Source organism: Methylocella sp. (assembly GCA_037200525.1).
GTDB lineage: Bacteria > Pseudomonadota > Alphaproteobacteria > Rhizobiales > Beijerinckiaceae > Methylocapsa.
This window is the reverse complement of record JBBCGG010000001.1, coordinates 4,690,921-5,152,293: the sequence shown is the minus strand read 5'-3', so window position 1 is coordinate 5,152,293 and position 461,373 is coordinate 4,690,921. Positions and strand designations below refer to the sequence as shown.

The following is a 461,373-nucleotide window of genomic DNA, read 5'->3' as shown; positions in this document are numbered from 1 at the left end:
TGCGATAGGCATGCGTTGGCGCGATAGACATGTGTCGGCGGCGCGGCGCTTCCCATATCGATGATTGGATGGCGGTTTTTGGCGCAGAGATATTTGGCGCGGAAGGATTCCGAGAAGGAGCCAACAATACTGGAGGCAAATCAGATCAATGGCTCCAGCTTCGCCTATCAAGTCGGACCCGAGCGGGGCGGCGAAAGGCTGGACCGATATCTCGCCAGCGAGGCTTTGGCCGCGGGCGCAAACCTTTCGCGCACAAGGCTGAAAGGCCTGATTGAGGCCGGTCGCGTGCTCATCGATGGCGCGATCGTCACGGACGCGAGCGTTGCCGTGCGCAGCGGCCAGATCATTGGCCTCGAGGTTCCCCCGCCCGAGGACGCTGCGCCTGCGGGCGAGGCTATTCCGCTCGTCGTGGTTTATGAGGACGAGCATCTGCTCGTCGTTGACAAACCGGCGGGGCTCGTCGTCCATCCGGCGGCCGGGCATGAAGCGGGAACGCTCGTCAATGCGCTGATCGCTCATTGCGGCGAGAGCCTGTCCGGCATAGGCGGGGTCCGGCGTCCCGGCATCGTGCACCGGCTCGACAAGGACACCTCCGGCCTCCTCGTAGTGGCGAAGACCGACGCCGCGCACCAAAATCTCGCCAAAGCCTTCGCCGATCACGGCAAAACGCTCCCGCTCATGCGGGAATATCTGGCGTTCGTCTGGGGCGTGCCGGCTCGGTCCGCGGGCGTCGTCGACGCGCCGCTGGGGCGGCACGCGTTCGATCGCGAAAAAATCGCGGTTCTTCCGGGGCGCGGGCGTCACGCCGTGACCCATTGGCGGATCGTTGAAAGTTTTGGCGCCGAGGCGTGCCTGATCGCTTGCCGGCTGGAGACCGGGCGCACTCATCAGATCAGAGTGCATATGGCCCATATTGGGCATCCGGTTCTCGGCGATCCCGTTTACGCGCGGGGATTTAAGAGCAAAGCGATGCGGCTTTCGGCCGCAGGACAGGCGGCCTTGAAAGCATTGTCTCGCCAAGCTTTGCATGCCGCCGTTCTGGGGTTTCCACATCCTGTGACGGGGGCAGCGATGCATTTCGAAAGCGCCCCGCCGCCGGATATGCGCGACCTGCACGCAGCTTTGGCGGAGCATTGAGCCCGGGCAGCCTAACGCAGGGAAATTGGCGTCATTTGTCGCATCAGCCAACTTATTGAATTGCCGGTAACGCTTAAGTTCCGTCCTTTTTATTTTGAGTTCGATGAAACTCGGGAGCGCCTCCGCGCGTAATCGTCGTTGAAGAGTGCGTGCGGGCGCCGGGATCGCACGCGTTTGTGAGGTACGCGCCTCCAATCAAGCTAAGGTTGCTAACTTGTAATGCGGCGCAACATGGCCACCCCCTTTCGGCCATGGTAGAGGGATCTTATATTCAGACATCGCATGGTTGACTCATCGGAGTGATCATGCATGGGCCCGCTGGCGAGGGGGCCCGACGGGAGGTGGAAATTATGAGTGCTGCGCTGCCGATGATCTCGGGCGAGAGTGGGCTTGCTCGCTACCTGAATGAAATCAGACGGTTCCCCATGCTGGAGCCGCAAGAGGAATACATGCTGGCCAAATGCTGGCGCGAGCATGCCGATCCTGACTCCGCCCATAAGCTCGTCACGTCGCATCTCCGGCTCGTCGCTAAAATCGCGATGGGATATCGGGGCTATGGGCTGCCGATCAGCGAAGTCGTGTCGGAAGGCAATGTCGGCTTGATGCAGGCCGTCAAGCGGTTCGAGCCCGATAAAGGGTTTCGTCTCGCGACCTATGCGATGTGGTGGATTCGCGCCTCGATCCAAGAGTACATCTTGCGATCCTGGTCGCTTGTCAAAATGGGAACGACGGCGAGCCAGAAAAAGCTGTTTTTCAACCTGCGCAAGGTAAAGAGCCAAATCTCGGCGCTGGAAGAGGGCGATCTCAAGCCTGACCATGTCACGACTATCGCTCACCGCCTCGGCGTGTCCGAGCAGGATGTCGTCGATATGAATCGCCGCATGTCGGGCGACGCTTCGCTCAACGCGCCGTTGCGCGAAGAGGGCGAAGGCGAATGGCAGGATTGGCTCGTCGACGATAGCGCCACGCAGGAGAACTTGCTGGCCGATCGCGAAGAGGCTGATAACCGCCTTGGCGCCTTGCATAATGCGCTTGGCGTTCTGAACGACCGCGAGCGTCGCATTTTTGAGGCGCGCCGCTTGGCCGATGACCCAATGACGCTGGAGGCTCTCTCCGACGAATTCGATATTTCGCGCGAACGCGTGCGTCAGATCGAGGTTCGCGCCTTCGAAAAAGTGCAATCCGCGGTCAAGGCCGGCGTGGCCCGCTTGGAAATGCAGACGCGGCAGGCGCAAATCGCCAGCTCAGCCGCGTCAGTTTAATCACGCGACACAGAGTCTGACTACATAGATGGAGAGCATGATCGCCTGAAGCGGTCATGCTCTCTGTTTTTGATTCACCGCATCGGCAGGCAATTTGGGAATTTCCATATCTGAAATTGTGGCTCGAGACGATCGCCGCGCGGTCGGCGATCTGCCGCGCCTGCGCGAAAAGACATCGATCAACACGGCTCCAAGCGGCGGCAGCGAGGAATAGGTGAAAATACTGTTCGAGCAGTCAGTTGCTAGCATCTAGCTGAGCATTTCCGAAAAGCCGCAGAGCTTTTTCGCGCGATAATTACTGAACCGTCAGGCGGTCTACCTTGATGGGGCGGCTCGCCCCGGTCTAGGGAGCTTTGCCCGCCGCTTGGCGGCGCTGACTTTATTTCCCCCGCATCCCGGATTATATCCATTCCCTCGCAGGGCGCGGAGCGCGCGCTGCGGTGACGGAACAGGCGGGATAGGAATGGCCGGACATAGTCAGTTTAAAAATATAATGCACAAGAAGGGCAAGCAGGACGCGATTCGCTCCAAGGTCTTTTCCAAGCTCGCCAGAGAAATAACCGTCGCCGCCAAACTCGGTTTGCCCGATCCCGCGATGAACGCCCGGCTGCGCGCCGCAGTCACGGCCGCGCGCGCGGAGAACATGCCAAAAGACAATATCGAACGCGCCATCAAGAAAGCTTCCGGCGCCGATGGCGAGAATTATGATGAAGTGCGTTACGAGGGCTATGCGCCGGGCGGCGTTGCCGTCATCATTGAAGCGCTAACCGACAATCGCAACCGCACGGCGGGCGACGTGCGCTCCTATTTCACCAAAGCGGGCGGCGCGCTGGCTGAGACCGGCGCGGTGTCGTTCATGTTTGATCATGTGGGGCTCATTGAGTTTCCCGCCAAAGTCGCGTCGGAGGACGCAATTATGGAGGCCGCGATCGAGGCTGGGGCGGAAGACATCCAGTCGGACGAGGACGTCCATGAGATCATCACCGCGCTCGAAAGTCTCCGCGACGTGGCGCAGGTGCTGGAGTCGAAGTTCGGCGAGCCGCGCAAAGCGAGTTTGATCTGGAGGCCGCAAAACACGATCGCCGTCGACGACGAAGCGGGCGAGAAAGTATTGCGCCTCGTCGGCCTCCTTGAAGACAATGACGACGTTCAGAATGTTTATGCCAATTTCGAAGTATCTGATGCGCTCGTCGCCAAGCTCGGCGGCTAAAAGGATCGGGCGAGGCCTGCGCCTTTAACTACTCTTGATCGCCGGAACTCTACGACATCCAAGAATCATGCGCGCGTCGGGCGCGCTGGCGGCGTGCGTTTCTCCCCGGCGCGCGCAGCGGGCTTGGCATCGGTTGGTTTGTCGCGGCCGTCTTGATGGGCGGCGGCGGGCTCCAACGCGAGGCCTGCGCTGCCTTTCGCCATGCGAATGATCGCGGCCCCGATCTCATTGATGTTCTGACGTAAAATCGCGTTTTCTTCACGTTCGGCCGAGAGCGGCGTTGCGTCTCGCATGGCGTTGAGGCGCCGCAATCCGGTCATTTCCCGCGCGAGGCTCTCAGCATCCGTTCGCGCCGCGTCGAGTTCCTTTTGGGCCGCGGCTTTTTCCGCACGGAGGCGGTCGGTTTTTTCAACCATCCGGCGTTCGATGGCGCGCGAGGTCTCGATGAGTCGCTTGCGCCGCCGGAGTAATTCGACCTCTCGCATTTCGGCGCCTTTGAGGGCTTCTTCTCGATCGGCAAGCCTCATCGCCGTGGCTTTAAGGGTTGCAACATCAGCGTCGCGTTCGAGGCCAAGCGATGAAAGCTCAAGCCGCAACCGCGCGATTTCGTCCGCCTCGCGCGCAAGCTTTCCTTTTTGCTGCGCGACCTGCTCCTCAAAAGCAGTCAGGCTTATGCTTTGCATATTGGCGTGGGTCTGCAGGGCTGCGAGACTGTCTCGCAACCGCTGAAGGTCGGCGTCTTTCCGTTCGACGAGACCGATCTGCCCATAAAGCGCGCTCGAGGTTGCGGCGAGCTGCCCGGCCGCATCCGCCAGAGCGCGCTCGGACGCGGACAAAGCCGCGCCTTGTTCGGCGTGGCGGCGGCTGAGCTCGATTAATTCGTCGTCTTTTCCAACAACCGCAGCCGTCCGGCGGCCAAGTTCAGCCATGTCGGCGGCGCGGAGCCGATTGAGGGAGGCTTCTTTTTGTTCAAAGCGCCGCCGATCGATGGCGAATTCCGCGCGGAGGAGGTCACGCTCCGCCAGAATTTCGCGCGTCGACAAGGGGACCAGCATTTCGAGCCGGCGCGTCGACAGCCGGAGGGCGCGATGCCAAAACGCCGGGGCGATCACGAGAGCGATCAGCCCTGCGATCATAAATCCGAGCGCGAATATCATCGCCTGTTCGATCAAACCAGCACGTTCAGCCCAGCGTCAGAGACGAAAACGATAAGATATTGCTCTAAATAATAACAAAACAAAGTCGATGCGGAAAAGAAACATTTCGCCGCAAATGCGAGCTTTAATGTGGCTGCGAACGATCTGCGCGCAGCACGGGCCCCGCCAAGCGACTGCGTCCTGGAAGCGCGCTTTTTTTGAAACGCCTGGCGATTTGACTAAGCGGGGCAAAAAATGGCCGCGAGATTTTTCGGTCTTTATGGAGCTGCGCTTCAAAATCCAGCGAAGTGCTCAAGTCGTAAGCAGCGGACGAAGCAGCATCCAGCGGTCGCCGGCAACGGAATTTTGTGCGTTTCCATTGAAAATTTGCGGTTGCGCGAGGCTTAAGCCCAGCATTATCGCCGAAAAGCGCCCTAGCTTCAGGTCGATTGGGGCGGCGGGTTTTTGAATTCCTTCCATGACGGAAAAGGATTAGGAATGATTGGAGATATGTGGTCATCAGCGCTGCGAACCGCGGTGCAGCGAAATTGCGGATTTTCGATAAAAATTGGACATTGAAACAAAGAGATAGGGAGTGCGATCGCTTCGGTTGAAGCAATCATGCTCCAACGACGGCCTTTGGTACGCAAAATGCTTTGCTGTCTTTGGCGCGGTCCGCGAGCCGGATGATTCTCAACAAGGAGCGAAAGCGATTGGGAGACGGGCGCTGTTTCGACGAAATGACTTTGGCGGACGGAGAGATCCGCCGCGTCTACGGCAAAATCGCCCGGTGGCTTGCGACGACGCCGAGCGACCATCTCGCCTCGCGCAGCGCCCAGGCGGAACTGCTGTTTCGCCGCATGGGCATCACCTTCGCGGTCTATGGCGAAAAAGACGCTGGCGAGCGTTTGATCCCTTTCGACATTATTCCGCGCGTTATGCTGCGGTCGGAATGGGCTCGCCTCGAGGCCGGCCTCGTGCAGCGGGTCAACGCCATCAATCTGTTTCTGGCTGACGTTTACGGCGGTCAGGAGATCATCAAAGCCGGCCGGATTCCAGCCGAACTTGTTTTGGGCAACGCGGAGTTCCGGCCCGAAATGGTGGGGCATCCGGTCCCGCATAATATTTACGTGCAGATTGCCGGAATTGACGTCGTACGCACTGGCGAGGACGATTTCTACGTCCTTGAGGACAATGTGCGCACGCCATCAGGCGTCTCCTACATGCTGGAGAATCGCGAAGTGATGATGCGGCTCATGCCGGATCTTTTCGCCGAGCATCGGGTCGCCCCGGTTGAGAATTACCCCGATGCGCTTCTCGCCGCGCTGCGCTCCGTCGCGCCGGACGCCGCAAAAGGGGAGCGGACCATCGCGCTTTTGACGCCTGGCCGCTTCAATTCCGCCTATTACGAACATTCGTTCCTCGCCGATAAGCTCGGCGTCGAACTTGTCGAAGGCCGCGATCTCTTCGTCGCGGACGATAAAGTTTATATGCGCACGACCGAAGGGGCGAAGCAGATCGACGTGCTCTATCGCCGCATCGACGATCAGTTTCTTGATCCCGAGGCGTTCAGAGCCGATTCCGTCCTTGGCGTCGCCGGACTGATGCGGGCCTATCGGGCCGGCAATGTGACCCTCGCCAATGCGGTGGGCACGGGCGTTGGGGACGATAAAGCGATCTACACCTACATGCCGGAAATCATCGATTTCTACCTCGGCGAGAAGGCGCTTTTGAAAAACGTCCCGACATGGCGTTGCCGCGAGCCGGAGGCTCTACGCTATGTCCTCGCCAATCTCGCCGATCTGGTGGTCAAGGAAGTCAACGGGTCGGGCGGCTATGGCATGCTCGTTGGGCCCCATGCGACGAAGGCGGCGCGCGAGCTTTTCGCCGCCAAGCTCGCCAAAGATCCGAGCAATTTCATTGCTCAGCCAACGCTCGCCCTTTCGACCACTCCGACCTTTTTCGAGGCCGGCGTCGCGCCGCGGCATGTTGATTTGCGGCCCTTTGTCTTGACGGGAGCGAATGGCGTTCGCGTCATGCCGGGTGGTCTCACGCGGGTCGCCTTGATCGAAAACTCGCTTGTCGTCAATTCTAGCCAGGGTGGCGGCACCAAGGATACCTGGATTGTCGACGATTCGATTTTTGAGGAATCAGCGCTTTTTCAGCGGCAAAACCAAAGCCAGCACAATTATCGAAGCGCCGTCAAAACCTATTGATTTTACGGGAGAGTTTTGCCCCGTCATTGCGAACAACGGCTCGCGCCCCCCTCTTGGCGAAGCTGTTGATAATTGGCCCGAGGGCGCATCAGAAGAAGCAGAGAATGCTTTCTCGCACCGCTGACAATCTGTACTGGCTCGCCCGCTATGTCGAACGCGCCGATTTCCTCGCCCGAATCGTCGAGGCGACGCAACGTCTTGCGGCATTGCCGACGAATTATTCCGGGACCGGCACCGAATGGGAGAGCGCGCTCGAATCATCGGGGGCTGCTGCGGGATTCCACGAGACCCGTGGCGCCGCCGAAGAGGCGAGCGTCGTCGAATATCTCACCTTCGCCGCCGACAATCCGTCGTCAATCCGCAATTGCATCGAATTGGCCCGCGCTAATGCGCGGGCGGTGCGAACGGCGCTGACAGTTGAAATGTGGGATGCGATCAACAGCGCCTGGATCGAACTCAAGCGCTTCGAAGCGGACAACAGATCCCGCGGCTACGATCGTCGCGAGCTATCGAAATTCCTCGAATTTGTGAAGAAAACCTCGCTTGATTACGATGGCTGCTCCCACCGCACCATGTTGCGGAATGACGCCTTCTGGTTTTCGCGCCTTGGACTTTACATCGAGCGGGCGGATAACACCGCGCGCATCCTCGACGTGAAATATCATGTGCTGTTACCGGAGAACGAAGCGGTCGGCGGCTCGCTCGACTATTTTCAATGGACCGCGATTCTACGCGCCGTCTCTGCGCTCACCGCCTATCACTGGGTCTATCGGGAAAACGTCAAGCCCTGGCTGATTGCCGATCTCCTCATTTTGAAACTCGAAATGCCGAGTTCGCTGATCGCCTGTTACGACAATATCGTCCGCTTTCTCGACGCCATCGGGCGGGCCTATGGCCGCACGGGTCCCGCGCAACGCCAGGCGCATAATGTGATGCACCGGCTGGAAGAGGCCACGACCAATGAGATTTTCAAGATGGGGCTGCACGAATTCATCACGGCCTTCGTGCGCGACAATGATCGTTTGGGCCAGACGATCACGGAGCAATACCTTGTGTATGACAGCGCCTCGGCCCCGATGGCCGCCCCCAAATCCTTGATTGGAAGCGCTTGACTTGATCCATCGATGAAGACGCGCAAATGCTCGTCGAACCTTCGTCAGCTTCAGCCCTGAACCGACGGCCCTATTATCGATTTGTTTCGACGCATGAGCTGATCCGAAAGCTGCGACTTTTCGCGATCATGCTGTAGCCATCCTTTCGGACATGCCGCTTGCGCAGGCGGCGCGAATTGACTATATTGCGAATATTCATCTTTCTCATAGCGATTGTCTTATTCGCATAATCGCCTTATTGAGAGTGGGCCCATCCGGACCCGCTCTTTTTTATTGCCGTCGATCTGCGGTTCAGGGTCGCTCTTAACGCTGGGAAACCGGCTATATCGACAGGATTGGAATCAGTCTCGGTTGGATCACGACAGCACGATCTCAGCAGAAGAGTCGCGGATATTGCTCGACGAAGCGCGTTTCGTCGCGGAAAGCGGGGTTGGCGCACGGGTCGCCCATGTCGTCCAGCCGGTTCTGGCCGATCTTGGCTATCGTCTGGTCAGGGTCAAGATTTCAGCGCAGGACGGCATGACCGTGCAGATCATGACGGAGCGACCCGACGGCTCGATGAGCGTCAATGACTGCGAAATCGTCAGCGCGGCCTTATCGCCTGTCCTTGATGTCGAGGATCCGGTGCAGCAAGCCTATCGCCTCGAGATTTCTTCGCCGGGGATCGACCGGCCGTTAGTCCGAGCGTCCGATTTTGCCCGCGCTCTTGGGCGGGAGGCGCGGATCGAAATGCGTGCGGCCGTCGATGGCCGCAAGCGGTTTCGCGGCCTCATTGGCTCCGTCGAGGGAGAGGGCGCCGAGTCTTGCGTAAAATTCGAGCGCCTCGACGCCGGACCGGATGAGGCTGTCGAGATCGCGCTGATTCTACGCGATATCGCCGAGGCGAGGCTCATTTTGACCGATGCGCTGATCCGTGGGTCTTTGCGCGCGGCCAAGGCGACGCTGGACGAAGAGAAGGATGAGGAAGGCGAAGGCGACGAGGAGGGACCGGACGCAGGCGTCGCTCCGGATGCGGATGAGGCGCAACCTCAGCGTGGTCCCGGCCGTTTCGCCCTGCGCAACGCGGCCAAGGCCAAACCGCTGTTGCCAGCCGGGATAAGATCGGAATTCAAGCAGACCAAATCGGGCAAGCCGCAAGACACAGCGCGCCAGGGTCGGACGCGCCCTTTGCCGGCGCGTCCGTCATCGAAATAGGAGAGATAAAATGGCCGTCAGCGCCAATAGGCTCGAACTTCTGCAGATTGCCGACGCCGTCGCGCGGGAAAAGTCGATCGACCGGCAGATCGTCCTGACCTCCATGGAGGACGCGATCCAGAAGGCGGCGCGCTCCCGCTATGGCCAGGAGACGGAAGTTCGCGCCGAGATCAATCCCAAAACCGGGGAAATCCGGTTTTCGCGTCTGCTTCTCGTCGTCGACCAGATCGAAAACGACGCCATCCACATCACGGTGAGCGAGGCGCGCAAGAAAAATCCTGCGGCGCAGGTCGGCGATTGGATCGCTGAAACCTTGCCGCCGTTCGATTTCGGGCGGATCGCCGCGCAGTCGGCCAAACAGGTGATCGTGCAGAAGGTCCGCGAAGCGGAGCGCGACCGGCAATATCAGGAATACAAGGATCGGATCGGCGATATCGTCAACGGCGTCGTCAAACGGGTCGAATATGGCAATGTGATCATTGACCTTGGCCGCGGCGAAGCGACAATCCGGCGCGATGAGATGATCCCGCGCGAAATGTTTCGCCCCGGTGATCGCGCGCGGGCCTATGTTTATGATGTGCGCCGCGAACAGCGCGGACCGCAGATTTTCCTGTCGCGCACGCATCCGCAGTTTATGGCCAAGCTGTTCCAGCAGGAAGTGCCGGAAATTTACGACAATGTCATCGAGGTGAAGTCGGTCGCGCGCGACCCTGGCTCCCGCGCGAAAATCGCGGTGATTTCGCGCGACGCCTCGATCGATCCGGTCGGCGCCTGCGTCGGCATGCGAGGCTCTCGCGTGCAGGCGGTCGTCAATGAATTGCAGGGCGAGAAGATTGACATCATCCCCTGGTCGCCGGACGCCGCCACATTCATCGTCAATGCGCTGCAGCCGGCGGAAGTCGTCAAGGTTGTGCTGGACGAGGATTCCGCGCGTATTGAAGTTGTGGTGCCCGATGACCAATTATCTTTAGCGATTGGACGGCGCGGCCAGAATGTGCGGCTCGCCTCGCAGCTTACCGGATGGGACATCGATATTCTCACCGAGGCTGAAGAATCCGAGCGCCGTCAAAAAGAATTCGTCGAACGCACCAATATATTCATGAATGCGCTCGACGTTGACGAGGTTGTTGGTCAATTGCTCGCCTCGGAAGGGTTCCGCTCGGTCGAGGAGCTGGCTTTTGTCGAGCCTGCGGAATTGGCGACGATCGAGGGGTTTGACGAAGACACCGCCGCGGAGATTCAGGCGCGCGCGCATGATTATCTCGCCAAGCTCGAGGCCGAGCAGGACGCTCGGCGGCTGGAGCTTGGGGTGTCGGATGAGCTGAAGCAGGTCGCCGGCGTCACGACCGCGATGCTCGTCAAATTCGGCGAGAACGACGTCAAAACGGTCGAGGATCTCGCCGGCTGCGCGACGGACGATCTTGTCGGCTGGAGCGAGCGCAAGGATGGCGAGACCATCAAAAATGCTGGTTTCCTCGACGGATTCGAGATTACGCGCGAGGAGGCCGAGACCATGATCATGACCGCGCGCGTGCATGCGGGCTGGATCGACGCCGTTCCCGAGCCGGTGGCTGAAGATTCTCTCGAGCACGAGCTCGGAAGTTAGACGATCGTTTCAAGGTGAAGCGGTTATGCGTTTCATCTCTTTGTTTTGACGCATGATTTTATTGGGAAGGCCGGGCTTTCCGAAAATCGCGCTCAAGGAGCATCTATGCTGGCGATGGCCGAGCCGACTGACGCGGAGAACGGACCGGAGCGAACCTGCATCGTCACGCGGACGAAAGGCTCGCCGCAGGACATGATTCGTTTTGTCGTTGGACCGGGCGCCGTCGTCGTCCCGGACATCCGGGCGAAATTGCCCGGGCGTGGCGTTTGGGTGACGGCGAGCGGTCGCCGAGTCGCCGAGGCGGTCAAACGTCAGGCTTTTGCGCGGGGATTTAAGGCGAAAGTGGTCGCGTCGGAGGGGTTGGCGGCGGAGATCGAAGCGCTTTTGATGCAGGATTGTCTCCAGGCCTTGTCGATCGTCAATAAGGCGGGGCAGGTAGTGACGGGGTTCGGCAAGGTTGAGGAAACAATCGCGGGAGCCGCTGTCGCCGGCCTCGTCCATGCTTCCGATGGCGGCGCTGACGGCGTTCGCAAGCTCGGGCAAAGCTTGCGGCGACGCTTTGGCGACGCCGCGGCGCGGCCGCGCATAGAACTGTTTCGATCGGATCAATTGGATTTGGCGTTAGGGCGGGCTAATGTGATACATGCAGCTCTGCTCTCAGGTTCGGCGAGCGAAGCTTTCATCGGACGTTGCCGCAAATTGGCGATGTACCGCGCGGAACAACCCGAAGCCGGGACGCCGAATCTGCCGTTTGAGTCGGAAGCGGATTGAATTTGGAGTGTAGAGCTGGTTCATGTCTCAAAGAGCCATGAAAGAGCGCTAGGTTTTGGCTATGCATTTTCTGGCGCAAGGCGGGAGCCGCTCGGCTTGAAAATGCTCCAGGCCGGTCGCGAGGCTGGCGCATTGAATTTAGAAGGGGCGCGAGCCCGGGAACGCGAGACTTATGAGTGAAACCAAGAACCCCGGTGATCATACGCTGACTGTCGCTCCGACCAAGACGCTGTCGTTGAAGCGTCCGGTCGAGGCTGGCATCGTGCGCCAGAGCTTTTCGCATGGCCGCACGAAAGCGGTCGTCGTTGAGAAGGTGAAGCGGCGCGTCGTCGCCGGCGAGCCGGGTCAGGCGCGCGAGGCCGGCGCGCCGGAAGCGCCGCCGGCGCCCGTCGTTGCGCCGCAGCCGCCGCGTCCGCAACAGAAGCCCGTGCGCCCGCAAGGGGGGCCTCCGCCGCGTTCGTCGTCCGGCGTCATCTTGCGCTCCTTGACCGAAGAAGAGCGCGAGGCGCGCTCCCGCGCATTGTCGGGGGCGCATGAGCGCGAGGTCGAAGACCGCAAGCGCGCCGAGATCGAAGCAAAAGCCCGCGAGGAGCGCGAAAACCGCGAACGCGAGGAGCGGGCTGCGGCCGAAGCTCGCAAACGCGAGGAGGACGCTCGCCGCGCTCTCGAAGCAGAATCAAAACGCCGGTCGGAAACGGAAGCCAAGCGGCGTCTGGCCGGCGGCGAACCTGCGCCTGCGCCAGCCGCCTCCGCCGCCCGCAAGACCCCCATGCCGTCGTCTCCCACGGCGCCCTCCCCGGCCCCAGCGGCGGCAGCTCCGGCTCCGGTCGGCCTCTCCGCCGTCGCGCGTCCCGCGACCGTCGAGGAAGAGGAAGCCAAGCGCATCATTCGCCGTCCGGGCTTGCCCACGAAGGTTATCATCGCCCGCCCGGTCAAGGGCGCCGAACAAAAGACCCGCGGCCGTCTGACCGTCGCCAGCGCTACCGGCGAGGAAGATGAGCGCACCCGCTCGATCGCCGCCTTCCGGCGCCGCACCCAGCGCCTCAAAGGCCACGTCAGCGAAGCTAAGGAAAAGCTGGCGCGTGAAGTGATCCTGCCGGAGACGATCACGATTCAGGAGCTCGCCAACCGTATGTCGGAACGCGGCGTCGACGTGATCAAACTCATGATGAAACAGGGCCAGATGGCCAAGATCACCGATGTGATCGACGCCGATACGGCGCAGCTCATCGCCGAAGAACTCGGCCACACCGTGAAGCGCGTCGCAGAGTCCGACGTCGAGGAAGGCCTGTTCGACACGCCTGACGCCGACGGACGCCCAGTCACCCGCCCCGCGGTGGTGACCATTATGGGGCACGTCGATCACGGCAAGACCTCGCTGCTGGACGCCATCCGCCACGCCAATGTCGTCTCCGGCGAGGCCGGCGGCATCACGCAACACATCGGCGCATACCAGGTCGTCGCCGCGAATGGCGTTCCGGTTACTTTCATCGACACGCCAGGCCACGCAGCCTTCACGGCGATGCGCGCGCGCGGCGCCAAGGTCACGGATATCGTCGTGCTGGTCGTCGCGGCCGATGACGGCGTCATGCCGCAGACGGCGGAGGCGATCAGCCACGCCCGCGCCGCTCATGTGCCGATCATCGTCGCGATCAACAAGATCGACAAGCCGGACTCCAAGCCCGAGCGCGTGCGCAACGAATTGCTGCAATATGAGGTTCAAGTCGAATCGCTCGGCGGCGAAACGCTCGAGGTCGAGGTTTCGGCGACGAAGAACATCAATCTCGACAAGCTGCTCGATCTGATCGCCTTGCAGGCCGAATTGCTCGACCTCAAAGCCAATCCGGATCGCCCGGCCGAAGGCACCGTCATCGAGGCGCGGCTGGACAAGGGCCGCGGCCCGGTCGCCACCGTGCTCGTGCAGCGCGGCACGCTTCGGGTCGGCGACCTCATCGTCGGCGGTTCGCAGTGGGGCCGCGTGCGCGCCTTGCTCAACGACCAGGGCGAGACGAGGCAGGAGGCTGGCCCTTCGACGCCGGTCGAGGTTCTGGGCTTTTCGGGCTCGCCCGAAGCTGGCGATCGCGTCGCCGTCGTGGAAAACGAAGCCAGAGCGCGTGAAATCGCCGAATATCGCGACAGACAGAAACGCGAACAGGCCGCCGCTCGCGGCAATCTGGCGCGCGGTTCTCTCGCCGATATGATGAGCCAGCTCAAGACAGCGGGCCGCAAAGAGTTTCCGCTGGTCATCAAAGGCGATGTCCAGGGCTCGGTCGAGGCTATCATCGCAACGCTCGAGAAGCTCAACACCGATGAGGTGGCTGCGCGCATCATTCACGCCGGCGTGGGCGGAATTACCGAGTCGGACGTCACCTTGGCGGAAGCTTCGGGAGCGGCTTTGATTGGCTTCAATGTCCGCGCCCATAAAGAAGCGCGCCAGTTGGCGGATCAGTCCGGCCTTGAGATTCGCTATTATAACGTCATCTACAATATCGTCGATGACGTGAAAGCGGCGATGTCGGGACTTCTTTCGCCGACCCTGCGCGAAGATATGCTTGGCAATGCGGAGATCCTCGAGGTCTTCAATATTACCAAGGTCGGCAAGGTCGCCGGTTGCCGCGTCACCGATGGAACCGTGCAGCGCGGCGCCAATGTTCGCCTCATCCGCGACAATGTCGTGGTGCACGAAGGCAAGCTGTCAACGCTCAAGCGCTTCAAGGATGAGGTCAAGGAAGTCGTCGCCGGTCAGGAATGCGGCATGGCTTTCGAGAGCTATCAGGATATGCGCGTCGGCGACGTCATCGAATGCTATCGCGTCGAGGAGATCCAGCGCTCGCTATAAAGCTCTGGCCTCAACGAATGTCATGCTGGCGGCGATGGATCATCGGGCAACCGATCTTTCCATTGCCGTCGGATTGGTTCGGGGCCTTGCGCGGCCCATGAGACATTTGCAATCCGCAGTTCGCATGCCTTTCGAAAAGCCAATGGCTTTTGAGGGCGGGAAAAAGTCCGAAAATCAACGCTGAGAAGCGTCGGAGTTCCAACATTGTCCAGAGTTCATCATCAGCAGGGCGCCCAGCCTTCGCAAAGAATGTTGCGCGTTGGGGAGCTTGTCCGCCACGCGATGTCCGAGCTTTTAGCCCGCTCGGAAATCAATGATCCAGCTCTGCAAGGGCAAGTCGTCACCGTTCCGGATGTCCGCATGAGTCCCGATCTGAAGCTCGCGACGGTTTATGTCATGCCGCTTGGCGGCAAGAACGTCGCTGATGTTCTGGCGGCGCTGGACCGGCACAAGAAAATGCTCCGCAGCGAGATAGCTCGCCGCATTAATCTGAGATTTGCGCCCGACGTTCGCTTCAAATCCGACCCCAGCTTTGACTATGGCAGCAAGATCGACGCCTTGCTCAATTCGCCCGAGGTGAAGCGCGATCTTGAGGCCAAAGCGGAGACGCCGGAGCAGGGCGCTTCGACGGAAAAACCCGAATGACGGCGTCCACCCGCAAGGACATCGATGGCTGGGTTGTGCTCGATAAGCCCGTCGGCATGACCTCAACCCACGCCGTGTCGCGATTGAAGCGCATCTTCAACGCCAAAAAAGCCGGCCACGCCGGCACGCTCGACCCTTTGGCTTCGGGCATTTTGCCGATCGCTTTCGGCGAAGCGACAAAAACCGTGCCCTTCGTGCAGGATGGCGAAAAAGCCTATCGCTTTGCGGTGCGTTGGGGCGTCGAGACCGACACCGACGATTCCGATGGCAAGAGCGTAGCGCATTCCGATCTGCGGTCCTCGAAAGCGGACATCCTCGCGGAATTGCCGAAGTTCGTCGGGACGATCCAGCAAAAGCCGCCGGCCTTTTCAGCGATCAAGATCAATGGCGAGCGCGCCTATGATCTTGCCCGCGATGGAGAAATGCCGGATCTGGCCTTCCGACCGGTGACGATTCACGCGCTCGACCTTCTTTCCGCCGATCCCGACGAGGCCGTTTTTGAGGCGCGCTGCGGCAAAGGAACCTATGTTCGCGCCATCGCCCGCGACCTTGGCCGGCTGCTCGGCTGTCTTGGCCACGTCACTGCCTTGCGCCGGACCCGCGTCGGGCCTTTCAGCGAGGCCGACGCCGTAAGTTTGAGCGATCTCGAGGAGGGCGTCATCGACGCCAAGGTCATGCGCCGCGTCGAGGCGGGCCTCATGGAATTGCCCCGCGTCATGGTCGACCGCGACGCCGCCGCAAAACTCCGGCGCGGCCAATCCATTTTGCTGCGCGGCGCCGATGCGCCGATGGACGGCTCGGCCTATGCCGCCTGCGGCGGCGTGGTGATCGCCGTTGGCGCGGTGGAGAAGGGCGAACTCGTGCCGGGCCGGGTTTTTAATCTGCCGTTTTAAGCGAGCGGGTTTTGGCGAGAGCGCGGTGAGCGTTCCAAGGCATGACGGAGTGCTCAGCACCCCACCTACTAATTGAGGGAGGGCCTTCGAGATACATCGCAAACCAAGACAAATTCAAGGAGCAGCGGCTTAGGCAAGTCTTCGGCGAACTCGGCTGAGCAAAGATAGGATAGAATTTTTCACATAAATAGAAAATTAATTGGCTTTAACCTGAATTTGAGTGTTGATTCGGCCCTACGATCTGGCGAGGAAATGCACGATATCGATGTACGATTAGCTATTCGACGTCATTTGGAATCTGCCCACGATGGCGATCAGGATACCCGAATTATCGAAGAAATGGGCATTTGGGCTGGTTCAGTTCGAGTCGATGTAGCCGTCATAAACGGCGAATTCCATGGCATTGAGCTAAAGAGTGCAAGAGACACGCTTGATCGATTACCACGTCAAGCCACTCTCTATGATGAGGTGTTTGATCGTGTAACTCTAGGCAGTAGTGACGAATTACCTGAGCATGATAGCAATAGCGGCGAGCAATACGAAGCCTCGGTAGTTTGCGAGGAGCTTGTCGTATCGGGTTGCGACGCGCCGGAACTGCTTCAGTTTATTGAAGAAACGCTCGACGAGATTGCGCTCCTTGTAGAGCGCCTTGTCGTAGGGGAGCGGCGCGCGGCGATTGGATTTTGATGGGATCACCGGCTCAGCCTCACGCATAAGAACAGCCTTGCGCAAGTGATTGGCGTCATAACCTTTATCGGCGATGATCGCATCGGCCGCAAAGCCTTCGATCAGGGCGTGCGCTTTTGTGATGTCGTTGCGCTGCCCAGGTCCGAGAAGGAGCCGAACGGGGTTGCCGAGCGCGTCTGTCGCGGCGTGGATTTTGGTGCTCAAACCACCGCGAGAGCGGCCCAGGCCTTGGGCATCCGCCCCCCTTTGGCGATCCTTGCGCCGGCCGCGTGCTGATGGGCGCGCACGATTGTTGAGTCGATCATCAGCCATTCGAGATCGGCCTCGGCGGTGAATGCCTCAAGAAATCCGTCCAAGGCGCCGCGCTCGATCCAGCGATAGTAGCGGCGTTTCACCGCCTGATGGTCGCCGAAGCGTTCGGGCAGATCGCGCCAGCGGCCGCCCGAGCGGGCCATCCATAACAGCGCGTCGACGAAGCGTCGATTGTCGCAGCGCGGCACGCGCTGGCCGGCTCTTCCGCCTGGCACAAGATCACAAAGCCGCTCCCATTGATCGTCTCGCAGCGCATCGACATCCCGAATCATCAAGGCTGATCTCCAAAAATCAGCCTTGAATCATGGAAAGATCCTCGCGAGAATCCCCCAAACGCCGAATTCGTCACCACGGCCTAGGGGTTGCGGAAAAGCACCTAATTAAAGCGGACAGCTTAGTGCCGAAATGGTGGGGTCTGCTAGCAGCGGTTTGGAGTGAAAATTCCAGTGTCCGTATTGGACAGGCTCGCGTTGCCCAAATGAATCCTGCCATTAACCCGATTCAGGTTGCGCGGCTTTTTTGGCGCACAGAGGCGATCGCGGTTCTGAAAAAGTACGGGAGAGTTGATGGGTTCAAGAGCAAGCCAGCCGACGTAATCGTTCGTAGACTGGCTGCTGAAATCCCTATTGACGATCTCCGCTTTGAGGCACGCACCGCTTTAAAGGCCCGAGAAAATTGGCTAGGGCAGCGTCTCGCAAATAAAAGAAACATGACGGTTTAATAAAACGGCAGCCCATTGGGGACGACCGCCAGCGCCGGCGGTCGTCGTTGCATAGTGACGGATGCGATCATCTCCCCAACAGTTGGGCACGGAATTAAACTGCCGCTCCAATGCTCTCGCATGATTGCGATACTGAGCCGCCATAGACTGCCCGTTCGAACCGGTCGTCGCAACTCCTTTGATGATCCAATTATCGTCAATAGTATATCGCACACTAACTGTTGCGTTCGCCATCGCGTATCCGGGAACTTCGTCTAACGAAGGATGGACGTGCCCAACATCGGAGTAATCCAACTGAAATGACAAGTTCATAGTAGCTAATCGCTGCCACAGTTGCCAATCTCTGCGGGGTACCAAATTTCTTCCATGTGCAAGGCCACCATGATCCTTTGGCGCGCTCCAAGAGTTCAGTGTCGTTGATCGCCATGCCTGCTTGGCCTTAAAAATAGGCCTTAGAGTATGTTCGATATATCCGGCCAGCAAACTCGGGTTGTGCTCAGCAACGCCTCCGATCTCTATAATCAGATCTACTTCGGAGAGATTCCACTTTAATCCAGCGGCCCAAGCTTATACGTTCGGCAATTCTGCGAGTGAAGTTTGAATAACTAGACCTCGCCCAAATTTGTTAATTAGGCTAGTTACGGTTCGCAGATAGACGCCGTCTGGGTTAACGGACATCGCGGGTATAACCGGAAGTCCACCCATGCCTAACCCGTTGAAAAGCGAAATAAAGGCTGTCGGGGATCCGGTCTCGGATAAGTTATATGCCCCGTCGAGAGCAATCGAAAATCCAGGCAGTTTGGCAATCATATTCGGTTGAAATGTAACAGGAATGCTGGCGGTTGCTTTTATCACAGGGAAAATTCGGGATTTTGCCGACTCGGACAAATTACCTAGTGCCTCCGCCTCGCCAGCCTTAGGTCCTGAGAACCGGAACATAACGGAACGACATTTTCATCTCCAAATCGAATCGGATGACGCAACAGCTCAGATTGCTCTATTACCTGCGCGATTTGCAAACGGCATGGCTTCCGAATCCGCGCCAAGAACAAAAACGGAACTTGCGCCGAAGCCAAGCCTCGTTTACGCCTTGCCGCATGGCAAAAACCGTTTCTCCTCCGTCGCCGCCATCGGGCGGCGGCGCCGTACCTGTCAATCTTCGCGATGCGCTAGAAGAGCGCTATCTCGCCTATGCGCTCTCGACCATCATGGGCCGCGCTTTGCCGGACGCGCGCGACGGCCTGAAGCCGGTGCATCGGCGCATTCTCTATGGCATGCAGATCCTGCGGCTTGATCCGGGAACAGCCTTCAAGAAATGCGCGAAAATCGTCGGCGACGTCATGGGCTCGTTCCATCCGCACGGCGATCAGGCGATTTACGACGCCTTGGTCCGGCTCGCGCAGGATTTTTCCTCGCGCTATCCGCTGGTCGACGGGCAGGGCAATTTCGGCAATATCGATGGCGACAGCGCCGCCGCCTATCGCTACACCGAAGCGCGGATGACCGATATCGCCCGGCTGCTGCTCGAGGGCATTGACGAGGACTCGGTCGATTTTCGCGAGAATTATTCGGGCGACCAGCAGGAGCCGGTCGTGCTGCCTTCGGCGCTGCCGAACCTGCTCGCCAATGGCGCGCAGGGCATCGCCGTCGGCATGGCGACCTCGATCCCGCCGCACAATCTCGCCGAGCTTTGCGACGCCGCGCTCTATTTGATCGCCCATTCTGATGCGACGACCGATCAATTGCTGAATTTTGCGCCGGGGCCGGATTTCCCGACCGGCGGCGTTCTGGTTGAGAGCAAGGAGTCGATCGCCGAGACCTACCGCACCGGGCGCGGCTCGTTCAGGCTGCGGGCGCGCTGGGCGAAAGAGGAAGGCGCGCGCGGCGTCTGGGCGATCGTCGTCACCGAAATTCCGTACATGGTGCAGAAATCGCGGCTTATCGAAAAGATCGCCGAGCTTCTCAATGACAAGAAACTGCCGCTCGTGGCCGATATCCGCGACGAATCCGCCGAAGATGTTCGCGTCGTCATCGAGCCGCGCTCGCGCACCGTCGATCCCGAAGTTCTGATGGAGCATTTGTTCAGGCTGACCGAGCTCGAGACCCGGTTTCCGATGAACATGAACGTGCTCGTCGATGGCGTCGTCCCGCGCGTCGTCTCGTTCAAGGATGCGTTGCAGCAATGGCTCGACCATCGCCGCGACGTGCTTCTGCGCCGCTCGCGGCATAGGCTCGGCCAGATTGTGCACCGGCTCGAAGTTCTCGCCGGCATGCTGGTGGTCTTCCTCAATCTCGACGCGGTGATTCGCATCATCCGCGAGGAGGATGAACCCAAGGAAGCCTTGCAAGCCGCCTTCGCGCTCTCGGAGACGCAAGCCAACTACATCCTCGACACGCGCCTGCGCAGTTTGCGCCGGCTGGAGGAAATGCAGCTGCGGCGCGAACATGACGAGCTGATCAAGGAGAAGGAAGACATCGAGACATTGCTCGGCAGCGAGGTCAGGCAATGGAAGACGATCACCTCTCAGATTCGCGATCTTAAGAAAAAATATGGCCCCGAGACCAAATTGGGCCGCCGCCGCACCCAGTTCGCGGAAGCGCCCGATCTCGCGGACATCGATTTTTCGGGCGCTCTGGTCGAACGCGAGCCGGTGACGATCGTAGTCTCGGAAAAAGGGTGGATTCGCGCCCTCAAGGGCCAGGTCGCAGATTTGGCGAGTTTGCAATTCAAGGGCGATGATGCGCTGAGCACGGCTTTTTTTGCCGAGACCACGTCGAAAATTCTCGTGTTCGCCAGCGATGGCAAGGTTTTTACCCTCGATGCGGGAAAACTGCCGGGCGGACGCAGCCAAGGCGAACCCCTGCGGCTAATGGCCGATATCGGCGAAGGGGAGACAATCAGCGCGGTTCTGCCCTATGCGCCAGAGACGAAAATGCTGGTCGCCTCAAGCGACGGACGCGGCTTCATCGCCGCGCAGGACGAGATGATCGGCGGCACGCGCAAGGGCAAGGTTTTGCTCAATATCGACAAGCCTGCTACGGCCGCCATCATCAGGCCGGCCGTGGGCGACCATGTCGCGGTCATCGGCGAAAACCGCAAGATTCTGGTCTTTCCGCTCGACCAAATGCCTGAGATGGCGCGCGGAAAGGGCGTGCGCCTGCAAAAATACCGCGATGGCGGCATAGCCGACGCCAAGGTGTTTTTCCTCGCCGAGGGTCTTACCTGGAAAGATTCGGCCGGGCGGAGTTTTTCTGTCGCAGGGGGCGATTTGGCCGAGTGGATCGGCAACCGCGCTGAAGCCGGACGTTTGCCGCCGCGCGGTTTTCCGAAAAACAATCGATTTGGGTGAAGCTCTAGGCCGTTGTGACGAATTCGGCGTTTGGGGGATTCTCGCGAGGATCTTTCCATGATTCAAGGCTGATTTTTGGAGATCAGCCTTGATGATTCGGGATGTCGATGCGCTGCGAGACGATCAATGGGAGCGGCTTTGTGATCTTGTGCCAGGCGGAAGAGCCGGCCAGCGCGGGCCGCGCTGCGACAATCGACGCTTCGTCGACGCGCTGTTATGGATGGCCCGCTCGGGCGGCCGCTGGCGCGATCTGCCCGAACGCTTCGGCGACCATCAGGCGGTGAAACGCCGCTACTATCGCTGGATCGAGCGCGGCGCCTTGGACGGATTTCTTGAGGCATTCACCGCCGAGGCCGATCTCGAATGGCTGATGATCGACTCAACAATCGTGCGCGCCCATCAGCACGCGGCCGGCGCAAGGATCGCCAAAGGGGGGCGGATGCCCAAGGCCTGGGCCGCTCTCGCGGTGGTTTGAGCACCAAAATCCACGCCGCGACAGACGCACTCGGCAACCCCGTTCGGCTCCTTCTCGGACCTGGGCAGCGCAACGACATCACAAAAGCGCACGCCCTGATCGAAGGCTTTGCGGCCGATGCGATCATCGCCGATAAAGGTTATGACGCCAATCACTTGCGCAAGGCTGTTCTTATGCGTGAGGCTGAGCCGGTGATCCCATCAAAATCCAATCGCCGCGCGCCGCTCCCCTACGACAAGGCGCTCTACAAGGAGCGCAATCTCGTCGAGCGTTTCTTCAATAAACTGAAGCAGTTCCGGCGCGTCGCAACCCGATACGACAAGCTCCTCGCAAACTACCGAGGCTTCGTATTGCTCGCCGCTATTGCTATCATGCTCAGGTAATTCGTCACTACTGCCTAGGCGACTATCTCGTAAACGGCGCGGAAAACCTACCCCACGCGTTCCCAGCCGTTCATGCCGAGGCGCTCCTGCGGCAGAAAACGCGCTTTATAGGCCATTTTCTGCGACCCCTCGACCCAATAGCCAAGGTAGACATGCGGCAGGCCGAGCCTGCGCGCCCGCTCGATATGATCGAGGATCATATAAGTGCCAAGAGAGCGCTGCTGCTCCTCTGGAGCATAGAAAGAATAGACCATCGACAGTCCATCGGCGAGCAGATCCGTCAGGCAAGCGGCGACAAGCTGCGTTTCGCTAGCTCTTTTGGCCTCGGGGTCCGGAGCCCGATATTCGACGAGCCGGGTTTCGACGTGGCTGTCCTCGATCATCATCGAATAGTCGAGCACGGTCATGTCGGCCATGCCGCCTTCGCCGTGCCGCGCGTCGAGATAGCCGCGAAATAGCGAGTACTGCTCCGAGGTCGGTTCGGCGTGTCCGACTATTCCCACGAGATCGCTGTTTTGATCCATAACCCTACGGAAGTTGCGCGAGGGCCGAAACTCATTGACCTTCACCCGCACCGACACGCAGGCGCGGCAGTGTTCGCATGCCGGCCGATAGGCGATGGTTTGCGAGCGACGGAAGCCGGAGAGCGTGAGTTGATCGTTCAAGGCGACAGCGCGGCCGCCTATCAAATGGGTGAAGACCTTGCGCTCCTGCCGATCCGGGAGATAGGGACACGGAGATGGTGCCGTCAGATAGAACTGCGGTGCGTCGCGCGGTTCTCGCGTCAAGCTCGTTGGCCCCCTCGATCCCGTTCTCATCTCTTAGACACAGAGGCTAACTCTTTCTGGAGCGGGGGCAAATGGAAAACTCAATTTTTAATAGGGCCGCCGCGTAATGATCACGCCGGCGATGATGTCATGCAGGCATCTTTTGCCTTCCGTGACGAGAGAAATAAGAAAGACCGGCAGAAACATCGTGCTGAGATAAAACAGGACTGCGTGCGCTGCAGCGATCAGGAACGGAACCTTTTGCCCGTCGACGAGACGCATCTCGAGATCCATCGCCTGCATGCCGGGGGTCGCCATCTTGTGGCCCGAGACGGTCAGCCCATTGTAGAAAAACGCGACGAAGGGAAATATCGGAGGCAGAATCAGAAGCGAAAGCCCGAACGTCAGGATGGTCAGCGCGAACCATATGGCGGCGGAAAAAATCGAGACGATGATGAAGTCCAAAATGAACGCAAAAATGCGCCGCGTGCGCACTCCCGCGAACGCCGCCGCGGGCAGATTGGACGGCAGGTAACTCGGAGCCGAAACGGTCATTCTGTCAAAACCACTCCTGTCGGTCATCGACGCGCTCCTCTGCGTGACTCACACCGCTCCGCCAGCCGATTCGCGAATCGCCTCGGCGCTCCAGCTACCTCTGATGTGGCCCCGGCGGGACGGGGGAACAAGAGGCGGCGTCGCTCGCAGAAGGCCCGCAGGCGGGTCTCCGCAATGAGCGCCTCAGCTTCGCTCAGGAACATTGAGAAGATATTCAGGCGCCGACGGATCGATGGCCTTTTTTCGACAGGTTTGTGGCCTAAACGCCAATTAGCCGAAAGACGCCGAAATTCCTGCGGCGGCCGGATAAGGATCAAGGAATGAACGAAGAGATTTTGGCCAAGGCGACAGTGCTGTCGCCAAGCTTGCGCTATAGCGCCGAGGGCGCCGCCTGCGGGCAGACTCCGCCGCAAAACTTCGTGCGCCTCAAGGACGTTGCGCCGCGCATCAAGCAGGACATGCGATACGCGGGCAGTGAAAATTTCATGGGTCGCCCGGTTCCGGGTTATTGCGCCGGACAATGCTGGCTGCGGCGGGAAGTGGCGGAGGCGGTTGCCGCCGCGCAAAAGGACGCTGAAAGCCAAGGTCTCGGTCTTGTCGTCTATGATTGCTACCGGCCGCAACAGGCGACGCGGGCGTTCATGGCCTGGGCGGAAGATCCGGCCGATCAGGCGATGAAAGCGGCCTATTATCCCCACCTCGACAAGCAGGCGCTGTTCGAGCTTGGCTATATCGCCAAGGCTTCCGCGCATTCCACCGGCGTCGCCGTCGATCTTGCGCTTATCGGCCTTGATTTCGGCACGCCCTTCGATCTGTTCGACGCCGCCTCCGGCACGAATAACCCCGCGATCGCGGAAACGGCGAAACAGAACCGCGCCAAGCTCGACGGCCTGATGCGGCGGCACGGCTTCGTCAACTTTGACAAGGAATGGTGGCATTTCACGCTCGAGGGCTTGGAAGACGTCGCCCCGCACGATTTCGAGGTTCGGTAGATGCGTCAGGGGCTGCATCAGCTTCGCGTTGCGACCGAAGGCAAAGGGCTCGTCGAGCTCACGCGGGAAGTCGCCGATTGGGTGCGTGCGCAGCGGATCGAGACGGGCCTGCTGACGCTGTTCTGCCGGCACACATCGGCGTTCTCCTTATTCAGGAGAACGCCGATCGCGATGTCCGAACCGACCTCGAAGCGTTTTTTAGCCGGATCGCGCCGGAAGATGGCGCCCGCTACGTTCATGCGACCGAAGGGCTGGACGACATGCCAGCCCACATCCGGTCGGCGTTGACGCAGGTTCAGCTCTCGATACCAATCGCCTCGGGCAGGATGGCGCTGGGGACTTGGCAGGGGATCTATCTGTTCGAGCATCGCAGCGCGCCGCACAATCGCGAGATCGCGCTGCATATCTTGGGCGAGTAGGAGCCGGCCCAGATCAATTTCATCTGTGACGCCATCGCGGACAACGGCAACGGCCGTCGCGGCCTTTTGCGTCCGAAACCGTCGAACCCGGCGCAATTTCATGTTAGCAAGCGAGCAAGAGCTTGTTTGGAAACCGCGCTGCGAAGCTGAACCCTCATGGGAGCGTCATCCTGCAAGGGCGAGTTTCCAACCTCCGAGGAGAGCGAGCATGACGCAACCAGTTTCCGTGACGGCGGCGGTCCTCGTCATCGGCGACGAGATTCTGTCTGGGCGCACGCAGGACAAGAACACCGGCTATATCGCTGATTATCTCACCAAAATCGGCATTGAGCTTCGCGAGATTCGCGTGGTTGGCGATGTCGAGGCTGAGATCGTCGCAGCGGTAAACGCATTGCGCGCGCGCTACAATTACCTGTTCACGACCGGCGGCATTGGCCCGACGCACGACGACATCACCGCCGATGCGATCGCCGCCTCATTCGGCGTTCCAATTTCCGAGGATCCGCGCGCGATCAAGCTGCTGCTGGAGCGAATCAAGCTCGAGGATCTCAATGCGGCGCGCCGGCGCATGGCGCGAATCCCGCATGGGGCCGCACTGATCGAAAACGACATATCGAAAGCTCCCGGCTTTTGGATTGGCAATGTCATCGTCATGGCCGGCGTTCCGGCGATCATGCAATCCATGCTTGACCGCGTCGCGCCGCAACTCGCGCGGGGCGCCAAGGTGCTGGCGAGGACAATCGAGGCGGGCAATCTTCCCGAAGGCGCTTACGCCGCCGGCTTGAGCGAGGTGGCTGCGGCCAATCCCGAACTTTCGATCGGCTCCTATCCGTCCTTTCTGGCGGGGGCGTTTCACAATCAAATCGTGGTTCGCGGCAAAGATTCGGCAAAGGTCGGCGCGGCCGTCGCTTTGGTCGAGGCGTTGGTCGCGCGGCTCGCGGCGGAGCGGTCTCAATCACGATGACCAATCCACCGGCTTCCACCAACCTTCCTATGGAAAAAGCCTTCCACGTCTCCTGGGATCAGTTTCACCGCGATGCGAGGGCGCTCGCCTGGCGGCTCAGCGCGACATCGCAGTTTTCCGGCATGGTGGCGATCACGCGGGGCGGCCTCGTGCCCGCGGCGATCGTCGCGCGCGAACTCGATATGCGGATCATCGACACGATTTGCGTTGCAAGTTATGTCAACGACAAAACCCAGGGCAAGATCAAAGTCCTGAAAAACGCGTCGCCGGAGATCCTCCGCGACGAGGGGCGCGGGCTCCTCGTCATCGATGATCTCGCCGATACCGGCGCGACGGTGAAAATCGTTCGCGCGTTTCTGCCGAAAGCGCATATCGCGACGGTCTACGCCAAGCCGCTGGGGCGTCCCCTGGTCGACACATTTGTCACCGAGGTCTCGCAGGACACCTGGATCTATTTTCCGTGGGACCTCGGCCTCAGTTTTCAGGCGCCGATTTCGGAGAGGGGGCCTGGCTGAGTTGGGGCGCCCGCTTGTGCGGAGCCCTTACTTGTCACCCAAAAAATGCAAGAGCGCGGCGTTGAACAAGGCCGGGTCCTGCAGGAACGCGAAATGACTCACATTCGGCAGGATGAGCAGGCCCGCGCCGGGTATCGTAGCAGCGATATATTCCGTATGTGCTCGCTTGATCGCTTCGTCATGGTCGCCGTCCGCGACCAACACAAGCGATTTGATGGATCGCAGCTGCGCGTCCGTCCAATTGGGCTCCGTTTCCCACATCTTGCTGATCTGGGTATGGAAAGCATTGTATTGATCCGGGGTCGACGATAGACGCGCGTAATCCTCGCCGGCGCGCGCCACAAAGGCGGCGAAGACGGGATTCTTCTCGGCGTCATCGTTGAAGCCCGAAGTCTGCGTGTTCGCGGCGAATGCGAAGACTCGGGCTACTCGGTCAGGATAGCGTATCGCCATGTCGAGGCCTATGATTGCGCCGTCGCTCCACCCTACGATGTCGGCCTTAGGGATTTTAAGAACGTCGAGCAGGGCGACAATGTCGTCGGTCATCAGGTCGTAGCTGAAGGGCCGCTCGTCGCGCGTACTGCGCCCGTGACCGCGGCTGTCCACCAGGATGACGCGATGATGCTCGGCGAGCGCTCGCACCTGGTTGCCGAAATAGTCGGAATTGGCTGGGCCGCCGTGGAGCATCACGACGGGTGAGCCGGTTCCGATCTCGGCGTAGAAAAGGCTGATGCCATTGACCGCCCGCGTGGCCTAAGCGTTCGCCTTGAACCGGCGGCGGCGTGGGCGGCAAACTTTGCCACGGTTCGGCGGCAAACCCCACATTCATGGGCGCCGCGAACAGCAGCAGGAAGGCAAATAAATGATAACGCATGCAAACCTCATTCATATTGGCGCGTAAGTTTTCAGGATCGATGTTACGGCGCAATCTCGGCGGCTGCCGGATCGGTTGCTGCTGTAACACAGGGAATGGAACAGAGGGAATGGCGCGTGAAGGTGGTCAGAGGTTCAACTAGGCCGTGGTGACGAATTCGGCGTTTGGGGGATTCTCGCGAGGATCTTTCCATGATTCAAGGCTGATTTTTGGAGATCAGCCTTGATGATTCGGGATGTCGATGCGCTGCGAGACGATCAATGGGAGCGGCTTTGTGATCTTGTGCCAGGCGGAAGAGCCGGCCAGCGCGGGCCGCGCTGCGACAATCGACGCTTCGTCGACGCGCTGTTATGGATGGCCCGCTCGGGCGGCCGCTGGCGCGATCTGCCCGAACGCTTCGGCGACCATCAGGCGGTGAAACGCCGCTACTATCGCTGGATCGAGCGCGGCGCCTTGGACGGATTTCTTGAGGCATTCACCGCCGAGGCCGATCTCGAATGGCTGATGATCGACTCAACAATCGTGCGCGCCCATCAGCACGCGGCCGGCGCAAGGATCGCCAAAGGGGGGCGGATGCCCAAGGCCTGGGCCGCTCTCGCGGTGGTTTGAGCACCAAAATCCACGCCGCGACAGACGCGCTCGGCAACCCCGTTCGGCTCCTTCTCGGACCTGGGCAGCGCAACGACATCACAAAAGCGCACGCCCTGATCGAAGGCTTTGCGGCCGATGCGATCATCGCCGATAAAGGTTATGACGCCAATCACTTGCGCAAGGCTGTTCTTATGCGTGAGGCTGAGCCGGTGATCCCATCAAAATCCAATCGCCGCGCGCCGCTCCCCTACGACAAGGCGCTCTACAAGGAGCGCAATCTCGTCGAGCGTTTCTTCAATAAACTGAAGCAGTTCCGGCGCGTCGCAACCCGATACGACAAGCTCCTCGCAAACTACCGAGGCTTCGTATTGCTCGCCGCTATTGCTATCATGCTCAGGTAATTCGTCACTACTGCCTAGAAACCTAGGCTCAGGACTCATTGATTGAGATAGAAGAGGACGGCGGCTGCGATGCAGATGGCGGAGAAGAAGGTGTGGGCGCATCGATCATAGCGGGTTGCGATGCGCCGCCAGTCCTTGAGCTTGGCGAACATGTTCTCGATTTTGTGACGCTGGCGGTAGAGCGTCTTGTCATAGGCAATGGGAAGCTTGCGGCTTCTGGTTGGCGGGATGCAGGGCTCGACGCCCCTGGCCTTCAGCGCGGCGCGGAACCAGTTGCTGTCGTAGCCCCTGTCGGCGATCAACATTGAAGCGGGCGGTAAAGCCTTGAGCATCAGCCGCGCGCCCTTGTGGTCGCTCATCTGGCCCTCCGAGAGCAACATGACGAGGGGCTTGCCGGCGCCGTCGCAAACGACGTGGAGCTTCGAGTTCAGTCCGCCTTTCGTGCGCCCGATACGGCGGGGAAGAGCCCCTTTTTGAGCAGGCTCGCCGCTGTGCGATGCGCCTTCAGATGCGTGGCGTCGATCATGATGCGCTCGGGCTTTGGACCTTCGCCAGCGAGCGCGGCGAATATGCGGTCGAAGACGCCGAGCCGGCTCCAGCGGATGAAGCGATTGTAAAGCGTCTTGTGCGGCCCGTAATCCTTGGGCGCATCTTTCCATTGCAGGCCGTTGCGGATCACATAGACGATTCCGCTGACCACCCGACGGTCGTCAACCCGCGGAACGCCATGCGACAGAGGAAAATGCGGCGCAAGCCGCGCCATCTGCCGCTCGCCCAACAAAAACAAATCACTCATCCCAGCCTCCCCATGCGGAGACCAGGAATCACATCTCAGGCAAATTTAATAGGTCCTGAGCCTAGATGAAGCGTATGCGGCCGGCGCCTTTGACCAGTATTTTTACAGTCCGCCACAAATCTATACACGTATTTGATATTACTTCATTTTCTATCGTTTCGCCGGTTGCATGTCGCGCCTGTGCCGTGTGTTCATGCCAGCAGGCTGCGCTCGGCTGCCGCAAGTTCCGCGCTGTCGTTGCCGCGCGGGAACAAGCGCGAATAGGTATCCATCGTCATGGCGATGTTTGAGTGGCCGAGGCGCTCCTGCACCATCTTCGCGGTCAAACCTAAACCGCCATCCTCGCGCCGGTTAATGCACCCCGCTGCGAAGAAGTGCCTCAGGCTATGCAAGCCCGTGTACTTCGCGGCGACTATTACCTCTCCATGTCTTCTCTACACGTCGTGTCGTTACTCCCGCTGCGATCTGGGAAGGCAAAAGTCCATATTTGATAATGTTAGAGTGATACTCCACCGCGCCGGCCGCAGTCGGAAAAACGAGGTCGAGATCGCCCTTAGGACAGGCAAGCCTCCACTGCCGGAGTGTATTTTCGACAATTGGGGCCAACGGCACTGAGCGTTCACCCGCCTCCGACTTTGGCTTTCCGATCTCATTATAGCGATCGGCGCGTTGCCTGACGTGCAATTCTGCTTTTTTGAGGTCCACATCAGACCCGCGCAAGCCGCGAAGCTCAGAGGCTCGAAGGCCCGTAAAGATTGCGGTGATCAGGATGGGACGCCATCGGCCCTCGAGCTATCGCCCGGCCAAAAACCGTGGGGCTCCAACCCGCGCGGGAGCGGGGCCGTTTCGCCACCCCCTTGGAAGCTTCTGCTCTCGTCCCCAAGGCCCAACGATCGTGATCCGATAGCTTCTGTCTGGCTGCCCCCGCCGCGTCTCAAACAGCTGGCGGAGGCTCCGTCCAACGAGGGCTGAGTAGCCTGCAGCACCTGCTCCGCCGCATCACCGCTCCGCGGGACTAAACATCTAGGAGGCCATTTTTGCTTTGCTCATGGCGGCATCGCTCTTTGGCATCCGAGGACAGGGAAAGATCAGAGTCGAGAAAGCTTTCCAAGGCCTTTCCCACAGCAGCCGGATTTTCGATCTGGATCGAATGTCCCGCTAGGGGAATCACAGAGAGCGTTCCTCGCGATAGTACTTCGTGGGCCATCCTGTTTGCAATTTTTGCAGAAAGAACCGAGGAAGCAGTGCCTCTTAGTACGAGGACCGGGCAACGGATCGCCGACAAAAGCCTCCAAGTTTCCGAATGATTTGTTGAAGAGCCGACCCACGTAGCGGCCGGCTCCCGACTGGCCACAACTGCCGGATCATACTTCAATCGTATTGTGCCTGAACCGGAACAATGAGTCGTTTCCTTTGCGATCCATTGCAAGAGATCGTGCGCCGCGAGCGGCATCCGTTCCGCCAACACGCCGGCATAGTCTTCGACTGACGAATAACGGCGATGAGCATCCCGGAGCCTCTGTCTAAGGTGGGCTGTAATTTTAGGATCCGCATCTGGCCCGAAATCTGCCAGAATAACTCGCTCGATCGGCGATGGACACATGGAGGCAAGGCGCAACGCCACAGCCCCGCCCAGAGAATGGCCAACAACTGCCATCCGGCCGATAGCAAGTAAGCGCATAAGATGGGAGATGTCGGTTGCCATTGCGTCCGCCTTGTAGATGCCGTCACCGACCCAGTCAGAGTCGCCGTGACCTCGCAGATCCACCGCAAGGACTCTGAATCGGCCAGCAAGCCGGGGAGCTACATCGCGCCAGACGCACGCCGCGTCGCCCAAGCCGTGAATCAGCAAGACAGTATAACTAGAACGCGTCCCTATTGCACCAAGCCACTCAACGACATTGAGAGCGAGGCCGTTTGGCAGCACAACTTTTTCTTGGCGGGTTTCAATAGGCCCAACGAACATCGTGCTCTCGATTCTGTTGAAAGTAGCGCGCGGCTTTCGCGAGGCGCAGTCAATTGCGATCTTCCCTCGCGCTGCGCAGCGGGCACCAGGCAGCTTTCGTTTGATAATGGATCACTACGAGGCTGCCGAATACGCATCGTAGGCGCCGCTTGGCGCCACAGGGAGCCCGACTTTATTTGCTAATAAATGATCTCTGTCATTCGAGTGAAACAAAACCGTGGCAGAAAACGATCGAAGATTGACGAATAAACTTACTCGTCGGTTCTTTCGCTCCAATCGCATCCTGAGGTGCGCAGCATTTCGACATTTTTGTCATTGAAAGCAAGGCCCGAAAAATGAACGCCGACGGCAATAATGAGCTTTTCCGCGTACTGGTAAATCACGAGGAGCAATATTCCATTTGGCCGCACGAGCAAGCCGTGCCGGCAGGTTGGAGCGACGTCGGCAAGGCCGGCGATAAAGACGAATGCCTTAATTATATTACAAGCGTTTGGACGGACATGCGCCCACTGAGTCTGCGACAGCGCATGGCGGACCAGAAAGCTTCCCCCTAGAACGCCTGCACCGACAAATGAGCCGTTTGCGGGATCACGCGGGGGTCCGGCATATCGCAACAGTTCGGTTCAACAGACCGTCTGGCCAGACGCAGGCTCCGTCTCAGAAAAAGGGGACTGTCTGAATCACTTGGACGCTGGCGGCTGACAGATGTCGCTTGAGATGATGGCGCGAGGCTGAATGATGAAGCAGATGCAATTCTCGACGGCAAGACGGTGTCGCCGACGACGTTTCTGACGAAGATGGAGCGGGTCCTTCCGCAGTTAATCTGTGTAAGCCTATCGGGCCGGTCTATCCGAAGCAAGATAATGGCTGGGCCTGCGTGGGAATTGAGACGAATGCTATGCATTTATTTTCCGCAGCAACGGCCCCGAGGGTCGAAGAGGCGCGCTGCACCCCTGACGATGCGCAGTTAAGCGGGCGTCGATCTCGGCCGCGGCCGGCGACCGACCAGACGACCGAGAAGGTGCTCCGGCATCTGGAGGCGAATGGGCTTTGAGTGTCCCCCGGCACGATATGTTGAGAATAACTTGCCACGCACTTGGTCTCAAAGATGTGCCCGCACATCGCCCCTACGGCCGGATCAATATCCATCCTAACCTTTAAAGGACGAAGATGCTCGACGCGGCTGATGGGCACGGGGGGCATGATGCCCTTACCGACGCGCAATCCAAGATCTGGTTTGCCCAGGCGCTTGATCCGGACTTCCCCGGCTACAACATCGGCGGATATCTCGACATCCATGACGCGGTGGATCCAGCACTTTTCGAGACGGCGCTTCGGCATGTCGTTGCTGAGGCCGACGCGCTGCGTCTGCGCTTTATCGACACCGAGGACGGACCCCGGCAGCGCCTTGACGCCGGCGCCGTCTGGTCAATGGTCACTCTGGATTACAGTGACCAAGTGGATCCTCAGGCGGCGGCCAAGGCGTGGATGCGAGCCGAGATGGCGCAGCCGGTCAATCTGCTCGAGGACACGCCGTTCGGCTTTGCCCTGATCAAGACCGCGCCGGACCGGTTCTTCTGGTATCATCGATATCATCACATCGTTATGGATGGGCTCAGCGTCACGGCAATCTCATCGCGCTTAGCCGCGGTTTATGCGGCGCTTGTTGCTGGAGAAGTCCCGGGACCGAACCTGTTCGGCAGCTTGCACACGGTGCTTGAGGAAGATCGGTGTTATACAGGATCGCCGCAGCAAGCCGCAGATCAACGTTACTGGCGGGAGCGTCTCGCCGGCTGGTCGGAACCGCTTTGTCTCGCCGGCCGGGCGGCGGCGCCCTCCAATACCTTCGTGCAGCGCGCCTTCGAAGTTTCAGCGCTGCAATATGCGGTTTTCACGGCCTTCGCCAAGCAATCCGGCCAATCCTTGCCGTCGATCATGATCTCGATTGTAGCGGCGTGGCTGCACCGGCTGAGCGGGATTTCCGATCTGGTCCTGAGCGTGCCGATCGCGGGACGCACCAAGGCGACGCGTGGGATCCCGGCGACAATGGCCAACGCTCTACCCGTTCGCTTGACTGTGACGGCGGAATCGACCCTGCCGCATCTTACGCGGGACATTTCACGTGAGATGCGCGGGGTTCTGCGACATCAGCGTCTGCGAGGCGAAGATCTCGTGCGGAACGTTCTGGGGAGCCGAACCAGATCGTTCGGTCCGCATATCATCTTCATGGCCTTCGATAGCGCGCTCCGTTTCGACAAAGTTCCAGTGTCGGGCGAGATGTTCTCCAACGGCCCTGTGGATGACCTTTCGATCGTAATTTATAGTGATGAGAGCAGCTTGCGGGTCAATCTTAATGCCAATCCCGCTCTTTACGATCCTGCCCATCTTAACCGGTTAGCCGCCAGCTTGACTCGCGTTTTGGAGGCGATCGCCGCCGATCCGGCGCAGCGCATCGGCGCCATCGATCTGCTCACCGCCGATGAGCGCCGCCAGATCCTCGTCGATTGGAACGACACCGCCCATCCGCTGCCCGAAGCCACGCTGCCGCAGCTGTTCGAGGCGCAGGCCGAGCGCACGCCCGACGCCATCGCCCTCGTCTTCGAAGACGCCGAGCTCTCCTACGCCGCACTTAACGCCAAAGCCAATCAGCTCGCCCATCATCTGATCGGGCTCGGCATCGGGCCCGAGGCGATCGTCGCGCTTTGCATGCCGCGCTCGCTCGAGATGGTCATTGCGCTGCTTGGCATCCTCAAGGCCGGCGCCGCCTATCTGCCGCTCGATCCCGACTACCCAGCCGAGCGCTTGCGCTTCATGCTCGAAGACGCACAGCCGCTCTGCCTCGTCAGCATGGGGGACGTCGCCGCCCACCTGAGCGACGCCGCCATCCCCCGCATCCTGCTCGATGACCCCGACATCGCCGCGGCCCTGCAGCAGGCGCCGCAAACCAACCCAACCGACGCCGAGCGAACCAAACCCCTCGCGCCCGAGAATCCCGCCTATGTCATCTACACCTCAGGATCAACCGGGACGCCCAAGGGCGTCGTCGTCGCGCATGCCAATCTAACGAGCTTCCTGCATGCCCTGCGGCCGAACGTCCCGCTGGGAGCCGGCCACTCGCTACTCGCCACCACCACAATCGGTTTCGATATCGCAGGGCTCGAACTCTATCTGCCTCTCATCCAGGGCGCCCAGGTCGTCGTCGCGGGCGGCAGGGCGTTGCGCGATCCCGCGCTCGTCGCCCAATTAATCAGCGAACATGGAGTCGACACCCTCCAGGCCACGCCAAGCGGATGGCAAGGACTGATCGAGAGCCAGCCCGATATTTTGCGCGGCCTGCATCCGCTCGTCGGCGGCGAGGCGCTTTCCGCTGAGCAGGCGGAACGCCTCCTTGCCCTGACAGGCCGCGATATTATCAACCTCTACGGGCCGACCGAGACAACGATCTGGTCCACCACGACCGTTCTCGATGGCGGACTAGACGGCGCCCCTCCGCTTGGCCGTCCGATCTGGAACACGCGGGTGTATGTTCTGGACGGGTTGCTGCGTCCGGTTCCGGTGGGCGTGGCGGGCGAGCTGTACATCGCCGGCGCGGGTCTCGCCCGCGGCTATCTGAACCGGCCGGGGCTCACCGCCGAGCGCTTCGTCGCGTGCCCGTTCGGGCCGCCCGGAACGCGCATGTATCGCACCGGCGATCTCGCCAAGTGGCGTCCCGACGGCATGCTCGACTTCCTCGGCCGCGCCGACCAGCAGGTCAAGATCCGCGGCTTCCGCATCGAGCCCGGCGAGATCGAGGCGGCGCTCGCCCGCCTGCCCGAAGTCGCCCAGGCCGCCGTCATCGCCCGCGAGGATCAACCCGGACACAAGCAGCTCGTCGGCTATGTAGTGCCTCGCGAGGCCAGCGGCGCCGGGAGCGCGCAGGCGTCCGCACAAACGAGCTTTAGCCTGTTCTATTTCGGCGCAGATACTCACGCGCAGCACAACAAGTACGCATTCTATCTGGATTCGGCACGCTTTGGCGATGCGCACGGTTTCGAGGCGATCTGGACACCGGAACGGCATTTCCATGAAGTCGGAAGCCTTTATCCAAACCCATCGGTGCTGAATGCGGCGCTCTCGGGCATTACGGAAAATATACAGTTGCGCGCCGGCAGCGTCGTGCTCCCGCTTCATGATCCGTTGCGTGTAGCCGAAGAATTGGCTGTGGTCGACAATTTGTCAGGCGGACGGGCTGGCGCAGCGATCGCTTCCGGCTGGCATCCACGCGACTTCGTCTTCTATCCAGAGCGCTTCCCCGATCGCAGGCAACTCACCCATCAAGCCATCGACGTCCTACAGCGGCTCTGGAGGGGCGAGTCGATTACGCGGATCGACGGTGCCGGCGAGCCTGTCTCGGTGCATGTTTATCCGCGGCCGTTACAAGAAAAGTTGCCCATATGGCTCACTGCGGCAGGCAGCCTTGAGACTTTCGAACATGCCGGCCGACTTGGCCTGAACGTCCTGACTCACCTGTTGGGCCAGACGCTTGGCAAGCTGGAAGAGCAGATCGCGCGGTACCGCCGAGCGCGCGCCGAGGCGGGACACGACCCGGATAATGGCCGCGTTACCCTGATGATACATACCTTCCTCGGAGATGGGTTGGAGGACACGCTTGCACGCGCTCGCAAGCCATTCATGAATTACATGCGGGCGCATATCGGCCTTATGCGCCCGCTTCTGAAGAGCCTGGAACTCGACGAGCCCAGCGCGGAACAACTTGAGCAGGTGGTGGAAATCGCCTTTGAACGCTATTCACGCACAGCCGCGCTGATCGGCACGCCGCAAAGCTGCCTGCCGATAGTCCAGCAGCTGCATGAAATAGGTGTGAACGAAATCGCGTGCCTCGTCGACTGGATGGACGCCGCACAAGCGTTCGCAGCGTTGCCCGCTCTGGAGCAGTTGCACAGTCTCGCGCGCAGCCATGCGCGGCCGCGGGCGCAAGCGCTGCGCCAATCGCTGGCCGCAACGTTGCCGGACTATATGGTTCCCGCCGCCATCGTTTTCCTCGAGGCGCTGCCGCTGACCCCCAACGGCAAGCTCGATCGCCGCGCCCTGCCGGCGCCGGCGTTCGCCTCGTCCGCCAGCCGCGCGCCGCGCACACCGCAGGAGGAGATCCTCGCCGCTCTGTTCGCCGAAGTGCTTGGCCTCCAGAGCGTCTCCATCGACGACAGCTTCTTCGACCGCGGCGGCCATTCCCTGCTCGCCACCCGCCTCATCAGCCGCATCCGCTCCGAGCTCAACGTCGAGCTGCCCGTCCGCGCCCTGTTCGAGGCCCCAACCGTCGCTCAGCTCGCCCTGCGGCTGACGGATGGCGCCAGCGCGCGGACGCCGCTGCGGCGGCTGCCGCGGCCGGAGCAGCTGCCGCTGTCGCCGGCGCAGCAGCGGCTGTGGTTCCTCTACCGGCTGGAGGGGCCGAGCGCCACCTACAACATCCCGATGCCGCTGCGCCTCGAGGGCGCGCTCGACGGCGCGGCGCTCGAGGCGGCGCTCAGGGATCTCGTCGTCCGCCACGAGAGCCTGCGCACGCTCTTCCCCGAGATCGACGATGCGCCCCAGCAGCTCGTGCTGGCAACGGACGATCCGCGCGCATGCCTGACGCTCGATAGACAGGACGTCGACGAGGCGACGCTGCCGGATCTGCTGCGGCAGGCCGCCGCCTACGCCTTCCGCCTCGATCGCGAGACGCCGATCCGCGCCACGCTGTTCCGCCTCGCCCACGACAGCCATGTCCTGCTCGTCTTGGTGCATCACATCGCCGCCGATGGCGCCTCGCTGGCCCCGCTCGCCCGCGATCTGGCGCGGGCCTATGCGGCGCGCCTGAAGGGTCACGCGCCGGGCTTTGCGGCCTTGCCCGTGCAATACGCCGACTATGCGCTGTGGCAGCGCGAGCTGCTCGGCGACGAGAGCCGGCCGGGCAGCCTGATCGCCCAGCAGGGCGCCTATTGGCGCCAGGCCCTCGCCGGCCTGCCCGAATGCATCGCCCTGCCCACCGACCGGCCGCGCCCCGCCGTCGCCTCCTATCGCGGCGACCAGCTGCCGATCCAGATCGCCCCGGCGTTGCACCATAAGCTCCGCGCGCTCGCCCGCAGCTCCGGGACCAGCCTGTTCATGCTGCTGCAGGCCGGCTTCGCCATCCTGCTCGGCAAGCTCGGAGCCGGCGACGACATCGCCATCGGCTCGCCCATCGCCGGCCGCACCGACAGCGCCCTCGACGACCTCGTCGGCTTCTTCGTCAACACCCTGGTCCTGCGCACAAACCTTTCCGGCGATCCCAGCGTCCAGGACCTGCTCGCCCGCGTGCGCGAGCAGAGCCTCGCCGCCTACGCTAACCAGGACCTGCCGTTCGAGCGCCTCGTCGAGATCCTCAACCCGGCCCGCGCCCAGAACCATGCCCCGCTGTTCCAGGTCATGCTCGTCCTGCAGAACACCGAGGCCGCAAGCCTCGACCTGCCGGGCCTCGAGCTGCGCCAAGAGCCTGTCGGCGCCGGCGCCACCAAGTTCGACCTCACGCTGAGCCTGACCGAGACCGCCGACGCAAAGGGTCGGCCGGCCGGGCTCGCCGGCGCGCTCGAATACGCAACCGACCTCTATGACCGCGCCAGCATCGAGATCCTGGCGTCGCGCCTCACCCGCGTTTTGGAGGCGATCGCCGCCGATCCGGCGCAGCGCATCGGCGCCATCGATCTGCTCACCGCCGATGAGCGCCGCCAGATCCTCGTCGATTGGAACGACACCGCCCATCCGCTGCCCGAAGCCACGCTGCCGCAGCTGTTCGAGGCGCAGGCCGAGCGCACGCCCGACGCCATCGCCCTCGTCTTCGAAGACGCCGAGCTCTCCTACGCCGCACTTAACGCCAAAGCCAATCAGCTCGCCCATCATCTGATCGGGCTCGGCATCGGGCCCGAGGCGATCGTCGCGCTTTGCATGCCGCGCTCGCTCGAGATGGTCATTGCGCTGCTTGGCATCCTCAAGGCCGGCGCCGCCTATCTGCCGCTCGATCCCGACTACCCAGCCGAGCGCTTGCGCTTCATGCTCGAAGACGCACAGCCGCTCTGCCTCGTCAGCATGGGGGACGTCGCCGCCCACCTGAGCGACGCCGCCATCCCCCGCATCCTGCTCGATGACCCCGACATCGCCGCGGCCCTGCAGCAGGCGCCGCAAACCAACCCAACCGACGCCGAGCGAACCAAACCCCTCGCGCCCGAGAATCCCGCCTATGTCATCTACACCTCAGGATCAACCGGGACGCCCAAGGGCGTCGTCGTCGCGCATGCCAATCTAACGAGCTTCCTGCATGCCCTGCGGCCGAACGTCCCGCTGGGAGCCGGCCACTCGCTACTCGCCACCACCACAATCGGTTTCGATATCGCAGGGCTCGAACTCTATCTGCCTCTCATCCAGGGCGCCCAGGTCGTCGTCGCGGGCGGCAGGGCGTTGCGCGATCCCGCGCTCGTCGCCCAATTAATCAGCGAACATGGAGTCGACACCCTCCAGGCCACGCCAAGCGGATGGCAAGGACTGATCGAGAGCCAGCCCGATATTTTGCGCGGCCTGCATCCGCTCGTCGGCGGCGAGGCGCTTTCCGCTGAGCAGGCGGAACGCCTCCTTGCCCTGACAGGCCGCGATATTATCAACCTCTACGGGCCGACCGAGACAACGATCTGGTCCACCACGACCGTTCTCGATGGCGGACTAGACGGCGCCCCTCCGCTTGGCCGTCCGATCTGGAACACGCGGGTGTATGTTCTGGACGGGTTGCTGCGTCCGGTTCCGGTGGGCGTGGCGGGCGAGCTGTACATCGCCGGCGCGGGTCTCGCCCGCGGCTATCTGAACCGGCCGGGGCTCACCGCCGAGCGCTTCGTCGCGTGCCCGTTCGGGCCGCCCGGAACGCGCATGTATCGCACCGGCGATCTCGCCAAGTGGCGTCCCGACGGCATGCTCGACTTCCTCGGCCGCGCCGACCAGCAGGTCAAGATCCGCGGCTTCCGCATCGAGCCCGGCGAGATCGAGGCGGCGCTCGCCCGCCTGCCCGAAGTCGCCCAGGCCGCCGTCATCGCCCGCGAGGATCAACCCGGACACAAGCAGCTCGTCGGCTATGTCGTCGCCAAGGCCGGCCGAGAGATCGATATGGCGATCGATCCGGCGGTGCTGCGCCAGGCGCTGGCCGCAACCTTGCCGGACTATATGGTTCCCGCCGCCATCGTTTTCCTCGAGGCGCTGCCGCTGACCCCCAACGGCAAGCTCGATCGCCGCGCCCTGCCGGCGCCCGAGTTCCTCTCATCTGCCGGCCGCGCGCCGCGCACGCCGCAAGAGGAGATCCTCGCCAACCTCTTCGCCGAGATCCTCGGCCTCGAGAGCGTCTCCATCGACGACAGCTTCTTCGACCGCGGCGGCCATTCCCTGCTCGCCACCCGCCTCATCAGCCGCATCCGCTCCGAGCTCAATGTCGAGCTGCCCGTCCGCGCCCTGTTCGAGGCCCCAACCGTCGCTCAGCTCGCCCTGCGGCTGACGGATGGCGCCAGCGCGCGGACGCCGCTGCGGCGGCTGCCGCGGCCGGAGCAGCTGCCGCTGTCGCCGGCGCAGCAGCGGCTGTGGTTCCTCTACCGGCTGGAGGGGCCGAGCGCCACCTACAACATCCCGATGCCGCTGCGCCTCGAGGGCGCGCTCGACGGCGCGGCGCTCGAGGCGGCGCTCAGGGATCTCGTCGTCCGCCACGAGAGCCTGCGCACGCTCTTCCCCGAGATCGACGATGCGCCCCAGCAGCTCGTGCTGGCAACGGACGATCCGCGCGCATGCCTGACGCTCGATAGACAGGACGTCGACGAGGCGACGCTGCCGGATCTGCTGCGGCAGGCCGCCGCCTACGCCTTCCGCCTCGATCGCGAGACGCCGATCCGCGCCACGCTGTTCCGCCTCGCCCACGACAGCCATGTCCTGCTCGTCTTGGTGCATCACATCGCCGCCGATGGCGCCTCGCTGGCCCCGCTCGCCCGCGATCTGGCGCGGGCCTATGCGGCGCGCCTGAAGGGTCACGCGCCGGGCTTTGCGGCCTTGCCCGTGCAATACGCCGACTATGCGCTGTGGCAGCGCGAGCTGCTCGGCGACGAGAGCCGGCCGGGCAGCCTGATCGCCCAGCAGGGCGCCTATTGGCGCCAGGCCCTCGCCGGCCTGCCCGAATGCATCGCCCTGCCCACCGACCGGCCGCGCCCCGCCGTCGCCTCCTATCGCGGCGACCAGCTGCCGATCCAGATCGCCCCGGCGTTGCACCATAAGCTCCGCGCGCTCGCCCGCAGCTCCGGGACCAGCCTGTTCATGCTGCTGCAGGCCGGCTTCGCCATCCTGCTCGGCAAGCTCGGAGCCGGCGACGACATCGCCATCGGCTCGCCCATCGCCGGCCGCACCGACAGCGCCCTCGACGACCTCGTCGGCTTCTTCGTCAACACCCTGGTCCTGCGCACAAACCTTTCCGGCGATCCCAGCGTCCAGGACCTGCTCGCCCGCGTGCGCGAGCAGAGCCTCGCCGCCTACGCTAACCAGGACCTGCCGTTCGAGCGCCTCGTCGAGATCCTCAACCCGGCCCGCGCCCAGAACCATGCCCCGCTGTTCCAGGTCATGCTCGTCCTGCAGAACACCGAGGCCGCAAGCCTCGACCTGCCGGGCCTCGAGCTGCGCCAAGAGCCTGTCGGCGCCGGCGCCACCAAGTTCGACCTCACGCTGAGCCTGACCGAGACCGCCGACGCAAAGGGTCGGCCGGCCGGGCTCGCCGGCGCGCTCGAATACGCAACCGACCTCTATGACCGCGCCAGCATCGAGATCCTGGCGTCGCGCCTCACCCGCGTTTTGGAGGCGATCGCCGCCGATCCGGCGCAGCGCATCGGCGCCATCGATCTGCTCACCGCCGATGAGCGCCGCCAGATCCTCGTCGATTGGAACGACACCGCCCATCCGCTGCCCGAAGCCACGCTGCCGCAGCTGTTCGAGGCGCAGGCCGAGCGCACGCCCGACGCCATCGCCCTCGTCTTCGAAGACGCCGAGCTCTCCTACGCCGCACTTAACGCCAAAGCCAATCAGCTCGCCCATCATCTGATCGGGCTCGGCATCGGGCCCGAGGCGATCGTCGCGCTTTGCATGCCGCGCTCGCTCGAGATGGTCATTGCGCTGCTTGGCATCCTCAAGGCCGGCGCCGCCTATCTGCCGCTCGATCCCGACTACCCAGCCGAGCGCTTGCGCTTCATGCTCGAAGACGCACAGCCGCTCTGCCTCGTCAGCATGGGGGACGTCGCCGCCCACCTGAGCGACGCCGCCATCCCCCGCATCCTGCTCGATGACCCCGACATCGCCGCGGCCCTGCAGCAGGCGCCGCAAACCAACCCAACCGACGCCGAGCGAACCAAACCCCTCGCGCCCGAGAATCCCGCCTATGTCATCTACACCTCAGGATCAACCGGGACGCCCAAGGGCGTCGTCGTCGCGCATGCCAATCTAACGAGCTTCCTGCATGCCCTGCGGCCGAACGTCCCGCTGGGAGCCGGCCACTCGCTACTCGCCACCACCACAATCGGTTTCGATATCGCAGGGCTCGAACTCTATCTGCCTCTCATCCAGGGCGCCCAGGTCGTCGTCGCGGGCGGCAGGGCGTTGCGCGATCCCGCGCTCGTCGCCCAATTAATCAGCGAACATGGAGTCGACACCCTCCAGGCCACGCCAAGCGGATGGCAAGGACTGATCGAGAGCCAGCCCGATATTTTGCGCGGCCTGCATCCGCTCGTCGGCGGCGAGGCGCTTTCCGCTGAGCAGGCGGAACGCCTCCTTGCCCTGACAGGCCGCGATATTATCAACCTCTACGGGCCGACCGAGACAACGATCTGGTCCACCACGACCGTTCTCGATGGCGGACTAGACGGCGCCCCTCCGCTTGGCCGTCCGATCTGGAACACGCGGGTGTATGTTCTGGACGGGTTGCTGCGTCCGGTTCCGGTGGGCGTGGCGGGCGAGCTGTACATCGCCGGCGCGGGTCTCGCCCGCGGCTATCTGAACCGGCCGGGGCTCACCGCCGAGCGCTTCGTCGCGTGCCCGTTCGGGCCGCCCGGAACGCGCATGTATCGCACCGGCGATCTCGCCAAGTGGCGTCCCGACGGCATGCTCGACTTCCTCGGCCGCGCCGACCAGCAGGTCAAGATCCGCGGCTTCCGCATCGAGCCCGGCGAGATCGAGGCGGCGCTCGCCCGCCTGCCCGAAGTCGCCCAGGCCGCCGTCATCGCCCGCGAGGATCAACCCGGACACAAGCAGCTCGTCGGCTATGTCGTCGCCAAGGCCGGCCGAGAGATCGATATGGCGATCGATCCGGCGGTGCTGCGCCAGGCGCTGGCCGCAACCTTGCCGGACTATATGGTTCCCGCCGCCATCGTTTTCCTCGAGGCGCTGCCGCTGACCCCCAACGGCAAGCTCGATCGCCGCGCCCTGCCGGCGCCCGAGTTCCTCTCATCTGCCGGCCGCGCGCCGCGCACGCCGCAAGAGGAGATCCTCGCCAACCTCTTCGCCGAGATCCTCGGCCTCGAGAGCGTCTCCATCGACGACAGCTTCTTCGACCGCGGCGGCCATTCCCTGCTCGCCACCCGCCTCATCAGCCGCATCCGCTCCGAGCTCAATGTCGAGCTGCCCGTCCGCGCCCTGTTCGAGGCCCCAACCGTCGCTCAGCTCGCCCTGCGGCTGACGGATGGCGCCAGCGCGCGGACGCCGCTGCGGCGGCTGCCGCGGCCGGAGCAGCTGCCGCTGTCGCCGGCGCAGCAGCGGCTGTGGTTCCTCTACCGGCTGGAGGGGCCGAGCGCCACCTACAACATCCCGATGCCGCTGCGCCTCGAGGGCGCGCTCGACGGCGCGGCGCTCGAGGCGGCGCTCAGGGATCTCGTCGTCCGCCACGAGAGCCTGCGCACGCTCTTCCCCGAGATCGACGATGCGCCCCAGCAGCTCGTGCTGGCAACGGACGATCCGCGCGCATGCCTGACGCTCGATAGACAGGACGTCGACGAGGCGACGCTGCCGGATCTGCTGCGGCAGGCCGCCGCCTACGCCTTCCGCCTCGATCGCGAGACGCCGATCCGCGCCACGCTGTTCCGCCTCGCCCACGACAGCCATGTCCTGCTCGTCTTGGTGCATCACATCGCCGCCGATGGCGCCTCGCTGGCCCCGCTCGCCCGCGATCTGGCGCGGGCCTATGCGGCGCGCCTGAAGGGTCACGCGCCGGGCTTTGCGGCCTTGCCCGTGCAATACGCCGACTATGCGCTGTGGCAGCGCGAGCTGCTCGGCGACGAGAGCCGGCCGGGCAGCCTGATCGCCCAGCAGGGCGCCTATTGGCGCCAGGCCCTCGCCGGCCTGCCCGAATGCATCGCCCTGCCCACCGACCGGCCGCGCCCCGCCGTCGCCTCCTATCGCGGCGACCAGCTGCCGATCCAGATCGCCCCGGCGTTGCACCATAAGCTCCGCGCGCTCGCCCGCAGCTCCGGGACCAGCCTGTTCATGCTGCTGCAGGCCGGCTTCGCCATCCTGCTCGGCAAGCTCGGAGCCGGCGACGACATCGCCATCGGCTCGCCCATCGCCGGCCGCACCGACAGCGCCCTCGACGACCTCGTCGGCTTCTTCGTCAACACCCTGGTCCTGCGCACAAACCTTTCCGGCGATCCCAGCGTCCAGGACCTGCTCGCCCGCGTGCGCGAGCAGAGCCTCGCCGCCTACGCTAACCAGGACCTGCCGTTCGAGCGCCTCGTCGAGATCCTCAACCCGGCCCGCGCCCAGAACCATGCCCCGCTGTTCCAGGTCATGCTCGTCCTGCAGAACACCGAGGCCGCAAGCCTCGACCTGCCGGGCCTCGAGCTGCGCCAAGAGCCTGTCGGCGCCGGCGCCACCAAGTTCGACCTCACGCTGAGCCTGACCGAGACCGCCGACGCAAAGGGTCGGCCGGCCGGGCTCGCCGGCGCGCTCGAATACGCAACCGACCTCTATGACCGCGCCAGCATCGAGATCCTGGCGTCGCGCCTCACCCGCGTTTTGGAGGCGATCGCCGCCGATCCGGCGCAGCGCATCGGCGCCATCGATCTGCTCACCGCCGATGAGCGCCGCCAGATCCTCGTCGATTGGAACGACACCGCCCATCCGCTGCCCGAAGCCACGCTGCCGCAGCTGTTCGAGGCGCAGGCCGAGCGCACGCCCGACGCCATCGCCCTCGTCTTCGAAGACGCCGAGCTCTCCTACGCCGCACTTAACGCCAAAGCCAATCAGCTCGCCCATCATCTGATCGGGCTCGGCATCGGGCCCGAGGCGATCGTCGCGCTTTGCATGCCGCGCTCGCTCGAGATGGTCATTGCGCTGCTTGGCATCCTCAAGGCCGGCGCCGCCTATCTGCCGCTCGATCCCGACTACCCAGCCGAGCGCTTGCGCTTCATGCTCGAAGACGCACAGCCGCTCTGCCTCGTCAGCATGGGGGACGTCGCCGCCCACCTGAGCGACGCCGCCATCCCCCGCATCCTGCTCGATGACCCCGACATCGCCGCGGCCCTGCAGCAGGCGCCGCAAACCAACCCAACCGACGCCGAGCGAACCAAACCCCTCGCGCCCGAGAATCCCGCCTATGTCATCTACACCTCAGGATCAACCGGGACGCCCAAGGGCGTCGTCGTCGCGCATGCCAATCTAACGAGCTTCCTGCATGCCCTGCGGCCGAACGTCCCGCTGGGAGCCGGCCACTCGCTACTCGCCACCACCACAATCGGTTTCGATATCGCAGGGCTCGAACTCTATCTGCCTCTCATCCAGGGCGCCCAGGTCGTCGTCGCGGGCGGCAGGGCGTTGCGCGATCCCGCGCTCGTCGCCCAATTAATCAGCGAACATGGAGTCGACACCCTCCAGGCCACGCCAAGCGGATGGCAAGGACTGATCGAGAGCCAGCCCGATATTTTGCGCGGCCTGCATCCGCTCGTCGGCGGCGAGGCGCTTTCCGCTGAGCAGGCGGAACGCCTCCTTGCCCTGACAGGCCGCGATATTATCAACCTCTACGGGCCGACCGAGACAACGATCTGGTCCACCACGACCGTTCTCGATGGCGGACTAGACGGCGCCCCTCCGCTTGGCCGTCCGATCTGGAACACGCGGGTGTATGTTCTGGACGGGTTGCTGCGTCCGGTTCCGGTGGGCGTGGCGGGCGAGCTGTACATCGCCGGCGCGGGTCTCGCCCGCGGCTATCTGAACCGGCCGGGGCTCACCGCCGAGCGCTTCGTCGCGTGCCCGTTCGGGCCGCCCGGAACGCGCATGTATCGCACCGGCGATCTCGCCAAGTGGCGTCCCGACGGCATGCTCGACTTCCTCGGCCGCGCCGACCAGCAGGTCAAGATCCGCGGCTTCCGCATCGAGCCCGGCGAGATCGAGGCGGCGCTCGCCCGCCTGCCCGAAGTCGCCCAGGCCGCCGTCATCGCCCGCGAGGATCAACCCGGACACAAGCAGCTCGTCGGCTATGTAGTGCCTCGCGAGGCCAGCGGCGCCGGGAGCGCGCAGGCGTCCGCACAAACGAGCTTTAGCCTGTTCTATTTCGGCGCAGATACTCACGCGCAGCACAACAAGTACGCATTCTATCTGGATTCGGCACGCTTTGGCGATGCGCACGGTTTCGAGGCGATCTGGACACCGGAACGGCATTTCCATGAAGTCGGAAGCCTTTATCCAAACCCATCGGTGCTGAATGCGGCGCTCTCGGGCATTACGGAAAATATACAGTTGCGCGCCGGCAGCGTCGTGCTCCCGCTTCATGATCCGTTGCGTGTAGCCGAAGAATTGGCTGTGGTCGACAATTTGTCAGGCGGACGGGCTGGCGCAGCGATCGCTTCCGGCTGGCATCCACGCGACTTCGTCTTCTATCCAGAGCGCTTCCCCGATCGCAGGCAACTCACCCATCAAGCCATCGACGTCCTACAGCGGCTCTGGAGGGGCGAGTCGATTACGCGGATCGACGGTGCCGGCGAGCCTGTCTCGGTGCATGTTTATCCGCGGCCGTTACAAGAAAAGTTGCCCATATGGCTCACTGCGGCAGGCAGCCTTGAGACTTTCGAACATGCCGGCCGACTTGGCCTGAACGTCCTGACTCACCTGTTGGGCCAGACGCTTGGCAAGCTGGAAGAGCAGATCGCGCGGTACCGCCGAGCGCGCGCCGAGGCGGGACACGACCCGGATAATGGCCGCGTTACCCTGATGATACATACCTTCCTCGGAGATGGGTTGGAGGACACGCTTGCACGCGCTCGCAAGCCATTCATGAATTACATGCGGGCGCATATCGGCCTTATGCGCCCGCTTCTGAAGAGCCTGGAACTCGACGAGCCCAGCGCGGAACAACTTGAGCAGGTGGTGGAAATCGCCTTTGAACGCTATTCACGCACAGCCGCGCTGATCGGCACGCCGCAAAGCTGCCTGCCGATAGTCCAGCAGCTGCATGAAATAGGTGTGAACGAAATCGCGTGCCTCGTCGACTGGATGGACGCCGCACAAGCGTTCGCAGCGTTGCCCGCTCTGGAGCAGTTGCACAGTCTCGCGCGCAGCCATGCGCGGCCGCGGGCGCAAGCGCTGCGCCAATCGCTGGCCGCAACGTTGCCGGACTATATGGTTCCCGCCGCCATCGTTTTCCTCGAGGCGCTGCCGCTGACCCCCAACGGCAAGCTCGATCGCCGCGCCCTGCCGGCGCCGGCGTTCGCCTCGTCCGCCAGCCGCGCGCCGCGCACACCGCAGGAGGAGATCCTCGCCGCTCTGTTCGCCGAAGTGCTTGGCCTCCAGAGCGTCTCCATCGACGACAGCTTCTTCGACCGCGGCGGCCATTCCCTGCTCGCCACCCGCCTCATCAGCCGCATCCGCTCCGAGCTCAACGTCGAGTTGCCCGTCCGCGTGCTGTTCGAGGCCCCAACCGTCGCTCAATTGGCAAAACATATAGATACGGCAGTCGAAAATCGAGAGAAGATTGAGATATGAACGCAGCCGAGTTGGTTAGTCTATTTGGGCGCAATGGCATCGAATTAAAAGTTGTCGATGGAAAAATCACGTACGAGGCGGTTCGAGGGTTTACGACGCCAGAACTCATTGCTTATCTTAAAAATAATAAGCAAGAAATTATTGATATTTTAACGTTACAAAGCGATGCCGACAAAACGTTGAAGCGACGATCCTCCAACGTTGTTTTGGCATCGTTTGCGCAGCAGCGTTTGTGGTTTTTGAACCAGCTTGAGGCGGGCAGCGCGTTTTACAACATGCCGGCCGCGGTGCGGTTGACCGGGAAGCTGGACGTCGAGGCGCTGAGGCGCACGCTCAACGAGATCGTGCGGCGGCATGAGGCGCTGCGCACGCGCTTTGCGTCGGTCGACGGCGCGCCGACGCAAATCATCGCCGCGGCGCTGGAGTTGGCGCTGCCGCTGACGGATCTGAGCGAACTCCCCGCGGCGGAGGCCGAGGGCCGCGCGCAGCAGAGCGCGCAAGACGAAGCCCGTACGCCGTTCGATCTGGAGCATGGGCCGCTGATCCGCGCGCAGCTGATCCGGTTGGGCGACCGCGAGCACATCGCTCTGCTGACGATGCATCATATTGTGTCGGATGATTGGTCGATTGGGGTGCTGATCAAAGAGATCGCGGCGCTTTACGCCGCCTATAGCCAGGGGCGGCCGTCGCCGCTGCCGGAGCTTTTGATCCAGTATGCGGACTACGCGCATTGGCAGCGCCAGTGGCTGCAGGGGGCGGCGCTCGAAGGCCAGCTCGGCTACTGGAAGGAGCAACTCGCGGACGCCCCGACGCTGCTCGCCCTGCCCACTGACCGGCCGCGCCCGGCGGTGCAGCGCTATGACGGCGGCACGCTGCGTTTTGCGGTGTCGCGGCAGACCACGACTGGGCTCAACGCGCTGGCGCGGCAAGCGCAGGCGACGTTGTTCATGACGCTGGCTGCGGCGTTCAACGTGCTGCTCTCGCGCTACGCGGGTCAGGACGACATTTGCGTCGGCACGTCGATCGCCAACCGCCCGCGCCCCGAGGTCGAGGGGCTGATCGGCTTCTTTGTGAACACGCTGGTGCTGCGCACGCGGCTTGCGGGCAACCCGAGCTTCAAGGATCTGCTGATGCAGGTGCGGAGCACGGCGCTGGCGGCCTATGCGCATCAGGATGTGCCGTTTGAGCAGCTTGTCGAGGAGCTGAAGCCGCAACGGCATCTCAGTCATGCGCCGCTGTTCCAGGTGATGCTGGTGTTGCAGAACGCGCCGATGGAGGCGTTGCGGCTGCCGGGACTGCGGTTGGAGGGTGTTGAGGCGGGCAGCGAGACCGCCAAATTCGACCTGACGCTGATGGCGGCCGAGCGCGAGGATGAGCTTCGGGCGACGTTGACGTACAACACGTCTCTGTTCGATGCGCCGACGATTGAGCGGATGGCGGAGCACTTCACGCGGTTGTTGGACGGCATTGTCGAAGCGCCGGAGACGAGGATCGCGCAGCTGCCGATGTTGAGCGCGGCGGAACGCCATCAAGTCGTGGCGGAGTGGAACGCGACGGCCGTGGACTACGAGGGGGCGCAGACGCTGCACGAGCTGTTCGAAGCGCAGGTGGCGGAGGCTCCGGACGCGGTGGCGGTGGCGTTCGAAGGACGCGAGCTGACCTATGGCGAGCTGAATGCGCGCTCGAACCAGCTTGCGCATTACCTGCGGCAATGTGGGGTGGGGCCTGAGGTTCTGGTCGGCCTGTGCGTTGAACGCTCGCTGGAGATGGTGGTTGGGCTGCTCGGCGTTCTGAAGGCCGGCGGAGCCTATGTGCCGCTGGACCCAAGCTATCCGCCGGAGCGCCTGGCGTACATGCTCGACGATGCAAAGCTCGGTGTCCTGGTGACGCAGGCGCATCTGGTCGAGGCCTTGCCTGCGTATGTCGGAGCGTGCGTGTGCGTGGACGCGGATGGGCGGGCGATCGCGACGATGCCGACGCATGCGCCGCGCAGCGAAGCGTCGGGCCAGCACCTCGCCTATGTGACCTACACCTCCGGCTCGACCGGGCGCCCCAAGGGGGTGATGACGCGGCATGCGAGCGCGGTGAACTATCTTCGGTTCATCGTGAATCAATACGGCGTCACAGCCGGCGAACGGGTGTTGCAGATACCGACGTTGTCCTTTGATGCGTCGGTGCGCGATATCTTCGGCTGCCTGAGCGCGGGCGGGCGGCTTCGGGTGATGACCGGGGCCGACGCCAAGCATGCGCAGGCGGTGCTGGAGCATCTGCGTCGCGATGCGATCACGGCGATCCTCAGCATCACGCCATCGTTCCTGGAAGCGATCACGAGCATAGCGCGCGCCGGCGGCGAGGGCGCAATGGCGGCAAGTTCGCTGAGGCTGGTGCTGGCGTCGGGGGAGGCGCTCTCGGAACGGGTCATCGAATCGGTGCGGGAGGTTCTTGGCGCCCAGGCGGAGGTGGTGAACCAGTACGGGCCGACCGAATGCACGATGACCTCGACCTATTACCGGAGCCGGGGTGGGGAGGCGGTGCGTGTGGGACGTGCGATCGACAACGTGCGGGCGTACGTGCTTGATGCGGCGATGGCGGCGACTCCGGTGGGGGTGTCCGGGGAGCTGTATATCGGGGGAGCGGGCCTGAGCCGAGGATATCTGAATCGGCCGGATTTGACGGCGGAGCGTTTCGTGCCGAACCCGTTCGCGGCCGGTGAGCGGCTGTATCGAAGCGGAGATCGCGCCCGATGGACGGCGCAGGGGCAGCTGGACTATCTGGGTCGGCTGGACGATCAGGTGAAGATCCGGGGTTTCCGGATCGAGCTGGGCGAGGTCGAGGCCGTCCTGGCGGCTCTGCCGGGGGTGGGCGAAGCGATCGTGGCGGCGCGCGAGGACGAGCCCGGCGAGCGTCGGCTTGTGGCTTACGTGACGCCGCGGGCGCATGAGGCCGCCGAGGCGCGAGAGGGAACGGAACGCGGCGAGGATGGCGGCGAAGGGGATGGGCTGGAGGAGGCTGGCGCGCTGCGCGCCGCGCTGCTGCGCGTGCTGCCCGACTATATGGTTCCGTCGCATTTTGTGGCGCTTGATCGGCTGCCGCTGACGCCGAACGGCAAGATCGACCGCAAGGCGTTGCCGGCTCCGGGCGCGCAGCGCGGCGAGGGCGGCTATGCGGCTCCGCGCACGCCGGCTGAGACGGCGATGGCGCAGATCTGGGCGAAGGTGCTCAAGCTGGATCGCGTCGGCATCCACGACAACTTCTTCGAACATGGCGGCGATTCGCTGCGCGCGCTCGTTGTGTTGTCTCGCATGCGCAAAGCCTTCGATGTGGAGCTGCCTTTGCGTGCGCTGTTCGAAGCGCCGACCGTGGCGCAATTGGCGCAGCGGGTCGAGCAGGAGCAGCGCGAACGGACAGGTTTGCAGTTGCCGGCGCTGGCTCCTGTGGGGCGCGGCGAAGACATGCCGCTGTCGTTTGCGCAGCAGCGTTTGTGGTTTTTGAACCAGCTTGAGGCGGGCAGCGCGTTTTACAACATGCCGGCCGCGGTGCGGTTGACCGGGAAGCTGGACGTCGAGGCGCTGAGGCGCACGCTCAACGAGATCGTGCGGCGGCATGAGGCGCTGCGCACGCGCTTTGCGTCGGTCGACGGCGCGCCGACGCAAATCATCGCCGCGGCGCTGGAGTTGGCGCTGCCGCTGACGGATCTGAGCGAACTCCCCGCGGCGGAGGCCGAGGGCCGCGCGCAGCAGAGCGCGCAAGACGAAGCCCGTACGCCGTTCGATCTGGAGCATGGGCCGCTGATCCGCGCGCAGCTGATCCGGTTGGGCGACCGCGAGCACATCGCTCTGCTGACGATGCATCATATTGTGTCGGATGATTGGTCGATTGGGGTGCTGATCAAAGAGATCGCGGCGCTTTACGCCGCCTATAGCCAGGGGCGGCCGTCGCCGCTGCCGGAGCTTTTGATCCAGTATGCGGACTACGCGCATTGGCAGCGCCAGTGGCTGCAGGGGGCGGCGCTCGAAGGCCAGCTCGGCTACTGGAAGGAGCAACTCGCGGACGCCCCGACGCTGCTCGCCCTGCCCACTGACCGGCCGCGCCCGGCGGTGCAGCGCTATGACGGCGGCACGCTGCGTTTTGCGGTGTCGCGGCAGACCACGACTGGGCTCAACGCGCTGGCGCGGCAAGCGCAGGCGACGTTGTTCATGACGCTGGCTGCGGCGTTCAACGTGCTGCTCTCGCGCTACGCGGGTCAGGACGACATTTGCGTCGGCACGTCGATCGCCAACCGCCCGCGCCCCGAGGTCGAGGGGCTGATCGGCTTCTTTGTGAACACGCTGGTGCTGCGCACGCGGCTTGCGGGCAACCCGAGCTTCAAGGATCTGCTGATGCAGGTGCGGAGCACGGCGCTGGCGGCCTATGCGCATCAGGATGTGCCGTTTGAGCAGCTTGTCGAGGAGCTGAAGCCGCAACGGCATCTCAGTCATGCGCCGCTGTTCCAGGTGATGCTGGTGTTGCAGAACGCGCCGATGGAGGCGTTGCGGCTGCCGGGACTGCGGTTGGAGGGTGTTGAGGCGGGCAGCGAGACCGCCAAATTCGACCTGACGCTGATGGCGGCCGAGCGCGAGGATGAGCTTCGGGCGACGTTGACGTACAACACGTCTCTGTTCGATGCGCCGACGATTGAGCGGATGGCGGAGCACTTCACGCGGTTGTTGGACGGCATTGTCGAAGCGCCGGAGACGAGGATCGCGCAGCTGCCGATGTTGAGCGCGGCGGAACGCCATCAAGTCGTGGCGGAGTGGAACGCGACGGCCGTGGACTACGAGGGGGCGCAGACGCTGCACGAGCTGTTCGAAGCGCAGGTGGCGGAGGCTCCGGACGCGGTGGCGGTGGCGTTCGAAGGACGCGAGCTGACCTATGGCGAGCTGAATGCGCGCTCGAACCAGCTTGCGCATTACCTGCGGCAATGTGGGGTGGGGCCTGAGGTTCTGGTCGGCCTGTGCGTTGAACGCTCGCTGGAGATGGTGGTTGGGCTGCTCGGCGTTCTGAAGGCCGGCGGAGCCTATGTGCCGCTGGACCCAAGCTATCCGCCGGAGCGCCTGGCGTACATGCTCGACGATGCGCGTCCGGCGGTGCTGCTTACGCAAGCGGCGGTGCTGCCCAGGCTGCCGGGCGTCGAGATCGCGGTGCTGTGCCTGGACGTCCAATGGCCCGCGCTCGCCGAGTGCTCGGCCGCCAATCCGGCGCGCCTCAGTGAAGCAGATCACCTCGCCTATGTGATCTACACCTCCGGCTCAACTGGCCGCCCCAAAGGGGTCGGCGTGCCGCATGCCGGCATCGTCAATCGCCTGAATTGGATGCAAGAGGCATACGCTCTACACGATTCGGATCGGATTTTGCAGAAGACGCCGTTCAGCTTCGACGTCTCGGTGTGGGAGCTCTTCTGGCCGTTGTTGAACGGGTCCACGCTCGTCATGGCTCGCCCCGGTGGGCATCAGGATGCCGACTATCTGTCGCGCGTGATCGCGCAGCAGGCGATCACGACGCTGCACTTCGTGCCGCCGATGCTGGAAGCGTTCCTGAACGGGAGGGAGCTGCCGCGCTGCGCCACGCTCAAGCGGGTGATATGCAGCGGCCAGGCGCTGCCGCTCGAATTGCAGCAGCGTTTTTTCAAGGCGCTGCCGCATGCCGAGCTGCATAACTTGTACGGCCCGACTGAAGCGTCCGTGGACGTGACGTTCTGGGCATGCGATGCGGCCACGGCGTTGAACGCTGTGCCGATCGGTCGGCCGATCGCCAACACGCAGCTGTACATCCTGGACGAGTTGCTGAACCCGGCGCCGGTGGGGGTGGCGGGGGAGCTGCACATTGCGGGCGCGGGCCTGGCGCGCGGATATCTGCAGCGCCCGGATCTGACCGCCGAGAAGTTCATCGCCAATCCGTTCGGGCCGCCCGGCGCGCGCATGTACAAGTCTGGAGACCTGGCGCGCTACTTGCCTGATGGCGCGATCGAGTATCTGGGTCGGCTGGACGATCAGGTGAAGATCCGGGGTTTCCGGATCGAGCTGGGCGAGGTCGAGGCCGTCCTGGCGGCTCTGCCGGGGGTGGGCGAAGCGATCGTGGCGGCGCGCGAGGACGAGCCTGGCGAGCGTCGGCTTGTGGCTTACGTGACGCCGCGGGCGCATGAGGCCGCCGAGGCGCGAGAGGGAACGGAACGCGGCGAGGATGGCGGCGAAGGGGATGGGCTGGAGGCCGGCGCGCTGCGCGCCGCGCTGCTGCGCGTGCTGCCCGACTATATGGTTCCGTCGCATTTTGTGGCGCTTGATCGGCTGCCGCTGACGCCGAACGGCAAGATCGACCGCAAGGCGTTGCCGGCTCCGGGCGCGCAGCGCGGCGAGGGCGGCTATGCGGCTCCGCGCACGCCAGCTGAGGCGGCGATGGCGCAGATCTGGGCGGAGGTGCTCAAGCTGGATCGCGTCGGCATCCACGACAACTTCTTCGAACTTGGCGGCCACTCGATGCTGGCGGTCAAACTGATCGAACAGATGCGCAAAGAAGGCTTCCACACCGACGTTCGAGCGTTATTTATCGCGCCAACGCTCGCGGAGTTGACGCTGAAGGTGAGCGGCGCCTCTGGCGAGATCGATGTTCCACTGAATGGAATTCCTCCCGGATGCGAAGCTATTGCACCGGAAATGCTCACGCTCTTGGCCCTGACATCGGAAGAAATTGAACAGGTCGTCGGCGACGTATCCGGAGGAGCAGCCAATGTGCAAGAGATCTATCCATTGGCGCCTTTACAGGAAGGGATCTTATTCCACCACCTGATGAATCAGGAAGGCGACGCCTATTTGCTGTCCCGAACCCTTCGCTTCGACGCGCGTGAGCAACTCGACCGATTCCTTCAGGCACTGCAACGGGTGATCGACCGCCACGATATTTTGCGTACGGCAGTGCACTGGGAGAACCTTCCCGAACCGGTGCAAGTGGTGTGGAGAAATGCGCGGCTCGTCATTGAAGAAGTTGCCGTGGACGCCCGAGGAGAGGATGCATTCGAGCAATTGATCGCACGGCATCACCCGCGCCGCTACCGGTTCGATATACGCAAGGCGCCTCTGATACGGTGCTTCGTCGCCCAGGACCGCGCCCGTGCCCAATGGCTGCTGCAGATATTCAGTCACCACCTTATCTCCGATCACGCCACGCTCGATCTGTTGATCGACGAAATCGGCACCATCCTGCGTGGTCTGACGCATCGGCTACCAGCGCCACATCCGTTCCGAAACTTTGTCGCACAGGCGAGATCGGGCGTCAGTCGGGCTGCAAACGAAGCGTTCTTCAAGGAGATGCTCGCCGATGTGTCCGAGCCGACAGCACCGTTCGGGCTCCTGGAGGTGCGCGGAGACGGCTTAGGCATCGAAGAGGCCGTGCGCCCGGTAAATGCGCTGCTCTCGGCGCGCATTCGCCAAATCTCTGGAACGTTGAGAATAAGTGCCGCCAGTGTCGTGCATGCAGCGTGGGCGCAGGTTTTGTCGCGCATTTCCGGACGACACGATGTCGTATTCGGCACCGTGCTGTTCGGCCGCATGCACGCAGGCGAAGGTTTAGATCGCACGCTGGGCATGTTCATCAACACGTTGCCGGTTCGTATCCGTACCAGCATGAGATCGGTGCAGCAAAGTGTGCAGGACACGCACCGGTTGCTGGGTCGCTTGTTGCAGCACGAGCATGCATCGTTGGCGTTAGCCCAACGTTGTAGTGGAGTTGTCGCCCCCGCGCCCCTCTTTTCGACGCTACTGAATTATAGGCACGGCCCTGATGCGGATACGCGCAAAGCATCCAATCTGGAGTGGGCGTTGGAAGGCGTCGAAGTCCTGAGCACCGAGGAGCGAACCAACTATCCATGCGTGTTATCTGTGGATGATCTCGGTACTGGATTTATATTGACGGCGCAGATCGGCGCTCGCGTCGGAGCCGAACGGCTATGCGATTACATGCATACCGTTCTGGAAAATCTGGTGCAGGCCCTGGAGGATGCTCCCCAGACGGACATCGCGCGCATAGAAGTGCTTGCTGAGCATGAGCGAACCCAACTGGTCGCGGAGTGGAACGCGACGGCCGTGGACTACGAGGGGGCGCAGACGCTGCACGAGCTGTTCGAAGCGCAGGTGGCGGAGGCTCCGGACGCGGTGGCGGTGGCGTTCGAAGGACGCGAGCTGACCTATGGCGAGCTGAATGCGCGCTCGAACCAGCTTGCGCATTACCTGCGGCAATGTGGGGTGGGGCCTGAGGTTCTGGTCGGCCTGTGCGTTGAACGCTCGCTGGAGATGGTGGTTGGGCTGCTCGGCGTTCTGAAGGCCGGCGGAGCCTATGTGCCGCTGGACCCAAGCTATCCGCCGGAGCGCCTGGCGTACATGCTCGACGATGCGCGTCCGGCGGTGCTGCTTACGCAAGCGGCGGTGCTGCCCAGGCTGCCGGGCGTCGAGATCGCGGTGCTGTGCCTGGACGTCCAATGGCCCGCGCTCGCCGAGTGCTCGGCCGCCAATCCGGCGCGCCTCAGTGAAGCAGATCACCTCGCCTATGTGATCTACACCTCCGGCTCAACTGGCCGCCCCAAAGGGGTCGGCGTGCCGCATGCCGGCATCGTCAATCGCCTGAATTGGATGCAAGAGGCATACGCTCTACACGATTCGGATCGGATTTTGCAGAAGACGCCGTTCAGCTTCGACGTCTCGGTGTGGGAGCTCTTCTGGCCGTTGTTGAACGGGTCCACGCTCGTCATGGCTCGCCCCGGTGGGCATCAGGATGCCGACTATCTGTCGCGCGTGATCGCGCAGCAGGCGATCACGACGCTGCACTTCGTGCCGCCGATGCTGGAAGCGTTCCTGAACGGGAGGGAGCTGCCGCGCTGCGCCACGCTCAAGCGGGTGATATGCAGCGGCCAGGCGCTGCCGCTCGAATTGCAGCAGCGTTTTTTCAAGGCGCTGCCGCATGCCGAGCTGCATAACTTGTACGGCCCGACTGAAGCGTCCGTGGACGTGACGTTCTGGGCATGCGATGCGGCCACGGCGTTGAACGCTGTGCCGATCGGTCGGCCGATCGCCAACACGCAGCTGTACATCCTGGACGAGTTGCTGAACCCGGCGCCGGTGGGGGTGGCGGGGGAGCTGCACATTGCGGGCGCGGGCCTGGCGCGCGGATATCTGCAGCGCCCGGATCTGACCGCCGAGAAGTTCATCGCCAATCCGTTCGGGCCGCCCGGCGCGCGCATGTACAAGTCTGGAGACCTGGCGCGCTACTTGCCTGATGGCGCGATCGAGTATCTGGGTCGGCTGGACGATCAGGTGAAGATCCGGGGTTTCCGGATCGAGCTGGGCGAGGTCGAGGCCGTCCTGGCGGCTCTGCCGGGGGTGGGCGAAGCGATCGTGGCGGCGCGCGAGGACGAGCCTGGCGAGCGTCGGCTTGTGGCTTACGTGACGCCGCGGGCGCATGAGGCCGCCGAGGCGCGAGAGGGAACGGAACGCGGCGAGGATGGCGGCGAAGGGGATGGGCTGGAGGCCGGCGCGCTGCGCGCCGCGCTGCTGCGCGTGCTGCCCGACTATATGGTTCCGTCGCATTTTGTGGCGCTTGATCGGCTGCCGCTGACGCCGAACGGCAAGATCGACCGCAAGGCGTTGCCGGCTCCGGGCGCGCAGCGCGGCGAGGGCGGCTATGCGGCTCCGCGCACGCCAGCTGAGGCGGCGATGGCGCAGATCTGGGCGGAGGTGCTCAAGCTGGATCGCGTCGGCATCCACGACAACTTCTTCGAACTTGGCGGCCACTCGATACTGGCGATGCAAGCGATTGCCCGAGTGCAGAGCATCTTCGATGTGGAGCTGCCTTTGCGTGCGCTGTTCGAAGCGCCGACCGTGGCGCAATTGGCGCAGCGGGTGGACACGGAAATCCGATACCCGGAAGAGGTCGAAATATGAACGCTGTTGAACTGATCGATCTCTTCGAGCGCGATGGCATCAAATTAAAAATTGTCGACGGCAAGATCAAATACCGTGCACCCCAGGGATTTACGACAGATCAACTGGTTGAGCAGCTTAAGGAAAACAAGCAGGCGATCGTCGAGATCTTAATGTCTCGACTCGCCACCGAGAGAAAATTAACGCGCAGGCCTGCCGATGCTGTTGCAATTGCATCGTTTGCGCAGCAGCGTTTGTGGTTTTTGAGCCAGCTTGAGGCGGGCAGCGCGTTTTACAACGTGCCGGCCGCGGTGCGGTTGACCGGGAAGCTGGACGTCGAGGCGCTGAGGCGCACGCTCAACGAGATCGTGCGGCGGCATGAGGCGCTGCGCACGCGCTTTGCGTCGGTCGACGGCGCGCCGACGCAAATCATCGCCGCGGCGCTGGAGTTGGCGCTGCCGCTGACGGATCTGAGCGAACTCCCCGCGGTGGAAGCCGAGGGCCGCGCGCGGCAGAGCGCGCAGGACGAAGCCCGTACGCCGTTCGATCTGGAGCATGGGCCGCTGATCCGCGCGCAGCTGATCCGGTTGGGCGACCGCGAGCACATCGCTCTGCTGACGATGCATCATATTGTGTCGGATGGTTGGTCGATTGGGGTGCTGATCAAAGAGATCGTGGCGCTTTACGCCGCCTATAGCCAGGGGCGGCCGTCGCCGCTGCCGGAGCTTTTGATCCAGTATGCGGACTACGCGCATTGGCAGCGCCAGTGGCTGCAGGGGGCGGCGCTCGAAGGCCAGCTCGGCTACTGGAAGGAGCAACTCGCGGACGCCCCGACGCTGCTCGCCCTGCCCACCGACCGGCCGCGCCCCGCCGTCGCCTCCTATCGCGGCGACCAGCTGCCGATCGCCATCGCGCCGGCGATGCACCATAAGCTCCGCGCGCTCGCCCGCAGCTCCGGGACCAGCCTGTTCATGCTGCTGCAGGCCGGCTTCGCCATCCTGCTCGGCAAGCTCGGAGCCGGCGACGACATCGCCATCGGCTCGCCCATCGCCGGCCGCACCGACAGCGCCCTCAACGACCTCATCGGCTTCTTCGTCAACACCCTGGTCCTGCGCACAAACCTTTCCGGCGACCCCAGCGTCCACGACCTGCTCGCCCGCGTGCGCGAGACCTGCCTTTCCGCCTACGCCAACCAGGACCTGCCGTTCGAGCGCCTCGTCGAGATCCTCAACCCGGCCCGCGCCCAGAACCATGCCCCGCTGTTCCAGGTCATGCTCGTCCTGCAGAACACCGAGGCCGCAAGCCTCGACCTGCCGGGCCTCGAGCTGCGCCAGCAGCCCGTCGGTACTGGCACGGCCAAGTTCGACCTCCTACTGAGCCTGACCGAGACCGCCGACGCAAAGGGTCGGCCGGCCGGGCTCGCCGGCGCGCTCGAATACGCAACCGACCTCTATGACCGCGCCAGCATCGAGATCCTGGCGTCGCGCCTCACCCGCGTTTTGGAGGCGATCGCCGCCGATCCGGCGCAGCGCATCGGCGCCATCGATCTGCTCACCGCCGATGAGCGCCGCCAGATCCTCGTCGATTGGAACGACACCGCCCATCCGCTGCCCGAAGCCACGCTGCCGCAGCTGTTCGAGGCGCAGGCCGAGCGCACGCCCGACGCCATCGCCCTCGTCTTCGAAGACGCCGAGCTCTCCTACGCCTCACTCAACGCCAAAGCCAATCAGCTCGCCCATCATCTGATCGGGCTCGGCATCGGGCCCGAGGCGATCGTCGCGCTTTGCCTGCCGCGCTCGCTCGAGATGGTCATCGCGCTGCTTGGCATCCTCAAGGCCGGCGCCGCCTATCTGCCGCTCGATCCCGACTACCCCGCCGAGCGCTTGCGCTTCATGCTCGAAGACGCACAGCCGCTCTGCCTCGTCAGCATGGGGGACGTCGCCGCCCACCTGAGCGACGCCGCCATCCCCCGCATCCTGCTCGATGACCCCGACATCGCCGCGGCCCTGCAGCAGGCGCCGCAAACCAACCCAACCGACGCCGAGCGAACCAAACCCCTCGCGCCCGAGAATCCCGCCTATGTCATCTACACCTCAGGATCAACCGGGACGCCCAAGGGCGTCGTCGTCGCGCAGGAGGCTATCGTTAACCGCCTGCGCTGGATGCAGGACGAATATGCACTGGATAACGCCGATCGCGTGCTGCAGAAAACGCCAGCCGGCTTCGATGTCTCCGTCTGGGAGGTCTTCTGGCCGCTGATCGAAGGCGCAACCTTGGTTGTCGCCAAGCCCGACGGACACAGGGATCCCGGCTATCTTGCAGACATCATCGCGCGCGAGCGGATCACGACGTTGCACTTCGTGCCGTCCATGCTGCAGAGCTTTCTCCAGAACTCCGCCATTTCAGCCTGCGGCGATCTCAAACGCGTCTTCTGCAGCGGCGAGGCTCTGCCGGAGGAGCTGCGCGCGCAGTTCCTCTCCGCTCTCGATACGCCCCTGCATAATCTCTACGGTCCCACCGAAGCCGCCGTTGACGTCACCTTCTGGGACTGCCGATCTAATAGCGACGCCGATGCCGCTTCTGTTCCGATAGGCCGTCCGATCTGGAATGCGCGGGTTTATGTTCTGGATGGTAGCTTGCGTCCCGTTCCGGCGGGGGTTGCGGGCGAGCTCTACATCGCCGGCGCGGGTCTGGCGCGCGGCTATCTGAACCGGCCGGGCCTCACCGCCGAGCGCTTCGTCGCGTGCCCGTTCGGGCCGCCCGGAACGCGCATGTATCGCAGCGGCGATCTCGCCAAGTGGCGTCCCGACGGCGCGCTCGACTTCCTCGGCCGCGCCGACCAGCAGGTCAAGATCCGCGGCTTCCGCATCGAGCCCGGCGAGATCGAGGCGGCGCTCGCCCGCCTGCCCGGCGTCGCCCAGGCCGCCGTCATCGCCCGCGAAGACCAGCCCGGACACAAGCAGCTCGTTGGATACGTTGTGCCGGGAAATAATCGCGCACGCGATGGGGAGCGCGAGGCGCGTCATATTGGCGATTGGCAACAGCTCTATGAGAAGCTTTACAGTACATCCAGCAAGACGAGTTTCGGCGAGGATTTTAGCGGCTGGAACAGCAGCTATGACGGGCAGCCATTACCGTTGTGGGAGATGCGTGAATGGCGCGCAGCCACTGTAGAACGTATTCGGGAGCTATCCCCACGACGCGTGCTTGAAATCGGCGTAGGAAGTGGCTTGCTGCTATCGCAGCTCGCTCCACACTGTGAGGCATATTGGGCCACCGATTTTTCCGCCGAAACCATTCAGAAGTTGCGCGACCGGCTCTTGCAGCAGCCAGACTGGGCAAAACGTGTGGAGCTGCGAGCGCAGGCCGCTGATATTCGCGATGGGCTTCCAAGCGGATTCTTCGATACTGTCGTCCTTAATTCGGTCGTTCAATATTTTCCGAGCGCCTCGTATCTGCTCGAGGTGATTCAGCAGACCATAGACCTGCTCGCGCCAGCCGGTTCAGTCTTCATCGGCGACGTGCGAAATCTGCAGCTCTTGCGCTGCTTCGCCAGCGCTACCGAGCTGCGAAAGGCCAGCCATCTGACCGATGCGTCCAAGCTGCGTCGACACATTGAACGGTCGATTGTCGCTGAGAAAGAGCTTCTGCTGGCTCCAGAATTCTTTGCTCTTCTTCCAGAAAACATCGGAGCAATCTCCGCAGTCGACATCCAGATCAAGCGGGCAACCTACCTCAATGAGCTGAGCCGTTATCGATATGACGTGGTTCTACATAAGGCGCCAAAGCAGACCATGTCCTTCCACGCGGCGCCGCAATTGCGATGGAATCAGGATGTCGTCGATCTTGATGCGTTGCGCGATCGCCTAAATCGACCGGATTTCGTCGCTGTTCGCCTCACCGGCGTCCCCAATGCGCGTCTCGCCCCGGAGTTGGCGGCCATATCCTTATTGGGCGGTGAACAAAATTTATTAACCTTACAACAAATGCTCGACGCCGTCGCACGGCCGTCGTCCCACCCAACAGCAGAAATGTTCTATGCTCTGGCTGCGGAGCTAGGTTTCCAAATTGGTGTTACATGGGATGACGCCAACGCCGCACCTATTGGCAGCTTGGATGTCATATTTTGGAAAGCAATTGGCTCGGACGCTGTGCCAACTGATCTCTTCCGATCAAGAAACCCGCAATGCGATTTTGTGAAGTTCGCTAATAACCCTATGCGGCACATTGATTTGGGCGCGCTGCGGCAGGCCCTGGGCGCAACCTTGCCGGACTACATGGTGCCGGCGGCGATCGTCTTGCTCGAGGCGCTGCCGCTGACCCCGAATGGCAAGCTCGACCGCCGCGCCCTGCCGGCGCCCGAGTTCCTCTCATCTGCCGGACGCAGCCCACGCACGCCGCAGGAGGAGATCCTCGCCAACCTCTTCGCCGAGACCCTCGGCCTCGAGGGCGTCTCCATCGACGACGGTTTCTTCGACCGCGGCGGCCATTCCCTGCTCGCCACCCGCCTCATCAGCCGCATCCGCTCTGAGCTCAAGATCGAGCTGCCCATCCGCGCTTTGTTCGAGGCCCCAACCGTCGCTCAGCTCGCCCTGCGGCTGACGGATGGCGCCAGCGCGCGGACGCCGCTGCGGCGGCTGCCGCGGCCGGAGCAGCTGCCGCTGTCGCCGGCGCAGCAGCGGCTGTGGTTCCTCTACCGGCTGGAGGGGCCGAGCGCCACCTACAACATCCCGGCGCCGCTGCGCCTCGAGGGCGCCCTCGACGGCGCGGCGCTCGAGGCGGCGCTCAGGGATCTCGTCGTCCGCCACGAGAGCCTGCGCACGGTCTTCCCCGAGATCGACGACGCGCCGCAACAGTTGGTGCTGGCCAGGGGGGATCCGCGCGCATGCCTCAGCTTGGAGCGGCGCGAGACAGACGAGGGCCATCTGCCGGATCTGCTGCGGCAGGCCGCCGACTACGCCTTCCGGCTCGACCGCGAGATGCCGATCCGCGCCACGCTGTTCCGCCTCGCCGAGGACAGCCATGTCCTGCTCGTTCTCGTGCATCACATCGCCGCCGACGGCGCCTCGCTGGCCCCGCTCGCCCGCGATCTGGCGCAGGCCTATGCGGCGCGCCTGAAGGGTCACGCGCCGGGCTTTGCGGCCTTGCCCGTGCAATACGCCGACTATGCGCTGTGGCAGCGCGAGCTGCTCGGCGCGGAGCGCCAATCCGATAGCCTGATCGCCCGCCAGGGCGCCTATTGGCGCCAGGCCCTCGCCGGCCTGCCCGAGCGCATCGCCCTGCCCACCGACCGGCCGCGCCCCGCCGTCGCCTCCTATCGCGGCGACCAGCTGCCGATCGCCATCGCGCCGGCGCTGCACCATAAGCTCCGCGCGCTCGCCCGCAGCTCCGGGACCAGCCTGTTCATGCTGCTGCAGGCCGGCTTCGCCATCCTGCTCGGCAAGCTCGGAGCCGGCGACGACATCGCCATCGGCTCGCCCATCGCCGGCCGCACCGACAGCGCCCTCGACGACCTCGTCGGCTTCTTCGTCAACACCCTGGTCCTGCGCACAAACCTTTCCGGCGACCCCAGCGTCCAGGACCTGCTCGCCCGCGTGCGCGAGCAGAGCCTCGCCGCCTACGCTAACCAGGACCTGCCGTTCGAGCGCCTCGTCGAGATCCTCAACCCGGCCCGCGCCCAGAACCATGCCCCGCTGTTCCAGGTCATGCTCGTCCTGCAGAACACCGAGGCCGCAAGCCTCGACCTGCCGGGCCTCGCCGTCAGCCGCCAGTCCCTCGCCGCCGCAGCCGCCAAGTTCGACCTGACGCTGAGCCTCGCCGAGACCGCCGACGCAAAGGGTCGGCCGGCCGGGCTCGCCGGCGCGCTCGAATACGCAACCGACCTCTATGACCGCGCCAGCATCGAGATCCTGGCGTCGCGCCTCACCCGCGTTTTGGAGGCGATCGCCGCCGATCCGGCGCAGCGCATCGGCGCCATCGATCTGCTCACCGCCGATGAGCGCCGCCAGATCCTCGTCGATTGGAACGACACCGCCCATCCGCTGCCCGAAGCCACGCTGCCGCAGCTGTTCGAGGCGCAGGCCGAGCGCACGCCCGACGCCATCGCCCTCGTCTTCGAAGACGCCGAGCTCTCCTACGCCGCACTTAACGCCAAAGCCAATCAGCTCGCCCATCATCTGATCGGGCTCGGCATCGGGCCCGAGGCGATCGTCGCGCTTTGCATGCCGCGCTCGCTCGAGATGGTCATTGCGCTGCTTGGCATCCTCAAGGCCGGCGCCGCCTATCTGCCGCTCGATCCCGACTACCCAGCCGAGCGCTTGCGCTTCATGCTCGAAGACGCACAGCCGCTCTGCCTCGTCAGCATGGGGGACGTCGCCGCCCACCTGAGCGACGCCGCCATCCCCCGCATCCTGCTCGATGACCCCGACATCGCCGCGGCCCTGCAGCAGGCGCCGCAAACCAACCCAACCGACGCCGAGCGAACCAAACCCCTCGCGCCCGAGAATCCCGCCTATGTCATCTACACCTCAGGATCAACCGGGACGCCCAAGGGCGTCGTCGTCGCGCAGGAGGCTATCGTTAACCGCCTGCGCTGGATGCAGGACGAATATGCACTGGATAACGCCGATCGCGTGCTGCAGAAAACGCCAGCCGGCTTCGATGTCTCCGTCTGGGAGGTCTTCTGGCCGCTGATCGAAGGCGCAACCTTGGTTGTCGCCAAGCCCGACGGACACAGGGATCCCGGCTATCTTGCAGACATCATCGCGCGCGAGCGGATCACGACGTTGCACTTCGTGCCGTCCATGCTGCAGAGCTTTCTCCAGAACTCCGCCATTTCAGCCTGCGGCGATCTCAAACGCGTCTTCTGCAGCGGCGAGGCTCTGCCGGAGGAGCTGCGCGCGCAGTTCCTCTCCGCTCTCGATACGCCCCTGCATAATCTCTACGGTCCCACCGAAGCCGCCGTTGACGTCACCTTCTGGGACTGCCGATCTAATAGCGACGCCGATGCCGCTTCTGTTCCGATAGGCCGTCCGATCTGGAATGCGCGGGTTTATGTTCTGGATGGTAGCTTGCGTCCCGTTCCGGCGGGGGTTGCGGGCGAGCTCTACATCGCCGGCGCGGGTCTGGCGCGCGGCTATCTGAACCGGCCGGGCCTCACCGCCGAGCGCTTCGTCGCGTGCCCGTTCGGGCCGCCCGGAACGCGCATGTATCGCAGCGGCGATCTCGCCAAGTGGCGTCCCGACGGCGCGCTCGACTTCCTCGGCCGCGCCGACCAGCAGGTCAAGATCCGCGGCTTCCGCATCGAGCCCGGCGAGATCGAGGCGGCGCTCGCCCGCCTGCCCGGGATCGCCCAGGCCGCCGTCATCGCCCGCGAAGACCAACCCGGACACAAGCAGCTCGTCGGCTATGTCGTCGCCAAGGCCGGCGTCGAGATCGATGGAGAGATCGCTCCGGCGGCGCTGCGCCAATCGCTGGCCGCAACCTTGCCGGACTATATGGTTCCCGCGGCTATCGTTTTCCTCGAGGCGCTGCCGCTGACGCCGAACGGCAAGCTCGATCGCCGCGCCCTGCCGGCGCCCGAGTTCCTCTCATCTGCCGGCCGCGCGCCGCGCACGCCGCAAGAGGAGATCCTCGCCAACCTCTTCGCCGAGATCCTCGGCCTCGAGAGCGTCTCCATCGACGACAGCTTCTTCGACCGCGGCGGCCATTCCCTGCTCGCCACCCACCTCATCAACCGCATCCGCTCTGAGCTCAAGATCGAGCTGCCCGTCCGCGTGCTGTTCGAGGCCCCAACCGTCGCTCAGTTGGCAGGGAAGCTGAATAACACCGAGAGCGCCCGCCCGCCGCTGCGGCCAATGCGGAAAAATTTGCACGGAGCATCCAAATGAACGACGCAGCCAATCAAGAAAGCGCGGAAATAGTACCTCTTTCTTTCGCCCAGCAGCGGCTGTGGTTCCTCTACCGGCTGGAGGGGCCGAGCTCCACCTACAACATCCCGGTGCGGCTGCACCTCGAGGGCGCGCTCGACGGCGCAGCGCTCGAGGCGGCGCTCAGGGATCTCGTCGTCCGCCACGAGATCCTGCGCACGCTCTTTCCCGAGATCGACGATGCGCCCCAGCAGCTCGTGCTGGCAACGGACGATCCGCGCGCATGCCTGACGCTCGATCGACAGGACGTCAACGAGGCGACGCTGCCGGATCTGCTGCGGCAGGCCGCAACCTACGCCTTCCGGCTCGACCGCGAGATGCCGATCCGCGCCACGCTGTTCCGCCTCGCCGAGGACAGCCATGTCCTGCTCGTTCTCGTGCATCACATCGCCGCCGACGGCGCCTCGCTGGCCCCCCTCGCCCGTGATCTGGCGCAGGCCTACGCCGCTCGCCTGAAGGGTCAAGCGCCGGCCTTTGCGCCCTTGCCCGTACAATACGCCGACTATGCGCTGTGGCAGCGCGAGCTGCTCGGCGAGGAGAGCCAGCCGGGCAGCCTGATCGCCCAGCAGGGTGCCTATTGGCGCCAGGCCCTCGCCGGCCTGCCCGAGTGCATCGCCCTGCCCACCGACCGGCCGCGCCCGGCCATCTCCTCCTATCGCGGCGACCAGCTGCCGATCCAGATCGCGCCGGCGCTGCACGCCAAGCTCCGCGCGCTCGTCCGCAGCTCCGGGACCAGCCTGTTCATGCTGCTGCAGGCCGGCCTCGCCATCCTGCTCGGCAAGCTCGGAGCCGGCGACGACATCGCCATCGGCTCGCCCATCGCCAGCCGCACCGACAGCGCCCTCAACGACCTCGTCGGCTTCTTCGTCAACACCCTGGTCCTGCGCACAAACCTCTCTGGCGATCCCAGCGTCCAGGACCTGCTCGCCCGCGTGCGCGAGCAGAGCCTTTCCGCCTACGCCAACCAGGACCTGCCGTTCGAGCGCCTCGTTGAGATCCTCAACCCCGCCCGCGCCCAGAACCATGCCCCGCTGGTCCAGGTCATGCTCGTCCTGCAGAACACCGAGGCCGCCACCCTCGACCTGCCGGGCCTCGAGCTGCGCCAAGAGCCTGTCGGTACTGGCACGGCCAAGTTCGACCTCCTGCTGAGCCTGACTGAGACAGCCGACGCAAAGGGTCAGCCGGCCGGCCTCGCCGGCGCCATCGAATACGCAACGGACCTCTATGACCGCGCCAGCATCGAGATCCTGGCGTCGCGCCTCACCCGCGTTTTGGAGGCGATCGCCGCCGATCCGGCGCAGCGCATCGGCGACATCGACCTGCTCACCCCCGATGAGCGCCGCCAGATCCTCGTCGATTGGAATGACACCGCCCATCCGCTGCCCGAAGCCACGCTGCCGCAGCTGTTCGAGGCGCAGGCCGAGCGCACGCCCGACGCCATCGCCCTCGTCTTCGAAGACGCCGAGCTCTCCTACGCCGCACTCAACGCCAAAGCCAATCAGCTCGCCCATCACCTGATCGGGCTCGGCATCGGGCCCGAGGCCATCGTCGCGCTTTGCCTGCCGCGCTCGCTCGAGATGGTCATCGCGCTGCTTGGCATCCTCAAGGCCGGCGCCGCCTATCTGCCGCTCGATCCCGACTACCCCGCCGAGCGGTTGCGCTTCATGCTCGCCGACGCACGGCCAAGCGCCGTCATCGCCATCAGCGATATCCCCGCCCAGCTGCTCGGCGATGATAATCCCCACATCCTGCTCGATGACCCCGAGATCGTCGCGGCCTTGGAAAACGCCCCGCAAACCAACCCAACCGACGCCGGCCGCACCAAACCCCTTGCGCCGCAAAATCCCGCCTATGTCATCTACACCTCAGGATCAACCGGAACACCCAAGGGCGTCGTCGTCGGACAGGGGGGCCTCTTCAATTACGCGCGTTGGGCGATAGAGACATATCCCTTGGATCTCGGAGTGGGCGCAGCGGTCGCAACCCCTCTAGCATTCGATGCCACGATAACCAGCCTTCTACTCCCGCTCGCGTCCGGCAAGAGTTCTTTCCTGCTTCGTCCGGGACAGGAACTCGCACATCTGTCCGAAATCTTACTTCAATGCGGAAATTACAGTCTGCTTAAGCTGACGCCTGCACATATCGAAGCCCTGAACCGTATGGTTCCAGAGCCGTCGCTGGACGCAACGGTCCATTCCATTGTGATCGGCGGAGAGGCGCTTCAACACGCTACGGTCGCCGATTGGCGACGGCGTGGGCCGTTGATCCGACTCTTCAATGAGTATGGTCCGACAGAGACAGTTGTCGGTTGCACACTCTACGAGATCCGGGCGGACGATCCCGAAGATGGCGACGTTCCGATAGGCCGTCCGATCTGGAATGCGCGGGTTTATGTTCTGGACGGCTTGCTGCGTCCGGTTCCGGTGGGCGTGGCGGGCGAGCTGTACATCGCCGGCGCGGGTCTCGCCCGCGGCTATCTGAACCGGCCGGGGCTCACCGCCGAGCGCTTCGTCGCGTGCCCGTTCGGGCCGCCCGGCGCGCGCATGTATCGAACCGGTGATCTCGCGAAGTGGCGCGCCGACGGCGTCCTCGACTTCCTGGGGCGAGCCGACCAGCAGGTCAAGATCCGCGGCTTCCGCATCGAGCCCGGCGAGATCGAGGCGGCGCTCGCCCGCCTGCCCGAAGTCGCCCAGGCCGCCGTCATCGCCCGCGAGGATCAACCCGGACACAAGCAGCTCGTCGGATACGTCGTCGCCAAGGCCGGCGTCGAGATCGATGGAGAGATCGCTCCGGCGGCGCTGCGCCAATCGCTGGCCGCAACCTTGCCGGACTATATGGTTCCCGCGGCTATCGTTTTCCTCGAGGCGCTGCCGCTGACGCCGAACGGCAAGCTCGATCGCCGCGCCCTGCCGGCGCCCGAGTTCCTCTCATCTGCCGGCCGCGCGCCGCGCACGCCGCAGGAAGAGATCCTCGCCAACCTCTTCGCCGAAGTCCTCGACATCGAGAGCGTCTCCATCGACGACGGCTTCTTCGACCGCGGCGGCCATTCCCTGCTCGCCACCCGCCTCATCAGCCGCATCCGCTCCGAGCTCAACGTCGAGCTGCCCATTCGCGTGCTGTTCGAAGCGCCGACCGTGGCGCAATTGGCGCAGCGGGTCGAGCAGGAGCAGCGCGAACGGACAGGTTTGCAGTTGCCGGCGCTGGCTCCTGTGGGGCGCGGCGAAGACATGCCGCTGTCGTTTGCGCAGCAGCGTTTGTGGTTTTTGAACCAGCTTGAGGCGGGCAGCGCGTTTTACAACATGCCGGCCGCGGTGCGGTTGACCGGGAAGCTGGACGTCGAGGCGCTGAGGCGCACGCTCAACGAGATCGTGCGGCGGCATGAGGCGCTGCGCACGCGCTTTGCGTCGGTCGACGGCGCGCCGACGCAAATCATCGCCGCGGCGCTGGAGTTGGCGCTGCCGCTGACGGATCTGAGCGAACTCCCCGCGGCGGAGGCCGAGGGCCGCGCGCAGCAGAGCGCGCAAGACGAAGCCCGTACGCCGTTCGATCTGGAGCATGGGCCGCTGATCCGCGCGCAGCTGATCCGGTTGGGCGACCGCGAGCACATCGCACTGCTGACGATGCATCATATTGTGTCGGATGGTTGGTCGATTGGGGTGCTGATCAAAGAGATCGCGGCGCTTTACGCCGCCTATAGCCAGGGGCGGCCGTCGCCGCTGCCGGAGCTTTTGATCCAGTACGCGGACTACGCGCATTGGCAGCGCCAGTGGCTGCAGGGGGCGGCGCTCGAAGGCCAGCTCGGCTACTGGAAGGAGCAACTCGCGGACGCCCCGACGCTGCTCGCCCTGCCGACCGACCGGCCGCGCCCGGCGGCGCAAGGCGCGCAAGGTGATGCAATCTCGATCACGATCTCATCGCAAGATGCAGCACGGCTTCAAATTTGGGCAGAAGAACATCATGCGACATTATTCATGACGTTGCTGACGATCCTCGAGATCGTCCTTTTCCGCTGGACGAGGACAGCGGATGTCATTGTCGGCACGGTTGTCGCCGGACGAATGCAGACCGCGGTCGAACCGCTGATTGGCTGCTTTATGAATTTCCTCCCCCTGAGAATGCGATGCGAACCCGTGGAGTCGGCCACGGGCATGCTTAAGCGCTTGAGAGAGATTGTGCTCGGCGCGTACTCCCACCAGGACTGTCCGTTTGAGGCGATTATCGAGGCGGTCAATCCCGCACGGGATACCAGCCACAATCCGATCTTCAACGTCGCCTTGTTGTTGCAGAATTACCCGAGAAGCGCATTGATGCTAGACCAGCTCAAGTTGGAAGCGCTGCCAACCAATCGCCATGCGAGCGCGCTGGATTTGCGCTTCGTCGCGGAGCATAAGCATGAAGGCCTTCGCCTGACATGCGAGTACAATACGGATTTGTTCGATCAAGCCACGATTGCGGCTGTGTTGGATGCGTATACACAAGTTCTCGCACAGGCGCTCGATAGGCCGGATACGCCCATACAGAGCTTGCCGTTGCCTGACGCGCTGGCGAAACAGGCCGAAGCATCGATCAAACGCGATAGGAAGCAGCGTTTGGTGGTGGCCTCCACTTTCACAGCGGAGCCGATCGAATCCGCGCTCTTGTTCTGGATAATGAAACTCGGTCTAACCGCCGAGATCGAATTTGCTCCTTATAACCAAGTATTCCAGACGCTGCTCGATTCACAAGGCCTGTTCGCGACCAATCGTGATGGGGTCAACATAATCTTATTGCGGCTCGAGGATTGGATCCGCGATGCTGGGAGAGACATAAGCACAACAGAGCAGTTCCGCCTTATGGAGAACAACGCAGAGGAATTGGTCGCCGCAACGAACGTCCTCGCAAAGCAAGCCGGTGTACCGTTAGTGATCTGCTTTTGCCCGCTCTCGCTCGCTCTCGACCAACAAGATCTATACCGCACCTTCATCACGGACTTGGAACATCGCCTGGTCGCCCAGCTGCGTTCGATCGTGGGGGTCTACCCGAATTCCTCGGCGCGGCTTAAACAACTTTATCCAGTTCTCGCTTACGAAGACAATTACGCGGATAGGCTTGGCCACATCCCGTACACCCAAGAGCAATACGCGGGACTAGCAACACTGATGGCTCGCCATGTAATGGCTTTGCGCTCCAGGCCCTACAAAGTCATCGTATTGGACTGCGACGATACTTTGTGGGAGGGAGTGTGCGGCGAGGTTGGACCGTCTGGCATCCGCCTCACCGAGGCACACCGGGCGTTGCAATGCTTCATTGTAGCGCAGCAAGAAGCCGGCATGCTGCTATGTCTGTGTAGCAAGAATAATGCGGATGATGTAGAGGCTGTTTTCTATGCATGGCCCCAGATGCCCTTGCAAAAGGAACACGTCATTGCGTCGCGTATCAACTGGCGGCCCAAGTCGGAGAATATCAAGGCGCTCGCTCAGGAACTGCAGCTCGGTCTCGATAGCTTCATTTTCGTCGACAACAGTGCATTGGAGTGTTCCGAAGTCGAGTCGCATTGTCCGGGCGTTTTGGTTCTGCACTTGCCGAGCGCGCCCGAGTTGATCCCGCACTTTCTGGATCACGTGTGGGCATTCGATCACTTGGCGGTCAAGAGCAATTCGCTGCAACGCACGCAACAATACCGGCATAACCAAGCGCGTGAAGTGGTCCGCGACAGCGCCTCGAGTTTCGAGGAGTTTTTGGACAGGCTGGAATTGAAGGTGGAGATGGAGGTTGTTCAGGACCACCAGCTGGAACGTGTCGCTGAATTAACGCAACGCACCAACCAATTCAATTTGAATCCTTTGGCGCGCAATCCGGCCGACATTCGCATGGCCGCCGATAGAACACCCTTCTGGACGATACGCGTACATGACCGCTTCGGGGCATATGGATTGGTCGGCGCCCTCGCGTATGAGATAAACGACGAAGTCTTGGAGGTTGGGACATTTCTGTTGAGCTGCCGTGTGCTTGGCCGGGGCGTAGAACACGAAATCGTGCGCAGGCTCGGTGAGCTTGCTGTGCAAGCAGGATGCCGAACTGTCGCGTTTCCCTATCGGGCCACCGGACGCAATCGCCCTTTGCTTGGTTTCCTGGAAACAATTGCGGCGCCTGGCACAATGGCTTCAGGAGCGCCCTGTTTTACGGTTGCGGCTGTGCAAGCTCGACATCTTGTCCCGGCGGCGGCGCCATCCGTCGAAGACGAGTCTTTCGCATCGAGTGAGCGTCCTGTGGACTTGAGCGTCCTGACCGACATCGGGATCTTCAAGGAAATTGCGCGGGACTTGAGCGATATCCCGCGCATTGTGCGCGTGATCCGCGCATCGACGATACGTACCGTTGAGCATCCGCAAGGCTATGCGGCTCCGCGCACGCCGGCTGAGACGGCGATGGCGCAGATCTGGGCGGAGGTGCTCAAGCTGGATCGCGTCGGCATCCACGACGACTTCTTCGAACATGGCGGCCACTCGATGCTGGCGATGCAAGCGATTGCCCGAGTGCAGAGCATCTTCGATGTGGAGCTGCCTTTGCGTGCGCTGTTCGAAGCGCCGACCGTGGCGCAATTGGCGCAGCAGGTCGAGCAGGAGCAGCGCGAACGGACAGGTTTGCAGTTGCCGGCGCTGGCTCCTGTGGGGCGCGGCGAAGACATGCCGCTGTCGTTTGCGCAGCAGCGTTTGTGGTTTTTGAACCAGCTTGAGGCGGGCAGCGCGTTTTACAACATGCCGGCCGCGGTGCGGTTGACCGGGAAGCTGGACGTCGAGGCGCTGAGGCGCACGCTCAACGAGATCGTGCGGCGGCATGAGGCGCTGCGCACGCGCTTTGCGTCGGTCGACGGCGCGCCGACGCAAATCATCGCCGCGGCGCTGGAGTTGGCGCTGCCGCTGACGGATCTGAGCGAACTCCCCGCGGCGGAGGCCGAGGGCCGCGCGCAGCAGAGCGCGCAAGACGAAGCCCGTACGCCGTTCGATCTGGAGCATGGGCCGCTGATCCGCGCGCAGCTGATCCGGTTGGGCGACCGCGAGCACATCGCACTGCTGACGATGCATCATATTGTGTCGGATGGTTGGTCGATTGGGGTGCTGATCAAAGAGATCGTGGCGCTTTACGCCGCCTATAGCCAGGGGCGGCCGTCGCCGCTGCCGGAGCTTTTGATCCAGTATGCGGACTACGCGCATTGGCAGCGCCAGTGGCTGCAGGGGGCGGCGCTCGAAGGCCAGCTCGGCTACTGGAAGGAGCAACTCGCGGACGCCCCGACGCTGCTCGCCCTGCCCACTGACCGGCCGCGCCCGGCGGTGCAGCGCTATGACGGCGGCACGCTGCGTTTTGCGGTGTCGCGGCAGACCACGACTGGGCTCAACGCGCTGGCGCGGCAAGCGCAGGCGACGTTGTTCATGACGCTGGCTGCGGCGTTCAACGTGCTGCTCTCGCGCTACGCGGGTCAGGACGACATTTGCGTCGGCACGTCGATCGCCAACCGCCCGCGCCCCGAGGTCGAGGGGCTGATCGGCTTCTTTGTGAACACGCTGGTGCTGCGCACGCGGCTTGCGGGCAACCCGAGCTTCAAGGATCTGCTGATGCAGGTGCGGAGCACGGCGCTGGCGGCCTATGCGCATCAGGATGTGCCGTTTGAGCAGCTTGTCGAGGAGCTGAAGCCGCAACGGCATCTCAGTCATGCGCCGCTGTTCCAGGTGATGCTGGTGTTGCAGAACGCGCCGATGGAGGCGTTGCGGCTGCCGGGACTGCGGTTGGAGGGTGTTGAGGCGGGCAGCGAGACCGCCAAATTCGACCTGACGCTGATGGCGGCCGAGCGCGAGGATGAGCTTCGGGCGACGTTGACGTACAACACGTCTCTGTTCGATGCGCCGACGATTGAGCGGATGGCGGAGCACTTCACGCGGTTGTTGGACGGCATTGTCGAAGCGCCGGAGACGAGGATCGCGCAGCTGCCGATGTTGAGCGCGGCGGAACGCCATCAAGTCGTGGCGGAGTGGAACGCGACGGCCGTGGACTACGAGGGGGCGCAGACGCTGCACGAGCTGTTCGAAGCGCAGGTGGCGGAGGCTCCGGACGCGGTGGCGGTGGCGTTCGAAGGACGCGAGCTGACCTATGGCGAGCTGAATGCGCGCTCGAACCAGCTTGCGCATTACCTGCGGCAATGTGGGGTGGGGCCTGAGGTTCTGGTCGGCCTGTGCGTTGAACGCTCGCTGGAGATGGTGGTTGGGCTGCTCGGCGTTCTGAAGGCCGGCGGAGCCTATGTGCCGCTGGACCCAAGCTATCCGCCGGAGCGCCTGGCGTACATGCTCGACGATGCAAAGCTCGGTGTCCTGGTGACGCAGGCGCATCTGGTCGAGGCCTTGCCTGCGTATGTCGGAGCGTGCGTGTGCGTGGACGCGGATGGGCGGGCGATCGCGACGATGCCGACGCATGCGCCGCGCAGCGAAGCGTCGGGCCAGCACCTCGCCTATGTGACCTACACCTCCGGCTCGACCGGGCGCCCCAAGGGGGTGATGACGCGGCATGCGAGCGCGGTGAACTATCTTCGGTTCATCGTGAATCAATACGGCGTCACAGCCGGCGAACGGGTGTTGCAGATACCGACGTTGTCCTTTGATGCGTCGGTGCGCGATATCTTCGGCTGCCTGAGCGCGGGCGGGCGGCTTCGGGTGATGACCGGGGCCGACGCCAAGCATGCGCAGGCGGTGCTGGAGCATCTGCGTCGCGATGCGATCACGGCGATCCTCAGCATCACGCCATCGTTCCTGGAAGCGATCACGAGCATAGCGCGCGCCGGCGGCGAGGGCGCAATGGCGGCAAGTTCGCTGAGGCTGGTGCTGGCGTCGGGGGAGGCGCTCTCGGAACGGGTCATCGAATCGGTGCGGGAGGTTCTTGGCGCCCAGGCGGAGGTGGTGAACCAGTACGGGCCGACCGAATGCACGATGACCTCGACCTATTACCGGAGCCGGGGTGGGGAGGCGGTGCGTGTGGGACGTGCGATCGACAACGTGCGGGCGTACGTGCTTGATGCGGCGATGGCGGCGACTCCGGTGGGGGTGTCCGGGGAGCTGTATATCGGGGGAGCGGGCCTGAGCCGAGGATATCTGAATCGGCCGGATTTGACGGCGGAGCGTTTCGTGCCGAACCCGTTCGCGGCCGGTGAGCGGCTGTATCGAAGCGGAGATCGCGCCCGATGGACGGCGCAGGGGCAGCTGGACTATCTGGGTCGGCTGGACGATCAGGTGAAGATCCGGGGTTTCCGGATCGAGCTGGGCGAGGTCGAGGCCGTCCTGGCGGCTCTGCCGGGGGTGGGCGAAGCGATCGTGGCGGCGCGCGAGGACGAGCCCGGCGAGCGTCGGCTTGTGGCTTACGTGACGCCGCGGGCGCATGAGGCCGCCGAGGCGCGAGAGGGAACGGAACGCGGCGAGGATGGCGGCGAAGGGGATGGGCTGGAGGAGGCTGGCGCGCTGCGCGCCGCGCTGCTGCGCGTGCTGCCCGACTATATGGTTCCGTCGCATTTTGTGGCGCTTGATCGGCTGCCGCTGACGCCGAACGGCAAGATCGACCGCAAGGCGTTGCCGGCTCCGGGCGCGCAGCGCGGCGAGGGCGGCTATGCGGCTCCGCGCACGCCGGCTGAGACGGCGATGGCGCAGATCTGGGCGAAGGTGCTCAAGCTGGATCGCGTCGGCATCCACGACGACTTCTTCGAACATGGCGGCCACTCGATGCTGGCGATGCAAGCGATTGCCCGAGTGCAGAGCATCTTCGATGTGGAGCTACCTTTGCGTGCGCTGTTCGAAGCGCCGACCGTGGCGCAATTGGCGCAGCAGGTCGAGCAGGAGCAGCGCGAACGGACAGGTTTGCAGTTGCCGGCGCTGGCTCCTGTGGGGCGCGGCGAAGACATGCCGCTGTCGTTTGCGCAGCAGCGTTTGTGGTTTTTGAACCAGCTTGAGGCGGGCAGCGCGTTTTACAACATGCCGGCCGCGGTGCGGTTGACCGGGAAGCTGGACGTCGAGGCGCTGAGGCGCACGCTCAACGAGATCGTGCGGCGGCATGAGGCGCTGCGCACGCGCTTTGCGTCGGTCGACGGCGCGCCGACGCAAATCATCGCCGCGGCGCTGGAGTTGGCGCTGCCGCTGACGGATCTGAGCGAACTCCCCGCGGCGGAGGCCGAGGGCCGCGCGCAGCAGAGCGCGCAAGACGAAGCCCGTACGCCGTTCGATCTGGAGCATGGGCCGCTGATCCGCGCGCAGCTGATCCGGTTGGGCGACCGCGAGCACATCGCACTGCTGACGATGCATCATATTGTGTCGGATGGTTGGTCGATTGGGGTGCTGATCAAAGAGATCGCGGCGCTTTACGCCGCCTATAGCCAGGGGCGGCCGTCGCCGCTGCCGGAGCTTTTGATCCAGTATGCGGACTACGCGCATTGGCAGCGCCAGTGGCTGCAGGGGGCGGCGCTCGAAGGCCAGCTCGGCTACTGGAAGGAGCAACTCGCGGACGCCCCGACGCTGCTCGCCCTGCCCACTGACCGGCCGCGCCCGGCGGTGCAGCGCTATGACGGCGGCACGCTGCGTTTTGCGGTGTCGCGGCAGACCACGACTGGGCTCAACGCGCTGGCGCGGCAAGCGCAGGCGACGTTGTTCATGACGCTGGCTGCGGCGTTCAACGTGCTGCTCTCGCGCTACGCGGGTCAGGACGACATTTGCGTCGGCACGTCGATCGCCAACCGCCCGCGCCCCGAGGTCGAGGGGCTGATCGGCTTCTTTGTGAACACGCTGGTGCTGCGCACGCGGCTTGCGGGCAACCCGAGCTTCAAGGATCTGCTGATGCAGGTGCGGAGCACGGCGCTGGCGGCCTATGCGCATCAGGATGTGCCGTTTGAGCAGCTTGTCGAGGAGCTGAAGCCGCAACGGCATCTCAGTCATGCGCCGCTGTTCCAGGTGATGCTGGTGTTGCAGAACGCGCCGATGGAGGCGTTGCGGCTGCCGGGACTGCGGTTGGAGGGTGTTGAGGCGGGCAGCGAGACCGCCAAATTCGACCTGACGCTGATGGCGGCCGAGCGCGAGGATGAGCTTCGGGCGACGTTGACGTACAACACGTCTCTGTTCGATGCGCCGACGATTGAGCGGATGGCGGAGCACTTCACGCGGTTGTTGGACGGCATTGTCGAAGCGCCGGAGACGAGGATCGCGCAGCTGCCGATGTTGAGCGCGGCGGAACGCCATCAAGTCGTGGCGGAGTGGAACGCGACGGCCGTGGACTACGAGGGGGCGCAGACGCTGCACGAGCTGTTCGAAGCGCAGGTGGCGGAGGCTCCGGACGCGGTGGCGGTGGCGTTCGAAGGACGCGAGCTGACCTATGGCGAGCTGAATGCGCGCTCGAACCAGCTTGCGCATTACCTGCGGCAATGTGGGGTGGGGCCTGAGGTTCTGGTCGGCCTGTGCGTTGAACGCTCGCTGGAGATGGTGGTTGGGCTGCTCGGCGTTCTGAAGGCCGGCGGAGCCTATGTGCCGCTGGACCCAAGCTATCCGCCGGAGCGCCTGGCGTACATGCTCGACGATGCGCGTCCGGCGGTGCTGCTTACGCAAGCGGCGGTGCTGCCCAGGCTGCCGGGCGTCGAGATCGCGGTGCTGTGCCTGGACGTCCAATGGCCCGCGCTCGCCGAGTGCTCGGCCGCCAATCCGGCGCGCCTCAGTGAAGCAGATCACCTCGCCTATGTGATCTACACCTCCGGCTCAACCGGCCGCCCCAAAGGGGTCGGCGTGCCGCAGAGTGGACTGGTCAATTTTGTGCACGCGACGCAACAAGCGCTCGAACTGGACCGGCATGACGTGTTGTTAAGCGTGACGTCGCTATCGTTCGATATTGCGGCGCTCGAGCTTTTTCTGCCGCTGCTGGTCGGGGCTAGCACGCTTCTGCCGAGCCGCGACGTGGTCGGCGATCCGATGCAACTTGTTGCGCTGATGGAGCGCTGTCAAGTCTCAGTCATGCAGGCGACGCCTGCGACTTGGCGCGCGCTAGCAACTTATCGATGGCCGAGCCGGCAAAAGCCGCTAAAGGCCTTGTGCGGCGGCGAGGCTTTGCCGCTCGAACTAGCCCGACGACTGCTGCAACATACGTCGCAGGTGTGGAACCTATATGGGCCCACGGAGGCCACGATCTGGTGCGCGCTTCAGCGCCTCACGCCGGAGAATCTGAACCTGAGCGTGCCGATCGGTCGGCCGATCGCCAACACGCAGCTGTACATCCTGGACGAGTTGCTGAACCCGGCGCCAGTGGGGGTGGCGGGGGAGCTGCACATTGCGGGTGCGGGCCTGGCGCGCGGATATCTGCAGCGCCCGGATCTGACCGCCGAGAAGTTCATCGCCAATCCGTTCGGGCCGCCCGGCGCGCGCATGTACAAGTCTGGAGACCTGGCGCGCTACTTGCCTGATGGCGCGATCGAGTATCTGGGTCGGCTGGACGATCAGGTGAAGATCCGGGGTTTCCGGATCGAGCTGGGCGAGGTCGAGGCCGTCCTGGCGGCTCTGCCGGGGGTGGGCGAAGCGATCGTGGCGGCGCGCGAGGACGAGCCTGGCGAGCGTCGGCTTGTGGCTTACGTGACGCCGCGGGCGCATGAGGCCGCCGAGGCGCGAGAGGGAACGGAACGCGGCGAGGATGGCGGCGAAGGGGATGGGCTGGAGGCCGGCGCGCTGCGCGCCGCGCTGCTGCGCGTGCTGCCCGACTATATGGTTCCGTCGCATTTTGTGGCGCTTGATCGGCTGCCGCTGACGCCGAACGGCAAGATCGACCGCAAGGCGTTGCCGGCTCCGGGCGCGCAGCGCGGCGAGGGCGGCTATGCGGCTCCGCGCACGCCAGCTGAGGCGGCGATGGCGCAGATCTGGGCGGAGGTGCTCAAGCTGGATCGCGTCGGCATCCACGACAACTTCTTCGAACTTGGCGGCCACTCGATGCTGGCGGTCAAACTGACAGCCGCCGTCAAGCATCGCTTCGATTTCGAGTTGCCCTTGTCACAACTATTTGTATCCCCGACTGTCGCAGCGCTGAGTCAAGAAATCGCTGCCAATCGGCCGCTTCAACGTCTGCTGGTGCCGATAAAGGGAGGAAGCTGCGAGCCACCGCTTTTCTTGTTTCACCCGAGCGGCGGCGGAATATTCTGTTACTCGCAGTTGGCGAATGCGCTTGATGAAACGCGTCCCGTGTACGGCATACGATCAGCGCACCGTACAGGCATTTCGATCGAGCCCTATGACCTCGAAACAGTCTGCAACGCATACGTTGCAGAACTTCTCGCTTTGCAACCGAGTGGTCCGTTCTACTTAGGCGGATATTCGTTGGGTGGCGGACTCGCATTCCAAGTCGCACGGAGTCTCGAACGAGACCACCATGAGGTGGCCGCCGTAGTATTGTTGGATACCGTGATCCGAAAAAACGATGCAGATGCTCACGCCGAGACATCCCTCTCAGACTTCATTCAATCGATGGTGAATCGATCGCCGCAAAACATCGAGGGTCTGTTCGGGGCGGATCTCGTACTGGTCCATGCCAAGATAAATGCGCTGATAAACAAGATCGGGCTCCAAGCGTTCGTTGACAGGTTATGCGTGGAGCAAAATGACTTAGACGACGTGTTAGGTTTCAGTAAACCCCATCAGAATCTTTTATTAGAAATACACCGGGCCATGGACATTCACAACAGGCTGATGATGTCATTCGAGCCGGGATTAATAAAGGCCCCGATCCACAGCTTTTGGGCAGAACGGACACTTGCGCAAGGCTATGACGAGAACGCATGGCTCTCGTATTCGGAAAACGGGCCATGTTGTACCATCCATATATTGCCCGGGGGACACGAGACTTTTATCAACGGCGACAACGCTGACACGATTGCGCGAATATTGAGCGACGTGCTGTGTGCCGACGGCGGTGGCACAATAGCAGTCAAAGGCAACGGTGACTACAAATGACGCCTCTCGCTTTCCAGCCCACCAAAAGCGAAATGGCCAACGAAACTCTCTCTGTCAAATTTTCAGACATAGCGGCGGCCGCGCGGACGCTCGCCGACGTCGCACATCGGACGCCGGTATTCACATCTCGCGACGCAGACAAGGATACTGGGGCGCAACTTTTCTTTAAATGTGAAAACTTCCAGCATGGAGGAGCATTTAAATTCCGCGGCGCGTACAACGCGATCAGCCGCTTGAGTGAGAAGCGCAAGCGCTGCGGAGTAGTCGCTTATTCGTCAGGCAATCACGCGCAAGGGGTGGCATTGGCATCTCGACTGCTTGGAGTGCGGGCAACCGTGGTGATGCCCAACAACACACCGGACACCAAGTTGGCGGCCGCGCGGGCTTTCGGTGCCGAGGTGGTCCTATACGCCCCTGAATGCGACGATCGCGAAGCCATTGCAGCTCGGCTAGCGGAGAAGATTGGCGCCGTACTGATTCCTCCTTCGGACCATCCGCACGTCATAGCAGGACAAGGGACAGTCATCAAAGAGTTGATAGAGGCAGTGGGGCGTCTCGATTATGTAATAGCGCCCGTTGGTGGTGGTGGGCTGCTCGCGGGCAGCGCGATTGCCGCCATGCATTTGTCTCCGGGCTGCTCTGTAATCGGCGTAGAACCTGAAGCGGCCAATGACGCGCAACAGTCGCTTTCCGCCGGGACGATCGTTCACATCGCAACGCCTAAAACGATCGCGGATGGCGCACGGAATCGGCATATAGGGTCTCTCGTACTGCCGCTGTTGCAGGCATATGTGAACAAAATAATCACCGTGTCGGACGACCAGTTGATGGTGCAGATGCGATTCTTTGCTGAGCGCATGAAGATGGTAGTCGAGCCGACCGGCTGCCTTGCGGCTGCAGCGGCGCTGAATCATGTTGTCGACTTATCCGGCGCCCGGGTTGGTGTGATAGTAAGCGGCGGCAATGTAGACGCCGAAATGCTCGGCTGCTCGTTGATCGACTCAAAACCTAGACAAATTTGGAGCGTGAGATGAAACTGGATGCGTTTCCCTATGTGTTGGATGCGAACGATAACCGCGAACCTGAAATTAAGCCGTTCTGGCAGTCTAATCGTGCCGCTATCGACAGGGCCTTGCTTGAGCATGGCGCTATTTTATTGAAGAATTTCAGCGTCGATTCGATCTTGAAATTTGATGACTTCATGGGCAACGCATCGGTAAAGCTGGCGAATTATATAGACGGAAATTCCCCACGACTGAAATTGACGGGCGGCGTCTACACTTCCACGGAATATCCAGCCGATGCCCCAATCTCTCTCCACAACGAATTATCGTACAGCGAAATTTGGCCGGCTCGATTGTACTTTTGCTGCGTGACGCCTGCTCATACCGGCGGCAGTACAACCATTGCCAACAGCCGCTCGATTCTCAAAAATCTGCCGCCCGAAATTGTAAAAATATACGAGGAGAAGGGTGTCATCTATGTGCGCAATCTACGCAGCGATGCGGGCGTAGGAGTTGGCAAATCGTGGCAGCAAACGTTCGAGACGACGCGACAGGGTGATGTCGAAACTTACTGCGGGGACCGCAACATTCGCTATAAGTGGACGTCCGGTGGAGGACTGCGCCTTGTCCAAGTGCGGCCGGCCATCGCGATCCATCCTGAAACTGGCGAAAAAGTCTGGTTCAACCAGGCGGACCAATTTCACCCTTCCACCAATCCACCGGAAGTTTACGAAGCGCTGCAAGAATTATACGGCGACGATCCGTTCGGAATGCCTCAATATAGTTGTTTCGGCGACGGCTCTCCGATCTCCGCCAACATTTTGGACGAAGTAAGGGCGACGCTGGAACAGCATGAAGTCGCGTTTTCCTGGATGCGTGGCGATTTGATGGTGATCGATAACATGCTGACTGCACATGGTAGGTCCCCATATTCGGGCGAGCGAAAAATTCTCGTTTCGATGAGCATGTAGCAGTTCTACGTCGCCCAGGAACACCGGTTCCATACCACTCAATGTCAATGGCGAAATCTGAATGAAGATGTTGTTTTACCTATATCGGCAATCCTGGCTGGGATTTTCTGTTGCAACCTGTACAGGTCTGTTGGGCGGTTTTTCTGGCGCCGGCCTGGTGGCGGTTGTTAGCAAGGGGGTAGCCGATAAAGCGCATCTGCTCTCGTATGCCTCGTTGTTTTTTGGGCTTTGCATATTTCAATTATTAAACAAGGCGTGCTCCGAAATTACTCTGGTGCGGTTGACACAGGAAATGGTTTGCCAGTTGCGAATCGATCTAAGCCGCAAGCTGTTGGCGACGCCTTATAATGTACTAGAGGGGATGGGGAAGCCGCGACTCTTAGCTATTTTGACCGGCGATGTGAATATGTTCACTCAGGCAGCTCAGTTGCTGCCAGCGGTGTTCGGCAATTGCATTGTGACGATAGTCTGCCTGGGTTACATGGCGTTCCTGTCATGGCCGATCTTTTTGTCGTCGACGCTGTTTTTGGCGTTCGGCGTGACGGCCTACCATTTTTCCGAACAACGCCCCTTAAGACAGATGCGAAAGGTTCGTGGTCAAATGGACATCATTTATCGAAATTTCCGCTCGTTGCTGGAAGGTACAAGAGAGCTCAAACTTAATAGTGCTAGGAGCGTCTATTTTATAGATAACGTCATCGCCCCTTCGGCACAGAATTTTCGCAAACTTTTCGTGCGAACTATGACCGGGTATACCATTGTTAACAACATGGGTAGCTCGTATTTTTTTATTGCCCTAGGCGTTGCTCTGTTCGTCATACCTGTATGGGCGCCGCAGCCCGCTGCGACGATGACAGCCATCACCTTTTTGTTGTTCTATCTGATCCAGCCAGTGAGCAGCGTAATGGGGGCCTTACCCAATTTGCGCCAGTCTTCCATCGCTTTGTCCAGGATTCGGCAACTGAATGCTGATTTGACGCAAATTGCACCTGAAGCGCCCCATCAACACCGGCACGACCCTTTTGCGGTCGCCTATCCTGACACCCCACTTCTTCAACTGATACAAGTCCGACACCAGTTTCCGGGCCTCACAGACGATAAACCGTTCAACTTAGGCCCTATCGACTTATCTATTCAGCGCGGCGAGACCCTATTTATCGTCGGCGGAAACGGCAGCGGAAAAACCACTCTTGCTATGTTGCTGCTTGGTTTATACAAACCGGAGGGCGGAGCGATCAAGCTCAACGGAGTGCAGGTCGATGATGTAAGCAGAAGCCGCTACCGTCAGTATTTCTCTGCAGTCTTCGCCGATTTCTTTCTTTTCGACGAGATCCTGGGTGCTGACGAGCAGCGGCTTGCAGCACAGGCTAACGAGTACCTGAGCAAGCTTCGCATTGGACACAAGGTCAAGGCCGAGGCGGGACGCTATTCGACCACTAGTTTGTCGCAGGGACAGCGCAAGCGTATGGCACTCGTTTCTTCATATCTCGAAGACCGACCGATCCATCTTTTCGACGAATGGGCCGCAGACCAAGACCCCGTTTTCAAACGCATTTTTTATCTGGAACTGCTTCCCGAATTGAAAAAGTGCGGCAAGACAGTCATCGTCATCTCACATGACGATGCTTATTTCAGTTGCGCGGATTGCGTGATCAAGCTCGAGGATGGAATGGTGGTGTCCGACCTCTAGAGCGGTTTCGCGGAACTCCGATTCAAGATTTGGGGATTCCCCGATCTGAATAAGCATGATTCTCTGCTGGCTCATGATAGGAGGCAGGGAATGACGCAGGCCTACAGCGCGGACCTTCGCAGTCGAGTGATCCAAGCCGCAGCGAAGGGCCTATCGGCTCGATCCGCCGCTGAACGATTTGGCGTGGGGATTTCGACGGCGATCGTCTGGGTCCGGCGCTTTCGGGAGAGCGGTGAATGTTGCGCCCGCCGACAAGGCAAGCCCCGCGGTTCTCGGCTCGATCCGCACGAGGCTTTCATTCTGAAGCTGGTTGAAGAGACGAAGGACATCTCCCTTGCCGAGATCGCCGAGCGTCTCGCCGCCGACCACGGCGTCTGCGTCGGTCCCACAACCGTGTGGAAGTTCCTCGATCAACGCGACCTGACATACAAAAAAAGACGGCGCATGCGGCCGAGCAGCAGCGCGCGGATGTGAAGGCGGCCCGGCAGGCCTGGTTCGACGGACATCTGTAAGCGCCAAGCTGGACCCATATGGCGGAGCGTCTGACGAGCAGGTATTTATGCGGGAGCTGCAATAAATGCTGGTTTGAACTTCTATGTCTGCGCATAGGTCTAGGGATAGAAGCTTCCATATGATCGAGGTGCTTCCTGATCGTCTTGAGGGAGCACCGTCGCAGCTGCGGCGGCGATGGTCGGACGAGATCAAAGAACAGGCCGTAGCTGCATCTCTGGTGCCTGGAGCGAATGTCTCGGCGATCGCCCGAGGCATCGGCATCAGTCCCGCGCAGCTTTTTGATTGGCGGCGCATGGCCTTACGTAAGGGATCGGCCAGCCTGCCAGCGCCACCGGCGGATGCATCTCTTGAAGTCACGCAGCCCACGCCTTGCGTTATCGAAATTGTTGTCGGCGGCGTTGTCATCCGCGCGGATGCGACGGCCGACGAAACACATTTGCGGCGCGTGATCCGCGCGGTTCGTTCGGCATGATCCCATCGGGCGTCAAAGTGTTTCTGGCAAGTCACCCGATCGATTTTCGCAAGGGCGTAGACGGTTTGCTGTCCCTGGTCCGTGACAGCGGCAGCGATCCATTCGATGGCGCGCTTTACGTCTTCCGTGCAAAAAGGGCCGACAGAATCAAAATTGTATTTTGGGATGGATCCGGCGTTTGTCTTTATGCGAAACGTCTTGAGAAAGCGCAGTTTTGCTGGCCGAAGATCGGGCATAGCCGGATTCAACTCAACCAGGCTCAGTTAATGGCGCTGGTCGATGGGATGGACTGGAAACGCGTTCACGCGGTGGCAGTGAAACGGCCGGAGTTTGCTGGATAAAACGCCTGCGACAGAGTGAATCGGGCGTTTCAATAGGGCGGCAATCGCGGGCAAAATGTGCTCTTATGAGCCCCATGGTAGTGCCTGGCTCCAAGCTCCCCGACGACGTTGATGCGCTCAAGGCCATGGTGTTGGCCATGACTGAAAAAGCGGCTCGCGCGGAAGCTCTTGAAGCCGAAGTTGCCGATCTCAAAGCCTTGAATGCGAGCGCCGACGAACGCATCGCGCGACTGACCTCCATCCTCAAGGCATTGGAACGGGCAAGGTTCGGGCGCCGCTCCGAGAAGCTTGGCTCGAAAGCTCTTGATGACGAACAGAGTGCCTTCGTCTTCGACGAGATTGAAACGGGGATCGGAGCCATCCAGGCCGAACTCGACAAGCGGCCCAGTCCCGATAAGGCCAAACGAGCCGCACGTCCCCGCAAAGGTTTTGCCGCCCATCTCGAGCGGCTCGAAATCGTCATCGAACCGGACACTCTTCCCGAGAATGAAGGCAAACAGAAGATCCTGATCGGCGAAGATGTCTCCGAGCGGCTCGATGTCACGCCGGCCAAGTTCCGCGTCATCGTCACGCGCCGGCCTAAATACGCATTCAAGAATGAGGATGGTGTCATCCAGGCTCCAGCGCCGGCCCATATCATCGAGGGCGGCGTTCCGACGGAAGCTCTCCTGGCGCTTATTGCCGTTTCCAAATATGCCGATGGCCTGCCGCTTTACCGGCAAGAGGCCATCTACACGCGCGACAAGGTGGAACTCAATCGCGCCCTGATGGCCCAATGGATGGGCCGGCTCGGGTTTGAACTTGAGATCCTCTCTGAACACGTCCTCACCCGGATCAAACAGGCGGAAAGAATCTTCGCCGACGAAACGACCTTGCCGACCTTGGCGCCCGGTTCCGGCAGCACAAAGACAGCCTATCTCTGGGCCTATGCGAGAGACGATCGCCCCTTTGGCGGCAGCGGCCCGCCGATGGTTGCCTATCGCTTCGAAGATAGCCGGTCTGGCGATTGTGTCGCCCGTCATCTCGGTGGTTATAGGGGCATTCTGCAGGTCGACGGATATACGGCCTACAATCGCCTCGCGAGGCCAGACCGCGGCAATGACGCCGTCACGCTCGCGGGATGTTGGAGCCATGTCCGGAGACGATTTTACGAACTGCACGTCAATGGCAGCTCCGAGCTTGCCACGGCTACGATTGAACGCATGACCCATCTATGGGAGGTCGAGGAAAACGTCCGGGGCAAAGAGCCAGAAGTGCGCGCTGCGGCCCGGCAAGAAACTGCGGTGGCGATCGTCGCTGATCTGTTCAGGCTTTGGCAAGATGCGCTCCCACGTATCTCCGGCAAGTCTAAGCTCGCCGAGGCGATACGTTACGCCATCTCACGCCGGGCGACGCTCGAACGCTTCCTGAATGATGGCCGCATCGAGATCGACTCCAACATCGTAGAGCGTGCAATCCGGCCGCAAACAATCACACGAAAAAACTCACTCTTCGCCGGCAGCGATGGTGGAGGCCGTACTTGGGCATCCATAGCCACATTGCTGCAAACTGCAAAAATGAACGACATCGATCCTCAGGCCTGGCTCACCCAGACACTCGAGCGCGTCGCAAACGGCTGGCCCAATGCCGAAATCGATGCCCTCATGCCCTGGAAATACGCCGCCTGAACGGCCTCGGCTAAGCGCTTACCTCCCAACGAGCAGGATCGCCCCTACACATGGCCGAGTAAACCCGCGCCTGGTATGACCGAACCGACTGCGCGATCGAGCGTCGAGCCGAAGGCGGCTTTAATTCAGGGCATTGCCAAGGAATCACCCGTCCTCAAGGCAGTGAGCGTCGGGAACGCGATTGCTTCAAACGATCGCGAACGGATTGGAGGCCGGCGCGGTTGTGTCGGCCGTGCGTGCTGAGCCGAACGGATTAAAGCCGTTCGCAATGCCGCCCGGCGAGAATGGAGGCGTTATGCCGGGGTTAGCGAGCTTCCAGGCCGCGGCGCCCTTTACGCCGAGACTGCCGAGGCCTTCCGCCAGCGAACCGGCCAGATCCCAACCGTCGCCGGCGTGGCTATCTTGATTGAGCTCGAGGCCCAAGACGCTCGTATCGCCTTGCTTGAAATTGTTGATTTGGCCGATCTTCGCGGCGTCCTGTTGCTGGGCCAACGTATCGTTCTGCAGCACATCGCCGAACGATCGCAGCTTAGCGCCGGAAAGAGCCTGCTGATTGGAGTAACCCTGCGTCACAGCGCGCGCCGCCGCCTCATTGGCTTGCGTATTGGCCGAGCCTCCCGGCGCTTCGTTCTCTGGATTGGCCTGCGTTGGCGCGACGTCCTGCACGAACATGTCGCCGAGCGACTTAGCTTTGGCGTCCTGTTGGCCCTGTAGATTGCTATAGAGGCCGAGCGAATGAGAGTTGACGCCCGCCGCCTCTTGATTAAGAGCATTTTGCGCGGCGAGGTTTTGGGAGAGCGAAGCTGCCGTGGCGTCGGCCACCTGTCCAGCGCCGATCGTTTTCGCTGCAGCGCCGGCGCCACTGAGGGCTATTCCTGCAATGGTGACTGGATCGCACATCTAAACCTCTCCCGTGTCGCGGACCGTTGGATTTGCCGAGTCAGTTAATCGTGTTCGGCGCGTCGGCATTCGAAACCCATGCGTATATGTCGAAATCCTGCCCGGCCTTGCCCCATTTTTTGACCGTTGCTTCGCGAGAGAGGCCAAGCGCTTCAATCCAACTATGGATGCCGTGATAGGACGTCATCGATCCGCATTCGATCCGATGCACGCCAGCGGCAACAGCCGGCGCGAAAACCTCGCGTTGGACGTATTCAGTCAGCGGCGCAACGATCGCGGGAAACTCTTCGGTCGCAAAGAAGAGCAGCGAAACGACGTTCGGCCGAAATCCGATGAGGCCACAGATGGCGATCGGCTTGCCGTCGAGCCCAACGGCGAACACGTCGGCGCGCGAGCCGTAGCGCTCTGACAGCAGACGCGCCAGGTCTTCTCGCGTGTTCATGTGCGATACGGCTTCGAGCTCTTCGAAGTCCCGCGCACGCATTTTTAGCGCGACGTCGTAGACGGCTTGAGGCAGATCAATTTCAAGTTTCATTTTATGGCCGCCTTACAATCGTTAAGGCCAAGCGCGTCCATGAGACTTTGCATGAACGGCGATAGCTTCGGAGGGGTTTGTCGCTGCGCCCAAAGGAGCTTCATATCCGGGTATCGGTCGTTCCACTGCCGGCGGTCGAGCTCAGCCTGCGCGGCAGCGAGTTTGAGTTTCGAATTTAGGCGGACCGCCAGCCGCGCATTAATGATGACTTCCAGTTGGGCGCGGAGCACTTTCACGAGCGCCAAACTATGCGGATACGTCGCCTCCGCCATCCGACAAATGCGCTCGTTGGCCGCCAGGTCGTACGCGCTATATTCGTGATAAGCGGGAGCGGCGGGACCTCCGATGAAGTGCGTCCAGCAAAGAACAAGCGCTTTGAGATTGGCGAAGCCGGACTCGAGCGCTGGCTCGTAGCTCTCGTCAAGTTCCGCCGCGACAACTGGCCGTATCCTGCCGAGCAGTTCGATGATTTCTTCGTAATCGGTGTGCTCGCCCACTTTTCGGTCGGAGGCGTCCTGAGGGATGCGCGGCCCCGCTGAATGCTCGATGATCGCGTCGACCGCTTCAGCGAATGCCTCAATCGGCGTCGCGCAGCCTTGGACTGCTTCGAGCTTCGCCTTCGTGAGCCGCTGCCCCTCGTTGAGATTAAGCGCCCGCGTCAGAGCGCGCATGAAGGGGGTGTGCATTGAACTGTCCATTTGCGCCTCTTTCCTGTGGTCGCTCGCGTACTGAGCGTACGTTTAGATAGGCGAAAAGTCAAGCGCTAAAGGCCCCTCCGCGGAGCCATGATCAATTTCAGCCGTAACCCTAAGTCTGTGGAAAGCGAGCTGCCAGCTTCGTGCAAACGTGGACAGTTCCCTACTGCTAATGCACAAGGCGACGACATAGACGCATCGGAGCCGATGGCGTCGCTCTGGGGTCCGCGTCGGCTATAAAATCGACGAGGTAATGATATATGCGGTCACGTGTTTTTCCCTTCGGGGTCTTCTTTCTGGCTGGGTTGGCTAGCTTCGGCGTTATCCGCGACGCAGCTGCGGATGACAGTCGAAATTATGCGGAACTGGAAAAGGCTGTGTTGGATGAAGGCACCGGCCAACCACCTTAATGTTTCCCTCGTAAACCACTCAGAATGCAGTTTTATTTCTAACCAGCGAAATCTTAAGACGTCGGTAACGTTATAGCGTACATACTATACGGGGGTAGCTTGTGTCTGGTTGCCCGCCGCGTCTCTTAGCGCTGGCGGGGGTGCCGTCCGTATCCGCCGAAATCAGCGCCAGCTGCCCGTCCTTTCGAGGTCATCGGTCGATTACATGCGCAACCCGAGAAAGACTGACCGAGAAATGATGTTGAAACACGTTTGGCTGGCTGTTTTGCTGCTAGCCGCGAATGCGGAGTTGCAGAGCGCCATCGCGGGCAACGATGCTAAATTCGATTTAACGATCGGTGGAGAAACGCGATCCTTCACTGAGGGAGAGCTGCTAGCCCGCGATGATGCTGTCGAGATCACCGTACCTCATGATGTCAGTTATGGCGCGACGATGACCTATCGCGCTGTGCCCCTCCCGGACCTGCTAAGCGGCCTCAGCGTTCCGGCAGACAGCGTGCTCGAAGCGGTGGCAAGCGATGGTTTCGTCGCACAATTGCCGATGGATCTTGTCAGCAATCGCGATCCTGCCAAGGCCGTCGCATATGTCGCGTTGGAAGAGCCTTCGCGACCTTGGCCGAAACTACCCGACAAGCAGGTGACTGCGGGACCGTTCTATCTTGTCTGGATAGGCAAGGACGTGGGCTCTATCCGCAGCGAACAATGGCCCTTTCAGATGGCGCATCTGGCGACGCAAACGACGCCGGCAAAACGCTGGCCGTCGTTGGCGGTTGACACCGTGCTGCCGGCTACTGATCCAGTTCGGGCGGGGCAGAGCCTCTTCGTCACTCAGTGCCTAGTCTGCCACAAGCTCAATCATGCGGGAAGCTCTGAGATTGGGCCGGATCTGAACCTACCTATGAATCCAGTCGAGTATTTCCAACCGGCAGCCCTGCATCGCTATATCCGCGATCCGACTTCCGTCCGCCATTGGCCAGCGCAGCAGATGCCGGCTTTTAAATCAGAGCAACTGAGCGATCGCGAGATCGATTTGATCCTCGATTATCTCGCCCATATGGCTCACCGCAAAACCCAATAGATCTGATGATCTTGCGGCAAAGCGCGGGTCTCAGATCCGAATGCGCGCCCATAGCGTGCGGTGAAGCGGCTGGGTCATTGCTATGCCCTTCCCCAAATCGCACCCGGCAGTTCAAAGTCCTCCAGGTCGGGCTTTCGTTTTCGGTGCCTACGAACCTGAGGTCTCACGCAGCCGGGCGGGGCTTGATGGGTGCCGGCGAGCATAGCCCTGCCCTTGCCGCGCTTAGCATAGTATTCAAGGAGGAGTTTTCTATCGGGATGCCAAGCTGGAAGGGTTTCGATCTGACTTATGCCCAATTCGACGAGCTCGTCGGCGAGTGTGAGCATCAGCCATTCAACCCGCTTGTTTATATCGAAGATTGGATCGGTCGCCGCGATGGCGCGGGCTGCTGGGGCTTTCTTCGCCATGTCAGGCCTCCACGTCGCGGGTGGCCTCGAAAAGCACACTGACGTGATCCACGGTCCGCGTCTCTGGATCGTGCGACGCTAGATATTGAAGCCTGCTGAGCGCCTCGTGGGGCGTCGTGCACCGGTAAGCGCATAGCGCCATCAAGGCGTCCTGTTCGGCGTCATCGGCGCGATCATTGTCGAGCTCTAGAGACTTGAGGCCGCTGCGTTCCCTCGCCGCGTCATCGTCGGCGAAGATTTTCTCAAGGATCTCCTTATTTTCCTCCTCGACGGCTTTAGCGAAATTTTTTCCTCGCTTCTGGAGCTTCGGAGATGCCCGACTCATAAGAATTTCGAACATCATACCGGAAAACTCAAGGCCGGCCGCCAACTCCTTCCTGCATTTCTCGATACCCATATCCAATGTTAATGGCACTGATTTGGCATGCCCCTTTACAGGTAAGGGCCCCTTCCAACGGATTGTTTGATAGACCGCCTCTGCTTCACCCTCCTTCGCAATAATGGCTTGGAGAGCAGCATGAGCCACACGATGGTCGTTCGATCAGCCGAGTAAGTTCGTGCGAGACCGGTGTCTCTGCGCTGGCGCCTGTGGCGAGTGTGGCGCCGCCAGCGATCCCCATTGCAAGCGCGGCAAGCGCTGATCTGCGGTTGAGATTTGGCAAGCGGGTATCGGCCGTTTCAATGTTCTTCGCCATGGTTATAGCCCCTCCCGTTTGGCTTCCGGCACGAAGGCGTGGAACCAGGTGTGCACGGTCGTGATTTGGTCCAGCGCCATGGTGAAGAGTTCTTCCAGCGCCTCCCGCTCGCCGCCGAAAGCGGTTTCAAGGCTTCGTGCAGCGAGCCCACCGATGAGCATTAGCGATTGAGTGCGGTCGATGGCGAGCTCGGCGTCAATGTGATCGGGCCATTGACGCGCGGGCGGTGCGGGTTCGGACATAGACGGCTTTTGGTCTTTCGTTCCGTGATTGAGATTTGGCAAGCCGGTATCGGGTGCCGGAACTGTGCTGTTCGGCATTGTGGTTGCTCCCATTGATCTGAAGCTATCAATGCGATATTTATTGATCACGCCACGCTTGCTGTCAATAGGTTTTGATTAAAATGAGCGAAAGCAATCAAATATCGGGGCGGCAGATCGCAGCTGCCCGAGCGCTTGCGGGGATAAATCAAGCTGATTTGGCGGCGGCGGCAAATATCTCTATCCCGACGCTCCGGCGGATGGAAGCCAGCGACGGAGCAGCGTCTGGGCTACTCAACAACGTCGCAGCTGTGCGCTCCGCGCTTGAGGCAGTGGGCGTGGAATTTACGAATGGCGACCACCCGGGCGTAAGAGTGACTCCGCTATGGATGCTCCACCGCGTCGCCGAGCGTTCAAACCTCGATGCGGTCCTCAGACTGAAGGGACGCGGGGACTTCTGGAACATCCGCGCGACCCCTTTCGGACTTGAATGCAAGAACCAGCACGGCGAAGTCATCGGAAGAGTGTTGGCCGGCCGACGCGAGGATCCGGTATCGACATTTGACCCCGATGTCCATCGTCCCATCCCTGACAAAGCAACGCCATCGGATTTGCATTTGTGGGTATCGGAGATGATGGTCCGGGATGCTCAGCGCGGGAAAGCGGCTCGCGCGTTCGGTCCGCCCACTGGAACAAGGGAAGAGAACTGACCAGCAGCGAATTCATCGCGGAGAACGGCGGAGGGGCTGGGGTCAGGCTGAGGAAATGAAAGCTATTGTAGTTGCGAAAGATTCTAAAGTTCAGGGATCTGCTGGACGAGAAGTAATCCACGCCGTTAAAACCGCTAATCTTTCCGCTGGCGGTCACGACGATGAAAAAGAGCGCCGAGCTCACTGACAGAATTGTCGTGGTGATGAGGGACGTTTGGAATCTAACGGCCCCACAGCATCAAGCGGTCCTGGATGAATGGGCATATGAACTGTTTCGACGAATTGAAGTCGGCGATACCTATTTGGCGCTCTATGACATAATCGCACGAGTCCAACTTACTCTGGACTTGCCAGCGGACGGCTCCCATAGGGAAATCGCCCGAAGATCGCAAGAGATAGTCAAGGATTGGTCAGGGCGTCCCAAAGGCCGCCGCCCTATCCGAAGAAGCCAAGGAGGCGTCCCTGGAGGCTGGACACGACGATGATCGAATCCCCCTATTGAAAGTCGTCAGGAGATAACAGATGCAGTGGGTCAGATTTGATGCCGATCTGACTGGTCGGGTGGACGAAGCGTATCAGGCGTGGAAAGCGCAGATGCCGCCTGATGATCCAATTAGAGAAGATCATCAGATGTTTATCCCCGATCCCAACACCAATCGGAAGATCAGAAAACTCTTCGATAAACGGTTCACTGAGTACCTCGAAGCGACCGGCATACCGTTCGAACGGCCCTAAGGGCCTCGCGGCGCCGCGAGGTTTCCGTCAAGACGACGGGTGGAGGGGATGACCGCCGTACGCTCGGCCACCGCCCCCCACTACTGCAAATTTGGCCGTTATATAATGTGGCAATTTCTAGGCGGAATGTTACAACTGTCAAATCACTAATTGCGACGCAGCACCGGCGATAGACAGACGAAGCGCACAGACACTTAGGAGGACGCAATGCTGCGCCGAGCTGCCGCTATGTTCCTCTTACTGTCGATCCCCGCTGCAGCACAAATCATCGACTCTCCGACGAATGGCGAGTGTCCGCCGGACTATTATCAAAATTCTGACCACAAGTGCGTAGAGCATCCGACTCCGTACAACGATCACGGCGCGGCGACCGCCATTTGCAACGACGGGGACTATTCATATTCGCAACATCACTCAGGCACGTGCTCGCGCCATGGCGGAGTGAAAGTATTTCTGCGGTGACGAGGGCTTTGACCGTCGGCGTCGAGTTCATCGCGAAGAACGGTGGAGGGGCCAGAGTCAGACTGCGGCAATAAGCCCTTGGGTTCCGCCGGCCTCGAATTCGGTCCATAACCAAAACGATTATGTGCGGTCTTCAACTTCGCCAATGGTCTTGGTCAGATGGTGCGCCTCACTATCCATAGCCAGTCGGGTGAGATCCGTCATGCGGCTCAAAAACAGAATGCCGTCCAGATGATCAACCTCATGCTGCAGGACGCGCGCGAACAACCCTTGCGCCACGCCACTAATGGGTTGCCCATCAAGGTCCTGGGCGCGCCATGCAACCTTCGACCAGCGCGGCACAATCCCTCGAACGCCCGGGAATGACAGGCAGCCTTCGATGGCGTCTTCGCGCTCGTCGCCAATCGGTTCCAACGCGGGATTTACCAGCACGACGGGTGGTAAATCGCGCCATTCTTCGCGCAAGGCTATCGGCATAGCCACAATTAGCCGGAGGCTTGCGTTGACTTGTGGGGCGGCGATTCCGATGCCTCCAGCGGTTTGCATCGTTTCAATCATGTCTGCGGCGAGTACGCGGATCTCGGAGGTGGTGGGGTCGGCGACCGCGGCGGCTTTGGTCGATAGAATCGGGTTTCCGATCAATGTGATATCGCGCGCGGTCATCGCGGGCTCCTTTCTAAGGAAATTCACGACCGTTGGGCTCGGAAATGAAGGGCCGCCTAGCCAACTGATCAACGGCCGGCAAAATAAGCCAGCGATGTTACTTAGTGATTTCACCGCGGCGAGCGAATTGGTTGCAATTGAATTTTCGCGGGCGTCCGCTTCTGCAGACGCGACAATTGCCGCATTCATGTGCGGCGGCCCATACATGGCGTAGCCGCCATGATGAGGCGCCCGCGTCGGCAGCAGAGCATCAGCCCCATAGACCGTCGTCAGCACAAGTCCTGTAACCGCGACCCTCAGATCAGTTGAGCATAACGCCCAAGCTCAGGCTTTAACTTATAACATTCGTTTGTAATCATTTCGCTCGGTTTTCGTAGTCGATATGTAGCAACACCTGCCTATTATGCGGCGCTTCCACTCAACTTATCGTGTCGTTCGCGATCGCCAAGATCGCTGGCGACTATTTTCAGTAAAGACTGTGAGCATGCGTTACATACGGCTTTTAGGTACTATCGTCTTGTCCGCTGGAGCTGGCCTTCTCCTGGGCATCAATCTGGGCGCAACCGATACATCGGTCGAGGCTGCATTGCTTGGTCTGACACTGGGCTTCGGCGGCGGTCTCGCCATAGTAGTGTTCTAAGGTAATGATGCGGGTATGATTGAGCGCGCAAGGACCCCGAAGTAAAGATCCTTCACTGGTTGGCCGCCGCCATCGCCGCAAACTGCGCGGACCCTTGCGGATTATTCGCATAGGCCTCGAAGATGCTGACTCATCCGCTTGTCGGGTCTCTTCATTTGCAACCCAAATTAAGTGAGTCCCATGCTTCGTCGAAACTTCCGCCGTCCGCGTCGATAGGCATGAGCTTTTCGCCGTTCGCGAAGTATTGCACTCGCCAATGATTCTTGGCATTGCGCGTAATGATGAAATGCTCGGGGCGGTCCACCGCATCGGACCTCAGAAACTCAATAAGAGCGGTTTCGCTTTCGGACAGTTTCATTGTTAATTCCTTTGTGTGAGGGTTGAGCGATTGCTTAGGGGCTGGGCGTCGTTGGCGGGGCGTTGCTGGGGTCGCCAGTTAGCTTTTGCGTCAAAGCATCAGGAGGGGCCGAGCCCGGCAAAGCGCCGATGCAGGTCATATCTTGATACCACTCGTCCCCTCGTGTATCGCAGTACGGGTCAAATAAAGGACCTTATAAATCCCATCATTGGTGCCCAGACGGAGAACCTGATCGTTTGCTTGGGCGCAGTTATGCAGTTGGCTTAGCTGGGCGCGCTGGATATCCTGGTCATTAATCTGAAGCAGCGTGTTCACTTTGACGCGTGAGTTAATCAGCGTCCGAACAATGATTCCGCCGGGGGTTTCAATCGACATCCCGATCATGCGAGTCTTTGAATTGACGATAAACGCGGAACCCGGAAGAGGCGTATTCTCCGGAACCATTTGAAGCTGACCGTTTTGCATACTCCAGGTGCAGCTGGCCTGCCCCCATGGGGTGATCCAGTTTGAATGTTAGTGCATTGTCGGCCCTGGCGCTATTGCTGGCGTGGCGGGCGAAGCTGGTCCGGATTGCGAAGCCGGCCATTGCAGGGTCTTCGGGGCTGGCGGCTTGTAGCCCAGCGATGAGTGCGGGCGCACGGTGTTGTAGTGGCGTCGCCATCGCTCAATGACGACCTTCGCCTCCTTGAGAGTGTAGAAGATTTCACCATTCAAAAGCTCGTCGCGCAGCTTCGAGTTGAAGCTCTCGCAATAGCCGTTCTCCCAGGGACTGCCCGGCATGATGTAGGCGGTCTTCGCGCCGACGGCGGCAATCCAGTCACGCAACGCCTTGGCGATGAACTCCGGGCCGTTGTCGGAACGAATGTGGATCGGAACCCCTCGCAAGATGAAGAGGTCCGAGAGAACGTCGATGACGTCCGCTGCCTTCAGCTTCCGGTTAATCCTGATCGCGATGCATTCGCGGGTAAATTCGTCGATGATATTCAGCATGCGATATTTCCTGCCATCATGAGTGCGGTCCTCGACGAAGTCATAGGACCAGACGTGGTTGGGGCATTGCGGGCGCAGCCGGACGCACGAGCCGTCATTGAGCCAGAGACGCCCGCGCTTGGGTTGTCTGGCCGGAACTTTCAGCCCCTCGCGTCGCCAGATCCGCTCGACCCGTTTGACGTTGACCTTCCAGCCTCGCTCCCACAACATCGCCGTGATGCGGCGGTAGCCATAGCGGCCGTACTGGATGGCGAGCGCCGTGATGTCGGCGGTCAATGCCGCTTCGTCATCGGGCTTGGTCGGAACCTTGCGCTGCGTGGAGCGATGCTGACCGAGAACCCGGCAAGCGAACCGCTCGGGAACGCCATGTTCGGCGATCACATGCTCCACGCAGGCGCGACGACGCGCGGAGCTCAGAAGTTTCCCGAGGCAGCCTCTTTCAGGATCAGCTTCTCAAGCGTCAAATCGGACACCGCTCGACGGAGCCGCGTATTCTCCGCCTCCAGCTCCTTCAGCCGCTTCACCTGATCGCCCTTCAGGCCGCCGTATTCCGACCGCCATCGATAGTATGTAACTTCCGTCACCCCTATCGAGCGGATCGCCTCCGCGACCGGTCGCCCTTGCGCGCTAAGCACTTCGACTTGCCGTAGCTTCGCGACGATCTCTTCCGCCTTGTGTCTTTTCCTCGGCATTGCGCAGTCCTCCATCAGGCTCATAAGCCCATACTTCACGGAGGATCACTTTTCAGGGGGCAGACCAGAAGAGGCCTTCGCCGCCTTGCGCTCCGTCTGCAATGATCCAAAAGCCCCGGCGCCGGCGCGCGCGACTGCCGCGACATCAATTTTCAGGGCGGCGGGACTGTTCGACAAGACCGACGCCGCGGCCGATGACAAGCCTTTGTCGGAATTAACTGCGGAGGAACTAAACCGGATTGTCCGTCGCCATCAAAGGGCGCCGACAACCTCCAGCGCTCCGCGGGCCGAGCGCGGCGCGCCGGACGAGGATGAGGTCGACGCGTTTGAGTGAGGGAGCTACCGATGGGCGCGCGCGCTAATTGGGAGCGAGGCGGCGCGAACAGCATTGGGGATCGCCTCCCTCGCCGCCGCGGATATGAGGTTTGAGGCGCGAAGACTTATACCGCCGCGCTAGTGGTGAAAACCTGGCGCTTGGTATCCTGGCGCAGCCGAGCTGGAAGCGTAATCAGTGTGGGAAATCGAACGGACTCTACCAGGCGATCGGCTCTGCTGATATAACTTGGGAATGTTGAAGCTCTCCTGCCTTTGCGGCCAGGTCCGCATCGAAATCCCAAAGCGACCGGACTTCATCAACGAGTGCAACTGCACTCTTTGTAGAAAGTCGGGCGCCCGCTGGGCCTATTTCCATCCCTCGGAAGTCAGCGTCGTGGGAACGACGAAGGGATATAGCCGGGAAGACAAGGAAGACCCGGCTGCAGAAATCCATTTCTGTGCAGATTGTGGTTCAACGACACATTTCACTTTAACCGCAAGCGCCATATCGAAGTTCGGGAACAGCCAGATGGGCGTCAATGTGCGCCTTGCGGATGAGAAGGCCCTCGCCGGAACAGAATTGCGCTATCCTGACGGACGGGCTTGGTCGGGCAAGGGCGCCTTCGGCTATGTGCAGGAGGCTCGGATCCTTGGCTGATGTGCGGGTTCGGAATGACCGCTTTGTACCGAGTGCCGGTCGGTCTTGAACGGCCGCGAATTGAGCGCGAGCGAACATCTCGCCCTTGGATACAATGTCAGATTTTGGCCACTAGACCGATCCGCGATGGTAGCCAAGCATTTGGCGGATTATCGCTTACTTCATGGCGCCGGTGAACCCAAGCCCCGATCGGCCCTGGCGCGTCCAACCCCAATCCGCTCGCAATCTTCGATGTCAACCGCGCCGGCGTCACGCTGCCGGTAAGTGTCATATTAGGGCATGCCCTCTCGCGACGTGACAAAAACACGGAAAAACGTCGCATTAGGATTGACTATGGACATATGTGACGATATGTAATGGTTACACCATCCTAATGCGACGAGAGACGCCATGAGCCAGACCATCCTTTACGCTCGAGTGAGCACAAGCGATCAGACCGTCGGCCTGCAACGCCAGCAAGCCGAGCAAGCCGGCTTCAAGATAGACCGAACGATCGAAGACGAGGGCGTCTCGGGCGTGAACACGCTCTTTGCAGACCGTCCCGGAGGGGGCCGCGTCCTCGATGTACTGCGGCCCGGAGACGTGCTGATTGTGCGTTGGATTGACCGGCTCGGAAGGAATTATGCGGATGTGACTAAAACGATCCGCGAGCTCTTGGCGCGGGGTGTTATCGTCAAAACCGTGATCAACAACATGACTTTCGACGGGGCGATTACTGACCCAATGCAGAAAGCCGTGCGCGATGCGCTGATCGGTTTCATGGCCGCGATGGGCGAAGCCCAGGCAGAAGCGACGAGGGAAGCCCAGCGCGCGGGAATTGCGCACGCAAAGGCCAATGATCCTTCGAAGTATCGGGGACGGCCAGCGACGACGGACGTCGATCGGGCAAAGCAGATGAAGGCCGAGGGCATGGGGGCCAGCGCTATCGCAAAAGCTCTCGGGATTTCGAGGCAACACGTCTACCGGCTGATGTGAGCGCCGAGCAAATCGAGTTCGGAGGCAGCCCGCCGATGACCGCACCGCCGTCTCTCCGCCGATGATCGGAGAGACGCGGCAAGGCGAAAGTGGATTCCGGCGCAAGTCAGCCGGTCGCCGACGAGACTTTAAGCCAAGGTGTTCAGAGGACAAACATCCGGCGGTAGGGGCACCCCTGCGCTGTCGAACCCACGCATGATACGGGCGCGATTGGGCGCGCCGGCGATCGATGTGCGTTATCATCCCCACCCGCAGGGCGGCGCGGATAAGGGCCTTACGTTTGGCGCCTAAGCCTTGGTCAGTCGAGCTGATCGCCTCGTGCGCCGGCAGAGCGCCAGAGGCCACGTGTGCCGAGGATATTGTAGGTCAACATACCGCCAACAATCAATGTAAATCAATGCGATGCTCAACTTACGTCTAAGTATTGTAGGTCAACATACAGCAGACCTACAGACGACATACTTGAGTGAATAATAGAACATTAGTTTGAAGGCTTGACGAATAGCATAACTAATGCGCATTATATCGCCGTTGCACACCAGATAAATCGCTTCATCGTAAGGAGAGTTTCGCAATGACTGATATTCAAAGCAATGCGGATCGAATTAGCTTCGAGGCCATGATCCGGGAAATCTCCGCCCAATGCCTCGATCTCGATATCGGAGAACTACCTGATGGAACCAGACGAGTGCTTTTGACTGATGCCTCACAGGGTGCCTCGTGGGAGTACTATGGCGGCTCAATCATAGAGGCATTGCAAGCGGTGTTCGCCGAAAAGCGCGACTCTTCCGCTTTCTCCGCTGGCTTTCACGCCGCTGAGGCGGGGATCGCCCTATCGGCGTTCTCCGGCGCGGGCCTGTCGGCAAGCCAAAGATCGAACTTCGAAAAAGGTTTCCTTGCGTCGAAAGAGAGCGATGCCGCCGCGTTAGCGGGCGCCGCCTAATTGCGGGGGTCTAGGCGGCGACCTCCCGCCACGCCGCGCGGCCGCGAGGGCTAGGCCACCCTCCGCCCACGGTCCGACAAGGCCGGCGAATTCCGCTGGGAGTGCGCGCAGAAAATTTCGCCAAGTTGGAAACTGCCCCTTCATCCAAGCCGGAGAACATCCAAGCCTGAGCGCACGCTCGGGCTTTTTATTTGCCTCGGGCCTAGCGCTTGACTTTTCGCCTATCTAAACGTACGCTCAGTACGCGAGCGACCACAGGAAAGAGGCGCAAATGGACAGTTCAATGCACACCCCCTTCATGCGCGCTCTGACGCGGGCGCTTAATCTCAACGAGGGGCAGCGGCTCACGAAGGCGAAGCTCGAAGCAGTCCAAGGCTGCGCGACGCCGATTGAGGCATTCGCTGAAGCGGTCGACGCGATCATCGAGCATTCAGCGGGGCCGCGCATCCCTCAGGACGCCTCCGACCGAAAAGTGGGCGAGCACACCGATTACGAAGAAATCATCGAACTGCTCGGCAGGATACGGCCAGTTGTCGCGGCGGAACTTGACGAGAGCTACGAGCCAGCGCTCGAGTCCGGCTTCGCCAATCTCAAAGCGCTTGTTCTTTGCTGGACGCACTTCATCGGAGGTCCCGCCGCTCCCGCTTATCACGAATATAGCGCGTACGACCTGGCGGCCAACGAGCGCATTTGTCGGATGGCGGAGGCGACGTATCCGCATAGTTTGGCGCTCGTGAAAGTGCTCCGCGCCCAACTGGAAGTCATCATTAATGCGCGGCTGGCGGTCCGCCTAAATTCGAAACTCAAACTCGCTGCCGCGCAGGCTGAGCTCGACCGCCGGCAGTGGAACGACCGATACCCGGATATGAAGCTCCTTTGGGCGCAGCGACAAACCCCTCCGAAGCTATCGCCGTTCATGCAAAGTCTCATGGACGCGCTTGGCCTTAACGATTGTAAGGCGGCCATAAAATGAAACTTGAAATTGATCTGCCTCAAGCCGTCTACGACGTCGCGCTAAAAATGCGTGCGCGGGACTTCGAAGAGCTCGAAGCCGTATCGCACATGAACACGCGAGAAGACCTGGCGCGTCTGCTGTCAGAGCGCTACGGCTCGCGCGCCGACGTGTTCGCCGTTGGGCTCGACGGCAAGCCGATCGCCATCTGTGGCCTCATCGGATTTCGGCCGAACGTCGTTTCGCTGCTCTTCTTTGCGACCGAAGAGTTTCCCGCGATCGTTGCGCCGCTGACTGAATACGTCCAACGCGAGGTTTTCGCGCCGGCTGTTGCCGCTGGCGTGCATCGGATCGAATGCGGATCGATGACGTCCTATCACGGCATCCATAGTTGGATTGAAGCGCTTGGCCTCTCTCGCGAAGCAACGGTCAAAAAATGGGGCAAGGCCGGGCAGGATTTCGACATATACGCATGGGTTTCGAATGCCGACGCGCCGAACACGATTAACTGACTCGGCAAATCCAACGGTCCGCGACACGGGAGAGGTTTAGATGTGCGATCCAGTCACCATTGCAGGAATAGCCCTCAGTGGCGCCGGCGCTGCAGCGAAAACGATCGGCGCTGGACAGGTGGCCGACGCCACGGCAGCTTCGCTCTCCCAAAACCTCGCCGCGCAAAATGCTCTTAATCAAGAGGCGGCGGGCGTCAACTCTCATTCGCTCGGCCTCTATAGCAATCTACAGGGCCAACAGGACGCCAAAGCTAAGTCGCTCGGCGACATGTTCGTGCAGGACGTCGCGCCAACGCAGGCCAATCCAGAGAACGAAGCGCCGGGAGGCTCGGCCAATACGCAAGCCAATGAGGCGGCGGCGCGCGCTGTGACGCAGGGTTACTCCAATCAGCAGGCTCTTTCCGGCGCTAAGCTGCGATCGTTCGGCGATGTGCTGCAGAACGATACGTTGGCCCAGCAACAGGACGCCGCGAAGATCGGCCAAATCAACAATTTCAAGCAAGGCGATACGAGCGTCTTGGGCCTCGAGCTCAATCAAGATAGCCACGCCGGCGACGGTTGGGATCTGGCCGGTTCGCTGGCGGAAGGCCTCGGCAGTCTCGGCGTAAAGGGCGCCGCGGCCTGGAAGCTCGCTAACCCCGGCATAACGCCTCCATTCTCGCCGGGCGGCGTCGCAAACGGTTTCAATCCATTCGGGTCAGCGCGCACGGCCGATACGGCTGCGCCCGCCTCCAATCCATTCGCGATCGTATAAAGGCGAATCTCACGACCGGCGCGGTTACGCATTCGCCGCGCTTGGAAGCTCCACCATTGTTGCTTTGGAGAATTTCCGACGCGGTTGCTCGTCTAAACGGCGATCTGCAGCGCGCTTGCCTGCCGTGTCGATTTTCTCGCGATCCAGAGAGGCCACCTTACCTGTTTCAAAAACGTTCGCTCGACGAACTGGGCGCCTTTTTAACCGCAGACCTGACCGAACGCACTTGATCGCTTGCAATCCAGGACTACCAATGAAATCTTGCCAACGGAGACGGGGGCCTGGGCGTGGAAATCGTAGGGGCAATCATCGCAGTTGTCGTCGGTATAGTAGTTTGGAATAAATATCGCACCAGCAAACGCCGTCGATATCTCTTCGACAAATATCAAGATGAGTCGATCGTCGATAAAATAATGGGTAAAATGATCTGGCAAGGAATGTCCGAGGACCAGCTGATCGATTCGTGGGGAATTCCTGTTGCGAAAGACAACAGAGTTTACAAGACAAAGACTGCGGAAACATTCAAGTATGATCAGATAGGAAAGAACCGCTTTGGAAGCCGCGTTCGGGTAGAAAATGGCATCGTGGTTGGGTGGGACAAAAACAACAATTAGTTCCCGTCACCAGCCGACGAGAAGTCCGAAGGAACTCTCAGCGACAACGAAAATACTTAGCTACGCCCCGTTCGCTCGACCAAGTGAGCGTCGGGCCGTTCAGGGCGAGCTGGATGTTGGCCTGCCAACTCTTGCCCTGGGCGCTGCAACGGCCGCGTGCTCGCCAGCCGGCGCCGTCTCGTCGCACCTCGTCGAACTCACAGACGCCGCCGAATGCCTCTGCTCGGCGAGATGAGATCCTCACTGGCGCCGCGCTCCCGTCGCTCCCACAATCTCCAAGGTTGGAGGCCCATCCGCCGAGGAATGTTTGGTCGGCCCGTATCTGCTCAGAATCGGAAAGAATCTGCTCCGTCGGCGCGTCCCACGTGTCGTCAGCATTCAGACCGTTCACCGCCTTAAAATCTCTTAGTGCGTCGCGGGATGTGACCCCCCAGACGCCGTCGCCGTCGGCAGAGTAGAAGCCGAGCTCGCGAAGGCGGCTCTGCGCCCAAAGGGCATCGGGCCGGTTCAGAGGGTTGCGCGTCGCCCCTGATGGTGGAGGGAGGGAGGCTGCGGTTACACCCGAGCCTAGTGGGGCGCTTCCGGCCCGGACGGCTCGATCTGATATCAAGGCGGCTTGGGTCTCTAGGTCCCACAGATCGTCGTTGCCCAAGCCTTGCGTCCGCCGGAACTCGCCCAAAGCGGCGCGTGATCTGGGGCCCCACACGCCATCGGTGACGCCGTTAAAATAGCCAAGAGCCCTAAGCCGCTCCTGGACCCGCCCGGCATCACCTCGCGCGAGCAGGTTTAGCGAGGCCGCGGCTGGCGGCGATTCTATCGCTGGGACGCCCCCTGCGGGTATAACGCTGACCTCGACTGGAGCGGGCAGCGCTGGAGCAACGGACGGAGCCTCCACTGTGCGGGTGGATGGTTGGGGGACTGCCGTACTTGGGTTTATCGAAAGCGAGTTCAGAGGAACGGACGTGACCCGCGCCGCTTGACTAGGCGAGGCGGACTTCGCTTGCTCCGGCGTCATGTTGAGAGTCTGCACCTCGGGCACGGCGAGCGCAAACTTCCGCGCCGGTTGGCTAGGGACCGCGGCGGTTGGCACCGCCGCCGATTGCCCCGGCGTCCGGCCGACTTGTGACGCAACTGTCAGAAAGACCAAGCCTCCGATAGTGAACACCACCAGTGGCTTGATTTCCGCGGACGACGAGGAGAGCTCCTTTTCGTCAGTCTCCGCCTGCTTCCAGGCCGTCCAAGTTGTGATCGAGGCGTTGGGGGGATTGGCCCGCAGCGCGAACGCATCCGAGCTTGCTTTTTGAAGCGCGGCGGTCGTCTGACGCAAGCGCGCTTCCATGTCTGCGTGCCGCCGAGCGATGTCGGATTTCACAGCTGCTATATCAAGGGGGCTCACGCCTTGATTGGCGTCGAAGCGGAATGCGGTCTCGACCTGTCTGCGCCAGGCCAGAAGGGTGCAGGCGCTTGACGGTCCGAAGCCGCGAATGGCGACGATTCGGTGATAATCGACGTCTGCGGCCGTCTCGATTCCATATGATTTGAGTATCAGCTTTCGCGCGTTACCGACGCCCGTTATCTTTACGCGGTCGATGGGGTGCCGTTCGAGGTGGCGGCGCATCTGGGCGGTATGTCGCTTGGAGTCGAGCTCAGCGAGAAGGCGAGTTTCTTCGCCTGGAATCTTTTGAAGCTGTTGGATTAGGCTCTCGGCGTCTTGACGGACTTTGTGGAACAGCTCGTTGCCCGCGGTATGGTCAAACGAGCGCTCGGCGTCGCGCCAGCGAGCCCGAGCTTGCTCCGCGGATTTTCGAATCGGCGCTTGCGCTGCCGGCGCTTGGAAGCCGACCACGGCGCTCGCCACTAAGCCAAAAAGACCAATCACAGGCCCTACGCCTGGGGACGCGAGCAAGGCGAGCGCGATGGACGCTCCGATGATCGCGCCCGCCCGGCGCATCAACCGAGCCTTGCGCAAGTCGATTATAGATTGGCTCGGTCGTAAGCCCACCACCGGGGGCATCAGCAACATAAGATCGGGTGCGGGACCCGGGTCTACCACCCCTCGCACGGCCGCTATAAGTTGCCCAAGATTAAGCGGAATTCCGTCCGGTCGCACCGGTAAGGTCGGCGCGAACGCCTGGAAACCAGGATATGCACCCTCCATCCGGCACCAAGGGCACGCGGGACCAGCACGGAAATAGTGGTGTGCCTGGCTATGGGAACACTGAACGATCTCCGCTTCGGCCTTGTCGAGCAGTGCGATCCACTCCGCGGCAGACGGTCTAGCGCTGCTCAACCCGGCCGGTCCGAACGCCAGCTCGAAAGCGTCGCCGATAGCCTGCGGCAGGTCGGCAAGTGTCGGTACGTTTGGCGGAGGCTCCATTTTGGTCGTTGCCCGCCGCGTAGAGTACGCGAAGCGAAACTCCGCAATCGCTCGGTCCATGGGCATAACTTCGGGTCCGCGATCAAGCCCCGCGAACGGATGTCGGCCCATGATCAGCGCGTAGAAAATGAGGACAGCAAGTCCGAACGCATCGTGGTTAGTCGTTCGGATGATCTTGCCAAGAGATTTTCCCTGTAGCTCTGGCGGAGTGAATTCTGGAACCCCGACCGCGCAAGGATAGAGGCGACCGGCGCGGGAGAACTGGAATGAATCACTATCTATGAGGACCGCGGTCGCATCATCAGAGATGAGGACGCCGGAGTGGTTGATATCGCCAACTACGCAGCCCGCCGCGTGCACGCTTGCCATGGCCCGCGCGACGTTCGAAGCGGCGCGGATCAGCAGGGGATAAGTTGCGCTCGGAAAGGCAGTCTTACGACTGGTCGGGGAGTAGAGCTCATGAACCGGTTTGCGGCCGCCGACCTTTCGCATGGCGAAACCCGCGAACGACCCCGACCTGTCGAACAAGGTGTCGACAGGAAAGGCCACAAAGTCGGTGGACGCGTGCAGCTTGGCGTCAACCATCGCGACAACCTTGCCATGGCGCTCTGGGGCGAAGCCCTGCAAATAGATTTTGGCTGCACGCTTTGGATCGCCTTCGACAGCGTAAACGGTTCCCTCGCCGCCTTTGCCGAGAGTTGCGCCGAGCCGGATCGTGCCGCCGATGCCGGTAGTGTAGACGCTCACGTGCGCCGCGCCATAACTAGAGTCTTGTCGTCGTCGGTTCGCGCGATAACCGTCGGCCCATCAAGGAAGGCCCGTAAGTCAGCCGACAGCAGTCGATTCCGCCCGGGCGGAGCCTTGCGCAAGGCAGGGAACATAGATTCAAAGAAAGGCGCGAACGCAGTCACTGTGGCGAAATCGAGGGCAAGACGCTCGAGGCCATCAGAAAATAAAGCGATTTCTGCAACTTTTCCCGCGACATGGGCAATCGTCGTCCGCGGCTGGGGGTCATCTGTCACGAAGTACGTGGTGGAAGCGTACTCACCTTGCGCTGGCCAGCTCGGGACGCGCCATTCGCGTTCTCCGGTCAAACGGAGAGCGCAAGCCCCATCCCCAATGTGGACGATGGCGGCGCGGTCCTCGTGAACTAGGCACCCAATCAGGGTTGCCGCAAAGGACCGAGGATGCTCCGCTCGTCGCCGAGCGGCTTGGTCGACCCTGTCGCGCAGGTCGTCAAGCCATTCCGCCACGACCTCGGCGCCGACTTCGTGCGGCCGTCCTCCTCGACCGACGAACGCGAGGGCCGATCGGCAGAAACTGCGCGAGACGATGCGGGCTCCGAAGCTAGATAGGTGTGCGCTGCCGGCACCATCGGACACCACCGCAACCAAGATCGGGCCGTTCGGAGTAACGACTTCAAGGCACGCCCCTGCATCGTCGCAACCAGTTCCGGCTTTCAGGTGCGACGTGCCGGTCGAGCAGGCTCCAACCCAGCTCCACCGGCGCGACGTCATTCCACGGTCGCCCAGCCGTTCGGTGCGGTGGGGTTCGCAAGAGGCACGGCATCGCCTGGATTTGAGCGGGAGACGGAAGACAACGATGCCGACAACCATTGGAAAAGGTCACGGAACCGAAGGCCCTGGAGCTTGAGAGGCTCACGAACGCTGATCTGTTTCAAGATTTCGAAGTTTGCGCCCTCGACGCCGACGGTATAAAAAACGAACGATTTCTCGTTTTCGCCCTGGCGAACAAGCTGCGACGCACGGGAAACGGAGTCTGTCGGCCCTCCGTCGGTTATTAAGAACACCCAAGGACGGTAGTAGGAAATGCCGTTCGCTTTGTAGGCATCCTTGCGTCCATGTAACAGTGCCAGACCTTGCTCGATCGCAGCGCCCATAGGTGTGTCCCCGGCGACTGCGAGCGTTGGGGCATAGAAATGTTGGATGCCGGTGAAGTCGGTTTCGACCTTGACAGGCCCGAATGTCACGATTGCAACCTCGACGCGCTTGGCGGCAAGCGAGTCTGCAAACAATTCGTCGCGGAAGAGTTGAAGGCCGCCGTTCAACTCGCTGATTGGCTGGCCCCGCATGGACATCGAGTTGTCGAGCAGGAGAAGCACTGGACATCGGTTCTCCGGGTTTTCCGCGAAAACGGCGTCGCCGAATGGACGTTGGTCGAATGTGGTCTCGCTCATTCGTGACTTTCCCCCGCGCCAAGAACCTCCTCCAGAATACAATTATCCGCAATACAATTGCAAATTCTTGGCTGGGGGCGAACAATATTTGTTCTAGACTCCGAGCAGGGGGTTTGTGCGCGCGCGGCGTTCTCTTACCGCTGGCGATCTTTCACGTCGGGCGCTCCACGCGCGAGCGTCGATGCGTTTGTTGAGAGCGTTTCCAGCGCTGAGGTCCGCGTCTTTGTCTCCTGCAGGAGACAGTCGTTAACTGGCATAGCGGCGGACGACTGACACCGAACTTCTCTGGCAACAATCCAGCGGCGTTGCTCGTCACGCAGTCGTCGCCGCGCGTTTTTGTCAAGCTGAGCGTATACGCGATTCAAGGCCTCGCCCAAGCGCCAATCCCATCGAGCTAGCTCCGGATCGGCACAAATCGCCCTGTCGATGCGCTTCGAGGCTTTCTCACAATTGAAAGAAGGGCGCGATGTGGAGGGCATGATGCTGGTGGGAAGTGCCGCCAAAGCAGACGCGGGAGGTGAAATATCCCGATTAGGTGCTTCAGCGTTGGCGGCAGGTGTGTCCGGGATATCCGTTGATTTTTCAACGAATTGACTGTTAGGGGTTGCCTCGGTCGCTGAGGTCTGCTCACCGCTGCTGAATTTGGGCGCGACGGCGATGCCGACCGCGAAGGCCGCAATAATCGCCGGACCAAGCGCTCGACCAGCCTTGCGCTCTCGGCCCGATCTCGTCAGCGGAATGCCGATTTTTCGTGATAGGCGCCCCTTAGCGGCCGATATTCCCACCGCGCGCCTCCAGGAAAACGAGAACCCGTAAGTCCTTCTTCTTCCTGCCATAAACCCCTCCCGGCGCGCGTGTGATCGGTGCTTTTAACGCTTCGTCAGCTTCTCTTACGGCTAGGTTTCGTCAAGCGCGAAGTAGTTCGGCACCTTTGTCCCGTTGTCAATCCATTCGCAAAATGACGTCGCCGGCAAAAGTGCTCCTTGAGCCAACCATGCTGGGGGAGCAAGGGCATGTTCCGAACGTCGGTTACGGGGACTTGCCGTGACAGAGAGGCGCCGGGGCCTCAGTGCTTCAGCGAGAGCTCTCGCGCTTGCTGTCAGGTGCGACGCGGATCACGGGCACCATCGCGTCAGGAAGGATCACAGGCAAGTGTCGTGTGAGGCGTGGACTTCCTTGATCCTTTGTAGCTACAATGGAACTACGAGGAAGGAGCCGGCTTTGCCGACAGACAGCGTAGTGCGCGCTCGGATTGACGCGCAAGTCAAGGATGCAGCGGCGAGTGTGCTGGCCGACATGGGCCTGACGGTTTCGGACGCCATTCGAATTCTGTTAATACAAGTGGCGGCGGAGAAGGCGCTGCCGTTTCCTGTGAAAGTGCCGAAAGCTAAGGTCCGCGTCGCTAACCCTGCGGACGGGAAGGGCAGAACTATTAAGAGGGGCCTGGACGGGACGGCGGCTTCGCCCACAGTTGGGATGCTTAAATCCAAGTTTGGTAAGGTTATGCCTTGATGGCGAGAGCTGAAAACATCAATCCGGGCATTCTCGCATGGGCGAGAAAATCCGCAGGCCTTTCTCTCGATGATGCGGCCGTTCGGCTTGGTATAGCATCGAGCGAGACGGTTTCCGCTGCCGAAAAGCTTGAAGAACTGGAATCCGGCGCGAAGTTTCCAACGCGGAACCAGCTTGCTAAGTTCGCGACTGTTTACCGGCGACCTCTCATCACCTTCTACATGAAGCAGCCGCCTCAGAAGGGAGCCAGAGGCGAGGATTTCCGCACACTGACTGACACCGTCTCGGACCGCGAAAATGCGATGCTCGACGCCTTGTTGCGCGATATCCGTGCCCGGCAAGAGATGGTCAAAAGCCTTCTGCAGGACGAAGAGGAAGCCGAGCCCCTGTCTTTCGTCGCCTCTATGACTATCAGGGACGGCGTCGGGGCCGTCGTCAGCAGTATTGCGGAGGTCCTCGGCGTCGAGGAAGAACGCCGGCGGCGAGGAAGAAATAGCTCGCCAGACGATCTTTTCCGCGAGCTGCGCAACCGGACCGAGCAAATCGGTGTGTTTGTTCTGCTGGTCGGCGATCTTGGATCGCATCACTCAGCTATTAGCGAGACCGTATTCAGGGGCTTCGCGATAGCGGACAAGATTGCCCCCTTTGTCGTTATCAACGACCAGGACGCCAAATCGGCACGCGCCTTTACGCTACTCCACGAATTGACCCATATCTGGCTTGGCGAGACTGGCGTGAGTGGCAACCCGGATGCGGTTGAACCGCGAACTCCGGTCGGGCAAGTTGAGCAATTCTGTAACGACGTGGCCGGCGCCTTCTTGCTACCGGACAGCGCCGTTCCACTGGCCAAGCCGGACGATTTCGATAGTGCTGACAAAGACGCTGCTATGCGTACGATCGCCAGGATTGCCGCGACGTGGAGCGTCAGCGAACCGATGGTGGCGCACCGGCTCAACCGGCGTGGGTGGATCACGCCGGCAGTCTACCGCGAGCTGCAGGCGACCTATGCCGCGCGCTGGCGCTCTCTAAAGCTGCGAGATAAGGACAGTGCCAGAGAGACAGAAGGGGGGCCGTCCTATTACGTCGTCAAACAATTTAAGCTCGGCAACGCGCTGATCGATTTTGTACGCCGGACCGTGAGGAACAATGAACTGAGCCACACTAAGGCCGCGAAGGTCCTCGGCGTTAACCCCGGTTCAGTGGAGCCTCTTCTCCGACGGTTCGAAAGCAGCCGCGGGGCCGTCGTACCCGGCTTCAGGAGAAAATATTAGTGCATCTCCTTGACGCAAACGTGCTGATCCGTGCCCAGGAAGACTATTACGGCATCGACCAGGTTCCGCAATTCTGGGACTGGTTGCTGGTACAGGCGACTGCCGATCTGGTAAAGCTGCCATTCGAAATTCATCAGGAAATCGCGGTCTCGAAAGGGCCGTTGCGTGACTGGATTTGCAGTGCTGCCGTGAAACAGTACTTCGTACTTGATGAGGAGGTAGATCAGGATTTGGTCGAGCACATCCTCACGACAGGCTACGGCCCGAACCTTACAGATAGTGAGTTGGAGAAGGTTGGGCAGGACCCGTTTCTGGTTGCATACGGCTTGGCCCGGCAAGGCCGTATTGTAGTCACCAAGGAGGTTTCCGCGCCGAGCAAGCAGCGCGCCAATCGAAAAGTTCCCGATGTTTGCAACAGTGTCAGCGTCTCCTGGATGAAAGATTTTGATTTATATAAATTGCTCGGCTTCAACACGAAATAGAGCTGCCTCATCCGATTTTTCCGAATGAGTAAACAATAATTCTAAAGGGTTAGACACCCAATGAATTTGAAAGGCGGCACTCTTCAGAATATTGCTCACTTGAGCTCCGCTTGAGGCTTTGGCAGGCTATATATTTCAGCATGCCCTTCCAGCACGTACCAGCAGTCGGCCAGCAGTCCCGTTTTCTTTTCGACGCCGAGGAGGCGGATGACGTCTGCGCCTTGCCCATAGGCGGCGATCTGCAAATCCGGTATCAGGCTCGAGGCGGAGGGCTCCGCCTCTGTGAAATATCGATGGCAACGCCGGGCGGACACGCCGCCGAGGTCGCGCGCTCCTGCAGGCGCGCTATCGACAACATCTACAGCCTTCAGAGCCGCGCGACGCTCCGAGAGCGAACCAGTGGAAGGATCAATGAAGTTCGCTTCAGTTCCGCCGCCGCCTGGCGAAACGCAGGCGGCCGTCGCGAGCATGGCGGCGAGGAGCGCGGGGTATTTGATCCACTTCAATTCACGCGTCCCGTTAATCAGCGCTGCGCTCGCCGCGTTGGATTTCGTTACCCTGTTTGGATTTTTCATTGGCGTTCTCTGTCAGGTCTGGAGCGGTACGCCGGATCGTATCGGCGACATAGGACGGCGCGAGGTGCGCGTAGTGCATCTCAACCATCCGGGTGCCGGAATGGCCGAGTGCCTCCGCCACGACAATCAGCGGCGCGCCGGCCCTGACCATTGTGCTGGCGTATGAGTGGCGCAGTTCGTGAAGCGTTATGTCATTGAGTTCGGCTCGCGCGACGGCCGCCTTAAACTCTCGATGGTAGGCTGCGGGCTTCCATCTGCCGTCAACGTGACGAAGCAAAGGGTCTGTCCTGTCTCTGTCGGCCGAAAGCCGAGTGAAAAGCGCGACGCACCCGGCCGTCAGCGGGATATGACGCGCCTTGCCGCTCTTGCTCTCGGCGATAAAGACCGATGCGTTGACGGGGTCGAAGTCGCGGACAGATAGCCGCGCAAGCTCCCCAAAACGCGCTCCAGTCATGAGGGCCGCGGCGATCAGATCGCGCAATTCGCCCTCCGCGTTGTCGACAAGGACTTGCTGTTCAGCCGAGGTCAGAAACCGAATACGGGACGAGGTCGTGCTTCGGTATGGTTTGACGAGGCGCCACGCGCTGTCGTCATCGACTAGCCTGTGATCGAACGCCCAATTGAGAGCTGCCTTCAGAGTTGTAAGCGTCCGGTTCGCAGTGTCGCGCCGTCGGCGTGCGGTCTCAGGGTCCGAAAGATCAACCGTGCGAGTGTTGGTTTTCGTCGCGAATTTGCCGGTACGAAGCGTCTTTGGCGCCGCAACCATGCTGTCGCGCCACTTTCGCACCTGATCGACGGTAAGCTCGGCGACAAGCGACTTCCCAAGCTTTGGCAGGATGTGCACGCCGGCGCGCGACTTGGCGTCATAGATCGACTTCATGCCGGAGGCGGCTCGAGCGTCGAAATATTGATCGAGGACGCCGGCGACGGTCAGTCCGGCGGCAGTCGGACCGCCAGCGCGCAATTTCTTAAGCCAGAGGCGCGCCGCGTCTTTTGCCTGTTCGCAGGAAAGCACGCGCTTTCCATCTGCTGGCAGAAGGTCATCCGCTCGCCCAAGCTTAACTTGCTTTCTATCGCCGTCAGCGCCGCGGCCGGCGGCAAGCCATGTTCCGCCGCGCCCTTGCGTCCCGCGCCCGCGACGATACCCAAGGCGAAGACCTGGGCTGATCACCTCCCATTGTGGGGCGTCGGAAGCAGGCAGGGCGCACCGGCTGGCACGACTGCTGAAAGAGCTCTGGCGAGCCAACAGGACTACCTCTCAAAAATCGTTGACGAGTTCGTTGCTATGTTTTGCACGACAGCCGCCGATACCGATCTAGACAGAGTAACACAAGTACGTTATTTTGCAATATGTTAATACGGATAAGGACGGTATCAGGCAGGAGCAGCCAATGGCAGTAATCGCCCTTTCACGGCGAAAACAGGGGTTCGATTCCCCTTGGGCGCGCCAATGAAATCAATAAGCTAGCCTGATTTTTGGTTTCGTCTCACATAGTCGTCTCACACAAGCGTCGGCATCTTTAATGTGAGGCTCCATGATTTGCCGTCGGCGCCGAGCATCGATGCCTCGTTCAGATTGATCATCCATTGTATGTCGCGCTTCGTGAAGCGCTCCGTTCCCAGCATATTTTTCACCCGGGGTGCGCAAGGCTATAGTTGCCCACCCGGTTGCGTTCACGGCAAACGGGAATATGGCGTCTTTTTGGGCGCCCTCGTTTTGGAACTATGCGCATTCGCCCTCATTCGCCCATCAGTCAGAGATCGGAGGGCGCATGGAATTTACTGTGAAACTCTTCGAAAACGAGCAGACCGCTGTAGTCGAGGTGAAATGGTTTGAGCAGTCGACGAGGGGGTGGATAGTCGCATTTGCGACTGTCAGCGCCTCCTCTGATGAGATAGCCGCGGGGCTAGACAACAAGTACAATCCCATCCGCTTGCGCGTGATTGAAAAGGCCCAAGACTTCTTTTGTAGATTTCCCGAGACACTATCGACGGTGGATCGAAGCACGAAAATCAGCGGATCAGATTATCGCCGGCGCTCTCATTTCGAGCTCGCGTCGGCCGAGACTGATTTTTGACGCGCAGCAAAAAGCGCGCGTTTTGTCGGGTGCCTGCCGCTTGCACCAGCGATCTCCCCTGACACGATGACACCGTGATGCGCGTCGCGCCGGTTAGGATTTGAGAGCTTTCGCTGACGCACGGGGTTTCCCTCCGCCGCTTATGGCCAAGGCGCAGATGTCATTCGCGTCTTCCACGTCGAGAAGACGAAGACCGGGCTGTTGGCCGACTGCTGGTATGTCCTGGAAGGACACGCGGAGACGTATTCCGTTCAGAAGCCCTGACGCGCCATTAGTAATGGTGAGGTCTGCAGTTCGGTTCTTTCTAGCAAACACAGTAATTTGGCGCTTTGGCATCAGCTATTGGGGCGGACAGCGAGGGCTCTGCCGCAAAATGTCGTCACCTTGGCCGCTGTGGCCGGGAAGGCCGGTACTCACTCCAGCCTCCCCTAACCGGTCACCCTCTGATTGGCGTTGCCCCGCGCGATTAATTTTCGGTTTGCGAAAATCCCAGGGAAAGCATCGCCCTGAGCGGGCCGCGCTCGGCGGCCATGGCCTTCGTTCGCTCGCGCAGTCTGGCGTCATCCATGCGGGTCATCGAGTAGCGAACCACCATCCGGCAGCAGTCGATCGGCTCGAGCCTTCGTTCCATCGCGTCGCGCGCGGAACATTTGACTGCCACTCGCCCTTCGCTCATTTCTAAGACTGATCGAAGCTGCCAACTGCTTCTCGCTCAGCCGCAGGCATCACCATTTTTTAAGCAATCTTTCAGCGCAGCATTGTCAACGCATGGCGTCCACCAGAAGCCTCTTTAGCCGCGCGTTCTCGTTCTCAAGGGTTTTCAGTCGCATAGCTTTTCAATACATCCATGCTGCTGTGCTTCCGTTATAAATGCTGCATCGCTCAGAAACCAAAGAGCACTCCCGGCCTGAGAGGGTCTACTCCCACGGATCTTCTGATTTTTGTTGTTGTATTACGCATGTAACGAGTATTTTTGTAATTGACATTTATTCGTAACTTGTTTGCTTTAACCAGCCCCCCCCCGCTCGCTAGACTGTTTTTCAACAATGAAACGCGATTCGTGAAAACTGTAATTCAGTGATTTCCACTCACCGAGTGAACAGATCGACTCTTATACGGAGAAATTATGACGACACATGAGGAATTATGACGACACATAAAGTAATGGTCCGTCAGATGACGCGATGTTTGGTCGTATCGGGCGTCGCCGCGGCGTTTTCTTTCCCGGTGTTCATTGCGCGGGCGCAGGAAAGCCATGTGGATCAAAGTCAGACCATTGCGACTCATAGTCTGATTATTAGGAAAGCCGATGCTACCGAGCAGGGCGATGGCGCCGTGAGCTCGCCGGACTATACGAATTTGCCGCAAGTGCTACCCGACGCCAGCCGCGGCGCGGGCATGGGCGAGATTTTCGGCGGCGCGCAAGGCTACGTCTCGCCGACACAGATCAAGAGCGTCGTGGCGAAAGGCCACAGCCGGCTAGATTACGCTCAAGGCATCGGCGGTTTTGCTGATTTGGCGCGCTCGGGCGAAGCTGCGCTCAAGCCGCTGCCCGATTCGAGCACGGCTGGTCGCGCTTATGCAATGCATCTTCTTTCCGGCGGTTTGGGTGCCGGCGGGCTGGCGGTGGCCGGTCCCGTCAGCGTTGCGGCTGCCTTAGCCGCACCCGCGGCGATCGGACGACTTATCATGTCCCGTCCGATTCAGGCCTATCTCGGCAACCAATGGCTGCAGCACGGGTTCAACCCTCCGACGGTCGGGAGCGCCATTGCGGCGCTGCTCGGCACGAAGCGAGAGACGCCGGGCAGCTCGGTAGGGGCTTTATTGGCGGGGAGGTAACCGATGCTCGATGATCAACCGAACAGACAGCAATGGAGCCTGCCGTCAACGCGTCTTTTCAACCCGGACGCGGTCGGGCCGCTCAAGGTGCTGACGGCGCTCGGCGAGGGGCGATGCAAATGGCCAGTCGATGAAGGCGATCGGCGAAGGCATCTGTTTTGCGCGGAGCCCGCGACGCGGCAGAGCGCGAGGCATGGCTGCGCCGCAGAAAGCTATTGCGCATTCCACGCCGCTCTTTCCCGGCCGTCACAGACGCGGCCGCGCGCCTCCCCGCAAAAGGCCCAGCGCTCGGGGTCGCCAATCTTCGCGCCATAGCGCTTGAGCGGCTTCGCGAACTGGCGTTTTAGCGCGGAGCGCCGTCGCGCTTATTTGGACTTAACACTTTTTCGACGGCCTCGGCGAACTCCGCCGCTCAGCGTTCTGGATTTCAAATTTCTGAAATTACGACCGTAACCAATCATTCGCCTTGCGACATCAAGTCGTAACCTAAGACTCCGACCCTTCGTTGCTTTAAAAAAAGCGGGCGGTCTCGCCATCAGGCGATGCCAGGAGGGTCGCTTGTGATTGGACGTTGGATCCGTGCGTATTAATCCTAACTCCTTTGCGTTCACTTTGTTGCTGGGACTTCTCGCTACTCTTCCAACCTTTGGCATCGACATGATTTTGCCAACCCTGTCCGCCACTGGCGCCGCACTCGGCGCGTCCCCATCAGAGGTTGGTTTGACTATGAGTGTCTATCTGCTGAGCCTGGGCGCGGCCCTTTCCATCTACGGACCCGTCTCCGATCGATTTGGCCGCAAGCCCGTCGTGGTGTTCGGTTGCCTGCTTGTTATTACTGCCAGCATCGGCTGTGCGCTTGCCCAGTCGCTGCCGGCTCTCTTAGCTTGGCGCGTCGTCCAAGGCGCCGGTGCCGCGGGCATGATGCCCATGGCCATTGTTCGGGACCTGTTCGATGGAAAGGCCGCGCGTGCTAAGATGTCCTATGTCGTCATCGCCGTAAATGTTGTTCCAATGATCTCGCCAACGGTTGGCGCCGCGTTGCTTGCGCTTGGCGGTTGGCGCATCGTATATTTGGTCTTCCTTGGCGCGGCATGCGTTCTACTGTTGGCAATGTCGCTGGGATTCGCCGAGAGCGCCAAAATCGATCCAGCCAACCGCCTGATGCCCTCGGTGATCGCCCGCAACTATCTTCGCGTCCTGACGCATCGTGCCTGTCTCGGGTATATCCTCGTCAACGCCGCCGGCGCGGGGGCTGTCTTCGCCTACATTACCGGCTCCTCCCTGTTCTTCATGAACGTCATGGGGCTAAGGCCCGATCAGTATGGCCTGATCTTCGGAGCGAGCTCAATTGCGGTTATGGGTGGCGCGTTCCTAGATGGCCGATTCAGCGCTTGGGGAGCATCGCCTGGTCACGTGCTCACGATCGGATTGACGCTCTCATCCGTCGCTGCAACGCTTCTGCTGACCGTGTCGCTAGCGGGCTGGACGCCGATCCCTCTTGTCATGTCAGTTATGATTGTGGTCGCCCTCTCCTTTGGACTGATTTCGCCGAACGCGATGAACGGGGCTATGCAGCCATTGCCACAGATTGCAGGCTTTGTCAGCGCCGCGGCCATATGCCTCCAGATGACGGCGGCTGCGGGCTCTAGCGCACTTGTTACAGTTCTTTTTGATGGACATTCGGCGCTCTCAATGGCCGCGTTCATGATGCTCTTCTCGCTTCTTTCCGTGATTTCTTACCTTTTTGTTGCCCGCCCGAGCGAACCTTTCACCGTTTCAGCTCAAACAGACCGGCGCTGATATATTTCATGGCAAAAACCCAAGCTCATCGCACTGACAGATCTGTGCAGCCGCTCGCTAAGCCAAATTGTGATTTCCAGGCGGATCAATCACGAAAGAAAACTCGATGGGCAGTTGTAGGCAACGCGAAGTGCATCCCGCCTCTTATTGTCGCGGTTTTTCCTGATCAACCACGGACATTCGCATCTGAAGTTTAATTTGAGGAGTTTGCATATGGCTGCTGACTGCGAACTAAAGGCGGTTCTTTTGAATCGCGATGGTGTCCGTCTCGCACATTTCGAGGCCGGCCCGGAGACTCCAGAAAGCCCGCCGATTGTCCTGGTCAACGGTTGGACCGGCGATCACACAATCTTCACACCTCAGATCGCTCACTTTGCCAAATCCCGTCGCGTCGTCGCCATTAACTTGCGCGGGCATGGCGCCAGCGACGCTCCCAAGCAGGAATATACCATGGCTGGGTTCGCCGACGACATCGCCTGGCAATGCCGCCAGCTCAAGCTGGAAAAGCCCGTGGTGATCGGTCATAGCCTGGGTGGTGCGATCGCTCTCGAACTAACTGGGCGTCACCCCGCTCTCTTCTCGGGGATCGTGATGATAGACTCTATCGTCATGTCGCCGCCAGCGTTGAAGGAGGCCGACGGCATACGAAGTTTGTTGGAGGGAATCAAAGGACCCGACTACAAAGCGGTCGAGAGGGCGTCGGCTTGGGATCTATGCGGCGCCTTCGACGATCCGGCGCGGACGGAGGAAATGTTTACAAAAAACATTCTGCCTCCGATGGAGAAAACGCCGCAGCATGTGGCCTTCTCCGCCTTAGCCAATGCTGTGTTAAACTACGACCCGACCCCCGCAGCGGAGGCCTGCAAGATTCCGATGGCATATATATCTGCTGATGTTCCGATAATAGAAATGGCGCGGGATCTGAATCGCTTACGGGAGCTCTGTCCGCAAGTTGTCATTGCGAAGACTCTTGCCGCCGGACATTTCTCAACACTTGAGGTTCCCGATCAGATCAACGCTATGCTTGAACGCTTTTTGGCTGTCGGCCTCAAGCGAAAGCCATCTTAATCCGACTCGGGACTGGCGCAGAGAGTTTGGACTCGAAGGCGATTAAAAGATCGCACGCTCGCCTGCGCGACTGCGGACACAGCGCAAATATGCTGTTAGACCGCGGTTTGGCGTGCCCTAGCCGCCATGATCGCATCGCTTCGGGCCTTGGCCTCCTTGGACGCAAAATCCGCAGTGAGGTCTATGTTGGGGTCAGCGGCAATCGCTTGCAAACGAGGGACAGATTCGGCAGATGACGCCGCAATCACCTTAGGGATGTCGGCTTTAAGACTGGCGATAACTGGCTCTTCGTCTTCCGAGAGCCGCGCGTTTTCCTCTGCCGTAACCAGCCTGCGGCGCTTCCCATGATCATTTTGAAATTCATAGCCCGCGCCAGTCGTGCCGGTAATCCCAAAGCAGCCACAGGATCAAGAGCGGCACGCACACCAACAACGCGCAGGCCCATCGGTGCGCTGTTTTGGCGAACTTGACATCATCCGCTCGGCGCGCCGCCATGAGCCGATTAGAGGCCCGCTCCTTGACTATCGCGTCGGCCAGCCAATACGCGGGCGCCGTCCCTTTTCCCTTCCTCGGCGTCTACGGCGCGAGCAAACATGCGCTCGAGGCGATCTCCGAAGCGCTCGAATATGAACTGATCGGCACAGGAATCGCGGTGACGCTCATGGAGCCCGACGGAATGCGAACGGAGATCGGCTTTCAGCATCCGCAAAATGCTCCTCGGTGAGCTTGAGGCCGGTACCCGCGAGCATGGCAACGATCCGAGCACTTTGCACAGGGGGTGGCATTGGCGATCGAAAGTGACGCCCCGCCGCTTCGAATCGTCGTCGGGGATATGGCAAAGAAATTTACCGAGGCTCGAAAGACTATGCCAGCGGACTGCTTTCGCGAGATGGTCGCCAACCGCGTACAGCTAAATGCGACGACTGCGAGCTAACGGCCGGTTTCGGTCCCACGCGGGTTGATTCCAGCCGGGCGGATAGCGAAATGTCCGGAGCACTTACGCAACAATGCCGACCTCTGCGTCGATTTCAACCGGAATGCCGAACGGCGGGCTGGCCATTCCAATCGCGGAGCTGACATCCTGTCCGGTCAAACCGGTCGCCGGGCAGGGAGCGTCGGGAACGCGACCGTTTTAAACGATCGCGAATGGGTTAGATGACTGTGGCGGCGTTCCGCCCTGAAGCCCGAATAGACTAAAACCGGGGCTGCCGACGCCGCCCGGCGTGAACGGCATCGTCACGCCGGGGTTAGCGAGCTTCCAGGCCGCGGCGCCCTTTACGCCGAGACTGCCGAGGCCTTCCGCCAGCGAACCGGCCAGATCCCAACCGTCGCCGGCGTGGCTATCTTGATTGAGCTCGAGGCCCAAGACGCTCGTATCGCCTTGCTTGAAATTGTTGATTTGGCCGATCTTCGCGGCGTCCTGTTGCTGGGCCAACGTATCGTTCTGCAGCACATCGCCGAACGATCGCAGCTTAGCGCCGGAAAGAGCCTGCTGATTGGAGTAACCCTGCGTCACAGCGCGCGCCGCCGCCTCATTGGCTTGCGTATTGGCCGAGCCTCCCGGCGCTTCGTTCTCTGGATTGGCCTGCGTTGGCGCGACGTCCTGCACGAACATGTCGCCGAGCGACTTAGCTTTGGCGTCCTGTTGGCCCTGTAGATTGCTATAGAGGCCGAGCGAATGAGAGTTGACGCCCGCCGCCTCTTGATTAAGAGCATTTTGCGCGGCGAGGTTTTGGGAGAGCGAAGCTGCCGTGGCGTCGGCCACCTGTCCAGCGCCGATCGTTTTCGCTGCAGCGCCGGCGCCACTGAGGGCTATTCCTGCAATGGTGACTGGATCGCACATCTAAACCTCTCCCGTGTCGCGGACCGTTGGATTTGCCGAGTCAGTTAATCGTGTTCGGCGCGTCGGCATTCGAAACCCATGCGTATATGTCGAAATCCTGCCCGGCCTTGCCCCATTTTTTGACCGTTGCTTCGCGAGAGAGGCCAAGCGCTTCAATCCAACTATGGATGCCGTGATAGGACGTCATCGATCCGCATTCGATCCGATGCACGCCAGCGGCAACAGCCGGCGCGAAAACCTCGCGTTGGACGTATTCAGTCAGCGGCGCAACGATCGCGGGAAACTCTTCGGTCGCAAAGAAGAGCAGCGAAACGACGTTCGGCCGAAATCCGATGAGGCCACAGATGGCGATCGGCTTGCCGTCGAGCCCAACGGCGAACACGTCGGCGCGCGAGCCGTAGCGCTCTGACAGCAGACGCGCCAGGTCTTCTCGCGTGTTCATGTGCGATACGGCTTCGAGCTCTTCGAAGTCCCGCGCACGCATTTTTAGCGCGACGTCGTAGACGGCTTGAGGCAGATCAATTTCAAGTTTCATTTTATGGCCGCCTTACAATCGTTAAGGCCAAGCGCGTCCATGAGACTTTGCATGAACGGCGATAGCTTCGGAGGGGTTTGTCGCTGCGCCCAAAGGAGCTTCATATCCGGGTATCGGTCGTTCCACTGCCGGCGGTCGAGCTCAGCCTGCGCGGCAGCGAGTTTGAGTTTCGAATTTAGGCGGACCGCCAGCCGCGCATTAATGATGACTTCCAGTTGGGCGCGGAGCACTTTCACGAGCGCCAAACTATGCGGATACGTCGCCTCCGCCATCCGACAAATGCGCTCGTTGGCCGCCAGGTCGTACGCGCTATATTCGTGATAAGCGGGAGCGGCGGGACCTCCGATGAAGTGCGTCCAGCAAAGAACAAGCGCTTTGAGATTGGCGAAGCCGGACTCGAGCGCTGGCTCGTAGCTCTCGTCAAGTTCCGCCGCGACAACTGGCCGTATCCTGCCGAGCAGTTCGATGATTTCTTCGTAATCGGTGTGCTCGCCCACTTTTCGGTCGGAGGCGTCCTGAGGGATGCGCGGCCCCGCTGAATGCTCGATGATCGCGTCGACCGCTTCAGCGAATGCCTCAATCGGCGTCGCGCAGCCTTGGACTGCTTCGAGCTTCGCCTTCGTGAGCCGCTGCCCCTCGTTGAGATTAAGCGCCCGCGTCAGAGCGCGCATGAAGGGGGTGTGCATTGAACTGTCCATTTGCGCCTCTTTCCTGTGGTCGCTCGCGTACTGAGCGTACGTTTAGATAGGCGAAAAGTCAAGCGCTAAAGGCCCCTCCGCGGAGCCATGATCAATTTCAGCCGTAACCCTAAGTCTGTGGAAAGCGAGCTGCCAGCTTCGTGCAAACGTGGACAGTTCCCTACTGCTAATGCACAAGGCGACGACATAGACGCATCGGAGCCGATGGCGTCGCTCTGGGGTCCGCGTCGGCTATAAAATCGACGAGGTAATGATATATGCGGTCACGTGTTTTTCCCTTCGGGGTCTTCTTTCTGGCTGGGTTGGCTAGCTTCGGCGTTATCCGCGACGCAGCTGCGGATGACAGTCGAAATTATGCAGAATTAGAAAAGGCGGCGCTGGAGGGCAGAGACATCGGCGCGACGTTCGATCTTTCCAGATGCCTCGTTCATGGCGCCAACACTCCAGGTCCCTCGATTCGCGGAGGCCTGCACTTAGATGGTTTCATGATTCAAAGTGATCAAACCATCGCGTTCTCGGCGACGCGGTTAACTGTCAGGAGCGACAATACGCCGGTGAACGGGCTTCTTTCGTTTAAGGTTGCGCCGACGGGAAAAATCGATGTGCTTTCACTCTCACTCAACCCACTCACCTACGCCATTTTCCATGAGGCGGAATTTGATTGCAGCATGGGTGAGGGAGTGACTTTCCACTGGTAATTGATGCGCGCCCCAAGGGATTGCATGGCCGAGGCGTCGGGTTGCAAAGCCCGATTTCCAACTTGGCGAAATTTTCTGCGCGCGCTTCCGGCGGAATTCGCCGGCCTTGTCGGACCGTGGGCGGAGGGTGGCCTAGGCTCAGGACTCATTGATTGAGATAGAAGAGGACGGCGGCTGCGATGCAGATGGCGGAGAAGAAGGTGTGGGCGCATCGATCATAGCGGGTTGCGATGCGCCGCCAGTCCTTGAGCTTGGCGAACATGTTCTCGATTTTGTGACGCTGGCGGTAGAGCGTCTTGTCATAGGCAATGGGAAGCTTGCGGCTTCTGGTTGGCGGGATGCAGGGCTCGACGCCCCTGGCCTTCAGCGCGGCGCGGAACCAGTTGCTGTCGTAGCCCCTGTCGGCGATCAACATTGAAGCAGGCGGTAAAGCCTTGAGCATCAGCCGCGCGCCCTTGTGGTCGCTCATCTGGCCCTCCGAGAGCAACATGACGAGGGGCTTGCCGGCGCCGTCGCAAACGACGTGGAGCTTCGAGTTCAGTCCGCCTTTCGTGCGCCCGATACGGCGGGGAAGAGCCCCTTTTTGAGCAGGCTCACCGCTGTGCGATGCGCCTTCAGATGCGTGGCGTCGATCATGATGCGCTCGGGCTTTGGACCTTCGCCAGCGAGCGCGGCGAATATGCGGTCGAAGACGCCGAGCCGGCTCCAGCGGATGAAGCGATTGTAAAGCGTCTTGTGCGGCCCGTAATCCTTGGGCGCATCTTTCCATTGCAGGCCGTTGCGGATCACATAGACGATTCCGCTGACCACCCGACGGTCGTCAACCCGCGGAACGCCATGCGACAGAGGAAAATGCGGCGCAAGCCGCGCCATCTGCCGCTCGCCCAACAAAAACAAATCACTCATCCCAGCCTCCCCATGCGGAGACCAGGAATCACATCTCAGGCAAATTTAATAGGTCCTGAGCCTAGTCGTCGCCCCAAAGGCCTGGCGCTCATATTTCGCCCTCGCAGCCATGGCAGGCCTCATCGCTGCGTAGTCGGTTTCGCCGCCAATCTGGACAGATTTCTGAAGCTGTCCACTGCTCTCATCCTTGAAATCTTGGCCATCTTGGCCGTGTTTGAAGGGGTCCAACCTTTTGCCGTTTTGGCGACCTTCGAAGGCGTCCAAGATGGCCAAGGTTTTCAGGGTAGGATGGGCTTTGGCCACGTTGGCCATTGTCGCCGGAGGGCAAGCGAGACACCCCGTTTTCCACTGGGTCCGTTTTTCACCGAGCGTACCCTCAATGCATCCTTCGCCCGGTGCCAGGTTCGAACGGTGTGACCCGCGTCGCGGCCGCAGACTGCGCCTCCGTGAAGTATCGATGGCAACGCCGTGCGGATAGACCGTCGAGGCCGCGCTCCCACGGGTGCGCTATCGACGACCTCTTCCCTTGTCGTTAAGCACAAGCCTTGTAGTAGCCCTTTGGAAGGCCCCTTTCGACCTTGCGGCCACTGAATTGCTGACCCTTTGGAAGGATTGGCGAAGGTCTGGGCACTGAACTCGAATCAATACGCATTTAGAATGCTCGCAAATCAATACTCCACTTCCAGCCGTCGAGGGCCGGAATTAATCATCGATCGCTGCATAGATCATGTTGCGCATTAACGTGCGATAATGAAGCCGCTGCTCCGCCAACGAAGACTGAAGCATAAAGAGAGCAAAGAATTGGCGTGCTGGATCTACCCAGAAATAGGTGCCGCCGACACCGCTCCAGAAGTAGTCGCCACGCGACCCAGGAAACGGAGCCACCCCCGTTGAGAGACGGACCGCAACGCCCAATCCGAATCCGTAGCCAGGTCCAGGCGGATAGTAGTTTCCCCGTCGAACGTTACCAAGATGGTCGGCGGTCATATACGATACCGTAGCGGCGCTCAGAATTCTGTTGCGATTGTAGGTTCCGTTGCCCAGAAGCATGCGCAAGAAACGGGCATAATCATCGACGGTGGAGAGAAGACCTCCTCCGGCGCTCTGATGACGACGGCGTAAGCAAGGATCAAAAAAATGCGGTCTTGAGCATCCAGGCTGAGGTAAAGGCTCTGCGACACGCGCGTGTTTGTCCGGGGGCAACTCGAAGCACGTTTCCAGCATGCCAAGCGGTTGGAACAATGTCTGATGCAAGACGTCCCCGAGGCTGCGACCAGAAATTATCTCGAGAACCCGACCAAGGACATCCGTTGCGTGGCTGTAGTGCCAAGTGGCGCCAGGATGATGCTCAAGAGGAAGCGCTGCGAGTCGCTCCACGAACGCTTCGTTCGATAGATCTTCGTTAAGAAATCCATCGGCGACATACGCTCGCTGCGCTGTGCTGTCGCCAAGATATCCATAAGATAGACCAGCAGTGTGTCGCATCAGATCCTGAATCGTTGGCGGTTGGCTCGCAAGCACGTCTGGGCCACCGCTTTGTGCCACGTGGAGCTTCGCAAACGAGGGGATAAATTCGGCGACAGCCTGATCAAGGCGCAACAATCCGTTTTCGACGAAGACCATCGCAGCCGTGGTCACAATTGGCTTGGTCATCGAATAAATACGCCAGATCGCATCTGATCGTAGGGGATCAGACGTCATCAGCTCACGGAATCCAACATGTTGTTCGAATATGGTCCGCTCGCTGCTCCCGATCATGATCGCGGCGCCGGGGATAACGCCGGACGCCACATCTCGCTCAAGCCGAATACCGATCGATGCCAGACGTTGAGAGTCGAACTGGGCCTTCTTCGCGATCCTTGGGGAAGCGTCCATCTTAACCTCGCAGCGGCCGCCGACAAAACGTCCATGATAACATCAGCGGTGACCTTATCCTCACCGGGAACAGCGGTCGGAAGTGACTCCGATTGTCAAAGCAACTTTTCACTCGAACATCTCATCTCTTTTCTCGCTGATCGCTTCGGCCGCGCGCCGGATCTAAAACTCGTCTTGCATCTGAACTATGCGCTATGGTGCCACGTTGATGCGAGATTGTTCCGGGATGATGTCAGCAGAACTACTTCGCTTGTTACACTCACATCATCGAAGAGAATCGGCTGATTGGGGGTGAGGTCGCATATGATGATCCAGCAAGCCTTTCCCCAGCGCGCCGCGTAGCCCGGGCGAGCGCATTGGCGGAGATCACGATCGTCATCCGCACCACGCAGTGTTGTAAACAGGCTGAACCGAGCGTCCCCGATTAGCGTCGCCACACGACCGAACGGTTCGACATTCATCGAAGTGCTCGCCCCACAAATCCTCGACGATCCGCCGCGTGCGCGCGATGATCGGCGCGCCTGTTTTCGTTTTATTCTAAAAGTGTTTACTAACTCTCCAAAATTTGCGCGCGGATATGAGCAGCTCCTAGGCCTATCTTACTGATATCTTTATAAATTGGGTGCCGTTCCTATTCCGGCAAAAGGTGTTTGGAAACAGCCCGTATGGCGCTTCCCTTTGCGTCTGACATGGGGACATTTTTTCCCCTTCTGGGTTGCGTTCCGCTGCCTCAGATGAGCCAATCCGACCCGTTCTTACTCTCATGGGTTGTCGATGATGCGCAACGAACCAATATCACCCGCTTCCAGCCTTTTAAACATTCTCTAAGCGCAGAAATCACAGGCGGAACATGAAGTTAGAAATCATGCCAAGCGGTGAGGCAGCCAATGAGGATCTTGCCAAGACTGTCATGGCGTAAAGCAACACTGGGCGACATGACGCAGAGCCAGATCGTCCCTTTTCTCTGTTTTCCTGATGAACGATCAGCTCGTGAGTAAGCATTCTGCGTCACCGGTCTCCGCCCTCGGAACGTAAATAGACCCATTCGGCTCGCGTCGTCTTATCGAAGATTCGGCCTGAGATCGTCACGCCGTGCTCTGGTCCAAGCGCCCGCACATCCTCACCATTCAGGAACCAGATCAATCCGCAAGTTTTGTCTCCACGCGGCAGATCGAATAGATCATCCGGCGCCCATTGGAACCTCAAAGCGAGGCTTGTCCATTCCGCCAGGAACCTGCCGGCGGCGTCGAACGCCCGTCGCGATTCGGGGTCCGAAAAAGGTCCTGATCTTTGGCGCCGGAGTTGATTCCAGGCATCGCGATAGATAGCCGGAACAGTCGTCGCCGGGATGGCTCTGCCGAAATGTAGAGCCGGCTCGTGTTGAAGCAGCGCTATAATCTCGGGTTTGTGTTTCCTGAGCTTGGCAAGCAGGTCCCTCGACGGTTTGGCGGCTGCCTTGAGCGCTAGGTTGTCGCCGTTCAGGCGGACAAGTACCCCGCAATCGGCCGCGTCATTCAATGCCGCGCGGGCGCTCATATCTCGCACTCCCAAACGTCGGCAGCGGTTGGAGAGGCTAAGTTCGGTTCGGCATCGAAGCCATCGATCGCTCTGCGGACCTCTAAAAGTTGTTCAGGATCGCGAATAGGTGCGGAGTTGTCGTCGAAATCGAGCGGCGGTCCGTCAAATTCCATTGGGGCGGCAGACACAAATCTTTCGCCATCCTCGTATTCGTATCCTCGCGGAATATCTTCTAAATCGAGCGGCTTGAATGGAGCCGTGGGCGGCGCGCCCGGCTCGGGCCGTGACGGCAATGGCTGTGAGGGGACGACTCCAAAGCTGGAAGCTGGCATAATGGGTGATGGCACGGCGTGGCCGGAGGTTTGCACCGTCTTTTCGCTCGCGATGCAGCTGGATCTTCGCAGAGCGGCGGTGACGTCTTTTGGCTCCTCGGTTTCCAGCCATGATAGAATCGCTGGGATTTCGAAGGGGTGGGCCTTCGTCAGGATCCATACGGCTAGGTGCGATGTGCCGCCGGGGACGGCAACGCCGCGGGAGACGAGCTTGGCTTCGCGCCTGTCCGCAAACTCCCTCAACGAGGACTCCTGGCGCTCTCGCGGTTCTCGCGCGGCGACGAGAAGCATGCTCTGGTTGTTGGCGAGCCCGACTTCGCGGGCAGTCGCCTTTGCCTCTGGTGAAAGGCTGGCGATCCTTATGGAGCGCTGAGCCTCGGAGCGCTTGACGCCGAGTTCGCGGACGACGGCGTTGACGCCGCTTTTATGGCGGTGGCCTCGACCGTCTTCTCTTTTGCTTTTAATCGGCCCAAGTTGGGCCGATTGAACTTCACCCGTCAGCCTCATCCATTCGGCGATATGTTCGGAGCGTTCGATCACCGTGAGTTCGGCACGGTGCAAATTCTCCGCGATCTCCCACAGGCGTGCTTGCTCCTCCGGTTCGTCGCCGAGAACGAAGCACGGGATCCTTTCCAAGCCGAGCTGCTTTGCCGCCTCGAGCCGGTGGGCGCCAGAAATCAAGACGACGGTGTTCTCCAAAATATTTTGCCGCACCGTGATCGGTGTTCTCAAACCGAGCTTCGCTATGGACGCTGCAAGATGGACGACCGCTTCGGGTTGAACCGGGCGCCGGCCATCTTGAATTTCGATCTGATCAATTTCAATGAAATCAATGCAATTGAGATTCATGCTCTTTGGCGCTTCGGACCTGATGGCAGGTGGAAAGGTTTCTTTGGTGGGGTTGGATGCAAGCTGCGTCATATCTTGATCTCGCGCGGTATGGCGGTGCGGGTGCGGACAATTTTGGCGATCGATGAGGGAGGCCTGCGCAGGGTCCAAGGAGAACTTGGGAATGGAAGCACTTGGGCTCTGCAGGGTACAAAGTTCGCTTCAAAATCTTTTTCTTCTGCACCCCCCACGGAATGCAGTGACTGCACCCCCCCCCCCCGTCGAATGCTTGCGGGCATCTTTTTCTGCACCCCCCGTACCGCTTTTTCCTGCACCCCCCGTTGCACAGCACCTTCTATATCTTGCCTGGGGGCGCTGATTATGCTCGCTCTCTTTCGTTGATCCATGGTGCGGCCAGAGGCGATCTTAGCGACCCGCTTGGCCTCGGTGAGGGCTTCGCCAAAGCACTTCCATTCATTGGTCGCTGGCGTGACATTGTCAGGCTCGAAGACGGGAAGCCACGTCAGGCGGAATTGTGCCGGCGCGCCTCGATCTTCGCCGCACGCGCGGCGTCCGCGTTGAGTTCGTATCGCTAGTCCTAAAGCCTCGACTTCTGCGATCGCTCCCACTATGCGCCGAGGCTGGACGCCGGCCCTCTCAAAATCACGCCACGTCACTTTGAGCCTGCCGTTTTCCCTACCGCCTTGGGACCCGTGCTCTATGTAGATCCGATCGAGCACCGTCCGGGCGGGTTTGGAAAGCGCTCTGAAAGCGGCGCTGCCCATCAGGGTAAAAGTGAACCAGCCGAAGCTTTCGCCGGCAGGCGGTCCGTTAGCTTTCCTGTCGCGGCGAGAGTAATGTTGGGCGGTCTTCGAGGTGGATTTCTTCATCGGCCATCCTCCGGCCTTAGCGCGCATCGCTCATCGTGCAGGGCAAAACCTGGGGAATGGTATTTTTCAGTAATTCCATGACGTTGCGGACCGCGAACGTCTTGAAAATGATTGATTCGCGGGATAAGAACGAGGGTGTCGATGCGGTCAAAACACGACACCGCACGGGACCCTGCCGTTGCCCCCGGCGGGGTTTCGCTTTGATGGGACATGGCTATGCAACTCCCACGTTTAGGAGTGAGCCACAGAACGACGCAGCTCCCAGTTCCATTATGCGGCTGTTAAAGCCGGCAATGATAGCGTCCAAAGCCACTTCAAAAAGCGCTATGCCCAGGCCATTCTCGGCATACATCTTCATAGTCGCCTCAGCGCAGGCGTTTAGATATATCTCGCGGTAATCTTGCGCTGCTTGGTACGAAATGTCTGGCGATGTTGTGATGCTGAGGGATAGCTTTTCTGCTGCGTCACGTCCCGCAGCTGCATGAAAATCGACTAGCACCCGCCGGACTTCCTCTTCCGACAATCTTACTAACCCGCCAGCGACTTTCCGCTCCAGCGCTCGAATGATCTTGATCTTGTTGCTCATGGCTTAAGCCTCCCCATTCGATGGCGTGGAGGTTCGCTGCTCGCCCGAAATATAAGCTTTGGCGACGGGACCGGAGACAACGCTTCTTCGTCCGACCTTGCGGATTGAGACGCGACCCGCTTTCAGATCTGCGTAAAATCCGGTTTTGCTACGGTCGGCGAGGGCGCAGACTTCTTCGATACTAAGGTTTCCATTTTCAAGACGATCACGAATGGTGATGGTCGGCGGCGATGTATTGAAATTCGTGTTAAGCATTTTGTCTCTCCGATGCTCACTGGTAGACCAGCGATCGTCCGGATAATGCTCCCCATCCACGGGCTATGTCGGCCGGAATGGTCGGAAATGGTCAGGAACTCAGTTTTTGACCGCGAGTCTTTTGGTTGCGCCACTCGCTAAGCCACCCGCTGATTCTTTTCCTCAGTGAAGAGGCGGATGGCTCTCTGTGGAACGTCTTGCTGCAGAACTCTTGCAGTGCTGTTTCTAACCGCGCCTGCGCGTTCCATTTTGGGTCGTCGGGCGAAAACTCGTCATTGTACTCCATTAAGCGAAACGTCTCGCTACGGATCATATTCCAGTCGAACCCAGGTGGACGGCCGCCTTTACTTCGTGGGGCGCTTCGAAGCCGATCTTGATCGCTTTCCCTGGTGGTCAGCTCAATCGGTCGGAATACCTTCAAAATCCCTTCGCGTTGAACCTGCACGTTTTCGAGATCGCCACCCCCGGGGTGCTGCGCAGTGAGCCAAGGTCGCCGCCCGTTACCCGATCGAGACTGCACGCCAAGGCGCCACACGCCAAAACGATTTGTGTCATGACTGCGTGCGATTTCGAGCCCTGCCCAATCGGCCGGCAAAACCTTTCGGGCGAGTGGTTCATCCGGCAGCCAGCCTGTCGCTGTGAGATCGCCAGAACGAAGGAGGCGCAAAATGTATTGGTTTATCGGGAAGAGAGAAACAGTCTTTTGCTGAAACGGCCCGTGCACTTCTGCTGACGACAGAACGGCGTCGACCAGTCGCCGCAAGTCAGAGGCGACGATCTGATTGAGCGCCGATCGGCCATTCTCACTTCCGTGTTCCTTCAGAGCGTATCGCGCTCGCGCACGATCTAGATTGAGGAACGGCAGCGTCCCCATTTTGAAATCTAAAGCGACCCGATCAGGCGACCGCGGAAACTCCGTAGTCAATTGGACATATCGTTTCGGATCGAGACCCGAGGCAGTCCACAATTCTTCGGTCTTTTGATTGAGCGAGCTCTTTCGCGCGCGATCGCGTATTGCTTCCCAGGATCGGCCTGCCGCTGCAAAATTCACCAGTTCTTGGTCACGCCATAACGCCCAGGCCCGCAATTGTGCGATGCTCCATTGGGGCTCTTTGAAACCATTCATTGCGCATCCGCGAGCATCAGAGGGACGCGGGGAAACCAATCGATGGTCGTGGCTTATCGCCCGCCTATCCCCGCGCGGCCATTATGCCTTTACGCCAGCTTCTTGAGGGGCAAAACATTCGTGTTGTCCACAACCCCAAGCGACGGCAGCGCGGCCCGCACCGTCTCGGCAATATACGAAGGAGCCAAGTGCGCATAGTGCCGTTCAGTCATCCGAGTGTCGGAATGCCCCAACTGGGCGGCTATGACTCCCATCGGCACTCCCTTCATGGCAAGCGCGCTGGCATAGGTGTGACGCAGGATATGAAATGTCGCGGGCGGATCAAGCTTCGCAGCTTTCGACGCCTCCTCGAGCGGGCGCTGTTGGTGCGACGCGCCCCAAGCGGAGCCGTCGGGGCGGTGGAATATCAAATCTTGCGGCGCCCGGCCGATAGTAAGCGAAGCAAAAAGCGCGCGACCTTCGTCGGCAAGGGCGACATGACGAGGCTTGCCGGCCTTGGATAGCCTGACCGAAATCATGCCGGCCTCGGCGTTGAAATCCGCGCCGCGCATTCGCGTCAGTTCGCCATATCGACAGCCGGTGACGAGGGCGCCGCGCACCAGATCGCGGAAGGCCGGTTCACAGGCATTTACGAGCCGGAGGCATTCGTCGACCTTGAGAAAATGCACGACGGCCGCGTCCGCCTCGCGGAACGGCTTCACTTTGCGCCATGGCTCATCCGCCGAGGCTCGCCCTTCGTGGAAAGCGTAGTTTAGGGCTGCCTTAAGGACCGTCAGCAGACGATTTGCTGTCGAGCGCCGCGCGCCGGACCTCTTCCGGGTCTTTAGCGTTCAAAGGCTTCGTCGCGCGCTTGACAGCAGCTTTCTTCGTCCGAACGAGCTTCGGTGCCGAGGCGACAGTCTCGTGCCAGTCTCGAATTGCCTTGGTGGTCAGCTTCGAGATGTCGATCGCGCCGAGCCTCGGAACGATCCGCGCCTCGGCGGCGTAGCGATCCGCGCGCACGCCCTTGGAGCCCCGCCGTTCGCGAGCCGCCAGATAATCATCAAGAACGGCTTTCACTGTGTACGGACCTGCGTGGGTCTCGTTATGGCCTGCGAGCACGCGGGCCATCTTCTCGAAGAATGTTCGAGCCTTCTCTTGGGCGTGCGCGAAAGCGAAACAGGTGAGGCCATCGGCATCGCGCGCGTCATCAGCTGCGCCAAGCGCCTCATAGTGCTGCTTGCCTTCATCGTCACGAAGGCGGGCGATCCAAGTCCCGCCTTTCGCTCCGCGCCGATAGCCGAGGGCGCAACCTGCGGAAATAGAGGTCCAGTACGGTTCGCGCCGGTCGGCCAGCTTGAGGCGCGCCGAGCGGCTGTCGATTTTAGGATTGCGAACGGTTCTGGCCATTGGCGGCTCCGTACGGAAATTGTACGGAATTTGTGTATGCGAACTTCGGCGAACGCGCAAGAACGGAAAGTTAGCTCTTTACAGGAAGATCAACGTTCACCGCAGTTCGCAGAAATATGAAAAATCGCTCGTTATACCCCTTTCACAGCGAAAACAGGGGTTCGATTCCCCTTGGGCGCGCCAACGAAATCAACTGGTTAGCCCAAATTACCGCTAACCTCTGCCAAATCGTTGTCGTAATCGTTGCAGGGGTTGAGCGTGAAAAAACCACCGATCGAAGCAAACGCTGGCGACCCACTACCGGGCGAAGCGTTAAAGCGCGCAAGCCGCGGCGGCATCTTCTGCCCCTCCGACCTTGAGGCCGCAATCAAGCGCCTCGCCATTGAATTTGGCCTTCAGCCCGAGCGGGTTTGGTTAGCCGTCAAACGCAAGACCGAGGCGGGGAAATTACTCATAGCGCTGCTGGGCGCGACGGAACTGCTCGCAGCAAAAAGGCCACGCAATCCAGGGCGAGAAGACGCGATCATCAACGCAGTCGAAAGCCTGCGGGTCTGGTATGGCGAAGACGATTTTCCGGGCAAGCTCCCGCCGGGGGCATGGGAGATCGCTGCAAAAGAACTCAGCGAGCAAAACCCACCGATTTTGGGTAACGGCAGGACCCCTAAACCTATGACCCCGGAGTCGATTAGGAGAGCGTACAAAAGTGCGCGAGCTGCGGCAGGTCCGCGACACGCCTCGCGTTTTTTCGACGTCATAGAAGATCAGTGGGAACGGCTGAGGCCTCAGCGTCTTGGGCGAGCAAAAAGTACGCCCTATTTTCCGGCTCTTTTTGCTCGTTCAACCCGACTAGGTTCTCCCTCGACAACAATCAAACAGTCGAGCGAGAAAGCAACATGTCTCATGCCTTTGCAAATTACAAAGCGGCGTCAGCTCCGCAGCCCGGCGTCTTGGCAGTTGAAGAAACAGCCTTCTACCTCCGTATATCGAAAGCGGGCGTTTGGCGGTTGCTGCGAGGCGGGAAGCTCCCGCGCACGCGCATCGGCGGCAGCACTTTAATCCGAAAAGTTGATGCGGATGCGTTTTTCGCAAAATGCGCGAGCGCATCATCGTGACCGCCTTTGCCGGCTCGGGAGCTGTGGCGCTCGCTGACCGGCGCCTGCAATGAGCCGCCGTCCGCATACGCCGGCCACGTCGGCGCTTGACCTCGCCTGGGGCCTCGAAACGCCTCTCCCGACCGGACCATTGAGCGCTGTTCGCGAGGCGTGCAATTCACGCGGCTGCGTTCTCGCCCGCGATGCCGCCGAGCTCTTCGGTTGGTCAGAGCGCTACGTCATCGCCCACGCCGTCAGCGGCGAGTTATGCGGCGTCTGGCTGTACGGCGGATGGTTGGCGATCTCGGCAGAGAGCCTTGCGCGGTTCGCGAGCCGGTCCGGCAGTAAATGGATCGAGGAGGATGAGCGTTTTGAGATGTCGACCGACCCCCAAGCAGGTGAAAGTCTCATCGCGGAAGCTGGGCACGCTCTCGCAACTCAAAGCAAAGAGCAGCCGCCCGAAGACGACTATTTCGTCTGATCGACGCTGTACTCGGCCGAGCGAGCCGCCGATCAAATCGGAGATTTCACGTGCCTATCGAACCAACCCCGTTCCCACAAAAGAAAACACCGCCGGCGGACACAGACGCCACGATCCGCATGTTGACTGAAAATCTAAGGAGCTCGAGCAAGCCCACGACGGAGATTGTAAGGCCGGTCGTGCAACCTGAGCCGACCAAGCCGCCGCCAGCGCCCATGCCTTATGGACCTGGCAAACCCGCCACACCGGTCGAACGTCGGGCCGATGCCCCCGGAAAACGGCCGCCCCGGCGTGGACTCTCGTCCCCGCGTCCAAGACCCCAGAAGTCGCGCCCGTTCCTGTCGAGTCGATCCCGGCGCCGGTCGTCGCGCCTCCCAAAGCAACTGGGCCAGTTATTTCGCGGGGCGATTTGTCGGCGAACTGCCCCCAACACGCTTTCATCGCTTTTCCGAACTTGGCTATGTCAATCGGCTCCTTCCCATTCCTGACCAGAGACGACGCGCTCGATGTGGTCGCGGAGTTTGCGGACAAGACCATCGCACGCCATGTTCTTGATAACCATCAACTCTCGCCCGGCACGTTCGAGCTGCTGGAGGTGTGCGCAGATCGTGCTGTTAGTGATCCCGCCTTCCGGTCTGGCAGTCCCCGCGCCGGAGAAGTGTCAGGGCGTGATCTGCCCCGACTTATCGACGCGCTGCTGGTAGTCGCGGTCGAACGCGCGAACGGTGCGGCGCGCTATGTGTGGCGACTGGAGCGAGATTGGGCTCATCATGCCGATGGTGATCCACCTCGTGACCATGACGGACTGGTCGACCTACGTCATGTCGAAGTTTCTGCTTCTTTGTGAGCGTGCGGGCAACGCCTACCCAATTGACGACTTCATTGTGCAGGCAGCAGCAGTCCTCTCCAACACCGACAATTCGAAAGGGAACTGGGTCGGGACCAGCCTCGCCGCCCGGACGGCGGCGACAGTGTAGCGTTCAAGTGTTGGCTTATGGTGGAATCGCAGGGCCCGATGGTTGAGCCCTTCGCGCGCTTGTAGGACGTCAACCTGGGCCATCACTTAGAGGCTGTTGGCTCGCGAGAACCGGTATGGCCTTCCGAAGGGCCGCTTAGGTCGAAAGGCTGCCGCCACCCGACCCAAACCACAATGTACCCTGCAACACGATCCCATTTCCTATTGTGGACGCATGGCCGACATTCGCGACTTGAGGCGTGGAAGTCGCCTGTGAGTCAGATCAGGACAATGCTCGCGCCGAACTGAATGTCCGCTCACTTAAATCTGAAACCAGAAACTGCCAGTCCGCTTTCGGCCCCAACGCGCCCTTCCCGGACATTTAGCAGGACAACGACCAACGTCGCATTCTGGACCCAAAGCGGACGTTGATCGTGTCCAATATATGCAGGCTTTTCACATTGAGAGCCATCGTCGGCGTGGCGCTTCCGCCGTTATGCTAAAAGCCAAACCTCTCAAGCGTTTTAGAGATGCGTTTATGCGTGCGCGAGTCGCGGAACGGAAACGCGCGGAAAAACTCCGCGTCGGTGAGATCGGGGACCCGAGCACGGGCGGACTCAGCCCATGCTTTCGCGCGCGCATCATTCCCGTTTAGCCCGTGCGCGACGACGGCGATCATCTCGATCAGGGCGTGCGCCCCAGGAGACCTTGCCGCACGCTCGGCCCAATCTGCGGCTTGGGCGGACTCTTCGAGCACGATATGCGAGAACGCACGCACGCCGAACATGCCGTAGAGAAGCGGGTCGAGAGGGCTCAATGCAAGCGCTGCATCGACGTTTGATTGGCACACCGCAGCGCTGCCGAGCAGCGCTTCAGCCCAAGCCCGAGAATACTTGGCCTGCGCATAGTTCGGGTTGAGCGTGTTGGCGCGCTCCAGCCACGGAAGGCTACCGTCCAGATCGCCGCGAAGCCAGAAAGCGCGGCCCATGGTAAAATTTCCGAACGGATCGACGGGGTCATGTTCCAAACACTGTTCGGCGTGGCGCTGCGCCAGCTTTGCTGCGTCGGAAACATCGTCGGCGTAGCGGAGAAAGGCGCTTTGAAAATGGGTGAATGAAAGACCGGCGTATGCGCGCGCAAAACCGGGCTCCATTACAGCGGCGCGCTCAAAAAGCGAGGTCGCGACCAAATTGTCCGCTTTGTTGAACCGATACATATGATGCAGCCCGAGGTGATAAGCTGACCAAGCGTCGAGATGCTCCGGGGATTTTAGCCGCGCGCGACGCGCCTCGTTGAGTGGGATCTGCAGTTCCAGCGAATTGATGACGGCGCGGACGATCTCTTCGCGGATCTCGTGCACTGCGCCGACTTGGGCTCGAAACCTTTCGCTCCAAACGACGCCTCTATCCTGCGTGTCGCAGAGTTCGACCGAAACCGCCATTGCGCTGTCGAGGATTTCCACCACGCCGGAAAGGCAATAGCGGACGTTCAGCGCCGTCCGAACACGATCGATTTCCGCCTCCGCGCCGCGAAAGCGGAAGGAAGTCCCCCGCGCGATGACGAACAGCCAGCGCAACCTCGACAGTTCGGTGATGAGATCGTGCGGCAGCGCGTCGGCGATCGCGAATTGATGGCCCGCCGCTCCGACGAGGCGAAAAGGAAGCACCGCAATGCTCGGCCGCGATGTCGCAGCAGCTTGCGCGTGCCCCACGTCCGTTGCATCGGCCGTCCGCGCAAGGATTTCGTGGCCTGACGCCGTCGCCATTGTGGTGACGTCCGCGACGAAACGGAAGCCAACGCCATGGATTGTGCGTATGAGACGCTGTGAACGACCATCATCGCGAAGAGCTTGGCGCGCTGACTTGATGCGACTAGCGACCGCGGAATCCGAGATGATCCGCCCGTTCCAAATCCGCCCGATGATCTCGTCCTTCGTGACCAAGCGGTCGCGGTTTTCGACAAGAAAGCTCAGCAGCGCGAAGACTTGCGGCTCGATCAGGATCGCGCCGCCGTTGATCCGAAGTTCGACCCTGGCCGTATCCAGTTCAACGTCTTCAAAATGGTAAATCATCGCGGTGGATTATAGCACTTCTCCCGCATTTCTCCGGAAAATCTCCAGACCATCTCCAAACGCAGGCTGGGGGCATTCGCTAATTTCAACGCGTCAACGCCGGACGTGGTGTCCGCGGCGAAAGTCTAGGAGAGAAAGTCCATGCCACTCGTAACAATCGACGTCATCAAGGACGTGTTCACTCCCCGCCAAAAGCAAGACCTGATCGAAAAGGTCACCGAAGCCATGATTTCCGTTGAAGGCGAGGCGATGCGCAGCGTGACCTGGGTCCGGGTTCAGGAAATCCAACGGGGCGACTGGGCCATCGGCGGAAAGACGCTCACCGCCGCAGACGTTCATGCGCTCGCATCAAGCAAAGCCGCATAAGACGGACGCGCCACCGTCTAGCGTCCGGTCGGCAAGTGGCCGGACGCCTTCGGGAGGCGCGAGCATGATCGAATGACTGCTCCCGGCCGCTTTGCGCCCATATTGGTCATTCAGCCGAGCCGGTCGATGTCTCCGAAGCGGACATGCGGACAAGAGAGGCTGATGACGGGCTTGGGCGGGAAGCGGCTGGTCCGCTTATGAGCGACATCTCGCGAAAAGCAGACACTTACTCAACAGCCACTGCTCGTTTGATCCGGATGGAAAACCACGGTGAAAATCCTGGACGCCAATTGCATCAACTTGCCTATGACAGTTTTGGTGACGAGACCGCCGAGGTCATCCTTCTGATCGCAGGGCTTGGAACACAGATGGTCCGCTGGACGGTTCCGTTTTGCCAAGACTTGTCAGCATTGGGTTATCGCGTCATCCGTTTCGACAATCGCGACGCGGGATGCTCGACGCATTTCACCCAACACGCTACGCCGGAATTCGGATTTCTGGTGCCTATGCTTATGGCCGGACAGCGACCGGACGTGCCCTATACCCTCGACGACATGGCCAACGACGCCATCGGTTTGCTCGATGCCCTATCCATCGGCCGGGCGCACGTCGTTGGTCGCTCAATGGGCGGCATGATCGCGCAAATACTGGCGAGCGAGCATCCCACACGGGTTTTATCGCTCACGTCGCTCATGTCGAGCACAGGCAATCCGACACTGCCACCGGCAGCGCCGGACGTAATGGCGATGATGACGCGCCCTGCGCCTAATCCCGCCTCAGAAGAGGCGGAGTTTCTGACGCACAATATCGCCTTCACGCGGCGTATAACAGGCACCGGCCATCCGTTTGACGAAGGGGCATATCGCGCCCTTATTCTGGAAGAAGTCCGGCGCGCCTACGATCCCGACGGTCTCGGACGGCAGATTGCTGCGATGGCCGTCGCCGGCGACCGCCGCTCACGGTTGGCGACCATCCGGGTGCCGACACTTGTCGTCCATGGTGCGGATGATCCTCTCATCCATCCCGCGTGTGGTGAGGACACGGTATCCTCGATTCCACACGCCGAATTCATGCTGATCGATGGCATGGGGCACGATCTACCTCCCGCGCTGCATGGAACTGTCGCCGAAGCAATCGACCAGATCGCGCGCTCGAGAGGAGAAAGGCTATGGGACACTTAGAGTTTGATACGGGCGCCAAAAATCGACCCGCTTGCAACGCCGGCTGCAAGATTGGCGCCAAGCAGGCGCTGAAGCCGAAGCAAGTATGGGCCATCAGATTCCGGCTCGACCGCGAGCGCCGCCTGTGCGATTGCGCGATGTTTGACCTCGCAATCGACAGCAAGCTGCATGGTGTGATGTCGTCAAGGTCAAGATCAGGGAGCTTGCCAGTGGCGGCCGGGTTCGCTCGCGAGCGATCGTCGTTCAGCAGAAGACAGGACGGCCCGTACAGTTCGAGCTCCTTGAGCCCCCTCGCGGCAGCATTCTGGCCTGGCTTGAACGTCGAGGCGGGACGCTCGACGACTTCATCTTTCCGAGCCGGATCGACCACGCTGACCATATCAGCACGCGGCAGTATGCCGGTTGGTCGAGGAGTGGGTGATCGGCATTGGACTGCGTCGCGAGGACTACGGGACGCATTCGCTACGCCGAACCAAGGCGTCGATCATTTACAAACAGACGGGCAACCTGCGCGCTGTGCAGATCCTGCTTGGCCACATGAAGATCGAAAGCACCGTTCGCTATCTCGGGGTCGACATCGAGGATGCGCTCGCTCTCTCCGAGGGTACAGGTTTAGCGATTAATTGAACTCCTCGACCTCAAAGCCGACGAGTTCTTTGCCAACGATCCCGTCAGCCGCCCCGCGCCCATCGCGGCCGTTGCCCCGCCAATGCCTTGTCGGCCGGTCCCGAAACAAAGGTGACGTTCGTACTCGACGCGACGCTGTATGTTGCCTTGCAGCATTGGACGTCGTTCTAAGTCAATTACGGCTCCGGCGACGATTAAGTGCTAAGATCTCGGGCAGTCGCGCCACCAGCCGGCAGCTAGGGCTATGAAAAGATCAATTGTTTCAGCACTTGTACTGACCTGCGCCGTAGCATCAGCGCACGCGCAAAATCTCTCTCCGAATGAACTTGAGCGCCGCACGGTGGAGCGCCGCGCGATCGAGGCCGTGAACTGGGGCATGTCAGCTGTCAATTACGACCTGATGCTCCAGGAGATGCTCAACAAGACCGACGGCGAGGTGAACCAAGTCATCTATTGGTCGCGTCCGCTCGATTGGCACAATCAGACTCTGACTCCCAATCCGGATGCAATCTATTTCATGGCTTTCTTCAACACAAAGGACGTTGGCCCGATCGTAGTGGAGGTGCCGCGCGCGGACGGAGGCGGCTCACTCAACGCCAACTTCGTCGACGTCTGGCAAGCGCCGCTCGAGGACGCTGGACTGTACGGGATTGACAAGGGGGCTGGCGTCAAATTCCTGATCTGGTCTGCCCCCTGAAAAGTGATCCTCCGTGAAGTATAGCTTATGAGCCTGATGGAGGACTGCGCAATGCCGAGGAAAAGACACAAGGCGGAAGAGATCGTCGCGAAGCTACGGCAAGTCGAAGTGCTTAGCGCGCAAGGGCGACCGGTCGCGGAGGCGATCCGCTCGATAGGGGTGACGGAAGTTACATACTATCGATGGCGGTCGGAATACGGCGGCCTGAAGGGCGATCAGGTGAAGCGGCTGAAGGAGCTGGAGGCGGAGAATACGCGGCTCCGTCGAGCGGTGTCCGATTTGACGCTTGAGAAGCTGATCCTGAAAGAGGCTGCCTCGGGAAACTTCTGAGCTCCGCGCGTCGTCGCGCCTGCGTGGAGCATGTGATCGCCGAACATGGCGTTTCCGAGCGGTTCGCTTGCCGGGTTCTCGGTCAGCATCGCTCCACGCAGCGCAAGGTTCCGACCAAGCCCGATGACGAAGCGGCATTGATCGCCGACATCACGGCGCTCGCCATCCAGTACGGCCGCTATGGCTACCGCCGCATCACGGCGATGTTGTGGGAGCGAGGCTGGAAGGTCAACGTCAAACGGGTCGAGCGGATCTGGCGACGCGAGGGGCTGAAAGTTCCGGCCAGACAACCCAAGCGCGGGCGTCTCTGGCTCAATGACGGCTCGTGCGTCCGGCTGCGCCCGCAATGCCCCAACCACGTCTGGTCCTATGACTTCGTCGAGGACCGCACTCATGATGGCAGGAAATATCGCATGCTGAATATCATCGACGAATTTACCCGCGAATGCATCGCGATCAGGATTAACCGGCAGCTGAAGGCAGCGGACGTCATCGACGTTCTCTCGGACCTCTTCATCTTGCGAGGGGTTCCGATCCACATTCGTTCCGACAACGGCCCGGAGTTCATCGCCAAGGCGTTGCGTGACTGGATTGCCGCCGTCGGCGCGAAGACCGCCTACATCATGCCGGGCAGTCCCTGGGAGAACGGCTATTGCGAGAGCTTCAACTCGAAGCTGCGCGACGAGCTTTTGAATGGTGAAATCTTCTACACTCTCAAGGAGGCGAAGGTCGTCATTGAGCGATGGCGACGCCACTACAACACCGTGCGCCCGCACTCATCGCTGGGCTACAAGCCGCCAGCCCCGGAGACCCTGCAATGGCCGGCTTCGCAATCCGGACCAGCTTCGCCGGCCACGCCAGCAATAGCGCCAGGGCCGACAATGCACTAACATTCAAACTGGATCACCCCATGGGGGCAGGCCACGAGTTCTGACGGTCATTTCAAATCATGAATACCTGATAGTGTCCCAAGGGAACATCCTGCTCGAAGCTTTCTCTATGACAGCTCAATGTATATCGGACAATTCTGAGCAAATGTTGCACGAAAGACACGTTGCATAGACCGCTACTTTCATGATTCGATGCGAGCCTGCGACTCAAGATCGTGAACGAAATTCTCACAGCTAATGAATTGAATGTTCTGCTCCTGACCCGAAAGCGGACGTTGCCGAGTTCAACCAGAGCGTCGCTAGATCAGAACCAATTTGTCATCCTCCGGCCCTGACCCAGCTGTACCTGAAAATATTATTCGCGTTACGCTGATGCGGCTTCGTTGCGCTCCGTCCTTCAGGGCGACGTCGCGCGCGATAAAGCAACCAAGGTGAACTCAGCCATATTATCTTCTCTCCGACGACAGTGGAGGAACCGATGTTCAGTAGAGCCCTTATGAGCGCCCTCGGGCCGTTTTTTGCTGCAGCATGTCTTTGCGGCGCAGTCGATAGGGCGGGAGCGCAACCGAAGCCGAACATCCTTGTCATCTTCCCTTAGCGTCCCTGCAACGCATTGACGCGATTGCCGGCGGCTTCGAGACCGCCGGCGACAACTTCCGCTATTGGCGCGAGGCAGACCTTTCGGCTGGATTTTTGGAAGTTCCGCTTACGGCCATAACGCGCCCATCGCGGTCGTTGAGTGCCGAGAACGGACCTCCTTTCCGCTCTATGGCTCTTATTCTTACCACTATCCCCCCGCGGCTTGTTGGTGAGGCGGAAACGCGGAGAATGCCGCCGCGCTGAGCGATCTCAGTCGGACCAAGCGCTCTATTATGGCGGAGGCGGCGCACGTCGGTCGGATCGATTGATGGCTTAGGTTGTTTGCGGCGAAAGGGCGGGCTCGCGCAATTCGGCTCAGCCGAATCAAGGTCCGGAAAGGCGATTGTCGGCTCGCAATAGGCTAGCTCGCAGCGTTGGCCGCACCGTGCTTCTAGTCGAAGATGAGGAGCTTGTGGCATGGAGGACGCCTGCCCGTTCACCACGCTTTATTGGGATTTCTTGGCCCGGCGCCGAACGCGCATTTCAAAAAACCCACGCATAAGGTATCCTCAACCTCGCCCGGAAAGATCCCGCAGAACTTTCCATGCTCCGCAAGCGTGCGTCCGCGCTTAAGACGCAGATGACGGCGGAGACTTTCCTGTGATCGAGAGTGAACGCCTCAAAGACCTGAACGATGCACCGGAGCGCGAGGGCGACTACGTGCTCTGCTGGATGCAACAATCGCAACGTGAAGCCTTCAATCCCGCTCTCGAAACTGCCATTGCCTGCGCGACCCGTCTCAGCGTTCCAACTGTCGTTGGGTTCGGCCTGACCGACGGCTATCCTGAGGCGAATGCGCGTCACTATGCCTTCATGCTGGAGGGCTTGCGCGAGGTCGAAGGGGCGCTTCGGGAGCGCGGCGTCGGCTTTGTCATACAGCGCGGCTCGCCCGACGAGGTTGCGCTCAAGCTCGCACGCCGCGCCGCGCTCGTCGTCTGCGATCGCGGCTATCTGCGACATCAGAAGCAATGGAGTCGCAATGTGGCCAACGCGGCGGGCTGCAGAGTCCTCCAGGTCGAGGGCGACGTCGTCGTTCCGGTCGAAACAGCCACCAAAAAGCAGGAAATCGCCGCGAGAACGATCCGCCCAAAAATCGAAAAGGCCCGCGCCGACTTTCTCAAGCCGTTGCGGCGGACTCACGTTGAGATCAGCGCTACGAGCCTTTCGCTTCCACACTCGCTCGATCTTTCGGAGACGAATGCCCTGCTCGCCACGCTCGATGTCGATCGGAAGATCGCTCCGGTCAGGCGGTTCAAAGGTGGCACAAGCGAAGCCCGGCGTCGCTTGCGGGCGTTCGTCGACGGGCCGCTCGACAACTATGCCGAGGTTCGCAGCGAGCCGGCCCGGGAACAGGTTTCCTTCCTGTCCGCCTATCTGCATTTCGGCCAGATCTCGCCGATCGAGATCGCATTATCGGTGTCCCATGCGGGCGCCGAACGGAAAAATCGCGCGGCATATCTGGAAGAACTGATCGTGCGTCGTGAATTGGCGATGAATTTCGTCGAGCATGCTCCGGATTATGATCGCTATTCCTGTCTTCCGGAATGGGCGCGGCGCACCCTGGAGGCGCACCGACGCGATCCGCGGCCGCATATCTATGGCGAAGCCGAGCTCGCTGCGGGCAAGACACACGACCCACATTGGAACGCTGCGATGCGAGAGATGCGCGCCACCGGTTACATGCATAACCACATGCGCATGTATTGGGGCAAGAAGATATTGGAGTGGTCGTCAAGCCCGCAAAAGGCGTTCGAGACGGCGCTCGCCCTGAACAACCGTTACTTTCTCTGCGGACGCGACCCGAACTCCTACGCCAACGTCGCGTGGTGTTTCGGGCTGCACGATCGACCTTGGCCGGAGCGGGCGATCTTCGGGAAGGTGCGCTCGATGACAGCCGGCGGGCTCGAACGGAAGATCGACATCGAGGCCTATGTGCAACGCGTCGCGCAGATCGCGGAAGACGAGGAAGGAGAATGAGCCGCATTCAATTCAAGGTCGCGAAGCTGGAAAAAGGAAATGGAAATTGAAGGAAATGAACGAAATTCAAGGCTGCATGCCATCATTGGGCGGGGCTGCCGCAGCGGACACGGGCGACTATGTCGAGCTTTCCGAGCAAGCGGACGAGCATCGCAGCAACGTGGCGGCGTCACTGCGAACCAAAGTCCAGGCCCCGCCCACAATCAGGCGAGAAACCTATTCCCCATTGAGACACCCCGCCCAATGTGTTCGCGCGTGACCACAGCCAGGAAACCTGCCGCGACCCTATGAAACGTCCTCGGGCGGGATGTCCCGGCGGATTGCTTTGGGAGACTCCATCGATCACCGATAAGGCTGCGTGGGCGCTGAAGCACACACAGCATCTCGACGATGCCTATTTTCAACGGGAACGCCCGAAGCCGATCAGGCATTCCTCCGAGACCTCGTCGCCTTCTATGCGATCTTTGAGGGGATGTGGTTCTATACAGGCTTCGCGCAAATTCTTTCGCTCGGTCGGCGCAACAAGATGGCCGGCGTCGCAGAGCAGTATCAGTACATTCTGCGCGATGAGAGCATTTACCTCAACTTTGGCATCGACCTCATCAATCAGGATCAAGATCGAGAATCCACATCTTTGGACGCGCATTGCAGGAGGAGCTTCGTCAAATGGTTGAGGACGCGGCCGAATTGGAGGCCGCCTATGGTCAAGATGCCGTGCCGCGCGGCTTGCTCGACCTTAATGCGCAGCTCTGCGAGCAATTTCTTTGAGACCCGCGTTATCGAATATCAAAGCGGCGGCGCGCTATCGTGGGAATGAGTCGATGACTTGGCGCCCTCGCACGCTTACGTCCCTCGCATCATTTGCCATCCAGAGAAGTCTGCAGTCCACTTAGCCTGAACCGCACAGACTGCGCGGGCAGCAACTCATCTTTTGTCGGATTTGCGGAGCAAATACGTGTCCATGATCCAGCCCTTCTCTCGCCTGGCCCGCTCACGTAGAGTCTCAATGTCATTCATCACCTCGGAAAGTTTCCCGCTAACGAGAATTTCATCTTCCGTGCCGAGGTAAGCGCCCCAGTAGATCTCGAGATCGTCCTGATCTAAGCGCTTAAAAGCCTGATCGCCGTCGAGGAGAACGACGACGCCGTCGAGATTGTTGGGAAATTCCTCGACGAGCCTGCGGCCAGTTGTAATATGCACGGGCTCACCAATCCGGTTCAAGGCGATGCGGTGCCTTGCCGCCAGCGCCTGGACGCTGCTGATGCCGGGCACTACGTCATATTCTAAGGCAAAGCCTCCCTTGGAGCTGATTTTCGCAATAATCCGCAAAGTGCTGTCATAGAGCGTCGGATCTCCCCATACGAGAAAGCCGCCGCACTCGCCTTCAGCAAGTTCCTCCATTAACAGCCCTTCGTATGTTTCCTCGATCCGCGCGTGCCATTCCGCGACGTTGGATTTATAGTTGGAAAACTCCTTAGCTCGCTCGGGCGTTTCGAAGTCGACGAACCGGTATGTTCTCTTTTCGATGAAGCGCTCGCAAATCTCGGTACGGAGCTTCGCGAGAGCAGCCTTCTCGGCGCCCTTATTTGGGATGAAGAAGACATCGGCCTGATTGAGCGCGTTGATGGCCTGAACGGTCATATAATCCGGATTACCGGCCCCGATGCCGATGATATAGACTTTACGCATCGCGCCTCTCGCAATCTGGCCCGGACGATGTCCGCCGCAGCCTTCCGCCTTCCTCAATATGATCGGTCCGAAGCTGCCCTTGCGTGAAGGAACGCCGCCCGACGCCCAGCATATAGCCAGCCAGCTGGCGTCACCATGCAGCAGAGCTGGTAACGCAAGGAGCAGCCTGCCGCGCGACGCCGTCCGTTTTATTCGGCGTCGCGCCCCACGGCCGATCGCAGCTCCCGCGCCGCCGCAACCATGTTGACAAGCGCCGGGCGCACCTCGTCCCATTTGCGGGTTTTGAGGCCGCAATCGGGGTTCACCCAGATCTGGTCAGCCGCCAAGTGCTTCGTCGCCTTGATCAGCAGTTCGGTCATTTCGCTGACCGCCGGCACGCGCGGCGAATGGATGTCGTAGACGCCCGGCCCGATCTCGTTGGGGTAGCGGTAACTTACGAAAGCGTCAAGCAATTCCATCTTTGAGCGCGACGTCTCGATGGAGATCACATCGGCGTCGAGCGCGCCGATCGAATCGATGATGTCATTGAACTCCGAGTAGCACATATGGGTGTGGATCTGCGTCTTGTCCCCGACGCCAGACGCGGATAGTCGAAAACATTCCACCGCCCAAGCGAGATAGGCCGGCCAATCGGCGCGGCGCAACGGCAATCCTTCGCGCAGCGCCGGTTCGTCGATCTGAATGATGACGATGTCGGCGGCCTCAAGATCCATAACTTCGTCGCGGATCGCGAGCGCTATCTGACGGCAGACTTCATCGCGCGGCAAGTCATCCCGCACGAAGGACCATTGCAGCATGGTCACCGGGCCGGTGAGCATGCCTTTCATGGGACGCTTAGTCAGCGATTGAGCGTAGGTTGACCATTTCACAGTCATTGCCTGCGGGCGCGACACATCGCCAAAGATGATCGGCGGCCGGACATAACGCGAGCCATAGCTCTGCACCCAGGCGTTATCGGTGAAAGCGTAGCCCGCAAGCTGCTCGCCAAAATATTGCACCATATCGTTTCGCTCGAACTCGCCATGAACAAGCACGTCAATGCCGATCTCCTCCTGCCACCGCACGGCTCCCTCGGTCTCCTTGCGGAGGAAGGCGTCATAGTCGGCGTCGTTGAGGGCGCCCTTGGCGTGCGCGGCTCGCGCCTTGCGGACTTCGGCGGTCTGTGGAAATGAGCCGATCGTCGTGGTCGGGAACTCGGGTAGACCTAGCGTCTGCCGTTGCAACTCGCGTCGCGCCGCGAACGGGCTCGTTCTTATGGCGATCTGCGGCGTGATCGCTGCGATCCGAGCGGCCACGGCCGGATCGTGTACTTTCTCGGATGCTGCTCTGCTGGCTGCGGCCGCGGCCGAATCCGCCATTTTTTGGCTGACGACGCTGCGACCACCCATCAGCGCTTGACCAATCGTCGCAAGTTCCTCCATCTTCTGGACCGAGAAGGCGAGCCAGTTTTTCAGATCAGGATCGAGGCCGGTCTCGAGCTCGAGATCTATCGGGACATGCAGCATCGAACAGGATGGGGCGATCTCGACATGATCCGAACCGCGTTTCGCCACGACCGGCTCAAGGAGATTGAGGATCGACGGCAGATTGGCGCGCCAGATATTGCGTCCATCGATAACGCCTAGTGAAAGGACAAGTCCGCGCGGGACCTTGGCGAGGATGTCATCGAGTTGTCCCGCCCCGCGGACGAGATCGAGGTGAAGACCGGCGACGGGGAGACTGAGCGCCACATCGAGATTGTCGCCGAGGCCGCCGAAATAGGCAGTCAGCATGATCTTCAGTTCAGGCAGTGCGAAAGCGAATGTGGCGTAGGCTTGGCGCAACGCCTGGCGCGGCGCCTCGTCGAGATCGAGAACAAGACACGGCTCGTCGATCTGAACCCACTCGGCGCCGTTGGCAGCGAGGCGACGCAGCACCTCCACATAGACTGGCAGCAATACAGTCAAAAGGGAGAGAGGATCGAGCGCTGGATCCTTACTCTTGCCGAGCTTGAGGAAAGTCACTGGCCCGAGCAGAACGGGACGCGTTTGATAACCGAGCGCTTTCGCCTCGCGATACTCATCGACGGGCTTGGTCGAGGCCAAAGTGAAACGCTGCTGCTTCGTAAACTCCGGCGCCAAATAGTGGTAGTTGGTGTCGAACCATTTGGTCATTTCGAGCGCGGGAACGGCGTGACCATGCCCGTCGCCCTGGCTGCCGCGCGCCATCGCGAAATAGACGTCCAATGGCGCCGGGCCATCGGTCCGGCCATAAATATCGGGAATGGCGCCGACCATGATGCTGGTATCGAGAACATGGTCGTAGAGCGAGAAGTCGTTCGACGGGATGTTGGTGACGCCGAGCGCGCGCTGGCGCGCCCAGTTGGCGGCGCGAAGCCCCGTTGCGGTTTCGAGCAGCGCCGCTGCGTCGGCTTTGCCGGCCCAATAGCTTTCGAGCGCGGTTTTAAGCTCGCGGCGCGAACCGATCCGCGGGACGCCGAGCGTGCTGATAGGAAGAGAAGGAAGAGACATCGGCTTGAACCCCAAATGTTGGGGGCAAAAGGCCGAGCGGACGCATGCAAAAAATCCCGGACGGCAAAGGCCGCCGGTTGCAAGCGAACCACCGGGACACCCCGCCCAGGGACGTTATGCTGTCGCGGCAGGTCTCCTGGCTCGCGGGTTATAGCCTTCGTCCGGCCTTCCCAAGATCGCGCGATCTCAGTGACCTATGGTGGACGTAGACTCGCCGCTTACAGTTGCGGGGGCAGCTCCGGCGTCGCCTTGCGGCTCACCGTATTCCCTCTTAGCTCCGGCGCCTCGCATGAGGCCCAGAGAACCGTGACATCGCGATTATGGCCAGCCCCGGACCCAAGTCAACCAAAATATATAAAGACATCTTTATATTGCTATATGCCGCCTCCTCCAGCCGGCGCTGCGACCGGTGCGACGCCCCCATGAGTGGCCATGAGGGCGCACAGCGCGCCGGCCGAACGCAACTCATCCAGGAAACACTATATTGTCTATTGACTAACTTAACTAATGGCGCTTAGCCTGACCCCTGTGGTCAAGGCTGCGTTCGCCACCATCGCGCGGTAGACGGTGGCGCATGCCAAGGAATCGACAGATGAATGCCGCTATCAGCCCAGCATGGGAGCCTATTGTCGCCCCGCGCCGCCCTCTTATGAGGGCTGCGGCGCCGGGAAGGCGTCTCTCTGACTACGAGGCGCAATCGCGGGGTGCGCCCGGGATCGCTGTCGCTGCGCCCCATTTCCTTTCCGTCGAGTCCAAAAACATGATCGCGAAGACCGATCCCCTGCTCGTCAACCGCGCCGTCCATTCGTCGGTGCTTTCGCTTGTGCGTAAATCTCCTGGCAAACCACAATTCGCGATCGTCAAGCGCTTGACCCCCTCCAGCCGCCTGCACGACAGCCGCGCGAGGTAACGACGCCGCCATTCAACCGTTGATTCCGTCCCCATCGAAATAAGAGACTTCGCCAATGACCCGACAGATCCGCTTCAATGCGTTCGACATGAACTGCGTTGGCCACCAGTCGCCCGGGCTATGGGCGCACCCGCGTGACCGCTCGTGGCAATATAAAGATCTCGAGTACTGGACCGACGCCGTCCGCATCCTCGAGCGAGGCATCTTCGACGGCATCTTCATCGCCGACGTCATCGGCTACTATGACGTTTACAAGGGCAGCGCCTGGCATGCGATCCATCAGGCGGCGCAGATCCCGGTGAACGACCCGATCCAGCTTGTCTCCGCTATGTCGCTGGTCACCAAAAATCTCGGCTTCGGCATTACGGCTTCCACAGGCTTCGAGCATCCCTATACCTTCGCCCGTCGCCTCTCCACCGCCGACCACCTCTCCAAGGGCCGCGTCGGTTGGAACATCGTCACCTCCTATCTCGAGAGCGGCGCGCGCAACACTGGCGCCGCCGGCCTGCCGCGCCACGACGACCGCTATGAGGTGGCCGAAGAATACCTCGAGGTAATCTACAAGCTTCTGGAAGGAAGCTGGGAAGAGGGGGCGGTGGTGCGTAACCGCGAGCGGCGTATTTTTACCGATCCGAGCAAGGTCCACGAGATACAGCACCACGGCAAATACTTCGACGTGCCGGGATATCACCTATGCGAGCCGTCGCCGCAACGTACGCCGGTGCTCTATCAGGCTGGCGCCTCCGGCCGTGGGCGCAGCTTCGCGGCGGCGCACGCTGAATGCGTGTTCGTCGCAGCCCCCACGAAGACGGTGCTGAAGAACTACGTCACCGATGTGCGCCGTCGCGTCGCCGCCGCCGGCCGCGACCCACGCAAGGTATATACCTACAACCTACAGACGGTGATTCTCGGCGAGACCGACGCCTTGGCGCAGGCCAAGTTCGAGGAATATCAGCATTACGCTAGCTACGATGGCGCGCTGGTGTTCATGTCCGGCTGGACTGGCATCGACTTTGGCCAGTACGCGCCGACCAAACTCGTGCGCAAGGTGGAGACCAACGCCATCATCTCCGCCGTCGATGCGCTCGCTGAAGGCGACCCCGACAAGAAATGGACGATCGAAGAACTCGCGGCATGGGGCGGCATAGGCGGCCTGGGGCCAGTGATTGTCGGCTCCCCTTCCACCGTTGCCGACATTCTGCAGGAATGGGTCGAGGACACCGACGTCGACGGCTTCAACCTCGCTTACGCGGTGACGCCGGAGTCCTTCGAGGACGTCGTGAATCTTCTCGTTCCAGAACTGCAACGCCGCGGCGCTTATCCAAAAGCTTACAAGGTTGGCACGATGCGCGAAAAACTATTCGGCGGCGGCTCGTATCTGCCGGCCGATCATCCCGGCGCGCGCTGGCGCGACCTCGCGGCATCGCGCAACGAAGCCGACTCCCGTCTCGTCACCGCAAACTAGATCCTCGTCATGTCTGACGTCCTCCTCGCGCTGCACAACGTCTCCCTCGCGTTCAAGGGAATCAAGGCGCTCACCGGCCTGTCCTTCTCCGTGCAGCGCGGCGAGGTCTGCGCGCTGATCGGGCCAAACGGCGCCGGCAAGAGTTCGCTATTGAACATCATCAACGGCGTTTACCGCGCCGATTCCGGCGATATCTTTTTCGACGGCGCCCGTTTCGAGCAGATCCATCCCTTGAAAGCGGCGCGTCTCGGCATCGGCCGGACCTTCCAGCACAATGCCCTATTCAAGCACATGACGGTGCTGGACAACGTGATGGCGGGCCTGACTCGACTGGCGCGCGTCACCGTGTTCGAACAGGCCCTGCGCCTACCGCGGGCGCGGCGCGAGCAGGCGGCGTTGCGCGCCCGCGCTGGACGCATCCTCGATTTTCTTCATATCGGCCACCACGCGCACGCCATCGTTTCCACTCTCGCCTATGGCGTGCAGAAGCGCGTAGATCTGGCACGCGCGCTAGTGGCCGAACCGAAGCTCGTGCTGCTCGATGAGCCGCTGGCCGGCATGAATCACGACGAAAAGCATGAGATGAGCGGGTTCATCCGGCAAATCAACCGCGGGCTGGGAACCACCGTCATCCTCATCGAACACGACATGAGCGTCGTGATGAACCTCTCCGACCACGTCGTCGTGCTCGACTATGGGCGCAAGCTGGGCGATGGCGCGCCAGAGCAGATACGCAACAACCCCGATGTGATCGCCGCCTATCTTGGCGCGGCGCACTGAGCGGAGCCGACCATGAGCTTCTTTCTCGAAACACTCGTTGGCGGCCTGCTTGCCGGCGTGATGTATTCCCTCGTCGCACTTGGATTCGTGCTGATCTACAAGGCTTCGCGCGTCTTCAACTTTGCTCAAGGCTCGCTGATGCTGTTCGCCGCGTTAGCCTTCGTCACTCTCACCGAACATGGAGCGAACTTCTGGCTCGCCGGCCTCGTCACGATGGCGCTGCTCGTTGTCGCCGCCACGCTGATCGAATGGACAGTGTTGCGGCCGCTGGCGGGACGCTCCGACATGACGTTATTCATGGCGACCCTCGGCCTTAGCTACGTTATCGAGGGCGTCGCGCAGGCGACGATGGGCGCCGATGTACATGCGCTCGATCTCGGCATCCCCGATGTGCCGATAGAAATCGGCCCCATCCAGGTGAGCGAGTTCGATCTCACCGCGGCCGTGGTGGCAGGGGCGTTGGTGGCGGCGTTGTCGTTGTTGTTCAGCCGCACGCGCATCGGCGTCTCGCTGCGCGCGGTGGCTGACGATCCGCTGGCCGCGCAGTCGGTCGGCATCAATCTGGACTCGGTTTGGCGAGTGGTTTGGGCGGTAGCGGGCTTCGTCGGCCTAGTCGCCGGTCTGCTGTGGGGCGCCCGCCAGGGCGTGCAGTTCTCGTTGAGCCTGGTGGTGCTGAAGGCGCTCCCGGTGCTCATCATCGGCGGATTCACCTCGATCGCCGGCGCGATCATCGCCGGGCTGATCGTTGGCGCGAGCGAGAGCCTCGCGGAACTTTATCTGGGCCCCCTCATTGGCGGCGGTCTGTCGGCGTGGTTCGCCTACGTGCTCGCCCTATTCTTTCTTCTGGTTCGCCCAGCCGGCCTGTTCGGCGAGCGCGCGATCGAAAGGGTCTGAGACATGTCGTCATTTGATCAATCGGACGCCATCTCTGTCGTCGCGGCGCCCGCGGGCGCTACGCCGGCCGCTTGGCGCCCAAACTGGAAAGCTATCGGCGTTCTCCTCGCGGCCTTCGGCGTGCTGCCATTCGTCGCCAACGACTACTGGCTGAACGCCATGCTGATTCCCTTCCTCGTGCTGGCTCTCGCCGGGCTCGGGCTCAACCTATTGACCGGCTTCGCCGGCCAGGCGTCGCTGGGCGCCGGCGCGCTAATGTCGGTGGGCGCCTTCGCCAGCTATAACTTTCTGCTGCGCCTGCCGGCCCTGCCGTTGCCGTTGAGCCTCGCGCTTGGCGGAGTCGCCGCGGCGGCGGTCGGTCTAGTGTTCGGCCTGCCCAGCCTGCGCATAAAAGGCTTCTATCTCTTAGCTTCCACGCTTGGCGCCCAGTTCTTCGTCGAATGGGCCTTCACCAAATATGAGTGGTTCTCTAACTATGCTTCCTCCGGCTCAATCTCTGCGCCGCATCTTGCCCTATTTGGGCGCGATCTCTCCTCTCCCGTCGGTCGTTATCTGATTACCGTCAGCACAGTCGTCGCGCTGACCTGGATCTCGCTCAATCTGGTGCGCAGCCAAGCGGGCCTTGCTTGGACGGCGATCCGCGACATGGACACGGCCGCTGCGGTGATCGGCATCCCCGTGGTGCGCACAAAACTCACCGCCTTCGTCGTTAGCTCCTTCATCCTAGGCATCGCCGGCGCACTCTGGGCATTCGCCTATCTCGGGACCGCCGATGCGCATTCTTTCGGCATCGACCGCTCATTCCAGATCCTATTCATCATCATCATCGGCGGCCTAGGCAGCATCGCTGGCAGCTACATCGGCGCCGCGTTCATCCTCGTCCTTCCGATCTTACTCGACCGCGCCATGCTCGGCGTATTCGGCAGCGTCATCGATACCGGCCTTCTAGAGAATCTGCAGAAGATCATCTTCGGCAGCCTGATCATCTTTCTCCTCATCCGCGAGCCGCGCGGCCTCACTGCTTATGTCACGCGACTGCTGCGTCCGCGGCCGGCCCGCTGAGATGAGCACGCGCCGGGAAGGTCGCCATGCTGTCGAGTACGTCCAGTTACCCCATTACCCGCAATCTCGCAGAAGATTAGGAAGCTTAGTCATGCCCTTCGCACGCCTTTACACCCGCCGCTACACGCGCCGCGCCGTTGTCGCCGCCGTTGCCTTCGCCGCCGCGCTCGCCGCTCCGCCAGTCTTTGCACAGTCGGCGCCGGAGCAGTATTTGCCGCTCCTAACCTACCGAGTCGGGCCGTACGCGCCGAGCGGCATTTCTATCTGGGCTGGCTTCCTCGATACGGTACGCTACTTCAATGAGGTCGAAGGCGGCGTCGACGGGGTCAAGATCGTTACCGAGGAATGCGAGACTGGCTGGCTCGCCGAGAAGGGGGTGGAATGCTACGAGCGCCTCAAGGGAGGCAAGAACGGCTCGCCGGCGCCATTGATGCTGCCGTCATCGGCGCCGATCTCCTACGCGCTCACCGACAAGGTGGTTGCCGACAAGATCCCCATGATCACCGTCAATTATGGTCGGACCGAAGCCACGGACGGGGCGACGTTCCCTTGGAACTTCCCGATTATGCTGACCTTCTACAGTCAGGCTTCCGGCATCATCAATTTCATCGCCCAGAAGGAAGGAGGGTTCGACAAGCTCAAAGGCAAAAAGATCGTGACGCTCTATCACGACTCCGCCTACGGCCGCGAGACGATCGCTCCGCTCGCGCTGCTGGCAAAAGAATATGGCTTTGAGGATATCGAGATCCCCAATCCGCATCCCGGCAATGAGCAATCGGCGCAGTGGCAGCAAATCCGCGAAGCGAAGCCGGATTGGGTGTATCTGCGCGGCTGGGGCATTCAGACGCCGGTGGCGATTAAGACCGCAGCTCGCGTGGGCTTTCCTGCGAACCACATTATCGGCGACATTTGGTCGAGCTCCGAGGACGATGTGATCCCCGCAGGGGACGCGGCCAAGGGTTATCTCGCAGTAACCACTTACCCTGCGGGAACCGACTTCCCGATACACAAGAAGCTCAAGGAATATGTCCTCGACAAAGGCAAGAGCGACCTGAAGGATCTCTCTCGTTTCGGTACGGTTTACTACAACGCCGGCGTCGTCGAGGCGATCATCACGATTGAGGCGCTGCGCACGGCCTATGCGAAGTTTGGCGCCAAGCCGATTAACGGCGAGCAAGCCCGGTACGGCATCGAGCACCTCAACATCGATGAGAAACGGCTGGAGGAACTCGGCGTGAAGGGGCTGCTGCAGCCGCTCAAATTGTCTTGCAGCGATCACGAAGGCGGCGGAGCGCTTCGCGTGCAACAATGGGACGGCAAGAAGTGGACCCCCGTGAGCGACTGGATCCAGGCTGACCGTGCGACGCTGCGGCCGCTGATCGACGAGAAGGCGGCGGCCTATGCGAAGGAGAAGGGCGTCACGCCCCGCGATTGCTCGCATGAAAGCTGAGGCGCATGGTGGTGCGAGGCAGCGCTACATGAGCGACTACGGTTCGCCTCTGCTGCGGCTAGACGGCGTTGAGGCCGTCTATGACGCAGCCATCGTCGCCCTGCGCGGCGTTTCATTTGGCGTGCCGGAGGGCTCCATTGTCGCACTGCTCGGCGCCAACGGAGCCGGCAAAACAACGACCTTGAAGGCGATCTCGAATCTTCTTGGCGGCGAACGCGGCGCGGTCCGGCGCGGCGCAATCACTTGGCGTGGCGAGTCTATCGTTGGGGTTGGACCGTCGAAACTTGTGGCGCAGGGTCTCGTGCAGGTGTTGGAGGGCCGCCATTGCTTCGGCCAGCTTACGGTGGAGGAGAATCTGCTCACGGGCGGCTATGTCCGCAGGCTCTCCAGCCGGCGCCTGCGAATGGAACTTGAACGCGTCTATGCATGGTTCCCTCGCCTCCGGGAGCGCCGTCGCAGCCGCGCCGGGCTCACCTCGGGCGGCGAGCAGCAAATGATCGCGATCGGCCGGGCCCTGATGACTGGACCGCAGATGGTGTTGCTCGACGAGCCGTCGATGGGTTTGGCGCCGCTGATCGTGCAGGAGATCTTCGGGATTGTGTGCGCACTCAACCGCGACAGCGGCGTGACCTTTTTGGTTTCTGAGCAGAACGCTGCAGTGGCGCTGCAGTGCGCAGATTACGCCCACGTGCTGGAAAACGGACGCGTGGTTGCGTCCGGTCCGGCTGCGGAGCTGAATGCGCGCAACGATATCAAGGATATTTATCTCGGGGTAGGCGCGGCGCAGCGGCCTGCATCTGAAATCACCGCCGACCGTCATTGACCCGATTATTCGCGCGGGCGTCGTCCCATCGCCAAGGAAGTCACCCGTCCCAGCCATCATCGAAACCCGCCTGTCAGCGCGCTTACGTCCGAATGCGCCGACAGGCGAGGCTTTGTCGCCTAATCCGTTTAACGGGCAGGCCTACTTTCCGAGATGCCGGTGATGGTGGCGATGGACCCTCTTCATGTTCTTATGGCTGTGATAAGCGACGGTGGAGACGAGGCTAGCATCGTCTCCCGATACGATGGCGCCGCTCACGCTCGGGATCGGCGCAGCCATGACCGCCGGGGCGCAAAGAAAACAAACTGCCGTCGCTAGGAGTAAAGACTTGTGCATGGGGTTTCCTCTTCAAATGCCGAGACTAAAGTCTTGGCCGCGCCATTTGTCTTCGGATTCGCCGCAAAGGTAAAATAACATTCTTGGCTATCCGTGTGGATTATAGTGCGGCCCACGCGGGAAGCGGGAATGGTTGCGCCCTCAATGACCATCGGTTGGTCCTACGCAATCCTAAAGATTTCTCTGAGGCGCCGCTGAATAGCTTCCTGCTTCGCTTCCTGACCCCTTAGATATTCCAACCGCTCGGCGTCGCTCCCCCAGCGATTGTTCCGAAGCATTTCAGCAATTTGCTTAGCCAAAACCACGCGCTGCTCGTAGAGGCCCCTGACCTCGACGTTTTCTGCGGAAGTAATAAAGGATTTGGCCATGGCGGCATTCTATCCTGACCTCACCCTTTAGCCTAATTCTTCCGCCCCGGATGGCTTTGGATTTTTCGCGTGACAGCCTGGTCATGTCCGGCGGCGGCGAGGGTCAGCCCAATCCAAAAGCTAATAGGAATGTTGGTCATCTTTAGTAGCGAGCCGCCCCTGGCTGCAACTCCCGCAGGCTTGCGTTTGTGACGAACCAGCCGGACCTTGACGCAAGTAATGAAACCAACATGTCGTTCTTTCACAGAACATATTGCGAACGTATTGTTGGGATCGATGTTGAGGAAGACAACCAGCGAGAACGACGAAGACCGCAAGCCCGAGGCATCTTCGCGCTCGCAAAACGCTTGCCGCGCGTGTATCGCTCAAGGTGAAATCGTCCAGAAGGAGAGATCATGCGCATTTTGGTTTTTCAACATTTGGCCGTCGAAACCCCTGGCGTTTTTCTCGATCTCTGGAAAGACGAAGGCCATGAATGGCGCACAATCGAATTGGACGAAGGCGAACCAATTCCCGACCTAGAGGCCTACGACCTCCTGGCTGTAATGGGCGGGCCGATGGATGTGTGGCAGGAGGAGATTCATCCGTGGCTGGCGCCGGAAAAGGCGGCCATCCGCCGGTGGGTGAAAGACCTGGACCGCCCTTATCTAGGCATTTGCCTCGGCCACCAGCTTCTAGCCGAAGCGCTTGGCGGAAAGGTTTCGCTCATGAACAAACCCGAGGTCGGGCTCGCGCATGTCAAACTCACCGCAGGCGGTCAAAGGGATCGATTGCTCGCTGGTCTTCCGTCCCCAATCGAAACCCTGCAGTGGCACGGCGCCGAGGTCTCCCAGCTTCCGGTGGGCGCAGAAGTCCTCGCCGGCAACGCCGCCTGTCCGGTTCAGGCTATTCGGTATGGTCGGCATGCCTACGGGTTTCAGTATCACATGGAGATTAACGCCGGCACGGTCGCCGATTGGGAACGCATCCCGGAATATAAAGCGAGCCTCGAAAAGGCGCTGGGTGCTGAGGCGAGGCATCTGGCTGGCAGAGTTGTGCCTAAGTTGCCTGCCTTTCGGAATGTGGCGTTCATAATCGGCGCAAATCTTTCGGCAATCGCTTCCGATCTCTCTCCGCAGCAATCGCTTTATCGTTAGCGCGGCCGCGCTAACCAATAACTTCATTTGGAAAGATCCGTGGCTCCGCAAACCATTATAGTCCTCGATATCGGCACGTCGGGCGTTAAGGCGGCGACGCTGGACGCCAACGGCGCTGTTCTTTGCGAGGCGAGAGCGGATTACGAAGCTGTGTCTCCGCATCCCGGATGGTTCGAGCAAGCGCCGGATGACTGGGCCGCGGCGGCCAAAGAAGCGATAGGTCAACTCGGAGATTTGCGCGCGGCGGCGCTGCTGGCGCTGACCGGCGCAATGCAGAACATCATTGTTCTTGCAGCTGATGGTCAGCCGCTGCGCCCGGCGATACTTTACAGCGACGGCCGCGCCGCAGAGAGATTTTGTGAGTTCAGCTTACGAATGCAATCGCTCGGCGCTGCCGCGAGAGTCGGCAACCAAATTGACCACCTCATGTGTTCGGCGAAGTGGGAGTGGCTCGCGGCCGAGGCTCCGAGCATCGTACGAGACACCGCCATTTTACACACCGGCGCCAAAGATTATATCGGTTACCTTCTGACTGGCCGTCACGCCACCGACGCTACTTCCGCGAGCGCTACGGGCCTAATGAACTTGGCGTCCCGCGATTGGGATCCGGAGATTCTAGGCGAGCTGAAGATCTCGCGCGAACAATTGCCGAGGATAATCGCAGCCGATGCCATCTTGGGCAAGGTGTCCGCTGCAGCTGCCCACCGCTTCGGTTTGCCGTCCGGCCTGCCTGTGCTCAACGGAACGGGGGATGCGGGGGCCGCAACCGTAGGCGCCGGGATAGAGCTTCCGAACGAGGCCTATGTCTATCTTGGCACAAGCGGATGGGTAGCGCGCGTGGCGGCGGAGCACGACAAGCGCACCCCGCTGACGATTTACACCCTCTCGCATCCGAACCCCGGCCTGCTCATCGAAATCGCGCCAATCTTGAGCGCCGGGGACGCAATAACGTGGGTGCAAGAGATTTGCGATGAAGCTCCGTTAGCGGAAGAAGCAGGGGACTCCATCCCCCCGATGTTCCTCCCTTATCTCAAGGGCGAGCGAAGCCCTTTTCACGATCCCTTCGTCCGGGGCGCCTTCCTCGGGCTTGACCGGTCGCACGGCCGTTTCGCGCTGCAAAAAGCAGTGTTTGAAGGCGTCGCTTTAGCCATTCGGCATAATTTGGTCGAACTCGGTAAAAGCGAAGGAGCTCTGACGGCGCTGGGCGGGGGCGCGATGAACAGGCCGTGGATGCGGATCCTCGCCGACATCACCGCCATTCCTATCAGGGTGCACTCCGCTCCAATGGTGGCGACCGCCTTTGGGGCCGGGCTGCTCGGGGCTAGAACTCTTGGCCAGAGGCTTCCTCCGGTGGGATTCTCCGAACATTTCCAACCTCGTGAGGGCTCCAGCGAGAGGGCGGCGGAAACCTTCCGGCGATATAAGGCCGCGAGCGACTTTCTTCGGAGCTGGAGATAGCTCGACCACTAGCGGCCGCCGGATTATTGCAACCCCTGGCAGGCTGGTGCGGGGCGGCGCTTCGATTTTCGTCCTGTCAGCTGCGTTACGCCACGAGGACGCAAGCCAATTTCATGCAGCATAGTGATTGCCTCTGGCCCGAAATCGGCCCGAGCGTTACAATCTTAACGGGTTTTTCTATTCCTGACATTGTATTGAAATATGACGTTGTAGTCGAAAGACCGGAGCGGCTGCTCTGTTCCAGAGGCTATTTGAAAAGAGCTTCTCCTCCCTTTCTTCATTGTTTGTGGGCGGCAATCGGCTGTCCTTCGCCGAATCGTCACCCGCCCGTGATAGGGAAAGGGAGATGATATTGCGCCTGACAAGCTGGGCGGAGTAGGACAAAGGCGTCGTCAAAGATAGAAGGCGCGCAGGCAAGTAAGGACAAAGCATGACGATGAGTGGACGAGTAGCGCTGGTGACGGGGGCGAGTTCTGGTTTAGGGAGGGCGATCGCTACTGAGCTCCACGGCGCGGGCTATCGCGTCTATGGCACCTCGCGGAAGGTCGCGGGCAAGGACAATCCCTATGGCGCATTCAACCTGATCACGATGGATGTCGATCAGGACGACTCGGTCGAAGCGGCGATCGCCTCCATAGTCGAGCGCGAAGGTGGTTTGGACGTGGTGGTCAGCAACGCCGGCATGCACCTTGCCGGCGCCTTGGAAGACACCAGTTCCAGGGAGGCCCTGGCGCAGTTCCAGACCAACTTCTTCGGCGCCCACAGGGTCTGCCGCGCCTCTTTGCCCCATCTTCGCGCCCGGCAGCGCGCTCATATTGTCGTCATTGGTTCTCTCGCGGGCGTGCTCGCCATTCCCTTCCAGGGCATGTACAGCGCCGCCAAATTCGCGCTTGAAGGCTATTGTGAATCGCTGCGCATGGAATTGCGCGGCACCGGCGTCCGCGTCGCCATCGCCGAGCCGGGCGATTTCGCCACCGGCGTCACGGCCGCGCGGCAACAGACGATTGCGAGCGGCGAGGGCTCCGTCTATCGGGCGGCTTTCAAGGCGGCTATGGCGGTAATCGAAAAGGATGAAACAGGCGGCGGCGATTCAGCCCTTGTCGGCCGGCTGGTCAAGCGGATCGTCGATACTGACAAGCCTGCACTTCGCTATAAGGTCGGCGCCTTCTTACAGACCGCCGTCGCCCGCGCCAAGCCGTTGATTCCGCCGGCGACGCTCGAAGCGATCATTGCGGACCATTACAAGTGCTAGGCTGGCGGGCGCTTGCCTCGAATTTGCTCAGAATAAAATAGCGACCCCTTCGCGATGATTTGAGCGGCGGGCGTTTGCAAGCTGTCCAAATTTAGAGAAGACCCGCCTCAGACTGAATCCATCAGACAACCAATCCATTTCATGAAATGTCGGGGTTAAACACGGGGCGCGGTGGCCGCCCTCCACCGGCGGCAGCGCAAGGAGAGATTTTAGTGGATGATGCTCCTCGAGCCCTAGGGCGCCAATCTGAGAGCGGCGCCGAACGGCCGTTGCTGACGACGCCGTGGCTGGTGTTCGTGTTGGTCGCGGCGGCCGCCCCGCTGGCGGCGGTGATCGGCAACCTGCCCATCGCTCTTGCTCGCGGAAACGGCGCCGGAACGCCGGCGGCTTTCCTGTTTGCGGCCGTCACCTTGCTCTGTTTCTCAGTCGGCTATGCAGCCATGAGCCGACGGGTGGTCAATACCGGCGCTTTCTACACCTATGTAGCCAAAGGACTCGGCCGGCCCGCGGGCGTCGGCGCCGCCTTCACGGCCTTGATCGCCTATATCTCCTTCACCATCGGATTGGCCGCCTTCGTCGGCTATTTTCTCGACCTCGTGTTGTCGACGCTTGGCGTGCATGTCTCGTGGCTTGTCTACGCCGCCGGAGGCATAGCGATCGTCGGAGTCCTCGGCTATCTTTCGGTCGACTTGTCGGCGAAGCTCATTGGCGCCTTGATAGCGGCGGAGATCATTATTCTATTGATCTTCGATATCAGCGTCCTCGTGGCCAAGGGGGCGGCTGCTCTGCCCCTCGAGTCATTCTCTCCACATGAGGTGCTGAGCCCGGGCCTTGGAATCTCGCTGATGGTCGCCTTCACGTCATTCATCGGATTCGAGTCCGCGGCCCTCTATGGCGAGGAGACCAAGGATCCGACGCGCAGCGTTCCGATCGCGATCTACGTCTCGGTGATCCTGATCGGCGCCTTCTACCTGTTCACCGCCTGGGTTACGATCGGCGCGCTCGGACCGGAACAGACGGGGCCGGAGGCCATCGCTCAAGGCGGCATGCTGATGTTCAGCGTGTTCACCCGCTATAGCGGAGAGATTATGTCCGACATCGCCGGGGTGTTGGTCTGCACATCTCTGCTGGCCTCGTATCTGGCGATCCATAACGCTGCAGCGCGCTATATCTTTGCCCTCAGCCGCGAAAATCTGCTTCCGCGATCCCTCGGCTATTTGCATCCCACTCGCTATTCGCCGTCCAACGCCAGCGTCGTCGTTACGGCAATCACCATTGTCTGCATCGCGGCCTTCGGGCTAACGGGGCTGGATCCTTATGCGGCGGGCGTGCCCGTGGTCGTTGGCTTCGGCACTTTGGGCATCGTGTTCTTGCAGGGCTTCGCCGCAATCGCGATCCTCGCCTATTTCTGGCGTCTCCCAGGGGCGGTGGAGCCGTGGGTGCTGGTCGTTTCCACGTTGGGCGCGCTTGGCCTGATCGCGGCCACAGCGCTCGCGGCGGCCAACTTCAAACTGCTCGCTACGAGCGATCTTCCGGCTGTCGGCTGGTTGCCACTGATCTATCCTGTGACGGTCGCGATCGGCGTCGGATTCGCCCTTTGGCTGCGCAGCGCCAAACCCAAGGTCTACAGCGCCCTCAGTTAACGCGAACTCTAAGCCGATAGCGTTTTCGAGCGCCGCCGTCGGCTTTTGCTCGCTGCCTTTCGCCGGGTTGCGATCCCGCGTCAATTGGCGCCGGCCAGTTGAGCCCGGGCCGCGGCCTCGAAGGCATCGAGCTCGGTCGGCGAAATATCAGATACCGCCCAATAGCGCATTGAGCCGCTAACCCAGTCCCGCACTAAAAATCCTTTGTCCTGCGCTCCGCCATGGCTCGGCGGCGCGCCGGATTCTGTTGGCTGAGCGATCAGACTGATGAGATGCTTGCCGTGGCGGAAGACCAGCGTGGCGGCGGGTTGGCCTCCGAGCACGTCGACGCGTCCGCCGATCAAAGTGAAGCCCGCTTGCGCAAGATCGAAGACTTGCGGCGCAAAAGGCAGGCGGCCGGCGAACCAGGGCTTGACCGTGTGCTGGTCTGACGATGCCACATCGAAAGGTTGCGGCGCCATGATGGCGCGCAGATGGTCGGCCACTACTTCGGCCATCGCCGGCGCCTGCGAGCGCGGCGTCATCGCGAACATAGTGAGCGCAGCGCCCGACACCGCGCCAACCACACAGGCGGCGAGCGCCATCCGCCAATTGGACCCGAACGGACGCAATGCGCGCTCCAATTGCGACGCATTGGGCGTAATCACGGTCATGCGCTCAGCTCCCGCATCAGCCTGAGCAGCCATAGCGAGACGCAGCCTGGCCGAGGCTGCTTCACGCGGAATTTTGTCCCGCAGCAGGCCGCGCAGAGCCATGAGGCGGTCCCGTGCGGCCGCCAACTCCGGTTCGGCGGCGAGGCGCTTGTCCAACGCCAGAGCGGAAGCTGCGTCGAGCTCGCCGTCGATATAGGCATTGAGCAAAAGTTCGGCATCGGTCTGCTCAAGCGGCATGCTCATCGTCTCTCCTCCGCCAGAGCCTCGACAAGGATCGCCCTGGCGCGAGCCAGCCGCGACATTACCGTACCCAGGGAACCTCGAGGATTTCAGCAATCTCGCGATAGCTGAGGTTTTCCATTTCCCGCAGCACAAGAGCCTCGCGAAACTGCAAAGGAAGGGCATTTACCGCAGTCGCGACGCGATTGGTCTGCTGGCGTCCCAACAAAGCTTCTTCGGGCGTCGGCAAAGGCCTCGCGCCGAACGCAGGCTCGGCATCCGAATCCCCGCGCTCGAGATCATCCGGCAGCGCCAGTTCCTTTGGTCGGTTCTTGGCGATCCACGTGAAAGCCGTTCGCCGAACGATGGTCAGGAACCAGGCGCGCGCGCTTACGCCGTTGAAGTCGCCGATCGCGCGAAAGGCGCGCAGCGAGGCATCCTGCACGATGTCTTCTGCATCATGCACGCTATGCGTCAGCCAGCGCGCTAATCGGAAGGCGTGATCCGCCTGCGGCATCACCACCTCGGCAAACCGTCTTTGCGCCTCCTCTGGCGTCACAATGGGCAATCCTCACGGTACGACAATGATCTTGCCATGCATATGCGGATGCAGACCGCAGAAATATTCAACTTCTCCGGCATTTGTGAAGGTGAATGACGCTTTGTCTTGCGTGTCGAGCGGCTTCGACCGGAATGATTTGTCGGACAGTACCACCGAATGGGGAATGTCGTCAGCCTTCTCCCATGTGACGGTCGCGCCTACGGGAACAGTCAGATTATCGGGCACAAAGCTGAAGTTCTCAATTCTTATGGTCGGTGCATCCGCCGCCTCGACCGGCCGCGCCCCGGGTACAGCAAACGCTATGAGGGCGAGCGCGCCTCCGAGCGCCATAATGCGGCCTCCAATTCGGCCGTTCAGACGAACAAGGTTCATGTCGGTTCCTGGGTTGGGATGTCGGAAAGGATCAAGGAAGATCGCTCAAGCTCCGGCAAGCGGCCGGTCAACGATGGCTAAGGGTTTCGACCCCCGGTTGATCGTCACTTCGGTAATTCCGAGCATCGAACGCAGCTTGTCGGCCGCCACCAGCATGGGTCCGGGGGAGGGCGCGGCGCCGGGGGCCGGCTGCGGAAAAGCGGTCGAGCGGGCTGTGTGGAAGGTGACGTTCCCCTCAACCTTCTGCATCAATTGATGGATGTGCCCGTTCAGCACCGTGACGGAACCGAAGCGCCGCAGCAGCTCGAGCGCTTGCGCCGCATCCTCCGTACCCCATCCCCATGCCGGATATAGCGCCCAGAGCGGGATGTGGGCGAAGACGACGATGGGAGTCGAAGCCGAACGGCCTTTCAAATCATCGGCGAGCCACGCCAATTGATCGGCGCCGAGATTGCCCATGCCTCCAGCCTTCAGATCGACGACATTGACCAGGCCGATGAAGTGAATGCCTTCAGCGTCGAAACTATACCAGCCGGCGCCCTTGGCGTCCTTGCCATACCGATCGAGGAACAGCTTGCCGTTGTTCTCATCGATCATGTCATGTTCGCCGGGAACGTAATGGACCTTCAGCTTCGCGCCGCCGATGATTTGGTCGGCGTCGTCGAATTGGCTGGCCTTGGACAGATGGCTGATGTCGCCGGTATGGATCATGAATGCAGGCTTATTTGGCATTGCATTGATGAGGACAATCGCCTCCTTGAGCGTGCTGAGCGCATTGGGATTGGCGGGTTTGTCGAAGCCGACATGGCTGTCGCTGATCTGCAAAAAACTCAAAGACCCTGATGTGGGCTGAGCCGCGGAAGCCTCGCCGATGATGGTCGACGTCAGCACGCCGCCGCTGACGGTCCAAATCACCCCTGTCCCGGCCCACATCATACATTCGAGCGCATGTCGCCGCGTCGCCCCCCCGGCGATCGGATCGCGATTGTCCTGATGAGTCATGTCAAGTCTCCGTTTGCGATCGCGAGGCCATTTGGCGCCGCTGCAAGAGAAGACCGGCGCTCGTCGCGGTTTATTCCCGTCGGCGACAATAATTTTTTGAGTGGATGCAACTGAAGGGGCGCAGTTCGTCGCCAGCAGGATGTTGACGGGAAGTAGGCGCCGGTCGGATATTTGGACTGATGACTCGACATGCCTTGGCATTCCAGAGGCCAATGGCATGACGATCGTCGATAGGCCGTTCGTGCGAAACCTGCTCTACCTGGATGTCTAGGAGGCGCCCACCGGCCAGCCAGCGCTCGGGTCGGAAAGCTCGACCGGGACCGGCGGCGGCGGCGCTCGCCAGGGTTTCAGCGCTTATGCGAAGAAGCGGAGCAGGCTGCGGAGCCGACGTTGCAGGAGCATCCAACTATGGTTGCGGAGAGCGCGGGCATTCTGATGTTCAAACGCCGCGAAGGGGGCTTGCTTGTTCTGCTCGCGCATCCCGGAGGTCTGTTCTGGCGCAAAAAGGATATCGGCGCCTGGTCGATCCCCAAGGGAGAGCGAAACGCCGACGAGGAGCTCGAGGCTGTCGCTCGACGCGAGTTCTCCGAAGAGTTGGGCGTCGCGCCATTGGGTCCGCTGCGGCTGCTCGGCAGGATACGTCAGCGCGGCGGAAAAGAGGTCGAGGCTTTCGCTCTGGAAGGCGACTTTGATGTTGACCAGCTTCGGAGCAACCTGTTTCAGATCGAGTGGCCGCCTCGCAGCGGGCGCATTCAGTCCTTTCCGGAGATCGATCGCGCCGAATGGTTCGCATTGCCGCTAGCGCGCCACAAGATCCTCGCCGGACAGCTACCCCTGCTTGATCGTCTCGAAACGCTCTGCGCTACCGGTCGCTAATGCTGGCGCTCGTCAGCGCGCTCGAGCTCAAGGCCGCCGATCGCCTACTCTTCAGGACGCGTCCAGCGCCAGGCCAAGATCGATGGAAGACCCGCGCTCATCGCGAAGGAAATGCGATATCGGAAGGCTGTTGTTGGTTGACCCGATGGCCCCTTGAGCATAATTTCTCTTTAAGAGGAGTTGAAGACAATGGCTGCCAAGGACGTCCGCTTCTCCACCGACGCTCGCGATCGCATCTTGCGCGGAGTAGAGATTCTCAACAATGCGGTGAAAATCACCCTCGGTCCCAAAGGCCGCAACGTCGTCATCGAAAAGTCCTACGGAGCGCCGCGCATCACCAAGGACGGGGTGACGGTCGCCAAGGAAATAGAGCTGTCCGACAAGTTCGAGAACCTCGGCGCTCAGCTTGTGCGTGAGGTAGCCTCGAAGCAGCACGACAATGCCGGCGACGGCACGACCACCGCAACGGTGCTCGCGGCCTCGATCGCCCGCGAAGGCGCGAAGGCTGTCGCCGCAGGTCTCAATCCCATGGATTTGAAGCGCGGCATCGATCTCGCGGTGGACGCGATCGTCGCCGATCTTAAAAAGAATTCGAAGAAAGTCTCTTCGAACGAAGAGATCGCGCAGGTTGGAAAAATCTCGGCCAATGGCGATCGGTTCATTGGCGAAGAAATAGCCAAAGCGATGCAAAAAGTCGGCAATGAAGGCGTCATCACGGTTGAAGAGGCAAAAAGCCTCGAGACCGAGACCGAGATCGTCGAAGGCATGCAGTTCGATCGCGGCTATCTCTCGCCCTACTTCATCACCAATGCCGAGAAGATGGTGGCCGAACTCGAGGACCCCTATATTCTCGTGCACGAGAAGAAGCTCTCCTCGCTGCAGGCGCTGCTTCCCGTTCTCGAAGCTGTGGTGCAGACCGGCAAACCGTTCCTCATCATCGCCGAAGATGTGGAAGGCGAAGCGCTCGCCACCCTCGTCGTCAACAAGCTGCGCGGAGGCCTCAAGGTCGCGGCCGTAAAGGCTCCGGGCTTCGGCGATCGCCGCAAGGCCATGCTGGAAGACATCGCGATCCTGACCAACGGCCAGCTGATTTCGGAAGAAATCGGCATCAAGCTCGAAAACGTGACGCTTCAGATGCTCGGCCGCGCCAAGCGGATCCGCATCGACAAAGAATCGACCACGATCATCGACGGCGCGGGCGCCAAGTCCGAGATCGAGGGTCGCATCGCCCAGATCAAGGCGCAGGTTGCCGAGACCACCTCTGACTATGACCGCGAGAAGCTCCAGGAGCGTCTGGCGAAGCTCGCAGGCGGCGTCGCGGTGATCCGCGTTGGCGGCGCGACGGAGGTCGAGGTCAAGGAGAGAAAGGATCGCGTCGACGACGCGCTCAACGCGACCCGCGCGGCTGTCGAGGAAGGCATTTCTCCCGGCGGCGGCGTCGCTCTGCTGCGCGCGATTCCGGCCCTCGACAACGTCAAGGTCGACAATGCCGATCAGAAGACCGGCGTCGATATCGTTCGCAAGGCGATCCAGGCGCCGGCGCGGCAGATCGTCGACAACGCCGGGGCCGACGGCGCAGTCGTTGTCGGCAAGCTGCTCGAAGCCAAGGAATATAATTACGGCTACGACGCGCAGACCGGCGAATATGGCGATCTCGTTGCACTCGGCATTATCGATCCGACCAAAGTCATCCGCACGGCCCTCCAGGACGCCGCGTCGATTGCGGGCTTGATCGTCACGACCGAGGCGACGATCAGCGAACATCCCAAGACCGAAACTCCGTCGCTTCCGCCGGGGGGCATGGGCGGGATGGATTATTGAGGAAATGGATTTGATCGGCGACGGTCAATAACGCATAAATGCGCGGCGACGCGCGCCTCCGTAATCGTTTGGACGTTTCTTTTGTGGCGCTTCGTTCGCGACATAGAGTCCGATGCGCTCTGCGCCTAGGCGGGCCGGCGCACGACGAGGTCGATTTCGATCAGCGCATCATAAGCCAAGCCGGTGACTCCCACGCAAGTGCGCGCCGGCAGGCGATCTTCGGCGAAATAGCCCCGGTATGTCTCATTCATCAAGGCGTAGTCTTCTTTGAATCGGGTCAGATAAACGCGAGCCATGACCACATGCTCGAAGCCGAGGCCAAGACCCCGCAGCACCGTTGCAAGGTTGGCCATGACATTGCGGGTTTGCGCGACGATCCCATCGGGCAGCACGCCGGGACGCGCGGGAGTGTCCGGCATCTGCCCTGTAACGAACAGCAAACCATCGCTCTCGACCGCGTGACTGAAGGGGGCGACTGGTTTGGGCCCATCGGCGATCATGTGGAACTTCAAAGACACGCTCACTCCGTGATGATGCTCTGGCTTCGCTCTGGGTCGGAGGCGAACGCCTTCTTTTCGGCAACCGCGCGGACGTCCCAATTGCCGTTGAAAACCTGGGCGACTCCAAAAGCGACTGCGATCGAGGTCGACGCGACGGCTTCGCCGCCGCTCAATTCATGGGGCGCAATGAGGAACCTGCGCATCCAAGGGTGGGCTTCACCCGCGAACTGCCGGATATACCCAGGCTTTTCTTGCTCCGGCATAAGCAAGATCCACGCTATGTTCGGCTGGGTTCAGAGAGCGTTGCGGCTTGAAAACAGCGACCGCGGAATCCGTCCATGCACGCCGACGACGCCGTCGACCACCTGCGTGATTCCGAAATCGACCGCGACGCTCATCAGCGCATAGGCATCGTTGCGAGAAAGGTTCTGTCGCTCGGTCAGAAAATGCATTCCCTGAAGCGCGGCGTCCCGCATGGCGGCGTCGATCGTCGCGCCAAACCCATGCACCACCCAGTCCTGCGGGGTTTCGAGAAGCGGCGAAGGAAGGCGCATATCCTTCCTGACCACCACTTGATACAGGACGTTCAAGGAGGCTTCGATGGCGGTTCCGTTGAGTTCTCCATCGCCCTGGGCCATGTGCGAATCGCCGATCGAAAACAGCGCTCCTTCGACCGCCACGGGATAGAACATCGTGCTGCCCGCAGCAATGCGCCAGTTGTCGACATTGCCGCCATGACGGCCGGGAGGAACTGTGCTGACTTTCTCGCTCCCAGCCGGCGCGACGCCCGCCGTGCCAAGATGCGGTCGGATCGGGATGCGAACGCCCGGCAAGGCGGGTTCGCGCTTCACGCTTTCAGGTGGCGTGATGCGGCCGGGAGTCTGATATTTCTCAGCGACGTCATAAGCGAAGACGGCTTCGGCGGTTTGGCTGTTTGCGTCGAACTTGAAGATTGTGGCGCGCTCGGTTTTGCCCATTTCGTTATAAAGGTAGCCCCAATTTCCCGCGAGATTTGAGCCATAGCCGAGCCGCGGCTCCATCGAGAGATAGCGGACTTCGAGCATATCTCCAGGCTCCGCGCCTTTGACGAATACCGGGCCGGTCAGAACATGGACGCCGGGACCGCGCATGGATTGAGGGATGCCGGCGTAGAGCGCCCTGATTCCTTCGTCCATCAATAGGTCCGGCGCATCGCCCGCGTGCTGGGTCACAGATTCCGCCCAGATGAGATCGCCGCTGTTGACCCTCAAGGCTGGCGGTTGGGCCGCGCTGAAATAACCCCAATGACAGGTTTCCGGCGTGGCGCGCAGATGGTGCAGCGCGAAGTTTGCGTCAGAAGGGGAACGCGGACGATCAACGGCCATCACGTTCATAGCGGTAACTCCAAATTCAGAACCGAAGGAAGGCGTACATTGCGCTCAGACGCTATGGAAGATGGCGAAGCGACCGCTGGTCACCGCCAACGCGATCAGGCCGATCGATGCGGCGATGATAGCGGTCCGGATCAGGCCGACATGCGCGGGGCGGGGCAGGTCGTAGCGGAAGGTCCGGGTTGGCGCCGCGCCGAAGCCGCGGGCCTCCATGGACAGCGCCGAGGAAAAGCCCCGCCGCAGCGACCGGAACACGACTGGAATCGTATGGACCTTCAGGCCGTTGATGCTGAACTTCCTGTGTTCAACGCCGCGTATTGTCAATGCGTAGGATCGCACGCGAGACTCATACTCGACGATTGGGACATAAATCAACGCCAGAAACACCGACCAGGCGAATTTATAAGGCGCCTTGAAATCTTCTACGATGGACTGAACGAGGTCCCGAGGGTGGGTGGTCCAAAGCAGCAGCAGCGAGGCGATGCCGATCACAGTGCCTCGAGCGGCGATCTTCAGCCCATAGTCGAGGCCGAACTGCGAATAATGGATGGTCCAGCCAAACAGCGTAAGAGCGCGCGAGTCGTTGGTCAAACCCATAAGGCTCGATTGCAAATTAAACAACAACGGGGGCAGGATAATGAACGGCACCCAAAGCGGTATCAGAACTTTCCAAGGTCGAAGAAACGTTCTGAGCCCAACGCCGCTGAACGGCGCGATCGCCAGCAAGGCCAGCAACATATATGCGTTGTAGTCAATCGGCGCGCCGATCGCAAAGATCATTATGCCCACGAGGGCGATCATCTTCGTCAGCGGATCGAGCCGATGGAGGATCGACCTGCCGGGGACGTAGCCGAGCGTCAGATCAGCCGACATGCGCGGTCGCCTCTCCGTGCTTGCGGATCAAAGCGTCTTCGAGAATCTTGCTGCCCGGGGCCACCAGTCCGACAGAGGCGAGATCGACCGTCCCGTCAAAGAGCGCCTGCGGGGCGCCATCGAACGCCAGCTCGCCGTAGCGAAGAACAAGAACGCGCGTCGCGACGTGACGTACGAAATCCATGTCGTGCGTGATGACGATCACCGTCGTCCCATCGTCGTTCAATGTCTGAATGTCGCTTTCGATAAGCTTGCGGTTTCTTGCGTCTTGCCCGTAGGTCGGCTCATCGAGAATGAGCAACTTGGGCGGGCGGGCGATTGCGGATTTGACGCCGAGGCGCCGCTTCTCTCCGCCGCTAAGTTCATAGGGATGGACCCCCTCGTTCGCGATGCCGATGGAGCTCAGAAGGGAGCGGCCGCGATCCGACTGGCTTGCGTCGAGATCATGCATAACCTCTTCGAAGGCCGTGCCGTAAAGGAACTGATGTTCCGGATATTGGAACACGTAACCGATGCCGGGCGCGCGGGGGCCGACCCGCTTGCCGCGCTTGTATCGATAGGCCTCGCCCATCACCTCGATGGCTCCGCCCGCGATGGGCAGAACCCCGGCGATGGTCAGGGCCAAGGTTGATTTGCCGGAGCCGTTATAGCCGAGCAGCGCCACGATCTCGCCGCGACGGATTTCGCAGGATAGATTTCGCAGCACAGTCTTTTTGTAGAAAGCAACGCTGAGGTCGTTCAGGCGCACTACCACGGACTCGCTCGCAGGCGTCTTGGCGACGGGCTTCCGCTCTGGCCGCGGCGACGGAACGCCTTTGATCAGCGCGACTTGCTCGACCGCCTGATCGGCGTTCAACGGAGCGGACCGCATCGAGGCCCCCAACTCATCATAGACCCATCGCACATAGGGCGGGACCTCAAGCCCCAACTCGTCGAGTAACGGAACATCGGCCAGCACTTCCCGGATTTGCCCGTCGCGCCGGATCTTGCCATCCGCCACGATGACGACGCGAGTGAAGCGGTCGGCAAAGCCAGCATAATCATGGGCCGTCATCACGATCGCAGATGCGCCGTCCCGGGCCACCTCATCAATCAGCGGCATGACCTCGGCGCTGCCGATCGGATCGAGGTTGCTGACCGGCTCGTCGAGAATAATGAGTTGGGGCGCGCGCGCCAGGGCGCAGGCGATGGCGAGGCGCTGTTTCTGGCCGCCCGAGAGCGTGTAGACCAAATCATCCCTGATCGCATCGAGCCGCGTCCGCTTGAGGGTCGCCTCCACCCGGTCCCTGATCTCGGTTTTGGTCAGATTGAAATTTTCCAGCGCGAATGCGACTTCATCTTCAACGGTGAGGCAGGTGATCTGGCTTTCGGGGTCCTGCATCACGATTGCGGCGGAGGCGGAGAAGGCGGCGAGACTGGTCGGCGTCTGCTGCGTATCGATGCCCTTCAGCCGGACGGCTCCGGTCAGTTCGCCATTGATGATGCGCGGGATCAGACCCGCGAGGATCATCAGAAGCGTGCTCTTGCCGCCGCCGCTTGGGCCGAGGACCAGCACGCGTTCGCCTCGCCGCACCGAAAAGGTGATGTCGCTGAGGATCGCAGGAAGTTCCTCCTCATAACGGAAGCCGATCCGGTCCAAACCGATAATTTCACCGGCCAATTCGGCGTCGTGAAGCGCACGGGATGTTTCGGTCGCCACGGCGGTCGCATGCTTGGGGTTGAGATGATGCATCAAAGCTCTTGGCCTGATTGACGAAGATCGGACGGCCGACGCCGCCCGAGTCTGCAGGACCCTGGGGTCAGACGGCTTGCGAGGCGGTAGTAGAGGGCATGGCTCCGCGCAAACGGTCGGCGCGGGATTTCACCCAAATCTGCTTGATGGCTTTGGTGCCGGACAGCATCGGGTAGATCGCGAGCTGAATGAGGGCGATGAGGACGCCGGTGAGCAGGCTAGCGCCGCCAAAAGCCCAGATATAGCCAAGCGTCATGGAGCCGGCGACGGGCGCGACGCCCAAGTAGAAGTAAAAGATGCCGTCAACGAGGAGGTGGCAAAGCGCGCCGATCCAAACCCAACGCCAAAAGCTGCTCTTATATTCTGACCATCCAAGGGTCGCGAACCAGATCAGCGGGCCGCCGATTATATAGGCTTGAAGCGCGATGAAGCCGAATGGGTCGCCAGTGATCAGGCGCATTCCCGCTTGAACCAGCATGGCCACCAGAAAGACAAGACCGCTTTTGCGTATGGGATAGCCAAGCGTCAGAAGGACGTAGAGAACGGCCAGAAGGAACGAGGCGAAGAACAGGCCGAGCGGTCCCATGCCTTGCGCCACGCTATTGATGAGCGGTGAGCCGACGAGCATGTACGCCCAGGCGACGACGCCGGTAATCACACCGACGATAAGGTCGACGGCGCGAAACGTTCGCACGTCATCCATGAGATTTTTTAGCATCGAGGGTCTCCTTTGCGATAGATCGCCAATAGTGGTTACCATGTTGCATCGCATTGGGCTAGAGCTTAGGTGAAAGGGGTCTGTAGAGACTTGTTCTCCTATGTACAGTTTCTTGCGTAAAAGAATAAAGTACATAAAATAGACGCATGGGCTAAAATATATACATGCTTAGACCAAATTATGAGCATTCTGCAGGCGGATCAAACCAAGACTTGCTCCTTGAGGTGAGCGCAGTCCGGCCGTGAATAGGCGCGGATCGCGATCTGCCAGGAGGCTCTCGCGGCACTTGGCGGCCAAGGAAAAGTCCGGCGTGGCACGCTTCGTGCTTTATGTGGCTGACGTCGTGGGTGCAGGAATCGGATTTCCCAGAAACGGGCGCTCCGACATCTGGCCCCATGGCCCCGATTGGGGCGCAAAATAGCCAGTTGTTTTAGTCGAGCCCAACTCGACGCGTGCGTGGCAATGCCGCCGAACTCGCACGAGAGAAGTCCGCGACCTAGCTCCCATGGCAATGACGCCCTCGCAATCAGTTGATGGGCGCGATCATGTCTGGAGCACGCACGCTCATGAGCGCCGCGCACATCCCCATCGGGTTGTTGTTCTCGTCTGACGGACCCTATAGCGCCGTCTCGCGCAGCATGATCAATGGCGCCCTTCTCGCAATCTCCGAAGTCAATGCCGAAGGCGACGTCATCCTTGAGCCGACGCACGCCAACCCGGCCGGCGAACTCGCGCGCTACGCGTCATTCGCCGGCGACATGCTCGCGCGCGGCATCCGGCACGTCGTCGGTTGCTACACATCATCGAGCCGCAAGGAGGTCATTCCTCTGTTCGAGAAAGCCGACGCTTTGCTTTGGTACCCTTCTCACTACGAGGGCTTCGAATCCTCCGCAAATGTCATCTACACCGGCGCGGTCGCCAATCAGCATTTGGCGCCGCTGGTGGACTTTCTGCTCGAGCGCTGCGGGCGCACGGCCTTCTGCGTCGGCTCCAATTATATCTGGGCCTGGGAAAACAACAGAATCCTCCGTGAACAGATGGGTCGATCCGGCGCGGCTGTGGTCGCCGAGCGTTATTTCCCGATGGGCGCGGCCGACTTCGACCAAGTGATTGGCGCGATCTTGGATGCTCGGCCCTCCTTCATCTTCAACACGCTCATTGGCGTTTCGGCCTGCAGTTTTTTGCGCAGTCTGCGCGCTGCGTGCATAGCGCGAGGCATAGACCAAGCCCTCGATCTGCCGGTCGCGAGCTGCACCTTGTCGGAGCCGGAGCTGGAGGCAATTGGTCCAGCCGCCGTCGATGGGCATATCAGCTCCAGCGTCTATTTTTCCTCAGTGACTTCGGCGGAGAACGCCAGCTTCGTCGCGGCCTACGGCGCCCGCTTTCCAGAAGGACCCGCCGTCTGCGCCGACGCCGAGGCCGCCTACATCGCGGTTCGCCTGCTCGCCTTGGCGGTGCGGGCGGCGGGCTCAACTGACGTCGAGGCGGTCAAGGACGCGGTAGGACGGCAGGTAATCCAGGCACCCCAGGGAGAGGTTTGGATAGATCCGAGCACGCTGCATGCCGCTCTCACGCCGCGCATCGCCCGCTCGACCCGCGACGCGCGTTTCGAAATCTTGCTGCAGTCGCCATCGCCGGTCCGCCCGGACCCTTATCTCACTTGGAATTCCTCTCGGCTCGCGATGTTCGGCCGACGACCCGCGTTGCGGGTGGTGTCGTCATGACGACTCCGCGTTTGATCCAGAATTTCCGCAACAGTTGCGCCGTGTTGCTTGGCGGCGAGGGCATCGCGACCGATACGCTGCGCGCGACCCTATTGAAGCTCGGCGTGACGCTGAAGCATATCGAACAGACTGATTTGACGCTTCTCGATAGCGCTCGCGATATTCTCCTTGTGGACGGCGACAGCCTGCTGGATCCGGTTTCGATCCGCGCGACGGGCGCCGCCCTTCCGCCAGCGCCGGCGATTGGTCTCGTCGGCGTCGAGGCCCCCAGCCGGCTGAAGGCTTTGGCGGACGTCGGGGTCACTGCTTTCCTGCGCAAGCCGGTGCATGCCGCCGCCGTCTATTCGTCATTGTTCCTTGCGGTGAACGGATATCGCCGTCTGCAGGCGATGGAGCAACGCCTCGCCGACTATGATCGACGGCGGCGCGGCCGCCGCTTCGTGATCAAGGCGGTCGTGCATCTCGTCCAGACGCATGGCCTCAATGACGACGAGGCCTATGAATTGCTGCGCCGGGCCAGCATGCGGGAGCGACAAGGTCTGGAAGAGTACTGTGAGGCCATCATCGCGGCGATGGCGACGGAGCCGCCGGCGGCCGATGAAACGCTTCCGCCGCGCGGCGCTCGCAGCTCTTCGGCAAATTCAAACATTCAACGGGAGATTAAGCGATGAGATATAAGTTGATGCAGAGCGCGGCGCGTTCCGCGCTCTTTGCGGCGATGACGTTCGCCGCTGGCGCGGCTCACGCGGCGGAGCCGATCAAGCTCGGAGTGCTTGAAGATCAATCCGGCGATTTCGCCCTTGCGACCATCGGTAAGGTGCATGGCATTCAGCTCGCGACCGATGAAATCAATGCGGCGGGCGGCATCGCCGGCCGCAAGCTCGAATTGGTGATCTATGACACGCAGTCAGACAATACGCGCTTTCAGGAGTTCATGCGACGCGTGCTCCAGCGCGATAAGGTCGACGTGGTGTTCGCCGGCTTCTCTAGCGCGTCTCGCGAAGCGTATCGCCCGATTGTCGATCAATTGAATGGCTTTGCTTTCTACAACAACCAATACGAAGGGGGCGTCTGCGACGCTCACATGATGGTGACAGGGGCGGTCCCCGAGCAGCAGTTCTCGACCTTGATTCCGTGGATGATGGAGAAATTCGGGAAAAGGGTCTACACGATCGCCGCCGACTATAATTTTGGCCAGATCTCCGCCGAATGGGTCCGCAACATCGTGAAGGAGCAGGGCGGCACCATGGTAGGTGAGGAGTTCATCCCGCTTGGCGTCTCGCAATTCTCGTCGACGATCCAGAATATCCAAAAGGCGAAGCCCGACATCCTGATCACATTGCTTGTCGGCGCGGCGCAGTCATCATATTACGAGCAGGCGGCGGCGGCCAATCTGCATGTTCCCATGGGCAGTTCGGTCAATGTCGGACAGGCTTATGAGCACAAGCGCTTCAAGCCGCCGAGCCTCGCCAACATGTACGTCACGACCAATTGGATCGAAGAGGTTGACGATCCAAAGAGCAAGGAGTTCGTCGCCAAGTGGCACGCGAAATTTCCCAATGAGCCCTACATCAACCAGGAAGCCGAAAACTCCTACCTCGCGGTCTATATGTACAAGGAAATGGTTGAGCGGGCGAACGGATCAACCAAGCGGGACGATCTGCGCGCCATCGTCGCCAAAGGCGACGTGTGCGTAGATGCGCCGGAGGGCAAAGTCTGTATGGACCCGAAGAGCCAACACATGTCCCACACGATCTATCTGGCGAAGGTCGGCGATGATCATTCAATCACTTTTCCGAAGGTCTGGACGGACATTAAACCCTATTGGCTCGGCAGCGTTGGATGCGATCTGACGCAGAAAAATCCCAACGCCCAGTATACTCCGAGCAGCCCACCGCCGAAATAGCGGCGCTGACAGCCTCGCAAACCCGAGAGCGAATTTGACTGATTTCTTGATTATCCGGGATGCTGGCTGATGCCGAATTTCGACGCCGTGTTCGGCTTTCTCTACCAGTTCGGCGATGCCTGCGCCTTCCTCGTGCTTTGCGCGAGCGGGCTCGCCGTCATCTTCGGCATGATGGGCGTCATCAATCTTGCTCACGGCGAGTTCATCATGTGCGGGGCCTATGTCACTGTAACTTTGGCCAAGCTGGGCGCGCCGCTGGCGCTGGCGATCCTGTGCGGAGCGCTGGCGACCGGGGCCGCCGGCATCGTGCTAGAGCGTCTCGTCATCCGCCATTTATATCAGCGTCCGCTCGATACTGTGGTCGCGACATGGGGGATCAGCCTGATCATTTCGCAAGGAGCGCTGATCCTTTTGGGTCCGAGCCTTTCGGACATCAGCACTCCGCTCGGCAGCGTCGATATCGGCAATCTGTCCTACTCGGTGTATCGGTTCGCGCTGATGGCCGCCGCCGCGGGTTTATTGCTGGCGCTGTATTTATTGTTCAATCTCACGCGCTTTGGCGTTTTAGCGCGGGCCACAATCCAAGTCCCCCATATGGCTGAAGCGCTTGGCGTCAACACAAGCCTCATTTACAGCCTCACATTCGGCATAGGCGCGGCGTTGGCCGGAGCGACTGGCGGCCTTTATGCGCCGACCATGACCTTGGTGCCTACGATGGGCAGCCAGTTCATCATGGAGGCCTTCGTCACTGTCGTCGTCGGAGGATCGGACGTCTTCCTTGGCACGGCCCCGGCCGGGGTGACGCTCGGGCTGGTGAAGGCGGCTATGACCACCTGGCAAGGGCAATTGGCCGGCCAGATTGGGCTGCTGGTCGCGGTGATCATCGTCATCCGGATCCTACCGCGCGGCATCTCTGGCCTCATCCTGCGTGAACGCGCATGAAGAAGAGCCGAATGCCTCTCGCGCTGCGTTGGCTGGCGCGCCTCGAAGGTCCGCAGACTATGGGGCGGGGGCCATGGTTCTGGGCTGGCTTCGTCGTGACCATCGCCCTTGCTTGCGCCTATCCGCTGCTCGAGGATGGCTACACCGTCGGCAACACGATCTATTTCTTCAATTGGGTCTTCATGGCGCTCGGCTTGTGCCTGATCTGGGGATACGGCGGCGCGCTTAGTTTTGGACAGACTGCTTTCTTTGGCGTGTCGGGATACGCCTATGGCGTCATCACGCTCAATTTTGGCGCCGATTATGGGCTGACCTGGGTCGCCCTTGTGTTGGCCTTGGCGGCTTCCGCCCTTTTCGCGGCAGTGCTTGGTTACTTTCTGTTCTTTGGCCGGATCAGCGGCGTTTTCCTTGGCATCGTCACCCTGTCCGTGACCCTCGTGCTGGAGCGCTTCATGGCGCAAACGGCAGGCCCGGAGTGGCATATTGGCTCCGCCAGGCTGAACGGCTTCAACGGCATGAGCGGCATGCCTCCGCTCACGATCCCTTGGTTTGGCGGCAACATCGAGCTGATAGCCGACGTTCCGCTGTATTACGTGGTGCTAGGGCTGCTGATTGTGACGTATCTGGCGATGCGCGCGGTGTTGAATTCATCGTTCGGCAATGTGCTGGTCGCCATTCGCGAGAATCCCCAGCGCGCCACTATGCTCGGCTACGATGTGCGGCGTTATCAATTGGCGGCCTTTGTCATCGGCAGCACTCTCGCCGGATTGAGCGGAGCGCTCTACACGGCTTGGGGTCAGTATATCACGCCATCCTGCATGGGAATTACGGCGGCGGCTCTGCCGATCGTCTGGGTGGCGGTGGGCGGCCGTCGCGACATAACAACGACGCTGATTGGCGCGCTAGTGGTGATTGGCGGGTTTCAGGCTCTCACGGTCTATGGCAGCCAATATGCTTTGGTGGCGATGGGCCTGCTGTTGGTGCTCACCGTGCTGTTCGCGCCCGAGGGATTGATCACCTCGCTCATACAGCTGCCGGCGACGGCGGCGCGGCGGCTTCGCGGCAAGGGAGCGCGCTGATGCCATTGCTGGAAACCCGCAAACTCAACAAGCGCTTCGGAGGCCTGCGCGTCACCGATGACGTCAATCTCACGCTGCAGGCGGGCGAGTTGCACTGCCTCATCGGTCCCAATGGCGCGGGAAAAAGCACTCTTTTCAGGCTGATCCTTGGCGAGTATCCGCCCTCGAGCGGACAGATTTTTTACGCTGGCGAGGACATTACCCGCCTCCAGCCGCATGATCGCATCCGCCGCGGCGTCAGCGTCAAGTTCCAAGTGCCAGGCATATTCAAGGCGCTCAGCGTGCGACAGAATCTCGAGATCGCCTTGCAGCATCATCTCGAAAGTCACAGCCTGCATGGCGAGATTCGGCGGCAGCTCGCGTTCCTCAACTTGTCTTCTGATGCGGACCAACTCGCCGGCAACCTCTCTCACGGGCAGAAGCAGTGGCTGGAGATCGGAATGGCGGTTAGTCTGCGGCCGCGCCTGCTCTTGCTGGACGAGCCGACCGCCGGCATGTCGGCCGAGGAAACATATGCGACGGGCGAATTGGTGAAGACCCTCAATAAAGAGGGCATGACGGTGCTGGCTGTCGAGCATGACATGGAGTTCGTCCGGCAAGTGGCCACAAAGGTGACCGTGCTCCATTTCGGCCGCATATTTGCGCAAGGCAGCATCGATAGCGTCATCGCCGATGAACGGGTGGCGGAGATCTATCTCGGACAGGGGCATGGCCGGGGCGCCCATCATGCTTGACGATTCCTCCCTCCTATCGGTCGAAGGTTTGCGAGCCGGCTACGGCGGCAAGCCGGTGTTGCAGGGGATCGACCTGCAGGTTCGCAAAGGCGAGATCGTCGCGGTCATCGGGCGCAATGGCGTCGGCAAATCCACGCTCATCAAGACTCTGATCGGCTTGCTGCCCACGGACGCTGGATCTATTCGCTTCCGCGGCGCCGAGATCAGCCGCATGACGCCGCATCTGCGCGCTCGCAACGGGATCGGCTATGTGCCGCAGGGACGCGACGTGTTTCCGCGCATGACCGTCGAAGAAAATCTCCGCGTGGGAGAAACCAGCCTGCGCGGCGCGGCGACGCCGGACTATGAGCTAATCTATCAGAGCTTCCCGATTCTGCGCGAGAGGCGGCGCCAGACCGCAGGCACGCTATCCGGCGGTCAACAGCAACAGCTCGCGATCGCCCGCGTCCTGATCGCGCAGCCGACGCTGGTGCTGCTCGACGAGCCATCGGAGGGGATCCAGCCCTCGATCGTGCAGGACATCGCCCGGATTAGCGTCGATCTCAACCACCGGACAGGCGTCACCATCATGCTGGTCGAGCAGAATATCGACATGATCCGCGCCATGGCTCAGCGCTGCTATGTCATGGACAAGGGACACGTAATCGCGGAACTGACGTCGAGCATGCTGGACGATCGCGACACAGTTCGGCGCTACTTGGCGATCTGAGAACAATGCAACATATGAAGTTTGAGGAGGAGCGTTATAAATGTCGTGGGTTTCGTCATCGATCATGGCCCGTCGGGGGTTGGCTGCCGGGGCCGCCGGGCGCGAATATGCGATCACCGAGGCGACGCAAGGCCGCTACCACTATGTTTATGGCCCCTACGCGAAGCCGGTGCTGACTGTTGACCCAGGCGCCGTCATCAGCTGCGAAACTCACGATGCGTTCGAGGGCAAGATCCGGCATGAGGACGACAAGCCGAGCGAGATCCTCAACTTTCCGTTCCTCAACCCACAGAATGGGCCAATCTATGTGAACGGCGCAGAGAAGGGCGATTGCCTTGCCGTCTATATCCGCTCGATCAGGCCGCGCGGCCCGCAACCGGTCGGGACCACGTGCCTGATACCGGAATTTGGCGGTCTCGTCGGCACGTCCGCCACCGCTATTTTGAACGCTCCGCTGCCTGAGCGCGTCAAAAAGATCGAAGTCACGGTCGAGGGTGGGGTGAAATGGAGCGATAAGATCACGCTGCCTTATCAACCCTTCATCGGCACTATTGGCACCTCGCCGGAAATCGAGGCGATTTCGTCGCTGACGCCCGATTATTATGGCGGCAACATGGACCTCCCGGATGTTGCGCCCGACGCGGTGATCTATCTGCCGGTGAACGCAGAGGGCGCCCTGTTGTATCTAGGCGATTGCCATGCCATTCAAGGCGATGGCGAGTTATGCGGCGTCGCGCTCGAGCATCCGACTGTCACGACGGTCCAGGTTGATCTGATCAAGGGTTGGACGATCGCGTGGCCGCGGCTCGAAACCGCGGAATTTTATATGACCATAGGCTGCGGCAGGCCCATGGAGGATGCGGCGCGCATCGCCTATCGCGAGTTGGTGCGCTGGATGGCCGCCGATTTCGGCTTCGATGAGCTCGACGCCTACATGCTTCTGACCCAGTGCGGTCGCGTCAGATTGGGGAATATGGTCGACCCCAAATACACATTGGGCGCCTCGATCCTGAAGTCGATCATCGAATAAAGCTGGCGTCTTCGGTCGGTTAAAAGTCTTACGACGCGGTTGAGTCGGCGGCCCGGTAGGCCTGCTCGAGGTCAATCGCGGAATTCGCCGCGCCTGCGCGTATTGGCGATGGCGCGGTGAGAAGTCCTTCAGGAGGGGCGGCGATTGGCGTCAAACAGGTCGACGAGCGCCGCCGCCGCCGCCAACAGCGCTTCATCATTGCGCGGCGCGGCGACGAGCTGAACGCCGATCGGAAGCGACCCCACCATCAATCCTGGCGCGGAGATGCAGGGCAATCCCAGCAAGGTCCATAAGCGGTTGAAACGCGGCGATCCCGTCGACGAAAGATCCTTCGGCGCAACATCGGCTGATGCGAAGGTCAAAAGCGCGTCGACCCCCTCGAATAATGGCGCTTGCGCTTGGCGTGCTTCATCGACCACGGCGAGCGCTTCGAGGTAGGCCTGTTTCTCGATCAACGATGCCTCGTCAAGATAGGCCGCAAGGCGTGAACTCAAGCTCGAACGGTGCATGCGCCATTCCGTGGCGAGCGCGATGACGCTCTCATAGCCTTGGACGACGCCATGCGCGGCATCGGATAAGACGAAGGCCTGCGGCAAGTCGCGCGGCAAGAGCGTCGCTCCAGCGCGATCGAGCCTCCTTGCCGCCTCCTCGAGGGCCGCGCGCGCGGCGGGCTCAGCCGTATCATCCCACGGCGTCGATAAGACGGCGATGCGCAAGTCTGCGGCATCGGGCCGCTCGAACCGGGCTTCCACTCCGCGCAGGGCGGAAAACAGCAGGCGCATATCATCGACGCCCGCAGTGAACAGGCCGACGGTATCGAGGCTTGGCGCGAAGTGCTTCAGGCCCTGCGTCGGCAACATGCCGAAAGAGGGTTTGAATCCGGTGACGCCGCAGAATGATGCCGGGCGAATGATCGATCCGGCCGTTTGGCTGCCGATCGCCGCCGGCAGCATGCCCGCCGCGATCGCCGCCGCAGAGCCTGCGGAAGATCCGCCGGGGCTGCGATTCAGCGACCAGGGGTTGCGCGTCGCGGTAGGTTCCAGGAAAGCAAATTCGGTGGTTGTCGTCTTCACCGGCAATATCGCTCCCGCCTCTGTGAGCCGTGTCACCGTCGCCGCATCGGTTGCCGGACGGTGGTCGGCGTAGATCGATGAGCCGTGACGGGTTGGCAGGAAGGCTGTGTCGTAGTTATCCTTTACCCCGACCGGAAGTCCGCGCAGCGCGCGTCCGCGCATCGCCGGGATCGCAGCAGCCGCATTCTCCCAGTTCGCCGCCGCGAAGGCGCCGATTGCCGGTTCGACCTCTTGTGCGCGAGCAGAGAAGGCGGCGAATTCCCGCTCAGCCGTGGTCTCGCCAGCGGCGATGGCGCGGACAAGCGCGAGAAGCGAGACAGGGTACACATATTTCATCGGATATCGTCCTACAGTCGCATGTGTTTGTGGATCCTCCATCGATTCCTCGGCGGCGAGGCGGCCGTCAACCCTGTCGCCGCTGTTGAACGCGGCGAAACGATCGGCGACGCGGAAAATGAAGGGCCGATGTTGCTCGACAGCCAGCATCGCCATCCTACCTTCGCATCGGGCTTCGGCAAGCGGTTACCTCGTCGGGGGCGATCGACGACGGCTGCAGACATTCGCTGATTCGCCGAGAGAGCAGACGATTCGGCGATCAGCGCGCGCGATGGAAAGACGGCGAAAGAGTCAGCATCGGCAGGCGAAAACGCAGGGTGAGAAAGGTCCCTTAAATTGGCGGTCTTCGTCACGCGGAGACACGGTTTCGCCAAGCGACGCCGCTTAAAAATCAAGGGTCCAGGGAAAAACCGCATCACGTTAGGAGGATGACGCGCGAACTCGGTTGGATCGGTCGAATCTTACCGACGACCTTGTGGGGCTGGCCCGCTGCCGCTTCAGGCATGGCGTGATGAACACAAGCTCAACCCGCCCGTACCCACAAAGCCAGAGACTGCGCCAGCTCGGCTGGCGAAAGCGCTACCTCAACGGGGCATGTATCGCCATTTTTGCTAGGACCTGTTGACGGATAGGATTCCCATCGTGGCAAGGATCTGATTCAAGGTCGCTTTCGCAAGGAGGCGGGCTTGATTCGGGGATTGATGAGCGATGAGGAATGGGCCTGTTTTGAGCCCTTCGTGACGGTTCGCGGTGCACATAGCGGGCGACGGCCGAAGGACCACCGCCTTGTTCTCGATGGAATTTTCTGGATCGCCCGCACCGGGGCGCAGTGGCGGGATCTGCATGAACATTTCGGCAAGTGGTCGTCGGTCTACCGGCAGTTCCGGCGCTGGACGCTCGCCGGATTATGGGAACTCTTTCTAGACGCCCTGAACGAGACCGAGGGCGTCGGCGAGAGCGTTCAGATGATCGACTCGACCGTTGTCCGGGCGCATCACTGCGCAGCCGGCGCTAAAGGGGGACTCCGCGTCAGGGTCTTGACGCTCAAGAGGTGGCTTCACGACAAAAATTCACCTCCGCACGAACGGCGAAGGATTGCCGATAGCCGCCGATATTACCGCAGGCGAAGTCTCTGATTATTCGGGCTTTGATCCATTGATGGAAGCGGACGGCCCGGAGCCCAAAGTCATGCTTGCCGATCGCGGCTATGATTCTGATCATATTCGCAAAACATTGGAGGAAAAGGGTGCGGCGGCGGTCATTCCGTCACGCAGAAACCGCAAGGTCCAGATCCCGGTCGATGGCCACATCTACGCCCTGCGCAACCGCATCGAACGCTGCTTCAACAAGCTCAAGAACGCACGAAGGCTGGCGACCAGATACGACAAAACCGCAGCCAGCTATCTCGCTTTCGTCCACATCGCCGCGATCCGCCTATCGACCCGCGCATTTGTCAACAAGACCTAGTCTGAGAGTTCTTCCTGGAAGCAAGACTACTTGACGACCTCGGTAGAAGGCCGATCATTGCCAGGCGCGTGCTCGGATCGCCATTTTCCGTTCTTGTCTTCGTATTGAATTTCTTCGGTCTCGCCAGGCGCACGCTGCTCTGCCGCCACTCGCTCGGCAGCGGCTGTCGCGGCTTCATGGCTCGCAAAAGTCTCCGAGAACACGCCGTCGAACGTATAAGCCCATCCTCCATCATGTTTGACTACCTGATAGGCAACCTTAGCCATGTCGTTATCTCCGTTTAGCATTCTGTCGGCAGTCGAATCAGGTCGTCTTTGAGACCTTAATTAAGCGATGAAGCACCGTTAAATGGTGCAATCGCCTGTGGTGAACGCGCAGAGCGGAATAAGGTTCTCCGAGAGTCTGGCTTTCATTTGCGTCACCCAATTCTCTCGGCCGGTGATTCAGCATCCGGCTGGAACATCGGCCGGAATGTCGCAGATAGCCATATATTGCCGCTTGGTGCGCCGTTTACCGGTCCACGGGGTTCGAACCGTTTGCAGCGCCTTGAATTCAGTCGCGAGAGCCTTCGCCGCCCTCGAAAACAGGCGAGCGGAAGCGCCGTAGGTCAATGCTTCGAAGGCGAGGAAGCCAATGTCGGAGGGAACCTCGAACAGCCCGGTATCAACAATAGGGCCGCTGTCGACCGTCTCAGCCATGACATGCAGCGTGGAGCCGAACATGGTCGCTTGGTCGCGCCAAGCGAAGAAAGTCGGCGCCCCAGCCAGGGTAATCAGGAGTGCCGGGGTGGACGTTGTAGGCACCGCAGCCAATCGCCTCAAGCACTGCCGCTGGCACGATTTCGGGGAAAAGAAACGCCACCAAACGGGCATCTTCCAACTGGCCCGATTCCGGAGCGGGAAGGTCGGCCACCGTCAGTGCGGGAAATACGGTCAGTTGAGGATTGTGGCGCGTGAGCATCGCGGCAAGAAGCGGTTGTTCGGCTTTGCTGGCGAGCATGTACAAGGTTTCATGCATTTTGTGACGGCCATCGCAGGATCGATAATCGCGTAGCTGCATCTAACAGCGCGAACTGCTGTTTCTTTGCTTGCCATTGATGCTGGCTCGAAGATTCACATTTACTGTTCTTAAATTGGCCCACCCGGTTTGCTGGTCTTGCCGGAGTCGCAATTCCGATCCGAATAGTGCGGAACTTGTTTCAAGATTTCTCATGGCGCGAATTGCCAACCGCCACGCAGCATTGCTCGAGAAGAATTGATAGATTCGTCGCTGCTCGCAGCGCTGCTTGCGGAAGTTCAGCGCATGCGCTTTAGCGTGATCGTGGAAACCATGCGAGCAGAGCGGGCAGGGCGCAGATCGCCCTCGACGACGAGCTGAAAAGGGCCGCTCTCAGGGCTTAGGGCGGACCCATCCTCGCGATCTGCGAGGATAACCCGCTCCGGCCTTATGACGGCGTCGGTCTCGGCCAGATCGAGGGCGACCGTGTAACCGTCGCGCGCCTGCACGATCACAACGTCGGCAAGTTCCGCTCCATGGATTGCCTTGCCGCTTGGAGCGCCGACTTTTTTTAGAACATCGCCGAGAAGCGCGCCCTCGAAACTATGGACAGCGCCATGCTGTTCGACATTCAAGGTCACACGAGGCAGCGCATCCAGTTCGGCGAGGGTGATGGTCGCTTGCTGGCCATCAAGACCCGTCAGAGCGACGCTTGGCGGCGCATCTTCGCCGCGCGCGGCGGCGGAGGCGGCGGCTATGAACAGAGATACGGTCAGCAGTTTGGCGCAAAGCGCTTTCATAGCTATATCCTTCAGAGCATTGCAGCCGATTGGCGCTGCATATCCAAACAGAACGCCAAGCTTTAACGCAAGTCCTGCGGTTGTCGGCTCAGCCTCAGTTATCCCGCACGAGACTGTCGCAAGCCTGACTCGGCGGGCGGCTTCCGCCATCTCTCGAAAATCGTCAGCTCTTGGAAAGTTTACCGGCATAAGGTTTTGACATATCCTGCCAGGGCGGATATCGCGGGAAGTTATAGTGAGCGAGCCATGGCCCTCCCAAGCGTAGCGTCGCGGCTCAACAGATACGGATTCACGCTCGTCGCCGCGCAGGTCGGAGTTGCGCGGGCGGTCCTTTAGCGGGAATTTGAACAATGACCACTTTCAACGATAGGCTGGCTGAGTTTGGCCGCGATGAACTCCCCGCAGACGGTGCGCCGGTTGAGATTTTGTGCGTGGACCATGTCGGGACTTATGTCATCCCGTTTCCGTGCTGCCGTCTCGAGGGGGCCTGGTGCAATTCCGCAACCGGAGCTGTGATCGAGGCGCGGGTCGTGGGCTGGCGCTCCAAGGCATAGGCTGAGGTCCGCTTAGGGAGAAAGTCAACGCAGGAGGCGCGGTCATGAAGCATCATGAACCTTATCTGCCAGCTAAAGCTCTCGGCATCGAAGAGTGGGAGCGGGAGGGACTGGTCGCGCTTTCGTTGAAGCTCATGAACGAAACTCTGACGTTGGATATGACCCGGGCCGCTTCCGATTGCGGTTCGATTTGCTGCATTGGCGGCCATCTCGCCCTCGCGCATGGAATATCGGTCCCGGGCGCTCGCCGTTACGTGCAAAATCAGGCCCAAAGCGATGGACCCCTCGGAGATCTCTTTTTCCCGGATTTGACGGTCAACCATCAGCATCCCGGCTGGCGGGCTCAAGGTCCCCAGGCCGCCCGGGCGATCCTCAACTTCCTGACCACAGGCGTTGCTGATTGGACGGATGTCATGCTCGGCGCATGAAGACGGTTGACGCGGTCTACGGCGATAGGAGTTCCAAAGCGCCGAGAACCGCTAGCCCGGCGGGGTGACTGGAACCTCGGCGTTCAGCCAATCGATAAACTTATGGTTGACCGATTCGGGCGCGATTTCGGCGATGCAATTGGCGTAGCTCACGATGCTCTCGATGACGCGCTCGACGGCCGTCCGGTAGCCTGCTTGGGTTTTGACGATGAGGACAATTTCAGGCTCTTCGACGATATCGCCTTCCCACCGATAGGCGCAGCTAATTGGAAACCAGTTGCAGCACAAAGCCAATCGCCGCTCGAGCAAAGTCCGGGCGATTTTCCTCGCCTCATCCACAGTATTGAGCGTGACGTAAAATATCTTCACCGGGATGACGCCTCAGAGAGGTCGCTGGTCGCGATAATGCGCGGAACAATAAGCAATTGAGCATGATCGATTTAAGTTCAATCGATCATGCCGCTCATGGGCTGGTTTGGAGCGCGCGAGGTCAGGCCGCGATGCCGATCGACGCTGCTTTCGCCAGAAGCGCCTCGGCCATGCGAATGCTGGCGATGTCGATGAGACGGCCATCGAGCGACACGGCGCCTTTGCCGGCTTTCGCCGCATCGGCCATCGCCGCCATGATCCGACGCGCCTTGGTCACTTCGGCCTCCGATGGCGTGAAGACTTTATTGGCGAGCTCGATTTGCGACGGGTGGATCGCCCATTTTCCCTCATAGCCAAGCACCGCAACGCGATTGGCCGCCGCGATGAAAGCGTCTGGATCGGAGAAATCCCCAAAAGGCCCGTCAATGGGGCGTAGGCCATAGGCGCGACAGGCGACCATCATGCGGGTCTGCGCCGCGTGCCACGGGTCGGCCCAATAATATTGGCGTTCGCCTTGTTTGTCCTTATCGGTCAACACGCCATAATCTGCGTTGACGCCGCCGATGACCGTCGTGCGCGCGCGCGTCGAGGCTGCGTAATCGGCGACGCCGAAGGACATGGCTTCAAGCCGGCGGCTGGATTGCGCGATCGCCTCGACATTGGCCATGCCGAGCGCGGTTTCTATCAGAACCTCGAAGCCGATGCGCTTCTCGCGTTTCTTTGCCGCTTCGATCTGCGTCACCAGCATGTCGACGGCATAAACATCAGCCGGCACCCCGGCCTTGGGGATCAGGATCATATCGAGACGCGGGCAAGCCTCCACGATGTCGACGACATCGCGATACATGTAGTGCGTGTCGAGACCATTGATGCGGACCATCATGGTCTTCGCTCCCCAATCGATCTCATTCAGCCCGGCAATGATGTTCTTGCGGGCCTGCTCCTTGTCGTCAGGGGCGACGGCATCCTCGACGTCGAGAAAGATAATGTCGGCGGCCGAATTCGCCGCCTTCTCGAATAGCCCCGGACTGGAGCCGGGCACTGCGAGTTCGGAACGATGGAGGCGCGGCGTCGCCTGCTCGATGATCGTGAAGCTCATGGCGTCTATTCCCTCTTTCCTTGAATATGTCTTTTTGGCTCAGCCGGTGGCGCCGAGGCCGCTGGAGATGCAGTTGATCGAAAGCAGCAGGTTGGACCTGTAAGCTTCCTTGCTCAGTTCGGTCGCGCTGGCGCGAAAACCTTGCAGGAGCTTGACCTGTTCGCGATTGACCTTGTTGATTGTCGGCAGGCGATGCGCAAGGCGGCCGCGATAGCCAGGAAACCGTTGCGCGATCTCTTCTTCCTGAGTAATCCGCAATACCATTTTGCGCGTGAGCGCAAGTTCGGTCGCGATCAATCCGAAGATGGCCTCGCGCACGTCATCGTCATAAACGAGGCTCGCATATTCGCCGGCGATATCGAGATCGACCAGGCACAAGGTTTTTTCGACCTCGCCGATGATCATGCGAAACAACTCCGATTCCTCAAACATGCGGTGGAGCAGGGCGAGCCCGCGCTCTTTGCGCACGTCGAGAAAACTCGCGATGCCGCTGCCGACGCCGTACCAACCCGTGATCACATGCCGGTTCTGCGCCCAGGCGAACACCCAGGGGATCGCCCGCAAATCGCTCAGCGAGCGCGCGCCAAAGCGGCGCGCCGGGCGCGATCCAATATTGAGCATCGAAATCTCATCGAGCGGACTCGCCGATTGAAAATAAGTCAGAAGGTCCGGGTGGCCGATGAGCCCGGCGTACGCCGCATGCGAGGCGCCCGAAAGCGCTTCCATCGCCTCTTCGAATTCGGCTCGCAGCGCCGGCGCTTTATGTTCGGAGATTAGGGCGTGCTCGAAGACGCTAGCTCCCAAAACTTCCATCTGATAGGCGGCGGTGCCGCGATTGGCGTATTTGAACGAGACCACTTCGCCTTGTTCGGTGACGCGCAAGCGGCCGCTGATCGAGCCGGCGGGCTGGGCGGCGATTGCCTGGGCGGTGGGCGCGCCGCCTCGACTGACCGATCCGCCGCGTCCGTGGAAAAAGGCGATCGGAATGCCGGTTTCATGGCCGATTTTGGTCAACTTGTTTTGCGCTTTCGCAAGCTCCCAATTCGAAGAAAGAAAGCCGCCATCCTTGTTCGAGTCGGAATAGCCGATCATCACTTCTTGCGTGCCGCCCTGAATGCGGGCGCTGCGTCGCGCCAGCGGCAGCGACAACAATTCGCGCATGATCGCCGGGGCGGCGCGAAGATCGGTGATCGTTTCAAACAAAGGTATGATCGGCAGCGTGCAAGCCTCGATGCTAGCCGCGTCGTGATAAAGTCCTACTTCTTTGGCGAGAACATATGCGCCGAGAATATCGGCGACCGACCGGCTCATGCTGAGAACAAAGCCGCCAAAGGCTTCGCGGTCGAATTCCTCATTCTGATCGCGTGCTAACTTGAACATTCCGAGCGTCTCCGCCGCTTCCGGCGGCAGCGCGCGGACGATCGGAGGCCCAAGACGCGGACGGGCAAGTTCGGCGAGCAGCCAGGCTTTCCATTGCTCGGAATCGTGAGCGGGCGGTTCGCCGTGATCAGGGCCCATCACAGAACGCCACAGCGCCTGCAGCGTTTGGGTCAGACGCGTCGTATTTTCGCGAAGATCCAACCTGACGGTGCGAAAGCGAAAAACTTCGACCGCCCAGCGCAGCGGCCGCACCAGATCATTGGCGAGGCCGGCGCTGCCGCTTTCCGACAAAGCCTCTTCCGCCACTGCGAGATCGGCGATCAATTCGTCAGCGCTGGCGTAATAAGAGCCTGATGTCCGAACGTTTTCCTGACGAGCAATGGTCGCCTTGAGCTTGCGGAGCGCGCAGATCAAAAACTGGCGATAAGGTTCGCCGGGATTTCGTTGCGCGATGTTCGGGCCGTCGCCGCTCTCGGCCAAGGCGCGGCTCAGCGCCTCCCGGAACGCGGGGGGCAGCGGAAGGGCTCGCTCGGATATCGACAGGCTCTTGATCAGAACGGCGAGGCGCTGTTCGTAATAACACAAGCTGGCGAGAGCATTCTCGCGTAGCGCGCGACGCGTGACGTCGTTGGTGACAAAAGGGTTGCCGTCGCGGTCGCCGCCGATCCAGGAGCCAAACTGAAAGAATTGCGATAGCGCGAAGCGCTCGCCCGAATAAGCAAGGTTCAGGGCGCGATCGAGCTTCTTCAACAGTTCGGGCACGCCATCGAATAGGGTTTCGTGGAAAAAATGAAGCCCCCAGGCGACTTCCTGATCCACCGAAGGCTTTTCCAGACGCAACTCGCCCGTCATCCATAGCAGCTCGATTTCATCGCGCAGCTGATCGATCAGGCCGCTGCGCTCGCGCTCCGTCCAACGCGGTTGCTCTAGCTCAACCAGCAATCGATAGATTCGGCGGTGCTTCTCCAGAACGGTGACCCGCTTGGCTTCGGTCGGATGCGCCGTAATGACCGGACGCACCCGCATGGCGCTGAGGCGTTCGCGAAGATCTTGCGCGTCGATGCCGAGCTGGGCCGCCTTGGTCATGACGTTGGCGAAGGTGCCTTGCACGGCTTCATCGCCGCGCTCGCGCTCGATGCGGCGGCGTTCGCCCATCGCCGCGTCCTGTTCGACGATCGCCAGCAGCTGAAACCAGATGCCATGGGCTTGGAAGACGCGGGAAAGAACTTCGGGCGGCAAATCCTCGACCTTGGAGTCGCCGGCAAGAACCAAGGCGATCTCTGGATGGTGGCGCTTGACGACGTCGAGGAGCAATTGGAAGAAAATAGTCGCGACGCTTTCGCCGCTGAAAGCGAGTTCGGCGGGGGCGACGGAGCCGATGATCGGATGGTCGAGCGGATCGGCGCGGCGCTCACTCATGGACGGAGCTCCACAGGGGCGGCCAGCACGCATTTGCGTTCATCATATCGGGCGTTCCATCCTTAACTTTGTGGTTGGCCGCGGATATTGGGTCCATCCGCCGGAGTTGACTGCGCAAATCTATCGCGAACCGCGCAATCCAGATCGACTTCAACCAGAATACAAAAGGCTGAGCATTCTCAAGTTTACGTAATTTGAAATGCTCCGGTGCGGCCGGAGCCAAGGCTTGGAGACCAAGCTCGCGCGAGGATTGGTCAGACATTGGAGAAAGCCAGACCAATTCGGCGAGCGCCGAAATAAGTCTGGCGTTCGACCGATTTATAGAGCCGCCACCGAAGCTCTCGCCGGGGCCGCCGCCTCCGCCAACACTTTAGCCATGGTCGCGCCGAGTTCGCTTGGGCTTGGCGCAACGGTCAGGCCGTAGGATTTCATGATCTCCGCTTTTTCGGCGGCGCTGTCGCCGGATGCAGAAATGATCGCTCCGGCATGGCCCATCCGCCGGCCTTTCGGCGCGGTCAGGCCGGCCACATAACCGACCACCGGTTTCGTCATGTTGGCTTTGATCCAGGCTGCAGCTTCGGCTTCCTGCGGGCCGCCGATTTCGCCGATCATCATCACGGCCTGCGTCTCGGGATCTTGCTCGAACAGCACCAGATGATCGAGGAATGAGCTGCCGTTGATTGGATCGCCGCCGATGCCGACGCTGGTCGAGACGCCAATGCCGAGGCTTTTCATTTGCGCTGCAGCCTCATAGCCGAGCGTGCCGGAGCGCGAGACGATGCCGACGGAGCCTTTCATATAAATGTTACTTGGCATGATCCCGAGCATGGCTTTGCCGGGGCTGATGATGCCAGCGCAATTCGGTCCGACCAGCAAAGTGCGGCGCCCGCGCTGATAGCGCAGCAAATAGCGCTTCACGCGCATCATGTCTTGAGCCGGGATGCCGTCAGTGATCGAACAAACGAGGCAAATGCCGGCGTCGGCCGCCTCCATGATCGCATCGGCGCAAAAGGCCGGCGCCACAAAGGTAATGCTGCAATTGGCGTTGGTCGCCCGCACCGCGTCCTTCACCGTATTGAAGACGGGCAGGCCAAGATGGGTCGAGCCGCCTTTGCCGGGGGTCACGCCGCCCACGACATTGGTGCCGCACTCGATCATTTCCTTGGCGTGGAAAGTGCCTTTGTCGCCAGTGAATCCCTGAATCAGAACTCGGCTTTTTTCATCAATCAGAATGCTCATGTCTCTAGCTCTCCTGAGCCTTTTCCGGCGAGCCTGAAGCCTGGGCTCGCGGCGGAAAACGCTCCTTGATCCCAGTTCAGCTCAAGCTCTCGCGCGGACCGGCGCGTCAGTCGCCGCGGCGACCGCCGCACTGGCTGCGTCGGCAAGCGTGTCGGCGGAGATGATCGGCAAGCCGCTGTTTACGATGATATCCCGACCGGCCTGGAAATTCGTTCCGGCGAGACGGACGATCAACGGGACATCGACGTTTTGCGTCCGGCAGGCCTGAACGACGCCTTCGGCGACCCAATCGCAGCGATTGATGCCGGCGAAAACATTGACCAGAATCGCTTTGACGTTGCGATCGGATAAGACGAGCCGGAACGCTGCGGCGACGCGTTCGGGCGATGCGCCGCCGCCGACGTCGAGGAAGTTGGCGGGGCTGCCGCCAGCATATTTGATCATGTCCATGGTCGCCATGGCGAGGCCCGCGCCATTGACGATGCAGCCGATGTTGCCGTCGAGGCCGACATAATTGAGGTTGTGCTCGGCGGCGAGAACCTCGCGCGGATCCTCTTGCGAATGGTCGCGCATGTCGGAGATATTGCTGCGGCGAAACAGCGCATTATCGTCGAACGACATTTTGGCGTCGAGCGCAAGGACGCGATCGTCCTTCGTCAAAACCAGAGGATTTATCTCCACCATGGTGGCGTCTAGATCGCGAAAGGCGCGATAGCAACCGAGCATGCTGGCGACGGCGCGGCTGACTTGTTTCAGATTGAGTCCGAGGCCAAAGGCGAGTTCGCGCGCTTCGAAGGGCTGCAAACCAACCGCCGGCTCGACGACGACCTGCAGAATCTCCTCGGGATGTTCTTTGGCGATCTCCTCGATCTCCATGCCGCCGAAGCGCGAAGCGATGATCCGCACGCGTTCGACCTTGCGGTCGAGCACGAAACCCAAATAGATTTCTCGCTCGAAAGGCTCGGCGACCTCGATGTAGACGCGCTGGACGACTTTGCCTTCGGGGCCGGTCTGATTGGTGACGAGCGTTCTTCCGAGCATGTCGGCAGCCGCCGAGCGCACTTCATTGTAGGTTTTGCAGAGCTTGACGCCGCCGGCTTTGCCGCGGCCGCCCGAATGGATTTGCGCCTTTACCGCCCAGTGCCAGCCGCCGAGTTCGGTCGCGCAATAAACAGCCTGATCGGGGCTATAGGCGACTGCGCCGCGAGGAGTCGCCACTCCGAAATTAGCCAATATCTCCTTGGCTTGATACTCGTGAATATCCAGCTTCCCCTCCTATGTTTTGGCAGGTCGCTCCGCTTAATGCGGACTTACCCGTTGAATGCTTTACGTCGCTCGTTCAGCCAGACCCCCGCCGTCCCGCATCGTCGTCACGCCGCGATGAAATCATCAATCAACATGAGACTTTAGCAGTCCTTCCGGTCCTTGACTATCCGAACCCGCAACACAATTGACGCTGCCGCCATTGCTGCTTTCTGCGTTATATCGCGAGAATATTGCGGAGCGCCCTTCATTTTTTTTGGCCTTCGCCAATTTAAATTTGGCGTGGCCCGGCGCGCAGACGGGTTGCGGCTAATAAAAAAAGCGTCGATAAGAGCGCCACAATGACTCTGGGCATGCTCCAATCGCCATGACTCTCAATCCATGACCTTCAATCCTCGCAAACTTCTTCTCGACATGTTCGGGGCTGCCGTGGACGCGGCCTCCCCAGGGAAATGCCTGGCGGCGCATCTGCCCCGACCTCCGGTCGGCCGCACGATCGTCGTTGGGGCGGGCAAGGCCGCTGGGGCCATGGCCAAGGCGGTCGAAGATCATTGGACGGGACCGCTGGAAGGCTTGGTCGTGACGCGCTACGGTCACGGCGTCCCTTGCCGCCACATTGGGGTGATCGAGGCTGGCCATCCAGTCCCGGACGCCGCAGGGCGGGAGGCGGCGGAGCGCATTCTTTCTCGCGTGCAGGGCCTGACCAAAGACGATCTCGTGCTCTGCCTTATTTCCGGCGGCGGCTCGGCGTTGCTCGCCATGCCGGCCGAGGGCGTGACCCTTGCCGACAAGCAAGGCATCAACAAAGCGCTGCTGAAGAGCGGTGCGACCATTTCCGAGATGAACTGCGTCCGCAAACATCTCTCGGCGATCAAAGGCGGCAGGCTGGCCGCGGCCGCGGCGCCGGCTCGGGTCGTCGCGCTGCTGATCTCGGACGTGCCGGGCGATGATCCCTGCGTCATAGCGTCCGGCCCTACGGTCGCCGACCCGACAACCTCGGCCGAGGCGCTGGCGATCCTTGACAAATACGCCATCGCTGCGCCGGATAGCGTGCGCGCGCATCTCAAGTCCTCGAAATCCGAAACGCTGAAGCCGGGGGATCCGCGGCTCGCAGGGGTCGAGAACATCATTATTTCGACGCCGCAAATGTCGCTCGAAGCCGCAGCCGCGGTTGCGCGGAGCGCCGGCGCGGCGCCGCTTATTCTCGCCAGCGATATTGAGGGCGAGGCCCGCGACGTTGCGCTCGTTCATGCGGCGATCGCGAAGCAAGCGCATCGTTTCGGTCAGCCCATTGCCGCGCCATGCGTCCTGATCTCGGGCGGCGAAACAACCGTCACCGTGCGCGGGTCAGGTCGCGGCGGCCGCAACGCCGAGTTCCTACTGGCCCTCGGCGTCTCTTTGGATGGACATCCTGGAATTCATGCGCTCGCCGGCGATACCGATGGAATCGACGGCACGGAGGACAACGCCGGCGCGGTTCTGTCGCCGGACAGTCTGGCGCGCGCCGCGGCAATAGGCCTCGCGGGAAAGACCTTGCTCGCCAACAATGATGGCTATTCATTCTTCGCGGCGCTTGGCGATCTTGTGGTAACGGGGCCGACGCGCACGAACGTCAATGATTTTCGCGCCATTCTTGTTATTCGCTGAGGTCGTTTATACGAACTGCAAGCTCAGGCCGCAGCGTGCGGGCGAGAAATAGAAGAAAAGCTAAAGCTGCTCAACCTATCGCGAGATAGTTGCAATTCTAGCCGCTGACTTGTGATGGTCAGCATTTTCGTGGATAATTACCTTAATAGCAGTAAGAGGAGGATGCATAATGGCGGGCCGCCACTTTCTTTTTGTCCCGGGACCGACGAACGTTCCGGATCGGGTTCTGCGCGCCATGGTCGTGCCGATGGAGGACCACCGGTCTCCCAAATTCCCCGAACTCACCCTGCCTCTGTTCCAGAATCTGAAGAAAATCTTCAAGACCACGGACGGACAGGTTTTCATTTTCCCGGCGTCCGGCACTGGCGCCTGGGAGTCTTCATTCACCAATACTTTGTCGCCCGGCGACAAAATTCTGATGTCGCGTTTTGGCCAGTTCAGCCATTTGTGGATCGACATGGCGCAGCGTCTTGGCCTCGACGTGCAGGTTTTCGAGGAGGAGTGGGGCACCGGAGTGAAGCCGGAAAAGATCGAAGAGATCTTGCGCGCCGACAAGTCCCACCAAATCAAGGCCGTAGCTGCGGTTCACAATGAGACCGCGACTGGCGTCACGAGCGACATCGCCGCGATCCGCAAGGCGATAGACGCGGCCGGTCATCCCGCTCTTCTCTATGTTGACGCCGTCAGCTCACTCGCCAGCTTGGATTTCCGTCAGGATGAGTGGCGCGTCGATCTCGCCATCACCGGCTCGCAGAAGGGGCTGATGCTGCCCGCTGGTCTTGGCATTCTCTCCGCCAGCCCGAAGGCCGTCGCCGCTTCTAAGAAGGCCACGCTGCGCCGGGTGTTTTTCGACTTCGACGACATGATCAAGGCGAACGCGACGGGATATTTCCCTTATACGCCCGCGTTGCCGATGCTTTACGGCCTGCGCGAATCTCTCAACATGCTGTTCGAGGAAACGCTTGAGAAGGTGTTCGTGCGCCACCACCATCTGGCCGGGGGCGTCCGCGCCGCCGTCAAGGCATGGGGACTGCATCCCTGCGCCAAGGAAGCGAAATGGGATTCCGATACGGTTACGGCGATCGTCGTCCCGACCGGGGTCAACGCTGCTGAAGTCATCAGCACGGCTTATCACCGTTACAATATGTCGCTCGGCGCTGGCCTATCGCAGGTCGCCGGCAAGGTGTTCCGCATCGGTCATCTTGGCGATCTCAATGAGCTGATGGTGCTCGGCGCGGTCGCTGGCGCGGAGATGGCGATGGCCGATGTCGGCATCCCTGTCCAACTCGGCAGCGGCGTCGGCGCGGCACAGGCGCATTACCGCGCGGCGACTGCGGCTAAAGCCCAGAAGCCGGCGGAGCAGCATCGCGTCGCCGTATAGTTTGTAAAGACGCTGAACGATTAGCCGCCGCGCTCAGTCGTTCAGCGAAGATCAAGGGATGCGCCGCGCGAAAGCCTCGGCGCATCTCGGGTCCAAATGGCGGTGCGGCCAACCGTCATGGCTAGCTTGGCCGCTCGACTTTCTTCGCGGTTGCGTCAAGAAAGCATCGACCTCGCCGCAAGCCGGGTTCGCGGCTCCACATCGAGCTACATTGCTCAGGGCATCCCCGACAACATTCTTAAGAGAGCGCCGTGCAACATTCGATTGTCTTTCTCGATCGTTCAACCCTTGAAGCCAATCTGCGGACGCCCAACTTTCCGCACAGCTACAAGGAATATGCAGTCACGGCGCCGGGTGAGATCGTCGATCGCCTACGCGACGCGACGATCGCCATCATCAACAAAGTGCCGCTGCGCGAAGCGACGCTTGCCCAACTTCCTAATCTCAAATTGATTGCGGTGGCGGCGACTGGCACCGACGTTGTCGACAAAGCCTATGCGAAAGCGCATGGCGTCACCGTTTCAAACATTCGCAACTATGCGTTCAATACCGTCCCCGAACACGTCTTTGCGCTAGCCTTTGCGCTGCGCCGAAACATCGTCGCCTATGTTGAGGATGTCCGAGCCGGCCGTTGGCAGGAGAGCGACCAGTTCTGTTTTTTTGATCATCCTATCCGCGACATGCGCGGATCCACCATCGGCATCGTCGGCTATGGGGCTCTCGGCAAGGTCGTCGGCCGCATCGCCGAAGCCTTCGGAATGAAGGTGCTCGCCTATGACGTTTTTCCCCAGCCGGGCCTCGTCGATCTCGAAACCCTGCTGCGCGAAAGCGATATCATCACGCTGCACGCCCCGCTGACTCCCGAAACGAAAAACATGATCGGCGCGCGCCAACTGCAAATGATGAAGCGCGACGCATTGCTGATCAATACCGGCCGCGGCGGCCTGGTCGATGAGGCGGCTTTGGCCGAGGCGTTGACAAAAGGCGTGATCGGCGGAGCGGGCTTTGACGTGCTCACCGTCGAGCCTCCGAAGCAGGGAAATATTCTGTTGGATCTGCGCTTGCCCAATCTCATCATCACGCCTCACGTCGCATGGGCGAGCCGGGAAGCGATGCAGATCCTCGCTGACCAACTGATCGATAATGTGGAGGCGTTCGCCGCCGGCAAACCGCAAAATGTGGTCGAAGCCTGAGCGCCAATGCTTCAATGAGGAGTCGCCATGTCCACGGACATTGAAATTGCCCAGCGCGCCAAGATGCGGCGGATCAGTCTGCTAGCGAAGGAAAAGCTTGGAATCGATGATGAGCACCTTGAGCCTTATGGCCACTACAAGGCCAAGATAGATCTCGATTATATTGATAGTCTGACGGATCGCCCGGATGGCAAGCTGATCCTCGTCACCGCAATCAGCCCGACTCCCGCGGGCGAAGGCAAGACCACGACGACGGTGGGCCTTGGCGATGCGCTCAATCTGATCGGCAAAAAGGCCTCCATCTGTCTGCGCGAACCTTCGCTCGGGCCGGTGTTCGGCATGAAGGGCGGAGCCGCCGGCGGCGGACATTCGCAAGTCGTTCCGATGGAGGACATCAACCTCCATTTCACCGGGGATTTTAATGCGATTGGCCTCGCCACGAATTTGCTGGCGGCGATGATCGACAACCATATTCATCACGGCAACGAGCTCAAGATCGACGTGCGGCGCATCACCTGGAAACGGGTGATCGACATGAACGACCGCGCGTTGCGCGACATCACGATCGCTTTGGGCGGAACCGCCAACGGTTTTCCGCGCCAAGACGGATTTGATATCGTCGTCGCCTCGGAGGTGATGGCGATTTTCTGTCTCGCCACGTCGATCGCGGATTTAAAGCAGCGTCTTGGGGCCATCGTGGTCGGTTATACAATCGATCAGAAACCGGTTCATGCCAGGGACCTTCATGCTCACGGCGCTATGGCCGTGTTGCTGAAGAACGCTTTGAAGCCGAACCTCGTGCAGACCTTGGAGAACAACCCGGCCTTTATTCATGGCGGCCCGTTCGCCAATATCGCGCATGGCTGCAACTCGGTGCTCGCCACCAAGACGGCGCTGAAGCTATCCGACTATGTGGTGACTGAAGCGGGCTTTGGCGCCGATCTCGGAGCTGAGAAGTTTGTCGACATCAAATGCCGCAAGTCTGGCTTGCGTCCGCAGGCTGCGGTCATCGTGGCGACGATCCGCGCCCTCAAATATCATGGCGGCGTCGAACTCAAGGAACTGAACCAGGAAAACCTGGAGGCGTTGCGCAAAGGGCTCGCCAATCTCGAGCGGCACGTCAATAATATCCGCAATCATTATGGATTGCCTTGCGTCGTCGCAATCAACCATTTCACGGCGGATACCGACGCCGAAGTCGAACTTCTCAAGAAAAGCGTGGCTGATCTCGGCGCGCCGATTGTGGTCTGCCGCCATTGGGCGCAAGGCGGCAAGGGGGCCGAGGAATTGGCGCGCACCGTCGTCGATCTTATCGACAAGACGCCAAGCGACTTTCATTACGTTTATGAAGAATCCGCCACGCTCTGGGACAAGGCGACCGCAGTCGCCACCAAGCTTTATGGGGCGGCCAGGGTTACCGCAGACGGCAAGGTCCGCAACCAGATCAAGAAATTGCAGGACGATGGCTATGGCCATTTCCCGATCTGCATCGCCAAAACGCAATATTCCTTCTCGACCGACGCCAAATTGCGCGGTGCGCCGTCTGGCCATGAGATCAATATTCGGGAAGTGCGGCTTGCGGCTGGCGCGGAGTTCATCGTTCTTGTCTGCGGCGACGTCATGACCATGCCGGGCCTTCCCAAAGTCCCCTCGGCGAATAAGATCGATCTCGATGAAGACGGGAGAGTCGTCGGGCTTTTCTAGCCTGTGATTCTACGCGCCTCCGTATTTGCGAGGTCGTTTCAGGGGTTTGGGGCGGGGCGGTCGGTCATGGCCGCTGCCGTGCGGCAGGCCCTAACCGTTGCGAGCCCGCGCTCAGGGCATCTCCCGCGCAGTCAAGAGTCGCTCATCGCGCACGGCATCCTCGCGTTTTGGAGCGGCGCGTCATTTCTTCTGGGCGTCGAGCGAGGCTTGACGCCATTTCGCCAACTGCGAATCGAGTAAAGCTAGGTCTTTTTTGCTCGCGTGAATTTCTCTTTCAAGACAGAGCAGCATCGTTCGGCTATGTCCGCCAAGGGCTCCTGACGTTCGCGCTTTGGAAAGCTCTTTTTCTGAGAGCTCGACTTTCGTTTCGATCTCTTTCCGTCGCGTCTTCAGCTCATGAGACATTTCGCTGCTTCCCCCTTGGTCGACCCGTTCTCGGAGAGAGCGGTCAAGCTTGCCATCCGATCCGGGTGATGCGGCGCGAATGCGGCGAAGCTTGGCGACAAGGCAGGAAAGAGGTCATCCGATATGGTTAAAGCAAAATTAATTACAGACTGTTGCATTAAGATCGCGCCATGAGTTCCAGCGCGAGTCCGTAAATTCGCAGGCGCGCCGCCTCGGGCATGGTGGCGAGAGTCTCAAGATAGACCTCGCCCGCGCGGCACATGCGGCCATCCTCAATCGGCGGGGCGGGGGCCTTGCCGTCGAGAAGCGCCTCGATCTCCGGGGAGCCGAGGCCTTTTTCGCGCAGGGCGTCGTCCAGGACCTGGAAGTCCGCCGCGCTTGGCGCGTCCCTCTCGACCTTTTTGCTCTGTCCGTCGTGGATGGCGTCGAGGCCCGCAGTCACCATGGCGGCGGACAGATCGCGGTGTTCGCTGGAAAACCTCAGAAAATCCCCGTTGGCGCCGCCGTAAAGGAAATCGACGCAAAGCCGTTGATCTTTGCTGGCGAGGGCTTGCAGCATGGCCAGCTCGAGGCCGAAGAAATGGTCGAGGGCAGGTCCGTCGGCTTTGGCCGCTAGAACTCCGCGCGACAGGCGCAACGCCCGCGCAGCCTCGATCATCAGGGCGTCGGCGCTTCCAAATTCGCCGGCGGCGGCGGAGCGTCCGGCGGCTCGCATCAAGAAGGCTTCGTATTCGCCTGGGAATGCGCCCTTTAGACGGGCAAAAAACTCGGCATATTCCGGGGCCGCCGCAATTCTGTCCTCGATTGAGTGTCGCGCCGCCGCGATTTGCTGCGGCGAAGCGCGCTTCTCGCGACTCTCCGCGGATGTTGTCTCGGGCGGCCGGTTCGCTCCGCGCAAAATGTTCCAGCCGAGGAAAAGCGCAACCAATGTGGCGAGACTGAGCAGAGCAAGCCGTAGCGTGTTCATGCGGGCGGATGTCCCCCATTGGAGCGCATCGTTAAAAATGCTGCGGACGTTGGTGATAAGATCATGCGCCAAAACAAATAGATAGATCGCCGACCCGCACTGGCGATGCCGGTAGTTTGGTGCGGAGTTTGCCTACGATGGCGGGATCGGGCAAGTCGCCGCAACTTGGGCGAGCGAGACGACCCGCAACGGCTGCGGCTTCGCCTGCGTCAGGCGGTTTTGCGCAACCGCTCAAACCCGCGGTCGAGATCGGCCTTTAGATCCTCTGGATCTTCAAGGCCGATGGAGAAGCGCAGGGCGGCCCCCGGCGGATTCCAAGCCGTCGCGCTGCGATAGCTGCGGCAATCGAACGGAATGACGAGACTCTCGTATCCGCCCCAGGAATAGCCCATTCCGAACAACTCGAGGCCGTCGAGCATGGCGGCGAGCGCTGCTGGCGAACACGGCCCGAGCAGGACCGAGAAAAGACCCGAAGATCCAAAAAAATCCCGCTTCCATAAAGCATGTCCGGGACAGGACGGCAGGGCCGGATGCAACACCGCAGCGACCTCGGCGCGTCCGGCGAGCCATTGCGCGACATCGAGCCCCTGGCGCTCCGCCTCGCGCAATCTGAGATCGAGCGTGCGCAAACCTCGCAGCGCCAAAAAAACGTCTTCCGGGCCGGGGCACATGGAGAAAGCATCGAAGGTAGCGCTGAGGCGCGGAAACCATTGCGCATTGGCGGAGACAAGGCCAAGCAGCAGATCGGAGTGGCCGGAGAGATATTTTGTCCCGGCTTCAATCGCCATATCGGCGCCGCGCGCATGGGGCGGAAAGAAAAGCGGCGTCGCCCAGGTATTGTCGAGAATTGTGCAGATGCCTTTGACGCGCGCGACTTCGGCGATGGCTGGGACATCGGGCAGCTCAAAGCTTTGCGAGCCCGGCGTCTCGAGCAGGATGACGCTGGTGTTCGGCCGGATCAAACGTTCGATTTCGGCCCCCATCAAGGGATCAAAATAGGTCGTCTCGACGCCCATTCGCGCCAAAATCGTATCGCAGAAAATGCGAGATGGGCGGTAGACGGAGTCGATGACGAGGATGTGATCGCTGGCCTTGACCGCCGTGAGCAGGGCGAGGGAAATCGCCGCAAGGCCCGTCGGGGCCAAAACAGTTCCCGCCGCGCCGGACAACTCGCTCCATGCGTCGGTCAGCGCCTTCGTCGTCGGCGAGCCCTGTGTTCCATAGGTAAACTGTGCGTTGCGGGTCAAGAGATCATGGACCGTCGGAAAAAGCACCGTCGAGCCGCGGTAGATCGGCGTATTGACGAATCCATGCTGTTGCGACGGGTGCCGGCCGGCATAAATCAGCCTGGTGCGCATCTTCAGGCTTTTGCGGTTTTCCGGCGTCATCTCGGTCATGGATTCGTCCCGTTTGCCTTGTGTGCGCCGCAAACTGCGGTTTCGATGCCCCTGACGTCAAGCCTGCGCGAGCCTAAAGCATTTTTCCGCTATCGGACGGGGCAGGCGGCGCCTCTTGACCGGATTCGGCAAAGGCCTCTACTGGGCTCAAGAGTCACGCATCCTCGCGCAGGATCCTTTCCGGAAATCGTCCCCATGCTCAAGATGAATGTCTTGATAAAGCTTTTGGCGCTCGCCGCCATCCTGGTTCTCGGTCAGACGGCCGCGGATGCCGGTACGCTCGATCAGGTGAAGAAGCGCGGCTATTTGATGTGCGGCTCAAGTCCTGGCGTCGCCGGCTTCGGGTTGCCCGACGACAAAGGCAATTGGACGGGTTTCGACGTCGATTTCTGCCGCGCGGTCGCCGCCGCCATCTTTAATGACGCGACCAAAGTCAAATTTATTCCGCTCAGCGCCAAGGATCGGTTCACCGCCTTGCAATCGGGCGAAGTCGATGTCTTGGCCCGCAATACGACATGGACGATATCGCGCGAGACCGGTCAGGGCTTTCTGTTCATCGGCGTCACTTATTACGATGGACAGGGTTTTTTGGTGCGCAAGAAGCTGAACCTATCCTCGGCGCTGGAGCTGTCCGGCGCTTCGATTTGCGTCCAGCAAGGCACTACGACGGAATTGAACCTCGCCGATTTCTTTCGCGGCAACAATATGAAGTATGAGCCGGTCAATTTCGCCAGCGCGGACGAAGCGGTGAAAGCCTATGACGGCGGCCGCTGCGACGCCTACACGACGGACGCCTCCGGCCTCTACGTCGAGCGTCAAAAGCTCGCTAATCCCGAGGACAGCATCGTCCTGCCAGAAATCATCTCCAAAGAGCCATTAGGTCCTGCCGTGCGGCAGGGCGACGATCAATGGTTCAATTTGGTCAAATGGGTGAATTTCGCGATGGTCAATGCGGAGGAGCTGGGCGTCGCCTCCAAGAATGTCGATGAAAAGGCGAAGTCCGATCGCCCCGAGATCAAACGGCTGCTCGGCTTTGAAGGCAATTTCGGCGAAGGGCTGGGGCTCGACGTGGATTGGGCCTATCGCATCATCAAGCTCGTCGGCAATTATGGCGAAGTGTTCGATCGCAATGTCGGCGAAGGCTCCAATCTCAAGATCAAGCGCGGCATCAATGCGCTCTGGACCAAAGGCGGACTGCAATATGCGCCGCCGATCCGCTAAGCTGTGAGAGCGCATTGCACATAGGGTCGGCCCCTTTGTCGCCCGCCGGCGGCGGAGCGCGCCCTCCGCCGCGAAGCGCCGGGCTTTCGTTCTGGTATGACTCCGCGGCTCGGGGCGCGCTTTACCAAGCCATATTTGTGCTCGCGCTCGGATTTCTCCTGTTTGAGGCGATCGTCAATGTGCGGGCCAATATGCAGGCGCGCGGCATTCCGATGGACTTCGGCTTTCTGGACAATGCCGCCGGATTCGACATCAACCAGAGCTTGATTTCCTACAGTGCTGCCTCGACCTACGGACGCGCCTTTGTTGTCGGGCTCTTGAATACGTGTCTTGTCGCCGCGCTCGGCGTCGTTCTTGCGACGATCATCGGATTCAGCGTCGGCGTGGCGCGGCTTTCGAAAAACTGGATCATCGCCAAATGCGCAATGGTTTACGTCGAAGCCTTGCGCAATGTGCCGCTGCTGCTGCAGCTCCTCGTCTGGTACAACGCCATACTGAAAGCATTGCCGGGGCCGCGCGAGTCTTTCGCGCTGCCTTTCGACATTTTTCTCAACAATCGGGGTCTGTTCACGCCGCAGCCAGTGCTTGGCCCCGCCGCGCCATGGCTTGGCGCAGCGCTGGTTTTGGGCGTCATCGCGGCGATTGCTCTGAAAGTGATTTTCCTGCGCTCGAAAATCCTCGGAAGGGGGTTCGACACATTCGGGGGCGGCCTCGTTGCGGCGTTGATCGCGGGTTTTCCCATCGCCGTTTTCTTCATCGGGGCGCAGTCGATCAGTTTCATCTTCCCGCAGTTGAAAGGGTTCAACTTCAGCGGCGGAGCGCGACTGCTTCCTGAATTCGTCGCCTTGGTTCTGGGGCTTAGCCTCTATACGGGGGCTTTCATCGCCGAGATCGTGCGCGCGGGGATTGAGGCGGTGCCGCGTGGACAACGGGAGGCGGCGGCGGCGCTTGGCCTTTCGCCTTCTCAAGCGAGCGGTCTCGTCGTCACGCCGCAAGCCATGCGCATCATCATTCCATTGCTGACCAGCCAGTATTTGAACCTGGTCAAGAACTCATCGCTCGCTGTTTTCATCGGCTATCCGGATCTCGTGCAAGTTTTCGCCGGGACGGTGCTGAACCAGACCGGCGCCGCGGTGCAAGTGATCTTCATTACGATGGCGGTCTATCTGACGATCTCGCTGCTCACCTCTTTGGCGATGAACCTCTACAATCGTCGTTTCACGCTGGTGGAGCGCTGACATGCCGGCCAATGCAGGTCCGGGGCTTAGCCAGACTGCGGCTTACGTTCGCCGAGAGCGCGCCGCGTCGCGGCCCCCGCCGGTCTCTCAGCGAAACATCGTCGCGCTCGTCAGGGAGAATCTATTCGACGGTTGGCGCGCGAGCCTCTTGACCCTCGCCGCTCTGGCGCTGATCGGTCTCATTCTGCCGTCTATTCTGCGTTTTCTGATCTTCGATGCGGTCTGGTCGGCGCCGGATGGGGAGCTTTGCCGCGCGCCGGGAGCCGGAGCGTGCTGGGCTTTCATCGCGCGCAAGTTGCCTTATTTCACTTATGGGTCTTATCCGCTGGCCGAACGCTGGCGGGTCGATCTCACGCTTGTCCTTGGCGCGGCGCTGATCGTGTGGCTGCTTTGGCTGAACGCGCCGAGGCGCCAACTCGCGGGCATCCTGTTCTTTCTCGTTTATCCAATCCTATCCTTCATTCTGCTCCATGGCGCGCCCTGGCTTGGCTTGCCGCGCATCGACTCCGATCTATGGGGCGGCATTTTCGTCAGTCTGCTGGTGGCGATCGTCGGCATCGTCGTCTCGCTGCCGCTGGGGATTCTTCTCGCCCTTGGGCGCCGGTCGAGTTTGCCGGCGCTAAGCGTTGTCTGTACCGGTTTTATCGAAATCGTGCGCGGCGTGCCGATGATCACCGTTCTGTTCACGGCCAATACGATGCTGCCGCTGTTCGTGCCTGAAAATCTTGCGCCGGACCGCCTGGTTCGCCCGCTGATCGGCGTCGCCCTGTTCGCGTCGGCCTATATGGCCGAGGTGGTCCGCGGCGGTTTGCAGGCAATGCCTAAGGGACAGTTCGAGGGCGCGCAGGCGCTGGGGTTACGCGCTTGGCCGGCGCTGCGCCTCGTGATCTTGCCGCAGGCTTTACGACACGTCATTCCCGGCATCGTCAATACGTTTATAGGTCTGTTTAAGGATACGACATTGGTCGCCGTCGTCGGGATTTTCGATTTTCTGCGAACTGTCGATACTGCGCGGCTCGACCCTGTGTGGGCGGGTCCCACGATCTCGACCACGGGCTATGTCTTTGCGGGGGTGTTTTATTTTGCGTTCTGCTTCGGCATGTCGCGCTATTCGCTTTTTGTGGAGCGCCGGTTGTCCCGCGGACGAGGTCATTAGAGCATGAGCGAGCGGGGCATTTCCGACTTGACGCCCAACGGGAACGACGTCGCGATCGAGATGGTCGGCGTCAATAAATGGTTTGGCGCTTTCCATGTTCTGCGCGACATCGACCTTGTCGTTGAGCGGGGCGAGCGAATCGTCATTTGCGGCCCCTCAGGCTCCGGCAAATCGACGCTGATCCGCTGCATCAATCGGCTTGAGGCGCACCAGAGCGGCCACATCTTCGTCGAGGGAGCCGAACTGACCAGCGATTTGCGCATGATCGATGAAGTGCGCCGCGAGGTCGGCATGGTTTTTCAGCACTTCAATCTGTTTCCGCACCTCACAATTCTTGAAAATTGCACTTTGGCCCCGATTCACGTGCTTAAAATGCCGCGAGCGGAAGCTGAGGCGGTCGCCTTGCAATATCTCAGCAAGGTGCAAATTCGGGAGCAGGCGGACAAATATCCCGGCCAATTATCGGGCGGCCAGCAACAGCGCGTCGCGATCGCCAGGGCGCTATGCATGAACCCTAAAATCATGCTGTTCGATGAGCCGACGTCGGCGCTCGATCCGGAATTGGTCAAGGAAGTGCTGGAAACCATGGTCCAGCTCGCGCGCGAAGGCATGACTATGCTCTGCGTCACCCATGAGATGGGTTTCGCCCGTCAAGTCGCCGATCGAGTGATCTTCATGGACGCTGGGGCGATAGTCGAGATCAATAGTCCGGAGGCGTTCTTTTCCCGCCCTCAACATGAGCGGACCAAGCTGTTCCTCGGCCAAATCCTGAAATAGCGGATGGAACGGCTTCGCTCAGCCGGACGTTATGACAGGGGTAGTCCTGCTCCGGTCTTCGCTTTTGCGCTAATGCGGTGGTTGAGGCGGTTCGGACTTTGACAGGGCGGAACCCAGGCCTTGGAGAAAAAAATGGACACGCGAAAAGGTTTGATTCTCGCCGCAGCCATTAGCTTTGCCGGCGCGGGGTCTGGCTCCGCCTTTGCTCAAGCGGCGGTGCCGACGAACGCTCTCGACCACATATACAGGTCGATTGATGAACTCCAACAGGAGGCCTGGACGGATAAGCGCCCTACCCAATACTTGGCCTGTGACCCTTACTACGGCTGCGGCTGGGTTTCTGCTGCGCCCCCGCCGGCCCCTCCTTACGGTCGTCCCCGGCCCAGATATTGATGGTCAATTATGGATGCAAAAACAGGGCGCCGCCGCGGGGCAAGCGTGGGCCGTTATGGCTGCGCGCTCGTGGTTGCTAGGCCCAGATCAATGAGCGGTGTGTTATGAATACGGTTTACCCCGCAAAGTCATGGCCATCGCGCCGGCTCTCCGCTTGATGAAATCCTGCGTCGGAGACTGAAACGGCGGCGTTGGCTTTACGCCAAGCTTCCGCAAGAAATAATTCATCCGGTAGATATTGGCTCTCTCGCTGGCCCAGCTGTGATAATTTATGCTCACCGCCACGGAGATATTGTTTCCGTTCCGAACCCAGTGCGGCGCGTTGATTGGGATATGCACGCCCATCCCCGGCCCGAAAGTGATTTCGTCGGCGTGATGCTGCAGATGCGGCTTGTACTGCGGCGCGTTTCGGTTGCGCGTCCAGAATATTTCGAGCTCTTCTTCTGGGAGCACTTCGCGATCGTCCTGGCGAAAGATGCTGATTTGCTTTGTCCCCTCGACTTGGAGAAGGAAGTTGCATTCGCTGTCGATATGATAAGTCGTCAGCCGGTTGGGGGAAGTTATGAAGACGATGACTTCCTTGCGGCGCATGTTGCGCTCGAGATCGCGACCCGAGACCTCCAATATATCCGACATGCAGACATCGAGCAGCTTCGCGTAGGCGGGATCCTTTTCCGCGCCTTTGAGCGCGATCCAGGCGCCGGCCGTATCGATTCGCTTGATCGTTTCGTCGACCGGGAAAGCGGCGGGGCTTTGTCCCCATTTTTCATTAACGTCAGTGACGCCCGCATCATAGTATAGGTCGCTAGGCCGGGTCAGCGCGGTGTCGCGGGCGAGATCGATCAGTCGCGGCAGGGCGAACAGAGCGTTGCCGGTCAATCGATGCTCCAGCAAAAAATGTCGCTTGTTGAAGTTTTGGCGAAATTTATCCCGATCGATCGCCAGCAAGGGTCTGGCTGCCGTTGTGGCCGATGCTAAGGGATCGCTGACGAGGCTGCCCATTTGCTGCGGTGCTCCATAGGTCATTAAAATAATTTTGGAATAACATATAAAAAGTTCGCCCTCCGCGCGATGACGCACATGGGTGAATCGCAGGCTAAATTCGTTCGGAATTGTAATTCAAAAATTCTTATATTCAAACTAAAGGGCTGGGTTTGCATGATTGCTAATGGAGCCAATAAACTGACTGACGATCGCCCTAATAAATGACGAAAAATGACTATCTTCATACGTATCAATTCATGTGATTTAGCTGGATCAACGGCCGTGAATTTAGGCTGGCGCTTTTATCGCGTAAAACTTTGCCGGCCCATTAAGCAAACGTCCGGGCCGCTCTCTCACGAAGATCGTGTGGAGACAGCGGAAGCGGCGGTTTTAATCCCGTCGGATGCTGCTAGACTGAAGCCGAATTTCCGGCGCGACGCCGCCCTTTAGTGACAGTCTCTTGCCGCAAAGCCCCATTTTGACCGACGTCGGCTTCGTCCACCTCCATGTTCACAGCTCCTATTCGCTGCGCGAGGGGGCGATGGGCATCGCCAAGCTGGCCAAGTTCGCTGTCGCCGATAAGATGCCGGCTCTGGCGATCACCGACACCAATAATCTCTTCGGCGCTCTGGAGTTTTCCGAAAAGCTGGCCAAGGAGGGCGTGCAGCCGATTGCCGGCCTGCAGATAACGCTCGATTATGGCGACGGCGCGCTGATGGCCCCGCGCGGGGAGGAAACCGGCGCCGGGCGCGCGTCAATCGTTCTGCTCGCAAAGGATAACGCCGGCTATCTGAACCTGATGCATATCGCCTCGCGCGCCTGGCTCGATCCGCAGCCGGGCGAGCCGCCGCATGTTTTGCTCGCGCGGCTTGAAGGCCGGACGGAAGGGCTGATTGCGCTGAGCGGAGGGCCGAGCGGTCCGCTCGATTTCGCCTTCAGCTTCGCCCGGCCGGAACTTGCGCTGAGCCGCGCGGTGGCGCTGGAGCGGCTATTCCCGAACCGGCTCTATGTTGAGCTTCAACGTCACGGCCTTCCCACCGAACGCGAGGTCGAGCCGCGTCTGCTTGACCTTGCCTATCGCCGCTCTTTGCCGCTGGTCGCGACGAATGAGGCCTATTTCGCCGCCGCGTCCGATTATGAGGCTCATGACGCCTTGATCTGCATCGCTGAAGGCGCGGTGATCGGCGATGGCGCCCGCCGTCAGCTCTCTCCCGAACATCGGTTCAAGACTCGCGCTGAAATGCTCGCGCTCTTCGCCGATCTGCCTGAGGCGACGTGCAACACGGTCGAAGTCGCGCGGCGCTGCGCCTACCGGCCGCTGACGCGCAAGCCAATGCTGCCAAGCTTCTCGGCCAGCGGCGCGCTTGAGGGCGAGGCGGAAGCCTTGCGGCGAGAGGCGGAGGCCGGGCTCGAAGCGCGCATCGCCTCGCATGGGACCGCGGCCGGCTATGCTGTCGACGATTATCGCAGGCGGCTCGCGTTCGAGCTCGACGTTATCGTCAATATGAAGTTTCCCGGTTACTTCCTAATCGTCGCGGATTTCATCAAATATGCCAAGTCGCAGGACATTCCGGTAGGTCCGGGGCGCGGTTCGGGAGCCGGATCCCTGGTCGCCTATGCGCTGACCATCACCGATCTCGATCCGATCCGCTTCGGCCTCTTGTTTGAGCGCTTCCTCAATCCGGAACGCGTGTCGATGCCGGATTTCGACATTGATTTCTGTCAGGATCGGCGCGACGAGGTGATTGCCTATGTCCGCCGCCGCTATGGCGCGGATAAAGTCGCGCAGATCATTACCTTTGGATCTTTTCTGGCGCGCGGCGTTATGCGCAACGTTGGCCGCGTGCTCGAAATGCCGCTTGGTCAGGTCGATCGACTGGCCAAGCTCGTGCCGCAGAATCCGGCCGCTCCGGTCAATCTCAAACAGGCGATCGACGCCGAGCCGCGACTGAAAGAGGCGGCTGAGGCGGAGCCGCGCGTCGCCAAGATGCTGCAAATCGCGCAGACTCTCGAGGGACTCTACTCCAACGCTTCGACCCATGCGGCGGGCATCGTCATTAGCGACCGGCCTCTCGAAGAGCTTGTGCCGCTTTATCGCGATCCGAAATCCGATATGCCAGCGACCCAGTTCAATATGAAGTGGGTTGAGCCGGCTGGGCTCGTCAAATTCGATTTTCTTGGCCTTAAAACGCTGACGACGCTATCGACCTGCGTAAAACTGCTCAGCCGGCGCGGCGTTCATGTCGATCTCGACAAGATATCGCTCGATGACAAAAAAACCTACGACATGCTCGGGCGGGGCGAGACGGTCGGCGTGTTCCAGTTGGAAAGCGCTGGAATGCGCAAGGCGCTCGTCGAAATGCGTGCGGACCGCTTCGAGGACATCATCGCACTCGTCGCTCTCTACCGGCCAGGCCCGATGGCGAATATTCCGACCTATTGCGCGGTGAAGCTCGGCGAGGAAGAAGCCGATTACATCCATCCAAAGATCGAGCCGATCCTGAAGGAGACGTTTGGCGTCATCATCTATCAGGAGCAGGTGATGCAGATCGCGCAGGTCTTATCCGGCTTTTCGCTCGGCGAGGCCGATTTGCTGCGTCGCGCGATGGGCAAGAAGATCAAGTCGGAGATGGATGCGCAGCGCGATCGTTTCGTTTCCGGCGCGGTGGATAATGGGCTGACGAAAGCCAAGGCGGACGAGATTTTCGACCTTCTCGCCAAATTCGCCGACTATGGCTTCAATAAGAGCCACGCCGCAGCCTATGCCCTGATCGCCTACCAGACCGCCTGGTTCAAAGCCAATTACCAGCTGGAGTTTCTCGCCGCTTCGATGACGCTGGAAAAATCCAACACCGATAAGCTCGCCGAATTCTCAAACGAGGTTCGACGCCTGAAGGGTAAGGTCGAGCCGCCATCGGTCCAGCGCTCCGGCGTCGATTTCGAGGTTCATACCGACGCCGGCGGCGAACTCTGCATTCGCTACGCGCTCGGGGCCATCAAGGGCGTCGGCGAAGGTCATGCCGAAGCGCTGGTCGCTGCGCGCGGCGACGAGGCCTTCAGCGATCTCGCCGATCTCGCCGCCAGGGTCGATCCGCGCGGCGTCAACAAGCGCATGCTGGAGAGCTTGGTCTCCGCCGGGGCGTTCGATGATCTTCAACCCGACCGCGCCCGCGTTTTTGGCGCAATCGAGTCGATCCTCGCCTTCGCGCATCGCCGCGACGACGAGCGCCGCGCCGGCCAAGCCGCGCTCTTTGACGGCGGAACGCAAGACCAGTTGCCGCTGCCAAGGGTTCAGCCCTGGACCCTTGCCGAACGTTTGCAGCGTGAGTTCGACTCCGTCGGATTTTTCCTCTCTGGCCATCCGCTCGACGCCTATGCCGCGGTGCTGGCCCGCCTGCGGGTGCAGCGCTGGACGGACTTCGCCCGCGCCGTGAAGCAAGGCGCCTCCGGCGGACGCGTCGCCGCCACCGTGCTCGACAGGCACGAACGCCGCACCAAGTCAGGCTCAAAAATGGGAATCGTGCAACTGTCGGATCAATCCGGTCAGTATGAGGCGATTCTGTTCCAGGAAGGCCTCAATCAATATCGCGATGTGTTGGAGAAAGGCGCTTCGCTGCTGCTCGGTCTGCAAGCCAGCGTCGAGGGCGAGGACGTCCGCGCCCGCATCGTCACGGCGGAGCCGTTGGACGTAGCTGCGAGTCGGGTGCAGAAAGGCCTGCGGATCTCCTTGCGCGACGACAATCCGCTCAGCCGGATCGCGCAAAGTCTGAACCCCCGCGGCGACGGCGAAGTCGCGTTGATTCTTCAAACGGCCAGCGGCGAAGTCGAGATGAAGCTGCCCGGCAAATACTCCGTGTCGGCGCAAGTCGTCGCCGCGCTAAAGGCGATTCCGGGAATTGACGCCGTCGAGCATGTGTGAGGGGAGGATCATCCGGCTGCATAGCAAGCGGACATAAAAGCGCTACCGGTCTCTCGGAACGCAGACATCGGCGTAGGGTAGCGGGCGACGTGCGGCCTAAGCCGGCTTGCCCGGATACTATTGTGGAATAGGGACGGATAGCACTATGGAATTCAAAAAGCGCACTCTCATGCAGATCGCGGACATGATCTGCGGCAATGCCAAGGGTGACAAGAGTGAGGAGACGTTCTTCCGCTACCGAAGCAGCAGCTATCTAACTGAGTTTTTTCAAGATTGTGACACCGATTTTGAGCATGATGGCTCGACGCGAAACTACTGGGTTGCTGAGACCCTTCGAGAAATTCTCGCGGGACCAAAATCCAACGCAAATACGCCGCCGGAAGCGTTCTCGCGCGTTGTAAACACACTAATGGACCAGGGAGATGCGGAGAATGAAGGAGCGGCGAGAGAGCGAGCGCCGGGGCAGTTAAACGCTGCTCTCGCTCGTGAGGGCTTCGAAGCATTCTACGCACCTGACAAGCAATGCTATCTGCGTCACCTCGCGACCAACAGTGTCGCTACGGCTTCGCCCAACCCGCACCGTCCATTCTCCGCGTCAGAACTCAAAACGCGCGAAAAACTGATTGCCTATCTCGATGACGCATCGGAGGACGCGTTGATCGAGGAGGTGTTGTTGCCACTCTTTCGTCAGCTTGGCTTTCACCGCGTGACGGCTGCCGGGCATCAAGACAAGGCGCTGGAATACGGCAAAGACGTATGGATGAAGTTTACATTGCCGACCCAACACGTCCTTTACTTTGGAATTCAAGCGAAGAAGGGAAAGTTGGATGCGGCGGGCTCCAGCAAGGCTGCGAATGTGAACGTCGCCGAAATCCATAATCAAGTGACGATGATGCTGGGCCATGAAATTTTCGATCCCGAGATTGGCAAGCGTGTTCTCGTGGATCACGCGTTCATCATCGCGGGTGGCGAGATCACCAAAGCGGCCCGAAACTGGCTTGGTAACAAGCTGGACGCCTCTAAGAGGAGCCAAGTCATGTTCATGGACCGGGATGACATCCTAAACCTGTTTGTCGTCACCAATTTGCCGCTACCGATTGGAGCCATGTCAGAAACGGACGCGGTTGACGATGACGATCTGCCATTCTAGCCAGCTTCTAGTGCGTCCCGCAGGTGACCGGCGCTCTTTTTGGAATGGTTTGCTCGCGACGACGACTGACGACATCAACTTTGGCTTTGAAAATGCCTGCGACATTCCCACATTCTAGAGAGAGTGCTGTCGTGCGCCTGCGTCCGAAAGACTCTGCTTCTGCGTCAATCGCGGCCGCCAAACATGCGATAATCTGGTCCAGCCAAGGAGTTTTTCGTGTCCCCGCCGACCGCCATCGATCGCGAAGCCCGCTTCGTAGCCGCCAATTACGCGCCGCTGCCGGTCGTGCTGGCGCGGGGGCGGGGCGCGCATCTTTATGACGTCGAGGGCAAGCGCTACATCGACATGATGAGCGCTTATTCGGCGGCGAGTTTCGGCCATTTGCATCCGCGTCTGGTCAAAGCCCTGAAGGACCAGCTCGAGCGGCTCGATATCGTCTCCCGCGCTTTTCATTCCGATAACCTCGGGGCTTTTTGCGAGGAACTGGCCGGCCTCGCGGGACTAGACGCCTGTCTCGTGATGAACACCGGCGCCGAGGCGGTCGAAACCGCGATCAAGGCCGCGCGCCGTTATGGCTATGATGTTCTCTCCATCCCCGAAGACAAAGCCGAGATCATCGTCGCGGCAGGTAATTTTCATGGCCGCACGACAACGATCGTCGGCTTTTCCGGCGATCCCGCATCCCGGCGCGGTTTTGGACCATTTGCGCCCGGCTTCGTGACGGCGCCTTTCGGCGATGCGGCGGCGCTGGAGGCGCTGATCGGTCCCTCAACCGCCGCTGTTCTCGTCGAGCCGATCCAGGGCGAGGCAGGCGTCATAGTGCCGCCGGAAAACTATCTGGCCGGCTTGCGGCGGATCTGCGACCGGCACGGGATTTTGCTGATTTTCGATGAGGTTCAATCCGGCTTTGGCCGCGCGGGGCGGAATTTTTGCTTCGAATATGAAGATGCAAAACCTGATGGCCTGATTGTTGGAAAGGCCCTGGGCGGCGGCTTGATGCCTGTTTCGGCCTTCGTCGCGCGGCGCGGCCTCATGGACATGTTCGATCCCGGCAGCCATGGCTCGACGTTTGGCGGCAATCCGCTTGCCGCCGCCGTTGGTCGCGAAGCGATCGCCGTGCTTCAAGATGAGGACCTTGCGGCGCGCAGCTTCGCTCTTGGCGAAACCATGCTTGGCGCGCTGCGCGGCATCGATCATCCGGCCATCGTCAATGTGCGCGGAAAAGGGCTCTGGGCCGGCGTTGAACTTGATGCGAAGCGCGTCAAAGCAAAGGATGTCTGCCTTGCCATGATGCGGCGCGGCGTCCTCGCCAAGGAGACGCAGGAGAGCGTTGTCCGGTTGGCGCCTCCGCTTGTCATCGAGGAAGCCGATCTGCTTCGAGCCCTTGAGATTTTTCGCGATGCGCTCGAGGAGGTCGGCCCAGTCCGCGCCGCGCGTTACGCGCTATGAGCCATCGACCCTCCGCGCTCAAATCAAGGAAAGCCTTGTGAGCCTCACATGACCTCCGATTTCGCCTTTCCAGCTTTTTCGGCGCCTTATGCGCCGCCCGACGAGCCGCTCGCGGCCGAGCTTCTCACCCATGCGTCCTTGAGCCTTGAGGCCGAAGCGGAGGTCGATCGCTCGGCCGTACGTTTGATTGCGGCGGCGCGGGAAAAGAAATCCGTTCGCATCGGCGGTCTCGAGGATCTGCTTCGCGAATATTCACTCTCGTCGGAGGAGGGGCTAGCGCTGATGGTGCTCGCCGAGTCTCTTCTGCGCGTGCCTGATTCCTTCACCGCCGATCGGTTGATCGAGGACAAGCTCGCGGCGGGCCAGTGGACGGCCCATGCTGGCGCCTCCGAGCCTCTACTGGTCTCGGCCGCCGCCTGGGCGCTCGGGACCACGGCGCGCATCATCGACAAAAGCAAGACGGCGGAGGGCGTCATCGCCGCGGTGGCGCGCCGGATCGGCATGGGCGCGTTGCGGGCCGCCGCGAGGCAAGCAACGCAGCTGATGGGTCAGCATTTCGTCTTCGGCGAGACGATCGAGGAAAGCTTGCGCCGCGCCTCGACGCGAGAGGGCAAGGCGCAGAGCTATTCTTTTGACATGCTCGGCGAAGGCGCGCGCACACAGGCGGATGCGGAACGTTATTTTGCTTCCTATGCTCACGCGATCGAGATGATCGGGCGGTCGCCTCGCGCAAAAAGATCCGACTCCCAACGGCTCGCCATTTCGATAAAGCTCTCGGCCTTGCACCCGCGCTACGAACCATTATCCCGCGCGCGGGTGCTGGCCGAATTGCCCCCGAAGTTGATTGAGCTGGCGCAAAGCGCGAAGCGGCATGATGTGAACCTGACCATCGACGCGGAAGAAGCCGACCGGCTCGAATTGTCGCTAGAGGTGATTGATCTTGCTTTGGCCGATGACAGGCTCGCCAACTGGCCCGGCTTCGGCCTCGCCGTGCAGGCCTATCAGAAACGAGCGGCCAGCGTGATCGATCATGTCGCCGCTCTGGCGCGACGGCATAACCGCCGTTTGACGTTGCGCCTCGTCAAAGGTGCCTATTGGGACACCGAGATCAAGCGCGCGCAGGAGCGCGGGCTCGCCGATTATCCGGTGTTCACGCGCAAGGCGATGACCGATCTTAATTATATCGCCTGCGCCAAACAGATGCTGTCGGCGCGGGAAGTCATTTATCCGCAATTTGCGACCCACAATGCGCTTACTGTCGCGACCATCGTCGCTCTCGCGGGCGGCGTCGAGGGCTATGAGTTCCAGCGTCTGCATGGCATGGGCGAGGAGATTTACGCCGCGCTGCGCAAGGAATTTCGTCAACTTCGTTGCCGCGTCTATGCCCCGGTCGGCGCGTATGAAAATCTGCTTGCCTATCTGGTGCGGCGCCTGCTTGAAAATGGCGCCAATTCCTCTTTCGTAGCGCGCATTGGCGATCCTCGCGTGCCGGCGACAGAGCTTTTGAAACGCCCGCAAACTATTATCGGCGATGCCGCAAACGCGCGCGCCGCGGGATTGCCCTTGCCGGAGGACATTCATATGCCTTCGCGCAAGCTTGCGAGAGGCGTTGAATTTGGCGACGCTCAGACGCTTGCCGCGCTTACCGCGAAAATAGCTGGAGCTGGGCCCGCGCGCGAGGCTACGGACATCGCCTCCGTCGCAGGCCCCGCGGGGCGCATGGTGGCGTCGCCAATCGACGGGTCGAAGATCGGCTTCGCGCAAGACGCTTCGCAGGCTGATTTGCAAAGGGCCATGGACGAGGCGCGCGCCGGCTTTCGCCTCTGGTCTCGCCAGCCGGTCGATCGCCGCGCCGCTTGCTTGGAGCTTGCCGCCGAACGCCTTGAGGCCGAGGCGCCGCGCTGGCTGCATCTCCTTCAGGTCGAGGCGGGCAAGACCCTCGATGACGCCATCGCCGAATGGCGCGAGGCGATCGATTTCTGTCGCTATTACGCGGCATGCGCGCGGGATCGCTTCGGCTCTTCCGAAATCATGCCGGGACCGACTGGCGAGGATAACAAACTCTATTGTCGCGGCCGCGGCGTGTTCGTTTGCATCAGCCCGTGGAACTTTCCTCTGTCGATCTTCCTCGGGCAAATCGCCGCTGCGCTGGTCGCTGGCAATAGCGTTATCGCCAAACCGGCCGAACAGACGCCGCTGATCGCGGCCGATGTCGTGGCCTTGCTGCATCGCTGCGGCGCGCCGAGATCGGCCTTGCAGCTGGTGCAGGGCGATGGCGATATTGGCGCGGCGCTAGTCGCCATGCCCGGCGTTGCAGGGGTCGCCTTCACCGGATCGATGGGCGCAGCCGCAAAGATCAATCGCAGCCTTGCTGGGAAAGAGGGACCGATCGCGGCCTTGATCGCGGAGACCGGCGGCGTCAATACGATGATCGTCGATGCGACGGCCCTGCCCGAGCAGGTAGCGGATGATGTCGTAGCCTCCGCCTTTCGATCGACTGGACAACGCTGCTCGGCGCTGCGCCTTCTGTGCATCCAGGAGGATGTCGCCGACAGGATGATCGCAATGATTGCTGGCGCCGCGCGCGAACTTCGCATCGGCGATCCACGCGACCTAGACGTCCAGGTCGGGCCGGTGATCGACGCTGCGGCCAAGGCCGATCTCTTGACTCATATCGAGGCGATGCGACGCTCGGCCATTGAGCGTTTCGCGGGCGAGGCGCCATCTACTGCGCCGAAGGACGGCTTTTACGTCGCGCCGCATATGTTTGAACTTGCCGCCGCGCAGGATCTGAAGGCCGAGATTTTCGGGCCGATTTTGCACGTCGTTCGCTATAAGGCGGACGAACTTGACGGGTTGCTTGAGGCAATTGAAGCCAATGGTTTTGGGCTGACCCTGGGCGTGCATTCGCGCATCGACGCGACCATCGCGCACATTATCGATCGTCGATTGGCGGGCAATTGCTATGTTAATCGCAATATGATCGGCGCCGTCGTCGGCACGCAACCTTTTGGCGGCTTCAATTTGTCAGGCACCGGACCGAAAGCTGGCGGCCCGCGCTACCTCGAGCGCTTCTGCGTCGAGCAGACGGTTACGATCAACACTGCCGCTGTCGGCGGCAATGCGAGCCTCATCAACGCCACCCAGTGAACGACGCCGCCCTTATTTGGCTTGCAGGATTTTAGCGAGTTCGCGGAACGCATCTTTGCTCGGAGGCGACCTCGGCGATTGCGTCAGGGCTTGGTAGATTGTGGGCACGAGGGACACGGCCTGATCGAGATCGGCGTCGTTGCCCGGCCGGTAACCGCCCATAAGGCGGAGGTCGCGGGTGTCCTCGAAGCGGGCGATGAGACCGCGCAATTTGACGACAAGGTCGCGCTGTTCATTGGTCCAGGCGATTTGCGCCAAGCGCGAGATCGAGGCGAGGACATTGACGGCGGGAAAACGCCCCTGATCGGCGATGGCGCGATCGAGCACGATATGTCCGTCAAGCGTGCCGCGCACGGCGTCGGCGACGGGATCATTATGATCGTCGCCATCGACAAGCACCGAAAAAATGCCGGTGATTGAGCCTTTGCCTTCTTCGCCACGCCCGGCGCGTTCGAGCAGTTTCGGCAGGTCGCTGAACACGCTCGGGGCGTAGCCGCGAGCCACGGCGGGTTCGCCCGCGGCCAAGGCGACATCGCGCGCGGCGTGGGCGTAACGCGTGACGGAATCGATGATCAGCAACACGGAATCGCCTTGGTCGCGAAAGAACTCGGCGACGGTCATCGCTGTCTTGGGGGCGAGGCGCCGCATCGTCGGGCTCTCGTCTCCGGTGGCGGCGACGGCGACCGAAAGCGCGCGATTGCCGGCCAAAGCATCGTCGAGAAATTCGCGCACTTCGCGGCCGCGCTCGCCAACGAGGGCGACCACCACAGTATCGAAATCGCGCGAGGCGGCGAGCATGGCGAGGAGCGTCGATTTGCCAACGCCGGATCCGGCGAAAACGCCAATGCGCTGGCCGACGCAGATCGGCGTGAAGAGGTCGATGGCCCGGACGCCTGTCCGCAGCGGTTTCGTGATGCGGGCGCGGCGCATGGCGGAAGGCGGCGCGGCGTCAATGGCGGATCTCACATCGCCCTGGCGCAGCGGTCCGGCCGCATCGATGGGTGCGCCAAGCGCATTGATCACGCGCCCTTTCCAACTCTGATGCGGAGAAAGACGCAAGGGACCGGCGCGAAACACGCGGTCGCCAAGACGGGTAAGCGTGTTGGTCTCGAAGGCCTTGATGCTGGCGCTCTGCGCGTCGATCCGCACGACTTCGGCGCGATGCTTCGCCCCGTCCATGTCGAAGCTCACGCATTCGCCGAGTTTCAAGAAAGGAGACAGGCCCGTTACGCGCGCGCGGGAGGAAGAAACTTCGGTGACGCAGCCGAAGACGCGAACCAGAGGCTCTTCTTCCCACGCCTGCTCCAAGGCAAGTTCGAGGCGGGCGAGCGCGTTCAAGGTCATTAAGAACCCCCGAGAGTCTTGATGGCGTCCTTCAGCGATGTCTCGGAACCTTCGGTCGCGGAAGCCACGCTTTCGAATGCTCGCGAGACCATGATCAGCTTCGCCATTTCCAGCACGGGATTGATGTTGGCTCCCTCGATAAAGCCTTGCGCGACGCCATTATGGGCGAAGTCGAGTTCGGGCGTCGCGGCCTTATCGCTTATAACGCCGGAATTGCTGTAGCGCTTCAACGAGGCGCTGGCGTCAGGGCTAAAAATCCCGATGGCGCCGATCTGATGGCCATTCTGCGTGATCATTCCATCTTGGGCGATGGTCGGCGGTCCGCCATCTGGAGCCAGCAGAATGGCGGTATTGCCGGCGTCAAGGACGGGAAAACCGTCGACGCTCACCAATGCGCCGGTTTCCAGCATGCGCATGCGGCCATCCTTGGTGTAGACAGTTCCGTCGGGCGTTTGCAGCGCCAGCCAGCCTTCGCCCTGAACCGCAACGTCGAGCGGGTTGTCGGTTTTGATCGGGACGCCGGCGCGGCGGGAAATAAAGGAACTGCCTTGCGAGGCGAACGCGACCGGAGTGTCTCCGGCCTTTGAGAGCAGGGTTTTGAACTCGATTTCCTCGGCCCTGTATCCTGGCGTGCTCTGATTGGCGACGTTGGCGGCGATCGTCGTCAATCGCCGGTCGAGCGCCACTTGAGCGGAAAGCGTGACATAGAGTCCCGACTGCATGAGTTAGGAGCCTCCGAGTTGCAGATTGGCGATGCTGAGTAGCAGGCTCTGGCTGATGCCCGGCGTTGTCACCTGCAATGCCGACGTCAGCACCGTTGGGGTCATCGACGTGTGTTGGGAATCATAGATTGCCGTGAAGCGGCCGATAAATTGTTGTAGCTTGGCGGGGTTTTGCAAATCGCTGACATTCATGAGGCTGTTGATCGTGATTGGCGACCGTGGTTTGCTGAACCGACGGTGCGCTCGTCGTAGCCGCGCCATTGGCGGCGAAATCGAACGCGCTAGCGAGCGCTTTGTAGCGCGGATCGTTCAGCGTATTGGCGAGACTTGTGCTGCTCGAGACGCCGCCCTCAAGAACCTTGGTGATCAACCCCTTCGCATATGTCATGTCGCCGAGGCCGAAGGCAGTCAGGACATAATTGTATAGTTTATCGTTGTTCACGAGGTCGCTGACGGACTTCACATTGCCGATGTTCGCCAGAAAATAATTCGTGGCCCGCGTTACAGTTGGCTGCGCCGCAGTTTGGGCCAATGTATTTGAGAAATCCCGCGTGATTGCATTGAAATCGATTGTAGCTGTGAGCATGGCTTTTGTTCCCCGAGCCGCTGAACGGAGTCTTCTCCGAAAAGACTTGCCCGGAACTGACCGCGCCGCGACTAGCGCTCGATTAGGACATGCGCCGGTAAAGGGAACATGCGCGGATCAGATAGAAGTCGAGCCGCCCGCGAACGTTTCGCGGGGGAGGGGGGCGCAGGAGACAGACGATCCGAAAACTCAAAGCGCGCTGCGCCTCAGGCGACCGAGCTTTCCGGCATTTCCATCGGGCCGCCGTAGTAGCTGATATAGCGATCCTCGATATCGGCGAGGGGCATGATCGTAAACACGTCGGTCGTGCCGAATTGCGAGTCGATCACCGCGCCGTCGCCGAATCGCGCCCCAACTCGCAAATAGGCCTTGAGCAAAGGCGGCAGGGCCGCAACGCATCGCCTGACGTCGATGGCGCTTTTATCGAGAATTCCCATTTCGACGGCGCGGCCGGCAAGCGGACGGACGCTCCACTCCTCAGCAGCCGAAGCTTCATGATGCAAGAAACTGAGCGGCCGGGCGAGGGCGGCTGGATCGGCGCCAGGCAGGCTCGCGCAGCCGATCAGAACATCGACGCGGTGGTGCTTGGCATAAATCCAGAGGCCTCGCCACAACAGTTCAATGGCGCGTTTCGAGCGATATTTCGGGTGGACGCATGAACGGCCGAGCTCAAGGAAACGCTTGCCGGCGTGCCGCGCCAGAAGCGGCGCAATGTCGAATTCGCGTTGACTGTAGAAGCCGAGGTTGCGCTCCGCCACGTCTCGGCGGAGCAGCCGGTAGGTGCCGACGATCTTGGGTTTCTTTCGGCCGAAGCGGTTTTGCGCGTCCATGTCGATGACGAGGAGATGGTCGCAGAAAGCGTCAAACGGACAAATGTCGCGCCGGACGAGCGCCGATCCCTGATTTGGGATTGCGGAACCCTCCTCATAAAAGACTTCAAAGCGCAGGCGCTGAGCCTTCCGGATCTCTCGTTTCGTTGTGGCGAGTTTGACCTCGAAAGGGCCAAATCGACCGAGCACGGCCGGCAGCCCCGAGAGATCGCGTATCGGGCGGCGTCGTTTTTTGATAAATCGGGCGGGGGTGTAAACAATTCCGCCTAAGGGCGCGCCAATGGGCCACATGGGGTGTCGAATCTCGCCAAGAGAATGCATTCGCACCAGCAACCTAGGGATGTGACGCGAAGTTTTGATGACGGAAGACAAATAATTCCGATTGCGGCGCCAGGACAATGAGGCGGTCGGAGAGAGCGACTGTCATCAAACTGCAAGTCTAGCAGCGTAAGGAGGGTCGAATCACGATTCCCAACCGGCGGAGCGATATGGCTTATCTGCGCGTCCTCGCAATTGGTCTAGCGCTGATCTTCTTTCTCTGTGTTGTCATTCCTTTTCAATGGATCGCGCTGCGCCTGCGCTGGCCAATCCGCGTCTGGATTCCAGTCGCCTTGTGTCGAGTCCTGACGAGGTTATTGCAGCTGAAAATCTTGTCGCAGGGCGCAGCTGAGACGAATCAGCCGCGGCTGCTCGCCGCAAATCACATATCTTGGATCGACATTTTGGCTCTGAGCAGCGTGCAGCCGATCTGTTTCCTCGCCAAGCGAGAGGTTCTGGACTGGCCGATCGTCGGTTCTTTTGCGCGGTTGCAGGAGACCGTCTTCGTCGATCGCAAAAGGCGCAGGTCAATTATCGGCGTCAACGCCATGATGGCGCAACGCATGCTGGAAGGCCGCTGCGCGCTGCTCTTTCCCGAAGGCACAACCGGCGACGGCCTATCGCTGCGTAAGTTTCACAGCTCTCACTTCGCCGCCGCGCGCGATCTTCTCGTCAAAGCGAGGCAGATCGATGCGGTCGCCGTACAACCCGTGGCGATTCGCTATTCATCGTCCTCGGCGGCGTGGATCGGCGATGCATCTTTGCTGCCGCATCTCTGGTCGGTCATCAGGGGCGAGCCGATCCGATGCGATCTCGTTTTCGGCGAGCCGCTCGCCTATGGCCGGGAGAGCGATCGCAAGGATATCGCCCGCCGGGTGGAATCGGCGATCACAGAGATGCTAGCTGCCATGGCTCCCGTAGTCGATCCGAACCCGGCGGCGGCGGCGAGCCTCGATGGTTGGGCGATGACCTGACATGGCGCCATGCGGGAGATCCGCTGCAATCTCCGCATATCAATCCGAAGGCAGGTCTCAATCTGAAGGCAGATCGTCCTCGCCTTCAGAAAACAACTGGAACTGCGTCTTCTCGCGCGCCGGCTCCTGCAACCCAAGATGCCGGAAGGCATGTCCGGTCAAAACCCGGCCGCGCGGGGTGCGCTGCAAAAAACCCTGCTGGATCAGATAGGGCTCAATAATATCCTCGATCGCGTCGCGCGGCTCTGACAGCGCCGCCGCAATCGTTTCGATTCCGACCGGACCGCCGCCAAACGACAGCGCGATCGTCTGCAAGTAGCGCCGGTCCATTTGATCAAGGCCGATTGTGTCAACGTCGAGAAGCCGCAGCGCCTTGTCCGCGACTGTCCGGGTGATCTCCGGCTCTCCGTCAACCGCCGCGAAATCGCGGACGCGGCGCAATAGGCGCCCCGCAATGCGCGGCGTTCCGCGCGCGCGTTTTGCGATCTCGTTGGCCCCATCGTCCGAGATGGCGATGGCCATCACGCGCGCGCCGCGGCGCACGATGCGCTCAAGCTCCGCCACGGTATAGAATTCGAGCCGGATCGGAATGCCGAATCGGTCTCGCAGCGGCGTCGTGAGGAGGCCGGCGCGAGTGGTCGCCCCAACAAGCGTGAATTTGGCCAGATCGATCTTCACCGAGCGGGCGCCCGGACCCTCGCCTATAATGAGATCGAGCTGGAAATCCTCCATCGCCGGATAGAGGATTTCTTCCACCGCCGGGTTGAGGCGATGGATTTCATCGATGAACAGAACATCGCGCTCCTCAAGGGCGGTGAGCTGCGCGGCGAGATCGCCGGCTTTGGCGATCACCGGCCCGGAGGTGGAGCGAAAATTGACGCCAAGCTCGCGCGCGACGATCTGCGCCAAAGTCGTTTTGCCGAGTCCCGGCGGCCCCCAGAACAGCACGTGGTCGAGAGCCTCCCGCCGCGCTTTGGCCGCCTCGATGAAAACTTTCAGATTGGCGCGCGCCGGCCCTTGCCCGGTAAAATCGGCGAGGCTGAGCGGACGCAGCGACATTTCTGCGTCATCTTCACGGGATTCCGGGGCGACAAGCCGGCGGGGGCTAGTGGGCAAGGACAGCGACCTCTTCTGATTCGCTATCCTAAGCGCCTGACCTCAAATGGCCAAGAACTCAACGCCAAGCACGCGAACAATTCCGGTCCGCACACGGCCCAACATCGGATTGCGGTCGAGGTTCGCGCGGGGGTTCGACGCAGCGGTCAGCGCAGATAGGACTTCACCTTGCGAATCGCGTCGAGCAGAATCGGCGGGGTCAGATATTTCATCGCGTTGTTGAGTTTTTCGCCGCGAGAGAGCGTAACCAAATTGGGAAACAGCGTGGTGTGAAAGCCTGCGCTTTCCCCGTCGGATCGCCCATTGCTGTAGAAATACGCCGCGGCGGAGCGGCGCGGTCTTCCATCCGGGGCGTTAACGGGATTTGGATGTCCATGCAGGCTTTTGGATGACTGGTAGAAGAGAATGGAGCGACCGAAGACGGGCTCAATCTCCCTGACGCATTTATTTTCGTCCGCATCCCATAACTCAAGCTCGCCGCCATAGGACGATTTCCAATCTTTGTTGAGATAGGTGATGAAGACGAGGCGATTGTCGAGCTTCGTGATCGGATGCTGGTTGAAATCCGTGTGTAGCGCGAACTTGCCGCCTGTTGGGATCTCGTGGAGGCCGCCGGCGTGAAGTTCGGGATCCGGCACGAGGCTGTTGATTCCTGTGACTTGCTCGAGGAAATCGATGAAAATCCCCGAATTGACTGTGTTGAAATAGAGCTCGGCCGCGCGCCCGAAACGAGTTTTGGGCGCCGAACCGCGTTTTCTCTCATTCTGATTGTCGTAGCGACGCCAGTCGTTCCAATTCACACGATCGAAATCTGAATGCATCAGCTCAAGAAGCTTCGGCGAGAAAAGACCTTCGAAGACGATATGCTTGAACGGAACATTGTCCTTGAACGCGTCGCGCAGGGAATCGACTTTCTTCGGCGCAAAAAACTCCTGGTTCAAGATTTCGTCGAAGCCTAAGGAGACGCCATTGATGACGATTTGGTCGCGAGAGCGATTTGCGCCGTCTTCAACCCAATCGGGCGGGTTCAATGTCGAAGCCTGGACCATGCTCGAAACATCCTTTTGCTGCGCAAGCGATAAGATTGGCGCATAGATTCATGCCCCGATCCAGCTCAGGGAACTATCGAAATGGAAGGGTCCGAACGGCTGCGGCGTCAATCACCCATTTGGGAAAATCGAACGGTTTGTGCGGCGCGGCGGCCAAACCCTGAAGCGGCGCAAGAACTGAAGGAACTTCGCCCAGTCGCCGCCTAAGCGCGAACGCCCCAGTTTTCGCCGGAAAGTTCAGAGCGCGCTTTGTCGAGCTCCTCGGCATAGCGGCGAAGCACATGCGCCTCGGTCAAGAGCCCAATAACCCGCCGATCGACGGCATTATCGACGACCGCCAGGGCCTCGCTCTCGTTTTGTTCAAAGATCTGCGCCGCCAGCGTGATGTTCATTTCCGGCTCCAGGAACTGTTCGAGATTGCGGGAGACGGCGGTCAGATCGGCTCCGTTCGCGACCGCATCTTTGGGCAGGAGATGGGCGTTGGCGACGAAAACAATGCCTTTGTAGCGGCCGGATGGATCGATCGCGACGACGCATTGCGTGGACCCGAGCGGGAAGCGCTTTATGAATTCCGAAATAGTCATATCCGATCGCGCGGTCTGAACGTCAGGCCGCATCAAACGGCCGACAGTCAGATCGCGCATCCAACCGATGTCTTGGGCGCTGCGGATCGATTCTCCGCGCAGGTGCAGGCGCCATGTCGCGAAGGAATAGCCGAAGCTGCGCCGCACGATCACGGAGACGATTGTCGAAACCGCCAACATCACGAGGCTCAGGGGAAAATTGCCGGTTGTCTCCAGCGCCAGAAAACTCATGGTCAGCGGGGCGCCGACGATCGCGACCGCGAGGGCTGTCATGCCGACGATGGCGCACACAGAGGCGTCCGGCGCGAGCGATGGATCATAGAGCCCGATTCCGTAGCAATAGACTCGGCCGATCATGCCGCCGAGATAAAGCGAGGCGAAAAAAAGGCCGCCGCGGAAGCCAGATCCAAGCGAAATCGTCGCGGCGATGGCTTTCAGGCCGAGCGCGAGGGCAATTACTCCGATTGCGGGAGCCATTTCGCTGAAAAGCGCAACCGCGGCGCTGTGGCCGGATGCGAGCACCTGTGGCGTTAATAGCGCCAAACCGCCGACGACAAGGCCCCCGAGCGCAGGATGGAGCGGCTGAGGCAGGCGGGTCCAGCGGAAAGCCGCCTCGATGAAGCTCACGCCGCGCATGACGGCGATGCCGAAGCCGGCGCAAAACACCCCGAGCAGCAACATCATAAGCATATCGGTCTGCGAGAGGGGCGAGCTCGCCGCCGCCATTCCCATGAAGTCGCCGGCTGAGGGGAACAGTCGAGAGACCAGAACGCCGCCGACCGCCGCGGCCCCGACGGGGGCCAGCCCGAACGGCGTGTAAGTTCCAAGAATCAATTCGAATGCGTAAAATGCGCCGGTGAGAGGCGCCCCGAAGGCGGCGCCGATGGCGCCCGCCGAACCGCAAGCCACCAACATGCGCATATCGGCGCGCCGCAGCCGGAACAAGCCGCCGACAAAGGAGGCGAAGCCGGAACCCATCTGCGTATAGGCGGCTTCAAGGCCAACCGAAGCGCCAAAACCGTTCGAGATCACTGTTTGCGCGGTGATGACCATGCTGTCGGCAAGCGACATGCGGCCGCCGCGCAATGCGTTGGCCTCAATCGGATCGACGGGCCTTTTCGGGCGCCATTTGTGAAGGAAAATTCCAGAAATGCCGAGCAGCAGGCCGCCCGCCAATGGCGCCAGCGCCTGCAGCGGCGAGTCGAGCTGCGCGAGCCCGCTCACTTGCTCGTGCCCGAATAGGTGATAATGCAGAAAACGCGAGCCTGCTAGGATGGCCGCCGCCAATAGGCCGGCGATGCAGCCGCTGAGCAGCCCCAGGAAAATGAGGCCGATTTCGTCGCGCCGGACCAGCGCGGGGAGCCGCTCGGCGATGGGGCGGATCAATTGAGATTTGAGATTTGCGCCCGCAGCATAAGCCATCCGCGATGGGACCCTGGAGATTTGGCTCGACAAAACGCAAGCAGTTATAATGGATTCTGACGTTTGGGATCGCCAAATTAGGCAAGAGAACAGAAGGCGCGATTCGACGCCACTGGGTCATGCGGATTCTATCTTAAAAAGCTTTGCTTTGTTCATGAATGGGGCGGTCGGATGCATCGCGGGCGGGCGCCGTAAATCTTGCGCTGCCGGCGCGGGGCCGTTATAAGCCGCCCTGCGTCCCTTCCGACACCCCTGGAGGCGTGGGCGCGCTTTCTTCTTTACAAGGACGATACCGACATGGCCGAGACAAAAACTCTCACGGCCACGGTGCGTAGCGGGATAGGCAAGGGGGCTGCCCGCAGCGTTCGCCGTGAAGGCCGTATTCCCGGCGTGATTTATGGCGGCGGCGATGCCGCCGAGCCGATCACGCTGGATTATCGCGAAGTCAACAAGCTCATTTATGCTGGGCATTTCCTTACGACGCTCTTTGAAATCAACGTCGATGGAAACAAACAGCGCGTGATTCCGCGCGACTATCAGCTCGATCCAATCAAGGACGAGCCGCAGCACGTCGATTTCTTGCGACTCAAGGCTGGAGCTAGTCTGCGCGTTGAAGTGCCGGTGCATTTCATCAACCAAGAAACTTGCCCCGGCGTCAAGAAAGGCGGCAGCCTCAACATTGTCCGCCACTCGATCGAAATGCGGGTTCCCGCGGATAACATTCCCGAAGCGGTCATAGCCGACCTTGGCGCGCTTGAGATCAATGGCTCGCTGCATCTGTCGGCGCTCTCTTTGCCCGAAGGCTGCAGGGCGACGCTGCCCGAGCGCGATTTCACGATCGCGACGATCGTGGCTCCGGAAGTCGTTCCAGAAGATCCGGCGGCGGCTGCGGCAGCTGCTGCAACGGCTGCGGCCGGCAAGGGCGCTAAAGCCGCCAAAGCTGCGCCTGCAGCCCCTGCCGCGGCGCCAGCGGCGGCGGCCGCTGCTGCCCCTGCCGCCAAGGCTCCGCCCAAGAAGAAATAACGCCGGAAGCGCTAGCGCATGATTCGATAGAATCATACGCTAGATCAAATAGATAAAGCATGATCGCTTCAATTGGAGGCGATCATGCCTTGCGCGGCCGCTCTTTCTGACAAGAGCCGGCCTTTCTCGTCGAAAAGCGTTTTGTCCTAGGCGGCGCCATGCTTCTGTTCGTCGGCCTCGGCAATCCGGGCAAGACTTATGCGGGCAACCGCCATAATATCGGTTTTATGGCGATCGATGCGATCGCCCGCGAATATTCCGCTCCCGTTTTCCGCACGAAATTTCAAGGTCACGCCAGCGAAATTGCGCTCGCCGGCGAGCGCATCACGCTGCTGAAGCCGCAAACCTATATGAACGACTCGGGCCGCTCCGTCGCTGAAGCGGCGCGCTATCTCAAGATCGAGCTGCCGCAAATTGTGATCTTCCACGACGAACTCGATCTCGCTCCGGCCAAGGTCAGGGTCAAAACCGGCGGCGGCAACGCCGGCCATAATGGCCTCAAATCGATTACCGCTCATATTGGCAACGAATATCGGCGCGTTCGCATGGGCATTGGCCATCCGGGCGATCGGGCGCTGGTGCATAATTACGTGCTCGGCGATTTCGCCAAATCCGAGACGCCCTGGGTTCAGGCCCTGTGCGAAACGATCGCCGCCAATGCCGAGCTTCTCGCCAAAGGCGAAGACGACGCCTTCCAGACGCAGATTTTTCGCGTGATGGAGGCCGCTGGGTTAGGGTAGGGGCCATTCTGATCACGCCATTGGCTTCTTTCGATCGAGAATCGCGCCTGGCGAAGCCGCCGCCGAAAGCCCACTTGCTTTTTCTCCCCGCGGACCGCATAGCGCGCAAGAATAATGTCCTGGCGCAGCCTGGGCATACTGAAAGAGTGTCTGAACCATGGGTTTCAAATGCGGCATTGTCGGCCTGCCAAATGTCGGCAAGTCGACCCTTTTCAATGCGCTGACGCAGACCGCGGCGGCGCAGGCGGCGAATTATCCTTTTTGCACGATCGAACCCAACATAGGCGACGTCGCCGTTCCGGACGAGCGGATCGAGAAACTGGCCAAGATCGCCGGCTCGAAGGAAATCATTCCGACGCGGCTGACCTTCGTCGACATCGCCGGCCTCGTGCGCGGCGCCTCGAAAGGGGAGGGGCTCGGCAATCAGTTCCTGGCGAATATCCGCGAATGCGACGCCATCGCCCATGTCGTGCGGTGCTTTGAGGATTCCGACATCACCCATGTCGAGGGCAAGATCGCCCCGATCGACGATATCGAGACGATCGAGACCGAGTTGATGCTGGCCGATCTCGAAAGCCTCGAAAAACGCGTCGCCGCGCTCGAAAAGAAGGCCAAGGGGGCCGACAAGGAGGCCAAGGAGACGTTTGATCTCGTGCAGCGTTGCCTCGTCCTATTGCGCGAGGGAAAACCCGCGCGCCTCGTCGAGGTGAAGCCTGAAGAGCGGAAGCTGTTCGATGGGCTTGGCCTGCTGTCCTCAAAGCCTGTGCTGTTCGTTTGCAACGTCGAGGAAGCCGCCGCCGATAGCGGCAATGCATTTTTCAAAACCGTCGCGACCCGGGCCGCGGAGGAAGACGCCATAGCGGTCGTCGTCTCGGCCCAAATCGAGAGCGAAATCGCGATTCTGCCGGCCGAAGAGCAAAAGGAATATCTGGACGCGGTCGGCCTCGCGGAGCCGGGCCTCAACCGCGTCATCCGCGCCGGCTATTGCCTTTTGGGCCTGATTACCTATTTCACGGTTGGTCCCAAAGAGGCGCGAGCCTGGACCGTCGCCAAGGGAACCAGGGGCCCGCAGGCCGCTGGCGTGATCCATACCGACTTCGAAAAAGGATTTATTCGCGCCGAGACCATTGCTTATGCCGATTATGTCGCAAACAATGGCGAGGCCGGCGCGCGCGAGGCGGGGAAATTCCGGCTCGAAGGCAAGGATTATGTTGTCGAGGACGGCGATGTTCTGCATTTCCGATTCGCGAACTGAACGCTTTGCTGATGCTCTGACCTTTTGGCCACGTCGGTGAGGCCCTGCGGCGGCGCGCCGCCGGAATTCGATGCGGCGTTCAGAGGCAAGCTCGACGATTTGTTCAAATGGCGGCGCGACGTCCGCCGGTTCAAGTCTGATCCGGTTGCGATCACATTGATCGAGGATCTTCTGAAGATCGCCGTGCGCGCTCCATCCGTCGGCAATAGCCAGCCTTGGCGTTTCGTCAACGTCGAAACGCCATCGCGCCGAGAGGCCATCATCGCCAATTTCAACGCCTGCAACGCCGCCGCGCTGAAAGCATATGAAGGCGAACGCGCGGCGCTCTACGCCCGCCTCAAATTGGCGGGCCTGTGCGAGGCGCCGGTGCATCTTGCCGTGTTCTGCGACAGAGCGACGATGACAGGCGCGGGCCTTGGCTGCAAAACGATGCCCGAAACCTTGGACTATTCCGTCGTCGCCGTGATCTACACCTTTTGGCTGGCGGCGCGAACGCATGGGCTTGGCGTCGGCTGGGTCTCGATCATCGATCCTGAAGGCGTCGCGCGATCAATCGAGACGCCGGAGAGCTGGAAACTCATCGCCTATCTTTGCGTCGGATTTCCGCAGGAAGAGCATATCGATCCAGAGCTCGAGCGATATGAATGGCAAGGGCATGAGGAGCAGAACGCCCAGCTTCATTGGCGCTGAGGCGCACTTATCTTCGCTTTAACGCAAGTCTTCGCTTTAACGCAAGAATTTGCCCGAAAAGTCCGCAGCTTTTCGGGGGGCCGCATCAGCTAGTGGCCTTTTTTCTGAACATTCCGGCGAGATTGTCGAAGAGTTCGATTTTGACGCCGGCTCTTTTCATGATCAGGGTTTGCTGGATGATCGAGAGCGTATTGTTCCAGGTCCAGTAGATGACGAGGCCGGCGGGGAAGCTTCCGAGCGTAAAGGTGAAGATCACCGGCATCCAGGTGAAGATCTGCTTTTGCATCGGGTCGGCCGGCTCGGGATTGGCCTTCATCTGCACGAACATCGAGACGCCCATGATCAGCGGCCAGATGCCGAGCGCCAAAAAATGGCCGATCAGCGGAAGCTGCGTCGGGTCATAAGGCAAAAGCCCGAATAAAGTGAACACATTGGTCGGATCGGGGGCGGACAGATCCTTGATCCAGCCGAAAAATGGCGCATGCCGCATCTCGATCGTCACAAACAGCACTTTATACAGCGCGAAAAACACCGGGATCTGGATCAGCATCGGCAGACAGCCCGAGACCGGATTGATCTTCTCGCGCTTATACAGCGCCATCGTCTCTTGCTGCTGCTTCATCTTGTCGTCGGGATATTTCTCCCGCAGCGCGGCGATCTGCGGCGCGACCCCCTTCATCTTCGCCATCGACATGTAGCTCTTATTGGCGAGCGGGAAGAACACCCCCTTGACGATCACCGTGATGATCAGGATGGCGACGCCAAAATTGCCGGTGAGCGTATAGAGAAAATGCAGCAGCTGGAACATCGGCTTGGTGATGAAGTAGAACCAGCCCCAATCGATCAGCAGATCGAATTTCTCGATGCCGAGATCGGCCTGATATTTGTCGAGCGTCCCGGTTTCCTTGGCCCCGGCGAACACCCGGCTCGTCGTCTCGAGCAAGGCCCCGGGGGCGATCGTCTGCGCCGCGCCGACGAAATCGGCGCGATAGATGCGCGCGGCCCCCTGCGGCGCGGCGGCCGCCGAAAAGCTCGCCTCAATCGGCGCGCTCTGGTCCGGGATGACCGTGGTCGCCCAATATTTGTCGGTAAAGCCGAGCCAGCCGCCGGTTCCCTTGAAGGTTTTGGTGGCGCGCTCTTCTTTCTCGATCTTGTCATATTTGATTTCCTGCACGCCGCCATCGCCGATGACGCCGACGAAGCCTTCGTGCAGAACCGCATAATTCACCGTCGGCGGCAGGCCGTGGCGCGCCGTCAGCGCATAGGGCGCCAGCGCCACCGGTCTGTCCGAGGCGTTCTCGACGCTGTCCTTGATGGTGAACATATAGCGGTCGTCGACCGCGATCTGGCGGTGGAAGACGAGGCCCTGGCCATTGTCGAAGCTGAGCGTCACCGGGGTCTGCGGCGTCAAGGTCTCGCGATCGGCGCGCCAGAGCGTATCGGGGCGGGGCAGGACGAGGCTTTCGCCGGCGGGGGCGAGGAATCCGGCCTCGGCGTAATAGGCGTCGGGGGCGCCGGCCGGCGACAGCAGCACGATGTTCGGGCTGTTGGGGTCGACGGTCTCGCGATAGGCTTTGAGCGAAACGTCGTCGAGGCGCGCCCCTTTCAGGGCGATCGAGCCGAACAGCGCCGGGGTGTCGAGTTTGATGCGCGGGCTTGCGGCCAGGGCCTCAGCGCGGGTTTTGGGCGCAACGGCGAGTTCGCCGGGGGCGGCGAGGCTTTGCGCGCCGGGAGCGGCCGAAGGCGCATTCGGCGCTTGCGCCGCCTGCTGCAGGCCTTGCGTCTGCGCCAACTGCCGGTCTCCCGGCTTCGGCGCGAAAAAATAACTCCAGCCAACGATCACAAGGCAAGACAGCCCAATCGCCAGATAAAGATTCTTCGTGTCGCTATTCATCCGCCGCGCGCCTTAAATCCGTCGTCGTCCCGCGCCGAATCGCACAGCGGCAGCTGCAGCCAGTCTGGAGCTGGAAGATCAGGCTGAGAGCCTTTTGCGGCCGCGGGCGCGCCGCGCCGCGAGGACCCGGCGTCCGCCAACCGTCGCCATCCGCGCGCGAAAGCCATGCCGACGCTTGCGCACAAGCTTGGAAGGTTGGTAGGTCCGCTTCACTTTAACGCTCCAAATTCTAACAGACAGACGAAACAAGGTCGCCGCGAACCCTTGAGGTCGCGCTGGCGAGCGCTAGTTCCGTGAAATAAGACTGGCCGCCTTCGAACGCGCTGACAATGCGCAGCGCTCAAACCGGAAAATCGCGCGCCATATAGGCGCAAGGGATGGACGAAGTCAATTTCCGCTGCCGCGGCGGCAATCATAAAGCGTGATCTTCGCCCGGACCATCTGGCAAAATGCAGTGGAAATGGTACAGATCATGTACTGTGTCGGGGAATTTGATGAATCGGCGTCAATGGGCGCGTTTGGAGCCGCTTCGTCGATGACCGCCTAAAGGGCCAGCAGTCCCACGATAAGCGCCGCAAGCGGTTCCATGCTCTGCTTGCGCGGAAGTCTTGATTGCCGAACGCCATGCTTTCAGGATGCTCGCCAAGCATCCGTGTGACATGGGGGCGGATATTTTAGAATAACCTCAAGTCTAAGGAGGATTTCATGTATAAGCGTTTAATTACGGCCGCTTTGGCGATCACCGCTATTCTCTTTGCCGCTTCCGCCGAAGCGAAACATGGCAAGATGATCAAGGTGGAAATGGTGAAGTCCCAGGAGGTGACGATGGAGGGCGGCAAGTCGGGCACCGTTTATGTCGTCAAGATGAACGGCCACACGATGATCGCCATTCCCGAGGAATCCATACCGGACGCTTTGCACCAGCAGCTGTTTAAAGTTGAGTAGTAATCAAGGCTTCATCGGCCTCAACGGCGGACAATAGAAAAAGGCCATGATCGCGGCAAGCTACAGCGATTATGGCCTCTGTTCTTAACCCCCGGGGTCCAGGCGCAAGGCTGCAAAAAAACGATGCGGCCTTAATTATCCAGGAAACTACGCAGCTTGCGGGAGCGGGAGGGATGCTTCAGCTTCCGCAAAGCCTTCGCTTCAATTTGACGAATGCGTTCGCGCGTCACTGAGAACTGCTGGCCGACCTCCTCCAGCGTATGGTCGGTGTTCATGCCGATTCCGAAACGCATGCGCAACACGCGCTCCTCACGGGGCGTCAATGAGGCCAGAACGCGCGTCGTCGTCTCGCGCAGATTGGATTGAATCGCCGCATCAATCGGCAGTATTGCGTTTTTGTCCTCGATGAAATCGCCGAGGTGGGAATCTTCCTCATCGCCAATAGGAGTTTCGAGCGAGATCGGCTCTTTGGCGATCTTGAGCACCTTGCGCACCTTTTCGAGCGGCATGGCGAGCTTTTCGGCGAGTTCTTCAGGGGTCGGTTCGCGACCAATCTCATGCAGCATCTGGCGCGAAGTCCGCACAATTTTATTGATCGTCTCGATCATATGCACCGGAATTCGGATCGTCCGCGCCTGGTCGGCAATAGAGCGGGTGATCGCTTGGCGAATCCACCAAGTCGCATAGGTCGAGAATTTATAGCCGCGCCGATATTCGAATTTATCGACGGCTTTCATCAAGCCTATATTGCCTTCTTGAATTAAATCGAGGAATTGCAGACCGCGATTGGTGTATTTCTTGGCAATCGAAATCACTAGGCGAAGGTTGGCCTCGACCATTTCCTTCTTAGCCTGACGCGCTTCGCGTTCGCCTTTTTGCACCATATGGACGATTTTGCGGAATTCCTGGATCTCAAGACCCGTCTCGGTGGCGAGACCATGAATCTCGTTCAGAAGATCCTTGATCGCGTCTTTCGCGCTCGCGACGAAATCCTTCCAGCCGCGGCCCCCGAGTTTTGAGACGCGCAGCAGCCATTTTGGGTCGAGCTCGGAATTTTGGTAATTCTTGAGGAAATCCTCGCGGCTGACGCCATAGCCCTCGGCGAGACGCAACAACTTCGTCTCCAGGCCGATCAGACGCTTATTGATGTCGTAGAGCTGCTCGACCAGCGCTTCGACGCGGTTCGGATTGAGCGACAGCGATTTGACGTCCGTGACAATTTCCTTCTTGAGCGTCTTATATTTGCGCTCCTGAGAAGGGGTCAGCGTTTCGTTCTTCAGCTTGTTCTCGACATTCTGGTCCTGCAGGCGGCGCAGCTTTTTATAAGCGTCGGCGACCCGATCGAAGGTGTCGAGAACCTTGGGCTTGAGCTCCGCCTCCATCGCAGAAAGCGAGACGGAATTCTCCATGTCGTCTTCTTCATCAAAGACGTCTTCAGGTATCGCCGCGTCCAAGCCGTCATCGCCCGCGGGGCGCAGGCGCGCCGGCGGATTGAGCGGGGCCGTCGCCGGAGCTGCCTGTTGCGCGGCGAGCGCCTCGGCGGCGCCGGGAGCCGTCATATCGATTCGCGGGGTGTTTCTTCCGTCGGGGCCGGCATAGGTCGCTTCAAGATCGATGATGTCGCGGAGCAACACCTTGCTTTCATTCAGCTCGTCGCGCCAAATGATGATCGCCTGAAAGGTCAGCGGGCTTTCGCAAAGTCCGGCGATCATCGCCTCGCGGCCAGCTTCGATCCGCTTTGCGATGGCGATTTCGCCTTCGCGGGACAAAAGCTCGACGGAGCCCATTTCACGCAAATACATCCGCACCGGATCGTCGGTGCGGTCAGCCGGCTCCGACGAACGGATGGCGACGGCCTTGGGCTGCGCGACCTCGACGAGGTCTCCGCCCTCGGCCTCTTCCTCCTCGGCGGTCTCCTCGGCCTCGGCTTCGTCCTGCTCCTCGGTCTCGACGACATTGATGCCCATTTCGTTCATCATGGCCAAAATGTCTTCGATCTGCTCGGAATTGACCTCCTCGGAGGGGAGCACGGCGTTCAATTCAGCGTAAGTGACAAAGCCCCGCTTTTTGGCGAGCTTGATCATCCGCTTGACGGCGGCGTCGGATAGATCGAGCAGAGGGCTGTCTGCGGTCTCGACCGCGCCACCTTCCACTTCGGTCTTCTCGTTGTCCTTTTTCGCCATCAAGGCCTCCGCACGTGAGGAAAATTCAACCGGCTTACGGTCAATTCAGCAAGTCTCGAAACATCAAGGGCTCGAGCGCAAGCTTATATCGGCCCTTGGATGGCCGCGCTAAACACAAATTCAAATAGATTTCTGCCAAGCCATACCCAATATTGCATTGCCCGCCGGGGCCGCGCCGCTCGCGCTTGATCCAGGGGAGCCCCGGTTCGCGATAGACAGTGAAGAGACTTAAAAGATCGCGAAGACCCAACCAAATCGTAAAGATACGAAAATCGTCAAGACACAACGCGCGTATTTAAAGCGGAAATTCCACTTCTCGCATGTTGCGGCGACGCTCAATCTCACCCCGCCGCGCGAAAGCGGCTAGCTCTGGACGCTCTTTACAGGACAAAATTCGCAAGAGTCAAAAGACCTGCCCGCTCACAAGGTCCCACCAGAACGTCCCGACGATGCGCCGAAACCATCAACGGCGGCCTCTGTCCCCCCCAGCGCCAGCAATTGATCTTGAATATCCTTCAGCCGTCCGAGATTCGCCTCACTCGACTCGATACCCAAAGCCACCTCAGCCAAGTGCAGCTCCCTATGTAGCGCCCTCGCGCGATGATGCAAGGTCAGGGCCTGTCTTAGCACCTCTTCAGCATCAGCCTCGGCTGCCCCAATTTTCATATACCAATGCGACGAATGTGCGGCCAAACCGTCAAGCTTTTCCAAAATCGCGGCAAAGCCGGCGACCTCGGCGGCGGTGCGGAGGCCTTCGCCGTCGAGCCGCCCAGCGCCGACGCGATCAAGCAAGCCGTCGCGCAAGGCGCCTGCCTCCCGGTTCGAAAACTCCATTTCGGCGATCGCTTCGGCATGATGCTCGAGCAGCCCCGGATGATTGAGCAGAAGCAGGAGAATCAACGCCTCGCGCGGCGGAAGGCTGGATTTATCCTGGCGGAATAGCGGAGACTTCGACAGGCTCGAGCTGACGATCGGCGGCGTTCGCTTGGCGTCGTCGCGCGCCGGCCCGCGCTCATTGCGGCGCCCCGATCCAAAGCCGCCTTGAGCGTTGCGCTTGTCGCGCCAAGGCTGCGCTCGCTCGCTGCGGCTGTCGAAGAGTTTGAACAGACGCGCCTTGAAGTCGGCCTGATAATAGCGACGCAGCGTCTCGTCTTTGATCTCGCGGGCGATTTCCGCCAGCCGCCGCTCGAGGCCGGCGCGGCGTTCCGGCGTCGCAAAATCCGCAGCCTCGGTTTCGCGAAGCCAGATGAGATCGGCGAGCGGCAGCGCGTGCGACAAAACATCAGACATCGCGCCGGGTCCGGCAGATCGGACGAGATCGTCTGGGTCCTGGCCTTCGGGCAGCAGCGCGAATCGGAGGGAACGGCCGGGACCGATCAGAGGCAAAGCCATGTCGATCGCGCGATAGGCCGCCTTGCGCCCGGCCTTGTCGCCATCGAAACAAAGCATCGGCTCCTCGGCCATTTTCCACAAAAGCTCGGCGTGATCCGGCGTCAGAGCGGTGCCAAGCGTCGCCACGGTCTCGCCGAAACCCGCCGACGCCATGGCGATTGCGTCGACATAGCCCTCCACGACGATGACGCGGCCGGTTTCATGGGCGGCCTTGCGTGCGGCGTGGTGGTTGTAGAGAACGCCGCCTTTGTGAAACAGCGGTGTTTCCGGCGAGTTCAGATATTTTGCGGCGACGTCCTTGGCGAGCGCCCGGCCGCCAAAGGCGATTGTGCGCCCCGAGCGGTCGCAAATCGGAAACATGATTCGGTCGCGAAACCGGTCATAAGGGACAGGAATATCCTCGCCATGGATCAAGAGCCCGGTCTCGATCATCGCCTCCTTGGAGACGCCCTTGCCGGCTAGATGATCGCGCAGCGCATATTTCTCGGGGAGAGCAAGACCCAGCCGAAACTGGCTTTGCATGTTTCGGTCAAGACCGCGTTCGGAAAGATAGGCGCGCGCCTTGGCCCCGGATGGACCATTGAGCGTCGCCGAGAAATAGGACGCCGCCATTTCCAGAACCTCATGCAGGCTGGCGCGCCTTTTCTCTTGCGCTTCCGCCTCGGGCGAGCTTTGCGGCAACGGGAGCCCCGCGTCGATCGCCAGCCGCTGAACCGCTTCAGGAAAAGAGAGGCCCTCGGTTTCCATCACGAAATCGAAAATGTTGCCATTTTTGCCGGCCGAAAGGTCGAACCAAGCCATTTTCTGGTCGTTGACGAAGAAGGAAGGGGTTTTTTCTGCGTTGAACGGCGAAAGCCCCTTCCATTCGCGGCCGGAGCGCATCAATTTGACGCGCCGCCGCACCACATCGGAAACGGGCAGCTTGGCTTTGATGTCGTCGAGAAAGGATGGCGGAAAGCGCATGATTCGTTGTCGCGGATTTACCATCGAGGGTAAACTTATATCGCATTGTCCCCAGCCGTACACAGGGCGGAGATAGCGGCGGCTGGGCTCGCCCATCGGCTGCAGCTCGGCCGCTGCCTGCCTCAATAACCAACATTATTTCCGGCCGTAACTTATGTGTGGGCAAAAGCGCGCGCCCCGCGCCTATATATCGGCGGTGTCGAATCGGCCTTTTTTCTTGCAAGAGCCTGATCGAGGGATCGCGGAAAGTCAGACGAGATGAGCAAAACCGACCGTTTTCTTGGAATGAAGCGGCAAGGCCGACCGATCGCGGTCTTAACCGCCTATGATTCGCCGACAGCCAAAGCGGAGGCGGAAGCCAACGTCGATATAATCCTCGTCGGCGACAGCGTCGGCGTGAACATGCTCGGCTATGCGAGCGAGCGCGAGGTCACTTTGGCTGACATGCGCCATCATATCGGCGCCGTGCGTCGGGGAGCGCCGCAGGTCGTGATCATCGGCGATCTGCCCTTTGGAACCTACGATGAACCGAATCAGGCCGTGGCGACCGCGCGAGAGCTTGTCGGCGCCGGGGCCGATATCGTGAAGTTCGAGGGGCCGCGCCTTGATATCCTTAAGGCTCTAGTCGCAGCCTCCTTCGAGGTCTGTTGCCATCTCGGACTGGAGCCGCAAAATCATATTGAGAAGCGCGTCAAAGGTCGCTCGGCGCAAGACGCCGCCAAGCTTTTGGGCGATGCGATCATGCTGGATCGGGCTGGAATGGCGATGCTCGTGCTCGAGATGATTCCGGAGGAGGTCGCCGCCGAAGTGACGCGAAGGGTCAGCGCCCCGACGATAGGCATTGGAGCTGGCCGCAGGACCGATGGTCAAGTGCTGGTCATCACCGATGTGCTCGGATTTGGCTCAAAGAATTTTCGCCATAACCGGCGTTATCAGGACGTGGGCCAGCTGATGGCGGAAACAGCTCGAGCTTATGTCGGCGACGTCCACAGCGCGGATTTTCCGCGCGAAGAAAATCTCGTGCACATGGCGAACGACGAACTCGAGCTGTTTTTAGGCGAAAAGGCTTGATCGCTCAGTTTTGAGCGCCGAGCTTTCCCTTCACAACAGCGCTCGCCTTGGCGAAATCCATGCGGCCGGCATATTTTGCTTTGAGCGCAGCGACGACTTTCCCCATATCCTTGATCGAGGCGGCGCCGGTCTCGGCAATGGCCGCGACGATCGCAGCCTCCACTTCGGACTCGCCGATCTGTTGCGGCAAAAAGTCCTGGATGATGACGATCTCCTCGCTTTCTTGCGTCGCAAGGTCCTGCCGCCCGGCCTTTTCGTAAATCTCAAAAGACTCCTGGCGGCTCTTCACCATTTTTTGCAACAGCGAAAGAATCTCTTCGTCCGAGACAGTCTTTCCCTGGCCTCGCGCCTCGATATCCTTGTCTTTCAAGGCGGCGGCAATCATTCGGATGGTATCGACTCGGCGCTTGTCGCCGGCCTTCATTGCGATCTTGAGCTGACTCGTGAATTGTTCGCGCATAAAGTCTCCTGGCTTTCACGAGAATTGACGCCAGCGGGCAAGGCATCTAGCTTTCCGCGCGCTGAAATCCCAAATGGTTTAGGCGATTAGGCCGGCTGCGCCAATCGGCGCAGGGTCGGCGAACGCATGGATTAGAGCGAGCATGACGCAGGATCAAGGAAAAGCGCCGGGTTTTTGGCGGGAGCCGCGCGCAACGGCGCTTGTTGTCCTCGCCAATGGCCTCGTTCTGGAAGGGACAGGACTTGGCGCGGTCGGCGAGGCTGTCGGCGAGATCTGCTTCAATACGGCGATAACCGGCTATCAGGAAATCCTCACTGATCCGTCTTATGCCGGGCAGATCGTCACTTTCACTTTTCCTCACATCGGCAATGTCGGTGCCAATGACGACGATATAGAGACAAGCAATCTCGCCGCCACCGCCGGGGTTCGCGGCGTCATCATGCACGCCCCAATCACCGGCCCGTCCAACTACCGCGCGACCCGCCATCTCGACGGGTGGCTGAAAAGCCGTGGGATCATCGGCCTTTGCGGCCTCGATACGCGCGCCCTCACAACCCTCATCCGCGAAGAGGGAATGCCAAACGCCGTAATCGCGCATTCTCCCGATGGCGTTTTTGACGTTGAGGCCTTGCGCGCAATGGCGGCTGAATGGCCGGGCCTCGAAGGCATGGACCTTGTGCCAAGCGTCGCATCGACGCAACGTTATAACTGGACGCAGGCGGCGTGGTCGTATGAAGAGGGCTACCGCACCTATGGCGAGGGGAAATTCAAGGTCGTCGCGGTCGATTATGGCATCAAACGCAATATCTTGCGCCTTTTGACCGAGGTCGGCTGCAGCGTCACCGTTGTGCCGGCGACGATCTCCGCCGAGGAGATTCTCGCTATGAAGCCGGATGGCGTGTTTCTGTCGAACGGTCCAGGCGATCCGGCGGAGACCGGAAAATATGCGGTTCCGGTGATCAAGACATTGCTTGATAGCCGAATACCCACCTTCGGCATCTGTCTTGGCCATCAAATGATGGCTTTGGCGCTCGGCGGCGCGACATTGAAAATGCACCAGGGCCATCATGGCGCCAATCATCCGGTGCAGGACTTCACCACCGGCAAGGTAGAGATTGTCTCAATGAACCATGGCTTTGCCGTCGATGCGGCGAGCCTGCCGGCCAATGCGCGGGAAACGCATCGCTCTTTGTTCGATGGCTCGAATTGCGGCCTTGAGCTGACCGATCGTCCGGCATTTTCCGTGCAGCATCACCCCGAGGCCTCGCCGGGCCCGCGCGACAGTCATTATCTATTTCGCCGCTTCGTCGCGATCATGGAAAAGGCCCACGCCTAGCTAAATCGGAAGCTTGAGCGATTTATCTCGGCCTTTAGCCGTGGCGACTGCGCCGTCCAGAGGGCGGGCGCGGCGTCATCGCCTCGGTCCTCTCGTTTGCGTCAATTCACGATTGTTTTACCATGATCGTGGGGGCAAACTGAAAAAAAACCGAAAACACCTTTCTACCGAGCTCAATTGACCCTACGTTACTGAGTGTTAGTGATTTGCGCGTTTCATTTGAGATTGTTGATTGTTCATCTCATTGCCTTTTGTAAGAGATTTGCGCGCCGAACCGACGGATATTCATGTCTTTCGAAATCAATCCATCGAACTGCAGCCCGCTGAATGGCGGCAGGTCGTTTGATCGCGACGCGATCGCCGAGATTTTCGCCGAGATCGCGCTGGAGGCGGCTGTCGCCGTGATGGCCGTTTACGCCTCCGACTGTAACGCCAGGCGCAAGGCTGATAAGAGCCCGGTTTGCGACGCAGACGAATACGCTGAAGCCATTATCCTCGAACGGCTGGCGTCGCGGCTCCCCGATTTTCCGGTGCTAGCCGAGGAGGCGTCGGCGCATGGCAAGAAAACCGTGGCGGGGTCGACCTTCATCCTGGTTGATCCGGTTGACGGCACCCGCGAATTTCTGAGCCATAACGGCGAGTTTACGATCAATATCGGACTGATTGTCGATGGGGCGCCGCAGGTTGGCGTCGTATATGCGCCAGCGCTCGGACAGCTTTGGATCGGCGGCGCGAAAGCAACTTCCTGCACTGTCGCGCCCGGCGCGCCTCTACCTCCTCGCGAGCAACGCCGGACGATCCATGTGCGAGCGGCGCCGCCCCAAGGCCTGACTGCCTTGGCGAGCCGATCCCACTCCGATGCGGAGACGGAAGCCTTTCTGGCGCAGCTTCCGATCAAGGAGCGCCGCTCTGCGGGATCGTCGTTGAAATTCTGCGCCGTGGCCGAAGGCGACGCCGATGTCTATCCGCGCTTCGGTCAGACGATGGAATGGGATACCGCCGCGGGCGATGCAGTTTTGCGCGCCGCCGGCGGCATCGTGCTCGACGGCGAGAGTCATCCGCTGCAATATGGCAAAGCTGGCTTACAGTTCAAAAATGGGCCTTTCGTCGCTTGGGGCGATCGCAAGGCGATCCTCCCCTAGCATCCGGCGCATACAGGCCGTCGGCCGCATTGACGCAAGCTCGGGCGTAGCCTCGCTAGGCGACAGAACGGCGATTGCGCAGGCCTTTTGGTGGCGCATCAACCGTTCATTAAGGCTATTGCTTCAAAGCTGGTCGCTAACGCGTAATCCTAGCGCGCAAGGGGTGGTTCGCGGAGAATAAACGATGCAATCGCGAAGAGAGTTGACGCTGCAATTGGCGGCTTTGGCCGGCATCTCCAGTTTGGGTCTGAAATCAGCGCAGGCGAGCCCAGAGGCGGAACGACCCGCCGAATATGGTTCCGGCGAGATTGTCGCCAATGGCCATCGTTTCTTTGGCTCGATCTCGCGCGGTCTCGCCGAGGTGGTCGAATCGGCGACGAAACGCTGGGGCAAGCCCAATGGCTATATCCTCGGCCAGGAAGCCGGCGGCGCGTTTATCGGCGGCCTGCGCTACGGCGAGGGCGTCATGCATACTCGCAATGCGGGCGATCTGCGGGTGTTCTGGCAAGGTCCATCGCTCGGTTTCGATGCCGGAGCCGACGGCGACCGCACGATGATGCTGGTTTATAATCTACCCGCGACGGAGGCGATCTTCCGCCGTTACGGGGGTGTGGATGGCTCGGCCTATCTCGTCGGCGGCTTTGGCATGACGGCGTTGGTCAATGATCAGGTTTACGTGGTTCCTATCCGCTCTGGAATTGGGGCGCGCCTCGGGTTCAATGTCAGCTATTTGAAATTTACGCCGTCATCGACCTGGAATCCGTTCTGAGCTCCTTTGGAGCCTGCTCGTCTCTGCGGCGGCTTCAGGACGCCGCGCTCCCGCGATCCCGATGCGCGCGCATTGCAGCGTCAGCGAGGCTTGCGCATTCCGACGCTGATTCGACGCAGATCTCCGCTTCGAGCCGCGCCATATCGAGCAGATGGGTCAACAGATCAAGCCGCGTGAAACGCGCTAGCCGCGCCAACTCATTGGCCATTTGCGCGATATAGGCGGCTGTCGGGGTGGCGTTAGCCTCGCCTTCGGCGCTCGAGGCTGCGCCGGGCACGGCGTCGTCGCGCTGTTTCAGTTCCGTCTTTTGCATCGCCGGTTGCTCCCGTCGCGGGCTTGTCCGCCAGATTTGCTCCTTCCAGATCATATACGCGTATTGGTTGCGATCAATTAAAATCTGTCATTTTGCGCGAGTAACATCAGGTCTGGACGAGCCTCACAGCGCTTTGACGGCGGCGAGCACGGCTTCGGCGTGGCCCGGCACTTTCACTTTGTTCCAGATTTGTGCGATTTTGCCATCGGAGCCGATCAGGAACGTCGTGCGCTCGACGCCCATATATTTGCGTCCATACATGCTCTTCTCGACCCATACGCCATAGGCCTGAAGCATGGCTTTCGACTCGTCGGAGGCTAGCGCCAGTTCAAGGTCATGCTTGGCTTTGAACTTTGCATGGCTTGCCGCCGAATCAGGCGAGGCGCCGAGGATGGCCGCGCCAGCCTTTTCAAATTCGCTTCTAAGGCCATTGAAATCGATGGCTTCCTTGGTGCAGCCGCTGGTGTCGTCCTTAGGGTAGAAGTAGAGAACGAGTTTGCGGCCGGCGAAGGTTTTGAGGGAAATCGCGGAGCCGGAATCGCCAGGCAGGGCGAAGTCGGGGGCCTTGTCGCCCATGCGCAGTTTTGCGCTCGAGGCCAAGCCCCTGTTCAAGTCTTTGCTCAAATCCTTGTTATTGCCCAAACCCTTCTCGTCGCTCATGTCGCCTTCCTTTCGTCGCATTGAAAAGGCTCCATCGTTTGGAGCCGGACCTTGCGAAATTCTGCTGGATGATCCTGCGGGCTGGCAATGCCATTATTCCCGACGCCAGCCTTTCGACGAAGCAGCTTTTCGACAAAGCGGGTATATTCGCGTAGGATTAGAGTTTCCAGCTTTAGCTTGCTATGGAAAGGCCGCGAGCGGTTGGTCAAGCATCTTGAGGAATCGCCTGGCTGCCCGGGCACAACGCAGGCCTTCACCAAGAAAATGCCGGATGGCATGGTTCTGATTGGACTCAAAAGACCGCGCCGACTCGCCAAATTCGCTTGGTCTACCTGTTATGTTTTTCTCAGCTTGATCTTGCTGGCGGTGATCGGCGGCGGGGTTCTCGTCGTTCGTCTCGCCCAAGGGCCGATGGCGATCGAGGGGCTTGGGCCTCGCATCGCCAGCGCCCTCGATCAACGGTTTGGCCGCGGCTATGATTTCAGCCTTGGGCAGACGGCGATGGTCAAACGCGGCTTCTCCCCGACTTTGAGCATTGATGGTCTGTCGCTCAAGGACGGGGCAGGGCGAACCATCCTGACCGCCCCTCGCGCCGAAGTTTCAGTCGACCTTTTCTCCTTGATCGTCGGACGCGTGACGCCGAAGCGTCTCGAAGTCTTCGACGTCGAAGTCGATCTGACTCTATTGCCCGATGGCTCGATCGCCCAGCCCATTGCGCCGAATTCGGATGAAACGGTCACCCTCACGCCGCCGCTCGCCGAATCTCTTGTGAGGGAAGGCGCTCCAGCGGCTGAAGTCAGCTCGCCACAAATTGAGGCATCACCGGACGCGTCCTCTGCAACGCCGCGGCTGAGGCCGCCGCGAACTCTGATCGTAAGGCAAATGGCGTCGGTAATCCGGCTCTTGGCGGATACGCTGACCAATCCGGACAGCCCGATCGCCGCTATCGATCGCGTCGGCATCTCGAAAGGGCGGCTCGTCATCGACGACCGAACCGCGAATCAGAAAATGACGTTCAACGGCGTCGATCTCAGCTTCAACAAAAACTCGGGCTCGACAAATTTCTATTTGTCCGTCGATGGACCGAACGGACGCTGGGCGGCGAATGGCCTCGCCAGCGGCAAGCCGGACGCTGACCGACGGCTCACGCTGTCGCTGGACAATGTGTCGATCGAGGAAATCCTGCTGGCGACTGGCGCGCGCACGATCGGCGCTGATTTCGACATGCCGCTGTCAGCCAAGTTCAGCGTTGGCTTGAAAGCCGATGGCGCGCTCTCGGAAGCGGTCGCCGCATTTGATTTCGGCGCGGGTTTTTTGCGTTTCGATGATCCGAACGACGAGCCGATGTTGGTCGATTCCATCCACGGCGGCCTGCATTGGGACGGCGCCACGCGGCGCATCATGATTGATCCTGTGAGGCTTGCGTCAGGCCAGACTCATGGGGCGATTTCCGGCTCCGTGGCGCTGCCGGAACGGGAAGGCGATCCATGGTTGTTCGACATAGCGAACGCCGGGCCGGTAATCGCCGCTCCAGAGCGCCCCGGGCAGGAAACCGTCACCGTCGACTACCTCGGGCTGACCGGTCGGCTTTTTCTGAATGACAAGAGATTTCTCGTCGATCGGCTTTTGTTGGGAGGCCCGAAGGCGGGCTTCGCCATGGCCGGAGAAGTCGATTGGACCAATGGGCCGCGGTTAAGGTTTGGCGCTTCGATCGATCCGACGCCGGTTTCCGTCGTCACGCGGTTGTGGCCGTCTTTCATCGTCGCGCCGGTCCGGAGCTATCTGCTCGATCACGCCAAGGGCGGAAGCATCCAGAAGGGGACATTGCAGGTCGATTTCAACGCCGCCGATCTCGCCGCCATGCGTGCGGAACATGCGCCACCCGACGAGAGCCTCACGCTTGATTTCACTGTCGCGAATGCAAGCGTCGAGTTTCTGGACGGCGTGCCGCTGCTGCGCGGCGTCGATGGCGTTGGACATATAACGGGACGGACCTCGACCTTTACGACGACAAGCATTGGCGTGGTAGACGACGGAACCGGCCACAAGCTCACGGTTGCCGAAGGCGGAACCTTTCACATCGCAGACGCGGAGACAAAACCAACGCCAGCCGTGATCGCGGCCAGGGTTTCAGGCAGCGTCGAGGCGGTCGATGATTTGTTGGACCGCGACGCATTGAAACCCTACGCGAATCTGCCCCTCGATCGATCGACCCTGCGAGGGCAAGTCGACGGCCGGGTCGAAATCGATCTGAACCTTGGCCCGAAGATGGGTCCGGCGGATACAACTCTCAAGGTCAATGCGACGGTGACTAATTTCGTCGCCGAAAATCTGCTCGGCAAAGAAAAGCTCGATGCGGCGACCTTGACTCTCAGCGTCGATCCGACGGGACTCAAGGCGACTGGGCAAGGACGCATGTTCGGCGCGCCTGCGACAGTCGAGATGGCGCAGCCCTCCGGCAAGTCCGCTACGGCGACGATCCATCTGATCATGGATGACGCGGCGCGCGCCAAACAAGGTCTTGGCGGCGTGCCGGGCGTCACGGGCCCAATCGCCGCGGTGGTCAGCGCCCCGCTCGGGGCCGGAGACAAGATCAAGGCCGACGTCGAACTCGATCTCACCCGCGCCGACATCGAATGGCCTGGAGCCTCGAAACCGGCTGGTCATCCCGGAAAGGCGAAGTTCTCTCTTGTCATGAACGAGGGCTCGACTTTGCTCGACCAGATCGTTTTCGACGCGGGCGCAATTCAGGCGCGCGGCGTCATTGAACTAGGTCCCGATGCGTCGCTGCAAAGCGCCAGATTTCCGCAAGTGAAATTGTCGCCCGGCGACGACATGAAAATGGATGCGGTTAAAGCTGGCGATAGCCTCAAGATCAGCATTCGCGGCGCGACCATCGACGCGAGGCCCTTCTTGAAAACGCTGATTTCGTCATCCTCGGACAGCGTCCCCGTCGCCGCTGCGGGTCCGGCTTCCGCCGCTGCGCCCGACTCAGCGATCAAGGAGATCGACCTCGACGTCAAGACCGGGCTTTTGAGCGGGTATAATAAGCAGGTGGTGACCGGTCTCGAGCTGCGATTGCTGAAACGCGGGGATCAGATCAAGCAGCTTTCTTTTGACGGACGATTTGGACGCGACACGATATCCGGCAATCTGACCGGGCCGCAGAACGCCTCGCAGCTCTCGATCATCAGCGAGGACGCCGGGTCGCTTCTGCTGTTCACGGACCTCTACAGGCATATGGAGCGCGGCCGTCTGACGGCGACCCTGCGGCTTGGGCCGTCAACGCTGTCGGGCATTCTCGTGATCGATTCATTTGTCTTGCGCGATGAGCCCGCGCTGCGCCGGCTAGTGGCGGAAGGCGTGCCGCAATCCGCCGACGGAACGCGGAAGCAACAAATCGACGCCGGGGCCATGGCCTTCAACAAACTGCAGGTGCGGTTCGAGCGCTCCGGCAATCGGCTCGATTTGCGCGAAGGCACGATGAATGGCGACGCCATCGGATTGACGGTCGAGGGCTGGCTCGATTTCGTTCATGACGGCGTCGACATGAAAGGCACTTTCGTGCCGGCCTATGCCGTGAATAATCTGTTTTCAAAGATTCCGGTCGTCGGCGCCATTCTTGGCGGCGGAACGAATGAGGGTCTGATCGGCGTCAATTACCGGATCGTCGGCAAGGTCAGCGGGCCGACCCTCAGCATCAATCCGCTTTCGGTGATCGCGCCCGGAATTTTCCGCCAGATTTTCGGGGTCGGCGGCGCCCTCCCGCCGGCGACCGGCGTTCAGTAGAGCATGATCCCGAAAAGTTGCAGACTTTTCGGATGAGATCATGCGTTGAAGTTAGAGCCGGATCCCCAAAGGTTGCGCTCAGACCAGCTTCAGCAAAATATGGCGCTTGCGGCCGATCGAGAGCTTGATGACGCCCTGGGTTGCGTCGGGCATGCCGATCAAGGCGCGTTCATCCGTCACCGTTTGATCGTTCACTTTGAGGCCGCCGCCCTTGATCTGCCGCCGCGCCTCGCCCGTCGAGGCGACGAGCCCCGCCTTGGCGAAGGCCGCCAGCACGCCAAGGCCCGCCTCGATCTCCTCCGCCGGGACGTCGATCGAGGGGAGGCTTTCAGCCAAAGCGCCTTCCTCAAACGTCTGGCGCGCGGCCTCGCTGGCGGCGAGAGCCGCCTCGCGCCCATGCACCATGGCGGTGGCCTCCGTCGCCAGCACTTTCTTGGCCTCATTGATCTCAGCGCCGCCGAGCGCTTCGAGCCGGGCGATCTCGTCGAGGGGCAATTCGGTAAAGAGCTTCAGAAAACGCCCGACGTCGCGATCCTCGCAGTTGCGCCAATATTGCCAATAATCGAATGTCGACAACAGGCTCTCGTCGAGCCAGACCGCGCCTTGCGCAGTCTTGCCCATTTTGGCGCCCGAAGCCGTCGTCAGCAGCGGCGAGGTTAGGGCGTAAAGCTGAGCTGAGCCCATCCGGCGGCCAAGGTCGATGCCGGTGATGATGTTGCCCCACTGGTCCGAGCCGCCCATCTGCAAAATGCAGCCATGGCGCTTGTTGAGTTCGACGAAATCATAGGCCTGCAGGCACATGTAGTTGAATTCGAGAAAAGACAATTCCTGGTCGCGTTCGAGCCGCATTTTGACGGAGTCCATCGCCAGCATGCGATTGACCGAAAAATGCCGTCCGACCTCGCGGAGAAAATCGATGTAGTTGAGGCTTGTCAGCCAGTCGGCGTTATCGGTCATGATCGCGTCTTTGCCGCCCTCGCCGAAGTCGAGGAACTTGGAAAAGACGCGCTTGATCCCCTCCTTATTGGCCTCGATCGTCTCGAGCGAAAGCACCTTGCGGCTTTCGTCCTTGCCGGAGGGATCGCCAACCCGCGTCGTGCCGCCGCCCATCAGCGCGATCGGCTTGCCGCCGGTCTTTTGCAGCCAGCGCAGCAGCATGATCTGCACCAGCGAGCCGATATGGAGCGAGGGCGCCGTGCAGTCGAACCCGATATAGGCGATGAGTTCGCCGGATGCGGCCTTGGCGTCGAGCCCGGCGAGATCGGAGCATTGATGGACATAGCCGCGCGCGATCAGCGTGGACAAAAACTCGGAAGAAGGACGGAAATCGTCGGACATGATTGATCCTGGGGCGCGTCTGTCCAGCAATCGCGCGGACGACGGCGAGGTTTAGGGGCAAGCGGCGGCGATGGCAATATTTGGCGGGACGCGGCTGACGTCCGGCTTTCAGCCGAAATCCTCCGGCCATCGCCGCGAGGCGTGCAAAACGGCCAGAATTTCGACCTCCTCGTCCCGCACGCGATAGGGCGCAATGAAAGGCGCATCAACCACAACGAGCTCGCGTGTGCCCGGTATGCGGCCCGGGCGGCCCATATGCGGAAATTTTGCGAGATCATCGGTTTGACGGAAAATCGCCGCGATGACCCGCGCAGCGGCGACGGAATTATCACGCTCGATATATTCGCCGATGGCTTCGAGATCGCGCAGCGCTGGCGTCGTCCAGCGCACCCTCATGATTTTGGCGCGAATTTCTCCCTGACGCGCGCAATCTCTTCATCGCTTGCGAAGTCGGCCCGTTCAGCAGCGGCGATCCCGGCTTCGATCTTTCCGAGTTGCCACGCGTTGAGCGCAACAAAATCCTCGATTGCGCGGGTAACGAGCCAGTTGCGGGAACGATCGGTTTTCTCCGCGAGCTGATCGAGGGCGTTCAGCATCGACTCGTCAAGGCGTACGGTGAAAGGGGCCGGCATGGGAGGCGCGCTCACGTCGTAACGGTGCTTTTGGTTCAACTGTATTCTATATGAACCGGCCTGATGTCTGCAAGGATTTTACGCGTCGGGGGTGGGCCCATCCTTTGAGACGCGGACTCTACCTGCTACTCAGGATGGGAGTTGGGACTTCGTCAGGAAACGCGGCAAAAACACCGGGGAAAGACGCCATGACCTCTTTCACTGCAATCGGCCTGATGAGCGGCACCTCGATGGATGGCGTCGACGTCGCCTTGATTGAGACTGACGGAGAGGCCGCGATCTCCTTTCGCGGGGCCGGGTTCTTCCCTTATCAGGACGAGGATCGCATCTTGCTTCGCGCCGCGATCGCCGCCGCCATTCCTCTTGATGATCGCCGCGCGCGGCCGGGCGCTCTGGCGCAAGCCGAAGCCATGGTCACAAAACGCCACTTCGACGCCGTGCGGCAATTTCTGGAAATGCGCGGCGTCAATCGCGAAAGCATCGATGTCGTCGGCTTTCATGGCCAGACCGTGCTGCATCGGCCGGAGCGACGCCTGACCGTCCAGATCGGCGATGGCCCGGCGTTGGCCGAAGAGCTTGATCTTGAGGTGGTTTATGACCTGCGGGCCGCCGACGTTCTCCAGGGGGGGCAGGGCGCGCCTCTTGTTCCGGTCTATCACGGCGCCCTCGTCGCGGCGGCTGGCTTCACGGAGCCTGTCGCGGTCATCAATATCGGCGGCGTCGCCAATGTGAGCTTCATCGCGCCGGGGCGAGCGCCTATCGCCTGCGACGCTGGCCCCGGCAATGCGCTCATCGACGATTTGATGCTCTCCCGCGCCGGCGTCGCGATTGATCGCGACGGCGCGGCGGCGGCGAAAGGCAAGGTCGACGAGGCCTCCCTGCGCGAGCTGCTGTCGCATCCTTTCTTCGCTTTGCCGCCGCCAAAATCGCTCGATCGCAACGATTTTTCGATTGATCCTGTGGCCAAGCTTTCGACCGAAGACGCCGCCGCGACGCTGGCGGCTTTCACGGCGGCGGGCGTCGCCAGCGCCCTGACGCATATGCCAAGCCGGCCGACTGTCGCCATCATCTGCGGCGGCGGCGCGCATAACCCCGTTTTGATGCGCGAATTGTCGGGCCGCCTGCCCTGCCGCGTCGCCGCCGCCGATGCCTTCGGCTGGTCGATCGAGGCCATGGAGGCTCAGGCTTTCGCCTATCTCGCGGTCAGGCGGCTGAAGAACATGCCTATCACTTTTCCGCTGACAACCGGCGTCGATGCGCCGCTGGCGGGCGGGGTGATCGCGCGGCCAGGCTCGAGGCAATCGCCATTCAATTGATATGATCGGCGCGCATCATGAGACCGGGAGAAATTTCCCGCTCGTATGATGAAGGAAATCGCATGCGCCTTCCGATAATCCCTCCCGCCGACCTCACCGCTGAGCAGCGCGCTCTTTATGATGATATGCGCGCAGGCATAGAAACGAGTTTTAAGGGCTTCATCGCGATCCGCGAGGATGGCGCCCTGATCGGCCCCTGGAACCCCTGGCTGCATGAGCCCGGCTTCGGCAAGGCGAGCTGGGATCTCGTCAAGGCGTTGGCCACCAAACCGTCGCTGCCAAAGGCGGTGCGCGAAGTGGCGATCCTCGTGACGGGATCGCATTTCCACTCGGCCTATGAGCTTTACGCGCACGTCCTCGTCGGCGAACAACGCGGACTCTCGGATGAAAAGCTCGCCACCATTGTAGCCGGGCAGCGTCCGGTCGATCTGACGCGCGAGGAGGCGATCGGCTATGACGTCGCCAGCGCGCTGGTCAATGGCGGCGTCTTGCCGGCGCTGACCTATCAGGCCGCGGTCAAGGAGTTCGGCCAACATGGGGCGGCCGAATTATCCTATCTCGTCGGCCTCTATTGCCTGGTATCGGTGACGTTGAATACGTTCGACGTCCCGGTCCCGGAGGGCAGCGAGTAAGCTTTGCCCTAGCGCCGCTCCGCAGACTCGCTGCGGGTCGGCGTTGGCAGGCGCGGCGGATTGCCGAGGCGGCGGTCGAGATAAATCCCGACTTCCTCAATCAGCGGCTCGACGCGATTTTCGAAGAAATGATTGGCGCCGGGTATCACGGCGTGCTCGATCAAAATGCCCTTCTGCGTCTTCAGCTTCTCGATGAGGCCGGTGACCTCCTTCAAAGGCGCGACGCGATCCTGGTCGCCATGCACGAAGAGGCCGGAGGAAGGGCAGGGGGCAAGGAATGAGAAATCGAACCTGTTGGCTGGCGGCGCGATCGAGATGAAGCCCTCGATCTCGGGTCGGCGCATCAACAGCTGCATGCCGATCCAGGCGCCAAAGGAAATGCCGGCGATCCAGCAGGCGCGCGCCTCCGGGTTGATCGCCTGCGCCCAATCCAGCGCGGCGGCCGCATCGGACAATTCGCCTTGGCCATGATCGAAGCCGCCCTGGCTGCGCCCCACGCCGCGAAAGTTGAACCGCAATACCGCAAAGCCGCGCTCGGCGAATGTGTAGTACAGATTGTAGACGATCTGATTATTCATCGTTCCGCCGAATTGCGGGTGCGGGTGCAAAATAATCGCGATCGGCGCGCCACGCGCGGTCGAGGGGTGAAAACGGCCTTCGATGCGACCAGCTGGACCGTTGAACATAACCTCGGGCATCTTTGCTCCATCAATAGATTTACGAAAAAGTCGCTGCGGCGGAGTTCAGCAGACTGATCCATGAGACCGTTTGGAAACCTAACCGCTCACCCTCGGCAGCAGGCGACGCCTGCGAAGGATTAGGCGATTATCCGCCATGACTGCTGGCAATTCCGCAATACCCGCGCGCTTGACTTGCAAAGCGGGCGGCGACTAAATGCGATTAAGCCCCTTCGAATATCGAGGTCCGGTTCGCCGCAATCAGATCAGGGAGGAAGACCTCCCCATGGTCCGATCGGAGCGACGTAGCCCTTGACGGACCGATTGGGCGTCAAAACATAGGCTTGATGCCTTCTTAGCACGTTCGCCCCGAAGGATTGCAAGCACTTTAAGGCTTATAGGCCAGTTTGCCCTTTTGAACGCCTTGTGGATTTTGCCGTGTCGCCGCCGCGCGCCTACCTCGATCATAATGCGACGACGCCTTTGCATCCGGCTGCGCGCGAGGCGATGCTGGCCGCTTTGGACAAGCCCGGCAACGCTTCCTCCGTTCATGCGGAAGGGCGCGCAGCCCGTGCGATAATCGAGACCGCCCGCGCCGAACTCGCGGCTTTTGTCCACGCATCGCCCAAAAATATAGTGTTTACGTCAGGGGGGACTGAAGCGCTCAATCTGGCGCTAACGCCGCATCTGGAGCCGGGCGGAGCTAAAACTGGACCGTTCGATCGGCTATTGGTCGGCGCCGGCGAACATGCCGCCGTTCTTGCAGGACATCGGTTTCCGGCCGCCGAGGTCGAGATCATCCCGCTAACGCAGCAGGGCGTCTTGGATCTTGGCGCTCTTCAGTCCGCGCTCGACCGCCAGAGCGGACGACGCATCATGCTGGCTCTCCAGGCGGCCAATAATGAGACTGGCGTCATTCAGCCTGTCGCGGCGGCGGCGCAGCTTGTCCGCGCCGCAGGCGGATTTCTGGTCTGCGATGGAGTGCAGGCGGCAGGCAAGATCAATTGCGACATCAATCTTTGGGGGGCTGACGCGATTGTCGTGTCGGCGCATAAGTTCGGCGGGCCGCAAGGCGTTGGGGGACTGTGTTTTGCCTCTCCGACTTCCCACATAACGGACGTTCTGGTGCGCGGCGGCGGCCAGGAGCGGGGTCTTCGGGCTGGAACCGAGAACGTTGCTGCAATCGCGGGGATGCGCGCCGCGATCGGAGCCGCTCAAGAAAGGGCGGAGCGGGAGACGGCGGCCTTGGCGGCTTTGCGGGATCAGATGGAAAGAGATATCGGGTGCCTTGCTCCGGGCGCGGCATTTTTCGGCGCTGGAGCGGAGCGGTTGCCCAATACCTCCTGTTTCGCGATTCCCGGCGTCGAAGCGCAGATTTTGCTTATGTTTTTGGATATAGAAGGCGTGGCAGTATCTTCGGGTTCGGCGTGTTCGTCCGGAAAAGTAAAGCGCTCCCATGTTCTGGAGGCGATGGGCGTGGCGCCTGAATTGGCTGCCGGCGCGATCCGCGTCAGCCTTGGTTGGAATTCTAGCGAGGAGGATTGCGTCTTGTTCCGCCGAGCCCTCGAGAAGGCGGTGCGGACCATCAAGGCGAAGCCCTTGAGGGCGGAAATTAAAGCGGCGGAGCATTTCGCTGCGTGATGCGATCGGGTTATACCGGTCTATAGTAGAAGTCTGAGCCAGCGGTCCTTGAAACCGGCAGGGTGAGGAGAATGGTATGGCAGCGGTCCAGGAAACCGTCGATCGCGTTAAGTCGATCGACGTTAGCGAATATAAGTACGGTTTTTTCTCCGACATTGAGTCCGATAAAGCGCCGAGAGGCCTGAATGAAGACATTGTTCGGTTCATTTCAGCGAAAAAGAACGAACCGGAATGGCTTACGGAATGGCGGCTTGCGGCCTATCGCCGATGGCTGACCATGAGCGAGCCCAATTGGGCGCGGGTCGATTTTCCCAAGATCAATTACCAGGACCTTTACTATTATTCCGCGCCAAAGACGGCTGCGGGTCCAAAATCGCTGGATGAGGTCGATCCCGAGCTTCTAAAGATTTACGCCAAGCTCGGCATCCCGCTGCAGGAGCAGGCGATCCTTGCCGGAGTCGTGAACCCTGAGCCGCGAATAGCGGTTGATGCGGTGTTCGACTCGGTTTCGGTCGTCACCACCTTTAAGAAAGAGCTGAGCAAGGCCGGCGTCATATTCTGCCCGATCTCCGAGGCGGTTCACACTCATCCAGAACTCGTCAAGAAATACCTCGGCTCGGTCGTGCCGACGACTGACAATTATTATGCGACGTTGAACAGCGCCGTCTTTTCGGACGGCTCTTTCGTCTACGTTCCGCCGGGCGTCCATTGTCCGATGGAATTGTCGACATATTTCCGCATCAACGAGCAGGACACCGGACAATTCGAGCGGACCTTGATCATTGCCGACAAGGGCTCCTATGTGTCCTATCTCGAGGGGTGCACGGCGCCAAAGCGCGACGAAAATCAGCTGCACGCCGCGGTCGTCGAACTGATTGCGCACGATGACGCGGAAATCAAATATTCGACCATACAGAACTGGTACCCGGGCGATTCCGAAGGCACCGGCGGCATCTATAATTTCGTCACGAAGCGCGGCGATTGCCGCGGCGATAATTCCAAGATCTCGTGGACTCAGGTCGAAACCGGATCCGCGATCACCTGGAAATATCCCTCCTGCATTCTGCGCGGCGATAATTCGCGTGGCGAATTCTATTCGATCGCGATTTCGAATGGACGGCAGCAGGTCGATTCCGGCACGAAAATGATCCATCTCGGCAAGAACACCACAAGCCGGGTCATCTCGAAGGGCATTGCGGCGGGCGCGTCCGAGAACACCTATCGCGGCCAAATCTCGGCGCATCGCAAGGCGACCGGCGCGCGCAATTTCACCAATTGCGATTCGCTTTTGATCGGCAATTCCTGCGGCGCGCATACGGTGCCCTACATCGAATCGAAGAATCCGAGCACGCAATTCGAACATGAAGCGACGACTTCGAAAATATCCGAGGACCAGCTGTTCTATTGCATGCAGCGCGGGCTTTCGGCCGAAGAAGCGACAGCCCTGATCGTCAATGGCTTCGTTCGCGATGTTCTGCAGCAGCTGCCGATGGAGTTCGCGGTCGAGGCGCAGAAGTTGATCGCGATCTCGCTTGAGGGAAGCGTCGGCTGACGCCAGGCGATCGAAACAGGAAAGGCCTCCTCTTCAAGGCGGAGCCCTTCGAAAATGCCAACTCTGCGCCATATGCAAACGACTTGCGCAGATCCCAGCGGCTGGCGGGCGCGCTGTGGTACGACGAGGAATGCCACCATGCTTGAAGTCAAGAATTTGAATGTTTCGATTGATAGACGGAAAATCCTCGTCGATTTGAACCTCACTGTGCAAGACGGCGAAGTCGCCGCGATCATGGGGCCGAACGGCACCGGCAAGTCGACGCTCTCTTACGTGATCGCGGGCCGCAAGGACTACACCGTCGATTCGGGCGAGGTCCTTCTTAACGGCGTCAATCTTCTCGAGCTCGAGCCGGATGAGCGGGCCGCGCAAGGTGTCTTTCTCGCATTCCAATATCCGCTGGAAATTCCTGGCGTCGCGACCATGACTTTTCTCAAGGCGGCGTTGAACGCGCAGCGCAAGCAGCGCGGCGAAGCGGAGCTTTCGACCCCCGATTTTATGCGGCGGGTCAAGCAAGCCTCCGAGAAGCTCGACATCAAGCAGGACATGCTTCGCCGCGCCCTCAATGTCGGATTTTCCGGCGGCGAGAAGAAGCGCATGGATATTCTACAAATGGCGCTGCTGGAGCCGTCCTTCGCCATTCTCGATGAGACCGACTCCGGGCTCGACATTGACGCCATCAGGATAGTCGCCGAAGGCGTCAATGCGCTGCGTTCGTCACAGCGGAGCTTCCTTATCATCACCCATTATCAGCGGCTCTTAAATTACATCGTGCCCGATAGCGTCCACGTGATGGCGCAGGGCAGAATCGTCAAAAGCGGCGGCAAGGAACTGGCGATCGAACTCGAAGAGAGCGGCTATCGCGACTATGTCGTCGAACCAGCCGTAGCCTGAGGCTATTGATATGAGCGCTCAAATCACTCCCTCGCGGACACCCACGGAGATCGCTTTGGCCGAGGCCTTCGGCGCCGCCAAAGCGAACCTGCCGGGCATGGCCGCCGTGGCTGAATTCCGCGAAGCCGCATTTGGCGCGTTTTTTGAGGCTGGCCTTCCGCATCGACGCATCGAGGCCTGGCACTACACCGATCTGCGCGCTCTGATGCGCGACGCGCTGCCAATCGCTGCGCCGCCGAGCGCGGCGGCGATCGCGGCTCTTCGCACGGAATTCGCCGCCGCCGCGCCGCGCCGACGCTTGGTGCTTGTCGATGGCGCATTCGTCCCGGAATTGTCGGACGCATTGCCGGACGGCGTGAAAGTCCGCTCGCTCGCTTCGGTGCTGGGCGAGGGGCGCGCCGATCTGATCGCTCTGCTCGCCTCGCAGGATCTTGGCGGCAAGGATACCATCGTTTCCTTGAACGCCGCCCTGATGCAGGACGGCGTTGTGATCGAGGTTCAGCCGGGAACTCTTGTCGCTGACCCGATCCATATCGTCTATGCGACGGCTGCAAACACGCCATCGGCGCGGTTCTCCCGCTCGGCGGTTCTCGTCGGCGCCGGCGCGACAGTACGCATCGCCGAAGAGAGTCACGGCCAGGGGAGCCGCACCGGCCAGACCAATGGCTGCCTGATCGTCTCGGTTGGCGATGACGCGACCTTCAGCCATACCGCAATGCTGACCGACATGATCCCCGGCAGCCTGCGCATTGAAAGCCTCATCGCCCATGTCGGCGCCCGCGTAAAGTTTGACAGTTTTGCGCTCATCACCGGCGGGGGCCTCGTTCGCCGGCAGATTTTCATGCGCTTCGAGGGCGCCGATTCGGTTGGCGCGCTCCGCGGCGTATCGCTGCTTCGCGGCCGCGAACATGCCGATACGACTTTGCTGGTCGAACACATGGCGCCTGGCTGCGTCGGACGCGAAAATTTCAAATATATTCTCGACGAGGAAGCCACCGGCGTATTCCAGGGCAAGATCCATGTCGCGCGGCTCGCGCAAAAGACCGATGGACGGATGCTCAGCAACGCCTTGCTGCTGTCTGACAATGCGGCGATGAACAACAAGCCGGAGCTCGAAATCTTCGCAGACGACGTCGCCTGCGGCCACGGCGCAACATGCGGCGGCCTCAACGACGATCAATTGTTTTACTTGCAAACGAGAGGCCTGCCCTTCGCGGAAGCTGAGGCGCTGCTTCTGGAGGCTTTCGCGGCCGAACTCGTCGACGAGATTGGCCATGAAGGATCGATCAAAGTTTTTCGCGCCGAGGTGAGCAAGTGGCTTACTGCGCGGGGCAGTGCGTGATGTCGCAAATCGGCGTGGGGAGCAGGGCATGAACAAGCATATCAATGCGGAAACGCCTTACGACGTCGCCCGCATCCGCGAAGACTTCCCAATCCTTGCGATGGAAGTCTACGGCAAGCCCCTGGTCTATCTCGACAACGCCGCTTCGGCGCAGAAGCCGACGGAAGTCGTCGATCGCATGGTTCACGCGACCTATCATGAATACGCCAATGTTCATCGCGGGTTGCATTTTCTGGCCAATGCCGCGACCGACGCGTTCGAGGTCGCAAGGGAGAGCGTGCGCACATTCCTCAACGCTGAATCGGCGAACGAGATCGTTTTCACAAAATCCGCCACGGAGGCGATCAATTTGGTCGCGGCCTCGTTCGGACAGGCCTTCATCAAGGAAGGCGATGAAATCGTGCTTTCGATCATGGAGCATCACGCCAACGTCGTTCCCTGGCACTTTCTTCGCGAGCGTAAAGGCGCCGTTCTAAAATGGGTCGACGTCGATGACGAAGGCGAGTTTTCGCTTGAGGAATTTGAAAAATCCCTGACGGAAAAAACCAAGATCGTCGCCATCACCCAGATGTCGAACGTGCTTGGCACGGTGACCCCGATCAAGGAGATCGTCAGAATAGCGCATGGGCGCGGCATTCCGGTTCTTGTCGATGGCGCGCAAGGCGCAGTGCATCTTGACGTCGACGTGCGCGACCTTGATGTCGATTTCTATGCGGTGACCGGACATAAGCTTTATGGCCCGACGGGCATCGGCGCGCTTTACGGCAAGGCGAAATGGCTGGAGCAGCTCCCGCCTTTCCTCGGCGGCGGCGAGATGATCAAAGAGGTCACGCGCGATCGCATCACCTATAATGATCCGCCCCACCGCTTCGAGGCCGGCACGCCGCCGATTGTGCAGGCGATTGGACTTGGCGCAGCGCTTGACTATATGCGGAAGATCGGCCGAAGCCGCATCCACGCGCATGAAACGGCGTTAAGCAATTACGCGCATGAGCGTTTGTCGCAGATGAATTCCCTGCGCATTTTCGGCCGCGCCAAAGACAAAGGGGCGATCATCGCCTTCGAGATGAAGAACGCTCACGCGCATGATGTCGCGACGATTCTTGACCGCTCCGGGGTCGCAGTCCGCGCCGGCACCCATTGCGCCCAGCCGCTGCTGTCCCGTTTTGGCGTTTCATCAACGTGCCGTGCGTCTTTTGCGCTATATAATACATTCGAGGAAGTCGATAAATTGGTCGAATCTCTGGTTAAGGTCGAACGCCTGTTTGCCTAGGGCGACATTTACGGATTGATGCGGTTGATCGGTCTGGAGCTGATCAATCTGAAAGGAACGAGGCGCCTGTAAATGGCAGAAACGCAGACCATCGAAGCTACGGAAATCATGCCAAACGAGCCGCAATGGATCTTCGACGGCTCGATTCCGCAGGTCGAGCGCGTTCGTTTCCTTGACGAGGCGGTCGCGGCTCTGAAGACCGTGTTCGATCCGGAGATCCCGTGCGATATTTACGAATTGGGGCTGATCTACAAGGTCGAGCTGGAAGCGGAACGCATGGTCAAGGTCGAGATGACCTTGACGGCTCCCGGCTGTCCTGTGGCGGGGGAACTCTCCCGCTCCGTGGAGACGGCGATCGGCGCAATCAACGGGACTTTGGGCGTGAAAGTCGACGTTGTTTTCGATCCGCCCTGGGATCAGAGCCGCATGTCGGTTGAGGCGCGCGTCGCGCTCGACATGTTCTGAGCGGCGCGGCCCGGCCTAGAGCGCCGTCGGGCGCTCTGATCGAGTTCAAATCCCAAAACCGCCGCAAGACCCCGAAAAGTCGGCGACTTTTCGGGATGACGCGTCAGCCCTTCAGCAAGGGCTCGAGCAATTTGTCGATTGTCTCGGGCGAAAGTTCGCCATTCTGCTTTTGGCCGTTAATGAAAAAAGTCGGCGTGGCGTTGACGCCGAATTTCTCTGCGGCGCGATCGCGGACTTTATTGATATTCTCGTAGAGATCCTGGTTTTTGAGGCAGGTCTCGAAGCTCTCCTGGCTGATTCCGGCCTGCTTGACGAGGTTAGCCAGCGATTCGACTGGTTTCTCCGTAAACGCCCAGTTCTTTTGCTGGTCGAAAAGCAAATCGATGATGGCGTTTCGTTTGTCGTCGCCGGCGCAGCGCGCCAGCATGAAGCCGGCGGTCGCCAGAGGATCTAGCGGAAATTCGCGCAAGATGAACCGCACTTTGCCGGTATCGATATATTTGCTTTTGAGCGCCGGATAGCTGTTCGCGTGAAACGCCGCGCAATGGGAGCAGGTCATCGAGGCATATTCGACGATCGTGACCGGGGCGTCGCTTTTGCCCATCGGAATATCGGGCAAGGCGCCCTCGGCCATGAGCTGGTCGATCGGCACGCTTGCGCCTTCGGCCCGCAATTCGCTAAGGCCGCCGGCGAGGCCAGCGATGAAGAGCGCGGCTGCGGCCGCGACCTGGAGGATTGCGCGGCGGCTGTTGAACGCCGGGCTTTTATTCAGCGAATGCATGAGTTTCGATCCATCCGGAAGGGCGGGAACTGACGGGACCGCCAAGCTTAAATGCAACCTATCATGGCGCGGCGATAAAAGGCATTAAGGTTTCGCAACCGAATTTCACCCATGGCCGCCCCGCGGTGAGCGGGATAGCACACGGGCGCCGAGCCGCGTCAAGGCCAGACGCAAGGGTTCATCGGCGATCGGGCCGACCACGCGTTCGGCGACGATCACAATTGCGGGATCAGGCTCCGCGCGGGCCGGTTTGGCGGCGGAGCGCCGCTCCACCGGTCCCTGCTTCAGCAAGAGCCGGTTGACGCAGCGCCAGCCCAGATGCGCGTTGACGCGCTCGATGACGGCGCCGGACAAATGTTGCAATTCAAGCGCAAACCCCGTCTCGACGCGTATGACGAGGGTCGCCGGGGGCTGCGCCCCTTCCGCGGTGCGGGCGCGATCGCGCGGCGGCCATTGCAGCTTGATCGGTTGCGATGCGGCGGCGAGCCGCTCGCCGACGATATCGTCCCAAAACAGAATGAGGTCTGATTGGCCAAAGCCTTGCCGCGCGAGAACCGGATCGATCAGCGGCCCAACGAGGTCGGCGAGCGGTCGGGACCATGGGCCTTGGGGGCGAAGCATCCACATGGTTCTTTTTACGGGTTTGACGCCTTGGCGGCAAGCCTGCCCGGGCGGAGGCGGAAACCTCCTGTGAAATCAGCTATAAAGCGTGGCGGCGCGCCACCGTATTTCTTCCGTCGAGACATCCTCGATATGGCTGGCGATCCACCAGCGATGTCCGAATGGATCCTCGAATTTGCCGCAGCGATCGCCGTAAAATTGGTTATTGACCGCGCGCAGCACTTTTAGCCCTTGGCTTTGGGCGTGGCGCGTAAAGGCGTCTACATCCTCGACATAAAGGTGGATCAGCACCGGCGTTCCGCCGATTGTGTCAGGCGATAAGGCCTCATGATCGGAAAACTCGTCCGAAACCATGATTCTCGCTCCGCCGATTTCGAGTTCGGCGTGGTCGATTGCGCCATCGGGGCCGATGCAGAGCGTTTCGGTTGCGCCGAATGCGCGCTTGTAGAATTCCGTTGCTGCGCTCGCGTTGCGGACGCTGAGGTAGGGAATAGCCCCTTGACGCCCTTGCGGAATAGGGCTGACTTTCTGGGTTCTCGGTCGCTCATTCATGGTTAGCTTCCCCCAAAATGGCCTGCACGACTATTTTCCGGCGAGGAGAGCGGATAAACGATCCGCTCGTTTCCAGAGGGAAAAGGGCGTTTAGCGTTTCAGCTACCCCCGTTTCAACCCGTAGCCCGGTGCCCGGCCTGTCTTTCCCTATACGAGCCTATCAACAGGGCGGTTTTGTGGTTGTCGGAAGGCCTTATCAATTTCGCGTGAGCGCGGGCGGGACGGGAGCTGATACGAGGTTATGACAAAGTTGCAGTTGAGCCCTTGCTGCCTCCCGTATGCGTGAGGTAATATTTTTCATAGTCATTTGAAGCAATGCCGAGGAACGCAAAGGATAGCGTACTCAAATCGCTTCTTTGGAAGTGAAATATCCGCGTTTCATTCTCAAATAGCTAGCAACGCTCTAAATAAAATATGATAATACAGATTTTATATGTATTTTTTTGTAGACGATGGGCTACGTTAGCCGGTATAAGAGGAAATAGGCTAGATATTGTAAGCAATTAAAGAATGGAAAGCAAACCATGGAAGCTCTTAGAGAAGATGAGAGGCCGGAGCCGCTCGTTTACACTATGCAAGTGGCGACGAAGTTGCTGCAACTCTCTCCCAACACGCTCTACATTATGCGGCGTGAAGGAAAGCTCCGCACGGTCACGATCGCTGGCCGCATTAGGGTGCCGGCTGAGGAAATTGCCCGGCTTTTACGCGAAGGCGACGGCAGCGAGGTCACGCGCGGCGACAACATGAAACCAGAAAACAAGCTGGCGCGGAAAAAGGGCTGAGCTGATGACCAAGCGAGACGCCGAAAAACTTATCTTGGTGGCGGCTGGGGAAGCGGGATTGACCCAAGAGATCAGCGACGCGCTCGACAAATCCCCAACGAAGGGAAAGGCGATATCTGACTTCGTGCGGCAGTCGTTTTCGATGTTGCGCGTTGGTCGCTTCCCACTGTTGGCTGAACAGATCGCAAAGAAGGTTTAAGCACGCCCAATAGTATTATGGTTATCATTTAATTGAAGGAGAAACGCATGCCCCGCAATGAAATGATTTTAGACGAGGATGATGACGAAGCTCTGGAGCAATTCGCTGAAATGGCGAGAAAAAAAGTCCTTGAGGTGATCTCAGAAGCCGCGCAAGCCGCGAAGCTCGATGACGCAATGGCAATCCTGTTCTTTGACTTTAATGAACTCAACCCGAGCGACGCACAAGCGGCGACCGCGCACAGGCGTCTAGCTACGCTTCTCAGCCACGCCCTCGTTGAAGTGATTGCGAAGTTGCCTACCGCGCAGGAACTAATGAGGCCCTTGAGCTAACAAAAAGGCTGAGGATTGCTCCCCAGCCTGAGTCGGAAAGCCTGTTGGCGCGGGCTTCCTGTGTCCCCTAAACCGGATAGAAAAAGGAACAAGTAAATGGTACTCGGAAAGCCTTCGAAAGTCTATCTGAACCGTCCAACTCTGTCGCGAACGATCGCTCTGGTCAGCCTTGTCCTGCTTGTTTTCGACGCCCTAATTTTCCTTCGCTTGCAGCAGGGAGGGTAAGATGGATGCGCAGTTCCCACCGGCTGATTTTGGAGGCCGGAAATTTACCGCCTCACGCGCTGCTCCGCTTTCAGGAGCTTTCAATGGGCTAGGCGTCGTCGGCGTGTTGATGGTCCTTGGGATCTTCTTCTTGCCGTTGATGTTCATCGCTTTCATCGCAGCTCCATTCTTAATTGGAGGCGGTCTATTCGTTCGCGTCGGCGCTTGTCCGAATTGCGGCGCGGCGGTCTCTCTAGTGGGATCGGCAACTTGCTCCGATTGCAAACATCGATTGGTCCTGCGCTCTAAACGCATTGTTGATTTTTCGTAACTGGATCCGGCCCGGTTTTCCACTCCTCGTTACGGGCCGAGCCTGACCATCCGCCTTTGTGCGGGGCGCTCTTGCCGGGAAAGCGGATGATGGTTCCGCGCCGGTCTTTTTCCTGGGCCCTAGGTGGCTTCGAGGGCCTGGCCAGTACTCGGCTAGCTCCCCATCCCTTCGACCCGCCCTAGGCCCAGCGGTTAGCACACCGGCGGGGGCTTTTCGCCTTTAGGTTCGGTGGGCATTCTAAAAGCAGCTTCCGGTGATGGGATCGATTCAAAACCCAAGGAGATCGTCTATCATTTGTATTTCTTTCGCGGCCTCGATTTGTTCAGGCGTCGCCTTCAGCGAAAGAGAAAGATAGAGAGAGCCTTTGTCCGCTTTTACTGCCTCATGGGCCGCTCGGACGTCGCTTGCTTCAACTGAATAGATATTCACTGGCGAGTCAGCGCCCTTCGATAAGGCGTTGTCTGCGTAGGATTTGGCATTTAGAGGGTTTTCTTCAAATACCGTATACCGTCCGCCTTCTTCCGGCGACATGATACAAACGACGTAAAATTTGGCCATTAACGAGTCTCCTGCTTTCCGCTGAGCGTACCACGGATTGCAGGAGCGCTGCGAGCGGCGTTAAGGCCCTCGAATTTTACTGAGAGATCCTGCCCAGCGCTCTCGATCCCCGCGCTGGGCTTTTTGTTGGGCTGACGCTGGGCCGCGTTGCTAGCGCTAGCAAGACGGCTAGGTGCCCGAGGCTGAGCAACAATAAGGCTTAGCTTAAGTGTTTCGTTTTTTCGGAAAAAGACCAAAACTAATAATTAAATCGAGGCGCTGTTTAGGTGTATACGTCATTTATTCTTTCGTTATAGGCTCCGCGAAGGCTATTAAAGGAGACCATACGATGCCTACACTGAAAGATGATGAGATTTGGATTAGCACTTCCGACGCGATGATCATGCTGGGTTGCCGATCTGAGACGACTTTTTGGCGCTACCGTCGTCATCCGTACTATGCTGATCTTGAGTTCCCGACGCCGATAAAGATCGGTCGCGAGTACCGTTGGAGAAAATCTAGCATCCTTGAGGTAATCGCGCGCCTGGAGAAGGCAACTGTAGTTCCTGCCAAGTTGAAGGTTGGATAGCACGTCATGTAGATCAACTTTGCCACGCCGCCCATACTTTGAAAGGAATAGATTGATGTTGAACGAAGAAGCAGACAGAAGTCGCTTAAGCGAAATGACGCCTGAGGAACGATCGAAGTACAACTCGCTATCCAGCATCGACGGCGTTTGGGTAGAAAGCCGCCACCATATCGAAGCCGAACTTCACGCAATTCGCTTCGCAATTAAACCCATGCCTGAAGAGTTAAAAAGCTGCATCGAGAGAATATTTTGCGATAGCAGGCATGGCGTTTATGCGATGTATTTGCGGGCCAATAAAATGCCTAAGAAAGGCTACAAAGAATTCGCAGAGCGCATCGGATACTCATTCCGTTGCTTCCGGGTTCAGCTTGGGGGCTTCGCTCCACCAATTTCTGTTTTTATTGGAGGCCGAACGCCTATTGTTGATATTCCTTGCGACCATGATCCAGATTTTGAAGCGGCTTGATCTGAATTGCTGGAAGCTTACGCTTAGGAGCTTTACTGATGAGCAGCGACGAGCAAGACGCGCCGCACAACGCCAGGGGCTCCGCTAACCCTGAGGCGCTTGAATGGTACGCGCGCGCGCTTGAGGGGAGTGTTGAAACCGGCTCTGTTCGCTGCTTCGGTCCTGGGCCAGAAAGCTTGGAAGTCCAGGTGCGGCTTAGTGCTACCGGCTATAGCATCTTCCCTGCTGATTACGATGACCCAGCACTGGGCAGCGGAGCGCTGGCTAGTTGCCGCGAGTATTTTGATGAGTTGATCGAGGCCGCGAAGGTCGAAGCTGGAGAGCCGCCACGCGTCGATATCTTCTCGGAAGCTGAGCGCATAAGCAATGCGAGATACCTGTGGCGCATGGCGACCGACGAAGTGTCGCATTTCCACAAATGGTATTGGCCGGCTGGCATGTCGATCGACGAAGCTTGCGCCCTCCACAAGATTACTGATTGGCCTCGCGCCCCATTTACCCTGGCCCAGAACTATCTGGAGAGCCGCGCCATAACTGGCTCCGAGCGCTTCGCCAACACCGTGATAGGCGTGCTCTATGGCGGCTATTGCGGGTGGGATGGTCGTCCCGGTTCGCCGCGCGGCTATGGCGACTTCGAACTGACCGAAGCGAACATGAAGCGCGAGCTACAAATCACGATCGACTATATGATTGCCGCGATGCGGAACATTTTAACCGATGAACTGACCGCTGTGCATAGGACTTGCTTCAAACGCATCAAGGAAGGCCTATGGATGCCGATGATGGTTGATGTGAAAACTGGCGGCGCGTCGAAGCAGAAAAAGCTGCGGCAAATGCCCGGCATCGCTTCCGGCGCTGCTGTTAAATTTCACACTGATGCTGAAGTCCGCGCCGCTCGAAAGTTGATAATCGGCGAAGGTGTTGAGACCTGTCTCTCCGCGATCCAGATGGGCCTTAGTCCGGTATGGGCGACCGGCTCGACGTATGGAATTAGAGACTTCCCTGCGCTCCCATTTCTTCGCGAGCTAACCGTGCTCGGCGAGCGCGACAACGGCGCCAGCGAGCGCGCCTACAGAGAGGTGCAACACCGATATCGAGGCGCAGGAATCAAAATCAAAATGATATTGCCTGAGAAGGGATACAAAGATTTTAACGATCAAATTCAGGCGCGACAAAAATAAAAAAGCGCTCAAATCCCGTGGAGGGGAAATGAGCGCCTAAGTTGATATAGAAAGGATATTCCAGTGGACTATAATTTAGACGCGGAAACGGGAAAAGTAAAGACCGGAAGAGCGACTATTAAGATAACGCTCAAAAAGGGGAAGAGAAAGTCTGCGAACACTGACTTTGAAATAGCTATTTCTGAAGAGTTGACGGAGCTAGGTAATGCGCATCGATTAGTGATGCGGCACGGCGCTGACATCCGATATGCTCCCCAATTTAAATCTTGGTATGTGTGGGATGGTCTTTATTGGAAGCGCGATGAAGACGGCGAGATTGTACGCCGCGCAAAGGCGACTGTTGAGTTGCTATTCGATGAGGCAAAAGAGATCGCCGATGAAGCTGCGAGAACAACATTTCGGAAATTTGCGCTTAAATGCCAAACCGCGTTTCAGATCACGGCGATGGTCAATTTGGCGAGAAGTGATTCCGACGTCATCTTATCGACCGACGCGCTTGATGCTAATCCGATGTTGCTCGGCGTTCAAAACGGCACGATCGATTTAGCGACTGGCGATTTTGTAGCTGGCGGAAACCGAGAAGACTACATCACGAAGCGGTGCTCGGTGTCTTTTGATCCCGACGCAAAATGCCCCAATTGGCTGGCCTTCCAACATAAGATTTCCAATGGTGATGATAAGCTGATTGCCTATAAGCGACGGCTCTTCGGAATATCCCTAACCGGCAAGATGGTTGAAATCCTCTTCATAATGCACGGCGGCGGCGCGAACGGTAAGACCACCGAAATGGAGACCATAAATCAAATTCTCGGCGATTATGCCCATTCGGCGGATGCTGGCCTGCTTATTGCGGCGAAGGATCGAAATTGTGCAACCCCTGAAATCGTTGCGGTGAAAGGGAAGCGAGCTGTTTGGATTAATGAGACCAGCGAGAATGACCAGTTGAATGAGAAGCGCGTCAAATATCTAGCTGGTAAGGATACGCTCTATGGCCGCGCGCTGTTTGAAGCTCCAATCAATTTTACGCCGACGCATAAGCCGTTTTTGCGCACGAACCATAAACCGAAAATCAAAGGAACGGATGTTGGCATCTGGCGACGTATTCACTATGTGCCTTATCTTGTGACCATTTCCGACGCCGAGAAGGATGAGGATTTTCGCGAGAACAAGCTTGTTCCTGAATTACCCGGCATCTTGAATTGGTGCCTTGAAGGCCTGAAGGATTACCTCGCCAATGGCGGGTTGAGGCCACCGGAGATCGTGAGCAAGGCGACGGCGCAATATCGCAAAGATATGGATGGCGTTGGGCTTTGGATCGGTTTGTTTTGTTCGCGCGACGAGACTGTTACCAAACTTTCTTTGGGAACGCTTTTCGATAGCTTTTCAAAATGGGCAAATGATGAGGGCGTTGATCACACGACCCGAAATGATCTTGCTGCCCGACTTCGGTTAGCTGGATACGAAGATTACAAGTCGCACGGCTCGACGGTGTTTAAGGGAATTAAATTGAACTATGCTGCCGATGTGGCTGGGGAGGATGGAGCGGCGGCAGCGGCGCGTGGCCGGGTGCCCGGTGCAGGGCCAAGAGGGGATGATGATGTTGGTCCGTTCTAGCGCAAGCGTAGCAATAGGGGAGAAACGGGGGAGCGGGGAGAATTTACCCTGTTTTTCCCTTTCTTTCTCCTTATAGTAACACCCCTAGGGAACTAGGGGAAAATACCCCTTAATTCTCCCCGCTCCCCCAATGCTTAGGTTTAGCTCCCAGCGAGAGCGTTAGCTTAGCTAGGCCTCTGGCTGGCCCGCCGCCCAAATTCCCCAGGGCTCTCCCCAGCCCGAGCGCGGCCATAGACCATCCTTCTCCATCCCCTCCCTATCCACGACCATCCGCCCCTGGACCGTCCGTCGCCACGCGTCGGCGATCCCCCAGCAGTAGAGATATCCCCGATCTGTAGAGGAGGGGGCCGTTAACCTCATGATATACTTAGAGATAACTCCAGCGAGCTAGAATCAAAAAGGTACTTCCGTCACATATACACACCGGGGGCGTGCTACCGCTTTTTGTCGCTACGTTTTCAATGAAATGAAAATTGGATCCGCTACGTATTTGACTATTAATTTAGAGCGAAACGTCACTATTATTCTGTTTTGGCCGACGTCGGAATAGTATAGAGTTATTTAATCGGTCATAACCTACGCTAACCACCACTAATAGCTCTAGATTGGGTTTGCGGATGAATAATCAGGAAAACTCATCTTTAGGTGTGCTTCGTGGAGCCAAACTGATCGCTGAAGTTATCGGCCTCAGCACGCGGCTTACCATCGAAATGATCAATAAAGGCGAAATCCCCGGCACCATGACTGGCGGCGATCTGCGCACTTTTACGACGACGCGCGAAGCTTTGAAAAAGCATTTTGACAGCCTCACCACCGCAACGCGCGAAGATCGGCGACGGGCAGGGATTACGAAGGCGGAAGCCAAAGAAGCTCGCCGTCACATGAAAAATCTCGAAATCCAAGCGCAAATGAAGCGGATCTTGGATGGCGTCGATCTTGTCCAGCCGACGCCCGCGCCCGCCGACGCCGAAGAGCATGCGGAGGCCTCCCCATGACAAAAGGCCTCAAGCAGCTCCTGGCCGAAAAAACCAAACTCGCTTTGGATATCCAAGCGAAGCACCCAGAGCGCAAGCCACGCTCAAGGAAGCCCAAGACCATCGAGGCCTCACCAGCGCCCACCAAAACCACGAAACGCCAGCCCGCGCCCGCCGTAGCAGCCGCGCCACCCCCTCCGCCGCCATTGCCGCCTCAGGAACAAGCCCGCGTTCGCGGCGCGTCTTTCGGCGCTCGCTTCGCGAAGCTTTCAGGTCAAGGCCCACGCCTCCTGCGTCACACACAAACTTGGGCCGATGCGATCCGCGAAGGTCAGCGCGAAGCCGAACACTCAAACCTTCTCATCCACACACCGGACCCCGAGACCTTGCGCAAAGCCGGGTTCGGCTCCGCACGCGACGACTTGGAGGATCTCTTCGCATGAACATGACCCAGTTCCTCCTCCCCCGCGAAACTCCAGAGGATCACGACGCGCTCCTCCAGCTCGAAATTGAAAACGCAGTTTTCATGGAGCGGTGCCGCTGGCGCGAAGTTCTCAGCTGGGTGTCCGAGCAATGGCATGTGGACCTTGGCGAGTATGGCGAAGCCGTCAGGCTCCTTGGAAGCACCAACATGACTGCCTCTGAGATTATCGCGATCGTGGTTTCGCCTGCACGGCGCGGACTCGCACCAAAAACCGAAGGAGACCCGCAATGACCGAACAAGCCGCCGCCAAAGATCGAATGAAGGAAATTATCACGAGCACCGCTGCCCAAGGCCGCGAAGAGTTGGCGTCATTTCTCGCATACGACACCGAGCTGTCTGCCGCCGACGCGATTGCGACGCTCGCCGCTGCCCCCATTAAGGCCGCGCCCGCTGAACCGCGCGCACCGACGCTCTTCGAAGAAATGGCCAGCTATAAAAAGCCAAGGATCAGTTCAGATGGCGGCTTGAGACCAAATCAATTGTCACCAGAACAGCAAGGCGCAGCCAGCGCCAAGAAGCTACTGGGCAAATAAGGAGCCTACATGAACGAGCAGTCAGCATTACCAACTTCATCTATCTCGGCAGAAATGCTTTTGTGCCACACGTCTTTTGCTGACAAGCTCGCAACCAGCTTCGCAAAATGGCAGAAAGAGCCCAAAGCCTTCGAAACTTTCACGCCCGCAAAGGCCGACCGGATGCGCGGCGAGCCGTCCAGCGATCGGTATGGCGCATACCGTATTGAGAACGGCGTTGCGCTCATCCCGATCAGCGGCATGCTCATCCCTTCCGGCGATTTCCTTGGTTCCATTTGGGGCATGACTTCTCAGGAAGGCTTGCGCAGCGAGATTTCACGGGCAGCGGACGATCCAAATGTCACAGAAATCGCCCTTCTCATTGATAGCCCTGGCGGTTACGCGAGCGGCACCGATTCAACGGCGTCGGTAATCCAAAGAGTGCGAACTCAGAAGCCAGTGACCGCTGTCGTTAACGGCATGGCCTGTTCGGGCGCTTATTGGTTAGCGGCGCAGGCCAATAAGATAATCGCCTCTCCAATCTCTGAAGTTGGATCGATTGGCGTCATATCAACTCACAGCGATATGTCATCCGCCCTCAAATCCTTCGGCCTGAAAATCTCAATGATTTTCTCCGGCAAGAAAAAAGCCGATGGAAATCCATATGAGCCGCTATCGGACAGCGCGAAGGCAGACATTCAAGCCCGCGTCGATGAACTTCGCCTCGCTTTCGCGGGTCAAGTTGCAGAAGGGCGCGACGGGAAGATTTCTCTCGATCAGGTTCTAGCAACTGAAGCAGCAACATACATGGGCGATGAAGCCATCAGCCTTGGTCTCATCGACGAAATCGGAGAGTTGGAGGAATATATGTCAGTCTTTAATACACCCCACACCGCCAACACCAAGCCTTTGGGCTCGCAGCTCTCCGCCAGCGCGGAAGATGCGCAGGCCTCCACCGTCGCCGCTGTTAAGCAGCGCGTAAAGGCCATCACGATGAGCGACGCTGCAAAAGGCCGCGCTTCCCTCGCCCAGCACCTCGCTTTCAACACAGAGCTAAGTGTGGAGGCCGCAGTAAATGCCCTTAAGGCAGCCCCTTCAACCGAGGTAACTGCGGTCGCTAAGCCAGCCGCAAAAAAGCTCAGCGCGGAAGAGCGCGGCGCAAAAGCAGCTGCCCGGTTGCTCGGCAAAGCGCCAAGGACAGAGACCAATGCCGACTACAATGCCGGCGCGGCAATCGCCACCGCCCTCCTCAGCGGCCAGCCCCTTCCCGCCTCCCTCGACTACTACAACTCAGCCGCCTACTTGAACAAAAAGGCGGATGACGACGCATCCAAAGCGAAAGCGGACGACGAAGATTGCGACCCCGAAGGCGACGATGACGACGACGCGATTTGCGACGAAGAAGGAAACAAAATCGATGTTGCATCTTACGTCAACCAAAGCGCCTTCGGCGGCACCTCCTCACGCGTCAAAACATTCGACACTCTGACCGCCGACGAACGCACCCAGGCGCAGGCGGGCGAAGCGATCGCGCAGCGGCATAAAAACGAGTTCTCGCCCACGAAGTAACGCGCCCACGGCCACACAAACCTGAAAGGGGATTCAAAATGAAATGGGAAGTCTGGATCAGAAAAAGAGCTGAGGCGATCTATCCTGTTGAGTCCCCTTACGTACCAATCAACGATTATTCTGAGCACAACGAAAAAGTTGGCACCTATCCGACGCGAGAGCAAGCGATCGCTGCGGCTAAAAATACCAAACTTTCACCCCTCGGATTTCTCGGGCCACGCGATGCCGTCCCCTATCAGGGTGTCTTCGTGAAGCTTGTACCGGCATAGAGGCATCCAATGAAAATCACTCGTTCCCATTTCGATATCCGTCGAATTCATAAGGGCCACCTCCAACCCGCAGACGCCACCCTTCAATTCGAACTCCTGTCGCAGGCCCGCGATGAAGCGCAATGGCTATCCCAGCGCACCGATCCGGCCAGCAAAGTTTTTGAGATCGATGACGCCAACCTAAATCACGAGAAAAGTGATGGCGTCTATATTTCGAAGGTCACGACCGTGACCGATAGCGAAACAGCTCACAGCAGTGGAGTTTTCGTTTGCTAGCGATTTTGTTTTCTCCTGGTGCTTCTCCCACCAAGAGGCTCAGCGCAGGCGAGGGTTGTTGGGATGCTCCCTTCGCCTGCGCGTTCGGTTTCAGTTCCCGTCGCTGTTCCGTCAAGCCAGCGGCGGTGTCCAAAATGCTTTGGTCCGCTTTTTCCTTTCACGGATCGGGCATTTGAAAGGGCAGCGCGACGCTGGGTGGGTTTGATCCTCTCCCAGCTCCAGCGTCGCGCGATTTTTATATGTCCGCTTTTTCATAGGTGCAGATAATGGACGCGATACTCCACCAGCCGCCCGCGACCTTCTACTTCAGCATCAACGGCGTCGATTGCACCGAAATTTTCAACCGATATCTTATCAAGCTTGTCATCACTTCCACTCTCGACGGCGCGGACACATGCGAGATAACGCTGGACGACGAGTACGGCCAGCTACAAATGCCCCCTAACGCGTCGGCGACAATCGTTTGTGGCATAGGCTGGCTAGACACCGGTGCCGTTGAATCCTTCAGCGGCTATGTAGATGAGCCATTGTCGAAAGGCTCACGCAATGGCGGTCGCCTTCTTATTATCAGCGGTATTTCCTCCAGTCCTTCTGGGGGCATAAAGTCCACGCTCGGAATGCATGCGGATAATTCATCCTTCTTGGATGCCGCGACGAAATTCGGTGCTGCTGCTGGTTTGACCGTGAGTATGCCGCCCGGCCTCGGAAGCGTGATGCGTGACTATTGGAGCGCGCATAACGAAGATTTTAAAGCCTGGGGGCATCGAACAGCGCGCCAATTCGGCGCGGTAATGAAGATACAAGGCAACCAAGTTGTCTTCCAATATCAAACTTCGCAACAGTCGGCGTCCGGCGAAGCGATGCCTGATGTACAAGCGGTCGTCGGCCAAAATGTTATAAACTGGGCGTTGGTCCCGGCTTATCAAACTGCGCAATATGCGAAGTTCACTACCTCCTGGTACGACACCGACAAGGCGCTCTGGAACTATGAGCCCTCAACATTGGGCGGGACAGGTGATCCTTCCGCCGCTTTGAACCATAAGTTTGTCGCGCCGACGCAAGCCCAAGCGCAAAATCAATCAGACTCAAATCAGCGTTCTTCGGATTGGGAGAAGAGCGGTGGAACGATCACGATCATCGGCGAGCCTTCGGCTCAAGCGATGGGTGTCGTTACGCTGACCGGAGCCCGGCCTGGCATTGATGGTCAATATACGATTGTCGAGGCCATTCATTCCTTCGATCGCAATAGCGGCTACATCACCACCCTCCAAGTTTCACAATATAACCCAGTGCCCCCTCCCTCCAACTCGGAAGGGTCAACATCGGAATCAGACACCGGCGACGGCGAGAAGGAAACGGGCGGCGAGAGCACCGGGCAATAATGGCCTATCAGAAGCAGCGGCATAACCTTACTCCACGGAGGAACGCAAATGCCAGTAGGTTTGGGTGTGATGCAGACTTATTCAGGCCAAGAGCGTCGCGTGATCAGCGAATTGCGGTTGCGAAAACAGATCGAGGCATTTTGTCCCCTCATTAAGCACACTTTCACTTCTCGCAATCAACCACAGTCACGATTGGCCCCACTCTTCCCTTCCTATGTCTTCTATAAAATTCCCAATGACATGGTGAATACCTATGATCTAAGATTCATCACAGGTCTCAATCACATACTCCTGTCTGATAGAATTAGGCCTGCCGTCCTTCCTATCGATTTCGAGGATGCCCTTTGGGCTGGTACGGATGAGGAGTGGGTTTGGAATGAGCCGTTGAAAAACCCAGACGAGAAAATCTTCCACCCCATCCCCATCATCCCGAGCGGCTCGCGTGTCCGCTTCCTTCAGGGTAGCGCCTTTTGCGGCCTCGAAGGAATCACAGAGACAGCCTGCGCTCATGACCGGCTTAGGATTTTATTCAACGTGCTTGGCGGTGAGCGATCTGTGGAGGTTGCACGCGCTGATGTTGAGCTAGTTTGACGCAGAGCGGCAGACGCAAATGGCTTTGGGATTTTTCTTACCAAGCCTACGATGACGAACCGCCCGCGTTCAACTCGTGAAAAAAGAAAAGCAAAACGCCTGACCCCGGTGCTTTTTTCACAGAGAACGACCATGACCACGTGGTGGAACGTCACGAATTTAAAGACTGGCGATGTACTCCGAACCCTGAAAAGTGAAAAAGAATTTAAAGCCTACGGCCTTGCCGAGCTTTCCGAGCGCGCTACGCTTCTCGCCGATCTACCGGATAACGATCCGATGGCCGTCGTCGCGTGCCGGGTGACCAAAGAGACTGGCATGGAGTGGATTGACCTCTCATCGCTTTAGCCCTCAGAGGAACCTGCTTGCTCATTGGGGACATAACGTCATGACCTAAATGACGGTTGGATTTATCGATCATACGTTGTGACTATTTTGTTTCGTTCGGTGCCGGATGGCGTAAAAACGAGCTACAGAATTTTTCTGTGAAACTCTAAACCGGAGAAACAAAATGACGGCAATCCCCACAGCTTCCTCCGCCACCGACCTTGCTTCCCTCGCCGAGAGCGCGAAGGTCACGCCCAAGAAGATCGCGGCAGGCATCACCTCGAAAATCATTGCCGCAAATGCCGCGAAGAAGGAGAAGGCCGCTGCGCCGAACGCTAAGACGGTCGCCAAAGCCTCTGAGGCCGAGAAGCCCGCTCCATTCATCACTGCTAAGATCACGATCACGAAGCCCACGCCGAGCGATCCGATCGCCGCTCTCAAATTGGCGATCGTTTTGACCCAAGGGTCACAAAGAGAAAAATTCGTTACCTTGCTCGCGAAGAGCTTAGACGCACCGGTGCCGGCCACTTCTCTCGCCGCTGAACTCGGATGCGAGCCGAAGGCGCTCAACGGCGTGTTCCGCTATCTTGAGTCGCGCTTCGATCGCGCTGATGGCTTCACGCTTTCCCGTATCGAGCCCAAGGATGGTGCACCGCTCGCTTTCCAACTCGCGAAAAAAGAGAAAGCAACAGCCTGACCTTTCCCTGTCTGCCCGATCCCTAGGCCGCTAGCTCATTGCTCAGCGGCCTTTTTCTTTGTCCGGCTCGCGCGGCAGGACTTCCGGCTGAATCCACGAAAGCTCGCCAGCTTCTCGCTTCCGTTTTTGCGCTTCATATTCCCTTTGGCTCTCCGTCGATCCTGCGCCGCTGCCATGGAAATAATCGCGTTCGCCCGTAAACAAGAAGCCGAGGCGATGGAGTGAACTCACAAACTCATTCGCAGCCTGCGCGAGAGGGCTGTCGAGCTTTAGATCGCCGGTCGCGCGAATAACGGCGTGCCAACATTCCCGTAGCGAGCGCACCGCTTCAGCGGCGTCCGGCCCGCTTGGGTAACTCATCTTCCGATCGCGCCTCGACACTTACGCCTCCTCAAACTTATGTTCGTGTTTTGTTCTATAGCGGAATGGTGGAGGTTGTCGAGTCCGGTTGCCCGTACAGCGGATAGGCTCTCGGCCCAATTTTAATGGGGGCTAGGCGTGCGAGGGCGCTAGCCCAGCCCAACCGTAGCGCGATCCGTCGAAACCACAGTCCTCTCCCATCGCCGGGCGGGCGAAAAACATGCGATCACCACCACTTCCAGAAACGAAACCATTTGGAACTATAAAAAGGTTCGCTGGCTAACCATTTTTTGTCCATTTCTATGACGCGATAAAAATGTCTTTTATCGAGACGCAAGTCAGTGCAGAAGCTGTCGTTCAAAATCTTTGAAACATAAAAACTGACGATCTCTTTTAGATGATCTCGAGCGAGAGTCTCAATATAAAGCCCTTGCCGAATGCCGATTGCGATCCCGTCTAAATAGTTTAATACGATCGTCGCATTTTTGCAGTCGTCTGGATTTGGAATTTCCTTTGCAAAGGCCGTTCGGACGGTTGTCGCCGCAGTATTTACGTTTTCATTGAACTCGTATTGTGCGCAAATATCGAGTGTCTTCCATTTTCTATTTTCGTGACGCTGAGACCAGATTTGAAAAAGGATAAAAAGAAGAGCAATTGATGCAACGATAGCTTGGGCAATAACGGCGTACTTAGAGAATTCATCCAACATAATTCCACCTTGGCTTGAAATGCGTTTCCTGATCATGGCGTACTCAAGAGCGGGACGGATCAGGCAATGGAAATTCGAGGAAGCCGAACGGCGACTTTTTCAATAATTTCGCCGGTGCATTTACTTTGAAAATGTCGAGCAAAAGTTTGACAACAAAATCATAGACTACGCTGTTCTTTGCTTCGTCAGTCAGATGGAAATTAAATTCACCTTCTGACCTGCTAGTTATTCTCATCCTTGCGTACTCAGCATCTATGATAAAATGGATAGGTATACCGAAGTACTGTTTTGGATATGTATTTGCATCCACTTCTAACGCCACCTGAATGGCGAAGGACCAATATCCATCTTGTTCTTTTTGAACTAATTCGAAAGGATTTGTTTTTTCTACAGCCTCATATTGGCCACCTTGTTTTTCAACCAATGCAGCTGTCTTAACATATCGCTGTTGTATTGGGTCTTGGAACCATCGCGGAAAGGTATCCGGTGCTCCGATATAGGTTTGGAGGCCCTTAGCAAATTTGCTCGAGAAACTCGCCGCAGACCGGCGCTCCTCGAAATAAGCATCGCGCCATGTCTTAAACGCAGCATTCAAATCATCAAAAAGGCTCATGGTAATCTCCGCGCATGGGTGCGGCCTATCGCGCCGCTTTTTGTAAACTTTCCGTGATCGAAATATTACCAAAGTTTTGAGGCGTATTCTCTTTTATCAAATGAAAATGAAAGGAAGCGCCAATGGCCAAACTTAAATTGTCCGTTGAAGACAAGGCCAAGCTAGCCAAGGAAAAGGCGGACGCTAAACGTAAGATAGCTGCTGATGCGGCGAAAGCGAAGGCCAAGCTACTAGCAGACAAGGAAGCAAACGCGCGGGAAGAGGATGCTAAGGCGGCGGAAGCAAACAAGGCTGAGCTCGCCGCGATCGTCGAGCGCATCAAAAAAGGCATCGACCGATCGCAAGCCGGGATTCACGAATGGGCGGACGGCACGCTAGAGATAGCAAAGGCGTTTTACGAAGCTCGCCTGAAATTTAAAAGCAATGCTAAATTCGGCGAGTGGGCGGACGGCACCGGGCTAAAGTTCAATGGCCATGACCGCGTCGCCTTGATCGGTTTCGGGGGCGAGCCAGAGGTTGCGCACGAGGTTTTATTAAGGACCGATAGCCGATCGCTCCAGCTCATTTGGAAAGAAAAGCGATCAAAGTTCAAAAAACCGCTATCAGAGGCCGAGCTTGCTCGACGTGATAGGGAAGCGCAAAAGCGTCTTGCTAGCGCTAGCAAGACGGTCATCAATCCTGATGGTACATTAGTGTCGATGTCAGTGTACGTGGATGACTCGCCAGAAGATCCATACATTCCTGATTCGACAGAGACCAGCCTCCACGCCGAAACGCGAAAGTTTCTTGGCGAGTGCTACCGGAACACCGAATTTGAAAAGAAGGTGTCGGACTACCTGAAGGCGGCTGATCTTTCGAAGGAGCCTGATAAGGCTAAGGGCAAGCTTCGCGACATTATCGTGGCTGCGTTGAAGGGTGTCTCGATCCCTCCCATAGCTGCCCTCGCATAGGCAGCCGTATGTGCCTGAGGATTGCGCCCAAACCGGCGCTCAACCCTTTGGCATGGTTTGGGGAGGCTAGCGCCTCCCCTCCCCATTACCGTTACAACTTCTTGTTCACCGCTTCGCTAACGCGGCCTTGATTGATTCCGAAGTGCGCCGCGATCTCATGCTGCGCTAGCTCTGTAGTCGCGTACAACACCCGAATTTGTTCACCTAATTCAGGCGTCACCGGAGGCGATCTGCGCTTTTTAGGGCGCGGAAAAAGCTCAAGCTGGCGACTATCTTCATCGTTTCCGTAGTTACACATCACAATTTTCCTAACTAGCGCCGCCTCGCTTGCCAGGAAATTTGCAGTCAGTTACTTTCGCTGGGCTGACCAAAGAAAATAAAACAAAACGATCCAAACTACTGGTCCGCACGCGAGGCAGCTAATTCCTTCACGGACCTTAAGGCACAAGGCGGTTTTCGACGGGCTAGGTCGGAACCGCCTTTTTCAATTTGCACCTGCAAACCGAACCTCACTTGTGAGTGATATCGCTGTCGTTTGTCGATGAGATATGACGATACAACGGTCTTTTACACAGAAACCGCCACTTTTTTGGGGATTGTTGGGGGAAATTGTCCTGGGGTGAGCCGTTGCGTGCGCACTCCTGCAAGTCGACTATCACCACCACCAGCGGAGCTTATTGAATTGGAGGAAAGGCTTGAATCTATCTCGGAGGCCCTTGCTTAACTGCTCATCAAACCAACTCGTCAGTTCAGCAAACCTATCGGCGTTTGCGACCTTTTGATCGCTTCCGACAGCCAGGATATCAAATGCCTTTTGAACGGACTGCAGCGCCGCTGCCCGCTTCCTCATTTCCTCTAGATACTGAGTGATTTTATCGTCGTCGAAAAGAAAAACGGCATCGCTGGTTCCGATGACGAACTGCCGCACCGCCTCATCAGATGCGTTTGCGTGAACGACAATATCGGCTGTTAGCGCGCGTGCGGCGTCATAAACGCGGTATCGCTTGTCATAAAGTTCATGCTGTAACTTAACTCTTGCGATTTGTACTTGCTGCCAAGCGAGCCACGCGCCGACCCCTGAAAAGACGATCGCCACAATAACCTGGAGAACGGTGAACGATGTAGCCATCGCGGCTCTTTCCCAACAGCCCTCGGGCCGGAGCAGTTACATGATAGATCTGAATCAGAGGCCAGGACAGGGGTGGCGGTATAGGCGATCAGAATGCAGCCCAGGCGTGCCGACAGCGCCCGGCTCGCTTCACAGCAGCATACTCTCCCACATCGACAGGGCAGCCTGCACATAGCCCGCTAACGGCTTCTTGGTCTTGTCATCCAGCGTAACCATAACAATCGAGGCTTCATTAAACGCCCCCTCGTTAAACGATGCTTCAAAAAAGCCTTTTGCTCTCTCGATTTGATCCGAATTGGATAGTTGTCGCGGGATTTGAGACGGCCTTGTTAGACGATCGTGTTTAGAGGCGTCTGCGATATCTCTAATGATCCCGAATTCAGGACATTTCCCTATCAGCGATTTTTGCAAATTACTCAATGATTTGTCCGTGGGATCGTGTTCCTGGTCCCAATAATCAGCCATATGATAAAGGACGATCGCAGCCAAACGCCCCCGACGAACATTTCGTGGGTCGCCAAAAAACTCATCTACGGTTGGTCTAACCGTCGCAGCGAAAAAATCAGCAGCTCTTGTCGGCATCTTGTCTAACTGTGAGGCGTCGAGCACGGCGGGCTTATTCCCGGCCGTGAGACAATCGATATCGTGGTTCATTGCCGCGCGTTCTTCGTCGGTAGACGGCGGCCGATCGTACCATTGCTCTTTAGCCATGAAATTCTCCTACCTGAATGTTCCCCCTTTGTTTTAAATACCACAGGTTTTTGATCGGTGCCCGTGACCGGGCAAGGGAAGCCTAAAATGACCTCCCTCGCCCCACAGTTGGTACTAAGCTTTAACGCTTAGGTTCGAACCCACGCGGCGTCCACTGCTCTCCAGGCTCAAGTTCAGATTCATCTATCGCGACCATCGAACCCTCAATTATGGTCCACTCTCTTGCCTCAGCCTCTGACATGCGGCTTGAGATCAAGTTTTCACTGGTCATACCGTCGAAGACGTTAACGTTGAAGACTTTAACATCGTGGGCTTTAATGTTTTTGGCTTTAATGTAATTCATGACTGATCTTCAATTTAAAAAAATATGTGCATAGAAAAACTGCCGCTCTGGACGGATTGACTGTTGGATGCGGCGAATATACGTTTGTAACGTCCCGATGCCCAATTTTTTTGGACGAATTTTCATGGCAAAAGATCATTATGTAGCCAAAACTTATCTTGAGCATTTCCTCGGATCCGGCGAGACATTGTTGCATGCCTATAGAAAATCAGACGGAAAATATTTTCCGTGCAGGCCGAAAGACATATGCAGGGAATGGAACGGAGATATTGTTCCAGATTTTTTATCCAACCCCAACCTTCTAGGCTCAGGACTCATTGATTGAGATAGAAGAGGACGGCGGCGGCGATGCAGATGGCGGAGAAGAAGGTATGGGCGCATCGATCATAGCGGGTTGCGATGCGCCGCCAGTCCTTGAGCTTGACGAAGAGGTTCTCGATTCTGTGGCGCGTTCGATAAAGCGTCCTGTCATAGTGGAGCGGCGCTTTGCGGCCTCTGGTTGGCGGGATGCAGGGCTCGACGCCCCTGGCCTTCAGCGCGGCGCGGAACCAGTTGCTGTCGTAGCCCCTGTCGGCGATCAGCGCCGAGGCAGGCGGCAGCGTATCGGCCAGAAGCCGCGCGCCCCTATGGTCGCTCATCTGGCCTTCGTTAAGCAGCAGGATGATCGGTTTTCCGGCTTCGTCGCAGACGGCGTGGAGCTTCGAGTTCAGCCCGCCTTTCGTGCGCCCGATACGGCGGGGAAGAGCCCCTTTTTGAGCAGGCTCGCCGCTGTGCGATGCGCCTTCAGATGCGTGGCGTCGATCATGATGCGCTCGGGCTTTGGACCTTCGCCAGCGAGCGCGGCGAATATGCGGTCGAAGACGCCGAGCCGGCTCCAGCGGATGAAGCGATTGTAAAGCGTCTTGTGCGGCCCGTAATCCTTGGGCGTATCTTTCCATTGCAGGCCGTTGCGGATCACATAGACGATTCCGCTGACCACCCGACGGTCGTCAACCCGCGGAACGCCATGCGACAGAGGAAAATGCGGCGCAAGCCGCGCCATCTGCCGCTCGCCCAACAAAAACAAATCACTCATCCCAGCCTCCCCATGCGGAGACCAGGAATCACATCTCAGGCAAATTTAATAGGTCCTGAGCCTAGGCGAGTATCGAAAAATATTCGAACCTGACTGGAATTGGGCGGTCGGCGAAATAGAAGCAGGAAGAATATCGCCGTACGAAAAAATGATTATATCTGGATACTGGGCAAACCTCCTCGTTTGTACTCCCGCTTGGATTAGAGTTTCCGTAGACAATCACAACCGCTTTGTGCTTGCTAATCTCCGCGCAACCGAAGAGATAAAGTCATCCCATGGCAAACCGGATTTTAAACTGAAGCACTCTCTGGCCGCGTTAGAAAAAGGGATTGTGAAAATTGAAACCGAGCCTGACTATATGCGGGCTATGAACACGAAAAATCTCATGAAATACGCGGGCATGTTTTATGATTCAGACTGGATCGTGTTGCGAAACGAGACCGATACTGACTTTTTGACCAGCGATAATCCGGTTGCTTTCCATGATCAGGGGCCCTGGCGTGGCGGAAAACCTGGACTTCCAAGATATTTACCGGTGAGTCGGAAATTCTGCCTCTATTGCGAGACCGGTCGAAATGGACGCCTCGATCAAGAACCTGATTTTCGCGCACCTCCAAAAGGACACGTTCGTTTCGCGACACTATCCGCGGCGAGCGGAGTAGACCGTATCAATGACGCCGTTATTCAATGTGCAGAAGATATCGTCCTATCCTCTCAAAAGACGGATTCACTTGGTCCTCTTGTTGATAAATACTCGAGCCACAAAGTATGTAATGAGTTCATTAAAATGAAGCTGAAAGACGGATTTTTCTTCGCGATGCGGACAAGGGTCTGCGATCCGAACGCTCTTACATGACGAGCTGGGAGGCAAGCGTCTAGAGGCCATAATGCGCCCTGGTCGCGAATCACCCGACCAAATACGCCGCCCACTCGCCCATTAGCGCCCGCCGCTTCTCCAGAGCATCACCCCGTCTATAGGCGCGCTCCGTAGCGTCGCCGCTCGCGTGCGCCAGCGCGGCCTCGGCGATCTCGCGTGGAAATGACGTTTCCTCTCCGCACCAGTCCCGAAAGCTCGAACGGAAGCCGTGGACCGTCGCGTCAGCGACGCCATGCCCGCGCAAATATTGCAGCATCGAGACATTCCCAATTCGCTTTCCGAACCTCCCCGGAAACACGAACTCATTCACTCGGGATGCCTTCATAAGATTAAGTACAGCTATGGCTTCTTCGGCGAGTGGCACCCGGTGTTCCTTCCCCATCTTCATTCGATCGCTAGGGATGGTCCAAATAGCCTGCTCGAAATCGATCTCAGACCATTTCGCCGCATTCACTTCGTTAGTGCGAACCGCCGTGAGGATTGTTAGCCGAAGGGCAGCGGACACCGAGCCATCTTCCCCCATTATCGATTTGTAGAATTTAGGCAGCTCTTCGTAGGGCATCGCCTCCAAATGCTTCACCTTATTTATCTTCGATACGCGGGGCAGGGCATTGCTGAGGTTGCCCTTCCAAGCTGCCGGATTTTCGCCTGTCCGGTATCCCCTGACCTTCGCGAAATTCAACACCGTCTCTATCCTACCGCGCACCCGCGAGGCGGTCACTGGCTTCGCGGACCACAGCGGCTCAACGACTCGCCAAACGAGATTGTGGTCCACCTCGCTGACCGGCTTCGATCCGAAAACCGGCGAGGCATACCGGCGTAGCGTGGCGGTCCACTGGTCCGCGTGCTTCGTGCTTTTCCAAGCTGCCTTATTCGCCTTGACGTAGGCTAGCGCGCAGGCGTCGAAAGTCGGCGCTGTCTCTTCGGCGACGATCTCACGCGCTTGCGCTCTTACCTTATCTTTCTCGGCGATTGGATCGCGCCCAGCCTCAAGCTCATCCCGCGCGGCGTCGCGCTTCTTCCGCGCATCGGGCAGCGGTACGCGGTCCAGCGACCCGAGGCCCATCATCCGTTCTTTTCGAGTCAGCGGCGACTTGAAGCGGAAAATCCAAGATTTTGTGATTCTCCCGTCTGGACTTTCGGTCGCTTGCAAATACAAACCGCCGCCATCAGGATAATTGCCGCTCTTCGAGACCGCCGCGACGCGGGCCACGGTCAATCGTTTTTCCACTGCGCCCACTCCGTCCGCTTCTTCGGGGGTAGGCGCTTTTAGGCCTCGGCTACCCCCGTTTAGTAAGATATAGTTCTAATACGTTCGCGGTGGTCCGTAAAGACCGAATCAAACTATGGTATTGAAATATCATGTGTTTTTTTAAGTCCGTAATAGTCCGTAAATACAGCGATCGAGGATAAACGAGGCGCATGTATGACCTTCCTGGCCAATTTTTGACCGGCCCGTCCCGCGCCGCCATTGTGCTGGATTGGTATGATCGGCATCGCCGCGTCTTGCCCTGGCGCGCCGCGCCCGGCGAAACGGTCGATGCTTATGCGGTCTGGCTGTCCGAAATCATGTTGCAACAGACCACCGTTGCCGCGGTCAAACCCTATTTCGCGGCTTTCTTGGCGCGCTGGCCCAATGTCAAAGTTTTAGCGGAGGCTCCTGTCGAGGAGGTAATGCGGCAATGGGCGGGTCTTGGCTACTATTCTCGCGCGCGGAATCTCCATGCCTGCGCGAAGGCGATCGCTAAGGATTTCGCCGGCCGGTTTCCCGACGACGAAGCGAGGCTGCTGAAATTGCCGGGTCTTGGGCCTTATACGGCGGCCGCCATCGCCGCGATCGCATTCGGGCGGCGGGCTGTGGTCGTCGACGGCAATGTCGAGCGCGTCATCGCGCGTCTTTATGCAATCGAGACGCCGCTTCCGGCGGCCAAGCCGCTCGTCCGGAAAAGGGCGGCCGAGCTCACTCCGAGCGAAAGGGGCGGCGATTATGCGCAGGCGATGATGGACATTGGGGCGACCATCTGCGCGCCGAAACAGCCGGCCTGCGTGATTTGTCCGCTGTGCGTTGGATGCGCCGGGCGGGCGTCGGGCGATCCGGCGCGTTTTCCGGTCAAAGCGCAAAAACCAGAGCGGCCGCAGCGGCGGGGGGCCGCGTTTTTTGTGGCGCGGAAGGATGGCGCGGTCCTCGTGCGCACGCGGGCGCCCAAAGGCCTGCTGGGCGGCATGACTGAGATCCCCGGAACGCCGTGGAGCGTCGATTTCGACGAGGGATTCGCGCAGCGGCACGCGCCGCTCGTGGCGCGGTTTCGCAAGCTCGACGCCGGGGTGGAGCATGTATTCACCCATTTTGCTTTGCGTCTTTCGATTTATGTGGCGAAAGTCGAGGACAACAGGCCAGCCCCCGGCGATTGCCGCTGGGCTTTAGCCGAAAATCTCGACAATGAGGCTTTGCCCAGTCTGATGCGCAAAGTCATAGCAACGGCGCGCGCCAGCGCAATTGAGTGAGGTCGGTTGAGTTATGGGCAAGCGCCGCTTAGAGCCGCAAATCACGCTGACGGAAGGGTCGATCCGCGTTCGCTGGGCCGACCGCGTCGTGACGATCCTGCCGGCGGCGAGCCAGCCGAACACGCAGGAGCCGGCCGATTTCGTCGTCGATATGGACTCGATCCTCTATTGGGATGCGCCCAATGAGAGCGTGGAAATAGCCGTCGAGGAATTGCAGGCCATCATGCAGACGATCGAAGCGGAGTTCGACAAGTTGGGGCTGGTGGTGGAGTTCGAGTAGGCGGCGAAAGCTTCGGTCAGGCATGCGAATTGGGCGACGCGCAGCAAGGCCGATTCTATGAAATCGACGTCGCCAGGGCCGGATGAGCCTATTCCCCCGCCTCGCGCAGCCGCGCGCGCGCCATGGTGCGGAGCGCGTCGATCGGTTCGCTCCTGCCATCCCGCGAAAAGTTCCAGAACGTCCAGCCGTTGCAGGCGGGCAGCCCCTGCGCGAGGGCGCCGATCTTGTGGATCGAACCGACGACGGCGCCGATGGCTATGGTTCCGTCAACCCGCACCGTCGCGGCGTGGCGCTTTTTCTCGTCCATAAGAATCTCGCCGGGCTGGATGAGGCCTGCCTCGACGATCGAGGCGAAGGCTATGCGAGGTTCGGATCTCTTGCTGGGCGTCGCCGCGATAGCGGCATGGGGCAGGGGCTCTATTGCTGCGATTCTGGCGTTCGCGGCCGCGGCGTAGACCTCTTCGCGCTCAATGCCGATAAAGTCGCGGCCTAATCTTTTCGCAACTGCGCCGGTGGTTCCTGAGCCAAAGAACGGGTCGAGCACGACATCGCCCGGGTTGGTCGCGGCGAGCAATATGCGGGCGAGCAGGGCTTCGGGCTTTTGCGTCGGATGGGTTTTGCGGCCGGAGCCATCTTTCAGGCGCTCGCCGCCGGTGCAGATGGGAAACAGCCAGTCGGATCGGACCTGGCAGTCCTCGTTGCCGCCTTTGAGCAATTCATAATTGAAGCGATAGTTCTTCGCCTCGGCGTTCTTTGCGGCCCAGATCAGCGTCTCGTGCGCATTGGTAAAGCGCCGGCCGCGAAAATTCGGCATAGGATTGGTCTTGCGCCAGACAATATCGTTCAGGATCCAGTAGCCTTGATCCTGCAGGACCGAGCCCACGCGAAAAATATTATGATAGGAGCCGATGACGAAAATCGTCGCATCCGGCTTCATGATTCGCCGCACGGCGGCGAGCCAGCTTTGCGTGAAATGATCATATTCCGAAAAGCTGGCGAACTTGTCCCAATCATCGTCCACGGCGTCGACGATGCTCTGGTCCGGCCTCGACAAAGTCGATTCGAGTTGCAGATTATAGGGCGGATCGGCGAAGACGAGATCGACCGAGCACGCGGGGAGTTGGGCCAGCAGCTCCATGCAGTCGCCGATGAGGATCTGGTTCAGAGGAAGGTTGCCGCCGACCGGGGCCGGAAAAGGCGCGCGGGAGCGCGGCGCTGAAATCCCAGTACGCACTACCTTGATCTGAGATTTCGCGCCGGCCGTTCCGGCAAATGCTGTACGCATGAATAAAAACCGATACGCCACTGACGCTCATTATTTACCTTCCGCTAGGTAAAGAGCGCGTTTCGACGTTCCGGCGTCGTCTGTGCCGTTTTGTTACGGCCGAGCGTCTTGGATTATTTTGAAAGGGCTGAAACTCAGCCGATGGAACGGGCAAGGCCCATGCTCTTCAATCGCCGCGAGATGGGCGGGCGTGCCGTAGCCGACATGCCGGCTGAAGCCATAGACGGGATGGATGGAGCAAAGACGGCGCATCAAGCGATCGCGCGTGACCTTGGCGATGATCGATGCTGCGGCGATGGACAGAATCGCGCCGTCGCCCTTGACGATCGTCTCGCCGGGGCAGCAAAGATTTTGCGGCAGATCATTGCCGTCGATCAGAACGTAGCGGGGTTGAGCGGCGAGCGCGGCCAGGGCGCGGCGCATGGCGCTGAACGTCGCCTGACGGATGTTGATGATGTCGATTTCCGCGGCGCTTGCGAAGCCGACGGCGACCGCGACAGCACGCCGCATGATCTCCTCATAGAGGTTCTCGCGCTCCTCCCGCGTCAACAGTTTTGAATCATTCAGCCCGCGCGGAAGATCCTTTGGGTCGAGGATGACAGCTGCGGCGGCGACAGGTCCGGCGAGAGGGCCGCGGCCGGCTTCGTCAACGCCGGCTACCGGCCAGACATCGCGTTTCAGAAGTTTTCGCTCGACGCGAAAATCGGGCTTTTGCATGCAAGGAGGTCTCGAGAACAGATCGATTGAGAATCGATCATGCCTTTTATCTTATCGCAACGCATGTACTGATCCGAGAAATTCGCAATTTTTTAGCGAACATGCTCAGTTCGGAATTGCGCCAAGGCGTATTCGGCCGCCTGAAACAGGAGACATTTCGGATGCGTCCCTGTATAAGCTCAAGGTCTACGACAAGTATGGCGAGACTTGACCTTTATCGCATGAGCTTAGAAACCGATTGGTCAAAAATTCGAAAGACTCCACCTGCGGGGAAGTAAGAATGGTGAAAATTCTTCCGGTCATTATGTGCGGCGGTTCCGGAACGCGGGTTTGGCCAGAATCGCGTGAGAGCCTGCCAAAGCAATTCATTTCGCTCGTCGGCGCGCGCTCCACATTCCAGATGGCGACGGAAATCCTCGCCGACAGCGTGTTCGAAACGCCGATCATCATTTCTAATCAGGATTATCGTTTTCTCGTCGCCGATCAGCTGGCGCAGATAAAGCGCGAGGCGCGCATCGTTCTTGAACCCGTGCGGCGCGATTCGGGTCCGGCCGTCGCGGTCGCCGCCGAACTCGCCGCGCTGTCTGGCCCGGACACCATCGTCGCGGTTCTAGCCGCCGATCATGTCGTCCAGAACAGGCAAGGTTTCGTCGATTTGTGCAAGCAGGCGGCGGAGGCTGCGGCTCTTGGCTACATCGTCACGCTTGGAATTAAGCCGAATGCGCCCGCCACCGGCTATGGCTATATCAAAACCGGCAAGCCAGTGTCTCGCGACGGCGCGGTTCTCAAGGTCTCCGCCTTCGTCGAAAAGCCCGACGCAGCGACCGCGGAGCGGTATATTCAGGAGAATTATCTCTGGAACTCGGGAAACTTCTTTTTCCGCGCTGACGTGATGCAGGCCGAGTTGCGTCAATACGAGCCGCTTATCGCGGAGGCGGCCGCTGAGGCCGTCGCCAACGCGAAACAGGATCTGAATTTTCTGGTGCTCGATAAGGCGGCGTTCGGCAAGGCCCCGCAAATATCGATCGACTATGCGGTGATGGAGCGGACCGAGAAGGCGGCGGTCGTGCCCGCCGACATAGGCTGGTCCGACGTCGGCAATTGGTCGGCGGTTTGGGAATTGTCAGATCGCGATGAGAAAGGCAATTCGATTCGCGGTCACGGCGTCATCATGAACGCCTCGAACGTGCATGTGCGTTCGGATGAGCATTTGACCACGGTGGTCGGCGTCGACAATGTCGTTGTGGTGACGACGCAGGACGCCGTCCTGGTGATGAACCAGGCGCATGGCGATCAGGTCAAACAGCTGGTCAATCGGCTCAAAGCCGAAAATAGACCCGAGGCCTTTCAGCACAAGCGTTCCTACAGGCCCTGGGGCTACTATCAGTCGGTCGACGCTGGAGCGCGTTACCAGGTGAAGCGCATCGTGGTTAAACCCGGCGAGCGCTTGTCGCTGCAAAAGCACTTTCATCGCGCCGAACATTGGATTGTCGTCAAGGGCACGGCCGAGGTCACGCGCAACGATGAGGTGCATCTCGTCCACGAGAACGAATCGATCTATTTGCCGATCGGCTGCGTGCACAGGATGGGCAATCCCGGCCGCATCGATCTCGAATTGATCGAAGTGCAGACCGGGTCCTATCTCGGCGAAGACGATATCGTTCGGCTCGAGGATGTTTACAACCGCGGGTGAGCGCACGGCAGAAAGCCGATCCCTTGGCTTGATATCCACCCTCACAAGCTGAAGTTCATGCTCCATTCCGGCTAAGGCCGCGCCGTCGCCGGGCGTTCCGGCGGCGATTATCCACGATAGGCGAGCCCCTTGACGGCTTGGTCCGGGCGAAGCATCGTCGCCTGAAACCAGCGCGGGCGGCGCGCGGATAGAAGCTGAATGAATAAGCGGAGCAGGTTTATGGGGCGTAGGATTTCCGGTTCACTTTCGGCCCTGGCGCTGCTTGTCGTCGGAGGCTTTGCTTCCAGCGCCGTGGCGCGCCCTCTCGTGCCCGCCGAGCGGCGCTATAGCCCCTATGACGCGGTTCTGCCGGCCTGCGACGATCCCGCGCCGCTGGGTGAAATTCGATCACGATTTCATGATCGGGAAAGCGAATTCTGGAAGACCGGCCTGGAGATCGTGGGTTTCGAACGGGTGAAGGAAATTGGCTTCAGGTCGAATGGCCTTGATTATATTAAGCGGCGCTATTGTCAGGCGCGCGTCCAAATGAATGACGATCAGATTCGCGTGGTGTCCTACTCGATCGACCAGGATCTCGGCGTCTTCGGCTATGGTTTCGGCATCGAATGGTGCGTTGACGGTCTTGATCGAAGCAACTCCGATGCGCCGAATTGCAAAATGGCGCGGCCCTGAGCGAAACATCGCGCTGATGGTTCGGGCTCTCCGCAGGATCAGCCGTTCCGGCAAAATAGGCGCCGCCAGTCTCGCGCTCGCCACGGCGATCTATTGCTGCGCGGCCCCGTTTGGCGCCGCCCGCGCCGCGCCCGCCGATAGCGGCTGCATTTTGGACAATTGCGCGGATAAACGGCCGCTTCCCGGCGATTCAAGCGCTGGGCCCCCTGCTTTGCCGCACGGCGCAACGCCGATGGGCGCACCGGGCTCCAGCGCGCCGGGCGACTTTGATTTTTATGTTCTTTCGCTCTCATGGTCGGCCAGTTTTTGCAAAACTCCGGCTGCGGCGCGGGCGCGTGGTCAATGCGAGCCCGGCGCCAATCTGGGCTTTGTCGTCCACGGGCTCTGGCTGCAATATGAACACGGCTTCCCATCGGACTGCGCAGGCGCGCCATCGCCATCGCGCATCGCCTTGCAGGCGGCGGCCGGCCTCTACCCAGATGAAGGGCTGGCGCGATATGAATGGCGCAAACACGGCGTCTGCTCCGGCAAAAGTCCAACGGATTATTTCAACGATGTGCGCCAGGCGCGCGAAGCAATCGTGATTCCGCAGCCTTTCCAAGACGCAAAGACTGATCAGACCTGGACGCCAATGGACATTCAACGCGCATTCATCGCCGCCAATCGGCGTCTGCGCCCCGGAATGCTGGGCGTCGGCTGCTCGCGCGGCGTTTTGCAAGAAGTCAGGATCTGCTTTTCCAAGGATTTGCGCGATTTTCACGACTGCCCGGAGGTGAGCCGCCGCGGCTGCCCAATCGGCCAGATTTCTGTGCCCCCGGCGCTTTGAGGCCGCAAGCTCGATTCTTTCCGCGCGGCGCGTAAGAAGAACCATGAATTACCGTCACGATTTTCACGCTGGCAATTTTGCCGATGTGTTCAAACATATTTTTCTGACGCGAATCCTGCTTCATCTGGCTTTGAAGGCGGCGGCTTTTCGCTATATCGAGACCCATGCCGGCTGCGGGCTTTACGATCTTTCCGGTCCCGAGGCGGAGAAGACCGCCGAGTGGCGCGGCGGCGTCGGCCGGCTCGCGGGGGCGCAATTGCCGCTCGACGCGCAACGCCTGATCCAGCCCTATCTCGACATCATCGCGCCGCTGCTCCGCGAGGATAAGCCAAGCTATCCCGGCTCCCCAGCGATCGCCAAAGCCTTGTTGCGGGCAGAGGACAAGATGCAGCTCTGTGAGCTTCACCCCGAAGCCTTCGTGCGTCTCAAAGCCAATCTCGGGCGCGATGCGCGCATAAAATTGATGCCGATTGACGGCTATACCGGCCTCAAGGCGTTTATCCCGCCGATCGAGCGCCGTGGGCTCGTGTTGATCGATCCGCCCTTCGAGGACGCCAATGAATTTGAGCGGCTGGCTGATGCCATGGCTGCCGCGTGGCGCAAGTGGGCGACTGGCGTTTATATGCTCTGGTATCCCGTCAAGGATCGCGCCAAAGCAGCGGCGATGGCTCAGGCGCTCGCGCGCCGCGAAGGCCGGTTATTGCGGATCGAGTTCCAGATCGACGCCGTCTGGCCGCAGGGGGCACTGACAAGGTCTGGCTTGATCATTCTCAATCCGCCATTTTCTTTGGAGGCGGAAGCAAGGCTCATTCTACCCTGCCTCAGCCATTGCCTCGGCGATGGTCAGCCCGATCATTTGATTGAATGGCTGGCCGGGCCATAAGCCCGATAGCGTCTTGCCAAGGCTGAAAGCCGCCCCAGTTTCTTGGATCGGGCTCCTCAATTGCTGCTGGGCAATGAGCGGGCTAAATAAAACTAGGGGAGGAAATAGTCGATGCTGAGATCGATATTGGCTCTTGCCGTCGCAGCTGCAGCGCTGATCGCGGCGCCCAAAGAGGCGCCGGCCGCCGAAACTTGTTTCCGCGCCTGCCTTAAGGCGAAGATGACGGCGCCCGACATCGATGACCAGGCGATCCGCGATCTCATGCGAGGTTGCCGCGACGCCTGCCAGAATGACGCCGAGGCGCGGCTCAAAGCCGAGGGTCTCGGCGACAAGCTTGCCGCTTGCGTGCCGGAGCCGGTGGATGACGCCGACGTGAAAAAAGTCCGCTCGGCCAGCCCCTCGGTCGTCGCTTTCGCCAATGCCTTCACCTGGGATGTGAATAATGTGCTGCCCGGCAAAATCATCCGCAGGGTTGAAATTCTGACCCAGAGTCTCTCGCTCGCGGAAGTGACTCTCTCCGCCGGAGGCATCGTCGGGCCTGGGGAAAGCGGAACCTTCTTGATAAGCAACGTCACGGACGGCTATCCGAGCATGCGGGTGACGTCGAGGATCAAGGCCATTTATGCCTGCTCGCTGGATTGAAGTCGCGCCGGTTGCAGGCCGCCCGCTTCCATAGCTCTCGTCGGCAGGGGGCTCGCCCCGCGCTCCGCTTTGGCTTAAAGCTGGACCGCCGCGCCCGGAAAGCGCTGGCTTCGCCACGCATTCCGGTCAGCGGAGTTGTTCAAGAATGATGGTTTTACGTTCCTCCCCGGCCTCGCCCTTTGGAAGAAAAGTTATAATCGCCGCGGCCTTTGCCGGGCTGACCGACAAAATCGAAGTCATCGCGACGAATACGAGCGATTCGGCGGACGCAATTTTCAAGTACAATCCGCTCGGCAAAATTCCAGCGCTCACCCTGCCGAATGGCGCGACTTATTTCGATAGCGCGGTGATCGTCGATTATCTCGATTATCTCGCTGGCGGCGGGGTGCTTGTTCCCGCCGCGCCCGCAGACAGGTTTAAAACCCTGACGCTCGCCGCGCTGGCTGATGGAATTGCCGACGCCAGCCTTCTTCAGGTCTATGAACGCCGCCTTCGCGAGGTCGAAAAGCAGGATCCGAAATGGCCGGCGTGGCAGGAGGGGAAAGTGATCCGCGGGCTGGCGGCGCTGGAAAATGCCCCGCCGGCCGGAGCGCGCACGATTGCGCATATCGCAGTCGCATGCGCTCTTGGCTATCTCGATTTGCGCTTCGCCGGGTCATGGCGCAAAGATCATCCAAATCTCGTCAAATGGCTGGAGGATTTTTCCGTGGAAATCCCGACATACGCCGCAACGAACGCGCAATGAATCGATGGGCGAATTTTTGCGGCGCAAAACTGAACGGGCGAGCCCAAGCCCCAGCGGACTTTCACCCGTCTTTGCCTGCTAAATGACGCGTGGCCGATCACACATTCAAAAAGCTCAGATCAAAACATAGTTAAGACCTAGTAGCAGCGCGACCCAGACGCGGGCGCGCTTGAGGAGGTCTTCGCCATGACCCGGCACATCTTGGTCTGCGCCTTGCGGCTTTTTTCCGGGGCCGCCATCGCCGTGTTTTTCATTCTGTCCATCGCCCTGGCTTGCAGCTATTTGGCCGGCGGCTGGGTTCCCGCGACAATCCTTGGCACATTTCTTTGCGCGAGTTGCCAGGCTCTTTTTCCGCAGGCTTTTTTTCCGGTCGCCGGATTGCTGCTTTGCGCCCTCTTGGGCTTGCGGCTTGCCGCCTCGCCGATTCGCGTCGAATGAGATCTTGATTTCTGCAAGAAATCTTTCGATCCTGACTCAGGCTCCCTAATGCTCTTGGCCCAAGAAAGCGAAATCATGAAAATTGCGGGCGTGACTCTGCTGCTGCTTCTCGCAACGCCAGTTGCCGCGGCTGAACTCAATGACTATCCGACCGAAGCGCGAGCCGATTATGTTTTCGTTTGCATGAAAACCAATGGCGAAACGCGCGAGATTTTGAAGCGCTGTTCGTGTTCGATCGACGTCATCGCCTCTTTGCTGCCCTATGACCGCTATGTGGACGCGGAAACCGTCGGGAGCCTGACCCAGGCGCAAGGCGCGATCGGCTCCATGTTTCGCGCGAGCGACCAATTGAAAGCGATGTCCGCCGATCTGCGCCGGGCGGAGGCGGAGGCGGAGATCCGTTGCTTTTAGAACATAATCTTATTCAGCTACAGACAAGTAATAAATGAGAAAAAACATCATCTGTTGACTGCTTCAATTCTTGCTGAACGTTGAAACAAATTTGATTCCGATTTTGTCGGATGAGCCAAAGCGGGCTGCTGTTTGGCTGGCTGAAAATGATGCCTCTTTTCCCTTTGCGCCATGGTGAATTCGCGTCGCCAAAGCCGCGATTTCGCTCTGACGATTGCTGGCGCGAGAGAATTTCCTGATGTGCAAAGACTATTGTGTCGCGGGCCGGCCCGCTATATACATTTGCGGTACTTTTTCCGGCTTCATGAGCCAGCGGTGGGGCCGTTGACTCTTTTCGAAGGTCGGTGCGGGAGCAGTGTGCATAAGCATTCTCTCGCCGAGGTGGTGACACGCTGCCGGAAAGATACGTAGTGAAACTCACTGCCGAGGCACAATAAGCTTCGCAGTGACACTGAACAGTGCCCGGAGGAAATGAATGCGCAAGATTTTACTTATGTCCTGTGTCGCCGCCACTGCGCTTTTGGCCAATGGCGCGGCCTTCGCTAATGACGACCTGCTGACTCTGCAGAAAGACTCCAAGCAGTGGGTCATACCGACTGGCGATTACGCCAATCGACGCTTCTCCGAACTCAACCAAATCAACAGCAAAAACGTCAAGGATCTCGTCCCGGTATGGACCTTCTCGACCGGCGTTCTGCGCGGCCATGAAGGCAATCCGCTCGTCGTCGGCGACGTGATGTACTTCGCGACGCCATTTCCAAACATGGTTTATGCGCTCGATCTGAACAACGACGGCAGAATCCTTTGGAAATATGAGCCCAAACAGGATCCGAACGTCATTCCGGTGATGTGCTGCGATACCGTCAACCGCGGCGTCGCCTATGGCGACGGCAAGATCTTCCTGCATCAGGCTGACACAACGTTGGTCGCGCTCGACGTGAAGACCGGCGCAGTCGTTTGGTCTGTGAAGGATGGCGATCCTTCGAAGGGCGCGACGGGAACTTCGGCGCCGCAGGTCGTTAAGGACAAGGTGCTGATTGGCGTGTCCGGCGGCGAGTTCGGCGTGCGCGGCTATGTGGCCGCCTACAACATTAAGGATGGCAAGCTCGCTTGGCGCGGCTATTCGATGGGCCCGGATGCCGATACGATCATCAATCCAGAAAAGACCATGAGCCTTGGCAAGCCGGTCGGCAAGGATTCCGGCACCAACACTTGGGAAGGCGATCAATGGAAGATCGGCGGCGGCACGACTTGGGGTTGGATTTCCTATGATCCCGAGCTGAACCTCGTCTATTATGGTTCCGGCAATCCTTCGACGTGGAACCCGGTGCAGCGTCCCGGCGACAATCGCTGGTCGATGTCGATTTGGGCCCGCAACCCGGATAGTGGCGAAGTCAAATGGATCTACCAGATGACGCCCCATGATCAGTGGGATTATGACGGCATCAACGAAATGGTCCTGCAAAATCAGGGCACTCGCAAAGTCCTGGTGCATTTCGATCGTAATGGCTTCGGCTATACGCTCGATCGCGTAACCGGCGAGCCGCTGGTTGCTGAAAAATATGATCCGGCTGTCAACTGGGCGACGAAGGTCGATCTCGACAAGAGCTCGAAGACCTATGGCCGGCCAGAGGTTGTCGCTGAATTTGCGCCTGGGTCCGCTGGCGAGGACGTGAACTATAAAGGGATCTGCCCTGCCGCTCTCGGCTCCAAGGACGAGCAGCCGTCGGCCTATTCGCCGATCACCGAGCTGAACTATGTCCCGACCAATCACGTCTGCATGGACTATGAGCCGTTCAGAGTGAGCTATACTGCGGGCCAGCCCTATGTTGGGGCGACCTTGTCCATGTATCCGCCGAAAGGCCAGAGCAACATGGGCAATTTCATCGCTTGGGACGCCAAGACGGGTAAGATCGCTTGGGCGATCAAAGAGCCCTTCTCGGTATGGTCAGGCGCTCTCGCGACCAGCGGAAACCTCGTGTTCTACGGGACCCTCGAAGGCAACCTGAAAGCCGTAGACGCCAAGACAGGCGAAGAACTGTGGAAGTTCAAAACCCCGTCGGGCATCATCGGAAACGTGATGACCTATGAGCACAGCGGCAAGCAATATGTCGCAGTTCTGTCGGGCGTTGGCGGTTGGGCGGGCATCGGCCTTGCGGCTGGCCTGACGAAGTCGACCGACGGTCTCGGCGCGGTCGGCGGTTATGCCGCTCTGTCAAACTATACCGCGCTCGGCGGAACGCTTACCGTGTTCGGCCTTCACGGCAAATAAACTGCCTGATCTTTGGCATGAAGTGGGTCTCGGCGCATCTGCGCCGAGATCGTTTTTAGTCATCTTTCGGATAAGGATATACTGTGCAAATACGTTCTGCGGTGTGGGCCATGTCCCTCACTATTCTTATTTCGTTCTCAACGTCGGTCATGGCCGATCCGCCCGGAGATCCCAAATCAGTGAAGCAGGATGACCTTGGCAAGAATTTCGACGCTAAGGGCGATCCGACATATGACATCAAACCCGATGGCACTGTGGATTGGTTCACCTATTCGGGCTTTCGCCGGTATCATTCCGAATGTCACGTCTGCCACGGCCCCGATGGGGAAGGCTCTTCTTACGCGCCGGCTCTGAAAAATTCCGTCAAAACCCTCAGCTACGCCGAGTTCGTCGGTACGGTTGTGAGTGGCCGACAGAACGTCACGACCAGCAGCGAGAACGTCATGCCTGCGTTCGCCGACAATAAGAACGTGATGTGCTATCTCGACGATATTTACATTTATCTTCGGGCCAGATCCAACGACGCAGTCCCCCGTGGGCGCCCCGCCGAGCATGGCCCAAAGCTCCCCACGGCGACCGAAGCGGAACGCGCCTGCATCGACGGATAATAACGATGCGCCCCTCAGCTATCGTCTCGTGTCTCATTTTTCTGCTCGCGCCTCCGTCATTGGTCAGCAAGGCCTTTGCGCAGGCTGACGACGAGGCGATAGAACTGGTCGATCCGAAGGTCTTGCGAGTCTGCGCCGACCCGCGCGATCTGCCGTTTTCTGATCAGGAGGGCAGAGGCCTCGAGAATAAAATTGCCGAGCTGCTCTCTCAAAAGCTCGGCAAAAGCGTAGCCTATACCTATTACCCGAATTCCTCTGGATTTGTGCGCAACACATTGGGCGCGCATCGTTGCGACGTCATCATCGGCATGCCGCAGGGCGATGATATCGTTCAGGTTACAAATCCCTATTACCGCACCTCCTATGCGCTGGTCTCGAAGCAAGGCGCCGGCCTCGAAACTGTGGAGACGCTGGAAGATCCGCGACTCAAGGGCAAGCATATTGGCGTCATCGCCGGAACGCCGCCGGTGACGAATCTCGCGGTCAATGGATTGCTGCCGAACATCAAGTCTTATCCTCTGGTGGTCGACACGCGTTACGATGCGCCGACCGTGGACATGATGAACGATCTTGAGCAAGGCAACATCGATGTCGCCATTCTCTGGGGACCGATCGCCGGTTATTTTGCGAAGCAGGCCAAGTCGCCTGTGGTGGTAGCGCCCCTCATTAAAGAAACCACCGGACCGCGAATGATTTTCCGCATGGGAATGGGCGTTCGCCATTCCGATCAGGAATGGAAGCGTCTTTTGAACAAAGCCATCGCCGAAAATCAGGGCGAAATCGACAATATATTGAAGGATTACGGCGTTCCTCTCCTCGACGAGAACGACAAGCCGAAGAAGAATTGACGAGACTAGAGCGCGATCGCTTCAACTCGAGCGGCTGAAGCCTTTATTGTCTTTTTGCGCAACGCCAATCAAGAAACACAGCTAACTTTGCGATGATTTCGCGCGCTCAATCGAGATTGTTTTGGATGATTCTGGCGAGAGCGAACAGCCTTTGTTCGATCAAAGTCGGCGTTTCGCATACATAGGCCAGCGACTGCCGCCCCTCGTCGAAAATGCGAAGGTCAAATTCCAGGGTTGCGCTGAGAGGATTTGCTTGCTGCGCCTCGGCGCTGGGGCCGGCCGCCTCCGGGCTATTCTGGATCTGAGCGTTCTCCGTCCGGATTTTCTCGGCGAGTTTCTTCCGCTTTTGGCCGAACCGGATAAGCCCGTCAATGACGTCCGTGCGCTCGGCATTGAGCGTATCAAAAAGTCCTCCAAATAGAGCGACTAGCCGAGACTGTTTGTCGGGTCCAGCGGATTTGGCGAAGTCCGCGATGGCCCCTTCGGCCGTTTCGATCGGCGTCCGCCGCGCCGCGAGCCGCGTGACGAGCTCAGCGAGGGCGGTGTCTTTGCGCCAATTCACGTCATCGATCGAGGGACCCGACCATATGGCCGGCAGGGAAATCTCCCGCACGAGAATCTGCTTGCAGGGCCAGTCTTTGTCGGGTTTACGGGCTTCGGCGTCTTGCGCGAAGACTGAACCTGTCTGGAGCGTTGCGGTAAGCGTGAGGACCGCGCAGGCAATCATCGCGCTCCGCAGCGGGGCCGACGAATTAGCCTCTGATCGCCGCCCCATAGAAACCACTACGGCTTTTGAACTATAAAAAAGTTGCTTGGCGCGCTTTGAGAATTGCATTCTTTGCTCTGCCTTTTGCCTAGTTAGAGCATGTTTCAGCGCCAACGGGAATATGCTCGCGACGCCGCCGTTGGAACGCAGGAAGAGGCCGAGCGTTTGCGCTTGGAAATATTTGAGGGCCCTCTATCAAGACAATTTGAAGAGGAGGGCCGTACGCCAAGGTGCGGCAAATGCGTCTTGCGCCCGCCTAAAGGTTTACGTTCGTTAACGAGGTAATTAAGGTGAACGTTCTTAATGGCATGAGTTGTGCTTGCGAACGCGAAGCGGTCACTCCGATCGCAAAGGGCCTTGGTAAGCCGCCCTCATTAGCTGGAGAAAGGTGACCTCGCGATGGGAATGATCGATTTAATCCTCACTGTTTGCGCTCTTAGCCAACCCGCCTCGTGCGAAGATAAATATCTTACTTTCGTCGATCAGGGCGAGAGCCTGATGCAATGCATGATGCAGGCGCCGCCAACGATTGCGCAGTGGGCCGATCAGCATCCCAATATCATCGTGGCGAAATGGCGTTGCAGCTATCCCGAAAAAGAAAGCAGAGATCTTTGAGCCAAACCGCTGATCTGGAGCCGGCGTCGGCGAAACGCGATCGCTTTCTCGCCCTCGCAGGCTCCTTGATCATGGGCATTGTCAATGTAACGCCGGATTCTTTTTCCGACGGGGGTAAGTTCGAGACATCCGCGGCTGCGGTGGCCCAAGCGCGCAAGCTCGTCGCGGCGGGCGCCGACATCATTGATGTTGGAGCCGAATCGACGCGGCCGGGACATGAACCCGTGCCGGAAGGGTTGGAGCGGGCGCGGCTTGAACCTGTGCTTCGCGACCTCGTCGATGCGATCGATCAGCCAGTCTCGATCGACACATCGAAAGCTTCCGTAGCGCGGTGGGCGGCGGAGCAGGGCGTCGCCTTCATCAACGATGTCTGGGGCTTGCAAAAAGATCCGGCGATGGCCGACGTCGTGGCCGAGGCCGGGGCTGGCGTCGTCATCATGCATAATCGCACCGAGATCGATCCCGACCGCGACATCGTCGCGGACATGCGTCGTTTCTTCGACCATTCGCTGCAGCTTGCGGCCAAAGCCGGAATTCCCAACCGCCATATTATTCTTGATCCGGGCATCGGCTTCGCCAAAACTAGAAGCCAAAATTTAAAAGCGCTGCATGGCTTGCGCGCTTTGCAAGATTATGGCCTACCGGTGCTGGTCGGATTGTCGCGTAAATCCCTGCTCGGCTCGATTGCCGGGGAGGCTCCGCTTGGAGATCTGAAAATCGAACCTCGTCTCATCGCCACCCTCGCCGCCAATCTCGTCGCGGCGGCCAACGGCGCTTCGATTTTCCGAGTTCACGACGCGGCCGAACACCTAGCCGCGTTCAAGGTTCTCGATGCCATCAACAGGGCCTGATCGTCAAAACGTCCAAATCGGCCTTGGACTTGGTAGTAATATCGGCGACAAGCCCGGCAATATTTTGCGCGCGCTGGCGCTGCTCGATGCGCGCGGCGCGGTCGTCGTAAGCGCGGTCTCCTCGATCTATCGAACAGCGCCCTGGGGCTACCTCGACCAGGAGGATTTCGCCAACGCCTGCGCGCTGGCGACGACGAATTGCGATCCGGCGCAGCTGCTTGCGGAAGTCAAAGCCGTGGAGGCCGAGATGGGGCGCAAGGACGGCGTTCGCTGGGGGCCCCGCCTCATCGACATTGATATTTTGTTTTTTGGCGACAAGATCTGGACGACGAGCGACCTCGTCTTGCCGCACAAGGATCTGTTCAACCGCGCTTTCGTTCTCGTGCCGCTCGCCGAGATCGCGCCTCATTTGCGCCTCGGCGGCCGCGAGATCGGCGAGGCGGCGGCCGGCGTCAGCGGCGGCGTCGAGAAATGGCCAAGCGCGCAAGGCTAGCCCCGCCGCCCATTGCTCGGCCGCGGACGCTTCAATTTGGCGCCTCAGGCCTGGTTGCGGCCACTCTCGGTAAAAAAATCCGCGGCGGGTTCCGGCTCCGCGCCCTCATTGACATTGCTTCAAAAAGATCTCGCGAAAGTGAAGCCCAACGCGGAGGGCGTTTTCTGCTAAAGCGCCATCCTGGGCAGTTGCCAATCTTTCGGAAAATTCATGCGTCGAAACAAGAACATGCTTCGGGCTTGGCGCTCGCGCGCAGTCCTTCGAGGCAATCCACGAGCCGCGATGAGCGGCGGTCTCTGAGTCCTTCTGAAAAGCGCTGATTGATTTTCCCACTAAATCAGAAGCTGAAGCCGTGGTAATGCCTCGCTCCGAACGCAGACTGCGGAAGATCGAATGAGGAAAACGGCGCGATGGAATATGTGAAGCTTGGTCACACTGGACTTGACGTCTCTCGTCTCTGCCTTGGCTGCATGACCTATGGGGAGCCCAACCGCGGGACTCATAGCTGGACTCTGGACGAGGAGAAGAGCCGACCTTTCATCAAGAAAGCGCTCGAGCTCGGCATCAATTTTTTCGACACGGCCAATGTCTATTCCGATGGCTCGAGCGAAGAGATCCTCGGCCGCGCGCTCAAGGATTTCGCGACGCGCGACGATGTGGTTATCGCGACGAAAGTGCACGGCCGCATGCGCCCCGGACCTAATGGGCAGGGTCTGTCGCGTCGGGCGATCATGACTGAGATCGACAACAGCCTGCGTCGCCTCGGCGTCGAATATGTCGACCTCTATCAGATTCATCGCTTCGATTACGGGACGCCGATCGAAGAGACGCTCGAAGCCTTGCATGATGTGGTCAAGGCCGGCAAAGCCCGCTACATCGGCGCCTCGTCCATGTATGCGTGGCAGTTCGCGAAAATGCTCTATGTCGCTGGGTTGAACGGCTGGACGCGCTTTGTGACGATGCAAAACTATCTCAATCTCCTCAGCCGCGAGGAAGAGCGCGAGATGCTGCCGCTCTGCCGCGCGGAGGGCGTTGGCGTCATCCCGTGGAGCCCGCTCGCGCGGGGTCGCCTGACGCGCGACTGGGACGAAGTGACCGAGCGGGCGGCAAGCGACGAATTCGGCCGGACCCTCTATGCCACTACCGTCGACGCCGACCGCAAAGTCGTGGCGGAAGTGGCGGAAATCGCGCGGAAGCGCGGGGTCCCGCGGGCGCAGGTGGCTCTTGCCTGGGTGGCGCAGAAGCCGGGCGTGACGGCCCCGATCGTCGGCACCTCAAAACTTCATCATCTCGACGATGCGGTGGCGGCTCTGTCGCTGAAACTTACCGCCGAAGAAATCGCGATTTTGGAAAAGGCTTATGTGCCGCACCCCGTGGTCGGCTTCAACTGATCTTCAGCCTTGCGGCCGAGTCCTTATAGCGAGGAGAGGCTTCGTCATGGCGACTTCCTCGATCGGCGATGGTAGAGCGCATTGCTGATCAGCGATTAAGAGGGGCGCAAAATAACGCGGTGTTATTTGCCCCCTCGGACATGAAATCGTTTGGCGCAGTCCTCAACGGTTTCAGTCCTCGCGGCTGCGCCGGCGCGGAGGCGTCCGTTGCCGACGAGGCACAACAGCCTCGTCAAATATTGGCGATCACGGCGCGTTCGCTCAAGCCCGGCGCGGTAAAACCAAAGACGCGACCGTAGAAATCGAGTTCGAGCTCCAGAACGCGGCGCAGAGTCTCGGCTTTGCGGAATCCGTGACCCTCGCCCGCGAATGCGTAGTACGCGACGGGCAGCGCCCGCGCCGTCATGGCCGCGACCATTGTTTCAGCCTGATTGGGCGGAACGGTCTTGTCGTCCTGGCCTTGGAAAAAGATCACCGGGCAGGCGAGGCGATCAAGATGATGGATCGGCGATCGCTCAAGATAAAGCGCTTCTGCCTGCGGCAGCGGACCAATCAGCCTGTCGAGGTAACGCGACTCGAACTTATGCGTGTCCCTGGCGAGCAACATCAAATCCGCGACGCCATAGAGGCTGGCTCCGGCTTTGAACAAATCTGAGGAGGTTAGCGCCGCGAGCGTGGTGAAGCCGCCGGCGCTGCCGCCGCGAATGGCGAGGCGGGCGCCATCGACCAGCCCTCGTTCGACCAGGGATTGCGCGGCCGCGCTGCAATCCTCCACATCGACAATGCCCCATCGACGGTCGAGCAGGCGGCGGTAGGCGCGGCCAAAACCGGTCGAACCGCCGTAATTGACGTCGACGACGCCGATGCCGCGGCTGGTCCACCATTGTACGTTCAAATTGAAATGATTCGTCGTCATGCTGGTAGGCCCGCCGTGCGACAGCACGACGAGCGGCGGCAGGGCGTTAGCCGGGCCTTCATAATCGCGATTCTTCGGTGGATACCAGAAAGCGTGTCCCGCGCCGTGGGAAGTTGGAAATGTGATCGGCTCGCCGATCGAAATAGTCTCATCCGGCAGAATTGCGGGCGCAGCGGCGCGGACGGCGATCGTCGCCGCCTCGCCCAATTTTGGCTGGATGACGATTGCCGGCGGCGCGGTTGGCGGCGTTGCGATATAGGCCAGTCCATCGCCGATCGGTTGCGGACATTCAGCGACCTGGCCGATGTCGAGCAGCGCGATCTTGCCCTCAGCGATCACGGCGGCGCGCTTCACGCCGTCTTGCGCGATCGCCGCGACGATGCGCCCGTCGGGCAAAAAAGCGTAGTAGCGCTGGTGGAACACCCAGTGCGGGCCGCCAATCTCAGCATCGATCGGGGAGATGGCGACATCGACGCCGTCGATATGAGCGTAAATATTCCACCAGCCGCTGCGATCAGAAGAAAAATGCAAAATGCCGTCGGCCGACCAGCTTGGCTGCACAATCGCTTCCGGCGCATTTGCGCCAGCGACGAGCTTTGGCGTTCCGAGCGCGCCGCCCTTGGCAATGCCGGCGAAGTAAAGCCTCGTGGCGTCCCAGGGCATGTCGGGGTGATCCCAGGCGATCCAGGCGAGCCTTTCGCCATTTGGCGAAAGGCGCGGCGAACTCAGGAAATCGGGACCTTCGATCAAAATTGTCTCGGGGCCGGCGTTATCGAGCGACAAGGCGACGATCGCGGCCTTTGGATCGTTCGGCGGGCGGTCGCGGTGATCTTCCCGGACGGCCAGGACGCAACGCTGCGCCAAATCCAGCTCGAAATCGGCATAGCGACAGTCGTCCGGCGTCGCAATTCTGCGCGGCGGCCGGTTACCCTCGATGACCCAGACCGCGCCATCCTTGCGCTCGCTGAAGACGATGACGCCGCTTTCGACGCCAAAAGCGCCGCCGCCATATTCATGAACCCGGCTGCCAACGTTGAAAGGCGCTGGGGTCAGTTCAACGATTACGCCATCAGCGCCGCGCCGGCACAAAACCGTGCGGCCGCTCTCGGACGGCCGACTCTCCAGCCAATAGAGATTTTGGCCATCGACAGTCACGCCGCCAAGGCCGATCGCTGCGGCGGTCATGAGTTCGACGGTGACCGGCGAGATCCAGGTCCCGTAAGGCGCTTTTTTGCTCATGCGGGCGGAAATGCAGGCTTGCAGGCGGCGAGGCGGAGCGAAATGGAAATTGCTGGAAGGGCGTCAGAAAAGCTCATGGCGACATTATGGGCCAGCCGGTCGAGCGGGCGCAAGACACGGAGCAGCTGGTCGCCACATGTAAAGCGATCGTGACACAACATCTTATTAAGCTATATATATATTTATACATTATAGAGCGTCGCGACTGGAGCTATCCGGTCGTCGCCTTTGGCCTAAGGGACGGTTTATGGCGAAAAGCAAACCCGGATATGGCAAGCTGCGGATCGCCTCCGTTTCCGTCGTTCTCCGTTTGCCGAATGGGGGAATTTTCGGGCCCGAAGATCTCGCCTTGACCGACGCGATTCGCGTCGAGCGTTCCATCATTGGCGCGAGCCGCGCTTTGCAACTGTCATATCGGACTTGCTGGCTAGGCGTCGATGCGCTGAACCGCACCTTCGACAGTCCCGTCGTCGCGACATTTCCGGGCAGGCGCGAGGGGGGAGCCGAGATTACCCAATTCGGCGAACGACTTGTCGCACTTTACCGTTCGATTGAACGCCACGCCGCCAGTTCCTCGAAAAAAACCCTTGAGGAGATTAGCGCTTCACTTGATTGGAATTTTGATTCAAAGGCCAAGGTCGCGGCTGCGGCGCGCAATGGGGCCTGAGTTCGCGGCCAGAGATCGCCACGGCCTTGATCATCACCCAGGCGCGAAGACCGCACGCGAGAGCAAGGCGCTCGACCGATTCACGCGTGATCAACGCATGCAAATGCGTCTCGCCAAGATTGAACGTCGCCCGAACATAAGGCGGCTTCAAAAACGCAATTTCGACGATCTCTCCAGGCAGGCGATTGGTGATCGATACATCCATCGGCCGCGATAAAGCGACCGAGACGTCGCTGGCGTCGATGCTGACGATGGCTCCAGAACCGATCGGATAATCGATCAGCGGCACGCGCAGCTCGCCGTCCGCGAAGAACAATGTGCTTAGCGCCATCGCCTCGTCGTGGCGAAGGACGCGTGCGGAAAGCGCCGTCTTTAGCACGGGCCGGGCGGCCGGTTTTCTGCTAGCCTCCAACATGATTTTCGCCGGTGTTCGGGCGGCTTTTGTAGTTACGGCCGCCTCGGCCTACCGCCCATATTTATCTTCTAGCGGCGCGACTCCAAAGAAGCTATGTAAAAATGGTCGCAGTTAATCTGTGAATTCGGGCTCGACGCCCGACATCCTTCTGGTTTCTCGGCGGAGGCTCAAAAAATGAAGATTTCAGCCCGCAACGCTCTCGAAGGCACCATCAAGGACGTCAAGAAGGGCGCCACCACGGCCCACGTCGAACTCGAGCTTAAGGGCGGCGGGATCGTCACGGCCTCGATCACCAATGAAGCGGTCGAGGAGCTGGGGCTCGCCAAGGGCAAGAAAGCGCACGCCGTCATTAAATCGTCCGATGTTATGATCGCAGTCGAGTAAACTTTTCCATTGCGGGAGAGCTGCGGGTCCCCAGGAGTTGGATTCGCCGCTGGCGTAATCAGGCTTTCGGCGGCGTGTAGCCGATCCGCAGCGATTCTTTGGCGTTGCTCGTCAGAACTCCTTGGATCTTGCCGCCGAGCGCCTCGAGAATCCACGGCAGCTGCGCCTCAATGCGCAGACTATCCGCCATGACATCGATTTGCCCGGTGACGGTCTGGCCAAAAACCACCACCCGCAGATCGGCTCTGTCCCCGGTCCAGTTGATTTCCGAATAGCCGAGTTTGTCGACATAGGACGAGCGCAACACGTCAATGCGCTCCGCGATGCGCTTTTTTGCGGCTTCCACGCCAAGATTATGCGGCACGACGACGACGATCGATTTTGGCATCAGGGCTCCTCCGATCCCATCTATGTAGACAGTCGAGGCTTCGCGCGAAAGAACGTGAAGGCCAAATTGACGCGAGCCCGGACGAGCTCGAGCCTTGTTTTTTGCCTCGATTGCACTGATCTAACAGGGAGTGTGAACTCAACTGTGTTTCTTCGAAGAAGGGGAGCGTCATGTCTTTTCACCTCGGCGAAACCACAGCCGCTTTGAGGATCGCAGTCAAAGGCATGCATTGCGCCTCCTGCGTCGGGAGGGTCGAAAAGGCCGTCGGCGCTGTTCCGTCGGTCGCCTCGGTCTCGGTCAATCTCGCGACGGAGCAGGCCAATGTCAGTTTTGTCGGGCCCGCCGATCTTGAGGCTGTGATCGCTGCGATCAACAAAGTGGGCTATGCCGCCGTTCTGTCCACCGCGCAGTTCTCGATCTCCAAACTAGATTGCGAGGACTGCGTCAATCGCGTCGAAGACGCTTTTCAGAGCGTTGAGGGCGTCGTCGAGGCCAATGTCAATCTTGCGGCTGGGACGGGCACGGTGCGATTTGTCCGCGGAGCCACGGACGCAGGGACGATCGCCAAGGCGGCGACAGAGGCGGGTTATCCGACGCAGGAAATCAAACCCGACAATCACGCCCATGGCCACGTTCACGAAGGCCGGACGGACGCTGAAGCTCTGACCCGCGCCACAATCCTGGCGTTTGTCCTGACGTTGCCTGTCTTTGCGCTCGAGATGGGCTCCCATATCTTTCCCGCCGTTCATGCGTTTGCGATGGAGCGCATCGGGATGCAGACAAGCCGGATCATTGAATTCGTTCTGACCGCGATCGTGCTTTTTGGACCGGGATGGAGGTTCTTCGCGAGCGGCATACCCGCGCTGCTGCGCGGCGCGCCGGAAATGAACGCCCTCGTTGCGCTGGGCTCTGGCGCGGCCTTCGCCTATTCGGCGCTGGCGACCTTCGCCCCAAGCCTGTTCCCGGCTGGAACGGGCCAAGTCTATTTCGAATCCGCTGCAGTGATCGTCACCCTGATTCTGCTTGGCCGCAGTTTGGAGGCGAGAGCGCGCGGTCGCTCGGGAGAAGCGATCCAACGTCTGATCGGCCTCAAACCACAAAGCGCCACCGCGCTGCGAGAAGGAAAAGCCATCGAGCTCCCGCTTGATGAGGTTGTGGTCGGGGACATTGTTCTGGTCGAACCGGGCGAAAAAATCCCGGTCGACGGGAAAGTAATCGAGGGCTCGTCTTTCGTCGACGAATCTATGCTGACCGGCGAGCCGCAGCCGGTAACCAATGGCGTCGGCGCAGAGGTCGTTGGCGGCGCGATCAATACGACAGGGAGCTTTTCCTTTAAGGTTACGAAGACCGGCGCGGATACGGCTTTGGCTCAGATCATCCGCATGGTGCAGCAGGCGCAAGGGGCGAAGCTGCCGATTCAAGCGCTCGCCGACAAGGTGACGTCCTGGTTTGTGCCGGCCGTGATCGCGATCGCGATTTTGACCTTCGCGTTGTGGTTCTGGCTTGGACCGGAGCCCTCTCTCAGCCATGCGCTGATCGCCATGGTCGCCGTGCTGATCATTTCCTGTCCTTGCGCGATGGGGCTTGCGACGCCGACCTCGATCATGGTGGGGACCGGCCGCGGCGCCGAATTGGGCGTCTTGTTTCGCAAGGGCGACGCTTTGCAGAGCCTCGCCGGCGCAACGGCGATAGCCTTGGATAAGACTGGCACCATCACCAAGGGGTCACCCGCGCTCACCGATTTCGTGGCGGCCCCAGGATTCTCGCGCGCCGACGTGCTGGCTCTCGTCGCCGCCGTCGAAGCGCGTTCCGAGCATCCGGTCGCGGTCGCCATTTTGGCCGCCGCGCAAAAGGAAGGACTAGTCGTCAAGCCGGCTGAGCATTTTATCGCCAAGCCCGGCTTTGGCGTTGAAGCTACTGTCGATGGCCGCAATGTTGCGGTGGGCGCTGATCGCTTCATGGCTTTGCGCGGAATCGACGTTGAGAGCTTTTCAAGCGAGGCGGCGCGTTTTGGCGCGGAGGCCAAGTCGCCGCTCTATGTCGCGATAGACGCCAAGCTCGCGGGCCTGATCGTCGTCGCCGATCCGCCTGCGCCGAATGCGCGGAGCGCCGTCGCGGCGCTGCGGGGGCAGGGGCTCGATGTCATCATGGTCACCGGCGATAATGAAAGGGCGGCGCAAGCCATCGCCAAGGCGGTCGGCATTGACAATGTCGTCGCAGAAGTCCTGCCTGAAGGTAAGGTCAAGGTCCTCGAAGATCTTCGCGCGGGTCATAAAACGATCGCCTTCGTCGGCGACGGCGTCAATGACGCTCCGGCCCTGGCGCGCGCTGATGTCGGTATTGCGATTGGCGGCGGCACCGACGTCGCGATCGAGGCGGCTGACGTGGTCTTGATGGGCGGCGACCTTGGCGCGGCGGCGACCGCGGTGGCGCTGAGCCGGGCGACGATGCGCAATATCAAGCAGAACCTGTTCTGGGCTTTCGCCTATAACGTCGTGCTGATCCCTGTTGCGGCGGGCGCCCTTTATCCTGCCTTCGGAATTCTTTTGTCGCCTATGCTGGCGGCTGGCGCGATGGCGTTTTCGTCGATTTTCGTGCTTCTCAATGCGCTGCGGCTGCGTCGCTTTTCGCCGCCGTTGCCGCGGGCCGCCATTGCAGGCAGGGCCGAGGGATTGCGGCAAGCGCCAGCCGAATAAGGGTAATTGGAGCCTAAAACCTTTCGAAATATAGGAGCGACGCGGGCTTCGTGTTAACAGCCTGCTTTGTTTGAGCAGGATCTCGCAATGCCAACCGATCTTCGCCGCGCCGCACGGGCGCTGATTTCCGTTTCCGATAAGACTGGACTTATTGATTTCGCGCGCGGCCTCGCAGCTCTTGGAGTTGAACTCGTCTCGACGGGGGGGACGCACAAGGCGCTCCGCGATGCCGGGCTCGCAGTCCGCGATGTCGCCGACCTCACCGGTTTTCCCGAGTTGATGGACGGCCGGGTCAAAACCCTGCATCCCAAAGTCCACGGCGGCCTGCTGGCGATCCGCGAAAATCCGGAGCATGAGGCCGCGATGCTGGCGCATGACATCACGCCGATCGATCTCCTCATCGTGAATCTTTATCCGTTCGAGGCGACGATCGACAAGGGCGCCGATTTCGACCAGTGCATCGAAAATATCGACGTCGGCGGCCCGGCCATGATCCGCGGCGCCGCCAAAAATCACAATGATGTCGCCGTTATCGTCGCTGTCGAAGACTACGGCGCTGTTCTTGCCGAACTGCAGGCAAATTCGGGGGCGACCACGCTGGCCTTGCGCCGGCGACTGGCGCAAAAGGCCTTTGCGCGCACAGCCGCCTATGACGCGGCGATATCGAATTGGCTTGCCGAACAGATCGGCGAGACCTCGCCCGCCTTCCGCGCCTTCGGCGGCAAGCTCGTCCAAAATTTGCGCTATGGCGAAAATCCGCATCAGAACGCAGCTTTCTACGCGACGCCGCAGCGCAGGGTTGGCGTTGGAACGGCGCGGCAGGCGCAAGGCAAGCAGCTCTCCTACAATAATCTCGGCGATACCGACGCGGCCTTTGAACTCGTCGCGGAATTTGATCCCAATCGCACGGCCGCCGTCGCCATTATCAAGCATTCGAACCCGTGCGGCGTCGCCGAGGGGGCGAGCCTCGAGACCGCCTATGCGCTGGCCCTGCGCTGCGATCCCGTCTCGGCCTTTGGCGGGATCATCGCCCTGAATCGCAGGCTGGATGCGGCGGCCGCGGCCGAGATTGTCAAGATTTTTACCGAAGTCATCATCGCGCCGGAAGCCGATGACGAGGCGATCAAGATCATCGCCGCCAAGAAGAATCTCCGTCTGCTCCTGACCGGAGGGCTGCCTGATCCGCGCGGACCGGGCATTCTCATGCGTCCGGTCGCCGGGGGCCTTCTGGTGCAGGGGCGCGACAATGCGGTTGTCGACGATATGGACCTTCGCGTCGTAACTCAGCGCTCGCCAAATGATGCGGAATGGCGCGATCTCAAATTTGCGTTGCGGGTCGCCAAACACGTTAAGTCGAACGCTATCGTCTATGCAAAGGACAGCGCGACGGTCGGCATTGGCGCTGGGCAGATGAGCCGCATCGATTCAACGCGGATCGCGGCGATGAAAGCCGCCGACGCCGCAACGCTTGCCGGATTGTCCGGCAGCCTCGCGAAAGGCTCCGTCGTCGCCTCTGACGCGTTTTTTCCATTCGCCGACGGCGTCCTGGCCGCCGCCGAGGCAGGCGCGACCGCGCTCATTCAGCCGGGCGGCTCCGTTCGGGACGAGGAAGTCATTAAGGCTGCAGATGCCGCCGGTCTCGCTATGGTTTTCACCGGTGTGCGGCATTTTCGTCACTAAGAGGGGCCGATTCGGGCGCGGCCCCTGCGCGGCCATAGTTCGGCCCGAATCTCGGAATTACTATCCCATTGTTTTCAAAAAGCAATTGTTCGCAATTTTTTGTTACCTTGCGGTGCAGCAAAGTGTGCTAAGTCACCCCCGGTTCATCTCGCAACTGCGATAGTCGGTTCGACGTTGAGGTTCTCCTGAAGAGTTAAGGCTCGGGAAACCTCCCGCAGTTATCGATGAACAGCTAGCGGAGATTGAGGTTATGCGCATTAGTTTGACGGACGCCATCGAGGGGGGCCGCGTTCTTTATCCGATCGGTAAAATCGAAGCCGCGTCCGCTTGGCACGGCGCCGACGCCGACGCTTCCCAGGACAATTGGCGCGAACTCGCATTGCGCGAACTCGTTCTCCGGGCGGAAGACATTGATGCTGACGCCATCATTGGCCTCGACTTTCAGACGGTCGCCGTTGTTCCCGTCGAGGGATCGGGGCTGAACCTGAAGCGCGTTCTGGCCACTGGAATTGCCGTCAAGCTGTCGTTATCATTGGCTGCATAGCGCATGAATGTCGAAAAGTTGTAGACTTTTCAGATGCATCCATGCGTCCCATGCGTGGAAGTTAAAGCCATAAAGCGCGTGAGCGCTTTGATTTGGGGCTTTCTGTCGCGGTGTGCTTCTCTCTGAAGACCAGTATGCCGCGAACCCCATTTGCTCGGGACACGGGAGGCGCTGAAATAGGCTCCCGTCAGTGCTCCTCATGCGGTCCAATGTTGCGGATCGATTGAGTGAATTGATCGACCTGGTCGTCGTAATGTTCGGCTGTATCCGGATCTATTATGGCGACCGGCGCGGAGACGACGAGGCCGGCGGCATGGCCAACGGATGCGGCGGCCCCGGCGGTCGTCTGCATGATCTTCTCGCCAAATCCCACGCGTGAATCGGTCAAGGTCTGGCCGGATGCGAGGGTGCTGCCGATCAGCTCCACAACTTTCGGATCTTCGGCAAATTTGCCATGGTTGAATTCGTCGTGCGAAGGAAAGCTGGTCAGGTTAATGACCTCGATTTTCTCCCGCGCCAGCATGTCTTTGAAGGGCTCGACGTCGGGATTTATGTTTCCTAGCCGTGGAGCGCCCCAGACCTGACGCGAGGCCGCAAGCGCGCGATCATCCTCAGACAAAAAGAGCGTGAATTTCGGCCGGTTCGGCCCCATGGTCGCGATCTGCTCGCGCGCGATATCGACGTCGACGTCGGGCGCAGCGAGCAAGACGATTTTGATTTTTGCGGCGACCCGTCCGTCCCGGATCGCCATTTGCCTCAGCGCTTCAAGCGTCACCCAATTACCCATCGAATGGGCGAGAATGGAGATTTCCTCGACCTGGGGATCTTTCGCCATGAAGCGCAAAAGCGCCTCGAGGGCGTCGCGCGAGTAATTTGAGCTTTCGCGGTCATATCCATAGGCAAAGAGATTGCCCTTCGAGGGCCAGGTGAACAGGACCGGCGCAACGTCGGCGTAGGATCCTGAATCGTGGAGAATCTGGGCGAAACGAAACACTGCATCTTCGAAGCGATTGTTGAATCCGTGCACAAAGACAAGCGCTTTGTGTTTCCGAGATTCGCGAAGAAGCCGCGAGAATGTGGCGATCGCCTGCGGTCGGTCGATGATGTCAGCTTTGAGCGCCACGAAATCCGTGGCCGGATTGCCGGGAAGCTGTTTTGGCCACTGAACCTGCCCGATCTGGCGCGTTCCGTCTGGCGGGATTGAAACGACAATATCGGCGAAGGCGGGCTCGATAGCGCGGCCGCCGGAAAACATTTCTGCCGCCGACTCGGCCTTCGTACGCGTCGTCGCAACCACCATTTCGACGCGCTCGGCCCCAGGCGCGCTATCGGCGACGGGCAGAAGAAAGCCTTTGAGATTGCCGGAGCACGCCCCAACGCTCAAGGTAGAGGCGATAAGCGCCAGCGCGACGCCCCGGCGCGCACTGAAAAAGGAAGAGCCGGAACGTTTCAAAGCGCGGAAGCGCCTCTGTTTGCAATGCTCCAAATGAATGTGACGCATTTCGCCAACCAAATTCACGCCGCGCCGCCCCGCCGAGGTTAGGCAGGAGGCGCTGAACCGTGACTTTGTAGGCTTAAACCGTCAAGAAAATATAATGGCCAGCAGCTATTCGAGATAAAAATAGGCTGACGGGAAGTTTTGGCGCCACAGCCGGCCGCGAAGTCCTCACGCGCTGCGACGCTCGAGATCTTGGACCAATTCTTCATTCACTTCGTCCGTCCAGACCCTGAAACTCTTCAGGATATGGGGGCCAAATGACGTTGCGAGCGGAATGTCGGTGGCGTCGCGGCCGCGCGATACGGTGATCCGGCCGATGCGCGGGCCATTGTGGCGGGCGTCGAATGTCATCCAGCGCCCGTCCAAATAGACCTCGAACCATGCATTATAATCCATCGGCGCCGGATCCGCCGGCACGCCAATGTCGCCCAAAAAGCCGTTTGCGTAACGCGCGGGAATATTCATGCAGCGGCAAAACGTAACCGCAAGATGAGCAAAATCCCGGCAGACGCCAATGCGTTCATTATAGGCTTCAAAAGCGGTGCGGGTCGCGCGGGCGTGTTGGTACCCGAAGGTCAGATGATTGCAGACGAAATCGCAAATCGCCTGCACTCGGGCCCGCCCCCGAGGCGTCGAGCCGAACAATTGCCAAGCAATGTCGCCAAGCCGGTCGGTTTCACAGTAGCGGCTACCGAGCAGAAACATCAGCGTATCGCTCGGCAATAGCTCAAGCGGAACCTCCTGCGCGGGTCGTTCGTCGCGATCGGGAAGGCCGCTGTCCTCGATCACGGCATCCCGCGTGACGGTGAGATCGCCGCTCGGCGCAATGAATCTACGCACGCAATTGCCGAACGCGTCGAAATAGGTTGTCGAGGCTATTTGCGGCGTGGTCACGAAGGGGGTCCGAAAGCGCATACGTTGATCGTAGTCGCGATGCGCGTCGAGAAGGCAAACCATCAAGGTTGGCTGGGAACAGCTGAAGGTTAATTCATAGCCGTGGCGTATCAACATTGGCCTATTCCATTGCGCGCTTGATGATGCCTCGTTAGTGGGAGCCCTCTCGGGCTCCAGCGTCAGCCGCGTGTCATAAAGCCGGGCGGGCGCAGTTGGGTTCCCGCGGCATTAGCCCATATGTTAGGCAATGCGCTCGTAAGTCCCTATCAGGAGACCTTTGGCGAGGACATGGCCGCGCAATATTTCGAGGATTTCCTGTTTTCCCGGCGCACCATCGATCTCGGGCCGGCGATCGATCGCATAAACCTCGAACACATAGCGATGCGGGCCGTTTCCGGGCGGCGGATCGGGCGGCGACCACTCCGCCTTGTGAAACGAATTGCGGCCGAGAAGCAACCCTTCAATAGCGGCGTTCTCGTCTGTCAAGGCGCCGGGAATAAGATCATCGTCAAGGCCGGGCTCCTTGACGGCCACAGCATGAATCAAGGGCGCGGGGGTTGGGCTGTCGGCGTCCTCAACAAGCAGCACGATAGCTGCGGCTCCATCCGGCACGCCGCGCCAGCGCAACGGCGGCGATTCCCTTTCGCCGTCAACGGTGAACAGCGGCGGAATTGGTTCATTATCTTCGAAGGCGACGCTTTCCACCCTGATCGTCTCCGGGGCTTCCAAGGCGGGGTCGGCATAGATCAATTTTTCCAGGCCGGGGCGAAGGTCCTTGGTTGCGTGGCCATTCACAGCGCGTATTTTTTCCTGCATGGCGATCAACCCCTCTTCAACTTGGCTGAACGCGCCGGACGCGCAAATGGTTTCATGACGGCCTCGGTCCAACGAGGTTTAGCCCTGATAGGCGACAAGCAGCGCGCCGCAGGCGATGAGGACTATGCCTATCCAATTTGGTCCAGACAGGCGTTCGCCGAGAAATACGACGCCGAAAATCGCGACGAGGACGGTCGAAAGCTTGTCGATCGGGGCGACCCGCGCGGCGTCGCCGATCTTCAGAGCGCGAAAATAACAGATCCATGAGGCGCCGGTGGCAAGGCCGGAGAGCGCCAGAAACAGATAGGTTCGCGGCGAAATCGACCCCAACGGCTGAAATTGCCGGGTCGCGGCGAGGATCGCAGCGAGGACCGCGACGATGATCAATGTGCGGATCAAGGTCGCCAGATCGGAATTGACGTTGGCGACGCCAATTTTGGCGAAAATCGCCGTCAAGGCCGCAAAACTGGCCGACAGCAGAGCCCAGAACATCCAGGACTCTGTCCAGGCCTTCATTGCCTCTCGCCTTCGCTGTCCGCGAGCAACGCAGCTTGATGATGAGTGATGAGGGCGTCGATCACTTCGTCGAGGGCCTCGCCCGTGATGATCTTTTCCAATTTGTAGAGCGTGAGATTGATGCGGTGGTCGGTCAGACGGCCCTGCGGAAAATTATAGGTGCGGATGCGCTCCGAACGGTCGCCCGAGCCGACTTGCGAGCGGCGGTCGGCGGCGCGTTCGGAGTCGAGTTTTTGCCGTTCGGCGTCGTAGATCCGCGAGCGCAATAGCGACATGGCGCGCGCCCTGTTCTTGTGCTGGGAGCGCTCGTCCTGGCAGAAGACGACGATGCCGGTTGGAATATGGGTGATGCGGATCGCCGATTCCGTCTTATTGACGTGCTGCCCGCCGGCGCCTTGCGCGCGCATCGTGTCGATCTTCAGATCGGCTTCATTGATATCGACATCGACCTCTTCGGCCTCCGGAAGAACCGCGACGGTCGCAGCCGACGTATGGATGCGCCCTTGGGTTTCGGTATCGGGCACGCGCTGGACGCGATGCGCGCCGGATTCGAATTTCAATCGCGCGAAGACGCCGCGTCCGGCGATCTCGGCGACGATTTCCTTATAGCCGCCGGCGGTCCCCTCGCTCGCCGACATGATCTCGACGCGCCACCCTTTCGACTCCGCATAGCGTTGATACATGCGGAATAGATCGCCTGCGAACAGCGCGGCCTCGTCGCCGCCGGTGCCCGCGCGCACTTCGAGAATGGCGCTTTTTTCGTCGTCGGCATCCTTCGGCAGAAGCGAGATCTTCAAATCCTGTTCGAGGCCTTCGAGCCGTGCCTGCGCTTCGCGTAGTTCCTCTTCGGCGAGGTCGCGCATTTCGGCGTCGGTCGCCGGATCAGCCAGCATGGCCTCGAGTCCAGCGACTTCGCTGGCCTGCGTGCGATAATCGCGAATGGCTTTGGCGACTTCCTCGAGACCGGCAAGCTCGCGCGACAAGGCGACGAACACGGCAGGCTCGGCGGCTTGCGTGAGACGGGCGGAGATTTCCTCGTGACGGCGAAGAATGAGATCGAGCTTATCTTGCGGCAGCATGGTTCGGTTCAAATGAGACAGGGCGCGAGAAAACGGCGAAGCAAAGGTTTGCTACACCGGAATGCCTTGGGCTTCCGCGAATGTGCGTATCCTGTCGCGCAAGGAATGGCTACCCGTCGTCTCCTCGACGAGGCTGACGGCGAACGCCTCCACCTTGGCGAGATTGATCGCGAGCACCATCGCCTTTACCGGTCCGATCGAAGCCGCGGACATGGAGAAGCCCCGATAGCCGAGCCCGATCAGGATCATGGCCTCCAGAGGCTTGCCGCCCATTTCGCCGCAAAGCGTCAACGGCGTCGACGTCGCTCTGGCCTTATCGGCGATGCGTTTCAACGCGCGCAGGGCAGGAGGCGACAAAGGATCAAATCGCGGCGAAACCCGCTTGTTGTCCCGATCGGCGGCGAACAAATACTGCATGAGATCGTTCGAGCCGACCGAGAGAAAATCGACGCGGCGGCAGATTTCATCAAGCTCCCAGAGCAGGGACGGCACCTCGACCATGATGCCGAGCTTTAGATCGGTTGGCGGCTGGCGTCCGTGCCGCAGCAAATGCGCCATTTCGAGGTCGACCATGGCCTTGGCCGCCTCGAATTCCTCGAGCTTGGCGATCATCGGAAACATGATGCGCACTTCGCGACCGGCGCCGGCCCGAAGCAGGCCGCGCAATTGCGTGCGCAAAAGCCCGGGCCGGTCGAGACCAATGCGGATGGCGCGCCAGCCGAGCGCCGGATTCTCTTCCTGCAATTGGGTCATGTAAGGAAGGATTTTATCGGAGCCGATATCGAGCGTGCGAAACGTAATGGATTTGCCTTGCGCGCTGTCGAGCGCGGCGCGGTACAGAGCCTCTTGCTGACCCATTTTTGGAAAACGCGAGGCGAGCATGAATTGAAGTTCGGTGCGAAACAGTCCGACCGATATGGCGCCGGTTTCGGCGACATGCTGCAGGTCGACGAGAAGCCCTGCGTTCATGTGCAAATCGATCGCAACCCCGTCCTTGGTTACGGCGGCGACGTTGCGCAGCCGGCGATATTGCTCCTGCCGTTTCGCGCGCAGCCGCGCCTTCTCGGCATAGGCATGTTGGACATCTGGGGTCGGCCGGACGTGAACATCGCCCGATAGGCCATCGACGATAATGGCGTCGCCGGGCTCGACGAAATCGAGGATATTGGCGACATCGCCCACCGCCGCGATGCCAAGCGCGCGGGCGACAATGGCGACATGGCTGCCGGCGCCGGCGTCTTCGAGCACGAGGCCGCGCAGCTTCGAGCGATCATATTCGAGTAGCGCGGCGGGACCCATGGAACGGGCGACGATGATCGCATTATCGGGCAATTCATCATGTGCGGAGACGAAGCTCTGCCCGGTTAGCTGATGCAGCAGCCGATTGGCTAGATCGTCGAGGTCATGCAAGCGCTCGCGCAACGACGGTTCGGTGCGGCGTTGCAATTTGGCGCGGGCGTCGTTCTGAACGCGCTCGACCGCAGCCTCGGCGGTGAGCCCGGTCGCCACCGCCTCCCTCAGGCGGCGCAGCCAGCCGCGGTCATGCGCGACCATGCGGAAGGTCTCGAGCACGTCGCGATGTTCGCCTGGCCCCATATTGCCGCTTTCGATCAGACTGTCGATCGAATCGCGCATAGCGCCAATTGCCTTGTCGAGGCGCTCCATCTCGTGCTTTGCATCTTCGGCGACGAGCTGTTTGATGATGATGCGCGGCTCATGCAGGACGACATGGCCAAGACCGACGCCCTCGGCGAGCGTCGCGCCATGAAGGGCGCGGGGCCGACGAAGGGCGATGTCGGCGCCGGGCTGAACGAGCGATTGCAGTTCGCCCGAGGCTATCATCTCGGCCAGCAGCATGGCCGTGGTCTGCAGCGCCTCGATCTCCTCCTCGGAATAGGCGCGGCGCGCTTTGTTCTGGACGTCGAGGACGCCAAGCGTATTGCCGCCGCGGAGAATCGGAACCCCGAGGAAAGAGGAGTAGATTTCCTCGCCGGTTTCCGGCCGGTACGAGAAGGCTGGATGGTGCTGCGCGTCCGCGAGGGCGAGAGGTTCGGCGGTTTCCGCAATGAGGCCAACGAGGCCTTCGCCGGCGCGCATGGTGGTCAGGTGAACCGCCTCGCGGTTCAGCCCTTCCGTCGCGTAAAGCTCAAGTCGGCCATCGGCGCGCAGAACATAGACGGAACAAACTTCCGCGACCATATTGGCAGCGATATGGACGACGATCTTGTCGAGCCGAGCCTGCGGGCTGACCGGCTCCGCCATAACTTCGCGAAGCCTGCGCAGCAGCAGACGCGGTCCGCCGAGGGCGCCATACATGGCTGTTTCCTGTTCAGGCCTGAAGGCCTCTTCATCGCGCATCTGGAAGCCCGATCGCTCGAAAAGAGCGTTATGAGGGCTCCAGACTTTGCTTCTGCTCGCCTTCGTCCCGTTTAACCAGTGCAAACTCCGGACCGCAAGAGATTGTAGGGCATTTGCCCAAGAATGCGCGCCGATTCTCGCCTCAGGCTTTATCCAGGCCATAAAGCGAATGGAGGGTGCGGACCGCGAGCTCTGTGTACGCCGCTTCAATCAGCACCGAGAATTTGATCTCGGAGGTAGTGATCGCTCTGATATTGATGCCTTTTTCGGCAAGCGCCTTGAAAGCGAGCGCGGCGACGCCGACATGGCTGCGCATCCCGACGCCGATCGCTGAGATTTTAACGACATCATTGGCTCCGTGGACGCTGGCGAAACCAATTTGCGGTTGCGCTTTATGCAAAATTGCCTTGGTGCGCTCGAAATCGGCGGCTGAAACCGTAAACGTCATATCCGTCGACCCCGAATTTTCGGAGGCCACTTGGATGATCATGTCGACGTTGATGTTAGCTTCAGCTAGAGGCATGAATATGGCCGCTGCTACGCCGGGGTGATCGGCGACCTGACGCAACGTCACCTGCGCCTCGTCCCTCGAAAAAGCGATCCCGGTGACGACCTGCTGCTCCACAATATCCTCCTCGTCGCAAATCAGGGTGCCAGGCTGCGGATTTTCCGGATCGTCGAAGGACGACCGGACGAAGGTCTTGACCTTATGCACCATGGCCAGTTCGACCGAGCGCACCTGCAGGACTTTCGCTCCGAGCGAAGCCATTTCCAGCATTTCCTCGAAGGCGACGCGGTCGAGCCGCCGGGCCTTGGGGACGATGCGCGGATCGGTCGTATAGACCCCATCGACGTCAGTATAAATGTCGCAGCGGACGGCGTCGATGGCCGCGGCGACCGCCACGGCGCTGGTGTCCGATCCGCCGCGGCCGAGCGTTGTGATGCGGCCGGTCTCTTTGCTGACGCCCTGAAACCCGGCGATGACCGCCACTTCGCTTCGCGACGAGAATCCGTCGAGGATCACCGATCCATCAATGTCAACAATGCGCGCCGCGCCATGCGAATCGGAAGTGAGGATCGGAACTTGCCAGCCTTGCCACGACCGCGCCGGAATGCCGCATTCTTGTAAAACGATGGCGAGCAAGCCGGCCGTCACTTGTTCGCCGGAGGCGACGACGGCGTCATACTCGCGCGGGTCGTAAAATTTGGCGCCGTCTTCACACCAGCCGACAAGCTCATTTGTGCGGCCTGACATGGCGGAAACGACAACGGCGATATCGTGCCCCGCCTTGCGCTCGCGCGCAACGTGCCTTGCTGCGTTGCGGATGCGTTCCAGGTTTGCGACCGAGGTGCCGCCGAACTTCATAACTTGACGGGACATCGGGTTGAAAGCAGCCCTTTACTGCGCATTCTGCGGAATTGATACAAATTGCGCCGATTTGCCTTAATCGGACCAGAGGGCCTATCAAGGCAAATCGGCGTTCGCCGGCGCGGCGACGCGATCGGCGGGGCATTCATGCAAAGGCCGGCGCGGCAAGTCAATGGAATTCAAGCCATGGCCCAACACGAAAAGTTTCGCCCCAACTCGACGATCGATCCGGAGGATATCGCGCGTTTCGACCGACTCGGCGAGCAATGGTGGGATTTGGGCGGGCCGATGGCGGCTCTGCACAAGTTCAATCCTGTCCGAGTCGCTTATCTGCGCGACATGCTCAGCCGTCATTTCAAGATCGAGGGCCGCCCGCACGATCAGCATGCTCCGCTGCCGCTGCGCGGCCTGCGCGTGCTCGACATCGGATGCGGCGGGGGCATTCTCAGCGAATCGCTGGCGCGGCTTGGCGCAGAAATGACGGCGGTCGATCCGGCTCCCCGCAACATTGGGGTGGCCAGCGCGCATGCGGGCCGCGAGGGGCTTTCGATCGATTATCGCTGCACGACCGCTGAGGCGCTCGTCGCCGAGGGCGCGAGCTTCGACGTCGTCTTGGCGATGGAGGTTGTCGAGCATGTGCGCGATGTCGACGGATTCCTGCGCCATTCCGGCGCTATGGTGCGGCCCGGCGGGGCGCTGGTTGCGGCGACATTGAATAGAACGTTGAAAAGTTTCGCTTTTGCGATTGTCGGCGCCGAATATGTTCTGCGGTGGTTGCCGAGAGGAACGCATAACTGGAACCAGTTCGTCACCCCACGCGAGATGGCGAAGGCATTACGCGCGGCAGGGCTTCAGATCACCGACGAGACGGGAGTCGTGTATAATCCTTTGAGCGACAAATGGCGGCTCGCCCGCGACATGGACGTCAACTACATGATGGTGGCGCAAAAGCGCGGTTGATTTGGAGCGCCTCGCCGAGCGCATCAAAAACCTCCGTCCAGTCGCCGCGCCGGTTCTGGCGAAACAGCCGCATTGAGGGATACCACGGGCAGTCTTCCCGCTGCAGCAGCCAGCGCCAGTCGGGAGATTGCGGCAAAACCACCCACACCGGCCGGCCGAGAGCGCCCGCGAGATGAGCGATCGAGGTATCGCAGGCGATGATCAAATCGAGGCTCTGCATCACCGCGGCCGCATCGATGAAACGGTCCGCGCCGGCGTCGAAATCGGGGCCGAGGTTTTCCAGAGGAAAGGCGGCGCGCTCATCGAGCGCGGAAAGGTTTTCCGGGCCGGGGAGGGCGGGCTGATTGCGCTGTGACGGGCCGGGGTCGATTTTCTGGAGGCTGATCAGCCGCACGCCCTTGCCCGCTAGCGGCGCGAAACAGGCCAGCGGCAAAGCGCGGCCGGCGTCGGCCCTGAGATCGGCGTTGCCCCGCCAGCAAATGCCGACCTTAAAATCCCGTGACCCGAGCCGCGCTCGCCATTTTTGAACGAGAGCTGGTTCGGCGGCAAGGTAGGGCGTAGCGGCGGGAATTGTGGACAGCCTTGTCTTCAGCGCGCGGGGAAGGCTGCAAAGGGCGATCTGATAGTCGAAGCGCTTGATGTCGTCGAGGCTATCGATCAGCGTGACGGCGACGGCCAAGCCCCTGAAAAGCCGGCGCAGGCCCGAGCGACAGAAAAAAGCGACGTGTGCGCCCGCCTCGTTCAACAGATGCAGAAAGCGGACGAATTGAATGGCGTCGCCAAGACCCTGCTCGTCGAAAACAAGGATGGTCTTGCCAGCGAGCGGCTGCCCCTCCCACTCCGGAACGGCGAGCTTTAGCGCGTGTTTCGGCGTTTGCCCGACAATCCAGCGCCATTCATAAAGATCCCAGCCCGCCTCGAAATCGCCAAGGAGTAGAAGCAGGGCGGCCTTATTGTTTTTCACATGGGCGGACGTGGGCTCTAACGCCAAGGCCGCGTCGAAATTGGCGAGAGCTTCGTCGAAGCGGCAAAGGCGCTTCAGCGCGACCGCGCGCCCAGATAATGCAGTTGGGCTGGATCGCCAGAGCCTTATCATAAGAGGCGAGCGCCGCATCCGCCTGCTGCAACGTCAGTAAAAGGTTGCCGCGGTTGCACCATGCTTGGGAGGATAAAGGGTCCAATCGCAAAGCCGCGTCGAAGGCCGCGCCAGCCTCCTCAAGGCGGCCGATAGCGTGCAAAGCGGAGCCGCGGTTGTTCCAAATCCCGGCATGATTCGGTTGCTCCTTGAGCGCGCGATCGTAAGACGCAAGCGCCGCGTCGAAACGGCGGAGGCTTTGCAAAAGATTGCCGCGATCGATCAAGGCCTCGGCGAAGTCTGGACGCAACGCAAGGCTTCGTCGAAAAATTCCAGCGCACTCTCGTGGCGTCCAAGGTTGCGCAGAACCAGGGCGCCTGCGCGCAAGGCCTCCGGATAAGCGGGATTGTGCTTCAAGGCCGCATCATAAGAGGCGATGGCCTCCTCCAATCGCCCGGTTTCGCGCAACAGATTGCCGCGATTGTAAAAAAGCGCCGGCTCTGAAAGGCCGAGCCGGAGAGCCTCATCATATGAGGCCAGCGCATCTGGGCGGCCGAGTTGATGCAGCGCCGTCCCGCGATTGAACCAGGCCGCGCTACAAGCGCAATCAAGATGCAAAGCGCGATCGAACCATGAGAGCGCCATGGCATCGTCTCGAGCGCTCAAATAAATTAATCCGATGAGATTCGATTTGATCGGACTTGCCTCATCGGCCGTTCGCACGGCGCCGAGGCGTATGAGCGCATCATCGGCTCGCCCGGCGGCGAGACAGGCGATGGCGTCATGGATGGCCGCGTCGATCTTATGGTCCAAAGCCCCTTGCCTTCAACTGTGCGTCGACAGCCGCTTGCGGCTCAGAACTCTACTAAAGAGCAATAAGCTTTCGCCGGGCTGGACAGTCTCAGAAGCGCGGGCTTGGCTTCGACGCCGGCGCGTTCAACATTGCGGTCCGGGGCGTGTTGCTTTACAAGTTAGCGAAATGGGGGCGCTGCTAAATGGCTGATGACAAGGATGAGCGTTTCAACATAAAAACCGCATCCGACGGGCCTCCCAGTCCTCTTGATCATGAATCTTCCGCCGAGTCCGGCGCGGCGCAGAGCGAAGCAGCCGCAGTTGCCGCGGATGCGGTTGAGCCTGCATCCAATATCGAGCCAACAGCCGCCTCGGAAGCGGCTCCAATCGGACCAGCCGCGCCCGAGACGCCAAAGCCGCGAGCTCCCTCTCGCGCGCCGGCCTTGGCGGGCGGCATCGTTCTGGGCGCTCTCATAGGCGTCGGCGGCGCCTTGGGGCTGCGTTATATGGATACATCGGGAAGCGCCGACGTCGAAGCGCGCGTCGCCGATTTGAACGCACGCGCTGATTCAATCGAGCTGAAGACCGAAAACTCGATCGCGGCTCTGGCTGCGCTGGGAAGCCGCGTTGACGCGACGGAGAACGCCGCGAGCAAATCCGCCGCCGCGACAAATTCGGCGCTCAGCGGATTGCAAGAGGCTCTCGTCGCCCGGCCAGCCGCGATGGCCGACACGCCGCAATCATCCGTTGCGCCGGCTCCAGATCTCGGACCGCTTAACGCCCGAACCGATGCGATCGAGCAAAAGCTTGGGTCGCTTGAGGCGGCGGTGGCCTCCAGCGCGAGCGCCAAGCAATCCGCGCCGCCGCCGTCTCCAGATCTTGGACCGCTCAAGGCCCGAACTGACGAGATGGAGAAAAAGCTTGCGACGTTTGCGGCGGCGCTCGCGGCGTCTCAATCTGAGATCCGCGCCCAGCAGGATCGCGAGAAAGCCTCTGCGGCGCAGCAAAGCTCCCTCGTTCAGTCCGCCGCCCAGTCCGCAACGCAATCCACCGCGATTGTCGCCGAGAGCGTGCGGCAAAAATTGGAGCGCGGCGCTCCCTTCTCCTCGGAATTCGCGGCGCTCGAGAACCTTGGCGTCGAGCCGGCGAAATTGGCGCCGCTGCGCGCCGTCGCCAAAACCGGCGTCGCCAGCATCGGCAAACTCGCCGACCAGTTTGAGGCAGAATCCGCCGCGATCTTGGCGGGGGAGCCCGCCAAGGACGACGCAAGTTTTATCGACCGCTTGACCCATGATGCAGCCAATCTCGTGCGCGTCCGTCGCCCTGGCGCCGCCGACGGCAGCGACGTCGAAAGTCTCGTGACCCAAATCCAGAGCGCGCTGGCGCGTTTCGATGTCGGAAGGGCTTATGTCTTATGGACGCAACTGCCGGGCCCGGCGCAGGCCAAGTCGGCCAGTTGGGGCGAAGCCGCCAAGGCGCGTCTTGACGCCCTGAGCGCGGCCGCCGCTATCGAGAGCGATGCCGTTGCGGCTCTCGGCAAGTCGAAATCCTAATTGGCTGAGTTCTGAACCGAAGCCCTTGGCGAGGAAAACATGATCCGGGTCCTTCTGTTCTTCGCTGTTTTGATTGCTTTGGCGTTCGCAGAGGCATGGCTGGTCGACAGGCCGGGCGACATCGTCCTGAATTGGCAAGGCTACCGCATTGAAACCTCGGTCGTCGTCGGAATCGGAGCGGTTATCGTCGCGGCCGCGGCGCTTGTGGCCTTGTGGACCTTGGTGCGCTTCGTCTTCAAAATTCCTTCGCTCATGTCGCTCGCCACGCGTTCGCGCCACCAGCAAAAAGGTTACGCCGCGCTGTCTCGAGGCATGATCGCCGTCGGGGCGGGCGACGCCCAGGCTGCGCGCAAATCCGCCGCTGAGGCGCAAAGACTTTTGCGGAACGAGCCGCTCGCTTTGCTGCTGAAGGCGCAGGCCGCGCAGCTTTCGGGCGAGCCGCATCAGGCCGAAGCGGCCTTCAAGGAAATGACCGAGCGCAACGATATGCGTCTCCTCGGCCTGCGCGGGCTCCATGTCGAAGCCCAGCGACGCGGCGATGCGGAACAGGCGAACCACTATGCCAGCGCGGCGCGTGAAATTGCGCTTCTGCCCTGGGCGGCGCAGGCGAGTTTCGAACACAAGGTTGCCGGGGGAGACTGGCAGGGCGCTCTGACGATGCTGGAAACCTCCGCCGCGGCGAAGGTTGTCGACAAGGAGGCCCGCGAACGTCAGCGCGCCGTGCTGGAGACAGCGATTGCGCTCGAAAAGATCGAGACGGCGCCCAATGAGTCGCTGCGCCTTGCGCGCCTGGCGATCAAGCGCGAGCCGTCCCTTGTCCCCGCCATCGCTTTGGCCGCGCGGCTGCTGACCCAAAACGGCGAAGTGCGTAAAGCGACGAAATTGATCGAATCATCCTGGGCGATCGCGACGCATCCAGGTCTGGCGAAGCTTTATCTCGATTTGCACCCGGGCGAATCCAATGCCGGCCGACTCTCCAGGGCGTTGACGCTTGCGCGGCTCGCCCCGCGCGAACCGGAAAGCAAAATCACGGTTGCGGAGGCGGCGATCGCCGCTGGCGACTTTAAAGCTGCGCGCGAAGCCATGCAGCCGCTGATCGAGGGGCCCCAGCGGCCGACGTCGCGCATGTGCCTGATCATGGCCGAACTCGAGGAGGCCGAACATGGCTCCGCCGGCTACATTCGCGAGTGGCTGACGCGCGGTTCAACCGCTCCGCGCGATCCGACTTGGGTCGCGGATGGGATGATCTCCGACCAATGGCTGCCGACGTCGCCCGTGACCGGAAAACTCGATGCGTTCGCGTGGCGAAGTCCAGTCAAGGATCTCGGCCCGGATCCTGAGGCTGATAAGGCGATTGTCGCCCAGATCGCCGGCCCTCGTCCGACGCTGTTGATTGAGGAAACGCGTAGAAAGGCGCTGTCGCCGCCAAAGTCCGAATCAGGGCCGGCTGCAGAGGATTCGGAGACATCCGAACCAAAGCAAATTTCCGGGTTGGAGCCAACCATCGCAGCCACCCTTCAGTCTCCCACGCCGGTGGCGGATCAAACAGGCGTCGTTGAAGAAATGCCTCAACCGCCGGAAAGCGAGCCTCACAACGAAGGCGGGCATGAGGGGGAAAAACCAAAGCCGCGCGGCTTGGCCCAGCTTTTTGATGTGCGGCCAAGATAACGGAGCCGAGTCTTGCGAACATCGGCCGATACGGCTAAGAGGTGACGGCGCAAAGCGCGTTTTCGATTTGATCGAAATGCCGCAATAGCTCAGCTGGTAGAGCACCTCATTCGTAATGAGGGGGTCGGGAGTTCGAATCTCTCTTGCGGCACCAACAAAATCAAATACTTAGGGTCAAATTCAACGGCGCGGCCCAAGGCGTTTTTGGGGTTTGTCGCCACCCTGTCGCCACGGGATCAAATTTGGCATTCCGTTGGCCCGTAGTAGGGCAGCGCCGCTCATATCTCGGTCACCGGCAGTCCGTCGTCGGCGGTGCGCATAGCCACCAGGACCGGCTTAACGCGACCCCCGGCCCTTGACAGTGCGGTGCAAGCCATTGACATCACGTAGTCTTTAACGCCTTGGCGAGGCGCGGACAGCGGGGGCTCTGCCGCAGGATGACGTGACCTTGGCCATTGGGCTGGGGAGGCCGGTACCCACCCCCCGGCCTCCCCTGACCGGTCACCCTCCGATCGGCCGGGCCCCGCGCTACTAATTTTCGATTCGCCAAAATCCCGAGGGGAAAGCATCGCTTTGAGCGGGCCGCGCTCGGCGGCCATGGCCTTCGTTCCATCGCGTCGCGCGCATTTGACGTGGCCACTCGCCCTTCGCTCATCTCTAAGGCTGATCGAAACTGCCAACTGCTTCTCGCTCAGCTGCGGGCATCACCATTTTTTTAAGCAATCTTTCAGCGCAGCATTGTCAACGCATGGCGTCCACCAGAAGCCGCTTTAGCCGCGCGTTCTCGTTCTCAGGGTTTTCAGTCGCCTAGCTTCCAATACATCCATGCCGCTGTGCCTTCCATTATAATGCTTGCAGCGCTCAGAAACCAAAGAGCACTCCCGGCTTGAGAAGGTCTATGCCCACAGATATTCTGATTTTGGTTGGGGTATTTACGTATGTAACGTGTGTTTTTGTAATTGACATTTATTCGTAACTAGTCTGCTTTAAACAGACCTCCGCTCGCTAGACTGTTTTGCAACAATGAAAACGCGATCCGTGGAAACTGTAATTCAGTGATTTTCACTCACCGCGAGAGTGAACAGATCGACTTTTATACGGGAGGAATTATGACGACACACAAAGTAATGGTCGGTCAGATGACGCGATGTTTGGTCGTCTCGGGCGTCGCCGCGGCGTTTTCTTTCCCGGCGCTCATTGCGCGGGCGCAGGGAAAGCCACGCGGATCAAAGTCAGACCATTGCGACTCATAGTCTGATTATTAGGAAAGCCGATGCTACCGAGCAGGGCGATGGCGCCGTGAGCGCCGCTGTAAAAGCGGCTAGGCGTGGCCCGAGGCCAGTAAGTGACGCCGACGTCGCCGCGAAGGCCGCCGCAAACATGGCGCGCGACAAGGCCGAGAAATCGGGCCACACCGCGCCCTTTTAACTCGGCGGAGACCGCTCCTCCCGCGGGCCATACGTTCGCCACGTCATCGACTCCTGTCATCGTGGGCGGTTTTGAACATTCCAGGCGAGGGGCCTGACGGTATCTCCCCCCCGACCCCGATGGGCGCGATCGGGCCGTCGAGCTTTATTCAAATCATCGACGGGCGCGCTGGCATCTACAACCGCACCACCGGAGCGCTGATGGCTTCGGGCTCGGGGACCCAGTTGGCGGCCGTCTCCAGCATGCAGGCTACAGGCGACGTTCAGGTCATGTGGGATCCGATGACCAACCGTTTCTTTTACTCAATGTTTAACGGTATTTCGGCCACCGACAACAAGATATCGTACGGGTTCAGCAAGACATCGTCCCCAGGCAACATAACAAGCGATTGGTGCCATTACGAGCTGGAGGTAGGAGCGCCTTTTGCAGATTCCCAGAAGCTCGGCGACAGCGCGTCCTTCATTATCATCGGGGCAAACGAATTTTCCGACGCGGCTACGGGTCCATTCATTGGATCGGTTTCTCTTCGCCATCAGCAAACCTCCGCCAGGAACGGCCTGCCCAGATGCTAATACATTCAAGGCCGGCGGCACTTCCTTTCTAGTCGACTCGGACAATAACCAGGTCGTCTCCCCGACGCCAGCAATTCAGACCGACGCCTCCGCTACTGGTTACGTCGTGGCGCGCAGCGGACCTTTGCCGTCGACCGAGCTCTGGTTTTTTAACGTGACGGAAGCCGCCAACGGCGACCCGGTCTTCGGGGCGGCCAGAGGCGTCACCGTCGCCTCCTACGACGTGCCGGCGGACGCCAGCCAGCCGACGTTCACGCAGGTGCTGACCACCATCGACGCCCGGCCAAATCAGGCAGTGCAGGCCATAGATCCTCGGACCAACACCTTCTCGTTTTGGACCGAGCAAACCCATCGCCAGCGGGACGGTCTCGGCCGTGCGTTGGTACGAGATCAACCCCGTCCCGACAACACCAGTTGTACTCAGGAGCGGCGACATTACGAGCCTAGGCTCCTTCGTCTTCAACGCAGCGATCTCGCCCGATCGTCGAGTCCAAAGCGGAATAACGAGTGCGTTCGGCAATAATTTTGTGATTGAATACAACGAGTCGGGCAAAGTAAGCAACGTCAATCCGAGTATCCTGGCAGTCTCGAGCGTCAACGGCGGCGCGCTTTCATCTCCCCTTGTGGTCAAAAGCGGGGTCGGGCCGTATAGGGATTTTAGTTGTGAGGACGCCGGCAGCCCATGTCGCTGGGGGGGACTATTCGGGAGCATCGCCTGATCCGAGTTCTCCGGATGGAAGCCGCGGCGTGGTTTGGGCCACGAACCAATTCTCTGGCTTGGTCAATCCGCCGTCGAACGACGTCAACTGGCGCACCCGGATTTTTGAACTAGCGCCTTGATGCTGAATTTTTCGACCGCTGCAGCAGGTCCTCGAGGCGCCTTGCCCTGCGTTGTACCATCGAAGAGGCTGGGTCAAGAGTCTGTCTTGTGCCCAGCGACGTCGTTTTGCGAATGGACTGACAGTCGGCCGAAGGTCACGAACTGGTTCGCGCTCGATGAAAGCCGGCCGCTGTTCGCCTTTGCCGGGATCTGGCGGCTATGGACCGGCGAGCGGAAGGGAGAGACGCGCGAGCATCGCCTGTTTCTCGTTTCTGACGACGGATTCGAACGAGCTGGTGCGCCCGATCCACGCCAAAGCCATGCCGCTGTTGCTCACGACGCCCGTAGAATGGGATATTTGGCCGCAAGATCTGTCGATGAAGCTACTGCGCTTCAAAGGACCATTGACGAACCACAGACTGAGGATCCTGGAACAGGACAAAAGGCCGACGAGTAGGGTGTGATTCCACCGCAGGCAAAGCTCATCCTTGATGATTTTTCCATTGCGTCGTCGCGAAGTCACCGCAAACTCGTTGGTCCAACCGAGCTTCGCGGCTAGCCGTCGTCATGAATTTCTCTTGCTCTTTTTGCCAACAGGCTCAGCCGACAACCCCCAGGGCAGCAAGGCAAACATCCTTATCAGCGCCCTATTGCGCCATCCCGGCACCACGAGATGCTTTCCTTTTTTTCAGTCCGACAAGCGAAGCGCTGACCACTTCGCTGGCTGTCGACCAAGAGTTGTGTGATGCTAACTTCGCAGGGTCCCATGCCCTACCCGTTCATCAGAAGCGAGGGCGGGGAACCTTGTAGCTGGCGAGGCGCAAGAGCGGCAGACAGCCGGCGCGGCTGTTCGCGACGCCCAGCGAATGGCCGGCACCGTTGCGTTCTCCCGGACAGGCGTCCCGGCATCCGGTGAGTTTGAAGACGCCATCGTGATCAAGCGTTTCGCCGATGTGCCGGATATGGGTGCGTCGCTCCTCGCATGAAATGGATAAGCTTGGCGACTAAGTCTGTCGAACGAACGCGCCCGCGGCTGGTAGCGGTTGCCGGGGATTAGGGGTCGGGTTTCGGCCACGAAACGGACCTCCGAAAGGCGTCGTCCGCCTGCGAGAGATTTACGTCAGTAATATACTCGCCGCGACACATATTTGCTGACATAAAAGGCCGCTCCAAGGGTCAAGGCCCCGAGGCTCGCTAGAAGGACGGGCTCGGTGAGGCCGATGACTTTGCTTTGCAGCGCGGCGGTCGCCAACACCCCGCCGACAATTAGCGCGGAGTTCAAGATGTTAACTCCGCCGACAACTCTTGCTCGCCGCTCTGAAGCGACGTCCACCTGAATTGCGGTAAACAGCGGCACGACGAATAACCCTCCGGCGCCGGACAGGCCAACAACATCGACGGCGATGCGGACGCCGATGGCCCGAACTGAAAAAGACACCGACACCGACTTCCGCGCTCGCCGTAGGGAGGCTCCAGGTCGACAGACCGAGGTCGACCAGAACGCCGCCATGCCGACCGCGGCGAGCGGCACCTGGCGTAGCAAAATGCGGCCCTGGGCGATCAGCGCCGCCGCGATCGAGCCGATCCCGATGCCGAGCGCGAAGAGCGCGCTGATCGCGGTCTCGACGCCAATTCCGCCGCCGGTCTTGTTGCGAATGACGACCGGGGTGAGTGAAAGGGCCACCGCTCCGACCATCCAGAACCAGGAGACTGCCAGGCTCCGGCTCCACAGCTGCGGGTCGCGCCTGATCTCGCGTAATAATGCGGCTGTTGAGGCGAATATATTGGGATTGAGGGGCAAGTGAGGGGCGGCGCGTTCTGTCGACGGTATGAACAGGCTAGCAACCCCAGCAGGCGAGGGCGGATGAGCATGAGCTGGAGCATGGTTCCTTCCGGCGTGCGGCCTGCCGCCGACAGGCCTCCCGCGATCAACCCGAGAAGAATGGCGACGAAGGTCGCGGCCTCGATAAGCGCATTGCCAGCGATGAGTTCTTGGCTTTCAAGCAATCGGGAAGGATGCCATATTTCAGCGGGCCAAAAAGGGCGCCGATCACGCCGAGCCCAAAAAGGGCAGTATAGAGCAGAGGCAGGGAGGCCTGCCACAGCCCAATCGCCCGCTACAGCCTGGACGAGGATTTCCGAGAATTTCAGCGCCCGCGCCAGGCGCCCCTTGTCCTGTGCATCCGCCATTTCGCCGCCTAGGCCGGAGAGTATGAGAGACGGCAGCATGAAAATTCCGATGGCGAGCGTGATGAACACGCCAGCCCTTTCGCCGAGCCGGAACAGGATCAGCATGGCCAGCATGTTGCGTACGAAATTATCGTTGAACGCGGAAAAGAACTGGCACCAGAACAAAGGCGCGAAACGCCGGCTGCACAGCAGGTCGATCAGCCCAGAAAAAGTAGAACGGGACACAGTGGTTTTAACGCGTATCGTCACGCGGAAGTCTCTGCGTTAACGCCTACCCACCCGCCAATTTCGACGATCGAAACGGCATACTTTCCAATGGCGTTGGAAACCACAGCAATCTCCTTGGTCTCTTATGCGAGACTGCGCAAAGCAGTCCGCGATTGCTTTCAGATCTCCAAAAAAGGATGCGCAGTTTCGGACTACGGCAGCATGTCAACGCCGGGAAAAAGAAGCTACGGCCGTAACGTCGGGGGCTCGCCGCAAAATGGCCGATACTTCCTGAAGGGCACGTTAGATTTATTCTTGCAGAGCTCGTGAGGGCTCCCACGCTATCTGCTGCGGCAACCGGTTTATTAGGAATTCGCGTAACGGCTTGGCCTCCCGTGCGGCCTTGGTCGAATTGCGAGCCTAGGCTCAGGACTCATTGATTGAGATAGAAGAGAGGACGGCGGCGGCGATGCAGATGGCGGAGAAGAAGGTATGGGCGCATCGATCATAGCGGGTTGCGATGCGCCGCCAGTCCTTGAGCTTGACGAAGAGGTTCTCGATTCTGTGGCGCGTTCGATAAAGCGTCCTGTCATAGTGGAGCGGCGCTTTGCGGCCTCTGGTTGGCGGGATGCAGGGCTCGACGCCCCTGGCCTTCAGCGCGGCGCGGAACCAGTTGCTGTCGTAGCCCCTGTCGGCGATCAGCGCCGAGGCAGGCGCAGCGTATCGGCCAGAAGCCGCGCGCCCCTATGGTCGCTCATCTGGCCTTCGTTAAGCAGCAGGATGATCGGTTTTCCGGCTTCGTCGCAGACGGCGTGGAGCTTCGAGTTCAGCCCGCCTTTCGTGCGCCCGATACGGCGGGGAAGAGCCCCTTTTTGAGCAGGCTCGCCGCTGTGCGATGCGCCTTCAGATGCGTGGCGTCGATCATGATGCGCTCGGGCTTTGGACCTTCGCCAGCGAGCGCGGCGAATATGCGGTCGAAGACGCCGAGCCGGCTCCAGCGGATGAAGCGATTGTAAAGCGTCTTGTGCGGCCCGTAATCCTTGGGCGTATCTTTCCATTGCAGGCCGTTGCGGATCACATAGACGATTCCGCTGACCACCCGACGGTCGTCAACCCGCGGAACGCCATGCGACAGAGGAAAATGCGGCGCAAGCCGCGCCATCTGCCGCTCGCCCAACAAAAACAAATCACTCATCCCAGCCTCCCCATGCGGAGACCAGGAATCACATCTCAGGCAAATTTAATAGGTCCTGAGCCTAGGAGCCAAAATCTCTTCACTACTTGTCCCACCCTGAAACCTCATCAGCCTTGAGAACTTGACATTTCGATCACACTGTGCTAAAGATGGCGCGTTTAGCGTCTCACAAACGATCAATCGCCGTCCGCGTCGGCGCTCCTCTCCAGAGGTCAACGCCAATGCCGATCGATGCCCAAACCCCCGACGGCTCTATTGCGCGGCGATATTATGCGCCTGGAATGTCGCCCCTCGCGCTGCTGGCGGCTTCGGATCCGAGCGGCGTCACGCCATCTGCGTTTGCGCCTTCCTCGGCGACGCCATCAACGCTTGGTGCGCCAGCCCCGCAGCCTTCGGCACCTCAAGGCTCTCCTTCGCAGCCTGCGGCTCCGGCCGTGGACCCTTACGCATCATTTTCCTCGATCGTTGGGAAGCCAGCTGCCGCCGATCCCTATGCATCTTTCTCTTCGATCGTTCCGCAGCAGGCCCCGCTTGTCGACGACACGCAATTGCGCTCGCCGGAAGAGGCGTCGGACGGCCCCGTGCGCGATCTCGGCGCGGATCTCGGCGGCGCGGCGAATGTGCTGCGCGAAGCCAATCAAGGCGCGTCGCTCGGGCTATCGCCGCGCATCGCCGCTGGCTTTAGCGCGCTAACCGGCGTTGGCGGCAACTTTGGCGATTATTCTGGCAACCTTGAGGCCGAGCGCGCGAAGAGCGCGGCTTTCGAGAAAGAGCATCCGCTTGTTGCTTCGGCCGCAAACGCCGCTGGAGCGACTGCAACCGGCCTGGCGCTCCCGCTTGGCCCGATCGAGGCCGCCGCGCAAGGCGCCGGCGCTCTCGGCAAAGCGGCAATTGGGGCGGGCGTCGGCGGAACGCTTGGCGGTGTTCAGGGGCGCCGTAAGCTCGCCGGATTACACGAACTTGCCGCAAGTGCTGTCCGACGCCAGCCGTGGCGCCGGCATGGGCGAGATTTTCGGCGGCGCATTGCCGCTGGCCGCTAGCGCGGTCAGCAAGGTTGTAACGCCATTTGCGCGCCCCGCCGCGCTTGATCCGGCGATCGCCGTACTCGACGCCGAGAATATCCCGATGACGGCAGGACAGCGCACCGGAAGTGAGAATTTGCAGCGGATCGAGTCAGCCGCAACCCAAGTTCCTGGCGGAGGCGGCTCGGGCCCAACCAATGACAGGACGGGGCGCGCATTTACCGGAGCGCTTCTGCGGCGCGCTGGCATCAACGCGCCGCTGGCGACCGACGACGTTCTTAACCGCGGGTTCAGGGATCTCGGTAGCGTGTTCGACGACCTTTCGGCGCGGAACACTGTGGCCGCCGATCCGCAGCTCGCGAACGATTTTCAGACGACGCTTGGCAATTATGAGCGCACGACTGCGCCGAGCCAACGCGCACCGGACGTCGGCAATATCATTGACGATTTGCTGAACCGGACCGCAACGGCGCGCTGCCTGGCGACGTGTACCAAGCCACGCGCTCGCGCGCCGGCAATATGGCGGATAGCGTTCGCATGTCCGACCCGCAACCTTTCGACCGCTTATCGCGGCATTCGCGATGCGCTTGACGATGCTGCTACGCGCTCGATCTCGCCCGACGACGCGCAGGCGTGGCAGGATGCGCGACGCCAATGGGGGAACTTGAAAGACATTGCGAATGCAGCCGTCGGCGGCGGGGCGCGCGGCGCGCAAGGCTACGTCTCCCCGACGCAGATCAAGAGCGTCGTTGCGAGGGGGAATAACCGGCTAGATTACGCTCAAGGCATCGGCGATTTTGCTGATCTCGCTCGCTCTGGAGAAGCCGCGCTAAAGCCGCTGCCCGATTCGGGTACGGCTGGCCGCGCTTATGCAATGCATCTTCTTTCCGGCGGTTTGGGCGCCGGCGGCGGAACGGCGGGGTTTTTAGGTGCTGGACCGGTTGGCGCGGCGGTTGGCTCCGCGCTCGGGGCAGCAGTGCCGGCGGGGATCGGACGCCTTATCATGTCCCGTCCGATTCAGGCATATCTCGGCAACCAATGGCTGCAGCACGGGTTCAACCCTCCGACGGCCGGGAGCGCCATTGCGGCGCTGCTCGGCACGAAGCGAGAAGCGCCAGCGCAGCCGGCCCAGCAGTTCCGCGCATCGGCGCCGGGCAGCTCGGTGGGGGTTTTATTGGCGGGGAGGTAATTGTTGATCGATCAAATGGAACGAGAGCGATCCAGCCCGCCATCAACGCGGCTTTTCGATCCGAGCGCGGTCGGGCCCCTCAAAGTGTTGACGGCGCTTGGCGAAGGGCAGTGCAAATGGCCTGTCGATGAAGGCGATCGGGGAAGGCATCTGTTTTGCGCGGAGCCCGTGACCCGGCAGAGCGCTAGGCATGGCTGCGCCGCACAGAGTTATTGCGCCGTTTCATGCCGCTCTTTCGCGACCGTCACAGACGCGGCGGCGCGCTTCCCCGCAAAAGACGCCGGCGCTCGGTGTCGAGGATCTTCGCACCATAGCGCTTGAGCGGCTTCGCGAACTGTCGTTCTAGGGCAGCGAAGGCGGCTTTCGCGAAACGCGAATTTGCGCCGCAGCCAACGTCAGGCCTTCATGTCTAACCGATTAAACACTGGCATGATCGTTAAGCTGGCCAATTTCAGCGAGCGGTATTGCGATTCGTGGAGGCTGGGCCTGTCGCGCGATGTCTGACTTGGTTAGATCAGCATAATCCCAAGTGGATCTCTCGAACCGAGCGTGCGGGGCTCATGTGTCCATGCGAGCCATGCAGTGACCAATAATCACTCCAACGAGGTCAACGTCGGACAGGTCAACATATACACGCCGGCCACCGACGCGCCCGGCATAGCCGGTACGATAGGGCCCGCCATCGAGCAGAGCTTTTTAACGACGCAGGCCGACTACGGGTTAGCGTGATCATAGCCCCGATTGGCTAGGCTATGCGACGGCCTTTATCTACGCCTGGAATACCGGAGACCTGTTCGAGAATCCTGAGGATCTCGGATCGCGTGTCGATGCTGGCGAATTCCTTGGCCATGGCCAACGCGTGCGCCTTATAGTTCGGCTCGTCCAAGACAGCCCGGACCGCCTCAAGCAACGCGTCCGGCGTCGGTTCGTTGGTCGCGAGATTTATACCGACCCCGGACCATGCGACGCGGGCGCCAACAATCCCTTTGTCTTCAGTCACTCCCGCCGTGACAAGGGGCACGCCAAAGCTTAACGCTTGATTGACGCTGCCGTAACCGCCATTGGTGACGAATAAGTCGGCCTTTGCCAGCGCCCATTCGAACGGCAAATAGCTAGCCAGCCGCGCATTGCTCGGAATTGGGCCGGGTATGGCGTCGACGGGACGACCGCCGGCGGTGGCCACAACGAGGAGATCAGGCTCATTTGCGAGCGCGGCCAGCGTTGGAATGATTAATTGGCCAAAATCGTGATTGGCTTGTGTTCCTTGCGTAACCAGCACGACTTTGCGCGAACCATCCAACTCGTTCGCCCATGACGGAAGCGGCGCTTGATTTGGAACGATGGGAAGAGCGCCGATGAAATGCACAGAAGCGGGGATATCCTTTCGCGGGAACTCAAAGCTTGGAACCGTCAACTGCAGATAGCCATCGGGACGAGAGACGATGGCGTCCAAAATGTCCATCGACAGCGGCGCGATGCCAATCGCGGCTAGACATCTGTTCAAGTATTCACCAACAGGCATCGTGAAGTCCTTAGAGTATCCTTCGGAGAGTGCAGCGTACTCCCGCCGCTGGGCGTCGCTGGCTGCAGGCGGTAAGGTGGAGACTAGTGGCGCTCCATCATCTCGATGCCACAACAGCGGGGTTGTCCCACAAATGACGATGGCTGGACGATCAGATCGCGGGCCAAGCAGCATCAAAAGAGCGCCAAGAAAGAGACTGCCTGCAATGATGACATCGGCTGGGAAATCACGCAGCACCTGCCGAATGCCCTCACGCTGCGGGATACTCGGATCTATGAAGACGCGCTCGAAGTAAAAGCGCGACAGTTCCGGTCCCGGAGATAGAGTTTTGATCTCAGGAAACGCCTCAGCAATATTCCGCAAATCAATATCCGCTTTTTCGGGTAGCGCGCGGAACGTAGCGCCGATGGCCTCGATCCGGGTGCGCATAACGCTTCCGGATAACACCGCTACGTCGTGGCCTTCCGCTATCAAGACACGCCCGATGCCAAGAAGCGGATTTATGTGGCCGATTGCGGGAGTGGATACGATGAGAATTTTCATACGGTCTACCATTCCTGATATTGAAGGTTCTGGCCTACATGACCGCGTCTTCATGACATGAGGGTTTCAGCGCCAATCAAAGTCGTTACGACTGTAGCTTTCGCCGCTACGCGCCGCACATCGTGATGTCGGGCAGTTTCTTGCTGCAGCGAGCACTGCGCAAAGACAAGGCTGTTGAAATTGCACGCGCCAGGATAGCCCAACTTTCCCCCCAATAGGTCCGGCGCAGGCCGCACGCTAGATGTCGATCCTTTCCGCGTTCAGCTCAGCCCGCTTCAAAGGATCGTGTCGAAGACAACCCTCGAACCCTGTGGCATTGAGACGGCCGTAGTCACCGTCCCCATAATCAAACAGCCTCTGCAAGGGACACATGCCGCTGAATACATCGGCGGGCAAGCGTTGAGCGCGCTTACGACGGCCCACCGCGCCCGCCGGATGCTGCTTGCCGCGCTCTCGCTGCGATGATTGCATCGCTTCGGGCCTTGGCTTCCTTGGACGCGAAACCCGATGTGAGGTCCACTTTGGGGTCCGCGGCAATCGCTCGCAAATGGGCGACAGATTTCCGCGGCAATCGCTCGCAAATGGGCGACAGATTCGGGGGACGATGCCGCGATGACTTTCGGGATGTCGGCCTTAAGACTGGCGATAACTCGCTGTTCGTCTTCCGAGAGCCGCGCGTTTTCCTCTGCTGTGATTAGTCTGCGGCGCTTCCCATGATCATTTTCAAATTCATAGCCCGCGCCGGCCATGCCATAGATCAAAAAATAGACGACAATGGTTCGCCAGTCGTGCCGGTAATCCCAAAGCAGCCACAGGATCAAGAGCGGCACAGCCACCCACAACGCGCAGGGCCCATCGGTGCGCGGTTTTGGCGAATTTGACATCATCCGCTCTGCGCGCCGCCATGAGCCGATTGAGGGCCCGCTCCTTGACTATCGCGTCGGCCAGCCAATACGCCGGATCGCTGTCGTCATCGACCGTGTTCTCGCTCATCGGATTATGCCCTCATTCGCGCTGGCGCCTCGAGCGAAGGACCGTGTTGTCGCCGTGGCGCAAGGGCGACAACACAAGAGGAAAGCCGCGCTAGTTTCTCGGCGACGCCGTGGCGAGGATATCCTGCCAGAGTAGCTTCCGCTGTGCCCAAGCCTCTGGCGCGGCTTTATATGACTCGGCATACTCGATCACGTTGGCTAGTATCGCAAGGATAGCTGCTTTATTTTCCGGCGACCATCCACCCCCGTGGGCGCATTCATCGCACGTCGGCTCTTCACCGAGCGTGACGAATAGACTCCGAAGCTTAACAATCACTCCGCGTTCGCCGCGCCCGAGGCGCCGGGCGTGCGTGCGCAGATGGGCTATTGCCCATTCCTGAGGCTCAGCGGCGAGTAACCATCGTGCCGCAGTGCGAAGCAGCGCCGATGCGCCTGCGTTTGTCCACGGCGTTGTGGCGGCAAGCTGCGCTTCGACATCCATCCGCCGCCGATCGATCTTATCGTATTCGCTCTCCGAGATCCGGTGGCTGCACATGAACATGTACTTGTCGATAAGGCGACACTCGACGGCGAGCGACATTGCGATATCTTGAGCCATTTTTATTCTCCTGCAATTGTGTGATAGTGTATGCACACTACAGTCAGTCGCAAACCTGTCAATGAAAATGTGATTCATTTGCACATATTTGCATACATTTTTAAGGAGGACACATGGCCCGCACAGCTGCAATTTCATTACGAGTTGAGCCCGACGTCAAAACGGCGCTCGAAAAGCTGGCAGCAAATGACGGTCGGTCACTAGCTCAGTTCATCGAGCGCATTTTGATCGAAAGACTGAAGCAACAAGCCAAGAAATAGACGAAGGTTGAGCCGCGCGGTCGACGCCGCGCGGAACTTGCGGTTCCGCCTCGTATAGCGCAAAATTGAGCCATATTTTCTTGATTTGCGCTGAGCTGTTTCATGAGCCCTTTGAAAATCTGTTTTGCAGCAGGCGTTTTCGCCGCTGTTTCGGTGCCAGCCGCCGCCGCGACGCTAACAAGCTACGTCTCCAAAGAGGGCAAGGTTATCGTTATCCTCAACGGAGAGATCGCGTCAGGGGACGCCGACCAACTCACGCAGCTGACGAAGAGCGCCAACGACTCTGGGAAGATCGTGTCGGGCATTCGCCTCAATTCCCCCGGCGGTAATTTGCTTGAGGGAGTAAAGCTGTCCGAGCTGATACGCTTCGCGAAGATAGCCACTGTCGTTCCGAACGGGTCAACGTGCGCGTCGGCGTGCTTTGTGGCGTTCGCAGCCGGTGCCGATAAGTTTGCCAGCTACAGCGCGTCGGTTGGCGTGCATGGCGCCTCAGACAAGAATGGACGGGAGACCGAACAGGGGAACGCGGCGACCGTGGCAATGGCAAAAGTTGTCAAAGAGCTCGGGGTGCCGGCCGAAATTATCGGGCGAATGGTAGTTACGCCACCGGATCAGATCGTCTGGCTGTCGCCGAACAACCTTCGCGCGATGGGAACGACGATGACAGGAAAGCCTGTTCAAACGCCGTCGGCCAATGCGGCGCAGGTCGCGGCGCCGGCGCAGGTTCCTGTCCAACCGCCAGCACAAACCGAGCAACAAAAATGGGAAAAACATTGTGAAATGGGCGACCGATCTGTCGATCGCACAGCACAACGGAAAACCGAGCTTCGTTCGCTCATGTCAACCCGAGCTGAAAATTTGCACGACGGCTATTTGGTTCACCAGCAATGATGGCAAGGACATGATGGTGCGAAGGGCCGACGACGCGGATGGAAATCTTCTTTCTCGCGATGTGTGTGAGTTCAATCCATACGGCGACATCCGAACTTGCGTTGATTGGGACAAAGGCACAACCCACCGGGATATGAAGGGTTCAAACGGTTCCTGGACACAAATTGAGGCGCATTGATCGTAAGGGCTTGTCCTGCTCCGCAGGGCATTGAGTCGATCAAAGGCGGCGCCGTCGGCTGCCCTCAATTCTCACCAAGCGTCGGATAGCATCCAGAGCGTTTGAACTATAATTAAGTCGTTGAAATTAAACGAGTTAACGAAAACTCGTTCGATGAGGGAGCCCTCCTTCTTTTAGCGAGCCGTGGCCGCGCGCTTAGATGGAACGTTGCCAGCAAGGTGCGATGGGGAATTGGGCTTCCCTTGGCTCATCAGCGTGTCCGCGTCGGGGGCTGGCCGCGACGCGGTGGGGGTGTCCGACCGCTACGGCGGGCTACTGCTTCGGCAACGGCTTCGGTTACAGCTGCCACTATGCGCATGCGGCGGCGGTGCTGTGCAGAGGCCTCCGCGCGCCGATCGAGTTCGCCCGGATTGACGAGGTAAAGCGGGAGGAAATGCGACTCGTATTTAGAGTGCGTTTTGCACCACACTGAGACCAATTGCTCGTAGGCGTCGATTTCGTCAAACTCCTCAATGTTGTCCGGATCTAGGTCGTGCTTTTCTGGAGCCTTCTTTGCCTTCTGCTTGGGGGCTCGGCGCCGGCGAGGTGAAATCATGTTTCAATTCCTGCTTGTGTCGCCGCCAGATTCCGCGGCCTTAGTTACGATGGCATCCGACGGATTCACTTCTGCCAGCTGCCCATCAAAATCGGCCAGCCTCGGCCACGCCCCCCTTCTAAGAAGGGGGGCGTGTGGCCGATTGGCCGAATGGCCATTAGGTAAAAATTGGCCGAAGTTGGCCGACGAAATATTTTCAACTAGTTAGCCCCTTTCGTCGGCCAACTTCGGCCAAAACTGGCCACCATTTCCTTGCAAAAAACGTGGCCGATTGGCCATCAATTCGGCCAGCTTCGGCCACGCGTTTTTCGCCGTTTTCAGCCCGCAAAAATCTCTCCTTCAACTCGTTGGAAGACATTCCCGTCATGGTCGGCGAGGACCGCGGCCAGTTGCTTGGCCCCCTTTGGGGTTAACTCGATTCCCGCAAGACCATTCCCCAGGAGTTTCATAGTGAGGAGTTCGTTGACGTACCTGCTCGTACTCCTGCCTGGTAGGCCGGCCACACGAGCGATGGCAGCGGCGGTCAACTGCGGTCCGGCGGCCAGAGCAACAAGAATGCGCTGCTTGGCATTGAGTGCGTTCGCAGCTTCGGCCTTCACTTCTTTGTCTGTGGCAAAGCGCATGATTGGCAGGACGAGCGCCCTACCTTTTCCGTCTAAGAGCTGGTCTCTTGATTCCTGGTCGACAACGTAGTGAATCGGCTCGAAGTCCGGCTCGCGCAACTTGCCCTGCCAATGAAGGATTGAGCCTTTCTTGTCGGCTGTGGCCGAGAGCGTCAGGTTTCCGTCAACTTCGTTTAGGATGGCGCCGCCGCCATAGGGCACAAGATTGTCTGCTGCGGCGTTCTTGACCGGATGCGCCGCGATAAGCACGGCAGGAGCCCCGGCTGTGGCTGTGATAGGCCGCACGCCTCGGAGGAAGTTCAGCGTTTGCGCGTTGTCGTTGAAATCGCTGCCGGCGAAATACGACGCCAGCGTGTCGAGCACGACCAGGCTGAAGCCGCCTTTGATATTTTTTACTTCAGCGAGCATTTCCGTTTCGGTCGCAAAACCCGGTAAGATTTGCAGCTTGCCGCTATCAAGGTCCGCCTCAGAGATCCCAAAGACGATTGCCGCGAGAATCAGCCGCTCCCGGAATTTGTTCGGGTTCTCCGCGGTCATGTAGAGCACGGGGCCAGCCTCAACGTCGCGCCCGATAATGTCAGGATGGTTGAAAGCCACGGCCAGCGCGATATTGAGCAAGAGGCCAGTCTTGCCTGCTCCCGTGCTTCCTGTAAGCGTGTAGACGCCTCCAGCCGATATGAGCCCCTCTATAACCGGTATAGTCGGTACGCGTTGCGCCATGAATTCCGACGCCTTGAACACACGCGCAGCCTTGGCAACCGGCTTTGGCAGCGTGACCGCCTCAAAAGCATCGTCGGCCGATATCGCCGATATGATCCCGATCGGGTCATTGCGGCGCGGCGCGTGCTCGGCGATTTGATAGCGAATCAATTCCGGGTCGACGTTCGAACAGTCTGGCCGGGTCGACCAATGCTCGATTATGAGTTCAGCGGCAAGCTCCGGCGTCGCGCCGCGGTCCATCGCGCCTTGGGCGGCGGCTATGAGCGAATCATGATGGTTGACGTCAGCGACGCCGGCCGGGGCCACATAGAGAAGGTAGTTCGTCACCTTCGCGATGATTTCGGGCGTGTCGGCCTCGCCAAGCACGTAGGGGGTTGCAGCCTTGCGCTCGATCAAAAGCTCTTTCTGGCATTCCTTGAGCAGGAAATCGGGACACGGCAAGATCGGGAGCTCTTTCTCCCATGTGTAAGATCCTTGCGGCGTCGAGCTTCCGACGCCGACCACGTAACCGTGCGTCCCCTTGATATCTATGCCGGGCAGATAGGCCGAATTGCCCTGAATGCTCTTGTAGTGATAGCCCGGCGGCACTTCGAAAAAGAGGTGAAAGCCGCCAGATTTCGAGCGCGCCGTAAGCGTCTCCGTGTCTAAGCCGCGCGCCTTCATAATCTCAAGCGACGCCAAACCTTGCTTGTCGCCCTTCACGTCGACGTCGACCACGATGAAGCGATCGCCGGTCACGACGGCTATATTGGCCGCCTCTTGGCCGCCAGCGGCGTTCGTGAACATCGCTCGAGCGCGCGAGGGATCGGACGTAGCCCGCTCCCACGGCGACGGAACGAGCGGGCGGCACGAATCGGCGGACAGTTTGAACACGCTGAGCCCGCGACGCGTCAGATCTTCCGCGGCGTCGCGAATGTCGTCGAACGAGCAAACTGGGGCTGAGGGCGCATTCGCGGCGAGCCGAGCACTCATCGTCCCGCCCTTCTCTCGCTTTGGGCACGCGCGGCTCGGATGATAGCGAACGAGCGTGCCTCGCGGAGTATCGGGTCGCTTTCTGGATCCGCCGCAACTGCGCGCACCGCCGAGCGGACCTTTGCGAGTGAGTCTTCGCTGCAGTCACAGGCACGGGCGCCATCGAGAGCGTCGCGCACTGCTCTCATTTCGTCATCGCTAGCCATGGCCAGCCGGAGAGCATCGTACACAATAGCCAATACGGTTTCATCGCTGTCCGGTACGCCGTTATGCGGTTGCGCAATGGCCACGGTCTGACGAAAGGCCTGTTCTCCGAAGCGGATGACTACCTTGGAGCAGTTGCGTCTTGCCCACTCAGGGACCATGTGCACGCGGGCTTCGCCCTTGCCGAGTTGCCTTACTCGGAAGGAACGTAACGGGTGAGCCTCGAACCAAGCCCGGTCGATTTCGACAATCTGAGGTGAAAGTAGCAGACGCGCATATGTCGCGTTAAACTTCGGGGCCATCATGCGCACTCCCTGGAGAACCATAAGTTCACGCCGCCAAGGCAATGGCGCGGGCCGCTTAGATTAATTCCGGAGATAAATTCGGTATGCCGCGTCCAGTCGGAAGATGATGGATACTCGGCTCTCAGAAACAACATTCGCTTCAACCTTCTATGAGGTGAAAGCGCCTTTTTTCAATCTTGCTGTCTGGTGGGTCTGATAGGTCTGGTGGGTCTTAGGCGCGTTCAGGTTTCGATTCCGCGGGGCTATGCGGCCTCGCCGGCACTGTACTCAGACGTGGAGGAGAATTTCCTCGCGCTGATCCACGCGTCGAGATCCTCTTTCGAGTAAACGATCCGGCCTCCCAGCTTGGCGAACAGCGGCCCTCCGCCGAATACTCGGTATTTGTCTATTAGGGACTTGCTCAGCCGCAGATAACTGGCCGCTTCGGGCGTTGTCATCAAGCCGCCTGGCGGAGCCTGACTCCTGTCTGAATATTGGGGCATCCAAATCTCCTTTGTGCAAACCGCTGCGATGTTTGATATTGCACGGATACTGAATGCAGGCAAGTAGAAATTTGACTGAATGGACAGTGCTCATAGTATGTGTATGTAGTTTTATACACCAGATTGATACACTGGCTTTACGCACACATAGACAGAGATGCATACGCATGCGCAGAGTAATATAACGCGACAGTTGTCCTTGACGCGGTCTGCTATCTTACTGATAAATGTCAGTTTCAATCGCCCTACGTAGGCGATATGGCTCAAAGATCGAGGGATTTTATTTGCCGCGGAGGCTGACGACGGCGCTCTCGGCGGCGTTCTCGCCCATCGCGGCGCTGATCGTCGCCCCGATGGACTCGACGGCGCGGCGCATCGGATCGGCGTCGAGGTGCGCATAACGGGCGGTCGTGGCCGGCTGGCTGTGCCCAAGCAGCTTCCCAATGATCGGCAGACCAAGCGAAGCGCCGGCCCCGACCGAGGCGAACGAATGCCGAAGATCGTGGATGCGCAGGCCCTCAAGCCCCGCGGCCTTAGTGACCGCGGCCCATGGCCGCTTGAGATCAACGCGGGCTTGTCCGTCTTTGCCGCCCGCGATTATGAAGGGGTTGCCGTTGATGCGGGGTAGGGCGGCGAGCACGGCCAGCGCGGCCGCTGAGAGGTAGACCGGCTTCGCCCCGGTCTTCGAGTCGGGCAGTCGAAGGACACCGCGCTCGAAGTCGACATAATTCCATCGGGCGTGCAAAATCTCGCGCATCCGAGCGCCGGTCAAAATCAACAATCGGATTGCGGCCACAGCGAACGGGTCAAGCAGCGTGCGCCGGTTTTCAGGCTTCGGCGCGTGCCTCGCACTGGCCTTTGTCTCGTCGGGCGACCATTCGAGGCCGACGGTTTCGCCTTCCCGCAAGACGTCGCCAAGCCGCGCGAGCTCGGCAGTGGACAGGTACCGCTCGCGAGCCGCGCCTTCATAATGCTGGATGCGGGACGCTGGGTTGAGGTGGCCTTCCGGCAATAGTTGCCGGTCAACGCCCCACGAGAAACACCTGGAAACGACGGCTAAAAAGCGGTTAGCGGCGAAGGGCTTGTCGGCCAAGCTCGCGTGCATCTTGGCGATGTGCCCCCGAGTCACGCTCTCTGCCTTAGCGCCGCCATGCGCGCTGCGCAGCCGCTCGAGGGCGGCTGTGTGCGCTTCCGCGGTCCGCGCTTTGCATTTGGTTGCGACGTGTTCGGTCGCGAACGCGTCAACCAGGTCCGAGACAGTTAGCGCCGTGCGGCGTTCGTTTTTCTCAGCCTGTGGGTCACGCCCGTGGCGCACCGCGGAGAGTGCGTCGGCGGCAGCCTTGCGCGCCTGATCGGGCGTGAGCGGGCCATAGGCTCCAAGCGTGAGCCGCTTCTTGGCGATCGCTCGGCCGCCTCCGTGTGGTCGGTACTAGACGACGAAAGTTTTACTGCCGCTGGGCGCGATGCGTAATCCAAAGCCGGGCAGCTTTGCGTCGAAGACGATGTAGGGCTTCTCGCGAGGAGGGAGCGCGTCGATTGTGCGCTTGGTGAGGTCCTTGGACATTTGTCGCCACCGTGTCGCCACCAAAAAAGAAACCGTGGGTGGCTATCTGAAACAATATCGCATACAAATCGCAGTAACTACAGGGAGAAGTGATATCCTATCAAATAAAAAGAAACCAAAAGAAAGCGCGACAGTCTCATTCGTAATGAGGGGGTCTGGAGTTCGAATCTCTCTTGCGGCACCAATAATTTCAATGCGTTAGGCGACTAATCTCTTCCCAATCCAAGCCTGCGGACCTTGTGCGGACCCCGTGCGGACCCGTGAATTGCCTGCGATATTGGGCTCTATGGATATCGTGAATGCTCCAGGCAGATAGGATACGCTTCGGCTGGGAATCGCCGTAGCGACTCATCGGCTCGATCAAATCATCGAACACTTCCGGCAGCTGGCGGTTAAGGGCAAGCGACCTGGGAGGAAAACATGAACTTCATCGCAACGCTATCTGCAGCCATGCTTGCGTTCTCACCGATCGCGCTGGCGCAAGGCTATGACACAAATCGGACTGGGCAAACCATGGGTCAAAGTGGGCAAAAGGGCGAATCCCACCCATCTACTGGCTCCAAAGAGCCCGGAGGCGCCGGAAACGCCGCGGGTCAAGACGGGCTGCCTTCGCCAAACAGACTCGGCCACGGTAGCTCATCTCGCGATCCGGAATCCGGGGCGCTTCGCGACGAATAGATGGACGGCCAGCAGTTCAAGATTGAACTTGAAGTGCCCATTTTGGGCGGCCGGCGCAGTGAACGAATCCAACCTTGGCGCGGGTCTGATTTAGAGTCGCGCCGCGTGCGACTCTTCGCATTTATTCCGCAGGGGGTGGCATTGGGAGAGGCTGCATCCGAACTACTTTTGCCGGGGAGGGCTATGAATCTAGCGAATAAAGCAGTTTTCGATTCAACAGCCTGTTCGTCCTGGCCGTTGACAGCGATTCTCTGTTCCATCTTTTCAGCGCAGAATGCCAAGAACAGGGACAGTATGCCGCTTCCGATCCAAAAGTAATCCAACCACGGCTTTGGACCGCCGCGCACCGCAGATAATTCAAGGTCGCGTAGTGCGGCCCCGATGGAAAGCACATACAGGACCGTTGATGTTATTCTGAGGCCTGTAACCGCCGGTTTCATTGCATTCTCCCGCCTATAGGGCGCGTCCGCCGCCCTGGCCTCACTGTCGGTAATGGCCTACGTAACGTTATATCATAACTTATGGTTAGCATTTGAAACGCGACATCTGCAACACATTTCCTTCGCGGTGAAATCTTGCCGCTACGCACGCCATGGATGCTGGCCGCATAGCAAGTTTGGCTGGGGGAGCTCACAGCAGGTCTCGCCCGGCCAAAAATCGCGGGACTCACACACCCGCGGGGAGCCAGACCGTTTCGCCACCCCCTTGATGTCTTTGCATGAGACTCTCTTCGAGGCCCAACGATCGTGATCCGGTATGTTAAGTTTAACTGCCCCCGCCGCTCTCCGTGCCGGCGGGGGTTCTCGTTTGTATCTGCCGAACATCAGCGCCAGCTGCACGTCCTTTCGAGGTCATCGGTGATCCGAGCGGCCAGACCCAACAAGCCCATGACGACCCAAATCCGAATGCGCGCCCATAGCGTCCGGTGAAGCGGCTGGGTCATGCTTCGGCCCTCTCGCGGATATGATCGGCGAAATCCTCCGCCACTCTCAGAAGCGAATTAACACGCGCAAGTGCGTGATTTCGGTTAGCACCGCTGCCGAGATCCATCTCCGCCACCAAATCATTGATTGTTCCCAACAGATTGCGAAGGTTGGTCACGTCAACGGTGGCGTCAGATAAGTCATACTCGTGCAACTCGGTTTTTGACGGCACGGTATTTTTCGTCATTTTAGGCCCTCCCCTTCGCGGACGCCGTCGAGCAAAGGTTTAAAAAGGTCGGTGTCGACTCCTGAATCCGGCCAGCCGTAGGCGGCAGCGGCTTCGGCCAGGTATCTGAGCCTCATGAGCTCGTCCTCGGGCTCCGCGCACCGATGCTCGCAAATAGACTTGAGGGCACTGTCATAGCCGCTGACCCCATCATTGAAGGCTTTGGTTGCCTCGTCATAGAGGGCGCGGCTTTGGGAGTCCGACATATATCCGCGGGTATTTTCGATGGCCTTCTGGCGCTCCTCTGCCTCATTGATCGAGAGGCGGGCCTTTCTGTGCTCTTCAATAAAGCCGATGAGTTTGAATGACGCCTCGAGGTTCCTCGTCATGTCATAGCCCCTCCCGCTTGGCTTCGGTGATGAACTCGTGGAACCACGTCTTAACTGTCGTGATTTGGTCCAGCGCCATCGTAAACAGCTCTTCCATCGCCTCCCGCTCGCCGCCGAAAGCGGTTTCGAGGCTCCGCGCCGCAAGCCCTCCGATGAGCATGAGCGATTGGGTGCGGTCGATGGCAAGCTCAGCGTCGATGTAATCCGGCCATTGACGCGCGAGCTGGGCGGGTTCGGCCATCGATGGCTTCTGGTCTTTCGTTCCGTGATTGAGATTTGGCAAGCCGCTATCGGCTGCCGGAACTGTGCTGTTTGGCATCGTGGTTGCTCCTAGCGCTATAACGATTTGCGTTATGGTGATGCTAATTCGTTATTTGTGGACCTGTCAAACGAAAAACGTTATAGAGAACGATATTCGTTATGAGAGGTCATATGACTCCTGCCCAATCGCGCGCTGGCCGCGGTCTTGTTGAACTGTCCCAAGCTGACCTGGCCGCTGCTGCGGGGGTGGGGTTGAGCACCGTTCGAAACTTCGAGGCGGGACGTTCAACGCCAATCGACAACAATCTTGCTGCCATTCGAGCGGCCCTTGAGGCTGCCGGCGTCGAATTCATCGCCGAGAACGGCGGAGGGCCTGGCGTGAGGCTGCGGAAGTGAAAGCTATTGTAGTTGCGAAAGATTCTAAAGTTCAGGGATCTGCTGGACGAGAAGTAATCCACGCCATAAGAACCGCTAATCTCTCTGCTGGCGGTCACGACGATGAAAAAGAGCGCCGAGCTCACTGACAGAATTGTCGTGGTGATGAGGGACGTTTGGAATCTAACGGCCCCACAGCATCAAGCGGTCCTGGATGAATGGGCATATGAACTGTTTCGACGGATTGAAGGCGGCGATACCTATTTGGCGCTCTATGACATAATCGCACGAGTCGAACTTACTCTGGACTTGCCAGCGGACGGCTCCCATAGGGAAATCGCCCGAAGATCGCAAGAGATAGTCAAGGATTGGTCAGGGCGTCCCAAAGGCCGCCGCCCTATCCGAAGAAGCCAAGGAGGCGTCCCTGGAGGCTGGACGCGACGATGATCGAGTCCCCCTGTTGAAGGTCGTCAGGAGATAACAGATGCAATGGGTCAGATTTGATGCCGATCTGACTGATCGGGTGGACGAAGGGTATCAGGCGTGGAAAGCGCAGATGCCGCCTGATGATCCAATTAGCACCGACTGCGGAACGGTGCTGCTGGAGGCGGAAGTTTGCGGCGGCCAAAGACGTTTTGTTCACAGGAACCTGAAAGCCTAGTGTTGGTACTGCGACTAGATAACGTTTGCGAGATTGCGTCTTCAACTCGCGTCTTCAAATGGAGGAGCAAATGGATACGACCACGCTTCTTATCATCGTGTTGATCATTTTGCTGGTTGGTGGCGGTGGATGGTATGGCCGCGGACGCTGGTACTGAGCGCACCTGATTGAAACTCGTCTCGTCCGTTCGAATGGCTCCCGTTTCCGCGTCTACGAGGGAGTGAGCCAAAGGGCGATCCATTCGGGCATGCTCATGATTTAGCGTATCGCAAATCAAATCATCGAACACTTCCGGCGGTTGGTGGCTAGGGCAAGCGACCTGGGAGGAAGACATGAATTTCATCGCGACGCTATCTGCAGCCATGCTTGCTTTCTCACCGATCGCGCTGGCGCAAGGCTATGACACAAATCGGACTGGGCAAACCATGGATCAAAGTGGGCAAAAGGGCGACTCCAACCCATCTACCGGCTCCAAAGAGATCGGAGGCGCCGGAAACGCCGCGGGTCAAGACGGGCTGCCTTCGCCTAACAGACCCGGCCGCGGTGGCTCATCTGGCGATCCGGACGCTGGGGCGCTTCGCGAGAAATAGATGGACGGCCAGCATAGAGGCGACTGAACTTCGGTGGCCTTTGCTAATTGCCGACACCAAAATGGAGAAAAGGAACGGCTCAGGGTTTTTGTCTCGTCCTTTCGAGGTCATCAGAGTACGGAATGCGTACTAACAATGCGGCTCCGCAACCGCAGTCCGCCAACGCCCTGGCAACGTGCGGATCCGACGAACGCTTTCGATGCATTTCCTTTCGATGACCTGTCCGGATTTGTGCTTCGGTTGTCGCGGGGCTTTTTCGGGTTCCCTTCTCAACTAATGGCCCGGTTCAGCGCCGGGCCTTTTTCCGCGTTGATGGCGGCTGTGATGTCAGGGTGTAACATTCCGTTTGACAGCTATGGGTTGTTGTACTCAAGATTGGAGCGCTGCCCCGATCGATCACGTCACGGAACCGCACGAGCATCAATTTCAGCCTTAACGGGAGAGAAACGATGGAAGTGACAACGGTAAAGTGCGCCTGCGCTGATTGCGTCTGCGTCGTCCCGACGAAGAGCGCTGTCGAGAAGGAAGGACGCTTCTACTGCAGCACGGAATGCGCGGACCATCACAAGAAGGGCGTCGGCTGCCATCACGCGGGCTGCACCTGCCACGGTTGAGGGACGGCCCGAGCTCCTTGCCGCCATGACGTCTCACACGCGGCTTGCCGAGCGGGGATGCGAGCGGCGGTTGAATTTCCCATCGTAAAAGTCATCTTGAGGGCCTCGCGACTAAGCTCTGGCGTTTGTCCAGAGTTTGGGGTCAACTTCATTTTAGGAGCCGCATGAAGTCCGGCTCCTTTTATCGGTGGGAGGACATTAATGACCGCAGTTCATCGCCGCGAAATATTAGGGACCTTGTTGAGCTACGCGGTAGTTGCCGCAGTTGGATCAGCGTTGACGTCAGGCGCAGCCGAGGCCGCGCCGCTAACCATCAACAAGGACATCAATTCTCAGACAGACAATCTGATCCAGGACGTCTGGTGGCGTCGCCGCAGGGTGTGTTGGTGGCATCGGGGCCGTCGAGTGTGTCGCTGGCGGCGTTGGTAAGGTCCGCCAAGATTGTGATCCGGTAGGTTCATGCTGCCCCCGCCGTTCAATGGCGCGCGGCGGGGGCAGTTTAGGCGCGGAGGGCCGCCCTTGCTTTCCCAACTAAAGCCCAGCCTATCGCCGGATCGTCCTTTGGCCCACTCCCCGCTTCAGCGCTGAGCCCGCCGCCATCCCCGATCGAATCACCAAATAATCCTCATTGCTTACCCCCGCCGATTCTTTCGGCGCAAAATGCCAAGAGCAGGGAAAAGAGACCGGTTCCGATCCAAATTTTATCGAAAAAAGCTTCTCGGCTGTCATTTCGGAGAGTTAGCTTGAGGTCGAACAGCGCCGCTGCGATGCTAAACGCCAACAGAATCGCCGTCGCAATCCTGAGGATCAATGCCAGGCGCTTCATCTCCGGGGTCCCAAAACGCCTGTCTCGCGTTCCCGGCGCGCGATCCGCGATTCGAAAAGGGCGGCGCCGTTAGCCGCGCGGCAGCGGGCGCCTTCTTCAGCTAAGTCGATGAAGTTCGATGAGAGAGACGCATGAATCATGACTGAACACTTCCGACGCTCGAGCTCGGGGCACTTCCGAGTCCAACCATGTCTGGTGGAGTTTCAGCTGAGTGTGGGGCTTATCACATGTTGGCGACGCACGCGTGGACAATCGTAGTCTGGTCTTATGGCGCAAGCTATGTCGTTCGTATAGCAATCAGGCCATTCGATGTGGCCGTCATATCGTGAGTCCGAAATCGATGATCGGGCTTTTCTCAGAATTCGGCTGTTCTGCCTGCCTCGCTCCGACGGCGGCTTTGCCATTCCCCTAGCGCTTGGTCAATCGAAACAAGGATAAAACCGATTGCGAGAAACGCCGCAAAGAAAGCGAGCGCATCGGTAAAAAATTCCCCATACCCGTGTTTGATGATTTCGTGGATGCGCCGAAGATAAATACCAAAAACTTCGCCGCGCACCAATGTATAGGCAAAAAAGAGAAGCGGATAAATAAGCCAGAGCGCCGGATCGAGCATCGACAGATTCCCTTTGGGCGCGAACATCAACCAATATAGCAGGTAGAGAATCGGAATTAGCCCGTGGAAAACCCGGTCGACCAGTTGCAGGCCTGGTGCGTCTGACCGGAGCAGCACCTCAAAAACTACGCCGACGACGAAAACATAAACGACCAGCGCCGCTTGCACGCTTGGCCTCAACAATAAAGACTTGGTCCGAGGCCGTATAAACGCGATGGTCGCGACCAGCGCCACGAGCGTAGTGGTTTGGATCGAGAAACGACTGAACTGATCGATAAGCTGCGTCGCAATGGATGCGTGTTCCGACACTGCGTCCTGAATGCTGAAAATGATTTGAGCGCCAAGTCCAATCCACGCCGCCAAGGCGAGCATTCCCGCACAAACCCGCTGAGCTCCAAAGGATGTCGCGGTTTCGGGCGGATCGGGTGTGGGCGAACTTGAACGTCCTGCAGCAACCATTGCGATCTCCATTAGATCTATGAACGCTTCTCTCCGCGATTGATCAGCGACTCATGTCTCAACGGCAGCTTTTGCAGGCATTCATCCGCCATATTAATATCTTGCCAAAATAAACTGATCAAAATGCATATTTATTTCTAATTAGAAAAATCTGAAGACGTCCGTAACGTCAACCGGGCGCTCGGCGTCGGATCCGAAGACAGCCGGGTTGAGGAACCAAAGCTCCAGCCGCCAGTTCCGCCGTCGATCTTCAATGCGGCAAAGGAGCTTATTATGGACAAAGAGCACATCAAGGGCGCTGTCGATGAAATCAAAGGCGCTGTCAAGGAAGCCGCGGGCAAGCTTACCGGAAACGATAAGCTGGAAGCCGAAGGCAAAGCGGATAAGGTCGAAGGGGCGGTGCGTAAGTCCGTCGGAGATGTGAAGGATGCTGCGCGCAATGTCGCGGATAGCGTGAAGCGCTAAGTCCTGAGATTACCTAGTAAACCCGTTGGCGTGCGCCAGCGGGTTTTTTGAGCCGTAATGGACCCTCACGTGTTTTCCTAAAGGACGCATCATGTCGCTCGGACTCATCCTCGCCATCATACTAATTGTCTTCTTGCTAGGCGGGTTTAGCGGTCGCTTCGGCGGCTATGGCTACGGCTATGGCCACGGCGGAGTCGGCGTCATTGGAATCATTTTGATCATTGTTGTTGTTCTACTTCTCACTGGACGGCTCTAAACCAAGATTGGAATTTGATTCCGCCGCTCGGGATGGCGTTGTCCTCGCCGGCGGGGTTCCGGTCGCCAAATGGAACCCGTCCCCTCTGCGCTTAGTTGTCGGGGCAAGCAAGAAATTGGGAGGATATACAATGACCAGAAATCAAATTGCGTCGGCGGCAAGCGCCGCCTTTTTTATCGGAATAATGAGTTCGGCCTCCTTCGCTGCGGGCGCTCTCGAAGGCGTATGGAACGTCAAGGACACCGCAGGAAAGCCCTTCGAGATAACCTTATCAAGCAACGGGGCAGCGAAGGCGACCCTAGGCGAGGGAATGACAGGCACGTGGAAAGAAGACGGCAATTTGATTACGTGGGATACCGGATGGACGACGAAGATCACAAAAGACGGCAATCAATATAAAAAGACTGCCTATCGTAAGGGCCAGTCGTTAGACAGCCCGCCGGCCAATAGTTCTGAGGCGGAAAAGGCCAAGTAAAAGCCAAGCGATCTCAGTCGCGTCTTTGCGCGATCGGAGGGCGGGCGGAAGGCCCTGGGGCGCGCGTCGAATCTTGCCGCCGCCCGAGACGAGTTTCAATAGAAGGGGCTCATGGCCAGGCCCCCGTCACTTCAAAGCCAAGATACCAAGAAAATTGGTTCGTTTCCTTGGCGTTCTGGAGTCCGCGCCCGACCGATGCGACCAGATGGTAAGCGTCGGTGAAGTCATAGATTGCGCCGATGTTGAAGCCGGTTGATTCCTTTCGGCCCACCGCCACAGCCGTCTGATGGAATATTTCGGCGCCAATTTTCAGCTGATCGCTGATCTTGCGCTGAACGAGCCAGCCGACGAACCAATCGTTCTTATTTCCCAGCCCGAACTTGATCGAATAACCGCCGCCTGCGTTGATCGTCCAATCGCCGATGTCTTTTTGAAACCAGACAGGCTGAAATATGCGCGCGCCGCCGGTCCCGAGACCGCGACGAACGTTGCCCGTTGGAATGTCGACCGTCGGAAATATCGCGATCGTGGGTCTCCAGCCGTTCGCATCCTGCTCAATCAAACGATATTTCAGCCCTATCTCCGTGTCGCCATAACCCCAATGGGAGGGCTCCCCCGCAGCGCGGTCGAACGCCAGAGGCGCGATGATGCTCAGCTGCGTGTTGGGCATGACGCCATAGTCGATTTCGACGCCCGGAGCGAAGCCGTTCGCGTCGCCCGAGACGTCTACGCCCGTCGAGTGAGCGTACAGCTCGAAGTGTTGGTAATCGGTCGGTTCCGGGTCATCCGTGCGATACGGGGGCGCCGCCAATACGGGCGATGAAACGAGGAAGGCGGCCAACACCGCCTCGCGTGTCCCGGCGCGCCTGAGCCGCTTTTCGCCCGTGGACGATCGGACGCGCGCGTCCTCCTGCGGTCTGCATCGATTTTTGCGCACGACGTTCCTTTTGCGCGGCATGGCGGTGTGTCTATTGGCTAGCGGTCTAGACCGTCCCCGTAACGAGTCCATACAGCAGGCCCGAAATCGAGCAGGCGGCGAGCACGGGCAGCATGCCGATCTTGAAGCGGAACACCGCCGCCAGAGCGCCCAGCGTCAGGACAAGCGAAGGAATGTTGACTGAACTCAGCACGGGAATTTCCACGGCCATCCCGTGTTTGCTCACGACGCGCAGCTCGCCGAACAAAGTGTGGAGCGCGAACCACACCGCCAAATTCAGGATTACCCCGACGATGGCCGCCGTGATCGTCGCCAGCGCGGCCGATAAGGCTTTGTTGCTGCGAAGCGTCTCGATAAAAGGAGCGCCTAAAAAGATCCAAAGGAAGCACGGCGTAAAGGTGACCCAGGTTGTGAGCAGACCGCCTAGAGTGCCGGCAAGCAGCGGAGGGAGGGCGCCCGGCGCCCGGAATGCGCCCATGAAGCCGACGAATTGCGTGACCATGGTGAGTGGGCCTGGCGTCGTCTCGGCCATGCCGAGGCCGTCCAGCATCTCGCCGGGTTTGAGCCAGCCGTAGGTCTCGACAGCCTGCTGCGCAACATAGGCAAGAACGGCATAAGCGCCGCCAAACGTCACCACCGCCATTTTCGAGAAGAAGACAGCGATGTCGGTGAAGATATTTCCAGGCTCCGCCAATGCGAGCAGCCCGAGGACAGGCGCCAGCCATAGCGCCAGGAACGCCGCGGCGATTTTAAGCGACCAGCCGACAGCAGGGCGAGCGTGGGCCGGAATGCCCTCGCCGAGCGCCGTGTCAGCGTCAACTACCTGCGTGCCGCCAAGCTTCCCGTGCGCATTTCCAGCAAGGAACGGAGAGAGGCCCGCGCGGCCGCCGACATAGCCGATCGCCGCGGCGCATAGAATGATCAGGGGAAAGGGCGCATGGAAGAAGAAGATCGCCACGAAGGCGACGGCGGCGAGCGCCGCCATGATGTTGTTCCTGAGCGCCCGCTTGCCGACGCGATTGACGGCCTCGAGAACAATGGCGAGAACCGCAGCCTTCAGACCAAAGAAAAGCGCCTGAATCGCGCCGACATTGCCGAAGATCGCGTAGACCCAGCTCAGCGCCATGATAGCGACGGCGCCAGGCAACACGAACAGCGCGCCGGCGACGAGGCCGCCCTTGGTCTTATGCAGGAGCCATCCGATGTAGATGGCGAGCTGTTGGGCTTCAGGGCCGGGCAGCAGCATGCAGTAGTTCAACGCATGCAAGAACCGCGTCTCGCCGATCCAGCGCTTTTCCTCGACGATGATCCGGTGCATCACGGCGATCTGCCCGGCCGGCCCGCCAAAGCTCAAAGCCGCTACACGGGCCCAGACGCGAATAGCTTCGCCGAACGAGACGCCATGCGAGAGGGCGCCGTTCTGGACGGGCGCCGCCTCAACGCTCACAGCCTCTGTCATCGACCCGTTCCCGCCTGTCACCCGCGCTTTTTACGAAAATACTGGTAGAGATTGTCGAAGACGGGAGCGCCCTGAGCGAGCCGCTGCTCGTCATCCTGGTTGGCCATTGCAATGCCAGCAATGAGGTGAGCGATGCCGGTCGCCTCTTCGCGCCCGAACTTGCCATCCTTGAGGTCGATGTCGTGGACGATCTCGGCAATCTCCTGCAAGGCCGGGTCCGCGATGCCAGCGCGCGCCAGCAGAACCTCGAAGCTGCAGCGATCGCCTTCATGCGTGAACTCGCCCTCGAACATATCGAAACGCAATTCCCCAGCGTTCGGCTCGTAGCCCTTCCCCGGCACAAAGCGGATGACGGCGCCCGGATCAATGAAACGGCGGATTAGCCAACTACAGGCGATCCGGTCGACATGCACGCCCTTGCGTGTAACCCAAGTCCTTCCCTTGAGCTCCGCGGCGGTTTGCGGCGCCGCCTGCAACGGTCCCTCGCTCATGCCCTTGTCCTCCGCGATCCGCGTTTCCAGCCCGGCGAGCAGCCCTTCGACTGTTTCGCGGCTGTTGGCCCCAAAGAAGTCGATGGCCACGACTTCCGCCAACCGTTTGCGCAAGCGGCCGAGGCTGGCGGATCTGTCGGCATGTTTTTCCGCCGCGTCATCGGCGTCCAAGGCTATGGCCAGCGCCTGGCACTCCTTGGCGATAGCCTCGTAATCTTCGTCCCGCGCGGCATCGAACAGCGCTTGCACCTGGGCGTCGGAGAGACCGTCGATCAGCCGCGCGTCGCAGACCATCGCTTCGCCTCCGCCATCGACGATCTCCTTCAAAAGCCACTCGAAATCCTCCTGCGTCTCGGCGTTCGAGGGCAGCGCATAGACCGTGCTCTTCACGGCGACCGCGCCAATGCCTTGCAGTCGCCGCCAAATTTTCACCCGGAAATAGGCCGGCTTGGTCGGCAGCTGGTGGATCAGGAGCAGCCAGCGCTGCTCTGTTTGTGTCTCATTCCTGTTCATCGGAACATCGTATCATCGCTAAAATGTGATGCAACACTTGTATCAATAATTATTCAGTTTTATCGTCCGCTGGTCAGAAAGGAAAGCTGGCCAACAAGGAGGGACGCGCATGGATCGAACCTCCCAGGAGCCTATTCATTCCACGTTCCGTCGTAATTTGACTTTATCCCCTCCTGGGGGATAGGTATGGCCCATGTCCGATGAACTGCTGCACCAAACCCATCCCGAGATCGTCAAACGATTAAAGCGCGCCGACGGCCATCTTAAGGGCATTATCGAGATGATCGAGGCCGGGCGCTCGTGTCTCGATATCGCCCAGCAGCTTCATGCGGTCGAAAAAGCTATCTGCCAGGCCAAGAAAACGCTGATTCAGGATCACCTCGACCATTGCCTTGAAGACGTCGTCGGACCGCTGCCGCGCGAGCAGCGCCGCTCGATCGATGAGTTCAAGGAAATCACCAAATATCTCTGAGAGGGACGATGTCGCCATTGTCGAGGCTTCTTGACTGGTTCGGCTTCGCCGCCCGCGATCATGTGCACGACCATCATGGCGGCGACGGCCATCTCCACGGCGATTCGGGCGGGCGCGGTCACACCCACGGCGTGATTGATCCTTCCTTGACTACGACCCGTCGCGGCATTTGGGCGATCAAGTGGTCATTCGTCATCTTGGCGATCACGGCGGCTCTGCAACTGGCCGTGGCTTTCGTTTCAGGCTCGGTTGCGCTGCTCGCCGATGCGATCCACAACATCGGCGACGCCGCCACCGCCATCCCGCTCTGGGTCGCCTTCGTCCTCGCGCGTCGCAAGCCCTCGAAGGTTTTCACTTATGGCCTCGGCCGAGTTGAGGATCTCGCCGGCATAATGATCGTGCTCATCATCTTGTTCAGCGCGCTTGTCGCCGGCTACGAGGCGATCGATCGCCTGATTCATCCCCGCCCAGTGACAGCACTCGGGTGGCTCGCGGCCGCCGGCATCGTCGGCTTCATAGGCAATGAAGTGGTGGCGGCATTCCGCATCAGGGTCGGTCGGCAAATAAACAGCGCCGCGCTCATCGCCGACGGCTACCACGCCCGCACGGACGGGCTGACTTCGCTCGCCGTCGTGCTTGGCGCGGCAGGCGTGTGGCTCGGCTACCCTCTTGCCGATCCGATTATCGGCCTTCTCATCACCCTTGCGATCTTCGGGATTGTTTGGCAGTCGGCCCGGGCGGTGATCACGCGCGCCCTCGATGGGGTAGAGCCAAACGTTACGGCGGAGATCCGCCATGCAGCTGAGCATGTGCCCGGCATCGAACGCGTCGTCGACGCCAAAGCCCGGTGGATGGGCCACCAACTCCACGCCGACGTGGAGATTGACGTTAACGACCAACTGACGCTCGCCGCAGCCAATGGCATCGCCAGCGCGCTCAGGCGTGAGCTGCACAAGCATTTGCCGGCGCTGCAAACCGCCAACATCACCTTCGAACCTTCCGATGGCTGCAGTGCGGACCTCGCGTCAGCCGGATTTACGCACGGCCATCGCGACGCGCCCAAGCCATTCCGATTCGACGGAGAATTCGAAGGCGCCAGAGATCATCGCGACGTCTAACGAGAGCGGCTTACTGATCCATCCGCCAGGGTGAGCGGTCCGTCCATTTGGCAAGAGCGGCCTTGGCCCATTCCGTTGTCTTGTCGGTATGGCAGACGTTGCAGGCGTTGGGGATTTTCAGCCGCTCCGTCTCGCTTGGCGTCACGAAGTGAAACGTGTGGCTGCTGACGTTCACATTGGCGATCGTCTGGGCGATCTTCGGCATGTGACACGCCGCGCACTGGCTGCCGGGGCTGTCCGGCGCGTGATGCGTATGGGCCTCGATCGTCGCCGCGTGAGGACCGTTCTGTGAATTGGGACCGTGGCAGGCAAGGCAGACGCCGTTGCCCGGCGCGCGCAACATCGCATCATTGGGGCTGCCGTGCGGGTCGTGGCAGCTGAAGCACGTGACGCCCCGCGCGTACATGAGGCTGGTCACAAAATCATTGCCCTGCATCCGGTTCTTATGCGCCGTTCCGTCCGCGAAATGCGTGAACGTCGTTTCGCCGAGGGTGTGATCCTCGAGTTTCCAGAAGTCTGAAAGTTGATGGCCGACCTGGAAGCCGACAGGCCAGTCGTAATGTTGGCCATCGATCGGATCGGCGAGCGGCCGACCCTGCGAGTGGCACTGAATGCAGGCGTCATTGGCGTCGACGTAATTGAGGCGCGCGGGATTGACGATGTTCTCTGCGATCGGCTTCGCCGCATGCGCGCTGCCCGGTCCGTGGCAGCGCTCGCATCCGACATTCCACTCCGCTACCGTCTTGGTCTTGATGTCATAGTTGACGGAGTGGCACCCGTCGCAGAGAGCGCCGGTCGGCCGCTGCATATTGTCGGGCGGAAAGAGTCCGGCCCACCAATCGGTATTGGGCGCGACGAAGTATTTTCGCCAAACCTTGTTGATGACGTCCCATTGCGCGGGAAGGGGGAAATAGTCGTCGCCGATTTTCTTGAAATAACGCTGCTTCCATTTGCTGCCGTAGACGAAGGCGATGTCGTCCTTTGTGAACGCCACCAACGGGTCCGGCTTTGAAAGATCGGGGATGATGGCGTCCGGGCGTTCCTTCGGATCGCGAACGACATTGGCCATCAGCGTCTGCTTCCAGCGCTGGAAAATCTCGGTGTGGCAGGTTCCGCAGGTGGCCGAGCCGACGTAATGAGCGTCCGCTGTTTGGCCGACAACCCGCTCGAGCGGCGCGACGATCGGCAGGTGGCGGAGGTAAGCGACGAGTTGCCAGAGCTGCTCGTCAGGCTCCGACCATGCCGGCATGCCGGTGTTACGGATGCCATTGCGGATGTGGTAGAAAATTTCCCCGTCCGACATCTCCATGACGTTCATGGAGCCAAGGGCGGGGGCGCGCGGATATTCGCCGGCGCCGACCTCGGTTTTTCCACCGCCATCATACGCGTGGCAGATCTCGCACTTCTGCCGGAACAGCTCTTGGCCTGCGGCGATTATCGCCGCATCGGCGCTCAGCGGATTAGTTCTCGCCTTCGCCTCCGCCGGCACGCTCGCATGCAACAAAAATGTGGCGACTTCGGCCTCTAGCGCCGAATCCGCGCCTCTCGCCTTCGACAGCCCGGGCACGACGGACTGATAAGTGACGGCGGCGATGACGATAAGGCTGAGGGCGATGGCCAAAAGGATCGAGCGGCGCCGGAGGTAACGCATGTTTGGGTTTCGCTAGGGAAGGGTCAATCAATGTCGCGGATACGAATGCACTCATAAGATACAACTGTTATAGAGTCTACATCCCCAGCGCCAAATCGTCCGCTTCCAGAGAAGCCTGGCGGCCTTCCGGTCTGGTACGAGCCGCTCACACTTATGGACCCTGCGACCGGGCGGACGTCGTCTCCGACCAATACGACGATTGGTCGTAAAGGATATTGATCGACGGATTGAATGTTTGAGCAGCCCTGCAACGCGTTGACGATCGCCGGCGGCGCGTCCGCCATATCGAGTCTGGAGGCCTCGCCATTCGCGTTACGACGGTAATTGCGTGCGTTGAAATCAAAAGGTGGCTCAATATATGGTCGGACTGGCGCGTCGGCTTGGGCCAGGCGCTAGCTCCGTCCGCATTTTTGGGAGAGGCGCATGTCATTCGAAGGCAAAGTTGTTTGGGTCACCGGCGCGTCCTCAGGAATTGGCGAAGCGCTCACCAAAGCCATGGTGCGCGTTGGGGCTGCGGTCATCTTATCGGGTCGCCGAGTGCAGGAGCTGGAGCGCGTCGCCGCCGAAGTCGGCGGCAAGACCTTTATCCTTCCTTTCGAAGTCACTGATTACGACGCTCTGCCTGGGGTTGTGGAGCGCGCATGGAAGTGGCGCGGGGCAATAGACCTCCTGATCAACAATGCGGGAATCTCGCAGCGAAGCCTCGCCCTCGACACCCATTTCGAAACATATCGCCGGCTGATCGAGGTCGATTATCTAGCGCCGTTGCAACTCACTCAGCTCGTTCTGCCGCGCATGGTCGAGCAAGGCAAAGGGCATATAGCCGCGGTGAGTTCAGTAGCGGGTAAGCTCGGGCTTCCTCTGCGCACCGGCTATCCCGCGGCAAAGCACGCTGTGATGGGCTATTTCGACGCCTTGCGGGCTGAGGTTGAGACGGCCTACGATATCAAGGTCAGCGTGATCGTGCTGGGCTCGGTCAAGACCGCCATCTCGCTAAATGCTCTTAACGGCGATGGTTCTCGGCATGGGCGATCTTCTGAAAACATCGACAATGGCATGGCTGTGGGGGCGGCTGCGGAGCGTATTTTGTCCGGCCTTTCCGAAGGGCAGAGAGAGATTATTGTCGCCGAGGGCAGAGAACTCGCGGGGCTGCAGGCCCGGCTGCGTGAACCCGAGTCGCTTTTCGCCCTAATGGCGGCGGAAGGCGCGCGACTGGCGGCGCTTCGAGATGAGGTTGGACCTTAACGACCCTTGGAGCGCAAGCCGACCTTACAGCACATTCAGCGGGACCTTGAGGTAACGCGCGCCGTTCGCGTCCGGCTCTGGCAGCCGACCGCCTCGCATGTTCACCTGGACCGAGGGAATGAGTAATTTCGGCATCGACAGAGTGGCGTCGCGCTGCGTGCGCATCGCCACGAATGCGTCCTCGGTTACGCCCTCGTGCACATGGACATTGCCGCTTTTCTCAGCGCCGACGGTGGTCTCCCAGACATAGACATCCCGGCCGGCTGTCTTGTAGTCGTGACAGAGAAACAGTCTCGTCTCGTCGGGAAGCGACAACAAACGGCGGATCGAACGATAGAGTTGACGCGCGTCGCCGCCGGGAAAGTCGGCGCGCGCCGTACCGTAGTCCGGCATGGATAGAGTATCGCCGGTGAACACCGCGTCGCCGATGACATAGGCCATATCCGCCGGAGTGTGCCCCGGCACGTGCAAGGCGATCGCCGGGAGGTCGCCTACTGAGAAGCGCTCGCCATCGTCGAACAGTCGGTCGAATTCCATACCGTCCCGTGCGAACTCCGCGCCGAAGTTGAAGATCTTCCCGAATATCTTCTGTATGTGGATGATCTGTCGGCCGATGGCGAGCTTGCCGCCAAGCTTTTCTTGCAGATAGGGCGCCGCTGACAGATGATCCGCATGAGCGTGCGTTTCGAGCAACCATTCGATGGAAAGTCGTTCGGCCTCGACATAAGCGATGATTGCATCCGCCGCCGTCGTCGCGGTGCGGCCTGCAGCGGCGTCGTAGTCGAGCACGCTATCGATGATCGCGGCCGACTTCGTAACCGGATCGCTGACCACATAGCTAACCGTATTCGTTGGCTCGTCAAAGAAGGCTTTCACGACAGGAGCCGGAGCGCCTCCGGCGCGGACCGCACGCGTCTGCGCGGCGGCGGCGTCAAGGTTCGTGTCTGTCATCGACTTCTCCTGATGCAGTTTAACAATCTACCCACAACGTCGCCGTCCACGCGAGTTATTTCATTGATCATACCTCGGCGACGTCATCATGGCGACGCTAACGCTGTTGCCGCATGGCGGGCATGTTGGTAAACGGGGTCGACGGCTGATGTCGACAGCCGCATCGAACGCCTGGGGCCGACTTAACCCACACGCAGCCTCGTCTGCTTCGACTTTTCTTCAAGAGCGCTTCCACCATGCGAAAGATTTTGATCGTTGGAGCTGGCCAGTCCGGGCTCCAGCTTGCCCTTGGCCTGCAGACTCTCGGCTACGACGTCTCCCTCATCTCCAATCGCACGCCTGATGAGATCCGCGCCGGCCGTGTGATGTCCACTCAGTGCATGTTCCATTCAGCGCTCCAGCATGAGCGCAACCTCGGCATCAATCTCTGGGAGAGTAGGGCTCCACGCATCGAGGGCTTGGGCGTCTCGGTCGCCGCGCAGGATGGCGGCCGAGCTATCGATTGGGTGGGACGCCTCAGCGCCTACGCCCAATCCGTCGATCAAAGGATCAAGATGGCCAGCTGGATTGAGACATTTATCGAACGCCGCGGCGACTTCATCGTCCATGACGCAACCGCATCCTCCCTTGACGGATTCGCGCGCGCATACGACTTGATTTTGGTCGCGACCGGCAAGGGCGACCTCGCCTCGATGTTCGAGCGGGATCCTGTCCGCTCTACATACGACTCGCCGCAACGCGCCTTGGCCGTCGCCTACGTCCATGGTCTTGAGCCGCGTCCAGAACATCCCGACTTCGACGCGGTTCGCTTCAACATCGTACCGGGGGCAGGTGAGCTGTTCATCATGCCGACGCTCACCGCATCAGGTCGGGCCGATATCCTATTCTGGGAGGTTCTGCCAGGTGGATGGCTCGACGTCTTCGACGGGATCAAGCGGCCAGAGGATCATCTGCGCGTCACGCTCGAACTGATGAAGCAATGCGTCCCCTGGGAGTATGACCGCGCCCGTAAGGTTGAGCTCACCGACGCGAACGCCACCCTGGTTGGCCGTTTCGCTCCCACCGTGCGCCGGCCGGTTGGCGAGCTGCCGTCCGGCGGTCTCGTCCTGGGCGTCGCGGATGTCGTCGTCGCCAACGACCCGATCACAGGCCAAGGCTCCAACGCCGCATCGAAGTGCGCGGCCTCATATCTCGCTGCAATTGCTGAGCGCGGGAGTCTTCCTTTCGACCGAAAATGGATGCAAACAACCTTCGAGCGCTATTGGGATGATGCTCGGCATGTAACAAAATGGACCAATGCCCTGCTTGGTCCGCCGCCCGAGCACGTCCTGAACCTCGTTGGGTCCGCCGGCCAGATTCCCGCTGTGGCTCGCCGTTTCGTCGACGGCTTCGACGACCCTTCGGACTTCGAAGCGTATTTCTTCGAGCCGGAAAAGACCGCCGCCTGGCTAGCGGATGCGAGCCGGCTCGCCCGCTAGACAGCGTCCTTGAGGGGATATCCGTTCGGCGTGGCGGATCTTCGCATCACAGCAGTTGAGCGGTTCCGCGAGCAGGCGTTTCAGCGCGGGCTTTTTGCGCCTTGCGTCCCAATCGTGGCGGCGATGGCCCGCGCAAGGTCTACTTGTCCAAAGGGCTTGGCAAGGCGCGGCAGTCCCGCGTCTTGCCCTGGCGGCAGCTCCGCGTAACCCGTAGCTAAGATAATCGGTAGTTGTGGCCATCCTGTTCTGATTTCTTCGGCCAGTTCTGCGCCCGTCATGCGCGGCATGGCTTGATCAGTGATGACTAAATCGATGGCGTTTTCTAGCCGAAGAATATCAAGCGCCTGTCTCCCGCCTGTGGCGCTGAATACAGTGTGGCCGAGATCTTCCAACATCGCCGCGGTGTTTGTGAGAACAAGCGGATCATCGTCGACGGCCACCACGATAAGTCGACGAAAGTTTATGGCGGGCTCCGACGCCGCAGGCTTTTCGGCGTCTCCAGCTTCCGCATCTATTTTCGCCGCCGGCAACCATAGCTCGGCGGTCGTGCCTTCGCCTTTTTGGCTTTTCAGCAGGAGCCGACCGCCAGATTGTTCGGCGAGGCCATGGACCATGGCCAATCCAAGGCCCGTGCCTTTCCCCACGCCTTTGGTGGTGAAAAATGGCTCCCCGGCGCGAGCCAAAGTAGCCGCATCCATACCTTCGCCCGTATCCGTAACAGAGAGGCAGATATAGCGCGCCGGCAACAGATTGCTTCTATGGCCCGCAGTGACATTCACGGCTCGCGCTGCAATGATTATGAAACCGCCATCCGGCATTGCATCGCGGGCGTTCACAGTAAGGTTGAGGAGAGCCAATTCCAGCTGGTTAATGTCGGCGCAGACCGGATCCAATATAAGCGGAAAGCGTGTCTCGATTGTTACCGAAGGGCCGAGCGATCGGCCTAAAAGATCGGTCATTCCTTGTACGAGAGCCGGCACATGGATGGGTTCGAGTTCGAGTTTCTGGCGGCGCGCAAAAGCGAGCATGCGTTGCGTGAGGGCGGCGCCCCGCTCTGCGCCCTGAATGGCGTTATCGATAAGGCTTGCAATTTTGGGATCGTCGGGCAGACGCTTGCGCACGAGCTCCAAACTGCCCAGAACCACCGTTAGCAGGTTGTTAAAATCATGCGCGACGCCGCCAGTGAGTTGCCCGATAGCGTCCATCTTTTGCGACTGGAACAGGGCCTCGCGCGCTTGATCGAGGGCTCGCTGAGCTTCCCGCCGCTCGGTAATGTCGCGGGTGAGTTTGGCGAAGCCGAGGAGCGCGCCGTTAGAGTCTCGAATCGCATCGACAACTACATTCGCCCAGAACCGGCTGCCATCCTTGCGGATCCGCCAACCTTCTTTCTCGAACCTGCTCTCCCGCGTTGCGGTTTCGATCGTGCGGCTAGGCTCACCTCTTGCCACATCCTCTTGCGTATAGAAGCGGGAGAAATGCTGGCCTATGATTTCCTCGGGAAGGTAGCCTTTGATTCGTTGCGCGCCCGGGTTCCAGCTGCTGACCATGCCATCCGGATCGAGCATAAAAATCGCGTAATCGGTCACGCCCTGCACGAGAAGCCGGAACTGCTGCTCGCTTCGCCGCAGAGTCTCTTCGGCGATCTTCCGCTCGGTTAGGTCGCGGGTGACCTTCGCAAATCCGATAAGCTTTCCCGATCGATCGTGGATCGGATCGATGATCACATGGGCCCAGAAGCGAGCGCCGTCTTTCCGAACGCGCCAGCCTTCGTTTTCGAATTTGCCTTCGCGCTCCGAGATCTCAAGCGCACGGCGCGGCAAGCCAGCCTCCCGATCCTCTTTAGTGTAAAAGCGCGAGAAGTGTTCGCCGAGGATTTCCGATTCCTCATAGCCTTTGAAGCGTCGCGCGCCCGAGTTCCAGCTCGTCACGATCCCCGTGGGGTCCAGCATATAAATGGCATAGTCCTTCACCGCGTCGACAAGGAGACGGTATCGCCCTTCAATGCTCGCAGATGACTCGAACCGTTCAGGGTGTTCCATCAAAGCTCCATCTGCTGGGCAACGCTAAGGACATTTGTCCAGACTAGTCGTCAAAACAGGAAACTGGGCGGAATGTTCCTTTGGTTCACTATTTCGCGAGCCTTCGCCATTGGCCCTTTACCGCTTAAGATGGGATATGGGTCCGCCGTCAGCGGCCCCCTTTCTGATTGCGCCAGTGCGCCTCACCTTTAGCCCGAACCTTTTTCCGACATATCCGTTAACCCCGGTTACAATAAGCGAGCGCGGCGGTTGTTGGGCCTGCGCGGTCAATCATCGTCTAGGCAATAGCGCAGATCATCTCCCCTCGCCGTGCGCGTTCGCGTTCGGCAACAAGAAGGAGATTTCGCATGATTAATATTCGTAAGATTATTGTCGCAGCAGGCGCCGTTATCCTCGGCCATGCCGCTGCCGCAGCTAACCCGGTCGGAGCTGCGAATGTCGCCCTTCCGAACGGCGACGCCGCCACGTTGGTGGGCTTCGCTTCCGCTGACGACGAGGAGGGCCTCACCGCCACCGTCACGCGAGAGAATGAGGGATATCCAGACCCGCAGGAAGGCCGTTGCGCGTTGGTGACAGGGCCGTTCCTTGATGTTCGCGGCAATGTTGTTGGCTATCATACATTTAATGTATGTCGCTAACTCTAATCGACGTCCCCGGCTTGACGATTATTGTTGGGCTACGCCGGCAAGCCTACGCTGAGTAAAGGGCGCCTTCTTTCGGGCAGGCGCCCGCGCTGATCCGCGCCGCCTGAGGTCGGGCAGCGCCATCAATCGACAGCCATACAGGCATCATCGCGGCCGCTCACCTCTTCCCGTACGCCGTGAAGACATAATCCTTTGCCGCCACTATCGTATGACACGCGTACCCACAATCGACGCCGCCGCCAAGGGGCGCGAACGCGTCGGACGCGGCGTCGTAGTTAAACTGGGCGTATCCCCATCCGCCGGTGTCCGGGAATCTCTTGCTGTCCTTCTCCATGAAATCAATGTCGTGCAGGGCGCCCGGCACTGTCGTCGGTTCGGGGGCCTCCGCGCTCTTTTTCGCATTCCAATGGATCTTCGCCATCTTAGCGCCGTCGGGGAAATGTTCGCCGTTGTCGGGCGCGCCGGACCGATAGGCCTTGATCATCGCGGGATTGCCCAGGATCGCTTCGATGAGGTCTCCAGTCTGGCTGACGGAGATGGACTGCCAGTCTTCGTATCCCTTGAACTCAGAAAACGCGAGCCCATTCGGCACTTGAAGAGCATATTTATCCTGCGCGGAAATGGCGTTGCCGCTCACGCTGGCAAGCGCTATCGCAATGATCAGGCCGGATGGAATTCTGGTCATGTCCATTCCTCCTCTGCGATTCATAAGTCTAAAGCATTTTCCGATCAGAAGGAATCGTCCCGGATTCGTGAAGCAGCACGGCTCTGATTCAATATGCGTGCTGGCGAAGAAGGCCGGCTCGTCATGCGGGTCGCTTCTCGGGGCGATCGTATCCCGGCTGCTCGTCTCGAGCTGATGTTGCGAAGCAAAAAGAGACGACATAGCGCCCCAGTCGTCCGCGATCCCTAATTGCACTCATGGACGGTAGCCGTTCCTCTTTAGAAGGCGACGGATATCAGGCCGCGCACCCGCTCACTATGGCGAAAGCCGTTTCGATGGTTGCATTCTCGATCCCTCAATTTGGACGCCTCGATGGCTCCGAACTCGAATAACTTCATGGGCGAAATGAATAGGGCAAGGGATTCGCTTCGACCGTTCGCGGGATCCATGAGAACGCGTCGCAACTTATAAGTGTGTAACCGTTTGGCCACGAGAGACGAGATTCTCGCTTACGTGAAGTTGAACTCTGCGTCATTGTTTTTTAACTCAAACAGGTTCAATGGAGGAGTGGTTCTACTAAGGAGAAGTTATGATCCGTCGTTTCTTACTGGCTTCAGTTGGCGCTGTCGCTCTCGCTGGCTCCGCTCTTGCAGCCGATCTTCCCTCGCGCGCTCCGCCGCCGGTCTATTTGCCGCCGGCGCCAATCTTCACATGGACCGGCATCTATGTCGGCGGTCAGATTGGTTACGCCTGGGGCAACCAGAATGTTAGCTCCAGCAGCCCCTTTGGCTTCGACAGCTTCAGCTCGAACAATGATGGCGTCATCGGCGGCGCGCATGTCGGCTATAATCTGCAGTTGAGCCAATTCGTCATTGGCCTCGAAGGCAGCGTCGATGGCTCGAGCCTGAACAAGAGCTTTACCCGCGGCGAAGGCTTCGTACCGGTCACCTATAGCTCCAACCTCGGCGTTCAGGGCTCCGTCCGCGGCCGCGTTGGTTACGCTTTGGATCGCGTCTTGCTATACGCCACCGGCGGCGTCGCCTTCGGCGGAGTCGACAGCAGCATTTCGACCCCGTTTGGTTTTGACAGCGTTTCCAACACCCGCGTCGGCTGGACGGTCGGCGGCGGTCTCGAATACGCGATCACCAACAACTGGTCGGTCCGAGCGGAATATCGCTATACCGACTTCGGTCACTCGTCGATCTTCGCGGCCAATTCGTTCAACGATCCGGCCATTGGCGGCGGCGGCGGTTTCTCCAATCGCCACATCGTCGAAAACCAGGTGCAGGTTGGCTTCAGCTACAAGTTCGACACGTTTGCGCCGCCCGCGCCGATTGTCGCCAAGTACTGAGATCTAACTCGGTCTCTTTCTCTTCAGGGGAAGCAGAGAAGGCTCGGCCGATTGGTCGGGTCTTTTCTGTCGATGGCGGCCGGATCCGAAGCTCGCAGGCCGGACTTAAGCGCGATCGCAGCCGGCCAGCGCGTCGGTTGGCATGATCTGGCCATTTGCCTGGCGGCTCTTTCCTTCGCGCATCGCGCCACCGCAGCCACCCGTCGATCCAATTCGACTGCATGCGCGGCAGCGGCGGCTGCCGTCTTTTGCGTCCCTCTGGATTTGCTCGTCATCCGGCTCGGGCACGCGATCGATGGCTGCCGGCCTTTCTCGAGGTTGAGAGGAGGCGGGAAAGCTACTGTTCGACAGATGAACGGGGCTTAAAAAAGGAACGAGGGGCTGGCGGCGGGCGTTAATGCCCCAGACATTGCTACTCGGAGCTTAGACGCTACAATATAGAGATAATAACTGCGCGCCTCAAAAGCTTGGCGAACGCTCGGTCGCGAATATGATACATGTTATCACGACCCTAGGGTCCAGACTCACAACCAGTAGCAAACGGTAGCGGCGATGCAGACTGTGGCGAGGAAGTTTAATGCGTTTCGGTCGTAGCGCGTAGCCACGCGCCTGAAGTCTTTCAGGCGGCAGAACATGCGTTCGATGGCGTTGCGGTTTCGATAGAGGAAGGGCGAGAAGCAGTTCTTCCACCTGCGATTGGCCTTGGGCGGGATATTCGGCATAGCTCCGCGCTCCTCGACCTGCCGACGGATCGCATTTGCGTCGTAGCCCTTGTCGCCATGGAGGATTTCGCAAGGAGGAAGTCGCGCGATAAGCTCCGCGCCCGCCGAGCAATCGGCGATTTGGCCGCCGGTGAGCATGAAAGACAGCGGGCGGCAGTCCGCATCGGTCAATGCGTGGATTTTGGTTGTGCGCCCGCCGCGCGAACGGCCGATGGCCTGATTCTTCTCCCCCCTTTGCCGCCACTGGCCGAGCGATGCGCCTTGACCGCCGAGGAGTCGATGAGGACCTGCGCCGGCGGCCCGCCTGCTTGCGCAAGCGCGTGGAACAGATCGATCCAAACGCCCTTAGCAGCCCAGCGAACGTAGCGATTGTAGAGAGTCTTCTTTGGCCCGTACTCCAGCGGCGCGTCAATCCAGCGTCCGCCAGATTTCAGCACATGAATGATCCCGCTGACCACCCGGCGATCATCGACGCCCGCCTTGCCGCGCGTGTCCGTGGGAAGATGCGGCGCGATCTTCGCGAACTGCGCGTCCGTCAGCCAGAATTGATCCCGATTCATAGTCGCTTCCTTTCGGAAGCTGTGAATCACAATCCGCCTGTCACGCCAACCATTTTATGGGTCTGGGCCCTAGTCACAGCCGGGCCGGAGCGCGGCGAGCTTGAGATCGATCGGAAATAGCGAGCAGCTGGACAGCGGCGTCGGATTCGGCGCGACTGAACCAATCCCAAATCACTAAAAGCGGAAGGTTTTGCGCGTGAACAAAGTCCCACAAATCACTTTGGCCTTTTGGATAATGAAGATAGCGGCGACGACGCTCGGCGAGACCGCAGGCGACCTTTTGTCCATGACGTTGAATGTGGGTTACGCCGTCAGCAGCGTCATCTTGGCGGCCATATTCGTCGCTGCGCTTATCGCCCAGCTCGCGTCGAAATCCTATCACCCATTCCTGTATTGGGCCGTCATTCTCGCGACCAGCACCGCCGGCACGACAATGTCGGATTACATGGATCGCACGCTGGGCCTTGGCTACGCGACCGGCTCCATCATTTTGGTTACGATCCTGCTGTGCATTCTTCTTGCGTGGCGTTTCAGCGTCGGTTCGCTGTCCGTCAATAATATCCGGACGTTCAAAGTTGAAATGTTCTATTGGACGGCCATTCTATTTTCCAACACGCTTGGAACGGCTCTGGGCGACTTCTTGGCCGATAGTTCGGGGCTGGGATTTGCCGGCGGCGCGCTTCTGATTGCCGCCATTCTAGCGTCGATCGCGCTGGCGGCATTTTATTCGCCCATTTCGAAGACCTTGCTGTTCTGGGCGGCGTTTGTGCTGACCCGGCCTTTCGGCGCAACGATGGGCGATTTTTTGACGAAAAGTCACGAGCAGGGCGGACTCGGCTTCGGCACAATCGGCTCTTCCTTGATCCTGGCGTTGATCCTCATTGGCTTGATTGCGGTTACGACGAGGAACGGACGTGCGCCACAGCCTTCGCGAGATGAAGCTGCGAAGATCACGTAATCATAATGGGGGCTTTGATTATCGCTTCCCGGAGCTTGGCGTGGCTTAATTAATTGCGGGAAGCGGGCAGCCATCCGGGATGGCCTGCGCCGCTATCATACACGGCGCTTTGAACTTATCGGCGCGGTAAAGAGAAACTCTCTTGACCGCGCCTAGCGAATTTAAAATTCATATTTGCAAGCTGGACACGCTGATCATTGCGCCAGTATTTTATCCCAGAAATCACACTGGTTTGCGGTCGAATATTCTGCGTCTGAAATCGTGGACAGGGCCGGGATATTCTCCGACAGATAATGCGCCTTGTCATCAGGCGTGTAGCGAGGCCACGGGCTATCGCCCTCTCCGTTTGGATTGCCGGTCCTGGCAAAATTTGTCCAGGCCGCCACAAGTTGATTAGAGAGCGCTTCCTGTTTCTTGTTCAGCCGATGTGGAGTGCCGTCGGCCCCACCGTGCCATAAAGGAAACAGATATTGAATATCGCTGGTATGGTAAGCCAGCGCCTGGAACCCAGGCATTTTGGGAAAGTAGAACGGAGCCGTTCGGTCATCAAATTCGTAGGCGTAAACCGGCACTTGATTGGCGATTGATTTGAGGATTTGTCGCGTCGGGCAAGGAAAGTTCACGCTCCCCTCCGTCGCCACCGCATCCATGGCTAATTGCGGCGTCGCGTAGGCATGAAGCGAATAGCGGGCCAGCACTTTATTGACCGTGTCTGCCGGAAAAGCGGGCGGCGCCCCCGAGGGTCCCGAGTTGCCAGTGTAGCTGGTCCTGACGAAGTTCACGAAGTCCGCTTCTGTAAATCGCGCCCGTGGCTTCTTAAAATATTCCGTAATCGCTAGGCCGAAGTTACCTTCATCGCGCGTCGAGCCGCTGATGACGGGAACATGATTGAACTGTCCGCTTGCGAACGCCGCCTTCATCCCTGCGGCGGGCAAGATTTGGCCGTCGCTGACCACGCCATTCAAGGTCGGGTAAAAATTGGCGCTTTCGGTCCCTTGTACTTTCATGATCTGCGCGACGGGCAGACCGCGCAGGCATTTAGCAGTCGCCGAGTCCGCGCCGGAGCCGCAGCCCGCAGCGGCGGCGAAGGCGCCCCCAATCGCTTCGGCGAATGGCAAAGGCGCTGGCTCCTGCACGCCGCTTTCCCATATCGCTCGGTGGAACAGCCCGGCGGCGAGCGGCGAGGCCATGTTGACTTGCGTATCGAGCGAACCCGCAGACTGGCCGCCGAGAGTGACGTTATTCTGGTCGCCGCCGAAACCGGCGATGTTTCGCTTCACCCATTGCAACGCGGCCTGCTGATCGAGAATTCCATAGTTCGCGAAAAGATGGTTCTCAGCGTCAAGCGCGGGATGGGCCAGAAAACCCAGAACCCCAAGCCGGTAATTTATGGTAACGACGACTGTGCGGCCTTGGGCGGCGAGCTTCGTCCCATCGTAGCTATCGCTCGCCCCGTCCATGTTGCCGCCGCCGTGAATCCAGACGATCACTGGAAGCTTCGCCGACGAATGGACCTCAGGCGCATAGACGTTCAAATAGAGACAGTCTTCGTTGTTGTTAGGCGGTCCAGCGAATGGGCCGAACGTCGTGATCTGCGCGCACTGCGGCCCGAAAGTCGTCGCCTTCAGAACATCTGTCCACGGCTCATGTTTCTCAGGCGGCCGCCAGCGAAGTTCGCCTACCGGCGGCGCAGCGTAAGGAATGCCGAGGAATTTGGCGACGCCGCGGCTGCCAAGAAACCCTTCGACTGGGCCTTCCTTGGTTTCGACTTTCAGATCGTTTGCCGCCTGCGATTGCAGCGGGGCAAACAGCATTGTTGCGGCGATCGTCATCCCTAACGCGACGCTCGTTTTCGTGAAAGTCCTTCGTTGCGCGCGCACACGCGCGCAGAGCCGCAGCCCTGAAACCTCGAACATATTTGCTCCAAATAGATTGATTATCGCGACGGCGAACTCGTCACTCCGCAAGATCCGTACCGGTAGAGGCGCCGCCGCGCCTCTTCTTTGGGGAGCGATCGCCCGCCGGCCGCGAGATCGTAACTACTGAAGGCAGCCGCCAGGATATGTTGGGCGCCGACGAAAGCATTCCGTCTCTGTCAAAACAAGATTGACCGAGTGACGCAGGGAATATGAACTACAGCGCCAATATCACGCAAAGTTGATGACTGCATCGTCCGGCAATAGATTTTGTCACGGGCTTTATCTCAGAAATAACCCGCTCCCTTCTAAAGCGATTTCACGAAATATCTAAATTATTACAGGCGCAGGAATTTTATGGAAGATCGACCGAACAGGGCTCGATTACCGTTCCCCCCGTCACAATAAAAGTGATGAAAAAATAGGGGGAAGAAATGTCCAAGCTTTCAGAGCTATGGCGATATATGCGCATCAGCGCTTTGCTTTCCTTAGGGGCCGGCGCGGCATTGGTGCCAATGGCGGCGCACGCAGCCAACGCTCCCAAGGTTGAAACGCAGGAAGGTCCAGTCAAAGGATTCATCAAGGATGGCGTCGCCGAATTCCTCGGCATTCCTTACGCAGAGCCGCCGGTCGGCAATCTGCGCTGGAAGCCGTCGCAAAAGCATGCAGTCTGGACGAAAGTGCTGGATGCGACGGCCTTCGGCCCGACTTGCGCTCAGATCACGACGCTCGGCGTGTTTGCAGGCCCAGCTAACAACAACGAAGACTGTTTATACCTGAACGTCTTCACGCCCGACGTCGATCCAGCGGCGAAAGAGAAGCTTCCGGTGATTTTCTGGATTCACGGCGGCGGCAATGTCGACGGCGAGAGCAGCGACTACGACGGCTCCAAACTGGCGGCGCAAGGCCATGTGGTTGTCGTCACCATCAACTACCGCCTGAACCTTATGGGCTTCCTTGCCCATCCCGCGTTGGACGCCGAAGGCCATCACTTCGGCAACTACGGCATTCTCGACCAGCAGTTGGCGCTCAAATGGGTGAAGCGGAATATCGGCGAGTTCGGCGGCGACAAAAACAACGTTACCGTCGGCGGCCAATCGGCGGGCGCGGAGGACACCGGCATCAACATGGTCTCGCCGCTAGCTGCGGGCCTGTTCGAGCGGGCGATCTGCGAAAGTTTCTGCCCCAGCACAGTGCCGACGTTGGCGACTGCTGAGGCGGCCGGCACGGCCTTCGCCATCGCTGCAGGTTGCGGCGGCGGCTCGGATCCCGCCACCGCCAAATGTCTGCGCAGCCTGCCGGCGGCGAAGATAGAGGAGCTCGCAGGAACGGCTAGCGCCCAAAGCGCTTTCATAACCGGACCGCTCCTTGATGGCGTCGTCATCCCGGTTCAGCCGATGACGGCTTTTACAAATGGCGCTTTCAACCATGTGCCCCTGATGAATGGGAATGTGGAGGATGAAGAAAACTTCACGCTCGCCATTACGGAGTTCTTCTCCGGGCCGCCTCGCACGCCGCCAACTTCGGAGCAATACACCAACTTCGTCAATACAAGCTTCGGGGCCAATGCCAAGGCGGTCCTCAACCGCTACCCCTTGGACGCTTTTGCGAGCCCCCAATTGGCTTGGGATGCTGTCGGGACCGACCCTGGACTATGCGCCCAGCGGAAAATCGATCAAGTTCTGGCCCCTCAAATACCGGTCTATGCTTATGAATTCGATGAGCGAACCGCTCCGTTCTATTTCCCGAAAATGCCTGGGTTCGTTTCCCTCGCCTACCACACGAGCGATATCCAATATCTGTTCCCGCTTTGGCATGGCGGCCCGCTCGGCACTCCGCATGAGCTCAACAACAAGCAGGAGAATCTCTCGAATCAGCTAGTGGCGGCTTGGACGAACTTTGCTCGGACGGGAAACCCGAACGGGCAGGGCAATGCCCCATGGCCGGTCTATGTCGCCAACAAACCAGATAAGCCTGCATGGTTCTCCGAGAACATCCCGGTCTCATCTACTTTCACCGACGCGCAATTCTCAGCCAATCATAAGTGCGACTTCTGGAACTCGCTTTAATCTTTAAGGCAAGAAGCGCAAACCCATCCGGGCGATGGAAGGACGGCCGCTAACGCGGCCGTCTTTTTTGCTCAGCGAGATGATCCAACGAGATGATCCCGGCGCGATGGATTGCTTGTCGGTCTCGGCTAACTGGCTACAAGGGCTGCGCCGTAGTCGCCGGCGCTGCGGCATGCTCATGCCAGCCGCCGAGCGCTTTGTACAATGTCACCAAATTGACGAGCCGAGCCTGATTCAAACCCAGCAGCGTCTGTTGCGCGGAATATAACGTTTCCTGCGCTTGCAGCACCGGCAGATAGTCGTCCACCCCCGCGCGGAACCGGTGCGTCGATAGACGAAGGCTGTCCGCGGCGGCATTCACCAATTGCCGCTGCGCCTTCACCTGGTCGACATAGGTTGTGCGTGCGGCCAGTGCGTCGGACACTTCGCGGAAGGCCGTCTGAATCGCTTTCTCGTATTGAGCGACCTGAATGTTCTTCTGCACGTGGGCAAGGTCCAAATTGGCCTCGTTCTGGCCGCCCGTGAAAATGGGTAGGGTGATCTGCGGTTCGAAGCTCCAGGTCAGGGCGCTTTTGGTGAATAATCGGCTGAGCTGAGTGCCTGCGACGCCGCCGCTTCCGGTGAGCGAGATGCTGGGGAAGAAGGCGGCGCGGGCCGCGCCGATATTGGCGTTGGCGGCGATGAGGTCGTGTTCCGCAGCCACGATGTCCGGGCGGCGGAACAAAAGGTCGGACGGCAATCCGGCCGGCAGGTCGCTCAGCAGCCCCTGCCCATTAAGGCCTTTGCCTGGCGGCAGATCCGCCGGCATCGGCTCGCCCAATAGCAGAACCAGCGCATTCTCATCCTGCGCCTCTTGCCGCGTATAAAGCGCCAGATTGGTGCGGGCGGTATCAACTGCGGTCTCCGCTTGCCGCAGGCTGAGCAGCGTCGTCGCGCCGCGTTTGAACATCGCGTTGGTCAGCTCGTAGCTGGCCGTCTCGCTCACTAGCGTATCCTGGGTGATCTTCAACAGGTCGCGGTCGGCGAGCACCGCCAGATAGCCGCTGGCGACCTCGGCCACCAGGCTGATCTGCGCGCTGCGCGCCGTTTCCTCATAGCCGAGATATTGCTCAAACGCCTCGCTCGTCAAACTGCGTAGACGGCCGAATACGTCCAACTCGTAAGAGGCAAAGCCAATCCCGGGATTATAAAATTGATAGGATACGTGCTGGTTGCCGGTATTGATGGTGCTGGCCGGGCTGGCCGTCGCCCCAGGCGTCCCGGATGCAATTCCAGCAGGGCTCTCCGGGATCGCCGCATTCGCCGGCAAGGACCCCAACTCGGCGATGGCGCTCGCGCTGATTTGCGGAAACAACTCGGAGCGCTGCACCCGAAATTGCGCCTGCGCCGCCGCCACGTTCAGCACGGCGACCCGCAAATCGCGGTTGTTGCGCAGAGCCACATAAATCAGGGTTTGCAATCTCCTATCGGCAAAGAACTCACGCCAGCCGATGGAGTCGGCTGAGTCCTCCGCCTGCTTCGCGCCCTTATAGGCGGCGCCCGAGGGATAATTTGACGCCACAGGCAGATCCGGCCGCGAATAGTCGGGGACCAGCGAGCAGCCGCCGAGCAGAGCGGCGGCGCAGGCGGAGAAAGTGAAGGCGCGCCTCATTCGCGTCATACCCTGACCGCCGGTTGGCGTTCGTGCATCTGCGCATTTTCCTCATGGTTCAGGCGTTTCACCTTGAACAGGCGCAGGATGAGGACGAAGAACACAGGGACCAGGAAGATCGCAAAAATTGTGGCGGACAGCATGCCGCCAACCACCCCGGTGCCTATCGCGTTCTGGCCGCCAGAGCCGGCGCCAGTGGAGATCGCAAGCGGCGTCACGCCGAGGATAAAAGCCATCGACGTCATCAGGATTGGCCGCAGCCGCTCCTGCGCCGCGATCACCGCCGCCTCCGCCAGCCCTTTCCCCGCCTCGAAATTCGCCTTGGCGAATTCGACGATCAGGATCGCGTTCTTGGCGGCCAGCCCGATGGTCGTTAACAGACCAACCTGGAAATACACGTCGTTATTCAATCCGCGGAAATAGGTGGCGAGCACGGCCCCCACGACGCCAAGCGGGGCCACCAGCACCACCGCCACCGGGATCGACCAACTTTCGTAAAGCGCGGCGAGGCAGAGGAACACGACGATCAGCGATCCGGTATAAAGCAGTCCGGTCTGCGATCCGGATTTCTCCTCCTGATAGGACAATCCGGTCCAAGAGTAGCCGAATCCGGCCGGAAGCGCGCCGGCGATTTCCTTCATTGCGGCGATCGCGTCGCCGCTGCTCAGTCCAGGCGCCGGCGAACCTAGAATTTCGACCGACGGCGTGCCATTATAGCGCTCCAACTTCGGCGAGCCATAGGTCCAACGCCCGGTGGCGAAGGACGAGAATTTGACCATCTGGCCGAGGCTGTTGCGCACATACCAGCTGTCGAGCTGGTTAGGCAGCATGCGCGAGTCGCTATCGCCCTGCATATAGACGCGCTTCACCCTGCCGCGATCGACGAAGTCATTGACGAAGGCCGATCCCCAAGCCGCCGAGAGCGTAGTGTTGATGTCGGCGATGCTGAGACTCAGCGCGTTCGCCTTCTCCCGGTCGATGACGATGGTATATTGCGGTTCGTCGTTGATGCCGTTCGCCCGCACCGCCGCCAGCCGCTTATCCTTGGCGGCGGCCGCCAGCATCTCGTTCCGAGCCGCCATTAGCCTGTCATGACCGAAATTGGCGCGGTCCAACAGCTCGAAGTCGAAGCCGGTCGCATTGCCGAGCTCCAACACCGCCGGCGGGGCGAAGGCGAACACCATCGCGTCTTTGATCTGACTAAACCGCGCCATCGCTCGCCGGGCGATCGCCTGCACCTTATTCTGGTCGCCTGGTCGATCTTTCCAGTCCTTCAGCTTAACGAAGATGAGGCCGGCGTTCTGACCGCGTCCGCCGAAGCTGAACCCATTGACCTCGAAGACGCCCTGAACGTCATTTGCTTCATCCGTGCGCAGATAATCCGAGACATCGTCCAGCACTTGCTGCGTGCGCACGCTGGTGGCGCCGGGCGGCGCGGCGACCTGCGCGAACATCACGCCCTGGTCTTCATCCGGCAGGAATCCGCTGGGAACTCTGAGGAACACGACGACCAGCGTCGCCGTGATGGCGGCGAACGCCAGCAGCGAAAAGACAGGGTGTCGGATCGCCCATTTTACGCCGCCGATATACCTGCGATTGCCGCGATCGAAATTGCGATTGAACCAGCCGAAGAAGCCGCGTTTGCCGCCCTTCTTCGGGCGTTTCAGGATCGTCGCGCACAGCGCGGGCGTGAAAATCAGCGCCACCAGCACCGACAGCACCATGGACGAGACGATGGTAATGGAGAACTGCCGGTAAATCACGCCGGCCGAGCCCCCGAAGAGCGACATCGGCAGGAACACCGCCGTCAGCACCAGCGCGATGCCGACCAAAGCGCCGGATATCTCGTCCATCGATTTGCGGGTGGCTTCTTTGGGGGCGAGGTCGTCCTCCACCATCACGCGCTCGACATTCTCGACCACGACGATCGCGTCGTCGACCAGCAGTCCGATGGCGAGAACCATGCCGAACATTGTGAGGCTGTTGATCGAGTACCCCGCCAGCGAGAGGATGGCGCAAGTTCCCAGCAACACGACGGGCACTGCGATGGTCGGGATCAACGTCGCCCGCAAATTCTGCAGGAACAAATACATGATCAGAAACACAAGCACGATGGCGACTAAGAGCGTCTCGACGACGCCCTCAATCGAAAGCCGCACGAACGGCGTCGTATCGTATGGGTAAATCGCCTCGACGCCCGGCGGGAAGTTCGGCCGCAACTGGTCGATCGTCGCGTGCACCGCCTTCACCGTATCCAGCGCGTTGGCCCCGCTGGCGAGCTTCACCGCCAGGGCGGAGGCCGGATGGCCGTTGTACTTGGTGTCGAGAGAATAGCTTTCGGCAGCCAGCTCGATCCGCGCGACGTCGCGCAGGAGCACTTTCGCGCCGGTCGGCTCCACACGCAACAGAATCTCGCCAAATTGCTGCGGCGTCTGGAGATAAGACGGCCCTATGATGGTCGCGTTTAGCTGTTGGTTCTCGGCGGCGGGCAATCCGCCAAGTTCGCCGGCCGCGACCTGGACGTTCTGCGCTTGGATGGCGGTGCTGACGTCGCCCGGCGTCAGGCCAAAATTGTCGAGCTTCGCGGAGTCGAGCCAGACGCGCATGGCGTATTGCGAGCCGAAAAGCAGATAGTCGCCGACGCCGGAGGTGCGGCTGACCGGGTCTTGCACCGAGGAGGCGATGAAGTCGCCAAGGTCGGCTGAACTCATGGACCCGTCAGTGGACACGAAGCCGACCACGACCAGGAAGTTTTGGGTGGCCTTCGCGACTTGAATGCCTTGCTGTTGCACTGCTTGCGGCAAACGCGGCTGCGCCAGCTGCAGCTTGTTCTGCACCTGCACCTGGGCGATGTCCGGATTTGTGCCCTGATCGAAGCTGAGAGTGATGGTCATGCTGCCGTCCTTGTCGCTCTCAGACGAGAAGTACAGCAGATGGTCGAGGCCGCTGAGCTGTTGTTCGATCACCTGTACGACCGTGCTTTGCACAGTCTCGGCAGACGCGCCGGGATAGGTGACGGTGATCGAAACAGCCGGCGGCGCGATGCTTGGATACTGCGCGACCGGCAACGAGCCGACCGCGACCGCGCCGGCCAGCATCAAGACGATGGCCAAAACCCAAGCGAAGACCGGGTGATCGATGAAGAAACGGGACATGAATAAGCGCCTTACTGCGCGAGCGGCTTCGCGCCAGCGGCGACCTGCGTCAGCCCCGCGCTGTCGCCTGCGAGTTTTATCTCATTGGCGCTTACCTGCGTGCCTGGGCGCACCATCTGCACGCCCCTCACAATCAGCCGATCGCCGTCGTTAAGGCCATCAGTGACCAGCCATGCATCGCCAATCGCGCGATCGGTCGTCAGGACGCGGATTTGCACCTTGCCGTCAGGGTCGACGACGAGCGCGGTAGGCTCCCCTTTCTGGTTGTGCGTCACGCCTTGCTGCGGGGCCAGGATTCCGCTTTGCCGGATTCCTTCCTGTAGTTGCGCGCGGACAAACATGCCGGGCAGCAGCAGGTCATCGTCATTCGGAAAAATCGCGCGCACGGTGACGGCCCCGGTCCCTTGATCGACGGTGACTTCGCTGAACTGCAAGACACCCGGGCGCTCATAGCTGGAGCCATCCTCCAACAGCAGTTTGACCGGCGCCTTGCCTTCGCCCGCGCTTTTGATCTGCCCGCTGGCCAATTCCCGCCGGAGCCGCAAGATGGTTGTGGTCGGCTGGGTCGCGTCCACGTAGATTGGGTTGAGCTGAGTCACGGTCACCAGCGTGCTGGTTTGGTTGGCGGTGACGAGCGCTCCCTCCGTGACTGCGGAGCGGCTGGTGCGCCCCGTGATCGGCGACAGCACCTTCGTATAGGCCAAATTGATCTCGGCGGTCTTGATCGCGGCCTCAGCCGATGCGACGTCCGCTTCGTACTGCTGCAGCGTCCCGATCGCATTATCGAGGTCCTGTCGACTGACCGCTTTCTCGGCGGCCAGCGGCCGGTAGCGGTCGACAGTCAATTGCGCCGTCCTCACCGAGGCCTGCGCGTGCAAAAGCGAGGCCTGCGCGCTGGCGAGGCTGGCCTCATATGGAGCCGGGTCGATCTGATAAAGCTGTTGACCGGCCTGCACCAAGTCGCCTTCGACGAATAGCCGTTTGAGAATGACGCCGCTGACCTGCGGCCTGACCTCCGCCGTTCGGTAAGGCGAGGTGCGCCCCGGCAGATCCGTGATCAACGACACCGGCTGAGCATGCAAGGTGACGACGTCCACAGACTGCTTGGGCGAGGGCCCTGACGGACCGGCCTGCTTTTGCTCGTCGTTGCAGCCAGCCAAACCCAGGCTCATAACCATTGCGGCGACGAAGCTGAGCCGCATCGAAGTCCGACGAATATTCATGGTATATTTCAATCTATTCTCGCCACGGCGAACGAGCCGCGGGAGGCTCGCTGAGATGGACGCGATGGCTGGATGGCGCGTCAAGAATTAAGAAACCGGCCGGTTCCCAATTGCTGGAAACTGAACGGTTTGTCAATCCCTCGCCGTTCATGCTTTTGTTATGGCATCGTCGGATTGGCCGGCGCGCTGCGGGAAGACCCTCACTTGATACCGACCGATTTGCAGACCAAATGCGCCGGCGTCGGCCGACCCCGCCAGATGCTCGAGGACGAACGTCGAGCAAAGCTTGTCGAAGCGGCGGGTGAGCTGTTCCTGCACAAAGGTTATCACGCCACGACGATGGACGACGTCGCGCGCTGCGCCGGCATGTCGAAAAAGACCGTCTACCAAGTGTTTTCGGGGAAATCAGAGCTTTTCGACGCGCTGCTGACCGACTGGTTCGCCCCTTACACCATGCCTGTCGAATCGGACGGCCGCTCGCCGCAGGATGTGCTGACCGACGTCTTATCCCGACTGGTCAGTTTCGCGTTGACCGAACGACAGCTGTTAATGACGCGGCTGCTGATCGCCGAGACATCGCTCTCGGAGGAAATCGTCGCGGCTTTGGACCGACAGGGCCTCGGGCGCGGCAAAGGCGCGTTGGAGCGATGGCTTGCCGCCCAGGCTGCTCTCGGATTGTTGAAGATCGATGACCCCGACGAGTCGGCCAGCATGCTGTTCTTCACCGCGGCCGGAGATTTTCTGATGGGCCTATTGCTGCGGATCCGCTCCCAACCGACCGCGGAGGAAATCAAGGCGCGGGTGGAGTGGACGGTGGAGATGTTCTTTCAGCGTTTCAGCTGAATCTCCCCCGTCCCACCTTAAGAGAGCCTAACGCTGGGCGGTCAGCTTGTCTTGCGTCCTCATTTCGAAGTCGCTGGCGTCGTGACGCTCGAGCAATTGGCTGGAGGGTTCGCCGGACACGCGGTTGACCATCCGCCCGCGCTTGACCGCTGGACGTTCGCCGATCATGTCGGTCCAGCGCACGACGTTTTTGTAGTCCTGCACAGAGAGAAACTCAGCCGCGCCGTAGAGCCACCCCTTCGCCAAGCCGCCGCACCAGGGCCAGATCGCCATGTCTGCGATCGTGTACTCGCCGCCCGCCACGTATTTGTTGTCCGCGAGCCTTTTGTCGAGCACGTCGAGAAGACGCTTCGTTTCCATCGCAAAACGATCGATCGCATATTCGATCTTTGTTGGAGCGTAGGCATAGAAATGGCCAAAGCCTCCGCCCAGATAAGGGGCGCTTCCCATCTGCCAAAACAGCCATGATAGGCATTCGGCGCGCGCGCCGGCCTCGCTCGGCAAAAAAGCCCCAAACTTCTCGGCCAGGTAGAGCAGAATCGCGCCCGACTCGAAAACTCGGATCGGCTTTGGGCCGCTGCGATCCTGAAGCGCGGGAATCTTTGAGTTCGGATTCAGGCCCACGAAGCCGCTGCCGAACTGCTCGCCGTCGCCGATTTTGATCAGCCAGGCGTCGTACTCCGCGCCGCTATGGCCCAGGGCGAGCAACTCCTCCAGCAGAATGGTGACTTTCTGGCCGTTGGGCGTCGCCAGAGAATAGAGCTGTAACGGATGACGACCAACCGGCAGCTCCTTCTCATGCGTCGGCCCGGCGATCGGCCGGTTGATGTTAGCGAATTTCCCGCCGTTTTCCTTATCCCAGGTCCACACCTTCGGCGGCGCGTAGTCAGACGAATTAGTCACTGCAAATACTCCTGGCGTCTGGCGGCGGATATGCGCCTCGACGCAAAATCAATGATGGCCCTCGGCGGCCGGAAGATACCTGCCGCAAGAGCGCTTCAGGTCCGGGCCATGAGCTCCCGGCGTCTATACAGCACATTTTCATGGGGGGGATAGTCGACCCCGTACGTCGCGAGGTCACCAGGTAGATCGCGCCAGATGATCGACGCGCATGACCGTGAGAACGTCGCCGCGGGATCGAGCAAGGCATCCAGTTCGCTTCGCCCGGCGAGTTTTGCGCCGGTGACCTTCTCTGCGCGAATGAGAATCGCGCCGGACGCTTAGAGCCTCGCGCTATCTCGACCCTCAGACGCGCCCAAATTGTTTCAAAGCAAATATTTCACGCACCCACCTCTAGGACGGCCTATTGATCGCGCTAAAAATGATTACAGGCGAATATACAACGAAATTTCTATTGAATAGTTTTATATACCATATCAACTAGGCTCAGGACTCATTGATTGAGATAGAAGAGGACGGCGGCTGCGATGCAGATGGCGGAGAAGAAGGTGTGGGCGCATCGATCATAGCGGGTTGCGATGCGCCGCCAGTCCTTGAGCTTGGCGAACATGTTCTCGATTTTGTGACGCTGGCGGTAGAGCGTCTTGTCATAGGCAATGGGAAGCTTGCGGCTTCTGGTTGGCGGGATGCAGGGCTCGACGCCCCTGGCCTTCAGCGCGGCGCGGAACCAGTTGCTGTCGTAGCCCCTGTCGGCGATCAACATTGAAGCGGGCGGTAAAGCCTTGAGCATCAGCCGCGCGCCCTTGTGGTCGCTCATCTGGCCCTCCGAGAGCAACATGACGAGGGGCTTGCCGGCGCCGTCGCAAACGACGTGGAGCTTCGAGTTCAGTCCGCCTTTCGTGCGCCCGATACGGCGGGGAAGAGCCCCTTTTTGAGCAGGCTCGCCGCTGTGCGATGCGCCTTCAGATGCGTGGCGTCGATCATGATGCGCTCGGGCTTTGGACCTTCGCCAGCGAGCGCGGCGAATATGCGGTCGAAGACGCCGAGCCGGCTCCAGCGGATGAAGCGATTGTAAAGCGTCTTGTGCGGCCCGTAATCCTTGGGCGCATCTTTCCATTGCAGGCCGTTGCGGATCACATAGACGATTCCGCTGACCACCCGACGGTCGTCAACCCGCGGAACGCCATGCGACAGAGGAAAATGCGGCGCAAGCCGCGCCATCTGCCGCTCGCCCAACAAAAACAAATCACTCATCCCAGCCTCCCCATGCGGAGACCAGGAATCACATCTCAGGCAAATTTAATAGGTCCTGAGCCTAGATCACGCTTTTAGGATGACGCTCAAGAAGTATAAATATGGCACAACTTGGAGCGGCGCCCCGGTTCATTGGGGGTGGCGTTCAAGTTGATACCCTCCGCGGTGGGGAAGACGGCCTGCACCGAGACGGTGCTGTTCAGCTTCAAGGGCGGAAACGGCACCTCGCCCGTCGCCAGCTTGATCTGAGGATTCGAGCGGCGATCTCTTTGGCATGACCTCGGCCGGCGGCGCCTCAAGCATAGGCAGCGCAAGCAGGGTAAGCACCGCGCGAAGAGCGCGACAGCATTTCCGCTCCCGCAGCCTAAGAGTTCCGAGCTACGGGTTAGCCGCAATTATGTAGGCGAGCCACCGCGACGGCTAAGGGGCTCGGCGGTAGCGAGTTCTCAGGCCGGTCGGCCTTCTCGGCTCGATTTACGAGGTTTGTCGGCGAAACTATGCATCGGTACCTGGTCGCACGGCGGATGGAGAAGGCCGCGCTCATGCTCGAGTCGAGCGATCACGCAATAGCGCGGATCGCCACTCGGGTTAGCTATGAGACGACGGCTGCGTTTTCGAAGAGTTTCCATCAACACTGTGGATTTTCTCCCAGCCATTACCGGGCGGCGCGTAAGGGCCGAGGCGGAGCCTACTAGCGGTGGCAGAAAGATTATCGCTGGTGGCCAGTTGCGGGTTTCCGTCTTCCATCAGCGTCGCGAGGGTCGATCTAGGTTTGGCGCATATGAGCGTGATAAATTCACGCCAGGGGATGGCTCGCATCCATGTCAGGGTCCTTGCCCAAAATTCCTTGCCGGAGCGCGACAAGCACGAGCTCAATGTCGGAAGCGACGCCGAGCTTACTTTTGATAAGGTAGCGCGTATTCGCGACCGTCTTCGGGCTGAGGTGAAGAATGTCGGCGATGTCCTCTGTCGTTCTCTCCGCAAGCAGCATGCGCAAAATCTCGAATTCGCGCGGCGTGAGCACGTCCGTCGCCGTCGGAGTGTCGGCGACGCGACTCAACGCAAGCTCATGATCAATGTCGGCGCTGAGCGCGATCCTTCCTTGCAGCACGTCGAACGCCGCGCGCACGAGCGCTTCCGGCGGGCTGCTTTTCGTGACATAGCCCTTCGCCCCGGCCCGGATCGCCTGCACGGCGTAAGCAGCGTTCTGATGCATGGTGAAGACGAGAATGCGAGCGGTGGACTCCCATTGGCGAATGCGCCTTATGGCTTCAACGCCGCCAAAACCTGGCATGGTGAGATCCATGATGACGAGGTCCGGCCTCGTCTCCTTGAACAGACGGTAGGCCTCGGCGCCATCGCTCGCCTCGGCGACAACCTTCAGTCGCGGCTGTTTCTGCAACAGCGAGCGATATCCTTCACGCACAATCGCATGATCGTCGACGAGCATAATGGTGGCGCCGTCCGTCATGCCGCATTCCTCGTCTCGCAGGGATGCGTCGGCGCTGGCGGAACCGGAATTTGCGCGAGGAGTACAAGACCGCTCGGGCGCGAGGCCTCAATGCTCAATCTGCCGCCAAGCGCAGCAATGCGCTCGCGCATGCCGAGCAGTCCCATGCCGGATTTGACAGTCAAATCGGCTCCGGCTTTGCCATCGTCATCGACCTCGAGTTCTATGCACGCGCGCTGATCCGGGGCAGCGGCTTCTTGCATGCGAAGACGAAGAGCGACCCGCGACGCCTGCGCATGTTTCGCCGCATTGGTTATGGCCTCTTGTGCGACCCTGTAAAGACTTGCCGCGAAATCCGGCGGCAGCTTGTCGAATTTGCCGGACAGCTCGATTGAAAAGCGCGTTCGGCCGCCGCGGCTGTTCCATCCCGCAACAAGCCCTTCAAGGCTTGCAGCGAGGCCAAGCTCATCGACGTCCGGCGGACGCAGCCTCAAAAGCGCGCTGCGCAGCACGTCCATCATACGGGCGGCCGTCCGAGCGATGCTGCGGCACTCGGACACGAGGGCCGGACATTCCTGCCGCGCAGTCTGGCCAGCGGAGGCTGCGACCGCGCTGATTGCGGCGAGGCATTGCCCGAATTCGTCATGCAACTCTCGCGCGAGATGTTGCCGTTCCTCATCCTGGACAGCTATCAGCCGTTGCATCAGCGCCTTGCGCTCGGCGAGCGTCGTCTCAAGGTTAGCGGCAAGATGATTGAATACCTTGCCCACTGCCGAAAGCTCGGCAAGGTCGAAGGGCGGCAGACGCGCCGAGAGGTCGCCGGCGGCAAGACGCTCAAGACCGGCGCGGATCGCCCGCGTCGGCCGCAAGGCGTCTGCGAGCGCTGCATATATCAAGACGCAAAGGCCAAGCAAAGCGCCGGCCATGATGGCGACAAGGCGGCTCGTCTCGCGCCAGCTTTGTCCGATGAGGCTTTGACGATCGATCGACGCCACAGCCTCCCCATGCGTCTCATCGCCATAGATCACGGGACGCGCCGACTCGCGGCCAATGCCGAACAGGCGTTGATAAAGGTCAGCGAAGAGCTGCGGCGCGTCGGCGTCGTCGGGCTCGGCGCCGCTGCACAAGCGCTGAAGAATTTCGCCATTCCGCTCGCGGTAGGAGATGCAGACGCCGGGAGCCATGAGCGCCGGCGCGACCCTTTGTAAATCGGGGAATCGGTAGGGAGCATCCTTAACCCAGTGAATCTGGCCCTGTTGCAGCTCGAGGTCTTTGGCGACCGCCTCCGCGATCCGATCGGCCCGCGCCCGCGCGGAGCGGTCCGTCTCGAAAAGAACGTAAGCCGCGGCGGCGGCAAAACAGAACGCCGCCAAAGCCGTGATGCGCAGCGCGAGCCGAAGTTTCAGATCAAGCCTGGACGCTGGCATAGGCGAACACTTTGCAAAAGAGCGTTGCGCTCAATGGGGCGCTCGACGCCCAGCCTAGAGGCAGACCCGGCCTCTTGGAAGCGCCCGCCGCAAGATCGGGCAATTTGCCCGGCCACTATCGGGGCGCGTCCGCTTTCCGCAAGCCCGGCGATCCGTGCAGGATGGCGGCGAAACAACGGGGTTTGCGACATGCGGCGCTTCACTCTTTCGATGCTTACGGCGTGCCTGTCGTTGGCGCCTTCTTGCGTCAACGCCGAGGACGGCGGTGAAAAGGCGCGAGGCGCCGCCATCGCGGTGATCGACTTCGACTATATCGACACTTCGGGTGAGGAGCGCGATCAGCGAAGGGAGCATGAAACGCGGCTCAACGTCTTTACGCGCGCCCTCAAGGACGGACTCGGAGAGGGCGGCAAATTCCAGCTCGTCACGCCGGTATGCCAGCCCGATCCGTGCTCGCTCGCCGGCTCAACGGTCAGCGCTATCTTGGCCGCGGCCCGCGAAGCTGGAGCCGGCATTCTGCTTATCGGCGGCATCCACAAGATGAGCACGCTGGTGCAATGGGCGAAGGTTGAGGCGATCGACGTCAGAACGGGACGGATCGTGCTCGACAAGCTGTTCACCTTTCGCGGCGACACCGATGAAGCCTGGCGGCGGGCCGAAGCTTTTATCTCGGACGAAATTGCCGCGCTGCCCCCCTCGTAATGGGCGACCGCGCTTCTCATCGAAGGTGCAAAACAGGAGCCAGCTATGCAACGCCGTTTTTTCTCGTGCCGCCTCCGGCTGCTTGCCGCTTACGGCGCCGCCTTGTTGTGGTGGGGCGTTGGTCCCACGCCAGTCGGCGCAAGCGCCGATCCGTCCCCGATTAAAATCGCGGTGTTCGATTTCGAACTCGACGATTTCAGCGCCGGCGCCGGGCTTGCGGGCGATAACTCAGCTGACCTTGCGCAATTGGATCGAGCCACGAGCGAAGCGCGCCGGCTCATCGCGCAATCCGGGCGCTATACTCTTGTCGACGTCTCGAGCGCCGAGGACGATGCCGCGAAACAGCGCTCGCTGCGCCAATGCAACGGCTGCGAAGCCGCCATCGCGCTAAAGCTCGGCGCCGATCAATCCTTTGTCGGTGTGGTGACGCGGATCAGCCGGACGGAATACGTGGTGCGATTCGAGATCCGGGACGCTCGTACCGGAGCCATCGCCCTCGCGCGGCAAAGCGACCTTCGCATCGGCGCCGATTATTCCTGGAATCGAGGCGCGGAGTGGCTCATCAACAATGCCATGCTCAACAATCATTGAGGCTGTCGTTCGGCGTTGCCTATCCAACAAATCCAACGGAATAGGCTGCCCTTTTATTGTCTGATCGGTCAGATGTGCTCGACCGGCTGAGTAAAAAGATAGCCGACGCCCCGCTCGGTCTGAATGACGCGTGGCGCGGCCGGATCGGTTTCAAGCTTGCGCCGCAACCGCAGGATTTGCACATCGATGCTGCGATCGCAGATATCTTCATGTCTGCGAGTCGCCTGCAAAAGGTGTTCGCGGCTGAGCGGGCGCTGGGGCGCATCGAGAAACGCTGTCAGTAGCGAATATTCCGCTTTCGTCAGCGCAACATCGGCCCCATCGGGATCGGCCAGGCGTCGCGCGCGTCGGTCGAGTTCCCAGCCGCCGAAGTGAGATCGTAGTCTCGCTCGATTCCGTTGAGGCGTGCTGTGTCTCGTTTCTTGCCGGCGCAACACCGCGCGAATGCGCGCCAAGAGCTCCCGGAGCCCGAACGGCTTAGTGACATAATCGTCTGCGCCGAGTTCAAGTCCGACCACCCGGTCGATTTCATCGCGACGATTGCCGGTGACGATGATCACAGGAATATCGGAGCGCGACCGAATCTCGCGCAATAGCTCGAGCCCATCCTCTTGTCCTAGCCGCAGATCGAGGATTACCAGGTCTGGCCCGATCTCCGCAGCAAATTGGCGAGCCATCTCTTGGCGGCTGGTGGCCGAAACGACCTGCATGTCGTGCTCTTCAAGATAGGTCAGGACCATGTGCCGCAAGGCGCTGTCGTCCTCGATGACTAGGATCCTGGCGGACTTCCTGTTCTCGTCATGCATGTCCTGAATCCCATCTGTCGCCTGCGCGGCTGAAGTGTAGCGCCACAATCTATCGAGCGTTCAAGCGAGACCTAAACGCTCACCAAATAGCATTCTGTCGTTCATTTTGGAAATCGGATGTTCCCATGATCATCATCCGAAAAACCGATGACCAGCTGAGCCATCTCAAGCTTCCTCAGTCTCACTCCAGCCCTCCGCCGCTCTCAACCGCCTCGCGGCAATCGTCATTGGGAGGTTCCGAACGCATTATGTCCTGACGGCGAGTTACACGGAGACCCCGCCATTACGTTTGTAATTAGAAAGCCGTTTTGCATCATCGTTTGCAATAAAAGCGTAACCGGCCGTACTCACGCTGCCGCCCCGATGCGATTGGGACATTCCAATGCTCAGGATCCGCACATTAGCCTGCGGATGTCTTTGGTCGAATCGCGGCGCGATCAATTATTTATGGAGCCTTCATGACTAGCGGCAAAGATACGGCGATCGGGCAGTCCGCAGACAATGATGTCGTGGCTGCCGCCATCGCCTTAATCCCATCGCTGCGCTCGCGCGGCGCGGAAACGGAAAGGCTCGCGAGGCTCCCTGACAGCACGGTTACGGACCTAGAAAACGCGCGCCTATTCGACATGGCGGCGCCGAAAATGTATGGAGGCCTCCAGTGCTCGCTCGAGACTCGGATGGACGCAGTGGTCCAAGTTGCGCGCGGCGACGGCTCGGCCGCCTGGACGCTGGCCCTGCTCTCGTCCGGCACGTGGATGGCTGCGGCGCTTTATTCGCAGCAGGTCGTCGATGAGGTTTTTGCCTCAGGCGGAAGGTTCCGTACGGCGAGCGTGCTTCTGCCCCGTGAGGTGAAGACGAAGCGAGTGGATGGCGGCGTAATAATCGATGAGGGGTTTTGGAGTTTCAACAGCGGCGTGGAACATGTTGATTGGGATATCCTTGGCATTCCCATTTTCGACGACTCGGGGCAGGTCGTCGACCGTGGGTCGGCATTGATCCCCAATATCGCAGGTCAAGCTGCTACGTGATTGGGATACTATCGGCCTCGGGGGCAGCGGGAGCACTAGCGTCTCGGTAAAGGATGTATTCGTTCCAAACGAGCGGATCGCATTGCTCAGCAAGGCGCTACGAGAGGACTACCCAGCTTCTCGTCTTCGCGGCGAGCCGCTATATGAATTGGCGCTGCTCCCGTCCTTCGCGACCAATCTTGTGTTCCCCATTCTCGGCATGGCGCAAGCCGCGCTTGAACTGTTTGTCGAGAAGGCGCCGCGTCGCGGCATCCCGTATACATTTTACGGGCGGCAGGACGAAGCTGCAGTTACTCATCTTCAGCTGGGAGAGGCATCTTCCAAGATCGACGCGGCAGAATCGATGCTCCGGCGATCGGTCCGCGAACTCGACGCGAGCGCCAGCAGCGGCACGCGTTTGACGCTCGAAAAGCGCGCGAGGATCTGGCGCGATGCGGGCTTCGCCAGTCGTTTGCTCTGGGAAGCCGTGGATCTGTTGGCCGGCGCATCCGGAGCTTCCTTCGCTAACTCAAGCAGCCCGATGAATCGTTTGTGGCGCGACGTGCGCGTGGCCAGCCTGCATGGCGGTCTGTCAACAAGCACAACCATGGAACTCTTCGGTCGGATCCTGAGCGGAATGAAGCCGAATACAGGGTTGCTGGGGTAACAATTGGATCGGCACAACCGTTATCGGGAATTACGGCGATGACTTCGCCATTCGCGGTGATCACCTCTCCCCATTCATCGAGGATTTGCGCCGTATAATAACGCCCTTTACATCTGCCCTCACGTAGTTCTCAGGCGTCACGATCTCTGCGGTCCAGGCAGTAGTTGAAGCTGAAGCCAATGCGTTGGCCAGCAAACTCACGATGCGGTGACGATTCCAACCGGCTTTCATGGGCTCCCCGTTCACGCATCTAGTTGTTTGATCCCGGGCTTTGATGGTGCATTATTTTCCTCGAAATGGAAGGATGCGCTATGGGCCAGATTTTGCACGGGAGCGCCACCACGACAGCGGCGGTGCGTCGAGCGATACAGCATAGTGAAGAAAGCCTGAGGGCCCTGGCCAAGCGCTACGGGATCAACCAGAAGACCGTCGCCAAATGGAGGAAGCGGACCTCGGCGGCCGATCTGCGGACCGGTCCGAAAGAACCAAAGTCGACGGTCCTCTCGATTGAGGAGGAGGCGATCATCGTCGCTTTCCGAAAGCATACGTTGCTTCCTCTCGACGATTGCCTTTATGCGCTGCAGGCCACCATCCCCCGCCTGACTCGCTCGTCGCTGCACCGGTGTCTGCAGCGGCATGGGATCGGGCGGCTGCCGGATATCGAGGGCGACAAGGAGCCAAAGAAGAGGTTCAAGTCCTATCCGATCGGCTTCTTCCACATTGACATCGCCGAGGTTCAGACCGCCGAGGGGAAACTCTATTTGTTCGTCGCCATTGATCGGACAAGCAAATTCGCCTTCGTGCAACTGGTGAAGAGCGCGAACCGGGTCACGGCTTCAGCCTTCCTGGTCGCCCTGATCGCAGCCGCGCCGTACAAGATCCACACGATCCTGACCGACAACGGCATCCAGTTCCGTTACGCCCCACGATACGCCGACGGCCCGACCGCTCGCTACATGACGCACATGTTCACCATGCGCTGCCGCGAGAACGGCATCGAGCACCGCTTCACCAAGATCAACCATCCGTGGACGAACGGTCAGGTCGAACGGATGAACCGAACTATCAAGGGCGCGACTGTCAAACGCTACCACATGATCAGCTCAGCAGGCATCTCGACGACTTCGTCAGCGCCTACAATTTCGGCCGGCGACTGAAGACCCTAAAAGGCCTCACGCCCTACGAGTTCATCTGCAAAAGATGGACAATCGAACCAGAACGATTCAAACTCGATCCAATCCATCAAATGCCGGGACCAAACACCTAGGTCGATTGAGCATTTATGTCGGCGATAAGTTAGTTCGGAAGGACGCAGACGCCATAACTCCCCATGCGAGGTTACGACCTTTCACATCGCAGAAATAGCGGTTCGCCTAGGCGACCAAAGGCTATCGGTCCATCATTTTGAAAGACGTCGACGCGGTTCTGCGCGAGCATAAGGAGGGCCGTCACAGTACCCGTCCTCAACCTCACGCCAGCCCGTTGCAAGCGCCAATTTGGCATTTGCAGACGCTCCGCACTCCAGCATGAACTCGACTGCCGCAATGGCCTTGGTGGCGGGAAGTCGCTGCGGCTCCGAGAGATATTGCCGAGCGAAAATCGGAGGAGGTGAATGCTGCTCCTGCGTCCGCGCGCGAGATTATCGAGGTGCAGGACGAGCTCGCGGCAGCAACAGGCCTGGCAAATGCGATTTAGATGGCCGCCGCACACTTACTGCGAGAGTATTGCGACCTCGGAAGGACGGGCGGCCGGCGCTAATTTTGAGCAGCGATCAGGCGAGGCCGCTTCGACGAAACTGAGAGGGAGTCTGGCCGACGATGCGGCGGAAGGCCCTGGTGAAATTAGCGTGGGAAGAAAAGTTCAGGTTATGACGTTCGCTTTCTGCACGAGGCCGTCGACGCAGCATGTGACGATGCCACTGGCTCGGACTGCGAGGACGACCTCCGTTGTCTGCTGGACGAAAGGCGAAAGGTGGCAATCGACGTGTACGTTCGACTCGGCGTAGAGACCGGACCACTCGCGCCTGGATGACGATAGCACTTGACCGGTGACGTCTCCGTATTTCGCGCCGCCCTGGCTCAGGTCCATAAACACCCTCCGATTTTTGGCGGCATTACCAAGCGATTTGAGTAGGAGATTCAGAAAACGGGCGAAATTGCGCCATCTCTGAGATGCCAACGCATCACACCGAAAGGGGAGGCAGGTCGCCACCGCGCCTCCCAAACGAGACCCTATCCCCCACCGGCCATCGAAGACGCGACGGGGCCAGCATTTGAATCTGGATCCAAGGGATGACGAAACGCCCGGCTTCCCGAGCGTGCCCCCTTTGCATCGAATTCAAGCGGTCAACTTTCGCCACTTTATGATGGATCGTCTACAACATGGCCTGGTTGCCGACAGAACAAAATATCAGGCTACTTCGACTGCGCGTCATAAAGACTAGAGAGAATAGCCAGCCCAACAGCCACCACCGCCAATATACCAAGGCCGATCATCCAAATTTGATCTACATCATCCATACATTCACAACAATAGCATAGTTACCAAGCCGTCCACCGACTCCGAGTTGAGCGAAACTCTGATAACCATAAGAACGAATTCGCGCCAAAACAATTTATCGTGCTTTCGCAAACTGCTCTGTAGTTCAAATGGAGCGAATTCGATTTGTGGTGTCGAATGCCCGTTTGTGACTTTATGCCCCGAACAAACCACAATTTTCAACGAAGTCACCGCAGTCTTGAGCTCTGACTTTGACGAAGTTTGGGGGTACGAATTGAAAATTCTGCTCACAATCCTGAGAACTGCATCAGTATTCCTTTACGTACTTAGCGTGGGCACGGCGCTATGGCTCTTTGTTTTATGCTCGCAGCGGGACGACCCGATTCCGTGGTTAGATCGGATTTGGATCGGTAGCGGCGTTCTGTCCCTGATATTGGCTTTTTACCTCGAGAAGGTGGAGCAGAATCGGAGAACGATCACCAATGGCGAAATTGAAAAGCCTGTTGAATCGAGAACCGCTCCAGTGGCTAGCTTCGTGGCCCACAGAAGTAGTTCAAATGCAGCCTATCCCAACGCCATAATGCGAGTCGTGCGCCTACTTCCGCGCCATTACTCAAAAATAAGCTCGGCGCTAAGCCGAGCCATTAGTTTGACGGTCATTTGCACAATATGAAAACGCTCATCGAGCGTGCTTGATCGGCGAGGTCTTCCGATTTTAAGGCCGAGGTCGCAGATCCGTCGCTACTGGGAGCAGGTACGCTGTTAGAAATCATTGATGGATTAAAAACATGCTTTCGGCTTCTCGGAGCGAAACGTTTGAGCATCCGCACCGCTCAACCGAAGAAGCCGTCAAAAGCCTGGTCTTTACCATTGAGCATCGCGAAGGATTAGGTGCGGCAAGCGCTCAAAACCCGCCCGCGCGGGGCAGCTTCCAGCCGCGGTAAATCGCCGTCATTCTCAAGAAAAAGCAAAGCGCGATCCCCGGCGCTCAAAGCCGGTCCCTGCGGCGCGCCGGCCGCGAGACTGGCGGCGGCTACGCCCGCGCCCGCGAACGCCGCGACCGCGTAAATTTCCGACGTGAGCACGGTCGGCACGCGCATGGTCTGCACGTCGCGTGCGACCCTGCCGCGAATCCCACTCACCGCGCCGAGCACGGCGGCCATCAGGGGGCCAGTCCCTGTTCGAGAGCCTTCACCGTCCCGGTGACGGCAAAGACGCCCAAGCCCGCGGCGTCGAAGACCAAAGCCGGAGACCGAAGCTTAAGGAGCCAGCGGTGACCCCCAAATTCCGAGCTGGCCGGCGGCGAGGAGATTGCCAAGGGACGCCAGCTCTCGATGCTTCCGGCGGAACGGCACCGATCAAAATGTCACGGGCGATCCCTCCCGCGACGGCGGTCACAAAGGCGAGCACGAGGACGCCGAACACGTCGAGGCGCCGCTCGACGCTAACAATGGCGCCGCTCAGCGCGAAGACCATAGCGCCAACCCAATTAAGGCTATCGATCAGGAGACTGCTTAGGCCGTTGTGACGAATTCGGCGTTTGGGGGATTCTCGCGAGGATCTTTCCATGATTCAAGGCTGATTTTTGGAGATCAGCCTTGATGATTCGGGATGTCGATGCGCTGCGAGACGATCAATGGGAGCGGCTTTGTGATCTTGTGCCAGGCGGAAGAGCCGGCCAGCGCGGGCCGCGCTGCGACAATCGACGCTTCGTCGACGCGCTGTTATGGATGGCCCGCTCGGGCGGCCGCTGGCGCGATCTGCCCGAACGCTTCGGCGACCATCAGGCGGTGAAACGCCGCTACTATCGCTGGATCGAGCGCGGCGCCTTGGACGGATTTCTTGAGGCATTCACCGCCGAGGCCGATCTCGAATGGCTGATGATCGACTCAACAATCGTGCGCGCCCATCAGCACGCGGCCGGCGCAAGGATCGCCAAAGGGGGGCGGATGCCCAAGGCCTGGGCCGCTCTCGCGGTGGTTTGAGCACCAAAATCCACGCCGCGACAGACGCACTCGGCAACCCCGTTCGGCTCCTTCTCGGACCTGGGCAGCGCAACGACATCACAAAAGCGCACGCCCTGATCGAAGGCTTTGCGGCCGATGCGATCATCGCCGATAAAGGTTATGACGCCAATCACTTGCGCAAGGCTGTTCTTATGCGTGAGGCTGAGCCGGTGATCCCATCAAAATCCAATCGCCGCGCGCCGCTCCCCTACGACAAGGCGCTCTACAAGGAGCGCAATCTCGTCGAGCGTTTCTTCAATAAACTGAAGCAGTTCCGGCGCGTCGCAACCCGATACGACAAGCTCCTCGCAAACTACCGAGGCTTCGTATTGCTCGCCGCTATTGCTATCATGCTCAGGTAATTCGTCACTACTGCCTAGAATGACGATCTTCATCGAGAATCCGTGCACAGCCGCTTCGCAAAATATCACGACGGCCGAGAGCCTCTTCATCAACTTCACGGCTGCTGCATCTACGACGGCAGGCGGATCGATCGAGCTAGCCCCCTGTGGGGTTTATAGCACGGGCACGGGACCGGTTTCGACCGAGGCGATTACGGTCACAGCGACGACGACCGGGCATCGGTGGACGGCGAAGATCGAGTAGGCGCGGAGCGTGTTTTTCGCAAATGAAATCACGTCGTAATATCGCTGTTCTATACGCGTTGACCGACTAGGCTGGAGGGGCAGCTACCAGCTCCAGTCTGGTCAAGAAGCGCGGTGGGGTGGGTTGCACCCGCGCTGGGAGCCGGGCCGTTTCGCCACCCCCTTCTTGGCTGGAGGCCCAACGATCGTGTCCCGGTAGTAATAACTGCCCCCGCCGCTGTTTAGACCCTGGCGAGCGGGGGTTCCTCAAAAGCCGAGGGCGGGATTGGCCGCCGCGTCAATTTTCTCGCCGGTCGCCCCAGTCCTGAGCTTTTCGTTCGGCATGCCGCAGCTTCAGAAACTCGACGAAGTCAATTAGTGCGCCGGGCGAAGAGACCAACAGCCGGCCTCTGCTCTCTGGAAACCGCGGCACCGATCGCGAATGATCAATCAGCATCACAGATACGCGCTAAACGCGGAGACCGCCATCTCAACGCGTCTCGAAAACAACAGGAAAATCCCCAAGGAATCATGACGACTGTAGTCATTCTCTCGCCGCGGGACATCGGCTTGTAACCTTGAAGGTCTCTACGAAAGCGGCGATCGGTAGATGAAGCAGGAGCTTGATCTATATGTAATTCATAATTCGGCTAGGCGGCAATAATACCTAGTTCTAACGGAGATCACCATGGTTACTGCAGGGCTGACGCCACCTGAAGCCGCGCCTTCGTCCGACATTCAGCGGTTCTTCGCGGGCGTTCTCGCCGCGATGGCGTGGTTTGGCCTTGGCGTCGAAATCATTCTCGGTCTTTCAAATTCGGTATCCAAAAATTCATCGATCGCCGCGTATCTCGTTAATTACTTCAGTTTATTTTCGATCCAAACCAATCTGTTGGTCGCGCTGGTTCTGACGCTTGCCTGCGCGCGGCCGCAGGCCGAGACGTTGCTGTTGCGCCCAAGAGTGCAATCGGCGTTGGTCGTTTATATCATCGTGGTCGGCGTAGTCTTTGAGCTGCTGCTGCGGGGGCCGAAGTCGCGAGGGATGCAGTTCGTGTCGGACGGTGTTTTGCACGATGCTATTCCGATTCTCTATGTCTTATATTGGTTAGTCTTTACGTCCAAAGGGAGACTGACGTGGGGTGATCCGGCGCTCTGGTTGCTTTATCCGCTGCTCTTGTTTGTATATACGATTGCGCGGGGCGCGGTCTTTGGCATTTATCCTTATTCGTTCATCGACGTCACCAAATTGGGCTATCCTGGGGTTTTCATCAACGCGCTAGTTTTTCTCGGGGTGTTCTTCGCGCTTGGTCTCGTCTTGACTGCGATTGACCGCGCGCTGGGCAAACGGCGAAGCCGCCGTCGGAATGAGCTTGGCGGAGCCTCTGCGGCCTGAAAGTGGCGCTGCCTTGAGCCAGCCGCGTCAGTAGAGCATGCGAGGTTGCGGACATTGGTGACCGGAACTTTGCCCAGGTTTGGCCGCGGCGGGAAGCCCCAGCGCATCAGCGACAGCTCGCGCTCGCCGTCCGACGCCCTGCGAACGATCGGGGCCATCGTGTCGGGGAAGATCGCTGACAGCAACGGCAGATCGCCCGCTAGGTCGCGCCGCGGGCGGTTATGGTGGTGCAAGGGCGCCGGGACAAGAGTGGCGCGGCGATTTGGTATTTATCAAATTGCGTGTTAGGCACTCAAGTCATAAGCAACAATTCTACGCCACGCCCACCGGGCGAAGGCCGATGATTTTACCGGATACGATCATGGCAGCTGGGTTCAACGCGAGGAAAGCGGCCCAGGTAGTTGCTTACCTGGCGAACAAAGCACCTAAAAGGCGCCTTAACATCGTTAAGGCCGTGAAGTTAGTCCGATCGCGAATCGCTTGCCACATTTGGATTTCCGATTCTGGACGATGATCGCGTCTCCATGCCGCTCGGCCCAGTAAATTCGACCACCTACCGATTCATCAACGGGGAAATGGAAGATCAAAATTGGTCTGAGTTTTTGAGAGATAGGTCTAATCATGAGCTGTCTGTGACGCAGGCCGGATCGCAGAGCGATTGGGACGAATTAAGCGACGCCGACATTGAATGCTTAGATCGCACGTGGTCTCGCTTTGGTCATATGCAGCCATTTGAACTCGTCAATTGGACTCATGATCCTGCCAATATTCCAGAATGGGAAAATCCCGAGGGAAGCTCCTACCTGATCCCTATCCGACGCATACTCAAAATGCTTATGGTGGCGAATGCTGAAGAGCACAGTAAAGTCGTGGAAGATCATCGAAAGATTACACGACTGTTAGAATCCATCACGGATTAGATGGGCTATGTTCCTCTGAAGAAGGGAACGATTATTATCCCATCGGGGACGTCTTTTGACGCCGGTCGAACGCATTTATTCGTCATTTGTTCAGATAGATGTGAGTTGGGGTTTCAAGTGCTGGTCCCGCTTTCAACATATACGAATGATCTATGTGACCAAACGTGCAGAAAGGAGAGCATTCCTTCGTTATAAGGAAGAGCTATATACTCTATCGCAAGGCAGATATAATGGCGTCTAGCATTCTCGTGTCTGGAGTTGAGAAGGGGATATTAGGGCCCAGACCCATAAAATGGTTGGCGTGACAGGCGGATTGTGATTCACAGCTTCCGAAAGGAAGCGACTATGAATCGGGATCAATTCTGGCTGACGGACGCGCAGTTCGCGAAGATCGCGCCGCATCTTCCCACGGACACGCGCGGCAAGGCGCGCGTCGATGATCGCCGGGTGGTCAGCGGGATCATTCATGTGCTGAAATCTGGCGGACGCTGGATTGACGCGCCGCTGGAGTACGGGCCAAAGAAGACTCTCTACAATCGCTACGTTCGCTGGGCTGCTAAGGGCGTTTGGATCGATCTGTTCCACGCGCTTGCGCAAGCAGGCGGGCCGCCGGCGCAGGTCCTCATCGACTCCTCGGCGGTCAAGGCGCATCGCTCGGCCAGTGGCGGCAAAGGGGGGAGAAGAATCAGGCCATCGGCCGTTCGCGCGGCGGGCGCACAACCAAAATCCACGCATTGACCGATGCGGACTGCCGCCCGCTGTCTTTCATGCTCACCGGCGGCCAAATCGCCGATTGCTCGGCGGGCGCGGAGCTTATCGCGCGACTTCCTCCTTGCGAAATCCTCCATGGCGACAAGGGCTACGACGCAAATGCGATCCGTCGGCAGGTCGAGGAGCGCGGAGCTATGCCGAATATCCCGCCCAAGGCCAATCGCAGGTGGAAGAACTGCTTCTCGCCCTTCCTCTATCGAAACCGCAACGCCATCGAACGCATGTTCTGCCGCCTGAAAGACTTCAGGCGCGTGGCTACCCGCTACGACCGAAACGCCATAAACTTCCTCGCGACAGTCTGCATCGCCGCTACCGTCAGCTACTGGTTGTGAGTCTGGACCCTAAGTCCTCATGATGAGATGAATGGCCAGACGTTTACTCGTGTAAAAAACGGTATTTGCAAGTCAGTACAAACGCCGCGCAAGGTCAAAAAATATTTAATGTGCCCAAACATTATCGCTGCCAATGGCCCGGCACCGGGCGGACCACAGGCGCAGCCGAACCCATGACGTTCCTTCAGGTCTCGTCCGGAGCCCAAGACCACTTTATAGCTCGCGGCCCGCAGCAGCTTGTCCCGCGTTCACTCTGCATCCTCAGGCCGGCGCAGCGTTCAGCGGCGGGTCGTAAGCCGCGACAAGGTCCGCCTGTTCTGCGCGCCTATCTGCTTCACCCGCGCTCAGATCGAGCCGCAGGAAAAACAGGGTCTCTTCGCTGATTTCACGCGCCTTGCGCCAAGGTTGCGATCGTTCGAAAGCGCTGCGGACGTTCTGCGATTCGCCGACGTATACCGGCGCGGGGTCAGACGGGCGCCCGAACGCCACGATATACATTCCTGGCTCAGCCGGCAGATCGGTGGCCTTCAAGCCTGAAAACAGCGCGTAGCGATAGCGCTTCCCTGACGCTCCTCGGAATGAGTAGGCGAGCATGCTTGGCGGCCCTTGGGAGGAACAAATCCAGCATATCGTCTGTCAAACTATCCGAAATTTTTGTCAAACTCGTTTCGGATAGTTTTCGTAACCTATTGAAATTAATGGTGCCCAGGGGCGGGTACATCAAACGCAACGTTATCAAGGGCTTACTTAATGGTGGGACACAGAAACATCTCGCCGCTTTCCAAGGGTTTCTGACGTGAATGTCCCACCCGCTTCGCCGAGTCTCTGGTCGCGATTCGTGGGAGAACGCCTGACCCTATCGGATCTGAGGTTTGGAGCGCTGCGGCGCCGATGCTTCTTCCCGAGGGTTACAGCTCTCCAATTCCACCATTTGACAGAATGCCCTCTGAGATTTAGGCGATCATCAGAGGAATGCGCCTGCGTCCGAGCTCTAAGCTGTTTAGTGCCGACATATGATGGAGCGGATTTAGATTGAATCTGTTTGGCTCCTTTGTCCAGAGCTTGCAGATATATTCGTATGGGGCGAGACCCTTGAGGGTCTTGAGCCGTCGGGCAAAGTTGTAGGCGGCGACGAAGTCGGCGAGATGCGTTTTGAACTGATCATGCGTCTCGTAATGGAAGCGCTTGACGGTGGCGTCCTTGATCGTTCGGTTCATGCGTTCCACTTGGCCGTTCGTCCAGGGATGTTTGGGCTTGGTCAGGCGATGATCGATGTCGTTGCGGCCGCAGGCCAGCTCGAAGGCATGGGCGCGGAAAGGCTCCTTACGTTCGATCATGTTCTTGATCTCTGTCGGGCTCCAACCATCGCCGCGCGGGTCGGTGAAGTGCAGGCCGTTGTCGGTCAGCACCGTGTGGATCCTGTAGGGTACGGCCTGGATGAGGGCGCGCAGGAAATCGGCGGCGACGCGCGTGGTGGCTTTCTCGTGCAGCTCCACAAAGGCGAATTTTGACGTGCGGTCGATCGCCACGAGCAAATAGAGCTTGCCCTCTGCGGTACGCACTTCGGCGATGTCGATATGGAAATAGCCGATCGGATATGATTTGAATTTCTGTCGAGCCGGCTTGTTCCCTTCGATTTCGGGCAGGCGGGAAATCCCATGCCGCTGCAGGCAGCGATGCAAGATGACCGCGTCAGATGCGGGATCGTCGGCTGAAGCGCGTAAAGACAGTCATCGAGCGGCAGCAGCGTATGGCGCCGGAAGGCGACCACGACCGCCTCCTCCTCAATCGAGAGGACCGTCGACCTCGGTTCTTTCGGACCGGTCGGCAGATCGCCCGCCGAGGTCCGCTTCCTCCATTTGGCGGCGGTCTTCTGGTTGATCCCATAGCGCTCGGCCAAGGCCCTCAGGCTCTCTTGATGGGATGGACGGCGCCCGTTTCCCCACCATCCGGAAAAAAGGCGTGCCAATATGGCCGTTCTCGAACATTCACGAAGGAGTTCCATCCATGGGCAAGATTGCGGCTGATCTCAGCGCCGTTACGACCGTTGGCCTTGACCTCGCAAAACACGTCTTCCAGGTACATGCGATCGACGCAGCGGGCCAGATTGTCATAGCCAAAACAATCCGGCGGAAGGACATCCTGAATTTTTTTTCGGATTTGCCTCGCTGCGTCGTGGGCTTGGAAGCATGCGGTTCTGCCCATTACTGGGCACGCGAACTGATCAGACTCGGCCATGATGCCCGTCTCATGACGCCGCTGATGCGGCGGCGATCTGCGAGGCGGTAACGCGACCGTCTATGCGCTTTATCCCCGTACGATCCGTCGAAAATCAGGCCGCGCTCATGCACCATAAGGTCCGGGAGCTTCTGGTCGGGCAACGAACACAGCTCCTTAATGCCCTAAGAGGACATCTGTCCGAGATCGGCATAATCGCCGCGCAGGGTCCGAACAACGCGCGTGCGTTGGCAAGCCTCGTCATGGAAGAGAACGAGACGGTTCCGGCCATTGTATGCTCAGCCTTGATGCCATTGGTCCGTCAACTGATGCAGATTGATGGAGAGATCGCGCAAAGCGACCGCGCGATCCTCGCCATTGCCAGATCCAATGAAATGGCTCGTCGCCTGATGACAGTTCCCGGGATCGGCCCCATCACGGCCTCAGCTCTTGCGGCGAGCGTACAGGATGTCTCTGCTTTTTCCGGTCCACGCGAGTTCGCAGCGTTTCTCGGGCTTACCCCACGGCAGGCGTCTTCGGGCGGCAAGGAACGCTTGGGGCGCGTTTCCAAAATGGGCAACCGATACTTGCGGAAGCTGCTTGTGGTCGGAGCACATGCCGTTCTATATCATCGCCGAGCCAGCACCGATCCGCTGAGAACATGGGCCGACAGATTATTGGACACCAAGCCTTTCAAGCTCGTCGCTGTGGCCATCGCGAACAAGCTTGCCCGCATCGCTTTCGCGCTCATGCGCGGCGGGGCGAGTTATGGAGAAATGCCGGCCTGAAAGGAAGCATACGTTTTTCAGGGTAAATCCTGAAGGTTGAATCCGGGGTGCTCATGAGGTGATGGGGAGAAAACGAGAATCGGCCTTGAAAACCTGCAAAATAGTCGGAGCCTAGAGCTCGTTCTCTTGATCAGGATTAAAAAGGTCAGCGGATACCATCAGGGCCCAGCGGAAAACCGCAGCAACAGAGGCCGGAGACATGACCGCACCTCCAACGACCGCATCACCGAAAGAAATCCCTTGATAGGCGGGCGCCGTCCAGACATGACTATTTTGTATCGCTCGACGCACCGCCTCTGTCGTCGTGGCGCTCCCGTGGAGAACTTGAGCCATAGCGCATCCTTCCATTCCATGGAAAAGATCGCTCCATCAAAGCCCGGGATCAAACAGCTCGGGGAGCACGGAGAGTCCTAGCCACATCAATCCTATTGTTGCGACCCTCTCGATCCCCACCAAGAGAAGCGCCAAAGACACCTTTTATTTGTTTCGGTAACTGTCGTAGATCCTTTCAACATATCTAGCGGCAGGATGTTGGCGCATTTCCGTGATGATTGCTTGAAACTCAGAGGGCATCCGCTCAAATGGCGGGATCGGAGAGCTGTAACCCTTCGGAAGAAGCACGGGCGCGGCGGCGCTTACAAACCTTAGGTCGGATAGGGTCAAGGACTCTCCGACGAGAAAGCGCCGGCCGTCCGCCAGCCGTGCGTCGGTTTGGTTGAACACGGCCCTGGTTTGGTCCAATGCTTTTTGCGCGTTTTCTTTGTTGAGTTGCAAGAGAAGTCGGAATTGTTCTGAAAACAACGGGTAGGCGCTCCGCACGAACGACGCTTCAAGCGTCGGCACGCCGCGCGTGAGCGGCTCGATCATGATTTCGCGGTGCGGCAGCAGATGATAATACGCCAAAATTGCAGTTGTGCGCGCCAGGACTCCATCGAACGTGGTCCAATCTAGTTCGAACTCAGCACGCAAGGTTGCGTCGTCGGGGACAAGCTTTCCGGCGGCCGGACAATCTTTATCAAAACGGCCGGCGATCTGACGCGGTCCCACCAGACGATAATCGGGTCCAACAAGGACCGGAATTTGAACCGAGCCCGCGGAAAAGAGGGCGAGAACGGAGGCCCATCCAAAGATATGAGGGTCCTCCCGATAAGGAATCTCATAATGGGTCAAGATCAAGCGACACATGTCAGTGTCAGTCATCGTTGGGAACGCTAGGAGAGACGGGAGAGCCGCTGCAGTTCGCAATCTCGAAGCATCGCTAATTCTTTTCAAACCTCTCGCCTCCCTGTTCCGGCAGTCGTATTCTTTAACCAAGCGTACCGAAAGCACCTTGTGGACTTTCGAACGACGCCCTTTTGCCAGCGGTGAGTCGATCCGTCGCCTTAAAAAGATCGGATCAGCGCAGGTCGCGTCGAAGGGGTGTCCGCGCATCACGTCGCTCAACGCGGCGACGTAACTCAAGCACAAATCCACACACTCCCGTTACGCGACGATGTCGTTTTGAGACGGCGCAGTTACCGCGGTAATTCTGGCATCGAGAAAGCTAATCCCTTCTTGTTGCCAATCGAAGACGGCGCCGCGTTGCAAATTGACCGAGTTGTCGACGAACTCTAGGTGTTTGGTCCTGGGGAGTCGTGACGCTAAGCTGAGCCGTGAGGCGGAGGAAGCGTTATGGCGGATATTCTTCATGGCAGCCCCTCCGCAGCCCTTCCAACGATGCTTCGCATCGCTAGAACCTTGGGCTGCTCCGCCCGGACAACGCCGCGAGTTCGAGCCGAGCTCCAAGCGTCGAAAGAGAAGACGGGCGTCCTCGCCAGACGTTACGGGCTGAGTCGAACGACAGTGGCGAAATGGCGCTCGCGCTCCGGGACGGCGGATGCGCCGATGGGGCCGCGCGAACACCGGAGCACAGTGCTGACGCCGGTTGAGGAAGCCATGATCGTCGCATTCCGGCAGCGGACGCTGCTGCCGCTCGACGACGTCATGGGGTGCCTGCGCGACAGCCTCCCGAAGCTGACGCGATCAAGCCTGCATCGCTGTCTCGAACGCCATGGCGTCTCGCGGCTGCCGACGAGCGAGGCGACGACGAAACGCGGCCGGTTCGCACAGACGGCAATCGGCTATGTCCACATCGACAGCTGCGAACTGCGCCATGCGGACGGCAAACTGATCATGTTCCTGGCCATCGATCGCGTCTCCAAGTTCGCCTATGTCGAGTTCCACGACCGCGCCGGCAAGAGGGAGGGCGCGGCTTTTCTGCGCAACGTCGCGGCGGCCTTCCCCTAAAAAATCCACACGGTGTTGACCGACAGCGGTATGGCCTTCGCCGACCTGCCCAAAAACCGCCACGGCCCCAGCCGCCGATTTCTCGGCCCGCATATTTTCGACCGAGTCTGCATCGAGCATGGCATCGAACACCGGCTGACCAAGCCTTACCATCCGTGGACCAATGGCCAAGCCGAACGCATGAATCGCACCATCAAGGATGCGACGCTCAAACTGTTCCACTACCCGGATATCGAGAGCCTCAAAGCGCATGTCCTCGCCTTCGTCGCAGCCTACAACTTCGCCAAGCATCTCAAGGCCTTACGATGGAAAACGCCGTTCGAGGCGATGGCTCACGCCTGGACAACCGATTTTTAAATCTTCAAAATCGATCCGCGTCATCTCATTCCGGGATCAAACAGCTGATCTGGTCCGCTTGCTGCACTGCATGGGACGGGCATCGCCGATAGACTTGGCTCCGTAAAAGGCTCGCGCTTAGAGAAGCTTGTCTATCTACTCCAATTTATTCAATTATCGCCTGAGGGAGAAGGGGACGCCGTACGAGGATTTTCTCACCGCGGCGCTCGCTAGTATTCTTAACAGGGTAGCCGTGGACAAATTCGCTTTATTGGCGTCAGATCAATCCCGCCGCATACCGTTCGGGGGGATACATGCTGGGGTAGTCTGCCGGGCTCCCAATTCCGGCAGACGATTTGAATCACCTCAAGCCCGATTCGGGAATCCCTCTCGATTCATTCAGTTCGGCTAACGCTCTAGAGCATTCTGCTTTTAGGTCCGTCGATCAGACAGGGGGCTTCGATGCGGTCGTTGCGCAGCGCGGCGAGGAAAGTCGCGGTCTCCCAATGGCCGTGCGGAACCTTGTCGACGAGCCGCTGGCCCTTCGGTGCCCAGCCGTGCAGGCGCGTCATGTTGGTCTTCGTCCAGGTCTCGTCGATGAAGACCAGTCGCTTGGGATCGATGAGGCCCTGGTAGGCGCGCCATCGTTTGCGGTGACGGCTTATGTCCGGGCGATCCTGCTCGCGCGACGAGGGTCTTTTTTTAAACGTGACGCCGATCCGGCGAAAGAAGCGGCTCATCATCGAGGTGTCGGCTTTGATGCCTCGCTCGGACAAAAGGTGATCGCAAAGCGCCTGAAGCGTAATGTCCGGCTTCTCGCGTCGCGCAGTCTCCAGAAAATCACGGTGGGGCATCAGCTTGGCAGGTCGGTGGCCGCTGTGCCCGACAGGCTCTCTTGAGCCCTCCCGCTCAACCCGCTCAAGCCATTTGACAGCTACGGATTCGCTGATCTCGTAGCGCCGAGCCGCCGCGCGGCGGCTCAGTCCACCCCTCTCCACCGCATCGATCACGCGGTCACGCAAGTCTTGCGAATACGCCTTCGGCATTCCTGTCGGCCTCCACTCAGCCAACAGGTTGAATCAAAATCTCCCCGATTCGGGAATCCCCACAGCGATTCAAACCAAAAACAACCTGCTCTAGCCGCGTCGGCGCTTTGGCTCGATAAATCGTCTTCAACGCGCCAGCGAGGACTTTGCGGTCTTTCCAAGAGGCAAAATCCCTTGAATGGCGGATGAGATGGACGACACAAGTTTGCACGATCGTCTGCGAGAAAACGGCGTTGATCGCTTCCGGAAAGCCCTCAATCCGTCGACGACGGCGTTCATGACGCGCAACCAGAATTTGGCGCCTTCGGCGTTTTCGATCCGAGGGCGCAGAATGTCCTTCGTGCCGTCCGCCTGACCCGACCGCTCGCACGACATTCGCGGGCCTCCGTCAGCTGTTTCGATAGTTCTTGTAGATCCGCTCCACGTATCTAGCTGTGGGACGCTGGCGCATTTCTGTGATGATCGCCTGAAATTCCGAAGGCATTTGATCGAATGGCGGCATTGGACTGCCGTAACCCTCCGGAAGCACCAGCGGGGCCGCTGCGGTCGCTAACCGCAGGTCGGCTAAGGTCAATGCTTCTCCGACGAGAAAATTGCGCCCGTCCGCCAGCCTCACGTCCGTCTCATTAAACACTGCTCTGAGTTGGTCCAGGGCTTTTTGTGCGTTCGTCTTATTGAGCTGCAAAAGAAGCTTGAACAGTCCAGCAACCAACGGATATGCCGCCCGCACAAAAGACGCCTCGCACGCGGGCAAGCCACGAGTAAAAGGCTCGACCATGATCTCGCGGTGCGGCAGCAGGTGATAATACGCCACGACGGCAGGCGCGAATCCGATAACGTCATTGAAAACGCTCCAATCCAGTTCGACCTGGGCGCGCAAAGTTGCGTCAGTGGGAATCAGCCTTCTCGCGGCCTCGCAATCTTTGTCGAAGCGGTCGACGATCTGACGCGGTCCCACCAGACGATAGTTCGCTCCAGAAAGCACCGGGATTTGCACTGTTCCGGCTAAAAACAGAGCGAGGACAGATGCCCATCCAAAGATATGAGGTGTCTCCCGATAGGGGATCTCGTAGCGGTTCAAGACGAAGCGACACATCTCGCTATCGATCATTGGTGGAAAGGTTAAAAGGGACGGGAGAACCATCGCGGTCGACGATCCCGGCGTGTCGCTCGTTTCTTTCAAAACTTCTAGACCTCCGTATTCAAGCCGCGTCGAACTCAAGAAACAGATGCACCGGAAGCCGCGTCCCGTCGGCGTCGATTTGGCCAGCCGACCCCGCCGCGCGCCGCAAGCCCTGCCGCGCAAGAAGCGGCTTTAATATCGCCGGAATCAGAACCGGATTGATGTGCGCTCCAAAACAAGTATGTAGCCCATCGCCCCAGAGAACGTAATCGCTCCACGGACGATCAATTCGGAAACAGTCCGGATCTTTGAGCTTTATTCTGTCGAACATCGCGGAAAATGGGATTGCCATCACCATGGTCGACTTTGGTACTTTCAAGGCCCGCAGGGTATTGCGAGCGATCTCCGTGTCTCTCGCGGCTCGTCGATAAATTATCGGGCTTGGAGGGTTGAATCGCAGCGCCTCGAAAATATACCGCCGCAGCAGCGCGTCGTCATTCACTCGCGCGGCTTGTTGCGCCCCGGCCAGCGCATCCGGACGGTCGAGCAGTTGATCGAGCGCCTGAACAGCAGCTTGCGACGTCGTCGGAACAGCGCCGATGATCAAGCCGATGAGGTAATTCCTGATGCCAAGATCATCCATCCCGGGAAGACCGGTCGCTTGCATGGCGAGGCACCGGTTTACAACATCGTCGCTGCGCGTCGGATGCATCTTTCGCTCTTGAATAACGGCGTCCAGATAGGCTCGGCATTGCGCGGCGGCGTCAAGCGCGCGAGCGTCGAGGCCCGCATCGGCGCCCAAATCGAGGAACAGATAGGAGAACATTACAGTCGTCCAATCGATCATCTCTCGTTCGGAAGGTCCGGGCGCACCAAAATAGTCCTTCAACAAGTGCGCCGGAGTCCTCAGGGTCAGATCTTGTGGGACGTCTATGCGGCCGTTCTTTGATGCGTCGACCAGTTCCGCCGCGCGCTGACGCGCGATCGGTTCGATAATGCTGACAATATCATCGCGGCGCACGGCGAGCCGCATATTCGATATATCGCGAGTAAATTCGGGCGTATTCTTCATGCCCAGGAAGAAGTTTTGGCCGCCAGTGATTTGCATCATCCGGGGGCCATAAACGACTTCGAAATCCTCGTCTCGCCCAAGCACTTCTTTGACGTCATCGAACCGCGTCACAAAGGCAGTCCCACAATTGTCGTAGGCCGTTATAAGTTTTCGCTGAATTAGAACATTCGGCGCGAGAGCGCGTAGAACGCTGAAGACCAAACGTTGGCCAGCAGTTGAGGTCAACGCTGTAGTCAGGCGTGATTGGATGGTCCCCGCGGAGCCAAACAAGTTCGCGGTCGCTGCTGCGGCCAGCCGGATAATCGCAACAAAGCCGGCGCTAAGTATCGAGATCTGCGTGGAGACCGCCGAGAGCGCGCTATTGACCAGCGACATGTATGATTCCTCTTGGCCGCGATTCGGCGCTCAACAAGATCGAGGGGCGATCGGGGCGCTTCAATTAGGTTGGGTCGACGGTCCCCATTGCGATCTGGCGCAATGCCGTCAGACTGGGAAGGAAGAAATATTCGCCTCCGCGCGTCTCAACAAATTGCGGCAGGTTGGCGCAGATGAATGGGGGGACGGTCCCTGCGGGATCTGACGGAATCACGAACTTTGCGCCCGAACGGCGCATTCCCACAATGGGGTCGGTATCGTTGCCGACGTTGAAGCTATCGCCATATTGAATCCATTGCTGCTGGATGAATTCGAATTGATTGAAGAGACTCGCGCAGATCGCCATGAAGATGAAGCCGTGTTCACTCGCATCATCCGCGACGCCGGAGGCGCCATAAGGCAGACCGCGCCGCAAAATGCGCCGGCGATTGCTTAAAGCGGAAGTCGCGGACTTCCCGGCAGGATAGGAGCCGAGCAGAGGATCGAGTGAGTCTCGAGGATTGGAGCGACGTATATGCGCCGAGACTGGGCATTTGGCGCCCTCGATATCCTCGCTGTATCGAAAATCAATGAGAAGGCGTTCGTACTCCGCGAGCCGAGCCATCTCGGATGCGGTGCGATTGGCCCCCTTGAGTTGGATCGCAGGGATGTCCGCCCATTTCATTTCAAGGTTCTGACTTTCTTGAAAGGTGGCAGCAACCACGAGAGGAATGCCATTCGACCACCGCCCCATCATTTTGGCGCGGATAGTTTCTTCCGCCTCGGATTCCGTCGCTGTCGCGACTCGCTGATCAAACACAGCGGCCTGCTGCCTCACGTAACCTCCGAAGCTAGCTATGTTCTGGTGCAGTTTGCGGTAGACCATGAATGTGCCGTTCCGCATAAACTCCATCGGCATCGCCGTTGGCGGCAATTCCTGCGCCTCATTCGGATATCCAAGGATAAATTCGCCGGGGGCCAGTGGAGCCCAGCCCTTGTTGTCAGGCAAAAGCTTACCGTTGCCCGTGACTTCCGCTGCTTCGACGCCAGTCTTGTATTGCCCGACAAAGACCGGATCGCCGATGCCATTGACGAAGCCGAAATGCTCCTTCGCGGTCGGCGCCATCCGGCCGGGCGCTAGTTCCTGCGTCAAGGCGGCGGAGTCCTGGTAAGCGGCTTCGGTTCCCCGATGCCCTTTTAAAAGCGTGACGCCCCCGGATTCCACCGCGGCCGTTCGCAGCCACTCCGTCCGCTCATTCAGCGCGTCAACTGGCGCGCCATCCGGCGCGACCTGAGAGCTAAGCGAGACGCAGACATGCACCTCACAGCTTCGAGCTTCGCGCGCGGCCACCCAGATCGGATCCCATTTCGCCGGAGAATTCTCTTCAACATCGCCCAGAATGCTGCTTCGCTTGGCCATGCCGTCGATGAATTCGGGCGGCAATTGGCTAAGAGTGCGGGTGGGAAGCTCCAAAGCAAGAAGGCCCAGGAACGAGATGCCAATGTTTACGGCCACCAGCGGACGCACCGGCGCGCTGGGATTTTCAGCATCGGCCGCGGCCCAACGTTCCGCTGTGGTGACCGCACGCCTTATGCGTTCGATGAATCGCCGCCCGGCGGCCGCGTCGCCGATATTGAAGAAGAGGTGCCTCGCCACAGGGAAACCAATGCGACCGTAAGGGCGGATAATATTGCCCTGAATGTCGGCAAGGTCGAGTTCCCGCTTCACAGCCAAGCCCCTCATGATTTTACGCCGATCACGCCGGGTTTCTGCGTCGGCGCGGCCAATTCGTTGGGTTTGTGGCTTGCTATGAAATTGCCGAACTCGTCGCGCAGACTTTGGTCACTCATGCCCTGGGCGCGGATCGCAAATTCGGTGAACCCTCGCTGCAGATAGAGCGCTTTCAGGATAGTTGGCAGATTTGATGCAGGCGCGGACGCAGGGGATTTCGGGAACGGACTCCGGGCGGTTCGCGCGATTTTCCAATATAGCAGGACCATGACCAGAACAGGCCCTAAAAGGGCGCCAATCCAGAGCTGCGGCATATTCGTTACCAACGCGGCGGCGATGGAAAGCGCGAACAGACCGAGGGCCGCAGTCACGTACGGAATCAGATTGAGATCAGGCAAATTCAATTGGACGGACCAGTAGTCGTTGAATGGCATCGTCGTCTCGATTTGGCATTTCTTGATGTAATCGAAAAACCCGTCCGCCGCTGCAATCTCGCCGAATCCCACACAATGCCGGAAGATGTCATTCAGCTCTTCGGACATCGTGGCCCAGAGCTCGGTCAAATAGGTCTTCAATTCGTCGTCCCCGCAGCCGTTGGCGTCGAAGTCTGCCGTGAAGATTAAAAAAGGAGTCGATAAATGGTCGACGCGCTGGGGTTTGAGGGGATTCGTCGCAAGATCCAGCAGCGAATCGCCGGAAACGCGGCCGTTGAAGATGACGTCGTCGAGCACTGCGAAGCGCGCGAAATGCGTTCGCGAGTTTCTTGCGAATGGATTGTCGGTTCCTTTTCCAGCAGATGCGATCGTGCGCTCGCCAGTGGGCATGAACGCCAGCGCTCGCCTGACCAGCTGGTGGTGCGAGTGACTTTGACCGTCGACCATCATCGAGCCGATGCGGATCGGAGCTAGCGCCGTCAGGAAATAGTGGCCCGCATCATAATTCGGCATATGGCGACCTCGATGAAGAGTTCTTTCGAGACATCAAAAATTCGGCCCGATTACGCTCTGCGTTTTCCGCATCCAAGCTTGCGACCGGCGCGATGCCTTGCGAGCCTAAGCAGTTTTGAACTTTCAGAAGCGATGCGCGATAGGCCGACGCAAAGGCTTCTGCATTGCTGCCCGGATGAAGAGCCGCCAGTTCGCGAATAGCGGCGAAAACACTCAATGCCGCCTTGATGTCTCGCTGAGCCGCGCCAGGCGTCGCATTATAGTAATAGTCCGTATCGATCTGGTTGTGAGTGATGTAATTCTTGAACGCCGTGATCGGAACCGAATGCGGATATTTGATGCTGGCATACCAAAAGAGATCGAGGCCGCTTGGGATAGCGTCAGAAAATGCGTCGATATATTGATCCCAAGTGCCGTTGAAATTGCTGCAGAACAGCATGTAGTCGTACTTGAGAGTTTGTTTGCCCTGGCCGAGATCCGGCCATTGGTCGCGCCGAATGAGGACCCAGCGGGCAAAGTGGATGAGATGCAGTCCCATCAATCCATTGAGCCTGCTCGGTAGGGCGCGCGCAAGCATGAAGATCAAGCGCTGAATAAAAGCCCCCCACCTCTTCATGGGCGTGACGACGTTCATCGCATATGCTTTACCGGCAATATTTGACATGCAAGGCCCAGATTAATCCGTGACATAAAAATCAGCGTCGATAACGGAGAGAGCATGAGTAGGTTTTGCTACCTTCTGGTTTCACCGCAAAGCACTTTACGCTACAGCCGTAATGGCGCTTCGAAGATGATCGGGTCGGCGTATCAATGCGAGATCCAAAATGACGCCCGGAATGTGGTTCGAGTCAAAGATGTCCCGGAGCGAAGTAGTTTGCGCGTTCTTGCAGGACGTTAAAGGCGGCGGCCGGCCTCCAAACGCTCTATGCATTTGATCCGCGCGGCAAGGAGACCTCCTGACCAGATCATCAGATGACAGTCCCATCGCTGATCGAGAATTCATGCGGCAAGATTTCGGATTTACCAATCTAGCGGAGCCCAGAGCGAACTGTCCTGCCCGCGCTTTAGGTGGGATGACCCTCCGCGCCGACGGCTCCACTCGGCGGTAAAATGGCGCGCGATTCTCGCAACAACCCAAAGCGCCGAATATGTGATGACTGCCCATCCAATCAAGGCCGCAGCTGTGTCCATGTTCCGCTCTTCATCCCGACAAAGCAGCAAGCTATTCTACATGAGCTACGGCGTGGTTTCGAAATCAGCGGTTTGCGTTACGGGAGAAACACTCGCACATTATTCGGCGCGCGCGGCAGCACGGTGCACGCCGTTCAGGGATTCAGAGCGCGGCCGCTTTATCGCCTTCCAAAGGGTGACTTCCTGTAGGCGGCTCGCCGCGCCCATGCATTGGATCGAAGGTGCTCTTAAAAGACTGCACCAGAGCTGTTTTCACGTCGCGGCCAAGGTCGGTCAACGTCAAATCATAACAGGACAGAGGACGCCCGTTGGGAGTTTCTAATCCTTCGGATGCGCTGTGCTCGAGATAGGCTACGACATCCGCCAACGTCGTCAGGCTGTCGGCGACTTTAGTTAGGCCTTTTTCCTGTAATCCATAATCCAGCGCGACATCGGCGCGCATCTTGGCCGACGGCCTTTCGAATTCGCAGAGGCCGCTCATTTGGCCAACCTCCATCAGCCGCACAAATTCACTGGGTCTGAGCTTCGAGACGACGTTCGCAACCTCGGCAGACAGGCGATGCGGCCGGTCGGCATATTCAGACAAAGCCACCGATACGGCCTGCTCGTCGAGGGTTAGTTCCACGCCGAAGACCTTCAACGTCGTCACTGATCCTGCGCGCCGAAGAAGCTGCTGCGACGCATCGGAGATTGCGTTGAAATCCATGATGAAGAGAACGAGCAGCGCGCAGCTCGCCACCACTGTTATCGACCCTCTGGCAAAATATAGCGCCGCGTCAAATGCTCCTCTGTGGTCACAATTAATTTCCGCCATGGTTACCTCCAGCGATGATGGCGAAAGCTAACTCCCGATAATCTTTGTGATGGTGTGATCTTACACTATACGCACATAACGTTGTCTATCGGCCGCTCCACTCCAGGACGACCGGCGCGCGGCGCCACAGGCGCTGTTTTCTTGTTTCGAAAGCCTCCGTAGATCCGTTCCACGAATCTAGGAGACCTGTGCGCTGTTTGGTCCCGGGGAGTCGTGACGCTAAGCTGAGCCGTGAGGCGGAGGAAGCGTTATGGCCGATATTCTTCATGGCAGCCCCTCGGCAGCCCTTCCAACGATGCTTCGCATCGCTAGAACCTTGGGCTGCTCCGCCCGGACAACGCCGCGAGTTCGAGCCGAGCTCCAAGCGTCGAAAGAGAAGACGGGCGTCCTCGCCAACTTGGCCGCCCTCAAGCAACGCCGCATCCGGGCCTATCTGCCGCCGGGCCGTGCGCGTCACGGCGAGGGAAACGCCGCAGGCCGGCGACCACTGACGAAAATGCCGCTGATGCGCGCCATGGCCAAAACGCTCAAGCGCGCCGGCCGCCGCAGCCGCTATCGACTACGCAAGCAGGTGGTCGAACCGGTCTTCGGACAAATCAAGCACGCCAGAGGTTTTCGACAGTTCCTGATGCGAGGCCTGGATCAAGTCCGGGCAGAATGGGCCATGATCTGCACCGCCCACAATCTCCTCAAGCTCGCCAATGCGACCGATCGGTGAAGCACTCCCGCCATCGCTGGATTCGCATCTATTCACCCGCAAAATCCGTTACTCGGACAGGCTCCTAGGCAGGCCACAAAGTATTCGGCATCCGATCCGAATAAAGGAGCGCCGAGGTCGGATCGCGGCCGCTTGATGGGCAGCACATTCAAGAGGGTCCTATTTACCCATTTGTGTGCAAAACGGATGGAAATAGACACAAGTCCATTTGAGTGTTACTCAAATGGCGTGGGAATGGCGACAATGACGCCTAGCATGGCGGCCAATGGTGGAGCTTAACCGAGCCTTACATGACCCGCTTGTCTGGAGAAATTAGCATTGGCGCATCACCTCGAAACCCTTCTCACACCCCTCGAAGCCGCGGCAATCTTGAAGGTGAAGACAAATACGCTCGCCAAATGGCGAGTTATGGGCGAGGGCCCCGCCTTTATCCATATCGGACGGGCGGTGCGTTACAGTGCCCGTGAACTCGTGCGGTTTATTGAGAGGCAGACGCGCTCAAAGACCGAAGCGTGATGCTACTTTCTCTGGCTTTCTGATCAAAATAAACATCCATCTAAATCAACGTAAATCCATCAATATATTCCTCGGTATTACTTCATTAGGATGCTTACACACAGTATCAAGCGATGATAATACATTGACGTTGTCCTAATATTCATGCAGATATATCCCCATCCACCTCAATCAACTTCAAACCAATGAGGCCGCGACTTATGTCCGCCCAATCATCCCTCGCCGAGCCTAATCTCGCCGATGCGATCCGCCTGATCCAGGCGTCGGATCTCGAGAAATCGAAAATCAGTCACTGGTCCTGCTCGATGCGGGCGGTCGCGGCGGCGCTCGGCTTGCCGCCCGAAAGTCTGCCCGCCCGCTGGCAGGCGCTGGCGCACCGTATCAAGCAGCTGCATCACGCCCGCGTCGGCATGTCCGAAAAGACCCTGAAAAACCACGTCTCAAATCTGAAGGCCGCCTTGCGCTATCTGTCCGGGGACAAAACCATTCCCGCAAGGGGAACGCCGCTCGCGCCGGAATGGGCCGGCCTGCGGCAGCTCGTCGGACACGAGATGGATCGCTATTATCTGACCGGACTCATGCGTTTTGCTTCAGGGAGCGGCGTCTCGCCGTTCGGCGTCGACGATCCCTTTGTCGAAAGATACACGCGCTACAGATCCGAGGTTCTGGCGCAGGATGGTTCGCCTCGGATCCAGCGAAGCGTTGTTCGCGCCTGGAACGCCTGCGTCGACGATCATCCGACATGGCCAAGGCACAAACTGACTTCGGCGCCGCTTGCAGGCGAACCGCTGCTATCCTGGAGCGCCTTTCCGGAGTCGCTGCGCGCTGAGATCGACCAATACCTGCATTCTCTTCAAACGATCCGCCGCAAGCCGGACGGATCACGTCGCAGGCTGTCCAAAACCTCGACGGTTGACACCCGCCTTGCGGAAATCCAGGCATTTGCGCGCCGAGCCATATCATTAGGAATACCGATCGAGTCGTTGACGACGCTCCGAGCTCTGCTCGATCCAGACCTCGTCGAAAAGGTCATCGACAACTATTGGGTCGGCGAACATCCAAAGACCTACGTCATCGATCTTGGTTGGCGCTTGCTCTCCATCGCGCGCGATTCCGGCGCGTTGAACGAGGCCGATCTCGCCCGGTTGGACGATCTTCGGGCGGCGCTGGAGGAACACCGCCAGGTTGGCCTGACGCAAAAAAATAAGCGCGTCGTTCACGCCATTCAAAGCGGGACTGTCTGGCGCGAGGTGGTCGGCTTGCCGGAGCGCCTGTTGAGCGAGGCGAAGACGACGCTCGCTCATGCGCCGCATCGGGCCTCTCTTTCGGCTCAGGTCGCGATCGGCATCGCGATCTTGACCTTTGCGCCGGTCCGCATCAGCAATCTCGTCGGCATCCGCATCGGCGGCCATTTGACCAAGCCCGACGGACCGCACGGGAACTACCTGCTGTCGATCCCCTCGGACGAAGTCAAAAACAAGGTCGCTTTGGAGTTTCCGTTTGACGCCGTGGTGACGAAACTGATCGACGTCTACATTCATGAGTTTCGACCGCACCTCGTCGATGCAACAGACAACGATCAGCTGTTTCCGGGCGTCCGCGACACCATGCGCGCCGTCAACAGCTTTGGCGTCCGCATCGCCCGGACGGTGGAGGAAAACATCGGCATTCGCATCACCTGCCACCAATTCAGGCACGCGACGGCGGCCACCATCTTGCGCAATGACCCCGGCAACTACGAATTTGTGCGCCGCGTGCTCGGGCACAAAAACATCAAGACGACGCAAGAATTTTACATCGGCCTGGAAACGCTGGCGGCCAATCGTCACTATGGCGAGATCCTCCGCGCCGACATTGAGCGCCAGTCTCGCGCTGCGATGCATCAGTGATGCTGAAATCTCTTCCAATCGGCGAATGGCCGAAATCCGACCAAGAGGCGTGGGACACAGCCTGCCACCCCGCGGTCAGGTTACGGCGAGGCGGATCTGCATCGCGCCTGGCTCCCATCACGCGTGACGATATCCAGCGGCGCTATGGATATTTTCTGACATTCCTCAAGGAAATCCATCGGTTCGACGCCGCGGCGTCTTGCGCATCTCTCATAACGCCGGAGCACATCGGCCCGTTTGTTGATCGCATGCGCGACGAATGGTCAGCGACGACGCTGTTTATGACGATCCACAAACTCAAACAGATCGCGGGTCATTTGGCGCCGTCGTCTAACTTCAAATGGCTGTCCAACGTCGCCGATGATCTCAAAGCCGAAGATGGCCCCGTCAAGCGACCCCCTGTCGTTGACGCTTCAGAACTCTTGACCGCCGGGCTGACGCTTGTTGAGGAATATAGCCCATGCGACCAGCCGATGGATTTGGCGACGGCGCGCAATATTCGCAATGGCCTAATGATAGCTCTGCTGGCGTCCTGTCCGATTCGGGTCAAGAATCTCGGCGGACTGACGCTCGGCCGATCATTTCATTTTTCTGATTCCTGCTGGTGGATCGACCTACCAGGCAGTGAAACCAAGAGCGGTCGGCCCGATATGCGCATGCTGCCGGGGTTTTTCACCGCGGCTCTCGAGCGATATCTGCTGGAGGCAAGGCCTTTTCTCCTCGCCTGCCGCAATGTGCAAGAGCGCCACCCCCCGGTTTCGATGCGGGACAGCAACCTTGCCGCCAACTCAGCCCCGGAGGCCGCGCCTCAGAATAAAACGACCGCCTCGTCTGATAGGAATGGCGGGCCGGCTCATGACGACGGTTTGAAACTCGTCAACCTCTCCGGCCCGCTTTGGATTTCACGATACGGCGACCCAATGTCCTATTCTAGCATTCATCATGCTCTGACGTCGACAACAGAGGCGGCGATCGGCGTCGCCATCTCGCCGCATGGATTTCGATACGCCGCCGCCACGACCGCTGCGTGGAAGGCGGGAAACATGCCGCATCTCGCGCCCGCACTGCTTCAACACCGGGATCGCCGGATGACCGAGGCGGCCTACATACGCGCTACTTCGTTTGAAGCCGCACAACAGCTCGGGAAGATATTGCGACAGGAATAGCGGCAGATCGAACCTATTGAATGATGCAAGTGCAAGGTGCCCTTTCATCGTGATGCGCTTCGTCGAACAACCTCATTCCTGGCGGGTCCACGCCAGCGTATCCGACCCTCTGATCGGACGCAGCTACATCCGAGCTGCTTAATGCATTTGTCTCAATGTCCGGGAGGCCGAAGCACTCGCCCCCTCATGGCGAAAATAGGTCCAAATCTCTTATGGAGCGCCAACGAAACCAATTATTTAGCGTTATTTCTGGTTTTATCTCTTACACGCTGATCAGCGGATCGCGGACACCCTCACTCGTCCCTTGACCAGAGCGTTAGCCGAACTGAATGAATCGCGAGAGATTCCCAAATCGGGCTTGAGGTGATTCAAACTGTCTGCCGGACGCTGGCGACACGAGCTCCTCGTCGGATATGGAACGATCCGTCGCTTCTTCGCTTGTCATGCGATCGCGCACAAAAAAAGACCGCGCACGCCAGCGAGCAGGATCGCCTCGACGTTCTAAAGCGCACTCAGGCCTGGTTTGACGGCCAATTCGATCTCGACCCGGAACGCCTTGTCTTCATCGATGAGACCTAGGCGTCGTCCAACATAGCGCCGATGCGGCGAGCGCCTGCGCGTCGGCGTTCCCCACGGACATTGGAAAACCACCACCTTCGTCGCTGGCCTCACCACCGGCGGAATGATCGCGCCGTGGGTGCTTGACGGGCCGATCAACCGCGATGCTTTCGAGACCTATGTCGAGAAGGTTCCGGCTCTCGAACAGAGCTGGCCTGACAAGTCTGGACAGCGGGATAAGTGGAGTTTCTGCCTGACAGCGGCCAAAATAGCCGCAGTGCAGGAGAGACGATGAGCAAACGACCCCGCCGGAACCATGCTCCGGCCTTCAAGGCGAAGGTGGCCTTGGCCGCGATCAAGGGCGAGAAGACCTTGGCTGAACTGGCGCAGCAATTCGATGTGCATCCTAACCAAATTACCCAGTGGAAAGCGCAGCTCCTCGAGGGGGCGGCCGGAGTATTCGGGGCTGAGGCTCGTTCCGAAGCTGTGGCGCCAACCGTTGATTTGAAATCCCTTCACGCCAAGCTCGGCGAGCTGACGCTGGAGAATGATTTTTTGGAAGGCGCGCTCAGCAAGGCCGGCATGCTGAGCGCAAAGCGATGATCGACCGTTCTCACGCGCTGCCGATCGCCAGGCAGGCGAAGGCGCTGAACATCAGCCGGGGCAGCGTCTATTATCTGCCTCGGCCGACGTCCGCGGCCGATCTCGCCATCATGCGCCGCATAGACGAATTACATCTCGATTTTCCGTTCGCGGGAAGCCGGATGCTGCGTGACCTTTTGACTGCCGAAGGCATTGAGGTCGGCCGCCTTCATGTCGCTACATTGATGAAGCGCATGCGGATCGAAGCGATCTATCGCAAGCCGAACACGAGCAAGCCGGCGTCAGGACACAAGATCTATCCTTATCTGCTGCGCAAGATGCGGGTGGCGCGGCCCGATCACGTCTGGGCTATGGACATAACCTACATCCCGATGGCGCGCGGCTTCGTCTATCTGGCCGCAGTAGTCGATTGGTGCAGCCGCCGGGTTCTCAGCCACCGGGTGTCGATTACGATGGAAGCGGACTTCTGCATCGAGGCGCTGGAGGAGGCTTTGGCGAAACACGGCCGGCCGGAGCTTTTCAACACGGATCAAGGATCGCAATTCACCAGCGCAGCCTTCACGGACGTTCTCCTCAAAGCCGGCGTCGCCATCAGCATGGACGGCAAGGGCTCCTGGCGCGACGATGTCTTCGTCGAAAGGCTCTGGCGATCCGTCAAATACGAGGAAGTTTATCTCAAAGCTTACAAGACAGTCGCGGAGGCCCGCGCCTCGATCGGCTACTATCTGCGCTTCTACAATTCCTGCAGACCCCATTCAAGCCTTGACCGGCGAACGCCAGATCAGGCCTATGCCACAATTCGCGGCAGCCTGAACCCAGCAGGCATTCCACTTATCAAACCAAAAGCCCGTTCAAACAAACCGAGCCAGCTCTCTCAAACCCGGCGCCATCGTCATCATGGATATGTATGGACGCCCGCGTTGGCGCAAGAGGAATCTTCAGACTGGTGCGGCGCGTGGTCGAGTGCTGACATGTATCCGGCCTTTGATGCGGCCATGACATGCCGCCGGCCCGTATGGGAGTTCGCGGATCGGATCCATTACAATCTGGCGCGCTCGTGACGCTCGTCCATGAACTGGTTTTTCCGACCCCGCCTCGTCGACTGTTGCGTTATACCCTCCGTTGAACCTTCTTACGCCGGCGACAACCTCGCGATCCCGTCCGCTTACACGGCCGTCACCGGAGCTCGATATATTCCACCTTTCGCAAGCAGAGCCCACGCCGTGCGCTCTTGTTGGCAAGCGCACTCGCACCAGCATCGACGGCTTGCGGTAGAGCATTCGATCAAGCCACGATCCGGTTGGCGCCCCTTCGCGAACAGTCCAGGAGGCGACATGCTTGCCCCGATGATCAGCAAACGTCGCAGCGTCCACTCGCCCATCCGCGACGTCCGACCGAGGCGTTCCCTACCGCCGGTGGATCGTTGGAGAGGCGTCAAGCCGAGCCACACCGCGAAATCACGTCCGTGCCTGAAGGTTGCAGGCGGAGGCGCAAGAGCGGTCAAAGCTGTCGCCGTCAAAACGCCGATACCTGGGATCGTCATCAATCGGCGCGCGACCTCATCCTTCCTCGCCCGACGGACGATCTCTCGGTCGAGTTTCGCGACAGGCTCATAAAAGAGAACGCAGTTGCTCAACCAAAAGGTCAAGAATCAAGCGTGCGGCCCGCGGCAGATCGGACGTGGGGTCCTCCACTATCGCTACGAGCCTGGAGACATGCTGTGGTCCCTTGGCGATAATCATGCCGAACTCGGTCAGATGGCCACGCAATGCATTGATTGTTTGCGTCCGCTGGCGGACAAGCAGATCACGCGTACGAAATACGATTGCCGCAGCTTGCGCCTCTTCGCTCTTGAGGGCGACAAACCTCATGGTCGGGCGTTGCGCAGCTTCGGAGATCGCTTCAGCATCGGACACGTCATTCTTCTGCCGCCTCACGAACGCTTTCACATATCCGGGTGCGATCAATTTGACAGAGTGGCCGAGCTTGCCGATCTCACGGCCAGTAATGACTGCCGGCGCAGGCTTCCATAGCTACGGTGCAAGATGGGAGGGTCGCCAAGAATGATAAGACCTGCGCACGCCGCAGCTTTTTGCGAAAGACCACCGCGCCCTCCCTGTCGGCTCCATGAGCCTCGAAGACGTTCTTCGCGAGATCAAGTCCAACCGTGCTAACATTTTCCATGGACGCTTCCTTATCGAGTGCCCTGACACACCCACTCTGGCACAAGATGCCGTCGAAGGGGCATCCACCCCATCAATCTGCCGGCGCATAAGGTGAAGGGCGTGCGGCAAGCCATCGAAGCGGCCGGCGCCGCACCAATGTATTTGCCCGCGTACTCGCCCGACTTCAACCCAATCGAGATGGCCTTCTCCAAGTTCAAAGTTGCTGCTGTGCGCCGCAGCCGCGCGCACGATCGCGGATTTGTCGGAGGCCATCCGTCTCGCCATCGACGCCTTCACGCCGACCGAATGCCAAAATTATTTCACCGCCGCTGGATATGATGCCGTCTGAGCGGAAAATGCTTCTAGTGGTCAGAATCTAACACTTGGTACCCGGCTGGGCCAGCCAAACAACGGCATTAACTTACACCGAGCGGTCATTCCTACGAGCCGCAATCAGAGCAAATTCGCAGAGGGCATCCGCATCGCTAGGTTTTGTCCTGCTTCCTGGCGATCCACAACGTGAGGTCCTATGCGCTGAAGAGTCCGGCGAACAGCAAGAGCGTGACTGCGCCCGCGATGGCGTAGGGCGCGAAAGATTTCTCGGCTATCAATCCGGCCCCGCCAGCGATCAGGCTCGCATAGCCGAGCGCCGGAACGGCCGAAAACAAAGCCCAATCGAGCCAATCAAGCAAGGCCATGTCGACCTCGACCTGCTTGAAAATGACGTATACTTGATTGACGAAGCCGGCTAGCCCGCACAGGCCCAGAATGATCCCGACCGGCCACGCGGACGGCCACGGCGCCAGCGCGACCAAGCTCTGGAATAGCACAGCGCCGAAAAGAGTGAGCGTCGGCGTCAAGAAAGCGCGGGTACCCTTTATTCCCTGCGGCGTAGACGAGCCCGAGCCTACCGTGATGGAGACGAACAGCAACCCGATCAGAGTCGCGCCCGCCGAGGCGGCCGACGTGAAGAAGTTTTCCCAGCCATGGAGAATTGGGGGTCCCCAAATCGGAAGCGGCGCCTATTATAGGGACAATACGCGGAACACACCGTCACCGCGCCTTGTTCGCGAATTTGATGAAACCATTCACGCCTCTACATAATGTCTAGGCGAGAAACGGAACGTCTGCGAATGGCGGATTTCGTTGAAAAACTCGGCGGTTCGGCGATGCGGATCCCGTCAGTCGCGTTTTTGATGCACTGAGTGGGACGGCTATCTGGCGGCGCGGCCGCCGGCTTGGCCCGGGCTATGCCGCCGTTACTCCCATTACTCCCATTGGCGCACTCGCTGGTCTCAATCTCGCGAGCCGTCGCAAATTCTGCGCGGTCGCCGCGAGGAGGAGTTCGTCCTTGGCGCCGCATGGCCCCCGCAGCCGCAAGCGCCCGAGCCGAAGGATGCGCTTGAGATGGGCAAACAGCATCTCGACCTTTTTCCGGCGGCGACAAGCGCCCACGTGTTCCGGCGTCGAGGCGAGAGCCCGGGCGACGTCGCGGGCATCTTCGTGCAGATCACGCGGAATCTTGCGGGCGACCGCATTCGGGCAGCAACGCGCCTTGAGTTCACAAACGTCACAATCCTTCTTGCTGGCGCGATTAGAGGCGTGTGCCTTCGGCGGTGATGCCGGTCCGTGGGGCAGCGTAGGTGCGCCGGAACTGGACCAGCTCTTTGCCAGCCGGACAGGTATATCGGTCCCCTTCGGCATCGAAAGTGAAGTCGGCGCGCGAAAACGTGCCGTCCGTCCGGGTGGACTTATCGAAGACGGGAATGTGCGGCGCGATCTTCTTCTGTTTGACGAGCCAAGCCAGGCTCTCGGCCGAACCGTAGGCGCTGTCGGCGGTGAGATAATCCGGCTTCAGGCCGAAGCGATCCTCCGTCCGCTCGAGCATGGTGCGAGCCGCGCCGACCTCGGCCTGGCGAATGGCGCGCGTGGCTTCGACGTCGACAATCACCCCATGGTCGGTATCGATCAGATAATTGGCGGCATAAGCAAAGAAGGCATGGCCCTTGTGCGCCCCCGTCCACTGGGCCGCCGGATCGGACCGCGAAATGAACTTCGGCGTTACAGAGGACGCCGCGCCGAAAGCGGCATCGTCTAGCGTCGCGAGGTACTCGCGTGCGGCTCGACAGGCATTGTCCTTGACCTCGTCCGGCTTCCATTCGTCGCTCGGGACCGATCGCTGCTTATTGGCGTCCGCGCCAATCAGGCTGGCGTCGACGGCGAACCCATCGGCTCCGACGAGCCCCTCGGCCATGCAGCGCTCGACGACGGTTTCGAACAGATGGCGCAGGACGTTGCTCTCGCGAAAGCGCCCGTGCCGGTTCTTGGAAAAGGTCGAATGGTCTGGGATCTTGCCATCCAGACCGAGCCGACAAAACCAGCGATAGGCGAGATTGAGATGAACCTCCTCGCACAAGCGGCGCTCCGACCGTATGCCCATGCAATAGCCGACGATCAACATGCGGATCATCAGCTCCGGATCGATCGAGGGTCGACCGGTGCTGCTGTAGAACGGCTTCAGCGCCTGACGGACGTCATCCAGGTCGAGATGCCGGTCGATGCCTCGCAGCATGTGATCAGAAGGGACATGATCGTCAAGGCAGAAATCATAGAATAACCGGGCTGACGTCGCTTGAACGCCCATCATCTCCGCATCCCCCGCCAAATCGCCAGAAGCAGTGAATCACGGCCTTGCCGCCCCATCAACCGGCGACTTTTTCAACGGTATCGGCGCGTTCCCGCCGTCGCCTAGGTCCTAGACCCATTATCAGGATTCCCGAATCGGCCGTTGCGTGATTCAATCTTCCGATCATGGAGGTTGAGATGGCGCGGTTTGATCTGACGGATTTCGAATGGTCGGTGATCGAGCCGCTTCTGCCAAACAAGCCGCGGGGCGTTCCGCGCGTTGACGACAGGCGTGTGCTGAACGGGATATTCTGGCGCTTGCGGACTGGCGCGCCCTGGGCGGATATTCCGGAGCGCTATGGTCCGCACACGACCTGCGTCAATCGTTTCAACCGGTGGCGCAAGGCCGGCGTCTGGGATCGCATTCTCAAAACAGTGTCAAAGGCTTACGACGGCGACATCCAGATGATCGACTCGTCCTCCATCCGCGTCCATCAGCACGCCGCCAACGCCCAAAAAAAGACGACGGATCCCGTTGCATGGGTCGCTCGCGCGGCGGCCTGACGACAAAGATCCACGCGCTTGTCGACGCCGAAGGCTTGCCGATCGACCTGAAGCTGACCGAAGGCCAGGCGCATGACGGACGCAGCGCCTCCGACATGCTGGACGCGCTTGTCCAGGGGCAGATCCTTCTGGCCGACCGCGCCTATGACAGCGACGCGCTGCGCCAGAGCCTCGACGCTCGCGGCGCATGGGCCAACATCAAGCCGATGCCGAACCGCAGGAACGTCCCGCCGTTCAGTTCCTATCTTTATCGCTACAGAAATCTCGTCGAGCGCTTCTTCAACAAGATCAAGCACTATCGCGCCGTCGCCACGCGCTATGACAAGCGAGCCGATAATTTCCTCGCCGGGGTCAAGCTCGCCTCAATCCGCATCTGGTTGCGCTTTAATGAGTCGATGACCTAGAGTATCGAGTCCAACACTTGGTGCCCACGCCTGACAGCGGCGGCGACGATTTTTTCGGGGTCCGCAGTCCATGTGAAGGGCTTGGATTGCTGATTGTGCTCTTCGAGGAATAGGTTGATCGCGGTTTGTAGGTCGACGACGGAGCAAAAGACGCCGCGTTTGAGCCTTCGTTTGGTGAGAGTTGCGAAAAAGCCCTCGACCGCGTTGAGCCAAGAGGCCGACGTCGGCGTGAAATGGAACGTCCATCGCGGATGACCATCGAGCCATCGGCGAGCATTGGGATGCTTGTGGGTGGCGTAGTTGTCGACGATGGCGTGGATCGTCTTTCCGACGGGGACCTGCTTTTCGATGACATTGAGAAAACGGATGAATTCCTGGTGGCGGTGGCGCTGCATATTGCGACCGATCACCGCGCCGTCGAGGATGTTCATCGCGACGAACAGCATCGTCGTGCCATGCCGCTTATAATCGTGCGTCATGGTTCCGGCGCGACCCTTCTTCAGCGGCAGTCCCGGCTGCGTGCGGTCCAACGCCTGAATCTGGCTCTTTTCGTCGACCGACAAGACGACGGCGTGGGCGGGAGGATCGACATAGAGCCCGACGATGTCGCGCAATTTGCCGACAAAGCGCGGGTCGTTGGAAAAGCTTGAACCGGCGAACCCGGCGCGGTTGGAGGCCGTGAGCGCGCCAAATCCGGCGCACGGAACTCGCACTGAGCCCCGACGCCTTCGCCATCAAAGCCCCGGTCCAATGGGTTGTCTCTCCCGGCGGTTCGCCGAGCGTGAGCGCGACGACGCGCTCAGCCGCCTCGGCGCCCAATGGCTTGATGCGCGAGGGGCGGGTCTTATCGCGAGGCAGACCGCCGAACCCGTCCTCCAAAAAAAGTTCTTGCCAGCGCCAAACGCAGGTCTTGGACTTGTTGGTGCGCCGCATGATCTCGTTCGTGCCGATGCCATCGACGGTCAACAGCACGATCTGGGCTCGCCAAACGTGCTTCTGGGCCACGTTCCTGTCCTTAACGAGGGCCTCGAGCCGACAAATGTCGTCAAGCGAGACGGTGAGAGTTTTTCCTGCGCGCATCGCGCAGACTCGCACACCGAAGCGGAAACGGGAATCCTATCCGGGACTCAAATGTTAGGCGCGATCCACTAGCGAGCAATCTTTTCCGACAAATCTGGGCCGAGCTCGTCCTGCGCCGAAAACAGAAAACGCGGCCAGTTTGGCCGAGTTTTCATTGGCTTCGTCCTGAAGGTAAGAAGCCGAGAGGCTATGCCTCAGTACTTAGCGACAATCGGAGCGGGCGGAGCGAACGTGTCGAACTTGTAGCTGACGCCGGCCTGCACCTGGTTTTCCGTAGTGTGGCGGTTAGCAAATGCGCCGACCGAAGCCAACAGAGGAAAGTTGAAGGAATTGCTGGCAAATACGGTGGTATGGCCGAAATCGGAATAGCGATATTCCGCCCGGATCGACCAATTGTTGGTGATGGCGTATTCAAGGCCGCCGCCGACGGTCCAGCCAACCCGCGTCGACGATGCGCTGTCGAACCCAAACGGCGTCGAAATGCTGCTGTTTACGCCAGCGAAAGCGACGCCGCCCGTTGCATATATCAGGACGCGATCCCAAGCGTAGCCGAGGCGGCCACGGACCGAGCCCATAACGTCGACGCTGGAATGGACAGTAACGGGCGGGGCGAAGCCTGGGAATATGCCATTCTCTGAAACGAATCCAGAGAAAGTCTTGCTCAGGCTGGAGCCGTCGACGCTGCCTTCAAGGCCGACGACGAATTGGTTCAGCTGCAGATTATAGCCGACATGACCGCCGCCGATGACGCCGCTATTGCTGACGCTTAAGGAAGAAAAGTCACCAAAATTATCGCCGATGTTACCGTTTGAGGTACCCCAAGCATAACCGACCTGAGCACCGATATAGAAGCCAGTCCAGGTGAAGATCGGCACTGGCGGCAGATAGACCGGCGGCGGAGCGCGGGATGGAAGATCGGCCGCGAAGGCCGATCCGGCGAGCGCGACAGCGCCAACCGAAGCCATGAGAATACGATTAAACATAATGCCTTCTCCTTTCAGGGGTTGGAAGCCCTGGCAAATTACCCCGTTTCAGATGCCCAATAAAACGTTCTCGGCGCAAAACGGGCTTTGGAGGGTGCAATTCGATTCAGTGTGACCTGTGGGCAACGGAATCGAAGGATGCGTTCGTTGAAATCGGCGCACATCGGCGTCGGAGCACGCGCGCATGCGGGGCTTGACCGTCAGGCAACCTGCCGGTGATCTTCGGTGTACGCTTGAGATTGCAGGCGAATGGCGGTCAGACGAACTTGGACAGCGGCCTTGGCCAGTCTCTCCATCGCTTTTGGCGTAGACTGTAGCTTCGCTTTCAGGTTCCGAAGATTTTCTCGATCCTGCCTCGCACCCCGGGGAGCGGCTGGTCCACGCATCAAGGCGGCGAGCGTTTCAGCTTCGTCACGGCCCACATGCCGGTCGTCATGATGGGCGGCCTACGGCCTTTAGCGCACACCACATCACCAAAATGGCTACTGCGATAGGCGCGGTCGGCGAACACTTCACCGGGATTGTCGGGCAAAGCGTCAGGGTCATCCTCGCCGTTATTAAAATTGGCGGGCGTGACGGTGATCTCTGCCACCGGATCGCTTGCCGATCGAATACGACGGGAAATCCAGAGAACCGCACCAATCCGCCCAAAACAGAAACCGTCCATCGAAACGGGTCACCTCCGCCCTGATGAACGGTCTACGACAACATCGGCGGGTAAATAACTTACCTTGGGATGCGTCGCCGCGGTCGAGCATCTGGTGCGGCGCTCGCAATCGCCGAGCTTCGGCCAAGGCGTCAATATATGGGAGCTGAATGGATGGATCGAGATTAGGCATCCATAAGCGGCCAGCCGTCGATACAGCGTATTAACCCTCAAGTTCCCCCTTCTTTGTCCCCGGCGAATTTCTCAGATTGTCGATCAAAATATAGACACTGACTAGAAGCACCCACGCTGGAAAAATGAATAAAGCCGAGCCAAGATAACCGCCGCCAGCAAGGAGGAACGCTGCCGAAGCGTATCCCAGGAACGCGATCCAGCCGACAGTGAGGTTGGTCTTTATCGCCAGTGTCGAGGTGGTGATCATAAAGACCGCGGCCATCTTGAGTGCGTAGATTTGCATGATGTTATATGTGAATGAACGGGCGAAGGCATAGGTAGCGGTGCCCCGAAGCCCGGCAGATGTGGCGGATTGGGCCAGGACGATTCCACCCATTGCCGCAGCGGCGACAAACAGCATCCCAAGAAACATGAGGCCGCTGCCGAGGAAAACAGTTGCAAAAAACTGGTCTTCCTTCTGCCCGAGGCGATCTCTCAGAACGCCAAGGAACCAAAAGAAAGCCACGCCCGCAAAGGGAATGAGATTCAAAGCAAGCGACACTCTTCTCGAGTGAGTTCCGAGCCAGGAGCCAGCTTCGGGCGGGTCGACGAGCACTGCGCGCCAAAGCACCCAGAAGCTGCAAATCAGGAGCATTGAGAAAACGATCCCAGCGACAGCGGCGGCTCGTGGCGTCTTCAGCCCAGGGCGAGCGAGGGATGGCGCGGAATCGACCTCAATCTCAGTCGGATGGCGCATCGCCGTTACCATGTTCCATATATCGAAGCCGGCTGGCTCCTCAGTGATCGCTGTCTCGCCTCTGCGCGAGCTCGAAGCGCGCGCGTTGAAGACCTAATTCGTTCTTCAGTGACTGCGAGGGCGATGCATGACGACACGGTTTGCGAGTTCGGGTTAGAAAAACCGATCAGCAGTGGCATGAGCGCAGGCCATTCGTCTAAGTCCTGTTATCTCGGCCGCGCCCTCGATCCTCGGCTTGAAATCCCGGCGGCGCATGCTCCCACGGGTAACCCTTCGCTGCCTTCTCATAGCCGAATCGATACAAAGCGCGCATGTATCCCTGTTCGAATTGCACCTTGTGTTCCGCCTGGAAGTCGTCGCCGATATAGGCGACGTTGAAGCCCGCGCCAGCTCGCTGCAACTCCAAATAAATGCGATACAAATCGCCCAAGCCTACGTAGTTGATCATTATCGAGACGGCTTTCCCGGCAATCGGAAGCGTGGCCCTCTGCACATCGCTCCAATCGGTCGCCAAGCGGGAATTACGAATGATATAAGCGTCGTAGGCCTTTCTGCGAAGCCCGGTCTTTTCTTGAGCTATGCGCACATCCAAATTGGGCGGAATCAGAAAAGCTTGGCTGACGGCGCCGCCGTCGACATGCATTTCCTGACAGGACTTGCCGTCGGCGCTGACGTCAAACAACACCGGCGGGAACGCACCTGGTATAGACGCGGACGCAAGCAAGATCCGGCGTATGAGATCGGCTGCGCCAGGATGATCACTTGCCGCGATCGCTCCGATGTTCCACACGACCGGTACGCCAGCGTCAAGATCTGTGGTCTGGATCAGCAGCAGTCGTCCTTTTTCGTATTCCTCGGCGACCTTCGCGAGCATCTCGTCCGTTACATGGCGTGAAATTGTTCCAAATAACGGAGCTGTGTCGGCCATCGCGTCCTGAATAAGCGCGGCCAGCGGCACGAACCTCTTCTTGAAGATATTCGAAGGGGCGATGTTCGTATAAACGTCGGTGAGCGCCGCATCATATTCGGAGCCGAGGAAAGCGAACGGCGCAGTCAGGGCCCCAGTGCTCACTCCGGTGACGAGCTTGAATTTCGGGCGGTCCCCATGCGCGGTCCAGCCGACGAGTAGCCCGGCGCCAAAGGCGCCCTTGTCTCCGCCCCCCGAAAGCGACAGGTAATGCGCGTTTGGCAGAACGCCGCCCTGGCTAACGCCAAGGCTTTCGGCCTCGCGAACGAGCGCTTGCTGCTGTTCAGCGGAAATTGCGCTCGGGTCAAGGAGAAAAAAGCGCGCATTCGGGAGGCCAAGCGCGATCGCATTACAACATTGCGAATATGGCACGGCAGTTCGATGGCCGAAGTTCGCGCGGGAAAATCGCATTGCGGACACGGCGGTGCGAATTGAACTTCGCCATAGCTGGCGACGTGAATCGGATTCGTCTGCGCTTCTCATTTTACCGAACCGCATCGCCGGCGTCCTGAGCTTGATGGTCGCGCTTGCTGTCCCTCAGAAAGCCCGAGCGGCTGACCGAGGCTAGCGGCAGCATTGCGCCGATGCGAGCCAACTCCTATTGCCCGCGCCGGCGTCAGCCCGACCGCTCCGGCGGCGACAAGATGCGCGCCCACCCCTTAGTAGCAGGGCGGGTAGGGCGCATATCCGCATAGAGCCCGCCCGTAAACGCCACGACGCACATAGCCTCCACGATAGACGCCTCCATAATAGGCCCCTCCGCGATAGACGCCTCCGCGATAGACGCCTCCGCGATAGACACCTCCACGATAGACACCTCCACGATGGATGCCTCCACGATGGATGCCTCCATGATAGCCGCCTCCACGATATCCACCGCGATACGCCAAGGCGTCGGTCGAGATAGAGGCTATGGCAAGGAATACAACTGCAGCAATGGAAATGGCGATCCTACACCACATGGCGTTTCCCCTCTTGATCTGCCGCCGACGTCATAGAGATCAGCTGTGATTCTTATTCGCTGACCTATCAGCCTTTGCTTGTGCAGCGTTCGTCGCTACGGCAGCCGCTTGGCGCGGCCCTTGATTGCTTAACAAGCAACGTCTAGCACAAATTTACTTAAAACTCTAGGATTTAGGTGGTTTCAGCCATGCCGCAATGATGTGGCTTTATCCGCCGCTGCCGATTAAGCCTGTAGTCTCTGGGTTTCGCTCGTGCGACTCGTAGATTCAGTGTCTGGCCTGCCAGTCTCGCTAATCGAGCACTGAGCGGAAGCCACGCTTCGATGAATCATAGGCCCGTGCTTGATCGCTCGCTCGATCGAGCGACAATGTGGTTGCTAGCGAGTGCCTTATGTAATAGAAACTAACATGAGAGACCTAAGTTTAGGGTCGCCGGTCACGTAAGAGGACCATTTTAGAGGGAGGAAAGATTATGAGCGAAAAAATCGACTCAGAAATGGTGTCCCGCCGAAGGGCGCTTTCCCTTTTTGGACCAGCCGCACTCATCCTCTCTATTCTGCCAATAGTCCTAACAGTGTCAGATGCTGAGGCCCAGACGTATGGGATGCAGCGACGTGCGGCGCGACGTACAGGCCGCCAAATGCACCGTCATTATCGGCGAACCGGCCACGTCTACTAGTACCGCCGCTGCGGTGGTAGAAGTCGTCGAAATTGAAGCTGGCGTCAAATTGGCGGTCGCCGACATCCGGTTTTCGTGGCTCTAAACAGCGAAGCTAAACCTCGCGCTTTCCCCAGCGCTCGAGGGTGTTGGGGGGCACGCCTTGCGGCTCGTATCGCGGCGGCGCTTGACGGATTGTGTAATATTGGCGTGGCGCACTGATTCACACGGCGGGGCTTCTACGCTACCATGAAGCCGTTTTAAATTCGGCCCGAGTTAGTAGCAGGGCAGTTAGCTTAACGCCTGCGCCAACGGCAGACATATGTTCCACGGTAAACGCCCCACGGTAAACGCCCCACGGTAGATGCCTCCGTGGTACTCCGATACACCAAGGCATCGGTCGAAACAGACGCCATGGCTCTACATCGCCCGATCAATGCATTCGTCGCTGCACGGGGGACTTTCGATGTCGCAACCCTCACTCGCTGGCAATTTCGTTTTCGACTACTGGCGTGATGCCTTAGAGCGCTCGATTCTGTTCCTCGACGTCATGCGCCAGCGCGGCAATAACTATCAAGAGCAGAGCAAGCGGACCGCGCCGCATGTTCTTAGCTTTGAGCCTGAGATCATCATCGATGGGCGCACGCTGCCGCGGCCGGTGAATTACGTTCTGGCGCGAATCATCCCGCCGGCGAGCGTCCAAATCGATGCGCACAAGCGCCCCTTCATCGTTTTTGATCCACGCGCCGGACACGGGCCGGGCATCGGCGGCATGAAGCATGACAGCGAGATCGGCGTCGCGCTCCGGGCAGGCCATCCCTGCTATTTCGTCGGATTCCTGCCGGAACCAATGCCAGGTCAGACTATTGAGGATGTTTGCCGCATGGAGGCGCATTTCGTCCGCGTCGTGAGCGAGCGGCATGCGGAGGCAGACGGCAAGCCCGCGCTGATGGGCAATTGCCAGGCAGGCTGGCAGGTCATGATGATGGCGGCCATGTCCCCGGACTTGCCTGGACCAATCGTGCTCGCTGGCGCGCCCCTCTCCTATTGGGCAGGCGTACGCGGCAGAAACCCGATGCGCTACCTTGGCGGTATGCTCGGCGGCGCTTGGCTGACATCGCTTGCTGGCGACATCGGCAAAGGAATTTTTGACGGCGCAGCGCTGGTTGCAAATTTCGAGTCGAACAACCCCGCAAATACGTTATGGAAGAAGCCCTATAACGTCTACGCCAAGGTCGATACCGAAGCCGAACGGTTTCTTGACTTCGAGAAATGGTGGGGCGCTCCCGTTCTCCTGAATGCCGCGGAGATACAGTTCATTGTCGAGGAATTGTTCGTCGGCAACAGGCTCACCGCAGGCAAGATCCGAAACAGCGATGGCCGACGTATAGACCTTCGCGAAATTCGGTCACCGATCATCGTCTTCTGTTCGTTCGGCGATGACATTACACCGCCACAACAGGCGCTCGATTGGATCCTCGACCTGTATGACAGCGTCGACGAGATCATCGCGAACGGTCAGACGATCATCTATTCGCTGCACCAAAGCATCGGGCATCTCGGCATTTTTGTCTCCGGCAAGGTGGCCAGTAAGGAGCACGAGGAATTTGCTCTCAACATGAATCTGATCGACGCGATGCCGCCCGGTCTTTACGAAGTTCTTCTCACGGATCTAGATGAGTCTATTGCGCATCCGGAACTGATCACCGGCAGATACGTGGCCAAACTCGAGTCCCGTACACTCGACGATATTCGCGCCCTCGGGCACAACGACGCGGCCGATCAGCGCCGGTTCGAAACCGTCGCGCGAGTCTCGGAAATCAATCAGGGGCTTTACCGCACCTTGCTCAGTCCCGTCGTCAAGGCGATGACGACGCCCGCCTCTGCCGAATTCATGCGGGAGATGCATCCGAACCGCGTCCGATTCCGCGCCTTCTCCGATCGGAACCCACTCATGCCGCCGATCGCCCAGCTTGCGGCAAAGGTGCGCTCCGACCGGCATCCGGTCGGCGACGACAATCCGCTTGCCGCCTTCGAGAAGATGACCTCGTCATGGATCGTCACGAATCTCGAGAGCTTCGCCAAAATGCGCGAAACGATGACCGAAGCAATGTTCCTCAGCACGTATGGATCGCCGTTGCTTCAGGTGGCCGTTGGCCTCAAGTCCGATCACTTCGACGCGGACCGTCCGACGGAGCATGATCTCGCTCACGCCGAAATGCGCGCCGACCCCGAAGCGGGCATGGAGCGAGGCGGATTCCTGGAGGCTGGCCTTCGTGCGCTTCTTTACGTGATGCGAGGAGGAGGCGCCGACGAACGCCAGTTCAACGCGCTGGAAGTCATCCGCAACAATGCTCCCGAGAATCCGCGCGTGTCACTTTCGCAACTCAAGTCAATCCTGCGCCAGGAGGCTGCGCTGCTGCGGGCGGATGAGTCTCGCGCCATGTCGGCTATTCCAGCGATGCTGCCGGATGATCCGGGACGATGCAAGAAAGTGATCGACGCGATCACTGAAGTCGCCGCTGCAAAAGGAAAGCTCGATCCTGAAGCTGCGCGGCGGCTCGACGAAGTGAGAAATCTGTTCGGCGCCAGAAATGCAGAAACGCAGGAGTCGCCGCGACCAATCCTGGTCAAGAGCAAGTGAATGACATGAAGCCCGTTTCAAGAGTCGAAGGCCGAGAGAAATATCAACGTCTCATCGAAGCCGCCGCCTCAGCTGGCGCCGTCACGACCGCGGTGGCGCATCCATGCGACGCGGCGTCGCTTGAAGGAGCGGTCGAGGCAGCGCGGCTGAATCTTATCGTCCCGATTCTCGTCGGCCCGGCCGCGCGGATCCGCGACGTTGCAGCGAAAAATGGGATCGAAATTCCGAGCCTGCGGATCGTCGATGCGCTCCATAGTCACGATTCCGCGGAGAAGGCGGTAGAACTGGTCCGAAAGGGTGAAGCGGAAGCTCTGATGAAGGGCAGCCTCCACACCGACGAAGTAATGGGCGCGGTTGTGGCGCGCGACAGCGGCATTCGAACGGCGCGGCGCATCAGCCATTGCTTTATCATGGACGTGCCCGGACATTCCGACCCGCTGATTATCACTGACGCAGCAGTCAATATCGCCCCGACGCTCGAGGAAAAGGTCGATATTGTCCAAAACGCCATCGACCTCGCTCATGCCTTGAAGGCTCCCGAGGTGCGGGTCGCGATTCTCTCGGCGATGGAGACGGTCAATCCCAAAGTGCCCTCGACGATCGATGCGGCGGCGCTGTGCAAGATGGCGGATCGCGGTCAGATTACCGGCGCGGTGTTAGACGGCCCTCTCGCACTCGACAACGCAATTAGCGAGGCGGCGGCCGCCGTCAAACAGATAGTGTCGCCGGTGGCGGGCCGCGCCAATGTGCTGGTCGTGCCCGACCTCGAGTCTGGAAATATGCTCGCCAAGAGTCTGTCCTTTCTCGCCGGCGCTGACAGCGCCGGCATCGTGCTTGGGGCCAGGGTTCCGATCATCCTGACGAGCCGCGCTGACTCGCTGGTCGCACGGCTCGCGTCATGCGCGGTCGCCGCCCTCGTCGCCGCTGCGCGACGCAAAGACGTCGCAGCGGCGGTTCGATGAGGTGACCATGGAAACGCAGATCAGGCGTGTGCTTATGGGGCAGAAGGCCCTTGTCGTCGGGATCGCCAATGACCAGTCAATCGCCTATGGCTGCGCCAAGGCGTTTCGCATGGCAGGCGCGGATCTCGCCATCACCTGGCTCAACGAGAAGGCGCGACCGCATGTGGAGCCGCTAGCGGCCGAGCTCGAAGCCCAGATCATGGCGCCGCTCGACGTCTCCAATTCGACGGACCTCGAGGCGTTGTTCGAGACAATCGAGAAGGCCTGGGGGCGGCTCGACGTTCTCGTTCATTCAATCGCCTTCGCTCCAAAGGACGATTTGCAAGGCGGACTTCTCAATTGCTCGGCCGCAGGCTTTGCAAAGGCGATGGACGTTTCCTGCCATTCCTTCGTGCGGATGGCGAAGCTCGCTGCGCCGCTGATGACGAATGGCGGCGCGATGTTCGCGATGAGTTACAACGGCGCGAACAAAGTCGTGCCCAACTACAATGTGATGGGGCCCGTGAAGGCCGCGCTCGAGGCGGCATGCCGCTATCTTGCTTATGAACTCGGACCGAGCGACATTCGTGTCCACGCCATCTCGCCGGGACCCCTGAAGACCCGAGCCGCTTCGGGTATCAAGGATTTCGAAATGCTGCTCAACGAGGCGGCGAGCAAGGCGCCGCTCGGCGAACTGGTCGACATCATGGATGTCGGCTGGACCTGCGCCTACCTGGCGACGCCCTTCGCACACCGGCTCACGGGCGGCACGGTCTATGTCGACGGCGGCGCCAACATCATTGCCTGATCTACCGGCGCCCTAGGCATTTCCAGAGAGATAGACATGTCGAGTATCGCCGTCCTCAACGCCGGGTCCTCCAGCATCAAACTAGCTGTGTATGACCGCGCGATGCATCCGACTCTCCTGCTGCGCGGGCAGATCGAAGGACTCGGAACAAAACCGCGAGCGCGTCTCTCCGACGCCCAGGGCAAAATGCTCTCTGAAGAGTCGTTCTCCGATAGCAATTTCGATCACGATCAAGCGACGCGGGCGCTGGTTCGCATTGGCAGCCAGTGGCTCGAAGGACGAAGCATTTCGGCGGTCGGGCACCGAGTCGTCCACGGCGGCCCCGATTATACTGCGCCATTGCTCGTGAGCGAAGCCGTCGTCGAAAAGCTTGAGAGTTTCATCCCGCTCGCACCATTGCACCAGCCGCATAATCTCGCGCCGATTAGGACGCTCCTTGCCCTTCGTCCGGAGCTGCCGCAGGTCGCCTGCTTCGACACAGCCTTTCACGGCAGCCAGCCACCGATTGCGCAAGCCTTTGCGATTCCCAGACGCTATTCGCAGGATGGGGTCCGGCGCTACGGTTTTCACGGTATTTCGTATGAATACATCACGTCGCGCCTCGCGGAAGTCGCGCCCGAGATTGCGCTGGGCCGTCTCGTCGTTGCGCATTTAGGCAACGGTGCGAGCCTTTGCGCCGTTCATGAAGCGCTGAGCGTCGCGAGCACTATGGGCTTCACGGCTGTCGACGGCCTCATGATGGGCACTCGCTGTGGTTCACTTGATCCCGGAGTCTTGATCTATCTGATGGACCGCTACGGGCTCGACGCGCGGGGTCTCGAGGATCTGATGTACCGAAAGTCCGGTTTGCTAGGCGTGTCCGGACTGTCGTCGGACATGCGCGCATTGCGTGCCTCGAAGGAATCGACCGCACGAGAGGCTATCGCGCTATTCGTATACCGGATCGTACGGGAGATCGGCTCACTCGCGGCGGCACTCGGCGGGATCGACGCGATCGTTTTCACCGGCGGCATTGGCGAGAACGATGCCGCGACGCGGTCGGAAGTCTCCATCGGCTGCGCCTGGCTCGGGCTCGAGATTGACGAAGAGCGAAATGCAGCGGGAGAGCTCGAAATCAGCTCAGCCTCGTCACGTGTGAAAGTCCTGATCGTCCCGACCAATGAAGAACTGAAGATTGCGCAATCTACTTGGCGCGTCACGTCAGCGGCATAACTTACGCTCTGGACTGGCTACCGCCGGCGAATTTTTAAGTCCAAGCCATCGGAGCTGTTGGTCGACGATGGCGAATGGCGAACGCCCTAGCGCAACCTCACGGGCTTTACCGTCTCCGCACGTTTGCGGCCGAAAGATTAATGTGTCTCCGACGGGGCTGTCTGCATTCGATATTTGAGATCAGATCCATTTCAATTTCACCAAGTCAGCCCTATAATGCCGCTAACTTCCGTGGGGCCTGTGTTCGGGCCAGTGGTAGTTGCTTCAAACTGGGAGGTTCCGATGTTGACGAAGGTTGCGATTGGACTGACCACCCTTTTCATTTCTGGGTCTTCACTCGGCTATGCTCAGCAGGCCGCCGCACCGGCACCGCAGACACAGCAGCGCTTCAGTGCGTCTGATTGGAACGCCTTGACCGCTGCGCGAATTGCGGTCGTCAAGGCTACACTGCAACTGAAACCGGACCAGACGCAATATTGGCCGGCAATCGAGGAGGCCATCCGCAACAGAGCGACGACGAGGGAACAACGCATGGTGGCCTTGCGTGCGACTCTCGGGGAACAGGACGAGTTCCAACCTATTGAGTTTATGCGTGCGCGTGCTGACGCATTGGGTCAAAAAGCGGAATCACTTCGGAAGCTTGCCGATGCGTGGCAGCCGCTTTATGCCACCCTCGATCAGGACCAGAAACGGCGGATGCGCTTGCTTGCCGTGCATGTCCTTCGTGAGCTCAGCGGAGCCGCTGAAAGTCGCGAGAGGCGGGAGGAGACCGAAGAGGATTGAGACGGGGCTGGTCTCGATGCGATTGGCGCCCGGCGCTCTATGTCAGGCTCAAGGTACTGCGCAAATGGCCTGACCTGCGCGACGTTAGGGGAAGAGCTGAAGACTTCCTTTCGGTCCTACAATCGCTTTAGCGAAGTTAAAACCGCAAGTCTGGATTTTTTCTGGGCTTTGCTGTGCGCTCGGCATGCCGATTGTTGCAGCCGGACGCATTGGGCTTTTTCGCCTGACATTGGCGGAAACAAACCTCCAACCGATCGTTCAGAGCGCGCCGCTGGGCGCCGCGCCCTCTATGATGTATGGAACCCGACTGCCCGCAACGCACGCGTCAGTACGTATGCCGCCGCACCGTCCGACGGGCAGTACGGCGCGCGGATCTATGCGCAGCGCCTGCGGCCGTCACTACTTTCACAATGCGCCCGTCAGAGACGGACGATTCCCTGGCGTTCCCCGGCGCGGCGATCGGCATAGCCGTGGCGGCCGGTTCAAAGTCGAAAAGCAGCAATATCCCGATCAAGAGTCCAATTATTTGCTTGGTTTTCATCGCTCATCCTCCCCACTTCAGGAACGTCGTTGCGCCCCGAACGAAATGTCGGGTTCGCCCATGCTACAGCGTTGTTGCCTGCGCGCAAATAACGTTACTATTCACGCAATGAAAGCTGGGTTTAAGCTATGTGCCGTCGTTTGCAAAAAGCGAAGAATGGCAACGTGCAAGGTAGATCTCGCGAGAGTTGCAGCGGCTGAACATGGGTAATTGATTTGAATGGCGACGGCCACTAAGATCCGTTTTGGCCTTTTAATCGCAAAAAGGACACATGATCATGAACACGCAGCAATCCTCGACGCTGGAGCCGGGCGACGATACGTTCATGTCCGTCGCCGATCTGAAGGCCTATGTCGCGGAAGTGGAATCAGCGAAAGCTTCGCAGAGTTACGCCGCCATCGAGCGCGCTGAAAAAGCAAAGCAAGAAATGATCGACAAGCTAATGCAGCGGGTCGAGATTACGCCCGAGAAGGTCCAATCCTTCCTCAGTCGCGTAAAGGGCGCTGCGGAGCGAGGAGAGACGGAGATGATGGTCATGCGTTTCCCGTCTGCGCTGTGCGCCGATCACGGGCGCGCCCTCAACAACAGCGAAGCGGGGTGGCCCGACACGCTGGTTGGGCAGCCCCGTCAGTTTTACGAAATCTGGCAAGAAAGGCTTGAACCCGCCGGCTATCGCCTGAAGGCGATGATCGTCGATTGGCCAGACGGATTTCCGGGCGACGTAGGTCTGTTCGTCGCCTGGGAATAGACGTCCCTCGCATGCGGAACGCCGTTTTGGCGACCAGCGCGCATAGGTGCGCAAACACGCCGTCATTGTGGGTCTTGCGATAATTAGTGAAGCTCTCGGCGAGCGACGGATCGGGGCGTACGGGCCGTGGGACTCAAGACCAGCCGCGACCACGCGCCAACCGCCGAACGGCATAGTTGCACGCTTGAGCGGAGCCTCGGTTCGCAGACCCACAATGAGCTCACGCACTTTGACGATGCAGCCGGGCTCAAGCGCACGCGGCGGTTATCGGGGGCCGTTAGGAGGCAGCCCGGCGAAAGCCGTCGCCGCCTCTTCAAGATCCTCGAAGACCATCGTCTTTCCGATCTCATCGAGGAGACCGGCGCGCTCCAAGATGGCGTGCGGTCTTTTGTGCAATTCTGCGATCCCGAACGCAATGCCCTTTGCAGCGAACATAGCCCGCGCGTCCTCCAGCATCGCCGCCGCCGTTGAGTCGAGTTGCGCGATCGCGTTTGCGTCGAGCACGAACCAGCGCGTTTCCGCCGGCAATTCCCGCGCGATCGCGGCGAGCCGCCCTTTGACGTAATCGACGTTGAAAAAAAGCAGGCTGCCCTGAAGGAGGCAGAGCGAGAGCCCTGGAATGGGTCGAGCCTCTTTGAACCGGTGCAGTTTGTAAAAGCCGCGGCGGCCGGGGATGACTCCGAGCATAGCGTCGTGCGGCCGCATTTCCTGAAGGAGAACGTAAAGAAGCGTCGCGCCGACGGCGATTATGACGCCCCTCAACACGCCAAGACTGACAGGCCCCGCCATCCCGATCAGGGCGAAGACAAACTCCATGCGGCTGATACGCCAGATCTCGCGCAGGCTTGCGATATCGATGAGGCTGATCGCGGCGGCGACGAGAATGGCGCCGAGCGCCGGCGTCGGCAAAATGCGCAGCGCGTCGTTCAGATAAAGAAGGATCGCGGCGAGAGTCAGGGCCGCCACGATGCCCGAAACCTGCGATCGCCCGCCGACGGCCATGTTGATGGCCGTGCGCGAGTCGGAGACGGTGACGGGAAAGCCGCCGAACAACCCCGACGCGAGATTTGCCGCGCCAAATCCGATCAGCTCGGCGTCGGCGTCGACCTCGAACTTGCCGCGCGCGCCAAAACTGCGCGCCGCGACGATGCCGGAGCCGAAGCTGACGAGCCACACCGCCGCCGCGTCGAGCGCGACTTGCGGTAGGGTCAGATGGGTCATGTCGGGCAGAGCCAGCGTGGGTAGGGCGCTCGGCAGGCGGCCGACGACCGCGACGCCCTTTTGCTCAAGGCCGAAGACCGCGGAGGCTATGACTGCAAGGATGACGACGACAAGCGGTCCTGGCACCGGCGAACGCAACGCGGTCACTAGCTGGAGAAGGCCAAACGCCGCCGCTCCGACGGCGAGGGACAGCCAGTTGATCGACCCCGCTTTCTGGAACAGCTCCACGACGGGGGCGACAAGGCCCTCGGATTCGATTCGCAGGCCGGTCAGCCGCCCGATCTGTCCGACCAGGATAGAAATCGAGACGCCGCTGATGAAACCCACAAGGATCGGCTTCGACAAAAAGGCGGCGACGACGCCAAGGTGGAGCCAACTGGCGAAGAAGCAGAAAACGCCGACGGCGAGGGCCACTGCCGCGGCTGCGGCGACGCGGTCATCCGGGGCGTTCGCCGAGACGTCGGCGAGAGCGGCGGCCAGCACAGTCATCGTCGCGGCGTCAGGGCCGACGATGAGCTGGCGCGACGGCCCGAGCAGGGCGTAGCCCAGCAGCGGGAGGATGCTCGAATAGACGCCGACCTGCGGCGGCAGCCCGGCGATCGCCGGATAGGCGATGGCGCTCGGGATCGCCACAGCCGCCACCGCCAGGCCGGCCATAGCGTCTCGGGGCAGCCAGTTTGGTCTGTAGCCCCGGAGGCTCTGAAGAATCAATGATCCCGCCGGCCAGCCCACGCCTGCGCCCCTGTTCCGCCCGCTCAGCCCGTCGAGATTGCCGGTTCGACGTCGATCACATCGACCGACAGCGCTAGCGGCGGCGAGCTAGGTGCAGTCAAGTTCCTCTTCGGAGCAGAAAAATGACCACCTCGGCGACGCCATGCCGTCGCTTTCATTGGTCTTTCCTGTCCGTCCAAAATGCATGGCTAATCATGGCCGAGCGGTACCCGCGGCGCGTCAAATCACCAGCGTCGCAACTCGTTGCAACAAGAACATACCCATTGCGCCATCCGACATGCCGGATGCGACGACGGCCTGCGATGAGGCTGCAGGCCGCAGCTCTACGGCGAGCTGCGGCAGCACCAACGCCGGCAAGACGCGGTCTCGGCCGGGTCTCGTTGACCTCAGTATCGTTTCGCTTGGCTTCTATTCTACAAATCCTCGCGCGAAGCCGCCGGGGACCCTGCAGGAACAGCCAGTCCCAAGCCAACCCGGCTCATGGAGCAGGCACGTCTTCACGGAAGTCGCGCAGTGATCTCCGGGGCCGGCCGCAGCGCCCGGCGCCGCAGAGCTCGCCGCATCGGAGACCGCCACGCTTCGGCCGGTCATCAAAGGTGCGGTTTCCGCTAGCGCCGGATGCGCATCGGCATAGCCAGGATACCAGACACAAGGATGCCACCCGTCATTGTAGAAGCAATTTACTCCATCTGCTAGAGCCGCGCCGCTCGCTATTAGAGCCGCACCAAACACGGTGGCCAACAATGCTGATTTCGTTTTCATAATTGTCATCCTCCCTGATTTTGACGCAGCGCCTAAGCTAAACTTCAGCGCCGCTTATCGCTGCGCATCAACACGCACCAAGTGGCGTCCGCTCCCGGGGTCTTTTCCGTTTGCGTCCAGCTCCGGAATGAGGCGACGACCTCAAATCATCAACGCGTAACCCAGCGTCTCATAATATCATAAATTCACGCGGTTGGCTACGTAACTCAGGGATGCGAACCGGAACTCGCTCATGTTGCGCAACCGGGAACAAAGACTAATATCTCGCGGAGCGCTCTCTCGGCATCCGGAGGCGTTATGAAATTGAACGCAACCCTACACCGGATGATCGGCGTGCTCTGCGTCGCCACAATCGTCGGCGTCGCGGCATGGGGGTGGCATTTTTTCTTTCGTCCGGTCGTTTTGTCCGTCGCGGTCGGCCCGCCGGGCTTTGATGACGCCCAACTGGTCGCGTCCATGGCCAGGGCTCTGGTCGGTGCAGAATCTCACATCCGCTTTTCGATCGAACACACCTCCGGGCCAATTGAATCGCTTGAGCGACTGAGAAAACGAAAGGCGCAACTCGCAGTCATTAGAAACTTGGGAGACGTGCCGGATCGAGTTCGATCGATTGCGATCTTGCATAGCGACCCACTCACAATTATCGCGCCAAAATCGGCGAAGATCGAGAACTTTCGTGAGTTGGCGAACAAGACATTGGGGCTGATTGGGCCGCCGGGTTCTTTTGCCAAGCTCATGGCGTGGATGCGGCTGCACTACGGTGGCAGGTTCTTGTCGATCGACATACCGCCCGTCGCCGCCGAGATAGCTGAAGCGGTCAATGCAAAGAAAATCGACGCCCTGCTGTTTGTCGCTCCAACGACAGAAAGCGGCGTCATTTTGGAAAGATGGGCTTCTGCTCTGAAATTGATCCGCAAGTCGATGGATGTTGTGTCGATCGACGATGCCGAAGCGATCGAAACTGCTGCGCCGGTATTTGACCAAGGAGAAATCGCTTCTGGTGCGTTCGGTGGCTCGCCGCCTTTCCCGGCCGAAAATGTGACCACGCTGCTGGTGACGACATACCTCGTCGCGGATCAGAGCGTTCGACCAGGCATTATCACGGAATTGACCCGCTTCATTTTCGAGAATCGACAGCGTTTCGTCCCCGACGCGCCGGTCGCAACGCTGATCAAGGCAGCGAGCACCGACAAGGACGCAATCATACCCGTACACAAGGGCGCCGAGGACTTTTTCGACGGCGAGGAACAGACCTTCATGGACCAGTACGGCGACTGGATCTACACGGGACCCATCATCCTTGGTGCGCTTTACTCCGTCGTACTGGCGATCTGGCAGTCGCTCAGGCCTTTGCGGCCTTCGCGAGAAGCCCCTCTCTTGGCTACCGTTCCCGAAATCATTTGTAGCGTTAAAAATGCCACATCGCTGGAAAACCTCGAAGCCATAAGCGCGCGCGTCGACGCCGCCATCGAACGCATCTCGGCCGAGGCGCTCGATGGCAAGCTCCAGGACAGCAAAGTCGGGGCCAGTTCTCTCGCCATCGGGCACATTAATAGGCTAATGCAGGCGAAACGCGCTGAGCTTCGGAGCAAGTCCGGCGTTTGACGAAGAGTTTGGTTCGAACGCTTTGATCTATTTATCTGGCGTTCGTCACGTCGACGGCTCGCTTGCGACACGTTGGCTTCAGTTAGCGCGCGAACTCAGCGCGTTAACGCGCCAATGCCCGCAGCGCGCCTCATAACCGGTAAGACCCTCTAGATCGACGGAGGCTATCGCATCATCAATTAGAGCGATTCCCACAGTGAGCGTCGGAAGGATCCGGTCGGACCCCCCTCATTCAGAAAGTCGAAGCACGACGTGGACGATCGGGCCGTCGCCCTTCATATTGCAGCCGAGCCCGCTTTTCTCGAACACCTTCCGCATCGGCATGTTGTCGGGTAGGACCTCCGCAACCAATTCCTCGAGCCCGGCGTCGCGAGCAATCACGACGAGATGGCGCATCAGCGCTCTACCGATGCCCAGCCCTTGGTATTCGTCGACAACGACAAAGGCGACTTCCGCCGATCCAGGCCGCACCATGATGTAGCGTCCGCCGCCGACGATTACGGCTCGGCTCCCTTCTTCCACTGTCGCGACCAAGGCGACATGATTTACGAAATCGATGTTCAAAAAGAATTCGATTTCCTTTTCCGAAAGGTCGCGTTTTGCACCGAAAAAACGCCGATACAACGACTGCGCACCGGTGCGTTCGACGGCGTCGAGAAGGTCAGCGCGGTCGTCGATTCTGAGCGCGCGGATTTCGACCTTGCGTCCGTTGCGCAGCACCTCGACCGCCGAATATTTGGCTGTGTTCAACATCTCCGGACCCCTCCAACTGATTGGCCGTCGCTGCAGTGCGGCATGGCGCGAATGACGCTAAACGTAAATTCTGGTGGATCTCATTGACCGCAATTGACTAGAGTCAATGTCACGCGGCTCCCTTTGATGCCGACATGACCTCGTCCTGACGCTCGCTCAGCGACGACGCCATCCGGGTCGGGAGGACCTTAAACAAGAGCGCCCAATGTCCCCACAGAACGACAAGACTTTTCGTTCACGTGTGATCGGGTCTTTGCCGGTCGATGCCGCGATTCGGATTGGTCTTCTCGGACTACTCCTGTACTGGTCGTTGAAGGTGATCGGCCCATTCCTGACGATCGTGCTTTGGAGCGCAATACTCACGGTCGCGCTTTACCCGTTGTTCGATTGGTTGGCCGCACGCCTTGGTAGCCGTCGGGTAGCCGCCACGCTGATCACCTTGCTATCCTTGACGGTCGTCATAGGTCCCCTGACATTGGCTTGATCAGCAGCGTCGACTTCATCATAAAAGGATTCGACTCCAAGATTTTCTCGATTCCGTCTCCGGTTGAGTCAGTAAAGGGCGGGCCGCTGATTGGCGAGCAGGCGTATCGGCTGTGGGCTGTCGCCGCCACGGTCTTGCTCGAGGTGCTGGCGAGACTCAAACCCTTTGGCGGCAAGCTCCTCGACATCTCCGGAACCGTAGTTGTCGGCCTCCTGGAATTCGTAGCTGCCATCATTATTTCTGGATTTCTCTACTCGCCGGACCGCAGTTGGCCAACTGGCTCCAAGCGTTCTTGCGCCGAATCTATGGTCAACGCAGTGATGAAATGTTGAACTTGGCTGGCAGCACCATAAGCAACGTGTCGCGCGGTGTTGTCGGTATCGCGCTGGTGCAGTCGTTCTTAGCCGGGTTGGGTTTCCTGGCCGCAGGCGTTCCCGCTCTCGGTTTCTTGAGCTTTATCGCTCTGGTCTTGGCGATCGTTCAGATCGGGCCGGCAATTCTGTTCATACCGATCGTGGTGTGGAGCTGGACCGCAATGGAGACGACAAACGCCCTCGTATTCACCGCCTACATGGTCCCGGTCGGCCTAGGTGGACAATGTGCTGCGGCCCCTTGTCATGGCGCGCGGACTGACCACGCCGATGCCCGCAATCCTCATCGGCGTCGTCGGCGGTACGTTGGCATACGGAATCAGCGGGCTGTTTCTTGGCCCGGTCGTGCTCTCGGTCACCTGGGCGCTTTTGGCGGCTTGGGTCCACGAAGACAGCGCTGGCGGGGGTGAAGCCGAGGGCGCAGCGTTCTTCACACGCGCACAGAACAATTAGACTCAACTTGCATCGCCTCCGGGCGGCCTGGCCTTCACCCTGAAAAGTGATCCTCCGTGAAATATGGCTTTTGGAGCCGAAGGAGGATTTGAAATGGCGAGGAAGAGACACAAACCGGAAGAGATCGTCGCGAAGTTGCGTCAGGTCGACGTGTTAACAGCGCAAGGGCGAGCCGTCGCGGAATCGGTTCGAACGATAGGCGTGACGGAGGTTACGTATTATCGGTGGCGTCAGGAATACGGCGGGCTGAAGGGCGACTAGGTCAAGCGGCTCAAGGAGCTTGAGACGGAGAACGCGCGGCTTCGCAAGGCGGTGGCGGATCTGACGCTGGAGAAGCTGATTCTGAAAGAGGCTGCTTCGGGAACCTGGTAAGCCCCGCTCGCCGCCGCGTCTGCGTCGAGCGGGCCATGCAGAGGTTCGGGGTTTCCGAGCGGTTCGCCTGTCGCGTTCTTGGCCAGCATCGAACGACGCAGCGCAAGATCGCCAAGACGCCTGACGACGAGATAGCGCTAACTGCCGCCATCATCGCGCTTGCGACCCAGTACGGTCGCTACGGGTATCGCCCGGATCACTGGGTTGCTGCGCGATGCTGGCTGGATCGTCAATTTCAAGCATGTCGAGCGGATCTGGCGGCGCAGACAAGTTTACGTAGTCTGCGCAACAGCGCGAGGGGCTGAAGGTTCCACACAGCAGCCGAAGAGAGGGAGGCTCTGGCCCAATGACGGCTCGTGCGTCCGTTTGCGGTTCGAGCATCAAAACCATGTCTGGTCTTACGACTTCGTCGAAGACCGCACCCACGATGGGCGGAAATATCGCATCCTGAACATCGTCGACGAGTTCACGCGGGGATGCTTGGCAATCCGCAGCCGAACCATCTCCATGTCTGCTGCCAGGCCTAAAAATTACGAGATGGCAGTGTATGATTTCGGGCGAAACCAGAACACATATTCTCAAATTGCTTACCAGCTGCTTGCCGTAGCGAAATTCGCCTAGAGACGCGGGGCGATTGATCAGGTAACAGATTGATTTAATTGGTGTCCTGGAAGGGATTCGAACCCCTGACCTACGGTTTAGGAGATGAGTGGCTGCCGGTGCGCCCAATAGAGCGGTACTTTGACGCCATTATTGCGGAGGCGCTTGATGATGACCCCGCAAGGGCTGCTTTGTCGTCAACACCGCGCCTCGGGGCCGACTTCCGCATCCAGCGAAGCGTAAGATCGTGATGGCGGCTTGCTTGTTCTGTCCGACCTGTCCGCGACACCGTTGAGCACAAGAGAATTGGCAAGGACTTTTTCGAGCGGTTGAGGGGCGGATGATGACGGCGCGAGACCCAAGTCGACGTCCTCCGCCCGTCCGTCAGGAATCTCGGCCCGGCCCATTCGCCGGCAAAACCGCCGCATGCTGAGAGAAGGCCGCGACTACAGTGCCGCACGATCTTGGACAAGGTGGCGCCGCCTCGATGCCCGAAGACGTTTTCTTCTTCATAAGTAGACTTTTGATGAGCCGCGTTTGAACGGAAATGGGCGAAGTCCATGCGCGAGGGGCACATGGTCGAAGGCTCTGTAGCTTCGATCCATTTGCGCGGTTTGCAGATCAAACTGCCGCTCCGATCAAGGGATGGGGATGAACGCCTCAATTCCGCCGCTGCCGCGCCGAAAGCGCCAATCATATAATAATCGACCTCCGGGATTCCATCTGCGTAAAAATCAAATGGTATGGACGGCGCTCCATTCGCGTGCTACACGGATGGCGAGGACTACAATGGCAACACCGGGACAGTTAGTGCAAGCGATGGCGGATGTGCTGGGTATCCCTGCGAAAACGGTCGCCCAGTACGATCGGCTACTGGCGGAAGCCGGGCTGCGCACCGTCAGCGGGCGCGGCACAAGCGCAGCAAAGGTGACCGCAACCGATGCGGCAAACCTCTTGATTGCCGTACTTGGCTCGCCGATCTCGGGACCATCGATTAAAGCGGCAAAACTGACGTGCGAAACATTTAGCTCGCTCCGAACTGATGATTATTCGGAGCCAGGAAAATTTAGACGATTCGGCCTTTTATCTTTGGCCGCACTTCCGAAAAAGCACACATTCCGCGAAGCTCTTGCTGCGCTCATTCAAGGAGCGAGCCACGGGGAATTGTTCCTAATATCCGATCGCGATGATAAGCTTACGGAAGATGATTATTTATTCGGTGTGGAAGTTCGAATCCCCGGTCCATGGGGTGCAATTTCGGTGGATAGCGTAGGAGATGGCGACCCGAGCGATATATCCAGTTTACATTACTACGCTGACAGGGAGCTCGCACCCGAACAATACGAAGGGGCGACGTCCGACTTAGGACTGCAGCGCGAAATATCGTACCGGACGCTCCGTGTGCTCGGCAATTTGATTGCAAGCTGAACATGGGCGATCGCAGTTCTACGGTAAGCTACCACCTCAAAGCGCCTATACAGCCCCGCGGTTTGTCACGGGTCGACGCAGCTACCTATATCGGCATTTCTCCCACAACGTTCGACCAACTGGTGAAGGACGGCCGAATGCCACCCGCTAAACGCATAAACTCTCGCACGGTTTGGGACGTTAGGCGGTTGGATGAAGCTTTCGAGGCGCTGCCATCAGATGACTATGAAGACCGTGATCCTTTTGAATCCGTCACGTTGTAAGGACGCGCCATGGTCAACCTTCGGCTCAAATATGTCGTTGAAGACGTCGACCGTCACGGCAATGTCCGCATCTATTTCCGTAGGCTGGGCTTTCCCAAAATCAGACTGCATGGACTTCCGGGATCGGAAGAATTTCAATCAGCTTATGCTTCCGCGCTTGCTAAGACTCGGGCTGGCGAATCGCCGAGCAAGTCCATGCCGGCTGAACGCGGATCGTTGGCATGGCTGTGCCTGAACTACTACCATTCCGCAGACTTCCGTCGCCTGGATCCTCGCACGCAGCATGTGCGTCGCCTGATTCTCGATGGACTGTGCAAGAGCGCCGCGGGACCATTGCCCTACAACAAGCTGACGCCGCTCAGCATCCTCAAATGGCGCGACGCCAAGGCGGATCGGCCGGAAGCGGCGAACTCGCTCATCAAAGCGCTGCGCCAGCTTTACGCCTTCGCGATCGAATACCGGCACGCCACCAAAAACCCCGCGAAGGACGTCAAATATCTGAAGGGTAATTCCGACGGCTTTCATTCATGGTCGGAAGAGGAAATTGCATGCTTCGAGGCTTGCCATCCACTAGGCTCGAAGGCCAGGCTGGCCCTCGGGTTGCTGCTCTACACGGGGCAACGCCGATCCGACATCGTGCTTTTCGGACGGCAGCAGTTGCGAGGCGAATGGCTTCATTTCACTCAGCAGAAAAATCGGGCGCGCAACCCGATCACGTTGGCTATACCGATTCTTCCCGAACTCCTCCGCATTATCGAAGCGACACCATCCGGCACGTTTACGTTTTTGGTGACGGAATTTGGCCAGCCCTTCACAGCCAACGGCTTCGGCAACCGCTTCCGTAAATGGTGCGATGACGCTGGGCTGCCGCCGCATTGCTCAGCGCATGGCCTTCGCAAAGCCGCCGCGACGCGGCTGGCGGAAGCCGGAGCGTCGGAAAGCGAGATTCGCGCCGTCACAGGGCATCAGACATCGCGCGAAGTGATTCGCTACACAAAAGCAGCAAGTCAAAAGGTGTTGGCCAAGAGCGGCATGGCGAAACTAACCGGAAACAAAATTGTCCCACTCGATCCCATTAGGAGTGTCCCACTCAAAAAAGTGGAAGGAACTTCAATAGGATAGGAAGTTGGTTGGTGCCCAGGGGCGGAATCGAACCACCGACACTGCGATTTTCAGTCGCAAATCATGTTGTCTCACGCGGTATCGGCAGATTTCGTTAGCTGTTTATAAGCCACCGGATTCATTGCAGTTTTTGAAAAACACACTATCATGTGATCTCAGGCAATATCAGTGATTGCCAACGATTTATGTTGTCCCGTTGTTGTCCGCTAGGATCACGAGACAAACAATCAGAGGTTCTGCGATGGTGGCGAAACGGGATTTCACCGACCGTTTTTTAAGAGCGATCAAGCCAGCCGAAACGGGCAAGCGCGTGATCGTCTATGACGCCCAAATCCCTGGGTTCGGCATCCGGGTAACGGACCGAAGCAGTGAAGAGAGCAGGGGAGCCTTCGTCCTCGTCACCCGCTTCCCCGGGAGCCCTAATCCAACGCCCCGCCGGATCGGTGACTATCCCGCCATGTCTCTTGCCAAAGCCAGAGGGATCGCCCGTGAATGGCGCGAGGACATTCGGCAAGGGATCGATCCCAAGGTCAAAGAGGCAGATCGTCTGCGCCAAGAGGCACGCCGACGGGCGGACACGTTTGCTTCTGCCTTCGACGCTTTTGCCGAAGACCACCTGTCGACCCTAAGGACTGGCGATGTTGTGAAGAAGGCCGTGCGGAAGCACGCCTATCCGCTGTGGGCGGAGCGCCCGATTTCCGAGATCAAGCGGGCCGACGTGAATGAGCTGATCCGCTCTCTTCGGAAGGATGCTCCTATAGGAGCCAATCGGGTGCTCGCATATCTCAAGAAATTCTTTAGCTGGGCCGTCGATGAAGAGTTGATTGAAGCGTCGCCAGCCGCGGCGATCAAGAAGCCCTCCAAAGAGAATAAGCGGGACCGCGTTTTAACAGAGGTTGAGATTCGGGCAATTTGGCAGGCGTGCGGCGAGCTAAGTGTTTTTGGGCGCGCATTTAAGTTGATGCTTTTGACCGGCCAACGCCGTGCTGAAGTCGGCGGGATGACTTGGACCGAGATCGATCGCAAACAAAGGCTTTGGACTCTGGGGAGAGATCGCACCAAAGCCGATCGCGCCCATGAAGTGCCGTTGTCGGAGCTGGCGTTGGCGATTATCGACGGTTGCCCCAAACTTGGGGACTTCGTTTTCTCGACTGGCCGACGTCTGGCGCCGCAGAAAGGGACCAAGACCAAAGCTGGGCCGATAAGCGGTTGGGGCAAATCCAAGAGCAGGCTGGACCAGCTCGCTCTTGAGAAGGTCGCGGCAGGAGCCGAGCCAGGCGCTGCCCCCGTGATCGGCGAGTGGCATCTACACGATCTGCGGCGGACCTGCGCTACATATCTAGCGAAGCTGGGAGCCGACCGGATCGTGATTTCGAAGATTTTGAACCATGCTGAGGGTGGCGTCACTGGCGTTTATGATCGCCACCGGTACGACCATGAGAAACGCCGCGCCCTGGAGCTGTGGAGCGAGCGCTTGGCTGCGATCATAGACCCAAAAGAAGCGACCAATGTTGTGACGCTGAATCCGCGAGGGAAAGCATGACTAGCAGTGTGACAGAACGCGACGACCGCAGCATACGCGACAAAATTCTAGGGAGGGCCGGCGCCGCACGGTCGTTCGGTGAACCGGGAAAAAGGTTCTCCGTTAAAGGTCTAATAAAGGAATCGTTTGCTCCGTCTGACCCGTTCGCCGCCGAGCCTCTTCCTTGGTGTTCGGAAGCGGAAATATTTGAGAAAGCATACGGCAATCCTCTCGGACCAGACTACTGGGATGCGTGGCTGTTCGGCGCGCAATCGCGAGCAGAGCTCGCAGATCTCATGGCTGCACATTGCGCGACGAACCAGGATCAATTCACGCGGGTCAAAAGCACGATTCTTGGTGAATTAACGCCGCAGCCTCAAAAGTCTTGGCGCGAAGAAGTCGAGTGGCTGATCGCGAACCCGAACACGCGAACTTTTGTTCCAGATTCTTTGCGAGAATTTCTGGATCCTCAGTCGCCAAGAAAGGGAACCGGCGCTCCGGGGCGACCGTCATCAATGCATCTAGTTTTTGCGGAACATGATCGCCGCTGTGAAGCAAATCAGGCGTTCCTCTCGGTCGTCGAAGAAGCGGAATATTTACAAAGCTGGTTCGCTTCGAGCCACAAAAACCTGTCTGGAACCACGGCTAAAACGATCGAAAACAGAATACGCAACGATCACAATAAGTGGAAAGGAAAATTCCCCCGAAAATAAAATATCGGGGTAATTTCAGGTCTCTTTTTCGGGGGTAAAAACGAGCGCATCTCTTGCTCACGAGCGCAGCTGATATTCGGCGCGCGCACAGGATGAGGCTAGAGATGAAGTTGATACGCTACACTGATTTAGTCGCGAAAGGTGTCGTCAATTCGCGCATGACGCTCAAGCGCATGATTGACCTTCAAGGATTTCCGCCTGGCAGACTCGTGACGCCCAATTCACGCGCCTGGACCGAGGAAGAGGTCGACCAATGGATTGAAAGCCGCCCGACCGCCCGTAAAACCGACGCCCGCTCCTCGATGGCGGAGGCGGTATAGATCGATGGCTTTTGAAACAGCGAACCCCGCGCGCGATGGCGTCGCGGCGGGGCTCGGAAATGTCTCTTGCTGCCAGGCGATTGACTACCGAGTTATAGCACTTCCACTCGCAGAAGTCCAAACTGTTTTCTTCGCTTCGTGCCGTTACACCGCCGAGCTAGGCGGTGACGCATGAGTGTCGCTGGCAACGAAACTTCGCCGCCTGTTGATGCGAACAGCATCGATGATGTCGATACTCTGCTTGATCGCATTTTCGAGCGGATGAACCACGTCGACCATCAGGTGACGCTGATAAAGACGTTTTGCAACATCAATGACATTGCCGGCGTTGCGCGCCAGCTGAAGTTCTTGTCCGCGCACGTGACCTCGGCGACGCTCGTAAGTCAGCGTATCGGCGAACTCCGAAATGGAGGCGCCGAATGACCGTACGCCTTCCTACCTGCTCAGAGGCTACCGCCGCCAAAATGCTCGCGAAGGGCAGCAAGACGAGTCACTCGATTCTTGCCGCAGTCCGCGATCATCAGTGCGGATACATACCCGTTCTGCAGGATTGGTTGAGCGGCCAACCCTTTATGCCGGCGTCTCTCGTAAAGCCGACGGTTGTCAAAATATTTGATGCCGATGACGACCACGCAGGGCCGGCCGGATTCGACGCAGACTCTTTGGCCAAGCTCCTCGACATAGCCGCATTGGTCACGATCATCGCTTGTAAATGCCCGCAGGCGTACTGCGATGCCGTGAGGGTTGCGAAAGAACTGCGCCTGCATTCGGTCGTCATTTCTACTAGGCAGTCGCGTGTGAATGAATGGGCCAAGCTCGTCCGCAGCCGACACGGAGACGGCATCCGCATTGCTGTATGGACGGAGAACGAAAAGGGGTGGGCGCAATGAGCGAGCCGACCCACGATCCCTACTTCGATTCGCTGATGGATTACGGTGAGGCCCTTGTCGCTGCGAAGAGTCGCACGCGGCGCGACTCTTCCCGTGACCTGCCACAAACGCCAAAGGAACACTGGTTGCTCAATCCCGCGGATTGGGAAGGCCAACTGATACCGCAGCGTGAATGGATCGTTCCCAGTCTTGTTCCAGCATATACCGTCACTCTTTTGACGGGCGACGGCGCCACTGGAAAATCGCTTCTGGCGCTGCAGCTTTGTGCAGGGATGTCCCTCGCCCGTGAATGGATCGGCACCATGCCGGAGCCCGGACGCACCCTGTACTTCTCGGCTGAAGACGACGCCGACGAGATGCATCGCCGCCTTGAGGCCATCCGAGTCTTTCACAATGCCACTTATCTCGATCTCGCCGACATTAGAATCCGAGACAATGTCGGACAGGATGCCATTCTCGGCGACAAAGGCCGCTTCGGCAAAATCGAGGGAACGGAATTATTTCGTGAGTTGAAGCGCCAGATAGAGGCTTGGACGCCTAAGCTGATCGTGATCGATACACTCGCCGACGCGTTCTCCGGCGACGAGAATGATCGCGCCCATGCCCGACACTTCATTGCTCTCCTGAAACAGATCGCCGTAGACCACCGCTGCACAATCCTCGTCCTCGCCCACCCAAGCCTCACCGGCATGGCGACCGGCACCGGCATGTCCGGATCTACCGGCTGGAGCAATTCGGTCCGCAGTCGTCTCTATTTTCAAACAGGGAAGGCATCGGACGGAAGCGAGCCGAATCCCAATCTGCGAACGTTGACGGCCAAGAAAAGCAACTATTCCGGCCTCGCCGAAACCATCGAAGTCGAGTGGAAAAATGGTGTCTTTGTCGTCAGCACAGCCGCGACAGGCGTCGATAAGCTCGCGGCGGAGGCCATAGTCGAGGATGCTTTCCTTATGCTGCTGGCAAAACTCACCACGCAAGGCAGAAATGTCGGGCCTAATCCGGGCGTGAACTTCGCACCGAAGATATTTGAGGATGAGCCGGGCAGCCAAAGCATCGGAAGAGCTGCCTTTGCGGCAGCAATGAAGCGCCTGCTCGAAAAAGGGGCCATCAAAGTTGAGCCGGTCGGGCCTGCGTCTCGCTTGCGCTCCAAGCTCGTGATTGTAGGCTCTCAATGATCCTTCCAGCGCAACATTCCAACGCTTCCAACGCCCTTCCAACGCTTCCAACGGGGGTGTGTGTTCCACCCCCTATAACCCCCATGGCGTTGGAACACCCCCACGCCGTTGGAACGGCGGGTTGCTCCAACTCCAGGGCAATGTGCCCTATCGGCAAGCCTCTTGAGAACCTCAGGACCGCAAAAAGGGGGCCAGCCATTTGTCACGATTATACCGTGTAAGGGGCTTAATTGCGAAAAAGCCGAAGCGGTAAAGCCTCGGCTTGGACCAATCTTATCTGGAGTTAGGCGCCGGGTCTAAAACCAACGTCCGCGGCCATACAGTCCACCGCCCCCGAGAAGTACTACGAGGACTACAATAATCAGAATAGTTTCCATTTGGATCTCCTTACGCTTGGCGAACTGTTTGCTACTCAACAGGTTCCCCTCGGCCATAAGAAACACGCTGGCTATACCCAACCTGGGGTCAGCCGGCGATCGCCACGCCTTTGTAAGATTTTTCTGCGCGGAAAACCACGCTGCGTAATGCAGAGCATCCGACGAGATATCGCGTGTTCGATTGGGTTTTAACAAAGACAAATACCAGTGATATCAAATGAGTACTGCTGATAGTCTTGCTTGTTGTCGTCGGATAAACGACAATGAGGACAACGTAGGGACAACAAATGGAAACCGTTTGCCAGCCAATGCAGTCTGAAACCAATCCACTCCGCAACGTCGACGCCACGAGGCGGAAGCGTTCCGCGGTGACGAATGGAACACGCGCCTTCATCGAGGGCGATGGAAACTCGCCCTGGTATCGCCGCTGGAAGGATTTGCTCGCTCTTCATGTCGACGACCTCGGCGGCCCAGAATCGTTGTCTGAGGCTCAGACTAGCCTATGCAGGCGCGCCGCGACCTTGGAGGTCGAGCTGGAACGTATCGAGGGCCAGCTGTCGTTAGGCAACGATGCAGACCTCGATGCCTACAATAGGCATGCTGGCGGCCTGAGGCGCATCTTGGAAGGCCTTGGCCTTCAGCGCGTGGCTAAGCCCCTGAAGGGCGACGACGCCTTCCTGACGACATATTTCTCCAGGCCTCCGACGGGTCAGTCCGAGTGAAGAAGCTCATCACTGCGCGCAAGGCGCTGACAGACAATGGCTGGCTTGGGACGGTTCTGGGGGGCGACTCCTTCGCCGTCATGCGGGTCCTGCTTATCGCAGCCATGGGCGAAAAGCTCACAGCGAGCGAACTGGCCATCTACACCGAGGTAACGAAGCGCCTAGAAGCGCCAGCGGCGCCCGTGGAGGAGTGCCACGTCATCGCCGGGCGCAGGTCAGGCAAGACGCTCGGAACGGCAGCCATTGCGGCTTATATCGCCGCGTGTTGCGACCACCGCGACGCGCTGGGGCTTGGCGAGCGCGGGGTGCTGCCGATCCTGGCGGCCTCGATGCAGCAAGCGCAAACCCTGATGAACTTCGCGCGGGGCATCTTCACTGACATACCGCGCTTCGCAGCCATGGCTGGGAGCATCACGGCGGACACGATTTCATTAAAGAACCGCGTGGATATCCAAATCCGGCCGGCATCCTTTCGAACGATCCGCGGTTTCAGCGCGGTGGCGGTTATCGCCGAGGAAGCAAGCATGTGGCAGTCGGACGACAGCCGCAACCCCGATAAAGAGATCCTCGCCGCAGTCAAGCCAAGCTTGGCCACGACCGGAGGCCAACTGTTCTGCATCGGCTCTCCGCACGCCAGGCGGGGTGAGATGTGGCGCACCTACCAGAAACACTTCGGTCCTAACGGCAACCCGGCAATCTTGGTCGCCAACGGCCCGACGAAGCTTTTCAACCCGACGATCAAGCAGTCGGTTATCGACAGGGCCTACGAAGATGACGCCTCGGTTGCCGCAAGCGAATGGGGAGGTCTCTTCAGAAATGACCTAGAGTCATACGTATCGCCGGAAATCGTCGACGCCTGCACAGTGAAGGGCGTTGCCCAAATCGAGTTCGCGAAGGGCAGATCATATGTTGCTCACGTTGATCCGTCGGGAGGCGGGCAAGACAGCTTCACATTGGCGATAGGCCACGTCGAAGACAATGTGGGCGTCCTCGACCTGCTGCTTGAGAAGAGACCGCCATTCAGTCCTGAAGAGGTCGTCATTGAGCTCTGCGAGGCTCTCAAGACGTATGAGCTTCATGAGGTGACGGGTGATCGCTACGGCGCCGGATTCACTGTGGAGCTGTTCGGCAAGAACGGTGTCACCTACCGCCACAGCGAAATGACGACGAGCGACTATTTCGGTGGCTTCCTGCCGATCCTTAACAGTCGCCGTGTGCAATTGCTTGATCATCGCAGGCTCGCCGCTCAGCTGTGCGGGCTGGAGCGCCGCGCCTCCCGTGTCGGCGCGAAGGACAGCATCGGCCACCCACCTGGCGGACATGATGACCTTGCAGCCTCCGTAGCGGGATTAATGGCCCGGATTGTCGGCAACGACAACTGGTCCGAGCTATGGGGCAAATTCGACAAGGCGTTGGGCGGCGATTCTCCGCTGCCCGGACGAGAGGACCTCGACGAAGACACCAGGGCGGCTTTGCAAGCGCGGGCGGCGCGTTTGCGGGCGCAGCACACATTCATTGGATAGATTTTGAAAGGCAGACCAGCATGAAAACGAGAGTGATTAAGAACGTAATGACCCATGACAAGCCAGAACCGCTTTGCGGCGCCAGAATGCGACATGTAAAGGACGGCGACCCGGCAATTGAGATCCTGCGGGGCTTCCGCGGCGCGTCACACAGCGGCCTTGAGTATGCCGGCGAACTCGGCGGGACGATGCCCACGCGTGGGGACGGCGCCACACGGGCTGTTTTGTGCAGCTGGACGCAGAACTGGGACGTCGAGATCGTTGAGGAAAACGGCACGAAATATTTCATCGCTTGGGTTCTGTTGCAGGGCGGCGAAGGCGGTCCACAAAGCATGTTCTCGGTCGACCCTATTACCAAACGGGCGACGTCCGTCGTCGGCGATAGCGTGCAGCGCAAGCCACGCGTGGCGCAATCGAACGTCGCTGCCGTGACCATGACCAAGTCGGCAAAAAAGGCGCTGGATACGATCGGCAGGAATACATCAGAGATGCGCTCGATTAACGAGATGAACGCCAAATTTTACGGTGTGAAATAATGGACAACGCGAGATACTGCATCGATGAGCTCGATACCGAGTCGCCATATCCCGCCCGTGACCGCCTTCGCGAGGCGCAGACGGCGCTGAAGACCGCGAATGCTTCATTGGAAGCGGCGGAAGCTGCATTGGGACGCGGCAAGGAACGGTTGGCTCTTCTTTCGGAGGAACGCTCTGCGGCTTCGGAAGCAGAGACCGCAGAGGCCCGCGTTCGGGCCGTCCACTTTGAGCACGGTGTGGCCGCTGTGATCCTCACGGGTTCAAGCCGTCGCCGCCGCGATCTGGATGACCAATTTCAGAGCCTTGAGGCCACGATTGCCCATCTCGCCGTCAAGCTCGGCGAAGCCCAGCGGAAACGAGCTGATGCGGAAGATGAATTGAAGCAAGCCGTCCAAGCCGCAATTGACGAAGAGGCATCACCATTGCTTTCGCGCATGCTTGATTGCGAATTGGCTGCGGCCAGCCTTCGCACGGAGCTCCGAGCGCTAGCGTATAGCTGGGGCATAGCGCCAAGCGGTCTGGCCGACAAGCTGGCGCGCCGACCCGCAAATTACATCGACAACGCCCATCCGCTCTCGGCGGCGACGCAAAATCGTTCCGAAAAATGCAAGGTTGCATGGGCCGCGTTCGCCGCCAATCTACGGGTCGACGCATGCGCAGAACTGCGTCTTCCATGAGTCAAAATTCAGATTCGCCGCCGTGGGTGCACCTGGCAGCGATAGTCGCCGGCGAGTGGTGTCAGAGAAGCGGCGCTCGTCGGCGGCGCCAATTCAGTTCCGGCCCGGATGATCCCCGGGCACACCACGCGGAAGCCGGCGTGCGGATAGATAGGCTAGCCGAGGCCGTTCCTACTCCGATTGGGACCGCAGGTCGGCGACAGAGGCGGCGTCGGCGCGTTACAGCGTCGGCGTCGTCCGTTTCGATTGCGAGAGAGGGGACGGAGTAACATGGCTTGGCTTCGCAGTTTGAAACTGACGGTCACCGGCAGTAGCGGCACCCTCGATTTGTCCGATTTGCGCGTCAAGTTTTCCATCGAGCAGGACACGGTTCAGGCCCCCAATACCCTGGAATGCAGGATCTACAACCCGAACAAAGAGACGGCGCAAAAGATATTCAAGGGCGATCACGTCGAATTATATGCCGGGTATGAAGACGAAGGCGCCGGGCTTATTTTCAAAGGCGAGGTAACCCAACCACGCATTGGCCGTGAGAGTCCTACGGACACCTACGTGGATATTTTCGCCAAGGACGGCGATAGCACTTACAATTTTGGCGTGGTCAATATCACGTTGGCGAAGGGCAGCACGCCGCTAGACCACTACCAGACAGCGTTGAAGGCAATGGCCCCATTTGGGGTCACGCATGGCTACATCCCGCAGGGCGTGTTCGATACGCCCAAGTATCCGAGGGCCGTCTCGTGGTTTACGGGCGCCAAGGACCTGCTGCGGACGCTAGCGCAGTCCAAGGGCTGCACCTGGTCTATACAAAACGGTCAGCTTCAAATGGTTCCGGAGAATACGCCTCTTCCGGGTTCCGCGTTTATCGTCAATTCAAAGACCGGCATGATCGGGATGCCGATTGAAACCCCTGGCGGAATCATTGTTCGGACGCTGATTAATTCGCGCGTCAAAGTGAATACTCTGCTTCAGATTAATGACCAGGATATCCAGCGCGCCCAGCTAAGCCAGCTGCATAACAGCGCCCAAGCAAATGATCAGGTTCTCCGTCTGGGCACCAATGATGGGATTTATAAAGTCCTCTACATGACCCGTACCGGCGATACCCGCGGGGCCGAGTGGTATCAAGATATGACCTGCATCGGCGCTAAGCCGGGCTCGGCCCCTCCTGATGCTTTGACGCAAAAGCTAACTGGCGACCCCAGCAACGCTCCGCCAACGACGCCCAGCCCCTAAGCAATCGCTCAACCCTCACACAAAGGAATTAAAAATGAAACTGTCCGAAAGCGAAACCGCTCTTATTGAGTTTCTGAGGTCCGATGCGGTGGACCGCCCCGAGCATTTCATCATCACGCGCAATGCCAAGAATCATTGGCGAGTGCAATACTTCGCGAATGGCGAAAAGATTATGCCGATCGACGCGGACGGCGGAAGTTTCGACGAAGCATGGGACTCACTTAATTTGGGTTGCAAATGAAGAGACCCGACAAGCGGATGAGTCAGCATCTTCGAGGCCTATGCGAATAATCCGCAAGGGTCCGCGCAGTTTGCGGCGATGGCGGCGGCCAACCAGTGAAGGATCTTTACTTCGGGGTCCTTGCGCGCTCGATCATTCCCGCATCATTACCTTAGAACACTACTATGGCGAGACCGCCGCCGAAGCCTAAAGTCAGACCAAGCAATGCAGCTTCGACCGATGTATCGGTTGCCCCCAGATTGATCCCCAGAAGAAGGCCAGCTCCGGCGGACAAGACGATAGTACCTAAAAGCCGTATGTAACGCATGCGGGCGGCCTTTCCTAAGAATTGTCACCGGCGATCCCGGTAAAGTGGGAACGGCGCAATAAGTTGGCTGTGCGTGCGCCATGATAGGCGGCTACGGCGGCAGATTGACTACGGAAACGGACGAAATGACTACAAATGAATGGTATGGGTTACAGTCTGAGCTTGGGCATAGACCTGGCAACGTGAGCCTAGGATTGGCGATCGGCTGATGTCAGCGCCGCTAAGGGCTAGTGGCTACGCCGGCGACAACGAAGGGGAAATCATGGCTGCTGAACTAACGGCTACCGAAAGCGCCCGTATCATTTTGTCGATCTTCTATTCGCGAAGCGTCCGTTCCGGCCAGGTAGTGATGGCTGGCGCGGTGAATGCTGATTTTCTGAAACTGGGATACGGGCCGGAAAACTACAAAGCCGGCATGGACTATGCCGTCGAGCAAGGTTGGATCAGAGAGGAGCCGCCTGTGATTAGACTCACGGAGGTGGGCTATGATGCGATGGAGGGGCTTCGCTAAATCGTGACCTGGAGGTGGGAAGCGACTTGGTGAGGTGGGAAGCGACTTGGTTCGCAATATGAGTCCTGTGGGTCAGTAGATCTATCCGAGCGGATCAACTTGCTTCCAAAACAGATATAATTTTCTCCGCGCCGAAGGGGTCCAGTGTAGACCGGATGGGCTTGAACACTGCCAGCATGCGCCTGTGGATATCAAGAGATCCCGGAAAGTGCGAATTCAGATCGCGTCCCTTGAAAGAAGAAAAACGCTCCAAATCGTCAATTAGAAAGCTAGCTACGCCGATATGTTCGCTTTCATTATTGCCGTCAAACCCAAAAAAGCGGGGCGTCTTTGAAAGTGGAGATTTTACACGATCAACGCGAGCCCTTTCGTCGGCAAGGAGTTCGCTGTAAGCCGTCTCAATGCTTGACCACATGTCGAGTATGTCCACAACCTCACTGACCGTAGCCCGCTCATGTTCTTCGGGCTCGAAAACGCCCGGGTACTTCCAAGTTAGACCCCACGCATTTCCCGTGTTCACTGCTGATGAGACGAACTCCGCGTCAATCTCTCCCTTGATGCCCATGTGTTTGTAAATATCGCTTAGCATAACAAGGATTAGTTTTTCGCCATCACTCAGTTTCATGACCGTCCTCATTTTCGTGGGAGAGTTACTGCCTCGTATGGCCTATTCAAAGAATGGCATAAGACCAATCGGTTCGCTTCCACACAAATCGATCCTTTGGTTTCATGTCAATGTCGGACATACGTTACTCGCGGCGATATACTCGACCGCCGACTAGCCGGATACAAACTCGAACATGCCCGGTGACTCCCAGGCTGTTTCACGCCCGGCAAACCGCACCCTGATCATCGGAACCGGCCCCGTTCTGATCGGATATGTTTCGACGTCTGAGACTACGCCGATCTCCCCACTTGTGATTCCCTGGGCCTCCTTGCCAAGACGAAACCTGACAGAATCGCCGACCCGAAAGGCGCCATCGGTGAATTCTATGCCGCGCATCCCTATTACCCTTGGTGAAGCCCAAAAACTGAAACCCCCAGCGCGATCAATGCAACGATTATCGCGACTGTCGACCTTAGATTCGCGCCCTTGGCCGCCTGCGCCGAAACCCAGGCCGCATCTTTAGCGGAACGAGCGATCTCGACTTGCTCTGCCTGCAAAGCGCTTATGCGGCGCCTAGACTCTTCTTCTCTTGGAGCAAGCCACTCAATCGCAATGGCCGTCGCGCGCTCATTATATCGATGATTATTTAGATTGAGTCGGACTTGCTCCTCGCCAATTCGCTCGAATTGCGCCCGCAGTTCGTCATTGATCATTTCAACACTTTCGCCTCGATGGCCCTTTCGACCAACACGGCAAGTGTCTTTGAAAACGACCAAAGCCGCGCTTTGGCGATTTCCTCAACCTTGGCCGAGATATCTGCCGAAAGGCGCACAGTGTGCGAGCGTCCCTTATCGTCATCGGACTTCGTGGGATTCTTCATAATGAATAACTCTTGACGTGTCGTTACAAGTGATGCACATTTGTGCTGTCAATGTCAATGTATCACAGGATTACCACAATGCCGAACAGCACAGTTCCGGCAGCCGATACCGGCTTGCCAAATCTGAATCGAAGATCAGCGCTGGCAAAACTGGGGATGGGAATCGCTGGCGGCGCTTCGCTCGCCACGGGCGCCAGCGCAGAGACGCCGGTCTCGCACGAACTTAATCGGCTGATCGAAGGCCATCGTGTGGCTCACGCTGCCCTCCAAATCATTATTGCGAGGAAGGGCGAAGCAGAGGCGGTCTATCAAACAATGCGTTGGAAGGGGCCCTTACCTGTAAAGGGGCATGCCAAATCAGTGCCATTAACATTGGATATGGGTATCGAGAAATGCAGGAAGGAGTTGGCGGCCGGCCTTGAGTTTTCCGGTATGATGTTCGAAATTCTTATGAGTCGGGCATCTCCGAAGCTCCAGAAGCGAGGAAAAAATTTCGCTAAAGCCGTCGAGGAGGAAAATAAGGGGATCCTTGAGAAAATCTTCGCCGACGATGACGCGGCGAGGGAACGCAGCGGCCTCAAGTCTCTAGATCTCGACAATGATCGCGCCGATGACGCCGAACAGGACGCCTTGATGGCGTTATGCGCTTATCGGTGCACGACGCCCCACGAGGCGCTCAGCAGGCTTCAATATCTAGCGTCGCACGATCCAGAGACGCGGACCGTGGATCACGTCGGCGTGCTTTTTGAGGCCACCCGCGACGTGGAGACCTGACATGACCCAGCCGCTTCACCGCACGCTATGGGCGCGCATTCGGATTTGGGTCGTCACGGGCTTATTGGCTCTGGCGTCTCGGATCACCGATGATCTCGAAAGGACGGGCAGCCGGCAATAAATTGAACCGGCGCTGGCCTGGCGGGTTGTAGGCGATATCAATTTAGACGACGCCAGCTTTCTTGGAGTTGGGGAAAGTTCGGCCACGTGACTCAATTTGGCATTGTATTCGATAAACTAGAACGCGATGCCTTGACCGAGCTGGTCAATATCGGGGTCAGTCGGGGAGCTTCGAGGCTGCGGAGGATCGTTGGCTCGGAAGTGCTTCTGTCAGTTCCCGCTATCGAACTGGTTGACCGCCGCACCGCAGCGACGATCCTTCAACAGCGAGAAACAGGTCAGTTTGTCGCTGTTCGCCAAAGTTTTGAAGGCGCCTTATGCGGGCATGCGTCTCTAATCTTCCCTGAATCAAATAGCCTCGAGCTGGTTCGAGCGGTCGCAGGAGGCAACTTTCCTGACAACGAAATTGCGGAAATCGAAGATGATGCCCTTTCCGAAACCGGCAACATTGTACTCAACGCCTGCTTGGGAACAATCGCTAATATGCTGCAGCGGCCGTTGGCGATGGCTCTCCCCCAGATAACCCGACGCCCTGGTGGCATGTTGTTTGAACCTTCGGACGACAGCTCGCAGGAGGATGGAGTTCTTTTTCTCTACGTTAATTTTATGATCAGCGATCGAAATATCCGCGGCTATATCACGATGCTCATGGATCTACCGAGTTTAAAGACGCTAAAATCCTTGATCGACGGCTTCCTTGACAGCGTGTCTGGCTCGGATGAAGCAGTTAAATAAACGGATACCGCTATCTCCCAAATTTTAAGATAGCTTGTTTGCATGATCGACGCAGGACTTAGCATTTCTCTGCAATGGATTAAAAAGTCCCCGCTTAGATGCATCCTTCACGCGGGGGTTGCGTTGCGCTTAGTGCAACCCCAGGAGGATTTGAGATGACGACCGCAGCCGAGCGCCAGCATATAACAAGACGAGCGAGAGAGCTCGCCAACTCTGGTCGTCACACTTCCTGGATCTCGATCGAAAGTGAGATGCGAGCGGCTGGTCAGCTCCCCAAAGCGCACAGTCCTTTAGATGATTATTTTCTGCGCAGTGAGCTCGACTTTTTGTGCGCCTCAGTTCGAAGGTTAAGGCCGACTGGCTGACTCTTCCGTTTGCTATCCGCAAAGCAAGAAGATCACCACTTCCGAATGGGGTGCTATTACTGTAGTTGAGCTCTGAGCGGAGTGTCTGATTGTCGAATAGCGCTCCACGATCCAGCACATTGCAGTGTCGGCGACGACCAAATGCCAGAGCCAACTTTGTCCTTGATACGTCCAGTTACGGTGGCGATCTGATTATCACGCCGAAAGGCCAGCGCCACGCCGCCGCGCGGACTGATCTCACCCGAGGCCTGCATAAAGCCATCAGCCGGAGAGGTGATTTGGCCTCGGGCCACGGTGATCGTCCAATGATAGACCTTGTCGCAGTAGCCCGTCGTGGTGGAAATCGCGACCGCATAAACACCGTCGTGACTCGAACTCACGACAGAGCGCGGCCGTTGCTGAGCATACGCGCTCAACGTAGCGCCAAAGCCCGTGTAGCCAATGAAGACAGCCGCCAATAGTTGGCAGAGCGCGCGACTCATCATATTACCTCGCTGCCGCGTGGGAACAATTCGGCTTTATTTTAATGAATAGTGGTTAAATTCGAGCGCATCGGAAAAGTTGCATCGTATGCAGGGGGCGAATGATCAAACAGCTACGGCCAAGCTAGAGCCGTGCCGTCGCACCGCAACCTCGTGCCCGGAGATGACGATTTTGGTGTGTGGAACCCGCCGCCGTCCCTAAGCCGGCCGAAGGCGGACTGAGTTAGCCGCAACATGTTCCCGATATCTATCGACGACGAGAGCAACGGTCCCGCCGGACAGTAGCGTCTCGCGGGCTTCAACAGCGGCGTCGATTTTTTCGCGAAGCATTAGACCGAACTCGTCCCCCGCATCGCTGCCGCCACTCGCCAGCTTAATGAGGCGCAGGCCAATCACGCCATTCGATTCGATCGCAAGCATCGTAGCTGTGTGCCAGGGGAAAAACATGGGCGCTGCACCTTAACAGCGTCATGCTGCAGATTTGAAATGTACAATTCTCGGTAAAGTTCCAGTTCCGCCGAACACAACCGTTTCGAGCGCTCGGGATGTCAGGGATCTGTCCGCTTATTGTTGCGCCTGCGCCACTGTCCCGACTGTCGCCTTTTAATGCGGGCATGCGTCGGCGACCCGACAAACAGGACGCGCTTATCGTGCTATAGTGCTCTGGGGCTTTTGGCGGATCGGCTAAGGGCTCGACCAAGGGCGTAATAAGAGCCAGGCTCGAAAGCCTGGTCTCAAGTCAGAAGAAATCGGAGTCGTAGCCGTCAGGTAGCCTGATCGGGGACACCTCTGCTAACTAAGACCGCGCGAAGGTCCCCACCAGCGCAGTCGTAGCTTTAGCCATAGCCACGGTTCCCCACTGTGGCTGTGGCCCACAGTGGGGCCTCACTGCGGCGACGGTGACGTTAGCACAATTGTCAATCGTCACAATTGTCGCAACGCCTCTTGCTCCACTATCAAAATTTCCGGGATGTTTTACACCTGCCACTCGACGGCTGTGTCGGCGGGGTCTCAGTAGAGGCAGCTGTTCACGAATTAGTGATGGATAACGAAATATTGGCGCTGTTGTCCGATACGTTGTCCCGACGGTGGTTTCTGGATGCGCCAGAGAGAACTATTCAGGGATAACTCATTGATTTTATTGGTGCCCAGGGGCGGAATCGAACCACCGACACTGCGATTTTCAGTCACGACTGAAATCATATAAAACAGTGTGTTACGCTGTCTAACGATAAAAACTAATCGTTGATTTCATTGGGTTTTCTATTTCGTTGTCTAACCGCTTTTACCACGTTTTTTGGTCACGTCCAACCCGACTACAACGGCCTTGGCCGCGTCGGGCAAATCAGCCGATTCTGAATAGTGCCGCGCCATGCTGGTTGACCTCTGACCGAGAATATCGGCGATAGTTCCATCATCGACGCCAACCTCTTTGAGTCTTGTTCCAAGAGTGTGGCGAAGGCCATGGATCGTCAGGCCGGGCTTGACCTTGGCTTCAGCCTCAAGCTTGAGCTTGAACTTGTTCCATGACGCGTTGAAGCCGGTCTCGGTCCATGGCGCGCCCCGCGACGTGATCGCGATCTGAATTGCAGGCTTCCACTTCTCTGCGGTCCGGCCGCCAGCTGGCTTCGTCGGGCGCAGCTCTATTGCTTCGATCAATTTTGGGTGCATCGGGATTTTGACCGGCACGCCGCGCTTTGATGTGCGGATCGTTATCTCGCCGTTTTCTATGTCCGCGAGCGTTACGGCCAGGACGTCGGCCTTGCGCAGGCCAGAGAACATCGCCAGGGCGAGCGGCACGAGCAACTGTGCCGGCGCTTCGTCGAGGACCATTCGGCACTCTTCAGGCACCCATGGGCGGTTCGCGACGGGATCTGATGCAGCCTTCCGGATGCGCTTGACGCGCTTTTCGAGCGGATTATGCGTGACCTCGCCGCGATCGAGCGCGAAGGAAAATAGCAGCGCCATTACCGTCACGGCATAGTTTGCCATCCAGCGGCCGTGTTTCGGCTTAAAGTCGTCGTCACGCATTTTCAGGATTTGAGGCCGCGTCATTTGCGACATTCGAACTCTCCGCAGAGGGTCGAGAATCGCAAAGACGCGATTGTAGGACAGTTGCGTCTTGGGCTTTAGAGAAGACCAGTCGCCGACCTTTTTATAGAGGCGGATTACCTCGCCTAGGCTGCCTTTCGGCATGCGTGAGGGTTCTTCCGTTTTCCGGACAGCTTCAAGCTCGGTGAAAAAATCAGTCGTCCCGAAGGCGGCCAATATACGTGTGCCGCTAGCTCTATCGTAGCAATAGGCAATACCCTTTGAGGTATAGCGCTTGACGCCCTCAACTTCCACGAACGCGCTTCCTTTTCGTCCCATCCTCGCCTCGCATGATCGCAGTCAAGTCAAGATCGTCCGAGGGGTCGACCACATCAATCGGATCACTGCAATCGACGACAATCGAGCCGTTATGGTCGATTTCAACGCGCGTTACTGACTTTCCCGCCTTTTCGACGGCGACGATAGCACGCGAAATGTCGGATTGCCGAAATAGCTGGTGTGCGCGGCTCATAGCGCAGCACCGGCGCCCGCCACGATCTCATCTGGTATCTCGAAGAGGCCCAGCGCGCCCTTACAGGCACGGAAGGGCCGCCAGCGAGCGTTGCGCAGGACAAAGCCGTAACGGCCAACAAACCACGGCGACGACGACTCGCTCACGCAATCGACGATCTCGGCGAACCCGACAATGCCCCTGGCCTGCCCCCATGGGGTGATCCAGTTTGAATGTTAGTGCATTGTCGGCCCTGGCGCTATTGCTGGCGTGGCGGGCGAAGCTGGTCCGGATTGCGAAGCCGGCCATTGCAGGGTCTCCGGGGCTGGCGGCTTGTAGCCCAGCGATGAGTGCGGGCGCACGGTGTTGTAGTGGCGTCGCCATCGCTCAATGACGACCTTCGCCTCCTTGAGAGTGTAGAAGATTTCACCATTCAAAAGCTCGTCGCGCAGCTTCGAGTTGAAGCTCTCGCAATAGCCGTTCTCCCAGGGACTGCCCGGCATGATGTAGGCGGTCTTCGCGCCGACGGCGGCAATCCAGTCACGCAACGCCTTGGCGATGAACTCCGGGCCGTTGTCGGAACGAATGTGGACCGGAACCCCTCGCAAGATGAAGAGGTCCGAGAGAACGTCGATGACGTCCGCTGCCTTCAGCTGCCGGTTAATCCTGATCGCGATGCATTCGCGGGTAAATTCGTCGATGATATTCAGCATGCGATATTTCCTGCCATCATGAGTGCGGTCCTCGACGAAGTCATAGGACCAGACGTGGTTGGGGCATTGCGGGCGCAGCCGGACGCACGAGCCGTCATTGAGCCAGAGACGCCCGCGCTTGGGTTGTCTGGCCGGAACTTTCAGCCCCTCGCGTCGCCAGATCCGCTCGACCCGTTTGACGTTGACCTTCCAGCCTCGCTCCCACAACATCGCCGTGATGCGGCGGTAGCCATAGCGGCCGTACTGGATGGCGAGCGCCGTGATGTCGGCGATCAATGCCGCTTCGTCATCGGGCTTGGTCGGAACCTTGCGCTGCGTGGAGCGATGCTGACCGAGAACCCGGCAAGCGAACCGCTCGGAAACGCCATGTTCGGCGATCACATGCTCCACGCAGGCGCGACGACGCGCGGAGCTCAGAAGTTTCCCGAGGCAGCCTCTTTCAGGATCAGCTTCTCAAGCGTCAAATCGGACACCGCTCGACGGAGCCGCGTATTCTCCGCCTCCAGCTCCTTCAGCCGCTTCACCTGATCGCCCTTCAGGCCGCCGTATTCCGACCGCCATCGATAGTATGTAACTTCCGTCACCCCTATCGAGCGGATCGCCTCCGCGACCGGTCGCCCTTGCGCGCTAAGCACTTCGACTTGCCGTAGCTTCGCGACGATCTCTTCCGCCTTGTGTCTTTTCCTCGGCATTGCGCAGTCCTCCATCAGGCTCATAAGCCCATACTTCACGGAGGATCACTTTTCAGGGGGCAGACCACTCGCGGTCCTTGAGCAGCCGCCACGCTTTGCGTTCTTCTTCATCCTCGGCGTAGCGCGAGAAGTCTTCCCTTGATACCGCACAGTCAGCGGCCCGCCTATCGTGATAGGTTGCTGCGCGCTCTAATCCCTCGGTCCATGCGCGCGTCTGTGCGGCTGCGAGGTGGGCTTCAGCTTCATCCGCATGGATACGTAGGGCTGCCGACGCTCTATCCCGCTCGGCAATGACCTTGTCGTATTCCGCCTTCAACACATCCCAATGAAGCTTCAGGTCTTTGTTGGCGAAGAGGACCGCATCCCGCTCGGCCTCGGCCTTCTCGGCGCGCTCGCGCTCGGCTCCAATGTTGATGTTGGCTGCGGTGAGTGCAGCCTTGAGGCTGTCGCTAGTATTTCCATAACATTCCCAAAACGCGTTTTCCATCGCCTCCACCGCGTCCGGAGCCGCTTGTGCATCTTCGATGGTCTTGATCGCTTTAAGATTGGCTGCTGTGAGCGCTGCTTGCATGCAGGAACATGGGGGTTCGTCACATATGTCCCCGCACCTATGGTCCCAAGCTTTCATCGCCGCCTCGACCGCATCGGGAGCAGCGCGTGCGGTTGCGATGATTTCCCGAAACTTTTCGTTTTCGACACAGAGCCGGCCCCCGAACTCGTTTTGGTAGTCATATGTGCGCTTCATCTTATCCCGCTCCTGCTCGGCATCACGCTGCAATTGGCTCGGGCTCTTGCCGCCGACCCTCTGCACTATCAGCGCGAACGTGTCATACGGAGCGCGGCGCTCGTGAAGCGTTATCTCGCAATAGTTTTCGGCGCCGCCATTCCTGAACATCGCGACAAATACCGCGCTGAAATGTTCGACGAGCGGGCCGGCGAGGGCCAGGTTCAGCTTTCCGTCCTCGAGGCGAAGGTGCCTGATC

General features: G+C 59.7%; 398 protein-coding genes, 1 tRNA gene, 31 pseudogenes and 1 riboswitch (1 of these 431 only partly in view). Of the genes and pseudogenes, 243 read left to right on the top strand and 187 right to left on the bottom strand.

Going from position 1 to position 461,373, the window contains the following annotated elements:
• Window positions 1–93 precede the first annotated feature (93 nt).
• The 3 genes from WDN46_25270 to WDN46_25260 all read left to right on the top strand — a co-directional run bounded on the left by WDN46_25270 (window position 94) and on the right by WDN46_25260 (window position 3,609).
• The gene (locus tag WDN46_25270) at window positions 94–1,137 is read left to right on the top strand and encodes an RluA family pseudouridine synthase (GenBank protein MEJ0096596.1); all 1,044 of its coding nucleotides are present in this window, start codon (window positions 94–96) and stop codon (window positions 1,135–1,137) included.
• Between the two features lie 350 nt (window positions 1,138–1,487).
• On the top strand, window positions 1,488–2,399 hold the full coding sequence (rpoH, locus tag WDN46_25265; GenBank protein ID MEJ0096595.1) for an RNA polymerase sigma factor RpoH: 912 nt from the start codon (window positions 1,488–1,490) through the stop codon (window positions 2,397–2,399).
• Window positions 2,400–2,862: 463 nt separating this feature from the next.
• Window positions 2,863–3,609 (top strand): YebC/PmpR family DNA-binding transcriptional regulator, encoded by a 747-nt coding sequence (locus tag WDN46_25260; protein MEJ0096594.1) that lies wholly within the window; start codon window positions 2,863–2,865, stop codon window positions 3,607–3,609.
• Window positions 3,610–3,674: 65 nt separating this feature from the next.
• Here WDN46_25260 and WDN46_25255 read toward each other — a convergent pair whose 3' ends face one another.
• Window positions 3,675–4,781, bottom strand: a complete 1,107-nt coding sequence (locus tag WDN46_25255) for a hypothetical protein (protein MEJ0096593.1) — start codon at window positions 4,779–4,781, stop codon at window positions 3,675–3,677.
• 276 nt (window positions 4,782–5,057) lie between these two features.
• Window positions 5,058–5,225, bottom strand: a complete 168-nt coding sequence (locus WDN46_25250; GenBank protein ID MEJ0096592.1) for a hypothetical protein — start codon at window positions 5,223–5,225, stop codon at window positions 5,058–5,060.
• A 206-nt stretch (window positions 5,226–5,431) separates the two neighbouring features.
• Here WDN46_25250 and WDN46_25245 point away from each other — a divergent pair, with 206 nt between their 5' ends.
• From WDN46_25245 to truB, 8 genes are all read left to right on the top strand, one after another.
• Complete coding sequence (locus tag WDN46_25245; protein ID MEJ0096591.1) at window positions 5,432–6,961, top strand: circularly permuted type 2 ATP-grasp protein; 1,530 nt, start codon at window positions 5,432–5,434, stop codon at window positions 6,959–6,961.
• A 104-nt stretch (window positions 6,962–7,065) separates the two neighbouring features.
• Window positions 7,066–8,073: an alpha-E domain-containing protein gene (locus tag WDN46_25240; GenBank protein MEJ0096590.1), complete on the top strand. Its 1,008-nt coding sequence runs from the start codon at window positions 7,066–7,068 to the stop codon at window positions 8,071–8,073.
• A 393-nt stretch (window positions 8,074–8,466) separates the two neighbouring features.
• Window positions 8,467–9,267, top strand: coding sequence for a ribosome maturation factor RimP (gene rimP / locus WDN46_25235; protein MEJ0096589.1), 801 nt, complete (start codon window positions 8,467–8,469; stop codon window positions 9,265–9,267).
• Window positions 9,268–9,277: 10 nt separating this feature from the next.
• The gene (gene nusA, locus WDN46_25230; GenBank protein ID MEJ0096588.1) at window positions 9,278–10,873 is read left to right on the top strand and encodes a transcription termination factor NusA; all 1,596 of its coding nucleotides are present in this window, start codon (window positions 9,278–9,280) and stop codon (window positions 10,871–10,873) included.
• A 105-nt stretch (window positions 10,874–10,978) separates the two neighbouring features.
• Window positions 10,979–11,644, top strand: a complete 666-nt coding sequence (locus WDN46_25225) for an RNA-binding protein (GenBank protein MEJ0096587.1) — start codon at window positions 10,979–10,981, stop codon at window positions 11,642–11,644.
• Between the two features lie 172 nt (window positions 11,645–11,816).
• Complete coding sequence (infB, locus tag WDN46_25220; protein MEJ0096586.1) at window positions 11,817–14,483, top strand: translation initiation factor IF-2; 2,667 nt, start codon at window positions 11,817–11,819, stop codon at window positions 14,481–14,483.
• A gap of 204 nt (window positions 14,484–14,687) precedes the next feature.
• Window positions 14,688–15,128, top strand: a complete 441-nt coding sequence (gene rbfA / locus WDN46_25215) for a 30S ribosome-binding factor RbfA (protein ID MEJ0096585.1) — start codon at window positions 14,688–14,690, stop codon at window positions 15,126–15,128.
• Entirely contained in the window at window positions 15,125–16,021 is an 897-nt protein-coding gene (gene truB / locus WDN46_25210; GenBank protein ID MEJ0096584.1) for a tRNA pseudouridine(55) synthase TruB, read from the top strand. Before rbfA ends, truB begins: the two co-directional genes overlap by 4 nt.
• Before the next feature lie 504 nt (window positions 16,022–16,525).
• On the opposite strand, the pseudogene WDN46_25205 reads toward truB, so the two are convergent.
• Window positions 16,526–17,292: pseudogene (locus WDN46_25205) on the bottom strand (IS5 family transposase).
• Between the two features lie 1,546 nt (window positions 17,293–18,838).
• On the opposite strand from WDN46_25205, the gene parC reads away from it, so the two are divergent.
• Window positions 18,839–21,091, top strand: coding sequence for a DNA topoisomerase IV subunit A (parC, locus tag WDN46_25200; protein MEJ0096583.1), 2,253 nt, complete (start codon window positions 18,839–18,841; stop codon window positions 21,089–21,091).
• 91 nt (window positions 21,092–21,182) lie between these two features.
• Window positions 21,183–21,949, top strand: a pseudogene (locus tag WDN46_25195) (IS5 family transposase).
• 47 nt (window positions 21,950–21,996) lie between these two features.
• Here WDN46_25195 and WDN46_25190 read toward each other — a convergent pair.
• Together WDN46_25190 and WDN46_25185 are read right to left on the bottom strand one after the other, a co-directional pair.
• Window positions 21,997–22,737 carry an arginyltransferase gene (locus WDN46_25190; protein MEJ0096582.1) on the bottom strand — a complete coding sequence of 247 codons (741 nt, stop codon included), beginning with the start codon at window positions 22,735–22,737 and terminating at the stop codon, window positions 21,997–21,999.
• Between the two features lie 87 nt (window positions 22,738–22,824).
• Window positions 22,825–23,298 (bottom strand): RDD family protein, encoded by a 474-nt coding sequence (locus WDN46_25185; protein ID MEJ0096581.1) that lies wholly within the window; start codon window positions 23,296–23,298, stop codon window positions 22,825–22,827.
• A 293-nt stretch (window positions 23,299–23,591) separates the two neighbouring features.
• Between WDN46_25185 and WDN46_25180 the strand changes: the two genes are divergently transcribed.
• The 4 genes and pseudogenes from WDN46_25180 (at window position 23,592) to gpt (ending at window position 26,161) form a co-directional block, all read left to right on the top strand.
• On the top strand, window positions 23,592–24,263 hold the full coding sequence (locus WDN46_25180; protein ID MEJ0096580.1) for a M15 family metallopeptidase: 672 nt from the start codon (window positions 23,592–23,594) through the stop codon (window positions 24,261–24,263).
• A pseudogene (locus WDN46_25175) lies at window positions 24,264–24,682 on the top strand (secondary thiamine-phosphate synthase enzyme YjbQ).
• Between the two features lie 208 nt (window positions 24,683–24,890).
• Complete coding sequence (locus WDN46_25170; protein MEJ0096579.1) at window positions 24,891–25,646, top strand: molybdopterin-binding protein; 756 nt, start codon at window positions 24,891–24,893, stop codon at window positions 25,644–25,646.
• Complete coding sequence (gene gpt, locus WDN46_25165; protein ID MEJ0096578.1) at window positions 25,643–26,161, top strand: xanthine phosphoribosyltransferase; 519 nt, start codon at window positions 25,643–25,645, stop codon at window positions 26,159–26,161. The genes WDN46_25170 and gpt overlap by 4 nt, the downstream gene beginning before the upstream one ends.
• A gap of 27 nt (window positions 26,162–26,188) precedes the next feature.
• On the opposite strand, the gene WDN46_25160 is transcribed toward gpt, so the two are convergent.
• On the bottom strand, window positions 26,189–26,848 hold the full coding sequence (locus tag WDN46_25160) for an alpha/beta hydrolase (GenBank protein ID MEJ0096577.1): 660 nt from the start codon (window positions 26,846–26,848) through the stop codon (window positions 26,189–26,191).
• Window positions 26,849–27,260: 412 nt separating this feature from the next.
• On the opposite strand from WDN46_25160, the pseudogene WDN46_25155 reads away from it, so the two are divergent.
• Window positions 27,261–28,027, top strand: a pseudogene (locus tag WDN46_25155) (IS5 family transposase).
• A 35-nt stretch (window positions 28,028–28,062) separates the two neighbouring features.
• On the opposite strand, the gene WDN46_25150 reads toward WDN46_25155, so the two are convergent.
• The 4 genes and pseudogenes from WDN46_25150 to WDN46_25135 form a co-directional block, all read right to left on the bottom strand.
• Window positions 28,063–28,686 carry an IS5 family transposase gene (locus tag WDN46_25150; protein ID MEJ0096576.1) on the bottom strand — a complete coding sequence of 208 codons (624 nt, stop codon included), beginning with the start codon at window positions 28,684–28,686 and terminating at the stop codon, window positions 28,063–28,065.
• Window positions 28,653–28,790 (bottom strand): annotated as a pseudogene (locus WDN46_25145) (transposase). Before WDN46_25145 ends, WDN46_25150 begins: the two are co-directional and overlap by 34 nt.
• 224 nt (window positions 28,791–29,014) lie before the next feature.
• Window positions 29,015–29,615, bottom strand: a pseudogene (locus WDN46_25140) (site-specific integrase).
• A 223-nt stretch (window positions 29,616–29,838) separates the two neighbouring features.
• On the bottom strand, window positions 29,839–30,789 hold the full coding sequence (locus WDN46_25135; GenBank protein MEJ0096575.1) for an alpha/beta hydrolase: 951 nt from the start codon (window positions 30,787–30,789) through the stop codon (window positions 29,839–29,841).
• Between the two features lie 335 nt (window positions 30,790–31,124).
• Here WDN46_25135 and WDN46_25130 point away from each other — a divergent pair, with 335 nt between their 5' ends.
• From WDN46_25130 to WDN46_25075, 12 genes are all read left to right on the top strand, one after another.
• The gene (locus WDN46_25130; protein ID MEJ0096574.1) at window positions 31,125–31,343 is read left to right on the top strand and encodes an MbtH family NRPS accessory protein; all 219 of its coding nucleotides are present in this window, start codon (window positions 31,125–31,127) and stop codon (window positions 31,341–31,343) included.
• 616 nt (window positions 31,344–31,959) lie between these two features.
• The gene (locus tag WDN46_25125) at window positions 31,960–46,830 is read left to right on the top strand and encodes an amino acid adenylation domain-containing protein (protein MEJ0096573.1); all 14,871 of its coding nucleotides are present in this window, start codon (window positions 31,960–31,962) and stop codon (window positions 46,828–46,830) included.
• Window positions 46,827–56,795 carry an amino acid adenylation domain-containing protein gene (locus WDN46_25120; protein ID MEJ0096572.1) on the top strand — a complete coding sequence of 3,323 codons (9,969 nt, stop codon included), beginning with the start codon at window positions 46,827–46,829 and terminating at the stop codon, window positions 56,793–56,795. The genes WDN46_25125 and WDN46_25120 overlap by 4 nt, the downstream gene beginning before the upstream one ends.
• A complete protein-coding gene (locus WDN46_25115) occupies window positions 56,792–64,663 on the top strand; it encodes an amino acid adenylation domain-containing protein (protein MEJ0096571.1) in 7,872 nt (2,623 codons plus the stop codon). Before WDN46_25120 ends, WDN46_25115 begins: the two co-directional genes overlap by 4 nt.
• Window positions 64,660–78,684 (top strand): amino acid adenylation domain-containing protein, encoded by a 14,025-nt coding sequence (locus WDN46_25110; protein ID MEJ0096570.1) that lies wholly within the window; start codon window positions 64,660–64,662, stop codon window positions 78,682–78,684. The genes WDN46_25115 and WDN46_25110 overlap by 4 nt, the downstream gene beginning before the upstream one ends.
• On the top strand, window positions 78,681–79,718 hold the full coding sequence (locus tag WDN46_25105; GenBank protein MEJ0096569.1) for a threo-3-hydroxy-L-aspartate ammonia-lyase: 1,038 nt from the start codon (window positions 78,681–78,683) through the stop codon (window positions 79,716–79,718). Before WDN46_25110 ends, WDN46_25105 begins: the two co-directional genes overlap by 4 nt.
• On the top strand, window positions 79,715–80,659 hold the full coding sequence (locus WDN46_25100; protein MEJ0096568.1) for a TauD/TfdA family dioxygenase: 945 nt from the start codon (window positions 79,715–79,717) through the stop codon (window positions 80,657–80,659). The genes WDN46_25105 and WDN46_25100 overlap by 4 nt, the downstream gene beginning before the upstream one ends.
• Before the next feature lie 61 nt (window positions 80,660–80,720).
• Entirely contained in the window at window positions 80,721–82,349 is a 1,629-nt protein-coding gene (locus tag WDN46_25095; protein MEJ0096567.1) for a cyclic peptide export ABC transporter, read from the top strand.
• A gap of 90 nt (window positions 82,350–82,439) precedes the next feature.
• Window positions 82,440–82,823, top strand: a complete 384-nt coding sequence (locus WDN46_25090; GenBank protein ID MEJ0096566.1) for a transposase — start codon at window positions 82,440–82,442, stop codon at window positions 82,821–82,823.
• A 157-nt stretch (window positions 82,824–82,980) separates the two neighbouring features.
• Window positions 82,981–83,334 (top strand): transposase, encoded by a 354-nt coding sequence (locus WDN46_25085; protein ID MEJ0096565.1) that lies wholly within the window; start codon window positions 82,981–82,983, stop codon window positions 83,332–83,334.
• The gene (tnpB, locus tag WDN46_25080) at window positions 83,331–83,675 is read left to right on the top strand and encodes an IS66 family insertion sequence element accessory protein TnpB (GenBank protein MEJ0096564.1); all 345 of its coding nucleotides are present in this window, start codon (window positions 83,331–83,333) and stop codon (window positions 83,673–83,675) included. Before WDN46_25085 ends, tnpB begins: the two co-directional genes overlap by 4 nt.
• A 74-nt stretch (window positions 83,676–83,749) precedes the next feature.
• Window positions 83,750–85,342, top strand: coding sequence for an IS66 family transposase (locus WDN46_25075; protein ID MEJ0096563.1), 1,593 nt, complete (start codon window positions 83,750–83,752; stop codon window positions 85,340–85,342).
• A 186-nt stretch (window positions 85,343–85,528) separates the two neighbouring features.
• On the opposite strand, the gene WDN46_25070 is transcribed toward WDN46_25075, so the two are convergent.
• From WDN46_25070 to WDN46_25060, 3 genes are read right to left on the bottom strand one after another with little or no spacing between them, the layout of a single operon-like run.
• Entirely contained in the window at window positions 85,529–86,242 is a 714-nt protein-coding gene (locus WDN46_25070) for a hypothetical protein (protein ID MEJ0096562.1), read from the bottom strand.
• A gap of 40 nt (window positions 86,243–86,282) precedes the next feature.
• Window positions 86,283–86,777, bottom strand: a complete 495-nt coding sequence (locus WDN46_25065; protein ID MEJ0096561.1) for a hypothetical protein — start codon at window positions 86,775–86,777, stop codon at window positions 86,283–86,285.
• Window positions 86,774–87,475 carry a hypothetical protein gene (locus WDN46_25060; protein MEJ0096560.1) on the bottom strand — a complete coding sequence of 234 codons (702 nt, stop codon included), beginning with the start codon at window positions 87,473–87,475 and terminating at the stop codon, window positions 86,774–86,776. The genes WDN46_25065 and WDN46_25060 overlap by 4 nt, the downstream gene beginning before the upstream one ends.
• 642 nt (window positions 87,476–88,117) lie before the next feature.
• On the opposite strand from WDN46_25060, the gene WDN46_25055 reads away from it, so the two are divergent.
• Complete coding sequence (locus WDN46_25055) at window positions 88,118–88,960, top strand: cytochrome c (GenBank protein MEJ0096559.1); 843 nt, start codon at window positions 88,118–88,120, stop codon at window positions 88,958–88,960.
• Window positions 88,961–89,040: 80 nt separating this feature from the next.
• Here WDN46_25055 and WDN46_25050 read toward each other — a convergent pair whose 3' ends face one another.
• The 3 genes from WDN46_25050 to WDN46_25040 form a co-directional block, all read right to left on the bottom strand.
• Window positions 89,041–89,367, bottom strand: a complete 327-nt coding sequence (locus tag WDN46_25050) for a hypothetical protein (protein MEJ0096558.1) — start codon at window positions 89,365–89,367, stop codon at window positions 89,041–89,043.
• A 1-nt stretch (window position 89,368) separates the two neighbouring features.
• Window positions 89,369–89,692, bottom strand: coding sequence for a hypothetical protein (locus WDN46_25045; GenBank protein ID MEJ0096557.1), 324 nt, complete (start codon window positions 89,690–89,692; stop codon window positions 89,369–89,371).
• Window positions 89,693–90,064: 372 nt separating this feature from the next.
• Window positions 90,065–90,382, bottom strand: coding sequence for a hypothetical protein (locus WDN46_25040; GenBank protein ID MEJ0096556.1), 318 nt, complete (start codon window positions 90,380–90,382; stop codon window positions 90,065–90,067).
• 83 nt (window positions 90,383–90,465) lie between these two features.
• Here WDN46_25040 and WDN46_25035 point away from each other — a divergent pair.
• Window positions 90,466–90,669 (top strand): annotated as a pseudogene (locus tag WDN46_25035) (helix-turn-helix transcriptional regulator).
• Window positions 90,670–91,554: 885 nt separating this feature from the next.
• Window positions 91,555–91,767 (top strand): hypothetical protein, encoded by a 213-nt coding sequence (locus WDN46_25030; protein ID MEJ0096555.1) that lies wholly within the window; start codon window positions 91,555–91,557, stop codon window positions 91,765–91,767.
• A 582-nt stretch (window positions 91,768–92,349) separates the two neighbouring features.
• Here WDN46_25030 and def read toward each other — a convergent pair.
• The gene (def, locus tag WDN46_25025) at window positions 92,350–92,892 is read right to left on the bottom strand and encodes a peptide deformylase (protein MEJ0096554.1); all 543 of its coding nucleotides are present in this window, start codon (window positions 92,890–92,892) and stop codon (window positions 92,350–92,352) included.
• Between the two features lie 478 nt (window positions 92,893–93,370).
• On the opposite strand from def, the gene WDN46_25020 reads away from it, so the two are divergent.
• On the top strand, window positions 93,371–93,532 hold the full coding sequence (locus WDN46_25020) for a hypothetical protein (GenBank protein MEJ0096553.1): 162 nt from the start codon (window positions 93,371–93,373) through the stop codon (window positions 93,530–93,532).
• Between the two features lie 151 nt (window positions 93,533–93,683).
• Here the strand turns inward: WDN46_25020 and WDN46_25015 are convergent, their stop codons facing one another.
• From WDN46_25015 to WDN46_25005, 3 genes are all read right to left on the bottom strand, one after another.
• Window positions 93,684–93,890 carry a hypothetical protein gene (locus tag WDN46_25015; GenBank protein MEJ0096552.1) on the bottom strand — a complete coding sequence of 69 codons (207 nt, stop codon included), beginning with the start codon at window positions 93,888–93,890 and terminating at the stop codon, window positions 93,684–93,686.
• 135 nt (window positions 93,891–94,025) lie between these two features.
• Entirely contained in the window at window positions 94,026–94,265 is a 240-nt protein-coding gene (locus WDN46_25010; GenBank protein ID MEJ0096551.1) for a hypothetical protein, read from the bottom strand.
• Between the two features lie 138 nt (window positions 94,266–94,403).
• Window positions 94,404–95,572 (bottom strand): IS3 family transposase gene (locus WDN46_25005; protein MEJ0096550.1). Its coding sequence is split into 2 segments (ribosomal slippage): window positions 94,404–95,308 and window positions 95,308–95,572, totalling 1,170 coding nucleotides; the frame shifts between segments, so codons are not numbered across the junction.
• Between WDN46_25005 and WDN46_25000 the strand changes: the two genes are divergently transcribed.
• The 8 genes from WDN46_25000 (at window position 95,553) to WDN46_24965 (ending at window position 101,295) form a co-directional block, all read left to right on the top strand.
• Window positions 95,553–95,906 carry a hypothetical protein gene (locus tag WDN46_25000; protein ID MEJ0096549.1) on the top strand — a complete coding sequence of 118 codons (354 nt, stop codon included), beginning with the start codon at window positions 95,553–95,555 and terminating at the stop codon, window positions 95,904–95,906. The two genes, WDN46_25005 and WDN46_25000, sit on opposite strands and share 20 nt — an antisense overlap.
• A gap of 234 nt (window positions 95,907–96,140) precedes the next feature.
• Window positions 96,141–96,545: an aldehyde-activating protein gene (locus tag WDN46_24995; protein MEJ0096548.1), complete on the top strand. Its 405-nt coding sequence runs from the start codon at window positions 96,141–96,143 to the stop codon at window positions 96,543–96,545.
• Window positions 96,546–96,935: 390 nt separating this feature from the next.
• Entirely contained in the window at window positions 96,936–97,520 is a 585-nt protein-coding gene (locus WDN46_24990) for a recombinase family protein (protein MEJ0096547.1), read from the top strand.
• 574 nt (window positions 97,521–98,094) lie between these two features.
• Window positions 98,095–98,463 (top strand): hypothetical protein, encoded by a 369-nt coding sequence (locus tag WDN46_24985; protein ID MEJ0096546.1) that lies wholly within the window; start codon window positions 98,095–98,097, stop codon window positions 98,461–98,463.
• Window positions 98,464–98,734: 271 nt separating this feature from the next.
• A complete protein-coding gene (locus WDN46_24980; GenBank protein ID MEJ0096545.1) occupies window positions 98,735–99,436 on the top strand; it encodes a hypothetical protein in 702 nt (233 codons plus the stop codon).
• Window positions 99,433–99,927: a hypothetical protein gene (locus tag WDN46_24975; GenBank protein MEJ0096544.1), complete on the top strand. Its 495-nt coding sequence runs from the start codon at window positions 99,433–99,435 to the stop codon at window positions 99,925–99,927. The genes WDN46_24980 and WDN46_24975 overlap by 4 nt, the downstream gene beginning before the upstream one ends.
• Window positions 99,928–99,967: 40 nt before the next feature.
• Window positions 99,968–100,681 (top strand): hypothetical protein, encoded by a 714-nt coding sequence (locus tag WDN46_24970; protein ID MEJ0096543.1) that lies wholly within the window; start codon window positions 99,968–99,970, stop codon window positions 100,679–100,681.
• 287 nt (window positions 100,682–100,968) lie between these two features.
• On the top strand, window positions 100,969–101,295 hold the full coding sequence (locus WDN46_24965; GenBank protein MEJ0096542.1) for a hypothetical protein: 327 nt from the start codon (window positions 100,969–100,971) through the stop codon (window positions 101,293–101,295).
• Between the two features lie 37 nt (window positions 101,296–101,332).
• Here WDN46_24965 and WDN46_24960 read toward each other — a convergent pair whose 3' ends face one another.
• Genes WDN46_24960 through WDN46_24950 form a run of 3 tightly spaced genes read right to left on the bottom strand, consistent with a single transcriptional unit; the run spans window position 101,333 to window position 105,869 of the window.
• Entirely contained in the window at window positions 101,333–104,419 is a 3,087-nt protein-coding gene (locus tag WDN46_24960; protein ID MEJ0096541.1) for a peptidoglycan-binding protein, read from the bottom strand.
• On the bottom strand, window positions 104,416–105,189 hold the full coding sequence (locus tag WDN46_24955) for a PP2C family serine/threonine-protein phosphatase (GenBank protein MEJ0096540.1): 774 nt from the start codon (window positions 105,187–105,189) through the stop codon (window positions 104,416–104,418). Before WDN46_24955 ends, WDN46_24960 begins: the two co-directional genes overlap by 4 nt.
• Window positions 105,186–105,869 carry a VWA domain-containing protein gene (locus WDN46_24950; protein ID MEJ0096539.1) on the bottom strand — a complete coding sequence of 228 codons (684 nt, stop codon included), beginning with the start codon at window positions 105,867–105,869 and terminating at the stop codon, window positions 105,186–105,188. The genes WDN46_24955 and WDN46_24950 overlap by 4 nt, the downstream gene beginning before the upstream one ends.
• 1,221 nt (window positions 105,870–107,090) lie before the next feature.
• Here WDN46_24950 and WDN46_24945 point away from each other — a divergent pair.
• From WDN46_24945 to WDN46_24935, 3 genes are all read left to right on the top strand, one after another.
• On the top strand, window positions 107,091–107,381 hold the full coding sequence (locus WDN46_24945; protein ID MEJ0096538.1) for a type II toxin-antitoxin system RelB/DinJ family antitoxin: 291 nt from the start codon (window positions 107,091–107,093) through the stop codon (window positions 107,379–107,381).
• Window positions 107,382–107,683: 302 nt separating this feature from the next.
• A complete protein-coding gene (locus tag WDN46_24940) occupies window positions 107,684–108,652 on the top strand; it encodes an ImmA/IrrE family metallo-endopeptidase (GenBank protein MEJ0096537.1) in 969 nt (322 codons plus the stop codon).
• Window positions 108,652–109,134 carry a DUF4411 family protein gene (locus tag WDN46_24935; protein ID MEJ0096536.1) on the top strand — a complete coding sequence of 161 codons (483 nt, stop codon included), beginning with the start codon at window positions 108,652–108,654 and terminating at the stop codon, window positions 109,132–109,134. Before WDN46_24940 ends, WDN46_24935 begins: the two co-directional genes overlap by 1 nt.
• Window positions 109,135–109,229: 95 nt before the next feature.
• Here the strand turns inward: WDN46_24935 and WDN46_24930 are convergent, their stop codons facing one another.
• The 3 genes from WDN46_24930 to WDN46_24920 form a co-directional block, all read right to left on the bottom strand.
• Complete coding sequence (locus tag WDN46_24930) at window positions 109,230–109,640, bottom strand: hypothetical protein (protein MEJ0096535.1); 411 nt, start codon at window positions 109,638–109,640, stop codon at window positions 109,230–109,232.
• A 13-nt stretch (window positions 109,641–109,653) separates the two neighbouring features.
• Window positions 109,654–110,724, bottom strand: coding sequence for a site-specific integrase (locus WDN46_24925; GenBank protein MEJ0096534.1), 1,071 nt, complete (start codon window positions 110,722–110,724; stop codon window positions 109,654–109,656).
• A 485-nt stretch (window positions 110,725–111,209) separates the two neighbouring features.
• Window positions 111,210–111,335, bottom strand: coding sequence for a hypothetical protein (locus tag WDN46_24920; GenBank protein ID MEJ0096533.1), 126 nt, complete (start codon window positions 111,333–111,335; stop codon window positions 111,210–111,212).
• Between the two features lie 146 nt (window positions 111,336–111,481).
• Between WDN46_24920 and WDN46_24915 the strand changes: the two genes are divergently transcribed.
• Window positions 111,482–111,787: a hypothetical protein gene (locus WDN46_24915; GenBank protein ID MEJ0096532.1), complete on the top strand. Its 306-nt coding sequence runs from the start codon at window positions 111,482–111,484 to the stop codon at window positions 111,785–111,787.
• A gap of 466 nt (window positions 111,788–112,253) precedes the next feature.
• Here the strand turns inward: WDN46_24915 and WDN46_24910 are convergent, their stop codons facing one another.
• Both WDN46_24910 and WDN46_24905 read right to left on the bottom strand, forming a co-directional pair.
• On the bottom strand, window positions 112,254–112,418 hold the full coding sequence (locus tag WDN46_24910) for a hypothetical protein (protein ID MEJ0096531.1): 165 nt from the start codon (window positions 112,416–112,418) through the stop codon (window positions 112,254–112,256).
• A 30-nt stretch (window positions 112,419–112,448) separates the two neighbouring features.
• Window positions 112,449–112,623 (bottom strand): annotated as a pseudogene (locus WDN46_24905) (IS3 family transposase).
• A gap of 310 nt (window positions 112,624–112,933) precedes the next feature.
• On the opposite strand from WDN46_24905, the gene WDN46_24900 reads away from it, so the two are divergent.
• The 5 genes from WDN46_24900 to WDN46_24880 all read left to right on the top strand — a co-directional run bounded on the left by WDN46_24900 (window position 112,934) and on the right by WDN46_24880 (window position 117,218).
• Entirely contained in the window at window positions 112,934–113,626 is a 693-nt protein-coding gene (locus WDN46_24900; protein MEJ0096530.1) for a hypothetical protein, read from the top strand.
• A gap of 3 nt (window positions 113,627–113,629) precedes the next feature.
• Window positions 113,630–113,941: a GcrA family cell cycle regulator gene (locus tag WDN46_24895; GenBank protein MEJ0096529.1), complete on the top strand. Its 312-nt coding sequence runs from the start codon at window positions 113,630–113,632 to the stop codon at window positions 113,939–113,941.
• Window positions 113,942–114,190: 249 nt separating this feature from the next.
• On the top strand, window positions 114,191–115,426 hold the full coding sequence (locus tag WDN46_24890; GenBank protein MEJ0096528.1) for a multidrug effflux MFS transporter: 1,236 nt from the start codon (window positions 114,191–114,193) through the stop codon (window positions 115,424–115,426).
• Window positions 115,427–115,639: 213 nt separating this feature from the next.
• Window positions 115,640–116,494, top strand: coding sequence for an alpha/beta hydrolase (locus tag WDN46_24885; protein ID MEJ0096527.1), 855 nt, complete (start codon window positions 115,640–115,642; stop codon window positions 116,492–116,494).
• A gap of 493 nt (window positions 116,495–116,987) precedes the next feature.
• Window positions 116,988–117,218 (top strand): SDR family NAD(P)-dependent oxidoreductase, encoded by a 231-nt coding sequence (locus WDN46_24880; GenBank protein ID MEJ0096526.1) that lies wholly within the window; start codon window positions 116,988–116,990, stop codon window positions 117,216–117,218.
• Between the two features lie 408 nt (window positions 117,219–117,626).
• Here WDN46_24880 and WDN46_24875 read toward each other — a convergent pair whose 3' ends face one another.
• Genes WDN46_24875 through WDN46_24865 form a run of 3 tightly spaced genes read right to left on the bottom strand, consistent with a single transcriptional unit; the run spans window position 117,627 to window position 119,570 of the window.
• A complete protein-coding gene (locus WDN46_24875) occupies window positions 117,627–118,337 on the bottom strand; it encodes a hypothetical protein (protein ID MEJ0096525.1) in 711 nt (236 codons plus the stop codon).
• 40 nt (window positions 118,338–118,377) lie between these two features.
• Window positions 118,378–118,872 carry a hypothetical protein gene (locus tag WDN46_24870; GenBank protein ID MEJ0096524.1) on the bottom strand — a complete coding sequence of 165 codons (495 nt, stop codon included), beginning with the start codon at window positions 118,870–118,872 and terminating at the stop codon, window positions 118,378–118,380.
• On the bottom strand, window positions 118,869–119,570 hold the full coding sequence (locus WDN46_24865) for a hypothetical protein (protein ID MEJ0096523.1): 702 nt from the start codon (window positions 119,568–119,570) through the stop codon (window positions 118,869–118,871). The genes WDN46_24870 and WDN46_24865 overlap by 4 nt, the downstream gene beginning before the upstream one ends.
• Before the next feature lie 257 nt (window positions 119,571–119,827).
• Between WDN46_24865 and WDN46_24860 the strand changes: the two genes are divergently transcribed.
• Window positions 119,828–120,268, top strand: a complete 441-nt coding sequence (locus tag WDN46_24860) for a VirK family protein (GenBank protein ID MEJ0096522.1) — start codon at window positions 119,828–119,830, stop codon at window positions 120,266–120,268.
• Window positions 120,269–120,413: 145 nt separating this feature from the next.
• On the opposite strand, the gene WDN46_24855 is transcribed toward WDN46_24860, so the two are convergent.
• From WDN46_24855 to WDN46_24805, 11 genes and pseudogenes are all read right to left on the bottom strand, one after another.
• Complete coding sequence (locus tag WDN46_24855) at window positions 120,414–121,037, bottom strand: IS5 family transposase (protein MEJ0096521.1); 624 nt, start codon at window positions 121,035–121,037, stop codon at window positions 120,414–120,416.
• Window positions 121,004–121,141 (bottom strand): annotated as a pseudogene (locus WDN46_24850) (transposase). Before WDN46_24850 ends, WDN46_24855 begins: the two are co-directional and overlap by 34 nt.
• A gap of 735 nt (window positions 121,142–121,876) precedes the next feature.
• Window positions 121,877–123,049 carry a serine hydrolase domain-containing protein gene (locus WDN46_24845; protein MEJ0096520.1) on the bottom strand — a complete coding sequence of 391 codons (1,173 nt, stop codon included), beginning with the start codon at window positions 123,047–123,049 and terminating at the stop codon, window positions 121,877–121,879.
• Between the two features lie 1,008 nt (window positions 123,050–124,057).
• On the bottom strand, window positions 124,058–124,585 hold the full coding sequence (locus WDN46_24840) for a hypothetical protein (protein MEJ0096519.1): 528 nt from the start codon (window positions 124,583–124,585) through the stop codon (window positions 124,058–124,060).
• Entirely contained in the window at window positions 124,582–125,748 is a 1,167-nt protein-coding gene (locus WDN46_24835; GenBank protein ID MEJ0096518.1) for a ParB N-terminal domain-containing protein, read from the bottom strand. Before WDN46_24835 ends, WDN46_24840 begins: the two co-directional genes overlap by 4 nt.
• 68 nt (window positions 125,749–125,816) lie before the next feature.
• On the bottom strand, window positions 125,817–126,617 hold the full coding sequence (locus WDN46_24830; protein MEJ0096517.1) for a hypothetical protein: 801 nt from the start codon (window positions 126,615–126,617) through the stop codon (window positions 125,817–125,819).
• Between the two features lie 214 nt (window positions 126,618–126,831).
• Window positions 126,832–127,203, bottom strand: a complete 372-nt coding sequence (locus WDN46_24825; GenBank protein MEJ0096516.1) for a hypothetical protein — start codon at window positions 127,201–127,203, stop codon at window positions 126,832–126,834.
• A gap of 3 nt (window positions 127,204–127,206) precedes the next feature.
• Window positions 127,207–127,458, bottom strand: a complete 252-nt coding sequence (locus WDN46_24820; protein ID MEJ0096515.1) for a hypothetical protein — start codon at window positions 127,456–127,458, stop codon at window positions 127,207–127,209.
• 91 nt (window positions 127,459–127,549) lie between these two features.
• Window positions 127,550–128,545: a hypothetical protein gene (locus WDN46_24815; GenBank protein MEJ0096514.1), complete on the bottom strand. Its 996-nt coding sequence runs from the start codon at window positions 128,543–128,545 to the stop codon at window positions 127,550–127,552.
• Window positions 128,546–128,673: 128 nt separating this feature from the next.
• Window positions 128,674–129,285, bottom strand: coding sequence for a site-specific integrase (locus WDN46_24810; protein ID MEJ0096513.1), 612 nt, complete (start codon window positions 129,283–129,285; stop codon window positions 128,674–128,676).
• A gap of 61 nt (window positions 129,286–129,346) precedes the next feature.
• On the bottom strand, window positions 129,347–129,973 hold the full coding sequence (locus WDN46_24805; GenBank protein MEJ0096512.1) for a hypothetical protein: 627 nt from the start codon (window positions 129,971–129,973) through the stop codon (window positions 129,347–129,349).
• A 252-nt stretch (window positions 129,974–130,225) separates the two neighbouring features.
• On the opposite strand from WDN46_24805, the gene WDN46_24800 reads away from it, so the two are divergent.
• The 4 genes from WDN46_24800 (at window position 130,226) to WDN46_24785 (ending at window position 132,522) form a co-directional block, all read left to right on the top strand.
• Window positions 130,226–131,029 carry a hypothetical protein gene (locus tag WDN46_24800; protein MEJ0096511.1) on the top strand — a complete coding sequence of 268 codons (804 nt, stop codon included), beginning with the start codon at window positions 130,226–130,228 and terminating at the stop codon, window positions 131,027–131,029.
• 105 nt (window positions 131,030–131,134) lie between these two features.
• The gene (locus WDN46_24795) at window positions 131,135–131,545 is read left to right on the top strand and encodes a hypothetical protein (GenBank protein ID MEJ0096510.1); all 411 of its coding nucleotides are present in this window, start codon (window positions 131,135–131,137) and stop codon (window positions 131,543–131,545) included.
• Between the two features lie 460 nt (window positions 131,546–132,005).
• Window positions 132,006–132,392, top strand: coding sequence for a hypothetical protein (locus tag WDN46_24790; GenBank protein ID MEJ0096509.1), 387 nt, complete (start codon window positions 132,006–132,008; stop codon window positions 132,390–132,392).
• Window positions 132,367–132,522, top strand: coding sequence for a hypothetical protein (locus WDN46_24785; protein MEJ0096508.1), 156 nt, complete (start codon window positions 132,367–132,369; stop codon window positions 132,520–132,522). The genes WDN46_24790 and WDN46_24785 overlap by 26 nt, the downstream gene beginning before the upstream one ends.
• A gap of 477 nt (window positions 132,523–132,999) precedes the next feature.
• On the opposite strand, the gene WDN46_24780 is transcribed toward WDN46_24785, so the two are convergent.
• Window positions 133,000–134,571 (bottom strand): winged helix-turn-helix domain-containing protein, encoded by a 1,572-nt coding sequence (locus WDN46_24780; protein ID MEJ0096507.1) that lies wholly within the window; start codon window positions 134,569–134,571, stop codon window positions 133,000–133,002.
• Window positions 134,572–134,712: 141 nt separating this feature from the next.
• On the opposite strand from WDN46_24780, the gene WDN46_24775 reads away from it, so the two are divergent.
• Window positions 134,713–134,937: a tautomerase family protein gene (locus WDN46_24775; GenBank protein ID MEJ0096506.1), complete on the top strand. Its 225-nt coding sequence runs from the start codon at window positions 134,713–134,715 to the stop codon at window positions 134,935–134,937.
• A 197-nt stretch (window positions 134,938–135,134) separates the two neighbouring features.
• A complete protein-coding gene (locus WDN46_24770; GenBank protein MEJ0096505.1) occupies window positions 135,135–136,118 on the top strand; it encodes an alpha/beta hydrolase in 984 nt (327 codons plus the stop codon).
• Here the strand turns inward: WDN46_24770 and WDN46_24765 are convergent.
• Complete coding sequence (locus WDN46_24765) at window positions 136,115–136,288, bottom strand: hypothetical protein (GenBank protein MEJ0096504.1); 174 nt, start codon at window positions 136,286–136,288, stop codon at window positions 136,115–136,117. The two genes, WDN46_24770 and WDN46_24765, sit on opposite strands and share 4 nt — an antisense overlap.
• Here WDN46_24765 and WDN46_24760 point away from each other — a divergent pair.
• The 5 genes and pseudogenes from WDN46_24760 to WDN46_24740 all read left to right on the top strand — a co-directional run bounded on the left by WDN46_24760 (window position 136,211) and on the right by WDN46_24740 (window position 142,095).
• Window positions 136,211–136,745, top strand: a pseudogene (locus tag WDN46_24760) (tyrosine-type recombinase/integrase). The gene WDN46_24765 and the pseudogene WDN46_24760 overlap by 78 nt on opposite strands.
• Window positions 136,746–136,989: 244 nt before the next feature.
• On the top strand, window positions 136,990–137,442 hold the full coding sequence (locus WDN46_24755; protein MEJ0096503.1) for a DUF1254 domain-containing protein: 453 nt from the start codon (window positions 136,990–136,992) through the stop codon (window positions 137,440–137,442).
• Window positions 137,443–137,493: 51 nt separating this feature from the next.
• Window positions 137,494–138,662, top strand: a protein-coding gene (locus tag WDN46_24750; GenBank protein MEJ0096502.1) for an IS3 family transposase whose coding sequence is annotated in 2 segments (ribosomal slippage) — window positions 137,494–137,758 and window positions 137,758–138,662 — 1,170 coding nt in all. Because the reading frame shifts where the segments join, the coding sequence is not laid out codon by codon here.
• Between the two features lie 1,239 nt (window positions 138,663–139,901).
• Window positions 139,902–141,278 carry a deoxyribodipyrimidine photo-lyase gene (locus WDN46_24745; protein ID MEJ0096501.1) on the top strand — a complete coding sequence of 459 codons (1,377 nt, stop codon included), beginning with the start codon at window positions 139,902–139,904 and terminating at the stop codon, window positions 141,276–141,278.
• A 335-nt stretch (window positions 141,279–141,613) separates the two neighbouring features.
• Window positions 141,614–142,095 (top strand): annotated as a pseudogene (locus WDN46_24740) (ribonucleotide-diphosphate reductase subunit beta).
• Between the two features lie 107 nt (window positions 142,096–142,202).
• Here WDN46_24740 and cobF read toward each other — a convergent pair.
• Window positions 142,203–142,967, bottom strand: a complete 765-nt coding sequence (gene cobF, locus WDN46_24735) for a precorrin-6A synthase (deacetylating) (GenBank protein MEJ0096500.1) — start codon at window positions 142,965–142,967, stop codon at window positions 142,203–142,205.
• A gap of 188 nt (window positions 142,968–143,155) precedes the next feature.
• Window positions 143,156–145,477, bottom strand: coding sequence for a 5-methyltetrahydropteroyltriglutamate--homocysteine S-methyltransferase (metE, locus tag WDN46_24730; GenBank protein MEJ0096499.1), 2,322 nt, complete (start codon window positions 145,475–145,477; stop codon window positions 143,156–143,158).
• A gap of 108 nt (window positions 145,478–145,585) precedes the next feature.
• Window positions 145,586–145,801, bottom strand: a riboswitch (cobalamin riboswitch).
• A 436-nt stretch (window positions 145,802–146,237) separates the two neighbouring features.
• Here metE and WDN46_24725 point away from each other — a divergent pair.
• The 7 genes from WDN46_24725 to WDN46_24695 are packed head-to-tail and all read left to right on the top strand — an operon-like array spanning window position 146,238 to window position 152,861.
• Window positions 146,238–146,387: a hypothetical protein gene (locus WDN46_24725; protein ID MEJ0096498.1), complete on the top strand. Its 150-nt coding sequence runs from the start codon at window positions 146,238–146,240 to the stop codon at window positions 146,385–146,387.
• Between the two features lie 55 nt (window positions 146,388–146,442).
• Entirely contained in the window at window positions 146,443–147,852 is a 1,410-nt protein-coding gene (locus tag WDN46_24720; protein MEJ0096497.1) for an LLM class flavin-dependent oxidoreductase, read from the top strand.
• A gap of 9 nt (window positions 147,853–147,861) precedes the next feature.
• Window positions 147,862–148,632, top strand: a complete 771-nt coding sequence (locus WDN46_24715) for an ABC transporter ATP-binding protein (GenBank protein ID MEJ0096496.1) — start codon at window positions 147,862–147,864, stop codon at window positions 148,630–148,632.
• 12 nt (window positions 148,633–148,644) lie between these two features.
• The gene (locus tag WDN46_24710; protein ID MEJ0096495.1) at window positions 148,645–149,526 is read left to right on the top strand and encodes a branched-chain amino acid ABC transporter permease; all 882 of its coding nucleotides are present in this window, start codon (window positions 148,645–148,647) and stop codon (window positions 149,524–149,526) included.
• Window positions 149,527–149,529: 3 nt separating this feature from the next.
• The gene (locus WDN46_24705) at window positions 149,530–150,588 is read left to right on the top strand and encodes a branched-chain amino acid ABC transporter permease (protein MEJ0096494.1); all 1,059 of its coding nucleotides are present in this window, start codon (window positions 149,530–149,532) and stop codon (window positions 150,586–150,588) included.
• 1 nt (window position 150,589) lies between these two features.
• Window positions 150,590–152,038: an ABC transporter substrate-binding protein gene (locus WDN46_24700; GenBank protein ID MEJ0096493.1), complete on the top strand. Its 1,449-nt coding sequence runs from the start codon at window positions 150,590–150,592 to the stop codon at window positions 152,036–152,038.
• Window positions 152,039–152,066: 28 nt separating this feature from the next.
• Window positions 152,067–152,861, top strand: coding sequence for an ABC transporter ATP-binding protein (locus tag WDN46_24695; protein ID MEJ0096492.1), 795 nt, complete (start codon window positions 152,067–152,069; stop codon window positions 152,859–152,861).
• A 141-nt stretch (window positions 152,862–153,002) separates the two neighbouring features.
• On the opposite strand, the gene WDN46_24690 is transcribed toward WDN46_24695, so the two are convergent.
• A complete protein-coding gene (locus WDN46_24690) occupies window positions 153,003–153,140 on the bottom strand; it encodes a hypothetical protein (GenBank protein ID MEJ0096491.1) in 138 nt (45 codons plus the stop codon).
• Between the two features lie 218 nt (window positions 153,141–153,358).
• Complete coding sequence (locus WDN46_24685; GenBank protein MEJ0096490.1) at window positions 153,359–153,565, bottom strand: hypothetical protein; 207 nt, start codon at window positions 153,563–153,565, stop codon at window positions 153,359–153,361.
• Window positions 153,566–153,960: 395 nt separating this feature from the next.
• Between WDN46_24685 and WDN46_24680 the strand changes: the two genes are divergently transcribed.
• From WDN46_24680 to WDN46_24665, 4 genes are all read left to right on the top strand, one after another.
• Complete coding sequence (locus WDN46_24680; protein ID MEJ0096489.1) at window positions 153,961–154,701, top strand: type 1 glutamine amidotransferase; 741 nt, start codon at window positions 153,961–153,963, stop codon at window positions 154,699–154,701.
• A 39-nt stretch (window positions 154,702–154,740) separates the two neighbouring features.
• Window positions 154,741–156,159, top strand: a complete 1,419-nt coding sequence (locus WDN46_24675) for an FGGY family carbohydrate kinase (GenBank protein MEJ0096488.1) — start codon at window positions 154,741–154,743, stop codon at window positions 156,157–156,159.
• Between the two features lie 430 nt (window positions 156,160–156,589).
• Window positions 156,590–157,411, top strand: a complete 822-nt coding sequence (locus WDN46_24670) for an SDR family oxidoreductase (protein MEJ0096487.1) — start codon at window positions 156,590–156,592, stop codon at window positions 157,409–157,411.
• Window positions 157,412–157,623: 212 nt separating this feature from the next.
• A complete protein-coding gene (locus WDN46_24665; protein ID MEJ0096486.1) occupies window positions 157,624–159,054 on the top strand; it encodes an APC family permease in 1,431 nt (476 codons plus the stop codon).
• A gap of 80 nt (window positions 159,055–159,134) precedes the next feature.
• Here WDN46_24665 and WDN46_24660 read toward each other — a convergent pair whose 3' ends face one another.
• From WDN46_24660 to WDN46_24645, 4 genes are read right to left on the bottom strand one after another with little or no spacing between them, the layout of a single operon-like run.
• A complete protein-coding gene (locus WDN46_24660) occupies window positions 159,135–159,950 on the bottom strand; it encodes an anti-sigma factor (GenBank protein ID MEJ0096485.1) in 816 nt (271 codons plus the stop codon).
• 58 nt (window positions 159,951–160,008) lie between these two features.
• Window positions 160,009–160,485 (bottom strand): sigma-70 family RNA polymerase sigma factor, encoded by a 477-nt coding sequence (locus WDN46_24655; GenBank protein ID MEJ0096484.1) that lies wholly within the window; start codon window positions 160,483–160,485, stop codon window positions 160,009–160,011.
• A gap of 12 nt (window positions 160,486–160,497) precedes the next feature.
• On the bottom strand, window positions 160,498–160,860 hold the full coding sequence (locus WDN46_24650) for a cupredoxin family copper-binding protein (GenBank protein MEJ0096483.1): 363 nt from the start codon (window positions 160,858–160,860) through the stop codon (window positions 160,498–160,500).
• A 45-nt stretch (window positions 160,861–160,905) separates the two neighbouring features.
• On the bottom strand, window positions 160,906–161,862 hold the full coding sequence (locus WDN46_24645) for a metallophosphoesterase (protein ID MEJ0096482.1): 957 nt from the start codon (window positions 161,860–161,862) through the stop codon (window positions 160,906–160,908).
• Window positions 161,863–162,270: 408 nt separating this feature from the next.
• Between WDN46_24645 and WDN46_24640 the strand changes: the two genes are divergently transcribed.
• Together WDN46_24640 and groL are read left to right on the top strand one after the other, a co-directional pair.
• Window positions 162,271–162,738, top strand: coding sequence for an NUDIX domain-containing protein (locus tag WDN46_24640; GenBank protein MEJ0096481.1), 468 nt, complete (start codon window positions 162,271–162,273; stop codon window positions 162,736–162,738).
• A gap of 189 nt (window positions 162,739–162,927) precedes the next feature.
• Window positions 162,928–164,559 (top strand): chaperonin GroEL, encoded by a 1,632-nt coding sequence (groL, locus tag WDN46_24635; protein MEJ0096480.1) that lies wholly within the window; start codon window positions 162,928–162,930, stop codon window positions 164,557–164,559.
• 125 nt (window positions 164,560–164,684) lie between these two features.
• Here the strand turns inward: groL and WDN46_24630 are convergent, their stop codons facing one another.
• The 6 genes from WDN46_24630 to WDN46_24605 form a co-directional block, all read right to left on the bottom strand.
• Window positions 164,685–165,071 (bottom strand): RidA family protein, encoded by a 387-nt coding sequence (locus tag WDN46_24630; protein MEJ0096479.1) that lies wholly within the window; start codon window positions 165,069–165,071, stop codon window positions 164,685–164,687.
• An 8-nt stretch (window positions 165,072–165,079) separates the two neighbouring features.
• Window positions 165,080–165,322, bottom strand: a complete 243-nt coding sequence (locus WDN46_24625; protein ID MEJ0096478.1) for a hypothetical protein — start codon at window positions 165,320–165,322, stop codon at window positions 165,080–165,082.
• Between the two features lie 30 nt (window positions 165,323–165,352).
• The gene (locus WDN46_24620) at window positions 165,353–166,432 is read right to left on the bottom strand and encodes an acetamidase/formamidase family protein (protein MEJ0096477.1); all 1,080 of its coding nucleotides are present in this window, start codon (window positions 166,430–166,432) and stop codon (window positions 165,353–165,355) included.
• Between the two features lie 45 nt (window positions 166,433–166,477).
• Entirely contained in the window at window positions 166,478–167,302 is an 825-nt protein-coding gene (locus tag WDN46_24615) for an energy-coupling factor transporter transmembrane component T (GenBank protein MEJ0096476.1), read from the bottom strand.
• Entirely contained in the window at window positions 167,292–169,034 is a 1,743-nt protein-coding gene (locus tag WDN46_24610) for an ATP-binding cassette domain-containing protein (GenBank protein MEJ0096475.1), read from the bottom strand. Before WDN46_24610 ends, WDN46_24615 begins: the two co-directional genes overlap by 11 nt.
• A 67-nt stretch (window positions 169,035–169,101) precedes the next feature.
• On the bottom strand, window positions 169,102–169,752 hold the full coding sequence (locus WDN46_24605) for a hypothetical protein (GenBank protein MEJ0096474.1): 651 nt from the start codon (window positions 169,750–169,752) through the stop codon (window positions 169,102–169,104).
• Between the two features lie 566 nt (window positions 169,753–170,318).
• Here WDN46_24605 and WDN46_24600 point away from each other — a divergent pair.
• From WDN46_24600 to WDN46_24565, 8 genes are all read left to right on the top strand, one after another.
• Window positions 170,319–171,476 carry a transporter substrate-binding domain-containing protein gene (locus tag WDN46_24600; protein ID MEJ0096473.1) on the top strand — a complete coding sequence of 386 codons (1,158 nt, stop codon included), beginning with the start codon at window positions 170,319–170,321 and terminating at the stop codon, window positions 171,474–171,476.
• Complete coding sequence (locus WDN46_24595) at window positions 171,473–172,147, top strand: ANTAR domain-containing protein (protein ID MEJ0096472.1); 675 nt, start codon at window positions 171,473–171,475, stop codon at window positions 172,145–172,147. Before WDN46_24600 ends, WDN46_24595 begins: the two co-directional genes overlap by 4 nt.
• Window positions 172,148–172,194: 47 nt before the next feature.
• Window positions 172,195–173,382: an urea ABC transporter substrate-binding protein gene (locus WDN46_24590; GenBank protein MEJ0096471.1), complete on the top strand. Its 1,188-nt coding sequence runs from the start codon at window positions 172,195–172,197 to the stop codon at window positions 173,380–173,382.
• A gap of 69 nt (window positions 173,383–173,451) precedes the next feature.
• Window positions 173,452–174,324, top strand: a complete 873-nt coding sequence (locus WDN46_24585) for a branched-chain amino acid ABC transporter permease (GenBank protein ID MEJ0096470.1) — start codon at window positions 173,452–173,454, stop codon at window positions 174,322–174,324.
• 11 nt (window positions 174,325–174,335) lie between these two features.
• Window positions 174,336–175,403 (top strand): branched-chain amino acid ABC transporter permease, encoded by a 1,068-nt coding sequence (locus tag WDN46_24580; protein ID MEJ0096469.1) that lies wholly within the window; start codon window positions 174,336–174,338, stop codon window positions 175,401–175,403.
• Window positions 175,403–176,137 (top strand): ABC transporter ATP-binding protein, encoded by a 735-nt coding sequence (locus tag WDN46_24575; GenBank protein ID MEJ0096468.1) that lies wholly within the window; start codon window positions 175,403–175,405, stop codon window positions 176,135–176,137. Before WDN46_24580 ends, WDN46_24575 begins: the two co-directional genes overlap by 1 nt.
• On the top strand, window positions 176,112–176,846 hold the full coding sequence (locus WDN46_24570) for an ABC transporter ATP-binding protein (GenBank protein MEJ0096467.1): 735 nt from the start codon (window positions 176,112–176,114) through the stop codon (window positions 176,844–176,846). Before WDN46_24575 ends, WDN46_24570 begins: the two co-directional genes overlap by 26 nt.
• 40 nt (window positions 176,847–176,886) lie before the next feature.
• Window positions 176,887–177,876, top strand: a complete 990-nt coding sequence (locus WDN46_24565; GenBank protein MEJ0096466.1) for an acetamidase/formamidase family protein — start codon at window positions 176,887–176,889, stop codon at window positions 177,874–177,876.
• Window positions 177,877–178,004: 128 nt separating this feature from the next.
• Here WDN46_24565 and WDN46_24560 read toward each other — a convergent pair whose 3' ends face one another.
• The gene (locus WDN46_24560; GenBank protein ID MEJ0096465.1) at window positions 178,005–179,435 is read right to left on the bottom strand and encodes an amidase; all 1,431 of its coding nucleotides are present in this window, start codon (window positions 179,433–179,435) and stop codon (window positions 178,005–178,007) included.
• A 551-nt stretch (window positions 179,436–179,986) separates the two neighbouring features.
• On the opposite strand from WDN46_24560, the gene WDN46_24555 reads away from it, so the two are divergent.
• A protein-coding gene (locus tag WDN46_24555; protein ID MEJ0096464.1) for an IS5 family transposase occupies window positions 179,987–180,752 on the top strand; the annotation gives its coding sequence in 2 pieces (ribosomal slippage) (window positions 179,987–180,327 and window positions 180,326–180,752; 768 coding nt in all).
• Window positions 180,753–180,778: 26 nt separating this feature from the next.
• Here the strand turns inward: WDN46_24555 and WDN46_24550 are convergent.
• The 4 genes from WDN46_24550 to WDN46_24535 all read right to left on the bottom strand — a co-directional run bounded on the left by WDN46_24550 (window position 180,779) and on the right by WDN46_24535 (window position 182,548).
• Entirely contained in the window at window positions 180,779–181,018 is a 240-nt protein-coding gene (locus WDN46_24550; GenBank protein MEJ0096463.1) for a DUF2188 domain-containing protein, read from the bottom strand.
• Between the two features lie 177 nt (window positions 181,019–181,195).
• The gene (locus WDN46_24545; GenBank protein ID MEJ0096462.1) at window positions 181,196–181,450 is read right to left on the bottom strand and encodes a hypothetical protein; all 255 of its coding nucleotides are present in this window, start codon (window positions 181,448–181,450) and stop codon (window positions 181,196–181,198) included.
• Entirely contained in the window at window positions 181,443–181,811 is a 369-nt protein-coding gene (locus WDN46_24540; GenBank protein MEJ0096461.1) for a hypothetical protein, read from the bottom strand. Before WDN46_24540 ends, WDN46_24545 begins: the two co-directional genes overlap by 8 nt.
• A gap of 236 nt (window positions 181,812–182,047) precedes the next feature.
• Window positions 182,048–182,548, bottom strand: coding sequence for a molybdopterin-dependent oxidoreductase (locus tag WDN46_24535; GenBank protein ID MEJ0096460.1), 501 nt, complete (start codon window positions 182,546–182,548; stop codon window positions 182,048–182,050).
• Window positions 182,549–182,898: 350 nt separating this feature from the next.
• On the opposite strand from WDN46_24535, the gene WDN46_24530 reads away from it, so the two are divergent.
• Both WDN46_24530 and WDN46_24525 read left to right on the top strand, forming a co-directional pair.
• On the top strand, window positions 182,899–183,102 hold the full coding sequence (locus WDN46_24530) for a hypothetical protein (protein MEJ0096459.1): 204 nt from the start codon (window positions 182,899–182,901) through the stop codon (window positions 183,100–183,102).
• A 44-nt stretch (window positions 183,103–183,146) separates the two neighbouring features.
• Window positions 183,147–183,530 (top strand): hypothetical protein, encoded by a 384-nt coding sequence (locus WDN46_24525; GenBank protein MEJ0096458.1) that lies wholly within the window; start codon window positions 183,147–183,149, stop codon window positions 183,528–183,530.
• Between the two features lie 51 nt (window positions 183,531–183,581).
• On the opposite strand, the gene cutA is transcribed toward WDN46_24525, so the two are convergent.
• The 5 genes from cutA to WDN46_24500 all read right to left on the bottom strand — a co-directional run bounded on the left by cutA (window position 183,582) and on the right by WDN46_24500 (window position 190,302).
• On the bottom strand, window positions 183,582–183,899 hold the full coding sequence (gene cutA / locus WDN46_24520) for a divalent-cation tolerance protein CutA (protein MEJ0096457.1): 318 nt from the start codon (window positions 183,897–183,899) through the stop codon (window positions 183,582–183,584).
• Window positions 183,900–184,020: 121 nt separating this feature from the next.
• Entirely contained in the window at window positions 184,021–184,998 is a 978-nt protein-coding gene (locus tag WDN46_24515) for a CoA ester lyase (protein ID MEJ0096456.1), read from the bottom strand.
• Window positions 184,999–185,037: 39 nt separating this feature from the next.
• Window positions 185,038–187,797, bottom strand: coding sequence for a phosphoenolpyruvate carboxylase (locus WDN46_24510; protein MEJ0096455.1), 2,760 nt, complete (start codon window positions 187,795–187,797; stop codon window positions 185,038–185,040).
• Between the two features lie 318 nt (window positions 187,798–188,115).
• Window positions 188,116–189,036 carry a succinate--CoA ligase subunit alpha gene (gene sucD / locus WDN46_24505; protein ID MEJ0096454.1) on the bottom strand — a complete coding sequence of 307 codons (921 nt, stop codon included), beginning with the start codon at window positions 189,034–189,036 and terminating at the stop codon, window positions 188,116–188,118.
• An 81-nt stretch (window positions 189,037–189,117) separates the two neighbouring features.
• Window positions 189,118–190,302, bottom strand: coding sequence for a malate--CoA ligase subunit beta (locus WDN46_24500; GenBank protein MEJ0096453.1), 1,185 nt, complete (start codon window positions 190,300–190,302; stop codon window positions 189,118–189,120).
• 378 nt (window positions 190,303–190,680) lie between these two features.
• Between WDN46_24500 and WDN46_24495 the strand changes: the two genes are divergently transcribed.
• The 4 genes from WDN46_24495 (at window position 190,681) to WDN46_24480 (ending at window position 196,224) form a co-directional block, all read left to right on the top strand.
• The gene (locus tag WDN46_24495; protein MEJ0096452.1) at window positions 190,681–191,946 is read left to right on the top strand and encodes a glycerate kinase; all 1,266 of its coding nucleotides are present in this window, start codon (window positions 190,681–190,683) and stop codon (window positions 191,944–191,946) included.
• A gap of 169 nt (window positions 191,947–192,115) precedes the next feature.
• The gene (locus tag WDN46_24490) at window positions 192,116–193,327 is read left to right on the top strand and encodes an aminotransferase class V-fold PLP-dependent enzyme (GenBank protein ID MEJ0096451.1); all 1,212 of its coding nucleotides are present in this window, start codon (window positions 192,116–192,118) and stop codon (window positions 193,325–193,327) included.
• A 251-nt stretch (window positions 193,328–193,578) separates the two neighbouring features.
• Window positions 193,579–194,520, top strand: a complete 942-nt coding sequence (locus WDN46_24485; GenBank protein MEJ0096450.1) for a D-2-hydroxyacid dehydrogenase — start codon at window positions 193,579–193,581, stop codon at window positions 194,518–194,520.
• A 27-nt stretch (window positions 194,521–194,547) separates the two neighbouring features.
• Window positions 194,548–196,224: a formate--tetrahydrofolate ligase gene (locus tag WDN46_24480; protein MEJ0096449.1), complete on the top strand. Its 1,677-nt coding sequence runs from the start codon at window positions 194,548–194,550 to the stop codon at window positions 196,222–196,224.
• A 562-nt stretch (window positions 196,225–196,786) separates the two neighbouring features.
• On the opposite strand, the gene WDN46_24475 is transcribed toward WDN46_24480, so the two are convergent.
• Window positions 196,787–197,668, bottom strand: coding sequence for a hypothetical protein (locus WDN46_24475; GenBank protein ID MEJ0096448.1), 882 nt, complete (start codon window positions 197,666–197,668; stop codon window positions 196,787–196,789).
• 137 nt (window positions 197,669–197,805) lie between these two features.
• Window positions 197,806–198,993 (bottom strand): cystathionine beta-lyase, encoded by a 1,188-nt coding sequence (metC, locus tag WDN46_24470; GenBank protein MEJ0096447.1) that lies wholly within the window; start codon window positions 198,991–198,993, stop codon window positions 197,806–197,808.
• Window positions 198,994–199,197: 204 nt separating this feature from the next.
• Between metC and WDN46_24465 the strand changes: the two genes are divergently transcribed.
• The 4 genes from WDN46_24465 to WDN46_24450 are packed head-to-tail and all read left to right on the top strand — an operon-like array spanning window position 199,198 to window position 203,385.
• Complete coding sequence (locus tag WDN46_24465) at window positions 199,198–200,214, top strand: amino acid ABC transporter substrate-binding protein (GenBank protein ID MEJ0096446.1); 1,017 nt, start codon at window positions 199,198–199,200, stop codon at window positions 200,212–200,214.
• 14 nt (window positions 200,215–200,228) lie between these two features.
• Window positions 200,229–201,452: an ABC transporter permease subunit gene (locus tag WDN46_24460; protein MEJ0096445.1), complete on the top strand. Its 1,224-nt coding sequence runs from the start codon at window positions 200,229–200,231 to the stop codon at window positions 201,450–201,452.
• Window position 201,453: 1 nt separating this feature from the next.
• Window positions 201,454–202,608: an amino acid ABC transporter permease gene (locus WDN46_24455; protein ID MEJ0096444.1), complete on the top strand. Its 1,155-nt coding sequence runs from the start codon at window positions 201,454–201,456 to the stop codon at window positions 202,606–202,608.
• A 3-nt stretch (window positions 202,609–202,611) separates the two neighbouring features.
• Window positions 202,612–203,385 carry an amino acid ABC transporter ATP-binding protein gene (locus WDN46_24450; GenBank protein ID MEJ0096443.1) on the top strand — a complete coding sequence of 258 codons (774 nt, stop codon included), beginning with the start codon at window positions 202,612–202,614 and terminating at the stop codon, window positions 203,383–203,385.
• Window positions 203,386–203,880: 495 nt separating this feature from the next.
• On the opposite strand, the gene WDN46_24445 is transcribed toward WDN46_24450, so the two are convergent.
• Window positions 203,881–204,804, bottom strand: coding sequence for a transcriptional regulator (locus WDN46_24445; GenBank protein ID MEJ0096442.1), 924 nt, complete (start codon window positions 204,802–204,804; stop codon window positions 203,881–203,883).
• Between the two features lie 433 nt (window positions 204,805–205,237).
• Here WDN46_24445 and dnaE point away from each other — a divergent pair, with 433 nt between their 5' ends.
• The 4 genes from dnaE (at window position 205,238) to putA (ending at window position 214,430) form a co-directional block, all read left to right on the top strand.
• Window positions 205,238–208,681 (top strand): DNA polymerase III subunit alpha, encoded by a 3,444-nt coding sequence (dnaE, locus tag WDN46_24440; protein ID MEJ0096441.1) that lies wholly within the window; start codon window positions 205,238–205,240, stop codon window positions 208,679–208,681.
• 145 nt (window positions 208,682–208,826) lie between these two features.
• Entirely contained in the window at window positions 208,827–209,831 is a 1,005-nt protein-coding gene (locus WDN46_24435) for a hypothetical protein (protein ID MEJ0096440.1), read from the top strand.
• Window positions 209,832–210,047: 216 nt separating this feature from the next.
• Window positions 210,048–211,280 carry an ornithine--oxo-acid transaminase gene (gene rocD / locus WDN46_24430; protein ID MEJ0096439.1) on the top strand — a complete coding sequence of 411 codons (1,233 nt, stop codon included), beginning with the start codon at window positions 210,048–210,050 and terminating at the stop codon, window positions 211,278–211,280.
• 48 nt (window positions 211,281–211,328) lie between these two features.
• Window positions 211,329–214,430 (top strand): bifunctional proline dehydrogenase/L-glutamate gamma-semialdehyde dehydrogenase PutA, encoded by a 3,102-nt coding sequence (gene putA / locus WDN46_24425; protein ID MEJ0096438.1) that lies wholly within the window; start codon window positions 211,329–211,331, stop codon window positions 214,428–214,430.
• A 12-nt stretch (window positions 214,431–214,442) separates the two neighbouring features.
• On the opposite strand, the gene fliI is transcribed toward putA, so the two are convergent.
• From fliI to WDN46_24405, 4 genes are all read right to left on the bottom strand, one after another.
• Window positions 214,443–215,774, bottom strand: a complete 1,332-nt coding sequence (fliI, locus tag WDN46_24420) for a flagellar protein export ATPase FliI (protein ID MEJ0096437.1) — start codon at window positions 215,772–215,774, stop codon at window positions 214,443–214,445.
• Complete coding sequence (gene flgF / locus WDN46_24415) at window positions 215,774–216,496, bottom strand: flagellar basal-body rod protein FlgF (GenBank protein MEJ0096436.1); 723 nt, start codon at window positions 216,494–216,496, stop codon at window positions 215,774–215,776. Before flgF ends, fliI begins: the two co-directional genes overlap by 1 nt.
• Window positions 216,497–216,617: 121 nt before the next feature.
• On the bottom strand, window positions 216,618–217,082 hold the full coding sequence (locus WDN46_24410; protein MEJ0096435.1) for a DUF1217 domain-containing protein: 465 nt from the start codon (window positions 217,080–217,082) through the stop codon (window positions 216,618–216,620).
• Between the two features lie 206 nt (window positions 217,083–217,288).
• Complete coding sequence (locus WDN46_24405; protein MEJ0096434.1) at window positions 217,289–218,203, bottom strand: GNAT family N-acyltransferase; 915 nt, start codon at window positions 218,201–218,203, stop codon at window positions 217,289–217,291.
• A gap of 197 nt (window positions 218,204–218,400) precedes the next feature.
• On the opposite strand from WDN46_24405, the gene WDN46_24400 reads away from it, so the two are divergent.
• On the top strand, window positions 218,401–219,204 hold the full coding sequence (locus tag WDN46_24400) for a lysophospholipid acyltransferase family protein (GenBank protein MEJ0096433.1): 804 nt from the start codon (window positions 218,401–218,403) through the stop codon (window positions 219,202–219,204).
• A 57-nt stretch (window positions 219,205–219,261) separates the two neighbouring features.
• Here WDN46_24400 and ruvB read toward each other — a convergent pair whose 3' ends face one another.
• From ruvB to WDN46_24385, 3 genes are all read right to left on the bottom strand, one after another.
• Window positions 219,262–220,320 carry a Holliday junction branch migration DNA helicase RuvB gene (ruvB, locus tag WDN46_24395; protein MEJ0096432.1) on the bottom strand — a complete coding sequence of 353 codons (1,059 nt, stop codon included), beginning with the start codon at window positions 220,318–220,320 and terminating at the stop codon, window positions 219,262–219,264.
• A gap of 146 nt (window positions 220,321–220,466) precedes the next feature.
• The gene (locus WDN46_24390) at window positions 220,467–221,369 is read right to left on the bottom strand and encodes a 2OG-Fe(II) oxygenase (protein ID MEJ0096431.1); all 903 of its coding nucleotides are present in this window, start codon (window positions 221,367–221,369) and stop codon (window positions 220,467–220,469) included.
• Between the two features lie 203 nt (window positions 221,370–221,572).
• Window positions 221,573–223,375 carry a chloride channel protein gene (locus WDN46_24385; GenBank protein MEJ0096430.1) on the bottom strand — a complete coding sequence of 601 codons (1,803 nt, stop codon included), beginning with the start codon at window positions 223,373–223,375 and terminating at the stop codon, window positions 221,573–221,575.
• A gap of 297 nt (window positions 223,376–223,672) precedes the next feature.
• On the opposite strand from WDN46_24385, the gene WDN46_24380 reads away from it, so the two are divergent.
• From WDN46_24380 to bluB, 4 genes are all read left to right on the top strand, one after another.
• Complete coding sequence (locus WDN46_24380; protein ID MEJ0096429.1) at window positions 223,673–224,398, top strand: 50S ribosomal protein L25/general stress protein Ctc; 726 nt, start codon at window positions 223,673–223,675, stop codon at window positions 224,396–224,398.
• A gap of 158 nt (window positions 224,399–224,556) precedes the next feature.
• Window positions 224,557–225,138 carry an aminoacyl-tRNA hydrolase gene (gene pth / locus WDN46_24375; protein MEJ0096428.1) on the top strand — a complete coding sequence of 194 codons (582 nt, stop codon included), beginning with the start codon at window positions 224,557–224,559 and terminating at the stop codon, window positions 225,136–225,138.
• 157 nt (window positions 225,139–225,295) lie between these two features.
• On the top strand, window positions 225,296–226,393 hold the full coding sequence (gene ychF / locus WDN46_24370) for a redox-regulated ATPase YchF (protein ID MEJ0096427.1): 1,098 nt from the start codon (window positions 225,296–225,298) through the stop codon (window positions 226,391–226,393).
• A gap of 24 nt (window positions 226,394–226,417) precedes the next feature.
• A complete protein-coding gene (gene bluB / locus WDN46_24365; protein ID MEJ0096426.1) occupies window positions 226,418–227,083 on the top strand; it encodes a 5,6-dimethylbenzimidazole synthase in 666 nt (221 codons plus the stop codon).
• A gap of 85 nt (window positions 227,084–227,168) precedes the next feature.
• On the opposite strand, the gene yidC is transcribed toward bluB, so the two are convergent.
• Together yidC and rpmH are read right to left on the bottom strand one after the other, a co-directional pair.
• A complete protein-coding gene (gene yidC / locus WDN46_24360; GenBank protein ID MEJ0096425.1) occupies window positions 227,169–228,977 on the bottom strand; it encodes a membrane protein insertase YidC in 1,809 nt (602 codons plus the stop codon).
• 78 nt (window positions 228,978–229,055) lie between these two features.
• Window positions 229,056–229,190, bottom strand: coding sequence for a 50S ribosomal protein L34 (rpmH, locus tag WDN46_24355; protein ID MEJ0096424.1), 135 nt, complete (start codon window positions 229,188–229,190; stop codon window positions 229,056–229,058).
• Window positions 229,191–229,682: 492 nt separating this feature from the next.
• On the opposite strand from rpmH, the gene WDN46_24350 reads away from it, so the two are divergent.
• Window positions 229,683–229,922 carry a hypothetical protein gene (locus tag WDN46_24350; protein MEJ0096423.1) on the top strand — a complete coding sequence of 80 codons (240 nt, stop codon included), beginning with the start codon at window positions 229,683–229,685 and terminating at the stop codon, window positions 229,920–229,922.
• Window positions 229,923–230,053: 131 nt separating this feature from the next.
• Here the strand turns inward: WDN46_24350 and rpoD are convergent, their stop codons facing one another.
• Window positions 230,054–232,105, bottom strand: a complete 2,052-nt coding sequence (gene rpoD / locus WDN46_24345) for an RNA polymerase sigma factor RpoD (protein MEJ0096422.1) — start codon at window positions 232,103–232,105, stop codon at window positions 230,054–230,056.
• A gap of 420 nt (window positions 232,106–232,525) precedes the next feature.
• Entirely contained in the window at window positions 232,526–234,460 is a 1,935-nt protein-coding gene (gene dnaG / locus WDN46_24340) for a DNA primase (GenBank protein MEJ0096421.1), read from the bottom strand.
• 258 nt (window positions 234,461–234,718) lie between these two features.
• Between dnaG and panB the strand changes: the two genes are divergently transcribed.
• Window positions 234,719–235,531 carry a 3-methyl-2-oxobutanoate hydroxymethyltransferase gene (panB, locus tag WDN46_24335; protein ID MEJ0096420.1) on the top strand — a complete coding sequence of 271 codons (813 nt, stop codon included), beginning with the start codon at window positions 234,719–234,721 and terminating at the stop codon, window positions 235,529–235,531.
• A 4-nt stretch (window positions 235,532–235,535) separates the two neighbouring features.
• Here panB and WDN46_24330 read toward each other — a convergent pair whose 3' ends face one another.
• Window positions 235,536–235,991: a GatB/YqeY domain-containing protein gene (locus tag WDN46_24330; GenBank protein ID MEJ0096419.1), complete on the bottom strand. Its 456-nt coding sequence runs from the start codon at window positions 235,989–235,991 to the stop codon at window positions 235,536–235,538.
• A gap of 142 nt (window positions 235,992–236,133) precedes the next feature.
• Here WDN46_24330 and carA point away from each other — a divergent pair, with 142 nt between their 5' ends.
• The 3 genes from carA (at window position 236,134) to WDN46_24315 (ending at window position 239,238) form a co-directional block, all read left to right on the top strand.
• Entirely contained in the window at window positions 236,134–237,327 is a 1,194-nt protein-coding gene (gene carA, locus WDN46_24325; GenBank protein MEJ0096418.1) for a glutamine-hydrolyzing carbamoyl-phosphate synthase small subunit, read from the top strand.
• A 287-nt stretch (window positions 237,328–237,614) separates the two neighbouring features.
• Complete coding sequence (gene cysQ / locus WDN46_24320) at window positions 237,615–238,469, top strand: 3'(2'),5'-bisphosphate nucleotidase CysQ (protein ID MEJ0096417.1); 855 nt, start codon at window positions 237,615–237,617, stop codon at window positions 238,467–238,469.
• A 184-nt stretch (window positions 238,470–238,653) separates the two neighbouring features.
• On the top strand, window positions 238,654–239,238 hold the full coding sequence (locus tag WDN46_24315) for a DUF1134 domain-containing protein (protein MEJ0096416.1): 585 nt from the start codon (window positions 238,654–238,656) through the stop codon (window positions 239,236–239,238).
• Window positions 239,239–239,272: 34 nt separating this feature from the next.
• Here WDN46_24315 and WDN46_24310 read toward each other — a convergent pair whose 3' ends face one another.
• Window positions 239,273–239,551: a hypothetical protein gene (locus WDN46_24310; protein MEJ0096415.1), complete on the bottom strand. Its 279-nt coding sequence runs from the start codon at window positions 239,549–239,551 to the stop codon at window positions 239,273–239,275.
• A gap of 123 nt (window positions 239,552–239,674) precedes the next feature.
• Entirely contained in the window at window positions 239,675–240,127 is a 453-nt protein-coding gene (locus tag WDN46_24305) for a peroxiredoxin (GenBank protein MEJ0096414.1), read from the bottom strand.
• A gap of 285 nt (window positions 240,128–240,412) precedes the next feature.
• Here WDN46_24305 and WDN46_24300 point away from each other — a divergent pair, with 285 nt between their 5' ends.
• Window positions 240,413–244,000, top strand: coding sequence for an AsmA-like C-terminal region-containing protein (locus WDN46_24300; protein ID MEJ0096413.1), 3,588 nt, complete (start codon window positions 240,413–240,415; stop codon window positions 243,998–244,000).
• A gap of 78 nt (window positions 244,001–244,078) precedes the next feature.
• On the opposite strand, the gene tyrS is transcribed toward WDN46_24300, so the two are convergent.
• The 3 genes from tyrS to WDN46_24285 form a co-directional block, all read right to left on the bottom strand.
• Entirely contained in the window at window positions 244,079–245,338 is a 1,260-nt protein-coding gene (tyrS, locus tag WDN46_24295; protein MEJ0096412.1) for a tyrosine--tRNA ligase, read from the bottom strand.
• A gap of 108 nt (window positions 245,339–245,446) precedes the next feature.
• Complete coding sequence (locus WDN46_24290) at window positions 245,447–245,734, bottom strand: type II toxin-antitoxin system RelE/ParE family toxin (GenBank protein MEJ0096411.1); 288 nt, start codon at window positions 245,732–245,734, stop codon at window positions 245,447–245,449.
• Window positions 245,731–245,970, bottom strand: coding sequence for a ribbon-helix-helix protein, CopG family (locus WDN46_24285; GenBank protein MEJ0096410.1), 240 nt, complete (start codon window positions 245,968–245,970; stop codon window positions 245,731–245,733). The genes WDN46_24290 and WDN46_24285 overlap by 4 nt, the downstream gene beginning before the upstream one ends.
• Window positions 245,971–246,158: 188 nt before the next feature.
• Between WDN46_24285 and WDN46_24280 the strand changes: the two genes are divergently transcribed.
• Window positions 246,159–247,286 (top strand): anhydro-N-acetylmuramic acid kinase, encoded by a 1,128-nt coding sequence (locus tag WDN46_24280; GenBank protein MEJ0096409.1) that lies wholly within the window; start codon window positions 246,159–246,161, stop codon window positions 247,284–247,286.
• Between the two features lie 62 nt (window positions 247,287–247,348).
• A complete protein-coding gene (locus WDN46_24275) occupies window positions 247,349–247,918 on the top strand; it encodes a carboxymuconolactone decarboxylase family protein (GenBank protein MEJ0096408.1) in 570 nt (189 codons plus the stop codon).
• 8 nt (window positions 247,919–247,926) lie between these two features.
• Here the strand turns inward: WDN46_24275 and WDN46_24270 are convergent, their stop codons facing one another.
• Window positions 247,927–248,616 carry an alpha/beta hydrolase gene (locus tag WDN46_24270; GenBank protein MEJ0096407.1) on the bottom strand — a complete coding sequence of 230 codons (690 nt, stop codon included), beginning with the start codon at window positions 248,614–248,616 and terminating at the stop codon, window positions 247,927–247,929.
• Between the two features lie 417 nt (window positions 248,617–249,033).
• On the opposite strand from WDN46_24270, the gene WDN46_24265 reads away from it, so the two are divergent.
• From WDN46_24265 to WDN46_24240, 6 genes are all read left to right on the top strand, one after another.
• On the top strand, window positions 249,034–250,236 hold the full coding sequence (locus tag WDN46_24265; protein MEJ0096406.1) for a cysteine desulfurase family protein: 1,203 nt from the start codon (window positions 249,034–249,036) through the stop codon (window positions 250,234–250,236).
• A 76-nt stretch (window positions 250,237–250,312) separates the two neighbouring features.
• Window positions 250,313–251,788, top strand: coding sequence for a Fe-S cluster assembly protein SufB (sufB, locus tag WDN46_24260; GenBank protein MEJ0096405.1), 1,476 nt, complete (start codon window positions 250,313–250,315; stop codon window positions 251,786–251,788).
• 138 nt (window positions 251,789–251,926) lie between these two features.
• Window positions 251,927–252,682, top strand: a complete 756-nt coding sequence (gene sufC, locus WDN46_24255) for a Fe-S cluster assembly ATPase SufC (protein ID MEJ0096404.1) — start codon at window positions 251,927–251,929, stop codon at window positions 252,680–252,682.
• Between the two features lie 10 nt (window positions 252,683–252,692).
• Window positions 252,693–254,024, top strand: a complete 1,332-nt coding sequence (locus WDN46_24250) for a SufD family Fe-S cluster assembly protein (protein ID MEJ0096403.1) — start codon at window positions 252,693–252,695, stop codon at window positions 254,022–254,024.
• Window positions 254,025–254,052: 28 nt separating this feature from the next.
• Entirely contained in the window at window positions 254,053–255,297 is a 1,245-nt protein-coding gene (locus WDN46_24245) for a cysteine desulfurase (GenBank protein MEJ0096402.1), read from the top strand.
• Between the two features lie 108 nt (window positions 255,298–255,405).
• Window positions 255,406–255,762 (top strand): iron-sulfur cluster assembly protein, encoded by a 357-nt coding sequence (locus WDN46_24240; protein ID MEJ0096401.1) that lies wholly within the window; start codon window positions 255,406–255,408, stop codon window positions 255,760–255,762.
• A gap of 103 nt (window positions 255,763–255,865) precedes the next feature.
• Here the strand turns inward: WDN46_24240 and WDN46_24235 are convergent, their stop codons facing one another.
• From WDN46_24235 to WDN46_24225, 3 genes are all read right to left on the bottom strand, one after another.
• Window positions 255,866–256,543: a DsbA family protein gene (locus WDN46_24235; GenBank protein ID MEJ0096400.1), complete on the bottom strand. Its 678-nt coding sequence runs from the start codon at window positions 256,541–256,543 to the stop codon at window positions 255,866–255,868.
• Window positions 256,544–256,648: 105 nt separating this feature from the next.
• Window positions 256,649–257,164, bottom strand: coding sequence for a DciA family protein (locus WDN46_24230; protein MEJ0096399.1), 516 nt, complete (start codon window positions 257,162–257,164; stop codon window positions 256,649–256,651).
• 75 nt (window positions 257,165–257,239) lie between these two features.
• Entirely contained in the window at window positions 257,240–257,716 is a 477-nt protein-coding gene (locus tag WDN46_24225) for a VOC family protein (GenBank protein MEJ0096398.1), read from the bottom strand.
• 524 nt (window positions 257,717–258,240) lie between these two features.
• Between WDN46_24225 and WDN46_24220 the strand changes: the two genes are divergently transcribed.
• From WDN46_24220 to WDN46_24210, 3 genes are read left to right on the top strand one after another with little or no spacing between them, the layout of a single operon-like run.
• A complete protein-coding gene (locus tag WDN46_24220; protein MEJ0096397.1) occupies window positions 258,241–258,498 on the top strand; it encodes a helix-turn-helix domain-containing protein in 258 nt (85 codons plus the stop codon).
• 4 nt (window positions 258,499–258,502) lie between these two features.
• Complete coding sequence (locus WDN46_24215) at window positions 258,503–258,697, top strand: hypothetical protein (GenBank protein MEJ0096396.1); 195 nt, start codon at window positions 258,503–258,505, stop codon at window positions 258,695–258,697.
• A 32-nt stretch (window positions 258,698–258,729) separates the two neighbouring features.
• Window positions 258,730–259,029: a hypothetical protein gene (locus WDN46_24210; protein ID MEJ0096395.1), complete on the top strand. Its 300-nt coding sequence runs from the start codon at window positions 258,730–258,732 to the stop codon at window positions 259,027–259,029.
• Window positions 259,030–259,221: 192 nt separating this feature from the next.
• Here the strand turns inward: WDN46_24210 and WDN46_24205 are convergent, their stop codons facing one another.
• Complete coding sequence (locus WDN46_24205; protein MEJ0096394.1) at window positions 259,222–259,410, bottom strand: hypothetical protein; 189 nt, start codon at window positions 259,408–259,410, stop codon at window positions 259,222–259,224.
• Between the two features lie 421 nt (window positions 259,411–259,831).
• Window positions 259,832–260,122, bottom strand: a complete 291-nt coding sequence (locus WDN46_24200; protein ID MEJ0096393.1) for a hypothetical protein — start codon at window positions 260,120–260,122, stop codon at window positions 259,832–259,834.
• A gap of 328 nt (window positions 260,123–260,450) precedes the next feature.
• Here WDN46_24200 and WDN46_24195 point away from each other — a divergent pair, with 328 nt between their 5' ends.
• The 4 genes from WDN46_24195 (at window position 260,451) to WDN46_24180 (ending at window position 263,951) form a co-directional block, all read left to right on the top strand.
• Entirely contained in the window at window positions 260,451–260,690 is a 240-nt protein-coding gene (locus tag WDN46_24195; GenBank protein ID MEJ0096392.1) for a hypothetical protein, read from the top strand.
• Between the two features lie 55 nt (window positions 260,691–260,745).
• Window positions 260,746–261,156: a hypothetical protein gene (locus WDN46_24190; protein MEJ0096391.1), complete on the top strand. Its 411-nt coding sequence runs from the start codon at window positions 260,746–260,748 to the stop codon at window positions 261,154–261,156.
• 38 nt (window positions 261,157–261,194) lie between these two features.
• On the top strand, window positions 261,195–262,337 hold the full coding sequence (locus tag WDN46_24185; GenBank protein MEJ0096390.1) for a toprim domain-containing protein: 1,143 nt from the start codon (window positions 261,195–261,197) through the stop codon (window positions 262,335–262,337).
• 63 nt (window positions 262,338–262,400) lie between these two features.
• The gene (locus tag WDN46_24180) at window positions 262,401–263,951 is read left to right on the top strand and encodes a phage/plasmid primase, P4 family (GenBank protein MEJ0096389.1); all 1,551 of its coding nucleotides are present in this window, start codon (window positions 262,401–262,403) and stop codon (window positions 263,949–263,951) included.
• Between the two features lie 641 nt (window positions 263,952–264,592).
• On the opposite strand, the gene WDN46_24175 is transcribed toward WDN46_24180, so the two are convergent.
• The gene (locus tag WDN46_24175; protein ID MEJ0096388.1) at window positions 264,593–264,928 is read right to left on the bottom strand and encodes a hypothetical protein; all 336 of its coding nucleotides are present in this window, start codon (window positions 264,926–264,928) and stop codon (window positions 264,593–264,595) included.
• 14 nt (window positions 264,929–264,942) lie between these two features.
• Here WDN46_24175 and WDN46_24170 point away from each other — a divergent pair, with 14 nt between their 5' ends.
• The 10 genes from WDN46_24170 (at window position 264,943) to WDN46_24125 (ending at window position 271,029) form a co-directional block, all read left to right on the top strand.
• Window positions 264,943–265,368, top strand: a complete 426-nt coding sequence (locus tag WDN46_24170) for a hypothetical protein (protein ID MEJ0096387.1) — start codon at window positions 264,943–264,945, stop codon at window positions 265,366–265,368.
• Window positions 265,365–265,640: a hypothetical protein gene (locus WDN46_24165; GenBank protein ID MEJ0096386.1), complete on the top strand. Its 276-nt coding sequence runs from the start codon at window positions 265,365–265,367 to the stop codon at window positions 265,638–265,640. The genes WDN46_24170 and WDN46_24165 overlap by 4 nt, the downstream gene beginning before the upstream one ends.
• On the top strand, window positions 265,637–265,942 hold the full coding sequence (locus WDN46_24160) for a hypothetical protein (GenBank protein MEJ0096385.1): 306 nt from the start codon (window positions 265,637–265,639) through the stop codon (window positions 265,940–265,942). Before WDN46_24165 ends, WDN46_24160 begins: the two co-directional genes overlap by 4 nt.
• 9 nt (window positions 265,943–265,951) lie before the next feature.
• Window positions 265,952–267,490 (top strand): S49 family peptidase, encoded by a 1,539-nt coding sequence (locus WDN46_24155; GenBank protein MEJ0096384.1) that lies wholly within the window; start codon window positions 265,952–265,954, stop codon window positions 267,488–267,490.
• Window positions 267,491–267,528: 38 nt separating this feature from the next.
• Window positions 267,529–267,759, top strand: coding sequence for a hypothetical protein (locus WDN46_24150; GenBank protein MEJ0096383.1), 231 nt, complete (start codon window positions 267,529–267,531; stop codon window positions 267,757–267,759).
• A gap of 9 nt (window positions 267,760–267,768) precedes the next feature.
• Window positions 267,769–268,035 (top strand): hypothetical protein, encoded by a 267-nt coding sequence (locus WDN46_24145; GenBank protein MEJ0096382.1) that lies wholly within the window; start codon window positions 267,769–267,771, stop codon window positions 268,033–268,035.
• Between the two features lie 266 nt (window positions 268,036–268,301).
• On the top strand, window positions 268,302–269,417 hold the full coding sequence (locus WDN46_24140) for a hypothetical protein (GenBank protein ID MEJ0096381.1): 1,116 nt from the start codon (window positions 268,302–268,304) through the stop codon (window positions 269,415–269,417).
• 48 nt (window positions 269,418–269,465) lie between these two features.
• Complete coding sequence (locus WDN46_24135) at window positions 269,466–270,008, top strand: transcription termination/antitermination NusG family protein (GenBank protein MEJ0096380.1); 543 nt, start codon at window positions 269,466–269,468, stop codon at window positions 270,006–270,008.
• A 51-nt stretch (window positions 270,009–270,059) separates the two neighbouring features.
• Window positions 270,060–270,353: a hypothetical protein gene (locus WDN46_24130; protein ID MEJ0096379.1), complete on the top strand. Its 294-nt coding sequence runs from the start codon at window positions 270,060–270,062 to the stop codon at window positions 270,351–270,353.
• Between the two features lie 163 nt (window positions 270,354–270,516).
• Window positions 270,517–271,029 carry a hypothetical protein gene (locus WDN46_24125; protein ID MEJ0096378.1) on the top strand — a complete coding sequence of 171 codons (513 nt, stop codon included), beginning with the start codon at window positions 270,517–270,519 and terminating at the stop codon, window positions 271,027–271,029.
• Window positions 271,030–271,071: 42 nt separating this feature from the next.
• On the opposite strand, the gene WDN46_24120 is transcribed toward WDN46_24125, so the two are convergent.
• The 3 genes from WDN46_24120 to WDN46_24110 all read right to left on the bottom strand — a co-directional run bounded on the left by WDN46_24120 (window position 271,072) and on the right by WDN46_24110 (window position 272,711).
• Window positions 271,072–271,410, bottom strand: coding sequence for a hypothetical protein (locus tag WDN46_24120; protein MEJ0096377.1), 339 nt, complete (start codon window positions 271,408–271,410; stop codon window positions 271,072–271,074).
• A gap of 205 nt (window positions 271,411–271,615) precedes the next feature.
• Complete coding sequence (locus WDN46_24115; GenBank protein MEJ0096376.1) at window positions 271,616–272,098, bottom strand: hypothetical protein; 483 nt, start codon at window positions 272,096–272,098, stop codon at window positions 271,616–271,618.
• 43 nt (window positions 272,099–272,141) lie between these two features.
• The gene (locus WDN46_24110) at window positions 272,142–272,711 is read right to left on the bottom strand and encodes a hypothetical protein (GenBank protein MEJ0096375.1); all 570 of its coding nucleotides are present in this window, start codon (window positions 272,709–272,711) and stop codon (window positions 272,142–272,144) included.
• Between the two features lie 122 nt (window positions 272,712–272,833).
• On the opposite strand from WDN46_24110, the gene WDN46_24105 reads away from it, so the two are divergent.
• Complete coding sequence (locus WDN46_24105) at window positions 272,834–273,661, top strand: hypothetical protein (protein MEJ0096374.1); 828 nt, start codon at window positions 272,834–272,836, stop codon at window positions 273,659–273,661.
• Between the two features lie 655 nt (window positions 273,662–274,316).
• Here the strand turns inward: WDN46_24105 and WDN46_24100 are convergent.
• The 5 genes and pseudogenes from WDN46_24100 to WDN46_24080 all read right to left on the bottom strand — a co-directional run bounded on the left by WDN46_24100 (window position 274,317) and on the right by WDN46_24080 (window position 276,886).
• The gene (locus tag WDN46_24100; protein MEJ0096373.1) at window positions 274,317–274,790 is read right to left on the bottom strand and encodes a hypothetical protein; all 474 of its coding nucleotides are present in this window, start codon (window positions 274,788–274,790) and stop codon (window positions 274,317–274,319) included.
• A 129-nt stretch (window positions 274,791–274,919) separates the two neighbouring features.
• The gene (locus tag WDN46_24095) at window positions 274,920–275,501 is read right to left on the bottom strand and encodes a hypothetical protein (protein MEJ0096372.1); all 582 of its coding nucleotides are present in this window, start codon (window positions 275,499–275,501) and stop codon (window positions 274,920–274,922) included.
• A gap of 121 nt (window positions 275,502–275,622) precedes the next feature.
• Window positions 275,623–275,844: a hypothetical protein gene (locus WDN46_24090; GenBank protein MEJ0096371.1), complete on the bottom strand. Its 222-nt coding sequence runs from the start codon at window positions 275,842–275,844 to the stop codon at window positions 275,623–275,625.
• A 314-nt stretch (window positions 275,845–276,158) separates the two neighbouring features.
• On the bottom strand, window positions 276,159–276,782 hold the full coding sequence (locus tag WDN46_24085; protein ID MEJ0096370.1) for an IS5 family transposase: 624 nt from the start codon (window positions 276,780–276,782) through the stop codon (window positions 276,159–276,161).
• Window positions 276,749–276,886 (bottom strand): annotated as a pseudogene (locus WDN46_24080) (transposase). Before WDN46_24080 ends, WDN46_24085 begins: the two are co-directional and overlap by 34 nt.
• Before the next feature lie 181 nt (window positions 276,887–277,067).
• Here WDN46_24080 and WDN46_24075 point away from each other — a divergent pair.
• The gene (locus WDN46_24075; protein MEJ0096369.1) at window positions 277,068–277,775 is read left to right on the top strand and encodes a DUF4238 domain-containing protein; all 708 of its coding nucleotides are present in this window, start codon (window positions 277,068–277,070) and stop codon (window positions 277,773–277,775) included.
• A 49-nt stretch (window positions 277,776–277,824) separates the two neighbouring features.
• Here WDN46_24075 and WDN46_24070 read toward each other — a convergent pair whose 3' ends face one another.
• Window positions 277,825–279,027, bottom strand: a complete 1,203-nt coding sequence (locus tag WDN46_24070) for an integrase arm-type DNA-binding domain-containing protein (GenBank protein MEJ0096368.1) — start codon at window positions 279,025–279,027, stop codon at window positions 277,825–277,827.
• Window positions 279,028–279,218: 191 nt separating this feature from the next.
• On the opposite strand from WDN46_24070, the gene mutY reads away from it, so the two are divergent.
• Window positions 279,219–280,301 carry an A/G-specific adenine glycosylase gene (gene mutY, locus WDN46_24065; GenBank protein ID MEJ0096367.1) on the top strand — a complete coding sequence of 361 codons (1,083 nt, stop codon included), beginning with the start codon at window positions 279,219–279,221 and terminating at the stop codon, window positions 280,299–280,301.
• Between the two features lie 13 nt (window positions 280,302–280,314).
• Window positions 280,315–280,581 carry an Imm74 family immunity protein gene (locus WDN46_24060; GenBank protein ID MEJ0096366.1) on the top strand — a complete coding sequence of 89 codons (267 nt, stop codon included), beginning with the start codon at window positions 280,315–280,317 and terminating at the stop codon, window positions 280,579–280,581.
• 88 nt (window positions 280,582–280,669) lie between these two features.
• On the opposite strand, the gene WDN46_24055 is transcribed toward WDN46_24060, so the two are convergent.
• Entirely contained in the window at window positions 280,670–281,866 is a 1,197-nt protein-coding gene (locus WDN46_24055) for a site-specific DNA-methyltransferase (GenBank protein ID MEJ0096365.1), read from the bottom strand.
• Between the two features lie 93 nt (window positions 281,867–281,959).
• Complete coding sequence (locus WDN46_24050; protein MEJ0096364.1) at window positions 281,960–282,583, bottom strand: ribonuclease HII; 624 nt, start codon at window positions 282,581–282,583, stop codon at window positions 281,960–281,962.
• Window positions 282,584–282,863: 280 nt separating this feature from the next.
• Here WDN46_24050 and WDN46_24045 point away from each other — a divergent pair, with 280 nt between their 5' ends.
• The 8 genes from WDN46_24045 to WDN46_24010 all read left to right on the top strand — a co-directional run bounded on the left by WDN46_24045 (window position 282,864) and on the right by WDN46_24010 (window position 288,893).
• Entirely contained in the window at window positions 282,864–284,276 is a 1,413-nt protein-coding gene (locus tag WDN46_24045; GenBank protein MEJ0096363.1) for a mannose-1-phosphate guanylyltransferase/mannose-6-phosphate isomerase, read from the top strand.
• Between the two features lie 219 nt (window positions 284,277–284,495).
• Window positions 284,496–284,948: a hypothetical protein gene (locus WDN46_24040; protein MEJ0096362.1), complete on the top strand. Its 453-nt coding sequence runs from the start codon at window positions 284,496–284,498 to the stop codon at window positions 284,946–284,948.
• Between the two features lie 16 nt (window positions 284,949–284,964).
• Window positions 284,965–285,774 carry a ribonuclease T2 gene (locus WDN46_24035; GenBank protein ID MEJ0096361.1) on the top strand — a complete coding sequence of 270 codons (810 nt, stop codon included), beginning with the start codon at window positions 284,965–284,967 and terminating at the stop codon, window positions 285,772–285,774.
• A 43-nt stretch (window positions 285,775–285,817) separates the two neighbouring features.
• Window positions 285,818–286,657: a 23S rRNA (adenine(2030)-N(6))-methyltransferase RlmJ gene (gene rlmJ, locus WDN46_24030; GenBank protein MEJ0096360.1), complete on the top strand. Its 840-nt coding sequence runs from the start codon at window positions 285,818–285,820 to the stop codon at window positions 286,655–286,657.
• Window positions 286,658–286,768: 111 nt separating this feature from the next.
• The gene (locus tag WDN46_24025) at window positions 286,769–287,299 is read left to right on the top strand and encodes a hypothetical protein (GenBank protein ID MEJ0096359.1); all 531 of its coding nucleotides are present in this window, start codon (window positions 286,769–286,771) and stop codon (window positions 287,297–287,299) included.
• A 145-nt stretch (window positions 287,300–287,444) separates the two neighbouring features.
• Complete coding sequence (locus tag WDN46_24020; GenBank protein MEJ0096358.1) at window positions 287,445–288,044, top strand: glutathione S-transferase family protein; 600 nt, start codon at window positions 287,445–287,447, stop codon at window positions 288,042–288,044.
• Between the two features lie 186 nt (window positions 288,045–288,230).
• Window positions 288,231–288,482, top strand: a complete 252-nt coding sequence (locus tag WDN46_24015; protein ID MEJ0096357.1) for a hypothetical protein — start codon at window positions 288,231–288,233, stop codon at window positions 288,480–288,482.
• Window positions 288,483–288,557: 75 nt separating this feature from the next.
• A complete protein-coding gene (locus tag WDN46_24010; GenBank protein ID MEJ0096356.1) occupies window positions 288,558–288,893 on the top strand; it encodes a hypothetical protein in 336 nt (111 codons plus the stop codon).
• A 13-nt stretch (window positions 288,894–288,906) separates the two neighbouring features.
• Here the strand turns inward: WDN46_24010 and WDN46_24005 are convergent, their stop codons facing one another.
• A complete protein-coding gene (locus WDN46_24005; protein ID MEJ0096355.1) occupies window positions 288,907–289,314 on the bottom strand; it encodes a hypothetical protein in 408 nt (135 codons plus the stop codon).
• A 54-nt stretch (window positions 289,315–289,368) separates the two neighbouring features.
• Here WDN46_24005 and xoxF5 point away from each other — a divergent pair, with 54 nt between their 5' ends.
• The 3 genes from xoxF5 (at window position 289,369) to WDN46_23990 (ending at window position 292,621) form a co-directional block, all read left to right on the top strand.
• The gene (gene xoxF5, locus WDN46_24000; protein ID MEJ0096354.1) at window positions 289,369–291,165 is read left to right on the top strand and encodes a lanthanide-dependent methanol dehydrogenase XoxF5; all 1,797 of its coding nucleotides are present in this window, start codon (window positions 289,369–289,371) and stop codon (window positions 291,163–291,165) included.
• A 149-nt stretch (window positions 291,166–291,314) separates the two neighbouring features.
• Window positions 291,315–291,773, top strand: a complete 459-nt coding sequence (locus tag WDN46_23995; protein ID MEJ0096353.1) for a c-type cytochrome, methanol metabolism-related — start codon at window positions 291,315–291,317, stop codon at window positions 291,771–291,773.
• Window positions 291,774–291,778: 5 nt separating this feature from the next.
• Window positions 291,779–292,621 (top strand): substrate-binding domain-containing protein, encoded by an 843-nt coding sequence (locus tag WDN46_23990; protein ID MEJ0096352.1) that lies wholly within the window; start codon window positions 291,779–291,781, stop codon window positions 292,619–292,621.
• Window positions 292,622–292,727: 106 nt separating this feature from the next.
• Here WDN46_23990 and WDN46_23985 read toward each other — a convergent pair whose 3' ends face one another.
• The gene (locus tag WDN46_23985) at window positions 292,728–293,348 is read right to left on the bottom strand and encodes a hypothetical protein (GenBank protein ID MEJ0096351.1); all 621 of its coding nucleotides are present in this window, start codon (window positions 293,346–293,348) and stop codon (window positions 292,728–292,730) included.
• A gap of 444 nt (window positions 293,349–293,792) precedes the next feature.
• On the opposite strand from WDN46_23985, the gene WDN46_23980 reads away from it, so the two are divergent.
• The 4 genes from WDN46_23980 (at window position 293,793) to WDN46_23965 (ending at window position 296,737) form a co-directional block, all read left to right on the top strand.
• Window positions 293,793–294,002 carry a hypothetical protein gene (locus WDN46_23980; protein MEJ0096350.1) on the top strand — a complete coding sequence of 70 codons (210 nt, stop codon included), beginning with the start codon at window positions 293,793–293,795 and terminating at the stop codon, window positions 294,000–294,002.
• Between the two features lie 71 nt (window positions 294,003–294,073).
• The gene (gene folP, locus WDN46_23975; GenBank protein ID MEJ0096349.1) at window positions 294,074–294,853 is read left to right on the top strand and encodes a dihydropteroate synthase; all 780 of its coding nucleotides are present in this window, start codon (window positions 294,074–294,076) and stop codon (window positions 294,851–294,853) included.
• Window positions 294,834–295,346 carry a 2-amino-4-hydroxy-6-hydroxymethyldihydropteridine diphosphokinase gene (gene folK, locus WDN46_23970; GenBank protein ID MEJ0096348.1) on the top strand — a complete coding sequence of 171 codons (513 nt, stop codon included), beginning with the start codon at window positions 294,834–294,836 and terminating at the stop codon, window positions 295,344–295,346. The genes folP and folK overlap by 20 nt, the downstream gene beginning before the upstream one ends.
• A 410-nt stretch (window positions 295,347–295,756) precedes the next feature.
• Window positions 295,757–296,737 (top strand): aldo/keto reductase, encoded by a 981-nt coding sequence (locus WDN46_23965; protein MEJ0096347.1) that lies wholly within the window; start codon window positions 295,757–295,759, stop codon window positions 296,735–296,737.
• A gap of 232 nt (window positions 296,738–296,969) precedes the next feature.
• Here the strand turns inward: WDN46_23965 and WDN46_23960 are convergent, their stop codons facing one another.
• Window positions 296,970–298,892: a S9 family peptidase gene (locus WDN46_23960; GenBank protein ID MEJ0096346.1), complete on the bottom strand. Its 1,923-nt coding sequence runs from the start codon at window positions 298,890–298,892 to the stop codon at window positions 296,970–296,972.
• A 247-nt stretch (window positions 298,893–299,139) separates the two neighbouring features.
• Here WDN46_23960 and WDN46_23955 point away from each other — a divergent pair, with 247 nt between their 5' ends.
• The gene (locus tag WDN46_23955) at window positions 299,140–299,559 is read left to right on the top strand and encodes a ModE family transcriptional regulator (protein ID MEJ0096345.1); all 420 of its coding nucleotides are present in this window, start codon (window positions 299,140–299,142) and stop codon (window positions 299,557–299,559) included.
• Here WDN46_23955 and WDN46_23950 read toward each other — a convergent pair.
• Window positions 299,489–299,974, bottom strand: coding sequence for a TOBE domain-containing protein (locus WDN46_23950; GenBank protein ID MEJ0096344.1), 486 nt, complete (start codon window positions 299,972–299,974; stop codon window positions 299,489–299,491). The two genes, WDN46_23955 and WDN46_23950, sit on opposite strands and share 71 nt — an antisense overlap.
• A 174-nt stretch (window positions 299,975–300,148) precedes the next feature.
• Between WDN46_23950 and WDN46_23945 the strand changes: the two genes are divergently transcribed.
• Window positions 300,149–300,358: a TOBE domain-containing protein gene (locus WDN46_23945; GenBank protein ID MEJ0096343.1), complete on the top strand. Its 210-nt coding sequence runs from the start codon at window positions 300,149–300,151 to the stop codon at window positions 300,356–300,358.
• Between the two features lie 58 nt (window positions 300,359–300,416).
• On the opposite strand, the gene WDN46_23940 is transcribed toward WDN46_23945, so the two are convergent.
• Complete coding sequence (locus tag WDN46_23940; protein ID MEJ0096342.1) at window positions 300,417–300,746, bottom strand: polyhydroxyalkanoic acid system family protein; 330 nt, start codon at window positions 300,744–300,746, stop codon at window positions 300,417–300,419.
• Window positions 300,747–300,916: 170 nt separating this feature from the next.
• Here WDN46_23940 and WDN46_23935 point away from each other — a divergent pair, with 170 nt between their 5' ends.
• The 3 genes from WDN46_23935 to WDN46_23925 all read left to right on the top strand — a co-directional run bounded on the left by WDN46_23935 (window position 300,917) and on the right by WDN46_23925 (window position 305,666).
• A complete protein-coding gene (locus WDN46_23935; protein MEJ0096341.1) occupies window positions 300,917–303,442 on the top strand; it encodes a copper-translocating P-type ATPase in 2,526 nt (841 codons plus the stop codon).
• 87 nt (window positions 303,443–303,529) lie between these two features.
• Complete coding sequence (gene purH, locus WDN46_23930; GenBank protein MEJ0096340.1) at window positions 303,530–305,122, top strand: bifunctional phosphoribosylaminoimidazolecarboxamide formyltransferase/IMP cyclohydrolase; 1,593 nt, start codon at window positions 303,530–303,532, stop codon at window positions 305,120–305,122.
• 250 nt (window positions 305,123–305,372) lie between these two features.
• Window positions 305,373–305,666, top strand: a complete 294-nt coding sequence (locus tag WDN46_23925) for a heavy metal-binding domain-containing protein (GenBank protein ID MEJ0096339.1) — start codon at window positions 305,373–305,375, stop codon at window positions 305,664–305,666.
• Between the two features lie 187 nt (window positions 305,667–305,853).
• Here the strand turns inward: WDN46_23925 and WDN46_23920 are convergent, their stop codons facing one another.
• The 7 genes from WDN46_23920 to WDN46_23890 form a co-directional block, all read right to left on the bottom strand.
• On the bottom strand, window positions 305,854–307,152 hold the full coding sequence (locus WDN46_23920) for an alpha/beta hydrolase (protein ID MEJ0096338.1): 1,299 nt from the start codon (window positions 307,150–307,152) through the stop codon (window positions 305,854–305,856).
• A gap of 180 nt (window positions 307,153–307,332) precedes the next feature.
• A complete protein-coding gene (locus WDN46_23915) occupies window positions 307,333–308,175 on the bottom strand; it encodes a transglutaminase family protein (protein MEJ0096337.1) in 843 nt (280 codons plus the stop codon).
• Window positions 308,176–308,298: 123 nt separating this feature from the next.
• Window positions 308,299–308,874, bottom strand: a complete 576-nt coding sequence (locus WDN46_23910; GenBank protein MEJ0096336.1) for a YbhB/YbcL family Raf kinase inhibitor-like protein — start codon at window positions 308,872–308,874, stop codon at window positions 308,299–308,301.
• 78 nt (window positions 308,875–308,952) lie between these two features.
• The gene (locus WDN46_23905) at window positions 308,953–309,390 is read right to left on the bottom strand and encodes an EamA family transporter (GenBank protein MEJ0096335.1); all 438 of its coding nucleotides are present in this window, start codon (window positions 309,388–309,390) and stop codon (window positions 308,953–308,955) included.
• The gene (gene prfA / locus WDN46_23900) at window positions 309,387–310,469 is read right to left on the bottom strand and encodes a peptide chain release factor 1 (GenBank protein ID MEJ0096334.1); all 1,083 of its coding nucleotides are present in this window, start codon (window positions 310,467–310,469) and stop codon (window positions 309,387–309,389) included. The genes WDN46_23905 and prfA overlap by 4 nt, the downstream gene beginning before the upstream one ends.
• A gap of 51 nt (window positions 310,470–310,520) precedes the next feature.
• Window positions 310,521–312,785, bottom strand: a complete 2,265-nt coding sequence (gene ptsP / locus WDN46_23895) for a phosphoenolpyruvate--protein phosphotransferase (protein ID MEJ0096333.1) — start codon at window positions 312,783–312,785, stop codon at window positions 310,521–310,523.
• Between the two features lie 184 nt (window positions 312,786–312,969).
• On the bottom strand, window positions 312,970–314,208 hold the full coding sequence (locus WDN46_23890; protein ID MEJ0096332.1) for an aspartate kinase: 1,239 nt from the start codon (window positions 314,206–314,208) through the stop codon (window positions 312,970–312,972).
• A gap of 174 nt (window positions 314,209–314,382) precedes the next feature.
• On the opposite strand from WDN46_23890, the gene ubiG reads away from it, so the two are divergent.
• A complete protein-coding gene (ubiG, locus tag WDN46_23885; GenBank protein MEJ0096331.1) occupies window positions 314,383–315,156 on the top strand; it encodes a bifunctional 2-polyprenyl-6-hydroxyphenol methylase/3-demethylubiquinol 3-O-methyltransferase UbiG in 774 nt (257 codons plus the stop codon).
• Here ubiG and WDN46_23880 read toward each other — a convergent pair.
• Both WDN46_23880 and WDN46_23875 read right to left on the bottom strand, forming a co-directional pair.
• A complete protein-coding gene (locus WDN46_23880) occupies window positions 315,122–316,252 on the bottom strand; it encodes a tetratricopeptide repeat protein (protein ID MEJ0096330.1) in 1,131 nt (376 codons plus the stop codon). The genes ubiG and WDN46_23880 overlap by 35 nt on opposite strands.
• 261 nt (window positions 316,253–316,513) lie before the next feature.
• Window positions 316,514–317,044: a tetratricopeptide repeat protein gene (locus WDN46_23875; protein MEJ0096329.1), complete on the bottom strand. Its 531-nt coding sequence runs from the start codon at window positions 317,042–317,044 to the stop codon at window positions 316,514–316,516.
• Between the two features lie 182 nt (window positions 317,045–317,226).
• On the opposite strand from WDN46_23875, the gene WDN46_23870 reads away from it, so the two are divergent.
• The 3 genes from WDN46_23870 to WDN46_23860 all read left to right on the top strand — a co-directional run bounded on the left by WDN46_23870 (window position 317,227) and on the right by WDN46_23860 (window position 320,398).
• Window positions 317,227–318,576 (top strand): hypothetical protein, encoded by a 1,350-nt coding sequence (locus tag WDN46_23870; GenBank protein MEJ0096328.1) that lies wholly within the window; start codon window positions 317,227–317,229, stop codon window positions 318,574–318,576.
• Between the two features lie 39 nt (window positions 318,577–318,615).
• Window positions 318,616–320,244, top strand: a complete 1,629-nt coding sequence (locus WDN46_23865) for a heme biosynthesis HemY N-terminal domain-containing protein (protein MEJ0096327.1) — start codon at window positions 318,616–318,618, stop codon at window positions 320,242–320,244.
• A gap of 78 nt (window positions 320,245–320,322) precedes the next feature.
• Window positions 320,323–320,398 (top strand) — tRNA-Thr (locus WDN46_23860).
• 1,040 nt (window positions 320,399–321,438) lie between these two features.
• Here WDN46_23860 and WDN46_23855 read toward each other — a convergent pair.
• Window positions 321,439–321,714: a hypothetical protein gene (locus tag WDN46_23855; GenBank protein MEJ0096326.1), complete on the bottom strand. Its 276-nt coding sequence runs from the start codon at window positions 321,712–321,714 to the stop codon at window positions 321,439–321,441.
• A gap of 77 nt (window positions 321,715–321,791) precedes the next feature.
• Here WDN46_23855 and WDN46_23850 point away from each other — a divergent pair, with 77 nt between their 5' ends.
• The 3 genes from WDN46_23850 to WDN46_23840 all read left to right on the top strand — a co-directional run bounded on the left by WDN46_23850 (window position 321,792) and on the right by WDN46_23840 (window position 323,528).
• Window positions 321,792–322,244 carry a hypothetical protein gene (locus WDN46_23850; GenBank protein MEJ0096325.1) on the top strand — a complete coding sequence of 151 codons (453 nt, stop codon included), beginning with the start codon at window positions 321,792–321,794 and terminating at the stop codon, window positions 322,242–322,244.
• Window positions 322,183–322,767 (top strand): hypothetical protein, encoded by a 585-nt coding sequence (locus tag WDN46_23845; protein ID MEJ0096324.1) that lies wholly within the window; start codon window positions 322,183–322,185, stop codon window positions 322,765–322,767. Before WDN46_23850 ends, WDN46_23845 begins: the two co-directional genes overlap by 62 nt.
• A gap of 473 nt (window positions 322,768–323,240) precedes the next feature.
• Window positions 323,241–323,528, top strand: a complete 288-nt coding sequence (locus WDN46_23840; GenBank protein ID MEJ0096323.1) for a hypothetical protein — start codon at window positions 323,241–323,243, stop codon at window positions 323,526–323,528.
• Window positions 323,529–324,184: 656 nt separating this feature from the next.
• On the opposite strand, the gene WDN46_23835 is transcribed toward WDN46_23840, so the two are convergent.
• On the bottom strand, window positions 324,185–324,865 hold the full coding sequence (locus WDN46_23835; protein MEJ0096322.1) for a hypothetical protein: 681 nt from the start codon (window positions 324,863–324,865) through the stop codon (window positions 324,185–324,187).
• Between the two features lie 426 nt (window positions 324,866–325,291).
• Between WDN46_23835 and WDN46_23830 the strand changes: the two genes are divergently transcribed.
• Entirely contained in the window at window positions 325,292–325,522 is a 231-nt protein-coding gene (locus WDN46_23830; GenBank protein MEJ0096321.1) for a hypothetical protein, read from the top strand.
• A 365-nt stretch (window positions 325,523–325,887) separates the two neighbouring features.
• On the opposite strand, the pseudogene WDN46_23825 reads toward WDN46_23830, so the two are convergent.
• Window positions 325,888–326,656 (bottom strand): annotated as a pseudogene (locus WDN46_23825) (IS5 family transposase).
• A gap of 221 nt (window positions 326,657–326,877) precedes the next feature.
• Here WDN46_23825 and WDN46_23820 point away from each other — a divergent pair.
• The 3 genes from WDN46_23820 to WDN46_23810 all read left to right on the top strand — a co-directional run bounded on the left by WDN46_23820 (window position 326,878) and on the right by WDN46_23810 (window position 329,596).
• Complete coding sequence (locus tag WDN46_23820; protein MEJ0096320.1) at window positions 326,878–327,696, top strand: hypothetical protein; 819 nt, start codon at window positions 326,878–326,880, stop codon at window positions 327,694–327,696.
• Window positions 327,656–328,867, top strand: a complete 1,212-nt coding sequence (locus WDN46_23815) for a hypothetical protein (protein ID MEJ0096319.1) — start codon at window positions 327,656–327,658, stop codon at window positions 328,865–328,867. The genes WDN46_23820 and WDN46_23815 overlap by 41 nt, the downstream gene beginning before the upstream one ends.
• Before the next feature lie 549 nt (window positions 328,868–329,416).
• Window positions 329,417–329,596 (top strand): hypothetical protein, encoded by a 180-nt coding sequence (locus tag WDN46_23810; GenBank protein ID MEJ0096318.1) that lies wholly within the window; start codon window positions 329,417–329,419, stop codon window positions 329,594–329,596.
• Window positions 329,597–329,612: 16 nt separating this feature from the next.
• Here WDN46_23810 and WDN46_23805 read toward each other — a convergent pair whose 3' ends face one another.
• On the bottom strand, window positions 329,613–330,932 hold the full coding sequence (locus WDN46_23805; GenBank protein ID MEJ0096317.1) for a nucleotide disphospho-sugar-binding domain-containing protein: 1,320 nt from the start codon (window positions 330,930–330,932) through the stop codon (window positions 329,613–329,615).
• 285 nt (window positions 330,933–331,217) lie between these two features.
• On the opposite strand from WDN46_23805, the gene WDN46_23800 reads away from it, so the two are divergent.
• A complete protein-coding gene (locus WDN46_23800; GenBank protein MEJ0096316.1) occupies window positions 331,218–331,397 on the top strand; it encodes a hypothetical protein in 180 nt (59 codons plus the stop codon).
• 264 nt (window positions 331,398–331,661) lie between these two features.
• On the opposite strand, the gene WDN46_23795 is transcribed toward WDN46_23800, so the two are convergent.
• On the bottom strand, window positions 331,662–331,925 hold the full coding sequence (locus WDN46_23795) for a hypothetical protein (protein ID MEJ0096315.1): 264 nt from the start codon (window positions 331,923–331,925) through the stop codon (window positions 331,662–331,664).
• Window positions 331,926–332,015: 90 nt separating this feature from the next.
• The gene (locus WDN46_23790) at window positions 332,016–332,522 is read right to left on the bottom strand and encodes a hypothetical protein (GenBank protein MEJ0096314.1); all 507 of its coding nucleotides are present in this window, start codon (window positions 332,520–332,522) and stop codon (window positions 332,016–332,018) included.
• Between the two features lie 113 nt (window positions 332,523–332,635).
• Here WDN46_23790 and WDN46_23785 point away from each other — a divergent pair, with 113 nt between their 5' ends.
• Complete coding sequence (locus WDN46_23785; GenBank protein ID MEJ0096313.1) at window positions 332,636–332,782, top strand: ribbon-helix-helix protein, CopG family; 147 nt, start codon at window positions 332,636–332,638, stop codon at window positions 332,780–332,782.
• Window positions 332,783–332,884: 102 nt separating this feature from the next.
• Complete coding sequence (locus tag WDN46_23780; protein MEJ0096312.1) at window positions 332,885–333,673, top strand: ATP-dependent Clp protease proteolytic subunit; 789 nt, start codon at window positions 332,885–332,887, stop codon at window positions 333,671–333,673.
• Window positions 333,674–334,763: 1,090 nt separating this feature from the next.
• On the opposite strand, the gene WDN46_23775 is transcribed toward WDN46_23780, so the two are convergent.
• The 5 genes from WDN46_23775 to WDN46_23755 all read right to left on the bottom strand — a co-directional run bounded on the left by WDN46_23775 (window position 334,764) and on the right by WDN46_23755 (window position 339,316).
• Window positions 334,764–336,761: a bifunctional DNA primase/polymerase gene (locus WDN46_23775; GenBank protein MEJ0096311.1), complete on the bottom strand. Its 1,998-nt coding sequence runs from the start codon at window positions 336,759–336,761 to the stop codon at window positions 334,764–334,766.
• Window positions 336,758–337,270 carry a hypothetical protein gene (locus tag WDN46_23770; GenBank protein ID MEJ0096310.1) on the bottom strand — a complete coding sequence of 171 codons (513 nt, stop codon included), beginning with the start codon at window positions 337,268–337,270 and terminating at the stop codon, window positions 336,758–336,760. The genes WDN46_23775 and WDN46_23770 overlap by 4 nt, the downstream gene beginning before the upstream one ends.
• 242 nt (window positions 337,271–337,512) lie before the next feature.
• Window positions 337,513–337,707, bottom strand: coding sequence for a helix-turn-helix domain-containing protein (locus WDN46_23765; GenBank protein ID MEJ0096309.1), 195 nt, complete (start codon window positions 337,705–337,707; stop codon window positions 337,513–337,515).
• A gap of 325 nt (window positions 337,708–338,032) precedes the next feature.
• Window positions 338,033–339,154, bottom strand: coding sequence for a site-specific integrase (locus tag WDN46_23760; GenBank protein ID MEJ0096308.1), 1,122 nt, complete (start codon window positions 339,152–339,154; stop codon window positions 338,033–338,035).
• A gap of 27 nt (window positions 339,155–339,181) precedes the next feature.
• Window positions 339,182–339,316 (bottom strand): Arm DNA-binding domain-containing protein, encoded by a 135-nt coding sequence (locus tag WDN46_23755; protein ID MEJ0096307.1) that lies wholly within the window; start codon window positions 339,314–339,316, stop codon window positions 339,182–339,184.
• Window positions 339,317–339,994: 678 nt separating this feature from the next.
• Here WDN46_23755 and WDN46_23750 point away from each other — a divergent pair.
• Complete coding sequence (locus tag WDN46_23750; protein ID MEJ0096306.1) at window positions 339,995–340,312, top strand: hypothetical protein; 318 nt, start codon at window positions 339,995–339,997, stop codon at window positions 340,310–340,312.
• Between the two features lie 621 nt (window positions 340,313–340,933).
• Here the strand turns inward: WDN46_23750 and WDN46_23745 are convergent.
• Genes WDN46_23745 through WDN46_23735 form a run of 3 tightly spaced genes read right to left on the bottom strand, consistent with a single transcriptional unit; the run spans window position 340,934 to window position 341,851 of the window.
• Complete coding sequence (locus WDN46_23745) at window positions 340,934–341,164, bottom strand: hypothetical protein (protein ID MEJ0096305.1); 231 nt, start codon at window positions 341,162–341,164, stop codon at window positions 340,934–340,936.
• Window positions 341,161–341,532: a hypothetical protein gene (locus WDN46_23740; protein MEJ0096304.1), complete on the bottom strand. Its 372-nt coding sequence runs from the start codon at window positions 341,530–341,532 to the stop codon at window positions 341,161–341,163. The genes WDN46_23745 and WDN46_23740 overlap by 4 nt, the downstream gene beginning before the upstream one ends.
• A 1-nt stretch (window position 341,533) precedes the next feature.
• Window positions 341,534–341,851 (bottom strand): hypothetical protein, encoded by a 318-nt coding sequence (locus tag WDN46_23735; protein ID MEJ0096303.1) that lies wholly within the window; start codon window positions 341,849–341,851, stop codon window positions 341,534–341,536.
• A gap of 113 nt (window positions 341,852–341,964) precedes the next feature.
• On the opposite strand from WDN46_23735, the gene WDN46_23730 reads away from it, so the two are divergent.
• The 3 genes from WDN46_23730 to WDN46_23720 all read left to right on the top strand — a co-directional run bounded on the left by WDN46_23730 (window position 341,965) and on the right by WDN46_23720 (window position 344,033).
• Entirely contained in the window at window positions 341,965–342,189 is a 225-nt protein-coding gene (locus WDN46_23730) for a helix-turn-helix domain-containing protein (GenBank protein MEJ0096302.1), read from the top strand.
• A gap of 463 nt (window positions 342,190–342,652) precedes the next feature.
• The gene (locus WDN46_23725) at window positions 342,653–342,829 is read left to right on the top strand and encodes a hypothetical protein (GenBank protein MEJ0096301.1); all 177 of its coding nucleotides are present in this window, start codon (window positions 342,653–342,655) and stop codon (window positions 342,827–342,829) included.
• Window positions 342,830–343,868: 1,039 nt separating this feature from the next.
• A complete protein-coding gene (locus tag WDN46_23720) occupies window positions 343,869–344,033 on the top strand; it encodes a metallothionein (protein MEJ0096300.1) in 165 nt (54 codons plus the stop codon).
• A gap of 1,181 nt (window positions 344,034–345,214) precedes the next feature.
• Here WDN46_23720 and WDN46_23715 read toward each other — a convergent pair.
• Window positions 345,215–345,844, bottom strand: coding sequence for a Pr6Pr family membrane protein (locus WDN46_23715; protein MEJ0096299.1), 630 nt, complete (start codon window positions 345,842–345,844; stop codon window positions 345,215–345,217).
• A gap of 360 nt (window positions 345,845–346,204) precedes the next feature.
• Between WDN46_23715 and WDN46_23710 the strand changes: the two genes are divergently transcribed.
• From WDN46_23710 to WDN46_23700, 3 genes are all read left to right on the top strand, one after another.
• The gene (locus WDN46_23710) at window positions 346,205–346,396 is read left to right on the top strand and encodes a CsbD family protein (GenBank protein ID MEJ0096298.1); all 192 of its coding nucleotides are present in this window, start codon (window positions 346,205–346,207) and stop codon (window positions 346,394–346,396) included.
• A 91-nt stretch (window positions 346,397–346,487) separates the two neighbouring features.
• Complete coding sequence (locus WDN46_23705; protein MEJ0096297.1) at window positions 346,488–346,652, top strand: DUF3309 family protein; 165 nt, start codon at window positions 346,488–346,490, stop codon at window positions 346,650–346,652.
• 130 nt (window positions 346,653–346,782) lie between these two features.
• Window positions 346,783–347,127 carry a hypothetical protein gene (locus WDN46_23700; protein MEJ0096296.1) on the top strand — a complete coding sequence of 115 codons (345 nt, stop codon included), beginning with the start codon at window positions 346,783–346,785 and terminating at the stop codon, window positions 347,125–347,127.
• A 109-nt stretch (window positions 347,128–347,236) separates the two neighbouring features.
• Here WDN46_23700 and WDN46_23695 read toward each other — a convergent pair whose 3' ends face one another.
• Genes WDN46_23695 through WDN46_23685 form a run of 3 tightly spaced genes read right to left on the bottom strand, consistent with a single transcriptional unit; the run spans window position 347,237 to window position 350,527 of the window.
• A complete protein-coding gene (locus WDN46_23695) occupies window positions 347,237–348,085 on the bottom strand; it encodes a transporter (protein ID MEJ0096295.1) in 849 nt (282 codons plus the stop codon).
• Window positions 348,086–348,110: 25 nt separating this feature from the next.
• Window positions 348,111–349,523, bottom strand: coding sequence for a chromate efflux transporter (chrA, locus tag WDN46_23690; GenBank protein ID MEJ0096294.1), 1,413 nt, complete (start codon window positions 349,521–349,523; stop codon window positions 348,111–348,113).
• A 17-nt stretch (window positions 349,524–349,540) separates the two neighbouring features.
• Window positions 349,541–350,527, bottom strand: coding sequence for a chromate resistance protein ChrB domain-containing protein (locus WDN46_23685; GenBank protein MEJ0096293.1), 987 nt, complete (start codon window positions 350,525–350,527; stop codon window positions 349,541–349,543).
• A 193-nt stretch (window positions 350,528–350,720) separates the two neighbouring features.
• On the opposite strand from WDN46_23685, the gene WDN46_23680 reads away from it, so the two are divergent.
• Together WDN46_23680 and WDN46_23675 are read left to right on the top strand one after the other, a co-directional pair.
• The gene (locus WDN46_23680; protein ID MEJ0096292.1) at window positions 350,721–350,999 is read left to right on the top strand and encodes a metal-sensing transcriptional repressor; all 279 of its coding nucleotides are present in this window, start codon (window positions 350,721–350,723) and stop codon (window positions 350,997–350,999) included.
• A 17-nt stretch (window positions 351,000–351,016) separates the two neighbouring features.
• Window positions 351,017–352,117, top strand: coding sequence for a cation diffusion facilitator family transporter (locus WDN46_23675; protein MEJ0096291.1), 1,101 nt, complete (start codon window positions 351,017–351,019; stop codon window positions 352,115–352,117).
• A gap of 10 nt (window positions 352,118–352,127) precedes the next feature.
• Here WDN46_23675 and WDN46_23670 read toward each other — a convergent pair whose 3' ends face one another.
• Window positions 352,128–353,768 carry a c-type cytochrome gene (locus WDN46_23670; GenBank protein MEJ0096290.1) on the bottom strand — a complete coding sequence of 547 codons (1,641 nt, stop codon included), beginning with the start codon at window positions 353,766–353,768 and terminating at the stop codon, window positions 352,128–352,130.
• Window positions 353,769–354,191: 423 nt separating this feature from the next.
• Here WDN46_23670 and WDN46_23665 point away from each other — a divergent pair, with 423 nt between their 5' ends.
• On the top strand, window positions 354,192–355,013 hold the full coding sequence (locus WDN46_23665; GenBank protein MEJ0096289.1) for an SDR family NAD(P)-dependent oxidoreductase: 822 nt from the start codon (window positions 354,192–354,194) through the stop codon (window positions 355,011–355,013).
• A gap of 24 nt (window positions 355,014–355,037) precedes the next feature.
• On the opposite strand, the gene WDN46_23660 is transcribed toward WDN46_23665, so the two are convergent.
• Entirely contained in the window at window positions 355,038–355,964 is a 927-nt protein-coding gene (locus WDN46_23660) for an MBL fold metallo-hydrolase (GenBank protein MEJ0096288.1), read from the bottom strand.
• Between the two features lie 236 nt (window positions 355,965–356,200).
• Between WDN46_23660 and WDN46_23655 the strand changes: the two genes are divergently transcribed.
• Window positions 356,201–357,442 (top strand): styrene monooxygenase/indole monooxygenase family protein, encoded by a 1,242-nt coding sequence (locus tag WDN46_23655; protein ID MEJ0096287.1) that lies wholly within the window; start codon window positions 356,201–356,203, stop codon window positions 357,440–357,442.
• An 80-nt stretch (window positions 357,443–357,522) separates the two neighbouring features.
• On the opposite strand, the gene WDN46_23650 is transcribed toward WDN46_23655, so the two are convergent.
• On the bottom strand, window positions 357,523–359,481 hold the full coding sequence (locus tag WDN46_23650; protein ID MEJ0096286.1) for a PAS domain S-box protein: 1,959 nt from the start codon (window positions 359,479–359,481) through the stop codon (window positions 357,523–357,525).
• A gap of 347 nt (window positions 359,482–359,828) precedes the next feature.
• Between WDN46_23650 and WDN46_23645 the strand changes: the two genes are divergently transcribed.
• A complete protein-coding gene (locus WDN46_23645) occupies window positions 359,829–360,119 on the top strand; it encodes a hypothetical protein (GenBank protein MEJ0096285.1) in 291 nt (96 codons plus the stop codon).
• Window positions 360,120–360,282: 163 nt separating this feature from the next.
• Here the strand turns inward: WDN46_23645 and WDN46_23640 are convergent, their stop codons facing one another.
• Window positions 360,283–360,810, bottom strand: coding sequence for a cytochrome P460 family protein (locus tag WDN46_23640; GenBank protein MEJ0096284.1), 528 nt, complete (start codon window positions 360,808–360,810; stop codon window positions 360,283–360,285).
• Window positions 360,811–361,378: 568 nt separating this feature from the next.
• Between WDN46_23640 and WDN46_23635 the strand changes: the two genes are divergently transcribed.
• Window positions 361,379–362,140 (top strand): outer membrane protein, encoded by a 762-nt coding sequence (locus WDN46_23635; protein ID MEJ0096283.1) that lies wholly within the window; start codon window positions 361,379–361,381, stop codon window positions 362,138–362,140.
• A gap of 524 nt (window positions 362,141–362,664) precedes the next feature.
• On the opposite strand, the gene WDN46_23630 is transcribed toward WDN46_23635, so the two are convergent.
• Window positions 362,665–363,422, bottom strand: a protein-coding gene (locus tag WDN46_23630; GenBank protein MEJ0096282.1) for an IS5 family transposase whose coding sequence is annotated in 2 segments (ribosomal slippage) — window positions 362,665–363,083 and window positions 363,083–363,422 — 759 coding nt in all. Because the reading frame shifts where the segments join, the coding sequence is not laid out codon by codon here.
• A gap of 196 nt (window positions 363,423–363,618) precedes the next feature.
• Between WDN46_23630 and WDN46_23625 the strand changes: the two genes are divergently transcribed.
• Window positions 363,619–364,380, top strand: a complete 762-nt coding sequence (locus WDN46_23625) for a hypothetical protein (protein MEJ0096281.1) — start codon at window positions 363,619–363,621, stop codon at window positions 364,378–364,380.
• A 194-nt stretch (window positions 364,381–364,574) separates the two neighbouring features.
• On the opposite strand, the gene WDN46_23620 is transcribed toward WDN46_23625, so the two are convergent.
• A complete protein-coding gene (locus tag WDN46_23620) occupies window positions 364,575–366,212 on the bottom strand; it encodes a carboxylesterase family protein (protein ID MEJ0096280.1) in 1,638 nt (545 codons plus the stop codon).
• A 518-nt stretch (window positions 366,213–366,730) separates the two neighbouring features.
• Between WDN46_23620 and WDN46_23615 the strand changes: the two genes are divergently transcribed.
• Window positions 366,731–368,365 (top strand): carboxylesterase family protein, encoded by a 1,635-nt coding sequence (locus WDN46_23615; GenBank protein MEJ0096279.1) that lies wholly within the window; start codon window positions 366,731–366,733, stop codon window positions 368,363–368,365.
• A 136-nt stretch (window positions 368,366–368,501) separates the two neighbouring features.
• Here the strand turns inward: WDN46_23615 and WDN46_23610 are convergent, their stop codons facing one another.
• Genes WDN46_23610 through WDN46_23600 form a run of 3 tightly spaced genes read right to left on the bottom strand, consistent with a single transcriptional unit; the run spans window position 368,502 to window position 374,394 of the window.
• A complete protein-coding gene (locus WDN46_23610; GenBank protein ID MEJ0096278.1) occupies window positions 368,502–370,025 on the bottom strand; it encodes an efflux transporter outer membrane subunit in 1,524 nt (507 codons plus the stop codon).
• The gene (locus WDN46_23605; protein MEJ0096277.1) at window positions 370,022–373,171 is read right to left on the bottom strand and encodes an efflux RND transporter permease subunit; all 3,150 of its coding nucleotides are present in this window, start codon (window positions 373,169–373,171) and stop codon (window positions 370,022–370,024) included. The genes WDN46_23610 and WDN46_23605 overlap by 4 nt, the downstream gene beginning before the upstream one ends.
• 11 nt (window positions 373,172–373,182) lie before the next feature.
• Window positions 373,183–374,394 carry an efflux RND transporter periplasmic adaptor subunit gene (locus WDN46_23600; protein ID MEJ0096276.1) on the bottom strand — a complete coding sequence of 404 codons (1,212 nt, stop codon included), beginning with the start codon at window positions 374,392–374,394 and terminating at the stop codon, window positions 373,183–373,185.
• A 258-nt stretch (window positions 374,395–374,652) separates the two neighbouring features.
• Here WDN46_23600 and WDN46_23595 point away from each other — a divergent pair, with 258 nt between their 5' ends.
• Window positions 374,653–375,237 carry a TetR/AcrR family transcriptional regulator gene (locus WDN46_23595; protein ID MEJ0096275.1) on the top strand — a complete coding sequence of 195 codons (585 nt, stop codon included), beginning with the start codon at window positions 374,653–374,655 and terminating at the stop codon, window positions 375,235–375,237.
• A gap of 27 nt (window positions 375,238–375,264) precedes the next feature.
• On the opposite strand, the gene yghU is transcribed toward WDN46_23595, so the two are convergent.
• The 3 genes and pseudogenes from yghU to WDN46_23580 form a co-directional block, all read right to left on the bottom strand.
• Window positions 375,265–376,140 carry a glutathione-dependent disulfide-bond oxidoreductase gene (gene yghU / locus WDN46_23590; protein MEJ0096274.1) on the bottom strand — a complete coding sequence of 292 codons (876 nt, stop codon included), beginning with the start codon at window positions 376,138–376,140 and terminating at the stop codon, window positions 375,265–375,267.
• A 490-nt stretch (window positions 376,141–376,630) separates the two neighbouring features.
• Window positions 376,631–377,254 (bottom strand): IS5 family transposase, encoded by a 624-nt coding sequence (locus WDN46_23585; GenBank protein MEJ0096273.1) that lies wholly within the window; start codon window positions 377,252–377,254, stop codon window positions 376,631–376,633.
• A pseudogene (locus WDN46_23580) lies at window positions 377,221–377,358 on the bottom strand (transposase). Before WDN46_23580 ends, WDN46_23585 begins: the two are co-directional and overlap by 34 nt.
• Window positions 377,359–377,840: 482 nt before the next feature.
• Here WDN46_23580 and WDN46_23575 point away from each other — a divergent pair.
• Window positions 377,841–378,086, top strand: a pseudogene (locus tag WDN46_23575) (helix-turn-helix domain-containing protein).
• Window positions 378,087–378,187: 101 nt separating this feature from the next.
• Here WDN46_23575 and WDN46_23570 read toward each other — a convergent pair.
• The gene (locus tag WDN46_23570; GenBank protein ID MEJ0096272.1) at window positions 378,188–378,862 is read right to left on the bottom strand and encodes a response regulator transcription factor; all 675 of its coding nucleotides are present in this window, start codon (window positions 378,860–378,862) and stop codon (window positions 378,188–378,190) included.
• Window positions 378,859–380,268 (bottom strand): histidine kinase, encoded by a 1,410-nt coding sequence (locus WDN46_23565; protein MEJ0096271.1) that lies wholly within the window; start codon window positions 380,266–380,268, stop codon window positions 378,859–378,861. The genes WDN46_23570 and WDN46_23565 overlap by 4 nt, the downstream gene beginning before the upstream one ends.
• Before the next feature lie 210 nt (window positions 380,269–380,478).
• Here WDN46_23565 and WDN46_23560 point away from each other — a divergent pair, with 210 nt between their 5' ends.
• Entirely contained in the window at window positions 380,479–380,970 is a 492-nt protein-coding gene (locus WDN46_23560) for a DUF2380 domain-containing protein (GenBank protein MEJ0096270.1), read from the top strand.
• Between the two features lie 45 nt (window positions 380,971–381,015).
• Window positions 381,016–381,561 carry a DUF3280 domain-containing protein gene (locus WDN46_23555; GenBank protein MEJ0096269.1) on the top strand — a complete coding sequence of 182 codons (546 nt, stop codon included), beginning with the start codon at window positions 381,016–381,018 and terminating at the stop codon, window positions 381,559–381,561.
• Between the two features lie 68 nt (window positions 381,562–381,629).
• Here WDN46_23555 and WDN46_23550 read toward each other — a convergent pair whose 3' ends face one another.
• On the bottom strand, window positions 381,630–382,367 hold the full coding sequence (locus tag WDN46_23550; protein ID MEJ0096268.1) for a response regulator: 738 nt from the start codon (window positions 382,365–382,367) through the stop codon (window positions 381,630–381,632).
• Window positions 382,368–382,825: 458 nt separating this feature from the next.
• Here WDN46_23550 and WDN46_23545 point away from each other — a divergent pair, with 458 nt between their 5' ends.
• The 3 genes and pseudogenes from WDN46_23545 to WDN46_23535 all read left to right on the top strand — a co-directional run bounded on the left by WDN46_23545 (window position 382,826) and on the right by WDN46_23535 (window position 385,308).
• On the top strand, window positions 382,826–383,395 hold the full coding sequence (locus tag WDN46_23545) for a hypothetical protein (protein MEJ0096267.1): 570 nt from the start codon (window positions 382,826–382,828) through the stop codon (window positions 383,393–383,395).
• A 181-nt stretch (window positions 383,396–383,576) separates the two neighbouring features.
• Window positions 383,577–384,041: an acyl-CoA dehydrogenase family protein gene (locus tag WDN46_23540; protein MEJ0096266.1), complete on the top strand. Its 465-nt coding sequence runs from the start codon at window positions 383,577–383,579 to the stop codon at window positions 384,039–384,041.
• Between the two features lie 311 nt (window positions 384,042–384,352).
• Window positions 384,353–385,308: pseudogene (locus tag WDN46_23535) on the top strand (IS481 family transposase).
• A 504-nt stretch (window positions 385,309–385,812) separates the two neighbouring features.
• Here the strand turns inward: WDN46_23535 and WDN46_23530 are convergent.
• The 3 genes from WDN46_23530 to WDN46_23520 form a co-directional block, all read right to left on the bottom strand.
• Window positions 385,813–385,947, bottom strand: a complete 135-nt coding sequence (locus tag WDN46_23530; GenBank protein ID MEJ0096265.1) for an AraC family transcriptional regulator — start codon at window positions 385,945–385,947, stop codon at window positions 385,813–385,815.
• Window positions 385,902–386,129, bottom strand: coding sequence for a hypothetical protein (locus tag WDN46_23525; GenBank protein MEJ0096264.1), 228 nt, complete (start codon window positions 386,127–386,129; stop codon window positions 385,902–385,904). Before WDN46_23525 ends, WDN46_23530 begins: the two co-directional genes overlap by 46 nt.
• Window positions 386,130–387,427: 1,298 nt before the next feature.
• Complete coding sequence (locus tag WDN46_23520; GenBank protein MEJ0096263.1) at window positions 387,428–387,703, bottom strand: TRIC cation channel family protein; 276 nt, start codon at window positions 387,701–387,703, stop codon at window positions 387,428–387,430.
• A gap of 148 nt (window positions 387,704–387,851) precedes the next feature.
• Here WDN46_23520 and WDN46_23515 point away from each other — a divergent pair, with 148 nt between their 5' ends.
• The 6 genes and pseudogenes from WDN46_23515 to WDN46_23490 all read left to right on the top strand — a co-directional run bounded on the left by WDN46_23515 (window position 387,852) and on the right by WDN46_23490 (window position 392,546).
• Complete coding sequence (locus WDN46_23515; GenBank protein MEJ0096262.1) at window positions 387,852–388,058, top strand: hypothetical protein; 207 nt, start codon at window positions 387,852–387,854, stop codon at window positions 388,056–388,058.
• Window positions 388,059–388,141: 83 nt separating this feature from the next.
• A pseudogene (locus WDN46_23510) lies at window positions 388,142–388,908 on the top strand (IS5 family transposase).
• Between the two features lie 19 nt (window positions 388,909–388,927).
• A complete protein-coding gene (locus tag WDN46_23505) occupies window positions 388,928–389,152 on the top strand; it encodes a hypothetical protein (GenBank protein ID MEJ0096261.1) in 225 nt (74 codons plus the stop codon).
• Window positions 389,153–389,818: 666 nt separating this feature from the next.
• The gene (locus WDN46_23500; protein MEJ0096260.1) at window positions 389,819–390,523 is read left to right on the top strand and encodes a Pr6Pr family membrane protein; all 705 of its coding nucleotides are present in this window, start codon (window positions 389,819–389,821) and stop codon (window positions 390,521–390,523) included.
• A 524-nt stretch (window positions 390,524–391,047) separates the two neighbouring features.
• Complete coding sequence (locus WDN46_23495) at window positions 391,048–391,443, top strand: Panacea domain-containing protein (protein ID MEJ0096259.1); 396 nt, start codon at window positions 391,048–391,050, stop codon at window positions 391,441–391,443.
• A gap of 345 nt (window positions 391,444–391,788) precedes the next feature.
• Window positions 391,789–392,546 (top strand): IS5 family transposase gene (locus WDN46_23490; protein MEJ0096258.1). Its coding sequence is split into 2 segments (ribosomal slippage): window positions 391,789–392,128 and window positions 392,128–392,546, totalling 759 coding nucleotides; the frame shifts between segments, so codons are not numbered across the junction.
• 261 nt (window positions 392,547–392,807) lie between these two features.
• Here WDN46_23490 and WDN46_23485 read toward each other — a convergent pair.
• The 3 genes and pseudogenes from WDN46_23485 to WDN46_23475 all read right to left on the bottom strand — a co-directional run bounded on the left by WDN46_23485 (window position 392,808) and on the right by WDN46_23475 (window position 394,784).
• Window positions 392,808–393,140: a hypothetical protein gene (locus WDN46_23485; protein MEJ0096257.1), complete on the bottom strand. Its 333-nt coding sequence runs from the start codon at window positions 393,138–393,140 to the stop codon at window positions 392,808–392,810.
• Between the two features lie 359 nt (window positions 393,141–393,499).
• A pseudogene (locus WDN46_23480) lies at window positions 393,500–394,518 on the bottom strand (IS481 family transposase).
• The gene (locus tag WDN46_23475; protein ID MEJ0096256.1) at window positions 394,452–394,784 is read right to left on the bottom strand and encodes a hypothetical protein; all 333 of its coding nucleotides are present in this window, start codon (window positions 394,782–394,784) and stop codon (window positions 394,452–394,454) included. The pseudogene WDN46_23480 and the gene WDN46_23475 overlap by 67 nt, the downstream one beginning before the upstream one ends.
• On the opposite strand from WDN46_23475, the pseudogene WDN46_23470 reads away from it, so the two are divergent.
• Window positions 394,671–395,551, top strand: a pseudogene (locus WDN46_23470) (IS110 family transposase). The gene WDN46_23475 and the pseudogene WDN46_23470 sit on opposite strands and share 114 nt — an antisense overlap.
• Window positions 395,552–396,028: 477 nt before the next feature.
• Here WDN46_23470 and WDN46_23465 read toward each other — a convergent pair.
• Complete coding sequence (locus WDN46_23465; protein ID MEJ0096255.1) at window positions 396,029–396,985, bottom strand: glutathione binding-like protein; 957 nt, start codon at window positions 396,983–396,985, stop codon at window positions 396,029–396,031.
• Between the two features lie 282 nt (window positions 396,986–397,267).
• On the opposite strand from WDN46_23465, the pseudogene WDN46_23460 reads away from it, so the two are divergent.
• Window positions 397,268–398,194, top strand: a pseudogene (locus WDN46_23460) (IS481 family transposase).
• A 395-nt stretch (window positions 398,195–398,589) separates the two neighbouring features.
• On the opposite strand, the gene WDN46_23455 reads toward WDN46_23460, so the two are convergent.
• The 8 genes and pseudogenes from WDN46_23455 to WDN46_23420 form a co-directional block, all read right to left on the bottom strand.
• Window positions 398,590–399,219, bottom strand: coding sequence for an IS630 family transposase (locus WDN46_23455; GenBank protein ID MEJ0096254.1), 630 nt, complete (start codon window positions 399,217–399,219; stop codon window positions 398,590–398,592).
• 106 nt (window positions 399,220–399,325) lie between these two features.
• Window positions 399,326–399,570: pseudogene (locus WDN46_23450) on the bottom strand (transposase).
• 37 nt (window positions 399,571–399,607) lie between these two features.
• Window positions 399,608–400,330, bottom strand: a complete 723-nt coding sequence (locus WDN46_23445) for a glutathione S-transferase C-terminal domain-containing protein (protein ID MEJ0096253.1) — start codon at window positions 400,328–400,330, stop codon at window positions 399,608–399,610.
• Window positions 400,331–400,421: 91 nt separating this feature from the next.
• Complete coding sequence (locus WDN46_23440) at window positions 400,422–401,789, bottom strand: cytochrome P450 (protein MEJ0096252.1); 1,368 nt, start codon at window positions 401,787–401,789, stop codon at window positions 400,422–400,424.
• A 64-nt stretch (window positions 401,790–401,853) separates the two neighbouring features.
• Entirely contained in the window at window positions 401,854–403,497 is a 1,644-nt protein-coding gene (locus WDN46_23435; protein MEJ0096251.1) for a hypothetical protein, read from the bottom strand.
• A gap of 11 nt (window positions 403,498–403,508) precedes the next feature.
• Window positions 403,509–404,447 carry a hypothetical protein gene (locus WDN46_23430; protein ID MEJ0096250.1) on the bottom strand — a complete coding sequence of 313 codons (939 nt, stop codon included), beginning with the start codon at window positions 404,445–404,447 and terminating at the stop codon, window positions 403,509–403,511.
• Complete coding sequence (locus WDN46_23425; GenBank protein MEJ0096249.1) at window positions 404,434–405,063, bottom strand: hypothetical protein; 630 nt, start codon at window positions 405,061–405,063, stop codon at window positions 404,434–404,436. Before WDN46_23425 ends, WDN46_23430 begins: the two co-directional genes overlap by 14 nt.
• 717 nt (window positions 405,064–405,780) lie before the next feature.
• The gene (locus WDN46_23420; protein MEJ0096248.1) at window positions 405,781–406,452 is read right to left on the bottom strand and encodes a hypothetical protein; all 672 of its coding nucleotides are present in this window, start codon (window positions 406,450–406,452) and stop codon (window positions 405,781–405,783) included.
• 391 nt (window positions 406,453–406,843) lie between these two features.
• Between WDN46_23420 and WDN46_23415 the strand changes: the two are divergent.
• The 5 genes and pseudogenes from WDN46_23415 (at window position 406,844) to WDN46_23395 (ending at window position 412,693) form a co-directional block, all read left to right on the top strand.
• A pseudogene (locus WDN46_23415) lies at window positions 406,844–407,170 on the top strand (transposase).
• Window positions 407,171–407,886: 716 nt separating this feature from the next.
• Window positions 407,887–409,575 carry a site-specific integrase gene (locus WDN46_23410; GenBank protein ID MEJ0096247.1) on the top strand — a complete coding sequence of 563 codons (1,689 nt, stop codon included), beginning with the start codon at window positions 407,887–407,889 and terminating at the stop codon, window positions 409,573–409,575.
• Window positions 409,575–410,741 carry a tyrosine-type recombinase/integrase gene (locus tag WDN46_23405; protein ID MEJ0096246.1) on the top strand — a complete coding sequence of 389 codons (1,167 nt, stop codon included), beginning with the start codon at window positions 409,575–409,577 and terminating at the stop codon, window positions 410,739–410,741. The genes WDN46_23410 and WDN46_23405 overlap by 1 nt, the downstream gene beginning before the upstream one ends.
• 409 nt (window positions 410,742–411,150) lie before the next feature.
• Window positions 411,151–411,492: pseudogene (locus WDN46_23400) on the top strand (IS630 family transposase).
• A 98-nt stretch (window positions 411,493–411,590) separates the two neighbouring features.
• A pseudogene (locus tag WDN46_23395) lies at window positions 411,591–412,693 on the top strand (IS3 family transposase).
• 374 nt (window positions 412,694–413,067) lie between these two features.
• Here WDN46_23395 and WDN46_23390 read toward each other — a convergent pair.
• Window positions 413,068–414,086: pseudogene (locus tag WDN46_23390) on the bottom strand (IS110 family transposase).
• Between the two features lie 74 nt (window positions 414,087–414,160).
• Between WDN46_23390 and WDN46_23385 the strand changes: the two are divergent.
• Window positions 414,161–414,416, top strand: a pseudogene (locus WDN46_23385) (transposase).
• Window positions 414,417–414,594: 178 nt separating this feature from the next.
• On the opposite strand, the gene WDN46_23380 reads toward WDN46_23385, so the two are convergent.
• Complete coding sequence (locus WDN46_23380; GenBank protein ID MEJ0096245.1) at window positions 414,595–414,999, bottom strand: hypothetical protein; 405 nt, start codon at window positions 414,997–414,999, stop codon at window positions 414,595–414,597.
• A 316-nt stretch (window positions 415,000–415,315) separates the two neighbouring features.
• A pseudogene (locus tag WDN46_23375) lies at window positions 415,316–416,714 on the bottom strand (IS1182 family transposase).
• 164 nt (window positions 416,715–416,878) lie between these two features.
• Here WDN46_23375 and WDN46_23370 point away from each other — a divergent pair.
• Together WDN46_23370 and WDN46_23365 are read left to right on the top strand one after the other, a co-directional pair.
• Window positions 416,879–417,166, top strand: a pseudogene (locus WDN46_23370) (IS5 family transposase).
• A complete protein-coding gene (locus WDN46_23365) occupies window positions 417,067–417,660 on the top strand; it encodes an IS5 family transposase (protein ID MEJ0096244.1) in 594 nt (197 codons plus the stop codon). Before WDN46_23370 ends, WDN46_23365 begins: the two are co-directional and overlap by 100 nt.
• Here WDN46_23365 and WDN46_23360 read toward each other — a convergent pair.
• The 6 genes and pseudogenes from WDN46_23360 to WDN46_23335 form a co-directional block, all read right to left on the bottom strand.
• Window positions 417,657–418,740 (bottom strand): annotated as a pseudogene (locus WDN46_23360) (IS630 family transposase). The gene WDN46_23365 and the pseudogene WDN46_23360 overlap by 4 nt on opposite strands.
• A gap of 194 nt (window positions 418,741–418,934) precedes the next feature.
• Window positions 418,935–419,723: an outer membrane protein gene (locus WDN46_23355; protein ID MEJ0096243.1), complete on the bottom strand. Its 789-nt coding sequence runs from the start codon at window positions 419,721–419,723 to the stop codon at window positions 418,935–418,937.
• A 385-nt stretch (window positions 419,724–420,108) separates the two neighbouring features.
• Window positions 420,109–420,390: a hypothetical protein gene (locus WDN46_23350; GenBank protein ID MEJ0096242.1), complete on the bottom strand. Its 282-nt coding sequence runs from the start codon at window positions 420,388–420,390 to the stop codon at window positions 420,109–420,111.
• Between the two features lie 202 nt (window positions 420,391–420,592).
• Window positions 420,593–421,093, bottom strand: a complete 501-nt coding sequence (locus WDN46_23345; protein ID MEJ0096241.1) for a hypothetical protein — start codon at window positions 421,091–421,093, stop codon at window positions 420,593–420,595.
• Between the two features lie 403 nt (window positions 421,094–421,496).
• On the bottom strand, window positions 421,497–422,678 hold the full coding sequence (locus WDN46_23340; protein MEJ0096240.1) for a patatin-like phospholipase family protein: 1,182 nt from the start codon (window positions 422,676–422,678) through the stop codon (window positions 421,497–421,499).
• A 205-nt stretch (window positions 422,679–422,883) separates the two neighbouring features.
• Window positions 422,884–423,144, bottom strand: a complete 261-nt coding sequence (locus WDN46_23335) for a hypothetical protein (protein ID MEJ0096239.1) — start codon at window positions 423,142–423,144, stop codon at window positions 422,884–422,886.
• A 699-nt stretch (window positions 423,145–423,843) separates the two neighbouring features.
• Between WDN46_23335 and WDN46_23330 the strand changes: the two genes are divergently transcribed.
• The 7 genes from WDN46_23330 (at window position 423,844) to WDN46_23300 (ending at window position 431,564) form a co-directional block, all read left to right on the top strand.
• Entirely contained in the window at window positions 423,844–423,993 is a 150-nt protein-coding gene (locus WDN46_23330) for a hypothetical protein (protein MEJ0096238.1), read from the top strand.
• Window positions 423,994–424,353: 360 nt separating this feature from the next.
• Entirely contained in the window at window positions 424,354–426,531 is a 2,178-nt protein-coding gene (locus tag WDN46_23325) for a DUF3141 domain-containing protein (protein MEJ0096237.1), read from the top strand.
• 5 nt (window positions 426,532–426,536) lie between these two features.
• A complete protein-coding gene (locus WDN46_23320; protein ID MEJ0096236.1) occupies window positions 426,537–427,493 on the top strand; it encodes a phosphate acetyltransferase in 957 nt (318 codons plus the stop codon).
• A 7-nt stretch (window positions 427,494–427,500) separates the two neighbouring features.
• Window positions 427,501–428,280, top strand: a complete 780-nt coding sequence (gene fabI, locus WDN46_23315) for an enoyl-ACP reductase FabI (GenBank protein ID MEJ0096235.1) — start codon at window positions 427,501–427,503, stop codon at window positions 428,278–428,280.
• A gap of 36 nt (window positions 428,281–428,316) precedes the next feature.
• The gene (locus WDN46_23310) at window positions 428,317–429,492 is read left to right on the top strand and encodes an acetate/propionate family kinase (GenBank protein MEJ0096234.1); all 1,176 of its coding nucleotides are present in this window, start codon (window positions 428,317–428,319) and stop codon (window positions 429,490–429,492) included.
• 282 nt (window positions 429,493–429,774) lie between these two features.
• Window positions 429,775–430,275, top strand: coding sequence for a Spy/CpxP family protein refolding chaperone (locus tag WDN46_23305; GenBank protein MEJ0096233.1), 501 nt, complete (start codon window positions 429,775–429,777; stop codon window positions 430,273–430,275).
• 818 nt (window positions 430,276–431,093) lie between these two features.
• Window positions 431,094–431,564 (top strand): hypothetical protein, encoded by a 471-nt coding sequence (locus WDN46_23300; GenBank protein MEJ0096232.1) that lies wholly within the window; start codon window positions 431,094–431,096, stop codon window positions 431,562–431,564.
• A gap of 264 nt (window positions 431,565–431,828) precedes the next feature.
• Here the strand turns inward: WDN46_23300 and WDN46_23295 are convergent, their stop codons facing one another.
• Window positions 431,829–433,442: a SulP family inorganic anion transporter gene (locus WDN46_23295; GenBank protein MEJ0096231.1), complete on the bottom strand. Its 1,614-nt coding sequence runs from the start codon at window positions 433,440–433,442 to the stop codon at window positions 431,829–431,831.
• A 352-nt stretch (window positions 433,443–433,794) separates the two neighbouring features.
• Between WDN46_23295 and WDN46_23290 the strand changes: the two genes are divergently transcribed.
• Together WDN46_23290 and WDN46_23285 are read left to right on the top strand one after the other, a co-directional pair.
• Window positions 433,795–434,034 carry a hypothetical protein gene (locus tag WDN46_23290; protein MEJ0096230.1) on the top strand — a complete coding sequence of 80 codons (240 nt, stop codon included), beginning with the start codon at window positions 433,795–433,797 and terminating at the stop codon, window positions 434,032–434,034.
• Window positions 434,035–434,576: 542 nt separating this feature from the next.
• Window positions 434,577–435,884: a TAXI family TRAP transporter solute-binding subunit gene (locus tag WDN46_23285; GenBank protein MEJ0096229.1), complete on the top strand. Its 1,308-nt coding sequence runs from the start codon at window positions 434,577–434,579 to the stop codon at window positions 435,882–435,884.
• Between the two features lie 228 nt (window positions 435,885–436,112).
• On the opposite strand, the gene WDN46_23280 is transcribed toward WDN46_23285, so the two are convergent.
• On the bottom strand, window positions 436,113–436,637 hold the full coding sequence (locus WDN46_23280; GenBank protein MEJ0096228.1) for a GNAT family N-acetyltransferase: 525 nt from the start codon (window positions 436,635–436,637) through the stop codon (window positions 436,113–436,115).
• A 205-nt stretch (window positions 436,638–436,842) separates the two neighbouring features.
• Between WDN46_23280 and WDN46_23275 the strand changes: the two genes are divergently transcribed.
• The 19 genes and pseudogenes from WDN46_23275 to WDN46_23185 all read left to right on the top strand — a co-directional run bounded on the left by WDN46_23275 (window position 436,843) and on the right by WDN46_23185 (window position 451,662).
• Window positions 436,843–437,121, top strand: coding sequence for a hypothetical protein (locus WDN46_23275; protein ID MEJ0096227.1), 279 nt, complete (start codon window positions 436,843–436,845; stop codon window positions 437,119–437,121).
• Window positions 437,118–437,453 carry a hypothetical protein gene (locus WDN46_23270; protein ID MEJ0096226.1) on the top strand — a complete coding sequence of 112 codons (336 nt, stop codon included), beginning with the start codon at window positions 437,118–437,120 and terminating at the stop codon, window positions 437,451–437,453. Before WDN46_23275 ends, WDN46_23270 begins: the two co-directional genes overlap by 4 nt.
• Window positions 437,390–437,638: pseudogene (locus WDN46_23265) on the top strand (AI-2E family transporter). The gene WDN46_23270 and the pseudogene WDN46_23265 overlap by 64 nt, the downstream one beginning before the upstream one ends.
• A gap of 82 nt (window positions 437,639–437,720) precedes the next feature.
• Window positions 437,721–437,945, top strand: coding sequence for a hypothetical protein (locus WDN46_23260; GenBank protein MEJ0096225.1), 225 nt, complete (start codon window positions 437,721–437,723; stop codon window positions 437,943–437,945).
• A gap of 93 nt (window positions 437,946–438,038) precedes the next feature.
• Window positions 438,039–438,809 (top strand): annotated as a pseudogene (locus WDN46_23255) (transposase).
• A 927-nt stretch (window positions 438,810–439,736) separates the two neighbouring features.
• Complete coding sequence (locus WDN46_23250) at window positions 439,737–440,345, top strand: hypothetical protein (protein MEJ0096224.1); 609 nt, start codon at window positions 439,737–439,739, stop codon at window positions 440,343–440,345.
• Between the two features lie 272 nt (window positions 440,346–440,617).
• Window positions 440,618–441,730 carry a tyrosine-type recombinase/integrase gene (locus WDN46_23245; GenBank protein MEJ0096223.1) on the top strand — a complete coding sequence of 371 codons (1,113 nt, stop codon included), beginning with the start codon at window positions 440,618–440,620 and terminating at the stop codon, window positions 441,728–441,730.
• A 241-nt stretch (window positions 441,731–441,971) separates the two neighbouring features.
• The gene (locus WDN46_23240) at window positions 441,972–443,273 is read left to right on the top strand and encodes a tyrosine-type recombinase/integrase (GenBank protein MEJ0096222.1); all 1,302 of its coding nucleotides are present in this window, start codon (window positions 441,972–441,974) and stop codon (window positions 443,271–443,273) included.
• A complete protein-coding gene (locus WDN46_23235; protein MEJ0096221.1) occupies window positions 443,270–443,965 on the top strand; it encodes a hypothetical protein in 696 nt (231 codons plus the stop codon). Before WDN46_23240 ends, WDN46_23235 begins: the two co-directional genes overlap by 4 nt.
• A 92-nt stretch (window positions 443,966–444,057) precedes the next feature.
• Entirely contained in the window at window positions 444,058–444,285 is a 228-nt protein-coding gene (locus tag WDN46_23230) for an AlpA family phage regulatory protein (GenBank protein MEJ0096220.1), read from the top strand.
• Between the two features lie 171 nt (window positions 444,286–444,456).
• Complete coding sequence (locus WDN46_23225) at window positions 444,457–444,708, top strand: hypothetical protein (protein MEJ0096219.1); 252 nt, start codon at window positions 444,457–444,459, stop codon at window positions 444,706–444,708.
• Entirely contained in the window at window positions 444,705–445,175 is a 471-nt protein-coding gene (locus WDN46_23220; GenBank protein MEJ0096218.1) for a hypothetical protein, read from the top strand. The genes WDN46_23225 and WDN46_23220 overlap by 4 nt, the downstream gene beginning before the upstream one ends.
• A complete protein-coding gene (locus WDN46_23215) occupies window positions 445,172–446,350 on the top strand; it encodes an AAA family ATPase (protein MEJ0096217.1) in 1,179 nt (392 codons plus the stop codon). Before WDN46_23220 ends, WDN46_23215 begins: the two co-directional genes overlap by 4 nt.
• 664 nt (window positions 446,351–447,014) lie before the next feature.
• Window positions 447,015–447,449: a hypothetical protein gene (locus WDN46_23210; protein MEJ0096216.1), complete on the top strand. Its 435-nt coding sequence runs from the start codon at window positions 447,015–447,017 to the stop codon at window positions 447,447–447,449.
• Window positions 447,446–448,972, top strand: a complete 1,527-nt coding sequence (locus WDN46_23205) for a hypothetical protein (protein MEJ0096215.1) — start codon at window positions 447,446–447,448, stop codon at window positions 448,970–448,972. Before WDN46_23210 ends, WDN46_23205 begins: the two co-directional genes overlap by 4 nt.
• 47 nt (window positions 448,973–449,019) lie before the next feature.
• The gene (locus WDN46_23200) at window positions 449,020–449,508 is read left to right on the top strand and encodes a hypothetical protein (protein MEJ0096214.1); all 489 of its coding nucleotides are present in this window, start codon (window positions 449,020–449,022) and stop codon (window positions 449,506–449,508) included.
• A complete protein-coding gene (locus tag WDN46_23195; GenBank protein MEJ0096213.1) occupies window positions 449,508–450,185 on the top strand; it encodes a hypothetical protein in 678 nt (225 codons plus the stop codon). Before WDN46_23200 ends, WDN46_23195 begins: the two co-directional genes overlap by 1 nt.
• Window positions 450,186–450,455: 270 nt before the next feature.
• Window positions 450,456–451,421: a hypothetical protein gene (locus WDN46_23190; protein MEJ0096212.1), complete on the top strand. Its 966-nt coding sequence runs from the start codon at window positions 450,456–450,458 to the stop codon at window positions 451,419–451,421.
• A 34-nt stretch (window positions 451,422–451,455) separates the two neighbouring features.
• Window positions 451,456–451,662: a hypothetical protein gene (locus WDN46_23185; protein ID MEJ0096211.1), complete on the top strand. Its 207-nt coding sequence runs from the start codon at window positions 451,456–451,458 to the stop codon at window positions 451,660–451,662.
• A 151-nt stretch (window positions 451,663–451,813) separates the two neighbouring features.
• Here the strand turns inward: WDN46_23185 and WDN46_23180 are convergent, their stop codons facing one another.
• Window positions 451,814–451,969 (bottom strand): hypothetical protein, encoded by a 156-nt coding sequence (locus WDN46_23180; GenBank protein MEJ0096210.1) that lies wholly within the window; start codon window positions 451,967–451,969, stop codon window positions 451,814–451,816.
• Between the two features lie 208 nt (window positions 451,970–452,177).
• Between WDN46_23180 and WDN46_23175 the strand changes: the two genes are divergently transcribed.
• Window positions 452,178–452,480, top strand: coding sequence for a hypothetical protein (locus tag WDN46_23175; GenBank protein ID MEJ0096209.1), 303 nt, complete (start codon window positions 452,178–452,180; stop codon window positions 452,478–452,480).
• 94 nt (window positions 452,481–452,574) lie between these two features.
• Here WDN46_23175 and WDN46_23170 read toward each other — a convergent pair whose 3' ends face one another.
• Both WDN46_23170 and WDN46_23165 read right to left on the bottom strand, forming a co-directional pair.
• A complete protein-coding gene (locus WDN46_23170) occupies window positions 452,575–453,105 on the bottom strand; it encodes a YfbU family protein (protein MEJ0096208.1) in 531 nt (176 codons plus the stop codon).
• Between the two features lie 691 nt (window positions 453,106–453,796).
• Window positions 453,797–453,967 carry a hypothetical protein gene (locus WDN46_23165; GenBank protein MEJ0096207.1) on the bottom strand — a complete coding sequence of 57 codons (171 nt, stop codon included), beginning with the start codon at window positions 453,965–453,967 and terminating at the stop codon, window positions 453,797–453,799.
• 450 nt (window positions 453,968–454,417) lie between these two features.
• On the opposite strand from WDN46_23165, the gene WDN46_23160 reads away from it, so the two are divergent.
• Both WDN46_23160 and WDN46_23155 read left to right on the top strand, forming a co-directional pair.
• Entirely contained in the window at window positions 454,418–454,741 is a 324-nt protein-coding gene (locus WDN46_23160; protein MEJ0096206.1) for a hypothetical protein, read from the top strand.
• Window positions 454,742–454,993: 252 nt separating this feature from the next.
• The gene (locus WDN46_23155) at window positions 454,994–455,596 is read left to right on the top strand and encodes a chemotaxis protein CheX (protein MEJ0096205.1); all 603 of its coding nucleotides are present in this window, start codon (window positions 454,994–454,996) and stop codon (window positions 455,594–455,596) included.
• Between the two features lie 421 nt (window positions 455,597–456,017).
• On the opposite strand, the gene WDN46_23150 is transcribed toward WDN46_23155, so the two are convergent.
• The 5 genes from WDN46_23150 to WDN46_23130 all read right to left on the bottom strand — a co-directional run bounded on the left by WDN46_23150 (window position 456,018) and on the right by WDN46_23130 (window position 460,961).
• Entirely contained in the window at window positions 456,018–456,446 is a 429-nt protein-coding gene (locus WDN46_23150; protein ID MEJ0096204.1) for a hypothetical protein, read from the bottom strand.
• Window positions 456,447–456,641: 195 nt separating this feature from the next.
• The gene (locus tag WDN46_23145; GenBank protein MEJ0096203.1) at window positions 456,642–456,890 is read right to left on the bottom strand and encodes a hypothetical protein; all 249 of its coding nucleotides are present in this window, start codon (window positions 456,888–456,890) and stop codon (window positions 456,642–456,644) included.
• 828 nt (window positions 456,891–457,718) lie between these two features.
• Entirely contained in the window at window positions 457,719–458,789 is a 1,071-nt protein-coding gene (locus WDN46_23140) for a tyrosine-type recombinase/integrase (protein MEJ0096202.1), read from the bottom strand.
• Between the two features lie 432 nt (window positions 458,790–459,221).
• A protein-coding gene (locus tag WDN46_23135; GenBank protein ID MEJ0096201.1) for an IS3 family transposase occupies window positions 459,222–460,390 on the bottom strand; the annotation gives its coding sequence in 2 pieces (ribosomal slippage) (window positions 459,222–460,126 and window positions 460,126–460,390; 1,170 coding nt in all).
• Window positions 460,391–460,442: 52 nt separating this feature from the next.
• A complete protein-coding gene (locus WDN46_23130) occupies window positions 460,443–460,961 on the bottom strand; it encodes a hypothetical protein (protein ID MEJ0096200.1) in 519 nt (172 codons plus the stop codon).
• A 150-nt stretch (window positions 460,962–461,111) separates the two neighbouring features.
• Between WDN46_23130 and WDN46_23125 the strand changes: the two genes are divergently transcribed.
• On the top strand, window positions 461,112–461,373 hold the 5' portion of the coding sequence (locus WDN46_23125) for a hypothetical protein (GenBank protein ID MEJ0096199.1). It continues 125 nt past the right edge of the window; 262 of the gene's 387 nt are visible here — the first part of the coding sequence; the start codon lies at window positions 461,112–461,114; its stop codon lies off the right edge, out of view.

Excerpts from the sequence above, each read along its gene's own strand:
- rpoH (MEJ0096595.1), top strand. The coding sequence starts at position 1,488 with ATGAGTGCTGCGCTGCCGATGATCTCGGGCGAGAGTGGGCTTGCTCGC.
- WDN46_25260 (MEJ0096594.1), top strand. The coding sequence starts at position 2,863 with ATGGCCGGACATAGTCAGTTTAAAAATATAATGCACAAGAAGGGCAAG.
- WDN46_25250 (MEJ0096592.1), bottom strand. The coding sequence starts at position 5,225 with ATGGAAGGAATTCAAAAACCCGCCGCCCCAATCGACCTGAAGCTAGGG.
- WDN46_25245 (MEJ0096591.1), top strand. The coding sequence starts at position 5,432 with ATGATTCTCAACAAGGAGCGAAAGCGATTGGGAGACGGGCGCTGTTTC.
- WDN46_25240 (MEJ0096590.1), top strand. The coding sequence starts at position 7,066 with ATGCTTTCTCGCACCGCTGACAATCTGTACTGGCTCGCCCGCTATGTC.
- nusA (MEJ0096588.1), top strand. The coding sequence starts at position 9,278 with ATGGCCGTCAGCGCCAATAGGCTCGAACTTCTGCAGATTGCCGACGCC.
- WDN46_25225 (MEJ0096587.1), top strand. The coding sequence starts at position 10,979 with ATGCTGGCGATGGCCGAGCCGACTGACGCGGAGAACGGACCGGAGCGA.
- infB (MEJ0096586.1), top strand. The coding sequence starts at position 11,817 with ATGAGTGAAACCAAGAACCCCGGTGATCATACGCTGACTGTCGCTCCG.
- truB (MEJ0096584.1), top strand. The coding sequence starts at position 15,125 with ATGACGGCGTCCACCCGCAAGGACATCGATGGCTGGGTTGTGCTCGAT.
- parC (MEJ0096583.1), top strand. The coding sequence starts at position 18,839 with ATGGCAAAAACCGTTTCTCCTCCGTCGCCGCCATCGGGCGGCGGCGCC.
- WDN46_25185 (MEJ0096581.1), bottom strand. The coding sequence starts at position 23,298 with ATGACCGACAGGAGTGGTTTTGACAGAATGACCGTTTCGGCTCCGAGT.
- WDN46_25180 (MEJ0096580.1), top strand. The coding sequence starts at position 23,592 with ATGAACGAAGAGATTTTGGCCAAGGCGACAGTGCTGTCGCCAAGCTTG.
- WDN46_25170 (MEJ0096579.1), top strand. The coding sequence starts at position 24,891 with ATGACGCAACCAGTTTCCGTGACGGCGGCGGTCCTCGTCATCGGCGAC.
- gpt (MEJ0096578.1), top strand. The coding sequence starts at position 25,643 with ATGACCAATCCACCGGCTTCCACCAACCTTCCTATGGAAAAAGCCTTC.
- WDN46_25160 (MEJ0096577.1), bottom strand. The coding sequence starts at position 26,848 with ATGCTCCACGGCGGCCCAGCCAATTCCGACTATTTCGGCAACCAGGTG.
- WDN46_25150 (MEJ0096576.1), bottom strand. The coding sequence starts at position 28,686 with ATGGAAAGATGCGCCCAAGGATTACGGGCCGCACAAGACGCTTTACAA.
- WDN46_25135 (MEJ0096575.1), bottom strand. The coding sequence starts at position 30,789 with ATGTTCGTTGGGCCTATTGAAACCCGCCAAGAAAAAGTTGTGCTGCCA.
- WDN46_25130 (MEJ0096574.1), top strand. The coding sequence starts at position 31,125 with ATGAACGCCGACGGCAATAATGAGCTTTTCCGCGTACTGGTAAATCAC.
- WDN46_25125 (MEJ0096573.1), top strand. The coding sequence starts at position 31,960 with ATGCTCGACGCGGCTGATGGGCACGGGGGGCATGATGCCCTTACCGAC.
- WDN46_25120 (MEJ0096572.1), top strand. The coding sequence starts at position 46,827 with ATGAACGCAGCCGAGTTGGTTAGTCTATTTGGGCGCAATGGCATCGAA.
- WDN46_25115 (MEJ0096571.1), top strand. The coding sequence starts at position 56,792 with ATGAACGCTGTTGAACTGATCGATCTCTTCGAGCGCGATGGCATCAAA.
- WDN46_25110 (MEJ0096570.1), top strand. The coding sequence starts at position 64,660 with ATGAACGACGCAGCCAATCAAGAAAGCGCGGAAATAGTACCTCTTTCT.
- WDN46_25105 (MEJ0096569.1), top strand. The coding sequence starts at position 78,681 with ATGACGCCTCTCGCTTTCCAGCCCACCAAAAGCGAAATGGCCAACGAA.
- WDN46_25100 (MEJ0096568.1), top strand. The coding sequence starts at position 79,715 with ATGAAACTGGATGCGTTTCCCTATGTGTTGGATGCGAACGATAACCGC.
- WDN46_25095 (MEJ0096567.1), top strand. The coding sequence starts at position 80,721 with ATGAAGATGTTGTTTTACCTATATCGGCAATCCTGGCTGGGATTTTCT.
- WDN46_25090 (MEJ0096566.1), top strand. The coding sequence starts at position 82,440 with ATGACGCAGGCCTACAGCGCGGACCTTCGCAGTCGAGTGATCCAAGCC.
- WDN46_25085 (MEJ0096565.1), top strand. The coding sequence starts at position 82,981 with ATGATCGAGGTGCTTCCTGATCGTCTTGAGGGAGCACCGTCGCAGCTG.
- tnpB (MEJ0096564.1), top strand. The coding sequence starts at position 83,331 with ATGATCCCATCGGGCGTCAAAGTGTTTCTGGCAAGTCACCCGATCGAT.
- WDN46_25075 (MEJ0096563.1), top strand. The coding sequence starts at position 83,750 with ATGGTAGTGCCTGGCTCCAAGCTCCCCGACGACGTTGATGCGCTCAAG.
- WDN46_25070 (MEJ0096562.1), bottom strand. The coding sequence starts at position 86,242 with ATGTGCGATCCAGTCACCATTGCAGGAATAGCCCTCAGTGGCGCCGGC.
- WDN46_25065 (MEJ0096561.1), bottom strand. The coding sequence starts at position 86,777 with ATGAAACTTGAAATTGATCTGCCTCAAGCCGTCTACGACGTCGCGCTA.
- WDN46_25060 (MEJ0096560.1), bottom strand. The coding sequence starts at position 87,475 with ATGGACAGTTCAATGCACACCCCCTTCATGCGCGCTCTGACGCGGGCG.
- WDN46_25055 (MEJ0096559.1), top strand. The coding sequence starts at position 88,118 with ATGATGTTGAAACACGTTTGGCTGGCTGTTTTGCTGCTAGCCGCGAAT.
- WDN46_25050 (MEJ0096558.1), bottom strand. The coding sequence starts at position 89,367 with ATGGCGAAGAAAGCCCCAGCAGCCCGCGCCATCGCGGCGACCGATCCA.
- WDN46_25045 (MEJ0096557.1), bottom strand. The coding sequence starts at position 89,692 with ATGAGTCGGGCATCTCCGAAGCTCCAGAAGCGAGGAAAAAATTTCGCT.
- WDN46_25040 (MEJ0096556.1), bottom strand. The coding sequence starts at position 90,382 with ATGCCGAACAGCACAGTTCCGGCACCCGATACCGGCTTGCCAAATCTC.
- WDN46_25030 (MEJ0096555.1), top strand. The coding sequence starts at position 91,555 with ATGCAGTGGGTCAGATTTGATGCCGATCTGACTGGTCGGGTGGACGAA.
- def (MEJ0096554.1), bottom strand. The coding sequence starts at position 92,892 with ATGACCGCGCGCGATATCACATTGATCGGAAACCCGATTCTATCGACC.
- WDN46_25015 (MEJ0096552.1), bottom strand. The coding sequence starts at position 93,890 with ATGAAACTGTCCGAAAGCGAAACCGCTCTTATTGAGTTTCTGAGGTCC.
- WDN46_25010 (MEJ0096551.1), bottom strand. The coding sequence starts at position 94,265 with ATGTCGATTGAAACCCCCGGCGGAATCATTGTTCGGACGCTGATTAAC.
- WDN46_24995 (MEJ0096548.1), top strand. The coding sequence starts at position 96,141 with ATGTTGAAGCTCTCCTGCCTTTGCGGCCAGGTCCGCATCGAAATCCCA.
- WDN46_24990 (MEJ0096547.1), top strand. The coding sequence starts at position 96,936 with ATGAGCCAGACCATCCTTTACGCTCGAGTGAGCACAAGCGATCAGACC.
- WDN46_24985 (MEJ0096546.1), top strand. The coding sequence starts at position 98,095 with ATGACTGATATTCAAAGCAATGCGGATCGAATTAGCTTCGAGGCCATG.
- WDN46_24980 (MEJ0096545.1), top strand. The coding sequence starts at position 98,735 with ATGGACAGTTCAATGCACACCCCCTTCATGCGCGCTCTGACGCGGGCG.
- WDN46_24975 (MEJ0096544.1), top strand. The coding sequence starts at position 99,433 with ATGAAACTTGAAATTGATCTGCCTCAAGCCGTCTACGACGTCGCGCTA.
- WDN46_24970 (MEJ0096543.1), top strand. The coding sequence starts at position 99,968 with ATGTGCGATCCAGTCACCATTGCAGGAATAGCCCTCAGTGGCGCCGGC.
- WDN46_24955 (MEJ0096540.1), bottom strand. The coding sequence starts at position 105,189 with ATGACGTCGCGCCGGTGGAGCTGGGTTGGAGCCTGCTCGACCGGCACG.
- WDN46_24950 (MEJ0096539.1), bottom strand. The coding sequence starts at position 105,869 with ATGAGCGAGACCACATTCGACCAACGTCCATTCGGCGACGCCGTTTTC.
- WDN46_24940 (MEJ0096537.1), top strand. The coding sequence starts at position 107,684 with ATGCTCGACGCCTTGTTGCGCGATATCCGTGCCCGGCAAGAGATGGTC.
- WDN46_24920 (MEJ0096533.1), bottom strand. The coding sequence starts at position 111,335 with ATGCTGGGAACGGAGCGCTTCACGAAGCGCGACATACAATGGATGATC.
- WDN46_24915 (MEJ0096532.1), top strand. The coding sequence starts at position 111,482 with ATGGAATTTACTGTGAAACTCTTCGAAAACGAGCAGACCGCTGTAGTC.
- WDN46_24910 (MEJ0096531.1), bottom strand. The coding sequence starts at position 112,418 with ATGGAACGAAGGCTCGAGCCGATCGACTGCTGCCGGATGGTGGTTCGC.
- WDN46_24900 (MEJ0096530.1), top strand. The coding sequence starts at position 112,934 with ATGACGACACATAAAGTAATGGTCCGTCAGATGACGCGATGTTTGGTC.
- WDN46_24895 (MEJ0096529.1), top strand. The coding sequence starts at position 113,630 with ATGCTCGATGATCAACCGAACAGACAGCAATGGAGCCTGCCGTCAACG.
- WDN46_24885 (MEJ0096527.1), top strand. The coding sequence starts at position 115,640 with ATGGCTGCTGACTGCGAACTAAAGGCGGTTCTTTTGAATCGCGATGGT.
- WDN46_24880 (MEJ0096526.1), top strand. The coding sequence starts at position 116,988 with ATGAGCCGATTAGAGGCCCGCTCCTTGACTATCGCGTCGGCCAGCCAA.
- WDN46_24875 (MEJ0096525.1), bottom strand. The coding sequence starts at position 118,337 with ATGTGCGATCCAGTCACCATTGCAGGAATAGCCCTCAGTGGCGCCGGC.
- WDN46_24870 (MEJ0096524.1), bottom strand. The coding sequence starts at position 118,872 with ATGAAACTTGAAATTGATCTGCCTCAAGCCGTCTACGACGTCGCGCTA.
- WDN46_24865 (MEJ0096523.1), bottom strand. The coding sequence starts at position 119,570 with ATGGACAGTTCAATGCACACCCCCTTCATGCGCGCTCTGACGCGGGCG.
- WDN46_24860 (MEJ0096522.1), top strand. The coding sequence starts at position 119,828 with ATGCGGTCACGTGTTTTTCCCTTCGGGGTCTTCTTTCTGGCTGGGTTG.
- WDN46_24855 (MEJ0096521.1), bottom strand. The coding sequence starts at position 121,037 with ATGGAAAGATGCGCCCAAGGATTACGGGCCGCACAAGACGCTTTACAA.
- WDN46_24845 (MEJ0096520.1), bottom strand. The coding sequence starts at position 123,049 with ATGGACGCTTCCCCAAGGATCGCGAAGAAGGCCCAGTTCGACTCTCAA.
- WDN46_24840 (MEJ0096519.1), bottom strand. The coding sequence starts at position 124,585 with ATGAGCGCCCGCGCGGCATTGAATGACGCGGCCGATTGCGGGGTACTT.
- WDN46_24835 (MEJ0096518.1), bottom strand. The coding sequence starts at position 125,748 with ATGAATCTCAATTGCATTGATTTCATTGAAATTGATCAGATCGAAATT.
- WDN46_24830 (MEJ0096517.1), bottom strand. The coding sequence starts at position 126,617 with ATGAAGAAATCCACCTCGAAGACCGCCCAACATTACTCTCGCCGCGAC.
- WDN46_24825 (MEJ0096516.1), bottom strand. The coding sequence starts at position 127,203 with ATGAGCAACAAGATCAAGATCATTCGAGCGCTGGAGCGGAAAGTCGCT.
- WDN46_24820 (MEJ0096515.1), bottom strand. The coding sequence starts at position 127,458 with ATGCTTAACACGAATTTCAATACATCGCCGCCGACCATCACCATTCGT.
- WDN46_24805 (MEJ0096512.1), bottom strand. The coding sequence starts at position 129,973 with ATGGCCAGAACCGTTCGCAATCCTAAAATCGACAGCCGCTCGGCGCGC.
- WDN46_24795 (MEJ0096510.1), top strand. The coding sequence starts at position 131,135 with ATGAGCCGCCGTCCGCATACGCCGGCCACGTCGGCGCTTGACCTCGCC.
- WDN46_24790 (MEJ0096509.1), top strand. The coding sequence starts at position 132,006 with ATGTCAATCGGCTCCTTCCCATTCCTGACCAGAGACGACGCGCTCGAT.
- WDN46_24785 (MEJ0096508.1), top strand. The coding sequence starts at position 132,367 with ATGTCGAAGTTTCTGCTTCTTTGTGAGCGTGCGGGCAACGCCTACCCA.
- WDN46_24780 (MEJ0096507.1), bottom strand. The coding sequence starts at position 134,571 with ATGATTTACCATTTTGAAGACGTTGAACTGGATACGGCCAGGGTCGAA.
- WDN46_24775 (MEJ0096506.1), top strand. The coding sequence starts at position 134,713 with ATGCCACTCGTAACAATCGACGTCATCAAGGACGTGTTCACTCCCCGC.
- WDN46_24770 (MEJ0096505.1), top strand. The coding sequence starts at position 135,135 with ATGAGCGACATCTCGCGAAAAGCAGACACTTACTCAACAGCCACTGCT.
- WDN46_24765 (MEJ0096504.1), bottom strand. The coding sequence starts at position 136,288 with ATGCAGCTTGCTGTCGATTGCGAGGTCAAACATCGCGCAATCGCACAG.
- WDN46_24755 (MEJ0096503.1), top strand. The coding sequence starts at position 136,990 with ATGAAAAGATCAATTGTTTCAGCACTTGTACTGACCTGCGCCGTAGCA.
- cobF (MEJ0096500.1), bottom strand. The coding sequence starts at position 142,967 with ATGCGTAAAGTCTATATCATCGGCATCGGGGCCGGTAATCCGGATTAT.
- metE (MEJ0096499.1), bottom strand. The coding sequence starts at position 145,477 with ATGTCTCTTCCTTCTCTTCCTATCAGCACGCTCGGCGTCCCGCGGATC.
- WDN46_24725 (MEJ0096498.1), top strand. The coding sequence starts at position 146,238 with ATGATCGCGAAGACCGATCCCCTGCTCGTCAACCGCGCCGTCCATTCG.
- WDN46_24720 (MEJ0096497.1), top strand. The coding sequence starts at position 146,443 with ATGACCCGACAGATCCGCTTCAATGCGTTCGACATGAACTGCGTTGGC.
- WDN46_24715 (MEJ0096496.1), top strand. The coding sequence starts at position 147,862 with ATGTCTGACGTCCTCCTCGCGCTGCACAACGTCTCCCTCGCGTTCAAG.
- WDN46_24710 (MEJ0096495.1), top strand. The coding sequence starts at position 148,645 with ATGAGCTTCTTTCTCGAAACACTCGTTGGCGGCCTGCTTGCCGGCGTG.
- WDN46_24705 (MEJ0096494.1), top strand. The coding sequence starts at position 149,530 with ATGTCGTCATTTGATCAATCGGACGCCATCTCTGTCGTCGCGGCGCCC.
- WDN46_24700 (MEJ0096493.1), top strand. The coding sequence starts at position 150,590 with ATGAGCACGCGCCGGGAAGGTCGCCATGCTGTCGAGTACGTCCAGTTA.
- WDN46_24695 (MEJ0096492.1), top strand. The coding sequence starts at position 152,067 with ATGAGCGACTACGGTTCGCCTCTGCTGCGGCTAGACGGCGTTGAGGCC.
- WDN46_24690 (MEJ0096491.1), bottom strand. The coding sequence starts at position 153,140 with ATGGCTGCGCCGATCCCGAGCGTGAGCGGCGCCATCGTATCGGGAGAC.
- WDN46_24685 (MEJ0096490.1), bottom strand. The coding sequence starts at position 153,565 with ATGGCCAAATCCTTTATTACTTCCGCAGAAAACGTCGAGGTCAGGGGC.
- WDN46_24680 (MEJ0096489.1), top strand. The coding sequence starts at position 153,961 with ATGCGCATTTTGGTTTTTCAACATTTGGCCGTCGAAACCCCTGGCGTT.
- WDN46_24670 (MEJ0096487.1), top strand. The coding sequence starts at position 156,590 with ATGACGATGAGTGGACGAGTAGCGCTGGTGACGGGGGCGAGTTCTGGT.
- WDN46_24660 (MEJ0096485.1), bottom strand. The coding sequence starts at position 159,950 with ATGAGCATGCCGCTTGAGCAGACCGATGCCGAACTTTTGCTCAATGCC.
- WDN46_24650 (MEJ0096483.1), bottom strand. The coding sequence starts at position 160,860 with ATGAACCTTGTTCGTCTGAACGGCCGAATTGGAGGCCGCATTATGGCG.
- WDN46_24645 (MEJ0096482.1), bottom strand. The coding sequence starts at position 161,862 with ATGACTCATCAGGACAATCGCGATCCGATCGCCGGGGGGGCGACGCGG.
- WDN46_24640 (MEJ0096481.1), top strand. The coding sequence starts at position 162,271 with ATGGTTGCGGAGAGCGCGGGCATTCTGATGTTCAAACGCCGCGAAGGG.
- groL (MEJ0096480.1), top strand. The coding sequence starts at position 162,928 with ATGGCTGCCAAGGACGTCCGCTTCTCCACCGACGCTCGCGATCGCATC.
- WDN46_24625 (MEJ0096478.1), bottom strand. The coding sequence starts at position 165,322 with ATGCCGGAGCAAGAAAAGCCTGGGTATATCCGGCAGTTCGCGGGTGAA.
- WDN46_24620 (MEJ0096477.1), bottom strand. The coding sequence starts at position 166,432 with ATGAACGTGATGGCCGTTGATCGTCCGCGTTCCCCTTCTGACGCAAAC.
- WDN46_24615 (MEJ0096476.1), bottom strand. The coding sequence starts at position 167,302 with ATGTCGGCTGATCTGACGCTCGGCTACGTCCCCGGCAGGTCGATCCTC.
- WDN46_24610 (MEJ0096475.1), bottom strand. The coding sequence starts at position 169,034 with ATGCATCATCTCAACCCCAAGCATGCGACCGCCGTGGCGACCGAAACA.
- WDN46_24605 (MEJ0096474.1), bottom strand. The coding sequence starts at position 169,752 with ATGCTAAAAAATCTCATGGATGACGTGCGAACGTTTCGCGCCGTCGAC.
- WDN46_24600 (MEJ0096473.1), top strand. The coding sequence starts at position 170,319 with ATGAGCGCCGCGCACATCCCCATCGGGTTGTTGTTCTCGTCTGACGGA.
- WDN46_24595 (MEJ0096472.1), top strand. The coding sequence starts at position 171,473 with ATGACGACTCCGCGTTTGATCCAGAATTTCCGCAACAGTTGCGCCGTG.
- WDN46_24590 (MEJ0096471.1), top strand. The coding sequence starts at position 172,195 with ATGACGTTCGCCGCTGGCGCGGCTCACGCGGCGGAGCCGATCAAGCTC.
- WDN46_24585 (MEJ0096470.1), top strand. The coding sequence starts at position 173,452 with ATGCCGAATTTCGACGCCGTGTTCGGCTTTCTCTACCAGTTCGGCGAT.
- WDN46_24580 (MEJ0096469.1), top strand. The coding sequence starts at position 174,336 with ATGCCTCTCGCGCTGCGTTGGCTGGCGCGCCTCGAAGGTCCGCAGACT.
- WDN46_24575 (MEJ0096468.1), top strand. The coding sequence starts at position 175,403 with ATGCCATTGCTGGAAACCCGCAAACTCAACAAGCGCTTCGGAGGCCTG.
- WDN46_24570 (MEJ0096467.1), top strand. The coding sequence starts at position 176,112 with ATGGCCGGGGCGCCCATCATGCTTGACGATTCCTCCCTCCTATCGGTC.
- WDN46_24565 (MEJ0096466.1), top strand. The coding sequence starts at position 176,887 with ATGTCGTGGGTTTCGTCATCGATCATGGCCCGTCGGGGGTTGGCTGCC.
- WDN46_24560 (MEJ0096465.1), bottom strand. The coding sequence starts at position 179,435 with ATGCTGGCTGTCGAGCAACATCGGCCCTTCATTTTCCGCGTCGCCGAT.
- WDN46_24550 (MEJ0096463.1), bottom strand. The coding sequence starts at position 181,018 with ATGGCTAAGGTTGCCTATCAGGTAGTCAAACATGATGGAGGATGGGCT.
- WDN46_24545 (MEJ0096462.1), bottom strand. The coding sequence starts at position 181,450 with ATGGCTGAGACGGTCGACAGCGGCCCTATTGTTGATACCGGGCTGTTC.
- WDN46_24540 (MEJ0096461.1), bottom strand. The coding sequence starts at position 181,811 with ATGCAGCTACGCGATTATCGATCCTGCGATGGCCGTCACAAAATGCAT.
- WDN46_24535 (MEJ0096460.1), bottom strand. The coding sequence starts at position 182,548 with ATGAAAGCGCTTTGCGCCAAACTGCTGACCGTATCTCTGTTCATAGCC.
- WDN46_24530 (MEJ0096459.1), top strand. The coding sequence starts at position 182,899 with ATGACCACTTTCAACGATAGGCTGGCTGAGTTTGGCCGCGATGAACTC.
- WDN46_24525 (MEJ0096458.1), top strand. The coding sequence starts at position 183,147 with ATGAAGCATCATGAACCTTATCTGCCAGCTAAAGCTCTCGGCATCGAA.
- WDN46_24515 (MEJ0096456.1), bottom strand. The coding sequence starts at position 184,998 with ATGAGCTTCACGATCATCGAGCAGGCGACGCCGCGCCTCCATCGTTCC.
- WDN46_24510 (MEJ0096455.1), bottom strand. The coding sequence starts at position 187,797 with ATGAGTGAGCGCCGCGCCGATCCGCTCGACCATCCGATCATCGGCTCC.
- sucD (MEJ0096454.1), bottom strand. The coding sequence starts at position 189,036 with ATGAGCATTCTGATTGATGAAAAAAGCCGAGTTCTGATTCAGGGATTC.
- WDN46_24495 (MEJ0096452.1), top strand. The coding sequence starts at position 190,681 with ATGACCTTCAATCCTCGCAAACTTCTTCTCGACATGTTCGGGGCTGCC.
- WDN46_24490 (MEJ0096451.1), top strand. The coding sequence starts at position 192,116 with ATGGCGGGCCGCCACTTTCTTTTTGTCCCGGGACCGACGAACGTTCCG.
- WDN46_24480 (MEJ0096449.1), top strand. The coding sequence starts at position 194,548 with ATGTCCACGGACATTGAAATTGCCCAGCGCGCCAAGATGCGGCGGATC.
- metC (MEJ0096447.1), bottom strand. The coding sequence starts at position 198,993 with ATGACCGAGATGACGCCGGAAAACCGCAAAAGCCTGAAGATGCGCACC.
- WDN46_24465 (MEJ0096446.1), top strand. The coding sequence starts at position 199,198 with ATGAATGTCTTGATAAAGCTTTTGGCGCTCGCCGCCATCCTGGTTCTC.
- WDN46_24455 (MEJ0096444.1), top strand. The coding sequence starts at position 201,454 with ATGCCGGCCAATGCAGGTCCGGGGCTTAGCCAGACTGCGGCTTACGTT.
- WDN46_24450 (MEJ0096443.1), top strand. The coding sequence starts at position 202,612 with ATGAGCGAGCGGGGCATTTCCGACTTGACGCCCAACGGGAACGACGTC.
- WDN46_24445 (MEJ0096442.1), bottom strand. The coding sequence starts at position 204,804 with ATGACCTATGGAGCACCGCAGCAAATGGGCAGCCTCGTCAGCGATCCC.
- WDN46_24435 (MEJ0096440.1), top strand. The coding sequence starts at position 208,827 with ATGGAATTCAAAAAGCGCACTCTCATGCAGATCGCGGACATGATCTGC.
- putA (MEJ0096438.1), top strand. The coding sequence starts at position 211,329 with ATGACCTCCGATTTCGCCTTTCCAGCTTTTTCGGCGCCTTATGCGCCG.
- fliI (MEJ0096437.1), bottom strand. The coding sequence starts at position 215,774 with ATGACCTTGAACGCGCTCGCCCGCCTCGAACTTGCCTTGGAGCAGGCG.
- flgF (MEJ0096436.1), bottom strand. The coding sequence starts at position 216,496 with ATGCAGTCGGGACTCTATGTCACGCTTTCCGCTCAAGTGGCGCTCGAC.
- WDN46_24410 (MEJ0096435.1), bottom strand. The coding sequence starts at position 217,082 with ATGCTCACAGCTACAATCGATTTCAATGCAATCACGCGGGATTTCTCA.
- WDN46_24405 (MEJ0096434.1), bottom strand. The coding sequence starts at position 218,203 with ATGTGGCCCATTGGCGCGCCCTTAGGCGGAATTGTTTACACCCCCGCC.
- WDN46_24400 (MEJ0096433.1), top strand. The coding sequence starts at position 218,401 with ATGGCTTATCTGCGCGTCCTCGCAATTGGTCTAGCGCTGATCTTCTTT.
- WDN46_24390 (MEJ0096431.1), bottom strand. The coding sequence starts at position 221,369 with ATGGTCCAGGCTTCGACATTGAACCCGCCCGATTGGGTTGAAGACGGC.
- WDN46_24385 (MEJ0096430.1), bottom strand. The coding sequence starts at position 223,375 with ATGGCTTATGCTGCGGGCGCAAATCTCAAATCTCAATTGATCCGCCCC.
- WDN46_24380 (MEJ0096429.1), top strand. The coding sequence starts at position 223,673 with ATGGCCGAGACAAAAACTCTCACGGCCACGGTGCGTAGCGGGATAGGC.
- pth (MEJ0096428.1), top strand. The coding sequence starts at position 224,557 with ATGCTTCTGTTCGTCGGCCTCGGCAATCCGGGCAAGACTTATGCGGGC.
- ychF (MEJ0096427.1), top strand. The coding sequence starts at position 225,296 with ATGGGTTTCAAATGCGGCATTGTCGGCCTGCCAAATGTCGGCAAGTCG.
- yidC (MEJ0096425.1), bottom strand. The coding sequence starts at position 228,977 with ATGAATAGCGACACGAAGAATCTTTATCTGGCGATTGGGCTGTCTTGC.
- WDN46_24350 (MEJ0096423.1), top strand. The coding sequence starts at position 229,683 with ATGTATAAGCGTTTAATTACGGCCGCTTTGGCGATCACCGCTATTCTC.
- rpoD (MEJ0096422.1), bottom strand. The coding sequence starts at position 232,105 with ATGGCGAAAAAGGACAACGAGAAGACCGAAGTGGAAGGTGGCGCGGTC.
- dnaG (MEJ0096421.1), bottom strand. The coding sequence starts at position 234,460 with ATGCGCTTTCCGCCATCCTTTCTCGACGACATCAAAGCCAAGCTGCCC.
- panB (MEJ0096420.1), top strand. The coding sequence starts at position 234,719 with ATGAGCAAAACCGACCGTTTTCTTGGAATGAAGCGGCAAGGCCGACCG.
- WDN46_24330 (MEJ0096419.1), bottom strand. The coding sequence starts at position 235,991 with ATGCGCGAACAATTCACGAGTCAGCTCAAGATCGCAATGAAGGCCGGC.
- carA (MEJ0096418.1), top strand. The coding sequence starts at position 236,134 with ATGACGCAGGATCAAGGAAAAGCGCCGGGTTTTTGGCGGGAGCCGCGC.
- cysQ (MEJ0096417.1), top strand. The coding sequence starts at position 237,615 with ATGTCTTTCGAAATCAATCCATCGAACTGCAGCCCGCTGAATGGCGGC.
- WDN46_24315 (MEJ0096416.1), top strand. The coding sequence starts at position 238,654 with ATGCAATCGCGAAGAGAGTTGACGCTGCAATTGGCGGCTTTGGCCGGC.
- WDN46_24310 (MEJ0096415.1), bottom strand. The coding sequence starts at position 239,551 with ATGCAAAAGACGGAACTGAAACAGCGCGACGACGCCGTGCCCGGCGCA.
- WDN46_24305 (MEJ0096414.1), bottom strand. The coding sequence starts at position 240,127 with ATGGGCGACAAGGCCCCCGACTTCGCCCTGCCTGGCGATTCCGGCTCC.
- tyrS (MEJ0096412.1), bottom strand. The coding sequence starts at position 245,338 with ATGTCCGACGATTTCCGTCCTTCTTCCGAGTTTTTGTCCACGCTGATC.
- WDN46_24290 (MEJ0096411.1), bottom strand. The coding sequence starts at position 245,734 with ATGAGGGTGCGCTGGACGACGCCAGCGCTGCGCGATCTCGAAGCCATC.
- WDN46_24285 (MEJ0096410.1), bottom strand. The coding sequence starts at position 245,970 with ATGCCGGCCCCTTTCACCGTACGCCTTGACGAGTCGATGCTGAACGCC.
- WDN46_24280 (MEJ0096409.1), top strand. The coding sequence starts at position 246,159 with ATGACCTCTTTCACTGCAATCGGCCTGATGAGCGGCACCTCGATGGAT.
- WDN46_24275 (MEJ0096408.1), top strand. The coding sequence starts at position 247,349 with ATGCGCCTTCCGATAATCCCTCCCGCCGACCTCACCGCTGAGCAGCGC.
- WDN46_24270 (MEJ0096407.1), bottom strand. The coding sequence starts at position 248,616 with ATGCCCGAGGTTATGTTCAACGGTCCAGCTGGTCGCATCGAAGGCCGT.
- sufB (MEJ0096405.1), top strand. The coding sequence starts at position 250,313 with ATGGCAGCGGTCCAGGAAACCGTCGATCGCGTTAAGTCGATCGACGTT.
- sufC (MEJ0096404.1), top strand. The coding sequence starts at position 251,927 with ATGCTTGAAGTCAAGAATTTGAATGTTTCGATTGATAGACGGAAAATC.
- WDN46_24250 (MEJ0096403.1), top strand. The coding sequence starts at position 252,693 with ATGAGCGCTCAAATCACTCCCTCGCGGACACCCACGGAGATCGCTTTG.
- WDN46_24245 (MEJ0096402.1), top strand. The coding sequence starts at position 254,053 with ATGAACAAGCATATCAATGCGGAAACGCCTTACGACGTCGCCCGCATC.
- WDN46_24240 (MEJ0096401.1), top strand. The coding sequence starts at position 255,406 with ATGCCAAACGAGCCGCAATGGATCTTCGACGGCTCGATTCCGCAGGTC.
- WDN46_24235 (MEJ0096400.1), bottom strand. The coding sequence starts at position 256,543 with ATGCATTCGCTGAATAAAAGCCCGGCGTTCAACAGCCGCCGCGCAATC.
- WDN46_24230 (MEJ0096399.1), bottom strand. The coding sequence starts at position 257,164 with ATGCTTCGCCCCCAAGGCCCATGGTCCCGACCGCTCGCCGACCTCGTT.
- WDN46_24225 (MEJ0096398.1), bottom strand. The coding sequence starts at position 257,716 with ATGAATGAGCGACCGAGAACCCAGAAAGTCAGCCCTATTCCGCAAGGG.
- WDN46_24220 (MEJ0096397.1), top strand. The coding sequence starts at position 258,241 with ATGGAAGCTCTTAGAGAAGATGAGAGGCCGGAGCCGCTCGTTTACACT.
- WDN46_24215 (MEJ0096396.1), top strand. The coding sequence starts at position 258,503 with ATGACCAAGCGAGACGCCGAAAAACTTATCTTGGTGGCGGCTGGGGAA.
- WDN46_24205 (MEJ0096394.1), bottom strand. The coding sequence starts at position 259,410 with ATGAAAGCGATGAACATCAACGGCAAGAAGAAGATCCCAAGGACCATC.
- WDN46_24200 (MEJ0096393.1), bottom strand. The coding sequence starts at position 260,122 with ATGGCCAAATTTTACGTCGTTTGTATCATGTCGCCGGAAGAAGGCGGA.
- WDN46_24195 (MEJ0096392.1), top strand. The coding sequence starts at position 260,451 with ATGCCTACACTGAAAGATGATGAGATTTGGATTAGCACTTCCGACGCG.
- WDN46_24190 (MEJ0096391.1), top strand. The coding sequence starts at position 260,746 with ATGTTGAACGAAGAAGCAGACAGAAGTCGCTTAAGCGAAATGACGCCT.
- WDN46_24185 (MEJ0096390.1), top strand. The coding sequence starts at position 261,195 with ATGAGCAGCGACGAGCAAGACGCGCCGCACAACGCCAGGGGCTCCGCT.
- WDN46_24175 (MEJ0096388.1), bottom strand. The coding sequence starts at position 264,928 with ATGCTCTTCGGCGTCGGCGGGCGCGGGCGTCGGCTGGACAAGATCGAC.
- WDN46_24170 (MEJ0096387.1), top strand. The coding sequence starts at position 264,943 with ATGACAAAAGGCCTCAAGCAGCTCCTGGCCGAAAAAACCAAACTCGCT.
- WDN46_24165 (MEJ0096386.1), top strand. The coding sequence starts at position 265,365 with ATGAACATGACCCAGTTCCTCCTCCCCCGCGAAACTCCAGAGGATCAC.
- WDN46_24160 (MEJ0096385.1), top strand. The coding sequence starts at position 265,637 with ATGACCGAACAAGCCGCCGCCAAAGATCGAATGAAGGAAATTATCACG.
- WDN46_24155 (MEJ0096384.1), top strand. The coding sequence starts at position 265,952 with ATGAACGAGCAGTCAGCATTACCAACTTCATCTATCTCGGCAGAAATG.
- WDN46_24150 (MEJ0096383.1), top strand. The coding sequence starts at position 267,529 with ATGAAATGGGAAGTCTGGATCAGAAAAAGAGCTGAGGCGATCTATCCT.
- WDN46_24145 (MEJ0096382.1), top strand. The coding sequence starts at position 267,769 with ATGAAAATCACTCGTTCCCATTTCGATATCCGTCGAATTCATAAGGGC.
- WDN46_24140 (MEJ0096381.1), top strand. The coding sequence starts at position 268,302 with ATGGACGCGATACTCCACCAGCCGCCCGCGACCTTCTACTTCAGCATC.
- WDN46_24135 (MEJ0096380.1), top strand. The coding sequence starts at position 269,466 with ATGCCAGTAGGTTTGGGTGTGATGCAGACTTATTCAGGCCAAGAGCGT.
- WDN46_24130 (MEJ0096379.1), top strand. The coding sequence starts at position 270,060 with ATGACGAACCGCCCGCGTTCAACTCGTGAAAAAAGAAAAGCAAAACGC.
- WDN46_24125 (MEJ0096378.1), top strand. The coding sequence starts at position 270,517 with ATGACGGCAATCCCCACAGCTTCCTCCGCCACCGACCTTGCTTCCCTC.
- WDN46_24115 (MEJ0096376.1), bottom strand. The coding sequence starts at position 272,098 with ATGTTGGATGAATTCTCTAAGTACGCCGTTATTGCCCAAGCTATCGTT.
- WDN46_24110 (MEJ0096375.1), bottom strand. The coding sequence starts at position 272,711 with ATGAGCCTTTTTGATGATTTGAATGCTGCGTTTAAGACATGGCGCGAT.
- WDN46_24105 (MEJ0096374.1), top strand. The coding sequence starts at position 272,834 with ATGGCCAAACTTAAATTGTCCGTTGAAGACAAGGCCAAGCTAGCCAAG.
- WDN46_24100 (MEJ0096373.1), bottom strand. The coding sequence starts at position 274,790 with ATGGCTACATCGTTCACCGTTCTCCAGGTTATTGTGGCGATCGTCTTT.
- WDN46_24095 (MEJ0096372.1), bottom strand. The coding sequence starts at position 275,501 with ATGGCTAAAGAGCAATGGTACGATCGGCCGCCGTCTACCGACGAAGAA.
- WDN46_24090 (MEJ0096371.1), bottom strand. The coding sequence starts at position 275,844 with ATGAATTACATTAAAGCCAAAAACATTAAAGCCCACGATGTTAAAGTC.
- WDN46_24085 (MEJ0096370.1), bottom strand. The coding sequence starts at position 276,782 with ATGGAAAGATACGCCCAAGGATTACGGGCCGCACAAGACGCTTTACAA.
- WDN46_24075 (MEJ0096369.1), top strand. The coding sequence starts at position 277,068 with ATGATTATATCTGGATACTGGGCAAACCTCCTCGTTTGTACTCCCGCT.
- mutY (MEJ0096367.1), top strand. The coding sequence starts at position 279,219 with ATGTATGACCTTCCTGGCCAATTTTTGACCGGCCCGTCCCGCGCCGCC.
- WDN46_24060 (MEJ0096366.1), top strand. The coding sequence starts at position 280,315 with ATGGGCAAGCGCCGCTTAGAGCCGCAAATCACGCTGACGGAAGGGTCG.
- WDN46_24055 (MEJ0096365.1), bottom strand. The coding sequence starts at position 281,866 with ATGCGTACAGCATTTGCCGGAACGGCCGGCGCGAAATCTCAGATCAAG.
- WDN46_24050 (MEJ0096364.1), bottom strand. The coding sequence starts at position 282,583 with ATGCAAAAGCCCGATTTTCGCGTCGAGCGAAAACTTCTGAAACGCGAT.
- WDN46_24045 (MEJ0096363.1), top strand. The coding sequence starts at position 282,864 with ATGGTGAAAATTCTTCCGGTCATTATGTGCGGCGGTTCCGGAACGCGG.
- WDN46_24040 (MEJ0096362.1), top strand. The coding sequence starts at position 284,496 with ATGGGGCGTAGGATTTCCGGTTCACTTTCGGCCCTGGCGCTGCTTGTC.
- WDN46_24035 (MEJ0096361.1), top strand. The coding sequence starts at position 284,965 with ATGGTTCGGGCTCTCCGCAGGATCAGCCGTTCCGGCAAAATAGGCGCC.
- rlmJ (MEJ0096360.1), top strand. The coding sequence starts at position 285,818 with ATGAATTACCGTCACGATTTTCACGCTGGCAATTTTGCCGATGTGTTC.
- WDN46_24025 (MEJ0096359.1), top strand. The coding sequence starts at position 286,769 with ATGCTGAGATCGATATTGGCTCTTGCCGTCGCAGCTGCAGCGCTGATC.
- WDN46_24020 (MEJ0096358.1), top strand. The coding sequence starts at position 287,445 with ATGATGGTTTTACGTTCCTCCCCGGCCTCGCCCTTTGGAAGAAAAGTT.
- WDN46_24015 (MEJ0096357.1), top strand. The coding sequence starts at position 288,231 with ATGACCCGGCACATCTTGGTCTGCGCCTTGCGGCTTTTTTCCGGGGCC.
- WDN46_24010 (MEJ0096356.1), top strand. The coding sequence starts at position 288,558 with ATGAAAATTGCGGGCGTGACTCTGCTGCTGCTTCTCGCAACGCCAGTT.
- xoxF5 (MEJ0096354.1), top strand. The coding sequence starts at position 289,369 with ATGCGCAAGATTTTACTTATGTCCTGTGTCGCCGCCACTGCGCTTTTG.
- WDN46_23995 (MEJ0096353.1), top strand. The coding sequence starts at position 291,315 with ATGGCCGATCCGCCCGGAGATCCCAAATCAGTGAAGCAGGATGACCTT.
- WDN46_23990 (MEJ0096352.1), top strand. The coding sequence starts at position 291,779 with ATGCGCCCCTCAGCTATCGTCTCGTGTCTCATTTTTCTGCTCGCGCCT.
- WDN46_23985 (MEJ0096351.1), bottom strand. The coding sequence starts at position 293,348 with ATGATTGCCTGCGCGGTCCTCACGCTTACCGCAACGCTCCAGACAGGT.
- WDN46_23980 (MEJ0096350.1), top strand. The coding sequence starts at position 293,793 with ATGATCGATTTAATCCTCACTGTTTGCGCTCTTAGCCAACCCGCCTCG.
- folP (MEJ0096349.1), top strand. The coding sequence starts at position 294,074 with ATGGGCATTGTCAATGTAACGCCGGATTCTTTTTCCGACGGGGGTAAG.
- folK (MEJ0096348.1), top strand. The coding sequence starts at position 294,834 with ATGCCATCAACAGGGCCTGATCGTCAAAACGTCCAAATCGGCCTTGGA.
- WDN46_23965 (MEJ0096347.1), top strand. The coding sequence starts at position 295,757 with ATGGAATATGTGAAGCTTGGTCACACTGGACTTGACGTCTCTCGTCTC.
- WDN46_23960 (MEJ0096346.1), bottom strand. The coding sequence starts at position 298,892 with ATGAGCAAAAAAGCGCCTTACGGGACCTGGATCTCGCCGGTCACCGTC.
- WDN46_23955 (MEJ0096345.1), top strand. The coding sequence starts at position 299,140 with ATGGCGAAAAGCAAACCCGGATATGGCAAGCTGCGGATCGCCTCCGTT.
- WDN46_23950 (MEJ0096344.1), bottom strand. The coding sequence starts at position 299,974 with ATGTTGGAGGCTAGCAGAAAACCGGCCGCCCGGCCCGTGCTAAAGACG.
- WDN46_23945 (MEJ0096343.1), top strand. The coding sequence starts at position 300,149 with ATGAAGATTTCAGCCCGCAACGCTCTCGAAGGCACCATCAAGGACGTC.
- WDN46_23940 (MEJ0096342.1), bottom strand. The coding sequence starts at position 300,746 with ATGCCAAAATCGATCGTCGTCGTCGTGCCGCATAATCTTGGCGTGGAA.
- WDN46_23935 (MEJ0096341.1), top strand. The coding sequence starts at position 300,917 with ATGTCTTTTCACCTCGGCGAAACCACAGCCGCTTTGAGGATCGCAGTC.
- purH (MEJ0096340.1), top strand. The coding sequence starts at position 303,530 with ATGCCAACCGATCTTCGCCGCGCCGCACGGGCGCTGATTTCCGTTTCC.
- WDN46_23925 (MEJ0096339.1), top strand. The coding sequence starts at position 305,373 with ATGCGCATTAGTTTGACGGACGCCATCGAGGGGGGCCGCGTTCTTTAT.
- WDN46_23915 (MEJ0096337.1), bottom strand. The coding sequence starts at position 308,175 with ATGTTGATACGCCACGGCTATGAATTAACCTTCAGCTGTTCCCAGCCA.
- WDN46_23910 (MEJ0096336.1), bottom strand. The coding sequence starts at position 308,874 with ATGCAGGAAAAAATACGCGCTGTGAATGGCCACGCAACCAAGGACCTT.
- WDN46_23905 (MEJ0096335.1), bottom strand. The coding sequence starts at position 309,390 with ATGAAGGCCTGGACAGAGTCCTGGATGTTCTGGGCTCTGCTGTCGGCC.
- prfA (MEJ0096334.1), bottom strand. The coding sequence starts at position 310,469 with ATGCTGCCGCAAGATAAGCTCGATCTCATTCTTCGCCGTCACGAGGAA.
- ptsP (MEJ0096333.1), bottom strand. The coding sequence starts at position 312,785 with ATGTATGGCGCCCTCGGCGGACCGCGTCTGCTGCTGCGCAGGCTTCGC.
- WDN46_23890 (MEJ0096332.1), bottom strand. The coding sequence starts at position 314,208 with ATGTCCCGTCAAGTTATGAAGTTCGGCGGCACCTCGGTCGCAAACCTG.
- ubiG (MEJ0096331.1), top strand. The coding sequence starts at position 314,383 with ATGGCCCAACACGAAAAGTTTCGCCCCAACTCGACGATCGATCCGGAG.
- WDN46_23880 (MEJ0096330.1), bottom strand. The coding sequence starts at position 316,252 with ATGATAAGGCTCTGGCGATCCAGCCCAACTGCATTATCTGGGCGCGCG.
- WDN46_23870 (MEJ0096328.1), top strand. The coding sequence starts at position 317,227 with ATGGCTGATGACAAGGATGAGCGTTTCAACATAAAAACCGCATCCGAC.
- WDN46_23865 (MEJ0096327.1), top strand. The coding sequence starts at position 318,616 with ATGATCCGGGTCCTTCTGTTCTTCGCTGTTTTGATTGCTTTGGCGTTC.
- WDN46_23850 (MEJ0096325.1), top strand. The coding sequence starts at position 321,792 with ATGGGCGCGATCGGGCCGTCGAGCTTTATTCAAATCATCGACGGGCGC.
- WDN46_23840 (MEJ0096323.1), top strand. The coding sequence starts at position 323,241 with ATGAAAGCCGGCCGCTGTTCGCCTTTGCCGGGATCTGGCGGCTATGGA.
- WDN46_23830 (MEJ0096321.1), top strand. The coding sequence starts at position 325,292 with ATGAAAATTCCGATGGCGAGCGTGATGAACACGCCAGCCCTTTCGCCG.
- WDN46_23820 (MEJ0096320.1), top strand. The coding sequence starts at position 326,878 with ATGCCGATCGATGCCCAAACCCCCGACGGCTCTATTGCGCGGCGATAT.
- WDN46_23815 (MEJ0096319.1), top strand. The coding sequence starts at position 327,656 with ATGGGCGAGATTTTCGGCGGCGCATTGCCGCTGGCCGCTAGCGCGGTC.
- WDN46_23805 (MEJ0096317.1), bottom strand. The coding sequence starts at position 330,932 with ATGAAAATTCTCATCGTATCCACTCCCGCAATCGGCCACATAAATCCG.
- WDN46_23795 (MEJ0096315.1), bottom strand. The coding sequence starts at position 331,925 with ATGAGCGAGAACACGGTCGATGACGACAGCGATCCGGCGTATTGGCTG.
- WDN46_23790 (MEJ0096314.1), bottom strand. The coding sequence starts at position 332,522 with ATGGCTCAAGATATCGCAATGTCGCTCGCCGTCGAGTGTCGCCTTATC.
- WDN46_23785 (MEJ0096313.1), top strand. The coding sequence starts at position 332,636 with ATGGCCCGCACAGCTGCAATTTCATTACGAGTTGAGCCCGACGTCAAA.
- WDN46_23780 (MEJ0096312.1), top strand. The coding sequence starts at position 332,885 with ATGAGCCCTTTGAAAATCTGTTTTGCAGCAGGCGTTTTCGCCGCTGTT.
- WDN46_23775 (MEJ0096311.1), bottom strand. The coding sequence starts at position 336,761 with ATGAGTGCTCGGCTCGCCGCGAATGCGCCCTCAGCCCCAGTTTGCTCG.
- WDN46_23770 (MEJ0096310.1), bottom strand. The coding sequence starts at position 337,270 with ATGATGGCCCCGAAGTTTAACGCGACATATGCGCGTCTGCTACTTTCA.
- WDN46_23765 (MEJ0096309.1), bottom strand. The coding sequence starts at position 337,707 with ATGACAACGCCCGAAGCGGCCAGTTATCTGCGGCTGAGCAAGTCCCTA.
- WDN46_23755 (MEJ0096307.1), bottom strand. The coding sequence starts at position 339,316 with ATGTCCAAGGACCTCACCAAGCGCACAATCGACGCGCTCCCTCCTCGC.
- WDN46_23750 (MEJ0096306.1), top strand. The coding sequence starts at position 339,995 with ATGGACGGCCAGCAGTTCAAGATTGAACTTGAAGTGCCCATTTTGGGC.
- WDN46_23745 (MEJ0096305.1), bottom strand. The coding sequence starts at position 341,164 with ATGACGAAAAATACCGTGCCGTCAAAAACCGAGTTGCACGAGTATGAC.
- WDN46_23740 (MEJ0096304.1), bottom strand. The coding sequence starts at position 341,532 with ATGACGAGGAACCTCGAGGCGTCATTCAAACTCATCGGCTTTATTGAA.
- WDN46_23735 (MEJ0096303.1), bottom strand. The coding sequence starts at position 341,851 with ATGCCAAACAGCACAGTTCCGGCAGCCGATAGCGGCTTGCCAAATCTC.
- WDN46_23730 (MEJ0096302.1), top strand. The coding sequence starts at position 341,965 with ATGACTCCTGCCCAATCGCGCGCTGGCCGCGGTCTTGTTGAACTGTCC.
- WDN46_23725 (MEJ0096301.1), top strand. The coding sequence starts at position 342,653 with ATGCAATGGGTCAGATTTGATGCCGATCTGACTGATCGGGTGGACGAA.
- WDN46_23720 (MEJ0096300.1), top strand. The coding sequence starts at position 343,869 with ATGGAAGTGACAACGGTAAAGTGCGCCTGCGCTGATTGCGTCTGCGTC.
- WDN46_23715 (MEJ0096299.1), bottom strand. The coding sequence starts at position 345,844 with ATGCTCGCCTTGGCGGCGTGGATTGGACTTGGCGCTCAAATCATTTTC.
- WDN46_23710 (MEJ0096298.1), top strand. The coding sequence starts at position 346,205 with ATGGACAAAGAGCACATCAAGGGCGCTGTCGATGAAATCAAAGGCGCT.
- WDN46_23705 (MEJ0096297.1), top strand. The coding sequence starts at position 346,488 with ATGTCGCTCGGACTCATCCTCGCCATCATACTAATTGTCTTCTTGCTA.
- WDN46_23700 (MEJ0096296.1), top strand. The coding sequence starts at position 346,783 with ATGACCAGAAATCAAATTGCGTCGGCGGCAAGCGCCGCCTTTTTTATC.
- WDN46_23695 (MEJ0096295.1), bottom strand. The coding sequence starts at position 348,085 with ATGCCGCGCAAAAGGAACGTCGTGCGCAAAAATCGATGCAGACCGCAG.
- chrA (MEJ0096294.1), bottom strand. The coding sequence starts at position 349,523 with ATGACAGAGGCTGTGAGCGTTGAGGCGGCGCCCGTCCAGAACGGCGCC.
- WDN46_23685 (MEJ0096293.1), bottom strand. The coding sequence starts at position 350,527 with ATGAACAGGAATGAGACACAAACAGAGCAGCGCTGGCTGCTCCTGATC.
- WDN46_23680 (MEJ0096292.1), top strand. The coding sequence starts at position 350,721 with ATGTCCGATGAACTGCTGCACCAAACCCATCCCGAGATCGTCAAACGA.
- WDN46_23670 (MEJ0096290.1), bottom strand. The coding sequence starts at position 353,768 with ATGCGTTACCTCCGGCGCCGCTCGATCCTTTTGGCCATCGCCCTCAGC.
- WDN46_23665 (MEJ0096289.1), top strand. The coding sequence starts at position 354,192 with ATGTCATTCGAAGGCAAAGTTGTTTGGGTCACCGGCGCGTCCTCAGGA.
- WDN46_23660 (MEJ0096288.1), bottom strand. The coding sequence starts at position 355,964 with ATGACAGACACGAACCTTGACGCCGCCGCCGCGCAGACGCGTGCGGTC.
- WDN46_23655 (MEJ0096287.1), top strand. The coding sequence starts at position 356,201 with ATGCGAAAGATTTTGATCGTTGGAGCTGGCCAGTCCGGGCTCCAGCTT.
- WDN46_23650 (MEJ0096286.1), bottom strand. The coding sequence starts at position 359,481 with ATGGAACACCCTGAACGGTTCGAGTCATCTGCGAGCATTGAAGGGCGA.
- WDN46_23645 (MEJ0096285.1), top strand. The coding sequence starts at position 359,829 with ATGATTAATATTCGTAAGATTATTGTCGCAGCAGGCGCCGTTATCCTC.
- WDN46_23640 (MEJ0096284.1), bottom strand. The coding sequence starts at position 360,810 with ATGACCAGAATTCCATCCGGCCTGATCATTGCGATAGCGCTTGCCAGC.
- WDN46_23635 (MEJ0096283.1), top strand. The coding sequence starts at position 361,379 with ATGATCCGTCGTTTCTTACTGGCTTCAGTTGGCGCTGTCGCTCTCGCT.
- WDN46_23620 (MEJ0096280.1), bottom strand. The coding sequence starts at position 366,212 with ATGACGATCGCCGCAACAATGCTGTTTGCCCCGCTGCAATCGCAGGCG.
- WDN46_23615 (MEJ0096279.1), top strand. The coding sequence starts at position 366,731 with ATGTCCAAGCTTTCAGAGCTATGGCGATATATGCGCATCAGCGCTTTG.
- WDN46_23610 (MEJ0096278.1), bottom strand. The coding sequence starts at position 370,025 with ATGACGCGAATGAGGCGCGCCTTCACTTTCTCCGCCTGCGCCGCCGCT.
- WDN46_23605 (MEJ0096277.1), bottom strand. The coding sequence starts at position 373,171 with ATGTCCCGTTTCTTCATCGATCACCCGGTCTTCGCTTGGGTTTTGGCC.
- WDN46_23600 (MEJ0096276.1), bottom strand. The coding sequence starts at position 374,394 with ATGAATATTCGTCGGACTTCGATGCGGCTCAGCTTCGTCGCCGCAATG.
- WDN46_23595 (MEJ0096275.1), top strand. The coding sequence starts at position 374,653 with ATGCTCGAGGACGAACGTCGAGCAAAGCTTGTCGAAGCGGCGGGTGAG.
- WDN46_23585 (MEJ0096273.1), bottom strand. The coding sequence starts at position 377,254 with ATGGAAAGATGCGCCCAAGGATTACGGGCCGCACAAGACGCTTTACAA.
- WDN46_23570 (MEJ0096272.1), bottom strand. The coding sequence starts at position 378,862 with ATGACGGACGGCGCCACCATTATGCTCGTCGACGATCATGCGATTGTG.
- WDN46_23565 (MEJ0096271.1), bottom strand. The coding sequence starts at position 380,268 with ATGCCAGCGTCCAGGCTTGATCTGAAACTTCGGCTCGCGCTGCGCATC.
- WDN46_23560 (MEJ0096270.1), top strand. The coding sequence starts at position 380,479 with ATGCTTACGGCGTGCCTGTCGTTGGCGCCTTCTTGCGTCAACGCCGAG.
- WDN46_23555 (MEJ0096269.1), top strand. The coding sequence starts at position 381,016 with ATGCAACGCCGTTTTTTCTCGTGCCGCCTCCGGCTGCTTGCCGCTTAC.
- WDN46_23550 (MEJ0096268.1), bottom strand. The coding sequence starts at position 382,367 with ATGCATGACGAGAACAGGAAGTCCGCCAGGATCCTAGTCATCGAGGAC.
- WDN46_23545 (MEJ0096267.1), top strand. The coding sequence starts at position 382,826 with ATGACTAGCGGCAAAGATACGGCGATCGGGCAGTCCGCAGACAATGAT.
- WDN46_23530 (MEJ0096265.1), bottom strand. The coding sequence starts at position 385,947 with ATGCTGCGTCGACGGCCTCGTGCAGAAAGCGAACGTCATAACCTGAAC.
- WDN46_23525 (MEJ0096264.1), bottom strand. The coding sequence starts at position 386,129 with ATGGACCTGAGCCAGGGCGGCGCGAAATACGGAGACGTCACCGGTCAA.
- WDN46_23520 (MEJ0096263.1), bottom strand. The coding sequence starts at position 387,703 with ATGGCCGCCGTGCTCGGCGCGGTGAGTGGGATTCGCGGCAGGGTCGCA.
- WDN46_23505 (MEJ0096261.1), top strand. The coding sequence starts at position 388,928 with ATGACGATCTTCATCGAGAATCCGTGCACAGCCGCTTCGCAAAATATC.
- WDN46_23500 (MEJ0096260.1), top strand. The coding sequence starts at position 389,819 with ATGGTTACTGCAGGGCTGACGCCACCTGAAGCCGCGCCTTCGTCCGAC.
- WDN46_23495 (MEJ0096259.1), top strand. The coding sequence starts at position 391,048 with ATGCCGCTCGGCCCAGTAAATTCGACCACCTACCGATTCATCAACGGG.
- WDN46_23485 (MEJ0096257.1), bottom strand. The coding sequence starts at position 393,140 with ATGCTCGCCTACTCATTCCGAGGAGCGTCAGGGAAGCGCTATCGCTAC.
- WDN46_23475 (MEJ0096256.1), bottom strand. The coding sequence starts at position 394,784 with ATGGCCGAGTCTGATCAGTTCGCGTGCCCAGTAATGGGCAGAACCGCA.
- WDN46_23455 (MEJ0096254.1), bottom strand. The coding sequence starts at position 399,219 with ATGCCGAAGGCGTATTCGCAAGACTTGCGTGACCGCGTGATCGATGCG.
- WDN46_23445 (MEJ0096253.1), bottom strand. The coding sequence starts at position 400,330 with ATGATCGATAGCGAGATGTGTCGCTTCGTCTTGAACCGCTACGAGATC.
- WDN46_23440 (MEJ0096252.1), bottom strand. The coding sequence starts at position 401,789 with ATGTCGCTGGTCAATAGCGCGCTCTCGGCGGTCTCCACGCAGATCTCG.
- WDN46_23430 (MEJ0096250.1), bottom strand. The coding sequence starts at position 404,447 with ATGCCGAATTATGATGCGGGCCACTATTTCCTGACGGCGCTAGCTCCG.
- WDN46_23425 (MEJ0096249.1), bottom strand. The coding sequence starts at position 405,063 with ATGAAGAGGTGGGGGGCTTTTATTCAGCGCTTGATCTTCATGCTTGCG.
- WDN46_23420 (MEJ0096248.1), bottom strand. The coding sequence starts at position 406,452 with ATGGCGGAAATTAATTGTGACCACAGAGGAGCATTTGACGCGGCGCTA.
- WDN46_23410 (MEJ0096247.1), top strand. The coding sequence starts at position 407,887 with ATGTCCGCCCAATCATCCCTCGCCGAGCCTAATCTCGCCGATGCGATC.
- WDN46_23405 (MEJ0096246.1), top strand. The coding sequence starts at position 409,575 with ATGCTGAAATCTCTTCCAATCGGCGAATGGCCGAAATCCGACCAAGAG.
- WDN46_23355 (MEJ0096243.1), bottom strand. The coding sequence starts at position 419,723 with ATGTTTAATCGTATTCTCATGGCTTCGGTTGGCGCTGTCGCGCTCGCC.
- WDN46_23350 (MEJ0096242.1), bottom strand. The coding sequence starts at position 420,390 with ATGGACGGTTTCTGTTTTGGGCGGATTGGTGCGGTTCTCTGGATTTCC.
- WDN46_23340 (MEJ0096240.1), bottom strand. The coding sequence starts at position 422,678 with ATGCGATTTTCCCGCGCGAACTTCGGCCATCGAACTGCCGTGCCATAT.
- WDN46_23325 (MEJ0096237.1), top strand. The coding sequence starts at position 424,354 with ATGTCGCAACCCTCACTCGCTGGCAATTTCGTTTTCGACTACTGGCGT.
- WDN46_23320 (MEJ0096236.1), top strand. The coding sequence starts at position 426,537 with ATGAAGCCCGTTTCAAGAGTCGAAGGCCGAGAGAAATATCAACGTCTC.
- fabI (MEJ0096235.1), top strand. The coding sequence starts at position 427,501 with ATGGAAACGCAGATCAGGCGTGTGCTTATGGGGCAGAAGGCCCTTGTC.
- WDN46_23310 (MEJ0096234.1), top strand. The coding sequence starts at position 428,317 with ATGTCGAGTATCGCCGTCCTCAACGCCGGGTCCTCCAGCATCAAACTA.
- WDN46_23305 (MEJ0096233.1), top strand. The coding sequence starts at position 429,775 with ATGTTGACGAAGGTTGCGATTGGACTGACCACCCTTTTCATTTCTGGG.
- WDN46_23300 (MEJ0096232.1), top strand. The coding sequence starts at position 431,094 with ATGAACACGCAGCAATCCTCGACGCTGGAGCCGGGCGACGATACGTTC.
- WDN46_23295 (MEJ0096231.1), bottom strand. The coding sequence starts at position 433,442 with ATGGCCGGCCTGGCGGTGGCGGCTGTGGCGATCCCGAGCGCCATCGCC.
- WDN46_23290 (MEJ0096230.1), top strand. The coding sequence starts at position 433,795 with ATGCCGGATGCGACGACGGCCTGCGATGAGGCTGCAGGCCGCAGCTCT.
- WDN46_23285 (MEJ0096229.1), top strand. The coding sequence starts at position 434,577 with ATGAAATTGAACGCAACCCTACACCGGATGATCGGCGTGCTCTGCGTC.
- WDN46_23280 (MEJ0096228.1), bottom strand. The coding sequence starts at position 436,637 with ATGTTGAACACAGCCAAATATTCGGCGGTCGAGGTGCTGCGCAACGGA.
- WDN46_23275 (MEJ0096227.1), top strand. The coding sequence starts at position 436,843 with ATGTCCCCACAGAACGACAAGACTTTTCGTTCACGTGTGATCGGGTCT.
- WDN46_23250 (MEJ0096224.1), top strand. The coding sequence starts at position 439,737 with ATGGCGGATGTGCTGGGTATCCCTGCGAAAACGGTCGCCCAGTACGAT.
- WDN46_23245 (MEJ0096223.1), top strand. The coding sequence starts at position 440,618 with ATGGTCAACCTTCGGCTCAAATATGTCGTTGAAGACGTCGACCGTCAC.
- WDN46_23240 (MEJ0096222.1), top strand. The coding sequence starts at position 441,972 with ATGGTGGCGAAACGGGATTTCACCGACCGTTTTTTAAGAGCGATCAAG.
- WDN46_23235 (MEJ0096221.1), top strand. The coding sequence starts at position 443,270 with ATGACTAGCAGTGTGACAGAACGCGACGACCGCAGCATACGCGACAAA.
- WDN46_23230 (MEJ0096220.1), top strand. The coding sequence starts at position 444,058 with ATGAGGCTAGAGATGAAGTTGATACGCTACACTGATTTAGTCGCGAAA.
- WDN46_23225 (MEJ0096219.1), top strand. The coding sequence starts at position 444,457 with ATGAGTGTCGCTGGCAACGAAACTTCGCCGCCTGTTGATGCGAACAGC.
- WDN46_23220 (MEJ0096218.1), top strand. The coding sequence starts at position 444,705 with ATGACCGTACGCCTTCCTACCTGCTCAGAGGCTACCGCCGCCAAAATG.
- WDN46_23215 (MEJ0096217.1), top strand. The coding sequence starts at position 445,172 with ATGAGCGAGCCGACCCACGATCCCTACTTCGATTCGCTGATGGATTAC.
- WDN46_23210 (MEJ0096216.1), top strand. The coding sequence starts at position 447,015 with ATGGAAACCGTTTGCCAGCCAATGCAGTCTGAAACCAATCCACTCCGC.
- WDN46_23200 (MEJ0096214.1), top strand. The coding sequence starts at position 449,020 with ATGACCCATGACAAGCCAGAACCGCTTTGCGGCGCCAGAATGCGACAT.
- WDN46_23195 (MEJ0096213.1), top strand. The coding sequence starts at position 449,508 with ATGGACAACGCGAGATACTGCATCGATGAGCTCGATACCGAGTCGCCA.
- WDN46_23190 (MEJ0096212.1), top strand. The coding sequence starts at position 450,456 with ATGGCTTGGCTTCGCAGTTTGAAACTGACGGTCACCGGCAGTAGCGGC.
- WDN46_23185 (MEJ0096211.1), top strand. The coding sequence starts at position 451,456 with ATGAAACTGTCCGAAAGCGAAACCGCTCTTATTGAGTTTCTGAGGTCC.
- WDN46_23180 (MEJ0096210.1), bottom strand. The coding sequence starts at position 451,969 with ATGCGTTACATACGGCTTTTAGGTACTATCGTCTTGTCCGCCGGAGCT.
- WDN46_23175 (MEJ0096209.1), top strand. The coding sequence starts at position 452,178 with ATGTCAGCGCCGCTAAGGGCTAGTGGCTACGCCGGCGACAACGAAGGG.
- WDN46_23170 (MEJ0096208.1), bottom strand. The coding sequence starts at position 453,105 with ATGAAACTGAGTGATGGCGAAAAACTAATCCTTGTTATGCTAAGCGAT.
- WDN46_23165 (MEJ0096207.1), bottom strand. The coding sequence starts at position 453,967 with ATGAAGAATCCCACGAAGTCCGATGACGATAAGGGACGCTCGCACACT.
- WDN46_23160 (MEJ0096206.1), top strand. The coding sequence starts at position 454,418 with ATGAGTCGGGCATCTCCGAAGCTCCAGAAGCGAGGAAAAAATTTCGCT.
- WDN46_23150 (MEJ0096204.1), bottom strand. The coding sequence starts at position 456,446 with ATGATGAGTCGCGCGCTCTGCCAACTATTGGCGGCTGTCTTCATTGGC.
- WDN46_23145 (MEJ0096203.1), bottom strand. The coding sequence starts at position 456,890 with ATGTTTTTCCCCTGGCACACAGCTACGATGCTTGCGATCGAATCGAAT.
- WDN46_23130 (MEJ0096200.1), bottom strand. The coding sequence starts at position 460,961 with ATGCAAGCAGCGCTCACAGCAGCCAATCTTAAAGCGATCAAGACCATC.